The organism is Escherichia sp. KTE31 (assembly GCF_000407925.1).
In the GTDB taxonomy this organism is placed as follows: Bacteria; Pseudomonadota; Gammaproteobacteria; order Enterobacterales; family Enterobacteriaceae; genus Escherichia; species Escherichia ruysiae.
Map to the genome: position 1 here is coordinate 310,640 of NZ_KE136723.1, position 372,883 is coordinate 683,522.

Below are 372,883 nucleotides of genomic sequence, written 5' to 3' on the forward strand. Positions count from 1 at the left end.
TCACTGGAATGAGCGCCATTTTTTACTCTATTCTCAGGTTATTGTCAGGTTAAAACCTGATTTTCTCCTTTCTAAGCCGTTGCGGATTGGTTAGCATATTCACCTTTAATCGCGCATGATCCAAAGAGAATTAAAGAGGTTAACGTGTTCGCAGAATATGGGGTTCTGAATTACTGGACCTATCTGGTTGGGGCCATTTTTATCGTGCTGGTGCCAGGGCCGAATACCCTGTTTGTGCTTAAAAATAGCGTTAGCAGTGGAGTGAAAGGCGGTTATCTTGCGGCCTGTGGTGTATTTATTGGTGATGCAGTATTGATGTTTCTGGCGTGGGCCGGTGTAGCAACCTTAATTAAGACCACACCGATATTATTCAATATTGTACGTTATCTTGGCGCGTTTTATTTACTCTATCTGGGGAGTAAAATTCTTTACGCTACCCTGAAGGGTAAAAATAGCGAGGCCAAATCAGATGAACCTCAATATGGCGCTATTTTCAAGCGCGCGTTAATTTTGAGTCTGACCAATCCGAAAGCCATTTTGTTCTATGTGTCGTTTTTCGTACAGTTTATCGATGTTAATGCGCCACATACGGGGATTTCATTCTTTATTCTGGCGACAACTCTGGAACTGGTAAGCTTCTGTTATTTGAGCTTCCTGATTATTTCTGGTGCTTTTGTCACGCAGTACATTCGAACCAAAAAGAAACTGGCTAAAGTGGGCAACTCGCTGATTGGCCTGATGTTTGTGGGTTTTGCCGCACGACTGGCGACGCTGCAGTCCTGATGCTTTCAGCCCGCGATGCTGCGGGCTTCCCTCCTGAAATACATCTATATTTCGCCTGGATGACGTTAAAAAGTAACCAATAAATGGTATTTAAAATGCAAATTATCAGGCGTACCCTGAAACGGCTGGAATAAATGGTTTTCAGCATATTTACCGAAGGAGGGAAAAAAATGCTGCAAATCCCACAAAATTACATTCATACGCGCTCAACACCTTTCTGGAATAAACAAACTGCGCCTGCCGGAATATTCGAACGTCATCTTGATAAAGGAACGCGTCCGGGTGTTTATCCACGCCTGTCCGTTATGCATGGGGCGGTCAAATATCTCGGCTACGCCGATGAACACAGCGCAGAACCTGATCAGGTGATCCTCATCGAAGCAGGTCAATTCGCAGTGTTCCCGCCGGAAAAGTGGCACAATATTGAAGCCATGACTGACGATACTTATTTCAACATCGACTTCTTCGTTGCTCCTGAAGTCCTGATGGAAGGTGCAAAACAACGGAAAGTCATTCATAGCGGGAAATGAATTATGGGCAAAGCAACGTATACCGTAACCGTCACCAATAACAGTAATGGCGTTTCTGTCGATTACGAAACAGAGACGCCGATGACATTACTGGTGCCAGAAGTGGCGGCCGAAGTGATAAAAGATCTCGTCAATACCGTGCGTTCTTATGACACGGAAAATGAACATGATGTGTGTGGTTGGTAATTATTGCTAATGTAGATGGCGCTAATTCTGCGCCATCGTAAAAAAAATGCTCTGTGACACATATCACAATTCTTGCCTCTCTTATGTTGTGCTATGCTTTTTATCAGCGACTAACCCGCTAATGCAAAACAGATAAGTGAGGAAACAATGGGCATTCTGTCATGGATTATTTTTGGACTTATTGCCGGTATTCTGGCGAAGTGGATCATGCCTGGTAAAGATGGTGGTGGATTCTTTATGACCATCCTGCTGGGAATTATCGGTGCCGTAGTTGGTGGATGGATCAGTACACTGTTTGGTTTTGGCAAAGTCGATGGCTTCAACTTTGGTAGTTTTGTGGTTGCCGTGATTGGTGCGCTGGTCGTGCTGTTTATCTACAGAAAAGTCAAAAGTTAATACTGAAAAGCACAAAGGCTGCCTACAGGCAGCCTTTGCTATTTTTTCGACGCGGTATTACCACCATCCCAGCTCGGTGCCAAGAACGACAATAATCGCCACGCCCATCATAATAATCGTTGTTTTTTTCATCTTGATGCCCCTGGGGCCGCATAGCCGCCAATAAAAAACCACGCTAAAAATATGACTGCCGTAATAAAGATCACGACGGGAAAAACAATACCGATTCGCATGTTACCACCAAAGAAAAGGATGTGAATACGCCTCAGGAGTGCCTGTCTGAATGCGCGACAAAAGGGGGTTTCTGTTTGTGTTTTTTCTCCTGATACATCGCGATATCGGCAGCATGTAGGGCACTGTCTGCATCGGTGGTTTCAGGATCCACTTCTACTACGCCAAGACTGGCGCCAGGATAAAACAGATCAATATCACCCAGGTGATATTCTCCACGTATTTGCTGTTGGATACGCTCACGCAGTGACTGGATATCGGCATTTTCATTAGCCAGGGCAACGACCAAAAATTCATCGCCGCCGAGACGACCAATAATCTCGCCATTCTGATGTAGCCTGGTGAGGCGCTCGCCAACCTGAATAAGAAACAGATCGCCGCTATTGTGACCAAATCGGTCGTTGATTAATTTGAAGTTATCCAGGTCGATAAAAGCAATAATTGCCTTACGCTTCAGATGCCGAGCGAGGGAAAACAGCGTCGTCAGATTATCAAAAATCGCCCGCCGATTCGGTAGGCCGGTCAAAGAGTCGGTGTAAGATTGCGCAATCAGAGCGGCATTGGCTTCACGTAATTGCTCAACCAGCGCCTCTTTTTGAATATATTGTGCAATCAGTCCGGCGAATAGCTGCAAAACCTGCTCTGCGCGTTCACTCCACGGGCGCTTTTCACTGCTGGCGGCGCAAAGCGTGCCATAGAATGATCCATCCGGTAAGTGAATTGGTGTGCTCAGGAATGTGGTAATACCAAGATTGCGTGCCGCAATGCAGTCACCCCAACGGCCTGGAACTTCATCGCTGAAAAAACAGTTTTCATCAATGGCGCGTTTGCACAACGAGTAATCCCACGAGACGGTAAAATTCTCCGGGATGTGCATTTTCTGGCTGTTACGGGCAAACAGGATATGTTGCAGTCGCGCGTCAATATCCACCTTTGTCAAATAGGTCGATTCCATGTCGGTGACCATTTCCAGCATCTCCAGAAGTTGCCGAACCAGACTTTCCAGAGAATGTTCTGAGGCGAGTGACTGCGAGACGCGGGCAATAATCTGATCTGACACGAAAGAACTCCAGGATACGGCGGGTAAAATGCTGATTATTTAATCTTTGCAGGCATGATAAAACATCATCAAAGAAGATGAAACTAGCCGTAATATATTTTAAGTGAATGTAAAGGAAATAGTGCTGCAAAACAAAACGATACCGCGATACTCTAAGGTGTAGATAAACGTATGAGATCAACGAATGAAAATTATCAGTTTTACTCTGCCTTGCCTGTTAATTCTTGCGGGATGTTCAACCACTTCTCAACCCGACGCACCAAAACCGCCACATGTTGGGATGGCGAATCCGGCGTCGGTCTACTGCCAACAGAAAGGCGGTACGCTCATTCCCGTGCAGACATCGCAAGGGGTCAGCAACAATTGCAAATTACCGGGCGGTGAAACGATTGATGAATGGGCATTATGGCGACGGGATCATCCGGCGGGTGAAAAATAACCGCCGGATGCCAGGCTAAAATCACAAGCTTCGCAGCCAGTCGGCCAGCACCAGCGCATGGTTTTGCGTGGTATTTTTTGCCGAGTAGAGCAGGGTCAGCGGCTGTTTTTGGGCGATTTCCGCCAGCCGTTTCCCTTCTGGCTCGTGTTGCGCCAGTTCTGCAAGATATTGTTCGCGAAAGGTTTTAAAATCGATCACTTCGCCGTGAAAGGCTTTGCGCAGCTCCGTTGACGGCGTGATCTCTTTATCCCACTCATCAAGTGTTAAATCAGTTTTCTTGATACCACGCGGCCAGAGACGGTCGACCAGTACGCGATAACCATCGCTCTGTTCAGCCGGATCATAAACGCGTTTACACTGAATATTCATCGTGTTTGTTCTCCCTTTCACGCATGATTTGCATCGTCACTATAGCACCGGATATCAACGAATTTCTTTGTCTCTTCCGGCGCAAAGTCCAAAAATCGCCATCAGCAGTGAAAGAATTGCGACAACAATCAGTGGCGTGGACCAGTCACCGTTAGCATCGTGTATTTTGCCCATTAGCGGCGGCCCACAAGCTGCCAGCAGATACCCGACGGATTGTGCCATACCCGAAAGAGCAGCGGCCTGATGCGCAGAGCTTGCTCGCAGTCCGATAAACGTTAGTCCAAGTATCATTGTTGCCCCGGAACCAAAACCGAAAAGCAGAGTCCAGGTGACAGCGTGTGCTGGCATAAAGCAGAGCCCAACCGCACCCACTGCGCACATTAAGGCGACCAGAGCGGCAATACCGCGTTGATCTTTCACATGATGTAAGAAAAGTGGGATCAGCAAACCGGGAGCAGCAGTGGCTAATTGCAACAAACCATGCAGCGAACCTGCCTGTGCCTCGCTGTAGCCGTGACTGATGAGGATCGCCGGAAGCCAGCCGATAATCACGTAATAGACCAGTGAGTTGATCCCAAGAAACAATGTTACCTGCCAGGCAAGCGGTGAACGCCAGATACCCCGGGTATGTAAGGCGCGTGAGGTACTCAAATTCACATGTTGTTGATTACGCCATTGCGGCAGCCATATAAATAGAGCCAGCAGAGGAAAACACATCAGCATGAGCAACGCGCCCTGCCAGCCAAAACCGTTCAAAGCCAGCGGCACCACCAGAGCTGACCCCAGAGCCGCTGCAGCGCCCATCGTCAGGGAATATGCGCCGGTAAGTCTGGCGACGGAATGGGGAAAATCGCGTTTAATGAGACCTGGTAGCAAGACATTCCCTAATGCAATCCCACAGCCAATGATAATCGTACCGCCAAATAATAAGTAAGCCGAAGGAAGAGAGCGAATTGCTATGCCAGCACAAATCAAAAGTAATGCTGCCACCAGGCTGCGCTCTATACCAAAACGACGTGCCACCGACGCGGCAAGAGGAGATATCAGCGCAAAGGCTAATAAAGGTAAGGTCGTCAGTAACCCTGTTTGCGCCGTCGTCAGTGAGTAAGCGGAACGAATGGTATCCAGTAACGGTGCTGCGCCGGTGAAGGTGACGCGTAATGTAGTGGCAATCATCAGAATGCCAGCGATAAGGACAATCCTGTTTTTGCCGCTTAATGAAGTTGAACAGGTCATATGCTTCTCATTGTTACAAACGAGGCTGTACCTTACCGTTTTTATTGTTATGTTGAATCAAGCTAAAATGACAAATTATCGCTAAATTCGGACAAAATGATGTACAGGTTAAATCTCAATGGTTATGAACCCGATCTTCACCATGAAACGGCGGTCGCATTTTGTATTCATGCCGGAAAGGATGAATTGACCAGTCCTGTACATCAGCACCGCAAAGGGCAGCTGATACTGGCTCTGCGTGGAGCCATTACCTGTACGGTGGAAAATGCGCTGTGGATGGTGCCGCCACAATATGCAGTATGGATTCCCGGTGGTGTGGAGCATAGTAATCAGGTAACAGCGAATGCCGAGCTTTGTTTTTTATTTATTGAATCCAGTGCGGTGATAATGCCGACAAAATGTTGCACGCTGAAAATTGCGCCTTTATGTCGTGAATTAATTTTAACGCTGGCAAAAAGAACAGCAGCTCAACGTGCTGAACCAATGACGCGCAGATTAATTCAGGTGCTGTTTGATGAACTCCCTCAGCAACCGCAACAACAGTTGCAGTTACCCGTTTCTTCGCACCCCAAAATCCGCGTGATGGTGGATACGATGGCAAAAGAGCCCGTCGAATGGGGGACATTGGGGCAATGGGCAAATTTTTTTGCGATGAGTGAACGCAATCTTGCCAGGCTGATAGTTAAAGAGACGGGGTTGAGCTTTCGTCAGTGGCGTCATCAGTTGCAGCTCATTCTGGCACTTCAGAGGTTAGTGAAAGGCGATAGTGTTCAGAAAGTGGCGCATATGCTGGGGTATGATTCAACAACGGCTTTTATTACCATGTTTAAGAAAGGCCTGGGGCAAACGCCAGGCCGGTATATTGCGGGATTAACTACTGTTTCCCGATGATCAGAGAGACCAGACCTGCGGCAATAAGCGGACCGACCGGCACACCGCGAAACAGCGCCACGCCTAAAATCGTGCCCACCAGCAGCCCGGCAACCAGTTGCGGCTGACTGCCCATTAACGTCACGCCGCGCCCACCCAGCCAGGAGACAATAACACCTACTGCAATTGCCACCAGCGATTTCCAGTTCAGAAACGAGTGAATCAGGGTTGAGGGCGGCAGTGTCCCGCTGGCGATGGGGGCCATAACGCCAATAGTCAGAATGATTATCCCGATACTCAGTCCTTGTTTTTCGATCCACGGGAAAAAGGTGCTTAACGGTGTGACGCGGACAATGATTAACACCAGAATTGAAACGGCGACAGTGGTGTTGTGGCTGATAAAGCCCAGCGCAGCTAACCCGAGCAGGATCAGCAAAGTGACATCAAACATCGTGGTTTCCTTGCCAAAAAATAATAAGCCTGCCTACTTTACGCCTGCTGATGAGAGGAAGCAGAGAACAATTACGTGTTATGCATAAAAAATCAGGCAAGTTGTCATCAAATTGCCATTTGTGTGCGCTAACAATAACGTGAAAACAGGTATCCCCTGGGGTAAGACCATGAACGATCAAATGTTCGTTGAGACACTGATTATCACGTCATCGTTTTTTGCCATTGCGGTTGTGCTGGTGCTATCTGTTCTGCTTATTGAACGAACCAGCTAGTTACGTAGTACGACGGAATTTGACCAGTTCGGGTTGTGCAATGCGTAAATAATCTGCGGTGTTCAGAATAACGGATTTATCCAGCATACCCGCGTTGAAGGCGATCTCATCGAATCGCTCAAAGAGTAGCGGGTCGGCAACCAGTTTGAGTTTTGGGTGGAAGCTGAATGGCGGGATAGCACCGAAGACACAGCCTGTCAGTTCATCGACTTCCGCCGGGCTGGCCAGCGAAGCACGTAACCCGCCGATGTGGCTGGCGAGTTGGCTAAGGTCAGCTTGTTGATCGGCAGCGAGGATCGCCAGAACATGCTGATTTACGCCATTACCTTTGACTTTACACACCAGTGCCTTAGCACCCTGACCTAAAGCGGTGCCACGAATTTCTGACACCGCTTCGCATTTACCCACCGCTTCGTGGGTAACGATGCGAAAGTTAGCGCCTTCTTGTGATAATAAAGCGATTAACCGCTGATGCGTCACGCTTCCTTTAGCCATTTCAGTCATTTCACGCTCCTGGGATTACAAGCAAACAACCACAGAAGATTATCATGAACGGCTGTTTTTGTTCTGCTTATTGACATATAAACGCTCATCGGAAGCTTTATATGCATCATGTAACGTATCGTTTTCTTTCATCGCGTAAATACCGGAAGAGAAGCCGATCTCTTTCTGCGGCGCGATATGTTGCAGACGTTTTTCGATACGTTCAGGCAGTTGTGCTGCAATTTGCGGCGTCGAATCGACCAGAATAATGCAAAATTCGTCGCCACCGAGACGGATGGCATAATCGCTTTTACGAATCGACTGTTTAATCGCCTGAGCTAATAACGTAATGGCTAAATCGCCCTCCTGATGACCGAGGGTGTCATTTATTTGCTTTAACTTGTCCATGTCAATCGCAATAAACATCACCGAAGAACCGGATTGCACCAGTTTCTGCAAACGCTGCTCAAGTTCAGGCGTTAATATTTTGCGATTATATAGCCCGGTCATCGCATCACTGATATTTTCACGAGTCACGTTTTGGTACAGGCGGAAGTGCATCCGTACCATGTTGAGTAATATCAATGCTGTCAGCAGCCAGAATACAACGCTTTTCCATGATGATGTAATAAAGTAAAGAATATCAATGGATAACGAAACACGAATGCCGCCAGGCAAGTCATGGACGTAACTGACATACTGAAACAGATTATCTTCGCTCTGATTGATAATAATGTCGCGTCCCGAATCGGTATCGGTTAGCGTAACATTGAGAAAACGCCAGAGGAGAGGGCGGTCATGAGTGTAAAAAATATTGCGCAGATTATTTTTACTAATATCCAGCAACACAATACCTTTTAATTGCCCGGCAACATAGACTGGCGTCAGCAAACTCATCACGTTCTGTTTAGTACGCTGATCCTGGTAAATGCTCGATAATACGGTGCGACCGGTAAACACTTTTTCAATATCTTTACGATCAATACCAATGCTTCCTGACTGCAGGAAGGACCAGTTATTCATCGCGAAGTATTCAACATTGACCGGCTCGTAAAAATAGACATAGCGGTCATTGAGATCGAGATAATAGTGAAATTTCTCTTCGGCCATCCCAAGACCGGAACCGTAATCATCCTGGTGGCGGTTACCTTCCACCGCCTGATCAAATGCCGGTAATAGCGCCGCTGCTTCGACAATTGTGTCGCAGTCAGTGGATGCGGTCTGCAATGTTCCGTGTAAATCCGCATAAGTATGGGCAGTCAGGTTTAAGCCATGGGTATTGTTGGCAGACTCAAAAGCCTCACAGATGGCATGTCGCTGTTCTGGCGACACCTCAGACTGTTTCGCAGCAAGCGCGCGCATCACGTGTGCGGCAATGCTCTGATTTTGATACTTGTCATAGAGAAAGGAGGAGTCTGCTTTCTGGACGATATAGCGCAAATAAGCACTCATAGCCCTGTCGCTGGCGACAAGTTCAAAAATAAGGAAGGAAGATGTCAGCACAATGACACTTGCGGCGATAAAATGCCGGAGCATTCTATGGTGCAATTTCATGATAAATGGCACTCCTTCGGTTAGTGAAACGAGAAAACCAGATAAAGTTCGATTGCGGCCTGGTACAGGGGCGCTAATTATACTCATCTCTGCGCCGCTGGGGAGGGGAAATTTAGGGGTATTGGTAATAAATTGTATGCCAGAGCCATGCAAAAAGCATGGCTTTGAATAATTTTGCACTCAAATATAATGAATAATCACTTTGTTGCCGCCATCGGTTTTCGCCTCACATAACGCTTTATCTGCTTCCGTCATGACAAGCGAGATATTACGCGTATCACCCGTGGAAAAAACACAGCCAATGCTGATGGTCATTTGTTCAGGGACATTATATCTATTACTAAATCCGGTCAGGAGCTCGACATTTTTACGCACCCGATCGGCGATAATTTTTGCCTGGGCGGTATTCAATTCGGTAAATAGCAATCCAAACACTTCACCATCCAGACGTGCGAAGATGTCATCGGGGCGGATACTTTGCTGGATAATATCGACAATGGAAACCAGAACTTTATCGCCCACATGATGGCCCCATTGAGCATTTATACGTTTGAACTGGTTAATATCTACCAGCATAATACAAAAATCCTTCACAACAGGGCGAGAGAGTAATGACTCTACACTGTTGAAAAAGTGACGACGGTTATAAATATTGGTCAGTACATCATGAACCGCTAGTTTGCTGGAAAGTTGTAGTTCCTGAAATATATTATATATCAAGAAGGTGACAACAAACAGTTTACTCGAAACCTCAATGCCACGACTGATATACCAGATAGTATAATTATATTCATCCAGAGTCAGTAGTAACAAGTTACAGCAGAGCGATGCCAGGCATAATAATGCAATTGACGGCCACAGCTCGCTTGCTAATTGTGTACGCATGATAATAAAAAACAGTAAACACGCCCACAGACAAACCAAAATCTTGGTGTAGTTAATTCCCCAGCTCGCCGTATGACTATCCGGACAATAATCTACGACATACAAAGAGTAGTCAGGATTATAGCTGCTCAGGTTGTGTGCCAGAAAAGGGAAAAATATAAAAGGTATCAGCGCCAGCAACAAGATACAGGTTTTTTTCTTGTTGTTCGTCAGGATGCTATTTCGTCCATAACAGTAGAGAGCCAGTGCGGTTAAGCAAATGAAACTTAGCTGGCGAAATAGATATAATATGGAAATATCATTCGACTTCGTCTGAATAAGGGTACTGTCATTGATAGGCTTATGAATAATGAAAATGGTTTCAGTTAAATAGAAAAGACCACTTAAAAAAGCAAGACTTAAAATGAGTGTTGGGAAAATATCACGCTTAATGAAATATTTCATTAGCATGAAAAGAAAGATGATGGAGTTGAGGAAAAATAAAGCCACAACAACCATCAGGTAATTCATCTGTGGGATGAGTTTTATATTGGTGTTTTCGTTATATAAAGTGGTGATGCAAAATAAAATTAATGTCAGTAATAAGCTGAAAATAAAAAAGCTTTGAGCTTTTAATTTTTGTGTACCCATAGAAACCATAAAAAGGAGAGCAATGTGAGTGCTGGATTTTATTGATGGCAGAGATATATGGTTTTGACCAGGATCAAATTTCCTTATCGATAAAAAAATAATTAAAGAATACCCCTGAAAAAAAACGTGTTAACAGAATTATTTTTTCCGAATGATTTTTTTATGGAACTAAATTCTGTAAAGCTGATGCCGACATATTTAAAGCAATTGTAAACTAACGTATGTAATAAATGAATTAATTTACAGTGAGCTAAAAATCAGCCAGGCAATAATGACCCGGCTGATGGTTTTAGTCTTTAGTAGTTGCATTTTGTTTATGGAATAGCTCGCGGAACACAGGATAAATATCATCCTGATCGCGGATATGCTGCATCGCAAAGTTTTCGAAAGTAGATTGCAGATGCTCATATTCCCGCCACAATGTTTGATGAGCGCGGCGGGTAATTTCGATATAGCTGTAATAACGAACAACGGGCAACAATTTTTTCGCCAGAATTTCATGGCAAAGCGGAGAGTCATCAGCCCAGTTATCGCCGTCCGACGCTTGTGCCGCGTAGATATTCCACTGCGCCGGGTTATAACGCTCTTTCACTACTTCATCCATCAGTTTCAGGGCGCTGGAAACAATGGTGCCGCCAGTTTCCTGCGAGTAGAAAAACTCATGTTCATCAACTTCTTTCGCCTGGGTATGGTGGCGGATATAAACGACTTCGACGTTCTTGTAGGTTCTGCTGAGAAACAGATACAGCAATATATAAAAACGTTTGGCCATATCTTTTGTGGATTGATCCATCGACCCGGAAACGTCCATCAGGCAAAACATCACCGCCTGACTGGAAGGATCGGGGCGTTTCTCATAATTCTTGTAACGTAAATCGAAGGTGTCGATGAACGGAACACGTTCAATTTTGGCGCGTAATTCGGCAATCTCTTTGCGCAGCCGTTCCTCTTCCAGCAATTGCGCAGGTTCACTGTTGCTGATGATGGCCAGATTTTCTTCCAGAGCATGAAGTTCCCGCCGCTTGCCTGCGGTCATCGCGGTACGTCGCGCCAGTGAGTTCTGCAATGAACGCACCACGCTGATATTGGCAGGAACGCCGTTAGCGGTGTAGCCCGCCCGATGCGTTTTATATTCGGTCAACTGGCGTTGCTGGTTTTGTTTCAGATTGGGTAAGGCTAAATCTTCAAACAGCAGGTCGAGATATTCGTCTTTCGAAATCTGGAAGACAAATTCATCCTGACCTTCACCGTCCTGGCTGGCCTGACCCTGACCACTGCCGGAGCCACCGCCGCCACCCTGGGGACGTTCAATTCGATCATTCTGGACGAAATGGTCATTGCCCGGATGAACGCGATGGCGCAGGCCGCCACGCCCCTGATGAAACATCGGTTCGCTAATATCTTCCGTTGGGATAGAAACGGACTCGCCGCTGTCGACGTCGGTCACCGAACGCTTATTGATGGCCTCGGAGATCGACTGTTTGATTTGCGCTTTATAACGGCGTAAAAAACGCTGGCGATTCACCATGCTTTTGTTTTTGCCGTTCAGACGCCGGTCAATAAACCAGGTCATATGCCCCCCCGTACTGCATTTGCCAACTGTATGCTGCACCTGTATTGCCGGATGCGCTTTGCTTATCCGGCCTGCGGTTCGCTGTCGTTGTCGGCCCGGTAACATGTACACCGGGCCGTTGTTGTTAAGACGATTTACGTACGCGCAAATACCATTCGCACAGTAAACGCACCTGTTTACGGGTGTAGCCTTTTTCCATCATACGGTCGACAAAATCGTCGTGTTTCTTCTGCTCGTCGGTTGAGGTTTTGGCGTTAAACGAAATGACCGGCAACAACTCTTCGGTATTGGAGAACATTTTCTTCTCGATAACCGTGCGCAGTTTTTCGTAGCTGGTCCAGTTCGGATTGCGTCCGCTGTTATTCGCCCTGGCGCGCAGCACGAAGTTGACAATCTCGTTGCGGAAATCTTTCGGATTGCTGATCCCCGCCGGTTTTTCAATTTTCTCCAGCTCGGCGTTAAGAGATTCGCGGTCAAACAGCTGCCCGGTATCCGGGTCGCGATATTCCTGATCCTGGATCCAGAAATCCGCATAGGTGACATAACGGTCGAAAATGTTCTGCCCATATTCGGAATAGGATTCGAGATAAGCTGTCTGGATCTCTTTACCGATAAACTCGGCATATTTCGGGATCAGATAACCTTTCAGGAACTCCAGATAGCGTTCTGCCTGCTCTTGCGGGAACTGCTCGCGCTCAATCTGCTGTTCAAGAACGTAGAACAAGTGAACCGGGTTAGCCGCCACTTCCACGTGATCGAAGTTAAACACGCGGGAGAGGATCTTAAACGCGAAACGCGTGGACAGACCGTTCATCCCTTCATCGACGCCTGCGTAATCACGATACTCCTGATACGACTTGGCTTTCGGGTCGGTATCTTTCAGGCTTTCGCCATCGTAAACGCGCATCTTTGAATAAATGCTGGAGTTTTCTGGCTCTTTCAGACGCGAAAGAATGGAAAAACGTGACAGCGTTTCAAGCGTACCTGGCGCGCATGGGGCGTGAGTCAATTCACTGTGATTAAGCAGTTTCTCGTAGATTTTGATCTCTTCGGAAATGCGCAAGCAATACGGCACCTTCACGATGTAAACACGGTCGAGGAAGGCTTCGTTGTTTTTGTTATTACGGAAAGTGACCCATTCGGATTCGTTCGAGTGGGCGAGAATAATCCCGTTGAACGGCAGGGCGGAGATACCTTCCGTCCCGTTGTAGTTACCTTCCTGGGTGGCGGTCAACAGGGGATGCAGCACTTTTATCGGTGCTTTAAACATCTCGACAAATTCCATGATCCCCTGGTTTGCACGGCACAGCGCACCGGAATAACCATAGGCGTCCGGATCGTTCTGCGCGTAGTGTTCGAGTTTACGAATATCGACTTTCCCTACCAGCGCGGAGATGTCCTGGTTGTTCTCATCGCCCGGCTCCGTTTTGGCGATGGCAATTTGTTGCAGAATAGACGGCCAGACCTTCACAACCCGGAATTTAGTGATGTCGCCACCAAACTCATGCAGACGTTTCGCAGCCCACGGCGACATGATGGTGCCGAGATAACGGCGAGGAATGCCATACTCTTTTTCCAGGATCTGCGCATCTTCCTGTGGATTGAACAGACAGAACGGATGATCGTTGACCGGGCTGCGTTCACCGTTGGCGCTCAATACATAAATAGGCACGAGCTGCATTAATGATTTCAGTCGCTCAGCAAGCGATGATTTACCCCCACCTACAGGCCCCAGCAGATACAGGATTTGTTTCTTCTCTTCCAGCCCCTGAGCCGCGTGTTTCAGATAAGAGACAATCTGTTCAATCGCGTCTTCCATGCCGTAAAACTCTTCAAACGCCGGATAACGTGCAATGACCCGGTTGGAAAAGAGTCGAGAAAGTCTGGGCTCCTGGGCCGTATCGACCATGACTGGCTCACCAATAGCCATCAATAGCCGCTCAGCCGCGTTGGCATAAGCACTGCGATCTTGCCGACAAGTGGTAAGAAACTCCTGCAGTGTGAACTCTTCGTCCTTGGCAGCTTCATATCGCTGGCGATAGTGATCGAATATATTCATGGTATGCCGTCCTTTCGTTTTTTAGCACAGGTTAAGAGCCGTTCATATGAATAGTAGAGGCTCCCGGAAGAGGTAAACTGAACGACGTCTCTTGCTAAAACACAGCAACTCTCATGCCATCTTACCGACTGCGAGAACAACGTGCCCGGTGATACACCTTCAAAATTAAGCGTAGATGGCAAATGGAAAACTTGCCTGCATGGCTTTCTGGATTTCAATGGCATATCAACAACTCATCCATAAAAATTGCATAATTAATGTAAAGAATATTGCCGCCAGTAACGCAAAATTCATTCAGGTGTAAGCCCGATGTCATCAGCGTCAGGAAAATTAAACAGTTACCTTTAGAAATGAAAATGTAAAAAGGTTGGGTTTCGATGTATTGACGGGTAAACTTTGTCGCCCGCTAAACATTTGTTTAAGGAATGATTAATTGTGACCAAACTCAAACTTCTGGCACTTGGAGTGCTTATCGCAACGTCTGTAGGCGTAGCGCACGCTGAAGGTTTTTCCCTGGGCGCAGGCGTAGGTGTCGTTGAACACCCCTATAAAGATTACGATACCGATGTTTACCCAGTACCGGTAATCAACTATGAAGGCGATAACTTCTGGTTCCGTGGCTTAGGTGGTGGTTACTACCTGTGGAATGACGCAACGGATAAACTTTCAATTACCGCTTACTGGTCGCCGCTTTACTTCAAAGCCAAAGACAGTGGCGATCACCAAATGCGCCACCTGGATGACCGTAAGAGCACCATGATGGCCGGTCTGTCCTACGCACACTTTACCCAGTACGGTTATCTGCGTACCACTTTGGCAGGCGACACACTGGATAACAGCAACGGTATCGTGTGGGATATGGCCTGGTTGTACCGTTACACCAACGGCGGCCTGACCGTGACTCCGGGTATCGGTGTGCAGTGGAACAGCGAAAACCATAACGAATACTATTATGGCGTATCGCGCAAAGAATCCGCTCGCAGCGGTCTGCGTGGCTATAACCCGAATGACAGCTGGAGTCCTTACCTGGAGCTGAGTGCCAGCTACAACTTCCTCGGCGACTGGAGTGTTTACGGCACCGCACGCTACACCCGTCTGTCTGATGAAGTTACCGACAGCCCGATGGTGGATAAATCCTGGACGGGTCTGATTTCGACCGGGATCACCTACAAATTCTGATAATGCATCTTTCCAGGGCATTTTGTGCATAAAAACAGGGCGTCACGCCCTGTTTTGCATTACGGTGGGGCAAAAACCTGGAGGAAACAATGCAACAAAAAATGATTCCGTTTAGTGGCGATGTCTCACTGCCAGCCGTAGGGCAGGGAACATGGTATATGGGCGAAGACGCCAGCCAGCGCAAAACCGAAGTGGCTGCACTACGCGCGGGCATTGACCTCGGTTTAACCCTCATTGATACTGCCGAAATGTATGCCGATGGCGGTGCCGAGAAGGTGGTCGGTGAAGCATTAACCGGTCTGCGTGATAAAGTCTTTCTCGTCTCTAAAGTCTATCCGTGGAATGCCGGCGGACAAAAAGCGATTAACGCATGTGAAGCCAGTTTACGCCGACTCAATACGGATTATCTCGATCTTTACTTATTACACTGGTCTGGCAGTTTCGCTTTTGAAGAGACTGTCGCAGCGATGGAAAAACTGATCGCTCAGGGCAAAATCCGTCGCTGGGGTGTTTCTAATCTTGATTATTCTGACATGCAGGCTCTCTGGCAGGTGCCGGGAGGAAATCAGTGTGCCACTAATCAGGTGCTTTATCATCTCGGCTCACGAGGGATTGAGTATGATCTACTCCCCTGGTGCCAGCAACAGCAGATGCCAGTGATGGCTTACAGTCCGTTAGCCCAGGCCGGGCGGTTGCGCAATGGGCTGCTAAAAAACGCGGTGGTCAATGAAATTGCGCAAGCTCACAATATCAGCGCGGCACAAGTATTGCTGGCGTGGGTAATCAGCCATCAGGGCGTGATGGCGATTCCAAAAGCGGCAACTATCGCGCATGTTCAACAAAATGCAGCAGTGCTTGAGGTTGTGCTTTCGTCAGAGGAATTAGCCATGCTGGATGAAGCGTATCCGGCACCAAAAGGTAAAACTGCGCTGGATATGGTGTGATGTTGGGAAATGCCGGATGCATCGCACCCGGCATATAAAACTAGCACAAATTAGCGTTTCGCAACGCGAATGGATTGTGCCAGATGTGAAGGTTGCTCTTTGGTCGTTTTTTGTGTCTCAGAGGCGTAAGCGGTTTCTACGCAGACAAAGGTTTTATAACCATCATCTGGCATATCGCCCATGCTGACTGAAAGAGCCGGGCCTGGGTTCCAGCCGACGACGTTCAGATGATGCTGGTGACCAACGGTAATAATACGATTCAACGCTTCGTCATTAATCACACTGCAATCTTGCGGATTCAGATACACGCGATCGGTACGATCAGGGAAGGTCTGAATACCGTCGGTCAGTACATCTTCTTTCGCGTCATTCACTTTATCAATGAAGCGATCGCCCAGACCACTGACGCTTACCTTAGCAATATCACCCACGTTAAAGTAGGTATGCAGGGCAGAGGTGGTTTCAAATTCGCCGTGCGCTTCAAGATCGATTTCACAGGTTTCACCCACGCGGAAATGCGCTAACAGTGTAAAGTCGTGCGGCCAGTATTTTTTCGTCTCGTCGCTTTGCGTCAGTTCGAAAGTCAGTGTCACGCTATCGGCATCTTCACTATGCGATTTCAGCGTCCACGGCAGAATACGGGCAAAACCATGCGCAGGCAGACCTTGTTGTGCTGCCGGACCAAACCACGGCCAGCAAACTGGCACGCCACCGCGAATGGCGACGCCATTTTTGAACGGAGTGTTATTGCTCAACCACAGAACGTCTTCTTCACCCGCAGGCTTCCATGAGAGAAGGTGTGCGCCCTGTAATGCAAAAGAGGCTTTTACCTGGGGATGATCGACCACAATGAGGTCCAGTTCATCCAGTTTACGACGGGAGAGGACAGGGGAAATTTGTTCGATGACCGGAAGGGCGAAAATTTTCTTAATCATGACGCAGTCCTTTAACTTCATTTCATCAGGTAAAAAAAAGAGCGACCGAAGTCGCTCTTTTTAGATCACAAAGTCATCTCAACTTATTTGGAGATGTGAGCGATCAGATCCAGAACTTTGTTGGAGTAACCGGTTTCGTTGTCGTACCAGGATACCAGTTTCACGAAGTTGTCGTTCAGAGCGATACCAGCTTTAGCATCGAACACGGAAGTGCAAACTTCGCCGTTGAAATCGGTAGATACTACGTCATCTTCGGTGTAGCCCAGAACGCCTTTCATTTCGCCTTCAGCAGCAGCTTTAACGGCAGCTTTGATCTGCTCGTAAGTTGCAGCTTTTTCCAGACGAACGGTCAGGTCAACTACGGATACGTTCGGGGTCGGAACGCGGAACGCCATACCAGTCAGTTTGCCATTCAGTTCTGGCAGTACTTTACCTACAGCTTTAGCAGCACCGGTAGAGGACGGGATGATGTTCTGGGAAGCGCCACGGCCGCCGCGCCAGTCTTTGTGAGACGGGCCATCAACGGTTTTCTGAGTAGCGGTAGTAGCGTGAACGGTGGTCATCAGACCTTCGATGATGCCGAAGTTATCGTTGATAACTTTAGCCAGCGGAGCCAGGCAGTTGGTGGTGCAGGAAGCGTTGGAAACGATGTCCTGGCCAGCATATTTGTCGAAGTTAGCGCCTTTAACGAACATCGGAGTGTTGTCTTTAGACGGACCAGTCATAACCACTTTTTTCGCACCAGCGGTGATGTGTTTACGAGCAGTTTCGTCAGTCAGGAACAGACCGGTTGCTTCAGCGACAACGTCAACACCAACTTCGTCCCATTTCAGGTTAGCCGGATCACGTTCAGCGGTAACACGGATTTTTTTACCGTTAACGATCAGATGACCGTCTTTCACTTCAACGGTGCCGTCGAAACGACCGTGAGTGGAGTCATATTTCAGCATGTATGCCATGTAATCAGCGTCTAACAGGTCGTTGATTGCAACGATCTCGATGTCAGAACGTTTCTGAGCAGCACGGAAAACAATGCGACCGATACGGCCAAAACCGTTGATACCTACTTTGATAGTCATATATTCCACCAGCTATTTGTTAGTGAATAAAAGGTTGCCTGTAAAATTACAAAAACCTTACGCAGCGTCAAGCGGAATCGTGTCAATCATTGCGACAAATCAATCCTGTGCCTAAGCATTACGCGACTGACTCGCCTCACTCTTCCTTTGGGCTTGAGACCACATGGGGTCGGCGCCCAGAATTTTAAAGGGCAATTACGATAAAAATGTGATTTTTATCACGTTTTAAGTGCTGCCATTTCGTTGAGATCAAGTTTAGAACAAAATTTTGCGAGTTGGTGTTAATGTTTTGTTAGAATAAGTCACGTAATGTGAGCGTGATTAAAGTGAGATGTGAGCAAATGGCTAACAAACCTTCGGCAGAAGAACTGAAAAAAAATTTGTCCGAGATGCAGTTTTACGTGACACAGAATCACGGGACGGAGCCGCCATTTACTGGACGTTTATTGCATAATAAGCGCGACGGCATTTACCACTGTTTGATCTGCGACGCCCCTCTGTTTCATTCTCAAACCAAGTATGATTCAGGCTGTGGCTGGCCCAGTTTTTATGAGCCGGTGAGTGAAGATTCAATCCGTTATATCAAAGACTTGTCACATGGAATGCAGCGGATAGAAATTCGTTGTGGAAACTGTGATGCTCATCTGGGCCATGTTTTTCCCGACGGCCCACAACCCACAGGCGAACGTTATTGTGTTAACTCGGCATCGTTGCGCTTTACTGATGACGAAAATGGCGAAGAAATCAACGGTTGAAAAAACGATTCAGCAACTTATTCCACAGGAGCGGGAAAATTATGAATCTTGATGAAATAATCAACAGCATGACGCCTGAGGTTTACCAGCGTTTATCGACAGCCGTTGAACTGGGTAAATGGCCAGATGGTGTTGCATTGACCGAAGAACAAAAAGAGAACTGTTTGCAACTGGTGATGCTGTGGCAAGCGCGAAACAATACCGATGCGCAGCATATGACTATCGATACGAACGGTCAGATGGTCATGAAGAGCAAACAACAGTTGAAAGAAGATTTTGGTATCACAGCAAAACCAATTGTCATGTTTAAGTGAATGAATTCTCCCCTTTGTAGAGCGTTTATGAAGGAAGGGGATAATCTTTACTGTCGCGTGTTGGTTGTTTGATTTAACAACCAACATGCCAGATGCACTGCTGACGCACTTTATCTGGCCTACAACGGCAGTACAGAATTGTAGGCCAGCGTAAAATTATCCCTGCGTCTCTTCCCAGTCCGCCAGCGTGTATAGCGTTGCCCCAGCGGCTGACATCTCCATAAACGCGTGCGCGCTGTCCTGTGGCTGGATATTCACGCCGCGACAGCCATCGGTAATCACGTTCACGCTATAACCTGCCTGCAATGCGTCCAGCACGGTAAACTTCACGCAATAGTCGGTAGCCAGACCCATAACGATCAATTCATCGATTTCATGATCGCGCAACCAGTCATCAAGCGCGGTTTTCTGTCGACGTCCGTTATCAAAAAAAGCACTGTAACTGTCAACTAAAGGGTTTTCGCCTTTATGGAACACAGCGGCGATCGCTTTTTGATTCAGTAACGGATGTAATTGTGCGCCTTCACTGTTCTGCACACAGTGTTCAGGCCAGAAAGTTTGCGGCAGGCCGTCGAGTTGCCCCTGCGTATAAGGCTCTACACCGTGCTGGCTGGCAAAACTGCCATGGTTAGCCGGGTGCCAGTCCTGACTGGCAATAACCGCTTCTCCGCGCGACTGGCACCAGTCAATAAGGCGGTTAGCAACATCCACTGTGCTGTCACCTTCCGGTACGGCGAGCGCGCCACCAGCACAGAAATCATTTTGTAAATCGACCAGTAACAGGGCGCGATGGGGCATTGCAGTCTCCTTAATCATCCGGCGTCAGTTCGCCGCGCAGGTTTTGGCTCATGGCCTTACGAATGGTTTCGGTATCCAGTCCCTGGCTAAGCAGGTAGTGCAGTTTGGTTAATGTGGCTTCTACAGTCATATCCGCGCCGCCAATAACCCCGGCATGGGCGAGGGCGTTACCGGTAGCGTAACCCCCCATGTTCACTTTACCGGACATACATTGTGTCAGGTTGACCACCACAATACCGCGATCGCTGGCCTCTTGTAATTCTTGCAGGAAGGCTTTGTTTTGCGGCGCATTGCCCACGCCATATGAGCGCAAAATCAACGCCTTCACCGGTTGGCGGAGGAAATTGCGCACAACGTCAGCAGAAATCCCCGGATAAATTGTTACCACACCGATCGGTTGTGGGGTGATCGGATGAACGATCAGTTCACCTTCGCCGTGCGGTGCTGGGGGCGTATTTAAACGACGGATGTGAATACCGGCTTCCAGCAATGGAGGAAGATTTGGTGACGCAAAGGCATCAAAACCATCGGCATGGGCTTTGGTGGTGCGGTTACCGCGATACAGACGGTTATTAAAAAAGAGTGTTACTTCGTTGATCGGGTAATTCGCCGCAACATACAGCGCATTCAGCAAATTGATTTGTCCGTCAGAGCGTAATTCGGCTAAGGGAATTTGTGACCCTGTCACAATGACCGGTTTGCCGAGGTTCTCCAGCATGAACGACAGCGCAGAAGCGGTATAGGCCATCGTATCGGTGCCGTGCAGAATGACAAAACCATCATAGTCGTCATAGTGCGCTTTAATATCTTCAGCAATATGCTGCCAGTCTTCCGGCGTCATATCAGAAGAATCCATCAGCGGTGTATATTCATGAATAGTGAAATCTGGCATCTCCGGGCGATGGAACTCCGGCATCAGCGCCAGTTGGCGTTGCAAATGACCTGACACCGGAATATAACCCTGCTCGGAACGCTGCATCCCGATGGTCCCGCCCGTGTAGGCGACATAGATAGATTTCTTTTGCATGATATTGATATGAATGATGTAGAAAGAGCAAAAGTATATACGTGAGGCAGGGGGAGCGCACCTGGATACTCTGTGGATATGAGAAAAGTACGGCGGAACAGAGGAACTGGCGTCCCGCCGGATAAAAGTGGTTAATCCTGCAACGCATAGGTTACGGTCGTGACTACGCGCACTGTTTTATTAATCGCCGTAGGATCATCTTCGTCACTGCCACTGGCGAAGATCTGGAATACGCCTTGTGATGCATCGCTAATGGAACCTACCTGGCTACCTGAGTCCGTTGCAAATTGTAATGCTGCGTTGCGTGCATCTTTGGTGGCGGCAGCAATCATCTCAGCGCGCAGTGCGCCAATACCATTAAAGCGATAGGCGACTTTGCTCTCGGCGATAGCGCCATCCGTAGCAACTTGCAGTTCATTTAATTTAGCGACAACTTTTTCGACAGCAGCAACGTTATGAGTTTTTATCGTAACGGAGCCGTCGGCGTTATAGCGTGGCATTGTGGGATCATCTTTGAGATAAAAGGAATCCGTTCGTTTACTGGTCCACTGACCGAGGTTTATCTCTTTGTCGTTAATCCCCTGAGCGTTGAGTTCGGCAACAATTTTTTTCTGTGCGTCTTCCAGTTTTGGGAAAAGCTCGCCGGGAACATTACCTTTAAAGTTAATCGCAATTGTTAATTCTGCCGTATCTGCGCGAACTTCTTTTTCCGAAAGCCCCCGCACGTTTACATAGCGGTTGTTGGTCTTTAAATGTTTAACACCATCGCCGACGAAATAACCACAGGCGCTGATCCCCAGTCCGAGGACAATAGCGGCAATTAAAGAGGGTGCCTTATTCACTGATGACTCCTTATCAGATGCTAAATGAGCAAGGCAATGTAATGGAGGGTGGGAGTGAAAGACAGTCCGGTTCAGGAATGTGGCCGACAGCATATCGGCCACATATTTACAGAAATTAACGCACGTTGGCGCAGGTCAGGCAAAACGCATAACGGTTTTGCGGGTCGTTAAACGCTGCCAGCTTGTCGCTTTCGCTTTTCACGGTAGAGGCTACCGAAGCCAGTGGGGCAGGTAACATGGCCTGGAGCGCATCTGGCAACATCGCCCGGACAGAACCTGACATGTTGTCCATCACTTTGTCGAAGAAGGTCGGTTCATCGACGTAATATTCCAGATGCCACTGCTTCAGTTTTGCCAGTTCTGCCGCTTTTGCGACCGCATCATCGAAATCACCGAGGCTATCGACCAGACCGTTAGCTTTCGCATCCTGACCAGTCCAGACATGCCCCTGAGCGATTTTATCAATCTGTTCCGGCGTCGATTTGCGCGCATCGGCAACCAGCGTGATAAAGCGTTTGTAGCCATTCTCAATGCTTAACTGCATCATCTGCTGCGCTTCCGGCGGCAGTGCTTTAGTGATGGAAACATCCGCCAGCGGTGAAGTTGAGACGCCATCGGTATGAACACCAATCGAATCCAGACTGTTTTCGACGGTAGTGATCACGCCGAAAATACCAATAGAGCCGGTCAGGGTGCTGGGGTTAGCCACAATGTAATTAGCCGGAGTGGAGATCCAATAGCCGCCGGATGCCGCCATACCGCCCATTGATACAACCACAGGTTTGCCCGCTGCTCTGGCTGCTGCCAGCTCAGAGCGGATCACCTCAGAGGCCGTAACGCTGCCGCCAGGGCTATTAACGCGCAGAACAATCGCTTTCACTTTCGGATCAAGACGAGCATCGCGGATTTGTGCCGCAGTGGTATCACCGCCTACATTCCCCTGAGTTTCCTCGCCATCCATAATTGCACCATTGGCAAACACTACACCGATGCCATCACCGCTATCTGCCGGCGTTTTCAATGCGTAATCGTAATAGCTAATGGCGCGATAATTTTTATCCGCCTTACTCCAGCCGAACTCTTTGGTCAGGGCTTTTTCGATTTCGGCACTTGACGCCAGCGCATCCACCAGTTTGTTATCCAGCGCATACTTCGCGGTATCGCCGCCAGTTTTGGTTAAACCATCAAGCAAACCTTGCGCCCCAGGGAATACCTGCTGGGCAGGGATCTGGCGGTTAGCGGCAACGGTATTAAGATAGTTTTGCCACAGCTCACCAATCCAGCGGCTGTCAGCTTCGCGGGCTGCCGGTGACATATCATCACGAATAAACGGTTCAACGGCAGATTTATACGTACCAACGCGGAACACATGAGTGGAAACTTTTAACTTATCCAACAACGATTTGTAGTACAGACCGTTGGTGGCAAGGCCATGTAGGTCGACCACACCTTGCGGGGAAAGCCAGATTTTATTGGCGAAACTGGCAAGATAATACTGCCCCTGACTGTAGTTCTCGCCAATGGCATAAACCGGTTTACCGCTGTCACGAAACTCTTTCAGAGCTTTGCCGATGTACTGCATGGAAGGCTGATCGCCGCCCGCGAAGTTTTTCAGATCCATCACGATACCGGTGATATTTCGGTCGTCCTTCGCCTGACGAATAGTGTTGACGATATCAAACAGCGAGTTTTCCTGCAGACGATCGGAACTGGCACCAAGCAGCTGACGACTTAACTTACTAAACCGCTGCGAACTGTCGGGCTTATCGACGATCACGCCAGAAATATCAAGCAGCAGTGCGCCACGACTGGCGGTTTCTTTCGAATCACCACCGCTGACCTGCATCCAGATCCCAACACCAACCAGCACGAGAAAAATAAAGAACAGGTTAAGTACCATTTCACGGACGAAATTCAGCAGACGCCACGTCCATTTAAAAAATCCGGCAATAAATCGCCAAAGGGTTCGCATGTATTCTCCCAGACTAAAAGTTACACCTGTTACAGGTGCAAGTGATGTGGTTATCGTAATGACCCAACCGGCACTTGTCAGCAGGAATCATGGACTGTGCTGTAACAAAATCCACTCTCGTGTTAATTTTGTGAATAAACATCATGACAGGAGTTAATCAAATGGATGCACTCGAACTATTGATCAACCGCCGTAGCGCCTCCCGTCTGGCTGAGCCAGCGCCAACGGGTGAGCAGCTGCAAAATATCCTGCGCGCGGGTATGCGTGCGCCAGACCATAAATCCATGCAACCGTGGCATTTCTTTGTGATTGAAGGGGAAGGGCGTGAGCGTTTCAGCGCCGTTCTGGAGCAGGGGGCGATTGCTGCCGGTAGCGATGAAAAAGCAATCGACAAAGCGCGTAATGCGCCGTTCCGGGCGCCGCTCATCATAACGGTGGTGGCAAAATGCGAAGAAAATCATAAAGTCCCGCGCTGGGAACAGGAAATGTCGGCGGGTTGCGCGGTTATGGCAATGCAAATGGCGGCGATTGCCCAGGGCTTTGGCGGCATCTGGCGCAGTGGCGCATTAACTGAAAGCCCGGTGGTGCGTGACGCATTCGGCTGTCGCGAGCAGGATAAAATTGTCGGATTTCTCTATCTTGGTACGCCACAACTGAAAGCGTCAACGTCGATAAACATTCCGGACCCGACACCGTTTGTGACTTATTTTTGATAAAAACGGCAAAACTGTGTGGATTGTGAGCAAAGGCGCAGTAATTCAGACACTCTCACTTATCACTTCACGGAATGAGGGTTACCATACCCGGATTGCATTGACAGGAGATGTCCATGAGCGAGAACTCGATTCGTTTGACCCAATACAGCCACGGAGCCGGTTGCGGCTGTAAAATTTCCCCAAAAGTGCTGGAAACTATCCTGCACAGCGAGCAGGCGAAGTTTGTTGATCCGAATTTGCTTGTGGGTAACGAAACCCGCGACGATGCGGCGGTGTACGATCTGGGCAATGGCACCAGCGTTATCAGCACCACCGACTTCTTTATGCCGATTGTTGATAATCCTTTCGATTTTGGTCGCATTGCGGCGACTAACGCCATCAGCGATATCTTCGCGATGGGCGGCAAACCGATTATGGCAATTGCGATCCTCGGCTGGCCGATTAACAAACTGTCCCCGGAAATTGCCCGCGAAGTCACCGAAGGTGGTCGCTACGCATGTCGTCAGGCGGGTATTGCGCTGGCTGGCGGTCACTCCATCGACGCGCCGGAACCGATTTTCGGTCTGGCGGTAACGGGGATCGTTCCGACTGAGCGGGTGAAGAAAAACAGTACCGCACAAGCCGGATGTAAACTGTTCCTGACGAAACCGCTGGGGATTGGCGTTCTTACCACTGCGGAGAAAAAATCACTCCTGAAACCGGAACATCAGGGACTGGCGACGGAAGTGATGTGCCGGATGAACATCGCAGGCGCGTCCTTTGCCAACATCGAAGGCGTAAAAGCGATGACTGACGTGACTGGTTTTGGTCTGCTTGGGCATTTGAGCGAAATGTGTCAGGGCGCAGGCGTACAAGCGCGTGTTGACTATGACGCGATCCCGAAACTGCCGGGCGTGGAAGAGTACATTAAGCTGGGCGCAGTACCTGGCGGCACCGAACGCAACTTTGCCAGCTACGGTCATCTGATGGGCGAAATGCCGCGTGAAGTGCGCGATCTGCTGTGCGATCCGCAAACTTCCGGCGGTCTGCTGCTGGCGGTGATGCCAGAGGCTGAAAACGAAGTAAAAGCTACCGCTGCTGAATTTGGTATCGAACTGACGGCGATTGGCGAACTGGTGCCTGCGCGCGGCGGTCGTGCCATGGTTGAGATCCGTTAATTCAATGCGGTTATTTATTGCCGAAAAACCGAGTCTGGCGCGCGCTATTGCTGATGTCCTGCCCAAACCGCACCGTAAAGGCGATGGCTTTATCGAGTGCGGTAACGGTCAGGTGGTGACCTGGTGTATTGGTCACCTGCTTGAGCAGGCGCAGCCAGACGCCTACGACAGTCGCTATGCGCGCTGGAACCTGGCCGATCTCCCCATTGTCCCGGAAAAGTGGCAATTACAGCCACGCCCCTCCGTGACCAAACAACTTAACGTCATCAAACGCTTTCTGCATGAAGCCAGCGAAATTGTTCATGCCGGAGACCCGGATCGCGAAGGGCAATTGCTGGTGGATGAAGTGCTGGATTACCTGCAACTGGCACCGGAAAAGCGCCAGCAGGTGCAGCGTTGCTTGATCAACGATCTGAACCCGCAGGCGGTTGAACGGGCGATCGATCGTCTTCGTTCCAATAGCGAGTTTGTGCCGCTATGCGTTTCTGCGCTGGCGCGAGCGCGTGCCGACTGGTTATACGGCATCAATATGACCCGCGCGTACACCATTCTCGGTCGCAATGCGGGTTATCAGGGCGTACTTTCCGTTGGACGCGTGCAGACGCCCGTGCTCGGGCTGGTGGTGCGCCGCGACGAAGAAATTGAAAACTTCGTGGCGAAAGATTTCTTTGAGGTCAAAGCGCATATTGTGACGCCTGCCGATGAGCGATTTACCGCTATCTGGCAACCGAGCGAAGCGTGTGAGCCGTACCAGGATGAAGAAGGGCGCTTGTTGCATCGTCCGCTGGCGGAGCATGTGGTCAACCGCATCAGCGGCCAACCGGCGATTGTCACCAGCTATAACGATAAACGGGAATCAGAATCCGCGCCGTTGCCGTTTTCGCTTTCGGCGTTGCAGATTGAAGCGGCAAAACGCTTTGGTCTGAGTGCGCAGAACGTACTTGATATCTGCCAGAAGCTGTACGAAACGCACAAACTGATCACTTATCCGCGTTCCGATTGTCGTTATTTGCCGGAAGAACATTTTGCCGGACGTCAGGCGGTGATGAATGCTATCAGCGTTCATGCGCCGGGCTTGTTACCGCAGCCGGTGGTTGATCCAGATTTACGCAACCGCTGCTGGGATGACAAAAAGGTCGATGCACACCACGCCATCATCCCAACCGCGCGGAGTTCTGCCATCAACCTGACGGAGAACGAAGCGAAGGTCTATAACCTGATTGCCCGTCAGTATTTGATGCAGTTCTGTCCGGATGCGGTGTTCCGCAAATGTGTTATCGAACTGGACATTGCCAAAGGAAAATTTGTCGCTAAAGCCCGTTTTCTTGCTGAAGCAGGCTGGCGCACGCTGTTAGGCAGCAAAGAGCGTGATGAAGAAAACGATGGTACACCGCTGCCGGTGGTAGCGAAAGGCGATGAGTTATTGTGTGAAAAAGGTGAAGTGGTAGAGCGGCAAACTCAGCCACCACGTCATTTCACCGATGCAACGCTGCTTTCAGCGATGACCGGGATCGCGCGCTTTGTGCAGGACAAAGATCTGAAAAAGATCCTTCGTGCGACCGATGGCCTGGGGACGGAAGCAACGCGTGCCGGGATTATTGAACTGCTGTTCAAGCGTGGTTTCCTGACCAAAAAAGGGCGCTACATCCACTCCACCGACGCCGGAAAAGCGTTATTCCATTCGCTGCCAGAGATGGCGACACGACCGGACATGACGGCACACTGGGAATCGGTGCTGACGCAAATCAGCGAAAAGCAGTGTCGCTACCAGGACTTTATGCAGCCGCTGGTGGGGACGCTTTACCAATTGATTGATCAGGCAAAACGTACGCCGGTGCGGCAGTTTCGCGGCATAGTGGCACCGGGTAGTGGAGAAGAGAAGAAAAAGGCTTCACCACGCAAGCGAGCGGTGAAAAAAAGCCCGCCAGCAGATGAAGCGGGCAGTGGAGTGATAACATAGGCCGGATGCCAGAATTCCAACTCACTGATACAGCACTTTTCGTAGGCCGGATAAGGCGTTTACGCCGCATCCGGCACAAACGCCTGATGCGACGCTTGCGCGTCTTATCAGGCCTACAGATCTGTAGGTTTTCGTAGGCCGGATAACTTAAATCACACCCTGCGCCAGCATCGCATCGGCAACCTTCACAAAGCCTGCAATATTCGCGCCCTGCACGTAGTTGGTTTGCTCACCTTCACCACCGTGTTCAACACAAGCGTGGTGGATATCCAGCATAATATGGTGTAAACGCGCATCAACTTTCTCGGCTTTCCAGCCCAGACGCGCAGCGTTTTGCGCCATTTCCAGCCCCGATGTCGCAACGCCGCCAGCATTAGCCGCTTTGCCCGGTGCAAACAGTACGCCTGCCTGCTGGAACAGTTCAGTCGCTTCGATGGTCGTTGGCATATTTGCCCCTTCCGCCACCGCTTTAACACCATTAGCGATAAGTTGGTGCGCGGCGTCTACATCCAGTTCGTTCTGGGTCGCGCATGGCAGGGCGATATCCACCGGCACAGACCACGGCTGTTGGCCTTCGAGATAGACCAGACCAAATTCTTTGGCGTAATCTGCCACGCGACCATCACGGCTGGATTTGATTTCGATAAGACGCGCCAGTTTCTCTTTCGTGAATCCACTTTCATCAACCACGGTGCCGCTGGAGTCTGATGCTGTAACCACGCGAGCACCAAATTCCATCGCTTTTTCGATAGCGTACTGGGCGACGTTGCCGGAGCCAGAAACGGAAACACGCATTCCTTCAAAACCCATACCGTGGCGTTTCAGCATCGCTTCCGTGAAATAAACCAGACCGTAACCGGTAGCTTCCGGGCGAATCAGACTGCCGCCAAAAGATAGCCCCTTGCCGGTGAAGACGCAGGCGGTATTGTTGGAGAGCTTTTTCATCATCCCCGCCATAAAGCCGACTTCACGACCACCAACGCCGATATCGCCCGCCGGAACGTCGGTATCTGCACCCAGGTGACGGTACAGTTCGGTCATCAGCGCCTGGCAGAAACGCATCACTTCGCCTTCGCTTTTCCCTTTTGGATCGAAATCGCTGCCGCCTTTACCACCGCCCATCGGCAGGGTGGTCAGGGCATTTTTAAAGGTTTGCTCGAAGCCGAGGAATTTAAGAATGGAGAGGTTTACGGACGGATGGAAACGCATACCACCTTTATACGGACCGATGGCGGAGCTGAACTGGACACGCCAGGCGCGGTTAACTTGTACCTGATTGCGATCATCAACCCACACTACGCGAAACTGGATCACGCGCTCCGGTTCAACCAGGCGCTCCAGTAACGACATCTGGCGATATTTTGGATTTTGTTCAAGAAAAGGCCAGAGAGTGGTCATTACTTCACGAACGGCTTGCGCGAACTCGGTTTGATTCGGGTCGCGCTTTTGGACATGGTTGAGGAATGACTCCAGAGAATATGTCTGATCCATAGATATAAAACCCTTATATATTAATACGATTGTGCTTATGTTGTTTATGTCATGTGCTTTTGCAGTTTTCGACTATACCATCAAGAATGTGACGGTAAGCAAGAAAAAAATGACACCGGAAAGCAAATTAATAATGTGTGGTAGTTATAAAAGTCACCTAATGTCAGGTGCGTTTTATCAGACCTGGAAAACCGGGCGCATTTTCAAGAGTGATCCGTCGGCTGGATAAGGCGTTCACGCCGCATCCGGCAACCAGACGCTAAAGTTTTCCCGCCTGGTTACCGTTATCAGAACCAGAGGCAACGAAAAATAAGGAGTTTCCTGTGAGTCGAGCATTACTCGCCGTAGCGTTGGTATTTCCATTATTTGCGCTGGCTAACCCGCAATATCGTCCGGATGTGGAAGTGAATGTGCCGCCGGAGGTGTTTAGTTCTGGCGGGAAATCGGCGCAGCCCTGTAACCAGTGCTGCGTTTATCAGGATCAAAATTATTCGGAGGGCGCAGTGATTAAAGCGGAGGGGATACTGCTGCAATGCCAGCGGGATGACAAAACCATTAGCACCAATCCGCTGGTCTGGCGGCGCGTAAAGCCATAAACGCATGAAGTAGTGGAATATCAGCAGGAGCCAGCGGATATTGCAATGCTTCCTCTGGCAGACACCAGACCAGCGCCTGATGTTCGTGTGCCTGTAACGTACCGTGGAAGTCCGGTACGTGCCAGGCATGAAGATGGATAATCCGGCCAGACACTTCCCGCTGATGGCTGGCAACATATTCACCAACCGTTGCGTCAATGCCCAGTTCTTCGCGCAATTCCCGTACCAGCGCCTGTGGCTGACTTTCATCCGGTTCGACTTTGCCACCGGCAAACTCCCATAACCCCGCCTGATCGCTATGGGCGGAGCGTTGTGCGAGTAAAATTTTGCCATCCCGTTCGATAATGGCGGCAACCACTTCAATCATTTTCATAAATTACCCACGGGCAGATAAGCGAAAAATGCCATAATATCCGCACTGTTGCCCGATCAGAAGGGCTTTATATGTAAGGAGTGCCCGTGTTAGACCGCTATCTTCATCCGCGAATTAAACCGTTGTTGCATCAGTGCGTGCGGGTTCTTGATAGACCCGGTATAACACCAGATGGTTTAACGTTAGTGGGGTTTGCCATTGGTGTGCTGGCATTGCCGTTTCTGGCGCTGGGATGGTATCTGGCGGCGCTGATTGCCATTTTGCTCAACAGGTTGCTTGATGGTCTGGACGGCGCGCTGGCGAGGCGCAGAGGGTTAACTGACGCAGGCGGTTTTCTTGATATTTCTCTCGATTTCCTCTTTTACGCGCTGGTGCCGTTCGGGTTTATTCTCGCCGCACCAGAACAAAACGCGCTGGCTGGAGGCTGGCTGTTGTTTGCGTTTATCGGCACGGGCAGCAGTTTTCTCGCGTTTGCTGCGCTGGCGGCGAAGCACCAGATTGATAACCCCGGCTATGCACATAAGTCTTTTTACTATCTGGGGGGATTAACCGAAGGCAGCGAGACGATTTTGCTGTTTGTCCTGAGTTGCCTCTTTCCGGCCTATTTCCCATGGTTTGCGTGGATATTTGGCGCGCTGTGCTGGATGACAACATTTACGCGAGTGTGGAGTGGATATCTGACGCTGAAGTCGCTTCAGCGTCAGTAATAGCCGTGTTATTTGCTACTGTCCGGAGCGCGTTCACCGGTTGCTACCGGATTTTTCGGATCGCTGCTCCATTCATACCAGCCGCCGTCGTAAACGGAGACATTCTTCCAGCCCATTGCGCGCGCATACATAAAGGTTTCTGAGGCGCGCCAGCCGGTGCCGCAATAGAACGAGACTTGTTGATCTGGCAGGATATTCCATTCTTTCCACATTGCCGCGACGTCATCCGCAGTACGCATGGTGCCGTCCGGGTTATGGAAATCTTCCATATGCGTTGAGTCGCTACCCGCATGACCCCAACGAGCACCCGGGATATCACCTTTTGGCTTGATGTAGTCATAGCCGCTGGTGGTGCCGATAAATTCAGCCCATGAACGAACGCTGACCAGTGAAGCATCCTGACGATGCAGCAGCCCACGCGCCTGTTCCATATCGAGCATCAGTTGCGGTTGCGCCGGGATCTTCACGCCGAAGTCAGGTTCCGGTTTCACTTTCGGTGGCGTACCGCGCTCAACGGGCAGCCCCGCATCAGACCACGTTTGCCAGCCGCCATCCAGCAGGCGTACATCTTTCACGCCTGCGTACAGCATAATCTGTGCCACGCGCGCTGCGGCGTAAACGTCTCGCCCGTACAGAATGACCGTGGTGTCATGGCGAATGCCGTGCTTTGCCAGCATCGCTTTCAGTTGCTCATCAGAAACTTTGTTCCACAGCGGTTCGCTTTCAACTTCGTTGGTATCGATGTAGTCAGCGCCGGGAATATGGCTGATAAGGTAAAACTTTGGTGCGCCCCAGGCTGCTTCAATGACTTTCCAGTCACCGGCAGGTTTTGCCGTAACCTCTTTACCTTGTTGCAGGTCATGCAGCCATTGCGGGTAAACCAGTTGCTCAAAGTGCGGCAGTTTTTGCAGGCGGGAAGGTTCGCTTAGCGCATCACTCAGGATGGAGATATGCGTAAAGCCTGCTTTTTGCAGACGCGTTTTGACGGCTTCGACGTCTTTGTCATTACCGTATAACGCCACCGGCACATCGGCTTTCAGGTTATGTTGCTTGATCCACTCGTTGAGTTGTTCGGCGCTCATTTTGTCGAGCCAGCTTGCAGAAAGGTTTAAGGCGGCAGGTTCATGACCGGAAGGGCCATTTAAAGTTTGTGGCCAGCCGTTATAAAACGCGCTGGGGCGAGTATCTATCGCTTTGCCATTTTGTTGTTGAAGCTGGTCAAAAGTAAGAGGCTTCGCCAGTTCAGCGGCCCACGAAGAAGCGCAAGCCAGCCCTAAAGCCATTGCCAGCGCGGTCATTTGAGAAACACGTTTCATCGAAAATCCCGACATTGTAGTTTTGAGTGCGCCATTCTGAACTGGCGCATGAGGAAAAACTTTGCGTTATCGCAGTTTGTTGTAATTTTCTGACCACTGCATCATATCCAGAACCAGGCCACCAGCGGGAACATCCTGGAGATCGTGCGTTACCTGAACGACGGGGATCGCCAGTTCGCGAACTTCGCTGAACACCCACTGGCGAAAACTGTCGCGCAAAGCCACGTCAAGACGGCTGAATGGTTCATCGAGTAATAATGCTTTGGGTTGGGCGAGAAGGGCGCGTAGCAGAGCTACCCGTGCCCGCTGACCACCAGACAGAGTTGCCGGATCCTGATGGAAAGTATCACCAAGTCCCGCGCGCTCAAGCGCATCATTCACGGCATTGTGCCTTGCAACACCTTTGAGTGTCGCCGGTAGTGCCAGCAGTAAATTTTGCCCGACGCTGAACTGGTCAAATAACAGCGCATCCTGGAAAAGAATGCCAATCTGGCGCTGTGCAGTCGGCAGCATGTCGATCCGCTGCTCATTGAGCCATAGCTCACCTGTACAAGAAAACTGCCCGGACAGCGCGCCAATCATCCAGGAAAACAGCGTGGATTTACCACAGCCTGATGGCCCCATTAACGTGACAATGTCACCTTTGGTGGCCGTAAAGTTGACGTTCTTTAGTAAGCAGGTTCCTGGCAAACGTAGCGAAACATCTTTCACGCAGAGCATTAGCGGAGTCCTTGTCTGACATAACCTACCCATTTTGCAAGCAGGGCGGTCAGGGCAAAAATAATAAGCGGTAATAGCAGTTGCCATAAAGCCTGGGCGGCGAGGATACCGTTGCTGCCGCCGCTACTTAACGCCACCGCTTCTGTCGTCAGCGTCGGGAAACGTCCCGCACCGAGCCACAGCGTCGGCATATATTGCGCAATACTCACTGAAAATCCGACAGCGAACGCAATTAGCGCGGGGCGTAGCATAAGCGGGAGTTTCACATAACAGAATATTTTGGCTTGTGACCAGCCCAGCGTTTGTGCAATCAAAATTAATCGCGAGTCGATGCGCCGCCAGGCGGGGTGCAGGATAAACAGCATCCACGGCATCACCCACAGCAGATGCCCCCAGATCACCGCCGTCCAGCTACCATCCAGATTCAACCATAACGCCAGCGTGTATTGACCTGCCACTAATGGCAGTGCCGGTAATAAAATGGGCATCCATAACCATAGCTGGCGACGCTTTGGCCCCCATTCCAGCCACAGCAGTAACAGAAGCAGAGCGATGAATGTCGCGACCAGAGCCATAGTCAGGCTATTGGGTAGCGCCTCAAGATTGATCGTCGATTGATCCGCGAGGATCGCCAGCAGAACCACACAGAGCACCCCCGTTAATGGTAATAACCTCGCCAGCGTATAGCCGGGCAGTAAAGCCGTGGCTGGTTTGCGAATGCCATCTTCGCGGGGAATGGTGTTCCTCCAGGCGCGCCATAACAGATAGCCCAGCAAAACACAGGCGGCGAGTAACGCCATCAGCAGCAGGCTGGCGAGCGCGCCTTTAATCTGTTGATCTGTATCGCCCTGAGTTAACCACTGCCAGCTAATTACTGCCAGAGTCGGTGGATTACCTGGCCCAAGGATAATTGCTACATCCACGACCGACAGCGTCCATGCGACAATCGCCAGCATCGCCATTGCCAGAGCAGGAGCGACGGAGGGCAACAGCAGCCAGTTCAGGCATTGCCAGCGGCTGTAGCCCAGTGAATCCATCACTATAACCTGCTGTAGCAGCCGTTTTTCACTTAGCACGGCTGACAAGATCCACAGCAGAAATGCGCTTTCTTTCACCGCCAGAGTGAAACCCAGCCCAATCCCCAATTTGTCCATTGGCGGAGTGAAATACGGGAAATAGTCGTAAAGCAGGCCGCCATCAGCAAAGAGTAGAAGGGCGCTGGTGGCAAAAGCCACGTGGGGAATGGCGAGCAGCCACGGCAGACGGGCGCACAGATGCAGCCATTTTACGCCAGGCCACAGCGCGACAATCACCAGTAGGGCAATCAACAACGCTCCGACCGCCGCGATAGTCGTCGAAACCAGCGTCGCCAGTAATGCCTGTGGTAACTGCGGGTCGGCAAATAACGCCTGCCAGTGCGTCAGCGACAAGGCAGGCGCTATCAGCGTGAAAGCTGCCGGGATTAGCGGTGCGTAAATCACCGTCACCATCGCCCACAGCAGAAAGATTAATGCGTACCGTAACGGCGTAGCCATTCTTGTTCCAGCGCATTTACCCAGCCTGCATGTGGTTCCGCCAGTACCGGCGGCAGATTCTGCGGCATTCTTGATTGCAATGTTTCACGCTGCGTGTCAGGCAGTTTCTGTGGATCGAGAACCGAAGGATCGCCCCAGACAGCGGGATCCGCTTTACGCAGTTGCGCATCGGGTGAGAGCAGGAAGTTGGCGACAACCTTCGCCGCAGCACTGGCATTCGCATTGGCTGGAATGGTGACGAAATGGACGTTGCCAAGCATCCCCTCGCTAAAGCCGAAGCTGTAACTGCTTGCTGGCAAATCACCGCTGGCTATTTTTTGTTGTGCATGAGCGGGGTTAAAGGTTAGCGACAGGCGCAATGTACCGGCTTTCAGCAGAGCATCCATTCGTGCAGGCGAAGGCGGAAAATCTTTTCCTTCGCGCCACAAATACGGATGCAGTGCATCAAGATATTGCCACAAGGGCGCAGTGATACGGGCGAAAGTCGCATCGTCCGGCGCTGCTTTTAATGCGGCGGGGTCTGGCGTCAGCATAATCAGCAACTGTTCCAGAAACGCCGTGCCTGTGAAGTCTGGTGGGCGCGGATAAGTAACCGTGCCGGGATTGGCTTTGGCAAACTCCAGTAACGCTTGCGGTGTTTGTGGTGGCAGTGGCGTAACATCGCGGCGGGCGATAAACGTCAGTTGTGCGCCCCCCCAGGGCGATTCCGCGCCTTCGGTCGGCACAGAAAAATCTTCCCGTACCGGTAGTTGCGTATCGACGTAACGCCAGTTGGGTAGAGCCTCTGCCCAGCCGGTTTGTAATAAATTGGCCTCTTTTAAGGTGCGGAAGTTTTCACCATTTACCCACAGAAGATCCACCGAACCGCCTGTTTTGCGTCCGGCAGCGGCCTCCGTCTGAATGCGTTTTACTGCGTCTGCGGCATCCGCCAGGCGGACAATCTTCAGGTTTATATCGTAATGGGTTTTCATCTCGCCGCTAACCCAGTCGAGATAGCGGTTAATTGCCGTATCGCCGCCCCAGGCGTTAAACCAGACGGTTTGCCCTTTGGCATCGTTTTTGATTTCCTGCCAGTCACTGGCATGTGTTGCCAAAGAAAACAGCGATAACAATCCCAGCAACCACACACAATGGCGCATCATCTCTCCTTAAGAACGTTTTTCAGGAAGTCGGCACAGCCCCTGAGCGGGAATGTCCATGGCAGAATTAAAACGGGCTGACAGATTTTGCAGGCCGATCAATGCTGTCAGCTCGGTGAGTGCCTGAGCGTCAAAATGGGCAGCCAGTCGGGTACGCAGGGCATCATCGACCGTTGGCGGTGTGACGCTCGCGGCTTCGGCGTATTCCAGCGCCAGCCGCTCCTCATCGCTGAACAGCGGGCTTTGCCGCCAGTCAGCCACCGCCAGCAGTTTGTCAGTGCTACCGGTACGCTCCGCGACTTTCATACTGGTGATATCCACACAAAACTCACACAGACACATTTGTGCAATGCGTGCGCTGACAAGCGATCGCACCACCGGATCGAGCGGTGAATGTTTGCGCTCCAGCCAGCCGACAAACATCGACACCAGATAAAAGATAAACGGAATTCGCCCCCACCAGCGAATTGGGCTTAGCACCTCGCCATAATGGCGACGATGCAGCCACGCCTGCGGACGTAAAATCAAAGGAATTTTGCTAAGCGGCGGTAAACCCATCAGGCATTCCTCTTCTGGCGTTCAAACCATATTTTTTTCGCCATAAAAATCACCACGGTCAGGGCAAACAGGATAAACAGTCCGGTGACAAACCAGAATGTGCCGCCCGTTAACATGCTGCCCGCCCAGGAATAGACGATGGTTGCGGGTAGCTGACCAAGCCCGGTGGCGATAAAAAACGAGCGAAAACGTATTGAAGTCAATCCGGCAGCATAGCTGATAGGATCGAAAGGGACAAAAGGCAATAACCGACATACCAGGATGGTGTGTTTGCCGTAGCGGGTAAAAAAGCCGTCCATGCTGTTAAGCACGGTTTTACCGGTTAACTTTTCCACTACTTCGCGACCCATCACTCTGGCGATAAAAAAGCACAGCGCCGCACCCGCCATCGAACTGGTCCACGACAGCAAGCCGCCCCAGAATGCGCCAAACAGTGACGCATTGGCAAAGGTTATCAAAAACGCAGGCAGCGGCGCGGCAATGGCCTGTAAGATCATCAAGAAGAACGAGACCACAGCCGCCTGTGTGCCGTAAGACTGAATAAAGCGTTCTATACCCTGTTGATCCACGGCGGCAAACGCCGCAACGCTGCGATTGATAAACTCATTGACGCCGGGAAGCAGCGCCCATGCCAGCAGCACAGCGAACAACAGGATGATGATGGTGGCACGGTAGTACCAGATTTTACGCGATTGCATTTTCATCATCCTTTATCCTGGTTTTATTCGGCAATTTTAAAGGTAATCGTTGCCAGCGTGTTATCTGCCGGGAGAACCGACGCATTACCTTTGAATTGCACTTCACCGCGTTTTTCCACGGCCCATAAGTGTATGTCGCATTGCTGACGATACCGACGGGACAGCTATCGAGACACACCAGGCAGCCAGTTTTCTTCTCTTCTGCCGCCGCTAAATTACCGCCAAAGCGCATGTCCAGTTTCTTGCCATTGCTATCGACAATCACCTCATCGAAGGAATACGCTTTTGCCGCCCCTTGCCAGTTGACCGAAATATCCAGTTTGCTGCCCGCCACATGTGTCGTTTCTTTATTATCCATCGTCATGTTTTCGCCCGGCGTGCCACCGGCCTGTTTCAGGGCTTCATAAAATGCTTTCGGGGTCGCATAACCCATAAACAGTGATTTATGTCCGTTGGAGCCATCTTTAAACACAATGCCGTGGCGGGTATCGTCTGTCAGAAAACGACCATTAATTTGCACTAACATGGTGACCGTATGGTTATTGGCATCGACACGCAGTGGCTGGCTGGCGGAAAGCCCGTCGTATTCCACTTTTGCCACCGTATTTTCTTTTTGATCGCAGCCACTAAGCCCTGCGGTTGCCAGTAAACACAGTGCAGCCAGTCCTTTTTTCCATGACGCTGAATAATGTTGCAACATCGTTCTATCCTTCATTTTTGGGGTGAGTAAGTGGGCTGCGGCGTGAAGCAGACAGATCCACATGTTTGTGTCGGGCGTAGAGTCTGGCGAACTGAACGAGAATAAACAGCGCCAGTCCTGCCAGACAGAGTTTTAAAATAAAGCGCAGCGTAATGCCCTCACTGGCGAGATCGCTTGCCATTACGGTATAAATAACTATTCCGGGCAGAGTAGTTAATGCCGAAATAAGGGTATAAGGCCAGAAGGCGATGGCGGTTAATCCATAAGCATAATTTTGAATATTGTAAGGAAATAGCGGGATTAAGCGGGTCAAAATAAGAAAATCGATACCGTTACGCGTAATACCTTTTTCTATGGCCTGAAAAGTGTGGCTATGACCAACGTATTTCAGCAGTAAATCACGTCCCAGCCAGCGTGCCAAAAGGAAGGAGCATGACGAGGCCAGCGTGGCGGCAATTAATGAAAGAAACGTCCCTAAGAGCGGGCCAAAGACTATTCCTCCGGCGATCACCAGTATGCTACCCGGTAACAGAAAGAGAGTGGCGATGATGAATAACAGAATATAGAGGCTATAACCGAAAAATCCGCTCTGGCGAATAAGCGCCTGTAAGTGAGGTAAATCGGTGAGCAGATCGAATAAACCGAAAGTGTGGATAGCGTAAATGACCAGCGCAAAAATAAGACAGGCAAAAAGAAATTTACGCTCAGCGTTCATCGTGGAGTTTCCTATATCAAACTTGATAATAGAGAAGTGGTCAGACAACTAAAAACGCAGTGACGGTATAACAAAGGACGGCGGGCAACAAATCATTACTGACAGTTTGTTGATTTTTCTCAAGGTTAATTCTCCTGACCCAGAGTGAGCCAGGAGAACAGAGATATTAGCGGCGGAAGGTCGCCCACACCGGGGCGTGATCTGACGGTTTTTCCATGCTGCGGATTTCATAGTCAATGCCGGTTTCTACGCAACATTCCGCCAACGGCTGGCTGGCGAGCAGCAGGTCAATGCGCAGACCACGGTTATCATCAAAACCTTTTGAGCGGTAATCAAACCACGAGAAGCGATCTGCCGTTTCCGGGTTCGCATGGCGGAAAGTATCCACTAGACCCCAGCTAATCAGTCTCTCCATCCATTCGCGTTCTTCTGGCAGGAAAGAACATTTACCGGTACGCAGCCAGCGTTTGCGGTTCTCTTCGCCAATGCCGATATCGAGGTCTGTAGGGCTGATATTCATATCGCCCATAATCAGCACCGGATTCTCACGCTTGAGTTCGGTTTCCAGGTAGTTTTGCAGGTTCTGGTAAAACTGCGCTTTCGCCGGGAATTTAATCGGATGGTTGCGGCTTTCACCCTGCGGAAAGTAGCCGTTGATCACGGTGACATTGCCCAGCGGCGAGGGAATTTCCGCCATAATAATTCGTCGTTGAGCCTCTTCGCCGTCGCCGGGGAAGCCGCGACGCACAGCAATCGGCGTCTCTTTGGTCAGCAGCGCCACGCCATAATGGCCTTTCTGCCCGTGATAAAAGACGTTGTAGCCAAGCTTTGCTACTTGTTCGAGCGGAAACATATCATCATGAACTTTTGTCTCCTGCAAACCAATCACATCCGGTTGGTGCTTTTCGACGATGGCTTCAAGCTGGTGTGGTCTGGCGCGCAGACCGTTGATATTAAAAGAGACAAATTTCATAGTCGCTGCCATTTATTCAGATAAAGAGTGCGTGGATGTTAGCAGAAATTCGCCGTGCTTACTGCCTGTTGTTAAGTGATTTGATCGATGGTTGTTAATGATGCCAACGATGGCGCAAAAAATGCCCGTTTTTGGTGCAGTTGCGTCAGCATGGCGCAGTAATTTCCAGTAAATTTCGTCAACGATCACAATTCCAGAATTATATTTTACTTCTGCATAACATTTCGTTTTTTATTCTTTTTATTCATCAGTATCGCAAACGTATTCACTTTATATGCACTTCAGGTGCATATCGCTGGGTTGTAACGCCTTGATTTCCAGTTAACTGCCGCCGTTTATGCACTTTTACCACTGGCTGGCACGAACCCTGCAATCTACATTTACAGCGCAAACGTCACTTGTTATTAACATATAAATAACTATTTATTTACTGTGGGGGTCGCTATGTCTCAGCCAATTACGCGTGAAAACTTTGATGAATGGATGATACCTGTTTACGCTCCGGCACCGTTTATTCCGGTACGTGGCGAAGGTTCGCGCTTGTGGGATCAGCAGGGGAAAGAGTATATCGACTTCGCGGGTGGCATTGCAGTGAACGCACTGGGTCATGCGCATCCGGAACTGCGGGAGACGCTGAACGAGCAGGCGAGTAAGTTCTGGCATACCGGTAATGGTTACACCAACGAGCCGGTATTACGGCTGGCGAAAAAGCTCATTGACGCGACGTTTGCCGATCGCGTGTTCTTCTGTAACTCCGGCGCGGAAGCCAACGAAGCGGCGTTGAAACTGGCGCGCAAATACGCTCACGACCGCTACGGTAGCCATAAAAGCGGCATTGTGGCGTTTAAAAATGCTTTCCACGGGCGCACGCTGTTTACCGTTAGTGCGGGTGGGCAGCCAGCCTATTCACAGGATTTCGCGCCACTGCCGCCGGATATTCGCCATGCCGCGTATAACGATATTAATTCTGCCAGTGCGCTGATTGACGACTCCACCTGCGCGGTGATTGTCGAGCCAGTACAGGGCGAAGGCGGCGTGGTGCCAGCCAGCAAGGCATTTTTGCAGGGATTGCGTGAGTTATGCGATCGCCACAATGCATTGCTGATTTTCGATGAGGTACAAACCGGAGTCGGGCGTACCGGTGAACTTTATGCCTATATGCACTACGGGGTGACGCCCGATCTGCTGACCACCGCTAAAGCTCTGGGCGGAGGTTTCCCGGTTGGTGCGCTGCTGGCAACCGAAGAGTGCGGTCGGGTGATGACTGTTGGCACTCACGGCACCACCTATGGTGGTAATCCGCTGGCCTCGGCGGTGGCGGGTAAAGTGCTTGATCTCATCAACACGCCAGAGATGCTTAATGGTGTCAAACAGCGTCACGACTGGTTTGTTGAGCGTCTTAATACCATTAATCATCGCTGCGGTTTGTTCAGTGAAATTCGCGGATTAGGTCTGTTGATTGGCTGTGTGCTGAATGCGAATTACGCCGGGCAAGCGAAACAGATCTCTCAGGAGGCGGCGAAAGCAGGCGTGATGGTGCTGATTGCGGGTGGCAACGTGGTGCGTTTTGCGCCGGCGCTCAACGTCAGCGAAGAAGAGGTGACGACCGGACTGGATCGCTTTGCCGCTACTTGCGAACGCTTTGTTAGCCGGGGTTCATCATGATGGTCATCCGTCCCGTTGAGCGCACCGATGTCGCAGCCTTAATGCAGCTTGCAGGTAAAACGGGCGGCGGCCTGACGTCGCTCCCTGCCAATGAAGCCACGCTTTCGGCGCGTATCGACAGATCCATTAAAACCTGGCAGGGCGAATTACCCGAAAGCGAGCAGGGTTATGTGTTCGTGCTGGAAGAGAGCGAGACAGGCACCGTGGCGGGTATTTGCGCTATTGAGGTGGCTGTCGGGCTAAACGATCCCTGGTACAACTATCGCGTCGGTACGCTGGTTCACGCTTCGAAAGAGTTGAATGTCTATAACGCGCTACCGACGCTGTTTCTCAGTAATGATCACACCGGAAGCAGTGAGTTATGCACGTTGTTCCTCGACCCGGAGTGGCGCAAAGAGGGCAATGGCTATTTGCTGTCGAAATCGCGCTTTATGTTTATGGCGGCTTTTCGTGACAAGTTTAACGACAAAGTGGTCGCCGAAATGCGCGGGGTGATTGATGAGCACGGCTATTCGCCGTTCTGGCAAAGCCTCGGTAAACGCTTCTTTTCGATGGATTTTAGCCGCGCTGATTTTCTCTGCGGTACTGGTCAAAAGGCGTTTATCGCTGAACTGATGCCAAAACATCCGATCTATACGGACTTTTTATCCCAGGAAGCGCAGGACGTTATCGGCCAGGTGCATCCGCAAACAGCCCCCGCGCGTGCGGTGCTGGAAAAAGAAGGTTTTCGCTACCGTAACTATATCGACATCTTCGACGGTGGGCCGACGCTGGAGTGCGACATCGACCGTGTTCGCGCCATCCGCAAAAGTCGGCTGGTGGAAGTCGCGGAAGGGCAGCCAGCGCAGGGGGATTTCCCGGCCTGTCTGGTCGCCAATGAAAATTATCACCATTTCCGCGTGGTACTGGTGCGTGCCGATCCGGCAACCCAGCGTTTGATTTTAACCGCCGCACAACTGGACGCTCTCAAGTGCCACGCCGGGGAGCGCGTTCGTCTGGTGCGCCTGTGCGCAGAGGAGAAAACAACATGACTTTATGGATCAACGGCGACTGGGTGACGGGGCAGGGCGAACTTCGCGTGAAGCATAATCCGGTATCGGGCGACGTATTATGGCAAGGCAATGATGCCGATGCCGCTCAGGTGGCGCTGGCTTGTCGCGCTGCACGCGCCGCGTTTCCGCGTTGGGCGCGGCTCTCCTTTGGCGATCGTCAGGTAAGAGTTGAACGCTTTGCCGGACTGCTGGAAAGCAATAAAGCCGAATTAACGGCGATTATTGCCAGAGAAACAGGCAAACCGCGCTGGGAAGCGGCAACCGAAGTGACGGCAATGATTAATAAAATCGCTATTTCAATCAAGGCATATCACGTGCGCACGGGCGAGCAGCGCAGCGAAATGCCTGACGGTGCGGCGAGTTTGCGCCATCGTCCACACGGCGTGCTGGCGGTGTTTGGACCGTACAATTTCCCAGGGCATTTGCCGAACGGGCATATCGTTCCGGCGCTGCTGGCAGGCAACACAATTATCTTTAAACCCAGCGAACTGACACCGTGGAGCGGCGAGGCGGTAATGCGCTTATGGCAGCAGGCCGGCTTGCCGTCGGGTGTGCTGAATCTGGTGCAGGGGGGGCGCGAAACGGGTCAGGCGCTGAGTGCGCTGGAAGACCTCGACGGTTTGCTGTTTACCGGTAGCGCCAACACTGGCTATCAGTTGCATCGCCAGCTCTCCGGTCAGCCGGAAAAAATCCTCGCCCTCGAAATGGGCGGCAATAACCCGCTGATTATTGATGACGTGGCGGATATCGACGCCGCTGTCCACCTGACTATTCAGTCAGCATTTGTCACTGCCGGGCAACGCTGCACTTGCGCCCGCCGTTTAATGCTTAAACGCGGGGCGCAGGGCGATGCGTTCCTTGCTCGCCTGGTTGCCGTCAGCCAGCGGTTAACGCCGGGTAACTGGGATGATGAACCACAGCCGTTTATTGGCGGGCTGATTTCTGAACAGGCCGCGCAGCAGGTTGTTACCGCCTGGCAGGAACTGGAAGCGATGGGCGGGCGAACCCTGCTTGCGCCACGTTTGCTGCGCGCAGGAACATCATTGCTGACGCCGGGGATCATTGAAATGTCAGGCGTTGTCGGCGTGCCGGATGAAGAAGTGTTTGGGCCGCTATTGCGCATCTGGCGTTATGACACCTTTGATGAGGCGATTAAGATGGCGAATAACACTCGCTTTGGCCTCTCTTGCGGGCTGGTGTCACCGGAGCGGGAAAAGTTCGATCGACTGTTACTGGAAGCGCGGGCGGGGATCGTCAACTGGAACAAACCGCTTACCGGCGCTGCCAGTACTGCACCATTCGGCGGCGTTGGCGCTTCCGGCAACCATCGCCCCAGCGCCTGGTATGCCGCAGATTATTGTGCCTGGCCGATGGCTAGCCTGGAGTCAGACACGTTAACGTTGCCTGCGACGCTTAACCCCGGTCTGGATTTCTCCGATGAGGTGGTGCCATGAACGCCCGGGAAGTGAATTTCGACGGGCTGGTGGGGCTGACGCATCATTACGCGGGCCTGTCGTTTGGTAATGAAGCCTCTACCCGTCACCGTTTTCAGGTCTCTAATCCGCGACTGGCGGCAAAACAGGGTTTACTGAAAGTGAAAGCCCTTGCTGATGCGGGATTCCCCCAGGCGGTGATGCCGCCGCACGAGCGACCGTTTATTCCTGTTTTGCGTCAACTGGGATTCAACGGCAGCGATGAACAAGTGCTGGAAAAGGTTGCCCGTCAGGCTCCGCACTGGCTTTCCAGCGTCAGTTCCGCTTCGCCAATGTGGGTAGCGAATGCAGCCACGGTAGCGCCATCCGCTGATACGCTGGATGGCAAAGTGAATCTGACCGTCGCCAACCTGAACAATAAATTTCACCGTTCGCTGGAAGCGCCCGTCACCGAATCGCTGTTAAAAGCGATTTTTAACGATGAAGAGAAGTTCACCGTTCATTCTGCTTTGCCGCAGGTGGCGATGCTGGGGGATGAGGGGGCGGCAAACCACAATCGGCTCGGTGGTAACTATGGTGATCCGGGTATACAGGTTTTTGTCTATGGCCGAGAAGAGGGCAATGGCACGCGACCTTCCCGTTATCCGGCGCGGCAAACCCGTGAAGCCAGTGAGGCGGTCGCCAGGTTGAATCAGGTGAATCCGCAGCAGGTGATTTTCGCCCAGCAAAACCCGGACGTTATCGACCAGGGCGTTTTTCATAATGATGTGATTGCTGTGAGCAACCGCCAGGTGCTGTTTTGCCATCAGCAGGCGTTCGCCCGCCAGGCTCAATTACTGGCAAATCTGCGCGCGCGGGTGAACGATTTTATGGCGATAGAAGTTCCGGCGGCACAGGTTTCCGTAGCGGATGCTGTCTCGACTTATCTGTTTAACAGCCAGTTACTGAGCCGTGATGATGGTTCGATGGTGTTGGTGCTGCCGCAGGAGTGTCGGGAACACGCTGGGGTATGGCGTTATCTCAATGAATTGCTTGCTGCCGATAACCCGATAAGCGAACTGAAAGTTTTTGATTTGCGCGAAAGCATGGCAAACGGCGGCGGCCCTGCGTGCCTGCGGTTACGCGTGGTGCTGACGGCAGAAGAATATCAGGCGGTAAATCCGGCAGTGATGATGAACGATACCTTGTTTAATACGCTCAATAACTGGGTGGATCGCTACTATCGCGATCGTCTTACTGCCGCCGATCTTGCTGACCCGCAATTGCTGCGAGAAGGAAGGGAAGCCCTGGATTCGCTGACCCGTTTACTGAATCTCGGTTCGGTTTATCCGTTTCAGCGTGAGGGAGGGAGCAATGGATAATTTTCTTGCCCTGACTTTAACGGGCAAAAAGCCAGCCATAACAGAGCGGGAAAACAACGGTGTCCGCTGGCGCTGGCTGGGCGACGGGCTGCTGGAACTGACGCCGTTAACGCCACCGCAGGGGGCGCTGGTGATTTCTGCGGGAATACACGGTAATGAAACCGCGCCGGTAGAAATGCTTGATGCTTTGCTTGGCGCGATCCTCCACGGCGAGATCCCTCTACGCTGGCGGCTGCTGGCGATCCTTGGAAATCCCCCGGCGCTGAAGCAAGGGACACGTTATTGCCATAGCGATATGAATCGAATGTTTGGCGGACGCTGGCAGCGATTTGCCGAAAGCGGCGAAACCTGCCGTGCGCGCGAACTGGAACAGTGTCTGGAAGATTTTTATGAACAGGGTAAAGAGTCTGTTCGCTGGCATCTTGATCTGCATACCGCGATTCGTGGTTCGTATCACCCACGGTTTGGTGTTTTACCGCAACGTAATATTCCCTGGGACGAAAACTTTCTGATATGGCTGGGTGCGGCAGGGCTGGAGGCATTGGTGTTTCACCAGGCGCCGGGGGGCACGTTTACCCATTTTAGTGCCGAACATTTCAGTGCACTGGCGTGTACGCTGGAACTTGGTAAAGCATTGCCATTTGGCAAAAACGATCTTCGCCAGTTTTCACCCACTGCCAGCGCGATTGCTGCGCTGTTATCTGGCGTGAGTGTCGGTACTGAGAGAAAGTCGCCGCTACGCTATCGGGTCATTTCGCAAATTACCCGCCACTCATCGTCCTTCGAACTGCATATGGCAAGCGAGACGCTGAACTTCACGCCGTTTAAGAAAGGAACGTTGTTGGCGCAGGATGGTGAGGAACATTTTACTGTGACTCATGATGTTGAGTATGTGTTATTCCCTAATCCATTGGTGGCGACGGGATTACGTGCGGGATTAATGCTGGAAAAAATAACCTAATACTTGCCCGCAGAAATCATTCTGCGGGTATTTACTGGCTTTTTAATGAAATAATGCGGATTAATCCTGGTTATTTGCTTTATTTATCACCAGTCATCAGGTATAGTTCTTCATAATTTCTGCAAAATCAGTGTGTTGTAATATTTCATCATCACTCTCCATCAAATTTTCTTTTTTTCTCCATAATTGGCGCAAAAGTGTTTTTTACACTTTCATTGTTTTACCGTTGCTCTGATTAATTGACGCTAAAGTCAGTAAAGTTAATCTCGTCAACACGGCACGTTACTTAAGAAAGCCGTAATAAATAACTGAAAGGAAGGATATAGAATATGCGTAAATTAACTGCACTGTTTGTTGCCTCTACCCTGGCTTTTGGCGCGGCTAACCTGGCCCATGCCGCCGATACCACTACCGCAGCACCGGCTGACGCGAAGCCGATGATGCACCATAAAGGTAAATTCGGTCCGCATCACGACATGATGTTTAAAGACCTGAACCTGACCGACGCGCAGAAACAGCAGATTCGCGAAATCATGAAAGGCCAGCGTGACCAGATGAAACGCCCGCCGCTGGAAGAACGCCGCGCAATGCATGACATTATTGCCAGCGATACCTTCGACAAAGCGAAAGCTGAAGCGCAGATCGCAAAAATGGAAGAACAGCGCAAAGCTAACATGCTGGCGCACCTGGAAACCCAGAACAAGATTTACAACATCCTGACGCCGGAGCAGAAAAAGCAATTTAATGCTAATTTTGAGAAGCGTCTGACAGAACGCCCTGCGGCAAAAGGTAAAATGCCTGCAACTGCTGAATAATCTTTCAGCCTGACAACTTAAGACCGCCGGTCTTGTCCACTACCTTGCAGCAATGCGGTGGACAGGATCGGCGGTTTTCTTTTCTGTTCTACAACTTTTGCAAAAAAAGCCTAATCACCACTAAGGTAAATCACCCGAGTTGCCGATAACAATCCACGGTTGCCTGAACGATAACAATGAAAAGAGTATGCCGGGAGCGAGTATGGAATACTTTGATATGCGTAAAATGTCGGTGAACCTGTGGCGAAACGCTGCCGGTGAAACTCGTGAAATCTGTAGCTTTCCTCCGGCAAAACGTGATTTTTACTGGCGTGCCAGCATTGCTTCCATTGCGGCAAATGGTGAGTTTTCGTTGTTTCCGGGAATGGAAAGGAGCGTGACGCTGCTGGAAGGCGGTGAGATGCTCCTTGAAAGCACTAACCGTTTTAGCCATACCTTAAAACCGCTACAGCCTTTTGCTTTCTCGGCGGATCAGGTGGTAAAAGCGAAACTGACTGAAGGTCAGATGTCAATGGATTTCAACATTATGACGCGCCTTGATGCCTGTAAAGCGAAAGTCAGAATTGCCGATCGCACGTTCACCACTTTTGGCTCACGCGGTGGGGTGGTGTTTGTGATTAGCGGAGCGTGGCAACTGGGCGACAAGCTGTTGACTACCGACCAGGGCGCGTGCTGGTACGATGGCAGGCACACCCTGCGGCTTTTGCAACCGCAAGGCAAACTGCTGTTCAGTGAAATTAACTGGCTGGCAGGCTATTCACCGGATCAAGTTCAGTGATTTCATAGTTGCCGGAAAGCAGCGGTTTACAGAGGATTTTATAACCGTCGTGATCAAACCCGGCGGGTGTGCGGATTAACGTTGCAGCTTCTTCTAACGAATTAACCGCGCCCAGCCACAGCCAGTTATGAATAATATGATATTGGGTCATTTCCGGATGCTGTTCTTTCAGCGCCACCGCACCTCGCCACGGCCAACAAACAACCCGCAAACGCTCCAGAGACTGGCGCAAACGTAGCGCATGAGCGTCATGGCTCTCTTTACCGCAGCACGCCCCGGCGCAACGTTTTAGCGCCGAACGAAAACAAGCGCGCCCGCGACTTAACGGTTCCAGTCCGAGCAGGCCATAACAAAGTTTTTGTTCATCGGCGATGGTCTGTAATGCTTGTAAAGCCGCACGACGGTTGGCAAACAGGCCGAATAAGTTTGCTGCGGTAGAAAAATCCACGTCTTTGGCATACACCACATCGACACGCTTTTCATTCAGTTGCAGGGCACAGAGCTGGCGATTACGGCGCAAGCGTTTATTAAACAGTGGCTGTTGTTCTTTGATTAATCGCGCTTCAAGGAGTAGAGCGCCAATTTCGCCTGCGGTGCAGATCCAGCTAATTCGCCGGGATTGCCGCAGCATGGCGGCTTCATCCGGAGTGCGTAAATGAGAAAGCACCCGGCTGCGGATATTAACGCTTTTGCCGATATAGAGCGGCATGGTGTCACTTTCGCCATGAAACAGATAGACCCCAGGTCGGGTGGGTAAGTCATTAAGGAATGAACGTAAATGTTCGGGATATTCGTAGATTGCCGCCGCTTCAAATTCTGGCCGCAGGGAAGTTAAACGCCGTACCACTGTTGACTCCAAATGCTGGTTATCTATCCAGTGTAACAGGCGGGAAACGATTAAAAAAGAGGCGGGTCGATGACAAAAGTAACACCGCCTGATGCGCTACGCTTATCAGGCCTACTCGACTCCTGCAATGTACTGAATTTGCAAAGTTTTGTAGGCCGAATAAGGCGTTCACGCCGCATCTGGCATGAACAAAGCACTCTTTTTTGCACAAGCCATTATGTGCAAATGATTACTTTTTCCAGAAATCATCGAAAACCGTAATTGGCGGACGGCGTTTATGTTCGGTTTTCAGATACCAGTTTTCTATTGTTCTGGCGACCTGTTCGGGTACGGCTTTCCCTTCCAGATAGTCATCGATATTGTCATAGCTCACGCCGAGTGCCACTTCATCTGGCAGGGAAGGGCGGTCATCTTCCAGGTCGGCTGTTGGCGCCTTCTTGTAGAGATGTTCCGGGCAACCTAATGCCGCCAGTAACTGTTTGCCCTGACGCTTGTTCAGACGGTATAGCGGATTAATATCAGTACCACCGTCACCGTATTTAGTGAAGAATCCGGTAATGGCTTCTGCCGCATGATCGGTGCCAACCACGACACCGTTGGTCATGCCTGCAATGCTGTATTGCGCTTTCATCCGCTCACGCGCTTTTTCATTGCCGCGAACGAAATCACTTAATTCAATACCCGCCTCGCGCAGCGCCTGTTCGCTGGCCAATACCGCGCCCTTGATATTCACGGTTAATACGCGATCCGGTTGAATAAAAGCAATGGCGTCCTGACAATCCTGTTCATCAGCCTGAACACCGTAGGGCAGGCGCACGGCAATGAATTGCAGTGCCTCGTTGCCCGTTTCCTGACGAAGCTCGTTAATTGCCATTTGACACAGTTTCCCGGCAAGAGTGGAGTCCTGACCACCACTAATACCAAGTACGAGTGATTTAATGAACGGATAGGTTTGCAGATAGCTTTTCAGAAAATCGATGCTGCGGCGAATTTCCTCTTCGGCATTAATCTGCGGTTTTGCGCCCAGCGCCTTTATTATTTGTTGTTGCAATGTCATTGAACCCCTCCAGACAGAAAAATAAAACTTCCTTAAAGCTAACCCGTTGCTACTGAAACGACAAGCGACAGCAGGTTGAATGGCGGTTAAAACGTCATACAGGAATCCTCTGAAAGCGGAGCCGTTTCGTTCACAGGCTTGAAAAAGCCCCCGATGTGTTCCAGGCTTATCTAACACGCTGATAAACAAGAGGACGGAATATGAACAAGAATATGGCAGGAATTCTGAGTGCAGCGGCGGTATTAACCATGCTGGCAGGTTGTACGGCGTATGATCGTACCAAAGACCAGTTTGTACAGCCTGTGGTGAAAGACGTCAAAAAAGGCATGAGCCGGGCGCAGGTTGCACAAATTGCGGGTAAACCTTCGTCTGAAGTGAGCATGATCCATGCTCGTGGTACTTGCCAGACCTATATCCTGGGTCAACGTGATGGTAAAGCAGAAACCTATTTTGTCGCGTTAGATGATACCGGACATGTCATCAACTCCGGCTATCAGACCTGTGCCGAATACGACACCGATCCACAAGCGGCGAAGTAATTTCTTCGCCTGAAAGCTTGAGTTACAACGGAAACCGGCCATTGCGCCGGTTTTTTTTTACCTCGTGTTCTTATTTATTGTCGCGAATTATTTAACCGAAATGTGAAGAAGGTCATAACAACAGGTCAAGGAGAGACAATTTGTATGGTCAAAGAAATACTATCGTTCAGGTCAATACCGTATACTCTTTTCAGCCACCAAAAAAAGTCATGTTGGTTTCGCAAGTTACCCAGAGCATGGAAGCAGGTGAAGGCTTGCGGAGTGTCTGGCTGACAGATAATCGTTGATGAGGGCAGTTTTATGGAAAAGAAACACATTTATCTGTTTTGTTCTGCGGGCATGTCTACCTCTTTACTGGTATCAAAAATGCGCGCACAGGCAGAAAAATATGAAGTTCCGGTCATTATTGAAGCATTTCCGGAAACACTGGCGGGTGAAAAAGGTCAGAATGCCGATGTCGTGTTATTAGGGCCGCAGATTGCTTATATGTTGCCCGAAATCCAGCGTTTGTTACCCAACAAACCCGTTGAAGTCATTGATTCACTGTTATATGGCAAAGTCGATGGTTTAGGCGTGCTTAAGGCTGCAGTTGCAGCAATTAAAAAAGCCGCAGCAAATTAATTTTTAAATTTTTCCGTCAAAGAGTTATTTCATAAATCTATACCGCAATACTTTAATTGCGGTTTTTAAGGGTATTTTTCTATGAGTAATGTTATTGCATCGCTTGAAAAGGTACTCCTCCCTTTTGCAGTCAAAATAGGAAAACAGCCACACGTTAATGCAATCAAAAACGGCTTTATTCGTTTAATGCCGTTAACCCTTGCGGGGGCCATGTTTGTATTAATCAATAACGTTTTTCTGAGCTTTGGGGAGGGGTCGTTTTTTTACTCCTTAGGTATTCGCCTCGATGCCTCAACCATTGAAACACTCAATGGCCTGAAAGGTATTGGTGGAAACGTATACAACGGAACATTAGGGATTATGTCTTTAATGGCGCCGTTTTTTATCGGTATGGCGCTGGCAGAAGAGCGTAAAGTCGATGCGCTCGCGGCAGGGTTGTTATCCGTTGCGGCATTTATGACCGTCACGCCTTATAGTGTCGGTGAAGCTTATGCGGTCGGCGCAAACTGGTTAGGTGGCGCGAATATCATTTCCGGGATTATTATCGGCCTGGTGGTGGCAGAAATGTTTACCTTTATTGTCCACCGTAACTGGGTGATTAAATTACCCGACAGTGTGCCGACATCGGTCTCACGTTCTTTCTCAGCATTAATTCCCGGCTTTATTATTCTTTCTGTGATGGGGATTATTGCCTGGGCGCTGAATACCTGGGGCACTAACTTCCATCAGATTATTATGGATACCATTTCGACGCCGCTGGCATCGTTGGGTAGCGTGGTCGGCTGGGCGTATGTGATCTTTGTTCCGCTGCTGTGGTTCTTCGGTATTCACGGCGCGCTGGCGCTGACCGCGCTGGACAACGGCATTATGACGCCGTGGGCGCTGGAAAACATCGCCACCTATCAACAATATGGCTCCGTCGAAGCGGCGCTGGCAGCCGGTAAGACCTTCCATATCTGGGCCAAGCCGATGCTGGATTCCTTTATTTTCCTCGGGGGCAGCGGTGCGACCCTGGGGCTGATTCTGGCTATCTTTATCGCTTCTCGCCGTGCTGACTATCGTCAGGTGGCAAAACTGGCGCTGCCGTCGGGCATCTTCCAGATTAATGAACCGATTCTGTTTGGTCTGCCGATTATCATGAACCCGGTGATGTTTATCCCGTTTGTTCTGGTGCAACCTATTCTGGCGGCAATTACTCTGGCGGCGTACTACATGGGCATCATCCCACCGGTGACTAACATTGCACCGTGGACCATGCCAACCGGTCTGGGAGCCTTCTTTAATACTAACGGTAGCGTCGCCGCATTGCTGGTCGCACTCTTCAACCTTGGCATCGCAACGCTGATATATCTGCCATTTGTCGTGGTGGCAAACAAAGCGCAGAACGTGATTGATAAAGAAGAGAGCGAAGAAGATATTGCTAACGCCCTGAAATTTTAATCGATGCCGGTACGGGCAATCGTGCCGGTAAGAATAGAGAGGAACGATGTATGATGGATCTCGATAATATTCCTGATACGCAAACGGAAGCTGAGGAACTGGAAGAAGTGGTGATGGGGCTTATCATCAACTCCGGACAAGCGCGCAGCCTGGCGTATGCGGCGCTGAAGCAGGCGAAGCAGGGCGATTTTGCAGCGGCAAAAGCCATGATGGATCAGTCGCGGATGGCCTTGAATGAAGCGCATCTGGTACAGACGAAACTGATTGAAGGCGACGCGGGCGAAGGCAAGATGAAAGTGAGTCTGGTGCTGGTTCACGCCCAGGATCATCTAATGACTTCCATGCTTGCACGTGAACTGATTACCGAATTAATTGAGCTTCATGAAAAACTGAAGGCATAAGGAGTCGATGATGCAGCCAGTGATTAATGCGCCGGAAATTGCCACTGCCCGTGAACAGCAGTTGTTTAATGGCAAAAATTTCCATGTATTTATCTACAATAAAACGGAAAGTATTACTGGATTGCATCAGCATGACTATTATGAATTTACCCTGGTTTTAACTGGTCGTTATTTCCAGGAGATTAACGGTAAGCGCGTGTTGCTGGAACGGGGCGATTTTGTTTTTATTCCGTTAGGATCACACCATCAAAGTTTTTATGAGTTTGGTGCCACGCGCATATTGAACGTTGGGATCAGTAAACGTTTTTTTGAACAGCATTATTTGCCGTTGTTGCCTTATTGCTTTGTTGCTTCACAGGTTTACCGCACTAATAATACTTTTCTTACCTATGTGGAAACGGTGATTTCTTCATTGAATTTCAGCGAAACCGGTCTGGAAGAATTTGTTGAGATAGTCACTTTTTATGTCATTAACCGTTTACGTCATTACCGCGAAGAACAGGTGATTGATGATGTGCCACAGTGGTTAAAAAGTACGGTTGAAAAGATGCATGATAAAGCGCAGTTTAGTGAGAATGCGCTGGAAAATATGGTGATGTTATCGGCTAAATCGCAGGAGTATTTGACGCGTGCGACTCAGCGATATTATGGCAAAACGCCGATGCAGATTATTAATGAAATCCGCATTAACTTTGCCAAAAAACAACTGGAAATGACCAACTATTCTGTGACTGATATTGCATTTGAAGCGGGTTATAGTAGCCCAAGCCTGTTTATTAAAACGTTTAAGAAACTAACATCTTTTACACCAAATAGTTATCGTAAGAAATTGACTGAATTTAATCAGTAGCTATTGTCACTGATCATTAAATTTACATGCGTGCCTTATTTATCCTGGGGAGACCGGGATATTCCTGACGTAGAGGCAGGTATGAATAATATTAGTATTTCCTGATGAAGGGAGAAATTATGAGCCAGAAATTAAAAGTCGTCACTATTGGTGGCGGGAGTAGTTATACCCCGGAACTGCTGGAAGGGTTTATTAAGCGTTATCACGAATTGCCGGTGACTGAATTATGGCTGGTGGATGTCGAAGGTGGTAAAGCAAAACTGGATATTATCTTTGATCTCTGCCAGCGAATGATCGATAACGCTGGTGTACCGATTAAACTTTATAAAACGCTTGATCGTCGTGAGGCGCTGAAAGGGGCAGATTTTGTCACTACCCAACTGCGCGTAGGTCAATTACCAGCACGCGAACTGGATGAACGTATTCCGTTAAGTCATGGTTATCTTGGCCAGGAAACTAATGGTGCGGGTGGCCTGTTTAAAGGTCTGCGCACCATTCCGGTGATTTTTGACATCGTAAAAGATGTCGAAGAACTTTGTCCGAATGCGTGGGTGATCAACTTCACTAACCCGGCGGGAATGGTCACTGAAGCGGTTTATCGTCATACCGGATTTAAACGCTTTATCGGCGTGTGTAATATTCCGATTGGCATGAAAATGTTTATCGGCGATGTTTTAGCCTTGAATGAGAACGATGATTTATCTATCGATCTGTTCGGCCTGAACCACATGGTGTTTATTAAGGATGTGTTGGTAAATGGCAAATCACGTTTCGCCGAATTGCTTGATGGTGTGGCATCCGGGCAGTTAAAAGCATCTGGTGTTAAAAATATTTTCGATCTGCCGTTTAGCGAAGGTTTAATTCGGGCTCTGAACCTGTTGCCGTGTTCCTATTTGCTTTATTACTTCAAGCAAAAAGAGATGCTGGCGATTGAAATGGGTGAATACTACAAAGGCGGCGCGCGTGCGCAGGTGGTACAGAAAGTCGAGAAGCAACTCTTTGATCTGTATAAAAACCCGGATCTGAAAGTGAAACCGAAAGAGCTGGAGCAGCGCGGTGGGGCTTATTACTCTGATGCAGCGTGCGAAGTCATCAACGCTATTTACAACGACAAGCAAACGGAACATTACGTTAATATCCCGCATCATGGGCATATTGATAATATTCCGGCAGACTGGGCGGTAGAAATGACCTGCACGCTGGGGCGCGATGGCGCGACGCCACATCCGCGCATTACGCATTTCGATGACAAAGTGATGGGGCTGATTCACACCATCAAAGGCTTCGAGATTGCGGCCAGCAGCGCAGCACTTAGCGGGGAATTTAACGATGTGTTACTGGCGCTAAACCTTAGCCCGTTGGTGCACTCCGATCGTGATGCTGAGCTGCTGGCACGTGAGATGATTCTGGCGCACGAGAAATGGCTGCCAAATTTTGCCGACTGCATCGCAGAGCTTAAAAAAGCACATTAACCGAGGCTGATTATGGAACGCTTACTGATTGTTAATGCCGATGATTTTGGCTTAAGCAAAGGTCAGAACTACGGCATTATCGAGGCCTGTCGCAATGGGATTGTCACGTCGACGACGGCGCTGGTGAATGGGCAGGCTATTGACCATGCGGTGCAGTTGAGTCGTGATGAACCGAGCCTGGCAGTTGGAATGCACTTTGTTCTCACCCTGGGCAAGCCGCTGACTGCAATGCCGGGTTTAACCCGCGAAGGTGTGTTGGGGAAGTGGATCTGGCAACTGGCGGAAGAAGATGCTTTACCGCTGGAGGAAATTGCTCAGGAACTTGCCAGTCAGTATCTGCGTTTCATTGAGCTATTTGGGCGCAAACCAACGCACCTTGATAGCCATCATCATGTGCATATGTTCCCGCAGATTTTCCCGATTGTGGCGAAGTTTGCAGCTGAAGAGGGGATTGCGTTGCGCATCGACCGTCAGCCGCTATCTTATGATGGTGATTTACCGGCTAATCTGCGCAGCTCGCAGGGATTCAGTAGCGCGTTCTATGGTGAAGAGATTAGCGAGTCACTGTTTCTGCAAGTGCTGGATGATTCCTGCCATCGCGGTGAACGTTCGCTGGAAGTGATGTGCCATCCGGCGTTTGTCGATAATACAATTCGCCAGAGTGCTTATTGCTTTCCACGGTTAACGGAGCTGGAAGTGTTGACATCAGCATCGCTGAAGTATGCCATTGCCGAGCGAGGTTATCGGTTGGGTAGTTATCTTGATGTGTAAGGTAGTTTGTAAAGTCACTCCCCTGGGGGAGTGACTTTATTCATATTTACGCCGGAATTTTATCAATCTTAGGAATTCGTGACCATACGCGGTGCGCTGCCATTAGCGTTAACAGTTCATCCATAAAACTACCGTCTGCGCTGTCGGCTTCCACAATCCCTTCTTCACCCTGGTCATCAACCTTGATTGTCGCCTTAAACTTGCGCGCATCGCCCGCCAGCGCAATCGGTTTAAGGTGCTTATAGGCTTCCATCAGGTAATAGTTTGCATCGCCGTTGTCTGCGATATCGGCGATATTACCGCAAGGGACAATGACTGCATCGACCGTCAGCGATGGCGCCCCGGCAAAGGTTGCTGCTATCGGCAACATCGTACCGTCATCGGTAGTGACTTCGCCCATCCGTGAGTAAAGCAGTTTGGCATGAACGCCTTTGGCTTTCAGCGCCTTCAGAATTGCCAGAAGGTCTGCGGATTTCACTTCATCATTAAGCAAAATAGCTACCACACGGCCTTTCACATCACCGTCAGGAATGGCATACAAACTTAACGCAGGATCTTTTTTAAGCCCGTTTACGTCCGGTGGCGGGGTGATATTCAGTTGGTCGTCAGTCAGTTCGATACCGAGATTTTTTGCTACCGCCTGCGCCAGGTTAAGATCAATATGCGCTAACTGGTCAACGACGCGTTCACGAATATAAGGTCGTACAACTTTGCTTAACTCAAAGCTGAAACCATCGACTATATGGCGCTGCTCGAACGGCGTTTGACTTAGCCAGAACAGGCGCGGATGGGAATAATATTCGCCAAACGATGGACTGCGCTCGCGAACTTTATTGCCTTCCACGCGTTCCTGGTATGATTCAAAACCGCCGCGTTTTGGCCCCGGCGGCGTTTCGCGCGGCCAGTTATCGTTGATCGAGTTCGGTTCGTAATTCGCCGGGTTAGTGTCGATTCCCATCCGATGCATACCGTCACGCTGGAAATTGTGGTACGGGCAGGTAGGGCGATTAATCGGAATTTCATGAAAATTCGGCCCGCCAAGACGGCTGATTTGTGTATCGGTATAAGAGAACAAACGTCCCTGCAACAGCGGATCGTTGGTGAAATCCAGACCAGGGACAATATGACCAGGATGGAAAGCTGCCTGTTCGTTTTCGGCAAAGAAGTTATCCGGGTTACGGTTAAGCACCATTTTGCCGACGCGCTGAACGGGTACTAACTCTTCCGGGATGAGTTTCGTTGGGTCAAGCAGGTCGAAGTCGAATTTGAATTCATCTTCTTCGGGGATCAACTGGAAGCCCAGTTCGTATTCCGGGAAATCGCCTGCTTCAATGGCTTCCCACAGTTCGCGGCGGTGGAAGTCTGGATCTCGTCCGGTGAGTTTCTGCGCTTCATCCCACACCAGTGAGGCTTTACCTGCCAGTGGTTTCCAGTGGAAACGTACAAAGGTCGCTTTACCTTCGGCGTTAATCAGGCGGAAGGTGTGAATGCCGAAGCCTTCCATGGTGCGGTAACTGCGTGGTATTCCGCGATCTGACATCGCCCACATCACGTTGTGGAGCGTTTCTGGTTGCAGGGATACATAATCCCAGAAGGTGTCGTGGGCGCTTTGCCCTTGCGGAATTGCCCAGTGCGGTTCCGGTTTTACCGCATGAACAAAATCGGGGAATTTATGCGCATCCTGAATAAAGAAGATTGGTGTGTTATTGCCAACAAGGTCAAAAATACCCTCTTCGGTATAGAACTTGGTGGCAAAACCACGGATATCACGCACCGTATCTGCCGAACCTGCGCCACCCTGAACGGTAGAGAAACGCACGAACACCGGGGTAATTTTGTTCGGATCTGACAGGAAGTCGGCTTTGGTGATATCGCTTAAGTTTTTATATGGCTGGAAATAACCGTGAGCGGCTGACCCACGCGCGTGAACGATACGTTCCGGAATACGTTCATGGTCGAAGTGGGTGATTTTCTCGCGCAGAATAAAATCTTCCAGCAGCGTTGGACCACGGCTACCGGCACGCAGTGAGTTTTGATCGTCGGCGATGCGCACGCCCTGATTAGTGGTCAGCGCATAATTTTCACTGCCTTTGCGTACGTCTTCCAGAGAGTTTAGTTTTTCGTTACGCGTATCAGGGGCTTTCAGACTCCCTGGGGCGGTAGGTTGTGCGCCTGGCGGTGTTGGTTCAGCCGCTGGACGATAAGATCCGTCTTCAGGTGCCAGTGAGTCCATTCCCGGTTTCGCTTCGCTGGAGTCGTGTAGTGGTGACTGGTGCTGAGGTGGGTTCTTTTCGTTATGTTGCGACATTGAACTCGTCTCCTTAATTCATTACTGAAAGGGCCGCTGTTTTGGTCAAAAAACCCTCTAACTATAGACCATCAGGGTGATCCCGCTCTGGAAGTGGTGCCAGAGAAGGTATTCGGGAATATACGCAAAGCAGGACGGACGGGGGGTAAATCAGCTAAACTACAATTTTTCTGATTTTTAATATGCGTTTAGTGAAGCCAGTAATGAAGAAACCGCTACGTCAGCAAAACCGCCCGATTATTAGCTATGTTCCTCGCACGGAACCTGCGCCGCCAGAACATGCGATTAAGATGGATTCGTTTCGCGATGTCTGGATGCTGCGTGGCAAATATGTTGCGTTTGTTCTGACGGGGGAGTCATTCCTGCGCTCACCAGCATTTAGCGTGCCGGAGTCCGCCCAGCGTTGGGCTAACCAAGTGCGCCAGGAAAATGAGATCGAAGAATAAAAAAACGCCTGTCGAATGACAGGCGTTTTGCGTTATGAACCAGGATTAACGGTGTGCCAGTTCGGCGTCGTCTTCGCTGTCCAGAATGGACTTATCGGTTTGCTTCAGCCACTGGCTGGTCAGCGTACCTGCGGTCATTGAGCCGCTCACGTTCAATGCAGTTCGACCCATATCGATAAGCGGTTCAACGGAGATTAACAGAGCCACTAGCGTTACCGGCAGGCCCATCGCCGGCAGAACAATTAACGCGGCGAATGTTGCACCGCCACCAACACCTGCAACACCTGCTGAACTCACTGTGACGATACCGACGAGTGTTGCAATCCACATCGGATCCAGCGGGTTAATGCCCACCGTTGGCGCAACCATCACCGCCAGCATTGCCGGATACAAACCGGCACAGCCGTTCTGACCAATGGTCGCCCCAAAAGAGGCGGCGAAACTGGCGATAGATTCAGGAACACCCAGACGACGCGTTTGTGCTTCAACGTTCAGTGGAATAGACGCTGCACTGGAGCGACTGGTGAAAGCAAACGTCAGCACCGGCCACACTTTACGGAAGTATTTCAGCGGACTCACGCCATTAATACCCAGCAGAATGCCATGCACTGCAAACATAATGATAAGACCCAGGTAGGACGCGACAACGAAGCTACCCAGCTTAATGATGTCTTGCAGGTTGGAACCGGCAACCACTTTGGTCATCAGCGCAAGCACGCCGTAAGGGGTTAGTTGCATGACCAGGCGAACCAGTTTCATCACCCAGCTTTGCAGTGTGTCGATAGCTGTTAAAACGCGTTCACCTTTCGGCGCATCATCTTTCAGCAGTTTCAGCGCCGCGACGCCGAGGAATGCGGCAAAAATTACCACGCTGATAATTGATGTCGGATTCGCACCGGTCAGATCGGCAAACGGGTTTTTCGGGATAAAAGACAGAATGAGTTGCGGAACACTTAAATCCGCGACTTTACCGACATAGTTGCTTTCGATAGCGTTCAGACGGGCAGTCTCAGCGCCACCCTGAACCAGACCTTCAGCAGTCAGACCAAACAGGTTAGTCACCAGCACACCGACCAGCGCCGCAATCAGCGTGGTAAACAGCAGCGTACCGATGGTCAGAAAACTGATTTTTCCTAACTGAGATGCGTTATGCAGGCGAGCAACCGCGCTCAGAATAGAGGCGAATACTAACGGCATAACGATCATTTGCAGTAGCTGAACATAGCCGTTACCGACAATGTTAAACCACTGTACAGAATCTTTAAGTACCTGGCTGTCAGAACCATAAATGGTATGCAGAGCAAGGCCAAAGACCACGCCCATCACCAGACCCACCAGTACTTTTTTTGCCAGACTCCACTGTTTGTGGCGGGCCTGAGCCAGCACAAACAGTAGAACAACGAACACCACGATGTTCGCAATTAATGGAAAGTTCATCCCCGTTCTCCTGATCTTATTATTTCTATCACTGTGTAACAGTCATAGTGTTGGCGCAAGATTAACAGAACTGTGAGCTGGCTCTTATATTCAAATGGAATTGCTTATTCCAGAAAGGTGATTTTTGCTTTTTTAGTATTCAACCTGGTGCTTAATAAGGCGATGAAACTGGATCTGTAAGGTATTGATCATTTGCGATGACCAACGAACCGCGCTGTTTTCAGGCAGAGAATGGGGCATCCACACCGACCAGACAAATAATGCCATGCAGAGAAAACGTTCCAGCTGATTGCCCTTTTGTGGCGCCAGAATTGGCAGGCGAAAGCGCCAGCGACACGGCCAGAGCAGGGGAACACCAGCCGGTGTCAGCATATCGGCAAGAATATGACTCAAATAACCCAGCACCATACCTTGCAGTGCATCAGCCGGAATAAACCAGCTTTCCGGAACTTTGAGGTAAAAGGTTGCCAGCAGGGCAAATACAGCCAGCAAACTGTGGGTAAATCCACGGTGTCCAAATGCGCGGGCAATGGGTTTTGATATCCACTTTAATCGCTGCCCAAGAAACGATTTTGGGTGGTCGATGTCCGGTAACAGACACGTTAAGATCGCGGAAGGGACAATATGCCACCAGTCACCCTGTGCCAGCACGGGTGTCAGCTCGGCATTTTTGGCAAATACCGCACAAGCAATAGAAAAGAGAAGGTGACCTTCCGCCGTCATGATAAAACTCACTAAACTGTCGATACGTACAGTATAGGATTTTTATACAGTGCGCGGAAGTGGTGACGGTGTAACTCTTTATCACAAAATGATGATAAATCCGCCAGTTGAATAAAAATTCAGATAAAAAGCCAGGGGCAGTTATGACACTGCCCGATTTTATTAGCCGAGGAGGTCGGTCGCGGTCAATTCGGTGAGAGATGAAAGTTTTACGTTCGCCAACACAAAACGTGGATCATTTTGCGCTTCGGGCGCGGGGACGACGATAGAACGCATACGTGCCGCTTTAGAGGCGATCATGCCATTTACAGAGTCTTCCAGCGCCACGCAGGCGAGAGGATCAACCCCCAGTTTTGCTGCACAGTCGAGATACACTTGTGGATGCGGCTTGCTGTAAGGCAGCTTTTCGGCGGAGGCGAGGGCATCGAAACTGTCACGTAAGTTAAACATGGTCAGCACTTTTTCCAGCATATGCAAAGGTGACGCGGAGGCCAGACCTACCAATAATCCTTGTTCTTTGCATAGCGCAACGGCCTCACGCACACCAGGCAGTAATGGTCGCGTCTCTTCAACCAGTGAAATGGCACGGGCAATAACCCGTTCAACTACCTCCTGACGACTCGGCCCATTCCACGGTTGCCGGGCATACCACAGATCAACCACCATATCGATGCGTAAACCTAAGGTGTCCGGTAGCTCGTTACGACGGGAGATATCTACCCCCAGGCTTGCCATCACATCCAGTTCGGCTCGATCCCATAAAGGTTCTGAGTCGATAAGTAATCCATCCATATCGAAAATTGCAGCAAGAATCTGACGCGGGGTTGACATTACAACCTCTCCTTTAGAGCATTATGTGTAAGGTATTAAGCAGTGCTTATGATTAAGCGCCTATCATATCGCCTTTAAAGAATGGGCGAAAACAGATATCTACAGGTAAACTAATTGAAACGACGCGTCTTAATCAAGGAGAACTCATGACGTATCAACAAGCTGGACGCATTGCTGTTTTGAAAAGGATTTTGGGTTGGGTGATTTTTATACCGACACTTGTTTCCACGTTAATTTCCTTGCTGAAGTTTATGAATGTCCGGCAAGAATCCCAGGAAGGCATCAATGCAGTAATGCTCGATTTTGCGCATGTCATGATCGATATGATGCAGGCGAATACGCCTTTTCTGAATCTGTTCTGGTACAACTCACCGACGCCCAATTTTAATGGTGGTGTGAACGTTATGTTTTGGGTGATTTTCATCCTGATATTTGTGGGTCTTGCGTTGCAAGACTCTGGTGCCCGTATGAGCCGCCAGGCGCGCTTTTTGCGCGAAGGTGTTGAGGATCAACTCATTCTGGAGAAGGCTAAAGGGGAAGAGGGGTTAACGCGTGAGCAGATTGAGTCACGCATTGTGGTGCCACACCATACTATTTTCTTACAGATTTTCTCACTCTATATCCTGCCGGTAATTTGTATTGCTGCGGGGTATGTGTTCTTTTCTTTGCTTGGATTTATTTAAGTAAAAGGCCGCATGGAGCGGCCATTATCATCAATCCACATCACGCAGCTAACAATCTATCCAGTGACTGCTGGGCAATAACCAAATGCTGGCCGCCAAACAACCTTGCACGGTTAAGTAACGTGTAGAGTTGGTAAATCGGCTGACGTTCGAGGAAATCTGCCGGTAGCGGTGAAACGGACTGATAGCCGTCATAGATTTGTGGCGGCTGTTCGGTATGCAGCGGTAACATCGCCAGATCGCACTCTCTGTCGCCCCAGTAACAGGCAGGGTCGAATATATACGGCCCCTCCGGGCCCAGAGCGCAGTTGCCGGACCATAAATCACCGTGTAACAGTGAAGGCTGTGGCTGATGTGAACTCAGACGCTGCTGAATATGCTCGACGATGGCGTCGATATTGCCGAAGGCGATCCCTTTTTCTGCCGCCAGTTCCAGTTGCCAGCCAATACGTTGTTCAGCAAAGAACGTTGACCAGCGACGTTGCCAGGTGTTGGGTTGTGGAGTAGTGGAAAGTGCGTTGTCAAAATCGAGGCCAAATTGCGGCTGGTCACTCCATTGATGCAGGTGCGCAATTTGCTGTCCTAAAATAAATGCGTTATGTGCATCCAACGGGCGAGGCGGGAGATAGTCCATCACCAAAAAACTGTAGTCGCGGTCAGCGCCAACAGCCCAGACTTTAGGCACGGTGACGGTTTTACTGCGCGACAGTAATTCCAGTTGGTCGGCTTCGGCGGTAAAACCGGAAAGCAGTTCCCTTTCATCACATTTGACGAAAAAGTCACGTCCTGCATAGCGTAAATGCCATGCGGCATGGACTTCTCCGCCAGGCAGTTCATTACGCAGTTCGATTTCGCCTTCACCTAACTGCTCGCTCAAAAGACGACTGATTGCCTGCCACATGATGTCTCTCCCATGTTGTCTGCCAGATCATAAGGTTAGCGCAGGAATGCGGTGCAAAAACACGAGCTAACGCACACCACAGACTGATTATTGCCCAAAAACCATTTATTTTCTGTTGCTATGCCAGTCCTCCCAGGTGGTGATTATGATCTCTGGGTCTTTGCCTGTGGCGCTTTGGGTGAGTGCGGCAACCAGCTCTCTTATTTCATCTTCACTTTGAGTACTGATAAGCCCAAAGGTGTTCGTTCCCAGCTCATGGATATTTCCGTCATCATCCGTCATGGTCAGTAAAAAACCGTCGCGTGTCAGAAAGTTATTTAACTCATTAATTTCAGTTAATGTGTCTTCATGCAACATGACAGTAATGACATAACGGACAAGATCGCCACCAGCCATAATTCACCTCTTTGTTATCACGTGATTTTTTAGCATAGTCGGAGAAACGCGTTGTCGACAGGTTTATGGTGATTCCCCCAATATTGGGGGAATATCTCTATGAGTGGGAAAGGTAAGCGTAAATTTTTTGCGTATCATCATGGGAGCACAGGCGGGTTCCCTGATTGAGCGTGGCGGCGCTGCCCGCAGCGACCCCAAAACGGACCATCTCTGCAAGAGAGGCATTTTCCGCCAGTTTCAGCGTCATCGCGCCGACCATGCTGTCGCCTGCACCGACGGTACTCTGGCTTTTCACCGGTGGTGGCACGACCTGAATACAGTTTTCGCTGTCCACTCCCAGCGCGCCCTGCGGACCAAGGGAAACGACAACCCGCCTGGCCTTACCGCTATTAACGATTTCCTGCGCGGCTTTGCGCACATCATCAGGTTGGGTGAGTTCGCGGTTAACCAGTGCACTGAGCTCTTTCTGGTTAGGCTTAACCAGTTCAATATTGCCAATGGCCAGGGCTGCACTTAAAGCCTCGCCAGAACTGTCGACGATGCAGCGAATCCCTTGTCTTTGCGCAGCGGAAATAAGCTGAGTTAATTTTTCCAGCTTCACACCTGGGGGCAGGCTTCCGCTTATGACCAGGATGGCTCCAGATTCAATTTCCAGAACTTGCTCTTCAAGTTGACGAAATTCATCGTCACTTAATGTCGCGCCAGGCATGACAAATCGGTACTGCTCACCTGTAGACTCCACATGTACGTGCAGATTCTGGCGGGTCCAGTCTTTTGCTTCGACGGTCGCAACCGGGACATTTTCATCAGCCAGCAGTGAAACCAGATGTTCGCCAGTCGCTCCGCCAGCCGGGAAGATTGCCGTGGCGCTCCCACCAAGGTGAGCAATGGCGCGGGCGACGTTAATACCGCCGCCCCCAGGCTCGAACACCGGGGCGGTACAACGCAGTTTTCCTTCGGGATAAATTTGCGGGGTAATTGTTGCGCTATCGAGAGAGGGCGCAAGTGTCAACGTATAGATACGTACCATCATTTCCTCCTATAGGCTGATTTCAGTCTGGCACTGAATCAGTGGAAAGTGAAGAAATTAACAATATGATTTATTGGATATTTATATGAAAATAATAAGATGAAGATATATAAATAAATATTTGTTTTCGTAATGTGCTTATTCAAAAAATGAAATAAGAAGTCGTTGCTAAGTTTTTCACTCCTTTTTATAATTTGTCACCTTTCCAGGGACGCTACTCTTTGATCCTTAAGAAAGTTTCCGGGACCGCGATGGTCTCTTTTTTTGTTGTACGGACTTTTAATAAATGAAGCTTTTGAAGACAGTTCCTGCCATCGTTATGCTGGCGGGGGGTATGTTTGCGTCTCTGAATGCAGCTGCCGATGATTCCGTTTTTACTGTCATGGACGATCCTGCCAGCGCCAAAAAACCTTTTGAAGGTAATCTGAATGCAGGCTACCTTGCACAATCAGGTAACACGAAAAGTTCTTCACTAACGGCTGACACCACTATGACCTGGTATGGGCATTCTACTGCCTGGTCGCTGTGGGGGAATGCCAGTAATACTTCTTCTAACGATGAGCGTTCTTCGGAAAAATATGCGGCGGGCGGGCGTAGCCGTTTTAATTTAACTGACTATGACTATTTATTTGGTCAGGCAAGCTGGCTGACAGACCGCTATAACGGTTATCGCGAACGCGATGTGCTGACTGCGGGTTATGGTCGCCAGTTTTTGAATGGTCCGGTACACAGCTTCCGCTTTGAATTCGGTCCTGGCGTGCGTTACGACAAATATACCGACAATGCCAGTAAAACCCAGCCGCTGGGTTATGCTTCCGGGGCTTACGCGTGGCAGTTGACCGACAACGCGAAAATTACCCAGGGCGTTTCCGTCTTTGGCGCGGAAGATACGACGCTGAACTCGGAAAGCGCGTTAAATGTGGCTATTAATGAACATTTCGGTCTGAAGGTGGCGTACAACGTTACATGGAACTCTGAACCGCCTGAATCGGCTCCAGAACATACCGATCGCCGAACAACGTTATCGCTGGGATATAAAATGTAATTACTGCCGGGCCGCGACGAGCGGTCTGGCTTTTTCGTTAGCTAATCGCATTTTACCATTCAACCCCAAATCATTGCCGCCCAACGCAGTAACAGCATTGCGCCACAAATAGCCAGCAACACCACCACCATCTTCCAGTGTTTTTTGTCAAAACGTTTTGTCGGCATGTGTTTTCCTGCGTATTTCGAGTGGTCAATATCCGAGTGTAACAAAATGGGCAGGCGTTGCCTGTATTGATTTATATCATTTCGATCATGATGATTGCCGCTTTGCCCGATAACAAATACCGTGTAAACTGCCAGACGGTATTATCAGAAAGTGGGTGTAGGTCTGGCATCGCTAATCAGCATGTTATGACATATTTCGCAGAGTGAAGCGGGAATCAGCCCAAACCTTTTTGGTAAATTTCATATGAATCTTTGTATGTGATCTTGCGTATGGGTCACCACTGCAAATAAGGATATAACATGCCTGTTATTACTCTTCCTGATGGCAGCCAACGCCATTACGACCACGCTGTAAGTCCCATGGATGTTGCGCTGGACATTGGTCCAGGTCTGGCGAAAGCCTGTATCGCAGGGCGCGTAAATGGCGAGCTGGTTGATGCTTGCGATCTGATTGAAGACGACGCACAACTGTCGATCATTACCGCAAAAGACGAAGAAGGTCTGGAGATCATTCGTCACTCCTGCGCGCACCTGTTAGGGCACGCGATTAAACAACTTTGGCCGCATACCAAAATGGCAATCGGCCCGGTTATTGACAACGGTTTCTATTACGACGTTGATCTTGACCGCACGTTAACCCAGGAAGATGTCGAAGCACTCGAGAAGCGGATGCATGAGCTTGCTGAGAAAAACTACGACGTCATTAAGAAGAAAGTCAGCTGGCACGAAGCGCGTGAAACGTTTGTTAAACGCGGCGAGAGCTATAAAGTCTCCATCCTGGACGAAAATATTGCCCATGATGACCAGCCTGGCCTCTATTTCCATGAAGAATATGTCGATATGTGCCGTGGTCCGCACGTACCGAATATGCGTTTCTGCCATCATTTCAAACTGATGAAAACGGCAGGCGCTTACTGGCGCGGCGACAGCAACAACAAAATGTTGCAGCGTATTTACGGTACTGCGTGGGCAGACAAAAAAGCCCTCAACGCTTACCTGCAGCGCCTGGAAGAAGCCGCTAAACGCGATCACCGTAAAATCGGCAAACAGCTTGACCTGTATCATATGCAGGAAGAAGCGCCGGGTATGGTATTCTGGCACAACGACGGCTGGACAATCTTCCGTGAACTGGAAGTATTCGTTCGTTCTAAACTGAAAGAGTACCAGTATCAGGAAGTAAAAGGTCCGTTCATGATGGACCGCGTCCTGTGGGAAAAAACCGGTCACTGGGACAACTACAAAGATGCAATGTTCACCACCTCTTCAGAGAACCGTGAATACTGCATTAAGCCGATGAACTGCCCGGGTCACGTACAAATTTTCAACCAAGGGCTGAAGTCGTATCGCGATCTGCCGCTGCGTATGGCCGAGTTCGGTAGCTGCCACCGTAACGAGCCGTCAGGTTCTCTGCATGGCCTGATGCGTGTACGTGGTTTTACCCAGGATGACGCGCATATCTTCTGTACTGAAGAACAAATTCGCGATGAAGTTAACGGATGTATCCGTTTAGTCTATGATATGTACAGCACTTTTGGCTTCGAAAAAATCGTGGTCAAACTTTCCACTCGTCCTGAAAAACGTATTGGCAGCGACGAAATGTGGGATCGTGCTGAGGCGGATCTGGCGGTTGCGCTGGAAGAAAACAACATCCCGTTTGAATATCAACTGGGTGAAGGCGCTTTCTACGGTCCGAAAATTGAATTTACCCTGTATGACTGCCTCGATCGTGCATGGCAGTGCGGTACAGTACAGCTGGACTTCTCCTTGCCGTCTCGTCTGAGCGCCTCTTATGTAGGCGAAGACAACGAGCGTAAGGTTCCGGTAATGATTCACCGCGCAATTTTGGGGTCAATGGAACGTTTCATTGGTATCCTGACCGAAGAGTTCGCTGGTTTCTTCCCGACCTGGCTTGCGCCAGTGCAGGTTGTTATCATGAATATTACCGATTCTCAGTCTGAATACGTTAACGAATTGACGCAAAAACTATCAAATGCGGGCATTCGTGTTAAAGCAGACTTGAGAAATGAGAAGATTGGCTTTAAAATCCGCGAGCACACTTTGCGTCGCGTCCCATATATGCTGGTCTGTGGTGATAAAGAGGTGGAATCAGGCAAAGTTGCCGTTCGCACCCGCCGTGGTAAAGACCTGGGAAGCATGGACGTAAATGAAGTGATCGAGAAGCTGCAACAAGAGATTCGCAGCCGCAGTCTTAAACAATTGGAGGAATAAGGTATTAAAGGCGGAAAACGAGTTCAAACGGCGCGCCCTAACCGTATCAATGGCGAAATTCGCGCCCAGGAAGTTCGCTTAACAGGTCTGGAAGGCGAGCAGCTTGGTATTGTGAGTCTGAGAGAAGCTCTGGAGAAAGCAGAAGAAGCCGGAGTAGACTTAGTCGAGATCAGCCCTAACGCCGAGCCGCCGGTTTGTCGTATCATGGATTACGGCAAATTCCTCTATGAAAAGAGCAAGTCTTCTAAGGAACAGAAGAAAAAGCAAAAAGTTATCCAGGTTAAGGAAATCAAATTCCGTCCTGGTACAGATGAAGGCGACTATCAGGTAAAACTCCGCAGCCTGATTCGCTTTCTGGAAGAGGGTGACAAAGCCAAAATCACACTGCGTTTCCGTGGTCGTGAGATGGCGCACCAGCAAATCGGTATGGAAGTGCTTAATCGCGTGAAAGACGATTTGCAAGAACTGGCAGTGGTCGAATCCTTCCCAACGAAGATCGAAGGCCGCCAGATGATCATGGTGCTCGCTCCTAAGAAGAAACAGTAAGGCCATCAAGTAATCATTCCTGTGGGCTTCGGCTCACAGGGTGATTCGCCTTTGTTTCTGTTTATCAACAATGCGAAGTGGAAGTTATTAAAATGCCAAAAATTAAGACCGTACGCGGTGCTGCTAAGCGCTTCAAAAAAACCGGTAAAGGTGGTTTTAAGCACAAGCACGCTAACCTGCGTCACATTCTGACCAAAAAAGCGACCAAACGTAAACGTCACCTGCGTCCGAAAGCCATGGTTTCCAAAGGCGATCTGGGTCTGGTAATCGCGTGCCTGCCGTACGCATAAGCCGTTAACGTTTTTAACTTTTTAATTAGAATATAGATACAGGAGAGCACATATGGCTCGCGTAAAACGTGGTGTTATTGCACGCGCACGTCACAAGAAAATTTTGAAACAAGCTAAAGGTTACTACGGTGCGCGTTCTCGCGTATACCGCGTTGCCTTCCAGGCTGTTATCAAAGCTGGTCAGTATGCTTACCGTGACCGTCGTCAACGTAAGCGTCAGTTCCGTCAACTGTGGATTGCGCGTATCAACGCAGCAGCACGTCAGAACGGTATTTCTTACAGCAAATTCATCAATGGCCTGAAAAAAGCCTCTGTTGAAATCGACCGTAAGATCCTGGCTGATATCGCAGTATTCGACAAAGTAGCGTTCACCGCTCTGGTTGAAAAAGCGAAAGCAGCTCTGGCATAAGCCAGTTGGAAGAGGGAGCTAGTCTCCCTCTTTTCGTTTCAACACTATCAGAACATTGACTTTTATCGCCGTAGCCTTTTCAATAAAGGTCTTTTGAATAGTACCAAAAGGTAACGCAAGCAATGAATGCTGCTATTTTCCGCTTCTTTTTTTACTTTAGCACCTGACTCCAGGAGGCTAGCGCGTGAGAAGAGAAACGGAAAACAGCGCCTGAAAGCCTCCCAGTGGAGGCTTTTTTTGTATGCGCGTTTTGAGAAATAAAAAGCCTGTCTCATCAGGCGTAATTGTCGCAGCCAGTTTGGACACGGCCAGCGCGGAGAAACCGGAGCGTACTTAAGTACGTGAGGATTTCGAGCACTGCTCAGTACAAAATGGCAAGTAAAATAGTCTGATGGGATAGGCTCTAAGTCCAACGAACCAGTGTCACCACTGACACAATGAGGAAAACCATGTCACATCTCGCAGAACTGGTTGCCAGTGCGAAGGCGGCCATTAGCCAGGCGTCAGATGTTGCCGCGTTAGACAATGTGCGCGTCGAATATTTGGGTAAAAAAGGGCACTTAACCCTTCAGATGACGACCCTGCGTGAACTGCCGCCAGAAGAACGCCCGGCAGCCGGTGCGGTTATCAACGAAGCGAAAGAGCAGGTGCAGCAGGCGTTGAATGCGCGTAAAGCTGAACTGGAAAGCGCGGCGCTGAATGCGCGTCTGGCGGCAGAAACTATTGATGTCTCCCTGCCTGGTCGCCGTATTGAAAACGGCGGTCTGCATCCGGTGACCCGTACCATCGACCGTATCGAAAGTTTCTTCGGTGAGCTTGGCTTTACCGTGGCAACCGGGCCGGAAATCGAAGATGATTATCATAACTTCGATGCTCTGAACATTCCTGGTCACCACCCGGCGCGCGCTGACCACGACACTTTCTGGTTTGATGCAACCCGCCTGCTGCGTACTCAGACGTCTGGCGTACAGATCCGTACCATGAAAGCTCAGCAGCCGCCGATTCGTATCATCGCGCCAGGACGTGTTTATCGTAACGACTACGACCAGACCCACACGCCGATGTTCCATCAGATGGAAGGCCTGATTGTTGATACCAACATCAGCTTTACCAACCTGAAAGGCACGTTGCACGACTTCCTGCGCAACTTCTTTGAAGAAGATTTGCAGATTCGTTTCCGTCCTTCCTATTTCCCGTTCACCGAACCGTCTGCAGAAGTCGACGTCATGGGTAAAAACGGCAAATGGCTGGAAGTGCTGGGTTGTGGGATGGTGCATCCGAACGTGCTGCGTAACGTTGGTATCGACCCGGAAGTTTACTCTGGTTTCGCCTTCGGGATGGGGATGGAGCGTCTGACCATGTTGCGTTATGGCGTCACCGACCTGCGTTCATTCTTCGAAAACGATCTGCGTTTCCTCAAACAGTTTAAATAAGGCAGGATTAGATTATGAAATTCAGTGAACTGTGGTTACGCGAATGGGTGAACCCAGCGATTGATAGCGACGCGCTGGCGAATCAAATCACCATGGCGGGTCTGGAAGTTGACGGTGTAGAACCCGTTGCCGGTAGCTTCCACGGCGTGGTTGTCGGTGAAGTGGTTGAGTGTGCCCAGCATCCGAACGCGGACAAACTGCGTGTGACGAAAGTCAATGTCGGCGGCGATCGCCTGCTGGATATCGTCTGCGGTGCGCCAAACTGCCGTCAGGGGCTGCGTGTGGCGGTAGCGACTATTGGTGCTGTTCTGCCGGGCGATTTCAAAATTAAAGCGGCGAAACTGCGTGGCGAACCGTCTGAAGGGATGCTGTGCTCCTTCTCTGAGCTGGGTATTTCTGACGATCACAACGGCATTATCGAACTGCCAGCGGATGCGCCAATTGGCACCGACATCCGCGAATACCTGAAACTTGATGACAACACTATCGAAATCAGCGTTACGCCAAACCGTGCCGACTGCTTAGGCATCATTGGTGTTGCGCGTGACGTGGCTGTGCTGAATCAGCTACCGCTGATTGAACAGGAAATCGTTCCGGTTGGTGCGACCATCGACGACACGCTACCGATTGCAGTAGAAGCGCCGGAAGCCTGCCCGCGTTATCTTGGTCGTGTGGTTAAAGGCATTAATGTTAAAGCGCCAACCCCGCTGTGGATGAAAGAAAAACTGCGTCGCTGCGGTATTCGTTCTATTGATGCGGTAGTTGACGTGACCAACTATGTGCTGCTCGAACTGGGCCAGCCGATGCACGCTTTCGATAAAGATCGTATTGAAGGCGGCATTGTAGTGCGGATGGCGAAAGAGGGTGAAACGCTGGTGCTGCTCGACGGTACTGAAGCGAAGCTGAATGCTGACACCCTGGTCATTGCCGACCACAACAAGGCGCTGGCGATGGGCGGCATTTTCGGTGGCGAACACTCTGGCGTAAATGAAGAAACGCAGAACGTCCTGCTGGAATGTGCTTTCTTCAGCCCGCTGTCTATCACCGGTCGTGCTCGTCGTCATGGTCTGCATACCGATGCGTCTCATCGTTACGAGCGTGGTGTTGATCCGGCACTGCAGCACAAAGCGATGGAACGTGCGACCCGTCTGCTGATTGACATCTGCGGCGGTGAAGCTGGCCCGATTATCGATATCACTAACGAAGCAACGCTGCCGAAGCGTGCGACCATCACTCTTCGTCGTAGCAAACTGGATCGCCTGATCGGCCATCATATTGCTGATGAACAGGTGACTGACATTCTGCGTCGTCTCGGCTGTGAAGTGACCGAAGGCAAGGACGAGTGGCAGGCTGTTGCGCCAAGCTGGCGTTTCGACATGGAGATTGAAGAAGATCTGGTCGAAGAAGTGGCGCGTGTTTACGGCTACAACAACATCCCGGATGAGCCAGTACAGGCGAGCCTGATTATGGGCACTCATCGTGAAGCTGACCTGTCACTCAAGCGCGTGAAAACGCTGCTCAACGACAAAGGCTATCAGGAAGTGATCACTTACAGCTTCGTTGATCCGAAAGTTCAACAGATGATCCATCCGGGCGTTGAAGCCTTACTGCTGCCAAGCCCGATTTCCGTTGAAATGTCGGCAATGCGTCTTTCTCTGTGGACTGGCCTGCTGGCAACCGTGGTGTACAACCAGAACCGTCAGCAAAACCGTGTGCGTATTTTCGAAAGCGGTCTGCGTTTCGTGCCGGATACTCAGGCACCGTTGGGCATTCGTCAGGATCTGATGTTAGCTGGTGTGATTTGCGGTAACCGCTACGAAGAGCACTGGAACCTGGCAAAAGAGACCGTTGATTTCTATGATTTGAAAGGCGATCTTGAATCCGTTCTCGACCTGACCGGTAAACTGGCTGACGTTGAGTTCCGTGCAGAAGCGAATCCGGCACTGCATCCGGGACAATCCGCAGCGATTTATCTGAAAGGTGAACGCATTGGTTTTGTTGGGGTTGTTCATCCTGAACTGGAACGTAAACTGGATCTTAACGGTCGCACTCTGGTGTTTGAACTGGAGTGGAACAAGCTCGCAGACCGCGTGGTGCCTCAGGCGCGCGAGATTTCTCGCTTCCCGGCGAACCGTCGTGACATCGCTGTTGTGGTCGCAGAAAACGTTCCTGCTGGGGATATTTTATCCGAATGTAAGAAAGTTGGCGTAAATCAGGTAGTTGGCGTAAACTTATTTGACGTGTACCGTGGTAAGGGTGTTGCGGAGGGGTATAAGAGCCTCGCCATTAGCCTGATCCTGCAAGATACCAGCCGTACACTTGAAGAAGAGGAGATTGCCGCTACCGTCGCCAAATGTGTAGAGGCATTAAAAGAGCGATTCCAGGCATCATTGAGGGATTGAACCTATGGCGCTTACAAAAGCTGAAATGTCAGAATATCTGTTTGATAAGCTTGGGCTTAGCAAGCGGGATGCCAAAGAACTGGTTGAACTGTTTTTCGAAGAGATCCGTCGCGCTCTGGAAAACGGCGAACAGGTGAAACTCTCTGGTTTTGGTAACTTCGATCTGCGTGATAAGAATCAACGCCCGGGACGTAACCCGAAAACGGGCGAAGATATTCCCATTACAGCACGGCGCGTGGTGACCTTCAGACCCGGACAGAAGTTAAAGAGCCGTGTCGAAAACGCTTCGCCCAAAGACGAGTAATCTGATCTAACTAAAAAGGCCGCTCTGCGGCCTTTTTTCTTTTCACTCCCGGCGAGTCACCGTAAAATCAACAGCATTACTCTGCAGCTGAACGGATACCATGCTGACACTTGCCCGCCAACAACAGCGACAAAATGTACGCTGGTTATTTAGCCTGTCAGTATTAATGCTGCTGGCGCTTCTTTTAAGCCTTTGTGCTGGTGAACAATGGATCTCACCAACTGACTGGTTTACCCCCCAAGGCGAGCTTTTTGTCTGGCAAATACGTCTTCCACGCACGCTGGCTGTATTGCTGGTTGGTGCGGCGCTGGCGTTATCCGGCGCAGTAATGCAGGCGTTATTTGAAAACCCGCTTGCAGAACCCGGGTTACTCGGCGTCTCTAATGGCGCTGGTGTAGGGCTTATTGCTGCTGTATTGCTGGGGCACGGGCAATTACCTGAGTGGGTGCTGGGGCTTTGTGCCATTGCTGGTGCACTCATTATCACTTTAATTCTCCTGCGTTTTGCCCGCCGTCATCTTTCGACCAGCCGATTATTGCTGGCGGGAGTTGCATTGGGGATTATCTGTAGCGCATTAATGACGTGGGCTATCTACTTTTCCACATCGGTTGATTTGCGCCAGTTAATGTACTGGATGATGGGCGGCTTTGGCGGTGTTGACTGGCGGCAAAGCTGGCTGATGGTGGCGTTGATCCCGGTATTGTTGTGGATTTGCTGTCAGTCCAGACCGATGAATATGTTAGCTCTTGGCGAGGTCTCGGCGCGACAGCTGGGGCTGCCTCTTTGGTTCTGGCGCAATGTACTGGTAGCAGCAACCGGCTGGATGGTCGGCGTCAGTGTGGCGCTTGCTGGTGCTATTGGATTTATTGGTCTGGTGATCCCGCATATTCTGCGGCTGTGCGGGTTAACCGATCACCGTGTTTTACTTCCTGGCTGTGCTCTGGCAGGCGCTACGGCATTGCTACTCGCCGATATCGTCGCTCGTCTGGCACTGGTTTCCGCCGAGCTGCCAATTGGTGTAGTCACCGCTACGTTGGGCGCACCGGTGTTTATCTGGCTATTGTTAAAAGCAGGACGTTAGCCGTAAAAAGAAGGTCTATGATTAAAAGCTAAGATTTTTACTGACCACATCCAGGAGACACGATGCAAGATTCCATTCTGACGACCGTAGTGAAGGATATCGACGGTGAAGTGACCACGCTGGAGAAATATGCCGGTAATGTACTGTTGATTGTCAATGTTGCCTCAAAGTGTGGCTTAACGCCGCAATATGAGCAGCTGGAGAATATTCAGAAAGCCTGGGCCGATCGTGGTTTTGTCGTGCTGGGATTTCCGTGCAACCAGTTTCTTGAGCAAGAGCCGGGCAGTGATGAAGAGATTAAAACTTACTGTACAACCACCTGGGGAGTGACGTTCCCGATGTTCAGTAAGATTGAGGTCAATGGTGAAGGTCGCCATCCGCTGTATCAAAAACTGATTGCCGCAGCGCCGACCGCAGTCGCGCCGGAAGAAAGCGGATTCTATGCGCGCATGGCCAGTAAGGGGCGTGCGCCACTGTATCCTGATGATATTTTATGGAATTTTGAGAAATTCCTGGTAGGCAGGGACGGCAAGGTTATCCAGCGTTTTTCCCCGGATATGACGCCGGAAGATCCCATTGTAATGGAAAGTATTAAACTGGCGTTGGCAAAATAATGTCTATTGTGATGCAGTTGCAGGATGTAGCGGAATCAACCCGCCTGGGGCCGCTTTCGGGTGAAGTTCGGGCAGGGGAGATCCTGCATCTGGTGGGGCCAAACGGCGCGGGTAAGAGTACCTTGCTGGCGCGAATGGCCGGAATGACCAGCGGTAAGGGAAGCATTCAGTTCGCGGGGCAACCACTGGAAGCATGGTCCGCAACAAAACTCGCGCTGCATCGCGCCTATCTTTCGCAACAACAAACACCGCCATTTGCTATGCCGGTCTGGCATTACCTGACCCTGCATCAGCATGATAAAACGCGTAGCGATCTGCTAAATGATGTCGCCGGGGCGCTGGCTCTTGATGACAAGCTCGGACGTAGCACCAATCAACTTTCCGGTGGTGAATGGCAACGCGTACGTCTTGCTGCGGTGGTGCTGCAAATCACGCCGCAAGCCAATCCTGTAGGGCAATTGCTGCTTCTCGATGAACCCATGAACAGCCTTGACGTTGCCCAACAAAGTGCGTTAGACAAAATTCTGAGCGCGCTGTGCCAGCAAGGACTGGCGATTGTGATGAGCAGTCACGACCTTAATCACACATTGCGTCACGCGCATCGTGCGTGGCTGCTAAAAGGCGGGAAATTGCTGGCCAGTGGACGCCGGGAGGAAGTTCTGACACCGCCTAATCTGGCGCAGGCCTATGGGATGAATTTCCGCCGTCTGGACATTGAAGGTCACAGAATGCTGATTTCGACTGCCTGATAACAATAGCATCTTGAAAATCGGGTAATTTCGACGCTAAATTAATGCAAGAATAAAAAACAGAGGATTCGTACGGAATGCGTTTCTGCCTTATTTTAATCACAGCACTGTTTCTGGCTGGGTGTAGCCATCATAAAGCGCCGCCACCAAACGCCAGACTTTCTGACTCTATTACCGTGATTGCCGGTTTGAACGATCAACTACAAAGCTGGCATGGCACACCTTATCGTTATGGTGGTATGAGTCGTCGTGGGGTTGACTGCTCAGGCTTTGTGGTCGTAACGATGCGCGATCGTTTCGATTTGCAGTTGCCGCGTGAAACAAAGCAACAGGCCTCTATCGGTACTCAAATTGATAAAGACGAGTTGCTGCCAGGCGATCTGGTTTTCTTCAAAACCGGCTCTGGGCAAAATGGTTTACATGTGGGTATTTATGATACCAATAACCAATTTATTCACGCCTCTACCAGCAAAGGGGTGATGCGCTCTTCCCTTGATAATGTTTACTGGCAGAAAAATTTCTGGCAAGCGAGACGAATCTAGTATGTCGAAAAGGACGGTGATGTATCATCGTCCTTTTACTTCTGAATACCGTAGTATTTTTCAGACAAAAATTCCGTAAAGGGAATATTCGTTTATAATTAGAATAATCTAAAAAAGGACCCATGAAAAAGTGGTTAACAAGGAACAAATGAAAGTTATCCTTTCTGTTTTTTTTATGTTTTATGGTCTCATCCTTTTTAGCCGGATTTGTAAAAATATTTCTGGAGAAGGGCGATTACCATGAAGATTTTACTGGATAATGTTTATCATTCTGATTGCTATTTCCTGCCGATAAGAGATAGCCGGCAAAATCTTGTTGGGGTTGAATTAATAACCCATTTCTCCAGTGAAGACGGTATGGTTCGCATCCCGACGACGCGGGTTATGGCGCAGCTTTCCGAGGAACAGCATTGGCAGCTATTTGCCGAGCAGCTAGAATTACTTAAATCATGCCAACATTTTTTTATTCAACACAAATTTTTCGCATGGATTAATTTGACGCCACAAGTAGCAAGATTATTATTAGGTGCTAATAATTACGCAGACCAACTATTAAAATTCCCTTTCATTGAATTGCGGATTAATGAAAATTATCCACAACTTAATGAAGGAAAAGACAATTGTAATCTCTTGCGCTTATCACAAATTTCTCCGTTGGTGTTGGGGAATTTAGGTGCGGGCAACAGCAACATGAAAGCAATATTTGATGGTCTTTTCACTCGAGTTATGTTGGATAAAGGCTTTGTTAAGCAACAAATAGCTAATACATCCTTCGCGCCATTTATTCGTGCTATTCATACGCAAATTTCGCCTTGTTGCAGCTATATCATTGCGGCAGGTATCGATACCTCAGAAATGTTGGCGCGAATCACACCGTATGGTTTTCATGCCCTACAAGGATGCTTATGGCCTGCTGTTCCCGTCAGTCAGGTAACAACGCTGGTTCAGCGATAACCCTTTTGTTTGCTGGTGTTTAAGATGAGGGTAACCGTCTACACTATCAGACAGGAGGATCTATGACCCTGTCTTTTATTACCCGCTGGCGCGATGAATTGCCAGCAACTTATACAGCACTTTCCCCCACGCCTTTAAATAATGCCCGGCTGATTTGGCATAATGCTGAACTGGCTAACACGCTGGGTATTCCATCGTCACTGTTTGAACGTGGTGCTGACGTCTGGGGGGGAGAAACATTACTGCCTGGCATGTCGCCACTGGCGCAGATCTACAGCGGTCATCAGTTTGGCGTCTGGGCGGGCCAGTTGGGTGACGGGCGTGGCATTCTTCTCGGTGAGCAACAACTTGCCGATGGCACAACAATGGACTGGCATCTGAAAGGAGCGGGGCTGACGCCTTATTCGCGCATGGGCGATGGACGGGCGGTATTACGCTCTACGATTCGTGAAAGTCTCGCCAGTGAGGCGATGCATTATCTGGGCATTCCGACGACGCGCGCTTTAAGCATCGTTACCAGCGATACGCCAGTTTACCGGGAAACGGTAGAATCAGGCGCGATGCTAATGCGCGTGGCGCAAAGCCATCTGCGATTTGGTCACTTCGAACACTTTTACTATCGCCGCGAGCCGGAAAAGGTTCGCCAGTTGGCTGACTTCGCCATCCGTCATTACTGGTCACATCTTCAGGATGATGAGGATAAATACCGTCTCTGGTTTACCGATGTTGTCGCACGTACCGCGTCGTTAATTGCTCACTGGCAGACAGTCGGTTTTGCTCATGGTGTTATGAACACTGACAACATGTCGATTCTCGGACTGACGCTCGATTATGGGCCGTTCGGCTTCCTCGATGATTACGAGCCTGGTTTTATCTGTAATCACTCTGACCATCAGGGGCGTTATAGTTTTGATAATCAGCCTGCCGTCGCGTTGTGGAATTTACAGCGTCTGGCACAGACATTGTCGCCATTTATTGCTGTGGATGCGCTCAATGCGGCGCTGGATATCTATCAACAGGTTTTGTTGACACATTATGGGCAACGAATGCGGCAGAAACTGGGCTTTGTGACGGAACAAAAAGAAGATAACGCGCTGCTGAATGAATTATTCAGTTTGATGGCGCGAGAGCGCAGCGACTATACCCGTACATTTCGCATCCTTAGCCTGGTTGAACAGCGCAGTCCGGCATCGCCACTGCGTGATGAGTTTATTGATCGTGCGGCATTCGATGACTGGTTTGCCCGTTATCGGGCGCGTTTGCAGCAAGATAACGTCACCGACAGCGAACGTCAGCAACTTATGCAAAGCGTCAATCCGGCGTTGGTGTTGCGCAACTGGCTGGCACAACGAGCCATTGAGGCGGCGGAACAGGGCGATATGACGGAATTACACCGCCTGCATGAGGCGTTGCGAAATCCTTTCAGCGACAGAGATGATGATTATGTCAGCCGTCCACCGGACTGGGGCAAACGGCTGGAAGTCAGCTGCTCAAGTTAAACGCTACTTTGTCAGTAGCAGTTTGCCAGCCTGGGTTTTACGGAGCAGATATTCTTGTCCGTCATGATCAATGATCAGTTTGCCATCCGGACCTAACAGTGTCTGGCTGGCAATGCGTCGAACAGGCTGCGGGGAAGAGGCCTTCTGACTTGCATCCGTTTTAGGCGTGAGTCTGCTGCTATCCGTATAGCTCATAAAAACTAATAATAATTGATATAACAATGATTCTTATTATCAATACAATCTTGCACTAGGGCAAGTAATAATTCATTGATAAGACAAGCTATTGAGCAGAAATGCCCATTCCAGACGGAACGGGCATGTATTCAGAAGCGGGTATCCACCGCAGAGGCGAGTTTTTCGACCAGGTGTTCGGTATCTTCCCAGCCTAAACACGGATCGGTAATTGACTGACCGTAAGTGAGCGGCTGACCACCGACGATTTTTTGCGTTCCTTCGCGCAGGAAACTTTCCGCCATAATTCCGGCAATCGCGGTAGAGCCATTGCGGATTTGCTGGCAAATATCCTCACAAACCTCTAACTGGCGACGATGCTGCTTCTGGCAATTGCCGTGGCTGAAATCCACTACCAGATGTTCAGGTAAATCAAACTCGTGCAGCGTATCGCAGGCGGCGGCGATATCATCGGCATGGTAATTCGGCTTTTTGCCGCCGCGCATAATAATGTGACCATACGGGTTGCCGCTGGTCTGATAGATGGTCATCTGACCGTTTTTGTCTGGTGAGAGGAACATATGGCTGGCGCGCGCCGCGCGAATCGCGTCCACGGCAATACGCGTGTTGCCATCAGTACCATTTTTAAAGCCTACCGGGCATGAGAGCGCGGAAGCCATTTCGCGGTGGATCTGGCTTTCGGTAGTGCGTGCGCCAATCGCGCCCCAGCTAATTAAGTCAGCAATAAACTGACCGGTCACCATATCGAGAAACTCGGTCGCGGTGGGAACGCCCAGCTCATTTACCTGCAACAGTAACTTACGCGCCAGTTCGAGGCCGTGATTTACCCGATAGCTACCGTTTAAATCCGGATCGGAAATTAATCCTTTCCAGCCGACAACGGTTCGTGGTTTTTCAAAATAGGTGCGCATTACGATTTCCAGCCGTGACTGGTACTGGTTGCGCAGCGCCTGCAGACGGGTGGCGTACTCCATTGCAGCGGTGAGATCGTGGATCGAGCAGGGGCCAATAATGACCAACAGTCGCTTGTCTTCACCATTCAGTATTTTTTCAATTCTGCGGCGGGAATCGGTGACATGGCTGGCGACGCCAGGCGTTACGGGATACCGTAGCGCGAGTTCGGCGGGCGTTACCAGACTCTCGATACGCGCAGTACGGAGTTCGTCAGTTCTGTTCATTACAAGTCTCAGAAATTTGTTGCTTCAACGGCAGGACTACCGGGAAGTGATGCGCATCACGATAAACCAATCCCTGCTGATTTCAAGTGCGAGGCAGGTTACGCCTCGCTCAATTGACGGCATAATAACAAAAAAGCGAACTCTTATACTAGTTTTCTAGTACATTCTCCGGCTAAGACCCATGATATCGAGGATCTTGGTGGCAATCTCTTCTACCGAATAATTGGTACTGTTGATCCACGGGATCTGATTTTTACGGTACAACGCTTCTACTTCCGCGACTTCCATCCGACACTGACGAAGCGAGGCATAGCGACTGTTTTCCCGACGCTCTTCGCGAATAGCCGCCAGACGCTCAGGGTCGATGGTTAGCCCGAACAGCTTATGCTGTAGCGGTTTAAGGGACGCGGGAAGCACCAGATTATCCATGTCATCGGCAATAAAGGGGTAGTTTGCCGCGCGGATACCAAACTGCATCGCCAGATACAGACTGGTGGGAGTTTTACCGCAACGAGAAACGCCGAGCAGGATCACCTGTGCCTGATCCAGATTGCGCAACGAAATGCCGTCATCATGAGCGAGGGTGTAATCAATCGCCGCAATGCGCGCATCATATTTATTAAGGTTGTTGGGATTCAGGCCGTGGGTTCGATGGGCAATCGGCGTCGGGTCCAGCTTCATTTCTTGTTGTAGCGGGGCAACCAGCGCCTGAACGATATCCTGACAAAAACCTTCACTTTGCAAGATGATGGCGCGAATTTCCGGTAACACGATGGAGTAGAAGACCAGCGGGCGCACACCTGTTTGCTGATAAATCGCGTCTATTTGGTCTTTCACCGCCCGCGCCCGGCTCTCATTTTCGACAAACGGCAGCGTAATGCTGCTGATAGTAACGGGAAATTGCGACATCACTGCGTGTCCTAATACCTCCGCAGTTATTGCCGTACCATCAGAAATATAAAAAACGTGGCGATCAACAGCATTATCCATTTTGTTCTTCCCGTGATGCAGACATAATTCTATGAAAGCATAAATTAAAAATGTACAGAAGCGTAGAACGTTATGCCTGGTTTATAAAATGAACCTTCAATTTTATTTTTTATGAAAACGGCATTTCATTTTCCGGTTTCGTTTATACCGATGGTTTATGTGGGAATTATCGAAGATAACAGATTTGCGCAACGCTGGGATCAGTCTTAAAAAGTAAAAAAATATATTTGCTTGAACGATTCACCGTTTTTTTCATCCGGTTAAATATGCAAAGATAAATGCGCAGAAATGTGTTTCTCAAACCGTTCATTTATCACAAAAGGATTGTTCGATGTCCAACAATGGCTCGTCACCGCTGGTGCTTTGGTATAACCAACTCGGCATGAATGATGTAGACAGGGTTGGGGGCAAAAATGCCTCCCTGGGTGAAATGATTACTAACCTTTCCGGAATGGGCGTTTCCGTTCCGAATGGTTTCGCCACCACCGCCGATGCGTTTAACCAGTTTCTGGATCAAAGCGGCGTAAACCAGCGCATTTATGAACTGCTGGATAAAACGGATATTGACGATGTTACTCAGCTTGCAAAAGCAGGCGCGCAAATCCGCCAGTGGATTATCGACACTCCCTTCCAGCCTGAGCTGGAAAACGCCATCCGCGAAGCCTATGCACAGCTTTCCGCCGATGACGAAAACGCCTCTTTTGCGGTGCGTTCCTCCGCCACCGCAGAAGACATGCCGGACGCCTCCTTCGCCGGTCAGCAGGAGACCTTCCTCAACGTTCAGGGTTTTGACGCCGTACTGGTGGCAGTGAAGCATGTCTTTGCTTCCCTGTTTAACGATCGCGCCATCTCTTATCGCGTTCACCAGGGGTATGATCACCGTGGCGTGGCGCTCTCAGCCGGTGTTCAGCGGATGGTGCGTTCCGACCTCGCGTCCTCTGGCGTGATGTTCTCCATTGATACCGAATCCGGTTTCGACCAGGTGGTGTTTATCACTTCCGCATGGGGCCTCGGTGAGATGGTTGTGCAGGGCGCGGTTAACCCGGATGAGTTTTACGTGCATAAACCGACGCTGGCGGCGAATCGCCCGGCTATCGTGCGCCGTACCATGGGGTCGAAAAAAATCCGCATGGTCTACGCGCCGACTCAGGAGCACGGCAAGCAGGTTAAAATTGAAGACGTACCACAGGAACAACGTGACATCTTCTCGCTGACCAACGAAGAAGTGCAGGAACTGGCAAAACAGGCCGTACAAATTGAGAAACACTACGGCCGCCCGATGGACATTGAGTGGGCGAAAGATGGCCACACCGGCAAACTGTTTATTGTGCAGGCACGTCCGGAAACCGTGCGTTCACGCGGTCAGGTCATGGAACGTTATACGCTGCATTCACAGGGCAAGATTATCGCCGAAGGCCGCGCTATCGGTCATCGCATTGGCGCGGGGCCGGTGAAAGTCATCCATGACATTAGCGAAATGAACCGCATCGAACCTGGCGACGTGCTGGTCACTGACATGACCGACCCGGACTGGGAACCGATCATGAAGAAAGCCTCTGCCATCGTCACCAACCGTGGCGGACGTACCTGTCACGCGGCGATCATCGCCCGTGAACTGGGTATTCCGGCGGTGGTAGGGTGTGGCGATGCGACTGAACGGATGAAAGACGGTGAGAAGGTCACCGTTTCCTGCGCTGAAGGCGATACCGGTTACGTTTATGCTGAGTTGCTGGAATTTAGCGTGAAAAGCTCCAGCGTGGAAACCATGCCGGATCTACCGCTGAAAGTGATGATGAACGTCGGTAACCCGGATCGTGCGTTTGACTTTGCCTGTCTGCCAAATGAAGGCGTAGGTCTGGCGCGCCTGGAATTTATCATCAACCGCATGATTGGCGTTCACCCGCGCGCACTGCTTGAGTTTGACGACCAGGAACCGCAGTTGCAAAACGAAATCCGCGAGATGATGAAAGGCTTTGATTCCCCGCGTGAATTTTACGTTGGTCGTCTGACTGAAGGGATCGCGACGCTGGGCGCTGCGTTTTATCCGAAGCGCGTCATTGTCCGTCTCTCTGATTTTAAATCCAACGAATATGCAAACCTGGTCGGTGGCGAGCGTTACGAGCCGCATGAAGAGAACCCGATGCTGGGCTTCCGTGGCGCCGGTCGCTACGTTTCTGATAGCTTCCGCGACTGCTTCGCGCTGGAGTGTGAAGCGGTGAAACGTGTGCGCAACGACATGGGGTTAACCAACGTTGAGATCATGATCCCGTTCGTGCGTACCGTTGACCAGGCGAAAGCGGTGGTTGAAGAACTGGCGCGTCAGGGGCTGAAACGTGGTGAGAACGGGCTGAAGATCATCATGATGTGTGAAATTCCGTCCAACGCCTTGCTGGCAGAACAGTTCCTCGAATATTTCGACGGCTTCTCTATCGGCTCAAACGACATGACGCAGCTGGCTCTTGGCCTGGATCGTGACTCCGGCGTGGTGTCTGAACTGTTTGATGAGCGCAACGATGCCGTGAAAGCACTGTTGTCGATGGCGATCCGTGCCGCGAAGAAACAGGGCAAATACGTCGGGATTTGCGGTCAGGGGCCGTCTGACCACGAAGACTTTGCCGCATGGTTGATGGAAGAGGGGATCGACAGCCTTTCTCTGAACCCGGACACCGTAGTGCAAACCTGGTTAAGTCTGGCTGAACTGAAGAAATAAAATATAACCCCGGCGACAATATGTCGCCGGGGTTAGCTATTTGCGGAAACGGGTCTTATTCAGTAATTCCGCAATAACCCTCGGTTAATCGCTGAATAATATCTTTTCTGAGCAAAAATTTTTGTATTTTACCGGATGCAGTGCGGGGTAACTTTTCAGTTATCACAATATGTTCAGGGTATTTATATTTCGCTACCCGTTTACGGCTAAAAAATGCCACCACATCTTCCAGCGATAATGAATGATGTGGCGATTTTAATACAATATAAGCACACGAGCGTTCGCCTAAGCGTTTATCGGGCATCGCAACTACGCAGGCATCATGAATTTTGGGGTGCTGTAACAATATATCCTCTACTTCACGGCTGCTAATATTTTCTCCGCCACGGACAATAATATCTTTCTTGCGTCCGGTTATTTTTATATAACCCGCCTCATCCATACAACAGAGATCGCCACTGTAATACCAGCCTTTATCATCCAGCGCACGGGCGGTTAATTCAGGTTCATCAAAATAACCCATAAACACATTGGGGCCGCGCGAGGCCTCTTCACCTTCACAACCGGCCGGTAAGGTCTTGCGTGCGTCATCGACGACTTTGATTTCCACGCCAGCGGCAGCGTAACCATCGGTATGCATAAAGCGCGACAACGGATCGTCGAGATTCACCACCGCGTGCGGCGAGCTTTCTGTGGAACCATAAACACTTAACAATTTAATGCCGCGTTGTTGGCATTCTCGCGCCACTTTTTTGGGGATCGTGGTGCCACCGCAAAGAAAGAAACGCAGCGCAGAAAGATCTGCGGGCTGTTTTTCCAGTAAATTCAAAAGGTCATAGACAAACGGCGTTGCGCCGAGCATACAGGTGCAACGTTGTTGCTCAAGCAACGAGAGACAGGTTTCAGGGGTGAAAATATCTAACAACACGCTGCGAGCACCAATTAAAAATGGTGCTGTTACGCCATGCAGAAATCCCGTTGCGTGACCAAGTGGCGCAGGCATCATAAAGACATCCAGCCAGGTCAGATTCAGCCGCGCGCAATAAGCCCGCTCACTGGCGAGAATATTGTTATGCGTTAGCATCACGCCCTTTGGCAGACCCTCGGTTCCGGAGGTAAACAGCACCGCAGCTAATTCATCGCCGTGGGTCGTTATCGCCGTGGTCAGTGGGATATTGTCGGCGATAATCTGACTTAATGAGAGGGAAGAGGTGGCGGGAGCCAGTTTGTCCACGCCGACAATTTGTTGCAGATGTGGAAGCTGATTTTGCAGCGGCAGGATTAAATCTACCGGACGCGTTTGTTTAAACAACGTCGGGGCAAAAAACATTTTGGCCTGGCTCTTATTGAGCACCCACACCAGTTCCGCTTCTCGCCAGGAAGGCAACAACGGCACGGAAACTGCGCCGGTTTTCAGGCAGGCGAGATAGATAACGGTAAATTCACACCAGCCGGGCAGTTGAAATGCGACGCGATCGCCGGCTTCAATACCGTTCGCCAGCATCCAGTTTGCCAGACAGCTCGCGGCCTGATCGAGCGCGCTATAGGTGTACGATGCGCCATGATTATCGACCACGGCTATTTTATCAGGCATCGCCCGCACAGTTTGCTGCCAGTAGTCAGCCAGCGAAGCATCACCCCATAACCCTTGCTGCCGGTAGGCTGCACGACGCTGCGCGTTAAACGTTAATGTCACTTTCATTTTGGACTCTCGAAACAAAACGTCAGGCCCGATGTGCGGGCCTGTGGGATGCGTGATTAACCGTAGCGGAAATCAATACCGAAAGTGCCAGCAGGGTATTGCCATTGTTCGAGGATAGTGTTGCCGCAAAGCACCCGACAGGTTCCGCATTCGAGACAACCGGCAGAATCAAAATGAATATTTCCCGCCTCATCCTGTTTATAAAGTCCGGCCGGGCAGGCTTTCATTAATTTACGAAATTCATTGATATCAGGGTTTGCCGCCAGAATGATGTGCGGATGTCCCTCATCAACATGGAATTTATTGACGCCTAATTTGACCTCAACATTAACCGTAGCATTCTGGCTCATAGTGCGGTTGTTCCCTTAATGCCATCTTTGAGCAAGTTGATCAGCCCGATTTTCTTCGCATGTCCCATGATCATCTTGCGCACCGGCTGGTTAGGTTTGCCGTCGATGGTGAACATATCGTTCATGATGTCGGCGACCATGCGCGGGTATTGGCTAAACAGGCGCGGGTTTTCCATCAGCGCCGGGATTTTGCGAAAATGCTGCATATCGCGCATGACGCAACTCTGTTCCAGCTCACGTTTGTATTGTGCCAGACTGCTGGTGGAGAAATCCGCGCGTTCTTTGGCGGCAATCACCGTTGTGGCTGCAGCCTGTGCCGACGCGATGGCTAAATCCATTCCGCGAACCGTAAAGCCCAGATTGAGGCAGAAACCGGCGGCGTCACCGACGATCATCACACCATCGTTAACCAGTTGCGGCACCATCGCCAGACCACCTTCCGGCACCATATGCGCGGAATATTCAAGCAGTTTGCCACCGCTAATTAGCGGGCGTATGGCGGGGTGCTGTTTAAAATCTTCCAGCATTTGCGGCACGCTTTTTTGCGCATGGGCGATATCACCCAATCCGCAGACCAGACCCAACGATACGGAGTCGTGATTGGTATAAAGGAATCCGCCGCCCATTAATCCGTCAGAAGGAGAACCGGCAAACAGCCAGGCGGCGCCTTCATTGTCGGTAACGTTAAAGCGATCGTTGATTTGTTCTGGCGTGAGGCCAATGACCTCTTTAACACCAACAGCGTAATGATGCGGATCGGAGGCGGGAACCATTCCCAGCGAACGACCAAGAATTGAGTTAACGCCATCAGCCAGAATCACCACATTCGCTTCGAGAATATCATCCCCGGCCTGGACGCCAGTGACCTTGTTTCCTTCACGAACCAGCGCATCGACGCGAACGCCCGGGATAAACTGCGCACCCGCCTGTTCTGCTTGTTCCATCAGCCACGGATCGAGGCGGTTGCGCAATACGGTATAAGACGCTTGCTGCGGGGCATCCGGTTGCTCACGGTGAAAATCGAGGGTAACGGCGCTCTCTTCGGTTAAGAAGGAGATTTTCTCGCGTGTGACCTTGCGTTCAACTGGTGCAGATGCAGCAAAGCCGGGAATAATAGCCTCAAGCGTGTGGGCATAAAGACGCCCGCCAGTCATATTCTTGCATCCGGCGCTGTCACCGCGTTCTATCACCAGGACATCCAGTCCGGCTCGCGCCATCACCAGTGCGGCAACGCTACCGGCAACGCCCGCACCGACCACAATGGCATCAAATTTGTCATCCGACATGCGTTATGCTCCCTTCCCGCTGCGTTAACAGCGGGAGATGTGGTTGAAAAGGAATTAGCGATTCAAATGGCTAATCAGGGCAGGGACGACGTTGTAGATATCGCCCACCAGACCGTAGTCGGCATAGTTAAAGATTGGCGCGTTTTTATCTTTATTGATGGCGACAATCACTTTTGCGCCGTTGCCGCCGACCATATGCTGGATCTGCCCGGAAATCCCCAGCGTCAGGTAGAGATCGGATTTCAGCAACACGCCGGAGACGCCGATATAACGTTCACGTTCCATCCAGTTCTCGCCTTCGGCAATCGGGCGTGAGCAGCCGACTTCAGCATTCAGCGCCGCCGCCAGTTCGTGAACCATTTTCAGATCATCCTGAGCCGCCAGACCACGCCCGACGCCGACCACGCGTTTCGCTTTACTCAGATCCACACTGCTTGCCGCTTTAGCGCGGCGTTCGCGACAGAGAATTTCATGACGCGGGGCAACGTAAGGCACCGTTTCAATCGGGCATTGATGAGAAGCATTGCTCGTGCACGGTTCCTGAACACCGGGCGCAAGGGTAATTATCGCCAGCGGGCTGGTGATTTTTTCCTGAGCGAACGCTAACCCGCCATACATACGGTGCTCGGCGCAAATGTCGCCATCGACAACATCCACTGCTGTGGCATCGTTTACCAGCGCCGCATTCAGTTGCACACTTAACCGTGCTGCCAGAGCTTTACCGCGTTTCGTCGCGGCCATTAGCAACATAGCGGGGTGTTTATCTTTAAGTAGGGCAGCAATGCTTTCAGCGTAATTTTCAGTGCGTTGCAGCGCATCGTTTTGCCCAAGAACATAAATACATTTTGGACCATAAGGCATAACCGCCTGCGCCTGGTCGGCATTTTGCACAATGGCATACACCTGTTGTCCCCATTGCTGCGCACCGCCAAACAGTTCGGCATAACGTTCAGGATTATCGCTAAAGACCCAGACGTTGTTTAATTGACTCATCGTTTCTTCTCCGTAGGCTTTAGTTCAGGGCTTTCTTCAGGTGTTCCGCCAGCTCGGCAATCGCTTCCGGCGAATCGTTATCGAGAATGATGTGTTTACGTTCTGTTTGTGGCGGTACGCGAATGCCGGTCAGTTCAGCAAGTGGCGCGCTCTGGCTCCAGCCGATATCACTCGCCTGCCACTGGTTCACCGGTTTTTTGCCTGCACCGAGAATGGCTTTCATGGAGGGGATACGTGGAACGTTGATATCAGACGTGACGCAAAGTACGGCGGGAAGCGAGAGTGCAATAACCTCAACTTCTTCTTCGAGAGTGCGTTCAACCACCAGTGTATCGCCCTGACGCGCAATGGCACTCACTGCATTAATCACCGGAAGTTGCAAGATTTCCCCTACCAGCAGACCGACCTGCTGGGCATAGAGATCGCCAGAACCTTCACCAAAGAGCAGTAAATCAAAGCCGATTTTTTCTGCTGCGGTTGCCAGCGCCTTTGCGGTATCGACGGGCAGCGCGTGTTCAAGTTGGGCATCCTGCACCATATACAGGCTGTGTGGCCCGCGTGATAACACGTCTTTGCGCACCTTCGAGTTCTGCAATAACGAACCGCCAACCGTCAGTGCGGATATCTCATCATCATCTGTCGCGAGCTGGCTTGCGGCTTCAATAGCATTGAGATCGAACTGGCTGATTTTGGCGTCGGCATTGTCGAAATTAAGGGTGTATTCGGGAGTGACAACAATGTCCTGTTCTTCAGGCACCAGCTTAAAGCAGGTTATTATTTTCATGATTTCTCCTGTGGGTCGCATACGGAACCATCTCCGATGGAAGGTAAAAATGGCCTGAAAATAGTGTGCGATAGCGGTGCGGGGTTTTCGACGGAGCAAGCTGTTTTCCTTGCCAACAATCTTGCAAAAAAAATGCGATCGCTAAAACAAAAGTGCAGTTAGCGGCAATATTGTTATGCCATGACCGTACAATCTTGCATTCGGTTTAAATAATCTTGTTTAGCTCTCGCTAAACGCGGTTGTATAACCGCAATACACGCCGTATTTTATCCGGCATATATTGCTTTTGCTTGCTCATGGATAGGGAGGTTGTCATGTATCAACGCTGTTTTGATAATGCCAGCGAAACGCTGTTTGTCTCTGGAAAAACGCCACGGCTTTCACGTTTTGCATTTAGCGATGATCCCAAATGGGAGTCTGGACATCACGTTCATGACAATGAAACTGAGCTGATTTATGTCAAGAAAGGGGTGGCAAGGTTTACCATTGACTCCTCGTTATATGTAGCCCATGCCGATGACATTGTGGTGATAGAACGCGGCAGACTTCATGCGGTGGCTTCTGATGTCAACGATCCAGCAACGACCTGTACCTGTGCGCTGTACGGTTTTCAGTTTCAGGGGGCAGAGGAAAACCAGCTTCTGCAACCGCATTCATGTCCGGTAATTGCCGCAGGGCAGGGAAAAGAGGTCATTAAAACCTTATTTAATGAGTTAAGCGTGATTTTGCCGCAAAGTAAAAATAGTCAGATATCTTCGTTATGGGACGCATTTGCCTATACATTAGCAATTCTTTACTACGAAAATTTTAAAAATGCGTATCGTTCGGAGCAGGGGTATATTAAAAAAGATGTTCTGATAAAAGATATTCTCTTCTACCTGAATAATAACTATCGCGAAAAAATCACCCTGGAACAGTTATCGAAAAAGTTTCGTGCCAGCGTCAGCTATATTTGTCATGAATTTACTAAAGAATATCGAATTTCCCCTATTAATTATGTTATTCAACGGCGTATGACGGAAGCAAAATGGCTGCTGACTAATACTGATTTATCACAGGCAGAGATCTCCTGGCGTGTGGGTTATGAAAATGTCGATCACTTCGCCAAACTGTTTTTGCGCCATGTCGGCTGTTCGCCCAGTGATTACCGCAGGCAATTTAAAAACTGTTTTGCGGAACAAGAGACCTTTTCTGAATTTCCTCAACCCGTAAGTCTTGCCGGATAAATCTGGCGGCGCAGTTTTGCAAGAAGCTGCGCCGCCTGCAGATTATTTGTTCTGATAATCTTTCAGGATCTGCCGACCTGCCACGTAAATCATAATTTCGTCTGTACCGCCGCCGATACGTTCACAGCGGACATCACGCCAGAAGCGGGAAACGCGCGCTTCATCGGTATAGCCCAGACCGCCCATGATTTGAATCGCATCATCAATAACTTCCATCGCGGTACGTGCGCAGTACAGTTTTGCCAGCGCCGCGCTGGTGCGCAGTGACTGATGCTGGTCAGCTTGCCATGCCACTTTCAGCACCATGTTGCGCATGTTGTCGATCTTAATCGCCATCAGCGCCAGTTTTTCCTGGATCATCTGGTTATGCCCAATCGGCTTACCAAAAGCGATACGCTGGTTGGCATAGCGGGCTGCATCTTCGAAGGCGCATTCGGCAAAGCCGGTGCTGCGTGCGGCGTTGATCAGGCGCTCCATCTCAAAGTTGTACATCACATTGAGGAAGCCCATTCCTTCTTCGCCCACCATGTCGCTCTCTTCAACCTCTACGTTGTCGAGATAAACTTCGCAGGTGCTGAGCATATGCCAGCCGATTTTATGCAGTGGGTTGATCTTAATACCAGGCTTACCGGAGTCGACCCACCACAGGGTGAAGGCTTTTTTCGGATCTTTCGGTTGCGGATCGCGCGCCAGCACCAGCATGTACGGATACTCTTTCGCGCCGGTAATAAAGGTTTTCTGTCCGTTGATATAAACCTTGCCATTTTTACGCGTGTAAGTGGTGGTGGCGCTGTTGTTGTCTGAGCCAGCGCCCGGTTCCGTCAATGCCAGGGCATAGGCGGGATCACCCGTTTCCAGGGTGCTTTCTGCCGTTTTACGTAGCTGCTCTGCAGAACCGAAGCGGCGCATACTGTGAATACACTGACCGTTGGTAATCAAAAACGCCGGAGCACCGCATTTTGACACTTCCATCAGCGCCAACATTTGGGTGACGTAATCCGCAGGGATACCGCCAAATTCTTCCGGCACGCCAAGCATGGAAATACCGTTATCCGCCAGCGCCCGCATAAACTCGCGCGGGTATGTACCGTTTTGATCACAGGTGCGGAAATACTCTTCCGGGAAGTTAGTCGTAATCAACTCGCGAATACTGGCCAACAGCAGTTCTTGTTCTTCGGTTAAAGAAAAATCCATTGTTATACTCCTGTTAATGAGCCGCTTCAGGCAGGACAAAACCCATCGCCGCATCGATAAATAATCTTTCGTCCATTAGTTTGAGTTCTGGCGAAATAACCGGGGTGAAATCCATTTTGTCGAGAATATCTTTTTGTAAATCGACACCGGGAGCGATTTCGATTAAATGCAGACCATCTTCTTTCAGCGTGAATACGGCGCGTTCAGTGATATAACGAACATCAAGTCCCCGTTCGAGAGCAATTTTTCCACTAAACGTGATTTCCGGTAGTTCACGGATAAATTTCTTCACCCGTCCTTCCTGAACGATATTTAATTTACCGTCGGAAATTTCTGTTTTTAAACTTCCTGCGGTTAACGTGCCACAGAAAATAATTTTCTTCGAGGTGGCGCTGATATCAATAAATCCGCCGGTGCCCATGATTTTGCCATTGAATTTATGTACGCCGACGTTACCGTACTGGTCGACTTCGGCAAAACTCAAATAACAAACATCCAGACCACCGCCGTGGTAAAAATCGAACTGGGACGTCATATCCAGAATGGCGCGGGTATTAACATTTGCGCCAAAGGCGATACCTTGCGAGGTAATACCGCCAATCGGACCCGTTTCCACAGTCAGAATAAAGTCATCAGCACATCCTTCTTCCCGGGCGACCAGACCAATGCCATCGGCAATACCGACGCCGACATTACCGACCGCACCTTTACGCATTTCGTATAGTGCGCGCCGTGCAACTAATTTACGCTGATTAAGCGGCAGACTAAGTTTGGTACTGTCATCAAGGGTGAAGTCGCCAGAAATAAAACGGTTAACTGGTGCGCCGCCATACAACTGGGTTTGATCCGGATCGACAACGACAATATCTACCAGGTAGCCCGGAATACGCACCGCCTTCGGATGCAGCGTGGCTTTCTTAACCATTTTCTGCACCTGCATCATTACGATACCGCCGTTATTGTGCACCGCCTGAGCAATGACCAGCGCGTCGAGATACATCACTTCATCTTCAAAGGTGGCATAGCCTTCGCTGTCGCAGGTGGTGGCGCGAATAAAGGCGATATCCGGCGCAATCGCTTTGTAATAGAGATATTCTTTATTATCAAACTCGACCAGTTTAATCAGGTCTTCTTTGGTTACTTCATTCAGTTTGCCGCCTTGTTGGCGAGGGTCAACGAACGTACCGATACCAATATCACTAATAATACCAGGCTGGTGGGCAGCAGCAGCACGTAAGGTTTGTGTAAGTACGCCTTGTGGATAGTTATAAGCAATAATTTTATTTTGTTCTGCAAGGTCAGAAATACGCGGCGATTGTCCCCAGTGTCCGCATAATGCCCATTTCACCAGACCTTCTTGCGCCAGCGGACTAATACCACGGTCGGCGCGATCACCAAGCCCTGTAGGGCTAATAATTGATAAATTACGTGGCGTTTGAGTCTGTTTATATTTATCAGCAAGAGCAGTAATTAATGTGGTGGCTTCCAGAATACCGCCGCCAGCGCCTAATACACAAAGCGTTGCTTCGTCGGGAATATAATTCACTGCTTCCTGTGCCGACAGGACCGGCACTCGTCCATTAATACGAGGTGGTTTTACAGGTTTCATTATTTTTTCCTGATTCAGGTGTGAATTTCCCTGCGTCAGCCAGAAAAAATAGCGCGCAGGTATCCACGGAATATTTTTATTAAATACTCTTAAAACACTTGTTTTTATTTCGGCGGGTGAGGGTGTTCCCGCCGGAATGTTATTGATTATGCCTGATGCAAAATAGTTAATACTGTGCGCAAATCATTCACTGATATTTGCCCAGGGGCAGAGGCTTTTTTTACTGCGCCAAAGGTTGCCGCCGAACCGAAAACTTCACCCGCCAGACGGGAAATTACGCCAGTTTTTGCCATCGACATGGTAATGATTGGACGATCGGCATACTGTTCCTGCATCTCCAGAGTCGCGGCAAGTAACGTCAGCACATCGCTGGTGCTTTGTGGCATCAGCGCAATTTTGGGAATATCAGCGTCGAAGGACTGCATTTTGCGCAGACGGGCGATGATTTCTTCGGCCTCCGGTGTTTTATGAAAGTCATGGTTGGACATGACAACTTTCACATCATGCGCATGGGCGTAGGCGACGGTTTCTTTAACCTGATCATCGCCGGTAAATAACTCCAGATCGATCATATCGACCAGACCACTGTCGATGGCTGCGCGATTGAGTGCAATATAAGCCTCGGTGGAAATCGCCTGCTCGCCGCCTTCTTTGGCACTGCGGAAGGTAAACAGCAGTGGTTTTTCTGGCATTACCTCGCGGATAGCTTTTGCCGCTGCCATGACCGACTCTACGCAGGAGAGGTCGGCAAAGTGGTCCACGCGCCACTCCAGAATATCAAAGTCTGCTTCACGATAGACGAGAGCTTCAGACTTCACGCTGGCGATATCTTTCGCCATCAGCGAGACGATGATTTTTGGTGCGCCCGTGCCAATGACGAGATCTTTTACAGTTACGGTTTTCATTTCTTACCCTTTCTGCACGCGGTCAGCCTGTCAGGCGCCGAACCCCATGACCTGTTTAACATATTCCAGAGGGAAATCTTTGCCAGTCCATAACGTGAACTGTTCAGCCCCTTGCCACAACAACATGCCGTATCCATCAATCGTTTTGCAACCCGCTTGTTGCGCCTGCTGCAATAACTTCGTCATATGCGGGTTATATACGCATTCAGTGACCAGAAGTCCTGGATGTAACAAGCTGATATCATTAACTAATGATTCATTCTCAAGGGGTTTCATACCCACTTTGGTGCCGTTGGTTAAAATGTCAGCAGAAGCCAGCGCCTCGGCAAAGGCCTGCTGATCGGCGAGATCCGTAACTGTGACGACGCAATCGGTGTTTTCGTTGACCCGTTGCGCGAAGGCGAGGGCTTTATCAAAAAACTCATCCCGACGGTTAAAGAGTTTAATTTCTTTTAACCCTTCAATCGCCCCCTGCGCGCCAATTGCCGTTGAGGCGCCACCGGCACCTAACAGCACCATCGTTTTGCCTTTGATATCAAAACCGCTCTCTTTAATGGCGCGAATATGGCCTGTGCCGTCGGTGTTATAGCCGCGCAGGTAGCCGTTATCATTTACGATGGTATTGATGGCACCCACCAGTTTCGCCGCAGGCGTTAATTCATCAACATATTCACACGCCAGTTGTTTGTTCGGCATCGACACACCAGTGCCGCGCATTTTTAAGGCTTTTAATCCTTCAATTGCTCCGGCAAAGCTATCGTTATCCACCTCAAAGGCCATATAGGTAAATGGTAATCCTGCTTTTTCTAAGGCTTTATTTTGCATTTCAGGCGATAAACTGTGGCGGATAGGATAGGCCATCAGCCCAATCAATTCGTATTTAGCAGTAACATCCATAATTAACTCCTTTAACCTCTGTGCTTAATTGTGTTTAAAATAACGCTCACCTAACCGGATATCATTTTGGGGAATAATAAACACGCGGTAATAGCGAATGAAAACAATAATCGCGGTAATCAGAGCCAGCAGCGCGAAAGTAAAATCGAGAACGATGATATATTGCAGTCCGATATTTGACAGATAACCGGTAATCAGTGGAATAATAAAGTTAGCCAGACCTCCCATCATCATATAAATACTGGTGACTTTAGCTTTGCTTTTGGGGAAAAACTCCGACATGACCGAAACGCCGAGTTGTAAAATGCCGCCAGCCGCTGAGAAACCGATAACAAAGGCTCCGGCATTACACACTAGCGGGGAAGGGTAGAGATAGATAATGGCGGCAGTTACCGTTGCCAGTGCAGAGTTAAATACGTTAGCCCAGATGGGGCGTACTATTTTTTTCAGTAGCGCGGCAAAAATAAAGACGCAGACCAGCGAACCCATACTGTAATAAGAGACGGTTTTTAATGCCTCGGCTTCCGACATTCCAGCAAATGCCATTGCATATTTTGGCATCCACACCACAATCACATAAAAGGTCGAGAATGCGGCGACACCGAACAGTACCGATGAAACACCTTCCAGCCAGACTAACGGTTTACTGTTCATTTGCGGTAATTCATTAGCAACGCTGGCATCCACCAATTGGCTGGGGAATTTGCTTTTCAACAGCATTAGCGTGATCAGTACAAACAGGATGCCCGGAATAATCAGCCCATAGCCGTACCAGATGTTATTCAGCAGCATATAACTCACCAGCATTGGATAGAACATTTGCCCGAATGACACCATTGCTTTAACCAGTATTACCGCCGACCCGGAGGCTTTCGGAAAGCATTCCATTAACGCCGGGTAACCACCGGTATCCAGCGCCGAGTTAGCGATACCTACGCACACTGCCAGACAGTAAGCGAGAGTTAAATTCGGGCAAGCGGGAATACCAAAGAAGAACAACAGATACATGGCGACTGCCATTAATATTACCGCTCGCCGACCAAATTTGTCGGAGATCACACCGAAGAATAAAATACTGATCAGGCGACCCAGGCCAATACCGGAAATTAAATAAGCAATACCCGCGTTGTCAGTCGAAAATTTTTCTGCCAGAGATGACATGTTCTGTGCAAGTGTAATAACACTAATGCCGTGCAGAAAATAGCTGAAGTAAATACAAAGAACAGCCAGGATAAATGGCGTGCTGAAAGCCTTATTTTGAGACATTTTCACAGCTCCTTGCTGAAAGATAATTTTGTTACCGTACGTATTGTTCTTCGACGGTTTTCATAATCACTATACTGAAGATGATTTTCCCCGGATACATGGCATAAAGTTTATGTTTCCAGGTATATTGCATGAGATAGTTTGTTTTGGAACGTGATTTTCCTTAATTGGCGCAGAAAGATTAATTTATCCGTAAGATCTTGCATGTCCTGAAAAGAATATTGCATTACCCATCCGTAGCGACATTTTCTTTTAGCGATGGATGTTGTGTTTCCTTGTGGCTGCGTAAGCCAATAAACAGCGCCAGTAAAAATCCGACGGCAGCGATGGCGGTATCGAACCACATAATATCGGCAATACTTCTTTGTGATAGATGAGCCGTAATCAACGGAATGGTAAAGGTCGCAATACTTCCCGCACTGTAATAAATCCCCGTAGCTTTACCTTTAGCGTAGGGAAAACGTTCAGCCATTAACGTCAGGCCAATTTGTACAACGCCTCCAGCAGAGGTAAAACCAATAACGAAAGCGAATGTTATTACCACATAAAATATGGGATACAGGCAAACGGTGAGCAGGGCAATAAATGAGATAAAAGTGTATAGCATCAACAATGTTGTCGGGTGAATCGCTTTACGAATGAGCGGTGCACTAATAAATACGCAAAGCAGCGATCCCACGGTGTAGATGCTGAGTAATTTGATCGACATTGTGTATGACATGCCAGCGACAAATTGCCCGTATTGTGCCAGCCACTGGCTGACCAGATAAAACGTTGCCATTGAGATATAGCCATATAAGGTATAACTGGCTAAATCGATTATTGAGCAGCGATGCCTCGCAGAAGTGGTTGTTTTATTTACTGCCGGTAAGCAACGACCCGGATGCGGTGGAAATGTACAGCGGTATAAAAACAGACCGTTAATAATCATAAAGCCTGCGGCAATCATAAAAGACCAACCAAACCACAGTTCGGCCCACACTAACAGACTGATGATTAGCGGCAATAAAAATTGCCCGCTGGAAACAAAGGCTTTAATTAAAATATTGGCTGTACCCGGCGAATGAGGAAAGGCTTCCATCAGGCTGGGATAAGTGCCTGCATCGAGAAAACTGTTTGCCATTCCGGCCAGAAAACCAAAAACATAAGCGATAATAATGTTATTGGTGTGCAGGATGCCAAAAAAGAAGGCGATATAGCAGCACATACCGAGAATGATAAACGGTCGTCGACCGAAGCGATCGGATAATAAGCCAGAAAGAAACAGGACGCTTAATCGGCCAATGCCTAATGATGAGATAACAATCGAGACACCTGCCGCATTGGTATGCCAAAGCGTCTCCAGCGAGGCCATATTCAGAGTCATCAAAATGACGCCCATACCATGTACCAGGTAATTGAAATACAACCCCAGCGCGGTAGGGAGATAGGGACTTTTCATAAGATCCACTTAGCAACTTTGCTTTAAAAAATGTGACGATATTGCGTCAATATCCGGTCATTATTCTTGTAATAATGGCTATTGATTCCCGTTAAAATATCAACAAAGACGCTCAAGATTGTGCGCATATAACTCAGCGGCTACTGATTGATAAATCTTCCAGTCAATAAAATCGCCGTCAGGGTAGACACGTTGAAACGCGGTTAAATCAGGGAAGAAGCGCATGGTGTTATTGCCGATGCGGTTATTTATTTTCTCTATGATGGCGTGAAGATGTTTTTTTCTTTGCTGACGCATAGCCAGCAATTTTTCAACGACGCTATCAGGAATGGCGTTTTTGCCATTTTCCCAGTGCCGCCAGCTTTCGCTGTCACCTGTCTGGGCAATCCAGGTCGCGCATTCATCAACAGTCATGGCAAAAATATGGCGTAGTGCCTGGAGTTCATAAGCGTTCATAGGTAATCGCTGCATCAAAAATAGAATAAAATATAAATAACATTATCAGCCTGCTAACGGCTTGAAGAGAGTCACAGTATCTTGTGCAACATTATTGGAAAGAATGAATGGCGAGATAAGTAAACGGAAAAATGTTAAAAAAAAGCCCATCGTGGGAGATGGGCAAAGACTACACACAGCAATTCGTTGTTTCACTCAGGGGATTTCCATACTTATAAATCAATATGTTGATTTATAACCGTGAGCTAATAGTAGGCATACGGACTTTTTGCGTCGATCAGATTCGTCTCATTAGTTTAAAAACTGTAAAGAATTTGCGACAGGTACTACCAGCTGAATGGGGGTAAGCAGGGAAATACGAGGTTGAGAAATGAAATATCAATTAGCGATGGTTAACAATCAGGCGGCAGAGCCGCCTGATGAGAGAGTTACTTATTCGGCTTTTCTATTTCGCCCAGTTCTTCGAGAATTTCTTCCGGCTGGTCAGTCGGTGGCGGGACTTCTTCCACCCACGCGGCAAACAGACGCCAGGAAACGGCTAACAGAACCGGACCAATAAACAGACCGATCATCCCGAAGGCAATCAAACCACCGATAACACCGGAGAGGATCAGGATCAGCGGTAAATCGGCACCCATGCGAATTAACATCGGGCGAATCACGTTATCCAGTGTGCCAACCACACCACTCCACACCAGCAATACCGTGCCCCAGGTGGTATCACCGGTCCAGTAGAGCCAGATAATCGCCGGAATCAACACCGGCAGCGGGCCAAGCTGGACAAGGCAGGAGAGGATCATTAACACCGTCAGCAGCGTTGCGTAAGGAACGCCGGATACCGCCAAACCGATACCGCCAAGAACCGCCTGCACCAACGCCGTTACCACCACGCCCAGCGCCACCGCACGGATAGCCTGCGCCGCCAGCAGGACTGCGGCATCACCGCGAACGCCTGCCAGACGAGTTGCAAAATGGCGAATGCCTTGCGCTACCTGTTCACCGCGCCAGTACAGCAGGGCGCTGAAGAGAAGCATGAGCGCACAATGCACCATAAATCGCCCGATATGCGCCGCCTGCCCAACAAACCAGGTGGTGGTGGTGCCGATATAAGGACGGACTTTCGCCATGATCGCCGTCCCCCCCATATCCAGCAAATTGTGCCAGCCTGCATACAGCTTCGCGCCAATCACCGGAATGGTATTAAGCCACGCCAGATCGGGTAACGTCATGTCGCCGCTGGAAATGGCTTTAATCAACGGCCCACTGCCATCGACGATACTGTTAACCAATAAGGCAATAGGGATGATAAACACCATCACTAATAACAGCGTCATCACCAGAACGGCGAGCGAACGGCGACCAAACATGATCTTTTGCAAGCGTAACAATACCGGCCAGGTAGCGATCACCACCGTACCGGCCCACGCAAAGCCGAGAACGAAGGGTTGAACAATCCACAGACATGCCACAATCATGATGGCTAAAAACAGCACCGAAAGCAGAATTTGTGCGACATCCCTGGGCTGACGAACATTTACCATAACTACTTTTCACCTTTTTTGTGCGTCAAATCGTCGACGCGACGTGAACACGCGAAACTCACCTGCATAATGATGAGCAATTTCAGCGGTTTTTAACAGGCCGATTCTGCCCTTAATTCTGATGGGCGTGTAAGAAAAAAATGTGGTACAACAATTCAGGCAACACGCAAACGGTTTACTCGTCGTATTTCAAGTTGCATGTGCTGCGGCTACGTTCGTTCACCCCAGTCACTTACTTTTGTAAGCTCCTGGCGTTCACTCGCTTGCCGCCTTCCCGCAACTCGAAATCCATAGAGTAAACACACATCACCTTTCAGTGCGCTATTGCAGCAGCCTGAAAGAACTGTGTATCGACCTACATCACAGACCGCAGGAAAGGGTCAATATAATGATTCCACAGATTTCTCAGGCACCCGGCGTCGTTCAACTGGTGCTTAATTTTTTGCAAGAGCTGGAGCAACAGGGGTTTACCGGCGATACGGCGACAAGTTATGCCGATCGTCTGACAATGTCGACCGACAACAGTATTTACCAACTTCTCCCCGATGCAGTGGTATTTCCGCGTTCGACCGCAGATGTGGCATTAATCGCTCGTCTGGCTGCGCAAGAACGCTATTCATCGCTGATCTTCACCCCGCGCGGTGGCGGCACCGGCACTAACGGTCAGGCGCTCAACCAGGGGATTATTGTTGATATGTCCCGTCATATGAATCGCATCATTGAAATTAACCCTGAAGAGGGCTGGGTGCGCGTTGAAGCGGGGGTAATTAAAGACCAACTGAATCAGTATCTGAAACCATTTGGCTACTTTTTTGCACCGGAACTTTCAACCAGCAACCGGGCAACGCTCGGCGGGATGATCAATACCGATGCTTCCGGTCAGGGCTCGCTGGTCTATGGCAAAACGTCAGATCACGTGCTCGGCGTGCGGGCGGTGTTGTTGGGGGGCGATATTCTCGATACGCAACCTTTACCCGTCGAACTGGCAGAAACGCTGGGTAAAACCAATACCGCTATCGGGCGTATCTATAAAACGGTTTATCAACGCTGCCGTCAGCAACGTCAGTTAATCATCGACAAATTCCCCAAACTTAACCGCTTTCTTACCGGTTACGATCTGCGTCATGTCTTTAACGATGAGATGACTGAGTTCGACCTGACGCGAATTCTGACGGGTTCAGAAGGGACGCTGGCCTTTATTACCGAAGCGCGACTGGATATTACTCGCTTGCCGAAAGTGCGCCGTCTGGTGAACGTCAAATATGACTCTTTTGACTCCGCGCTGCGTAACGCGCCATTTATGGTTGAGGCGCGGGCGCTTTCTGTAGAGACGGTGGACTCAAAAGTGCTGAATCTGGCGCGGGAAGATATTGTCTGGCATTCCGTCAGCGAGTTGATTACTGACGTGCCCGAGAAAGAGATGCTCGGGCTGAACATTGTGGAATTTGCTGGTGATGATGAGGCGCTGATTGACGAGCGGGTAAATGCACTCTGTGCGCGGCTGGACGAACTTATCGCTAGTCAGCAAGCAGGCGTCATTGGCTGGCAGGTGTGCCGCGAGCTGGCAGGCGTTGAACGTATCTATGCGATGCGTAAAAAAGCCGTAGGCCTGCTTGGCAATGCAAAAGGCGCCGCCAAGCCCATTCCGTTTGCCGAAGATACCTGCGTACCGCCGGAACATCTGGCGGATTATATAGCCGAATTTCGCGCGCTGCTCGACAGCCACGGCTTAAGCTACGGTATGTTCGGTCACGTCGATGCGGGTGTTTTGCACGTTCGTCCGGCGCTGGATATGTGCGATCCGCAACAAGAGATTTTGATGAAGCAAATCTCTGATGACGTGGTGGCGTTGACTGCGAAATATGGTGGATTGTTGTGGGGCGAGCACGGTAAAGGTTTTCGCGCCGAATACAGCCCGGCGTTTTTCGGTGAGGAACTTTTCGCAGAACTGCGCAAAGTTAAAGCGGCATTTGACCCGCATAATCGACTAAACCCTGGGAAAATTTGTCCGCCAGAAGGTCTCGATGCACCGATGATGAAAGTGGACGCGGTGAAGCGCGGTACATTTGACCGGCAGATCCCCATCGCGGTACGTCAGCAGTGGCGCGGAGCAATGGAATGTAACGGCAACGGTTTATGCTTCAACTTTGATGCCCGCAGCCCCATGTGTCCGTCGATGAAGATCACCCAGAACCGGATTCATTCACCGAAAGGGCGCGCAACACTGGTGCGTGAATGGCTACGTTTGCTGGCTGACCGTGGCGTTGATCCTCTAAAACTGGAACAAGAACTGCCGGAATCGCGAGCCAGTTTGCGGACGTTAATTGCCCGCACGCGCAATAGCTGGCACGCAAATAAAGGCGAATATGACTTCTCCCACGAAGTGAAAGAGGCGATGTCAGGCTGTCTGGCCTGTAAAGCCTGTTCGACCCAGTGCCCCATCAAAATTGACGTGCCGGAGTTCCGCTCTCGTTTCCTGCAACTCTATCACACCCGTTATTTACGCCCGCTGCGCGACCATCTTGTGGCGACGGTCGAAAGTTATGCGCCGCTGATGGCGCGAGCGCCGAAGACGTTTAACTTCTTCATTAACCAGCCGCTGGTGCGCAAACTGTCGAAAAAACACATCGGCATGGTTGATTTGCCGCTGTTGTCAGTTCCCTCGCTGCAACAACAAATGGTGGGGCATCGCTCGGCAAACATGACGCTGGAACAGCTTGAAGCTCTCAATGTTGAGCAGAAAGCGCGCACGGTGTTGGTGGTGCAAGACCCTTTCACCAGCTATTACGATGCGCAAGTGGTGGCAGATTTTGTCCGTCTGATCGAAAAATTAGGTTTCCAGCCTGTGTTACTGCCATTCTCGCCGAATGGTAAAGCCCAGCACATCAAAGGATTCCTCAATCGTTTTGCGAAGACGGCGAAAAAGACGGCGGATTTCCTCAACCGTATGGCGAAGCTGGGAATGCCAATGGTGGGGGTCGATCCAGCTCTGGTTCTTTGTTATCGCGACGAATACAAACTCACTCTCGGCAAGGAACGCGGCGAGTTTAACGTTCTGCTGGCGAATGAATGGCTGGCAAGCGCACTTGAGTCACAGCCAGTGGCTGCGGTCAGCGGTGAACCATGGTATTTCTTTGGTCACTGTACCGAAGTCACCGCCTTGCCGGGGGCGCCAGCACAATGGGCCGCGATATTTGCCCGTTTTGGCGCGAAGCTGGAAAATGTCAGTGTGGGTTGTTGCGGTATGGCGGGGACTTACGGACATGAAGCGAAAAATCATAAAAACTCGCTTGGGATCTATGAGTTATCCTGGCATCAGGCGATGCAGCGTCTGCCGCGAAATCGCTGTCTGGCGACCGGATATTCCTGCCGTAGTCAGGTAAAACGGGTTGAAGGCACGGGGGTACGCCATCCTGTGCAGGCATTACTGGAGATTATTAAATGATATGGAAACGTAAAATCACTCTTGAGGCGCTGAACGCCATGGGTGACGGAAACATGGTGGGGTTGCTGGATATTCGTTTTGAACATATTGGTGATGACACCCTGGAAGCGACAATGCCGGTAGACTCGCGGACAAAGCAGCCTTTCGGGCTGCTGCATGGCGGTGCGTCCGTGGTGCTGGCCGAAAGTATTGGCTCCGTTGCCGGTTATTTATGTACCGAAGGTGAGCAAAAAGTCGTTGGTCTGGAAATCAATGCTAACCATGTTCGCTCGGCACGAGAAGGGCGAGTTCGCGGCGTTTGCAAGCCGCTGCATCTTGGTTCACGTCATCAGGTCTGGCAGATTGAAATCTTCGACGAGAAAGGTCGTTTGTGCTGTTCATCACGATTGACGACCGCCATTTTGTGACGTTGTCACCAGAAAAGTGTGACGCATATTGCTTTTGGTTATTATCTGCACAGTAAACGGTGGTATACTGTGCAGGTCTTGTCTAAAAGCGAGGATGCTATGTCTACTCAATTTGATCCCACCCAACTGGCCATTGAATTTTTACGCCGTGACCAGAGCAATCTTTCACCTGCCCAATACCTCAAACGTCTGAAACAACTAGAACTTGAATTCGCTGATCTGCTTACTCTCTCTTCTGCTGAATTAAAAGAAGAAATCTACTTTGCCTGGCGTTTGGGCGTGCATTGATTCTGGCTGAACGCAGTTAGTGTGCCCCATCGACCTGGATTAACTCCAGTCCAGGTCTGACGACTTTCTTCTGGCTTCTCCTATTTTTACCCGCTTGATCTTGTTTAAAAAGAATACAAATCGCAGGTTGTGTTAAAACGCCGGCTTAGCCTTATGAGATTATTCTTATCGCCCCTTCAAGAGCTAAGCCACTGTGAGTGCCGGAGATAAGCGCCGGATGGGGTAGAAACCCTTAAGTCTGTGTTGAACAGACTTAAGGGTTTTCTTATTTCTGAACGAGCCACTTTTTTACCTATCTCTTAAATAGTCATTTTCAATACAACTTTTTCTTTTCCATCACAGTCTTAAATGTCCTCCGGTAATAATCATTAACTAACAATGAGATACCTAATTCTTAGCGTGCCTGTTAAGCCGCACATCAGGGTCTATGCTTATTAAATGCAGGCAAAAAGCATGTTTTACGGTAAAGCCCCTGTGTTTGCCGGGTTGAACTGATAATCATTATCACTAACATGCTGTTATACGCTGAAAGCGATGAAGTGAGGTAAATAGATGGACATGCATTCAGGAACCTTTAACCCAGAGGATTTCACCTGGCAAGGCTTAACGCTAACCCCCGCAGCGGCGGTACACATCCGTGAGCTAGTGGCGAAGCAACCAGGCATGGTCGGTGTGCGCTTAGGTGTGAAGCAAACGGGCTGCGCGGGCTTTGGCTATGTACTCGACAGTGTTAGCGAGCCGGACAAAGACGATCTGCTGTTTGAACACGACGGAGCGAAGCTGTTCGTCCCCCTACAAGCAATGCCGTTTATTGATGGCACGGAAGTTGATTTCGTTCGCGAAGGACTCAATCAGATATTCAAATTTCACAACCCGAAAGCCCAGAATGAATGTGGCTGTGGCGAAAGCTTTGGGGTATAGGCGGTACTATGTCTCGTAATACTGAAGCAACTGACGATGTCAAAACCTGGACCGGCGGCTCGCTGAATTATAAAGAAGGATTCTTCACCCAATTAGCGACTGATGAACTGGCTAAGGGCATAAACGAAGAGGTAGTGCGCGCAATCTCGGCGAAGCGTAATGAGCCGGAGTGGATGCTGGAGTTTCGTCTCAACGCCTATCGCGCATGGCTGGAGATGGAAGAACCGCACTGGCTGAAGGCGCACTACGACAAGCTGAATTATCAGGATTACAGCTATTACTCCGCGCCTTCATGTGGTAACTGCGATGACACCTGTGTTTCTGAACCGGGCGCGGTGCAACAAACCGGCGCAAACGCCTTTTTAAGTAAAGAGGTTGAAGCGGCATTTGAGCAGTTGGGCGTACCGGTGCGGGAAGGCAAAGAGGTGGCGGTGGATGCCATTTTCGATTCTGTTTCGGTTGCCACCACTTATCGCGAAAAACTGGCGGAGCAGGGGATCATTTTCTGTTCCTTTGGCGAGGCGATTCACGATCACCCTGAACTGGTGAAGAAATATCTCGGCACCGTGGTGCCGGGGAATGACAACTTCTTTGCCGCACTTAATGCGGCGGTAGCCTCTGACGGTACGTTTATTTATGTGCCTAAAGGCGTACGCTGTCCGATGGAGCTTTCCACCTATTTCCGCATTAACGCAGAAAAAACCGGGCAGTTTGAGCGCACCATTCTGGTAGCCGACGAAGACAGCTACGTCAGCTACATTGAAGGCTGCTCCGCACCAGTGCGTGATAGCTACCAGCTACACGCGGCGGTGGTGGAAGTCATCATCCATAAAAACGCCGAGGTGAAATATTCCACGGTGCAAAACTGGTTCCCTGGCGATAACAACACCGGCGGTATTCTCAACTTCGTCACCAAGCGTGCTCTGTGCGAAGGCGAAAACAGCAAAATGTCGTGGACGCAATCGGAAACCGGTTCAGCCATTACCTGGAAATACCCAAGCTGCATTTTGCGCGGCGATAACTCCATCGGTGAGTTCTACTCGGTGGCGCTGACCAGCGGTCATCAGCAGGCTGATACCGGCACCAAGATGATCCACATCGGTAAGAACACCAAATCGACCATTATCTCGAAAGGGATCTCTGCCGGACATAGCCAGAACAGTTATCGCGGGCTGGTGAAAATCATGCCGACGGCAACTAATGCGCGCAACTTCACTCAGTGCGACTCAATGCTGATTGGCGCTAATTGCGGGGCGCATACCTTCCCGTATGTCGAATGTCGCAATAACAGCGCACAACTGGAGCACGAGGCAACGACATCGCGTATTGGTGAAGATCAGCTGTTTTACTGCCTGCAACGCGGGATCAGCGAAGAAGACGCCATCTCGATGATTGTTAACGGTTTCTGCAAAGACGTGTTCTCGGAACTGCCGCTGGAATTTGCCGTTGAAGCACAAAAACTCCTCGCCATCAGTCTTGAACACAGCGTCGGATAAGGAATAAACATGTTAAGTATTAAAGATTTACACGTCAGCGTGGAAGATAAAGCTATCCTGCGCGGATTAAGCCTCGACGTTCGTCCCGGCGAAGTTCACGCCATTATGGGACCAAACGGTTCGGGCAAAAGTACCTTATCGGCAACCCTTGCCGGGCGTGAAGATTATGAAGTGACGGGCGGCACGGTGGTGTTTAAGGGCAAAGATTTGCTAGAGCTGTCGCCGGAAGATCGTGCAGGCGAAGGCATCTTTATGGCTTTTCAGTATCCAGTGGAAATCCCTGGCGTCAGTAACCAGTTTTTCCTGCAAACGGCGCTCAATGCGGTGCGTAGTTATCGCGGTCAGGAAACGCTCGACCGCTTCGATTTTCAGGATTTGATGGAAGAGAAAATCGCCCTGTTGAAGATGCCGGAAGATTTATTAACCCGTTCGGTTAACGTTGGTTTTTCCGGTGGCGAGAAAAAGCGCAACGATATTTTGCAAATGGCAGTGCTGGAGCCGGAGTTATGCATTCTTGATGAGTCGGACTCCGGGCTGGATATCGATGCATTAAAAGTGGTTGCCGATGGCGTGAACTCGCTGCGTGACGGCAAGCGTTCATTCATCATTGTTACGCACTACCAACGCATTCTTGACTACATCAAGCCTGATTACGTCCACGTGCTGTATCAGGGGCGAATTGTGAAATCCGGCGATTTCACGTTGGTCAAACAACTGGAGGAGCAGGGTTATGGCTGGCTTAGTGAACAGCAGTAACGTGCTGCAACAGTGGCATCACTTGTTTGAGGCTGAAGGGGCAAAACGCTCCCCGCAAGCTCAGCAGCATTTACAACAATTGCTGCGTACCGGTCTGCCGACGCGTAAACATGAGCACTGGAAATATACGCCGCTGGAAGGGCTGACCAATAGCCAGTTTGTCAGCATTGCGGGGGATATATCTCAAGAGCAGCGTGATGCCTTAGCCTTAACGTTAGACGCCGTGCGGCTGGTGTTTGTCGATGGACGTTACATGCCAGCACTTAGCGATGCAACTGAAGGCAGCGGATATGACGTGAGCATAAACGACGAACGCCAGGGGCTGCCCGATGCCATTCAGCCAGAAGTGTTTCTGCATCTGACGGAAAGCCTGGCGCAAAGCGTTACGCATATTGCTGTGAAGCGCGGTCAACGGCCTGCAAAGCCATTGCTGTTAATGCATATTACCCAGGGCGTGGCAGGTGAAGAGGTGAACACTGCCCATTACCGCCATCATCTGGATCTGGCGGAAGGCGCGGAAGCGACGGTGATTGAACATTTTGTCAGCCTTAATGATGCCCGCCATTTTACAGGCGCGCGCTTTACTATCAACGTCGCAGCGAACGCCCACTTGCAGCATATCAAGCTGGCGTTTGAAAACCCGGTCAGCCACCACTTTGCCCATAACGATTTGCTGCTGGCAGATGATGCCACCGCATCTAGCCACAGTTTTCTGCTTGGTGGCGCTGTGTTACGGCACAACACCAGTACGCAACTTAATGGCGAAAACAGTACGCTGCGGATTAATAGCCTGGCGATGCCGGTGAAAAATGAAGTGTGCGATACCCGCACCTGGCTGGAACACAATAAAGGTTTTTGTAACAGCCGCCAGTTGCACAAAACTATCGTCAGCGACAAAGGGCGCGCGGTATTTAATGGTTTGATTAACGTCGCGCAGTATGCCATCAAGACTGACGGCCAGATGACCAATAATAATCTGCTGATGGGCAAGCTGGCGGAAGTGGATACCAAACCGCAACTGGAAATTTATGCCGATGATGTGAAATGCAGCCACGGCGCAACGGTCGGGCGTATTGATGATGAGCAAATGTTCTATCTGCGTTCTCGCGGGATCAATCAGCAGGATGCCCAGCAGATGATCATCTATGCCTTTGCCGCCGAACTGACGGAAGCCTTGCGCGATGATGGTCTTAAACAGCAGGTGCTGGCTCGAATCGGCCAACGGCTGCCGGGAGGTGCAAGATGACTTTTTCCGTTGAGAAGGTGCGTGCCGATTTTCCGGTGCTCTCGCGTGAGGTGAACGGTTTGCCGCTGGCTTATCTCGACAGCGCCGCCAGTGCGCAGAAACCGAGCCAGGTGATTGACGCCGAGGCTGAGTTTTATCGTCACGGCTACGCGGCGGTGCATCGCGGTATTCATACGTTAAGCGCCCAGGCGACCGAGAAAATGGAGAACGTGCGTAAGCGTGCATCGCTGTTTATCAATGCCCGTTCGGCGGAAGAGCTGGTGTTCGTCCGTGGCACTACGGAAGGGATCAATCTGGTCGCCAATAGCTGGGGCAACAGCAACGTGCGGGCGGGCGATAACATCATCATCAGTCAGATGGAACACCACGCTAACATTGTTCCCTGGCAGATGCTTTGCGCGCGCGTTGGCGCAGAGTTGCGGGTGATCCCGCTTAACCCAGACGGCACGCTGCAACTGGAGACACTGCCTAATCTGTTTGATGAGAAAACCCGCCTGCTGGCGATTACTCACGTGTCTAATGTGCTGGGGACGGAAAATCCGCTGCCGGAAATGATCACACTTGCGCACCAGCATGGCGCAAAAGTGCTGGTGGATGGCGCTCAGGCAGTGATGCATCATCCGGTGGATGTGCAGGCGCTGGACTGCGACTTCTACGTTTTTTCCGGGCATAAACTGTATGGCCCCACCGGCATTGGCATTCTTTATGTTAAAGAAGCCTTGTTGCAGGAGATGCCGCCGTGGGAAGGGGGCGGATCTATGATTGCCACCGTCAGCCTTAGCGAAGGTACTACCTGGACCAAAGCGCCGTGGCGGTTTGAGGCCGGCACGCCCAATACGGGGGGGATTATTGGTCTTGGTGCGGCGCTGGAGTATGTGTCAGCTCTGGGGCTTAACAACATTGCTGAGTACGAACAGAATCTGATGCATTACGCGCTGTCACAACTGACAGCGGTGCCGGATCTTACTCTGTATGGTCCACCGGACAGACTTGGCGTTATCGCCTTTAATCTCGGTAAACATCATGCCTATGATGTTGGCAGTTTTCTTGATAACTACGGTATCGCTGTGCGTACCGGCCATCACTGCGCGATGCCGTTGATGGCGTTTTATAACGTTCCGGCTATGTGTCGGGCGTCGTTGGCTATGTATAACACCCATGAAGAAGTGGATCGTCTGGTGACAGGATTGCAACGCATTCATCGTCTGCTGGGATAACAGGGAGGCTCTATGGCTGTATTGCCGGATAAAGAAAAATTGCTGCGTAATTTTTTACGCTGCGCCAACTGGGAAGAGAAATATCTCTACATTATTGAACTGGGTCAGCGTCTGCCGGAATTACGCGATGAAGACAGAAAACCGCAAAATAGTATTCAGGGCTGTCAGAGTCAGGTATGGATTGTAATGCGCCAGAATGCGCAGGGAATTATTGAATTGCAGGGCGACAGCGATGCCGCCATTGTGAAAGGGCTTATTGCGGTTGTTTTTATTCTCTACGACCAGATGACGCCGCAGGATATTGTTAATTTTGACGTGCGCCCGTGGTTTGAAAAAATGGCGCTCGCTCAGCATCTCACCCCATCTCGTTCACAAGGTCTGGAAGCGATGATTCGTGCAATCCGCGCCAAAGCCGCTGCACTTAGCTAAACTAAAGGAACAGCTTTCATCCGGATGACTCACATTGCCGGATGGTCGATGTTTACTCTGACCAGCACAGGAGTGTTTCGGCTTCAGGTAAGCAAAAGCGCCATCCGACGTCTTAGCGTGAGTCTCCGGCAAATACAGGAGGTTTACAATGAAACGCGCGTCTCTGCTTACACTGACTCTTATCGGCGCTTTTAGCGCCATACACGCTGCCTGGGCGGTAGATTACCCGCTCCCACCAAGCGGAAGCCGACTGGTTGGGCAAAATCAAACGTATACGGTGCAAGAGGGGGATAAAAACCTTCAGGCCATCGCCCGACGTTTTGATACTGCGGCAATGTTGATTCTGGAAGCCAATAACACCATCGCCCCGGTGCCAAAACCAGGTACGACGATAACCATTCCTTCACAACTGTTATTACCTGATGCGCCGCGTCAGGGGATCATCGTTAACCTTGCCGAGCTGCGTCTTTATTATTATCCGCCAGGAGAAAATATCGTGCAGGTCTACCCGATAGGCATTGGCTTGCAGGGACTGGAAACGCCAGTGATGGATACGCGGGTTGGGCAGAAAATCCCTAACCCTACCTGGACACCGACCGCTGGTATTCGGCAGCGTTCGCTGGAGCGTGGCATAAAATTACCGCCAGTCGTTCCAGCAGGGCCCAATAACCCACTAGGACGCTACGCAATGCGCCTGGCGCACGGCAATGGCGAATATCTCATTCATGGCACCAGTGCGCCGGACAGCGTCGGTTTGCGCGTCAGTTCGGGCTGTATTCGTATGAACGCACCGGATATTAAAGCGTTGTTCTCCAGCGTGCGGACGGGGACGCCGGTGAAAGTGATCAATGAGCCGGTGAAATACTCTGTAGAACCGAACGGAATGCGTTATGTGGAAGTGCATCGACCACTATCGGCAGAGGAACAGCAGAACGTTCAGACGATGCCGTATAAACTGCCCATTGGTTTTACGCAATTCAAAGATAATCAGGCTGTTGATCAGAAGCTGGTGGATAAAGCCTTATATCGTCGGGCGGGATATCCGGTCGCGGTAGGCAATGGAACGACACATGCCAGCAACGTGCCCGCAGTTGAGTCAGCTCAAAATGGCGAACCTGAGCAGGGCAATATGTTACGCGCGACGCAATAACAGTTATTAGCAGGCAAAAAAAATGGCGCACAATGTGCGCCATTTTTCACTTCACAGGTACTATTACTTGCGGTATTTAGTAGCCATGTTGTCCAGACGCTGGTTAGCACGAGCTGCGTCATCTTTAGCAGCCTGAACGTCGGAACGCATTGCGTTCACGTCGTTGCTCAGCTGGTCAACTTTAGCGTTCAGAGTCTGAACGTCAGAAGACAGCTGATCGATTTTAGCGTTGCTGGAGCAACCTGCCAGCAGAGTAGAACCCAGGATTACCGCGCCCAGTACCAGTTTAGTAGCTTTCATTATTAATACCCTCTAGATTGAGTTAATCTCCATGTAGCGTTACAAGTATTACACAAAGTTTTTTATGTTGAGAATATTTTTTTGATGGGAAGGCACTTATTTTTGATCGTTCGCTCAAAGAAACATCGAACGCTGGGTTTTAGATAAAAAAATTGAGAGAAAACAGGATGCTTCCATCGGATTCATCTTAGATAAAGTGAGATTATATAGTGAAATCCGATTTGATTTTTTATTGCTTCTGGTTATCGATTAAATAAAAAAAGCGCCCATCAGGGCGCTTGGATATACAAATTAATTCACAAAAGCAATATTACAGGACGTGAACAGATGCGGTGTTGGTAGTGCCGCTCGGTACAAGTGCACCGGAAACCATTACTACTACGTCACCTTTGTGCGCCAGACCGCTCTGCAGAGCCAGTTCTTTACCCAGACGGTAGAAATCATCAGTAGAAGTGATCTCTTTTACCAGCTGCGGCACAACGCCTTTGCTCAGTACCAGCTGATGTGCAGTTTTTTCGTTCGTGGTCAGCGCCAGGATGGTTGCATCCGGGAAGTATTTACGCACTGCACGAGCAGATTTACCGCCCTGGGTTGCTACAACGATCAGCGGAGCATCCAGTTTTTCAGCAGTTTCAACCGCACCACGGCAAACAGCTTCGGTAATGCGCAGTTTACGGTTGTCGCTGTTGAACTCGAGACGGCTGTTCATCACGCGGTCGGTACGTTCGCAAATGGTTGCCATGATAGAAACAGCTTCCAGCGGGTATTTACCTTTTGCGGATTCACCAGACAACATTACTGCGTCAGTACCGTCGAGGATGGCGTTCGCGACGTCACCGGCTTCTGCGCGGGTCGGACGTGGGTTTTTGATCATGGAATCCAGCATCTGGGTCGCAGTGATAACGACTTTACGTGCGCGGATACATTTTTCGATCATCATCTTCTGGGCGAAGATAACTTCTTCAACCGGGATTTCTACACCCAGGTCGCCACGAGCAACCATGATGCCGTCAGAGGCTTCGAGGATTTCGTCGAAGTTGTTGAGGCCTTCCTGGTTTTCGATTTTGGAGATGATTTGGATGTTTTCGCCGCCGTGCGCTTTCAGGTGTTCACGGATTTCGATAACGTCAGAACGCTTACGGATAAAGGAAGCAGCAACAAAGTCTACGCCTTGTTCGCAACCAAAGATGAGATCCTGTTTGTCTTTTTCAGCCAGTGCCGGCAGGGCAATAGAAACGCCAGGCAGGTTCACACCTTTGTTTTCGCCCAGGTCACCGTTGTTCAGTACCTTACAGATAACTTTGTTACCTTCAATGGCGGTAACTTCCATACCGATCAGACCATCGTCAACCAGTACGGTGTTGCCGACGGACAGGTCAGAAGTGAAACCTTCATAAGTTACCGCAACCATTTCGCTGTTGCCGATAACAGATTTGTCAGTGGTGAAAGTAAAGGTCTGGCCTGCTTTCAGAGAAACGTCATTACCGCCTTCCAGTTTCATGGTGCGGATTTCCGGACCTTTGGTATCGAGCAGGATAGCGGCAGTTTTGCCGGTTTTGCTCATCACGTTGCGCAGATTCTGAATGCGCTGACCGTGTTCTGCATAGTCACCATGAGAGAAGTTCAGACGCATGACGTTCATGCCCGCGTCCAGCATTTTAGCTAACATCTCTTCAGATTCGGTTTTTGGTCCGATGGTGCAAACAATTTTGGTCTTTTTCATGACAGTCTTAGTCTTTAAGTTGAGAAGGATAGGAGAAACTTGCTTTCTGGGCGCACTGCCGGAAAGCGAATCCGGTATTACGAAAGTGATGGTGCCTCGCTCTAAGGATAGGTGACATCGAAAAAGCGTGCAGAGGAATGTGTGCTTGTGTCTCAGCCCAACGTGAGTGCCTGTTTTTGAGTCGTTGAGTTCTACAGTCCAAAGTGCTGAAACCATTCAAGAGTCAATTGGCGCGCATTATACGCTGAAATTAATCCAAAAGGAAAACAAAAACAGCGTTTCAAAAAATATACAAGTCTCCAGACAATAAATTGTTATCAAAGATTTAATGTTACAGGGAAAAGATTACGCAAAAACTTCGGTGTTTGCGCAACGTCACGAGGTAAGGTCGCCAGCCTGGGGAGTAGTGAATGTTCATCAGGTGTATAAATACACCATCGTTCAATCGCTACAGTCAAAATAGTTTATAGCGTTATTTATATGATTTTGTTTGATTTTTGTTTAATTGATTAGATTGATATATGCTGATAGTTGGCATGATAAATAGGTACAAAGAATGGGAAATCGGACAAAAGATGATGAACTGTACCGCGAGATGTGCAGGGTGGTCGGTAAAGTTGTGCTGGAAATGCGTGATTTAGGGCAGGAACCAAAACATATTGTCATCGCTGGCGTATTACGCACGGCTTTAGCCAATAAACGTATTCAACGCAGCGAACTGGAAAAACAGGCGATGGAAACCGTCATTAACGCGCTGGTAAAATGACCATTCAGGATGAAGTGCAACACTTCATCCTGATATGTTTATTTCAATCGCAGCCACAGCTAATTTTCATAAATAGCAACTGATGAAATTATATGAGTTTCGATATGTATTAAAGTGCATAACGGGAATGTTATTTTTATTTTCTGGAATGAATATCACAAATAATTGTCACTTAAATGAAATTAATTTCAGATGATAATAAATATCAGTTCACTTTTAATTTCTCACTTTGTGAATTTAATTGATAATGATCAATGTTAAGCCCTCAGAATAATCACATTATTTTTTCTCCTAACCATAAAGGATTAGTTTATTGGCGTTAATTCTTTTCTCATGCACTATCAGGTTAGGGAAAATATCTGGTGTTGGGGACAGAGTCAGCAGCGTATTAGTTGAATGCTTAATATCAGGCTGTTGAATTGTCAGCACTGTGTTTGCGAAGAGGATGCGAAATAAATGAACCCGGTTGGTCGTCCACTATTAGATATTGGCTTAACGCGATTAGAATTCTTGCGTATATCAGGAAAGGGTCTTGCTGGTTTAACGATAGCCCCTGCGTTACTGTCACTTTTGGGTTGCAAGCAGGAAGATATTGATAGCGGTACGGTAGGGTTGATAAATACGCCCAAAGGCGTGCTGGTTACCCAGCGAGCACGATGCACAGGCTGCCATCGCTGTGAAATCTCTTGTACTAACTTCAATGATGGCTCAGTGGGCACTTTTTTCTCCCGCATCAAAATCCATCGCAATTATTTCTTTGGCGACAATGGGATAGGATCAGGCGGTGGTCTGTATGGCGATCTGAACTATACCGCTGACACCTGTCGTCAATGCAAAGATCCGCAATGCATGAACGTATGCCCGATTGGCGCGATTACCTGGCAGCAGGAAGAAGGCTGTATTGTCGTCGATCATAAACGTTGTATTGGTTGTAGCGCCTGTACCACTGCATGTCCGTGGATGATGGCTACCGTAAATACCGAAAGTAAAAAATCCTCGAAATGTGTGTTATGTGGTGAATGTGCAAACGCCTGCCCAACAGGGGCGTTAAAAATTATCGAGTGGAAAGATATTACTGTGTGAATCTTGCAAAGGAAAAAATCATGGCTAACGGTTGGACAGGTAATATATTAAGAGTTAATCTCACGACAGGAAATATTACCCTCGAAGATTCCAGTAAGTTTAAAAGTTTTGTTGGTGGCATGGGATTCGGCTACAAAATTATGTATGACGAAGTACCGCCAGGCACTAAACCTTTCGATGAAGCAAATAAATTAGTCTTTGCCACCGGGCCATTAACTGGCTCTGGTGCTCCCTGTAGTTCTCGCGTAAATATCACTTCGCTTTCCACCTTTACCAAAGGGAATTTAGTTGTTGATGCCCATATGGGAGGCTTTTTTGCCGCGCAAATGAAATTCGCTGGATACGACGTTATTATTATCGAAGGGAAAGCGAAATCACCGGTTTGGCTGAATATTAAAGATGACAAAGTTACCCTCGAAAAAGCAGATTTCCTATGGGGTAAAGGGACGCGAGCCACGACGGAAGAGATTTGTCGCTTGACCAGCCCGGAAACCTGTGTGGCAGCTATTGGTCAGGCAGGTGAAAACCTTGTGCCGCTCTCTGGCATGTTGAATAGCCGTAATCACAGCGGCGGCGCGGGAACTGGCGCAATAATGGGTTCGAAAAACCTCAAAGCGATTGCAGTTGAAGGGACTAAAGGGGTCAACATTGCCGATCGTCAGGAGATGAAACTTCTCAATGACTACATGATGACCGAACTTATCGGTGCGAATAATAACCATGTGGTGCCAAGTACGCCGCAATCGTGGGCGGAGTACTCCGATCCCAAGTCTCGCTGGACGGCGCGTAAAGGTCTGTTCTGGGGAGCGGCGGAAGGTGGCCCGATTGAAACGGGCGAGATCCCGCCAGGCAATCAAAATACCGTGGGTTTTCGCACCTATAAATCCGTTTTTGACTTAGGTCCGGCAGCAGAGAAATACACGGTAAAAATGAGCGGCTGCCACTCTTGCCCGATTCGTTGTATGACCCAGATGAACATTCCTCGGGTCAAAGAGTTCGGCGTGCCCAGCACCGGCGGTAATACTTGTGTAGCAAACTTTGTCCATACCACCATCTTCCCGAACGGGCCGAAAGATTTTGAAGATAAAGACGATGGTCGTGTTATTGGTAATCTGGTTGGTCTGAATCTGTTTGATGACTATGGCCTGTGGTGTAACTACGGACAGCTACATCGAGATTTTACGTATTGCTACAGCAAAGGCGTGTTCAAACGCGTTCTGCCTGCTGATGAGTATGCGGAAATTCGCTGGGATCAGCTGGAAGCGGGCGACGTTAACTTCATTAAAGATTTTTACTACCGTCTGGCGCATCGCGTGGGTGAGTTGAGCCACCTGGCTGATGGCTCATATGCCATTGCGGAACGCTGGAATTTGGGCGAAGAGTATTGGGGCTACGCGAAAAATAAACTCTGGTCGCCGTTTGGCTATCCGGTTCATCATGCTAATGAAGCCTCGGCGCAAGTTGGTTCCATTGTTAACTGCATGTTCAACCGCGATTGCATGACGCACACCCACATTAACTTTATTGGCTCCGGTCTGCCGTTGAAATTGCAGCGTGAAGTGGCGAAAGAGCTTTTTGGCTCTGAAGATGCTTACGACGAAACCAAAAACTACACGCCGATCAATGACGCAAAAATTAAATATGCCAAATGGTCGCTGTTGCGGGTCTGTTTGCATAACGCCGTCACCCTGTGCAACTGGGTCTGGCCAATGACCGTTTCGCCGCTGAAGAGCCGTAATTACCGTGGTGACCTTGCTTTAGAAGCCAAATTCTTCAAAGCGATCACCGGTGAAGAGATGACCCAGGAAAAATTAGATTTAGCCGCTGAACGTATATTTACACTGCATCGCGCTTACACGGTAAAACTGATGCAAACCAAAGATATGCGTAACGAGCACGATCTTATTTGCTCCTGGGTATTCGACAAGGATCCGCAGATCCCGGTCTTTACTGAAGGAACTGACAAAATGGATCGCGACGATATGTACGCGTCTCTCACGATGTTCTACAAGGAAATGGGCTGGGATCCACAGCTCGGTTGCCCGACACGTGAAACGTTGCAACGTCTGGGGCTGGAAGATATTGCCACCGATCTGGCTGCACACAATCTGCTGCCTGCGTAAGGAATGGGTGAGATGAACCATCAGGATGAGTTGCCGCTATCCGGAGTCAGCGACGTTGACGAGGCGAAGCGTCAATGGTTGCAGGGTATGCGTCACACCGGAGATACGGTCAGTGAAGACGTCGCAGAACCAGAACCGACAGAAGTTCTGGCAGAGTTTATCCGCCAGCATTCGGCTGCGGGTCAACTGGTGGCGCGTGCCGTGTTTCTCTCGCCGCCATATTCGGTTGCTGAAGAGGATCTGTCTTTTTTGCTGGAAGGCATAAAACAGAACGGAGACTACGCGGATATCGCCTGTATCACGGGAACTCACGATGATTACTATTACTCAACGCAGGCCATGAGCGAAAACTACGCGGCGATGTCTTTGCAAGTTGTGGCGCAGGACATTTGTCGCGCCATTGCTCACGTCGTTCGCTTTGAGTGCCAGACGTACCCGCGACCCTACAAAGTCGCCATGCTGAGGCAAGCGCCATATTACTTCCAGGAAGCGCAGATTGAAGCCGCGATCGCCGCGATGGATGTTGCCCCTGAATATGCCGATATACGCCAGGTGGAGTCATCGACGGCGGTGCTGTACCTGTTTAGCGAGCGGTATATGAGCTATGGCAAGGCTTATGGTTTATGCGAATGGTTTGAGGTTGAGCAGTTTCAGAATCCCTGAAATTTCAGGGAAATGTCATGGACAGGGTGGACAGTTGCAGCCACTGCATTAGGGGATAATCAGATGTCCTTCACTCGACGCAAATTTGTTCTGGGGATGGGAACAGTAATCTTTTTTACTGGCTCTGCGTCTTCTCTGTTAGCGAACACCAGGCAAGAAAAGGAAGTTCGGTATGCCATGATTCACGATGAGTCACGGTGCAATGGTTGTAATATTTGCGCCCGAGCATGTCGCAAGACCAATCACGTTCCGGCCCAGGGAAGCCGTTTATCGATAGCACACATTCCAGTTACCGATAACGACAACGAAACGCAATATCACTTTTTTCGCCAGTCATGCCAGCACTGTGAAGATGCTCCTTGCATCGACGTTTGCCCAACAGGGGCGTCGTGGCGTGATGAGCAGGGGATCGTACGGGTAGAAAAATCGCAGTGTATCGGCTGCAGTTATTGCATTGGCGCTTGCCCGTATCAGGTTCGTTACCTTAACCCTGTGACTAAAGTGGCGGATAAATGTGATTTCTGCGCCGAGTCCCGGCTGGCAAAAGGTTTTCCGCCCATTTGCGTCAGCGCCTGCCCGGAACACGCATTGATCTTTGGTCGCGAAGATAGCCCAGAAATTCAGGCGTGGTTACAGGGAAATAAATACTATCAATATCAGCTACCTGGTGCCGGGAAACCGCATTTGTATCGCCGGTTCGGTCAACATTTGATTAAGAAGGAAAATGTATGAACCCGTCGCAAAATGCTGAACAGTTTCAGATCCAGTTGGCGAACTATGTACCACAGTTCACCCCTGAATTTTGGCCGGTGTGGCTGGTCATTGCCGGGCTATTGCTGGTTGGAATGTGGTTAGTCCTGGGGCTGCACGCTTTGCTTCGTGCTCGTGGTGTGAAGAAATCAGCCACCGATCATGGCGAGAAGGTTTATCTTTACAGCAAGGCGGTCAGATTATGGCACTGGTCGAACGCATTACTCTTCGTATTGTTGCTGGCAAGTGGGCTAATTAATCACTTTGCGCTGGTGGGCGCAGCTGCGGTCAAAAGTCTGGTTGCTGTGCATGAAGTTTGTGGATTCTTGTTACTGGTATGCTGGCTTGGCTTTGTTCTGATTAATGCCGTTGGGGGTAATGGTCACCACTATCGCATTCGTCGTCAAGGGTGGCTGGGGCGAGCGGCGAAACAAACGCGATTTTATCTGTCTGGCATTATGCAGGGGGAAGCGCATCCTTTTCCGGCGACAATGCAGTCTAAATTTAATCCCTTACAGCAGGTAGCCTATGTCGGGGTGATGTATGGATTACTGCCGTTGTTACTGGTGACGGGGCTCCTGTGTCTCTATCCGCAAGTCGTGGGAAATGCGTTTCCTGGCGTAAGATACTGGTTATTACAGGCGCATTTTGCTCTGGCATTTATTAGCCTCTTTTTCATCTTCGGTCATCTCTATCTTTGCACTACGGGGCGTACTCCGCACGAAACCTTTAAATGTATGATCGATGGCTATCACCGACATTAAGGTATGATCATTACGCGAGAGAACCTGCGAGAGTGGCGTGTAGGAGCGGTAATGTACCGCTGGTTTTTGCGCCATTTTCCGCAGGACGGCAGCTATGCCGATGTTCACCATGCGCTGATCGACGAAGGGTATACGGACTGGGCAGATAGTCTGGTTGAGTATGCATGGAACAAATGGCTGACAGACGAAAACTTTGCCCGCCAGGAAGTTTCCTCTATGCAAAAGCTGGTCCCAGAACCGGTGGAACCAACATTTTGCCGCCAGCTCTCCAGTGCCGAGGATAACGCACGCGTCGGATGTTGCGACGATAACGCCAGAATAGTTACAGCAGGTTATGCGGCGCAAATTGCCAGCACGGGCTACAGCGTACGGATGGCTAGTGTGGGTTTTAACAGCCATATTGGCAGCTCAGGCGAGCGTGCCCGCGTGGCAGTGGCGGGTAACTCGACTCGAATCAGCAGTGCCGGAGAGGGTAGCCGTATTGCGAATGCCGGGATGCGAGTACGCGTCTGTACTCCAGGTGAAAGGTGTCATGTTGCCAGTAATGGCGATCTGGTACAAATTGCCAGCTTTGGCGCACACGCGAAAATTGCTAACAGCGGTGATAATGTTCACATCATTGCCAGCGGTGCTAACTCAACAGTAGTCAGTACGGGCGTGGTTGACTCGATTGTCCTCGGGCCTGGTGGCAGCGCCGCACTGGCATATCATGACGGCGAAAGAGTGCGCTTCGCCGTCGCCATTGAAGGTGAAAATAATATCCGTGCCGGAGTCCGCTATCGTCTCAATGAACAGTATCAGTTTGTTGAGTGCTGATAGCTTTATCTTTAATCAACCGAAAGACGCCGACGTGCACGGGATGCAGGTTTTACGATGGCCTGCGCCATAGCCTCGCCAATGTCTGCACAAGCCGTAAGTCCCTGGACGAAAGGCCGGTTGTGCATCAGCCAGGGTAAAGCACCGAACGCCACGCGACCACGAACTTCTTCAGGTTGCTGTAGCGTATAATCTTCACCAACATCAGGGATTTCCTCGCCTGTTTTCTGCAATTGTTCGCGTAGCCCAGGGAAAGGAATATCTTTCACTTTGAGTGGACGTTGACCTCGGGCATCAATAAAAACATCAAACGAGTAGCTGTTATCCGCTGTTTTCAGAATTGTGCGCGTTTCGTTGTTTTCCATCTCGTAGTCCTCACCGAGGGCGAGAATATGAATGATCCCCGCTTCGCGTAAGGCCAGTAATCGTCTTATAGATTCTGAAGGGATTGCCGCATAATTATCGATAAAGACTCTGGCAAGACCTTTACTGAATCGCTTATGGTCGTGTTCATTCAGATGCGGCACAATTTCCTGTACAGCTTCATGCAAACGCAGAATGACATAACGCCAGGGGACGGTATGTTTTTGCCGTTTATTTTGCTCGACTTCGGCTAAGTTTTCTTCCGCCCAGCCAAAAGGGTCATGCTGTTTACGCTCGGCAAACCAGGTTTGCGCAAAGGTATCGACATTGAGGCGTTCTAACGCTATGCGTTGGCTCCAGTCTGGATCGACAGAATTAATTTCTTGCTGTATCAATTTGAATACCCGATCCAACAGGCCTTCCGCACCTTTTTCTATTTCTGTATTTAAGGCCTGTTCTGTGGCGATGCGTAACGGTTCGTAGGGGATGGGGCAATAGAAATCGGCTTCCGGTAAAATGCCCGTGCGCGACATCAACGTAATGTGCAGATTTTCACTGTTGCTATCGCGTTGAAAGCTAACTCGTTGTTTATCTTCTTCAATAAACGAACCATGCTGAATAGCCACTGCCATTGCCGCATCCAGTCCGCTCAAGGATGTTCCCATAATGCCCACGTTACAGGCATCGACCTTTGCTTCCATCAGGCCCGACCACGGGCTGGGAAAATACGTTCGGGTTGCCTCTTCTTCATCAGGCCAGACGTGACCGGTGGCTATTACCGCTAAATCAAACGTCTCTGTGGGTAAATCCTGATTTGTAGCAAGCATCACGCCAGCATTTGTAATTTGCAGATCGGTAACCTGGCATGATTCATAAACAGCCACTTCAAATTTTTGCTGTCGCGCCTGATCTACTAATCGTAAAAATCGATCGCGGAAATATTCTCCCAACAGAATTCGCGGTAAAAACTGACGATCGTGCAGTGTTTCCTTTTTAACGCCGTAACGTTGTAGATGGCTGGCATCTTGTTTTTGTAACCATTCCAGATAAGTACAATAAATCGTTGGTATTTCAATGCTGGCAATATTTGCCAGCATTAATTTAGAGTTTTCTTCGTCGTTGTACGGCATCCCGACACCGGCCTCGTTAGCCTGTTCGAAGATGGAAATAGAAAGTGGCGTTGGTTGCTGTAATAGCGAGAAGAGAGTGTAGATCCCTGTTGGCCCCGCACCCACAATGGCGATTTTTTTCATTATTACTTACCTGTATGTATTCTTTTGAATTTAGTGTTATCAGATAAGTTTGGTTGAAATCTTTAGAAAATGAGAAATTTCAGACAGGGATGAAAAGGGCGCCAACCGCCCTTCACGGAGACTTGTCAGGCGAGTTTTGCCTGATTGATTTTACTTAATGGTTCATTGACATCGAAAACTTTGGCGATAACTTCTGCAACGCCGAGGTTCTTCAGACGGGCAGTATGTTTATCCAGATAGGCAAGGGCACTTTTTTCATCAGTAAAAAGATAGATGCCACCAGCTTCGCGGTTCTTTTCACTTTCTGTCCACACTTTCCACAGAAAACCAGGTTCCTGATTAATCGACTCGGCAAGCGATTTAAGCTGTTCGGCCATTTCATCGCCAAAGGGGCTATTAAATGCAAAGTGAAGCTGTAACAAAGTCGCCATAGCGATTCTCCTTCTGATAACACATACAAAATAGTATAAATTTTTTAATGTGTTGGATACAGAGAAGAAACAAGGGAATACAAGGAGAGAGGAGACCAGACTAAAAAATCTGGTGCGTCCGAGTGGACTCGAACCACCGACCCCCACCATGTCAAGGTGGTGCTCTAACCAACTGAGCTACGGACGCAGGATGGTGCGTTCAATTGGACTCGAACCAACGACCCCCACCATGTCAAGGTGGTGCTCTAACCAACTGAGCTATGAACGCAACGTTGTAGGTGACAACGGGGACGAATATTAGCGGCAGAGTGGGAAGGTGGCAAGAGGCAAAGCGTAATTTTCTGCGGTATTTCGACCGTTTGCAGAGCTTTTAAGCAAATTGGCTATATTTTGTTGATTTGCAAGGGTGATTTTTGGTCAGAGTCATTTTCACATCTGACACAACCCACTATCTCGCGCATCAGGATATAAATCCAGTCGTTTCCCAGCAAATCAATTCTATCGTGGATAAATCCTCCGTAGCCTTTACACTTAGGTAGCGATAAGGGCACACAGATGCAGCAAAGGAATAAATCATGGGATCTGATGCAAAAAACTTGATGAGCGACGGGAAAGTGCAAATTGTTAAGACCGGCGAGGTCATTAGCGCGACTCAACTCACTGACGGTGAGTTGCTCGTTGAGACAGGCGGAAGAGCTGAAAACACCGTAGTGACAGATGCGGGCTGGCTGAAAGTGGAAACTGGTGGGATCGTCAGAGGCACACAGTACGGCAACAATGGCACGTTATCAGTCGGTGACGGTGCAATTGCCACAGACATCATTCAGTCCGACGGTGGAGCAATTAGCCTCTCAACGCTCGCTACTGTTAATGGCCGCCATCCAGAAGGAGAATTTAGCGTTGATCAGGGCTACGCCTGCGGTTTGTTACTGGAGAATGGCGGTAACCTGCGCGTACTGGAAGGCCATCGGGCAGAAAAAATTATTCTCGATCAGGCTGGTGGTTTATTGGTCAACGGGACGACTTCATCTGCAATAGTGGATGATGGCGGTGAATTGCTGGTTTACCCTGGTGGAGAAGCTTTCAACAGCGCAATTAACCAGGGCGGAGTCTTTATGCTGGCGGGGAAAGCCTGCGATACGACGCTTGCGGGCGGGGCCATGAATAACATAGGCGGAGAAGATATTCATACCCTCGTTGAGAACGAAGCCGTTTATCGCCTTGGGACAGACGGTCTACAGCTCTATAGCTCCGGTAAGACAAAGGATTTGGCGGTTAATGCCGGAGGCCGTGCTGAAATTCATGCTGGTACGCTGGAAAATGCACTGCTGAAAGGTGGCTCGATGATTGTCATGTCTCCCACCAGCGCGGACGATAAATTTGTCGTGGAAGAGGATTGTGCGCCAGTTGAACTGATGGGGAGCGTTGCCGTACAAGAAGGTAGCTCTTTGATTATTGGTTACGGTGCTGATTTACAACAGTCAACGGTTACGGTACAGCCGGGGGGCGTGATGATCCTCGATGGCAGTACGGTAAAAGGTGACAATGTCACTTTTCGTGTTGGTGAATTAAACCTTGATGGCGGAAAAGTTTGGCTGATCACGGCAGCAGCCACACATGTGCAACTGAAAGTGAAACGACTGCGCGGAGAGGGAACGATTTGCCTGCAAACCAGCGCGAAAGAAATTTCGCCTGACTTCATCAGTGTGAAAGGGGAAGTTAGTGGCAGTATTCTCGTTGAGATAACGGATGCCAGTCGGCTACCAATTTGCAGTGTGCTTAAACTGCAACCTGACGAAGACAGGATTGGCGCAACGCTCCAGCCCGAATAAAAACTAAGGCGCAATCTGTGAAGGTTGCGCCTTGTTTTTTAGCGAGCTGCTCGTTGCAGAATGATAGCTGATGGCAGACGTTGCAGGAAACGCATACGCAGCATCATCATAATAGCGGCAGAAGTCAGGCCAATAATAAAGCCGATCCAGAAACCTGCTGGCCCCATTGGCTCAACCACCAGATCGGTCAGCGCCAGAATGTAGCCGCTCGGCAAGCCTAATACCCAATACGCCGTAAAGGTAATATAAAAAATCGACCGCGTATCTTTATAACCACGCAAAATCCCACTGCCGATAACCTGTATGGAGTCAGAAATCTGATACACCGCCGCCAGCAACATCAAATGTGCCGCCAGCGTTACGACCTCAGGATTATCGTTATACAGCAGGGCAATCTGCTCCCGTAGTGAAACCGTGAAAATTGCGGTCAGAGTCGCCATACAAACGCCAACCATAAGCCCTGTTCGCGCGGCTGTTTGTGCATCCAGCGTTGAGCCCTGACCCAGACGATAACCAACACGGATGGTTACCGCTGCGGCCAGCGACATTGGAAGAACGAACATCAACGAACTGAAGTTCAGTGCAATCTGGTGGCCTGCCACATCGATAATACCGAGTGGAGATACCAACAGCGCCACTACAGCAAACAGTGTCACTTCAAAGAACAACGCCAGCGCGATAGGTAGACCAAGCTGCACCAGCCGTTTCAATGCGGCAGGATCGGGTTTAGCGGTGCCTTTTTCGTTGCGGATATCGCGCATGGAACGGGCATGTTTAATATAAGAAACCATGGCGAGGAACATCACCCAATACACAGCCGCCGTCGCTACACCACAACCGACGCCACCGAGTTCAGGCATTCCGAAATGACCATAAATAAAGATATAGTTAACCGGAATGTTCACCAGCAGGCCAATAAAACCCATCACCATCCCAGGTTTGGTTTTTGCCAGACCTTCACACTGGTTACGCGCGACCTGGAAGAACAGATAGCCCGGAGCACCCCACAGCAGTGCACGCAGGTAACCTACCGCTTTATCGGCGAGTGCCGGATCGATATTTTGCATGGAGCGGATGATATAACCCGCATTCCACAGAACCACCATAATGAGCACTGAGACAAAGCCGGCTAGCCAGAAACCTTGTCGTACCTGATGCGCTATGCGTTCACGGCGACCAGAACCATTCAATTGCGCAATCACTGGCGTCAACGCAAGCAGCAGTCCGTGACCGAAAAGAATAGCCGGGAGCCAGATAGATGTACCAATGGCGACCGCCGCCATGTCGGTGGCGCTATAGCCGCCCGCCATGACAGTATCGACAAAACCCATCGCTGTTTGGGCGATTTGCGCGAGAATCACCGGGATTGCTAATGCTAATAACAGACGCGCTTCACTGATATACTTCTGCACGTGAACACCTTTTATATTGTTGTTATATGAGAGACTAAAAAGCCGCCTGAATGGGCAGCAAAAAGAAGAAGCAGGGGAAATTCAGTCTATTGTAGCGAGGATTTATTAATTCTCCAGTGAAAAAATAACCATTCAGCCCCCTTTACTGGTAAGGGTGTTTCCCACCTGCTATTGTGCTGAACAGAATGCCTTAACTGATTTCAGGAGTTGTAAGTATGTTTACGGGGATAGTGCAGGGCACTGCAAAACTGGTGTCGATTGACGAGAAACCAAATTTTCGTACTCATGTGGTTGAGTTACCTGACTATATGCTGGATGGTCTGGAGACCGGTGCGTCTGTGGCACACAACGGTTGTTGCCTGACCGTGACGGAAATCAACGGTAACCATATCAGTTTTGATCTGATGAAAGAGACGTTACGCATTACTAATCTTGGTGATTTACAGGTTGGGGATTGGGTAAACGTAGAGCGTGCGGCTAAATTCAGTGATGAAATTGGCGGACATTTAATGTCGGGTCATATTATGACCACCGCTGAAGTAGCGAAAATATTAACCTCTGAAAATAATCGCCAGATCTGGTTTAAAGTGCAGGATAGTCAGTTGATGAAATATATCCTGTACAAAGGATTTATCGGAATCGACGGTATTAGCCTGACCGTGGGCGAAGTAACGTCAACACGTTTCTGCGTACATTTAATTCCAGAAACGCTGGAACGTACCACTCTCGGTAAGAAAAAACTCGGAGCGCGCGTCAATATTGAAATCGATCCACAAACTCAGGCAGTGGTAGATACGGTAGAACGTGTGCTGGCGATGCGGGAAAAGGCGCAGAATCAATAACGGACTGAAATATGATATCGCCCCCAAACGGGGGCGATAGAATAACATTTAGCGTGCAACCCGAAGGCCGTTTTCGACTCCTCGAGAGAACACCACTTGCCAGAGCTGAATATCACGGGCGCGGAAAGCACCAGCGCAAGCATTCAGATAATAGGTAAACATCCGTTTAAAGCGTTCACTGTAATTATCCGCAATTTCCGGCCATGCGGCGAGGAATCGCTCATACCAGGCCATCAGCGTGGTATCGTAATCGGCGCCAAAGTTATGCCAGTCTTCCATCACAAAGTGTGGTTCGCTGGATTGAGCGATCTGGCGTACAGAGGGCAGACAACCGTTCGGGAAAATATATTTATTAATCCATGGATCAACATTCAGATCGGTTTTTTTCGAGCCGATAGTATGTAACAGGAAAATACCTTCCGGTTTCAGATTGCGATCCACCACCTCAAAATAGGTGTTGTAATTTTTCGGCCCGACGTGTTCGAACATTCCCACTGAAACAATGCGGTCAAATTGATCGTTCAGGTCACGGTAATCTTGCAGCAAAATGGTGACATCCAGACCTTCACAGCGATCCTGAGCCATTTTCTGCTGTTCAGCAGAAATGGTGACACCTACCACGCTTACGTCATAGTTAGACGCCATGTAGTGCGCCAGTCCGCCCCAACCGCAGCCAATATCCAGCACACGCATCCCTGGCTTCAACTGCAATTTTTCGCAGATCATTTTAAGCTTCGCTTGTTGGGCAGATTCCAGATTATCGGCATCTTTCCAGTAAGCGCAGGAATATTGCATGAAGGGATCAAGCATACGGCTGAACAGGTCATTACCCAGATCGTAATGCTCTTTGCCAACTATCCAGGCACGTTTTTTACTCTGCAGATTGAAGAGACGAGCGCCAGCGATGCGCAGAGTGTCTTTGAAATGATGGGGGAGTTGGTTTTCGAGACCTGCGCGTAAGACTTTGCTAAAAAACATATCCAGTCGTTCACATTCCCACCAGCCATCCATATAACTTTCGCCTAACCCCAACGAACCTTCCTGTAGAACGCGTTTAAAAAAATCGGGGTTTTTAACACGAATATCCGCCGGGGCAGAACCGTTGATGGCTATACCGGCGCGGCTAAGTAATTCGTTGGCGATTCTGTACCAGTTGTCATCCGGTACGCTGACTTCTTCTATACACGATGAACTCATAGTTTCTCCATCACTGGTCGGTGATCAGAACCTTAAAACAGCGTAGACGCTTTTTGGGCTTTGTGAGAAATCTCGCAGAAAATCCGCGAGTCTATAATCCGACGTAGAACAGAGGGAAAGGAGGAACCCTTGCCGAAATGACCATCCATAGCAATCCGGGAACGCTCCTGTCCCCGTAAAAACATAATATTTATCGTAATCTTAACAACTGGAAATTAGTATAGGCCGCTAATTTCAATCATACAACAAAATTTTGTTAGCAGCCTAAGTATAAAGATGTCGATATAGATCAATGTGATTCGCTATGAGCGACTTCGGCATTGCCATGATTCTGGCAACCAGGTTCTTCACAACGTTGCATCATGTAACCCAGAGAAGCCAGTACCACGGTCGATAACATCACGCAGGTGGTGGTGAGCAGTGGTGTGCTAACGCTGATGAGCCAGGAAACCACAAGGCTTGCGAGGAAGCACAGTCCCAGTTGCAGTGTGTTCTGCAATGCTGCGGCGCGGCCGGTCGCATGTGGGAAGGGGCGCAGCGCCTGCGCGACAACAATCGGGTAGATTGCGCCGTTGGCAATAGCCATCACACAGAATGGGACCAGAATTTCGACCAGCGAAACATGGCTAATGAAGCCAGCAGCCCAGGTCGCCACGACGCTGACAGCAAACAGCGCCAGCAGCCACGGTAATAATTGTTTGCCTTGCCATTTCTGCAATGCTGCGCGACAGCCATAACCACCAATCAGAAACGCGATGGTTTGTGGTACATAACTTAAACCAATGACTGCCGGGCTGTAGCCCATCTCGCTAAGGATGAACGGTGAACCGGTCAGCCAGGCAAAGAAACTGGCTGAACAGGCCGCATAAATCAGCACGTTGCCGCGATAGGTTTTTGAACGCAGCAGATCGGTAAAGGTCAGTCCATCCTGACTGTCGTTACGTGCTTTAGTCGTAGGTTTAAGCCAGAAAATGGGCAGAATAAGCACCACGGTAATGGCAAATAAGGTCGCGAAAATCGCCTGCCAGGAAAAATGAACCAGCAGCCAGCTACCTAAAAGAGGAGCAAGGGCAGGAGAGAGTCCCACTAATGGCATGATAGTGGCGAAAATACGATTCACTTTTTGTGAAGGATAGTAATCCGTCACCAACGCCTGCCAGATAACTGCGGCGGCACAGACACCAACCGCTTGCACAAACCGTAATACCAGCAGAGTGATGGCGTTATCCACCCATAACATCCCCAGACTACCTAACGCAAAAATTGTCAGGCCGATTAATAATACCGGTTTACGACCATAACGGTCGGAGAGCGGCCCCCACAGAAGTTGGGCTGCGGCAAAACCGGCAAGGAACAGACTAAGGCTGGCACTGACAGCAGACGCAGGCGTTTGCAAATCGGCCTGAATGGCGGCGAAAGCGGGCAGATACATATCGGTTGCCAGAAAACCGAGTACGCTCAAACCCGCCAGCCAGACTAAAAATCTTTTCCCAGGTTGCATGTATATTCTCTAAATTTCTCAATTAAACACCGTCGCAAAGTGTAGGGAGTGAAATTCCTGTTGTGAAACGGTAATATTTGATGACTGGTTTCAAAAATTTTGCAGGCAAACTATGTGGTCTGAGTATTCTCTCGAAGTGGTTGATGCGGTGGCGCGTAATGGCAGTTTTAGTGCTGCGGCTCAGGAGTTGCATCGCGTTCCTTCAGCGGTCAGCTATACCGTGCGTCAGCTGGAAGAGTGGCTGGCGGTGCCGCTTTTTGAACGGCGTCATCGTGATGTGGAACTGACCGCTGCCGGGGCGTGGTTTCTCAAAGAAGGGCGCTCTGTTGTCAAAAAAATGCAGATCACTCGCCAGCAATGTCAGCAGATTGCGAACGGCTGGCGCGGTCAGTTAGCCATTGCGGTGGATAATATCGTCAGGCCAGAACGTACACGGCAGATGATCGTTGATTTCTATCGCCATTTTGATGACGTTGAACTTCTGGTATTTCAGGAAGTATTCAACGGTGTCTGGGATGCGCTTTCTGACGGGCGCGTGGAACTGGCGATTGGCGCGACACGAGCGATTCCGGTGGGCGGTCGTTATGCCTTCCGTGATATGGGGATGCTGAGCTGGAGCTGTGTTGTTGCCCGCCATCATCCGCTTGTGTCAATGAATGGACCATTCAGCGATGATACATTGCGCAACTGGCCGTCACTGGTGCGCGAAGACACCTCACGGACGCTACCCAAACGTATTACCTGGCTACTGGATAACCAAAAGCGCCTGGTTGTACCGGACTGGGAATCATCGGCAACGTGTATTTCGGCCGGGTTATGCATCGGTATGGTGCCGACACATTTCGCCAAACCGTGGCTTAATGAGGGGAAGTGGGTAGCACTAGAACTGGAAAATCCATTCCCTGATTCAGCATGTTGTCTGACCTGGCAGCAGAATGATATGTCGCCTGCTTTAACCTGGTTGCTTGAGTATCTCGGCGATAGTGAGACGCTGAATAAGGAGTGGCTGCGGGAGCCTGAAGAGACTCCCGCAACGGATGATTAACGACGATAGTCGCGGAACGGGCCATCAGCCACGGAGCGACGTTCAATCAACCGTGGATGAACTTCAATTGACTGCGGTTCTTCGCGTTTGTTGACGATACGATCCAACAGCATATTGAACGCCGTTTCACCCAGCGAATCTTTTGGCTGATGGATAGTGGTCAGTGCCGGGGTAAAGTAGCGAGCATTGCGCACGTTATCATAACCGATCAGCGAAACATCCTGCGGGACGCGCAGACCCATTTCATCAGCGGCACAGAGCGCGCCCATTGCCATAATATCGCCGCCACAGAAGACTGCGGTAGGTCTGTGCGGTTGCGACAGGATTTGCTGCATGGCGCGATAACCTGATTCAGGCTCAAAGTCACCTTGCACAATCCAGTTTTCCGGCACCTTGATCATGGCTTCTTCCATCGCTTTCATAAAGCCCGCCAGACGGCCAGCACCGGTGTTACGCTCCAGAGGACCAGGAATAACGCCGATTTCGCGGTGACCGCGTTCAATCAAATAGCGCCCGGCCATGTAACCGCCTTCAAAAGCGTTATCTATAACCGCATCGGTAAAGTCTGCTTTTGCTTCACCCCAGTCCATCACCACCATCGGGATATGGCGATACTCTTCCAGCATCGCCAGCAACGGTTCCGGATACTCAGAACACATCACCAGCAGGCCATCGACGCGTTTTTGCGCCATCATCGACAGATAAGCCCGCTGTTTCTCAAGATTGTTCCACGCATTGCCCAGAATCAGCGTGTAGCCTTTCTGGAAGCAATTTTTTTCTACCGCTTCAATGATCTCGGCGAAATAGGCCGCTTCGCTGCTGGTCGCCAGCAAACCGATAGACTTGGTGTGGTTGACCTTCAGGCTACGCGCCACCGCGCTAGGGGAGTAGTGTAATTCTTTGATCGCTGCCCACACGGCATTGCGCGTTTCTTCAGCGACAAAACGTGTTTTGTTGATTACGTGTGACACAGTTGTAGTGGAAACGTTTGCTCGCTTCGCTACATCTTTTATTGTTGCCATTCCATTTCACTCCAGACCCTAACTTCAGCTCCTGCAAAATCGCAAGGTAAACGTTTGCCTTTACACACCTTACGCACAACAAAAGTGTTGCGGTACGCCGGGAAAATGACACAGAGCGTCAGGAAGGGGTCAATGGCCAGTACGCAAATAATGTAAGCGTGGAATTTTGGCCGATCTTGATGAAAAGGGGAAGTAGTAAAAACACTTATCATTATAAATGGCGGGAGATTTTTTCATCACAGTATGTAAAAATGCGTAATATCACTTTTTGTGGGGTAATAAAAAGGAGAAAACTTGATGAGCACCGACCTTAAATTTTCACTGGTAACAACCATTATCGTTCTTGGTTTGATCGTGGCCGTGGGTTTGACTGCCGCGCTGCACTGATTTCCCCTCGAGGGAGCGCGTTCTCCCTCACATCTCCTTCCTCTTTGTTAGCAAATTGGCAAAAGTGTTTTCTCTTTTTGTTATTTTCATTCTTTTGTGATTGATGTCATGCTTTCGCCACTTTGATGAACATCGCGTGATGACGCGAAGAGGTGGAGATTAGGCATGAAAATTAACTATCCGTTGCTGGCGCTGGCAATTGGCGCGTTTGGTATCGGGACAACGGAATTCTCGCCAATGGGCTTGTTGCCCGTTATTGCGCGTGGTGTGGATGTCTCGATTCCAGTTGCCGGAATGTTAATCAGCGCCTATGCGGTTGGCGTGATGGTTGGCGCGCCATTGATGACGCTTCTGCTTTCTCATCGTGCCCGCCGCAGTGCGCTGATTTTCCTGATGGCGATTTTCACCCTCGGTAACGTACTTTCTGCCATCGCACCGGATTATATGACGCTGATGCTTTCACGCATTTTAACCAGTCTGAATCACGGGGCGTTTTTTGGCCTGGGGTCTGTCGTGGCAGCAAGCGTGGTGCCAAAACATAAACAGGCCAGCGCAGTTGCCACTATGTTTATGGGCTTAACCCTGGCGAATATCGGTGGCGTTCCGGCGGCAACCTGGCTTGGGGAAACTATTGGCTGGCGTATGTCATTTCTGGCAACGGCGGGGCTGGGTGTGATTTCAATGGTGAGCCTGTTCTTCTCGTTACCAAAAGGTGGCGCAGGAGCGCGGCCTGAAGTGAAAAAAGAGCTGGCGGTACTGATGCGTCCGCAGGTGCTGTCTGCATTGCTGACGACGGTGCTGGGCGCTGGTGCAATGTTCACCCTCTACACCTATATTTCTCCGGTACTGCAAAGTATCACTCACGCAACGCCGGTGTTCGTGACGGCAATGCTGGTGCTGATTGGCGTTGGGTTCTCTATCGGTAACTATCTCGGCGGTAAACTGGCAGATCGTTCGGTCAATGGTACGCTGAAAGGCTTTTTGCTGCTGTTGATGGTGATTATGCTGGCGATCCCGTTCCTGGCACGAAATGAGTTTGGCGCGGCAATCAGCATGGTGGTGTGGGGCGCGGCAACCTTTGCGGTCGTACCGCCGTTGCAGATGCGTGTGATGCGTGTCGCCAGCGAAGCTCCGGGTTTGTCTTCATCAGTAAATATTGGTGCCTTTAACCTTGGAAATGCGCTGGGTGCCGCAGCCGGTGGTGCAGTGATTTCCGGTGGTCTGGGATACAGTTTTGTGCCGGTGATGGGGGCGATTGTCGCGGGACTGGCATTGTTGCTGGTGTTTATGTCAGCCAGAAAACAACCTGAAGCAGTTTGCGTTGCCAACAGCTAATAAAACAAAAACGCAGAAGGCTAACCTTCTGCGTTACAGTTTGCAGGCAAAGTGCGATTTATCTTGCCGGATGTGGTGTTAACGCCTCATCCACGTAGGCCTGATAAGCGTAGCGCATCAGGCAATGCTGCATTTGCCATCAGTGATTATGCGGCGAGATTTTTCGCTACGAATTCCCAGTTTACCAACGCCCAGAAGTGCTCCAGATAACCCGGACGTGCATTGCGATAGTCGATGTAATAAGCGTGTTCCCAGACATCAACGGTCAGCAGTGGAGTTGCATCGGTGGTCAGTGGAGTACCCGCGTTAGAGGTGGAAACGATAGCCAGTTTGCCATCGCTGTTTTTCACCAGCCAGGTCCAGCCAGAACCAAAGTTTTTGATCGCAGCATCAGTAAACTGAGCTTTGAAATCAGCAAAGCTGCCAAAAGAAGCGGCGATAGCTTCAGCCAGTTCACCAGTAGGTTCGCCACCCGCGTTCGGCGCCAGGCAGTTCCAGTAGAAAGTGTGGTTCCAGACCTGAGCAGCGTTGTTGAATACACCACCTTCAGAGCTGCGAATAATCTCTTCCAGTGATTTACCTTCAAACGCAGTACCTTTGATCAGGTTGTTCAGATTAGTGACATAAGTTTGATGATGTTTGCCGTAGTGATACTCGATAGTTTCCGCAGAAATGTGCGGTGCCAGAGCATCTTTAGCATATGGTAGTGCAGGTAATTCAAATGACATTGCTACTCTCCTTTATTATTAATTGGCATACGTACAATAGCCTTATTGTGCGTATGGATAGGGTAGCAAATTAAAAGGTGATACAAAAGATGAACTTACCCTGTTGCCGTAACAACAGGGTAAAGTTTTAGCGAAGTGTTTTTGGGGTCATCACCCGACGAGCACCAACATAGTGGCGTTGCCAGTAATCTTCACTTAACGAAGTGATTTTAATTTCCTGACCACTGCGTGGTGACTGAATAAATTTGCCGTTGCCGACATACACGCCAACGTGATCGGCGGTTCCGCGCCCCTGAGTGCGGAAGAAAACTAGGTCGCCGTTTTTCAGTTCGCTGCGATCGATCGGCGCGGCATCACGCAAGTGATACATTTCGTTAGCCGTACGTGGAATACGGATCTTCACCAGATCTTTATACGCATAATAAACCAGCCCGCTGCAATCAAAACCGGTACGCGGTGAGCTGCCGCCCCAGCGATATGGTTTGCCAATTTGCTGCATCAGCTTATTCATAGCCACTTTTGTGGCTTTCTGTATTTTGGCTTTATGCGCGTCGGCGATGGTTCCCTGTGTAGCATTTTTGACTTTCACGCAACGCGACTTATAGCCTTTACGTTTGGTGCACTTTTCCGTAAAGCTGGCTGACGCCGTTTTATTGACGGCTTGTTTGCTGCGAGTTTTGGCGTTTTTAGAAGCAGTAATGGAGGATTTTTTAACGGAAGAAGCGGTTTTATTTTTAGTAGTACTTTTACTGGCGGCTTTTTTCGCTGTTTTCTGGCTGGCTTTATTGGTCTTTTTGGTGGTTGCCGTGCTTTTCTTTTTATCTGCTTTTTTGGTGATGTGAGTGGTAGCAGAACTCTCCCTGGCTTGCTTTGAAGCATGGGCCATAGGCGTTAAAGGTAGGGTGGTAAAAAGTAAAGCACAGAGCGTGATCGAAATACGGTTTATCCGCGCCACTGAGCGTCCCTCTGTTAAGGCAGGTCTATCATGCCTGCGTCTGATTTACAAAACTTGATGATTCTAATGCATAGAAGAAGAGAAAGTTAATAGCTTTTATTGTTAAAAAATACGTTTCGTCGGCGAGCGCAAAAAAATGCAGCAGGCAAAGCTAAAAATGGTTATAAAAACACCACGTTGTTGCGTGCCAGAGAAGAAAAGAATATTTGAAATGCAACATTTAGAGCAAAGGGATAAAATAGCAAAAGCGTGATGAAAATGTTATTTTCCGTTGCCGCACTGACCCGCTACAATGTCAGATTACTGCCGTAAAGAAGTTTGAGGAAGCAAGACAATGAGCACCACTATCGAAAAAATCCAACGCCAGATTGCTGAAAACCCGATCCTGCTGTACATGAAAGGTTCACCGAAACTGCCGAGCTGCGGTTTCTCTGCCCAGGCAGTCCAGGCGCTTGCCGCATGTGGCGAACGTTTTGCCTATGTTGATATCCTGCAGAATCCGGACATTCGTGCGGAACTGCCGAAATACGCTAACTGGCCGACTTTCCCGCAACTGTGGGTTGACGGCGAACTGGTAGGCGGCTGTGATATCGTGATCGAAATGTATCAGCGCGGCGAACTGCAGCAGCTGATCAAAGAAACTGCCGCTAAATACAAGTCTGAAGAGCCGGACGCGGAGTAATCCGTCCTGCAATACTGACGGATGCAAACAAGCATCCGTCAGTCCTTTTCTATCTCCAATCCAGCCCTTGTGGTGAACTTGAAAATCCCGCATCACGCAGCAGCGTAAACATCGGCGTTTGCCGGACGGGTTGATCATTTACTTCTGTCAGCGTAAAGCGCAGCCGTGGTTCGCGACGCAGCGCGGTGGTCAGCGCCTGGAAAACCTCTGGCGCGAGTAATTCCTCTTTTTCCTGCCAGACCAGCATTTTTTTGCCACCTTGCGCCAGATAGAGCAACAATTTGCCGCCGGAAATGACCACCAGCGCACCCGCACGACGCGTTGGCACCAGCGTTGCCGGATGTGCAGGCCAGGGCAGGATATTTCCCCACACATTAGCCGGATCGTTGGCAGAGAGCGCCACTGGCGTGAATTGCTGCGGTTGGCTGGCGGCGGCGAGATCGCGCAATCGGTCAATAGTCAGGCGATCAGCAAATTGCGCGCCGCCCAGACCTTCAACAAAACGACCACGCATAATTCGCCCTGAATCTTCCATGCTGCGACAAAGCGTTTGCATTGATGGAAACCCGCCAGGGATATTCTCGGCTATCACCGCCTGACGACTGACGATGCCGTAGCGGTCGAGCATATTTTCCGCCAGCGCCAGCATCCTTTCGGTATCGTTCAATGGCTCCACCTGTAATAACGACCAGCGCCCAGCCAGTTTCGGCGTGTTGTAAGATACCAGCGGCGAGATGGGCAACGTATAGGCAGGACGTCCACGCCGAGCCCGGTGGCTGTGGCGAGCTGAGGCGCGCGCGCTGGTACTGCTGCGGGCGAGGGCGCGTAACGGTGCCCAAATATCGCTGGTAATGACGCCTTGCCAGACCAGCTCCCATAAAGCTTCTTGCAGGGGCGACGCATCTACCGGTTGACCGATTTTCTCGCCTACCCGTTGACCGATTTGTTGCGCAAACCAGGCACCACCATCAGCCAGAACCGCGATAATTGCTTGCTGAATCGCTGAACGTTTCGCGTGATCATTTTCTACTGGTGTTAACGATTCTGCGGCATATTCCTGCAAATGCAGAGCCACCAGACCGTCATCATCGCCCAGTTTTTTTTGCCCCGACCAGATAACTGCGCCGGTTGCCAGCAGTTCATCAAGCATTTCTGGCGAATAGTCGCGCACGCGGGCTGGCAGGATCTGGCTTTCCCAGAGTGAGGCGGGTAAACCAACACCGGCAAGTTGTTCGATAACCCGCATGACGCCATCCACACCCTCATAAACGCCTGTAGACGTTGTGGCAAAGAGCGCCGGGCTGCCATCGGTGGCGGGTAACAAGCCCTGACGTTCCAGCAGCAATCGCGCATAGACTGTAGACGGAACTGGACGCGTCGCTTCTCTGGCAGCCTGCAGCGAGCGCAAACGCAGACGACGAAATACTTCATCGCTCACCCAGATGTCTTGTTGCAGATTCATCACCAGCCCCTGTTCGCGCAGTTGCTGAAGCTGCTCTTCGACAATGGCAATACCGAGACTAAACTCATGAGCCAGTTGTTCAGCCGTGACCAGAGCATGAGCCCGGAGATAGCGTAGAAAGAGGTCGCGAAGCGGGTAACTGACTCTATGCAAATAAATCTCTGGCAGTGACTCTGGTAATCGTACGCCGAGGGCATCGCGCAGCCTGGCGGCATCATCCATACAGGCAAGACGCTCCTGTCTGCTAATCATTGCCAGGAAGATTCGTTTTGCTGCGAGAAGATTTTCCACATACGCCTCAATCTCTTCACCGCTGCCTGTATGCCGTTGTACCAGATCTACAAACGTCATTGGCCCCAGTTCGCGTAGCAGGTCAAACAAACCTTCTTCACCTTTCGCTTTTCTGCCAGCCGCCAGCCGCTGTAACTCTTCTTCCACCTGGCGAATGACCTGCGGGTCGAGTAATTCCCCCGGATCGACCTGACCGAGTAGATTGCGCAACAGCTCGCTGTCCAGCGACAGTACGGACGCCCGGCGCTCTGCCAGCGGGGCGTCGCTCTGGTACATAAACTCTGCGACATAGCCGAACAATAAACTGGCGGCGAAAGGCGAGGGCGTAGCGGTCGTTACATCGGAGATTTGTATTTCGCCACCGTTCAGGCGACGCATCAAACGTTCCAGCGCGGGAAGATCATAAACATCTTGCAGGCATTCGCGCAGGGTTTCGAGAATGACTGGAAAATCAGGATAACCCTGGGCGATTTCCAGCAACTGGCTGGCCCGTAGTCGTTGTTGCCACAGTGGCGTGCGATGCCCCGGCGTGCGACCAGGCATCAGCAATGCCCGCGCGGCGCATTCACGAAAACGGGCAGCAAAAAGCGCCGAGCTGCCCACCGCTTCACGGACAATTTGCAGCAACTTTTCCGGCTCAAACAAGAAAATGGCAGCATCAGGCAATTTGCCATCGGTGTCAGGAATGCGCGCAACAATGCCGTCATCACTGGCAACGACTGAGGCGTCTGCGCCCCATAGCGCATGTATTCGCCCGGCAATCGCCAGCGCCCAGGGTTCATGCACCCGTCTCCCATAGGGAGAGTGCAAAATAATACGCCAGTCGCCAATTTCATCACGGCAGCGTTCGAGAACCAGGTGACGGCTTCCGGGGACAACGCCCGTTGCGTTTCGCTGCTCGTCAATCAGCCCCTTAATATTGGCGAGCGTATTTTCTTCCGCCAGCCACGGAGGGATATTCGCGGAAAAGAACGCGCCATCCGCCAGCAAATGGAGAAAATCGCCGATCATCTCGCCTAATTCAGCGGGACGTCCGCTACCTTCACCGCGCCAGAAGGGAAGTCTGGCGGAGCGTCCGGGCGCAGGCGTCACAATCACCTGATCGCGGGTGATTTGCTGGATCCGCCAGGAGGTAGCCCCGAGGGTGATAATGTCATTCACCCGCGATTCATACACCATCTCTTCATCCAGTTCTCCTACCCGACGAGATCCTGCCTGTTCTTTACCTGCCGGCAATAACACGCTGTACATGCCACGATCCGGAATGGTGCCACCGCTGGTCACCGCCAAAAGTTGGGCGCCAGGACGCGCAGTTAATATTCCACTTTCCCGATTCCAGATAAGTTTTGGGCGAAAAGTGGAAAAATCACCAGAAGGATAGCGCCCGGAAAGCATATCCAGCGTGGCGTCAAAAACGCGCCTCGGCAGATCTTTCCACGGTGCGGCACGGCGCACGCGGGCGTACCACTCATCAACCTGTAAGGCGTCCATCGCCGCAGCGGCAACAGTTTGCTGCGCCAGAACGTCGAGTGGATTATGCGTTGGTGTCAGGCTTTCCAGCTTGCCAGCGAACATACACTCCACAATAACTGCGGAATCGACTAAGTCACGCCGGGTACGGGGGAAAAAAAGCCCTTTGGAGATGCCTCCAACCTGGTGTCCGGCGCGCCCAATGCGTTGTAACCCGCTGGCGACAGAGAGCGGCGTCGCCACCTGAATCACCAGATCCACCGCGCCCATATCAATCCCCAGCTCAAGACTGGAAGTGGAGACCACGCAGCGTAATTCGCCCGATTTCAGCGCCTGTTCGGTGATTGCTCGTTGTTCTTTAGAGACGGAACCGTGATGCGAACGAGCAATAAAAACGTCGCCACTTTGCACGCGGTTAGAGGTTGCGCCAGAGGTAGACTCAAAATTTGCCGCATCAACGGCGATAGTCGGGGCACGCTGTAATCGTGCGGCGTAAAGCTCATTCAGTCGTGCCGTCAGTTTTTCCGCCAGTCCGCGAGAATTGGTGAAAACAATGGTTGAGCGATGGCGCAACACTTCATCAAGAATGCCGGTTTCAATATATGGCCAGATTGATCCCTCTCTGCCTGCGTGGCCCTCTTCTCCGGTGCCGATGGCGACCGATGAGACATCATCCATATTGGCGACAGGAACGACAATACGGATCTGCGGATGGCGCATTGCGGGAGGGTTGACTATCGTAACCGGGCGATCGCCACCCAGAAATTCCGCCACATCGCTGACCGAGCGCACGGTGGCGGAAAGACCAATTCGTTGTGCAGAGGTGTTTAGCAACGCATCGAGTCGCTCCAGGCTCAGTGCCAGATGTGCGCCACGTTTGCTGTCTGCCACGGCATGGACCTCATCAATAATCACCGTTTCGACGCCGCGCAGCGTCTCTCGCGCGCGGGAGGTCAGCATCAGGTAGAGTGATTCGGGCGTGGTGATCAGAATATCCGGCGGATTACGGGTCAGTTTGCTGCGTTCCTGTGCGGGCGTATCGCCAGTGCGGATACCCACACGAATGTTGACTTCCGTTTCGCCACGCCGCCGCCGCTCATCCGCAATGCCCTGTAACGGGATCTGTAAATTGCGCTGAACGTCGGTGCCTAAGGCTTTAATCGGTGAAATATAGAGGATGCGCGAGGTTTTACGCTTATGCGCCTCGCTGGCGTTGTATCCGCCTTCGCGGAAGAGCCGATCGAGGGCGTAGAGAAATGCTGCCAGCGTTTTCCCGGAGCCAGTCGGTGCAATCACCAGCGCATGTTTGCCTCGCGCCGCCACATGCCAGGTTTGCGACTGGACAGCGGTCGGCTGTTTAAAGGCGCGAAGAAACCAGTCGCGGGTCGCCGGTGAAAACTCGTCCGGCAGGGGCGATGAAAGGTTTGGATTATCTGCCATTAACGCTATTCCCCGTGAATATCATGCATGATGCGTGGAATAGCCTCACTATAGATGCCTGAATCATTGCATGTCATCAGGCATCGACTCGATTACACCTCTTCGGCGGCAGGCAGCGGCCAGCCTCCCAGACGTTTCCAGCGGTTGACGATTTCACAAAACAGCACGGCGGTGCGCTCGGTATCGTACAGCGCGGAGTGCGCCTGAGTGCTATCAAACTCCATGCCAGCGGTCTGGCAGGCTTTTGATAATACGGTTTGTCCGAGCGCCAGCCCGGCCAGTGCAGCAGTGTCAAAAGTGGCGAAAGGGTGGAACGGGTTACGTTTCAGCGAGGCGCGTTCTGCGGCGGCCATCATAAAGCTATGATCAAAATTGGCGTTGTGCGCCACCATAATGGCGCGGTTACAGCCGCTCGCTTTAATGCCTTTACGTACAACTTTGAAAATCTCATGCAGCGCCTCGTATTCACTGACCGCGCCACGATCGGGATCGTTCGGGTCAATGCCGTTGAAGGCGAGGGCTTCTGGTTGCAAATTAGCGCCGACAAACGGCTCGACGTGGAAATGTAATGTGGTGTCCGGCATCAGCCAGCCTTGTTCATCCATTTTCAGGGTGATGGCGGCAATCTCAAGCAGCGCATCGGTTTTGGCGTTAAATCCGGCTGTTTCAACATCGATCACAACAGGATAAAAACCACGAAAACGGTCGCACAGACCGGTAAGTTGAGCGTTATCGGACATCTGATTCTCTTAATACGGAAAAATTGCAGCGCGCATTATGACAAATATTACCCGCTGATGCAGTAAAGATGCGGGCGTGATGAGTGCACGCCCGGCAGGAGATTAGTTGCCCAGACCGCGACCGGCGTCTTTCTCTTCGATCAATTCAATTTTATAACCGTCCGGATCTTCCACAAATGCGATAACCGTAGTGCCGCCTTTTACCGGGCCGGCTTCACGGGTCACGTTACCGCCGTTCTGACGGATTTTTTCGCACGCTTCAGCGGCGTTATCAACGCTAAGGGCGATATGACCATAAGCGGTGCCGAGTTCGTATTTATCCACGCCCCAGTTGTAGGTCAGTTCAATCACCGCTTCTTCGGTTTCCGGGCCGTAGCCAACAAACGCCAGTGAGTATTTGTATTCCGGGTTTTCGCTGGTACGCAGCAGTTTCATGCCCAGCACGTTGGTATAAAAATCGATGGAGCGTTGCAGATCGCCAACGCGCAGCATGGTGTGAAGAAGACGCATTTTTATATCCTCAAAATGGCTAACAGATTCAAAATGTTGTTTTAGTATAGCGGCGGGTTTGCGCCGCTCGCAATGTGGGATTACAGCGTAGGGTAATCGGTATAGCCTTCCGCGCCGCCACCGTAGAAACTTTCGGCACGCTGTGGGTTAAGCTCAGCTTTGCGCTGCAAGCGGGCGACCAGATCCGGGTTTGCAATCCAGTCACGACCAAATGCCACCGCATCAATTAACCCTTTGCCGATCAGCGTTTCTGCTTTTTCTACCGTATATGCACCAGCCCCGATAATTGGACCGTGGAAACGGGCGCGTACTTTTTCGCGGAAAGCCTCGGTATATGGTTTGCCGCCTGCCCAGTCTGGTTCTGACATATGCAGATAAGCAATGCCGCGTTTGCCCAGTTGTTCAATCAGATACAGCGCATCGGCTTCTTCATTCGGGCCGTTATCGGTATTCTGGAAAGTACCGATTGGCGAAACGCGAATGCCAATGCGATCGGCACCCCATTCTTTTATTCCGGCATCAACGACTTCCAGTACCAGGCGTGCGCGATTTTCCACGCTACCGCCGTACTGATCGGTACGATGGTTTGAAGAAGGCGACAGGAACTGATGCAGTAAATACCCGTGAGCGGAGTGAAGCTCCACCAGATCAAAACCGGCTTCACGGGCGTTAGCGATGGCCTGGCGGAAATCATTGACGATACCCGGAATCTCTTCCAGTTCCAGTGCACGCGGCATAGATGTCTCGACACGGATCGCCTGACCATTTTCATCGCGCAGAGAAGTACGGGTTCCCGCACTAAGTGCCGAAGGTGCTACCGGAGCCTGGCCGCCAGGTTGCAGGCTGGCGTGAGAAATGCGCCCCGTATGCCAAAGCTGTACGGCGATATGACCATTTTCAGCATGAACACCAGCGGTGATTTTTTTCCATGCTGCGATTTGCTCTGGGCTATGAATGCCAGGTGCGCCCGCATACCCTTTTGCCTGAGCGGAAACTTGAGTGGCTTCGCTAATAATCAAACCGGCACTGGCACGTTGGCGATAGTATTCCGCCATCAACGGAGTAGGGATATCACCCGGTTCAATGCTGCGCAGACGCGTCAGAGGAGCCATAAAAATACGGTTTGCCACCGTGATCGCGCCCACTTTTAGTGGAGAATACAGTTTTTCAGATGACATAAAGGCTCCCGGTCGTCTGGTGATGAAAAAATGCCTGCTAAACGGCAGGCGTCGCAATAATGGTTTTTACATGTGTCAGTGCGTTTTCCAGTGGCCCGGAACTGCGCGAAATTTTGGCCTGCAGATTTGCGCCCAGCCACAGCGCGTAAAGTACTTGCGCCTGTTGTAGCGGTTCACCACAAAAGGTTAAACAGTGGCTGGCACGGCCATTTTCCAGTGCCTGGGCGAGCAGGGCGATTACCTGGCGTGCGCCTTTGTCCATTGCGCTGCGCATATCTTCTGACAGGTCACACACTTCGGCAGAGAGCTTTACTGTCAGGCATCCGCTGATAGTTCCATGCTGGCAAAACTGGTTAAGCGTCTGCTGGTAATAAGCCAGAATGCGGTCGCGGTAGTTACCTTCGCCGGATTGCAGCAACTCCGCCAGTCGCAGGTGATATGCCGCGTAATGACGCTCAAGCATGGCAACGCCAAACGCTTCTTTAGAGCGAAAGTAGTGATAGAACGACCCTTTCGGCACTTCAGCGGTTTTTAGTAATTCGCTTAGCCCCATCCCGGTGAATCCACGTTGCAGGCAAAGTTGCTCACCCGTAGCCAGGAGGTGTTCGCGAGTATCATGTTCGGTGTGTTTGTTCATGCGTTCGAGTGTAGTAGACCAGTCGGTCTAGTGCAAGCAAAGTTGCTACTTTGGGCATTAACAGCTTCAATAATGGTAATAATCTTATCTGAGGAGGGCGAGGTGGCGGAGCAATTAGAGTTCTTTCCCGTCCAGAGCCCGTGCCGGGGAATTTGCCAGTCTGATGAACGCGGATTTTGTCGCGGCTGTTTTCGTAGCCGGGATGAGCGTTTTAACTGGAATAAAATGAGCGATGGCGAAAAACAAGAGGTGCTGCGCCTTTGTCGGCAACGACTTATGCGTAAATTACGTGCAAATAAGCCAGCGTCATCAGACGAACCGGAGCAACCATCACTCTTTTGAGCATAATCTTGCGTATACTCCTCTCATATCTGATAAGAGGAAGCGATTATGGTTCAGCGTATTACTATTGCGCCGCAAGGCCCGGAGTTTTCACGTTTCGTGATGGGCTACTGGCGACTGATGGACTGGAATATGTCCGCTCGCCAGTTAGTCAGTTTTATTGAAGAGCATCTGGATCTCGGCGTGACTACCGTGGACCACGCTGATATTTATGGCGGTTATCAGTGCGAAGCGGCGTTTGGCGAGGCGTTGAAACTGGCGCCTCATTTGCGTGAACGAATGGAAATTGTCAGCAAATGCGGTATCGCGACGACCGCGCGTGAAGAAAACGTCATTGGTCATTACATCACTGACCGCGATCACATCATTAAGAGCGCCGAACAGTCGCTGATTAATCTTGCGACCGATCATCTGGATCTGCTGCTGATCCATCGCCCCGACCCGCTCATGGATGCCGATGAAGTGGCAGATGCGTTTAAACATCTGCATCAGAGCGGAAAAGTACGCCATTTTGGCGTATCCAACTTCACGCCTGCGCAATTTGCGCTGTTGCAATCGCGTCTGCCGTTTACCCTTGCCACTAATCAGGTGGAAATATCCCCGGTGCATCAGCAGTTACTGCTGGATGGCACGCTTGATCAACTGCAACAACTGCGTATTCGCCCGATGGCCTGGTCTTGTCTTGGCGGTGGTCGTCTGTTTAATGATGATTATTTCAGGCCGCTACGTGATGAACTTGCTGTGGTGGCGGAAGAATTAAACGCGGGCTCTATCGAGCAGGTGGTTTATGCCTGGATATTGCGTCTGCCATCGCAGCCGCTGCCGATTATCGGCTCCGGTAAAATTGAGCGTGTGCGGGCTGCTGTCGAAGCGGAAGCATTGAAAATGATCCGCCAACAATGGTTCCGTATCCGTAAAGCGGCACTGGGTTACGACGTACCGTAAACACGTTTAGGAATAGCCGCCGTTCAAATATGTGTCACTGGTTTACACTTAACGGGTATGCACATTGAACGGAGGTCCTATGAAACGTTTTAGTCTGGCCATTCTGGCGCTGGTTGTTGCAACCGGCGCACAAGCTGCCAGTGAAAAAGTCGAGATGAACCTCGTCACGTCGCAAGGGGTTGGGCAGTCAATCGGTAGTGTAACGATTACTGAAACCGATAAAGGTCTGGAGTTTTCACCCGATCTGAAAGCATTACCACCCGGTGAGCATGGCTTCCATATTCATGCCAAAGGAAGCTGCCAGCCAGCAACGAAAGATGGCAAAGCCAGTGCCGCAGAATCCGCAGGCGGGCATCTTGATCCACAAAATACCGGTAAGCATGAAGGGCCAGAAGGTGCAGGGCACTTAGGCGATCTGCCTGCACTGGTGGTTAACAATGACGGTAAAGCAACCGATGCCGTCATTGCGCCTCGTCTGAAATCACTTGATGAAATCAAAGATAAGGCGCTGATGATCCACGTTGGCGGCGATAATATGTCCGATCAACCAAAACCGCTGGGCGGTGGCGGTGAACGCTATGCCTGTGGTGTTATTAAGTAATTAAGAGGTCAGCGTACCTTGCGGCGGCGCTTGCTCAAGTTGCGAAAGCGAGCAGTACAGACGCCAGACAATCGCCGCCAGCTCACGGGCAGCGGGTTGATGATGGTGGGCAAGGCTATCGCATATCCGCTGTAATTCTTCAAGTGTGGCCGCCAGTGATTTTTGCTGAACGCCACGCTCACTCATTACTCCCCGCAACAGCAAAATACAGTTATCCCGCACTCGCGATAACGGATCGGAACGCGACTCCCAGTCCCGCAATTGCCAGACAACATGTGAACAGTTCAGCAGCACCACGCCCCAGCGTAATAACCAACGGCGAGCCAGTGCATCCTGGCTGTTGCTCAACTGACTAACGTGGTGATAAGTAAGCGATTCAAATTCGCTTTCACTCAGGGTTGGATGGCGGCTTAGTTGGTCGACAAAATCCCGGCGCAGCGCGCGAATATGTCGGCGGCTTTTACGAGCATCCGATCCTGGACGCAGAATGGCGAACGCTAACCACGCCAACGCCACGCCAACAATTTTCGCCAGATTATCGTTAAGAAAGTCAGCAAAATCATACACCGGTGGATTAGTGACAGCGATGAACGAACCCATAAATACAATCAGTTGTCCCCACAGCGCGGCAAATTTGGGCATCTGTAATTTGAGAAGTTGCATCGTTGCCAGTAGCGGGAAGAGAAACAGCAAAAATTGCCACAGATCGCTAATCTGAACCATCAGACCAAACTTAACCACAAAGCTAAATAGCGAAAGTAATACCAGCGTGCGCATAAGTAGCGACAGTGACTTAAACGGTGCCGCGACAGCGGAGTAGAGTACGCAGCTAATTGCTGCCAGTGTTAATGCATTGGCACCGGCATCCCATTGCGAGGCAATACTCCATGCGCCAATTATCATCAACGTACAAAATGTGCGCAGTCCACTCCACATTGCTTCGGCGTTATCGGTATGACGTGCCAGGCCGGCTGTTCGTGGGAGTCTGGCTCGATCATCTGTACCGCTTTCCAGACGATGTAGTTCCTGACTACTTTGCAGATAAAGGCGGCAAAAATAGCGTAGTCGCTGCCAGAAGGCGACGTGCCGATAGTCGGCGGCGTTGGTTGGGCGCAGTGGGGCAATGATACGTGCGACGGTGTAAAAATCAGTTTGCGAACTGGCAAGCGCCGTCAGCAACTGTTCGAGAATTTCACGAGTGGCGGCGGGCGTTGATGACCAGTTGAGCAACATACGTCGCAGGCTGGAGATGACGCTGGTCATGCGTAATTGCTGGTGGAGTAGCGCATTCAGGCGTGCATTTTGCTGGCGGAAACGATAGTGACTCCAGAACGCCTGAATGCGCAGCAAATTCATGGTTAATATTTGACCAATAATTCCTTCATGTGCTGTGCGAATGGCATCGGTTGTTTCAGGCTGCCAGAGCAAGCTGGCATGTTCCAGTAAACGGGCATGCATGTTTTTTAACGCGGTTAAAAGCGCGGTGGCGTCGGAACTACTCGGCAGGATCATCATCATCATGCCGCCGCAAAGAATACCGACGATGACTTCGCAAACGCGCGCCTGAGCGATATCCCATAACTGGCTTGCTTCCGTGATATTGACCATCGGAAAGGCGATAATGGCCGCAGTGTAGCCCGCCAGTTGGAAGGCATACGCCACGTTATTCGTGAAGTGCGCGCAAGCCCAGGTACAAAAACCAAGCCACGCCGACATGCTCAATAGAAAAAACCACGGCTCGTTAAGCGTATGCCCGGCAAGAATCAGTGCCGCAATGGCTCCCAGCAAACTGCCAGCGATGCGTCCGAGGCTTTTGCTGATGACACCACCAACGGTAGGGAAGCTTACCACCGCAGCCGAGGTCATCGCCCAGTAGGGTTCATCGAGATTTAAATAATAGGCAACCGTCAGCGCCAGGCACATGGCAATGGTATTGCGTAACGCATAACGCCATTGCGCCAGCGTGGCCTTGAACCAGGGCAAATTGCGCAAGAACCATGGCGATGCGCTCATTATTGACCTACGGCGATGCTACAGGTGGTGCCCGACACCAGCGTGACATCGCTGGGGACTTTATCCAGAGCAAAGCGGACGGGAACACGTTGGGCGAGACGTACCCAGGGGACGTTAGGTTTCACATCAGGAATCAGGCTGGAATCACTTTCAACGCTTTGATCATAAATCGCCCGACCGATACTGGAAACGTGACCCTGTAACGTTTTGTTGTCGCTATAGAGCGTAATTTGTGCTGGTGCACCGTCGTGGATATGGCGCAATTTGGTTTCTTCAAAATAACCAATGACGTAAAACGAATGGCTATCCACCAGGGCAAACAGGGGGGTTCCGGTGTCGGCGTAGTCGCCGATGCGGGTAGTGAGATTAGTTACCCATCCACTCACCGGAGCGCGAATTTCCGTTTGCGCCAGTTGCCATTGTGCCTGTTTAAGCGTCGCCTGTGCGGCATCAACACTGGCCTGCATCGCTTTAACATTGAGGTTAGCGGTATCCAGCTCTTCGGCAGAGATAAAGTTTTGTGAGAGATGACGGCGACGGTTAGCTTCGTTATTGGCTTTGGCGAGGTCAGATTGCGCTTTCGTTAACTGTGCCTGGGCGTTCAGTTCGGCTATCTGAAAGGGCGTTTTATCGATGGTGAGCAAAATATCACCAGCATTAACCAACTGGTTGTCTTTTATATTCATCGCAACAATACGTCCAGACACCTGTGGCGTGATAGAAACCTGTTCTGCACGTATTTTTCCATCGCGTGTCCACGGTGACTGCATGTAATAGTTCCATAGCCACCATCCGGCAAGAATCGCAACAACCGCTACAATAATTGTTGAGAAATACTTAATTGTTTTAATTGACATAGTTACCACGCAATCAGTATTGCCAGAGCAAGGCAAACGCAAATCGCAAACAGCGATAAATCCATTAACAAGGGATGCCAGATGTCACCGGCGTAGATCCAGCCGCGAAGCAGGCGGTGTATGACAAGCCAGAGGACAAATCCAAGCGCGAACGCTTTGAAAAACGGAGGAAAATAGACGGACGCACCGAACACCAGATCTTGTAAGGGCAATCCCGTTGCATTAAGCATAAACTTCACAAAATAGATTCCTTTACGACCGAATATATTGCGTTAGATTAATAAATATTCTTTAAGTGCGAAAAAGTTACGCGCAATTTCTGAAAAGCATGTCTGACGGTAAGCAAATGCAGCAATACATTTGTTTTAGCAATACAATTGCTGCACACTATTCTAAAAGCTGTATAATATCTTAGCAAGCTAATTATAAGGAGATGAAATTGGAATCGCCACTAGGTTCTGATCTGGCACGGTTGGTGCGCATATGGCGTGCTCTGATAGACCATCGCCTGAAACCGCTGGAGTTAACGCAAACCCATTGGGTAACGTTGCACAATATTCATCAGTTACCTCCAGACCAGTCGCAAATTCAACTGGCAAAAGCGATCGGCATTGAGCAGCCTTCACTGGTTCGTACGCTGGACCAACTGGAAGAAAAAGGGTTAATTTCGCGTCAAACTTGCGCCAGCGATCGTCGGGCTAAACGTATTAAACTGACGGAAAAAGCGGAGCCGCTGATTAGCGAAATGGAAGCGGTTATTAACAAAACCCGGGCGGAAATATTGCATGGAATTTCCGCAGAGGAAGTAGAACAGTTGATTAAACTCATTGCAAAACTTGAGCATAATATCACTGAGTTACAGGCCAAAGGGTGAAATGAAAGGGGCGTGTGGTCAGTGACCTGACCACACGTCAACTTGTTTAGCGCGGGGAAACCGTCACCTGGCTACCGTTGCTGGCCAGAATAACGCGTTGTCCCGGAGAGAAGTGGGTATTGCCCTGTTTCTGTACCACCATAATGGTGTTGCCATCATCTTTACGAATTTCCAACTCTACACCCTGAGTTTTGTTCATTGCGCTCTGCACGCCCTGACCAGCTACGCCACCTGCGATAGCGCCTGCCGCAGTTGCCAGAGAACGCCCTGTTCCGCCACCAACGGTATTCCCAAGGAAGCCACCGAGAACCGCACCGCCAATTGCGCCGATAACGTTGGAATCATCACCGCCCTGAATTTGTACCTGTCGTACATTAACGATTGTGCCATAGCTGACATTCTGCACTTGCTTCGCTTCAGAGGCGGTATAGACATCGCCAGAAAGGGTATCGTTATTAACACAACCGACAAGAGACAGACCTACCATTGATACAACCAGTACGCGCTTAATCATTGAAAAATCTCCTGATTACCATGAAACGCCTCACAAGCATCCCTCATGGCCAAAGTAAATGGCATTGGTATAACTATGATTACATGTTCCACTAAAACATGATGGAATCATAATTAGAATACGGTTAACCAAGTATAAACAAAACATTCATAGTAATTATTGATATGAATATAATGTTTTCCTGGTAATGGTAAAAATCGGCGCTCATGCATGGAATTCGTGAGAGGTTTGTGTTTGAGTGGAGCGCAAACGACAGGTTGAAAAAGGATGAACTATGAAATCAGGCCGCTTTATTGGCGTAATGTCAGGCACTAGTCTGGATGGTGTCGATGTTGTACTGGCGACTATCGATGAACACAGGGTGGCGCAGTTGGCAAGTTTGAGCTGGCCGATTCCCCCATCACTTAAACAAGCAGTACTGGATATTTGTCAGGGGCAGCAGCTTACGCTTTCTCAGTTCGGTCAACTGGATACTCAACTTGGTCGCTTGTTTGCCGATGCCGTTAACGCACTGCTCAAGCAAGAAAATTTGCAGCCAAAAGATATCGTCGCCATCGGGTGTCACGGACAGACTGTCTGGCACGAACCTACTGGTGTTGCACCGCATACTCTACAGATTGGTGATAACAATCAAATTGTGGCGCGCACTGGAATTACTGTCGTTGGTGATTTTCGCCGTCGCGATATTGCCTTAGGTGGGCAGGGGGCGCCGCTGGTGCCAGCGTTTCATCACGCATTACTGGCTCATCCGACGGAGCGGCGAATGGTTCTCAACATTGGTGGTATCGCCAATTTGTCGTTGTTGATTCCAGGGCAGCCGGTGGGGGGGTACGATACCGGGCCGGGTAACATGTTGATGGATGCGTGGATCTGGCGTCAGGCCGGTAAACCTTACGATAAAGATGCTGAGTGGGCGCGGGCGGGTAAAGTCATTTTGCCGCTGTTGCAGAATATGCTTAGTGATGCGTATTTTTCCCAATCCGCGCCAAAAAGCACCGGGCGCGAATACTTTAACTATGGCTGGCTGGAGCGCCATCTGCGTCAATTCCCGGGTGTTGATGCGCGCGATGTCCAGGCAACGCTGGCGGAACTTACCGCCGTGACCATTTCTGAACAGGTATTATTGAGTGGCGGCTGCGATCGTTTGATGGTCTGTGGTGGCGGAAGCCGTAATCCATTGGTGATGACGCGACTTGCTGCTTTGCTGCCAGGAACCGAAGTGACCACCACTGACGCCGTTGGCATTAGTGGTGATGACATGGAAGCATTGGCCTTCGCGTGGCTTGCCTGGCGGACGCTGGCGGGACTGCCAGGCAACCTGCCTTCGGTCACCGGCGCAAGCGAGGCGACGGTGCTGGGCGCAATTTTCCCTGCAAACCCGCGATATCAGAGTTAACTGAATTTTTCCTACTGCGTCTGCCGTTACACTTGGAAGTTGAGGAGAGCGTTTTGCTCTCCGGACCAGGAAAGTCTTCGGGATGTGTTTATGAAAAAACTGTTACTGATCTGTTTGCCGGTGCTTCTCACTGGCTGTGGCGCGTTTAATCAACTGGTTGAACGTATGCAAACTGATACGCTGGAATACCAGTGTGATGAAAAACCGTTGACGGTAAAACTGAATAATCCGCGTCAGGAAGTCAGTTTTGTCTACGACAATCAATTAATTCACCTTAAACAGGGCATTTCAGCCTCTGGCGCACGTTATACCGATGGCATTTATGTTTTCTGGTCAAAAGGTGATGAGGCAACGGTCTATAAGCGTGACCGCATCGTCTTGAATAACTGTCAGTTACAAAATCCGCAGCGTTGAGATTTTTCCAGGGGCGGCGCACAATAGCGTCACCCACTGACAATCCGTAAAGAAAACCATGTCTGATAACGACGAATTGCAGCAAATCGCGCATCTGCGCCGTGAATACACCAAAGGCGGTTTACGCCGCCGCGATCTTCCCGCCGATCCTTTAACCCTTTTTGAACACTGGCTCTCCCAGGCCTGTGAAGCCAAACTGGTTGACCCCACTGCGATGGTCGTCGCAACCGTTGATGAACATGGTCAGCCTTATCAGCGCATCGTGTTACTCAAACATTACGACGAAAAAGGGATGGTGTTTTACACCAATCTCGGCAGTCGCAAAGCGCATCAAATCGAAAATAACCCGCGCGTTAGCCTGCTTTTCCCGTGGCATACTCTTGAACGCCAGGTGATGGTGACCGGTAAAGCGGAGCGTCTTTCGACTCTCGAAGTGATGAAATATTTTCATAGTCGTCCGCGCGATAGCCAGATTGGCGCGTGGGTATCTAAGCAGTCCAGCCGTATTTCCGCGCGAGGGATCCTTGAGAGCAAATTCCTTGAGCTGAAGCAGAAGTTTCAGCAGGGCGACGTCCCGTTACCGAGTTTCTGGGGCGGTTTCCGCGTAAGTCTTGAGCAGGTTGAGTTCTGGCAGGGCGGTGAGCATCGTCTGCATGACCGCTTTTTGTACCAGCGTGAAAATGAGGCGTGGAAAATCGATCGTCTCGCACCCTGAAAAGATGCAAAAATCTTGCTTTAATCGCTGGCACTCCTGATTCCGGCACTTTATTCTATGTCTCTTTCGCATCTGGCGAAAAGTCGTGTACCGGCAAAGGTGCAGTCGTTATATACATGGAGATTTTGATGGCAAGCAGTAACTTGATTAAACAATTGCAAGAGCGGGGGCTGGTGGCCCAGGTGACGGACGAAGAAGCGTTAGCAGAGCGACTGGCGCAAGGCCCGATCGCGCTCTATTGCGGCTTCGATCCTACCGCTGACAGCTTGCATTTGGGGCATCTTGTTCCATTGTTATGCCTGAAACGCTTCCAGCAGGCGGGCCACAAGCCGGTTGCGCTGGTAGGCGGCGCGACAGGTCTGATTGGCGACCCAAGCTTCAAAGCTGCCGAGCGTAAGCTGAACACCGAAGAAACTGTTCAGGAGTGGGTGGACAAAATCCGCAAGCAGGTTGCCCCGTTCCTCGATTTCGACTGTGGAGAAAACTCTGCTATCGCCGCGAACAACTATGACTGGTTCGGCAATATGAATGTGCTGACCTTCCTGCGCGATATCGGTAAGCACTTCTCCGTTAACCAGATGATCAACAAAGAAGCGGTTAAGCAGCGTCTCAACCGTGAAGATCAGGGTATTTCGTTCACCGAGTTTTCTTACAACCTGTTGCAGGGCTATGACTTTGCCTGTCTGAATAAACAGTATGGTGTTACGTTGCAGATTGGCGGTTCTGACCAGTGGGGTAACATCACCTCTGGTATCGATCTGACCCGTCGCCTGCATCAGAATCAGGTGTTTGGCCTGACCGTTCCGCTGATCACCAAGGCTGACGGCACAAAATTTGGTAAAACTGAAGGCGGCGCAGTATGGCTGGATCCGAAGAAGACCAGTCCGTACAAGTTCTACCAGTTCTGGATCAATACCGCTGATGCCGACGTTTACCGCTTCCTGAAGTTCTTCACCTTCATGAGCATTGAAGAGATCAATGCCCTCGAAGAAGAAGATAAAAACAGCGGTAAAGCACCGCGCGCCCAGTATGTGCTGGCGGAGCAGGTGACGCGTCTGGTTCACGGTGAAGAAGGTTTGCAAGCCGCGAAACGTATTACCGAATGTCTGTTCAGCGGTTCCTTGAGTGCGCTTAGCGAAGCGGACTTTGAACAGCTGGCGCAGGACGGCGTACCGATGGTTGAGATGGAAAAAGGCGCTGATCTGATGCAGGCGCTGGTCGATTCTGAACTGCAACCATCCCGTGGTCAGGCGCGTAAAACTATCGCATCCAATGCCATCACCATTAACGGTGAAAAACAGTCCGATCCTGAATACTTCTTTAAAGAAGAAGATCGCCTGTTTGGTCGTTATACCTTACTGCGTCGCGGCAAAAAGAATTACTGTCTGATTTGCTGGAAATAATGCACTAAGTGGAAAGGGGGAGTGAGAAATCACTCCCCTGATTTTTATACAGGGAACACAATGAAAAATATTCTCGCTATCCAGTCTCACGTTGTTTATGGTCATGCGGGTAACAGTGCGGCAGAGTTTCCGATGCGCCGCCTGGGCGCGAATGTCTGGCCGCTGAATACCGTTCAATTTTCTAATCACACTCAATACGGCAAATGGACTGGCTGTGTGATGCCGCCCAGCCATTTAACCGAAATTGTTCAGGGCATTGCCGCCATTGATAAATTACACACCTGTGATGCCGTACTCAGTGGTTATCTGGGATCGGCGGAGCAGGGCGAACATATCCTCGGTATTGTCCGTCAGGTAAAAGCGGCGAATCCACAAGCGAAATATTTTTGCGATCCAGTAATGGGGCACCCGGAAAAAGGTTGCATCGTTGCGCCGGGCGTGGCGGAATTTCATGTCCGTCACGGTATGCCAGCCAGCGATATCATCGCGCCGAATCTGGTCGAGCTGGAAATTCTTTGTGAACATCCAGTACATAACGTCGAAGAGGCCGTTAAAGCTGCGCGTGAGCTTATTACGCAAGGGCCACAAATCGTGTTGGTTAAACACCTGGCGCGTGCGGGCTACAGCACAGATCGTTTTGAAATGCTGCTGGTTACTGCCGATGAAGCCTGGCATATCAGCCGTCCGCTGGTCGATTTCGGTACGCGCCAGCCGGTAGGCGTTGGTGATGTGACGAGCGGTTTACTGCTGGTGAAATTGTTGCAGGGGGCAACGCTGCAAGAGGCGCTGGAACACGTGACGGCTGCAGTATACGAAATTATGGTGACCACCAAAGCAATGCAGGAATATGAGCTGCAGGTGGTTGCCGCGCAAGATCGTATAGCCAAACCGGAACACTATTTCAGCGCAACGAAGCTCTGAAATACCTCGGCCCACAGCTTCCTGTGGGCCGATGACGATTACTGCAATCCTTCCGCCGTTAACGCGGCTTTCACCGCAGGCCTTTCAGCCATACGCTGCATAAAGGCTGCAATGTGCTCTAAACCCTCCAGATTCAGTTTCACCGCATATGCCCAGCGCAGAACCGTAAACAGATAGGCATCAGCGATGGTGAAACGTTGCCCGCAGATCCAGTGCTCATCTTTCAGCGCGTCGTTAACATACTGTAGCTTTTTCTCCAGTTGTGCACGGGCAGCCTGTTTATACTCTTCCGGGGTATCCGGGCGGAACAGTGGTGTGAACTCTTTATGCAATTCGGTGGCGATATAGTTCAGCCATTCGATGGTTTTATAGCGAGAAATACTGTTTACCGATGCCAGCAACTGGCGGTCGGGAACACTGTCGGCAAGATACTGCATAATTGCTACGCCTTCCGTCAGCAAAGTACCATCGTCCAGCAGCAACGCAGGAACCTGTCCCTTAGGGTTAATGGCAAAGTAATCATCACCGTTCTCGAGACGTTTTTTCATCAAATCCACACTGACGAGCGTAAAGTCCTTTCCGCTCTCACGCAGGGTGATATGGGAAGCAAGAGAGCAGGCGCCCGGTTTGTAGAACAGTTTCATCGGTAACTCCTTTTGGCTGTGGTTTAAAGTATGGTAGTGCGTTGCTGAACAAAAAAAAAGCCGCTAACGAAAAGTTAGCGGCTTGTAAAAGAGTTTCCCTGAAATTTACGCTACGGCAGCTTTCGCCGCTTTGTCTGCAGCATCGTCCTGGGTCATGCGATGCAGTTTCGGCGCGGTCAGCAGCATCAGCACAGCAATAACGGCAGTGGCGACCCCAATCTGCAAGAACACGCGACCATACACTTCCAGCGACATCAGCGGATCGGTTACGTTATCCGGAACAGCCATCATACCCGCAACATAACCACCAATCAGGTTTGCACCGGCAGTGGTCAGGAACCAGCTACCCATAATGAACCCCATCAGACGCTGCGGAACGAGCTGTGCAACCATCGCCAGACCCAGACCAGAGATCATCAGTTCACCGATACTCTGCAGGCCGTAGCTAGCTACCAGCCAGCTTACAGAAACGATACCTGCGTCAGACGCGAATTTCGCACCCAGCGGCAGGATCAGGAACGCACCAGAGCACATCACCATACCGATAGCAAACTTGGTCGGCATCGGCAGGGTATCGCCCATCTTGTTATAGATAGCGGCCAGAATCGGGCTACCAATGATGATCCAGAACGGGTTCAGCGCCTGATACTGCTCTGGCTCAACGGCCAGACCCAGAATAGTGTGTTCAACGTTACGAATCGCAAAGAAGTTCAGAGACGTCGGCATCTGGCTGTACAGCACGAAGAAGATGATTGCTTCAAGCATCAGGATGAAGGCAACGATCATTTTACGACGCGCAGCACCTTTCATGGCAAACGCTTCTTTACCGAAGATAACCACGATACCCAGAGCAACAACGCCCAGCGCCATACGTGCAACTTCCTGGTTGTGCAGCAGCCAGGTTGCAACTGCGATCAGGGCCACAACACCAATAATGGTCAGCAGCAGGTTACGGTAGTTGACTGGTTCAAAGTCAGGTTTTGAGCCGTACTGCTTAACCCAGCGTTGGCAGAAGGCGAAGTTAACGATAGTGATTAACAGACCTACTACGCTAAGGGCGAACGCGACGCTCCAGCCATATTTGGCAGCCAGCCATGGGGTTGCAATCATAGAGAAGAAAGAACCGATGTTGACGGACATGTAGTACATGGTAAATGCACCGTCCAGACGCGGGTCGTTTTTCTCATAGCAAGTAGAGAGCAGCGAAGACGGGTTGGCTTTAAACAGGCCGTTACCTACGGCAATAGCCGCCATACCCATATAGACGATACCGGCGTCGTGACCAGACCATGCAACCAGCGCATAACCAATGGCCAGTACAATAGCACCAAGCATAATAACGCGTTTAGTACCCAGTACCTTGTCACCTAACCAGCCGCCGATAGCGACCAGACCATAAACCAGGGCGCTAAAGGAAGAGAAAAGGGTGATTGAATCCGCTTCAGACATACCCAGTTGTTTAACCAGGTAGACAGCCATAATTCCTTGTAGGCCGTAATAACCAAAACGTTCCCATAACTCAATCGAGAAGATGAGATAGAACGCCTTCGGTTGTTTGAAAGCGTTCAAACTAACGCTTTCTGTTGGTTTTTGGTTTGCAGTGGACACTTTTACCTCTTTTTTTACATCCCATATTAACGGGGGTGCTTTCTCGCGTGATGTCTAAAAAACATACGCGCAATTGTTATAGTGGGAGGGGAAACGGCAGGTAATGTTCACTATCTTGCACTTTCAGACAAGTCTTTTGTAATAATCTGTTACATATAACTGGCGTGGGGAATTCATCGGCTCCGCGAAATGTTATCCAGCGTTAAATTTTTCAAAAAACGTAACGGCAGATTTTTTCACTACTGAGATAGGGTAATAATTCCAGTTTGGCGATATGTTCTGCTATAAGGTGTTTTATGTAGTGGGATAGTCCATTATCTGAAAAATAGCCAGTGTAATGTTTTGTAGGTTTCAGGACGGATTGAATCAATGCTTTGTCAAATTTAACTTTTAAAATGCATTGTTTTTACATTTCAGCATCAGTGTGATCTTGATCACGAATGGATAGAAAATTTCGCTATTAAAAAAACAATTAACCTGCATTTTTGGTTATTCACAAACGGATTGCCTGATGATGCTGCAGCGAGGCGGCATCATTAACGTTAGAAGGATGTTTTTGAAGAAGATAGGAAAGGTAATGGATGGGTAGACGACGCTACCCATTTGTGTCAGATGTCAACTTTCTCTTTGTATTCACAAAGATCTTCAATAATGCAGGAGCCACAGCGGGGCTTGCGGGCGATGCAGGTATAACGTCCGTGAAGAATTAACCAGTGGTGGCAATCGACTTTAAATTCTGCTGGCACCACTTTCAGCAATTTTTCCTCGACCTGCTCGACATTTTTTCCTGGTGCAAATTGGGTGCGGTTGCAGACACGGAAAATGTGGGTATCTACAGCGATGGTCGGCCAGCCGAAAGCGGTATTCAACACCACATTAGCTGTTTTACGTCCTACGCCTGGCAAAGCTTCAAGCGCCGCGCGATCTTCCGGAACTTCGCCATTATGCTGTTCCAGTAAGATACGGCAGGTCTTTATGATATTTTCCGCTTTGCTGTTATAAAGCCCAATAGTTTTGATATAGGTTTTCACCCCTTCGACGCCCAGTTCGAGCATTGCTGCAGGTGTATTAGCCACCGGGTAGAGCTTCGCCGTCGCCTTATTAACGCTGACATCGGTGGCCTGGGCGGAAAGCAGTACGGCGATCAGCAATTCAAAAGGCGAACTGAAATTAAGCTCGGTTGTGGGGTGAGGATTGTTCTCACGCAGGCGTGTGAGGATCTCCAGGCGTTTTGCTTTGTTCATCAGACATTCCCTGTTTCACCGTTCGGCAAGTCGCGTTCGGCGACGGCTTCAGCGCGGCGCTTTTTCATTTTTTCATCAATCAGATATTTCACTGCCAGCATCAGTCCCAGACCAATAAATGCGCCTGGTGGTAACATTGCCAGCAGGAAAGGGGAATCAGTGTGGAAGATCTCCACCCGCAATACTTTTGCCCAGTTACCCAACAGCGCATCAGCACCGTCAAACAACGTTCCATTGCCGATGATTTCGCGCAGTGACCCCAGCACGAACATTGCGCAGGTTGCGCCCATGCCTATCGAAAAACCATCAAGAGCCGAAAGTGCCGGACCTTTTTTGGCGGCGAAGGCTTCAGCGCGACCCACAACGATACAGTTAGTGACAATCAGCGGAATAAAAATCCCTAACGACTGATACAGGCCGAAGGCGTAGGCGTTGATCAGCATCTGTACGGCGCTGACCACCGAGGCGATGATCATCACGTAGATCGGGATACGGATCTCAGCTGGCGTCCAGTGACGCAGCGTCGAGATAGTCAGGTTGGTAAGCGTCAGCACCAGCGTCGTCGCAAGCCCTAAACCCAGTGCGTTGGTGGCAGTGGACGTGACCGCCAGCAGCGGGCAGAGGCCAAGCAACTGAACCAGTGCGGAGTTGTTCTTCCATAACCCCTGAACAATAACGTCTTTAATTTCGCTCACGGTTTATTCTCCACAGGCAGGAAGTTGAGAAAGTTGTGCCGGTAACGTCTGAGCGTACAATCCGGCGCGTTTTACCGCATTCACCACCGCGCGAGGCGTAATCGTCGCGCCAGTAAACTGGTCGAAATCACCACCATCTTTCTTCACCGCCCAGTGTGCGTCGTCAGCACCGCTGATTTTTTTACCTGCAAAATGGGTGATCCAGTCTGAAAGGCGCAGTTCGATTTTATCGCCAAGCCCTGGCGTTTCGTGATGTTCTGTCACGCGCGTGCCAAGTACCGTGCCGTTAAAATCGGCTCCCACCAGTAGCTGAATCGCACCGGAATAGCCATCCGGCGCGGTCGCCTCCAGAACGGCGGCTACCGGCTTGTCATCCTGTTTAGCGATGTAAACCCGATGCTCACCTTTACCTAACTCTGGTGCCGTCACCAGGTAGCAACTCTGCGCCAGCGCATTGTTATAGCGTTCGGCTGGCAGCACCTGATCAAATAACGCCTTTTGTTGCAGGCTGGCCTGTTCAGCAATCGTCGTTTTGGTCATCTGGTTGATGGCCGCCGTTAAACCTGTTGAACCCGCAGCAAACAGCGCCAGTGTAATACCGTGTTTTCGGATAGTTTTCAGCATGGTTTATCCTTTGCGATGGCCGTAGACGCGCGGACGCGTGTAGTAATCGATCAGAGGAACCGTGATGTTCGCCAGCAAGACAGCAAAAGCCACGCCGTCAGGATAGCCGCCGAAACTGCGGATCAACCAGACTAATAAGCCCGCCAGCGCACCGAAAATCAGACGACCACGATTGGTCGTAGAAGCGGTCACCGGATCGGTCAGAATAAAGAATGCGCCGAGCATGGTCGCGCCAGAAAGCAGATGAATTTGCGGTGATGCCAGTGTTTCTGGTGAAAACAACCAGCCCAACGTTGCGCATAACGCCAGCGTTACTAAGAAGCTGACGGGAATATGCCAGCGAATCGCTTTCTGCCATAGCAACCACACGCCGCCAACCAGCCAGGCGAGGTTTACCCATTGCCAGCCAGCACCCGCCAGAATACCGCTGTAGATCGGATACTGCATAATCTGCTCAACCGAATGACCGGCGCGGACAGAAGTTTTGAACGTATCCAGTGGCGTTGCCTGGCTAATGCCATCAATACCTAAGCGTAGCGTGTTCATATCACCGCCGCTGGCAGTATGACCGCTGAAGATAACCTGTATGGCGTCGATGAAGCCAGGAATGTTGACCGCAATTTCATGCGGTGGCAGCCAGCTGGTCATCTGCACCGGGAAGGAGATCAGTAAGACCACATAGCCAATCATCGCCGGGTTAAACGGGTTTTGCCCCAGACCGCCGTATAACTGTTTAGCGATGATCACCGCAAACACCGTACCCAGCACGACCATCCACCACGGTGCGAGGGGCGGAATACTTACGGCGAGTAACAGCCCTGTTAAAAGCGCCGAATTATCTTTCAAGGTTGTGGAAACAGGCTGTTTGCGCAGTTTAAGTACAAGAGCTTCGGCTAACAGTGCACTGATCGACGCCAGGAGGATCTGAACGAGAGTACCCCAGCCAAAAAAACAAAGTTGCGCAGCGATTCCGGGCACGGCTGCGATCAGTACCAGCAACATAATGCGCGATGTCTGGCGCTGGTTATGGGTATAAGGGGAGCTAGCTATTCTGAATACCATTTAGTCCTCGTTTACAACCTTTTGCTGGGCGGCTTTTTTGGCCTGAACGCGGGCTATAGCCGCAGCAACTGCCGCTTTGCGCGGATCGACCTGTTCTTCTGGTTCTGCGTTAGCCTGCTGTTGCTCCAGTTTGCGTGCTTTGGCGCGGGCGATAGCAGCTTCAACAGCGGCTTTGCGCGGGTCAACCTGTTCTTCTGGTTCTGCGTTTGCCTGCTGCTGTTCCAGTTTGCGTGCTTTGGCGCGGGCGATAGCAGCTTCAACAGCGGCTTTGCGCGGGTCAACCTGTTCTTCTGGTTCTGCGTTTGCCTGCTGCTGTTCCAGTTTGCGTGCTTTGGCGCGGGCGATAGCAGCTTCAACAGCGGCTTTGCGTGGGTCAACCTGTTCTTCTGGTTCTGCGTTTGCCTGCTGCTGTTCCAGTTTGCGTGCTTTGGCGCGGGCAATAGCGGCTTCAACGGCGGCTTTGCGCGGATCGACCTGTTCTTCTGGTTCTGCGTTTGCCTGCTGCTGTTCCAGCTTACGTGCTTTGGCGCGGGCGATAGCTGCTTCGACGGCGGCTTTGCGCGGGTCAACCTGTTCCTGCGGCGATTCGTTAGCAGGTTGTTGTTCCAGCTTGCGTGCTTTAGCTCGAGCAATTGCGGCTTCTACTGCCGCTTTACGTGGATCAGCAACGGTTGCAGTGTCGTTAGTTTGCTGCAATTCTGCCTGTTTTGCTCTGGCCTGTGCTTTACGGGCTTCCCGTGCTGCAATAATCGCGCTGTTATCCGGGCGTTCGCCCGCTTTAATCACAATCGGTTGCGTGGCCTGAGCTTGTTTTTCTTTCACACGTGCCAGTGCGGCAGCAATCGCATCTTTGTCTTTGGCTGCCGGTTGAACTGCTGCGCTCTTATGTCGTTCAAGACGCGCAGCTTTTTCGCGTTCCAGACGTGCCTGACGAGCTTCAAAACGCGCTTTAGCTTCTGCGGCGCGTTTCTCTTCCTGACGAATGGCGGCAATCTCGGCTTTTTCCTGACGGAAATATTGCACCAGGGGAATATTACTCGGGCAAACCCACGCGCAGGCACCGCATTCAATGCAGTCGGCAATGTTATGCGTGGTGGCTTTGTCGTGCTGTTGACCTTTGCTGAACCAGTACAACTGCTGCGGCAAAAGATCCGCAGGGCAGGCATCGGCACAGGCGCTACAGCGGATGCAGCTTTGTTCTTCCTGTGGTTCGCCCAGTTCACTGGCGGACGGAGCTAACAGGCAGTTGGTGATTTTGACTACCGGTACATCCAGCCACGGTAAGGTAAAGCCCATCAGCGGGCCGCCCATAATCACCATTTGATCGGCAGAAGGGCAGAATCCGGCATCGTTCAATAAATGACGCACCGGCGTACCCAGACGCGCCCAGACGTTGCCCGGACGAGCAATCGCTTCGCCGGTCAGCGTCACCACGCGCTCGGTAATAGGTTCACCATCGATTACTGCGCGTTTTACTGCGTAAGCCGTACCAACGTTTTGCATTAACACGCCGATATCCGACGAGCGACCGCCGTGCGGCACTTGTTTCCCGGTCAGGATGTACGTTAACTGTTTGGCGCCGCCGGAAGGATATTTGGTTGGAATCACCCGCAGAGAAATATCGTGAGAATCCGCCAGCACCGCGCGAAGCATGGAGATCGCCTGAGGTTTGTTATCTTCAATACCGATAAGGATTTCGCGCGGCTGTAGGATATGCGCAAGAATGCGAATGCCTTCTACGACCTGAGCAGCGCAATCCTGCATCAGACGGTCATCAGCGGTAATATACGGTTCGCACTCGGCTGCGTTAATAATCAAGGTTTCGATTTTATCGCCGCCGCCCTGCAATTTAACGCCTGTCGGGAAGCCCGCACCACCCAGCCCGGCGACGCCAAACTGATGAATGCGTTCAATTAATTCTTCCTGGCTGCGTGAGCGGTAATCAGCCCAGCCGTCACGTGGGAACCAGCAATCTTCACCATCGGCATCAATAATCACGCTTAATTCAGCTAAGGCTGAAGGATGAGCCGTCGAGTGGGGGGCAATAGCCGTAACCGTGCCAGACGTTGGCGCGTGAACCGGCAGCATTTTGCCGCGACCACGGGTAAGCGGCTGACCGCGCAATACTTTATCGCCGACGTTAACACACAGCTCACCTTCAGCACCAATATGCTGTTTCAGTGGCATGACAAAACGCTGCGCCAATGGAACCTGGCGCAGGGGAGTACCGTTGGACTGAGTTTTCATCTCCGGTGGATGGATGCCGCCGTTGAAATCCCAGATTTTATTTTTTTTGAATGCAGAGAATAACTTAAGCATGGTGTTCCACGGGAATAATGCGCACGGGAATGGTGTTCAGATCCCATTTCCAGGAGTCAGGCGTTTCTGCGACCGGTTGCAACGAGATGCAGTGCGTCGGGCACGGGTCAACGCATAAATTGCAGCCCGTACAGAGATCACTCATTACCGTATGCATGGCACGGGTAGCGCCAACGATGGCGTCTACCGGACACGCCTGAATGCACTTGGTGCAGCCAATACAGTTATTTTCATCAATAACCGCCACCATCCGCGCAGGCGTCAACTCTTGCGCATCGCCATCCAGCGGCTGCGGCTCGACATTAAGCAGTTCGGCAATTTTTAGCATTACAGCTTCGCCGCCAGGGGCGCAGCGGTTGATTTTTTCACCGTTACAGCTGATGGCTTCCGCATACGGGCGACAGCCAGGATAACCGCACTGCCCACACTGGCTCTGCGGTAAGATTTCGTCAATTTTCTCAACGACCGGATCGTCTTCCACCGCAAAACGGCGGGAGGCATAACCCAGAATGGCGCCAAACGCCAGACCCAGCAGGCTCACGGCGGCAACGGCAATCCAGATAGCATTCATTACAACTTCACCAAACCACTAAAGCCCATAAAGGCCAGAGACATAAGACCTGCGGTAATGAGAGCAATGGCATTACCGCGAAAAGGTGCCGGGACATCAGCCACAGCAAGGCGTTCGCGAATGGCGGCGAAAAGCACCATTACCAGCGAGAAGCCGACAGCAGCAGAAAAACCGTACAGTGCCGACTGCAAGAAATTGTGTCCGAGATTGATATTCAGCAATGCCACGCCGAGCACCGCACAGTTGGTGGTGATAAGCGGGAGAAAAATCCCCAGCAGTCGGTAAAGCACCGGGCTGGTTTTACGTACCACCATCTCGGTGAACTGCACGACCACGGCAATCACCAGAATAAAGGCCAGGGTGCGCAGGTAAATCAGATCGAGAGGGATCAAAATCCACGTGTCGATAAGCCAGGCGCAAATAGACGCCAGCGTCATCACAAATGTTGTTGCCAGCCCCATGCCCATTGCGGTTTCCAGCTTTTTGGAAACGCCCATAAACGGGCAAAGCCCCAGAAACTTGACCAGTACAAAGTTATTGACCAGTACAGTTCCGACAAACAGTAACAGGTAGTCAGTCATTTTTCGGCCTGAAATAAAAAAGCCGCCTATTATCCGTTAATCCAGAGCAGGCGACAACAGGTTAACTGTAAGGTTATTACGGATTCACAAACGTCGCTTTCACCCGCGACGAGCGTTTGAAATAGGGGACGATCAATGCGGTTGCCAGCAAAGTAAACAGCAACTGGCGAACGGCGACACCATCTTCAACTGGCGAAAACGCGAAGGCTTTAACCGCCAGTAATACGGAAATCAGTAACCAGATAATATAGTGTTTAGGAACACAACGCCGGCGTTTAAAGAATGCGATAGTTAACCACAAGGTGTAATACCACATGGCAATGGCGGTAATAAACGAAACGCCCCATAAGATTTGCGTCGTTAGTGTTTGTTCGCCGAGCGTTTTAAATGTTTGAGGAGAGGATAACGCTGCACAGTACAGCAACAACGCCAGCGTCGTACTCAATAGGGCGACTAACAGCCAGGCTAACGGGCCAAGCAACCAGCCTCCAATACGTTGTGGCGTTGTGGTGGTCATACGTTCTCCAGAATAGCGACAGCAAACAGGCAAATCTAATTTTAGGGGCGTTATTATAAGGCTTTTATAACCGATCGCTACTTTCTTTATTGAACATAGTGCCAGACGGACTTTGGAACCTGGCCAAGGTCAAACAATCGACCGCCAGAGACCAGTTCAGCACGGCGGTGATCGGCTGCGCGATACATATTGATAATATCCTGATCGTCCGTCAGGGTGTAATTAAGGTGGTCGTAGAGTTTTTCCAGACTTTCGAGAGAATTGATTTTACGAAACTTTAATAAGTATTCCTGAGCAGTCATAAAAGATCCATAAAATAACTAATACCAAAGTGGTAGGCATTATATGTTATGATAAAATTTCACCAGCGGTGAACGCTTTTGCAATAACAATAATAAAAATGCGCTGATGGCAAATATTCAGGGATGAAATACTGCTAATAAAAGAGTAACGCGCTTTACTATCCCTGACAATCGTCAACTCCACCGAGCAAGATAATAAATTCCTGGTTTAAATACCTGTCAAGTTAAAACATGCACCCGGATGGCTGCATGTTGTCTTGCAAACGCAGAGATTACTTGTGTTGCACCGGGGTACTCTGTTCTGGCGGCTGGTAGTTGTCAATGTGACTCGCCACGCCAAGAAGAATGACTGAAACAACAAGAACGATCCAACCTGTTAATTCAATAAGACGATTCATTACTGCCCACATCTATGTTGATTGATCCATTAACTAAGGCCGTAAATGTTACTTAGCAATAATTGCTCCAGCAAGATTTTTACTGATGTTTTTGCGATATTTATCTTTTTCCTTCGGAAAATTAGCTATTTTTTTGACTTAAGTTAAATAACATCCCTTATTGCAAGCAGGTTATTAAACTGTTGAGAGAGGGTAAAGGATAGTGTCAAATAGCAATCATACTTCAATGAGAGGCAATGACATGAGCGACAACATCCGTGTTGGGTTGATTGGGTACGGTTATGCGAGTAAAACCTTCCATGCGCCCCTGATTGCGGGCACGCCCGGGCTGGAGCTGGCAGTTATCTCCAGCAGTGACGAAACAAAAGTAAAGGCCGACTGGCCAACGGTTACGGTTGTCTCTGAACCGAAGCATCTCTTTAATGATCCCAATATTGATCTGATTGTCATTCCTACGCCCAACGATACTCATTTTCCGTTAGCGAAAGCGGCGCTGGAAGCGGGTAAACACGTAGTCGTTGATAAGCCCTTTACCGTGACACTGTCACAAGCGCGGGAGCTGGATGCGCTGGCAAAAAGCCTTGGACGCGTGTTGTCCGTGTTTCATAACCGTCGCTGGGACAGCGATTTTCTGACGCTGAAAGGATTACTTGCGGAAGGTGTGCTGGGTGAGGTTGCTTACTTTGAGTCACATTTTGATCGTTTCCGTCCGCAGGTACGCGATCGCTGGCGTGAACAGGGCGGTCCTGGCAGCGGTATCTGGTACGATCTGGCACCGCATCTGCTCGATCAGGCCATTACGTTGTTTGGCTTACCTGTCAGCATGACCGTGGATTTAGCACAGTTACGCCCAGGAGCGCAGTCGACCGATTATTTCCACGCCATTTTGTCCTATCCACAGCGGCGGGTTATTTTACACGGCACTATGCTGGCGGCGGCAGAGTCGGCGCGTTATATCGTTCATGGCTCTCGCGGCAGCTATATTAAATATGGCCTCGATCCACAGGAAGAACGCTTGAAAAATGGCGAGCGTCTGCCACAAGAGGATTGGGGCTACGATATGCGTGACGGCGTACTTACCCGCGTTGAAGGTGAAGAACGTGTCGAAGAAACACTGCTCACGGTGCCGGGAAATTATCCGGCTTACTATGCTGCTATTCGTGATGCGTTGAATGGCGATGGAGAAAATCCGGTTCCGGCAAGTCAGGCAATCCAGGTGATGGAGCTGATTGAGCTGGGCATTGAATCCGCCAAACATCGCGCGACGCTGTGTCTGGCGTAAATAATGTAGACATTCTTGATGAGTTTAATGCCTGATACGACGCTTACGTGTCTTATCAGGCATGTTCTTATTTCGCTGCTACTTTTTCTTTCAGTGCGCGTTTTTCCTCTGCGCTGAGGAAAGCCATTTCCAGACCATTAATCTGCGCCTGGCGGATTTGCTCGCGGGATAACCCAGCAGCCGGCGCGGCAACGGTATATTCGTGAATGATATCCACACCCTGTACGCCTGGATCGTCAGTGTTAATGCTGGCACAAATACCATGCTCAAGGAACGTTTTCAGCGGATGTGCCGCCAGAGACGCTACGGTGCTGGTCTGAATATTTGAGGTCAGACAAGATTCAATACCAATTTGCTGTTCAGCGAGGAAATCCATCAGCGCCCGATCTTCAATGGCTTTTACGCCATGTCCAATACGCTGCGCCCCCAGTTCACGAATAGCCTGCCAGATGCTTTCTGGCCCGGCGGCTTCGCCTGCATGGACAGTAATATGCCAGCCTGCATCACGCGCGCGATTGAAGTGAGAAAGGAACAGACTCCCCGGGAAACCAAGCTCATCACCGGCTAAATCCAGTGCGGTAATCTGATCGCGGTGAGCCAAAAATGCTTCCAGCTCTTGCTGACAGGCGGCTTCGCCAAAGGTTCGGCTCATAATACCGATAAGTTTCGCCTGCACGCCAAAGGTGCGGCAGCCTTCACGTACGCCATCAATGACTGCTTCGACGACGCCAGCGACAGGCAGCTGATGCGCCATCGCCATGTAACCCGGCGAAAAACGCAGTTCAACATAGTGCAGGCCATTACGGGCGGCATCTTCTATATTTTCAAACGCCACGCGACGGCAGGCGTCGAGCGTGGCAAGAACTTTAACGCCCCAGTCAAGTTTGGTCAGAAAGCTAACCAGATCGGGTTCGTTGGCGATGACCTGAACGTGAGGGATCAACGTTTCCAGGGACTGTGCAGGAAGCGAGATATTATACTGGCGGCCAAGTTCAAGAATGGTCCGGGGACGAATGTTGCCATCAAGGTGGCGATGGATATCGGTTAATGGCAGGGTTGTATCAATCATGGTCGCACTCTTTTTCTGTATATAAAAGTGCGCGCCATTATAAAAACAAAACCGGGTGAAAATCTACGATTGCGCAACGATTATTTACGTTGCGCAATCGTAATCAACGTACAGTTCGGATGGCGTTAATCAAACCGGCAACACCTTTTTCCAGTTTTGAACGCGGGCATCCTGCATTGAGACGAACAAAGCCACGACCCTCTTCACCGTAGGTATATCCCGGCATGATTGCTACTTTTTCTTGCTTAATCAGGGCTTTTTGCAATGCGTTGTCGTCTATATTTAACGGACGTAGATCAAGCCAGGCAAGATAAGTGGATTGTGGGATCTGCCAGTTGAGTTCCGGGAACGCTGCATTCATCGTATTTGCGATATATGTCAGATTGTCTTTCAGATAGACACGTAAGGCATCCAGCCACGGCGCGCCTTGTTGATAGGCAGCAATATGGGCGGTAAGCGCCAGTACGGCTGGTGAGGACAATCCATCACGACCTTTCAGTGCCGATAAATACGCCTCGCGACTATCGCTATTTTCAATGATGCCGTAGGCTCCGGTCAGGGCGGGAATGTTGAAGCTTTTTGAGCCAGAGGTCAGCAGCGCCCAGTTTCCGCGCGCCACGTTACTCCAGGGAATATGCGGTTGCTCGCCCCATACCATATCCATATGGATTTCATCGGAGATAACGCGCACATCATGCCGCTCGCACAGGTCTGCCATTATCTCCAGTTCGTCACAACTCCAGACCTTACCGGTGGGGTTCTGCGGGCTACACAGGAGCATAATTTTACACTCCGGTTTTGCCAACACCGCTTCCAGTTTGGTCATATCGCAAAACCAGCCGTCTGCCCGTTTCTCTAAAGCAACGGGCATCACGGTGCGCTGATTACCTTCGATGGCTTTGTAAAATGCGTCGTAAGCTGGGGTATGGATCACTACACCTTCACCGACAGCAGACCACTGGCGAATCAATTCCGACACCATATAGATAACAGAAGAACCATAAACCACCGACTGCGTATCAATGGCGGTGTTATGCTGGGTGGAGAACCAGTGGGCAATAGCCGCGAGAAACTCATCGTTTTTCCAGCGGCTGTAGCCAAATACACCGTGCATCAGGCGTTGATTAAGCGCCCCGATAATGCAGGGGGCGGTGGCAAAATCCATGTCTGAAATCGTGAACGGTAACAGGTCAGCAGTGCCGAAACGGTCAGCGACATAGTCCCACTGTGTACACCATGTTCCATGACGATCCACGACCTTTGAAAAATCGAACATATTTTATCCTTATGCCTGAACAGTACGCATCAGACCAGCCATTTCGTCTTTTACAGACTGAACTTGCGGCCCGATAACAACCTGCAGGTTATGTTGATTAAGTTGTACTACGCCAATTGCCCGATTGTCCTTTAGCGCCTGCACATTAACAAGCGACATATCTTTCACTGACAAACGCAGGCGGGTAATGCAGTTATCCAGGCTGACAATATTGTCGGCACCGCCTAAGGCTTCGAGAATTGCCGGAACGTTGTAACCTGATTTACCCGGCGCACCAGCAACGGCTTTTTCGATTGAGCTGGCAACTTCACTGTCGCGCCCCGGGGTTTTCAGATTGAAGCGGGTGATAGCGAAACGGAAGATGACGTAGTAAACGACAAACCAGATTGCCGCCACCACTGGCACCATGTACCACTTAGTCGACAGGCCATGCAAAATACCGAACACCACAAAGTCGATGATATTGCCGTCGGTATTACCGATGGTGACGCCGAGAACAGACATGACGGTGAAGCCGAGGCCGGTTAACAGCGCGTGGATGACGTACAGAACTGGCGCTACGAACAGGAACAGGAACTCCAGCGGTTCGGTAGTGCCGCCAATAACACAGGCGATCAGGCCAGAAATCAGCAGACCTTTAATTTTATGACGGTTTTCCGGGCGAGCACAGTGATACATGGCTAATGCAGCACCTGGCAGACCGCCGAGGAATGCAGGCATTTTACCCTGGGAGAGGAAACGCGTGGCGCTTTCAGAGAAACCGTGAGTGGTCGGGCAGCTTAATTGCGCCTGGAAGATGGTGAGTGCGCCGCTTACGGTTTGTCCACAGACTTCCTGCGTGCCGCCCGCGTCGGTAAAGCGAATTAATGCCACCAGAATGTGATGCAGACCAAACGGCAACAGCAGACGTTCACCCGTACCAAACAGCATAGGACCGAAATCACCCGCGCTGTTGATCATATGACCTAAGCCGCTAATACCCATGGCAAAAATCGGCCAGACTAACGGAATCACCAGACCGACAAGACCCATCACCAGCGAGGAGATAATTGGCACGAAGCGCGTACCGCCGAAGAATGCCAGCGCATCCGGCAGACGGATATTATGGAAACGCTCATGCAGCATCCAGACGATAATACCGGCGATTACCGCACCGAGGATCCCGGTGTCGATCGACTGGATCCCAAGAATGCTCTGGATGTTATTGGCTTTCAGAACGGCTGCATCGGTGGTTGGCAGAATGCCTTTATTGGTCAACCAGAAATTAACCGCCAGGTTCATTACCGCATAACCCACGAAACCAGCGAACGCTGCTACGCCTTTGTTCTCGCGCGCCAGCCCTAGCGGGATCGCAATACAGAACATCACCGGCAGAAAGCTAAAAGCGAACGAGCCAATTTTACTCATCCAGGTAAAGATAGCCTGCAACACGGGGTTACCCAATGCCGGGATGAGGGTGATGACATCATGGCTACTAAGGGAACTACCAATCCCTAACATAATGCCGCAGAACGACAGTAATGCGACGGGTAACATAAAGGTTTTGCCTAACTGCTGGAAAAATTCCCACAGCGTGACTTTCGGTGCTGCTTTCGCCGTCATAAAACGACTCCTTGTTAAGAACAGTCTGGATTCAATAAATTGCGCGAGAAGATAAAACGTTTTATCAAACTTTAGTGAGGCACAAATCACATTACGCGACGATAATAGCGGGTATAAGATAAATTAAAGGTAAAACGTTTTATCTGTCACAAAATCAGGGAGTAGGTCATCTGTATGGCTACCGCCAAAAAAATCACCATTCATGATGTTGCGCTGGCTGCGGGAGTGTCGGTCAGTACCGTTTCGCTGGTACTTAGCGGAAAAGGACGGATATCTACCGCTACGGGGGAACGGGTTAACGCAGCTATTGAAGAGCTGGGATTTGTGCGCAATCGCCAGGCGTCGGCACTGCGCGGCGGGCAAAGCGGCGTCATTGGTTTGATCGTGCGTGATTTATCTACGTCATTTTACGCTGAATTAACAGCCGGATTGACGGAAGCTCTGGAGGCGCAGGGGCGGATGGTTTTTTTGCTTCACGGCGGTAAAGACGGCGAGCAGTTGGCACAGCGGTTCTCACTGTTGCTCAACCAGGGCGTCGATGGTGTAGTGATTGCCGGTGCGGCGGGAAGCAGCGATGGCCTGCGGCGGATGGCAGAAGAAAAAGGTATCCCGGTGATTTTCGCTTCCCGTGCCAGTTATCTTGATGATGTCGATACGGTTCGCCCGGACAACATGCAGGCTGCACAGTTGTTGACGGAGCATCTCATTCGCAATGGACATCAGCGTATCGCCTGGCTGGGAGGGCAAAGTTCTTCATTAACCCGCGCGGAGCGGGTGGGGGGATACTGTGCGACATTATTAAAATTTGGCCTGCCGTTTCACAGCGATTGGGTACTGGAGTGCGCTTCCAGCCAGAAGCAAGCTGCGGAAGCTATCACGGCACTTTTGCGCCGTAACCCGACTATCAGTGCCGTGGTTTGCTATAACGAAACTATTGCGATGGGGGCATGGTTTGGTTTGCTGAAAGCAGGGCGCCAGAGCGGGGAAAGCGGAGTCGATCGTTACTTTGAGCAACAGGTTTCGCTGGCGGCATTTACCGATGCGACGCAAACCACACTTGATGACATACCCGTTACCTGGGCAAGTACACCTGCGCGGGAACTTGGTACAACACTTGCGGATCGCATGATGCAAAAAATCACCCATGAAGAGACGCATTCACGTAATCTTATTATCCCCGCCCGGCTCATTGCGGCGAAATAATCCTCTCTTTATCTGCTATACCTGGTAGTGTCCTTTCCTCAAGGTTAATGATAAAAAATGTGGCACACAGGCGGTGCCTTTTATTTTTACTGAAGTTCACAGGAGGTTTATGTGTTTAATTCTGACAACCTGAGACTCGACGGAAAATGCGCCATTATCACCGGTGCGGGTGCAGGTATTGGTAAAGAAATCGCCATTACATTCGCGACAGCAGGTGCATCTGTAGTGGTCAGTGATATTAACGCCGATGCAGCAAATCATGTTGTTGATGAGATTCAACAACTGGGGGGGCAGGCATTTGCGTGGCGCTGTGATATTACGTCCGAACAGGAATTATCCGCTCTGGCAGACTTTGCCATCAGTAAGTTGGGTAAAGTTGATATTCTGGTTAACAACGCTGGTGGCGGTGGTCCTAAGCCATTTGATATGCCAATGGCGGATTTTCGCCGCGCTTATGAACTGAATGTCTTTTCTTTTTTCCATCTTTCACAACTCATTGCGCCAGAAATGGAAAAAAATGGCGGTGGCGTTATTCTGACTATCACTTCCATGGCGGCAGAAAATAAAAATAAAAACATGACCTCGTATGCGTCCTCTAAAGCTGCGGCCAGTCATCTGGTCAGGAATATGGCGTTTGACCTGGGTGAAAAAAATATTCGGGTGAATGGTATTGCGCCAGGAGCAATATTAACGGATGCCCTCAAATCCGTTATTACACCAGAAATCGAACAAAAAATGTTGCAACACACGCCAATCAGACGTCTGGGCCAACCGCAAGATATTGCTAATGCGGCGTTGTTCTTGTGTTCACCCGCCGCCAGCTGGATAAGCGGACAAATTCTCACTGTCTCCGGCGGTGGGGTACAGGAACTCAATTAATTCGAATAACCCGGAAAACAACGCAACTCAGCGTTGTTTTCCGGTGCTGATGGGTTATCAGAAAATGTATCCATCTCGCTACTGGTTGCCATATTTCGATTTCTGGTTGACCAATTGTCGTGTGAATAATACTCGAATGCGGGGGGGCTTCGCACATTTGACCTGCAATGTTAGGTGCTTGCCTGGCAAAGCGGTAAACTACTTATTCACGCTAACTATAATGGTTTAACGATGGATAACATGCAGACTGAAGCACAACCGACACGGACCCGGATCCTCAATGCTGCCAGAGAGATTTTTTCAGAAAATGGATTTCACAGTGCCTCGATGAAAGCCATCTGTAAATCTTGCGGCATAAGCCCAGGAACGCTCTATCACCATTTCATTTCTAAAGAAGCCCTGATTCAGGCGATTATCCTTCAGGATCAGGAGAGGGCGGTGATCCGCTTCCGCGAACCTATCGAAGGGATTCATTTCGTTGACTATATGGTCGAGTCGATAGTGTCTCTCACTCATGAAGCCTTTGGACAAAGGGCGCTGGTGGTCGAAATTATGGCAGAAGGGATGCGCAATCCACAGGTCGCCGCCATGCTAAAGAATAAGCATCTGACGATTACGGAGTTTATCGCCCAGCGTATGCGCGATGCCCAGCAAAAAGGTGAGATAAACCCTGACATCAACACGGCAATGACCTCTCGTTTACTGCTGGATTTGACCTATGGCGTACTGGCCGATATCGAAGCCGAAGACCTGGCGTGTGAAGCGTCATTCGCCCGGGGATTACGCGCGATGATTGGCGGTATTTTAACCGCATCCTGATTCTGTCTTTTCGCGGGTCGGTGAAGACTGGCCTGCTTAATCCTGCATAGAAACTCTTTCCGTTTCTTCACAAAACCACCGTTAACACATACACAGTGGCCATATGACACGTAAATTTATCATTTAAAATCTATTCGAATGAACGTTCGATTGCTTATTTTGTGGCTTCTGTCAACGCTGTTTTAAAGATTAATGCGATCCGTATCACGCTGTGGGTATTGCAGTTTTTGGTTTTTTGATCGCGGTGTCAGTTCTTTTTATTTCCATTTCTCTTCCATGGGTTTCTCACAGATAACTGTGTACATCACAAAATTGGTTAACTAATAAGATTAAAGGTTGACCAGTATTTTTATCTTAATGAGGAGTCCCTTATGTTACGTCCTGTAGAAACCCCAACCCGTGAAATCAAAAAACTCGACGGCCTGTGGGCATTCAGTCTGGATCGCGAAAACTGTGGAATTGATCAGCGTTGGTGGGAAAGCGCGTTACAAGAGAGCCGGGCAATTGCTGTGCCGGGCAGTTTTAACGATCAGTTCGCCGATGCAGATATTCGTAATTATGTGGGCAACGTCTGGTATCAGCGCGAAGTCTTTATACCGAAAGGTTGGGCAGGCCAGCGTATCGTGCTGCGTTTCGATGCGGTCACTCATTACGGCAAAGTGTGGGTAAATAATCAGGAGGTGATGGAGCATCAGGGCGGCTATACGCCATTTGAAGCCGATGTCACGCCGTATGTTATTGCAGGGAAAAGTGTACGTATCACCGTTTGTGTGAACAACGAACTGAACTGGCAGACTATCCCGCCGGGAATGGTGATTACCGACGAAAACGGCAAGAAAAAGCAGTCTTACTTCCATGATTTCTTTAACTATGCCGGGATCCATCGCAGCGTAATGCTCTACACCACGCCGAACACCTGGGTGGATGATATCACCGTGGTGACGCATGTCGCGCAAGACTGTAACCACGCGTCTATTGACTGGCAGGTGGTGGCCAATGGTGATGTCAGCGTTGAACTGCGTGATGCGGATCAACAGGTGGTTGCAACTGGACAAGGCACCAGCGGGACTTTGCAAGTGGTGAATCCGCACCTCTGGCAACCGGGTGAAGGTTATCTCTATGAACTGTGCGTCACAGCCAAAAGCCAGACAGAGTGTGATATCTACCCGCTGCGCGTTGGTATCCGGTCAGTGGCAGTGAGTGGCGAACAGTTCCTGATCAACCACAAACCGTTCTACTTCACTGGTTTTGGTCGCCATGAAGATGCAGATTTACGCGGCAAAGGGTTCGATAACGTGCTGATGGTGCACGATCACGCATTAATGGACTGGATTGGGGCTAACTCCTACCGTACCTCGCATTACCCTTACGCTGAAGAGATGCTCGACTGGGCAGATGAACATGGCATCGTGGTGATTGATGAAACTGCAGCTGTCGGCTTTAACCTCTCTTTAGGCATTGGTTTCGAAGCGGGCAACAAGCCGAAAGAACTCTACAGCGAAGAGGCAGTCAACGGGGAAACTCAGCAGGCGCACTTACAGGCGATTAAAGAGCTGATTGCGCGTGACAAAAACCACCCAAGCGTGGTGATGTGGAGTATTGCCAACGAACCGGATACCCGTCCGCAAGGTGCACGGGAATATTTCGCGCCACTGGCGGAAGCAACGCGTAAACTCGACCCGACGCGACCGATCACCTGCGTCAATGTAATGTTCTGCGACGCTCACACCGATACCATCAGCGATCTCTTCGATGTGCTGTGTCTTAACCGTTATTACGGTTGGTATGTACAAAGCGGCGATTTGGAAACGGCGGAGAAGGTACTGGAAAAAGAACTTCTGGCCTGGCAGGAGAAACTGCATCAGCCGATTATCATCACGGAATACGGCGTGGATACGTTAGCCGGTCTGCACTCGATGTACACCGACATGTGGAGTGAAGAGTATCAGTGTGCATGGCTGGATATGTATCACCGCGTCTTTGATCGCGTCAGCGCCGTCGTCGGTGAACAGGTATGGAATTTCGCCGATTTTGCAACCTCGCAGGGCATTTTGCGCGTTGGCGGTAACAAGAAAGGGATCTTCACCCGCGACCGCAAACCGAAGTCGGCGGCTTTCTTGCTGCAAAAACGCTGGACTGGCATGAACTTCGGTGAAAAACCGCAGCAGGGAGGCAAACAATGAATCAACAACTCTCCTGGCGCACCATCGTCGGCTACAGCCTCGGTGACGTCGCCAATAACTTCGCCTTCGCAATGGGGGCGCTCTTCCTGTTGAGTTACTACACCGACGTCGCTGGCGTCGGTGCCGCTGCGGCGGGCACCATGCTGTTACTGGTTCGGGTATTCGATGCTTTCGCCGACGTCTTTGCCGGACGAGTGGTGGACAGTGTTAATACCCGCTGGGGAAAATTCCGCCCGTTTTTACTCTTCGGTACTGCGCCGTTAATGATCTTCAGCGTGCTGGTATTCTGGGTGCCGACCGACTGGAGTCATAGCAGCAAAGTAGTGTATGCATATTTGACCTACATGGGCCTCGGGCTTTGCTACAGCCTGGTGAATATTCCTTATGGTTCACTTGCTACCGCGATGACCCAACAACCGCAGTCCCGCGCCCGTCTGGGCGCGGCTCGAGGAATTGCCGCTTCGCTGACCTTTGTCTGTCTGGCTTTTCTGATAGGACCGAGCATTAAAAACTCCAGCCCGGAGGAGATGGTGTCGGTGTACCATTTCTGGACGATTGTACTGGCCATTGCCGGGATGGTGCTTTACTTCATCTGCTTCAAATCGACGCGTGAGAATGTGGTACGTATCGTGGCACAGCCGTCATTGAAGATCAGTCTGCAAACGCTGAAACGGAATCGTCCGCTGTTTATGTTGTGCATCGGTGCACTGTGTGTGCTGATTTCGACCTTCGCGGTCAGCGCATCGTCGTTGTTCTATGTTCGCTATGTGCTGAATGACACCGGTCTGTTTACTGTGCTGGTACTGGTGCAAAACCTGGTCGGTACAGTGGCGTCGGCACCGCTGGTGCCAGGGATGGTCGCCAGGATTGGTAAAAAGAATACTTTCCTGATTGGCGCTCTGTTGGGAACCTGCGGTTATTTTCTGTTCTTCTGGGTTTCCGTCTGGTCACTGCCAGTGGCGTTGGTCGCGTTAGCCATCGCTTCAATAGGTCAGGGCGTTACCATGACCGTGATGTGGGCGCTGGAAGCTGATACCGTAGAATACGGTGAATACCTGACCGGCGTGCGAATTGAAGGGCTTACCTATTCGCTATTCTCATTTACCCGCAAATGCGGCCAGGCAATAGGAGGTTCAATTCCCGCCTTTATTTTGGGATTAAGCGGATATATTGCGAATCAGGCACAAACACCGGAAGTTATTATGGGGATACGCACATCAATTGCCTTAGTCCCTTGCGGATTTATGCTACTGGCATTCGCTATAATCTGGTTTTATCCGCTCACGGATAAAAAATTCAAAGAAATTGTAGTTGAAATTGATAATCGCAAACAAATGCAGCAGAAATTAATCAGCGATATCACTAATTAATATTCTATAAAAATAATCAGAACATCAAAGGTGCAACTATGAGAAAAATAGTGGCCATGGCCGTTATTTGCCTGACGGCTGCCTCTGGCCTTACCTCTGCTTACGCCGCGCAACTGGCTGACGATGAAGCGGGACTACGCATCAGACTGAAAAATGAATTACGCCGGGCCGACAAGCCCAGTGCTGGTGCGGGAAGAGATATTTACGCGTGGGTACAGGGAGGATTACTCGATTTTAATAGTGGCTATTATTCTAATATTATTGGCGTCGAAGGTGGAGCATATTATGTTTATAAATTAGGTGCTCGCGCTGATATGAGTACCCGATGGTATCTTGATGGCGATAAAAGTTTTGGCTTTTCCCTTGGCGCGGTAAAAATAAAACCGAGTGAAAATAGTTTGCTTAAATTAGGCCGCTTCGGAACAGATTATAGTTATGGCAGTTTACCTTATCGTATTCCGTTAATTGCTGGCAGTTCGCAACGTACATTACCAACTGTTTCCGAAGGGGTATTAGGTTATTGGGCTTTAACACCTAATATCGAACTGTGGGGAATGTGGCGCTCAAGAGTATTTTTGTGGACCGACTCAACAACCGGTATTCGTGATGAAGGGGTTTATAACAGCCAGACGGGGAAATACGATAAACATCGCGCACGTTCTTTTTTAGCCGCCAGTTGGCATGATGATACCAGTCGCTATTCTCTGGGCGCATCGACACAGAAAGATGTTTCCAACCAGATACAAAGTATTCTGGAGAAAAGCATACCGCTCGACCAGAATTATGCGCTGAAAGGAGAGTTGCTCGGCTTTTACGCGCAACTCGAAGGCTTAAGTCGTAATACCAGGCAGCCCAATGAAACGACGTTGGTTAGTGGACAATTGACCTGGAGCACGCCGTGGGGAAGTGTATTTGGTAGTGGTGGTTATCTGCGTCATGCGATGAATGGCGCCGTGGTGGACACTGACATTGGCTATCCTTTTTCATTAAGTCTTGATCGTAACCGTGAAGGAATGCAGTCCTGGCAATTGGGCGTCAACTATCGTTTAACCCCGCAATTTACGCTGACTTTTGCGCCGATTGTGACCCGTGGTTATGAATCCAGTAAACGAGACGTGCGGATTGAAGGCGCGGGCATCTTAGGTGGTATGAACTATCGGGTCAGCGAAGGGCCGCTACAAGGGATGAATTTCTTTCTTGCCGCCGATAAAGGGCGGGAAAAGCGCGATGGCAGTGCGCTGGGCGATCGCCTGAATTACTGGGATGTGAAAATGAGTATTCAGTATGACTTTATGCTGAGGTGAGAAAAAACGCCGGAGAGAAAAACCTCCGGCGTTTTGGCAGTGAATTACTGTTGCGGAATGGCTGGTACAGCCGGAACGTTTAATGCTGGCATTGCAAACATACCAACAAAATCTTCCAGCGGCATTTTCTGGCCATTCAACGTGATCTGACCGTTAGCATATTGCAGGCTGGTGGTGATGGTATTGTCCTGCAAGGTGGTCAGTCGGAACATCTGACCCATTGCTGATGCACCTTCAACTTGCTGTTTTGCCAGTTTTTTAGCTTGATCTTCCTGATAACCTTCCAGCTTCGCTACCTGGGTCATCAGTTCAGTTGCCATATCAACCGGAATGGTCAGTTTTGCCTCCAGAGACTTAACCGAGCGATCAACTTCCTGAGCCAGTGTCTGCGGCGCTTCTTTAGTCGTTGCCGGATCTTTCAGGAACAGCGACAGATTCAGCGCACTTTCACCCTGACTGTTTTTCCAGCTTAACGGAGCGACAGTTATCACCGGATCGCCTTTCAACATCAGTGGCAGGGCGCTAAAGAAGGCTTCTGTCACTTTCTCCTGATAAAGTTCGGGATTGTTGGCAATCTCTGGCTGTGCCAGCAGTGCCTGAGTTTGCGCGTTATATTGCTGGCTAAACTGATGCCAGGCTTCGCCATCAATCTGACCGACTTTTAAAGTCAGCTTGCCGCTGCCCAGATCCTGATTCTGTACCTTCAGGCTATTTAGCGAGTAATCCAGTTGGCTATTGATCGTTTTACCGTCATTGACCAGGTCTGATTTACCGCTGATCTCCATGCCTTCCAGCAGTGCCAGTTCTTTGCCTTCCACCGAAATGGTCATTTTTTCCAGTGACAGTTTTTGGTTGCCCACGCGCTCACCAAAACTTGCCAGCGTGCTGGAACCGTCGGTTTTCAGATTATTAAAGGTCAACTGTACTTTCTGGTTGTATTCGTTAACCGCATCTACCCGACCGCTTTGCGCCTCCCCGGAAAGGGAGATAGCTTTGCCGTCTCTGTCTGCATTTAACTGGAATTCGCCGCCGCTAAAGGCGACTTTTTCATCTTTTTGTTCGTAATTCAGTGGCTTGAGAGAGATATCTGAGCTGGAATCACCGCTGTAACCAATGCGGGAGTTAATCTCAAAAGGTGTTTCTCCTTTTGCCATATCAAACAGTGGCTGGCTCACATTGTTGTTGACAAGCGTGGTTTGAATCGACGCCATCGATGGGATCAGGTTCAGTTTTTTCAGCTGAGCCAAGGGAAAGGGACCATGATCAACAGATTCGTTGAAGATGACGCTCTGACCACTTTTAATCCACGGATTTTCTTTCCCGGCAACGGGTTTCACCACCAGTTGTAACTGGCTGCTGAACACGCCGCGATGATAGTTTTGATAACTCACTTCCAGGTTGGATTCAGGAGCCGTCAGCTTAAGTTGCGCATTCGCCTGCGCGACCATGTCCTCGAGATGGGTTTCTATTTTCTTGCCTGTGTACCATGCGCCGCCTGTCCAGACTACGCCGAGCGCAACAATGACGCCTACCGCTACCAGCGATTTATTCATAGTGATTATCCATAAAATGAAATCAGGCGGACTGGCCGCCTGAAGTGTTATAAGCCTTTAATAAGCTTAGCAAGAGATGTTAATTTTTTCAGTAAGCTCTTACAGCTTGTTGTAAACACGGGCTAAACGTCCGTGGCCTTTCACTGTCACCGGTGTCTCGTTGGCGGCAATAAACGCTGACTCACCCGGTTTAAGCTGTAACTGTTGAGAACCTTTACACAGAGTTGCTTCGCCTTCAACGCAGAACAAAATGGCGGCACTTTGCTGGCTGATGGTGGTTTCGTTATCGCTAAGGTCATGCAGCGAGAAGGCAAAATCATCCACCGGAATCGGGAAGTCCAGTTCTGCACCTTGCTTCACCGGCTGGGTCAACAACTGGTTAGCTGGTTTGGCTTCGAACTTCACGTTGACAACCAGCTCAGGAATATCAATGTATTTAGGCGTCAGACCCGCACGCAGCACGTTATCGGAGTTCGCCATCACTTCCAGCGCCACGCCTTGCAGGTAGGCGTGCGGTGTTTCAGCGAACAGGAACATCGCTTCGCCAGGGTTCAGTTTCACCACATTCAGCAACAGCGGGGAGAACAGACCGCTGTCATCCGGGTAAAATTCAGAAATTAAACGAATCGTTTGCCACGGTTCACCCTGCTGGCTGTCGAGCGCCGATTTTAAAATCGCCAGCGCGCGGGATTTTTCTTCACCCTGCATATTTAACAGGCTGGCGAACAGTTCGCTTAAACGTTCGGCATTAGGCTGTTGTAAAAAGTGAGCAATCGCCGGATGTGCACCTGCGACCGGCTGGAGCAGGGAGACAATCTCGGAGAACTCACGAAACGCGTTCATCGCGAGGAATGGTGTCAGCGCAAAAACCAGCTCCGGCTTGTGGTTAGGATCTTTATAGTTACGCTCGGCGGCATCCATCGGAATACCTGCGGCATTTTCTTTGGCAAAACCGATTTCAGAATTGTGTTTGTTCGGATGAACCTGAATGGAGAGCGGCTGGGCTGCGCATAATACTTTGAACAGGAAAGGCAGTTCGCCAAAGCGTTTGGCAACGGCCTCTCCGAGCAGAGTCGATTTATCACTCTCAATCACATCACGCAGTGAAACGATATCTCCGGCGGCATTCTGCACTCGTGAACTGCTTTTCGGATGTGCGCCCATCCACAGCTCGGCCATCGGCTGGTTGGACGGATTTTCCATACCATAAAGTTCAGTCAACGCCGTTTTGCTGCCCCAGGCATAGTTTTGCACTGAGTTAATGAGTTTTTGCATGATCAATCCCTGTTTTAATGTGGAAATTAATCCCGCTATTAAAGCAAGAATCCTACGGGAAGTAACCTGGAGCCGCAAAAAGTCGTACTTGTCTCAGTTTTTGTTAAAAAAGTGTGTAGGATATTGTTACTCGCTTTTAACAGGGCAACGGAACACCCGCCCAGAGCATAACCAAACCAGGCAGTAAGTGAGAGAACAATGTCAAACAAACCCTTTCATTATCAGGCTCCTTTCCCACTCAAAAAAGATGATACCGAGTATTACCTGCTGACCAGCGAACACGTTAGCGTATCTGAATTTGAAGGGCAGGAGATTTTGAAAGTCGCGCCAGAAGCGTTAACTCTGCTGGCGCGTCAGGCGTTTCATGATGCGTCATTTATGCTGCGTCCGGCTCACCAACAACAGGTGGCCGACATTCTGCGTGACCCGGAAGCCAGCGAAAACGATAAATATGTGGCGCTGCAATTCCTGCGAAACTCCGATATCGCGGCAAAAGGCGTTCTGCCAACCTGTCAGGATACCGGCACCGCGATTATCGTTGGTAAAAAAGGGCAGCGCGTATGGACAGGTGGTGGCGACGAAGCGGCTTTGGCGCGCGGTGTCTATAACACCTATATCGAAGATAATTTGCGCTACTCGCAAAACGCGCCGCTGGACATGTATAAAGAGGTGAATACCGGCACCAACCTGCCAGCGCAGATCGATCTTTATGCCGTTGATGGCGACGAGTACAAATTCCTCTGTATTGCCAAAGGTGGCGGTTCGGCAAACAAAACGTATCTTTATCAGGAAACCAAAGCGTTACTGACGCCGGGGAAACTGAAAAATTATCTGGTTGAGAAAATGCGTACGCTGGGGACGGCGGCCTGTCCTCCGTATCACATTGCGTTCGTTATTGGCGGAACTTCTGCGGAAACTAACCTTAAAACGGTAAAACTGGCTTCCGCTAAATACTATGACGAACTGCCAACGGAAGGGAATGAGCACGGTCAGGCTTTCCGCGATGTGGAGCTGGAAAAAGAATTGCTGATCGAAGCGCAAAATCTTGGTCTGGGGGCGCAGTTTGGTGGTAAATACTTCGCTCACGATATCCGCGTGATTCGCCTGCCGCGTCATGGCGCATCCTGCCCGGTTGGTATGGGCGTTTCCTGTTCCGCTGACCGTAATATTAAAGCGAAGATCAACCGTCAGGGGATCTGGATCGAAAAACTGGAACATAACCCAGGCAAATATATCCCTGAAGAATTGCGTAAAGCGGGAGAAGGCGAGGCGGTGCGCGTAGACCTTAATCGTCCGATGAAAGAGATCCTTGCTCAGTTGTCGCAATATCCTGTTTCTACGCGATTGTCGCTTAACGGTACTATCATCGTCGGTCGTGATATCGCCCATGCCAAACTGAAAGAGCGCATGGACAACGGCGAAGGGCTACCGCAATACATCAAAGATCACCCGATTTACTACGCGGGGCCGGCAAAAACGCCGGAAGGTTATGCCTCCGGTTCTCTTGGTCCAACAACCGCCGGACGGATGGATTCTTATGTCGATCAACTGCAAGCGCAGGGCGGAAGTATGATCATGCTGGCGAAAGGCAACCGCAGCCAGCAGGTGACGGATGCCTGTAAAAAACACGGTGGCTTCTACCTCGGTAGTATTGGCGGCCCGGCGGCAGTGCTGGCGCAGGGTAGTATTAAGAGTCTGGAATGTGTTGAGTATCCTGAACTGGGAATGGAAGCTATCTGGAAAATCGAAGTGGAAGATTTCCCGGCGTTTATTCTTGTGGATGATAAAGGAAATGACTTCTTCCAGCAGATACAGCTCACGCAGTGCACCCGCTGCGTGAAATAAACAGAGCCGTCCTTCGGGGCGGCTTTTTTACATGGCACGAAAGACCAAACATTTGTTATCAAATAGTAAATAATGAGTGAGCTAAAAGTTGCTTAACGTAAGCAAAACAGAAAGAAAAATAAATCAGGTGAGGAGCAGTCCATGAAAACAGTACGCAGCGAAAAAGATTCGATGGGTGCGATCGATGTCCCGGCAGATAAGCTGTGGGGCGCACAAACTCAACGCTCGCTGGAGCATTTCCGCATTTCGACGGAGAAAATGCCAACCTCACTGATTCATGCGCTGGCGCTAACCAAGCGCGCAGCGGCAAAAGTTAATGAAGATTTAGGCTTGCTGTCCGAAGAGAAAGCGAGTGCCATTCGTCAGGCGGCAGATGAAGTGCTGGCGGGACAGCATGACGATGAATTTCCGCTGGCTATCTGGCAGACCGGTTCCGGTACGCAAAGCAATATGAATATGAACGAAGTGCTGGCTAACCGGGCGAGCGAATTGCTTGGCGGCGTGCGTGGGATGGAACGTAAAGTTCACCCTAATGACGACGTGAACAAAAGCCAAAGTTCCAATGATGTCTTTCCGACGGCGATGCATGTTGCGGCGCTGCTGGCGTTGCGCAAGCAACTCATTCCGCAGCTTAAAACACTGACACAAACGCTGAGTGAAAAATCGCGCGCATTTGCCGATATCGTCAAAATTGGTCGTACCCACTTGCAGGACGCCACGCCGCTGACGCTGGGGCAGGAGATTTCTGGCTGGGTAGCGATGCTGGAGCATAATCTCAAACATATCGAGTACAGTCTGCCGCACGTGGCGGAACTGGCGCTGGGTGGTACAGCAGTAGGGACGGGGCTGAACACTCATCCGGAATATGCGCGTCGCGTTGCGGATGAACTTTCGGTAATTACCTGCGCGCCGTTTGTTACCGCGCCGAACAAATTTGAAGCTCTGGCGACCTGTGATGCGCTGGTTCAGGCGCACGGCGCCTTGAAAGGGTTGGCTGCGTCACTGATGAAAATTGCCAATGACGTCCGTTGGTTGGCATCTGGCCCTCGCTGCGGAATTGGTGAAATCTCAATCCCGGAAAACGAGCCGGGCAGTTCAATCATGCCTGGGAAAGTGAACCCAACGCAGTGTGAAGCGTTAACCATGCTTTGCTGTCAGGTGATGGGGAACGACGTGGCGATCAACATGGGTGGCGCTTCCGGAAACTTTGAACTGAACGTCTTCCGTCCGATGGTTATCCACAATTTCCTGCAATCGGTACGCTTGCTGGCAGATGGCATGGAAAGTTTTAACAAACACTGTGCAGTGGGGATTGAGCCGAATCGTGAGCGAATCAATCAATTACTCAATGAATCGCTGATGCTGGTGACCGCACTCAACACCCACATTGGCTATGACAAAGCCGCCGAGATTGCCAAAAAGGCGCATAAAGAAGGGCTGACCTTAAAAGCCGCAGCCCTTGCGCTGGGCTATCTTAGCGAAGCCGAGTTTGACAGCTGGGTACGACCAGAACAGATGGTCGGTAGCATGAAAGCAGGGCGTTAATCTGCAACATACAGGTGCAGCCGTGGGATGATCAAACGAAGCGGCTGCGCCTGCGGTTTATAACGGTGCTGCACATTGTCGGCATCGTAATTCAACAACTCGCCAACGTCCGGCACGCCCGCGCCATTATCCCGATTAATCAGTGCAATCAGAGGCGTCGGGCAGGCGTGTTGTACCTGTTTTTGATCTCCCTTGTACCAGACGCGGGCAATCGGCTGCACCTTCACCGGACGTTTGATTTTTAACTTCGCGTCCTGTGGCAGGGCGGCAATATCCTGATATTCACGCTCCAGTTTTCCCTGCCACTCCTCACGCGTCCACGGTGCGACGCTGCGGGGTGATTTCAGACTTTTTTCCAGCTGCGCCAGCACTTCATCACGACGTAAATTCTTAATGATATGTTTATTCGCCCAGCCAAAACGTAAAGTTGCGGGGTCATGCAGAACGGTGAGGGTGCGGTAAGCGTTAAGTGTGATCAGCCCCGGCAAATGGCGATGCACCCATTCAAAACGCGCCGACGTAGGAAGTTCTGACTCAACCGTGACGATATGCTCGAAAGTGGTTTTAAGTTGATTGATGCGCTGAATATGACTTACCAGCGCCGCTTGTGAAAGATTATCGACCTGATAACACAACACGCCGGGCAGACGAACAGCGGCCTTGCTGCTGCGATTTTCAGACTGTTGCTGAATAAACAAATGGCGGAAATGACGTAACGCGAGCGCCTGCGCCTCTTTGCCGAGATGTTGCTTAACTTCAATGCAGTTCAGCGGATTATGCTCATCTTCTTTTTTGACTTCCGGTAAAGAGAACACCCGGGCAACCAGCAACTTGTGCTGTTCGAGCTCAGCGGCAAATGCGGCCAGTTCTTGCTCCATCTGGCGAAAGGTAGTATTGAGTCGATCTACGAGATCGTAACGAGCCATAAAATCACCACTTAGTTACAACATACTTATTTTATAGCACAGTGGCGACGGCTTGACCACCGTGCGCGTAGCGTCAGGCAGAGGTAAATTGCGCAATGTTGTGCCATAACGGCCAGCTAAACGAGAAGCGGGCACCACCCAGTTCGCTGGTATCACAATTAACCGTTCCGCCCATAGCCAGCGCAATAGAGCGGACAATTGCCAGTCCCAGCCCGCAGCCGCCGGTTGCACGGTCACGGCTGGGGTCGAGGCGAACAAAGGGTTCAAAAATATGTTCTCGATCCTGTGGTGCAATCCCTGCACCATCATCTTCAACAATTAATGTTGCTCTGTTTCCTGTCAGTAGCAGGCTGGTTTCAACGGTTGAATGGCAGTAGCGCAGGGCGTTATTGAGCAAGTTATCCAGCACGCGCTCCATTAAGCGCATATCCAGCGCCGCATAATGACCTTGTATGATGGTTTTTATCCGTACCGTTTTATCGGGAGTTAGCGCCTGAATGTCGGTCAGATGCGTTGACAGCCACAACGGCAGGTCTGGTTCGCTAAGATGGAGCTCATTTTGCGGGCGATCGAGTCGGGCATAAGTCAGCAGTTCTTCAATTAAAGCTTCCAGTTGGCTGATATCGCGATTCAATGCCTGGGATTCTGTTGCGCTCAGGTTATCGCTCATCTCCAGGCGATAACGCAGGCGCACTAACGGCGTTCGCAGTTCGTGGGCGATACCGTCGATAAGCTGTTTTTTGCTGGCAATCAAGGCGTTGATATTGTCCGCCATCTGGTTAAACGCCACGCCAAGTCGTTCAAAACTCGAACCATCATCAAAGTGAATACGTTCATTGAGATGCCCATCGCCAAATCGTTGCGCCGCTGCTTCCAGTTTTAACATATCCTGCCAGTGCGGACGCATCCAGATAAACACCGGAAAGGCGAGGGAGATGGCAATAAAAGCGATCAGCGCGATATCCAGTAATCGCATTTGATGGAGGTAATAAAGATAAGGCACGGGACCGACTGCCAGCACGTAGTGGCTGCGCGGTATACGTTGCAAAAAAGTGTACTGATCGTCCAGGGCGACAATTTCGCCGCCATGCAGCCGATGCATGGAGATTTCATCGAGATGATATTTACTCAACGGTTCGACGCGCAGATCAAAAGAGAGATTTAAATCCATCTCCTTCAGTGTTTTCCCCCAGTCGTGCGGGGGGATCTCGCGCAATTCACTACGCATCAGGTATAGCGAACTGTTCATCAAATCATCCAGCGACTGTTTGCCTGCGCGTTCGGCGGTAAATTTGTACACCAGCCCAACCAACAGGGACATCACCAGAAAGCAGACAAACAGTAAAAGATAAAACTGGATAAACAGTTTTTTCATCGCTTATTCCCACGCATGAGGCGCAAACAGATAGCCTTTGTTTCGCACGGTTTTAATGCGATAAGGTTCGGCAGCGTTATCGCGCAGTTTTTTTCTTAACCGCGAAATAGCCACGTCCACGCTACGATCCAGACCGTCATAGCTGACGCCGCGTAAATTTTTCAACAACGCATCTCTGTCCATAATTTGCCCTGCGTGGGTGGCTAACTCCCAGAGCAGTTCAAAATCGGCGGTAGAAAGTGAAATTTCACGGTTAGCAAGCGTAACTACACGGTTAATGGGATCGATGGTCAACGTACCGAAATGCAATGCCTTGTAAGGAGTAAGAGGTGCTTCTTGTATACCTTTGGTCAGCGTGGTTTGCTCATTCTGACGCAAATGTAAACGTAACCGCGCCAGCAGGACTGCGGGGGGCGTCGTTTTGAGAATATAGTCGCAGGCGCCCATTTCCAGAGCCAGAATGTGGTTCATATCACTATCGAGAGATGTCAGCAGAACTATAGGCCCGCTCCATTTAGTGCGTAAATCACGACAGACAGTCATGCCGTCCTTGCCTGGTAGCATGATATCGAGGAGCACCAGATCCGGATTTTCCCGCAGAATTGTTTCTTCTGCATGGTCGCCGCGAGGTTCAATGGTTACCTGTATATCATGTTTCGCCAAATACGCGGCAATCAGTGAACCGACTTCTGCGTCATCTTCCACAAATACGATAGTGTTCATATTATTCACGGTAGATATAAAAACGTCACAATACACCGCGTTGTTTTTACTTACTATCAATCGTTCCTAAACAAGTTTGCATCAGGTATTCTACGGATGACTTGTTATGTAAGTGTTAAGGTAAAAAGATGGGGCTGGTAATCAAAGCCGCGCTTGGTGCGCTGGTGGTGGTGTTAATTGGTGTATTAGCAAAAACGAAAAATTACTATATCGCCGGGCTGATTCCGCTTTTCCCGACCTTTGCGCTTATTGCGCATTATATTGTTGCCAGCGAACGCGGCATTGAAGCCTTACGCGCAACCATCATTTTCAGCATGTGGTCGATTATTCCCTATTTTGTTTACCTGGCGTCGCTGTGGTATTTCACCGGAATAATGCGCTTGCCCGCTGCTTTTGTGGGTTCCGTTGCGTGCTGGGGGATAAGCGCATGGGTGTTGATTATATGCTGGATGAAGCTGCATTAACGCAGATGTCGACCGCCATCAAGCGGAAAACTGCGTCCGGTAACAAAGCAACTGGTGAGTAAATAATCGACCAGATCGATCACTTCTTTCTCACCAGGCGCGGTTTTCATCAGTGATTTATTCAGCGCCTGTTGACGATATTCAGCATCATCATGCTCATTAAACAGGATCAGCGATGGCGCAATAGAATTCACTTTCACTTCCGGTGCCAGCTTGCGGGCAAATGAGCGGGTCATATTATCCAGCGCCGCTTTGCTCGCAGCATAGGCAATATGTTTGTCGCTTCCGCGCTCCACCACATAATCGGTAAAGTGAATGATATCGCTGGCGGCGTGTCCGTGCCCACGCAGTAATCTTTCCAGAGCGTGGTTAAGAAGGTATGGAGTATTAACGTGGATCTGCATCATGCTGGCCAGCACGTCAGTCAGTGGCGTACCTGGTTTTTCAGCCATCCATGCGCTGGCGTTATGCAAAATAGCACGCAGGCCGTGGGTGCTTTTTAGTACCTCATCGGCAAACGCCATCACACCGTCGTTGGTTGAAAAATCAGCCTGAATACATTGCGCACCCGCATTAATCAGCCCCTCAATGGCAGGATAGTGCGTCCGATAGCTGACAATCACCGGTTGCTTTTGATTAATGAAATGCCAGGCGAGGGCGAGGCCAATGCGACGGCCTCCGCCAGTAATTAATATTGGCAAGGGGTGGGTTTTACCCATCGTTATCTCCTTTGCTATCCAACGATGGGACGAACGTTATCCCACCAGCATCCAGGTCGCCGGAACTGCGGCAATTAACAACATGCTAATTAGCATCATTTCCTGACGATTCAGTACATTATCATGTGTATGCGTTTTACGCGCGTACAGGAATACCAGAAGCCCAGGTGCATACAGAACGACGGACAACAGCAGGTGCATTGGGCCAGAGGCGTACAATAACCATAAGCCATAAATGCAGGCACCGATACCTACTGCTTTATGCAGTGGACGGGTAGCGATTTTCAGCAGGAACGCGCCAACCAGGAAATAGGGCACCAGAATCATTTCTGAGGCGATGGTCAGCAATGTGTTGTAATCGGAACCGGTTAGCCAGATGAGTACCAGGCAAATTTGCACGCAGATGTTGGTCAGCCACAGTGAGGCAGACGGCGCAGCTTGCGCATTCTGGCGAGCAAAAATGCGCGGGAATGCTTTATGTGTGGCCGCCAGGAAGGGGACTTCTGCCGCCATAATGGTCCAGCTTAAGTACGCGCCGCAAACGGAAACGATCAGTCCGGCAGCGATGATAATCTCGCCCCACGGCCCCATCATTTTCACCATCAGGCCGGCCATAGACGGGTTACGGATTTCAGCCAGTTCCGGGCGTGCTACCACGCCCAGCGAAAGCAGTGTTACCAGTAAATAAACGCCCAGCGCGGAAAGTACCGCCAGAAGTGTTGCTTTGCCGACATCATGTTTATTACGCGCTCGCGCAGAAACGACCACTGCACCTTCCACGCCAATGAATACCCACAGTGTGATCAACATTGTGTTTTTCACCTGTTCCCATACTGGTATGCCAAGTGCAAGGCCAGTGAAGTCGAGTTTGAAGGTGTCCAGTTTGAACATCATCATCGCCAGCACAATAAACAGACCTAGCGGCAATAATTTTGCCAACGTCGCCACCAGGTTAATGCTGGCAGCAGTCTGCACGCCGCGCAGGATCAAAAAGTGAACAATCCATAATAAGGCGGATGCACCGACAATCGATTGCCAGGTATTGCCATCGCCAAACAGGCGCAATTCCGGCGTGTCAGTAAAAAAGCTTAATGCGGAAAAGACGATGACCAGATAGGAGACGTTGGCGATAACTGCGCACAGCCAGTATCCCCATGCGGAGCAGAAACCGATCAGTTCGCCAAACCCTTCACGGGCATAGGTAAAGATACCGCCGTCAAGGTCGGGACGAATACGCGTCAGGATCAGCATCGCGAAGGCCAGTAATAAAATCCCTGCGCCGGTGATACCCCAGCCGATCAATAATGCTGCCGGGCTGGCTACCGCCGCCATATTTTGCGGCAGACTGAAAACACCTGCGCCCAGCATTGAGCTTAATACCAGCGCAGTGAGCGCACTCAGTCCCAGTTTCTTTTCCATCTGTATCCAGTGATCAAAACGTGTTCGGAAGAATAAATATTAGGACAAAACGCATAAAAATGGTGTTTGTCACTAAGGCGCGGGATTTTACGAAGAGATGTATCGTCATGCAATGGTTAGGGGAAAATTTGTGACTAAAAATGCTAAAGGCGGCATAAAGCCGCCTTATCGTGATACTGAATAGTTATTTATACAGGTCTGCGCTGATGGTCAGGTTATTGCCACGTTCCTGCCACTGGCGGGTGATGTGGTAATACTTAGCCCCTTTCTTCGCGGCACGTTTAGCAACCTGGTAGGAAACTTCGGTCATGTTGCCGTAGTTACCTGAGAACTTAATGCTGTCGAACGGCACCATCATCGCTGCGGTCGCTTTGTTCAGTTCTTCTACTTTAGTGCCGTCAGGTAGCGTGACAGTGTAACGTCCGCCTTTTGATGACTGGGTTTCAAAGAAACGACCGACTTCGGAACTTGGTGACGCAGTAGTGGCAACGCCAGGGATTTCAACTTTCTTCGCAGCTTCGCCACCGGCAGCCAGGGCTGCACGTCCCGCGTCGGAATCCGCCGGGATCACATCCGGGCTTTGTACTACGCGTTTCTTAGCATCTTTTTTATAGATGAATGCGGTAATACGCTGGTTGCCGCCCTGGTTGGCATCGATTTGACGAACAATATAGAAAGAGTATGCGCCTTTTGCTTTCGCCGCTTTGGTGATGGCGTCATTGACTTCAGGCTGGCTACGGTAAAAGCCCTGGACGGTAACTGTATCAAACGGTTCGATCAGAACGGCCTGGTCTTTGGGCAGTTCCACCACGCCATTAATCACGCGATTTTTTTCGGTTTCTGCTTTTTCAGCATCAGACTTATAGAGATCGGCAACTACACGCCAGTTACCGCTGTTACCGAAATCTGACGTATCGACAACATAAAAAGAGGCTGCGCCTTCTTTATCAGCGCGGCGGGATACGGCTTTCACCGCCTCGCCAATGGCATTGAAACGTCCGGTAACCACTACACGGTCAAAAGGTTTAACCGCTGCCGCTTGCTCCGGTGTCAGTTCTGTTGCTGCGTTAACGGAGAATGCCGTAGCAGAAAGCAGTGCCGACGCCAGGAGGGTGTTCTTAAGCTTCATAAAAATAATCCTTCGCCTTGCGCAAACCAGGTACTGGTATTGTTATTAACGAGAAACGTGGCTGATTATTGCATTTAAACGGTGTAACTGTCTGCGTCATTTTTCATATCAGACTTCTTGATTTGATTTTAAACCTGTTCGAATAACCATGTGTGATTAAAAAGTGAGCGCAGTGGCATAGGCGGCTGAAATGGCTGAATTGTATAAGTTAATTTAATGTTAACTGGTGGCTTGCGACGGGGTGATCTCATGTTTTACCTGGCTATTGAAGACAATTATCGCCCTTTATCCTGTGTTCTATGGTGTTTATCCCACTATCAAGGCTGAATCGTTAATATTTTTCGAGTTAACGCCGAAATACTGATTTTTGGCGCTAGATCACAGGCATTATTTTCAGTACGTTATAGACGTTTGTTACTAATTTATTTTAACGGAGTAACATTTAGCTCGTTCATGAGCGGCTTGTGTACCGTGAAACACAGGCAAACCATCATCAATAAAACCGATGGAAGGGAATATCATGCGAATTGGCATACCAAGAGAACGGTTAACCAATGAAACCCGTGTTGCAGCAACGCCAAAAACAGTGGAACAGTTGCTGAAACTAGGTTTTACCGTCGCGGTAGAGAGCGGCGCGGGTCAACTGGCGAGTTTTGACGATAAAGCGTTTGTGCAAGCGGGCGCTGAAATAGTAGAAGGGAATAACGTCTGGCAGTCAGAGATCATTCTGAAGGTCAATGCACCGTTAGATGATGAAATTGCACTGCTGAATCCAGGTACAACGCTGGTAAGTTTTATCTGGCCTGCGCAGAATCCGGAACTAATGCAAAAACTTGCGGAACGTAACGTCACCGTGATGGCGATGGACTCCGTACCGCGTATTTCTCGCGCCCAGTCGCTGGACGCGTTAAGTTCGATGGCGAATATCGCAGGTTATCGCGCTATTGTCGAAGCAGCTCATGAGTTTGGTCGCTTTTTTACCGGACAAATCACTGCGGCAGGTAAAGTGCCGCCGGCAAAAGTCATGGTGATTGGTGCGGGTGTTGCTGGTCTGGCGGCCATTGGTGCAGCAAACAGCCTCGGCGCAATTGTGCGTGCGTTCGATACTCGTCCGGAAGTGAAAGAACAAGTTCAGAGTATGGGCGCGGAATTCCTCGAACTGGATTTTAAAGAGGAAGCAGGCAGCGGCGATGGCTATGCCAAAGTGATGTCGGAAGCGTTCATCAAAGCGGAAATGGAGCTTTTTGCTGCGCAGGCAAAAGACGTCGATATCATTGTTACCACTGCGCTTATTCCAGGCAAACCGGCACCGAAACTGATTACCCGTGAAATGGTGGACTCCATGAAGTCGGGCAGTGTGATTGTCGATCTGGCAGCACAAAACGGCGGTAACTGTGAATACACCGTGCCGGGGCAAATCTTCACCACTGAAAATGGCGTCAAAGTCATTGGTTATACCGATCTTCCGGGGCGTCTGCCGACGCAATCCTCACAGCTTTATGGCACCAACCTCGTCAATCTGCTGAAACTGTTGTGCAAAGAGAAAGACGGCAACATTACTGTTGATTTTGATGATGTGGTGATTCGTGGTGTGACCGTGATCCGTGCGGGTGAAATTACCTGGCCGGCGCCGCCGATTCAGGTTTCAGCCCAGCCACAGGCAGCGCAGAAAGCAGCACCGGAAGTCAAAACCGAGGAAAAATGTGCCTGTTCGCCGTGGCGTAAATACGCCTTGATGGCGCTGGCAATTATCCTTTTCGGCTGGCTGGCAAATGTTGCACCGAAAGAGTTCCTCGGACACTTCACCGTGTTCGCGCTGGCGTGCGTTGTCGGCTATTACGTGGTGTGGAATGTATCGCACGCGTTACATACACCGTTGATGTCGGTCACCAATGCGATTTCAGGGATTATTGTTGTCGGAGCACTTTTACAGATTGGCCAGGGCGGCTGGGTTAGCTTCCTTAGTTTTATCGCGGTGCTTATAGCCAGCATTAATATTTTCGGTGGCTTCACCGTGACTCAGCGTATGCTGAAAATGTTTCGCAAAAACTAAGGGGTAACATATGTCTGGAGGATTAGTTACAGCTGCATACATTGTTGCCGCGATCCTGTTTATCTTCAGTCTGGCTGGGCTTTCAAAACATGAAACGTCTCGCCGGGGTAACAACCTCGGTATCGCCGGGATGGCGATTGCTTTAATTGCAACTATCTTTGGACCGGATACTGGCAACGTTGGCTGGATCTTACTGGCGATGGTCATCGGTGGGGCGATTGGTATCCGTCTGGCGAAAAAAGTCGAAATGACCGAAATGCCGGAGCTGGTGGCGATCCTGCATAGCTTCGTTGGTCTGGCGGCGGTGTTGGTTGGTTTTAACAGCTATCTGCATCACGACGCGGAAATGGCGCCGATTCTGGCCAATATTCACCTGACGGAAGTGTTCCTCGGTATCTTCATCGGTGCGGTGACTTTCACGGGGTCGGTCGTGGCGTTCGGTAAGCTGTGCGGCAAAATTTCGTCTAAACCGCTGATGCTGCCAAACCGTCACAAAATGAACCTGGCGGCTCTGGTCGTTTCCTTCCTGCTGCTGATTGTATTTGTTCGCACGGATAGCGTCGGCCTGCAAGTGCTGGCATTGCTGATAATGACCGCCATTGCGCTGGTATTCGGCTGGCATTTAGTCGCCTCCATCGGTGGCGCAGATATGCCAGTGGTGGTGTCGATGCTGAACTCGTACTCCGGCTGGGCGGCTGCGGCTGCGGGCTTTATGCTCAGCAACGACCTGCTGATTGTGACCGGTGCGCTGGTCGGTTCTTCGGGGGCTATCCTTTCTTACATTATGTGTAAGGCGATGAACCGTTCCTTTATCAGCGTCATTGCGGGTGGTTTCGGCACAGATGGTTCTTCCACCGGTGATGATCAGGAAGTGGGCGAGCATCGCGAAATCACTGCGGAAGAGACGGCAGAATTGCTGAAAAATTCGCACTCGGTGATCATCACCCCAGGCTACGGCATGGCGGTCGCGCAGGCACAATATCCGGTGGCAGAAATCACCGAGAAATTGCGTGCCCGTGGTATCAATGTGCGTTTCGGTATTCACCCGGTTGCAGGTCGATTACCGGGGCATATGAACGTATTGCTGGCAGAAGCGAAAGTGCCGTATGACATCGTGCTGGAAATGGACGAGATCAACGATGATTTTGCTGATACCGACACTGTGTTGGTGATTGGCGCTAACGATACGGTTAACCCGGCGGCGCAGGACGATCCGAAAAGCCCAATTGCCGGAATGCCTGTGCTGGAAGTGTGGAAAGCACAGAACGTGATTGTCTTTAAACGTTCGATGAACACTGGCTATGCTGGTGTGCAAAACCCGCTGTTCTTCAAGGAAAACACTCACATGCTGTTTGGCGATGCCAAGGCCAGCGTGGATGCAATCCTGAAAGCACTGTAACCCTGACGGCCTCTGTGGAGGCCGTTACTCTTTATTGAGATCGCTTAACAGGACGGCGATGCTTTGGCCTCCCGCCGTTTGTTCAAGCGCAATTTTGACAACAATCGTCAACGGCACGGAAAGCAGCATTCCCACCGGTCCTAACAACCATCCCCAAAAAATTAACGACAAAAAAACTACCAGTGTCGAAAGCCCCAACCCGCGCCCCATGATGCGCGGCTCCAGAATATTGCCGAAGACCAGATTAATCAGCAGATATCCCGCCAGCACCAGTAACGCCTCATAGAAACCATTAAACACCAGTACCTGAGCGATAGGGGGGATAGCCGCGAGAACAGAACCAATGTTAGGGATGTAATTAAGCGCGAAGGCCAACAATCCCCAGACAAAAGCGAAGCGAACATCGAGTGCGGCGAGCATCGCCCAGGCGACCAGACCAGTGATGATGCTGATGGCTGTTTTCAGCACCAGGTAATGCGACACACTGTCAATGGCGCGTTGGATCGCCGCCATACCTTCGACCGGGCGCGCCATCATTTGCTGGAGTTTGCCGGGAAGTTGTGGCACTTCGAGCAGCATAAACAACACCGTCAGCAACAATAAAAATATGGATGACATGGCGTTAGATAACTGCGTCAGCAAGTTGGTGAGCAACGTCATCGCCGCGTTCGGATCAATATAATGCGCCAGTTGGTCAACCGAGATATCAATACCCGCGCGTTGTAACAAAGGTTCCAGAACTTGCAGGGGTTTTATGATTGAGCTGCGATACTGTGGCAAAGTGCGGGTCAGTTCATTGAGCGTTGAGCCGAGATAGGCCAGTAATAGCACCATCGCCATCACGATGATGACCATTAAAATCGACACAGCCAACACACGCGGCACTCGCCAGCGAACCATGCGTTGTACCAGCGGATTAAGAATGACTGCAATAAATAGGGCGAGGATAAAGGGGACGATGATATCGGCGGCAAAACGGATACCGCAGAGAATAATGACCAGCATTCCCAACATAATGACTATTTTTAGGCCATTGAGCGTGATGATCGGCTTTGCCATGCGTATCCCCGTTTTTTCTTCCTTCGCTAATAATATTTTCTTTTTAGCCGTGGCATTATAACGAAAATCAAACTACTCAGGTAAAGAAATGAAAATGTTTTGAGTTAATTCTTAAGCTATGATACAAATCAGACGTGTACAACTACCGAGGACAATTATCATCCGCGATGACGAGAAGCAACACTGCGGATAATTGTAATATTATGGACAATTTGTTCAGGACGTTATTTTCTACATTTACTCATTTCCGTACCTCAACCACCATCTTGCTCGCAGGTGAGCAACACTGGCGCAACGCGCTTTAGTCCCTTCCTCTGCCAAAGCTGGCGCTCTGCGCTGGACTGAATACTTTTCTTTTGGTTTCGCTGAGTCGAGCGAACGTTAAAATAATTCTCTTGCAGGGGAAGGACGATGTATATTTATTGGGTTTTATTAGGTCTGGCTATTGCCACAGAAATTACCGGCACGCTGTCAATGAAATGGGCGAGCGTTAGTGAGGGAAACGGCGGTTTTATTTTAATGCTGGTGATGATTTCGCTGTCATATATATTTCTCTCTTTCGCCGTGAAAAAAATAGCACTTGGCGTGGCTTATGCTCTGTGGGAAGGCATCGGTATTTTATTTATAACGCTCTTTAGTGTTCTGTTATTCGACGAAAGTTTATCGCTGCTAAAAATTGCCGGGTTAACAACCCTGGTGGCTGGGATTGTGTTGATTAAATCGGGTACTCGCAAAGTGCGTAAATCCTCGCTGGAGGTGAATCATGGCGCAGTTTGAATGGGTTCACGCCGCCTGGCTGGCACTGGCAATCGTGCTGGAAATTATTGCTAACGTCTTTTTGAAATTTTCTGACGGCTTTCGCCGTAAAGTCTATGGCTTGCTCTCACTGGCGGCGGTGCTTGCGGCCTTTAGCTCACTCTCCCAGGCAGTAAAGGGCATAGATTTGTCGGTAGCGTATGCGTTGTGGGGCGGGTTTGGTATTGCCGCCACGTTAGCCGCTGGCTGGATCTTGTTTGGTCAACGTTTAAATCGTAAAGGCTGGGTTGGTCTGGTCTTGCTGTTGGCTGGAATGATTATGGTGAAACTTGCATGATGAACACGCTGCCCGACAATGCGGGCAGCGTTTGAATGTTATTGCCGGGTCAGTTCTTCTAGTTTGTCGCGAAAACCAGTGACAGAAATGGCCCGGTTATCAGCGCGCCAGCGATCTTTCGCTGCAGGAGCTGAACTTTGCACCCCAATTAACTGCCAGCCGTCATCAGTATGAAGCATCAACGGCGAACCACTGTCACCCGGTAGGGTATCGCACTGGTGCGACATTACCGAGGTTTGCGCCCAGCCGGTTATTTCGCAATTTTGATGACTGTACAACGTATCGAGATGATCTTCAGGATATCCCGCCTGAGTCACTTTACGACCCGCTGCTTTTAATGCGGCGATAAGCGCGGTTTTATCTCCCTCAAATAACGGCAATGGCGTAATACCCGAAGGCGGATTGCGCAGCACAATCAAACCGAAATCCCACGGCGCGGCTGCGGGGGGAACAATCCAGCCATCCCCATCCGGTTTTAACCGCTTCCCTAGTGTCGGATCAACGCGGCCTTCGATGTCGTGGATTTCATAGCGCCAAAGACCTTTATTCGACACAAAACGCAGCGCAACTGCTTTATCCGCTTTACCCTTCGGCGGCGTTAATAAACAGTGTCCTGCCGTTAATGCCAGGTTCGGCGCAATTAGCGTCGCCGTACATAAATTGCCGCTGGCCGTTTCTAGTTGCCCAACCGCATCCCACGGCGATTGGCTCGTGTTATTTACTGATACACGATCATCATGACCAAAAAATAGGGTGCTGACCTCATTATTGGTCGATTTATGATCGTCCGGTTTATCCGCAAACACAAATGCAGATGTCAGACTAATTGCACCCAGCACTACAGCAATAGTTATACGCATATCATACTCTGGTGAGTAATTATGATTATTAAAAGCAAACCCTCATGAATACTATAGACGGGACGGGATGAAAGTGGGAGTAAAATCAGATAACTACGCTCAGAAAAGATAAAAATGGGTGGCAATCAGGGCACATAAAATAAGGATGATAAGAATGAACTCAAAGCGATAACGGCCCACCATAGTACCCTCCGCTAAAGGCGGTGTTAAACGTTATCCGTTTAACACCGTAATTTTCAGGCGCGAGGGGGCGCGCCATTATTGCTGCCGAAAACTTACGCGGCTGGTTGTACAACTGGTTTTGCAGATTGCTGCTGGCTGTGTTTTTTGCTGTGTTTTTTGGCTGCCTGTGCTTTTTGCTCAGGCGCTTTCTGTTCATTTTTCGCTTTTTTATGATGCTTTTTAGCCGCCTGCGCTTTTTGGGCAGGCGCCGCTTTATGCTGTTTTTTATGATGCGTTGCTTTTGCAGCCGCTGCTTTGGACACTGTAGCCGTCGGAGCAGGCGTGGTCGCAGTTTCTGCAGCAAATGCGACAGAAGAGAGACCCATAGTAGCGGCAACAACCAGAGCTAATACTTTTTTCATTGTCATACCCTCAATTTTGTTTTTTATGCAACCCCACTGCGGGGCCGATGTAATGACTATATCTCTGGAAATGACAGGCTTCCGTGAGTGGTTGGTTTCGGCATGTAACGATATGTACAAAGCGAATAGCGATGACGTGGGAAATAATAACGCATTGTGACGTAAGGAGAATTTCCCACCAATATAGGTAGTATTGAATAACTTAGCTTTTTCACTACCTATAAATCGGTAGAATCACTGTGTATTAGCAATAAATGACACACAGCAAAATGAATCCGCTAATTTGGGTATTTATTATCCTGATGACGTTAGATGCCCTGCGAGAAATGGCAGGCGCTTCGTCTGTTTTAGGGTGGTTATTAACGTTGAGTTGAGCAGGTAATAAGTCCGGACAGTAATTTAACACATCGTCCGGACTTATTTTTTTTCAGGCGTGCAGGCGATGATGTAAACGTGTTCCGACCAGAATAGCGACCACCAGCATCAGGGCAATAAATGCACCGACGCCGTTCCAGCCATAGTTATGCCAGAAGACGCCACCTAATGTACCGGCAATGCTTGAACCCAGGTAGTAACAGAACAGATACAGCGAGGAAGCCTGACCTTTGGCGCGTTTAGCACGAGGACCAATCCAGCTACTGGCAACAGAGTGAGCGGCAAAAAATCCGCTGGAGAAAAGCATCATACCGACAAAAATCAGCCACAGTGAGCTGAACAATGTCAGGATAAGACCCAAAAGCATAACACCTGTAGAAAATAACATCACCGGGCCACGACCGAAGCGGGTAGTCATGGTGCCTGCTTTTGGCGAACTCCAGGTGCCTGTCAAATAGACCAGCGATAATAACCCAACCACTGCCTGGCTAACATGCCATGGTGAAAGCATCAACCGATAGCCGATGTAATTAAACAGCGTTACGAATGAGCCCATCAGCAAAAAGCCTTCGACGAATAATAAGGGGAGTCCCCGATCGCGCCAGTGCAGACGGAAGTTAATAAACAGTGTTTTTGGGCGCAGCGAAGAAGGACGGAAATGACGAGATTCCGGGAGAATTTTCCAGAACATTAATGCTGAGGTCAGGGCGAAACAGCCGATAGCCGCCAGCGCAATTCGCCAGTTAAAGAAGTCAGTAAATACACCGCTGATTAAGCGCCCACTCATGCCGCCAATCGAGTTGCCGCTGATATACAACCCCATTGAAAAGGCCACAAAACTGGGGTGGATCTCTTCGCTAAGGTAGGTCATACCAACGGCAGCTACGCCACTTAACGACAGACCAATCAAGGCGCGCATAATCAAAATGCCGTGCCAGCTGGTCATCATTGTCGAAAGTAACGTACAGATGGAGGCCAACAGTAGCGCCGTCACCATCACTGGCTTGCGACCAATGGCATCGGATAGCGGGCCAGTAAACAGCAAACCGATAGCCAGCATCGCCGTTGAAATGGACAGTGAAATACTACTGTTAGCAGGCGTTAAGCCAAATTCTTGCGAAAGCACCGGAAGAATAGGCTGCACGCAATAGAGAAGCGCGAAGGTTGCCAGCCCGGCAGAGAATAGCGCCAGAGTGACACGCATAAATTGCGGTGTACCGCGTTTAATGAATTTGTTTGGCTGGGAAAGGGGTTGCTCGTCAGTGTCGCTTGCCGGAGCGCCATCAACAGTTGTAGTACGACTCACTTGAAATCCTTGCTAATTATGCCTGTGATGTGGGATCAGGAATAGAGTAGGAAAATCGAATTGTTATGTCTAATATATTAATAATCTCAAATAAGATGTTTAAAATATGAATATTGAATTGCGTCACCTCCGTTACTTTGTTGCCGTTGCGGAAGAGCTGCATTTTGGACGCGCGGCTGCCCGCCTGAACATTTCGCAACCGCCGCTAAGTCAGCAGATTCAGGCTCTGGAGCAACAAATTGGCGCGCGACTGTTGGCACGAACCAACCGCAGCGTGCTGCTAACGGCAGCAGGAAAGCAGTTCCTTGCTGATAGTCGGCAAATTCTGTCTATGGTGGATGACGCAGCCGCTCGCGCTGAACGTCTGCATCAGGGAGAAGCGGGAGAGTTACGCATTGGCTTTACCTCGTCGGCACCCTTTATTCGCGCAGTGTCTGATACCTTATCCCTATTTCGCTGCGAATTTCCTGATGTCCATTTGCAGACGCGTGAGATGAATACTCGCGAGCAAATAGATCCTCTTACCGAAGGGACGCTCGATATGGGGTTGTTACGAAATACCGTGTTGCCGGAGACGCTGGATCACGCGGTAATCGTGCATGAACCGCTTATGGCAATGATCCCGCACGATCATCCTTTGGCAAATAAACCGGACGTAACGCTGGCGGAACTGGCAAAAGAACCGTTTGTTTTTTTTGATCCACACGTAGGGACGGGGCTGTATGACGACATTATTGGCCTGATGCGGCGTTATAATCTGACTCCGGTCATCACCCAGGAAGTGGGCGAGGCGATGACTATCATCGGTCTGGTTTCCGCCGGTCTTGGTGTTTCGATTTTGCCCGCCTCTTTTAAACGTGTCCAACTCAATGAAATGCGCTGGTTACCTATTGCTGAAGAGGATGCGGTTTCTGAAATGTGGCTGGTTTGGCCAAAGCATCGTGAACAAAGCCCGGCGGCACGAAACTTTCGTATTCAGCTGATGAATGCACTCCGGTGAGGGAAAATTCAGCAAAAAAAACCGAAAAATGTGCTGTTAATCACATGACGAAGTAAAAATTTGACGACGCATATTGAAGTACTTCACCATAACCTACAGATTATTTCGGAGCGCGAAAATATAGGGAGTATGCGGTGGTTGCTGAAAACCAGCCTGGGCACATTGATCAAATAAAGCAGACCAACGCGGGCGCGGTTTACCGCCTGATTGATCAGCTTGGGCCAGTTTCGCGTATCGATCTTTCCCGGCTGGCGCAACTGGCGCCAGCCAGTATCACCAAAATTGTCCGCGAAATGCTCGAAGCGCACCTGGTGCAAGAGCTGGAAATTAAAGAAGCGGGAAACCGTGGGCGTCCGGCGGTGGGGCTGGTGGTAGAAACAGAAGCCTGGCACTATCTTTCTTTGCGCATTAGTCGCGGGGAGATTTTTCTTGCCCTGCGCGACCTGAGCAGCAAGCTGGTGGTGGAAGACTCACTGGAGTTGGCGCTTCAGGACGAATTGCCACTGCTGGATCGCATAATTACTCATATTGATCAGTTTTTTATCCGCCATCAGAAAAAACTCGAGCGTCTGACATCTATTGCCATTACGTTGCCGGGAATTATTGATACGGAAAATGGCATTGTGCATCGTATGCCGTTCTATGAGGACGTAAAAGAGATGCCGCTCGGCGAAGTACTGGAGCAGCATACCGGTGTACCGGTTTATATTCAGCATGATATTAGTGCATGGACGATGGCTGAGGCTCTGTTTGGCGCATCACGCGGAGCGCGCGATGTGATTCAGGTGGTGATTGATCACAACGTGGGTGCGGGTGTGATTACCGATGGCCATTTGTTACACGCGGGAAGCAGTAGCCTTGTGGAGATTGGTCACACTCAGGTCGATCCCTATGGGAAACGCTGCTATTGCGGTAACCACGGCTGCCTGGAAACCATCGCTAGTGTTGATAGTATTCTTGAGCTTGCACAATTACGGTTGAATCAATCTATGAGTTCTATGTTACATGGGCAGCCATTAACCGTGGATTCATTGTGCCTGGCTGCGTTGCAGGGCGATCTGCTGGCAAAAGATATTATTACTGGCGTGGGGACGCACGTCGGGCGCATTCTTGCCATCATGGTGAATTTATTCAACCCACAAAAAATACTGATTGGTTCGCCGCTAAGTAAGGCTGCAGAGATCTTGTTCCCTGTAATTTCAGACAGTATCCGTCAGCAGGCGCTTCCAGCCTACAGCCAGCACATTAGCGTCGAGAGCACCCAGTTCTCTAATCAGGGGACGATGGCGGGGGCGGCGTTGGTAAAAGACGCGATGTATAACGGTTCTTTGTTGATTCGTCTGTTGCAGGGTTAACATTTTTTAACTGTTCTACCAAAATTTGCGCTATCTCAAATTGGGCCAGGAACGCATAACTTAGACTTCCAAAGTTGAATTATTTTCCTGGCTTATATTTGTGAAGCATAACGGTGGAGTTAGTGATGCTGAAGCGTTTCTTTATAACAGGTACAGACACTTCTGTGGGGAAAACGGTGGTTTCCCGCGCATTGCTACAAGCGTTAGCCTCCCAGGGAAAAACGGTTGCGGGGTATAAACCCGTGGCGAAGGGGAGCAAAGAGACACCTGATGGGCTACGTAATAAAGATGCCCTGGTGTTGCAGAGTGTTTCATCAATTGAACTGCCTTATGAAGCAGTCAATCCCATAGCGTTAAGCGAAGAAGAAAGCAGTGTGGCGCACAGTTGCCCGATCAATTACACCCTCATTTCAAATGGTCTGGCTAATCTGACTGATAAAGTCGACCATGTGGTTGTTGAAGGTACTGGCGGCTGGCGTAGCCTGATGAATGACCTGCGTCCGCTCTCTGAATGGGTGGTTCAGGAGCAGCTACCCGTGTTGATGGTGGTAGGTATTCAGGAAGGCTGTATTAACCATGCGCTTCTGACCGCACAGGCGATTGCAAACGACGGACTGCCGCTGATTGGCTGGGTGGCTAACCGTATCAACCCAGGGTTAGCACACTACGCTGAAATCATTGATGTATTGGGTAAAAAACTCCCGGCGCCGCTTATTGGTGAGCTTCCTTATCTGCCTCGCGCAGAACAGCGAGAACTGGGGCAATATATCCGTTTATCCATGCTGCGCAGTGTGCTGGCGGTAGATAGAGTCACGATGTAACGTCCGCGACATTACTGACGCAATCACACAAGCAATCAATAAACCGGGGAGTAGCTGATACTCCCCGGTCATTTCACATATCATCAGTGTCGACATAATGGGCGCATGTGTGGTCGCAGCCAGAAGTGTTGCCATCCCGGTTAACCCAAGTAAAAGCGTAATTTCTTCGCTGCCAGTAAACCATAACCCCAGGCTCCGGCCATACAACATGCCAATTGCCAGTCCGATAAATAGCGTCGGCGTAAACACTCCCCCAGGTGCGCCGGAACCACTACTGGCCAGCACGGCAACTAGCTTGCAGAGGAAGATCCCGGCAATGACCATAAACAGTGGCGGGGCAGTTAAAAAGGATTGCACCGTACTATAGCCGTTGCCCCACACGGCAGGAGTGAGCAGGGAAAGCAGACCCACGATCAAACCTCCCAATGCCAGTTGCCAGGGCGGCGCAAGTTTAAGATTAACAAAACCCCGATGACTGGCGTTCATTAGCTTTAAAAACAATGGACCGCACAAGCCCATCAACACGCCCGTACTGATAATCAGTGCATAGTCGCGAGTCTGAACTATCACAGAGAGTTGCACGCTGTAGAGCAAAGCATCGCTGTGATTAAGAAGATTGCTAATAAGCAATGCCACTACGGCAGAGATCACTACTGGTCCGAGGGAGGCCAGCATCATGGTGCCAAACAATACTTCGGCAATAAATAAACTCCCGGCAAGTGGGGCGCGATAGGCTGCTGCCATTCCCGCAGCCGCGCCACAGGCAATCCACAATTTCCACTCTTCACGTGGGGTAAAACGTTGGGCAAACCAGGAGGCAGCAAGTGCCGCCAACAGGATCATCGCACCTTCACGACCAATGGCGCTGCCGCTGGTCACCACCAGCAAAGAAGCGAAGGATTTAATCAGACTGGTGGCGTAATCAAACTGCCCATCGGTTTGTAACGCCTCCATATAATCGGTAGGTGCATGGGGGCGTTGCTGAGAGAGTTTCTGCCAGACCATCAGCAATAAACCTGCCGCCAGTCCGCCGAGCGCCGGCGTTAGCAGTCGTCGCCACGGAGAAAGGTTCGTTGCTGCATTGACCAGACTGCCGGAGTCGTTATTGAGGAACAGCCACTCCAGTAGCAGCATCGCATGACGAAACCCTGCAACGGCAAAGGCCGCCAGAATGCCTACGACCATTGCGATAAGCAGGCGGCGAAACATGGTGCGCAGATCCGGGTAGATGTGTAGATGTTGCATGAGCAGAAATGGCAAATTAAACACGGGGCTCTATTTTGCGGGAAAAGAGACCTGGTGCAAAAGCTGTGCGTGCTGTATGTGGAATTAAACGTGACGTTGTCACTTATTGGATTTGAAAGGCGTGTAGTTTACGCCTTTCGATAATACTAAGGATTATTCAGCGAAACAGGGGTTTTACCGCGACAGGGATCAGCAACTGTGACTGCCATTGTGTCAGCGTTAAACGAGCCAGCTCACCGAGCGCGCGATAAAAAGGGTGTTCCGCCTTTCCGATAAACACTTCAAGAAAACGCGTGGACCACGGTAAAAGATGCCAGGCCAACAACTCTTCACACTCGGTCTGACGACCGTTCTCTGCCAGCCATGCTGCCATCAACAGCAGCGAACCAAAATGATCTTCCGGTTCGTTTTGTTTCATTTCAAACTGAATGCCTTTTTCGCGCATCCATTGACGAAGCGCCAAAGTAGAATCGCCAAACAGCACCGATTCGCGATCCAGCCAGACAGATCCCCACGGAGGAGAGGGTAATGCCCACGGCCCGACAAATAATCGTTGCCATGCCTGACTACGCGACTCTTCACATTCTTCCTTAAAAGCCGTTACCAGCGGCGCTAATGACGTTTGTGATAAAGGCCACTGGGTGACCCAATCGTCACTGGTTAGCGCAGAAACCAGTGGAGAGGCTTCTTTACTCTCAGGAGCGTAATAAAACAGCGCGCCCAGCACGCGCGCTGCGACAGAAAAATTATCTTGTTGTGAGAAATGCGTCATTCCTATCATCCTGAAACGTGCGGTTTACCCCGCACCAATTTGTTAACCTGCGATGGTCATTCCGAGCATTATGTGCAGGCCATAAACGAGCGCACGCCCGATCATCTCAGCAGGTATCCCGGCTAGCGGGCACAGCCAGCGCATAACAATACCACACGGCAGGCCTGATATGTGCGTAAGCATCGTATCAGGCAGCCTCAGGTTTATTAATGCGATTCAGCAGGCTCATTATCATGGGTTGGCTGGGGGTGGGCAGAAACATTACCGCTGGTGGTGCGGGTGTAGAGAATTTTATGCGTGTCGTTAGCGCAATGCCCGACGACCTGTGAATCAGGCTGGTCGACCTGATCATTCGGCACAATACTTAAAGTGAAGCCACTTTCTGGTACGCCGTTATTGATAATGCGCTGTGAAATATCACTTTTTATGCGCTCACATGAATCCGACGCGGCGAGCACTGTGGATGAGGCCAGGGTGAGCAGAAGTGCGGCACTGCAGGCTAAGATTTTCATCATTGGCTCCTTACATGAATATTACTAACTAAGCATAGCATTTCACGTGTAAATTACTGTATTTACTACTATGATTGAGAATCATCTCTACTGTCTGGTGATTGATGTGAATTACAAATTACTGCCATGTTTACTCGCGATAATACTCACAGGATGTGACCGCACAGAGGTAACACTTTCATTTACGCCAGAAATGGCCAGTTTCTCTAATGAATTTGATTTTGATCCGCTGCGTGGACCGATTAAAGATTTCACTCAGACGTTAATGAATGAGCAAGGGGAAGTGACGAAACGTGTTTCGGGGAATTTATCGGAAGAAGGCTGTTTTGATTCCCTCGAATTACTGGATCTGGAGAATAATACCGTGGTTGCCCTGGTGTTGGATGCAAATTATTACCGGGATGCACAGACACTGGAGAAAAGAGTACGTCTACAGGGAAAATGCCAGTTAGCAGAATTACCTTCTGCCGGGGTAAGTTGGGAAACTGATGATAATGGCTTCGTGGTTAAGGCCAGCAGTAAACAGATGCAGATGGAATATCGCTATGATGATCAGGGTTATCCGCTGGGGAAAACGACGAAAAGTAACGACAAAACGTTATCTGTCAGCGCCACTCCATCAACGGACCCGATCAAAAAACTGGATTACACGGCAATTACTTTACTGAATAATCAACAGGTTGGTAATGTCAAACAGACTTGTGAATATGACAGCCACGCGAATCCAGTGGACTGCCAATTAATCATTGTGGATGAGGGAGTAAAACCCGCTGTCGAACGGGTTTACACCATCAAAAATACCATTGATTATTATTAATACTATTGCGCGGTCGGTTTTAGTAGAGTCTGCCCTTGCGTTTTATGTTCCGCCAGATACTGATGCTGGAATATGCACATGCGAATAGCATTGCGATATTGACCGTTAATAAAGAATTCATGCATCAGTTCACCTTCGACCGTAAAACCGAGCTTACGATAAATATGAATCGCTTTCTCATTCTCTTTATCGACAATCAGATAAAGCTTATAGAGATTAAGAACAGTGAAACCATAATCCATCGCTAATTTCGCGGCGCGGGTTGCCAGACCTTTACCCTGGTATTCCGGGGAGATGATTATCTGAAATTCTGCGCGGCGATGGACGTGGTTAATTTCTACCAGTTCCACCAGACCTGCCTTTTCGCCATCGCATTCCACGACGAAACGACGTTCACTCTGATCGTGAATATGCTTATCGTACAGATCAGAGAGTTCAACAAAGGCTTCGTACGGCTCCTCAAACCAGTAACGCATCACGCTGGCGTTATTGTCGAGTTGATGTACATAGCGTAAATCTTCACGCTCCAGCGGACGTAGCTTAACACTGTGGGCGCTAGTCATAACGTGTCCTTACATTCCTTATATCAATAACAGGTTAGGGGATGATTACGCGACCAGTACGACGGTCCAGGCAGCGTAAAGTATTCGGCTCCCAGTAGGCATTAATATTGGCACTCTGCTCGCATTTATCGCGGCTATCAAATGCGGCGTCAGCTTTATCCCATTCTTTCTCGGTGCGTTTGTTGATTTTTTGACGCAGATTACGCGTGTCATTCCATTGCTCTTTTTCCATTGCTGCCTGCTGGCGACTCTGTGCGCTGTCGCCAGATTCAATCACCAGTTTGTTGGTTTCTGCATGGGTAGTTGCGCTAAATGCCAGTGCGCAAGGCAGCAGAAAAGCGAGCAGGCTGAGTTTTTTGCAGAGAGTGATATTCATGATTCATTCCTTACATGAATGGTTAAGGGCGATTTTACACGATCCACTGTGAACGCGAAACGTACCAGAAGGATGTCTATGTTGATGATATTATGTCGCCCTATAAATATACATGATGTCAATGAGTGACAAAGATGATTAAAACAACGTTACTGTTTTTTGTTACCGCTTTGTGTGAAATCATTGGTTGTTTTTTGCCCTGGCTGTGGCTGAAACGGAATGCCAGTGTCTGGTTGTTGGTTCCAGCGGGGATTTCTCTGGCGCTTTTCGTCTGGCTGTTAACGTTGCATCCGGCAGCAAGTGGGCGAGTTTATGCAGCGTATGGCGGTGTTTATGTCTGTACGGCGCTCCTGTGGCTGCGGGTGGTAGATGGGGTGAAGCTCAGTCTCTACGACTGGACGGGAGCGATAATTGCGCTTTGCGGCATGTTGATTATTGTTGCTGGCTGGGGACGCACCTGACTTTTCTGATATGATTAATTATTTTTTATCAATAAGATACGCACTAGTCGAACCCCGGAAAAACAATAAAGCTTGACTGTTTTTAGAACTATTCACGGCGCAAATATGCGCCTTTTTTTGTGATCGCTCTGGCTTTTCTTGATCTTAATACTTGTATGGTAGTAGCTCAGTTGCGTAGATTTCATGCATCACGACAAGCGATGCAAGGAATAGAACATGAAGATCGTAGGGGCTGAAGTTTTTGTTACCTGTCCGGGACGTAATTTCGTCACCTTAAAAATCACCACCGAGGACGGTATTACCGGTCTTGGTGATGCCACTCTGAACGGGCGCGAGCTTTCCGTTGCGTCCTATTTGCAGGATCATATCTGTCCGCAACTTATAGGCCGCGATGCCCATCGTATCGAAGATATCTGGCAGTTTTTCTATAAAGGCGCTTACTGGCGTCGCGGCCCTGTCACCATGTCGGCTATTTCCGCTGTTGATATGGCGCTGTGGGACATTAAAGCCAAAGCCGCAAACATGCCGCTTTACCAACTGTTAGGTGGGGCTTCCCGTGAAGGCGTAATGGTCTATTGTCATACCACCGGTCACAGTATTGATGAAGCACTGGATGATTATGCTCGTCATCAGGAACTGGGATTCAAAGCCATCCGCGTGCAGTGTGGTATTCCCGGTATGAAAACGACTTACGGTATGTCCAAAGGAAAAGGGCTGGCTTATGAACCTGCGACCAAAGGGCAGTGGCCAGAAGAGCAGTTGTGGTCAACGGAAAAATATCTCGACTTCATGCCAAAACTGTTCGACGCAGTGCGCAACAAGTTTGGCTTTAATGAGCATGTGCTGCATGACATGCACCATCGTTTAACGCCCATTGAAGCGGCACGCTTTGGCAAAAGTATTGAAGATTATCGCCTGTTCTGGATGGAAGATCCTACACCCGCAGAAAACCAGGAGTGCTTCCGCCTCATTCGCCAACATACCGTAACGCCAATTGCGGTGGGTGAAGTCTTTAACAGCATCTGGGACTGCAAACAGCTGATTGAAGAACAACTTATCGACTATATCCGTACAACGCTGACCCACGCTGGCGGCATCACAGGTATGCGCAGAATTGCCGATTTTGCTTCGCTTTACCAGGTACGTACTGGCTCACATGGTCCTTCCGATTTGTCACCAGTCTGCATGGCTGCGGCATTGCACTTTGACTTGTGGGTGCCGAATTTCGGCGTTCAGGAGTATATGGGCTATTCAGAACAAATGCTTGAAGTCTTCCCGCACAACTGGAGCTTCGATAACGGCTATATGCACCCGGGTGATAAGCCTGGCATTGGTATCGAATTCGATGAAAAGCTGGCGGCGAAATATCCCTACGAACCTGCTTATCTGCCAGTCGCACGTCTGGAAGATGGCACGCTATGGAACTGGTAAGGAGTCATACAATAATGAAAAGTATTTTAATTGAAAAACCGAATCAACTGGCGATTATCGAACGTGAAATTCCGACCCCGGCAGTGGGTGAAGTACGAGTAAAAGTGAAACTCGCGGGAATTTGTGGATCGGATAGTCACATTTATCGCGGTCATAATCCGTTTGCAAAGTATCCGCGCGTCATTGGTCACGAATTTTTTGGCGTGATTGATGCCGTAGGTGAAGGTGTGGATAACGCCAGAGTTGGCGAACGTGTTGCGGTAGATCCCGTAGTCAGCTGCGGACATTGTTATCCGTGCTCAATGGGTAAGCCCAACGTTTGCACAACTCTGGCTGTATTAGGTGTTCACGCTGATGGCGGTTTTAGTGAATATGCAGTCGTTCCGGCGAAGAATGCGTGGAAAATTCCCGATGGAGTGGCTGATCAGTTCGCTGTAATGATCGAACCATTTACCATTGCGGCGAACGTTACCGGACACGGGCAGCCGACTGAAGATGACACCGTGCTGGTTTATGGTGCCGGTCCAATTGGTCTGACTATCGTTCAGGTATTAAAGGGTGTTTATAACGTTAAAAATGTGATTGTCGCCGATCGCATTGATGAACGACTGAACAAAGCGAAAGAGAGCGGGGCAGATTGGGCGATTAATAACAGCCAGACAACGCTTGGCGAAATATTCGCTGAAAAGGGTATCAAACCAACATTAATTATTGATGCTGCTTGCCATCCTTCCATTTTGAAAGAAGCGGTTATGCTGGCTTCTCCGGCGGCACGAATTGTGTTAATGGGCTTCTCCAGTGAACCGTCTGAAGTCATTCAGCAGGGAATTACTGGCAAGGAACTCTCTATTTTTTCTTCCCGGTTAAATGCCAATAAATTCCCGGTCGTTATCGACTGGTTAAGCAAAGGGTTAATTAATCCTGATAAATTAATTACCCATACCTTTGATTATCTGCATGTTGCTGATGCCATTTCATTATTCGAAAAGGATCAAAAGCACTGTTGCAAAGTTTTACTTACGTTTTCTGAATAATACCAATAATAGCGAATAAGTAGTACGCATCTTACCTCTTATTTAGAGATAATAATTATGACAATAGAAAAACATGAAAGAAGCACTAAGGATTTAGTGAAGGCAGCGGTATCAGGATGGTTAGGTACGGCACTTGAATTTATGGATTTCAAGAGTCATGCGTGTTAACTATTTGATAAATATTAAATTAATTTTTCATTGCTTCGTTATGGGGCATGGTTGGGGCAAACTCGCTTAACTGTGTATTTAACAAAGCTACCTGTGCATTATTGTTTTCAGACATCCATTTTCCGTATACCTGAAATACCATTTGCGCATCTGCATGGCCCATCTGGTTTGCTATAAATGCCGGGTTAGCACCAGCTGTCAGCGACCAGCAGGCATAAGTATGTCTCGACTGATATGATTTTCGATGGCGGAGTCCGGCACGTTTTATCGCTGCGTCCCACATCTGCCTTATTGAGTCAACGGTAAAATGGTCACCATAATTTTTTACTCTCGCTGACACTTCAGGTTGAAAAACAAAGGTGCATTTTTGTTTTTCTGTTCTGCCATACTCTCTGAGGTGAACATCAATGATATGCTCTTTGCTCAGTCTCGTTAATGTCATCTGACTCCGGAGAGCGTCGATTGCTGGCTTAATAAGATGAATGACCCGATTGGTTCCCGCCTGTGTTTTTGGTACCGTGAAACGGTCTTTTGCTAAATTTCTCCTGATCATCATTGTTCCATTTTTCAGATCTATGTCCTCCCATCCAAGTGCACACAGCTCACCAGGGCGAACTCCAGTATAAACAGAAACACACCATAAATTTTTTGCTTGCTGATTTCTGCACGCATCGATAAGACGGATAAATTCTTCCCGCGAAAGAGGATCCGGAATGGTTCTTGATTCCTTTAATGGCGAGATCCCCTTAAACGGATTATCTGCCAGGTAACCGTTATCAACACCAAACTGGAACACGGCGTTAAGATTTGTCATGTAATTATTTACAGTTACAGCCGATCTCCCTGGTTGTGTAACAATATAGTTACTTTTGGGGATCTGGTATCCAGTCAGTAACTCTTTACGAACCTCCAGTAATTTTTCTTTATTAATCGATGAGGCAAGATTTTTTTCACCGATTATGCTCAGGATATTTTTGATGACGGCACGGTATGTGTTGAGTGATGTTTTGGCGACTTCAGTTTCTTTCAGTGCCAGAAATTTTTCAGCCAGTTCTTTTATGGTTAAATCTTGTCGGGCCTCACCAAATTTTTCCAGATTGCGTGAGGAGGGAAACTGTTTTGCATAGTCGAAAACACCAGTTTTTATTGCGTAACAAACAGAGGAGCGTAGTTCACCTGCAACGCGCCTGTTTTTTGCTGTGTCAGGAACCCCCAGATTTTCCCTGACTCTTACGTCTTTATAAACAAACCAGATACGTAATTTCCCTCCATGGTTTTCCACGCCTGTCGGATATTTCATTTCAACTTCTCTCATTAGTTAGTGTGGTTTTTAGTCAAGTAAGATGACGTCTTGGTCTCGCTGATGCCTGGCGCTCAATCCAGCGATCAATTTCTTCCAGGTTGTAAAAGCATGGACTGTTATCCCATGGCATACCGTCATGAGCGACATGCTTATATTCCCTTCCTTCCATAAACGATTTTTCCCGGGCCTTTTTTAACGTACCTTTTTTTATTCCTTTCAGCGCAATTAACTGCTCTTCGGATACCCATTTGCCGGGAGAGACAATCATGATTACTTCGCTCATCGATTTCTTTATCTCTTACATCAGACGAGCGCCGGTTGCAGAATACCAGTCACAACCGGCGACAGTTGAACATTAAGAATCAGCCTGACTCGGGATCAGTTTTTGCCAGATAACTGAAACGTATTTTGCCTGGTAACGGGCGTCATCAAGTGCATTATGGCGCTCACCTTCGAATGGAATAGCCGTTCTGGCATCGAAGTCTATGGCTTTCCCCAGCTCAACGATTGTGCGTACATCGCGATCGTTGTAGTAACGCCACGGGCAGGGGATCCCCTGCCGTTCGTATGAACGGCGCAAAATCGTGTTGTCGAAGTTGGCTCCATTTCCCCAAACCTGAACAAAAAATTCACCGGAGTTTTCGTCGATAAATTCTCGCAATTGTAACAGTGCATCATCTAACGGGATTTCATCGGTCATAATGGCAGATTGCGCTTCGCGTGATTGCTTAAGCCACCATTTAATGGTGTCCCGATCAATGACTCCGCCAGCAGTTTCCAGATCGATAGTCTTACTAAATTCCGGTCCCATATCTCCGGTTTGCGGATCGAAAAATATTGCACCTATTGAGATGATCGGGGCATCAGGATTTTTTCCCATGGTTTCAAGGTCGATCATTAGATGGTCACACGTCCTGCTGGTGGATGTGATTTCGTGATGACCGTTCACCTTAATTGGGTGATCTGCCGTCTCGCCAGTTTCATTATCGCTATTGTGATGCTGATTGCCGCCAGTGTTCTCCTTGTGTGGATGTTCAGCGCCTTCCATTTCCTCCGGATCATCTTCCTGAACTTCAACCTGATACTCTTCATCGAATGTTTCTTGGTATGTTGCGTCGCCCATCACCGCGCCACAATCAGGGCAGTTGCCGCCGCCGGTCTGACCGCAGGCGGTGCAGACTTTTTCCACTTCCTGTTGCGCTACTGGTTCAGGCTGTTTCGTTTCTGGCTCGTTTTGTAACGCATTTGGACTGTTTTGTTCCGCTTTTTGGTAGTTCCGTTCCGATTCATGCTGGTTCTGGTTCACAGAATCGCGGGTCTGGAGCCCCTTAACCCATTTCGGATCATTCGGGTCACTAATCCCTTCAACAAATTCACCACGTGATGCAGCAAGCAACTTATCGGCGTCAGGCTGGCTGATATTGGCTGCCTGCATAATTTTGTTTACTTCGTCAGCGGTAACTTTTATCGGCTCTGGTTGTTCTGAATCTTCAGCGGTATCTACATTTTGCGGTAAGCCCGTGTATGTGCCATTTTTTCGGGCAAAATATTCTTCTTTTGTGATTTCAGTGGCGCCAGCAGCCAGTGCCTTATCCAGACCAGAGAGTTTGTTTGCGCGACCGTATTTTTCTCCGTCCTTATCTGCGAAGAGGAAATAGAACGGCCCCTCACGCTCTACAGATGGTTCAGCTTCCGGCGCGGTTTCATTTTTTGGGATATCAGATACCTCAGTTTCCACTGCATCAGTTTGTGTTTCTGATGACTGGAGAACATCAACAGTGCCCAGGTCTGTTTCTTCATTCTCAAACACGCCCTTTGTCGTCAGGTATTCGCAGATATATTTGTTCAGTGCTACGGGATCTTTGTGAATGTCGATCGGACGCTCACGGACAAGGCCAAAAATAGTTTGGCGGTCGTAGCGAAGGGCATCAGGCTGTTTGCGCATTGATGCCGAGATACGCTTCCAGTCTTCGCGGTCGTTGTCGATAACTTCTTTTTTTGCCCAGCGATGGATGCTGCCGTCAATGTTTCCGGCATCCACATCACTAGGCCAGAGAGCGTAGGCCAGTTCGTCATCCAGTGTTTTCCATGTCTGCTTGTATTCGCGATGAATGGCAGCAATGACCGGGCTGATTTTTCCTGTTGAATTTTCAGTGTACTGTTGATTGGCTCTGGCGCGGGCGAGATCAACAACAGACGTGTATTTTCCGGTTTCCTTGCGTTCACCTTCGCGACGTTTTTTCCAGATGCGCATCTCTGCCTGAATTTCGGGCCATTTAGCACCAGGAATACATTTATGCTTAACCCACCCAATGGCGTGCAACTTAAGCTCCGGATACATGGCGTTAACTTCTGGCATTTTCATCAACGCTTCAACGATATGTCCGTCGAATGTTGCCATGTCTTCCTGCAACAATTCCTGTGCGCTAATAACCATATCAACGGTGATGTTTTCACATGTGTCGAACTTAACCATGACAGCGTTCTGTACTTCAGGGGCCAGCTTGTCAAAAGTGACGTTCATCGGATCGGATTCAGTCTCAACCGGGACAAAAGAAGCAGACTCCTCATCCCAGCGGTTTTCCTGCATATATTCAGCATCCCATGAATCGAGGGCAGGGCGGGGTATGCCAGGTTTATCCTCGCAGACAATAAATTTATAAGCGCAGTCCTGAGCAGCCGGATAATGTTCCAGGAATTGCCAGTGAAATTTTGCTCGAGCACGGCGTTCGTCGCCAGCTTCAATGGCTGTGGCTACAGCCACAGCGCCTTCTTCCCTTGTTGCCAGTTCGTCAGGAATAGCGGCGCAAATAAAGACTTTACTCATTTGTTTTAACCTCATGACAGATTTAAGGATGAACAAATCCCTGCCATTGCTGGCATATAAGAATGAAACCGGATATTTATTACGGAACTGTTTTAAAGACCTGCCGGGATTTCGATATTATCCTGGTGAATAACTTTATCGACCGGGTAACAGTTACCGGGAATTTTCTGTTCGGTTGCTGCAGTCATACACTCCTGCATTGTCCTGTGAACACTGACTGCAATATCAACTGGCTCTCCGGAAACAAGAAAAACTGTCAGAACAAGCACAAATGCTGAATTCATTGTGCACATCCTTTTGGCATCAGACGTAAACGAGCCAGCATTGAAACAATGCATATTTTATTTAATAGCTCCCGTTCTTGTTTTCTCTTGTTAATGGCATCTTCAGTAAATACTGGGTTACTGATAGTGACACCAATTTCAAAACAACCTTCAGACGTATTAACGTTTGGTAATAACGTTTTCATTATCGCGTCCTCAACAATGAATTTTGTGATGCAGTGCCTGGTGCCTCCAGGTGACGTTAACCAGTTAACAATTAACGCCGGATACAGAGAATCCACCCATAACACTGTTTTTGGTTTTAACTGTTCCGCGTGCGCTCAGCCGCATTCACCACATCACAAAATTCACTTTAAAAAGGGCGGCAGAGCAGTCACGGAGTAAAACTGATACCGCCAAACGTCACCAGAAAATTGATAACAGAGGGCGTTGCAGCGGGGTTGTCACTTAAGCGTATGGTCAACCTGACAACCCGGTGTCCTCAACGGGGAAGGAATAACCCCGCCATACTTACCGCCGCGCCATTTCGCGGGTTGCCACAACCGGAAGCGCACGGTCGACGAAAATTTAACGACAGGCTATCTATGAACCAGCTACCTCGCCGTGCGCTTTCGCGTTATGGTCTGACTTTTCAGGGAAATATCCTTTCAGTAAACTGTCAGTTCCGGATGCGCACCCGTGTCCGGCGCACGCACTCCACCTCACCCGTGGAGAACTCCTTAATTACTAACCTTAGCTTTGTTGATTAGCTACTAACGCGGGTATGTAATCATTCTGGCAATGCTTAATGCCGCTGCTTTTTCCAGATTGGTGATATCCTGCTCCAGAGCGGACAGATTTTCAGCCTGCTTAGCCCTGGCTTCATTAGCCCATTTCAGATCCTGCGCTGCATTAATTTTCTGGCGCATCCACTCATAAAGTTCATCATCGGTATAGTCTGGCGCGATGATGACGGGTTCTCGTTTCTGCATACTGATTCCTCGCGGTGCTGTTTCGCTTATCAGCCGTTAGATTTTGCCGAACTGGAAAGCGCCTGTTTAAACTCACTGAAGCTGAGAGCTTCTTCGCCTTCGGCAAGGCCTTCGAAGTATTCTTCGTAAGCCTTTTCCATGATTGTGTCGAAATCCATATCACTCACCTGAGTTTCTTTCCAGCCAGCGACGGGCACCATTTTCGGTTTTAAACGTTTTGCTTTTGGTATACGTCATTGCGGTGAACGTGCCGTCCTGGTTTGGAAACACGCCGTACACCAGAGATTCGTTGTTGCCAAGATCGATAGTATCCATGCTGACCTCATTTCCCCTTAACGCTGGGGTAGCGGAACTGTTTGCTGAGAACACCGTGCGGTGTGTTGATGCAAACAAGATTAGCCATGACTAACATATCGGTCAAGTGATTTTGTATGCTATAGCTAACATAATTGATGTGGTAAAAGATAACTCATTGATGATGTTATCTTTTATTTGTCCGCTGACGGGCTTTTAGTAATTCTTCAAAGAGTTTATTGAAGTTTTTTACTCGAGCTCGCATTTCGGCGAGCTGGGTATCCTGTTCTGATTCTGGCAGTGCATTAAACAGCTCAAGGAGCTCTAGTTCTTTGGGGGATAAGGCAACTGGCTTCTCAACAGGTGGTGTTGGTTGCTTGTCTTCATCGCCAAATAGAATCCATGTTGGTGAGCATTGCAATACTTTGCTGAGGGCAAAAAGGTTCTTCCCTGTAGGTTCACTATCACCCCGTTCCCATTGTGATACAGACACATGGGAGATTTTCAGGGCTTTAGCAAGAGACCTTTGGGTGTGTTTGAGGTTTTTCCGACGATACCTGATGCGTTCGCCGATAGTTAAATTTTTTGTTTCCATAGTTAGCTAATGCTAAATCGTATTGACTATGTTTTTGTTAACATCTATCTTGTTAGTTATGGCTAACAATAAAGGTGTTTTAAATGCTTAAAACTGACGCTCTTTTGTATTTCGGTTCAAAAACAAAACTTGCACAAGCAGCAGGTATTCGTTTGGCTTCGCTTTATAGCTGGAAAGGGGATTTAGTTCCCGAAGGTCGCGCGATGCGTCTACAGGAGGCATCTGGCGGGGAGCTTCAGTATGATCCCAAAGTTTATGATGAATATCGTAAGACGAAGCGGGCGGGGCGGTTGAACAATGAAAATCACTCCTGAACAGGCTCGTGAGGCTCTGGATGCCTGGATATGTCGACCAGGAATGACACAGGAGCAGGCGACGATATTAATCACTGAAGCATTCTGGGCTTTGAAAGAGCGCCCGAACATCGATGTTCAGCGTGTCACATATGAAGGTGGCGCGATTGATCAGCGAGCGCTTGGCGTTAATCGAGTGAAGATATTTGAACGCTGGAAGGCTATCGACACCAGGGATAAGCGTGAAAAGTTCACGGCGCTAGTGCCTGCAATTATGGAGGCTATCCGGATTAATGATTTCAGGTTGTATCGTGAAATTACTGACGGAAAAAGCATCACGTGCATGATCGCCGGGTTAAACAAAGAATATGGCGATGTGGTGGAGTCCGGACTGCTTTTTGCTGATCCTGCCGTAGTGGATCGTGAAACTGACGAACTTATAGAAAAAGCAATTGCTTTCAAACTTGCGTATCGACAGCAATACCAACAAAAAGCTGGATGGAATTATGAGCCTTCTTTTTGCTGAACGCCCACTGGTTATAAACACGCAGCTGGCAATGAAAATTGGCTTAAACGAAGCCATTGTTTTGCAACAACTGCACTACTGGTTGAGAGATACCAACTCCGGCATGGAATGTGATGGTGTTCGCTGGATTTATAACACAACGGAACAATGGCTGGAACAGTTCCCATTCTGGTCAGAGTCAACGTTAAAGCGCGCGTTTGCAAGTCTGAAAACGCTGGGGCTTTTGCGTTGTGAAAAGCTCAATAAATCAAAGCGCGATATGACCAATTTCTACACGATCAACTATGGGAGCGAGCTTTTAGATGGTGGCAAATTGAGCGAATCCATCGGTTCAAAATGCGCCGCTCCATCAGGTCAAAATGACACGATGGAAGAGGTCAAAATGAAACGCTCCATTGGTTCAAAACGACCCAATGTCATCGGGTCAAAATGGCCTGATGATCTTACAGAGAATACAACAGAGATTACTACAGAGAATAAAAACACTTTTCGTCCGGAAGCTTCGCAACCGGACCCGCAGACGACTGAACAGGATTTTTTAACCCGGAACTCCGACGCGGTTGTGTTTAGTGCGAAAAAACGCCAGTGGGGTAGCAGGGAGGATTTGGCGTGTGCGCAGTGGATCTGGGGGCGGATCGTGGGTCTCTACGAACAGGCAGCCAGTGATGATGGCGAGATCATGCGACCAAAAGAGCCTAACTGGACTGCCTGGGCCAATGACGTGCGCACAATGCGGATGCTGGATGGCAGAAGCCACAGACAAATTTGCGAAATGTTTGGTCGGGTTCAGCGAGATCCATTCTGGGTAAAAAACATCATGAGCCCGTCAAAGCTCCGCGAAAAATGGGACGAACTGGTCATCCGCCTGGGACGTTCACCTGTACAGCGTTGTGTTAATCATATTTCTGAACCGGATACAGAAATTCCGCCTGGTTTCAGAGGATAAGTGTTGATTTCAGGTCATGAGGTAATTTTAAGGGGGACTTGTGGCAAAAGTTTTTACACAAGAAGAGCGGGAAAAAATTAAATGGCAGGTGGTGGAACTCGTGCGCCAGAGCGGCCGTGAGACGTTACGGCAACTGGAAGCTAAAACAGGTGCGACTAGATATCTGATGAGCGTTCTTGCCAGAGAGCTGGTAGCCAGTGGCGATGTATACAACTCCGGCTACGGGTTATTCCCCTCTGAACAGGCGCGTAAGGACTGGCAAAACGCCCGCAAAAAACTCTCGAGGGCAAAGGTGAAGAAACCTGCTGTGGTTGATCCGGACCTTATCTGGTCATCACCTGACGGAGAAATACGTCGCTACGACAGTCGCCTAAACATAATCTGTCGCGAGTGCCGGAAGAGCGAAGTTATGCAGCGCATACTGGCTTTCTATCAGGGTAATTTTCAGGACGTGGCGCAGTGAGTGCACCGGCAACCATTCTTGATATGTGCTGTGGCAGCCGCATGTTCTGGTTCGATAAGTCTGACGAACGGGCGATATTCAGCGATATCAGAAAAGAAGGATACACATTACGCAATGGGAGACGCTTGATTATCAGCCCTGACATTATCGCAGATTTTCGTGCATTATCATTTGCAGACGCATCTTTTTCGATGGTTGTATTAGACCCTCCGCATCTTGAGAGTGTTGGTGATAACGCCTGGATGGGAAAGAAATATGGACGGCTGAATAAAGATGCCTGGCGTGATGATTCGCGACAGAGATTTAAAGAAGCCTTTCGGGTGTTGAGGCCGCACGGCGTTCTGATTTTTTAATGGAATGAAACGCAAATACCGGTAAGCCAGATTCTGGCACTGACAGACAGAAAACCTGTTATCTGTCAACGAACAGGGAAAAAACGATAAAACCCACTGGATTATTTTTATGAAAGAGGCATCCAGTGAGTAGATTCGTAAGGCTACAGATACGTATATCTGAATAATTAAATTCAGTTCTGTAAATAAAATTTAATCCTTAACCGGATGGATTTCTGCACCCTCAGAACATCAGGAGGCCGCCCGAAAGGGCGGTAGTGAAATGCGAAAGTTCAAAATTATTATTGAAACGGGAATAGCTGGTGGAGATTTTGAGGATGTATTCGAAGTGGACGATGACGCAACACCTGAGGAAATTCATGACGGAGCATAAGAAATTTTCTTTAACTACTGCAATTACTCATACCACGAAATAAAAGACGATGAGGAAGAACAAAGTGGCTGATTTTTGTTCAGCTAAATATAACATCAGTTTTGAAGAGCGGGATGAACTATTAATGGACTATGGTGAGTTACGCGGTGGAAGTGCTGCTGATGTCGAATCCTAGCGTGATGACTATGAAGCGGGAAAAACTCCGGTCGAAGCATATTGTGATGAGTGGGGCGATGAATGAGCGAGATTAATTATCAGGAAGGGCATGAAACGGCGGGGCAAGCAAAACCAGTGGCATGGCGATATCGCTACGTGAAAAAAGGCGTTACGGACTTTCAGGGGAAGTAGTGGTCTGGTGACTGGAAATATGTACCGAAAAAAGAGGATTGTAACGACAGGCCGAACTATCAAATTCAGGCCTTATTCACTGCCTCACCAGTCCCAGTTACATCAGAAGAACTGGTTAAAGCTGTGCACTTTTATGAACAACTAAAACGCGAAAATCCACCAACATCCGGCAACTAGATTAATGGATTAACTATGTCGGTTAAACGACCAGCCAACTGAAAAAGCGGAAACCTGATTACAGGTTGCCAGATAAGGCAATGAGCTACCTGGCGCGGAACGGACTGATAAGTATGGGGAATGTTTTACGATGAACCTTTAGACTAAAGAGTTTGTAACGCTATGTAAGTGATTTTTTCTGGTTTAGATATTTATATGTCCGGCCAAATTGAGGTGTGTTTAAATGTAATTGCACATTGATTGTAGGAGGAATAATGAAAAACGCATTGCAGTTTTTGTTTGTTGCGTTCTGGTTGTTCGCATCATGTATGCCCATCATCTTCACAGCAAGGTATATGGAAAAAGTTGATGTTTTGATATTAATATTTGGATATATAAATGCCCTTTTTTTAGGGGTGTTCATGGCGGTCATGTGCATTGAATACTGGCGGTAAATACAGCGAACTCCATTGGTTTAGTTGGATATTTACTGTGCTGGACAAAAACGGTTTGCGGGGAAATCTTAGTTAAGTAGAATGACTGCGGGTGCTTGAGGCTATCTGCCTCGGGCATGGACACCAACGGCAGATAGAGAAAAGCCCCAGTTAACATTACGCGTCCTGCAAGACGCTTAACATTAATCTGAGGCCAATTTCATGCTAGACACATGTAGGTTAGCCTCTTACGTGCCGAAAGGCACGGAGAAGCAGGCTATTGTTAACACCAAGCTGTAATGTCCCCTTTGAACCATTCTAAAATGTCCCCAGACAATTCTCTGGGGGATTTTTCATGATCAAAGAGACTGTTACGATGAGTCATAAGGAACTCCACCGACTTCAGATTATTCAGGAACAAGCTGCGGCACGCATTGGCATTTCTATTCGGCAGGTTAAACGTCTGGTGCAACGGTATAGAAATGAAGGGCCTTCTGGTCTGGTTTCCCACCGACGTGGAAAGCGTCCTAATAATTCCTTTTCTACTGAATTCAGAGCAACAGTAATTTCACTCCTCAAAGGCCGTTACGCTGATTTTGGACCTACGTTTGCGTGCGAAAAATTGCGCGAGATACACGGTTTATCTTTATCCGTTGAAACTCTCAGAAAGTGGATGATAGAAGAGGGGTTATGGCGTGAACGCCGTCGTAAAATTGCCCGTATATATCAACGCCGCATGCGACGACCATCTTACGGTGAACTGATCCAGATTGATGGCTCACCTCATGACTGGTTTGAAAATCGAGGCCCCAGATGTACACTGATCGTTTTCATTGATGATGCCACCAGTGCGTTGATGGCGTTGCGTTTTGTGCCTGCTGAAACAACCCGGGCTTACATGGAAACCCTCCGGGGTTACCTTAATGATCATGGCGTACCGCTCGCTCTCTACTCTGATAGACACAGTATATTCAGGGTAAATAACCCAGAGCGGGAAGGTGAGCTGACCCAGTTCACTCGTGCGATAAAGACACTGGGCATCGAGCCAATCCATGCCAACAGCCCGCAGGCAAAAGGGCGGGTAGAGCGCGCCAATCAGACACTACAGGACAGGCTGGTCAAAGAAATGCGGCTTCAGAATATCAGTGATATTGAAACAGCAAATGCATGGTTGCCGACCTTTATTGAAGCCTATAACAACCGGTTCGCTACGTCGCCTCGTACTACTGATAATGCTCATCTTGATGTGCACCATTCTGAAGAGGAACTGGGTTATATCTTCAGCCTACAGGCGAAGCGCGTTCTGTCTAAAAATCTCACTTTCCAGTACAAAAGCAGTGCGTTTCAGGTACGCAGTGAGGGCCGGGGATATCGACTTAGGCATTCGGTTGTTACTGTATGCGAGAACTTTGACGGTGAAATTAACGTTCTGTATGACGGGAAAACGCTGGGCTGGGAAAAGTATGTTGATGGCCCGGAGCCTATACCACTGGATGATGAAAAGAGTGTCCATGAACGAGTGGATAATGCCCGTATTGATTTACGCTCAAAATACTATGTTAAACCTAAAGCTGACCATCCCTGGCTTACGCGCCGAACGCAAAGTCATCAGCAAGTTAAGCCCCCGAAGTTACCTAAAAAGAAGCCTGATCCCGATAAAAAAGATTGAAACCAAGATCGATTCGGTTGAGTGCATATCCATTCATAGGGTAGATTCTTAAGTCGCGTTTCTGGTGTTCATTTTCGGGTGGTTTGTTACTTGTTTTACCGGGGATATGCCAGAAACGCGCTGAGTCAGTCTGGGCGGTGCGCGTAATGAGGCGTTATGGTAAATAGCCTATGCTAATGTCCGCTAAGAGCAAGAAGCGGAAGTTGGCAGTTTTGTGGACTGTCCCCACAAAAGTGACTACAGAAATAGTTGCAATTCATAATTGATCATGGGTTGTCAGTTAAACTCGTGGCGATTTAAATAGACTAATTGGGAGTGCGTCCATTACTTATATCTTGTAATGTTAACTATCAGAAATGATACAAAGATAATATGTCTTTAAAGAAAAGGCTGATGGCGAAAAGTGGCCCGATGAGGGCCACAATACGGCTGTCACTTAGACGTAAATATCAATGGTGCCAGCGGTATTTGTATCGTCTTTTTTCTCTTCTTTTTTATCAGGCTGAACTGTCGCGTCTTCATTCTTTTTCTCTGCCTGCTGCCTTAACAACTGCTCCAGTTGAGCCCAGAGGCTTTCAATTTGCTTCTGTACCAATGCAGCCATTTCTTTTTTCTGCTGTGTCGTCATCCCCTCTTCCGATGAGATTTTCCCAAGCTTTTCAGTCAGCACCTGAATTTGTCTTGTGATTTTGGCTATTTCTGATGTTCCTTCCGGGGCGGAGTTGTTTGAAATAACGGTTGAGGTATTTCCCTGAATTGTGACAGACATAGATTTCTCCTTTTAAAAAAGCACTATCGGCATGCACAAAAAAATCTTTAATCGTATTTCTTGTGTCATTAATTGTTTGATGTTCAGATTGTTTTCCTCGCGGGCTGGCGCGCCTCAGAAAGTAAAGCTTGTTGACAGGGGTAAACGTTCGGCAATAATTTTCTGCCGCATGCGGGTGTTGCATAAAACGTGTTACGTTCCTTTATCGACAGTTCAGGTCACCGCTCACCCGCCGACGAGAAAGCAACACTGACATGCTAAAGCAAAAAATAGATGAATAAGTTGAGTTGTGCATATGTAGCCTGACCGTCACAAAGTATATGGTGTCTGTACCAGTAAGATGATGGCCGGACTCTTTAAAAACGAGCTGACCTGCACAATACAGGATGGACTTAGCAATGGCTGCTCCTGGCACAAAGCGGACAGTGATCACCGTTCTTACGACTACTTTCTGACTTCCTTCGTGACTTGCCCTAAGCATGTTGTAGTGCGATACTTGTAATGACATTTGTAATTACAAGAGGTGTAAGACATGGGTAGCATTAACCTGCGTATTGACGATGAACTTAAAGCGCGTTCTTACGCCGCGCTTGAAAAAATGGGTGTAACTCCTTCTGAAGCGCTTCGTCTCATGCTCGAGTATATCGCTGACAATGAACGCTTGCCGTTCAAACAGACACTCCTGAGTGATGAAGATGCTGAACTTGTGGAGATAGTGAAAGAACGGCTTCGTAATCCTAAGCCAGTACGTGTGACGCTGGATGAACTCTGATGGCGTATTTTCTGGATTTTGACGAGCGGGCACTAAAGGAATGGCGAAAGCTGGGCTCGACGGTACGTGAACAGTTGAAAAAGAAGCTGGTTGAAGTACTTGAGTCACCCCGGATTGAAGCAAACAAGCTCCGTGGTATGCCTGATTGTTACAAGATTAAGCTCCGGTCTTCAGGCTATCGCCTTGTATACCAGGTTATAGACGAGAAAGTTGTCGTTTTCGTGATTTCTGTTGGGAAAAGAGAACGCTCGGAAGTATATAGCGAGGCGGTCAAACGCATTCTCTGAACCAAAGCATGACATCTCTGTTTCGCACCGAAGGTGACACTTCTGCTTTGCGTTGACAGGAGAAGCAGGCTATGAAGCAGCAAAAGGCGATGTTAATCGCCCTGATCGTCATCTGTTTAACCGTCATAGTGACGGCACTGGTAACGAGGAAAGACCTCTGCGAGGTACGAATCCGAACCGGCCAGACGGAGGTCGCTGTCTTCACAGCTTACGAACCTGAGGAGTAAGAGACCCGGCGGGGGAGAAATCCCTCGCCACCTCTGATGTGGCAGGCATCCTCAACGCACCCGCACTTAACCCGCTTCGGCGGGTTTTTGTTTTTATTTTCAACGCGTTTGAAGTTCTGGACGGTGCCGGAATAGAATCAAAAATACTTAAGTAGCGCGCAGGGATAAGAGGGATGGTCCCTTAAAGGGGAGAGCTAATTATCCGGAAGGATTCTGATGATGAACATCGAAGAACTGCGTAAAATTTTTTGTGAAGATGGCCTCTATGCTGTGTGCGTTGAAAATGGAAATCTTGTTAGTCATTACCGCATTATGTGTTTGCGAAAGAATGGGGCTGCGTTAATTAATTTTGTGGATGCTCGGGTCACGGACGGATTTATCTTGCGCGAAGGTGAGTTTGTCACTTCATTACAGGCATTGAAAGAGATCGGAATAAAAGCTGGCTTTTCTGCTTTTTCAGGAGAATAAACTCATCTACAATCTTGCGCGGGGCTGAACTCCCGCTGAGTAACACCGTGCCACCGGAGAAAACCGATGGCACGCAACGCAAAATATTACAATTCTGATAATTCGCCCGTTCTTGCCTGCACGCACGGGCGGTATTCTCACGCATTCAAGTCTGAATGGTTCCAGCACCCTCCATGCACTGCAGAACAGGCCGAATGGCTGATTCATTCTTACCGCAGGCGCGGGTTCGAGGTTAAGAAAGCTCTCAGTCTCGACTATCGGCACTGGATAATCTCTGTCAGGCTGCCTTATTCCGAACGCCCACCACGTGCGTCCCGCACTTTCCAGCAACGGATCTGGAGGTAACGTGCGGGTATTACTTAGACCTGTTCTGGTGCCTGAGCTTGGGCTGGTGGTCCTTAAGCCGGGCCGTGAATCCATACAGATATTTCATAATCCTCGAGTGCTGGTGGAACCGGAACCAAAAAGCATGCGTAATCTGCCATCCGGAGTCGTTCCTGCCGTTCGCCAGCCGCTGGCGGAAGACAAAACATTGCTGCCGTTTTTTAGTAACGAACGGGTGATTCGTGCTGCTGGCGGCGTTGGCGCATTGTCCGACTGGCTATTACGTCATGTTACATCCTGCCAGTGGCCTAATGGCGATTACCATCACACTGAAACAGTCATTCACCGTTATGGTACCGGCGCAATGGTGTTGTGCTGGCACTGCGACAACCAACTGCGTGACCAGACATCGGAATCACTGGAGCTGCTTGCTCAACAAAATCTGACAGCATGGGTGATTGACGTCATCCGTCACGCAATAAGCGGTACGCAGGAGCGGGAATTATCTTTGGCTGAATTATCCTGGTGGGCGGTCTGCAATCAGGTGGTGGATGCACTACCTGAGGCTGTATCGCGTCGTTCGCTGGGATTACCAGCGGAAAAAATCTGCTCGGTGTACCGCGAAAGCGACATCGTACCGGGAGAGCAGACCGCCACCAGCATATTGAAACAACGCACAAAAAATCTTGCACCGTTGCCTTACGCCCACCAGCAACAAAAATCACCACAGGAAAAGACGGTGGTAAGCATCACCGTTGATCCAGAGTCTCCGGAATCTTTCATGAAGCTGCCTAAACGTCGCCGCTGGGTTAAGGAGAAATACACACGTTGGGTTAAGACACAGCCGTGTGCTTGCTGCGGTATGCCAGCCGACGATCCGCATCATCTGATTGGTCACGGGCAGGGCGGAATGGGAACAAAAGCACATGATCTCTTTGTGTTGCCTTTGTGCAGAAAGCATCACAACGAGCTGCATACGGATACAGTGGCATTTGAAGATAAGTATGGCTCCCAACTGGAGCTGATATTTCGTTTTATCGATCGCGCGCTGGCAATTGGCGTACTGGCGTAAGTGGAGAACGAGCATGAACCTTGAAGCCTTACCAAAATATTACTCCCCAAAATCTCCAAAATTGAGCGATGACGCTCCAGCGACAGGCACCGGTTGTTTAACAATTACGGATGTAATGGCAGCGCAGGGGATGGTGCAGTCGAAAGCACCACTTGGGTTGGCCTTATTTCTGGCAAAAGTTGGTGTTCAGGACCCTCAGTTTGCGATTGAAGGCCTGCTAAATTACGCGATGGCACTGGATAACCCGACATTGAACAAATTGAGTGAAGAAATCCGGTTACAGATTATTCCTTACCTCGTGAGTTTTGCCTTTGCTGATTACTCCAGGTCTGCGGCAAGTAAGGCTCGCTGTGAGCATTGTTCAGGTACGGGATTTTATAATGTATTGCGCGAAGTGGTGAAACACTACAGACGCGGGGAATCTGTAATCAAGGAAGAATGGGTGAAGGAACTATGTCAGCATTGCCATGGTAAGGGCGAAGCCAGCACAGCGTGCAGAGGGTGTAAGGGTAAAGGGATTGTTCTGGATGAAAAAAGAACCCGGTTTCATGGCGTACCGGTATATAAGATTTGTGGGCGTTGTAATGGAAACCGGTTTAGTCGTTTACCGACCACGCTGGCACGACGTCATGTCCAGAAGCTGGTACCAGACCTGACCGATTATCAGTGGTATAAGGGGTATGCGGACGTCATTGGTAAACTGGTAACAAAGTGCTGGCAGGAAGAAGCATACGCGGAAGCGCAATTGAGGAAGGTGACGAGATAAATGATTTTTGCTGAAGATGGCGACATGATGTTTGCATTTTTCAAAAAATATGGATAAAATTTTTTCAACGATGGGCTTTGTATACCCGACGTTAAGAAAAAGTAGAAAACCCGCTGATGAGCGGGTTTTGTGCTTTAAATGGGGCAATGGTAATGTTGAATCTCATCCCGGGACTCATGTCTGTTAACTTATTATTTAGCTGGTGACTTGGTTATTTGCCTGATGTTTAAAATGTTTTCTTCCAGTACAATGTCCCTAAACACAATGAGTCTGCTTATTATATTATTAGCAGAGCTATTACGGCCAAAGTACAGCATAAGCTTTTAAAGCCAATCAACCAGTCATCAAGACAGACGGGGTTATTCATAAAAACTCTCCATGTGTGATCCGATGGGGCCTGAAATTAAAGCTTTAATATAGCTCATGAAAGGTAAACATTGGCAGCTGAAGGGCCACGCAGACCATTTATCCGGCAAAATTCCACGCGTAATCCGGTGGTAATTTCTTCTGCATCGCGGAGATTGAGCGCTGAAACATGAAGCTGGACATCGATACGACCATCGGATGGGGTGATAAGACCCTTGCCGCTTTTGCCGTCAAAGGTTTTGACAATTCCTGTCATTTTACGGGACAAAAAAATTCCTTAATACTGATAACTTGGCGCACTATACACACGTTCCTGAAGAAAGCTATAGTTTTTTGATGGGGTTGAAGATGGCTGGATGTCTAAAATAAACATTGCTTCATATGTTCAACTATGCGTTAATGATTGCGTCGGTTTGAAGAACAGACGATATACGAAGTAGTTTACTAAAGCAGTTCTCATTTCAGGTGTTATTCACTTATTCCTTCTTTGAGTCTCTCCAATTAAGTACGAAGTCGTTTCTGTTATGCAAACCATTTATGCCGAAAGGCTCAAGTTAAGGAATGTAGAATGTCAAATAAAATGACTGGTTTAGTAAAATGGTTTAACGCTGATAAAGGTTTCGGCTTTATTTCTCCTGTTGATGGTAGTAAAGATGTGTTTGTGCATTTTTCTGCGATTCAGAATGATAATTATCGAACCTTATTTGAAGGTCAAAAGGTTACCTTCTCTATAGAGAGTGGTGCTAAAGGTCCTGCAGCAGCAAATGTCATCATTACTGATTAAAATTCATCGCTCGTCTGTATACGATAACGAAGAAGGCTGATGCCTGAGTAGAGATACGGACAGAGTAGTGAATATTGGATCTCTTTAATAAAAAGTAAGGAGGTCCAATACATGAAACAATGGCTAGCATATTTGGCAAAATCTTAATCAGGAAAAGTATGCTAACCATTGTGGTGAAGTGCAGGTTTGCTGCATGAATAGTTTTACAGCAGAAGCTAACTGCTGGCATGGCAAAACAAAGTGCGTAAGTGGATGACTCCCACAAAAAGCACCACAATCTCAAACCCGCTCAGGCGGGTTTTTTATTATCTGCTTTAAATATATTATTAAAATATAAAAAATACTTGTTACTAATAAAATCAATCAGGCTACAGCTTTAAGATTTGTCTGGAATACTTTGTTGCAATGAGGGCAGATCAAAAGGGCACCTTTTTGTACTCTTGAAAAACTGTGTTCTGACTCTTGGGTGCAGTTTGGGCAGGAACATTTAACGAGATAATTACGGCGTGATTTTGAGTTTTTACGTTCTGACATAGGCTTTTCCTGTATAAATGGCCGTATACAGTACACTAAATATGAAAACATTTCTCGTATTATTATTTTATATATGACTTTCTTTCAAAATAATTACCCACATTTTTAATGTGTATGTTTTTTTAGCGCCGTTGAGAACAACGTGTGCTGTCAAAACTACCCCGTAGACTCCGATCTTTTCAAACATATTGCACCATCCGTGTACATCGGGGTGAGGATATGAAATCAATGGATAAGTTAACAACAGGTGTTGCCTATGGCACATCGGCGGGTAATGCTGGTTTCTGGGCATTGCAGTTACTCGATAAAGTAACTCCGTCACAGTGGGCTGCAATCGGTGTGCTGGGTAGCCTGGTTTTTGGCCTGCTGACGTATCTGACAAATCTTTATTTCAAGATTAAAGAAGACAGGCGTAAGGCTGCGAGAGGAGAGTAATCCAATGACTCAAGACTATGAACTGGTTGTGAAAGGAGTCCGTAATTTTGAGAATAAAGTTACGGTAACTGTAGCCTTACAGGACAAAGAACGCTTTGACGGTGAAATTTTTGACCTGGATGTCGCCATGGACCGTGTTGAAGGAGCTGCGCTGGAGTTTTATGAGGCAGCAGCCAGAAGGAACGTCCGGCAAGTCTTCCTGGAAGTAGCAGAAAAATTGTCAGAAAAAGTTGAGTCTTATCTGCAGCATCAGTACTCCTTTAAGATTGAAAATCCTGCCAATAAGCACGAGCGTCCTCATCATAAATATCTATGAACACAAAAATCAGATACGGCCTGTCGGCTGCCGTTCTGGCGCTGATTGGTGCTGGCGCATCTGCTCCTCAGATACTTGACCAGTTTCTGGACGAAAAAGAAGGTAACCACACAATGGCATACCGCGATGGTTCTGGCATATGGACCATCTGTCGGGGTGCCACAGTGGTGGATGGAAAAACCGTTTTTCCCAATATGAAACTGTCGAAGGAAAAATGCGACCAGGTCAACGCCATTGAGCGTGATAAGGCGCTGGCATGGGTGGAGCGCAATATTAAAGTACCACTGACCGAACCACAAAAAGCGGGTATCGCGTCATTTTGTCCCTATAACATTGGCCCCGGTAAGTGTTTCCCGTCGACGTTTTATAAGCGGCTGAATGCTGGTGATCGTAAAGGTGCATGCGAAGCGATTCGCTGGTGGATTAAGGATGGCGGACGCGATTGCCGCATTCGTTCAAATAACTGTTACGGTCAGGTTATTCGTCGTGACCAGGAGAGCGCATTAACCTGCTGGGGGATAGAACAGTGAATCAGATATTCATGGTGATTTTTCTCGTGTTGTCAGGATTTATCGTCGGAAATGTCTGGAGCGACCGAGGATGGCAAAAAAAATGGGCGGAACGTGATGCTGCCGCATTATCACAAGAGGTAAATGCTCAATTTGCTGCTCGAATAATTGAACAGGGGCGAACTATAGCCCGTGATGAGGCTGTTAAAGATGCGCAACAGAAATCTGCTGAAATTTCTGCCAGGGCTGCTTATCTGTCTGATAGTGTTAACCAGTTGCGTGCCGAAGCAAAAAAATATGCCATACGCCTTGACGCAGCGAAGCATACCGCAGATCTTGCCGCTGCCGTCAGAGGCAAAACAACCAAAACCGCCGAAGGAATGCTCACCAACATGCTCGGAGATATTGCAGCAGAAGCTCAGCTTTATGCTGAAATTGCTGACGAACGCTACATCGCAGGAGTGACTTGTCAACAGATCTATGAATCTTTAAGAGATAAAAAGCATCAAATGTAGGGTAATATTAAATCGGAACATTTACATCGCGGAATGTAAAATTTAAATAAAAAGGACTCTTCCATGAGCCAAAATTCCTGAAATCTTAAGGGTAAGATAAAAGGTCTTAATCAGAATGACACGTTTTATTAATAAATAAAACTATTCTTTCATTGCTGTGTTTTTCTTTACAAAAGTAATCCTTGCTATGGGTGGTTAATCATGCGTTAATGGTGTTCTGGTTTGTTACAAATTTATCTGAAGCAGTCATTGTTATAACTTTATTATTTGTACCTCTTGAGATTTCCTTGTTGGTTTTTCTCTCTGATATTTTTTTTCGGACCATTCTGCCCAAGGGCTAATTTCTTCAAAAGGTAATAATTATGTCTAACAAAATGACTGGTTTAGTGAAATGGTTTAACCCTGAAAAAGGTTTTGGTTTCATCACGCCGAAAGATGGCAGCAAAGATGTGTTTGTCCATTTCTCAGCAATTCAGAGCAACGATTTCAAAACATTAACTGAGAATCAGGAAGTTGAATTTGGTATTGAGAACGGACCTAAAGGTCCTGCCGCTGTTCATGTAGTGGCGCTTTGAGGTAGACAATATTACAAACCATATTCACTTTAGATGCCCGTGTTGTCATGGTTCCCAGTATAGAACATCATCTTTTGATGTTTCTGACATGAATCCTTTCGGGGCAAAATGTATCTTTTGTAAATCAATGATGATTACATTTGATAATATTTCACAATACTTAAATGCCAGCCGTCTGTCGTTGGATTTAAAAAAGTGAAAATGAAGGCTCCTTCGGGAGCTTTTTTGCTTGGTGTCTATTCGATGGATACTCACATACTACGGTAACATCATGAAAAAAATCATAGTTTTTTTTAACTCTGAACCAGCAGTGGTAGTGCCAGCGATGACTGGAGTTAACACCATCATGCGTGAATATCCAAATGGCGAAAAAACACACCTTACTGTAATGGCCGCAGGGTTTCCATCTCTGACCGGAGATCATAAAGTCATTTATGTAGCCGCGGATCGACATGTTACTTCAGAAGAAATTCTGGAAGCAGCAATAAGGCTCTTGAGTTGATTTGATGCTATTGCATTGATAATTCAGGAAAATTCTCTTTGTCTGTTTGTGTAAAATTTAGACTATCGTATGTTGATTATTGCGATGTTTCATCTTATCTTTTACACGTTTGCACCATATAATCGACTTACTGTGTAACTGGAAAGTCATAACAGACTAAAAGAGGAAATGATGAATATTGAAAACTTAAAAACAAAAGCAGAAGCAGATATTTCTGAATATATAACAAAAAAAATTATTGAACTTAAGAAAAAGACCGGGAAAGAAGTTACCAGTATTCAGTTTACCGCACGGGAAAAAATGACGGGTCTTGAAAGCTATGATGTCAAGATTAATTTAATCTGATGTATTCAATAATAAAATTTATCCATAAACCTCGTTTTTACGGGGTTTTGTTATATTTGAATGGTTCCGAATATCTAAATCACAATTGTTGATGGTTTTTATTAAACCAATGCAGTCCGGCTCAGGAGTGAGAGAAGCCGGACGTTATGGTTTAGAGTGGTAAGATCTGTGTAGTTTTCTGGATGCTTTCAGTAAATAGTAATGAATTATCAAAGGTATAGTAATATCTTTTTTGTTCGTGGATATTTGTAACCCACCGAAAAACTCCTGCTTTAGCAAGGTTTCTTCTGTATTCCTGAAATGTGATCTCTCTGGATTTCAGCTTATTAGAGGTCGTTTCTATAAGATGCCTATCCTTTGAAAATTTGACAGACACAATGTTTTTTAGGCCCTTTAATAACACTGTATTATCATTTTTTAATACAATATGAACATTCTCTGTGGCTAAATAGTAAATGTAATGTGAGACATTGTGACGTTTTAGCTCAGAATAAAACCATTGATAGTTTAAATCGTTTCGAACTTTATCAAATATTTGTTTAAAAATGACTACCTGATCCATAGATAAACCTTCCATGTGATATGAGGGGGCGTAGTCTGCACGATTATCTAAATTGCTTCAATCTGGTCTGACCTGTTTTCTGAGCAATTCAGTAATGTCACTCTTTTCTTTGTTTGCTTCAGAAGAAACTCTTTTTTCTGAGCACAGTCTCCGGCGGCAGGCTTCAATGACCCAGGCTGAGAAATTCCCGGACCCTTTTTGCTCAAGAGCGATGTTAATTTGTTCAATCATTTGGTTAGGAAAGCGGATGTTGCGGGTTGTTGTTCTGCGGGTTCTGTTCTTCGTTGACATGAGGTTGCCCCGTATTCAGTGTCGCTGATTTGTATTGTCTGAAGTTGTTTTTACGTTAAGTTGATGCAGATCAATTAATACGATACCTGCGTCATAATTGATTATTTGACGTGGTTTGATGGCCTCCACGCACGTTGTGATATGTAGATGATAATCATTATCACTTTACGGGTCCTTTCCGGTGATCCGACAGGTTACGGGGCGGCGACCTCGCGGGTTTTCGCTATTTATGAAAATTTTCCGGTTTAAGGCGTTTCCGTTCTTCTTCGTCGTAACTTAATGTTTTTATTTAAAATACCCCCTGAAAAGAAAGGAAACGACAGGTGCTGAAAACGAACTTTTGGGCCTCTGTCGTTTCCTTTCTCTGTTTTTGGCCGTGGAATGAACAATGGAAGTCAACAAAAAGCAGCTGGCTGACATTTTCGGCGCGAGTATCCGTACCATTCAGAACTGGCAGGAGCAGGGAATGCCCGTTCTGCGGGGGGGTGGCAAGGGTAATGAGGTGCTTTATGACTCTGCCGCCGCCATAAAATGGTATGCCGAAAGGGATGCTGAAATTGAGAACGAAAAGCTGCGCCGGGAAGTTGAAGAATTACGGCAGGCCAGCGAGACAGATCTCCAGCCAGGGACTATTGAGTACGAACGCCATCGACTTACGCGTGCGCAGGCCGACGCACAGGAGCTGAAAAATGCCAGAGACTCCGCTGAAGTGGTGGAAACCGCATTCTGTACTTTCGTGCTGTCGCGGATCGCAGGTGAAATTGCCAGTATTCTCGACGGGATCCCCCTGTCGGTGCAGCGGCGTTTTCCGGAACTGGAAAACCGACATGTTGATTTCCTGAAACGGGATATCATCAAAGCCATGAACAAAGCAGCCGCGCTGGATGAACTGATACCGGGGTTGCTGAGTGAATATATCGAACAGTCAGGTTAACAGGCTGCGGCATTTTGTCCGCGCCGGGCTTCGCTCACTGTTCAGGCCGGAGCCACAGACCGCCGTTGAATGGGCGGATGCCAATTACTATCTCCCGAAAGAATCCGCATACCAGGAAGGGCGCTGGGAAACACTGCCCTTTCAGCGGGCCATCATGAATGCGATGGGCAGTGACTACATCCGCGAGGTGAATGTGGTGAAGTCTGCCCGTGTTGGTTATTCCAAAATGCTGCTGGGTGTTTATGCCTACTTCATAGAGCATAAGCAGCGCAACACCCTTATCTGGTTGCCGACGGATGGTGATGCCGAGAACTTTATGAAAACCCACGTTGAGCCGACTATTCGTGATATTCCGTCGCTGCTGGCGCTGGCCCCGTGGTATGGCAAAAAGCACCGGGATAACACGCTCACCATGAAGCGTTTCACCAATGGGCGTGGCTTCTGGTGCCTGGGCGGTAAAGCGGCAAAAAACTACCGTGAAAAGTCGGTGGATGTGGCGGGTTATGATGAACTTGCTGCTTTTGATGATGATATTGAACAGGAAGGCTCTCCGACGTTCCTGGGTGACAAGCGTATTGAAGGCTCGGTCTGGCCAAAGTCCATCCGTGGCTCCACGCCCAAAGTGAGAGGCACCTGTCAGATTGAGCGTGCAGCCAGTGAATCCCCGCATTTTATGCGTTTTCATGTTGCCTGCCCGCACTGCGGGGAGGAGCAGTACCTTAAATTTGGCGATAAAGAGACGCCGTTTGGCCTCAAATGGACGCCGGATGATCCCTCCAGCGTGTTTTATCTCTGCGAACATAATGCCTGCGTCATCCGCCAGCAGGAGCTGGACTTCACTGATGCCCGTTATATCTGCGAAAAGACCGGGATCTGGACCCGTGATGGCATTCTCTGGTTTTCGTCATCCGGTGAAGAGATTGAGCCACCTGACAGTGTGACCTTTCACATCTGGACGGCGTACAGCCCGTTCACCACCTGGGTGCAGATTGTCAAAGACTGGATGAAGACGAAAGGGGATACGGGAAAACGTAAAACCTTCGTGAACACCACGCTCGGTGAGACGTGGGAAGCGAAAATCGGTGAACGTCCGGATGCTGAAGTGATGGCAGAGCGGAAAGAGCATTATTCAGCGCCCGTTCCTGACCGTGTGGCTTACCTGACCGCCGGTATCGACTCCCAGCTGGATCGCTACGAAATGCGCGTATGGGGATGGGGGCCGGGTGAGGAAAGCTGGCTGATTGACCGGCAGATTATTATGGGCCGCCACGACGATGAACAGACGCTGCAGCGTGTGGATGAGGCCATCAATAAAACCTATACCCGCCGGAATGGTGCAGAAATGTCGGTATCCCGTATCTGCTGGGATACTGGCGGGATTGACCCGACTATTGTGTATGAACGCTCGAAAAAGCATGGGCTGTTCCGGGTGATCCCCATTAAAGGGGCATCCGTCTACGGAAAGCCGGTGGCCAGCATGCCACGTAAGCGAAACAAAAACGGGGTTTACCTTACCGAAATCGGTACGGATACCGCGAAAGAGCAGATTTATAACCGCTTCACACTGACGCCGGAAGGGGATGAACCGCTTCCCGGTGCCGTTCACTTCCCGAATAACCCGGATATTTTTGATCTGACCGAAGCGCAGCAGCTGACTGCTGAAGAGCAGGTCGAAAAATGGGTGGATGGCAGGAAAAAAATACTGTGGGACAGCAAAAAGCGACGCAATGAGGCACTCGACTGCTTCGTTTATGCGCTGGCGGCGCTGCGCATCAGTATTTCGCGCTGGCAGCTGGATCTCAGTGCACTGCTGGCGAGCCTGCAGGAAGAGGATGGTGCAGCAACCAACAAGAAAACACTGGCAGATTACGCCCGTGCCTTATCCGGAGAGGATGAATGACGCGACAGGAAGAACTTGCCGCTGCCCGTGCGGCACTGCATGACCTGATGACAGGAAAACGGGTGGCAACGGTACAGAAAGACGGACGGAGAGTGGAGTTTACGGCCACTTCCGTGTCTGACCTGAAAAAATACATTGCGGAGCTGGAAGTGCAGACCGGCATGACACAGCGACGCAGGGGACCTGCAGGATTTTATGTATGAAAACGTCCACCATTCCCACCCTTCTGGGGCCGGACGGCATGACATCGCTGCGTGAATATGCCGGTTATCACGGCGGTGGCAGCGGATTTGGTGGGCAGTTGCGGGCGTGGAACCCACCGGGTGAAAGTGTGGATGCAGCCCTGCTGCCCAATTTTACCCGTGGCAATGCCCGTGCAGACGATCTGGTACGCAATAACGGCTATGCCGCCAACGCCATCCAGCTGCATCAGGATCATATCGTCGGGTCTTTTTTCCGGCTCAGTCATCGCCCAAGCTGGCGCTATCTGGGCATCGGGGAGGAAGACGCCCGTGCCTTTTCCCGCGAGGTTGAAGCGGCATGGAAAGAGTTTGCCGAAGATGACTGTTGCTGCATTGACGTTGAGCGAAAACGCACGTTTACCATGATGATTCGGGAAGGTGTGGCCATGCACGCCTTTAACGGTGAACTGTTCGTTCAGGCCACCTGGGATACCAGTCCGTCGCGGCTTTTCCGGACACAGTTCCGGATGGTCAGCCCGAAGCGCATCAGCAACCCGAACAATACCGGCGACAGCCGGAACTGCCGTGCCGGTGTGCAGATTAATGACAGCGGTGCGGCGCTGGGATATTACGTCAGCGAGGACGGCTATCCTGGCTGGATGCCGCAGAAATGGACATGGATACCCCGTGAGTTACCCGGCGGGCGCGCCTCGTTCATTCACGTTTTTGAACCCGTGGAGGACGGGCAGACCCGCGGTGCAAATGTGTTTTACAGCGTGATGGAGCAGATGAAGATGCTCGACACGCTGCAGAACACGCAGCTGCAGAGCGCCATTGTGAAGGCGATGTATGCCGCCACCATTGAGAGTGAGCTGGATACGCAGTCAGCGATGGATTTTATTCTGGGCGCGAACAGTCAGGAGCAGCGGGACAAGCTGACCGGCTGGATTGGTGAAATTGCCGCGTATTACGCCGCAGCACCGGTCCGTCTGGGAGGCGCAAAAGTGCCGCACCTGATGCCGGGGGACTCACTGAACCTGCAGACGGCTCAGGACACGGATAACGGCTACTCCGTGTTTGAGCAGTCACTGTTGCGGTATATCGCTGCCGGGCTGGGTGTCTCGTATGAGCAGCTTTCCCGGAATTACGCCCAGATGAGCTACTCCACGGCACGGGCCAGTGCGAACGAGTCGTGGGCGTACTTTATGGGGCGGCGAAAATTCGTCGCATCCCGTCAGGCGAGCCAGATGTTTCTGTGCTGGCTGGAAGAGGCCATCGTTCGCCGCGTGGTGACGTTACCTTCAAAAGCGCGCTTCAGCTTTCAGGAAGCCCGCAGTGCCTGGGGGAACTGCGACTGGATAGGCTCCGGTCGTATGGCCATCGATGGTCTGAAAGAAGTTCAGGAAGCGGTGATGCTGATAGAAGCCGGACTGAGCACCTACGAGAAAGAGTGCGCGAAACGCGGTGACGACTATCAGGAAATTTTTGCCCAGCAGGTCCGTGAAACGATGGAGCGCCGCGCAGCCGGTCTTAAACCGCCCGCCTGGGCGGCAGCGACATTTGAATCCGGACTGCGACAATCAACAGAGGAGGAGAAGAGTGACAGCAGAGCTGCGTAATCTCCCGCATATTGCCAGCATGGCCTTTAATGAGCCGCTGATGCTTGAACCCGCCTATGCGCGGGTTTTCTTTTGTGCGCTTGCAGGCCAGCTTGGGATCAGCCGCCTGACGGATGCGGTGTCCGCCGACAGCCTGACTGCCCAGGAGGCACTCGCGACGCTGGCATTATCCGGTGATGATGACGGACCACGACAGGCCTGCAGTTATCAGGTCATGAACGGCATCGCCGTGCTGCCGGTGTCCGGCACGCTGGTCAGCCGGACGCGGGCGCTGCAGCCGTACTCGGGGATGACCGGTTACAACGGCATTATCGCCCGTCTGCAACAGGCTGCCAGCGACCCGATGGTGGACGGCATTCTGCTCGATATGGACACGCCAGGCGGAATGGTGGCGGGGGCATTTGACTGCGCTGACATCATCGCCCGTGTGCGTGACATAAAACCGGTATGGGCGCTGGCCAACGACATGAACTGCAGTGCAGGTCAGCTGCTTGCCAGTGCCGCCTCCCGGCGCCTGGTCACGCAGACCGCCCGGACAGGCTCCATCGGCGTCATGATGGCTCACAGTAATTACGGTGCTGCCCTGGAGAAACAGGGTGTGGAAATCACGCTGATTTACAGCGGCAGCCATAAGGTGGATGGCAATCCCTACAGCCATCTTCCGGATGACGTCCGGGAGACACTGCAGTCCCGGATGGACGCAACCCGCCAGATGTTTGCGCAGAAGGTGTCGGCATATACCGGCCTGTCTGTGCAGGCTGTGCTGGATACCGAGGCTGCAGTGTACAGCGGTCAGGAGGCCATTGATGCCGGACTGGCTGATGAACTTGTTAACAGCACCGATGCGATCACCGTCATGCGTGATGCACTGGATGCGCGTAAATCCCGTCTCTCAGGAGGGCGAATGACCAAAGAGACTCAATCAACAACTGTTTCAGCCACTGCTTCGCAGGCTGACGTTACTGACGTGGTGCCAGCGACGGAGGGCGAAAACGCCAGCGCGGCGCAGCCGGACGTGAACGCGCAGATCACCGCAGCGGTTGCGGCAGAAAACAGCCGCATTATGGGGATCCTCAACTGTGAGGAGGCTCACGGACGCGAAGAACAGGCGCGCGTTCTGGCAGAAACCCCCGGAATGACCGTGGAAACGGCCCGCCGCATTCTGGCTGCAGCACCACAGAGTGCACAGGCGCGCAGTGACACTGCGCTGGATCGTCTGATGCAGGGTGCACCGGCACCGCTGGCTGCAGGTAACCTGGCATCTGATACCAATAAAGAATTACTTAATACACCTGAAGCTTTACCGGTATAAGAGGCAGTTATGGCGACAAAAGAAGAGTTTAACCATTACCAGCCGCTGGGTAACAGTGATCCGGCTCATACAGCAATTGCGCCTGGCGGATTGAGTGCGAAAACGCCTGCAATGACCCCGCTGATGCTGGATGGCACTACCCGTAAGCTGGTTGTGTGGGATGGCACCACCGACGGTGCAGCCGTTGGCATTCTGGCGGTTGCTGCTGACCAGACCAGCACCACACTGACGTTCTACAAGTCCGGCTCGTTCCGTTATGAGGATGTGCTCTGGCCGGAGGCTGCCAGCGACGAGACTAAAAAACGGACCGCGTTTGCCGGAACGGCAATCAGCATCGTTTAATCTTCCCCTTCATCAACAAAGGCCGCCTGTGCGGCTTTTTTTATGGAAATAATTTATGTCTGTATATACAACTGCAGAATTACTGGCATCGACCCAGCATCACTTTAAGTTCGATCCGCTGTTTCTGCGCCTGTTTTTCCGTGAAACCTATCCTTTCACCACGGAAAAAGTCTATCTCTCACAAATTCCGGGACTGGTAAACATGGCGCTGTACGTTTCGCCGATTGTTTCCGGTGAGGTTATCCGATCCCGTGGCGGCTCCACCTCTGAATTTACGCCGGGTTATGTCAAACCCAAGCATGAGGTGAATCCGCAGATGACCCTGCGTCGCCTGCCGGATGAAGATCCGCAGAACCTGGCTGACCCGGCTTACCGTCGTCGCCGTATTATTCGGCAGAATATGCTGGATGAAAATCTGGCGATTGCCCAGGTCGAAGAGATGCAGGCAGTTTCTGCCGTGCTTAAGGGCAAATACACCATGACCGGTGAAGCCTTCGATCCGGTTGAGGTGGATATGGGCCGCAGTGCGGCGAATAACATCACGCAGTCCGGCGGCACGGAGTGGAGCAAGCGTGACAAGTCCACGTATGACCCGACCGACGATATCGAAGCCTACGCGCTGAACGCCAGCGGTGTGGTGAATATCATCGTGTTTGATCCGAAAGGCTGGGCGCTGTTCCGTTCCTTCAAGGCCGTCAGGGAGAAGCTGGATACCCGTCGCGGCTCTCATTCCGAGCTGGAGACAGCGGTAAAAGACCTGGGCAAAGCGGTGTCTTATAAGGGAATGTATGGCGATGTGGCCATCGTCGTGTATTCCGGACAGTACGTGGAAAACGGCGTCAAAAAGAACTTCCTGCCGGACAACACGATGGTGCTGGGGAACACTCAGGCACGCGGTCTGCGCACCTATGGTTGCATTCAGGATGCGGACGCACAGCGCGAAGGCATTAACGCCTCTGCCCGTTACCCGAAAAACTGGGTGACCACCGGCGACCCGGCGCGTGAGTTCACCATGATTCAGTCAGCACCGCTGATGCTGCTGGCTGACCCTGATGAGTTCGTGTCTGTACAACTGGCGTAATCATGGCCCTTCGGGGCCATTGTTTCTCTGTGGAGGAGTCCATGACGAAAGATGAACTGATTGCCCGTCTCCGCTCGCTGGGTGAACAACTGAACCGTGATATCAGCCTGACGGGGACGAAAGAAGAACTGGCGCTCCGTGTGGCAGAGCTGGAAGAAGAGCTTGATGACACGGGCGACACTGCCGGTCAGGAGACCCCTCTCAGCCCGGAAAATGTGCTGACCGGACATAAAAATGAGGTGGTATCAGCGCAGCCGGATACCGTGACTGATACGGCTGATCTGGTCACGGTTGTGGCACTGGTGACGCTGCATACTGATGCACTTCACGCCACGCGGGATGAGGCTGTGGCATTTGTGCTGCCGGGAACGGCGTTCCGTGTCTCTGCCGGTGTGGCAGCTGAAATGACAGAGCGCGGCCTGGCCAGAATGCAATAACGGGAGGCGCTGTGGCTGATTTCGATAACCTGTTCGATGCGGCCATTGCCTGCGCCGATGAAACGATACGCGGGTACATGGGAACGTCAGCCACCATGACATCCGGTGAGCAGTCCGGTGCTGTGATACGTGGTGTTTTTGATGACCCTGAAAATATCAGCTATGCCGGACAGGGCGTGCGCGTTGAAGGCTCCAGCCCGTCCCTGTTTGTCCGGACTGATGAGGTGCGGCAGCTGCGGCGCGGCGACACGCTGACCATCGGTGAGGAAAACTTCTGGATAGACCGGATTTCGCCGGATGATGGCGGAAGCTGTCATCTCTGGCTTGGGCGGGGCGTACCGCCTGCCGTTAACCGTCGCCGCTGAAAGGGGGATGTATGGCCATAAAAGGTCTTGAGCAGGCCGTTGAAAACCTAAGCCGTATCAGCAGAACGGCGGTGCCCGGTGCCGCCGCAATGGCCATTAACCGCGTTGCTTCATCCGCGATATCGCAGTCGGTGGCACGGGTTGCCCGTGAGACAAAGGTACGCCGGAAACTGGTAAAGGAAAGGGCCAGGCTGAAAAGGGCCACGGTCAAAAATCCGCAGGCCAGAATCAGGGTTAACCGGGGGGATTTGCCCGTAATCAAGCTGGGTAACGCGCGGGTTGTCCTTTCCCGCCGCAGACGTCGTAAAAAGGGGCAGCGTTCATCCCGGAAAGGTGGCGGCAGCGTGCTTGTGGTGGGAAACCGTCGTATTCCCGGCGCGTTTATTCAGCAACTGAAAAATGGCCGCTGGCATGTTATGCAGCGTGTGGCCGGGAAAAACCGTTACCCCATTGATGTGGTGAAAATCCCGATGGCGGTGCCACTGACCACGGCGTTTAAACAGAATATTGAACGGATACGGCGTGAGCGTCTTCCGAAAGAGCTGGGCTATGCGCTGCAGCATCAACTGAGAATGGTAATAAAGCGATGAAACATACTGAACTCCGTGCAGCCGTACTGGATGCACTGGAGAAGCATGACACCGGGGCGACGCTTTTTGATGGTCGCCCCGCTGTTTTTGATGAGGCGGATTTTCCGGCAATTGCCGTTTATCTCACCGGCGCTGAATACACGGGCGAAGAGCTGGACAGCGATACCTGGCAGGCGGAGCTGCATATTGAAGTTTTCCTGCCTGCTCAGGTGCCGGATTCAGAGCTGGATTCGTGGATGGAGTCCCGGATTTATCCGGTGATGAGCGATATTCCGGCACTGTCAGATTTGATCACCAGTATGGTGGCCAGTGGCTATGACTACCGACGCGACGATGATGCGGGCCTGTGGAGTTCAGCCGATCTGACGTATGTTATTACCTATGAAATGTGAGGACGATATGCCTGTACCAAATCCTACAATGCCGGTGAAAGGGGCCGGGACCACACTGTGGGTTTATAAGGGGAACGGTGACCCTTATGCGAACCCGCTTTCAGACGTTGACTGGTCGCGTCTGGCAAAAGTTAAAGACCTGACGCCCGGCGAACTGACCGCTGAGTCCTATGACGACAGTTATCTCGATGATGAGGATGCGGACTGGACTGCGACCGGGCAGGGGCAGAAATCAGCCGGAGATACCAGCTTCACGCTGGCGTGGATGCCCGGAGAGCAGGGGCAGCAGGCGCTGCTGGCGTGGTTTAATGAAGGTGATACCCGTGCCTATAAAATCCGCTTCCCGAACGGCACGGTCGATGTGTTCCGTGGCTGGGTCAGCAGTATCGGTAAAGCGGTGACGGCGAAGGAAGTGATCACCCGCACGGTGAAGGTCACCAATGTGGGACGCCCGTCGATGGCAGAAGATCGCAGCACGGTAACAGCGGCCACCGGCATGACGGTAACGCCAGCCAGTGCTTCCGTAGTGAAAGGGCAGAGCACGACGCTGACCGTGGCATTCCAGCCGGAAGGCGCAACCGACAAGAGCTTCCGTGCGGTGTCAGCGGATAAAACAAAAGCCACCGTGTCGGTCAGTGGTATGACCATCACCGTGAACGGCGTTGCTGCAGGCAAGGTCAACATTCCGGTTGTATCCGGTAATGGTGAGTTTGCTGCGGTTGCAGAAATCACCGTCACCGCCAGTTAATCCGGAGAGTCAGCGATGTTCCTGAAAACAGAATCATTTGAACATAACGGCGTGACCGTCACACTTTCTGAACTGTCAGCCCTGCAGCGTATTGAGCATCTCGCCCTGATGAAACGGCAGGCAGAACAGGCGGAGTCAGACAGCAACCGGAAGTTTACTGTGGAAGACGCCATCAGAACCGGTGCTTTTGTGGTGGCGATGTCCCTGTGGCATAACCATCCGCAGAAGACAAAGCTGCCTTCCATGAATGAAGCCGTTAAACAGATTGAGCAGGAAGTGCTTACCACCTGGCCTACAGAGGCAATTTCTCATGCTGAAAACGTGGTGTACCGGCTGTCCGGTATGTATGAGTTTGTGGTGAATGATGCCCCTGAACAGGCAGAGGACGCCGGGTCTGCAGAGCCTGTTTCTGCGGGAAAGTGTTCGACGGTGAGCTGAGTTTTGCCCTGAAACTGGCGCGTGAGATGGGGCGACCTGACTGGCGCGCCATGCTTGCCGGGATGTCATCCACAGAGTATGCCGACTGGCACCGCTTTTACAGTACCCATTATTTTCATGATGTTCTGCTGGATATGCACTTTTCCGGGCTGACGTACACCGTGCTCAGCCTGTTTTTCAGCGATCCGGATATGCATCCGCTGGATTTCAGTCTGCTGAACCGGCGTGAGGCTGACGAAGAGCCTGAAGATGATGTGCTGATGCAGAAAGCGGCAGGGCTTGCCGGAGGCGTCCGCTTTGCCCCGGACGGAAATGAAGTTATCCCCGCTTCCCCGGATATGGCGGGCATGACGGAGGATGACGTAATGCTGATGACAGTATCAGAAGGGATCGCAGGAGGAGTCCGGTATGGCTGAACCGGTAGGCGATCTGGTCGTTGATTTAAGTCTGGATGCGGCCAGATTTGACGAGCAGATGGCCAGAGTCAGGCGTCATTTTTCCGGTACGGAAAGTGATGCGAAAAAAACAGCGGCAGTCGTTGAACAGTCGCTGAGCCGACAGGCTCTGGCTGCACAGAAAGCGGGGATTTCCGTCGGGCAGTATAAAGCTGCCATGCGTATGCTGCCTGCGCAGTTCACTGACGTGGCCACGCAGCTTGCAGGCGGGCAAAGTCCGTGGCTGATCCTGCTGCAACAGGGTGGTCAGGTGAAGGACTCCTTCGGCGGGATGATCCCCATGTTCAGGGGGCTTGCCGGTGCGATCACCCTGCCGATGGTCGGGGCCACCTCGCTGGCGGTGGCGACCGGTGCGCTGGCGTATGCCTGGTATCAGGGTGACTCAACCCTGTCCAATTTCAATAAAACGCTGGTCCTTTCCGGTAATCAGGCGGGACTGACGGCAGATCGTATGCTGGCCCTGTCCAGATCCGGGCAGGCGGCAGGGCTGACGTTTAACCAGACCAGCGAGTCACTGACGGCGCTGGTGAATGCCGGTGTGCGTGGTGGTGAGCAGTTTGAGGCAATCAGCCAGAGTGTGGCGCGTTTCTCCTCTGCATCCGGCGTGGAGGTGGACAAGGTCGCTGAAGCCTTCGGGAAGCTGACCACTGACCCGACGTCTGGGTTGACGGCGATGGCGCGCCAGTTCCATAACGTGACGGCGGAACAGATTGCGTATGTTGCTCAGTTGCAGCGTTCCGGCGATGGGGCCGGGGCATTGCAGGCGGCGAACGAGGCCGCAACGAAAGGGTTTGATGACCAGACCCGTAAACTGAAAGATAACATGGGTACGCTGGAGACCTGGGCAGACAGGACTGCACAGGCATTCAAATCCATGTGGGATGCGGTGCTGGATATTGGTCGCCCGGACTCCTCTGCAGATATGCTCGCCAAAGCTGAAAAGGCTTTTGATGAAGCGGATAAAAAATGGCAGTGGTATCAGAGCCGAAGCCACCGGCGCGGTAAAACGTCAGCATTTCTTGCCAATCTCCGGGGGGCATGGGAGAAGAGAGAGAATGCGCGACTTGGGCTTTCAGCCGCCACGTTGCAGGCAGATCTTGAAAAGGCCAGTGAGATGGCAGCAAAAGATCGGGCCGAGTCTGAGGCATCACGGCTGAAATATACCGAAGAGGCGCAGAAGGCTTACGAACGCCTGCAGACACCGCTGGAGAAATATACCGCCCGCCAGGAGGAACTGAATAAGGCACTGAAAGACGGAAAAATCCTGCAGGCAGATTACAACACGCTGATGGCGGCGGCGAAAAAGGACTATGAAGCGACGCTGAAAAAGCCGAAGCAGTCCGGCGTGAAAGTGTCTGCGGGCGATCGTCAGGAAGACAGTGCTCATGCTGCCCTGCTGACGCTTCAGGCAGAACTCCGGACACTGGAGAAGCATGCCGGAGCGAATGAGAAAATCAGCCAGCAGCGCCGGGATTTGTGGAAGGCGGAAAGTCAGTTCGCGGTACTGGAGGAGGCGGCGCAACGTCGCCAGCTGTCCGCACAGGAGAAATCCCTGCTGGCGCATAAAGATGAGACGCTGGAGTACAAACGCCAGCTGGCTGCACTTGGCGATAAGGTCACGTATCAGGAGCACCTGAACGCGCTGGCGCAGCAGGCGGATAAATTCGCACAGCAGCAACGGGCAAAACGGGCAGCCATTGAGGCGAAAAACCGGGGGCTGACTGACCGGCAGGCAGCGCGGGACGCCACGGAACAGCGCCTGAAGGAACAGTATGGCGATAATCCGCTGGCGCTGAATAGCGTCATGTCAGAGCAGAAAAAGACCTGGGCGGCTGAAGACCAGCTTCGCGGGAGCTGGATGGCAGGCCTCAGGTCAGGCTGGAGTGAGTGGGAAGAGAGCGCCACGGACAGTATGTCGCAGGTTAAAAGTGCAGCCACGCAGACCTTTGATGGTATTGCACAGAATATGGCGGCGATGCTGACCGGCAGTGAACAGAACTGGCGCAGCTTCACCCGTTCCGTGCTGTCCATGATGACAGAAATTCTGCTTAAGCAGGCAATGGTGGGGATCGTCGGGAGTGTCGGCAGTGTCATTGGCGGTGCATCAGCGTCAGGCGGTACAGCCATTCAGGCATCTGCGGCGAAATTCCATTTTGCGACCGGAGGATTTACGGGAACCGGCGGCAAATATGAGCCAGCGGGGATTGTTCACCGTGGTGAATTTGTCTTCACGAAGGAGGCAACCAGCCGGATTGGCGTGGGGAATCTTTACCGGCTTATGCGCGGCTATGCCACCGGCGGTTATGTCGGTACACCGGGCAGCATGGCGGACAGTCGGTCGCAGGCGTCCGGGACGTTTGAGCAGAATAACCATGTGGTGATTAACAACGACGGCACGAACGGTCAGATAGGGCCACAGGCGCTGAAGGCTGTTTATGACGTAGCCCGTAAGGCGGCAATGGATGTTGTGACCGGGCAGATGCGTGATGGTGGTCTGTTCTCCGGAGGTGGACGATGAAAACCTTCCGCTGGAAAGTGAAACCCGGTATGGATGTGGCTTCGGCCCCTTCTGTAAGAAAGGTGCGCTTTGGTGATGGCTATTCCCAGCGAGCGCCTGCCGGGCTGAATGCCAACCTGAAAACGTACAGCGTGACGCTTTCTGTCCCCCGTGAGGAGGCCACGGTACTGGAGTCGTTTCTGGAAGAGCACGGGGGCTGGAAATCCTTTCTGTGGACGCCGCCTTATGAGTGGCGGCAGATAAAGGTGACCTGCGCAAAATGGTCGTCGCGGGTCAGTATGCTGCGTGTTGAGTTCAGCGCAGAGTTTGAACAGGTGGTGAACTGATGCAGGATATCCGGCAGGAAACACTGAATGAATGCACCCGTGCGGAGCAGTCGGCCAGCGTGGTGCTCTGGGAAATCGACCTGACAGAGGTCGGTGGAGAACGTTATTTTTTCTGTAATGAGCAGAACGAAAAAGGTGAGCCGGTCACCTGGCAGGGGCGACAGTATCAGCCGTATCCCATTCAGGGGAGTGGTTTTGAACTGAATGGCAAAGGCACCAGTACGCGCCCCACGCTGACGGTTTCTAACCTGTACGGTATGGTCACCGGGATGGCGGAAGACCTGCAGAGTCTGGTCGGAGGAACGGTGGTCCGGCGTAAGGTTTACGCCCGTTTTCTGGATGCGGTGAACTTCGTCAACGGAAACAGTGACGCCGATCCGGAGCAGGAGGTGATCAGCCGCTGGCGCATCGAGCAGTGCAGCGAACTGAGCGCGGTGAGTGCCTCTTTTGTACTGTCCACGCCGACGGAAACGGACGGTGCCGTTTTTCCGGGACGTATCATGCTGGCCAACACCTGCACCTGGACCTATCGCGGTGATGAGTGCGGTTATCACGGTCCGGCGGTCGCGGATGAATATGATCAGCCGACGTCCGATATCACGAAGGATAAATGCAGCAAATGCCTGAGCGGCTGTAAGTTTCGCAATAACGTCGGCAACTTTGGCGGCTTCCTTTCCATTAACAAACTTTCGCAGTGAATCCCATGACAGAGACAGAATCAGCGATTCTGGCGCACGCCCGGCGATGTGCGCCAGCGGAGTCGTGCGGCTTCGTGGTGAGAACACCGGAGGGGGAAAGATATTTTCCCTGCGTGAATATCTCCGGTGAGCCGGAGGAGTATTTCCGGATGTCGCCGGAGGACTGGCTGCGGGCAGAGATGCAGGGTGAGATTGTGGCGCTGGTCCACAGCCACCCCGGTGGTCTGCCCTGGCTGAGTGAGACCGACCGGCGGCTGCAGGTGCAGAGTGATTTGCCGTGGTGGCTGGTTTGCCGGGGGGCGATTCACAAGTTCCGCTGTGTGCCACATCTTTCCGGGCGGCGCTTTGAGCACGGGGTGACGGACTGTTACACGCTGTTCCGGGATGCTTACCATCTGGCGGGGATTGAGATGCCGGATTTTCATCGCGAGGATGACTGGTGGCGTAACGGTCAGAATCTCTATCTGGATAATCTGGAGGCCACAGGGCTGTATCAGGTGCCGTTGTCAGCGGCGCAGCCGGGCGATGTGCTGCTGTGCTGCTTTGGTTCATCGGTGCCGAATCATGCCGCAATTTACTGCGGCGACGGCGAGCTGCTGCACCATATTCCTGAACAACTGAGTAAACGAGAGAGGTATACCGACAAATGGCAGCGACGCACACACTCCCTCTGGCGTCACCGGGAATGGCACGCATCTGCCTTTACGGGGATTTGCAACGATTTGGCCGCCGCATCGACCTTCGTGTGAAAACGGGGGCTGAAGCCATCCGCGCACTGGCCACACAGCTCCCGGCGTTTCGTCAGAAACTGAGCGACGGCTGGTATCAGGTACGGATTGCCGGGCGGGACGTCAGCACGTCCGGATTAACGGCGCAGTTACATGAGACTCTGCCTGATGGCGCTGTGATTCATATTGTTCCCAGAGTCGCCGGGGCCAAGTCAGGTGGTGTATTCCAGATTGTCCTGGGAGCAGCCGCCATTGCCGGATCATTCTTTACCGCCGGAGCCACCCTTGCAGCATGGGGGGCAGCCATTGGTGCCGGTGGTATGACCGGCATTTTGTTTTCTCTCGGTGCCAGTATGGTGCTCGGTGGTGTGGCGCAGATGCTGGCACCGAAAGCCAGAACTCCCCGCACACAGACAACGGATAACGGTAAGCAGAACACCTATTTCTCCTCACTGGATAACATGGTTGCCCAGGGGAATGTTCTGCCCGTTCTGTACGGTGAAATGCGCGTGGGGTCACGCGTGATTTCTCAGGAGATCAGCACGGCAGACGAAGGGGATGGTGGTCAGGTTGTGGTGATTGGTCGCTGATGCAAAATGTTTTATGTGAAACCGCCTCCGGGCGGTTTTATCGTTTATGGATCATGACGAATGGGTAAAGGCAGCAGTAAGGGGCATACCCCGCGCGAAGCGAAGGACAACCTGAAATCATCCCAGATGCTGAGCGTGATAGACGCCATCAGTGAAGGGCCGGTTGAAGGTCCGGTGGACGGATTAAAAAGTGTGCTGCTGAACAGTACGCCAGTGCTGGACAGTGAGGGGAATACCAATATCTCCGGTGTCACGGTGGTGTTCCGGGCAGGTGAGCAGGAGCAGACACCGCCGGAGGGATTTGAATCCTCCGGCTCCGAGACGGTGCTGGGTACGGAAGTGAAATACGACACGCCGATTACCCGGACCATCACGTCGGCAAACATCGACCGTCTGCGCTTTACCTTCGGTGTGCAGGCACTGGTGGAAACCACCTCAAAGGGGGACCGGAATCTGTCGGAAGTTCGCCTGCTGGTTCAGATACAGCGTAATGGTGGCTGGGTGACGGAAAAAGACATCACCATTAAGGGCAAAACCACCTCACAGTATCTGGCCTCGGTGGTGGTGGATAACCTGCCGCCGCGCCCGTTTAATATCCGGATGCGCAGGATGACGCCGGACAGCACCACAGACCAGCTGCAGAACAAAACGCTCTGGTCGTCATACACCGAAATCATCGATGTGAAACAGTGCTACCCGAACACGGCACTGGTCGGCGTGCAGGTGGACTCGGAACAGTTCGGCAGTCAGCAGGTGAGCCGTAATTATCATCTTCGCGGGCGTATTCTGCAGGTGCCGTCGAATTATAACCCGCAGACGCGGCAATACAGCGGTATCTGGGACGGAACGTTTAAACCGGCATACAGCAACAACATGGCCTGGTGTCTGTGGGATATGCTGACCCATACGCGCTACGGCATGGGGAAACGTCTTGGTGCGGCGGATGTGGACAAATGGGCGCTGTATGTCATCGGACAGTATTGCGACCAGTCGGTGCCGGACGGTTTTGGCGGCACGGAGCCGCGCATCACCTGTAACGCTTACCTGACCACGCAGCGTAAGGCGTGGGATGTGCTCAGTGATTTCTGCTCGGCGATGCGCTGTATGCCGGTATGGAACGGGCAGACGCTGACGTTCGTGCAGGACCGACCATCAGATAAGGTGTGGACCTATAACCGCAGTAATGTGGTGATGCCGGATGATGGCGCGCCGTTCCGCTACAGCTTCAGCGCCCTGAAGGACCGCCATAATGCCGTTGAGGTGAACTGGATTGACCCGGACAACGGCTGGGAGACGGCGACAGAGCTTGTTGAAGATACGCAGGCCATTGCCCGTTACGGTCGTAATGTCACGAAGATGGATGCCTTTGGTTGTACCAGTCGGGGGCAGGCACACCGCGCCGGGCTGTGGCTGATTAAAACGGAACTGCTGGAAACGCAGACCGTGGACTTCAGCGTGGGTGCTGAAGGGCTTCGCCATGTACCGGGCGATGTCATTGAAATCTGCGATGATGACTATGCCGGTATCAGCACCGGTGGTCGTGTGCTGGCGGTGAACAGCCAGACCCGGACGCTGACGCTCGACCGTGAAATCACGCTGCCATCCTCCGGTACCACGCTGATAAGCCTGGTTGACGGAAGTGGCAATCCGGTCAGCGTGGAGGTTCAGTCCGTCACCGACGGCGTGAAGGTAAAAGTGAGCCGTGTTCCTGACGGTGTTGCTGAATACAGCGTATGGGGGCTGAAGCTGCCGACGCTGCGCCAGCGACTGTTCCGCTGCGTGAGTATCCGTGAGAACGACGACGGCACGTATGCCATCACCGCCGTGCAGCATGTGCCGGAAAAAGAGGCCATCGTGGATAACGGGGCGCACTTTGACGGCGAACAGAGTGGCACGGTGAATGGTGTCACGCCGCCAGCGGTGCAGCACCTGACCGCAGAAGTCACTGCAGACAGCGGGGAATATCAGGTGCTGGCGCGCTGGGATACGCCGAAGGTGGTGAAGGGTGTGAGCTTTATGCTTCGCCTGACCGTGGCAGCGGATGACGGCAGTGAGCGGCTGGTCAGCACGGCCCGGACGACGGAAACCACATACCGCTTCAGGCAGCTGGCGCTGGGAAGCTACAGGCTGACAGTCCGGGCGGCAAATGCCTGGGGGCAGCAGGGCGATCCTGCATCGGTATCGTTCCGGATTGCCGCACCGGCAGCGCCGTCGCGGATTGAGCTGACGCCGGGCTATTTTCAGATAACCGCCACGCCCCATCTTGCCGTTTATGATCCGACGGTACAGTTTGAGTTCTGGTTCTCGGAAAAGCGGATTGCGGATATCAGGCAGGTTGAAACCACAGCCCGCTATCTTGGCACGGCGCTGTACTGGATAGCTGCCAGTATCAATATCAAACCGGGCCATGATTATTATTTTTACATCCGCAGTGTGAACACCGTTGGCAAATCGGCATTTGTGGAGGCTGTTGGCCAGCCGAGTGATGATGCATCCGGCTATCTGGATTTTTTCAAAGGCGAGATAGGGAAAAGCCATCTGGCTCAGGAGCTGTGGACGCAGATTGATAACGGTCAGCTTGCGCCTGACCTGGCTGAAATCAGGACGTCCATTACGGATGTCAGCAATGAAATCACGCAGACCGTCAATAAGAAACTGGAAGACCAGAGTGCGGCAATTCAGCAGATACAGAAGGTTCAGGTTGATACAAATAATAACCTGAACAGCATGTGGGCTGTGAAGCTGCAGCAGATGCAGGACGGACGCCTTTATATCGCGGGTATTGGTGCCGGTATTGAGAACACCCCTGACGGCATGCAGAGTCAGGTGCTGCTGGCGGCGGACAGGATTGCGATGGTTAATCCTGCGAATGGCAACACAAAGCCGATGTTTGTTGGTCAGGGCGATCAGATATTCATGAACGAAGTGTTCCTGAAATATCTGACGGCTCCCACCATTACCAGCGGCGGTAATCCTCCGGCATTTTCCCTGACACCGGACGGGCGGCTGACGGCGAAAAATGCCGATATCAGCGGTAACGTGAATGCGAACTCCGGGACGCTCAACAACGTCACGATTAACGAGAACTGCCGGATTCTGGGAAAACTGTCCGCGAACCAGATTGAAGGCGATCTCGTTAAAACAGTGGGTAAAGCTTTCCCCCGGGACTCCCGTGCACCGGAACGGTGGCCATCAGGGACCATTACCGTCAGGATTTATGACGATCAGCCGTTTGACCGACAGATTGTTATTCCGGCGGTGGCATTCAGCGGCGCTAAGCATGAGAGAGAGCATACTGATATTTACTCCTCATGCCGTCTGATAGTGCGGAAAAACGGTGCTGAAATTTATAACCGTACCGCGCTGGATAATACGCTGATTTACAGTGGCGTTATTGATATGCCTGCCGGTCACGGTCACATGACGCTGGAGTTTTCGGTGTCAGCATGGCTGGTAAATAACTGGTATCCCACAGCAAGTATCAGCGATTTGCTGGTTGTGGTGATGAAGAAAGCCACCGCAGGCATCAGTATCAGCTGAATTTTATAGCCCCAATACGGGCGTCAGAAATGACGCCTTTTTTATTGCAGAAAAGCGAGAGGTAATTATGCGTAAATTATGTGCTGTTATTCTGTCCGCAGTAGTCTGGCTGGTTGCCGCTGGTACGCCAGCGAGCGCAGCAGAGCATCAGTCCACACTAAGCGCCGGGTATCTTCAGACCCATACTGATATGCCAGGCAGTGATGACCTGAAGGGCATTAACGTGAAATACCGTTATGAATTTACGGACACGCTGGGGCTGGTGACGTCATTCAGTTATGCCAATGCCAAAGATGAGCAAAAAACGCATTACAGCGATACCCGCTGGCATGAAGATTCAGTGCGTAACCGCTGGTTCAGCATGATGGCGGGGCCATCTGTACGCGTGAATGAATGGTTCAGTGCTTATGCGATGGCAGGTGTGGCTTACAGCCGTGTTTCGACGTTCTCCGGGGATTATCTCCGCGTAACTGACAACAAGGGGAAAACGCACGATGTGCTGACCGGAAGTGATGACGATCGCCACAGCAACACGTCTCTGGCGTGGGGAGCTGGCGTGCAGTTTAACCCGACCGAATCCGTGGCCATTGATATTGCTTATGAAGGCTCCGGCAGTGGCGACTGGCGCACTGACGGTTTCATCGTGGGTGTCGGTTATAAGTTCTGATTAGCCAGGTAACACAGTGTTATGACAGCCCGCCGGTTCAGGCGGGCTTTTTTGTGGAGTGGATATGGCAGCAGTAAAAATCTCAGGTGTGCTGAAAGATGGTGCGGGAAAACCAATACAGAACTGCACTATTCAACTGAAGGCAAAGCGTAACAGCACCACGGTACTGGTGAACACGGTGGCTTCTGAAAATCCGGATGAAGCCGGACGTTACAGCATGGATGTTGAGTATGGCCAGTACAGCGTCACCCTGCTGGTTGAAGGTTTTCCGCCTTCACATGCCGGGACCATTACCGTCTATGAAGGCTCCAGACCAGGTACGCTGAATGATTTTCTCGGTGCCATGACGGAAGATGATGTCATGCCGGAGGCATTGCGTCGTTTTGAGGCAATGGTGGAAGAAGTGGCACGCAACGCCGAAGCCGCCTCTCAGAGCGCAGCGGCGGCAAAGAAATCCGAAACTGCAGCGGCATCATCAAAGAACGCGGCGAAAACCTCAGAAACGAATGCAGCTAATAGTGCACAGGCGGCAGCGACCTCGCAGACTGCATCGGCAAACTCCGCGACAGCAGCCAAAAAATCAGAAACCAACGCGAAAAATAGCGAGACAGCCGCAAAGACGAGCGAAACCAACGCAAAGTCCAGCCAGACGGCAGCGAAAACCAGCGAAACGAATGCCAAAGCCAGTGAAACTGCGGCAAAAAACAGCCAGGTTGCAGCAGCCCAAAGCGAGAGCGCGGCAGCCGGTTCTGCGACTTCAGCAGCTGGATCAGCAACTGCTGCGGCTAACAGCCAGAAAGCTGCGAAGACGAGTGAAACTAACGCAAAGTCCAGCCAGACGGCAGCGAAGACCAGCGAAACGAATGCCAAAGCCAGCGAAACTGCGGCGAAAAGCAGTCAGGATGCAGCAGCTGAAAGCGAGAGTGCCGCAGCTGGTTCTGCAAGTGCGGCGGCTTCTTCTGCCACTGCATCAGCCAACAGTCAAAAAGCTGCAAAAACCAGTGAAACCAACGCAAAGGCGAGCGAGACTGCGGCGACTAACTCGGCGAAAGCATCCGCTGCAAGCCAGATGGCTGCAAAAGCAAGTGAAGACGCAGCCAGAGAGTATGCAAGCCAGGCAGCAGAACCGTATAAATATGTCTTACAGCCACTGCCTGATGTGTGGATACCGTTTAACGATTCACTGGATATGATTACGGGCTTTTCGCCGTCATATAAAAAAATTGTTATTGGTGATGATGAAATAACGATGCCTGGCGACAAGGTTGTTAAGTTTAAACGCGCATCAACTGCCACATATATCAATAAATCAGGCGTATTTAGTGTTGCTAAAATTGATGAACCACGATTTGAAAAAGAAGGTTTATTGATTGAAGGACAGCGCACTAACTATTTTGTTAAATCCAATACCCCCGCTGAATGGACGAGTACCAGCAATATCGATAAAACTAATAATGGTGTTGATGAATTTGGTTTTTCATATGCCAAAATGCGAACAAAAGATAATATGACAGGACAATCATCTGCACTTAGTCTGCATACATGCAGTGCATCCCGGGGGATTGATGTTAGTGGCGATAATAAGTATTGCACTGTTTCATGCAGGGTTAAAGCTCCTGATGGTCTTCGTTGTCGTTTGCGTTTTGAAAAATACGATGGGTCGGTTTATACATTTTTAGGAGATGCTTATTTAACTTTCGGAACTCTGATAATAGAAAAAACTGGCGGAGCAGCCAATAGAATAACAGCTACTGCAACTAAAGATCCGGTTACAGGGTGGATTTTCTATGAGGCAACTATAGAAGCTGTTGAAGGTGAAACCTTAATTGGCGCAATGATTCAGTATGCGCCGAAAAAAGGTGGTATAACTGAAGCGGGAGATTATATTTACCTTGCAACACCACAATTTGAAAACGGCGGATGTGCTTCATCTTTTGTTATTACGACAACTGCACCCGCAACCCGCTCCAGTGATATGGTGACGATCCCAACTGAAAATAATATCTATAATAGACCGCTTACGTGTCTTGTCGAGGTTAATAGAAATTGGGGCGATATTCCTCCTAATGTAGCACCGCGTATTTTTGATTTTTCTGGTGTACCACCTATTGAGTCAATTACATACGCTTTTAACACAACTGAGAAATATTACGGTCAGCTTTATATGCAAACTTATAAAGCGTCGACAAGTACTTACGTTTCTAGTGTGTTTGCTGGTCGAACTGATGTTCGAAAATTCATTGGTGGTTTTAATATTTATTCTGATGGTACTAAACGAGTAGTTTCTAACGGTGAGGCTACTAAAACTATGAAAACGGAGTGGACGGGCGTAAAAACACGGACCTTTATTCGAATTGGAGGTCAAGCCACATCGGGAACTCGTCATCTATTCGGCCATTTGAGAAATCTTCGTCTCTGGCATAAAGAATTAACTGATGCGCAAATGGGGGAGAGTATTAAATGAAAGATTTAACACTCAAATTTGCAGACAGGGCCGACTTTTCGGCCTTTATGGAGAGCATTGGCTATTATGATGACGAGTCGATGCAGGATGATATTCTTATTGACGTGATAGGTAATGTGTACAAAGAAACCGGAGAACTGACTGAAGATGGCGAGCCGGTATGTGTTAAGGAGGACGGATATTTTGTAAATGTGCGCATCATTAATGATTCGCAAATATCGTCATTATTCGATGAACACGCGGTTGCTGTTGAGCATCAACTCCGTAGCTGGATGTGAGGAAGAAAAATGGCTACATCGACAGTAATTCCTGATGACATCAAAACGCTAAAGGGAGATGTCAGTAAGGCAAAGGAAGATATTTCCTCAATTAACGTAAAAGTATCAACGCTTCAGACTGATATGGACAGTGCAAAGCAGGATATCAGTACCAGATACACAAAAACAGAAGTGGATAATAAGCTGAAAAACAAAGTGGAAGTGAACGATCTGGAAAGTGGTCGTTATGGCGGAGATTTTTACCCGCTGACTGGCCGTGAAGCGTTTTATTTATGGGGATTGGGCACAACTACAGCGGCGGCAAATCTTTATCTTAATCCTGACCCTGCAATTTCGTCTGTGCTGCGGTCAACATCGTCTATCCGCTATAAACATTCAGTAGAGACGATAGATTCAGAGCACGCCGATCTCATTTTCAGGATGCGCCCTGTGTGGTACAGGTCGCAATGCGAAAATGACAGGCGTGACTGGGGATTCTATGGATTGATTGCCGAGGAAGTAGGAGAAATTGCCCCTCAGTTTGTTCACTGGCGACCAGCCAACGAAGATGATGCACCGGAAACCATTTCCAGCAATGGCCTTGTTGCCGAAGGTGTAATGTACGAACGTCTGGTTGTTCCACTGATTCACCATATCCAGAAGCTGACTGAAAGAGTTGATGAACTTGAGTCAGAATTAAAGTTGTTATCCGTTTCCCGAAGCGATATCGGATAAAGGAGGCGTAATGGATATAACACCTTTCCTTCATGCACTTTGTGCTGTGGCTGCGCAGGTACTGGTTGGTCTTTTTACCGGAAACTGGGCTTACGGAGCGATAGCCGGTTGTACGTTCTTCATTGCGCGTGAACATACCCAGGCAGAATATCGCTGGATTGAAATGTTCGGGCATGGCAAGCGAATGAATATGCCGTGGTGGGGCGGTTTTGATCCGCGAGCTTGGGATGTGGCAAGCCTGATGGATTTTGCGGTGCCGGTGGTGGCGTGTCTGCTGGTCTGGCTGTTGGTTAATCGTGGGTGAAAAAAGGTGAGCTGTATATGCAACGGAGGAAGAAACCTCGTTGCGGGAAGCCTGGAAGAAGTATCGGGTGTTGCTGAACCGTGTTGATACGTCAACTGCACAGGATATTGAATGGCCAGCACTGCCGTAGGGTAAAACATATAAATTCTATAATTAGATGTATCTTTCCATTTACGGCAAGGAAGGGGGCTTGGAAGACGTAAGGCATCTCACACCGAGATTATTTTTTATATGTCAGGTGTCTGAAGTTTTGCTTTGGCTCTTAAAATGGTTTGCCGCGAGGTTTTGAATTCCCGGGCAATGGCACTTATACTTACACCTGACTTAATCCGTTCGAATACCACCTGTTTCTGTTCTTCATTTAACACAGGTGGTCGACCAAAACGTTTTCCTGCGCCCCGGGCTCTTACTATCCCGGAATGAGTGCGTTCAAGTAAAAGGTCTCGTTCAAATTCAGCGACTGCTGAAATTACTTGCATCATCATTTTTCCTGTTGGACTGGTCAGGTCAATGCCCCCCAATGCTAAGCAATGCACTCTGATACCTGTTTCGGTCAGTTGTTCCACTGTTTTCCTGATATCCATTGCATTACAACCAAGGCGATCCAGTTTTGTCACAATCAATTGATCACCACATTTCAGGCGAGCAAGCAACCGGTTAAAACCAGGACGCTCACTGGTTGCTGCTGAGCCGCTAATGTGTTCTTCGATTATTTGCTGAGGTTTGATTTTAAAACCTGCACTTTCGATTTCCCGGCGTTGATTTTCGGTGGTCTGATCCAGCGTTGATATCCGACAGTAAGCAAAAATTCGAGACATAGTGAGACTCTATACGAAATTGGTGTTCATATCATAATGCATCTCAGAAAATAATTTTGATTATTTTTGTGCATGTTTGTATGTACACGTTCGAAAATAAACGAATGCGTATGCAACCCCGTAATTTTGGTGAGACCCAAAATCGATTTTGTGAAAAATGGCTTTAACTCGGTTTGTTTTTCGAGTTCCGGGCGGACTCAAGGAAGAAGAATAGTGTTGCGTGTTATTTTAACCAGATTTCAAGTTGTTTGGTCGTGGAAAAGTGGAGCAAAATGTTGTTAAAGTGGAAAAATGATAAAAAAGTAAGTTTATTATATTACATTTTACCATTTAAATTTTGGTTGTCTTTAAGAACTGATATCGCTGTTTGTAATAATTCTTTGTTATCCAGCCATGATTTTTTCTTTATGTTTCCTTCAATGTAATCAAGCAATGTTCTGGTATTGATAGGTCTTCCCTGTTTTGCTACTTCCACTACAGCATCCCCTAGGATAATTCTGACTTCAGGAAGCTGCGCAGGGAACCACTTTAGGGTGTCTTTTGATTTCATGAATATATTCCTTAAAATATTATTGATTTTCATTGCGATATTGTATGTCTGATTCAGGATATGTTGACTTATACATCGGTTTTGTCTGGGTTATTGGATATGCCAATCCCTAATTTTATTAGAGCATGACTAAAAATGCTGAATATGATAAGGAGCGAAGTGATTATCAGTATGCTGTTCATATAGCCTCGAATTAGTAATGTGTTATATATGATATAGTTGACAATTTTTATCCTGGGTGTTCTTAAAGTTCGTAGATAAACATTGTCGTTTCAGGTATACAGGAATGCTAACAGATGGCGGCAAAAATCAGGCGGTTTATGGCGCAAGCTGAAGTGGCAACTGCAAACTATCTTATGCAGAGACTCTACACGGATTGGGTTTAAAAGTATACATAGATAACAGTTTTTATCTGAAGAAGAAAAATATCAAGGTGATATAGCCTATATGCCTTTGATGCGGAGGAATGAATGTGATGGGAGTGATGTATCTGAATAGTTGAAAAACCGCAGACACGCCTTATGCAAGAACGTGCTGCGGTTGGCTGGTAAATTTTTCGATAGTGCGAGTATTGAATGATTTCCAGCCGTTATTGATTTTACGCGTAACTCCATGAAAAAACTACTTATCTGTTGAGGAGTTTTTTTGGGGCATATATGGGACAGAAATAGGCCCCAGATAGACACTGAGATCGAACTTAGGATGCTTTTTAAAAAATGCAACTATCTGAAAAAACCTAGAAAACGCCAAGGAAACCACAGGATGGGAAAAAACACCTGTGAATTATGGATTTTCAGTTATACTCGCTCGGTGCAGCGTTAGTATTCCATGAAATATTTTTTCCGGAATCATCAACCGCAATGGCGTTAATTCTGGCAATGGGAACCTACGGTGCTGGTTATGTTGCACGTATTGTCGGAGCATTTATTTTCGGCAAAATGGGCGACAGAATAGGGCGTAAAAAAGTGCTCTTTATTACCATCACCATGATGGGGATCTGTACTACCTTAATTGGTGTGTTGCCGACCTATGCGCAGATTGGTGTTTTTGCGCCAATATTGCTGGTGACGCTGCGTATTATTCAGGGGCTGGGGGCAGGTGCTGAAATTTCCGGTGCTGGTACGATGCTGGCGGAATATGCGCCGAAAGGTAAACGCGGCATTATCTCCTCATTCGTTGCAATGGGAACGAACTGCGGTACGTTGAGCGCAACGGCAATCTGGGCCTTTATGTTCTTTATTCTTAGTAAAGAAGAACTGCTGGCATGGGGATGGCGTATACCGTTCCTGGCGAGCGTTGTCGTGATGGTCTTTGCTATCTGGTTGCGTATGAACCTGAAAGAAAGCCCTGTCTTTGAGAAGGTTAACGACAGCAACCAACCTACAGCAAAACCTGCACCTGCTGGTAGCATGTTCCAGAGCAAATCTTTTTGGTTGGCAACGGGTCTGCGTTTTGGACAGGCAGGAAACTCAGGTCTGATTCAAACCTTCCTTGCTGGTTATTTAGTGCAAACTTTGCTGTTCAATAAAGCAATTCCCACAGATGCATTAATGATCAGTTCTATTATCGGTTTTATGACGATTCCTTTCCTCGGTTGGTTATCTGATAAAATTGGCCGTCGTATTCCTTACATCATTATGAATACTTCAGCTATTGTACTGGCGTGGCCAATGCTTTCTATCATTGTAGATAAAAGCTATGCACCGGGCACCATCATGGTTGCTCTCATTGTGATTCACAACTGCGCGGTGTTGGGATTATTTGCCCTGGAAAACATTACCATGGCAGAGATGTTCGGCTGTAAAAACCGCTTTACCCGAATGGCAATATCTAAAGAAATTGGTGGTCTTATCGCTTCAGGTTTTGGTCCTATTCTGGCCGGTATTTTCTGTACCATGACCGGATCCTGGTATCCGATTGCAATAATGATTATGGCTTATTCCGTCATCGGCTTAATTTCCGCGCTGAAAATGCCAGAAGTTAAAGACCGCGATTTGAGTGCGCTGGAAGATGCTGCAGAAGATCAACCGCGCGTTGTAAGAGCTGCGCAACCTTCAACAAGTCTGTAAATCCAGAATCCCTTCTCTTAGTGAGGAGGGATTTTTTTATTCATATAACAAACCATTCAGCTTGCCATATTGAAATTAAAGGAATTTTCATGGGAAATAATTTGTTATCAGCCAAAACGACACTCCCTGTTTATGATCGTAATAACCTGGCGCCCAAAATTGTTCATTTAGGGTTTGGTGCATTTCATCGCGCGCATCAGGGCGTGTATGCCGATATCCTGGCAGCCCAGCATCACAGCGATTGGGGCTACTATGAAATGAACCTGATTGGCGGTGAACAGCAAATCATCGATCTAAAACAGCAAGATAATCTCTATACCGTTGCAGAAATGTCGGCTGATGCGTGGACCGCTCGCGTCGTCGGCGTCGTGAAAAAGGCGCTGCACGTACAAATAGATGGCTTAGAAGCCGTGCTGGCCGCGATGTGTGAACCGCAAATCGCAATTGTCTCTCTGACAATCACCGAAAAAGGGTATTTCCACTCTCCGGCGACCGGACAGTTAATGCTGGATCACCCGATGGTAGCTGCCGACTTGCAAAATCCCCACCAGCCGAAAACAGCAACAGGCGTGATTGTCGAGGCGCTGGCTCGCCGTAAAGCCGCAGGACTTCCAGCGTTTACCATCATGTCATGTGACAACATGCCAGAAAACGGTTACGTTATGCGTGACGTTGTCACTTCATATGCCAGGGCTGTAGATGTAAAACTGGCGCAATGGATAGAAGAAAACGTGACTTTTCCGTCGACAATGGTGGATCGCATTGTACCCGCAGTGACGGCAGAAACGCTGGACAAAATCGAACAACTTACCGGCGTGCGCGATCCGGCAGGCGTGGCCTGTGAGCCTTTCCGTCAGTGGGTTATTGAAGATAATTTTGTTGCCGGACGCCCTGAATGGGAAAAAGTCGGTGCTGAACTGGTCAGCGATGTACTGCCTTATGAAGAGATGAAACTGCGTATGCTCAACGGCAGCCATTCATTCCTGGCGTATCTGGGCTATCTGGCGGGATATCAGCACATTAACGACTGTATGGAAGATGAAAATTATCGTCATGCAGCACATGTCTTGATGTTGCAGGAACAGGCGCCCACGCTGAAAGTGCAGGGGGTGGATCTGCAAGATTATGCCGATCGACTGATTGAACGCTACAGTAACCCGGCTTTACGCCACCGGACCTGGCAGATTGCAATGGATGGTAGTCAGAAACTGCCGCAGCGGATGCTGGATTCAATTCGCTGGCATCTGGAACATGACAGCACGTTCGATCTGTTGGCGCTGGGTGTCGCTGGTTGGATGCGTTATGTTGGCGGTGTTGATGAACAGGGGAATCAGATTGAGATTAGCGATCCGTTACTACCGGTCATTCAAAAGGCTGTGCAAAGTAGCGCCGAAGGGAAAAAGCGTGTGCAGTCGTTGATGGCGATTAAGGCGATATTTGGCGATGATTTGCCGAACAATAGCTTGTTTGTTGCAAAGGTGACGGAAGCGTACTTGTCTTTATTAGCGCATGGCGCGAAAGCGACCGTAGCGAAATATATCGTGAAGTAAAAACAGCAATGCCGCCATCGGCGGCATTCACACGCTTAGTTCATGCCGAGACGAATCAGGTCCAGAGGCGCGAGTTTTTCATCACAACCTTCAACAACCACGGTTTTACCGCGACGGATTTGCTCTGCGGTCAGACCTTCAGTGTCAATCGACAGGATCTTGCCAGTGTGACCGGTGCCGCTAACCATAACACGGCTGCCAGTGGTGATTGCGTTACGGTTACGATCGTAGGTCGTCATAGGTGTTTTCTCCTTTCTGATTTACAGTCGAAGCCCACGTAACGGGCGCAATATAAATACTCCTGTCGAGTGAATATTTTTTTGTTTATGATCAAGTTCACATCTTTTTTGATGCTTGCATGAACCAGAAGAAGGGGATGGACTCTCACCCCGGATGGGATGAGAGGAAATGAATTACTCTTCGCTAAACCAGTCGCTATTTTCCTGGCGGATCAGCTGCACGGATTCACTTATTTCCTGCAAATGCAGAGTCATTGCTTTTTCTACCGCATCGCCATCATGTTTTTGTAGAGCAGTAAAAATATCCATGTGTTGACGTAATAACATATCGGGCGGCGATACGTGGTCAAAGCTCATATAGCGCACGCGGTCAACCGTTGCTTTCAGGTTTTCAATGGTGTCCCACGCAAGCTGACAGTCGGCAATCTGCGTCAGAATTTGATGGAAGTTATCATCCAACTCAAAAAAATCATCCAGCTGTTTGCGTTCAATGGCAATACGTTGTTGGTGGAGATTTTGCTCAAGCTGATAGCACTGGCTATCGGTAATCATGGTCGCCGCCCGGCGGGCAACGGCACACTCAATAGCCTGACGAATAAAACTACCATTGCGTACCTGAGTCATGGAAATTTTATTGACGTAGCTGCCACGCTGCGGGCGAATTTGAATCAGGCCGTTTTCTGCCAGTTTAATGAAGGCTTCACGAACCGGCTGGCGTGACACATTGAAACGAACAGAAACTTCTTTTTCCGACAACGGTGTGCCCGGAGGGATCAGGCAATGGACAATGTCGCGGCGAAGAATACGATAAATTTGCTGATTGACAGGTTGTGTGGGATTAAGTTGCGTTTCGACGGTCATTCGTTCTTGCTTGTGAGTGGGTTAACTGCGTGAGTCTACCACTTTTTTGTGACAAGCAATAACCCGGCGGTTAAGCCGGGTATAAAAATTAATGGCGATGGACATTCAGTCCGGCATAGCTTTGGGTAACCGGCATCATTTCCAGGGTGTTGATGTTGACGTGAGCAGGGAGTGTGGCAACCCACCAGACTGCTTCGCTGACATCTTCTGGCGTCAGCGCAACGGTGTTTTGATAGGTTTTCTCCGCTTTATCGTCGTCGCCTTTAAAGCGGACATTGGAAAACTCGGTGCCACCTACCAGACCTGGCTCGATGTCGGTGACACGCACTGCCGTACCATGCAGGTCAGTGCGCAGATTCAGGCTGAACTGACGAACAAACGCTTTTGTCGCGCCATAAACGTTACCACCAGCATATGGCCAGCTACCCGCCGTTGAGCCAATGTTAATAATATGACCATGATTACGCTCGACCATGCCAGGCAGGACAGCGCGGGTCATATACACCAGGCCTTTATTGTTGGTATCAATCATGGTTTCCCAGTCTTCAACGCTGGCTTTATGTGCAGGTTCCATACCCAGCGCCAGTCCAGCATTGTTTACCAGAATATCGATATTACGCCACTCGGCAGGAAGCGAAGTCAGCATCTCTTCAATGGCGGCGCGGTTGCGAACGTCCAGTTGGGCGATATACAAATTATCGCCCAGTTCGTCTTTTAACTCCTGCAACCGTTCCTGGCGACGGCCAGTGGCGATAACTTTATGCCCTTGTTGAATAAAACGACGCGTAATGCATTCACCAAAACCTGCCGTTGCTCCAGTTACTAAAACGATCATCTCACTGTTCCTCAACGATTTTGTGTGTCAATAACATAGCACGTGATGCTTAAGAGCGGGTAATACTGGTTTGCAAGATTGCACTCCGTTATTAGTAAGCCTACGCTATGGAACACCTCGTTTTCAGGAGTAGAAAATGTCAACGACGAATCCTTTCCTTACGCAGAGTACTCTGCCGTATATGGCTCCCCATTTTGATCAGATTGAAAATCAACACTATCGCCCGGCATTCGATGAGGGGATGCGGCAAAAGCGGGTTGAGATAGAGGCGATAGCTTTAAACCCGCAGACGCCCGATTTTAATAACACTATTCTGGCTCTCGAAAAGAGCGGGGAATTACTCACTCGTGTTACCAGCGTCTTCTTTGCCACGACCTCGGCGCATACTAATGATGAATTACAGCGTCTTGATGAACAGTTCTCGGCGGAACTGGCGGAACTGGCGAATGATATCTACCTGAATGGTGAATTATTCGCGCGGGTAGATGCTGTCTGGCAGCGGCGCGAAACGCTGGGTCTTGATAGTGAATCTATTCGTTTGGTTGAAGTTATTCATCAGCGTTTTGTTCTTGCCGGTGCCAAACTTGAAGATGCTGATAAAGCAAAATTAAAATTGCTGAACACAGAAGCCGCAACCCTGACCAGTCAGTTTAACCAGCGATTATTAGCCGCGAACAAATCCGGTGGGTTGGTGGTTGACGATGTTCAGCAACTGGCAGGCATGAGTGAGCAAGAAATTGCGCTGGCGGCTGAGGCGGCTCGCGAGAAAGGTCTGGAAAACAAATGGCTTATTCCATTGCTGAATACCACGCAACAACCGGCGCTTGCGGAACTCCGCGATCGTTCTACACGTGAAAAACTGTTCACTGCGGGGTGGACACGCGCGGAAAAAAACGATGGCAATGATACTCGTTCCATCATTCAACGGCTTGTGGAGATCCGCGCCCAACAGGCGAAACTACTTGGTTTCCCTTATTATGCCGCATGGAAAATTGCCGATCAGATGGCAAAAACACCAGAAGCAGCACTCAACTTTATGCGGGAAATTGTTCCGGCGGCACGTCAACGTGCGAGCGATGAATTAGCGTCTATACAGGCGGTTATTGATAATCAGCAGGGCGGGTTCAGCGCCCAGCCGTGGGACTGGGCATTTTATGCTGAACAGGTGCGGCGGGAGAAATTCTGTCTCGATGAGGCGCAGCTTAAACCTTATTTCGAATTAAACACGGTGTTGAATGAAGGTGTATTCTGGACCGCCAATCAGCTCTTCGGTATTAAGTTTGTCGAACGTTTTGATATTCCTGTTTACCATCCTGATGTCCGCGTATGGGAAATTTTTGATCATAATGGCGAGGGACTGGCGTTATTTTACGGTGATTTCTTCGCCCGTGATTCAAAAAGCGGCGGCGCATGGATGGGTAATTTTGTAGAGCAATCTACGCTCAATGAAACACGCCCGGTAATCTATAACGTTTGTAATTATCAGAAACCGGCAACAGATGAACCCGCATTGTTGCTGTGGGACGATGTTATTACATTATTCCATGAGTTTGGGCATACGTTGCACGGTCTGTTTGCCTGCCAGCGTTATGCCACGCTTTCTGGCACCAATACACCACGCGATTTTGTCGAATTTCCTTCGCAAATCAACGAGCATTGGGCAATGCATCCGCAGGTATTCGCGCGCTACGCCCGGCATTATCAGACCGGGAAAGCAATGCCGGAAGAGTTGCAACAAAAAATGCGTAATGCCAGCCTGTTCAATAAAGGTTATGAGATGAGCGAACTGCTTAGCGCCGCACTTCTTGATATGCGCTGGCACTGTCTGCAAGAGCATGAAGCGATGCAGGATGTGAATGATTTCGAACTGCGGGCGCTGGCGGCGGAAAATATGGATCTTCCCGCCGTACCGCCACGTTATCGCAGCAGTTATTTCGCCCACATTTTTGGTGGTGGATATGCGGCGGGATATTACGCCTATTTGTGGACGCAAATGCTGGCAGACGATGGTTATCAATGGTTTATCGAGCAGGGCGGCTTAACGCGTGAGAATGGGCAACGTTTTCGCGAGGCGATTCTTTCCAGAGGCAACAGCGAAGATTTAGAACGCCTGTATCGTCAATGGCGCGGTAAGGCACCACAGATTGCACCGATGTTGCAACATCGCGGGCTGGACGTCTAATTTTCTGTAAATATGGCTGGTCTGGCGTGAAGCCAGGCCAGAACGTCACTCCAGTAATTTCAAAAGCTGCGCCAGTGCAAATCGAACCGCCAATGCTAATACCGTTTCGCAATCGCCATCAAAATGCATAACCGCAGTATGCATTTTTCCTTTAATATTCCATGCGAACCAGACTGTGCCTGCGGGCGTACCATCCTGCCCACCTTCAGGCCCACCGTAGCCGGTAATGGCAATACTAATATCGACATCTGCGCGCTCTTTGGCACCAGTTGCCATTTCTGTCGCTATCTTCTCACTCACTGCCGTATATTTCTCAAGAGATTGCTGACTGACGCCAAGGATTTTCATTTTGGCTTGATCGGTAAAGGTGACAAAGCCTGCGCCGTAAAACTTTGGTGTGTCTTCAGCAGCACACAGCGCGCAAGCCAACTTACCGCCAGTGCATGATTCGGCGGTAGTTAAGCGTAATTGATCAGCGATAAGTCTTTGGCTCAACGCGGATGTCAGGTTTTCAATGGTATCGCTATCTGCAAGTTGTACAATTTTATTGCTATTAATGTTCATCGTTGTTTGTCCACGCTATTAGCTGCAAAGGTGATTTGCCTTTTTTGTATGTTCTTTCACTATAATAAAAATCAAATTTATAAAGCCGATTATTCTGAAAATATATTTAAGACTTAAACACAGCTTTCTTTAATCTTTTTATTGTCATTTTGAGTTAAATTTGCTGAAGATCTTGTTGCTAGCTGACTGATTTTAATTGTTTTATAACAATCAGTATGATTCTTATTTGTCAATTATAAAAATAGCAACCAGACTTAATAAGTCAAACCAAACGCAATTAAGGAGTTAGTATGAAATTTCAGGCCATTGTATTAGCAGGTTTTCTTGTCATGCCTTATGCGTTAGCGGATGACCAGGGCGGCTTAAAACAGGATGCTGCGCCACCACCGCCACATGCAATAGAAGACGGCTATCGCGGAACTGATGATGCAAAAAAAATGACCGTTGATTTTGCGAAAACTATGCATGATGGTGCCTCAGTTTCATTACGAGGTAATTTAATTTCCCACAAGGGTGAAGACCGTTACGTTTTTCGCGATAAGAGCGGCGAAATTAATGTTGTTATTCCTGCTGCCGTTTTTGATGGACGACAAGTTCAGCCTGACCAGATGATCAACATTAGCGGGAGTCTGGATAAGAAAAGCACCCCAGTCGTCGTTCGAGTCACACATCTGCAGAAATAGTCACAAAAATAAATGCGTCTGATGGCCCAATCAATTGGGGCATCAGGCTTTGCTGTTTATGTTATTTGCCTCTGTTTTATGGCGCAAGGAAGAGATAATTTACAGAATTAAACACTTTTTTATCTGCTTATTTTGTTTTAAATCACAATGTTATCTTTAACGTCGTCTCAGATTAGGGTTTCTATTAAAATATTGACGTAATTTTTCTTTTCTCTCGGTAGAATACGGCGCACAAGGAACTGTGAAAAAGGAGTGGCAATGATCAAGAAGACAACGGAAATCGATGCCATCTTGTTAAATCTCAATAAGGCTATCGACGCCCATTACCAATGGCTGGTGAGTATGTTTCACAGCGTGGTAGCGAGAGATGCCAGTAAGCCAGAAATTACGGATAACCATTCTTATGGACTGTGCCAGTTCGGTCGCTGGATTGATCATCTGGGGCCACTCGATAACGATGAATTACCTTACGTTCGGCTAATGGATTCTGCCCATCAACATATGCATAACTGTGGTCGGGAATTAATGTTGGCTATTGTCGAAAATCGCTGGCAGGACGCTCATTTTGATGAATTTCAGGAAGGGTTACTTTCTTTTACGGCAGCATTAACCGATTACAAAATTTATTTGCTGACGATTCGTAGCAATATGGATGTTCTGACTGGATTACCTGGTCGTCGGGTTCTTGATGAATCCTTTGATCATCAATTACGTAATGCTGAACCACTGAATCTCTATTTAATGCTGCTGGATATAGACCGATTTAAATTGGTTAATGATACCTACGGGCATTTAATCGGTGATGTGGTATTACGCACCCTGGCAACTTACTTAGCTACCTGGACACGTGATTATGAAACGGTTTATCGCTATGGCGGCGAAGAATTTATCATCATTGTCAAAGCTGCTAATGATGAAGATGCCTGTCGTGCCGGAGTACGCATTTGCCAGTTAGTCGATAACCATGCAATCGCACATTCTGAAGGGCATATCAACATAACCGTGACCGCAGGTGTGAGCCGTGCATTTCCTGAAGAACCGCTGGATGTGGTCATCGGAAGAGCAGACCGGGCAATGTATGAGGGTAAGCAAACCGGAAGAAATCGCTGCATGTTTATTGACGAACAAAACGTGATTACCCGAGTTTAATCGCCGTTTAACATTCATTGAGAAAAATAGTGCTACTGTGTCAATGATCCGTTACCAGTGCAGAGAAAAGCCTGTTAGCGCAAAAGTAAAAACACAAATCTATCCATGCAAGCATTCACCGCCGGTTTACTGGCGGTTTTTTTTCGCCGTCAGAAAAATCAGGCCCCTTGTACACAATTGTAACAAGGGGCCGGTTAGGTGAGGGATTATCTCCGTTCATTAGTCATCCCATTTGTGGCTGAAATACGCGGCCAGAAAGCCAGAAAATAAAATTATTCCCAGCACAGCTATAAAAACATTCATATTACCCAGCATTATTTGCCTCCGTTTATGGTGTGGTGTGTTTCCTCTCTTACCTTAATTTTCATCTCAATGAGAAAGATATTAGCAGAGGTAACCTAAACGAAGGCTGAATTAGAGGGTTAATGTGATGAGGAGCGGCTGTTTTTCCGATATTGTGAAGGGGATAATAAAAAACGCTGGTGAAAATGATGACGCAGTAAAGATGAATTACCAAACCCCGTCAGCTCGGCAATTTTATCGATGCTAAACGACGAATTTTGCAGATAATCCTCCACTCGCATTAATCGCTCATTGAGAAGCCAGCGGGCGGGTGTCATACCCGTTAAGGCGACAAAACGTCTTAAAAAAGTACGTTGACTCATATTCACTCGTCCGGCGAGAGAGGCAACGGTATGCGTTTGTGCCAGATTTTGCTGTAAAAAGTCGAATAATGCGCCTAACGTATGGCTTTCACGCGGCGCAGCCATCGGGCGTGTCAGGTTTTGTGGTTGCTCACCGTGGCGATGTGGCTGAATGACCAGCCGCCGGGCGACATTATTAGCAATTTCGTGACCATAATCTTTGCGCACGATATGTAAGCACAGATCGATCCCTGCTGCGCTTCCGGCGGATGTCATCACTTGTCCTTCATCCTGATATAACACATTGTCACTTACGTGAATTGAAGGGTAACGATGCTGGAGTTGTTCAGTGTAGCGCCAGTGGGTGGTCGCTTTTCGCTGGTGAAGAAGGCCTGCGGCGGCAAGGACAAATACGCCCGAGCATATCGAAACCAGGCGAGTACCGCGTTGATGTGCTTCGCGCAACGCCTGACATAGTACTTCTGGTACTGTTGCATCTATACCGCGCCAGCCTGGAATAATAATCATATCGGCTTCAGTCAGTAGCTCCAGCCCGCCATCCGCAACTACGTGGATCCCGCCAGTAGCTTGCAGCGCGCCGGGTTCTACCGCCGCAACAGCAAACCGATACCAGTTATCGCCGAGTTCCGGGCGTGGCAGACCGAAGATTTCAACGGCTACACCGAATTCAAAAGTACAAAGCCCGTCATAGGCCAGCACAGCGACTAGCGGTCGTTGTACTGTTGTCATCATTTTGCTTTTTTCTGGCATATCGGAAGGCGGTCAGTGAAAGGTTGATTGGTTACATTATTGTTAACACAACAACCCAAAAGGAAAAAGCAATATGCGTTATGTCACTGAATTTACCGCAGCGATGCCAGAAGCTGCCGAAGCTCATTTTCTCGCGCGTTTGAGTGTCGAAACGGATTGCGCCGATGTTCATGACTCGCTGGCCTACATTGGCGATGATTTCGTTTTGCTGCATGTGGTCGGGCGTGAAGAGGATTTCGCCCGTCGGCATGTCCCCGGCGCGATTCATCTGCCCCATAAGCAAATGACCGAAGAGAGAATGGCTCAATGGTCGGAAGATACTCTGTTTGTGGTGTATTGCGCGGGGCCACATTGTAACGGCGCAGACCGCGCGGCACTCAAACTGGCTCGGTTAGGAAGGCCAGTTAAAATCATGATCGGCGGGGTAACCGGCTGGGAAGATGAAGGCTACGCCTTTGCAACAGGAAAATAATGAGTCAAGCCGTGCCGTTAAGGCACGGCAGTGAGTCAACAAAGAACCGGCTGCCCCCAGGGTCTTGCGTGAATGCCTTTTAACATCAGCACCCACGCAGCAATGATCGCCAACGCTAAGATGACAAACAGCGAGGACGGCGGCAGGCTGGTGAGCACGACGCCACTCACTAATGGGTTAATCGCTGCACCAAGCCAGCCTAAAGACTGGGCGGAAAAATAGCTGGCTTTCATCCCTGATGGTGCAATATGGTCAATCAACATATATTCGCCAGGGGCATAAATGATTTCGCCAAGAGTAAACACGGCGGCTGAAATTCCCCAAAGTAGCAGGCTGTTGCCCGATAAGATAAACCCGACCAGACCGACGACAAAACAGAGAGTGCCGGCCGTCATTAGCGCGCGGATGTTGGTCGGATTAATGCGCCGGCCCACGGAATATTGCAACGTAACTACCATCGCAGCATTAACCGGAAGAACAACCGCGACCACCTTTTCGGCAAAATCACCATCAGCAATCACCATCACGTATTGTGAAATGCACGAGGCAAACGCTCCGCTCACGAAAGAAGCCAGAAAGGCTGAGCAGGTGAACCACAGCAGAGCTTTATCCTGTAACAAAACCTTTGGTGACCAGACGCTGCCTGTCTCTGTGGCGATGATTTTCTCGCTGCGTTTCACCCAAATTTGAATGAAAAGCACAGGAAACGCAGAACAGATGGCTGCCAGCCAAAAGGGCAGATTGATACTTTGCATTACTAACAGCGTGCCGAGTGGTGGGCCGATGGTCCAGCCAATGTTGAGCATGGTGTAGTTGATCGAGAAGATCTTCGTTTTACTGGCGGAGGAAAGATTATCGGCAAACCAGGCTTTCAACACGGTAGCAAAAACGGAATACGCACAGTTAATGAGCGCGAAGAACAGCACCACCAGCGTCACGTTGTCCACCAGGGGAATGGCGATAAAACCGCTGGCGAAGGCGGTAATTGCCAGTAACATATAACGTTTCTTGTCGAACTTATCCGCCAGAATGCCAAACCCGAGGCTGAAAACGACGCCGATAGTAAGCGCAATTGTCATCGCATAACCAATCAAATCGACACCCAGACCGTACTGGCGACTCAAATAAATGGTCATAAACGGCAGCGTAGCGCCGCGTCCGATGGTTAATAACAACGACGAGGCAAGAAGGGCGCTGGTAGAGCGTCGCAGAGATAAGTTCATTTGGCTGTCCGGCAGTGCGTTTCGTTATGTTTTGTTTTAGAGATGTAAAGAAATAGCATGGCAAAAATCCGAAGTATAGCGACTTATTTGCGCATTAATGCCGTCGTAAACGGTGACTAACGAATCAACTGTTAAAGAAAAGTAAATTCCGCTAAGTTGATTGCTTACAAAAGATGAAAATTCAGGGGCGGTAGAATGTCGCGAAAAGATGGGGTGTTGGCGCTACTGGTAGTGGTAGTGTGGGGGCTTAATTTTGTGGTCATCAAAGTGGGGCTTCATAATATGCCACCGCTGATGTTGGCCGGTTTGCGCTTTATGCTGGTAGCCTTCCCGGCAATCTTTTTTGTAGCACGACCGAAAGTACCGCTGAATTTGCTGCTGGGGTATGGTTTAACCATCAGTTTTGCGCAGTTTGCCTTTCTGTTCTGTGCCATTAACTTCGGTATGCCTGCAGGTCTTGCTTCGCTGGTTTTACAGGCACAGGCGTTTTTTACGATTGTCCTCGGCGCGTTTACTTTCGGTGAGCGACTGCATGGCAAGCAACTGGCGGGGATCGCCTTAGCGATATTTGGCGTGCTGGTGTTGATTGAAGATAGCCTGAACGGTCAACATGTGGCGATGCTCGGTTTTATGCTGACCCTGGCGGCAGCATTTAGCTGGGCGTGTGGCAACATCTTCAATAAAAAGATCATGTCGCACTCATCGCGCCCGGCAGTGATGTCGCTGGTAGTGTGGAGCGCATTGATCCCGATTCTCCCGTTTTTTGTTGCCTCGTTCATTCTCGATGGTTCCGCAACAATGATTCACAGCCTGGTCACTATCGACGTGACCACCATTTTGTCTCTGATGTACCTGGCGTTTGTGGCGACAATTGTCGGCTATGGGATCTGGGGTACGCTGCTTGGGCGTTATGAAACCTGGCGCGTGGCACCGTTATCGTTACTTGTCCCGGTGGTCGGTCTGGCAAGTGCGGCGTTATTGTTAGATGAACGATTAACGGGTCTGCAATTCTTCGGTGCGGTGCTGATAATGGGCGGGCTGTATATCAATGTGTTTGGTTTGCGGTGGCGTAAAGCGGTGAAGGTGAGAAGTTAATAAGCCCCGAGATGTCGGGGCCAGAATTAACTACATGGCGTGTTGATTATAATAGGGCACGCCCAGCGCATCCGACTTATCACTGCCTGTACCCATGTGATTTAAATCGAATGGTGGTTGTTCCTGCGATGGGGGAACAATCACTTCATCACCACAGGGAATAACCGTCGGCTGCGTGGTTTGTTCCGCAAAGCCTTGCGCAGAAAAGACAATAAGCGCGGTTATCATTGCGGATAAAAGTGGTTTCATGATTGCCTCAGTGACGTTGTCACGTTTCAACTAGCTATTGTAATGATTTAATGGATGTAAAAAGCGCGATTCGCCCTGAATATTAGCCATCCGGTATTTATGCGGCGGAACATCAAAGTAGTTTTTGAAGGTTCGGGTCAGCGTTTGCTGGGACTCGAAACCATAACGTTCTGCCAGATAGAGTATCGGCTCGTTGCTTTCTTTCAGCTTTTGCGCGATTTCTGTCATCTTACGGCTGCGGATATATTGGCCTAATGAATGACCGGTTTCTTTTTTAAACATCCGTTGCAGGTGCCATTTGGAGTAACCCGAACGCTCTGACACTTTCTCCAGTGACAGTGGCGATTCCAGGTTGTCCTCGATCCAGTCCAAAATGCTATGAATGGTAATAGCGTCAGTGTTGCGTCTGGACATCGTCATACCTCTTTTTTTGTTTACGGCAGGACTTTCTTAAGCAAATGCTCAAGCGTTGCCACTTCGTCCGCCGTCAGGTTTTTTGTTAATTCTTGATGCAGGTCCTGGCCAACTAATTGATGGCATTGTTCACATATCGCTGCGCCGCTGGTGGTGAGCTTTACCAGCACGCCGCGCTTGTCATTCGGGTTCGGCAACCGTTCTACCCAGCCTTTACAGACCAGGCGATCCAGCATACGGGTCAGTGCTCCCAGGTCGACCGACAACACTTTTTTCAGTTCAACCGGTGTAATGCACGCCGCGCAGCGGATAGAGCAGAGCACCTTAAACTGTGCCGCAGTGATATCCAGCGGAGACAGATAATCGTTAAGCAGACGGTCTTTCTTCTGATTAACCATATAGATTAAGCGACCCAAGGGGATGATTTCATTGAACAGGTCGCTGGTACTTTTCACAATGGTTGCCCTGGCAAGTAATTAGTTGCAGGGGATAATATTGCCCAGGCAAGTATATGTCAAATGAATGAATTGTCTGATGCCACGTTTTGCTAAATCGGTTCAAGTTTTGGTCAGTGCTATGCAAGATTAGTTAAAGAGTGAAACTTTCTCTTTGTTTTCCCTTTATACTTTTCGCTGATTACTCAGACACACAGGACAACAACCACCAATGTTAGATTTGTTTAAAGCAATTAGTCTGGGGCTGGTGGTGTTGCTGCCGTTAGCCAACCCATTAACGACAGTCGCGTTATTTCTTGGCCTGGCGGGCAACATGAACAGCGCCGAACGTAATCGCCAGTCGTTGATGGCCTCGGTATACGTATTTGCCATCATGATGGTGGCGTATTACGCCGGGCAACTGGTGATGGACACGTTCGGAATTTCGATTCCCGGTCTACGTATTGCCGGTGGTTTAATTGTCGCGTTTATCGGTTTCCGTATGCTCTTTCCTCAGCAAAAGGCAACGGATTCACCGGAAGCAAAAAGCAAATCAGAAGAACTGGAAGATGAACCCAGCGCCAATATTGCTTTTGTGCCACTGGCAATGCCAAGTACCGCCGGACCGGGAACCATTGCGATGATCATTAGCTCGGCGTCAACGGTGCGTCAGAGTTCAACCTTCGCGGACTGGGTTCTGATGGTTGCGCCGCCGCTGATCTTTTTCCTGGTGGCGGTCATTTTATGGGGAAGCCTGCGTAGCTCTGGTGCCATTATGCGGCTGGTGGGGAAAGGGGGAATTGAAGCAATCTCCCGCCTGATGGGCTTCTTGCTGGTTTGTATGGGCGTGCAGTTTATTATTAACGGCATCCTGGAAATTATTAAAACTTACCATTAAAAAAGACCCGAATGGGTCTGAGACAGATGACAAACGCAACATTGCCTGATGCGCTACGCTTATCAGGCCTACGTAATCTCTGCAATGTATTGAGTTTGAGTGCTTTTGTATTTACCGACCCGAACAAAGCGGCCTGTTCGGGTCTTTAAACTACCGAGTTTGTTCTTCGAGTGTCACAGGCCAGCGGCGGAATATGATAATTGACCATATCAACGCGGCGAGTGCCGGAACTGCGCCCACATAACCAATCATCGACATCGACCAGTGCAGACTTACCTGATTACCCACCAGTGCTCCGGCGCCAATGCCAATATTAAATATCCCGGAAAAGAGCGCCATCGCAACGTCGGTGGCATCCGGTGCCAGCGCCAGTACTTTAACCTGCATCCCAAGCCCGATGATCATCATCGCAATCCCCCAGAAAATGCTCAGCACGCCGAGGTGTATCTCGCTACTTGCCGAAGGCAACAGTAGCGCCAGGCACACCAGCAATAGCGCAATCGCCGCGCTGACCAGCACAGATGCGTACTGATTACCCAGCTTACCGAAAATCACGCTACCAATGATGCCCGCACCACCGAGCATCAACAGCAATGCCGTGGCAAAGTTGGCGCTGAACCCCGCAACGTTTTGCACAAAAGGTTCAATATAGCTGTATGCCGTGTAATGGGCGGTGACCACGACCACCGTCAGCAAATAAATGCTCATCAATGCCGGGCGACGAAACAGCAGCGGAAGACTTTTTAACGAACCAGAGTGCTCACTGGGCAGTAATGGAAGTAATTTGATCAGGCACAAAAGGGTGATAAGCGCCCCGATACCAATTGCGAAGAAGGTCATTCGCCAGCCGAAATACTGCCCCACAATGCGCCCGAGAGGTAAACCTAATACCATCGCCAGTGCTGTGCCGGTGGCAATTAAACTCAATGCCTACGCTCGCTTCCCGGCTGGCGCCATACGGATTGCCAGAGACGCCGTAATCGACCAGAAAATAGCATGGGCGAAAGCCACACCAATACGACTGATCACCAGAACGGTAAAGCTCCACGATAAAAACGACAGTATGTGGCTGGCGATAAACACCACAAACAGACAGATCAGTAATTTGCGGCGTTCAACCTGGCTGGTCATTAGCATAAAAGGCAGTGACATTAGAGCCACCACCCACGCATAAATGGTCAACATGATACCGACTTGTGCGGTTTGCATATGAAAGCTTTGCGCAATATCAGAAAGCAAACCTACAGGCACAAATTCGGTGGTATTGAAGATGAAGGCGGCAACTGCCAGCGTAACGACCCGTAGCCACGCCACTTTGCGGGAAACAATATTTGTTGTCATAACCGATTATCGGATGAGTTGCGAAAAGGTAATAAAATGATCTTAAAACGGTTAATGATCTGAATACAACGGTTTTGTGATCTATGTCGCGTTTCGCCGATTCATGCTGTATCAACGGCAGCGTGAGTAGCAGGTACAACATTTAGTCTGGTACATCCAGCAGTTCAATAAACGCCTCAAGCGGACGCGTTTTCGCCCCGCGACGCCAGACCAGCCAGGTCGTTAACCAGCGCCATTTCTCAGCCAACGGCCACGCTTCAACCTGATGATGCCCGGGCATACTTTCCAGCATAGATCGTGGGATAAGCGCAATGCCCGCACCCGCGACCACACAGGCCAACATCCCGTGATACGACTCCATCTCATGAATAGTCCCCGGTGCTGCGCCGTCAGCATGAAACCAGCTCTCAAAATGACGGCGATAAGAACAATTGGCGCGAAAGGCATAGATGTTGTAACCATCAACCTGACTGGCGCGGGTTACTGGCGCATGTCCTTGTGGCGTGACGATCATCAGCTCTTCGCGATATACCGGTATCCCGTCGATGGCGGTATGGTTAATCGGCCCATCAATAAATGCCGCATTCAGTTTTCCTTCCAGTACGCCGTCCAGCATCGTGCCAGAAGGGCCGGTGGAAAGTGAAAACTGAATTTTGGGGTAACGGCGGTTAAATTCTGCCAGCGTTGCCGGAATACGCACTGCGGCGGTGCTTTCCAGCGATCCGAGAGAAAACAGACCCTGCGGCTCATCGCCAGCCACGACATTTCGCGCCTCATCCACCAGCGCGAGAATTTGTTGGCTGTAGCGTAAAAAGTTATGCCCGGCGGGAGAGAGACGTAAACGCTGATTTTCGCGGATAAACAGCTCAACACCGAGCTCTGTTTCCAGTTGACGTATACGAGTCGTGAGATTTGACGGCACACGATGTACTTTAGCCGCAGCCTGGGTAATGCTGCCAGCCTCGGCAACTGCGTTGAACATCTCCAGTTGAGTCAGATCCATAGTATTCTCGATTTGTGAATAAGTGGCTTAATATTATTCATTTTCAAACAAGAGTAAATCTACGTATCTTCAAACCATAACTCATAAAGGAGATACCCCAATGACCATCACTCCGGCGACCCATGCCATTTCGATAAATCCAGCCAATGGTGAACAACTTTCTTCACTGCCCTGGGCTGGCGCTGACGATATTGAAAACGCTCTTCAGCTTGCAGTGGAAGGTTTTCGCGGCTGGCGCGAGACAAGTGTAGATTACCGGGCGGAAAAACTGCGTGATATCGGTAAAGCTCTGCGCACTCGCAGCGAAGAGATGGCGCAAATGATCACCCGTGAAATGGGTAAACCCATCAGACAGGCGCGTGCCGAAGTGGCGAAATCGGCGAATTTGTGTGACTGGTATGCAGAACATGGCCCGGCAATGCTGAAAGCGGAACCAACGCTGGTTGAGAATCAGCAGGCGGTTATTGAGTATCGACCGATGGGGACGATTCTGGCGATTATGCCGTGGAACTTTCCTTTATGGCAGGTGATGCGTGGCGCTGTTCCCATCATTCTTGCAGGTAACGGCTACTTACTTAAGCACGCGCCGAATGTGATGGGCTGTGCTCAGCTCATTGCCCAGGTGTTTAAAGATGCGGGTATCCCACAAGGTGTATATGGCTGGCTGAATGCTGACAACGATGGTGTCAGTCAGATGATTAAAGATTCACGTATTGCGGCGGTCACCGTAACCGGAAGTGTCCGTGCAGGAGCGGCTATTGGTGCACAGGCTGGTGCGGCACTGAAAAAATGCGTACTGGAGCTGGGCGGTTCAGATCCGTTTATTGTGCTTAACGATGCCGATCTGGAACTGGCGGTGAAAGCGGCGGTAGCCGGGCGTTACCAGAATACCGGACAGGTTTGCGCGGCGGCAAAACGCTTTATCATCGAAGAGGGGATTGCTTCGGCATTTACCGAACGTTTTGTAGCGGCTGCGGCAGCGTTGAAAATGGGCGATCCCCGTGACGAAGAGAACGATCTTGGTCCGATGGCACGTTTTGACTTGCGTGATGAGTTGCATCATCAGGTGGAAAAAACCCTGGCGCAGGGCGCACGTCTGTTACTGGGTGGGGAAAAGATGGCTGGGGCAGGTAACTACTATCCGCCAACGGTTCTGGCAAATGTCACCCCAGAAATGACCGCATTTCGTGAAGAAATGTTTGGCCCCGTTGCGGCAATCACCGTAGCGAGAGATGCAGAACATGCGCTGGAACTGGCAAATGACAGTGAGTTCGGCCTTTCTGCGACGATTTTTACTACTGACGAAACACAAGCCAGACAGATGGCGGCACGTCTGGAATGCGGCGGCGTGTTTATCAACGGTTTCTGTGCCAGCGACGCACGGGTTGCTTTTGGCGGTGTGAAGAAGAGCGGTTTTGGGCGTGAACTTTCTCATTTCGGCTTACATGAGTTCTGTAATATCCAGACGGTGTGGAAAGACCGGATCTGACGTCACATATTTAGCTCTGTTATACTCGCAGGTCTTTTCAGACCTGCGAGCAAGGAGCAGAGAGTGGCTGTCGCCATGGATAATGCAATTTTAGAGACCATTTTGCGGCAAGTGCGACCGCTGATCGGTCAGGGTAAAGTCGCTGATTATATTCCGGCACTGGCAACCGTTGATGGTTCCCGTCTGGGGATTGCTATCTGTACCGTTGATGGGCAGCTTTTCCAGGCCGGAGACGCGCAAGAACGTTTTTCCATTCAGTCTATTTCCAAAGTGCTGAGTCTCGTTGTCGCCATGCGTCATTACTCCGAAGAGGAAATCTGGCAACGCGTCGGCAAAGATCCGTCGGGATCTCCGTTCAATTCCTTAGTGCAACTGGAAATGGAGCAGGGCATTCCGCGTAATCCGTTTATTAATGCCGGTGCGCTGGTGGTCTGCGATATGCTGCAAGGGCGATTAAGCGCACCACGGCAACGTATGCTGGAAGTCGTGCGTGGCTTAAGCGGCGTGTCTGATATTGCCTACGATACGGTGGTTGCCCGCTCCGAGTTTGAACATTCCGCAAGAAATGCGGCGATCGCCTGGCTGATGAAGTCGTTTGGCAATTTCCATCATGATGTGACAACCGTTCTGCAAAACTACTTTCATTACTGTGCACTGAAAATGAGCTGCGTTGAGCTGGCGCGGACGTTTGTCTTTCTGGCGAATCAGGGAAAGGCTATTCATATCGATGAGCCCGTAGTGACGCCAATGCAGGCACGGCAAATTAACGCGCTGATGGCAACGAGCGGAATGTACCAGAACGCGGGGGAGTTTGCCTGGCGGGTAGGGCTTCCGGCGAAATCTGGCGTTGGCGGCGGTATTGTTGCGATCGTCCCGCATGAAATGGCTATTGCGGTATGGAGCCCGGAACTGGATGATGCAGGTAACTCGCTTGCCGGTATCGCAGTACTTGAACAATTGACGAAACAATTAGGACGCTCGGTTTATTAATGCAGTCACTTGATCCACTCTTCGCGCGTTTATCCCGTTCAAAATTTCGCTCTCGCTTTCGTCTGGGCGTCAAGGAGCGTCAGTATTGTCTGGAGAAGGGCGCGCCGGTTATTGAACAACATGCGGCAGATTTTGTCGCTAAGCGTCTGGCTCCGGCATTACCGGCGAACGACGGTAAGCAAACCCCCATGCGCGGACATCCGGTGTTTATCGCTCAGCACGCTACCGCGACCTGTTGCCGTGGCTGTCTGGCTAAGTGGCATAACATTCCGCAGGGTGTTTCGTTAAGTGAAGAACAACAACGTTATATTGTGACGGTTATCTATCACTGGCTGGTTATTCAGATGAATCAGCCATAAGAATGGTGGTAAAAGCCAAAAGATCATCTGATTGATATCTTTCTTTGTCGCCGCTGTCAGCGAACATGCTATCCTTTATGAGAATTTACTTATTGCGTTGAGATAATTGCCACTCGCAATTGTATGGACAGATAATTAATGCATGTACACCCCATATCCACTTTCCGTTTGTTCCAGGAAGGTCATCTACTACGTAATAGCATTGCAATTTTTGCGCTAACGACGCTGTTCTATTTTATAGGTGCAGAGCTACGCCTGGTTCACGAACTTTCTCTTTTCTGGCCACTGAATGGCGTGATGGCAGGGGTATTTGCCCGCTACGTCTGGCTTAATCGTCTGCATTACTATGCCATCTGTTACGTGGCAATGCTGGTTTATGATGCCATGACCACCGAATGGGGGCTGGTTTCACTGGTTATCAATTTATCCAATATGATGTTTATCGTAACTGTCGCCCTACTGGTTATGCGGGATAAGCGTCTGGGGAAAAATAAGTACGAGCCAGTAAGCGCATTACGGTTATTTAATTATTGTCTGATTGCCGCTTTATTATGTGCCATCGTCGGGGCGATTGGTTCGGTCAGTATTGATAGTCTGGATTTCTGGCCTTTGCTTGCTGACTGGTTTAGTGAACAATTCTCAACAGGCGTGTTGATTGTTCCTTGTATGCTGACGCTGGCAATTCCTGGGGTATGGCCGCGCTTTAAAGCAGAGCAGATGATGCCAGTCATTGCGCTTATTGTGTCGGTTATTGCCTCGGTCGCCATTGGCGGAGCGGGGAGTCTGACGTTCCCGCTGCCCGCATTAATCTGGTGTGCGGTGCGTTATACGCCACAGGTGACGTGTCTGCTGACTTTTATCACCGGAGCAGTGGAGATCGTACTGGTGGCAAATTCGGTAATTGATATCGCCGTCGGTTCGCCGTTCTCTATTCCACAAATGTTCTCCGCACGTCTCGGCATAGCGACGATGGCGATTTGCCCGATTATGGTTTCCTTTAGCGTGGCAGCGATTAATTCGCTAATGAAGCAAGTTGCGCTGCGAGCCGATTTTGATTTTCTGACTCAGGTTTACTCACGATCCGGTCTTTATGAGGCGCTGAAAAGTCCATCGCTGCAACAGACACAACATCTGACCGTCATGCTGCTTGATATCGACTATTTCAAAAGCATTAACGATAACTATGGTCATGAGTGTGGCGATAAAGTGTTAAGCGTGTTTGCCCAGCATATTCAGAAAATTGTCGGCGATAAGGGGCTGGTGGCAAGAATGGGAGGCGAAGAGTTTGCCGTAGCCGTGCCTTCAATGAATCCCGTTGATGGTCTGCTGATGGCGGAGAAAATTCGTAAAGGCGTAGAACTGCAACCGTTCAACTGGCAACAAAAGACGCTTTATCTGACGGTTAGCATCGGCGTCGGTAGTGGGGATGCTTCATACCGCACACTAACCGATGACTTCAATAAATTGATGGTTGAAGCTGATACGTGTCTCTATCGGTCGAAGAAAGACGGGCGTAACCGCACCAGTACCATGCGTTATGGTGAGGAAGTTGTCTGACAGCTTTGTTATTTTGTCACGGTTTTAGCGTAATGTGTTCTACCACTCTGTTGACTGGAGAAAGAGGAGAATCCTCGATGGAACCATGATCCGCGCCACATTTTTATCTTAAACCTGCTAATTAATCATCACGAGTTGATCAAAACAGGGGTTCAGTGTATTAAAGTTTGCTAACCTGTCGTACCAATTCAAACAGGTTGTATGACTAATCAAAAGGGAACCCATTGTGAAAACACTAAATCGTCGCGATTTTCCCGGTGCACAGTATCCAGAACGAATCATTCAGTTTGGTGAAGGTAACTTTCTGCGCGCCTTTGTTGACTGGCAAATTGATCTCCTGAATGAACACACCGACCTGAATTCTGGCGTGGTCGTTGTTCGTCCGATTGAAACTTCATTCCCGCCGTCACTGAGCACGCAGGATGGTCTGTATACTACCATTATTCGTGGCCTGAATGAGAAGGGAGAAGCGGTCAGCGATGCGCGTCTGATTCGTTCTGTAAACCGTGAAATCAGCGTCTACGGTGACTACGATGAATTCCTGAAACTTGCGCATAATCCGGAAATGCGCTTCGTCTTTTCCAACACCACAGAAGCGGGTATTAGCTATCATGCGGGCGACAAATTTGATGATGCGCCTGCGGTAAGCTATCCGGCAAAACTGACGCGTCTGCTGTTCGAACGTTTCAGCCATTTCAACGGTGCGCTGGATAAAGGCTGGATCATCATTCCGTGCGAGCTGATCGACTACAACGGCGACGCGTTGCGTGAACTGGTGCTGCGCTACGCACAAGAATGGGCACTGCCAGAAGCATTTATTCAATGGCTGGATCAGGCTAACAGTTTCTGTTCTACGCTGGTGGACCGCATCGTTACCGGTTATCCGCGTGATGAAGTGGCTAAACTGGAAGCTGAACTCGGCTATCACGATGGTTTCCTCGACACCGCTGAACACTTTTACCTGTTTGTGATTCAGGGGCCGAAATCCTTAGCGACTGAACTGCGTCTGGATAAATATCCGCTTAACGTGCTGATTGTTGACGATATTAAACCGTATAAAGAGCGCAAAGTAGCAATCCTTAACGGTGCACATACCGCGCTGGTGCCGGTTGCGTTCCAGGCAGGGCTGGATACCGTCGGCGAAGCGATGAACGATGCTGAAATTTGCGCATTCGTTGAAAAAGCGATTTACGAAGAGATTATTCCGGTGCTGGATCTGCCACGTGATGAACTGGAATCTTTCGCCAGTGCCGTCACCGGGCGTTTCCGTAACCCGTACATTAAGCATCAGCTGCTGTCTATCGCGCTCAACGGTATGACCAAGTTCCGCACCCGCATCCTGCCGCAACTGCTGGCAGGGCAGAAGGCAAACGGCACACTTCCGGCGCGCCTCACTTTCGCATTAGCGGCATTGATTGCGTTCTATCGCGGAGAGCGTAACGGAGAAACGTATCCGGTACAGGACGATGCGCACTGGCTGGAACGTTATCAACAACTCTGGAGCCAGCATCGTGACCGTGTTATCGGCACCCAGGAACTGGTTGCGATTGTGTTGGCAGAAAAAGATCACTGGGAGCAGGATCTGACGCAAGTGCCTGGCCTGGTCGAGCAGGTTGCTAATGACCTGGAAGCGATTCTGGAAAAAGGGATGCGCGAAGCTGTACGTCCGTTGTGCTGATCCTTGCATTATTTTGTATGCTGGATAAGGCCTATACACCGCATCCAGCATGATTTTACCAACTAACTATATGGTTTCAGTTAGTTGTAGACGCTGATAAGCGTAGCGCATCAGACAATTAACAGCACAATCACTGAACCCGGTTTCGACCGGGTTTCTTAGTATCCTAAATTAGTTACAACATCCTATATGCTTTAATATAAAAAGGTGCCAAATGTAGCACCTGTAAATGTTGTCGTCTTGTAGGTAATTTGTAATTAGGAACTTGAGAATGTGATCACAATCACGTTTAATAGGGCGACTTTTCCACGCCTGAAGATAATCATGATTGTTCGCCCACAACAACACTGGCTGCGCCGTATTTTTGTCTGGCACGGTTCAGTATTATCCAAAATATCATCGCGCTTGCTACTAAACTTTCTCTTTTCTATCGCGGTTATTTTCATGCTGCCCTGGTATACGCATTTGGGCATCAAATTTACCCTCGCGCCGTTCAGCATTCTCGGGGTTGCTATCGCCATCTTTCTGGGGTTTCGTAATAACGCGGGGTACGCCCGTTATGTTGAAGCGCGCAAACTTTGGGGGCAGTTGATGATTGCCTCACGGTCGTTACTGCGTGAGGTAAAAATGACATTGCCTGATTCGGCAAGTGTAAAGGAGTTTGCCCGGCTACAAATCGCCTTCGCCCACTGTTTACGCATGACATTACGCAAACAGCCACAGGCGGGAGTGCTGGCACATTATCTTAATACTGGAGATCTTCAGCGAGTACTGGCTTCCAACTCTCCAGCTAACCGTATTTTATTGATAATGGGTGAGTGGTTAGCCGTTCAGCGGCGGAACGGGCTACTTTCTGACATTCTGTTTATTAGTCTGAACGATCGTCTTAATGATATTTCTGTGGTACTGGCAGGGTGCGAGCGTATTGCATATACACCAATTCCCTTTGCTTACGCCCTGATTTTGCATCGCACCGTTTATCTTTTTTGCATCATGCTACCATTCGCCCTTGTGGTGGATCTGCATTACATGACGCCTTTTATCTCTGTGCTAATTTCCTACACCTTTATTTCGCTGGATTGTCTGGCGGAAGAGCTGGAAGATCCGTTCGGTACTGAAAACAATGATTTACCGTTGGATGCCATCTGCAACGCTATTGAAATTGACCTGTTACAGATGAACGACGAAACAGAAATTCCGCCGAAGATTCTTCCCGATCGCCATTACCAGCTGACGTAATAATTACTCCGTGCGCCGGGCAACAATAAACAGACGAGGAAATGCCAACAGTATCTGCCCGTTCTCCTGCAGTGGATACTGTTCTTCCAGCATCTGATGGTAGCGCGTAAGAAAATGCTGCTGCTCACTCTCCGTCAGATCCTGCAACCATGGGCGTAATCCGGTGGCTGTCACCCAGTCAATAATCGCCTGGTGCGATGGCATCTGGTGATAGTAGGTGGTTCGCCAGATATCAACCTCACATCCGGCTTCGCTCAGAATATCGTAGTAAGCATGAACGCCTGCCAGCGGTTCGCGTCCACGATCCGGATAATGCTGCTCCCAGGCGACTTCGCGCATTAACACATGCGTCGGCTCCAGCCAGTTGTCCGGCATTTGCACCGCCAGCACGCCATGCGGATTGAGTAACGATACCAGATGCGGGAATAGCTCATAGTGTTCGGGCAGCCATTGCAGTGAGGCATTGGCAAAAATCAGATCGAGTGCATGGTTCGGTTGCCAATTGCGGATGTCTGCTTCCACAAACTGACATTCTGGCAAAATTGTGCGCGCTTCGGCAATCATCGCCAGAGACGAATCAATGCCGGTAATTTTAGCCGTTGGCCAGCGTTGATGTAGCAGGGCGGTGCTATTGCCTGGACCACAGCCAAGATCGGCTATTTCCCGGGCGTTTTCCAGAGGGACTCTGGCAAGCAGTTCTACCGCCGGTCGTGACCGTTCGGCGTTGAAGTGCAGATATAAAGAGGGGTTCCAGTCAGCCATTTTTTTACTCCCGTCAGCGCATTATCCCAAGTGTAGATAAAACTGATGGATTCGCCTCACGTCATCAATCCATTGAACACGCGCTTTGTACGTGGCCTACGTGATTAACTCAAATGTAGCCTGGCGTAAATTTTAATTACAACCACTTTAAAACAAATAAAATCCATATATTAAGCTTTTTGTTGATTTTATATGAATCTATTAACATACAGAATATTCAATATCTAATTTTAATACTTGCCAGCTAAATATCCATGAAGGGAATAATTCCACAGTGGCTTTTTTTTGATATCCTTAGGGCAGGAGCCAGGTTTGAAGGAGTTTTTTGTGCAAAAATCATGGCATTTTGGACACTAACTCTATCGGATATAGAGATATAAAATATGACGAGAAAATTTGCATTCAACATTTTATACATCATTGATGTTTTAGGTGATGAAGATCTTGATTCCCCGAGTGACATCAAAATCAATAATAAACCAGATGATATAACGCTTAAAAGTAATACCGCCTCAAAACTATTTAAATCCATATCAAGTCTGAAAGTGCCAATTCCTATTGTTTTTGTTAAGATACATAATATCCCCATGCTGAATTCTTTCTTTAAAGAACTGGAAAAAGGAGTCATAAAAAAAGGTTTGATTCCTATAGTGCATTTTGAGTGTCATGGTTCTCCTGAGGAAGGGATGTTTTTCCCTGGAATTAAAAAGTATATCTCCTGGGGGGAGATGAATGATTTATTTTTAATGATAAACAAACATACCATGAATAACCTACTAGCCATTGTCGCGGGATGTGACAGTTTCAAATCAACAGAAAATATAGAGTTTGCAAAAGGAAGTCCTTATGGCTGCTATATTGGCGCAAACAAAGTTACTGACGCAAGTATAATTAGCAGGTTTAAAGATTTTTACCGTTATATCTTTTTATATAATGATTTCGATGGGGCTTGTGATCTTTTAGGTGCCGATTTTTCTATGGTTTTCTCATATGATATCTGTATGCAAAGCTTTTTACTTCCGTTGGTCTTGAGTTATTTCGGAAAAGATAAAAAAGAGTTTGTTGAGTATACAATCAACCGACTAATAGACAATGGACAACAGGGCTCTATAGGTGAAATAAGAAAATTGGCAAAATACAGGTTAAAACATATTGATAAGTATTATGAGCGTTCTGGTGTTCAATTCTTACATGGGCAAAAGCCGCTTGCGTTTACGGAATTAAAGCGAATTGCACAGGAGCTTAAGGACAAACTTATTGACGAGGCTAAATTCAACCTCGAACTGAGGAATGCAATTAAATTGAAAAGAAATACAATTATGGGGAAGGGGGCTTGACCCTGAAGAACTGGATTTACTGCTGTAGAATACCTGGTGTACATCAAGTCAGGTGATATACACCAGGTGGCACAACTTACGAAGTGGTCATAATAATCAGCTTGCGCACGGAATCAGGATCAGACATTGCAAACCTCGCGGGAGAGTTATTTAACAATGGGCATGTCTGCGAGATGCTTAACAAAACGCTTCCTCACTTCCTGGTAACCGTTGCTTTCATAAAACTTGTGTGCTCTGACTCGACGTTCACTGCTTGAAAGTTCAATCTGAGAACATCCCTGATCCAGTGCGATTTTTTCAGAGGCAATGAGAAGCTTCTGTCCGATCCCTGTGCCTCGCGATGATTCATCTATGACCAGAGCAGAAATTAATGCCCACAAGCCGTTTTCATGTACAGGGGTGATAAAATTCATCACAATAACCCCGCAGAGTTCCTTTTCTGTTTCAGCAACCAAAATGCTAAGACTGGGATGCTTCTGGTTAATATGATTTTCTAAGCGTTCTACATCTGTCTGATAACCCAATTGCAGAAAGAGCTTTTGTAGAGATGGTATATCTTTTAATTCAGGAGTCCTGATTAAGACCATTGCCATAACCTTTGTCAGAAGAGTTAAGTAAAAATATCCAAATCTCGCTAAAGTTGCCAGGGTTGTTTTCGCTGTGAGTTCAACGGATGGACGCACAATGTTGCTGAATGAGCTCACCAGTACAAGCGCGTCGATCCTTGACTGTTTAATGTTGGGGGCGCGAAGCCTGCGTGGAACCAAACACGTCCTGCAAGATCCTGAGTCGATTAACCCGTATGCCGTCATGAGTCTCATCCTTTGAAAGCAGTGATCGCTGTGGTGAGACTGTAGCGCGGACATGTCTATTTGACCGAGTGGGTCCAGGAAAACATCCGCAGCCCCGTGATGGATATCTCAATTTAGCTACCACAACTTAAGTTCGCATAATGTATATTATGTTAAATGCAAGATATCAACATACACCTGACCACCGTACCGACCTCATAGCTTTAATGTACATGCTCCCTCCCTATTAACCGACAGACACTATCAATCGTTTTGCCTCGGGCATTTCTGTTTTTGATATACTCAAAGCCATTGTCGCCAGGAAAATATGCAAAGTGACTAAAGATAAATGGAGAATGTTATGATCAGGCAGAAGATTTTACAGCAGCTCCTGGAGTGGATTGAGTGCAATCTCGATCACCCTATCTCAATCGAAGATATCGCACAGAAATCTGGCTACAGCAGACGCAATATTCAACTTCTGTTTAGAAACTACATGCACATGCCCCTGGGCGCATACATCCGCAAACGAAGACTTTGTCGGGCAGCCATTCTTGTCAGACTTACTGCTAAATCAATGCTTGATATTGCGCTCTCTTTGCATTTTGATTCACAGCAGTCATTCAGTCGTGAATTTAAAAAATTGTTTGGATGTTCTCCCAGAGAATATCGGCACCGTGATTTTTGGGATCTAACAAATATTTTACCCCCGTTATTAACGCGTCAACATCAAAAGACAGATTGCACATTAATCCATCTTCCTGAAACACGTATTTTTGGCAATGCATTTAAATATGATATTGAGCTGTCTAATACGCCACCAGATGAAGAAGCAAAACTGCGCCGTAATCATTTATCCCGGTGCCTTCAAAATTTGAAGATGGATATCTATTACGTCTCAGCGTATACACCATCAACAAAATCGGTAGATTTGCTCACAGTTGAAACTTTCGCCGGTACTGTATGCAACCATGCGGATACAGACATGCCAAAGGAATGGATAACGGCTGGAGGGCTTTATGCATCTTTCCGCTATGAAGGAGATTGGGAGCACTACGCGAACTGGGTGCGGAACCTCTATCTGATAGAACTGCCAGCGAGGGGGTTAGTCAGAGTCAACGGCAGTGATATTGAGCGATTTTACTACGATAAAACTTTCGTAGAAAAGGATAGCAATTATGTTGTTTGCGAAATTTTCATCCCCGTTCGCCCAGCTTAGTTTGTATCGGTGTCACATTGAGGATTACCCTACCCTGCTACCGTCTAATCAGTATCAGGGTAGGTATTTAGTGGAATAATGGCGTTGAGAATGTCAACGCCATTATTCTTTATTACAGCGAATTTTTCATTCCGGGAGAAATTATTTTACTGCCTCCTCACCTTCTTCAGTAGCAGCTTTCACAGCGTTAATAGTCACCGTCACAGGCTGCATTTCGTACCCACCATACGTCAGAGTGTTGAATGTAAATGTATATTCCCCTGGCTTAGTGGTACTGAATTTACGTGTGATTTTCCCGTTCACGAAATGGTCAGCTTTCGACGGCAAGAACTGGTAATCATTCTCCGTCACGCCTTCCGGAGCCTTAATGTCGACCCACATATTTCCCCCAACAGGGTTGCCAGCCGAGATCAGAGTAACCTCCAGCGTTGCGGTCGCCACTCCGTCTGCTACCAGTTCTTTTACATCAGATGATGCAGCAAGTACTGCATTTTTATCATCCGCAACGAATCTGGATTCGGCAGTTTTCGTCGATACCTGACCGTCTGTCCGATTCACTTTCGCAGTTAGCGTATATATCGCCGCTTTAGTGGTAGAAGCGGTGAATACAGCCTGCCCTTGCTCATTAGTTGTTGCAGTCCCGTTCGGCTCCAGATCTAACGTTGTCGGGCTGGCGGTCAGCGTCACTTCACTACCTTGCACAAGGTTGTTATTGGCATCAGTAACCGTAACTTTATAAGTCTGTTTGGCTTTACCATCTGCCAGTGCGCGGTTGCCAATCACCTCAATACTCGAGATGGTTGCCGTAGCCTTGTCAGCCACAAACGTGATGCTCTGCGCATCCGACATCTGGTCATTTCCTGCCGTTGCGGTGATTGCATACGTTCCCGCAGTCACAGAAACGACTCGCAGCTCGGCTTTACCTTCATCGCTGGTCTTCACCCAAGTACTCTCGTCATTAAGCGGTGTGACGCCCCGAGGAAGATTAAAGGCGACCATAGTTCCGGGAACAGGGTTGCCGTTTTTATCCTCAACAGTTGCCGTCAGCGTAAAGGCATCTTTGCCGTTTGCTGCTTTTTGATCGGCAGTATCAACCTGAAGGCTTGCCTGACCGGTTTTGGCATCCGCTTTGAACTTCACCGTGGCAGTCTTCTGATTTTTATTCACCGAGGCCGTAATTGTGTGTTCCCCGGCAACGGTGGACATCAGCTCAATATCGGCTTTACCTGCCGCATTCGTTGTTACCGTATTCCCCGTCTTGCTGCTCACTCCCTCAGGCAGAGTCAGTGTTACCGTTTGATCCTGCAACGGGTTACCATAGGAATCCGTTACGGTCAGGGTAACCTTGTTGGCGGACTGTCCATCAGCCAGTTGGTTATCAACATTCACTGAAATATCGTGAATGTTAGCCTCAGAAGCGTTACCCACAACGTTCAGCAGTAGCGGTTTCGAAGCAGCATCTTTGCCATTCACTCGAGGCCAGATAACCAGTTGACCGGCTGCAGAGCCTGTGGTTAACGTCGTAACATAGGTGCCATTGCTTTGTTCCGTCCAGGCTCCTGCCGAAGGTTGTTCCGTCCCTGTGCTGGCTACGCCACTAAATTCTGGAGCATCAGGTTTCAGACCACTTACAGGGTTACCGTTCGCATCCTTCGCCGTGAAGGTCAATTGTGTCGTCGTTTTGATCATCGGGGCTTCATTATCTGCAACAAGCGTGGAGTTCACTAACGACATCTCCCCTGCGGCGATGGTGACAGAAACCGCCTGCTTCAGAGCATCAGCGCCATCAACGCGCGGCATGATGGTTAACTCACCAACTCCCGTTGCGCCAGCAGTCAGCATCGCCGTATAGGTTCCATTGCCCTTCTCCGTCCACTGACTGACGGATGGACGCTGCTGGTTGACGTTGTATGCATCACCACCAAATTGCGGTGTTTCCGGTGTAATACCGGTGATTGCGTTGCCGAATTTATCCTTCACAGTCAGCGTCAGCGTGATACTTTCGCCTGCGGTAATCGACGTTTTTGATACGGTCATTTCCGAGTGGTCAACCGCAATAGTCCCCGCTTTAACGTTAACCGGAGTTGCCTGTGCTGTAGCGTTTTTGCCATCGATCTGCGGCATAATGTTCAGCGCGCCTGCCCGCGTTCCCGAACGCAGAACAGCCGTGTATTCGCCGTTGCCTTTATGGCTCCAGCCTGTAACTGAACTACCAGACGCAGCGTCACCGGAAAGCGATGCGCCAAGTTTAGCGGTGTCAATATCGGTAAGCGCGTTTCCAAACTGGTCTCTGGCGGAGAAAGTCAGTTCCGTTGTGCTTTCAATAGCAAGATTGGCATCTTTTACAGTCAGCGTTGAAGTAGAAACTGCCTGATCGCCCGCGACGACAGTCAACTGCGCGGTGTCGGTGGTAGCTGGCTGGCCGTTGAATAACGGCATAATGCGAAGATCACCTGTCTTTCCGCCGGTGGTCAGCGTAGCAACATAGGAACCATCGCCTTGCTCGCGCCAGCTGGAAACGTTCGCCCCTTCAGACGCAGCTCCCGTCAGGCTTGTCGACAGGGAAAGACCGCTGATTGCGTTACCATGCGCATCTTTTGCCACAAACGTCACAGTCGTGCTTTCCCCTGCTTTTACGCGATCCGATGCAACGGATACTTTCGACTGGCCTGAAGATAAAGCATCAGCTACCACGGTCACTTTAGCCGCATTAGCTGCTGCATCCTGGCCGTTGAGCTTCGGCATAACAATTAATTCACCCGCCGTAGTACCCAGAGAAATCTGCGCAGTCCACGTCCCATCGCCATTATCCGTCCAGCCTGAAACTGAAGAACCCGCAGCGGCAGCCCCTGTTAATGACGGTGTATCTGGAGTGAGACCGGTCACCGGGTTGTCATAGGCATCTTTTGCTGCCCAGATAGCTGTAAGCGTGCCACCAACTACCGGTTTATCCGGGTTCAGGGTGATGGTTGAATGCGCTGTATCAAGCGGTCCGGCGACAAACTTCAGCGTTTGTTGTAACGTTCCCAACTGATACTGCTCGCTAAAAGCACGCACAACAATGTTTCCGGCGCGGGTCGAAGAAACCGTGGCGCTGTAAACACCTGGGTTTGTCTCCGAAATGCTGCCAATGGTAACGCCATTGCTGTCCTGTGGAACAAATCGCAGACGGCTGGCTTCTCCCGTCACAGGGTTGCCATCGGTATCCACGGCAGTAAGCGTCAGCGTGTAGGATTGCTGACCATTGGCAACCACGTCACCTGACGGCTCATTCACGCTCAGAGTCGATTTTGTCACATCCATCATAGTGGCACGCAGTTCAGCAGTGACGGTTTTGCTCATGCCATCAACGCTCACCGTAATGGTTGCTTCACCTGATTGCGTACCGGTGGTGAAGACCGACTGGTACACCCCAGCTTCTGTTTCGGTGATCTCCCCCAGAGTTGGTTGTGCCTGTGATTTAGCAGACTTAATGCCACGCGTTACGATGTTTCCGGCAGGTTTAAACGTCAGTTCAGTTTTGATCTGATCTTTCATACCCGTGATTGGCTGCCCTTCGGCGTCTCGCAGAGACAGGACCAGCGGCTTTTGCGCACTCCCGTTAGCAAGCATTTGGATACGGCTCTGACCGTCAAGCGTTAACGTAGTGCGATCGGCGCTCATACCTGCCCCGGTGATAACCACCTCAGTCTGTACGCGTTTTGAGGCATTGCCTTTGTTATCGTATGCGACCGCAGAAATTGCGTAATAATTGTCTTTGCCTGCCTGATAAGCCGGGAGCGTCACTTGCCACTGGTTACCCTGACCGGTAATTTTACCGCCTGCGGCCAGCAAGGACGGCGCTTCCCATTGCACATTTTTCAGACCGTGAGTTGCTTTGCTGACTACAAGACCAAGCGAAACCGTCTGTCCACCCTTACCTTCAATACGATCAGGCAGAGCAATACGGATCACCTCAGCTTTGCGATACTCAAGAACAATGTTGTTATTACGTTCAACCAGATCATAACGGCTGCCTGCGAGTACCCGACGCTCGCGAATGCTATCCGTATCGAGTTGTTTCTCCAGAGGCTCGCCAAACCGGTAGTTAACTTCCAGACCAAAGCGAGTGTCATTCTGACCGCTCTTGCCCTGCTTGTGCTCTGCACTCAGTGTCAGAAGAGGCACTGGCGTATAGTTCACCTCGGCGGAAATGGCATGTGGGTCTTTCTGGCGCTTATCTTTACCAAACAGCCCTACCTCATCGCCATAATATTGTTCATACATCAGGCTTGCGCCAAGCTGCGGCCAGGCCGGTAAATATCCCTCTGCGCGGATATCCCAACCATTAGCCGGACGCTCTTGATAATCTTCAATATCTGGCGATTTTTTCCAGCCAGAAGCCCGGATATAACCATTGGCACTCAGTTTCAGATAATCACGCCAGTATTCCGCACCAACGCCAATACGGGTATGACTACGGGATAAATCATGATCGATAAATGTGTTCAGCCCCGCCATCCAGTCATTGCCTGAAAAATGACGCCAGCCGAAACCAATATTTGACTGAGTACGATCGTCGGTACGATGTATTGCCCCCTGAGTGAATAGCATATCTGAAGGCGTATCATAAATCGGATAAAGCATTTCCAGCGAAGAGTCTTTCAGCGAGAAATCTTTATCGACATTCAATTTGACACGCGCCGTACCATATTTTCCAAGCCACTCCTGGATTTCCTGGGTAGCCTTAGCTGTGGCCATTCCGGTAACAAAATTGCGTGTCGCATCGCTATCCGGCTGACTGCTTAAAAATTTACCGGCATTCGCGGCAAACGACGCGATATTTTTTTCTGCATTATTGTCAGTAGCAACCGCAGTATTTTCCGTACTTAGACGAGGCAGAGCCGCTCGCGCCGTCATTGTCGGCGTAAAGGTGACAGCCAGTGGAAAAAGAACCTGAATAGAGATGTTTGCCCACGCCACGCAGTGAGCCAGGGCTGAATAACGAAAGCGTGGTTGTTTATTAGCTTTTTTAAAACGTGACATTGAGATAATTTCCTGATGAACGAATTAACGAACATAAGCAAACGCATATAAAAACGTTTGCTTGTCAGAAAAACCGGATATTTCCCGGTTTCCTTTTCCGCAGAAAAGGAAATACCTTTATGAAAGAAAGCGCATCGCCACCCTGAACATTCAGTGGTTGCAATTACTCGTCTGGTGACAGGGCCGGGATTATATTTTTGTTTGTAAATATGAATTTAGCTTTTTGTGCAAGAGCTAATATAAAGGGGTAAGTTCTATTGGATGCTGATTAAATTACGGTTGCGTAGTTATTATTTAGTAATCGCAACTGGCCTTCCGTAGATGGGGTGCATTACAGCTAAAATAAGTCAATAAGCCTTCGGTGGTATGTCAATCCTCATTTATAGTCATGTGATCTTCGACCAGGAAATATCTTATAGATATTACTTAATTTTCCGCATCGTTATTATCTGCGCACATCTATACTGGACTATGGCTGTAGAAATAAAAATCACTCGTTAACATGGTTGGCTGAGATTCCAGTAATAACCTTTGTTATTTGACAATATTATCCACCGCTTTCATAAATTAATGATGACGAATAATGATATTTTACGGGCTGATTTTTATGTGATAATCATGTTGCGTAGGAAAATTACAGAAAAATAACAACATATAACTCAACACCCCTTATCGGAAACTGTTGTATCTCATTGTAATTAATTATGAAAAATACACCGTACTTATTCCGAAAATCAAAAATCGGTTAGGATTTTGTTATTTAAAACCAAAGCCATTACGCTTGCTTACTTTATCGATAAATCCTACTTTTTTTAATGCGATCCAATCATTTTAAGGAGTTTGAAATGGATAAGAAGCAAGTAACGGATTTAAGGTCAGAACTACTCGATTCACGTTTTGGTGCGAAATCTATTTCCACTATCGCGGAATCTAAACGTTTTCCGCTGCACGAAATGCGCGATGACATCGCATTCCAGATTATCAATGATGAATTATACCTGGATGGCAATGCCCGACAAAACCTTGCCACATTTTGTCAGACCTGGGACGACGAAAATGTTCATAAGCTGATGGATCTGTCGATCAACAAAAACTGGATCGATAAAGAAGAATATCCGCAGTCCGCAGCTATCGACCTGCGTTGTGTAAACATGGTTGCCGACCTGTGGCACGCGCCTGCGCCGAAAAACGGTCAGGCCGTTGGCACCAACACCATTGGTTCTTCCGAGGCCTGTATGCTCGGTGGGATGGCAATGAAATGGCGTTGGCGCAAACGTATGGAAGCCGCAGGTAAACCGACCGATAAACCAAACCTCGTGTGCGGGCCGGTGCAAATCTGCTGGCATAAATTTGCCCGCTACTGGGATGTGGAACTGCGCGAGATCCCTATGCGCCCCGGTCAGTTGTTCATGGACCCGAAACGCATGATTGAAGCCTGCGACGAAAACACCATCGGCGTGGTGCCGACTTTTGGTGTGACTTACACCGGTAACTATGAGTTCCCGCAACCGCTGCACGATGCGCTGGATAAATTCCAGGCCGACACCGGGATCGATATCGACATGCACATCGACGCCGCCAGCGGTGGCTTCCTGGCACCGTTCGTGGCTCCTGATATTGTCTGGGACTTCCGCCTGCCGCGCGTGAAATCAATCAGTGCTTCAGGTCATAAATTTGGTCTGGCTCCGCTCGGCTGCGGCTGGGTTATCTGGCGTGATGAAGAAGCACTGCCGAAAGAACTGGTGTTCAACGTTGACTATCTCGGCGGTCAAATCGGGACTTTCGCCATCAACTTCTCTCGCCCCGCCGGCCAGGTAATTGCGCAATACTATGAATTCCTGCGCCTTGGTCGCGAAGGCTACACCAAAGTACAGAACGCCTCTTACCAGGTCGCCACTTACCTGGCGGATGAAATCGCTAAACTGGGACCGTATGAATTCATCTGCACCGGTCGCCCGGACGAAGGTATTCCGGCGGTCTGCTTCAAACTGAAAGACGGCGAAGATCCGGGATACACCCTGTATGACCTCTCTGAACGTCTGCGCCTGCGCGGCTGGCAGGTTCCGGCCTTCACCCTCGGCGGTGAAGCCACCGACATTGTGGTAATGCGTATTATGTGCCGCCGTGGCTTCGAAATGGACTTCGCTGAACTGTTGCTGGAAGACTACAAAGCCTCCCTGAAATATCTCAGCGATCACCCGAAATTGCAGGGTATTGCTCAGCAGAACAGCTTTAAACATACCTGATAACGTTTAGATGGTAATGGCGTCCCGGAACGATCCCGTTTCGGGACAAATTCCAGAGTCTGTTCACTGGCATTAGCAATGGAAAAATATTGCTCTGAATACGCTTCAGAACAAGACAGGCGCGGTTCCGACAGGAATACCGTTTTAGGGGGAAAATATGGCTACATCAGTACAGACAGGTAAAGCTAAGCAGCTAACATTACTTGGATTCTTCGCTATTACGGCATCGATGGTAATGGCTGTTTATGAATATCCTACCTTTGCAACATCCGGTTTTTCATTAGTTTTCTTCCTGCTATTAGGCGGGATTTTATGGTTTATTCCCGTTGGACTCTGTGCTGCGGAAATGGCTACTGTAGACGGCTGGGAGGAAGGTGGCGTTTTCGCCTGGGTATCGAATACCCTGGGGTTAAAATGGGGATTTGCAGCGATCTCATTTGGTTATTTGCAAATCGCTATCGGCTTTATTCCGATGCTCTATTTCGTGTTAGGGGCACTTTCCTACATTCTTAAATGGCCAGCACTGAATGAAGATCCGGTAACAAAAACCATTGCGGCACTCATCATTCTTTGGGTGCTGGCATTAACTCAGTTCGGCGGTACTAAATATACGGCGCGAATTGCTAAAGTCGGCTTCTTCGCCGGTATTCTGTTACCCGCATTTATTTTGATTGCATTAGCGGCGATTTACCTGCACTCCGGTGCGCCAGTTGCTATCGAAATGGATGCAAAAACCTTCTTCCCGGATTTCTCTAAAGTTGGCACCCTGGTTGTGTTTGTTGCCTTCATATTGAGTTATATGGGGGTAGAAGCCTCCGCAACCCACGTCAATGAAATGAGCAATCCTGGGCGCGATTATCCACTGGCAATGTTATTGCTGATGGTGGCGGCAATCTGTTTAAGCTCGGTTGGTGGTTTGTCCATTGCGATGGTCATTCCGGGTAATGAAATCAATCTGTCCGCTGGGGTAATGCAAACCTTTACCGTTCTGATGTCCCACGTGGCACCGGAAATTGAGTGGACGGTTCGCGTGATCTCCGCACTGCTGCTGCTGGGTGTTCTGGCAGAAATCGCCTCCTGGATTGTCGGTCCTTCTCGCGGGATGTATGTTACAGCGCAGAAAAACCTGTTACCTCCAGCGTTCGCCAAAATGAACAAAAATGGCGTGCCGGTCACTTTGGTTATTTCTCAGTTGGTGATCACCTCTATCGCCTTGATTATCCTCACCAATACCGGTGGTGGTAACAACATGTCCTTCCTGATCGCACTGGCTCTGACGGTGGTGATTTATCTGTGTGCTTATTTCATGCTGTTTATTGGCTACATTGTGTTAGTCCTTAAACATCCTGACTTAAAACGCACATTTAATATCCCAGGCGGTAAAGGCGTGAAACTGGTTGTGGCTATTGTCGGCCTGCTGACCTCAATCATGGCGTTTATTGTTTCCTTCCTGCCGCCGGATAATATCCAGGGTGACTCTACCGATATGTATGTCGAATTACTGGTCGTTAGCTTCCTGGTGGTACTTGCCCTGCCCTTTATTCTCTATGCCATCCATGATCGTAAAGGCAAAGCGAATACCGGTGTGACACTGGAGCCAATTAACAGCCAGAACGCACCGAAAGGTCACTTCTTCCTGCATCCACGTGCTCGTTCACCGCACTATATTGTGATGAACGATAAGAAACATTAACCATCTCTGAAGGAGATAAGACAAGGGAGCGATAGTTAATCGCTCCCTTTTTCGTACCTGTTATCGTATTGACTTGCCCCAGATAAGTACGAGAATGAGCAACACATCTGTTTACCGGAAACCAGCATATATGGATATCTGCTCCCGAAACGTGAAATTAGCGATCAAAAAGCCAGCCACACTCGTTGCTCTGGCTCTTTTACTGTGTAGTTGTAAGACCACACCGCCAACGCCAATAACTACACCACCAGCAGGTTCAAAACCACCAGCGACCACACATCAATCAGCGCAACCGATGCGCGGTATCTGGCTGGCCACTGTGTCTCGCCTCGACTGGCCACCTGTTTCCTCGGTTAATATCAGTAACCCCACCAGCCGAGCCCGTGTACAACAACAGGCGATGATTGACAAGTTAGATCATCTACAACGTCTCGGCATCAATACGGTTTTTTTCCAGGTAAAGCCCGATGGTACAGCTCTTTGGCCATCGGAAATTTTACCGTGGTCCGATCTTATGACTGGCAAGATCGGTGAAGATCCAGGTTACGATCCGCTGCAATTTATGCTCGACGAAGCTCACAAGCGTGGGATGAAAGTGCACGCTTGGTTTAACCCCTACCGCGTGTCGGTTAACACAAAACCCGGAACTATCAGGGAATTGAATAGCACCCTGTCACAGCAACCAGCCAGTGTCTACGTGCAGCATCGCGACTGGATCAGAACGTCGGGCGACCGTTTTGTTCTCGACCCTGGTATCCCTGAGGTTCAGGATTGGATCACATCAATAGTTGCGGAAGTGGTTTCCCGTTATCCGATAGATGGCGTGCAGTTCGACGATTATTTCTACACTGAATCACCGGGTTCGCTGCTGAACGATAACGAGACGTACCGCAAATATGGGAGAGCTTTTGCATCAAAAGCAGACTGGCGGCGTAACAATACCCAGCAATTAATTGCAAAGGTATCGCACACCATTAAAAGCATTAAGCCAGAGGTTGAATTTGGCGTTAGCCCGGCAGGCGTCTGGCGCAACCGTTCACACGATCCGCTCGGTTCCGATACCCGAGGCGCAGCAGCCTATGACGAATCCTATGCAGATACCCGCCATTGGGTAGAACAAGGTTTACTGGATTATATTGCCCCACAAATTTACTGGCCTTTCTCACGTAGCGCCGCACGTTATGACGTACTGGCAAAATGGTGGGCAGATGTCGTCAAACCGACCAAAACCCGTCTATATATCGGTGTTGCCTTCTATAAAGTGGGTGAACCCTCAAAGATAGAACCTGACTGGATGGTTAACGGCGGCGTGCCAGAACTAAAAAAGCAGCTTGATCTTAACGATGCTGTACCCGAAATTAGCGGCACGATTCTGTTCCGCGAAGATTACCTTAATAAGCCACAGACCCAACAAGCCGTTAGTTATCTGCAAAGTCGTTGGGGAAGTTAAACGCCCTGTTTTACTGTGTCATGCCGGTGATGTAAGCACCGGCTTGTCACCCTGCAAAAATGCCGTAACCTCTTAAATAAAATTATCTCCATATAAGCCGATTGCTATAATCCTCTGATTAATTAGTATCAACATGAAAAACAATACGATATTCGTCACCACCGAAAAATAATCACGATGGGCTATACTCTTCAGAAGAACAGTAGCGTAGATTAAAACTGTCTAATCCGTTTATTTCTTTTCATTATATCCTCATATTTCAGGAGAATATGGTGCGATAAGTCTGTCCAGTATGTTGCGTTTCGTTTTTCGATCCCATCTGCCTTTCCAGTCGTATAAGGGGCTGAATTATGGAGATGTACTTTAAAAGAATGAAAGATGAGTGGACTGGATTAGTGACCCAGGCTTCCCCTCTCATTCGCGCTAAAGCCGCAGAAATTGCTGTTGCACATGCCCATTACCTGAGCAATGAGTTTTATCGTATTGTACGCACTGACCCACATGCCGAAGAGTTTTTGAGTAACGAACAGGTTGAAAGGCAACTTAAAAGTGCTCTGGAGACATGGATTATCGATGTGCTCTCTGCGCAAGCGGACGATGTTGATAGGCTTATACAAATCCAACATACCGTGGCCGAAGTACATGCCCGTATTGGCATTCCCGTAGAAATCGTTGAGATGGGTTTTCGTGTATTGAAGAAAATCCTCTATCCAGCAATATTTTCCTCTGATTATTCGCCTGCGGATAAACTTCAGGTTTATCATTTTTCGATTAACAGTATCGATATAGCCATGGAAGTTATGACCCGTGCGTTTACCTTTAGCGACAGTAGTGCGGCTAAAGAAGACGAAAACTATCGTATCTTCTCACTACTGGAAAATGCCGAAGAAGAAAAAGAACGGCAAATAGCCTCATTACTTTCATGGGAATTAGATGTTATTTATAAAGTCCTGTTGGATTCTGATTTAGGCAGCAGCTTACCGTTAAGTCAGGCGGATTTTGGCTTATGGTTTAACCATAAAGGTCGTCATTATTTTAGCGGCATTGCCGAAGTAGGTCATATCTCCCGCCTTATTCAGGATTTCGACGGAGTTTTTAATCAGACAATACTCCATGCTAAAAATCTGAGTAACAAAAGTCTGCGAGTGAAGTTTTTATTGCAGATACGAAATACCGTATCGCAAATTACCACCTTACTACGAGAACTGTTTGAAGAAGTTTCTCGCCATGAAGTGGGAATGGATGTGTTGACTAAGCTACTTAACCGTCGTTTCCTGCCGACTATCTTCAAACGTGAAATTGCCCATGCCAATCGGGCTGGCACGCCGTTGTCTGTTCTAATCATTGATGTTGATAAATTCAAAGAGATCAATGACACATGGGGACATAACACCGGCGACGAAATTCTGCGTAAAGTCTCGCAGGCGTTTTACGACAATGTTCGTAGTAGTGATTATGTTTTCCGCTACGGTGGTGATGAATTTATCATTGTTCTGACAGAAGCCTCAGAAACTGACACTTTACGTACCGCAGAACGTATCCGCAGTCGGGTAGAAAAAACCAAACTGAAAGCTGCAAACGGCGAAGATATTTACCTCTCTCTGTCCATTGGCGCCGCCATGTTTAATGGACATCCGGATTATGAACGTTTAATTCAAATAGCCGACGAAGCTCTGTATATCGCCAAAAGACGAGGTAGAAACCGTGTTGAACTCTGGAAAGCCAGTCTTTAGATTCGCCCGGATGCAGAGGTAATCATGAAGCTAACCGATGCAGAGAATGCCGGTGACGGCATTTTTTTCCCCGCGCTTGAGCAAAATATGATGGGCGCGGTGTTAATTAACGAAAATGATGAAGTGATGTTTTTCAACCCCGCAGCAGAAAAGCTTTGGGGATATAAACGCGAAGAGGTTATTGGCAATAACATCGATATGCTGATTCCCCATAATTTGCGCCCTGCACACCCTGAATACATCCGGCATAACCGCGAAGGTGGTAAAGCGCGTGTCGAAGGAATGAGCCGGGAATTGCAGCTTGAGAAAAAAGATGGCAGTAAAATATGGACACGATTTGCCCTGTCAAAAGTGACTGCCGAGGGGAAAATTTATTACCTGGCGCTGGTGCGAGATGCCAGCGTTGAAATGGCGCAGAAAGAACAGACCCGGCAGTTGCTCATTGCCGTGGATCATCTCGACCGACCTGTGATTGTGCTTGATCCTGAGCGTCATATCGTTCAGTGCAATCGCGCGTTTACAGAAATGTTCGGCTATTGCATCAGCGAAGCCAGCGGTATGCAGCCCGATGCGCTGCTTAACATTCCTGAATACCCGACAGATAACCGCATCCGCTTACAGCAGCTTTTGTGGAAAACCTCCCGCGATCAAGATGAATTTTTGCTATTAACGCGCACGGGTGAAAATATCTGGATTAAAGCGTCTATCAGTCCGGTCTATGACGTGCTTGCTCATCTACAAAACCTGGTAATGACCTTCTCAGATATCACTGAAGAACGGCAAATCCGCCAGCTGGAAGGCAACATCCTCGCCGCCATGTGCAGCAGCCCGCCGTTTCACGAAATGGGCGAAATCATTTGCCGTAATATTGAATCCATTCTTCATGAATCGCATGTTTCGCTGTATGCATTGCGTAATGGGATGCCAGTGCATTGGGCGTCGTCCTCTCCTGGGACAGAAGTAAAGAATGCACAAAGCTGGGCTGTTACCATTCGCCAGCGCGATGGCGCACCAGCGGGAGTTCTGCAAATCAAGACGGCTGCAGGGACAGAAACCAGTGCATTTGTCGAACGAGTGGCAGATATCAGCCAGCATATGGCCGCACTGGCGCTGGAACAGGAGAAAAGCCGCCAGCACATCGAACAGCTAATCCAGTTTGATCCGATGACCGGTTTGCCAAATCGCAATAATCTGCACAATTACCTCGATGACCTTGTCGATAGAGCCGTCTCTCCGGTGGTTTATCTTATTGGCGTCGACCATATTCAGGATGTGATCGACAGCCTCGGCTATGCGTGGGCCGATCAGGCATTGTTAGAAGTCGTTAATCGCTTTCGTGAAAAACTCAAACCCGATCAGTATCTCTGCCGCGTTGAAGGTGCACAGTTTGTCCTCATTAGTCTGGAGGATGAAGTCAGCAACATTACCCAAATCGCTGATGAGCTACGCAACGTCGTTAGCAAACCGGTCATCATTGACGATCAGCCTTTTCCTTTAACCTTAAGCATTGGTATCAGTTACGACGTTGGTAAAAACCGTGACTACCTGCTTTCTACCGCCCACAATGCAATGGATTTCATTCGCAAAAACGGCGGTAACGGCTGGCAGTTCTTTAGCCCGACAATGAACGAGATGGTTAAAGAGCGGTTGATATTAGGCGCGGCGCTGAAAGAAGCAATCAGCAACAACCAGTTGAAGCTGGTTTACCAGCCGCAGATCTTCGCCGAAACGGGCGAACTGTATGGTATTGAAGCTCTTGCTCGCTGGTATGACCCGCAGCATGGACATGTTCCCCCTTCCCGGTTTATTCCCCTCGCAGAAGAGATTGGTGAAATTGAAAATATTGGTCGTTGGGTAATTGCTGAAGCCTGTCGCCAGTTAGCAGAATGGCGAAGCCAGAATATTCATATCCCGGCGTTATCCGTAAACTTATCTGCGCTGCATTTTCGCAGTAATCAGCTACCCAATCAGGTTTGCGATGCGATGGAAGCCTGGCAGATTGACGGCCACCAGCTGACGGTGGAAATCACTGAAAGCATGATGATGGAACACGATACGGAGATCTTTAAACGCATCCAGATCCTGCGGGATATGGGCGTAGGTTTATCTGTCGACGATTTCGGTACAGGCTTTTCCGGCTTATCACGCTTAGTCAGCCTGCCGGTAACGGAAATTAAAATCGATAAAAGTTTTGTCGATCGTTGCCTGAGCGAAAAACGCATCCGTGCCTTATTAGAAGCCATTACCAGCATTGGACAAAGCCTGAACTTAACCGTAGTGGCAGAAGGTGTGGAAACGAAAGAACAGTTTGAGATGTTACGCAAGATCCACTGCCCCGTGATTCAGGGCTATTTCTTCTCACGTCCTTTGCCCGCTGAGGAGATCCCTGTCTGGATGTCTACTACGCTACCGCTTCAAATTGACGCTTAGTACATCTTGCCCGCGCAGGCGGGCAAGATTTCATGTATTCATATTCAGCCATTCGCCCGATGCTATATTAAAATTTGTACTGAATGCCCGCGCCAATAATGTAATTATAGTTTTGCATCCCTGGCGAATCTTTCTCTTTTACGCTTTCACCCTTTTCTTTATAATAAATTACTGTGTTACCAATATCATTAGAGAATCTACTCCATGACATTTCTGTGAAAATACGCGCCTGTGAATTAATGTTATACCCCACATTAATAAGACCTGAATAATATTTTTGGTTGGATACTTTATCTTTAAATGTAATGTTGCGCAAATAATGCTGATCTGTTCCTTTCCCTTCTCCCCAGGCGCTATATTTAAATTGAGCAAGAATATCAAAATCATGATAGACATATTTACCAGAAAGACCTAAATAAGGAGCACTGAATTTTTGTTGGTAGCCAATAACTCTTTGGTTATGCGGAATATCTCCAGTGTCGGCACCATTATCATAACTATAGTAACCTCCTTTCGCCGTCCAACTGAAACGCGTCTCCTGATAGCCTAACATGGCGCCGAGTTGGTAGTTTTGATCCTTTAAAAACCAACCGGTCATATTGAGATCAAACTGATTTGCAAAATTCAACCGCGTTGCCGGGTGATGTGACCAATCGCTCCAGTGGTGCTGCCCCGGCTCGAGCCAGTCATAATCATCCATCAGCGTGCCGGCAGACGCAATCGTCGTCCAGCCTTTAGCATTAAGCGTCAGCCATGAGATTGCATCCCAGGTTAGCCCCATTTTAATAATGGGGGTATTTTGAATTTTCCAGTCCAGTTGGCTAAGTTTGCCGCCATCGCTATAAACAAACTCACCTGACTCACCATTCAGAAATGAAAGAGAAGCATCACCAAAGACATTGTCAGATAAGAAATTAAATTCTGAAGATGCGCTTGCATACTGACTTAGAGAAATTAAAGTAATAGCAAAAGAGACCTTTTTCATCAACATAGTTTCATCCTTATTAAACAATGTTAATTAGCTCATTAATTAAATTTAATTAATTCAAATTAATTAAATTAACTGAATCTTACAGTGCCATAAATGTTTATCGTCATCAAACAGAAAACATAAATAAACAAAGTTTTACTGTTATTCTGAATCAAATAGAAATTTACAACCTGATGTAATAATGATTGTTCGGGAACAGTCGGGAATAATGAAAAGAATGACGATGCAGTTTAAATGCAAGATTTCATTGGGATAAGCAGAAAATATTGGTGTAAATGCTTGCCGGATGACAACATCATCCGGCGAGTACTTATGCTTTCAACTGGTAATCCAGCGTGATTTCCGCTTTCAGTACCTGAGAAACCGGGCATCCGGCTTTTGCTTTCTGAATAATGCCGTCAAAGGTTGAGGCATCAATACCCGGTACGGCAACTTCACTCTTCAGTGCGATTTTGGTAATCGCGAAACCAGCATCGACTTTATCCAGCGATACATCGGCAGTGGTATCAATCGATGTTGGCGTGAATCCCGCTTCCCCCAGCATTAATGAAAGCGCCATCGAGAAACAAGCGGCATGTGCCGCGCCAATCAATTCTTCAGGGTTGGTTCCTTTTTCGCCTTCAAAACGTGTGTTAAATCCATACGGCTGTTGGTTCAGCACGCCGCTCTCGGTGGATACTGTTCCCTTCCCGCGTTTGATATCGCCTTCCCAGTGTGCCTGACCTTTCTTATGGATTGTCATTGTTGCTCTCCTGTGGGCTTAAAAAGGAAATTATAGACTACGTGAGAAACAGCACGAGGATAAGCAGGATATTCCGAATAAAATCCGGCGAAAATATTACCTCTGCACTTAAATAAAATTACCACAACAGACGACTGGAATATATGTATTGAGAGATACCGCAGCAATATCAATCCACAAATACCAATAATAATACTCATGAATATCATGTAGTTAAAATATAAAATTTATCAACCAGGACTAATCTTAACAACGAAGCGGCAAATATTTGCCATGCTGAATGTGCTTTATAAATCTGCGATCCGTAGCAGACACCATAAATACACAGACACGGAGAATCACTATGTTTACTTATTATCAGGCAGAAAATTCAACAGCAGAACCCGCTCTGGTTAATGCCATTGAGCAAGGCCTTCGGGCAGAGCACGGTGTTGTCACTGAAGATGACATTCTCATGGAGCTGACCAAATGGGTGGAAGCTTCTGATAACGACATCCTCAGTGATATCTACCAGCAAACCATCAATTATGTGGTCAGTGGCCAGCACCCTACGCTTTAAGCTGCTATGCTTGATCGGCAACCTAATTTAGGGGTTTAGCACGTGTTTCTTCGCTACGGCGATGTTGTCCTTAAAACTAGCAACAGGATTGAGGAGTTAAAATGAAATCGAACCGTCAGGCACGTCATATTCTTGGACTGGATCATAAAATTTCTAACCAGCGCAAAATAGTTACCGAAGGTGACAAATCCAGCGTGGTAAATAACCCAACCGGCAGAAAACGCCCCGCTGAAAAGTAATTCTTAACAATCAGTCCTCAATGACGATTAAACACCATTGCCTGCGCAATGGTGTTTTTGTTTTTATCTGCTTTATACTTGGGGGCGACGCCCTGGCGGTAAAGCAAAGACGATAAAAACCCCAGGGATGGATATTCAAAAAAGAGTGAGTGACATGGAACCAAAAACAAAAAAACAGCGTTCGCTTTATATTCCTTACGCTGGCCCTGTACTGCTGGAATTTCCGTTGTTGAATAAAGGCAGCGCCTTCAGCATGGAAGAACGCCGTAACTTCAACCTGCTGGGGTTACTGCCGGAAGTGGTCGAAACCATCGAAGAACAAGCGGAACGAGCATGGATCCAGTATCAGGGATTCAAAACCGAAATCGACAAGCACATCTACCTGCGTAACATCCAGGATACTAACGAAACTCTCTTCTACCGACTGGTAAACAATCATCTTGATGAGATGATGCCCGTTATTTACACCCCGACCGTTGGCGCAGCCTGTGAGCGTTTTTCTGAGATCTACCGCCGTTCGCGCGGCGTGTTTATCTCTTACCAGAACCGCCACAATATGGACGACATTCTGCAAAACGTGCCGAATCACAACATTAAAGTGATTGTGGTGACGGATGGCGAACGTATCCTGGGTCTTGGTGACCAGGGCATCGGCGGGATGGGTATTCCAATCGGTAAACTGTCGCTCTATACCGCCTGTGGCGGCATCAGCCCGGCGTATACTCTTCCGGTGGTGCTGGATGTCGGCACCAACAACCAGCAACTGCTTAACGACCCGTTGTATATGGGCTGGCGTAATCCGCGCATCACTGACGATGAATACTATGAATTCGTTGACGAATTTATCCAGGCTGTGAAACAACGCTGGCCGAACGTGTTGCTGCAGTTTGAAGACTTTGCACAAAAAAATGCGATGCCGTTGCTTAACCGCTATCGCCATGAAATTTGTTCTTTTAACGATGACATTCAGGGCACCGCAGCGGTAACGGTAGGAACGCTGATCGCAGCCAGCCGCGCAGCAGGTGGTCAGTTAAGCGAGAAAAAGATTGTCTTCCTCGGCGCAGGTTCAGCGGGATGCGGCATTGCCGAAATGATCATCGCCCAGATCCAGCGCGAAGGATTAAGCGAGGAAGCGGCGCGGCAGAAAGTGTTTATGGTCGATCGCTTTGGTCTGCTCACCGACAAGATGCCAAACCTGCTGCCTTTCCAGACCAAACTGGTGCAGAAACGCGAAAACCTCAGTGACTGGGATACCGACAGCGATGTGCTGTCACTGCTGGATGTGGTGCGCAATGTAAAACCAGATATTCTGATTGGCGTCTCAGGACAGACCGGGCTGTTTACGGAAGAGATCATCCGTGAGATGCACAAACACTGTCCGCGTCCGATCGTGATGCCGCTGTCTAACCCGACTTCACGCGTGGAAGCCACTCCGCAGGACATTATCGCCTGGACCGAAGGTAACGCGCTGGTCGCCACTGGCAGCCCGTTTAATCCAGTGGTATGGAAAGACAAAATCTACCCTATCGCCCAGTGTAACAACGCCTTTATTTTCCCAGGCATCGGGCTGGGTGTTATTGCTTCCGGCGCGTCACGTATCACCGATGAGATGCTGATGTCGGCAAGTGAAACGCTTGCCCAGTATTCGCCGCTGGTCCTGAACGGCGAAGGTCTGGTACTACCGGAACTAAAAGATATTCAGAAAGTCTCCCGCGCAATTGCGTTTGCGGTTGGCAAAATGGCGCAGCAGCAAGGCGTGGCGGTGAAAACGTCTGCCGAAGCTTTGCAACAAGCCATTGACGATAATTTCTGGCAAGCCGAATACCGCGACTACCGCCGTACCTCCATCTAAGCCTGCGCCCGGTAGTGAAGGCTACCGGGCAATTTTCCTCTCCCTTTTTCAGATCTCATCCATACTGGGTAGTGGCAAATAAATCTCATTTGCCTCACCTGCTATGCAGAACATCATCCGAAAAGGAGGAACTATGAAGGCTGCGGTTGTTACGAAGGATCATCATGTTGACGTTACGGATAAAACGCTGCGCTCACTGAAACATGGCGAAGCCCTGCTGAAAATGGAGTGTTGTGGCGTATGTCATACCGATCTTCATGTTAAGAATGGCGATTTTGGTGATAAAACCGGCGTGATTCTTGGACACGAAGGCATTGGTGTTGTGTCAGAAGTTGGCCCTGGTGTCACCTCATTAAAACCAGGCGATCGCGCAAGCGTGGCATGGTTTTACGAAGGATGCGGTCATTGCGAATACTGTAACAGTGGTAACGAAACGCTCTGCCGTTCAGTTAAAAACGCCGGATACAGCGTTGATGGCGGCATGGCGGAAGAGTGCATCGTGGTTGCTGATTACGCAGTAAAAGTGCCAGATGGCCTGGATTCGGCTGCTGCCAGCAGCATTACCTGTGCGGGCGTCACCACCTATAAAGCGGTGAAGCTGTCAAAAATTCGTCCCGGTCAGTGGATTGCTATCTACGGTCTTGGCGGTCTGGGTAACCTCGCCCTGCAATACGCGAAGAATGTCTTTAACGCCAAAGTGATCGCCATTGATGTCAACGATGAGCAGTTAAAACTGGCAACCGAAATGGGCGCTGATTTAGCGATTAACTCACGCACCGAAGACGCCGCCAAAATTGTGCAGGAGAAAGCGGGCGGTGCACACGCTGCGGTTGTTACAGCAGTAGCCAAAGCCGCATTTAACTCGGCGGTTGATGCCGTTCGTGCAGGCGGGCGTGTTGTGGCAGTCGGTCTGCCGCCGGAGTCCATGAGCCTGGACATCCCACGCCTTGTGCTGGATGGTATTGAAGTGGTCGGTTCACTGGTCGGCACGCGCCAGGATCTCACCGAAGCTTTCCAGTTTGCCGCCGAAGGCAAAGTGGTGCCCAAAGTCGCCCTGCGTCCGTTAGCGGACATCAACACCATCTTTACCGAGATGGAAGAAGGCAAAATCCGTGGTCGTATGGTGATTGATTTCCGCCGCTAAGAGACCATTGCTGCGACTGCCATGTTCGAGTCGCAGCCTGTTTTGCGAGACGCTTTCCGCTATTTAACTCTTCTTCTTTTCCTCCCTCATCTTTCCCCTCACAATTCGCGAAAACGTAGCGAAATTTGTTGCGCTGCACGGAACAATAGTGATAGTGTTCCTTTCGAAGGAACAAGGATGAAGAGATGATAATGAATTTCAGACACAAGGGATTGCGTGACTTGTTTCTTCTTGGCAAAACCTCCGGCGTTATACCGACGCAAGTCAAAAGATTACGCCACCGACTCGCTGTAATTGATGCAGCAAGCTGTCTTGCTGATATCGATATGCCAGGTTACCGACTACACCCGTTAAGCGGCGATCGCGATGGAATTTGGGCAATCTCTGTCTCGGGCAACTGGCGGATAACGTTTGAGTTCGTCAATGGCGATGCATACATACTGGATTACGAGGACTATCACTGATGAAAATGGCCAATCATCCCCGTCCGGGGGACATCATTCAGGAATCACTGGACGAGCTGAACGTCAGCCTGCGCGAATTTGCCAGAGCAATGGAAATTGCGCCCTCAACGGCAAGCCGATTGCTGACCGGAAAAGCGGCTTTGACGCCAGAAATGGCGATTAAACTTTCCGTGGTGATCGGCAGTTCGCCGCAAATGTGGTTGAATCTGCAAAACGCGTGGAGTCTGGCAGAGGCTGAAAAAACGGTGGATGTGTCGCGACTACGCCGTCTGGTTACGCAATAAAAAAATGGCACCTTATAAAGCGCCATTTGAAACTGATAACAAACGCAACATTGCCTGATGCGCTACGCTTATCAGGCCCACATGTTCACTGCAATCTATTGGATTTGAACGGATTGTAGGCCATATAAGGCGTTCACGCCGCATCCGGCATGAACAAAGTGCACGTTGTCTACAATAAAAAATGGCGCCTTTTACAGCGCCATTTTCAGCTTAAAGTTCAAAAGAGATTATATCCCTTCTTCACTCTCTTTTTTCGCTTCTGCCTTCTCGATTTCACGATACCAGCGCGGATGGTGTTTCTTCGCCCAGCGACGGCTCACCTTCCCTTCGATCATCCCTTTAATCGACCCTTTCACCCAGAATGCCATATACATATGGATAAGGATGGCGTGGATCAGGATGATACCCGCTGCCGCGTGGATCAGCAGGCTGTAGCGGACAACCTGCATCGGGAAGTACTGCGCAAAGTACGGACGCCAGATAATCACCCCGGTCACCAGCAGCACGAAAATCATGCTCATGATTGACCAGAACATCATCTTCTGTCCGGCGTTGTACTTACCAACATCCGCCACTTTGTGCTCATTGCCTTTTAATACTTCGACAATGTTCAACAGCCATGGAATATCTTTCTTATCCGGGATGTTGTGATGCACAAAACGGAAGAACATAAACATCAGCGCAACGAAAATCGCAATGCCGAAGAACGGGTGCAAAATGCGCCCCATCTGCGGCGTACCGAAGGTTTGCGTCAGCCATTGCAGCGTCGGGAAGAAGAACGAAATCCCGGACAGCGCCACCAGGAAGAAGCAAATCACCACGGTCCAGTGACAGGCGCGATCAATAAACTTTGTGCGCACAATCATTTTCGACTTACTCATGATGCTCCTCCTCGTCATCGTCCACTTCCTTATTCGGGCCAATACCGATGTAGTGGAAAATCAACCCGGCAAAAGTGGCGATAAAGCCAGCCGCTGCCAGCGGTTTCAACGCGCCTTTCCACAAGCTCACCGAGGTATCGATCTTCGGATCTTTCGGCAGACCGTGATACAGCTCCGGCTGATCGGCGTGATGCAGCACGTACATAACGTGCGTACCACCGACACCTTCCGGGTTGTAGACGCCAGCATGTTCGTAACCACGCGCTTTCAGTTTCGCCACACGCTGTTCCGCCAGCTCCAGCATCTCCTTCTTGGTGCCGAAGTGGATAGCTCCGGTCGGACAAGTTTTCACACAAGCCGGTTCCTGGCCGACGCTGACGCGATCGACGCAGAGCGTGCATTTATATACCCGGTTATCCTCTTTGTTGAGGCGCGGAATATTAAACGGACACCCGGCAATGCAGTAACCACAGCCGATGCAGTTTTCCGACTGGAAATCGACAATCCCGTTAGCGTACTGAATGATTGCACCGGCAGACGGACATGCCTTCAGGCAGCCCGGATCTTCACAGTGCATACAGCCGTCTTTACGGATCAGCCACTCCAGCTTGCCGTTCTGTTCGGTTTCGCTAAAGCGCATCACCGTCCAGGACTTGGCGCTCAGATCGGCGGGGTTATCGTAAACCCCGACGCAGTGCCCCACTTCATCACGGATGTCGTTCCACTCCGAACACGCCACCTGGCAGGCTTTACAGCCGATACAGGTAGAAACGTCGATAAGTTTCGCGACTTCTGCTTTGTAATCACGCACCTGAGAAGGCGGCGTGATGGAGTTAGTTGCGGACCTTTTGATAATGTCCTGCGTTTCCATAGCCATCTGTTCGCCCCCTTACGCCTTCTCGATGTTTACTAAGAACGCTTTATATTCCGGCGTTTGCGAGTTTGCATCACCGACATTCGGCGTCAGAGTGTTAGCGATATAACCTTTACGCGCGACACCCTCAAAGCCCCAGTGGATTGGAATACCCACCGTTTCAACCTGCTGACCGTTTACATTCAGCGGCTTCAGACGGCGCGTTACCACAGCCACCGCGCGGATAAAGCCACGCTTGCTGGAGACAGTGACACGATCGCCATTGGCAATGCCTTTCGCCGCCGCCAGCGTTTCGCTGATTTCCACAAACTGTTCCGGCTGGGCGATTGCGTTGAGCAATGCGTGCTTGGTCCAGGTGTGGAAGTGCTCGGTCAGACGATAAGTTGTACCCACATACGGGAACTGCTCTTTTTTACCCATCCGCAGCGCGTCTTGTTCATACAGACGAACGACCGGGTTAGAAACCACGTTCGGATGCAGTGGGTTAGTTCCCAGCGGCGTTTCAATCGGCTCGTAGTGTTCCGGGAACGGACCTTCCGCCATTTTGTTAATGGCAAACAGACGTCCCATCCCTTCCGGCTGCATGATAAACGGCCCGGTTGGCGTACCCGGCGCGGCATTGCCGAAGTCAGGAATATCGTTACCCGTCCACTTGCTGCCGTTCCACTGGATCAGCATTCGTTTCGGATCCCACGGTTTACCGTTGATATCCGCCGAAGCACGGTTGTACAGCACGCGACGGTTGAGCGGCCACGCCCAGGCCCATCCCAGCGTATTCCCCAGACCGGACGGGTCGGAGTTATCGCGGTTGGCCATCTGGTTGCCCTGCTCTGTCCAGCTACCGGTATAGATCCAGCAAGAAGATGCGGTCGTACCGTCATCACGCAGATGCGCAAAGCTACTCAGCAACTGACCTTTCTTCGCAATCAGCACGCCATTGGCATCATAGAGATCTTCCAGCGCATAGCCGTTGTTCTCTTTTGCCACTTCGTCAGACTGCGGTTCGTGCGGCTGCTTGTAGTTCCAGCTCATCTTCATCAGCGGTTCTACGCCTTTACCACCTTCAGCTTTGTACAGCTCGCGCAGGTGATGGTAGATACCCGCCAGAATTTCGCCGTCGTTACGCGCTTCGCCAGGTGCGTCCTGACCTTTCCAGTGCCACTGCAACCAGCGACCGGAGTTGGCGATAGAGCCATCTTCTTCAGCAAAGCAGGTCGAAGGCAGGCGGAATACCTCAGTCTGAATAGACGCCGGATCGACATCGTTCGACTCGCCGTGGTTCTGCCAGAAAGTAGACGTTTCAGTCACCAGCGGATCGATAACCACCATGTACTTCAGCTTACTCAGGCAGCTAACCACTTTGTTTTTGTCCGGGAAGGACGCAACCGGGTTAAAGCCCTGGCAGAAATAACCGCTGACTTTGCCTTCGTCCATCATGTTGAAATACTTGATGACGTCGTAGGTCTGGTCCCACTTCGGCAGCCAGTCGTAGCCCCAGTTGTTCTCTTTCTGCGCGGCATCGCCGTAGAAAGATTTCATCAGGCTAACGAAGAACTTCGGATAGTTGCTCCAGTAGTTCACCTGATCCGCCAGCGTCGCTTTCGGCGTGTTCGCGTCCAGATAAGACTGCAAATCAACCTGTTTTTCTGACGGCAGCGTCAGATAACCCGGCAGGCTGGTAGAGAGCAGACCTAAGTCGGTAAGACCCTGAATGTTGGAGTGACCACGCAGTGCGTTCACGCCGCCACCAGCCATACCCATGTTGCCGAGCAGCAACTGGATCATCGCCATAGTACGGATGTTCTGCGCACCCACGGTGTGCTGCGTCCAGCCCAGCGCGTACAGGAAGGTGGTTGTGCGATCCGGTGCGCTGGTGGAGGCCAGCACTTCACACACTTTCAGGAAGTCGGCTTTTGGCGTACCGCAGATGTTTTCAACGACGTCCGGTGTGTAGCGGGAAACGTGCTCTTTCAGCAGGTTCCACACGCAGCGCGGATGAGTCAGCGTGTCATCGCGTTTCGCATAGCCGTTTTCATCGAACTGATAGTTCCAGGACGACTTATCGTACTGGCGTTTTTCAGCGTCATAACCGCTGAACAGGCCGTCTTCGAAAGTAAAATCATCACGCACCAGCAGGCTGGCGTTGGTGTAATGCTTAACGTATTCGGCGTTGATTTTGTTGTTTTCGATCAGGTAGCGCAAAACGCCAGACAGGAACGTAATGTCCGTACCGGAACGAATAGGTGCGTAAATATCCGCCACAGAAGCGGTACGCGTAAAACGGGGATCGACAACGATCAAGGTTGCATCGTTGTTGTTTTTCGCTTCCATCGCCCAGCGGAAACCGACGGGATGCGCTTCAGCAGCGTTACCGCCCATCACCATTACGACGTTAGCGTTTTTGATATCCACCCAGTGGTTGGTCATCGCACCGCGACCAAATGTTGGAGCAAGACTTGCTACCGTTGGTCCGTGTCAGACGCGCGCCTGGTTGTCTACCGCCAGCATCCCGAGGGAGCGGGCAAATTTCTGGGTCAGCATCCCGGTTTCGTTGCTGGCACCGGAAGCACACAGCATACCGGTAGAAAGCCAACGGTTTACCGTTACGCCCTGCTCATTCTTTTCAATAAAGTTGGCGTCACGGTCAGCTTTCATCAGCTTCGCAATACGGGAGAATGCTTCTTCCCAGCTAATGCGCTGCCATTTATCAGAGCCTGGCGCACGATATTCCGGGTAACGCAGACGGTTTTCGCTGTTCACGTAATCCAGCAAACCGGCGCCTTTCGGGCACAGTGCGCCGCGACTTACCGGATGATCCGGGTCACCTTCAATGTGATAAATCGCTTCTCTGGCGTTTTTCGCGCCATCACCCAGGCTATACATCAATAGCCCGCAACCTACGGAACAGTATGTGCAGGTGTTACGGATCTCTTTAGCGCGTAATAATTTGTAGTTTCGCGCCTGAGCCAGTGCTTGCTTCGGGGCAAAGCCCAATGCCGCTACTGTTGTTCCAGCCATACCGCCCGCGCAGATTTTAAAAAATTGTCTGCGACTGACGTCCATTGCTTTCCTCTTTTTTCAGGGGTATTACTGCGCGAGGAAACTAACAGTAAAATTCTGAATCTTTTTGCGCGAAATCAAAAAGAACACGTGTTTGCCACAAAATAATCCGCCTGCGCAAATTGACCTACCTCAATGGCGGTAGAAAAACGCACCACTGCCTGACAGGCCGGTTAAAAAAATGCTATAAATTTCAGCTTAATTTTTAACGGCAAGAGAGACTAAACAGCGAGCATGACACGACAAAAAGCAACGCTCATAGGGCTAATCGCGATCGTCCTGTGGAGCACCATGGTGGGGTTAATTCGCGGCGTCAGTGAGGGGCTTGGTCCGGTCGGTGGTGCGGCAGCGATCTTTTCATTAAGCGGACTGCTGTTAATATTCACCGTTGGATTCCCACGTATCCGGCAGATCCCGAAAGGCTATTTACTTGCTGGCAGCGTATTGTTCGTGAGTTATGAAATCTGCCTCGCGCTTTCCTTAGGTTATGCTGCTACCCGCCATCAGGCGATAGAAGTGGGTATGGTGAACTATTTATGGCCCAGCCTGACGATACTTTTCGCCATTCTTTTTAATGGTCAGAAAACAAACTGGCTGATTATTCCCGGATTGCTTTTAGCCTTGATGGGTGTCTGTTGGGTATTAGGCGGCGACAATGGGCTGCAATATGATGAAATCATCAATAATATTACCACCAGTCCATTAAGTTATTTTTTGGCGTTTATTGGTGCGTTTATCTGGGCAGCTTATTGCACAGTCACTAATAAATATGCCCGTGGATTTAACGGCATTACCGTTTTCGTTCTTCTGACGGGAGCAAGTCTCTGGATTTACTATTTTATAACGCCACAACCAGAGATGGTTTTTAGCTTCCCCGTCATCGTTAAACTCATATCTGCGGCATTAACTTTAGGATTTGCTTACGCCGCCTGGAATGTCGGTATTTTACATGGCAATGTAACGATTATGGCAGTGGGTTCTTATTTTACGCCTGTACTTTCTTCTGCTCTCGCTGCCGTGCTACTCAACGCACCGCTATCGTTCTCATTCTGGCAAGGCGCACTCATGGTCTGTGGCGGTTCTCTGCTCTGTTGGCTGGCGACACGTCACCGATAAAGAAAGATAGCAACGCTTCATGCTGCAACAAAACACGTCCAGGCTATGCGGATTGAAATATTAGTGAAGGCAATGATATATCTTTGTTACATTCAGTAACACATAACCCTTCAGATAATCCGCATTCTCGCCGCGCGGCTGCGCTTTCTTATCTATTCTTTCAGTCAGTATCTCACCTGATTCTCTTAATTCTAAAAGTGGGTCATCGCGCCCAACGTCCTGTCTTTCTTTTTTTCATTACCAACGTGTGCATGTGAGGAAGAATATGGCACTGCAAAATGAGAAAAGTAATCGTTATCTTTTGCGTGACTGGAAGCCAGAAAATCCGACCTTCTGGGAAAATAAAGGAAAACATATAGCACGAAGAAATCTCTGGATATCAGTCAGTTGTTTACTTCTTGCATTCTGTGTCTGGATGTTATTTAGCGCAGTCACCGTTAATCTCAATAAAATTGGCTTTAATTTTACGACCGATCAGCTTTTTTTATTAACCGCATTACCCTCCGTTTCTGGCGCATTATTACGTGTCCCCTACTCCTTTATGGTGCCTATATTTGGTGGGCGTCGCTGGACTGTTTTTAGTACCGCGATCTTGATTATTCCCTGCGTCTGGCTCGGTATTGCCGTACAAAACACCCATACTCCTTTTGGAATATTTATTGTTATTGCCTTGCTGTGTGGTTTCGCTGGCGCGAACTTCGCTTCCAGTATGGGTAATATCAGTTTTTTCTTCCCGAAAGCAAAACAAGGTAGCGCATTAGGGATTAATGGCGGATTAGGCAATTTAGGCGTCAGCGTGATGCAACTGGTTGCGCCACTGGTGATTTTTGTTCCGGTATTTGCCTTTCTCGGTGTTAATGGCGTACCGCAGGCCGATGGCTCGGTGATGTCGCTGGCGAACGCCGCATGGATTTGGGTGCCACTGCTGGCAATTGCCACTATCGCCGCCTGGTTTGGGATGAACGATATCGCCAGTTCACGCGCGTCAATTGCCGATCAGTTACCTGTGTTACAACGCCTGCATCTCTGGCTGTTGAGTTTGCTCTATCTTGCCACCTTCGGTTCGTTTATCGGTTTTTCCGCTGGTTTTGCCATGCTGGCGAAAACTCAGTTCCCGGATGTGAATATTCTGCAACTGGCGTTCTTTGGGCCGTTTATCGGCGCGATTGCCCGGTCAGTTGGCGGTGCTATCTCCGATAAATTTGGCGGCGTGCGGGTGACGCTTATCAACTTTATTTTTATGGCACTTTTCAGTGCCCTGTTGTTCCTCACTCTGCCTGGTACAGGTTCCGGCAATTTCATCGCATTTTTCGCCGTGTTTATGGGGTTGTTCCTGACAGCGGGTCTGGGTAGCGGCTCCACCTTCCAGATGATTGCCGTCATCTTCCGCCAGATAACCATTTATCGCGTCAAGATGAAAGGCGGCAGCGATGATGAAGCGCAGCGAGAAGCGATCACCGAAACGGCGGCAGCTCTGGGCTTTATCTCAGCCATTGGCGCAGTGGGCGGCTTTTTTATTCCGCAGGCGTTTGGCATGTCGCTGAATATGACCGGCTCTCCGGTGGGCGCGATGAAAGTGTTTTTAATCTTTTACATCATCTGTGTACTGCTGACCTGGCTGGTCTATGGCCGGCGAAAATTTAGCCAAAAATAAGAGATCGATGCCTGACGCGTCGAGTCGCACCCGTAGGCCGGATAAGGCGTTTGGCATCAGATCCCAAATCATTCCTGGAGCAGGAGTCATGTCATGAGTAAACTTTTGGATCGCTTTCGCTACTTCAAACAAAAGGGCGAAACCTTTGCCGATGGTCACGGACAGGTGATGCATAGCAACCGCGACTGGGAGGACAGCTATCGCCAGCGTTGGCAATTCGACAAAATCGTGCGTTCCACCCACGGCGTTAACTGTACCGGCTCCTGTAGCTGGAAAATCTACGTTAAAAACGGCCTGGTGACCTGGGAAATTCAGCAGACCGACTACCCGCGCACTCGCCCTGACCTACCCAATCATGAACCACGCGGCTGCCCGCGCGGCGCAAGTTACTCCTGGTATCTCTACAGCGCCAACCGCCTGAAATACCCGCTAATTCGTAAACGGCTGATTGAACTGTGGCGCGAAGCACTTAAACAACACAGCGATCCGGTACTGGCGTGGGCATCGATTATGAATGACCCGCAAAAGTGCTTGAGCTACAAGCAGATACGCGGGCGCGGTGGCTTTATCCGCTCCAACTGGCAGGAACTGAATCAACTGATTGCCGCCGCTAACGTCTGGACCATCAAAACCTACGGCCCGGATCGCGTTGCCGGTTTCTCGCCGATCCCGGCGATGTCGATGGTCTCTTACGCCGCCGGAACGCGTTATTTATCACTACTTGGCGGCACCTGCTTAAGTTTCTATGACTGGTATTGTGACCTGCCGCCCGCCTCGCCGATGACCTGGGGCGAGCAAACCGACGTGCCGGAATCCGCCGACTGGTATAACTCCAGCTACATCATTGCCTGGGGTTCTAACGTACCGCAGACGCGCACGCCAGACGCCCACTTCTTTACCGAAGTACGTTACAAAGGCACCAAAACTATCGCCATTACCCCGGACTACTCGGAAGTAGCAAAACTGTGCGACCAGTGGCTGGCGCCAAAGCAAGGCACCGATAGCGCACTGGCAATGGCGATGGGACATGTGATTTTAAGAGAGTTTCATCTCGACAACCCCAGCGACTACTTTATCAACTACTGCCGCCGCTACAGCGATATGCCGATGCTGGTGATGCTGGAACCGCGCGACGATGGCAGCTACGTGCCTGGACGCATGATCCGCGCGTCTGACCTGGTGGATGGTCTGGGTGAAAGCAACAATCCGCAGTGGAAAACCGTGGCAGTTAATACCGCTGGGGAACTGGTGGTGCCGAACGGTTCGATTGGTTTTCGCTGGGGAGAAAAAGGCAAATGGAATCTGGAATCCATTGCCGCAGGTTCAGAAACAGAGTTGTCGTTAACCCTGCTCGGTCAACACGACGCTGTTGCTGGCGTGGCTTTCTCCTACTTTGGCGGCATTGAAAACCCGCATTTTCGCAGCGTAAAACACGATCCGATTCTGGTACGCCAGCTTCCGGTGAAAAATCTGACGCTCGCCGATGGCAGTACCTGTCCGGTGGTCAGCGTTTATGATCTGGTGCTGGCGAATTACGGTCTCGATCGCGGGCTGGAAGATGAAAACAGCGCGAAAGATTACGCTGAAATCAAAGCCTACACGCCGGCCTGGGGCGAGCAAATTACCGGCGTGCCGCGTCAGTATATTGAAACCATCGCCCGTGAATTTGCCGATACTGCCCATAAAACCCACGGACGTTCGATGATTATCCTCGGTGCTGGTGTTAACCACTGGTATCACATGGATATGAACTACCGTGGGATGATCAATATGCTGATCTTCTGCGGTTGTGTCGGGCAAAGCGGTGGCGGCTGGGCGCACTATGTCGGTCAGGAAAAACTGCGTCCGCAAACCGGTTGGTTACCACTGGCCTTTGCGCTTGACTGGAACCGCCCACCGCGCCAGATGAACAGCACCTCATTTTTTTACAATCACTCAAGCCAGTGGCGCTATGAAAAAGTCACCGCTCAGGAATTGCTCTCACCGCTTGCCGATGCCAGTAAATACAGCGGTCATCTGATTGATTTCAACGTTCGCGCCGAACGCATGGGCTGGCTACCTTCTGCGCCGCAGTTGGGGCATAATCCGCTCACGTTGAAAGCCGAAGCCGACAAGGCCGGATTGTCACCCGCCGAATTTACCGCTCAGGCGCTGAAATCGGGCGATTTGCGTATGGCCTGCGAGCAGCCGGATAACGGCAGCAATCATCCGCGTAACCTGTTTGTCTGGCGTTCTAACCTGCTTGGCTCCTCCGGCAAAGGCCATGAGTATATGCAGAAATATCTGCTGGGTACGGAAAGCGGTATTCAGGGGGAAGAACTTGGGCCGACGGAGGGAATTCAACCGGAAGAAGTTGAGTGGCAAACCGCCGCGATAGAGGGCAAGCTCGACCTGCTGGTGACGCTCGACTTCCGCATGTCCAGCACCTGTTTATTCTCCGATATCGTCCTGCCCACCGCGACCTGGTACGAAAAAGACGATATGAATACCTCGGATATGCATCCGTTTATTCATCCGCTTTCAGCGGCGGTCGATCCGGCGTGGGAGTCTCGCAGCGACTGGGAAATCTACAAAGGTATCGCCAAAGCATTCTCGCAAGTCTGCGTGGGGCATCTTGGCAAAGAAACAGATATTGTACTGCAACCGTTGTTACACGACTCTCCGGCCGAACTCTCCCAGCCGTGTGAAGTGCTCGACTGGCGCAAAGGCGAATGCGACCTGATCCCAGGTAAAACCGCGCCGAATATTGTGGCGGTGGAGCGCGACTACCCTGCTACCTATGAACGTTTTACCTCGCTGGGGCCGTTGATGGACAAACTTGGCAACGGCGGTAAAGGGATTTCGTGGAATACTCAGGATGAAATCGATTTCCTCGGCAAACTCAATTACACCAAACGTGATGGCCCGGCTCAGGGGCGTCCGCTGATTGACACCGCCATTGACGCTTCAGAAGTGATTCTGGCACTGGCACCGGAAACCAACGGTCATGTTGCAGTCAAAGCGTGGCAGGCGCTGGGCGAGATCACCGGGCGCGAACATACTCATCTGGCGCTGCACAAAGAGGACGAGAAGATTCGCTTTCGCGATATTCAGGCGCAGCCGCGTAAAATAATCTCCAGCCCCACATGGTCCGGTCTGGAAAGCGATCACGTCTCCTATAACGCGGGATACACCAACGTTCATGAGTTAATTCCGTGGCGCACGCTGTCGGGGCGCCAGCAGCTCTATCAGGATCATCCGTGGATGCGCGCCTTTGGTGAAAGCCTGGTGGCTTATCGTCCACCTATCGACACCCGTAGCGTCAGTGAAATGCGCCAGATCCCGCCAAACGGCTTCCCGGAAAAAGCACTTAACTTCCTGACGCCGCACCAGAAATGGGGCATTCATTCTACCTACAGTGAAAACCTGCTAATGCTGACGCTCTCGCGCGGCGGACCGATTGTCTGGATCAGCGAAACCGATGCCCGCGAACTGACCATTGTTGATAACGACTGGGTGGAAGTGTTTAACGCCAACGGTGCGTTGACGGCTCGAGCGGTGGTCAGCCAGCGCGTGCCGCCGGGCATGACCATGATGTATCACGCTCAGGAACGCATTATGAATATCCCCGGATCGGAAGTGACCGGAATGCGCGGCGGTATTCATAACTCAGTCACCCGCGTTTGCCCGAAGCCGACGCATATGATTGGCGGTTACGCGCAACTGGCCTGGGGCTTTAACTACTACGGCACCGTCGGCTCGAACCGCGATGAATTCATCATGATCCGCAAGATGAAGAACGTTAACTGGCTGGACGATGAAGGTCGCGATCAGGTACAGGAGGCGAAAAAATGAAAATACGTTCGCAAGTCGGCATGGTGCTTAACCTCGATAAATGTATCGGCTGCCACACCTGTTCGGTGACCTGTAAAAACGTCTGGACCGGGCGCGAAGGCATGGAGTACGCATGGTTTAACAACGTCGAAACTAAACCTGGCATTGGTTATCCGAAAAACTGGGAAGATCAGGAAGAGTGGCAAGGCGGCTGGGTGCGTGATGTGAATGGCAAGATCCGCCCGCGCCTGGGCAGCAAGATGGGCGTAATAACCAAAATCTTCGCCAACCCGGTGATACCGCAGATTGATGATTACTACGAACCTTTCACCTTCGACTACGAACATTTGCATAGCGCACCGGAAGGCAAACATATCCCTACTGCTCGCCCGCGTTCGCTGATTGACGGCAAACGGATGGACAAAGTGATCTGGGGGCCAAACTGGGAAGAACTGCTGGGCGGCGAGTTTGAAAAACGTGCCCGCGACCGCAACTTCGAGGCCATGCAAAAGGAGATGTACGGTCAGTTTGAAAACACCTTCATGATGTACCTGCCGCGCCTGTGCGAACACTGTCTTAACCCTAGCTGCGTGGCGACCTGCCCCAGCGGCGCTATCTACAAACGCGAAGAAGACGGCATTGTGCTGATCGATCAGGATAAATGTCGTGGCTGGCGCTTGTGCATTAGCGGTTGTCCATACAAAAAAATCTACTTCAACTGGAAAAGCGGCAAGTCAGAAAAATGCATCTTCTGTTATCCGCGAATTGAGTCAGGTCAGCCAACGGTCTGCTCCGAAACCTGCGTGGGTCGCATTCGTTATCTTGGTGTACTGCTCTACGACGCCGACCGCATCGAGGAAGCGGCGAGCACCGAGCGCGAAGTTGATCTCTATGAACGCCAGTGCGAAGTGTTCCTCGATCCGCACGATCCATCAGTGATCGAAGAAGCCCTGAAACAAGGTATCCCGCAAAACGTGATTGAGGCAGCTCAGCGTTCGCCTGTTTACAAAATGGCGATGGACTGGAAACTGGCGCTACCACTGCACCCGGAATATCGCACCCTGCCGATGGTCTGGTACGTGCCGCCGCTGTCGCCGATTCAGTCTTACGCCGACGCGGGCGGACTGCCCAAAAGCGAAGGCGTGCTTCCCGCCATCGAAAGCCTGCGTATTCCGGTGCAATACCTCGCCAATATGTTGAGTGCGGGCGATACCGGCCCTGTACTGCGGGCGCTGAAACGGATGATGGCAATGCGCCACTATATGCGTTCGCAAACCGTAGAAGGCGTAACTGATACCCGCGCAATCGACGAAGTCGGGCTGAGCGTCGCCCAGGTGGAAGATATGTATCGCTATCTCGCTATCGCCAACTATGAAGATCGGTTTGTCATTCCGACCAGCCATCGGGAAATGGCGGGCGACGCCTTCGGTGAACGCAACGGCTGCGGCTTTACTTTTGGCGACGGTTGCCACGGCTCTGATACTAAATTCAACCTGTTCAACAGTAGCCGGATCGATGCTATCGACATTACCGAAGTACGCAATAAAGCGGAGGGGGAATAATGCAAATCCTCAAAGTGATCGGCTTGTTGATGGAGTACCCGGACGAGCTGCTATGGGAGAACAAAGACGACGCGCTGGCGCTGATTCGCCACGACGCGCCGATGCTCACCGATTTCACCTGCGATCTGCTTAATGCGCCGCTGCTGGATAAACAGGCTGAATGGTGTGAAGTGTTTGACCGTGGACGTACCACCTCGCTGCTGCTATTTGAACATGTTCATGCCGAGTCACGCGATCGCGGTCAGGCAATGGTGGATCTGCTGGCGGAGTATGAAAAAGTCGGCCTGCAACTAAATTGTCGCGAGCTACCTGATTATCTGCCTTTGTATCTGGAGTATTTAAGTGTGCTACCCGACAACCAGGCTAAAGAAGGTTTGCTCAACGTTGCGCCAATCCTCGCCCTGCTTGGCGGGCGTTTAAAACAACGCGAGGCGCCGTGGTATCCGTTGTTTGACGCCCTGCTGCATCTGGCGGGAAGTACACTCTCAAGTGACAGTGTCACAAAACAGATACGCAGCGAGGAGCGCGACGACACCCGTCAGGCACTGGATGCGGTGTGGGAAGAGGAACAGGTGAAGTTTATTGAAGATAACGCCACGGCGTGTGACAGCTCGCCGCTTAATCAATATCAGCGACGCTTTAGTCAGGATGTCGCACCGCAGTATGTGGACATCAGTGCGGGAGGTGAGAAATGATTCAGTATCTGAACGTCTTTTTTTACGATATCTACCCGTACTTGTGTGGCACGGTTTTTATCCTCGGAAGCTGGCTGCGCTACGATTACGGGCAGTACACCTGGCGTGCCTCCTCCAGCCAGATGCTGGATAAACGCGGGATGGTGCTGTGGTCGAACTTGTTCCATATCGGCATTCTGGGGATCTTCTTCGGTCATCTGTTCGGCATGTTAACGCCGCACTGGATGTATGCGTGGTTCCTTCCGGTGGCGGTAAAACAGCAGATGGCGATGGTTCTCGGCGGTATTTGCGGTGTATTAACGTTGATTGGCGGTGCGGGGCTGCTGGTGCGCCGTTTAACGAATCCGCGTATCAGGGCGACGTCTTCTGGTGCGGATATCCTGATCCTCGCTATTTTGTTAATTCAGTGCATTCTTGGGTTAACCACCATTCCCTTTTCAGCACAACATCCGGACGGCAGTGAAATGATGAAGCTGGTGGGATGGGCGCAAAGCATCGTCACTTTCCAGGGCGGCGCATCGACGCATCTTGATGGCGTAGCTTACATCTTCCGCGTTCATCTGGTGTTGGGAATGACCATCTTCCTGCTCTTCCCGTTCACCCGACTGGTGCATGTATGGAGCGCACCATTTGAGTACTTTACCCGCAGGTATCAGATTGTACGTTCGCGGCGATAATTCTCATGCTGGCCGGATAGCCTTTCGCTCTCCGGCCGATTGCAGGCTATGATAGTTCTCCAGCCACAGGAGAACGTTAATGAAACCGCAGATTTATCACGTCGATGCTTTTACCTCTCAACCGTTTCGCGGCAATTCTGCCGGTGTTGTTTTCCCTGCCGATAATCTTAGCGAAGCGCAAATGCAACTTATTGCCCGCGAGTTAGGCCATTCGGAAACGGCTTTTCTGCTGCACAGTGACGACAGCGATGTACGTATTCGCTACTTTACGCCAACGGTTGAAGTGCCGATTTGCGGTCACGCGACGGTAGCAGCGCACTATGTACGTTCAAAGGTATTGGGTTTGGGAAATTGCACCGTCTGGCAAACATCGCTGGCGGGAAAGCACCGTGTCACTATCGAAAAACAAAACGGGGATTATCGTATTTCTCTGGAGCAAGGCTCGCCGGGCTTTGAACCGCCGCTGGAAGGTGAAGCTCGCGCGGCAATTATCAACGCGCTTCATCTCACTGAAGACGATATTTTGCCAGGCTTGCCAATTCAGGTGGCAACCACAGGACACTCAAAAGTGATGATTCCGCTGAAACCGGAAGTGGATATCGACGCCCTTTCGCCTGACCTTGCTGCGCTGACCGCTATCAGTAAACAGATTGGCTGCAATGGTTTCTTCCCCTTCCAGATCCGCCCAGGCAAAAATGAAACCGATGGTCGCATGTTCTCGCCTGCGATTGGTATTGTGGAAGATCCGGTGACCGGCAATGCCAATGGCCCGATGGGCGCATGGTTGGTACATCACAACGTATTGCCTCACGATGGCAACGAGTTGCGTGTTAAAGGCCATCAGGGGCGCGCAATAGGTCGTGATGGCGTGATTGATGTGACGGTGACAATTCGGGACAACCAACCGGAGAAAGTCACCATTTCTGGCACAGCGGTGATTTTGTTTCATGCCGAATGGGCCATTGATCTCTGAAACCGTTGCCGGTCCCAATTGCCTGATGCGCTTCGCTTATCAGGCCTACAAGGCGTATCGTAATTTATTGAATGTGTTGGCTAATTTAGGCCGGATAAGGCGTTTGCGCCGCATCCGGCACAAACTATTTCCCTGCCTCCGGATGCGTATCAAACGCCGCCATCACCAGTGCCAGTTCATCCACGGTAAACCCATGTTTCGCATCATCCACGCCCAGCCCAAATTGTTCCTGCATCACGGCATATAACGACGCCACATCTGGCAGATTCCGCTGATCCACCGCGTGCCCATTTTCATAATGGGTGAAATGGAAATTGGTCAGCGTCAGTTTGCCACCGTCCGGCAAATGGCGGCACATCAACAGATGATGGCGAAAATGCGACTGCGGCCAGTGCGCCGACCAGAAATTGCCCATCACATAATCACTTTGTTGCTGCTCGCAGAGATCAAAACGGTACATCGACTGCCAGTGCTGATGATGATTAAACTGCAAAACCCAGTTATCACCCTCCTGCAACAACCGATACTCTCCGTGTGGCGTGGTTTGCGCGATATCCGGCACTAAACGGATTGGCGCGGTCAGCGTCTGACCACCAAAACCGACGTCGGCAATCCATTGTTCACCTTCCAGTTCCACTAACAACAGACGGTGCGTGCGCGGCGGCAACGATGGGGGGTTAGATAACACTACGCGACCTAACAAACTGCGAACGTTAAACCCCAGTTCGCGTAACACCCGCTCGAACACACCATTCTGCTCAAAACAGTAACCGCCACGTCGCGCAGTCACCAGTTTCTCTTCCAGCGATTGATCATCAAGCTGGATTTCTCTCGGCAGCAAAACGTCGAGATTTTCAAATGGAATAGTGCAATTGTGTTTCAGGTGTAATGCTCTTAGCGTATCGATATTGACCGCAGCAGCATCCGTCCAGCGAATACGGGCAAAATAGTGATTCAGAATGGGCGTCATCAGGCGTTTCCCTTAGTGGTTTTCTCAACTTATAACCTGGAATAGATGCCACACCGGCTATTTTGTGCGATCGCGGACAAGCATCACGTTCGCAAATCGCCAATCCCGTTAATTTCGTTACTTATTGCGTTACGAGCTACGCTTTTAAAACAACCTTCTTAGCGAGGCGATACCGTGAGCCAGTTTATTCCCGTTGAGTTGCATCATGCCAGCCGTCTGTTAAACCACGGACCTACCGTCTTGATCACCAGTTTCGATGAGCAATCCCAGCGACGTAACATTATGGCTGCGGCCTGGTCGATGCCCGTAGAGTTCGAACCACCACGCGTGGCCATTGTGGTTGATAAATCGACATGGTCACGGGAGTTGATTGAACGTAGTGGCATGTTTGGCATTGTGATCCCAGGAGTCGCAGCAACTAACTGGACGTGGGCAGTGGGCAGCATTTCTGGGCGTGATGAAGATAAGTTTAACTGTTATGGCATTCCGGTTGTGAAAGGCCCGGTACTTGGCTTGCCGGTGGTCGAAGAGAAATGTCTGGCATGGATGGAGTGCCGCTTGCTTCCCGCAACTTCTGCGCAAGAAAAATACGACACGTTGTTTGGCGAAGTGGTATCAGCAGCGGCAGACGCTCGTGTTTTTGTCGAAGGCCGCTGGCAATTTGATGACGATAAACTCAATACGCTACATCATTTAGGCGCTGGCACCTTTGTTACCAGCGGCAAGCGTGTTACGGCAGGTTAAGCATTACATGCTGTAACCGGGTTTCTTTATCAACGTCTCCATTTGGGGCGCGATTTCGGCGTCCCAGACCGCTTGCCATGATTCCGGTTGTATCTGTTGTAGTGCAATGCTTATCGAACTCTCTTTACTGTTCAGATGGCGAATAATGACGTCGGTAATCTCCGCCGCCAGTGCCGTTTTTTGTTGTTCATCCAGTTCACGGGGAAAACATTTAATGTCTATGTGTGGCATTGTTGTGCTCCTTTTGAAAGATGTCAGCAAAATTAGCACAAGCCGAAAACGTCATGTGTTATTTGATGCGAAATGATGTGCGATATATGCGCCGTCACTTTAATAACGTACATATACTATTAGCTTCCGCGCCAATACGCACCCGTCCTGTAACATACAGAATCTATTCTTTATTTCTTATCATATTAAGAAAATTCACGACATCCAGCTTGCTGATTTATTAACGCCAATTATAGTTATTCTTGCCCTCAATCATAATTTTCACTCGTAATATCCTTTCTTTTACAAAGCCTTTCTGGAGACACTTGCGATGCAGCTTAACCATATTGCTAAAAGTCTGCTAGTCATGGGATTATTCACAACAAGTTCACTTCCTCTCATCGCAGCAGAAGCGCCAAAAGAGGCCTCCGCTGCCACCCAACAAGCGAATAACGCACTTTATAGTCAATTGCCGTTTTCCGATAACAGCGATTTTGCTGATGCTCATAAAGGTTTTATTGCTCCTTTACCTCAGGAAGTGATTAAGGGTGAACAAGGGAATGTTATCTGGAACCCACAGCAATATTCTTTTATCAAAGAAGGCGATAAAGCACCTGATACTGTCAATCCAAGTTTATGGCGTCAGGCGCAACTGATAAATATCAGCAGCTTATTTGAAGTGACTGAAGGCGTCTATCAGATTCGCAATCTCGATTTATCAAATATGACCATCATTGAAGGTAAAGAAGGTATTACCGTTGTTGATCCACTGGTTTCAGCAGAAACAGCTAAAGTTGGCATGGATCTTTATTATAAAAATCGCGGTCAAAAACCAGTGGTGGCGGTTATCTACACGCACAGTCATGTCGATCACTACGGCGGCGTTCGCGGCGTGGTTGATGAAGCTGACGTTAAATCAGGAAAAACAAAAATTTATGCGCCAGCCGGATTTTTAGAAGAGGCTGTTTCAGAAAATATTATGGCTGGCAATGTAATGAGCCGACGAGCCAGTTATATGTACGGTAACTTGTTGAAACCTGATGCTAAAGGTCAGGTCGGCGCTGGGCTGGGAACAACGACCTCAGCCGGAACGGTTACATTGATTGCCCCCACCAACTACATCACCAAAACCGGACAAAAAGAGACTATCGACGGGCTGACCTATGATTTTCTGATGGCGCCCGGTTCCGAAGCACCTTCCGAAATGCTGTGGTTTATTGAAGAAAAGAAACTGATCGAAACCGCAGAAGATGTCACGCACACCCTCCACAACACCTATTCGCTGCGTGGTGCCAAAATTCGTCAACCTCTTCCGTGGTCTAAATACATCAACGAAGCACTCAATCTGTGGGGCGATAAAGCGGAGATTATTCTCGCCCAGCATCACTGGCCAACCTGGGGTAACGATAACGTTGTCAAACTGCTAAAAAGCCAACGCGATTTGTACCGTTATATCAACGATCAAACGCTACGCATGGCGAATCAGGGGCTGACTCGTGATGAAATTGCCGCAAACTTCAAATTGCCCTCTTCGCTTGCTAACACCTGGGCGAATCGCGGTTATTACGGTTCAGTGAGCCATGATGTGAAAGCAACTTATGTGCTTTATCTCGGCTGGTTTGATGGTAATCCTGCGACTCTCGATGAACTGCCACCAGAAGAAGCCGCTAAAAAATTCGTGGAATATATGGGCGGTGCTGATGCCATTTTACAAAAAGCCAAACAGGATTATGACCAGGGAAATTTCCGCTGGGTTGCCCAGGTTGTCAGTAAGGTAGTGTTTGCCGATCCAAACAACCAGGCAGCAAGGAATCTGGAAGCCGATGCGCTTGAACAGTTAGGCTACCAGGCCGAATCCGGGCCGTGGCGTAATTTTTATCTCACTGGCGCACAGGAATTACGCAATGGTGTGCAAAAACTGCCTACGCCAAATACAGCCAGTCCTGACACCGTTCGTGCCATGACGCCGGAAATGTTCTTTGATTATCTTGCTGTGCATATAAATGGCGAGAAAGCGGCAGACGCTAAAGCAGTATTGAATTTTGATTTCGGTGAAGATGGCGGCACTTATAAAGTGGAACTGGAAAACGGTGTGCTCAATCACACTGCTGATACGCAAGCCTCTGACGCCGATGCGACTATCACCCTCTCCCGCGATGTCTTGAATAAAATCATCCTGAAGGAAGAGACATTAAAAGAAGCCACGGATAAAGGCGAAGTAAAAATCACTGGAAATGCGGAAAAACTCAACGAACTGTTAGGGTATATGGATAACTTTGAATTCTGGTTCAATATTGTAACGCCATAATTTTCGTGTAAGTCGGGCAGGTTCCCTGCCCTTTTGGGGTTATAAACAAAAATGAATTCTGACAAAAGAAAACACCCTCATTATTCATGGAAAAACCGGCAGGATATGGTTATTCGCGGTATGGCGATTAGCCTGCCGTGGTTTGCGTTGATTAACATCAGTTTTGCATCGTTGGTTTTGCTTCGAGGGGTTTTGTTTAATGAAGGCACGACTCCATGGTTTAATGAGAAAAATCTTGTACACACTATTGATATTTCATCATTAGGTATTTTGCTAATCAGTGGTCTTTTATTAGTTAGCCCACGCAACAAAGTACAGTATATTCAGCAGTTATTGGTCATACTAAGCCTACTATGGTCATGGTGTTGTTTTTATTTTATTGCACACTGGACGCTACCTTTTGCATATCCACTGTGTGTATTACTAATGCTTAGCGCCGTTGTTGCGCTATATTTCCACACCCCATCACTCCTCGCATTTATCATTCCCTTATGGTTTACCATCCCGTTAGCCAGTCTTGTGCTCAATCAGTATGTGAATATTCATTTTGCTGTTATCTGGAGCATTTTTTCACTGGCTCTCTATGGCGGACGGTTTATTTTGTTGCGTTGGTTTGAAGAAGCATGGCAACAAAATAAGAACAACAACCAGTTGATTCATCGCCTCGATGCATTAGCTCATCGCGATCCTTTAACTGGAGTGGCAAACCGACGAGCGTTGGATAGTATTTTACGCGATGCCGTAGAACAAAAGACGTCGTTCGTTTTAATTATGCTGGATGTCGATTTTTTTAAACGCTACAACGACACTTATGGGCACCCTGCTGGCGATCGTTGTCTGATACAAGTTGCCGACGCACTGCAACGTGCAATTCGCCAGCCCGAAGATGTAGTTACGCGCTATGGCGGTGAAGAGTTTGCCATTATTCTTTTCAATGCGGGCTTGCAGGAAGCCGAAGCGATAGCAGCCAGAGTTAAGCAAGAACTTAAACTGGCAGCGATTGCGCATCAGACATCTTCCGTGAGTGAAGTTGTTACGGTTAGTCAGGGGATTACCTGTTCTACCCCCGCAAAAACGGCTGAACAAATAGTTGCTGATGCCGATGCCGCGTTATATCGAGCGAAAGAAAATGGGCGAAATCGGTGGGCTTTGTAGGCATTGGGGATGGGCAAAATGACAAACGCCCACCTCGCAAGGCGTGACTTGTGATAAACCAGCTTCCCCGCAGTAACGGCTATTAGATCGACACGGGTGTTAACGTGAAGATCTCGGAAGGTTGCCTGATCCTGCTAGCGGATAACAACGAAGTACAGGAACTGCGCAGGGAACTTTACCAGGTCAAACAGGCGGTTAAGGGGATGCGGAACGGGATGTTTAGTGTGCTGAACGAAAGCTAAATAATAAAAAGCCGGGAAGATTTAATTTTCTTCCCGGCTTTTTTTAAAGTTTATTTATAGCTTGGTTAATTTCAAATAATAATGAGACAATATCTTTCGCAGAACCATTATAAATGGGAGTATCCCAATCAAAATCCTTTATCAAACAAATATAAAACTTCCCATTTATATCAAAAGATGGTCGCCACCCAACATCCAAAAGATACCCACCAGGATATTCAACCTGGAGCATATCTTCCTTAAGTTCATCTCGCTGTTCATTAAGAGGGATGCTTTGTTTCAGGGAGAAGTCATTAAAAACTATATTCCCTTTTTTTCCTAAGAAATCAATGTTCATGATGTTGTTAGCCTTCGGAATTCATCGAGTGATATAGGATGTCCATGTATTGTCCCACCGCTAAGTTCAACTCGAACCCATTGAGATCTTTACCCTCACTGGCCCCAATAACTTTTCCCATATCTTTTACTTTCCATGGTTTACCGTTCGTAGCAGGTGTGCCTGTATTAAAAACATCGTATTCCAGCGTTTTAATATCAATATCGGGAGAATATTTTGCCGGGCCTGATTTTGTTGATTTAATTATATCCTTCCATGATTTGTTTTTTGGAGGAAAATGTTTGTATCCATGATTTGTCCATTCAGGTTGCCCACATTTCAAACCCAGAGGATCGATCCAACTTATTGGATTAGGCGCATAAGCATACAGGTTCAGCCCGCCTCTTAGCCCTATCGGGTCAACACACCGATACTGCCACGTCTCGCAATCATAGTACCGGAACCGATGATAGTACAGTCCCGCGTCATGCTATTAAAGACAATGTAGTTCGATGATATGTGTCATCCCTCAATTATTTTTATAAAATCATATATTATCTTCCTGCTGCAGGAATTTATTATAAAAATAAAGCTTTTTGTCTAAAAATAAAAAATGATACCCAACCGACTTTAGATCATTATTTATGACAGATAATAATTCGTTCCATTCATAGATATATTTATATTTATTTATAAGCAACACACTTTCGCTCGAATTTAACCTAGAAAGTTCATCCGTATTTATGGAGATCCAATTTGAATAAATTTTAATATTCTTTTTTTCTATTTTAACATCTAATAATACCGTAAAGGATTCACATAAAAAATTGCATTCAAAGTCAACCCCGCAAATGATACCATCAAGCATTTTGATAATATCATCAATAATTTCACTCAGGCAATTAAGGGTTAGTGAAATATGAACACCATTCCAGTTTATATAAAAATACCCGGATGATATGGGATATACGGAAAATATAGCCTCCGATAAATTAATATCCTCTTCATCCATGAGGCCTTTTTCATAAGTATCATCAATTTCTATTTTGAACATATTACTTACCCTTTTCAAAAATGGGTCCTGCTGTCGATGAGTCAATTGGAAAACCGTGAAAAGTCCCATCCCCATTATTTCTGACCCGAATTTTATCCGGTTTAATAGGTACTCCATTTCCCCCGGGAATATAAACTTCACTCTTACTATTTTGATTTATAGGAAAATCTTTCATCTCTCCCGGTTTTAGCGTGGCAGCTTGTTCTCCAGCATATTTCAGATCATCCTTGCTTCTCCAAACTCCATGAGGATTCTTTTCTTTATCTGCAATTGCTTGAGCTGCGTTAGGATGTAGTTTCATCCCATGCCTTTTCCCTCTTGAGTAACCATTCTCGGCTTTTAAGCAGGTGGTATTTAACCCAAGCGGATCTATCCAGCTTACTGGATTTGGCGCATAAGCATATAAGTTTACCCCGCCCCTTAAGCCTATCGGGTCTGGCTGCGTAAACCGCCCACACTCCGGCGCATAAAATCTGAACGTATTATAGTGAAGCCCCGTTTCCGCGTCAAAATACTGCCCCGCGAACCGCAGGTTTTGCTCCACTGTCAGAACCGTATGCGCGCTTACCGCTTCTGTTTCCAGCCCCCACAGTGTGTGGCGCGCTTCATAGACCAGCTCCCCGGACTCACTGGTCATCGCTTCCGGCAGGCCATTCAGTGCCGTGTGGTAGTAATATATTGTGGTTTTCGGCGGGCGCGTGTCCTGCGGTTCTATCACCTGCCGGGTAAAACGATCCACCCTGGCCAGCGGCTCATAACTGTCACCGTTGTAGACATACAGGACCTCTGTGGCCTTACCCGGACTGTCTTCACCCCGCAGCCGCATCCCGTCCCAGATAAAACGCACCCTCTCCGGGGCTGGTTCTGCTTCCCCCTCATCATGCCACCGGTACAGCCGCTTCCCCGTCCGCCGCCCGAGCAGGTCGTAGTCGTATTCCACCCGCTGCCACCGGGAGCGCGCCCTGTCCGCAAACCGCACTTCCACCATCCGGTTATCGCTGTTATAGCGGTAATCCTGCCGTTGCGCCTGTTCGTCCGTGCGCCTGCTCATACGCCCGAAGGCATCATACTGGTAATGCCAGCCCCGGTACTGCATTAACTGGTTATTCTTGATCGCCGGACCGCGCTCCTCCATCAGGTTTCCGGCCAGATCGCAGTACTGCCGCACCGTGAAGTGCTGCTGTGCGCTCAGGATCTGCCCGGCGCAGTCATACTGGTACCAGGTGCTGCCGCTGCGTTCCTCTGGGGAAAGCAGCGCCTGCGCATCCTGTGTCCGGTGGTAACGGCTCATCAGGAAACCACGCTGATCCCAGCTGTAACGCTGCTCCAGCAACGGTGTTCCATGCCGCTGCTGCGCCATCTGTGCCAGACGGGCAGTTACCCGCCCTGCGGCATCATATTCCGTGCGCAGTGTCAGGCTGCCCTGAGTACGGCTGATTTCCTGGTGCAGGCTGTTACGTTCAAACTCAGCCAGTACCGTCTGCTGCCCGTTGTTGTCTTCCAGATTGAGCTGTTGCAGATGCCCGCTGCCGTAGTACAGCCGCTTCAGGCGGCGACCATCCGGCATCTGCGTTTCTGTGCGGTTACCCAGTTCGTCATAGCGGTGGGTAAAAACGCCCGCTTGGTTATGCTCTTCCAGCAGGCTGCCATACTCATCCGTAACCAGATGCAGCGAGTCCTGCGCAACGACGTTTTCATCCCCGCGCTGTTTCCTCTGCCAGTCATCCGGCGCAAAACGCTGGAGAGTCAGCGTGTTTTTTCCATACCGGTAACAGACAGCGCCATCCCCGTTCTCCCGGTACTGCACCCGTCCGGCAGCATCATACGCCAGCCGGGTGACCTGCGGTAAAAGCGCCTCCTGACCGGACGCCACGGGAGCGGGATAGCGGGTTATCCCACAGATATTGCTCCGGCTGTCATACCGGTACACTTCGCGGCAGCCCGTCAGATCGCAGGATTCTTCCAGCCGCGACAGGCTGTCACGGCTGAAACGGTACGCTTCATTTTTCTGGTTATACAGCGCAATAAGCTGCCCGCTGGCATCATATTCGAAGCGCACCTGGCGCTGTTGAGGGTCAGTGTGGCGGATAACCTGCCCGCGCAGGTTATAGTCAAACCGGCTGCTCTGACGAGCCGGATCGGTCACACCGGCAAGCTGTCCACGGGCATTGTAGTGGTAGGTGGTTTCGCCACCATCAGGGCGGATTCGCTTTTGCAAGCGGTTCGCTGCTGAAAACGTCTGCCGGGTGCTGTTACCCTGTGCATCCGTCACGGCCGCCAGTCGCCCCTGTTCATCATAATACAGGTAGGAGGTATACCCGGAACAGTCCGTCTGCTGCGTTAACTGCCCACGATTATTCCAGCCATAGCGGTACAGGTTGCCCCGTGCATCCTGTACGCTCTCAATCAGCCCGGAAGCATCATGGTTATAGCGGGTGATGAGGCCTGCCTGGTCAATAGTTTTGATGCGATCGCCAAAGACGTTGTAAACATGACGTAAGACCAGCCCTTCGGGATATTCCTCTTTCAGCGGAAAGGCAAAATCCCGGTCCCAGTCAAACCGGTATTCCTGACCGACGGGATCAACCACCTGGATCAGGTTGCCACGCTCATCGTACTTAAAGCTGTGTTCATACTGTGCGGGATCAACCACCCGCAGGAGTTCCCGGTTATCCCCCCCATTCATACAGCCAGCAGATATCCGGGGCAGGCTGCCAACGGGTAATGTTGTACTGCTCATCCCATTCATGCAGGCTGTCCGGCCTGCCATCACCATAATGCAGCGTGGCCCGGCGCGCCGCCGGATCGTAATCAAACCGGATCTCCCCGCTGCGCCGTTTGCCTTCCTGTAGCCAGTGCCGGACAACATGAAAATGACCGGGAAGACCGGAAGTGGGCTGCCAGCGGTAATGCGCCTGGATGCCATCCGCCGTCTGGTGCATGGTCAGGCGCTCGTGCTCTTCATCCCAGGCAAAACGGCGCATCACGACCCCGTCAGCATCCACGACGGCGGTTAGCTGCGCCTGTTCATTATATTCATAACGAATACGCAGTACGCCCGGCCGGGTATCCTCCTGCCGGTACTGCTGGTATACGGCCCTCAGACGGGAATGCTGCGGATGATAGTCCAGATGCAGGCAGAGGGCCTGAAGATCATCCTTGATCCGCACCGGCAGCCCCCGGTCATTGTAGTAATAGCGGATACCGTTCAGATGGCGATCGCATTCCTGAATCAGGCGGAACCGACCATCATGCAGGGGATCTGCCTCAAAAATCTGGTACTGTCCCTGTGCGCTTTCCAGCACGAACATACCAGCCAGGGGATGATAAAGCCGGAAACCTCCGTCCACATAGAACATGGCTCCGCCGACCGGAACATCTCCCAGCCCCAGCTCCCTGCCGGACATGTCATGAAAAAATATCTGCTCGCTGTCCTGCGTTCCCGGTACAGCAGGTTCCTGATGCAGAAATACCTCAAACGGCAGGCACCAGCCCCGGCCAAGAATACCTTCATTGCCGTTAAGGCTGCTGTAAACCCGCTGCCATGCCAGTAGGATTACCCCGTCACAGGCAAAATCCAGCTCATCCTCTCCGCCCAGTATTTTTACACCGGAGGCGATGTGTACTGGCCTGGCAGTCTGTGATGACGCCTGTTGCCCGGAGGAGAGGTAGGATGACATACCGGAAAGCACTCCTCCGCCCAGTATTCCCAGCGTGTTGCCTATGATTGAGCCACCCAGCAGGCAGGGCAACTTCCCCGCAAATACCCTGGCCGATGTCCTGCAAAACAGAGCCTGAACCGAGCTGACCAGAAATCCTCCGGCAATAAGCCCAGAATAGTAAGCGAGCATATTTTTGCCGGTGTGTATTTCTTTCACCACCAGGCTGCGCCCGCCTATACGGACTTTCGCACTGGCCTAGGTATGGGCAATCACTGCCTCGCAGGTACTGCGATCACCGTTACGACAGGCAGGCTGGCTGTTAATACGTACGGTTTCTGAACCTTCAGCCAGATACTGTATCGGTTGCGGGGGATGTTTATCACAATGAATCGTGTCCAGAAGCCGTGGCTCGACATGCAATGCCGGATTGGGGCCGTCCACCACCGGGTTGCTGATGGATTCCCAGACCTTACTCCAGAATCCCTGCTCATCTTCCTGAGACGGGGTACTTTCTCCTTTGAGGTAAGCGGCAAGTTTCTCGCCTGCCATTCTGCCCAGTTCTGCCGGCAAAAGAGGAATTTTGGCAATCATAATAGTTTTTGCCACAACCCCTTTAACGAGTTGCATCCCCTTACTGTCCGGTGGATTGGCCGCTTCCGCCTCCAGCAGTGCCAGTAATATTTCATCCGGCACAGCACCTGCCGCACGGGCGGCTGGCATGGATTTCACATTAACGTTGTTTGAGCCTGAGGTTATCGTTCCTTTAACATCCGGGGGAAACCAGCTACTGACCGTATCGCCGAGTTCAGAAATAACATCGCTGAAAATAAACCCGGCAGTCAGCCCTACCACCAGTCCAACAGGGTTGGCAGAGGCACAAAAAAGCACCCCATAGCATACCCCCTCGACCAGCCCCCCCATGAAATCCCCCAGGAACGACGTGTGCTCAAGAGGATCTTCCTTTTTGGCCGCCATATAATCTGTTCCCATGACATTACTCCGTTACCGTCTCACGCGGGACAAAACTGTCCAGGATATTCCGCCAGATCTCGTGATCCTGCTCAGTAAACGGATGAGCGAGCGTCCATGCGAAGGCCAGCAGCGATTGTCCGGACAGGATAATGTGTTGTTGCTGGTAATGAACCAGCCCGGAAATCTCTGCCTGGCAGGCAAACTGACAGACACGTTTTCCTGCCTGCACGTCAGTAAACTGCGGCTCCGGGATTTGCACATGGCGTACATCGCGCTTAATTTTTTCAATCTGGGCGGTGACATAATCTTCCAGTGTCATGGCTCCTGACAGAATGTCCCGCGAGATAGTCAGAACAGCCTGTAATTCCGGCAGTCTCAAAACATGTGTGGTACAGTCCCGCCCTGAAGCCGGTAACGTAAGCTGTCCTTCATTAAAGTGATAATCCGGCATTATTTTTTCTCCGGTTGCTGCGGGGGAAACTCGGCGGTGACACGCTCAGAAATAGCCGACGGTGTCAGTTGACCGGGCTGTTCGATACCTGACTTTGCACCGTCCATGTTCAGATCCAGTATCTGGACTGCGGTAATTTGTCCTCTCTGGGCGGCATAAAGATTGAAATTGGTGCAGGACAGAGCAACCGTACCGTTGGCCAGCATGAGCAGCTCAGACTCACCGCATTGCAGATGAATGGCGTTTCCGGCGGCAAGATGCAGCGTGCCCTGTACGAGTGTTTCATGATCCCCGCCGGTCACTATCGACTGCCCCTGCTGCACCGCAATCTGACGTAAACTTTCCACATGCGTGAACTGAGCAGATTTAACGCAGGTACTCTGCACCCCAGTCACTGAGATATCCTGGTTGCCACCCACCGTTTCGGTATGGTTTACCTTCACATCCGTAGTACGGTTATTCAGCACCTCGGTATCCATGTTCTTCTGTGCGTGGATGTAGAACTGTTCTTTCCCTGTCGCATCGTCAAACTTCAGCTCGTTAAACCCGCTGCCCATGTACGTTTTGGAGCGGATCGTCATCTGCGTCTTCGTCCCCGGCAGGCTACCCGGCGAGCGGTTATCTTCGTGGTAAGTGCGCCCCATAATGATCGGCTGATCCGGGTCGCCGTTGAGGAAGTCCACAATCACCTCCTGACCCACACGCGGTATCGCCAGGTTGCCGAACCCCGTTCCCGCCCACGCCTGTGCCACCCGTATCCAGCACGAGCTGTCCTGGTTTGACGGGTTATAGCGATCCCAGTTGAATTTCACCCGCACGCGACCATGTTCATCACAGAAGATTTCTTCCCCTTCTGGTCCCGTCACAACGGCGCTCTGCGGGCCATCCACCAGCGGTTTAAGCAGCGGCTGTGGTCGCCATGTTCTGTCTGCCGGTATTACTGCGAAATGGTTATCCAGCGTTGTGCCTGAACCACTCCGTCCTGGCACCGCCTGTGGCTGTTCACCGTGCAGTTCACTCGCCACCACCTGCCATTCCCGGTTCAGGTTCTCCTGCGGATGCCCCGTCAGCACAATTCGCCGTCCCGGCCATATCTCCGGCGAGCGGCTCATTCCCCGCGCGGTTTCTGCGTTGTTTCGCCAGCCGTCCATCTGCCAGCGGGCAAAGTTCTTGCCATGTGCATTTTTGAAACGCCCCGGCCAGTCATACACTTCATACTGTGTGCGCTGGTAATCCTGGTGCTGGCCTTCCTGGTCAAAACGCCCGGCCCAGCCGGGGCGTTTAAAGGTGTAGTCTTTGGTCACCACGGAAGAAGGTCGGATTTGTGCGCTGTAGCGGAACTGGCTGATGCAGAGGGTGCTCACCTCGGTACGGGTGTTCGGATTCCAGGGGATTTCAAAGGATTCCGGCAGATAGCGGACCGTGTCGCACAGAACCAGACTCTGGTCGGTACTTTTCTGCGCGTGCTCCTCATAAAAGAAGATGCCTTCCTCCGCCGCCATCCGGCACAGAAAGTCGTAATCAGTTTCACCGTACTGGACACAAAACTCACGGGAAGGATGCGGCTCACTGAACAGCGGGCTCCACTCCGTCACGTCGTTTTCCTGCAGTATGGTGCCGAGGATGCTTCTGATGTCCTCGTTCTGGAAGATACGAAAGTTCTGCCGCAGTCCTGCCCGCCACAGGGGCGGGTGCACCTTCATGCTGTACAGCATCTGGTGTTTGTCGTTCTCCCCCAGTTCAAACCAGGTCACCACGCCTTTCACCCGGCGCTGTACGTCATCGCCCTGCCATATCGTCAGGTAGGCCATCTTGTCCAGCACCTGCTGAAATTCAAGGGAGAGAAACTGCTGACTGACCAGAGAGAGGTCGAGGGAAAAGAGCGAAGAGAGTGACTGGTTCAGGTGAAAGGAAACCACCGCAAAAGCGTCCGGTGGCAGGCCGTCCACTTCCAGTGTGAAACGTAATCCGGTTGACATAGCAACCTCCGGTAAAATGAATAATAATCCGCACATATTGCATGAACAACACGTTGGGTGATGAGATAAGCGGGACGACTTCAGGCGTTATCGGGGGAATATCAGAAAAGCGTCATGGTTATGTGAGAATTTTGTCCGGGATTTTATTTCAGAGAAACGGATGTCTGTTCAGGCAAAAAAAAATAATCACAAACTCAACTGACTGGTTCTTGATGTTATTCACGACAGGCTCGTATATCACAGTGAGTGACAAAAAGTACCTGATATAAAAGTCAAACCAATATTCATAATGTCTTTTTATTCACAACAATAAATAATTTAATAAACATCATTGAAATGAATGATGGGTTGCATAAAGAATATACGCTACCGCCCCACCCTGATAACATAATCTGCACTTTGCCATCTTAACGTCATTAGACACTGACCTGAAAGAATATAATCTAAATTAAGAATTTATCAAATTCATCGTATGAATATATTAAGAGAATGGTATAGAAATTAATAATAATTAGCTCCATTTTAATTATTTCAGAAAAAATCTGTGGCGAGTATTTTACGCTCAGCGATGGCTTTATCTGTCATTTCTCTATACCCAGAATGACCATTTCCAAAACACAGCGCACCAACTGAGGCTCTAATGACCTTGCGTCAGTGGTAAGAGTACCTGATAAATTGTTCTCAAAATGTTGTTCCCCCTTGACCTCCGTCTGATGTATGCCCCTCTCGTGGTAATCTATTGATTAGGTTATATTAAGAATCAGCATTTAAAATACATCCATTTTCTTGAAAGAAATCAATATGTGTACTTATCAATAGATGTTTTAGCTCTCCTCAGCAAGTTCTTTATATTTGTAGTCCAGATAATTACCAATTAATACAAAGGGGCTGCTTTGTTGTTTTTAGCATATTAGGCTGATATTTTTATTTGCACTAATTGCATCTCCAACCCCAAGCATATACGCCATTAATATAGAAGTTCGTGACATTAACAATGTGAAAAATTAGTTTCTTTCCAGAGCAGATGAAATAGATAACCTGAATTAAAGGATGAGTGCTATCAATCACAAAAAAATGCAATATTATTTACATTGATTACGCCAGCCATTGTGGATAACCCTATCGAATAATAAATAACATCATTTTCTTGCATTCCACTCAAATAATTTCATTCCTTTTTAATACTTGCTGTAGCTTTGGCAACTGACATACTGCATCAGCAATCGCACTGATATTCTGCGCATTATCCTGAAACCATTCATGCCCCGGCCCCCATGTGCGCATGACGCAGAGATAGCAGTCCACCAACGTTAGCTGCTCGCCAAACGCATAAGGTTCAGCGGTCAGTTGTGTATTCAACCAGATATAAAGCGACTTTCGGTATTCAATAACATTCTTCTTCAACTGTTCAGGCGTGTCAGGTGCCCAGCGTTCAGGGTAATCGGCGAAGGTAAACGTTGGATAGACATTGGCGACCAGCCAGACCAATAACCGTTGAAACTGCTGGCGTTCGGTGCGCCCAACAGGTGGTGCAAGATCCGGGCGGCGGTCGAGAATCATCAATGCAATCGCCGCCGTCTCCGTCATAATCTCGCCATTTTCCAGCGTCAGTGTCGGAACCTGACACAATGGATTTAACGTTTTCAGCAAATCGCGTGAAGCTCCCTCGCGGTCAAAACCACTGACATCAACAAACTTATAGGGAATATCAGCCAGAGTCAGTATCAGTTCACTGATGGTGGAACCCCATCCTGGTACGCCATAAACCTTAATCATATCTCCCCCGTACAGCGTTAAAGCTTAAGTGTAGGTCAGTAAACAGGGCAACCCGGACTAAGATTTGTCATTTTTTCAGCAATCCTTTTAATCCCCACTCAACTTGTAAGGGGATATTTTGCATCGTTTATCGATAACAGGTAGGATGCTGCGCCGATAGTTTTATACCCATAAAGAATAATGGTGATAACTGTCATCGCCAGGATGAATAAACATTGTTCATGGCGACTTATAAGACTTTTTCAACGAAGCAATCAGGGAGAGCAATGAGTAAACACGACACCGACACTTCAGATCAACACGCCGCGAAACGCCGCTGGCTTAATGCCCACGAAGAGGGTTATCACAAAGCGATGGGCAATCGTCAGGTGCAGATGATCGCCATTGGCGGCGCGATTGGGACTGGTTTGTTTTTAGGTGCAGGTGCCCGACTGCAAATGGCCGGCCCGGCACTGGCACTGGTTTATTTAATCTGCGGCCTGTTTTCGTTTTTTATTTTGCGTGCGTTGGGTGAGTTGGTATTACATCGCCCTTCCAGTGGTAGTTTTGTCTCTTATGCCCGTGAGTTTTTGGGTGAGAAAGCCGCTTATGTTGCCGGCTGGATGTACTTCATCAACTGGGCGATGACGGGGATTGTCGATATCACCGCCGTCGCACTGTATATGCATTACTGGGGCGCGTTTGGCGGCGTGCCGCAATGGGTATTTGCGCTCGCTGCGCTGACCATCGTTGGCACCATGAATATGATTGGTGTGAAATGGTTCGCAGAGATGGAGTTCTGGTTTGCGCTGATTAAAGTGCTCGCCATTGTGACCTTTTTGGTCGTGGGTACAGTGTTCCTCGGTAGCGGTCAGCCGCTGGATGGCAACACCACTGGCTTTCATTTAATTACCGATAATGGTGGCTTTTTCCCGCACGGTTTGCTGCCTGCGCTGGTGTTAATTCAGGGCGTGGTATTTGCTTTTGCCTCCATCGAAATGGTCGGAACTGCCGCCGGAGAATGTAAAGATCCGCAGACTATGGTGCCAAAAGCAATTAACAGCGTGATTTGGCGTATTGGCCTGTTTTATGTCGGTTCTGTCGTGTTGCTGGTCATGTTACTGCCGTGGAGCGCCTATCAGGCCGGTCAAAGTCCTTTTGTGACCTTCTTCTCTAAACTCGGTGTGCCGTACATTGGCAGCATCATGAACATTGTGGTGCTGACCGCCGCGCTCTCCAGTCTGAACTCTGGCCTCTACTGCACCGGGCGTATTCTGCGTTCGATGGCGATGGGCGGATCTGCGCCGGGTTTTATGGCGAAGATGAGTCGCCAGCATGTGCCGTACGCCGGGATTCTGGCGACGCTGGTTGTGTATGTCGTTGGCGTATTCCTCAATTATCTGGTGCCGTCGCGCGTATTTGAGATTGTCCTGAACTTCGCGTCATTGGGAATTATCGCCTCCTGGGCGTTTATCATTGTTTGTCAGATGCGCCTGCGTAAAGCCATCAAAGAAGGTAAAGCAGCGGATGTCAGTTTTAAACTGCCTGGTGCGCCCTTCACGTCCTGGCTGACATTACTGTTTTTACTGAGTGTGCTGGTGCTGATGGCATTCGATTACCCGAACGGGACTTACACCATCGCGGCGCTGCCGATTATCGGTATTCTGCTGGTTGTGGGTTGGTTTGGTGTACGCAAACGCGTTGCCGAAATTCACAGCACTGCGCCGGTAGTCGAAGAAGAAAAACAGGAAATTGTGTTTAAACCTGAGACGGCGGGTTAATTGCAAAATGTGCCCGGCTACGAGCCGGGCATATTCATATTGCTGACGAGGTGCTCCGCTTGCCGAATGCAGCGCTTGCGCCGCATCCGGCCTACGAAAGACAAACTCCTCCATGTCTGTGTCTGTTACAGCGCAATACGAATCACATCGTCCGGCTGAGTGGCTTCTTGCTGTTTAGTCGATTTTTGCTTCACGCTGACATACAGCGTTTTGCCATCGGCAGAAAGCGCCAGGCTGTTAGGATGGGTCGGCGTGTCGAACGTTTTCACCACTTTGTAGTTTTTCGCGTCAATCACACTGACTTTCCCCGCCTGCCGATGCGTCACGTAGGCTTCATTACGCGCCGGGTTAAACAATACAGCCAGTGATTCCGGTGCCGCTACCTTCGCCAGAATATTGCCGTTACGGGTATCGACCACTAACACTTCTGCCGCTTTGGAGTCAGTGATAAATGCTCGCTGGTTGGCAGTATCGAGACTGATGTTGATAAAGAAATGCTCTTTGCCATCATCCAGCAGCTTTTTACGGCTCAGGATTTTATTGTCGGCGGTGTCGATGGTAATCAATTCGCCGTCAGCGTTAGTGGTGTAAAGACGTTTGCCTTTGCTATCCAGCGCCAGACCGGTACTCATTTTACCGGTGTTCTGGATGGCAGTTTTCAGTTTGATATTCTCGCCATCAACCACCCAAATCACACTCTCTTTCCCAATACCGCTGATGTAAACAGTGTTCGTAGCATCATCAGCAACCAGCTCACGCGGCTGTAGCGGACGCACTTCTTCTGTACGTTTGCGATCGTCCAGTACCAGACGCCCTTTCACTTCGCCCGTTTTGGCATCAATTGCCGTGACCGCACTGTTTACTGTGTTACCAAACCACAACGTTTGAGTCGCGTTGTTGATAGTGGCGCCAAACGGCTTGAGATCGTTATGAATTGCCTGAGTGACTTCCAGAGTCACCGGATCGAGACGATAAACCACACCGCCTTTGTCCAGTTTGCGGCTTTGCGATGTGGCGAGCCACAGCGCGTTTTCCTGCTGGCTATAAGCCATTTCGTAGGCACCTTTACCTACCGCTTTACGCAGCATTTCTTCCGCTGCCTGCGTACTGAATGATGAAGCAACGAGCAATGAACCTAACAGTAGCGAACCACGCAGGCGCGATGAAAACAGATGACGTAAATGCATGACGACTCCCTTTGATGAACCGATTTATAGCTGCTTCACAATGCTTCGTTGAGCATAATCTTCGTTACGCCCTTGTTATAAATGGGAATGGTAATCATTATTTTCTCAAATGTGGAGCATTTCTTGTCGCTACGACTACAATTTTCCCAATTGATTAACGTATTGTGCCGTTTTGTTTTCTATAAATTTACAAATTCATTACCATGACGGTGTTTTCCCATTCTTAACCTGGCTTTTTTCATGAAGATCTTTTCCGTCCGACAGACCGTTTTGCCCGCACTGATTCTCCTTTCTCCTTCAACTTTTGCCGCTAATGAACAAACCATGATTGTTAGTGCCGCGCCGCAGGTAGTTTCTGAACTGGACACACCCTCTGCGGTAAGCGTGGTCGATGGCGAGGAGATGCGTCTGGCAACGCCGCGCATTAATTTGTCTGAATCACTGACCAGTGTGCCTGGTTTGCAGGTACAAAACCGGCAGAACTATGCGCAGGATCTCCAACTGTCTATTCGCGGATTTGGTTCCCGTTCCACTTACGGTATTCGCGGTATTCGCCTGTATGTTGATGGCATTCCCGCCACTATGCCTGACGGACAAGGGCAAACGTCTAATATCGATTTAAGCAGTGTGCAAAACGTGGAAGTGCTACGAGGCCCCTTCTCTGCCCTGTATGGCAATGCGTCTGGCGGCGTAATGAACGTCACCACACAAACCGGCGAACAGCCACCAACTATTGAAGCCAGCAGTTACTATGGCAGTTATGGTAGCTGGCGCTATGGACTGAAAGCGACGGGCGCAATGGGCGACGGTACCCAACCTGGCGATGTTGATTACACCGTTTCGACCACGCGTTTTACAACTCACGGCTATCGTGACCATAGCGGCGCACAGAAAAATTTAGCCAATGCCAGACTGGGCGTACGCATTGATGACGCCAGTAAGTTAAACCTGATTTTCAACAGTGTGGACATCAAAGCCGATGACCCTGGTGGGTTGACCGAAGCAGAATGGAAAGCGAATCCGCAACAAGCGCCTCGTGCTGAACAGTACGACACGCGTAAAACCATCAAACAAACTCAGGCTGGATTACGCTACGAGCGCAGCCTTAGCGCGCAGGATGAGATGAGCGTGATGATGTACGCAGGCGAACGGGAAACGACCCAGTATCAGTCGATCCCGATGACCCCGCAGCTTAACCCGTCACATGCAGGCGGTGTTATTACCCTGCAACGTCATTACCAGGGTATAGACAGTCGCTGGACACATCGTGGCGAACTGGGTGTTCCGGTCACTTTCACTACTGGCCTGAACTATGAAAACATGAGTGAAAACCGAAAGGGTTACAATAACTTCCGCCTTAATAACGGCGTGCCGGAGTACGGGCAAAAAGGTGATTTGCGTCGCGACGAACGCAATCTGATGTGGAACGTCGATCCCTATTTACAAACCCAGTGGCAACTAACCGACAAACTGTCGCTGGATGCTGGCGTGCGCTACAGCTCCGTGTGGTTTGATTCTAACGATCATTACGTTACCCCCGGCAATGGTGATGACAGCGGTGATGCCAGTTATCACAAATGGCTTCCTGCGGGATCGTTGAAATACGCCATGACCGATGCCTGGAATGTCTATCTGGCAGCCGGGCGCGGTTTTGAAACACCAACCATTAACGAGCTTTCTTACCGTGCTGATGGGCAAGGCGGTATGAACTTTGGTTTAAAACCGTCCACCAACGACACAATCGAAATCGGCAGTAAAACGCGTATCGGCGATGGCTTGTTTACCGCTGCGTTATTCCAGACCGATACCGATGATGAAATCGTTGTTGATAGCAGTAGCGGCGGGCGTACCACTTATAAAAATGCCGGGAAGACGCGTCGTCAGGGGGCCGAGCTGGCGTGGGATCAGCGTTTTGCCGGAGATTTCCGTGTGAAAGCGTCGTGGACGTGGCTTGACGCAACTTATCGCAGCAATGTTTGTAACGCTCAGGACTGTAATGGTAACCGAATGCCCGGGATCGCCCGCAATATGGGCTTTGCGTCGTTAGGTTATGTGCCAGAAGAAGGCTGGTATGCAGGCACAGAAGCACGTTATATGGGCGATATCATGGCGGATGACGAGAATACGGCAAAAGCGCCCTCTTACACTCTCGTCGGTTTGTTCACCGGCTATAAATATAATTACCGTAATATGACAATAGATTTATTTGGTCGTGTCGATAATTTATTCGATAAAGGATATGTCGGCTCGGTGATTGTTAATGAATCGAATGGTCGATATTACGAGCCTGCGCCTGGGCGGAATTATGGTGTAGGCGTAAATCTCGCATGGCGATTTGAATAATATTCATTAGTGGCGGCAAGAATGCCGCCACCTGAAATGTTAATCATCATCCGCAACACGGATCACGACTTTGCCGAAGTTTTTACCATTCAGCAGGCCGATAAATGTCTGCGGGGCGTTTTCTAAACCATCGGTAATTTGTTCACGATAGTGAATTTTCCCCTCCTTCACCCATTGCCCCATCTCTTGCTGGAGCTCATGGATGCGATGACCATAATCCTGACTAATAATAAACCCTTGCAGGCGAATACGTTTTTTCAGCACCGTAGCCATAAGTAGCGGTAAACGATCCGGCCCGGAAGGCAGTTTGGTGGAGTTATAACCGCTCACTAAACCGCAAACGGGAATACGCGCGGATGTATTGAGTAAAGGCAGCACCGCATCAAACACCTTTCCACCAACGTTTTCATAATAGATGTCCACGCCTTTCGGACACGCTTTCGCCAGTTGTTCGGCAAAATCATCTGCGTGATGATTAAGACAAACATCAAAACCCAGAACGTCTATGGCATGACGACATTTTTCCGCGCCACCGGCAACACCCACCACGCGGCAACCTTTTAGTTTGCCGATTTGCCCCACTGTCGCGCCAACCGGCCCCGTTGCTGCAGCAACTACCAGCGTTTCTCCCTTTTTGGGTTGACCGATATCCAGCAGCCCCATATAAGCCGTAAAGCCAGGCATTCCCAGCACACCCAGTGACCACGAAGGATTTTCCGGATGATCGCCAAGTTTCACCAGATCATCGCCACTGGATATGTCGTAATCCTGCCAACCGCTGTAACCCAGCACCCAGTCGCCAGGCTGGTAATCCGGATGATTAGATTCCACCACCCGACTCACCGTGCCGCCGACCATCACGCCACCAATATCAACCGGTGGTGAATAAGATGGCTCATCGCTCATGCGCCCGCGCATATATGGATCCAACGACAGGTAGACCGTGCGTAATAACACCTGTCCTTCACCCGGTGTGGCGACATCATCTTCTTCAAGACGGAAATTCTCCGGAACCGGCGCGCCGTATGGACGCGACGCCAGAACCCAACGGCGATTACGCTGCTTTTGTTGCCCCATAATGCTCTCCTATGCTTTTGGCATGAATCCATCAATAGTAGCAGGCTCACTGGATTGGTTTTGTTTTCAGCCGTCACATCCCCTCTGCAACACGCAATAATTTCATCGAGGAATCCGTTGCTTCGGGCTGTTTTCGATAGTATTGATAACGTCATCATCATTATTTTATCGAGGCTTAAGATGTCCATCCGTTCTGCCCGCAAAGCCGATTGTGCTGCAATTGCGGAAATTTATAACCACGCTGTACTGCATACGGCAGCTATCTGGAACGACCAGACTGTGGATACAGATAACCGCATTGCCTGGTTTGAAGCACGGACTTTATCGGGTTATCCGGTGCTGGTGAGCGAAGAAGATGGCGTAGTTACAGGATATGCCTCGTTTGGTGACTGGCGTAGTTTCGACGGTTTTCGCCATACCGTGGAACATTCGGTTTATGTCCATCCGGATCATCAGGGTAAAGGTCTTGGGCGAAAATTGTTGCGCGCGTTGATTGATGAAGCGCAGAACTGCGGTAAGCATGTGATGGTTGCCGGCATAGAATCACAAAATCAGGCGTCGTTGCATCTGCACCAGTCGCTGGGATTTGTCGTCACAGCGCAAATGCCACAGGTAGGCACTAAATTTGGTCGCTGGTTGGATCTCACCTTTATGCAATTACAACTCGACGATCGTAGCGAACCGGATTCACTCGAATGAATCAGTCGCTTACCCTTGCCTTTTTGATCGCTGCCGGGATTGGTCTTGTGGTGCAAAACACATTGATGGTACGCATCACCCAGACATCCTCTACCATTCTCATCGCCATGCTGCTGAATTCACTGGTGGGGATTGTGCTGTTCGTGTCTATTTTGTGGTTTAGGCAAGGAACAGCAGGCTTTGGTGAACTGGTGTCCAGCGTGCGCTGGTGGACTCTAATCCCTGGTTTGTTGGGATCGTTTTTTGTTTTCGCCAGTATCAGCGGATATCAGAATGTTGGCGCGGCAACGACCATTGCTGTACTGGTCGCCAGTCAACTTATTGGTGGTCTGGTGCTGGATATTTTCCGCAGTCATGGCGTGCCACTTCGGGCGCTGATTGGCCCATTTTGCGGGGCAGTTTTATTGGTAGTTGGCGCCTGGTTGGTGGCCAGACGCACGTTTTAATCAGAGGATGGTGCCGCCTTTGGTTAACTGTTCGTGGCGCGCTTCCATATCTTCTTTATGCTTGCGACCGTGATGAGCAATTGCGGTGCGCAAACGCTGCTGCTGGGTGTAACGATCTTCCCGGCTTAACTCTGCGTCATCGCTCAGGGCGATTAACAACTCGTTCATATGGGCAATGACGCTCTCCTCAATCGCGGCATCCACGCGCGCGATGACTTCATCCAGATGCGACATACTTTCTCCTCAGCCACTTGTGAAATTTATCGATTCACCCAAATGATATAAGTCTGCGTTGTGCCGTCAAGCCAGCGAGTGAGATTTAAAATAGAGAAAACAGTAGCGCCACCGGAAAACTCATCGGCCATGTAATCCCCACCAGAAAGGCGCTCAGAAAGCGAATGCTCTTCTTATCGTGGGAAAGAAACCAGGTAATGAGAAAGGCGATTGCTGCCATGACAGCATAAAAAACAAGCAAACATTGAAAAAGAGACATGTACGGGCATCCAGCCAGATGAATAAAACGCGCGCAAATATGCGTCATTTCTTGATGTATATCAAGTTTTCAGTCCATTTGAGATAAATTCAATAACCTACGGCATGTTCTTGTCCATCTTCAGAATAAGTATGATTGCGGATTTTCTTAACCCGTACTATACACATAAGGGCTATGACAAAAGGTGGCAAAAATGAACGTTTCCAGTAGAACTGTAGTGCTGATAAATCTCTTTGCTGCTGTTGGGTTGTTTACTCTTATCTCTATGAGATTTGGATGGTTTATCTGATGTAGCAAAATTGCACGCAGTACGCACTGTCAGAGAAAAATCAACTCTCTGACAGTGCGTTAGATCTTCTCACACTCTCCAGATTTACAACATTATCCTTAATGTTTAACCATTACGTGGCGTACTACGGTGTAATCTTCCAGCCCATAAAGTGACATATCTTTGCCATAGCCTGAGAGTTTCTGCCCGCCGTGCGGCATTTCACTTACCAGCATGAAATGGGTATTAACCCAGGTGCAGCCATATTGCAGACGCGCGCTGACGCGATGCGCCCGACCAACATCTTTCGTCCATACCGAAGAGGCCAACCCGTACTGGCTGTCATTCGCCCAGTTAACCACTTGTTCTTCGTTATCGAAAGCCGTCACGCTCACTACCGGCCCAAATACCTCTCTTTGGACGATGGCATCTTCTTGTAACGCACCCGCCAGCAGTGTCGGCGCATAATAATAACCATTACCCTGCCGTTTTTCACCGCCGGTGATCACCTTAATGTGTCCCGTCGCCTTCGCCTCTTCCACCGCCCGGCTGACGCGTTCGAGATGTGCCTGCGAACTTAAAGGACCAAGCTCTGTGGATTCATCATCCGGCGCGCCTGATTTTAACGTTGCCACTGCGGCACCAAGTTTTTCTACCAGCACGTCGTAAATGCCTTTTTGCGCGTAGATACGACAGGCAGCAGTACAATCTTGCCCGGCATTGTAATAGCCAAATGTACGCACACCTTCGACAACCGCTTCAATGTCAGCATCATTAAAGACAATCACTGGCGCTTTACCGCCAAGTTCCATATGAGTGCGCTTAATGGACGGTGCGGTATGACTGATGATGTGCTCCCCAGTGGCGATAGACCCCGTCAGCGACACCATCCGCACTTTGGGATGACCGGTCAGCGGATCGCCCACCGTTTTGCCTCTGCCAAACAGTACGTTGATCACGCCTGCCGGGAAGATATCTTTCGCCAGTTCTGCCAACTTCAACGCTGTCAGCGGGGTAATTTCTGATGGTTTAAGCACTACGCAGTTCCCTGCCGCCAGCGCCGGAGCCAGTTTCCACGCAGCCATCATCAGCGGATAATTCCACGGTGCAATAGAGGCTACAACCCCCAACGGATCGCGGCGGATCATCGAGGTATGACCTTCAAGATATTCGCCTGCCGCCAGACCGTTCAGGCAGCGCGCCGCTCCGGCGAAAAAGCGAAAGACATCGACAATCGCCGGAATTTCATCATTGAACGCACTATGCAGCGGTTTGCCACAGTTACGGGACTCCAGTTCGGCAAAAACCTGACCGTTTTCTTCGATAACATCCGCCAGTTTCAGCAGGCATTCTGCACGCGCTTTCGGCGTGGTTTGCCCCCATTCAGCAAATGCTGCATCTGCCGCGCGAACAGCAGCATCCACCTGTTCTGCGGATGCCTCGGCAATCTCCAGTAATACTTCCCCCGTTGCCGGATTATAGACAGGCTGTTTTTCCCCTTCGCCGCTAACCAATTCTCCGTTAATCAGTAACTTATGTTGCATAGCATATTCCTGTATCAGTGGTTATTGACCATTGTCGCCTTCGCGGGTTAGCCACCAGGCTCCCAGGATCGGCAAGGTTGTTACCAACATAACCAGCAGTGCCACCACGTTGGTTACCGGTACATCACGCGGTCGCCCAAGCTGATTGAGTAACCACAGTGGTAACGTTCGTTCATGACCTGCCGTAAAAGTCGTAACGATGATTTCATCGAACGACAAGGCAAATGCCAGCATTCCTCCTGCCAGTAGCGCCGAACTGAGATTCGGCAACACCACGTAGCGGAAGGTTTGCCAGCCATTGGCCCCAAGATCCATTGACGCCTCTACCTGACTCCACGAGGTACGGCGAAAACGGGCGATGACATTGTTAAACACCACCACTACGCAAAAAGTCGCATGACCGACTACGATGGTGAAAAACCCTGGCTCCAGATTGATAGTTTTAAACGCGGTTAATAACGCCAGGCCTGTGACAATGCCCGGCAACGCAATAGGCAGCAGCAGTAACAGCGAAATGGCGTTTTTGCCGAAAAAGTCTCGTCGCCAGAGCGCGGCGGCTGCCAGCGTCCCTAACACCAGCGCGATCAATGTCGCCAGCGTCGCCACTTTAAGTGACAGTGTCACGGCATCAAGAATATCACTGCGCTGTGCCGCCACGCTAAACCAGTGCAGCGTCAAACCTTGCGGTGGAAAACTAAACGCCGCATCTTCAGTGTTAAAAGCATAGGCCGCGATAATCAGGATGGGAAAATGGAGGAAAACCACGCCGCCCCAGGCCGCCAGTTTGAGGAAAAACGGTGCGCGTTCAGAGTGCATCGAACGCTCCCAGACGTTTCACGAACGCCAGGTACAGTGCGATCAAAACAATCGGCACCAGGGTGAACGCTGCTGCCATCGGCATATTGCCAATCGCGCCTTGCTGCGAGTAAACCATGTTGCCAATAAAATACCCTGGCGGACCAACCAGTTGCGGGACAATAAAATCGCCCAGCGTTAGCGAGAAGGTAAAAATAGACCCGGCTGCAATGCCAGGGATCGCCAGCGGCAACACCACATAGCGAAAGGTTTGCCGTGGACGTGCGCCTAAATCCGCTGAGGCTTGCAAAAGTGACGAGGGCAAACGCTCCAGCGCCGCCTGTACCGGCAGGATCATGAACGGTAGCCAGATATAGAGAAACACCAGAAAGCGCCCAAGCCCGGAAGTTGACAGCGTATTACCACCCACCGCCGGTAGCGTGAGGAACGCAGTTAATAACGGTTCCAACCCCAAATGCTGTAAAAACCACTGCGCCACACCATCTTTCGCCAGCAATAGCGTCCAGGCATAGGCTTTGACAATGTAGCTCGCCCACATCGGCAACATTACTGCGATGTAAAAAAACGCTTTCATCTTACCGCTGGTGTAGCGCGCCATATACCACGCCATTGGAAACGCCAGAAAAGCACTGGCGATGGTCACAGCAACTGCCATGGTTAACGTGCGCAGAATGATGTCGTAATTGGCCGGATTAAACAGCGCGCGGATATTCGCCAGCGTCAGTTCCGGTGTTACCGACATGGTGAAATCATCAAAGGTATAAAAGCCCTGCCATAACAGCGTCAACAACGAACCGAAATAGACGATGCCAAACCACATCAACGGGCCAAGCAGCAGCAAAAACAGCCCCAGCCCCGGATTCCGCCAGAAGAAACCGGACACCTTGCCCAGACCTGGACGTGAAGGTGATTGCAATACGTTCATCGCCATTCACCTCTCCTCAACCAGCGGCACCATCACATCGCGCGCCCAGGAAACCATCACCTGTTGTCCTGGAGTAAGCGTAGCGGGGAGCTCTTCCCCCGTCATATTGGCCTGACTAACCAGCAGTTTTTCACCGCCGCTCAGTGTCAGTTCAAAACGGGTCGCCGCGCCCTGATACTGCACCGCCTGGATCGTGCCATTAGCCTGCACTTCGCCAGATGTATTGAGGCGAATATGTTCCGGGCGCAATGCGAAGCTCCCCATCATTCCGCAAAGTTTCTCTGCCATCAGCGCATCAAAAACATTTGATGTCCCAACGAATCCGGCAACAAACGGCGTGCGCGGGCGCATATAGAGATCACGTGGTGAATCGACCTGCTCAATGCGACCGTTGTTGAATACCGCAACACGATCGGACATTGATAAAGCCTCGCCCTGATCGTGGGTAACGAAGATAAACGTAATGCCGAGAGACTGTTGCAGCTTTTTCAGCTCAAGCTGCATTTGCTCACGCAACTTGAGATCCAGCGCGCCGAGTGGTTCATCCAGCAATAATACGCGCGGTTCATTCACTAACGCTCTGGCGATAGCAACCCGCTGGCGCTGGCCTCCAGAAAGTTGTGATGGCTTACGTTGCTGAACAAAACCCAGCGCCACTTTTTCCAGCGCCTCTTGCGCCATGATGTAACGCTGTTTTTTCTCCACACCTTTGACCATCAGCCCGTAGGCCACATTATCGAGAATCGACATATGGGGAAACAGCGCATAGTCCTGGAAAACGGTATTAACATCCCGCTCCCACGGTGGCAGATTGCTGGCGGGTTTACCAAAGAATAGCGATCGCCCCGCCGGAAAGCTGTTCGAATCCGGCAATCAGGCGCAGGCAGGTCGTTTTGCCGGAGCCGGACGGCCCCAGCATTGAAAAGAACTCACCATCTTTTATCGCAATACTGACGCCATCTACCGCGCGCACGTCACCGTACAACCGCGAGACGTTGTCAAACTCCACTGCGTACGTCATAAAACACCTCAGCGAAGTTAGCGACCGCCCATAATGGCAATGTAATCCTGCGTCCAGCGACTGTAGGGAACAAACTTGCCCCCTTCTGCTATAGGCGTTTTCCAGAAGGCGATTTTATCGAAATAGTTAAAACCGTTGGTCTCACAGCCTTTTTCGCCTAATAACGGACTGGCTTTACATCCTTCCGGCACTACCGGCAACGAGCCAAACCAGGCCGCCACATCGCCCTGCACTTTTGGCGTTAATGACCAGTTCATCCATTTGTAGGCGCAAACCGGATGTTTCGCTTCGCTATGCAACATGGTGGTGTCGGCCCAGCCGGTAACGCCCTCTTTCGGGAATACGGTAGCGATCGGTTGGCCTTCGGCTTTCAACGCGTTGGCCTGATAGGGCCAGGCACTGGAAGCCACGACACCCTCGTTTTTGAAATCGCTCATTTGTACGGTGGTGTCATGCCAGTAGCGATGGATTAACCCATGCTGATCGCGCAGCACTTTCAGCACCGCCTGATACTGTTCTTCGGTGAGTTGATACGGATCGCTGATGCCCAACTGCGGCTGAGTGGCTTTAACGAACAACGCAGCGTCCGCAATGTAGATAGGGCCATCATAAGCCTGAACGCGGCCTTTATTGCTCTTGCCGTCCTGCAGATTTTGTTCAACAAAAACCACTTGCCAGCTATCCGGCGGCGTCGGGAAGGTTTTAGTGTTGTACATCAGCAGGTTCGGCCCCCATTGGTAAGGTGTGCCGTAAACTTTGCCGCCAACGTTAAACCAGTCGCCTTTAACCACGCGCGGATCGAGCGTTTTCCAGTTGGGAATCAAGGCGGTATTAATCGGCTGCACACGTTTACCCATAATCAAACGCAGCGAGGCATCGCCGGACGCCGTAACCAGATCGTAACCCCCTTTGGCCATCAGACTGACCATTTCATCGGAAGTCGCGGCGGTTTTCACATTCACCGCGCAACCTGTCTCTTTTTCGAATTGCGTTACCCAGTCGTATTGTTTATCGGTTTGTCCGCGTTCGATATATCCCGGCCAGGCGATTATATCCAGGCGCCCTTCCGATTTATCTAAATTGGTGGGGGGCTCGGCGGCGTGGGCAGTCATTATTGTCATGGTGAGCGCACACAGGCTGCTGCGGGCAAATGTCTTGCTCATAAGGTCTTACTCCTGTCGTAATTAATTGTTCAGCCGCCGTGCCGTAAAAATATCTCCTTGTTTAACCATAGACGGCGGCTTGCAGGCACACCTTCGCCCCTGAGAAAATTTAATCAGGTTGTGAGCTAACGCGCATTATGCCGTCTGTGAAGCTATCTTCTGGAGTATAGACAAGGGGTTACGAAATATGGCTTCTATTCGAAATTCATATTACCCAACCTGAGAGGAATTAAATTGAAAGCTACTTAAGATGTTCTTGAATAAGTTTGCCTAATTCTTTTACTGCCTGCTCTTCACGCTCTCCCCATTGCCACGCGGTATTAAAACGGAAAAAACGCGACCAGCGTTCGCCAGTAGAAAACATTTTACCCGGCGCAATACTGATGTGATGCGCCAGTGCCGCCAGACTTAATTCTCCCGCATCTAACGGTTCGGGAAGTTCCAGCCAGAGAAAATAACCACTGTCGTTATGGTGTATTTTCACTTCCGCAGGCAGGTAACGCAGCAGCGCCTGCCAGGCGCGTTGTTTGCGTTCCGCGAGCTGACGACGTAGACGACGCAGATGCGCATCATAGCGGCGTGTAGAAAGGTAATCCACCAGGGCAAGCTGCATCGGTGAACTGGTGGAAAGTGTACTCATCAACTGCAAACGTTGGATTTTACGCGCATGTTTTCCTGCGGCGACCCAACCGATGCGAAAACCTGGCACCAGGCATTTGGAGAATGATGAACAATGCAGCACGCCATCGTGGCGATCCCACGCTTTTGCGGGCAGCGGTTTTTCCCGTCCGAAGTAAAGTTCGCTGTAGACGTCATCTTCAATTAGCATCACGTTGTACTGACTAAGGAGTTCTACCAGCTGTGCTTTTTTCTGTAGCGTTAAGGTAAAACCGAGCGGGTTCTGGCTGTTGGTCATTAACCAGCACGCTTTCACTGGATACTCTTGTAACGCCAGTTCAAGCGCCTGAAGGTCGATCCCTTCGTTAACATCCGTCGCCACCGATAACGCCTTCAGCCTTAGCCGCTCCAGCGCCTGTAACGCACCGTAGAAACAAGGATTCTCGACAATCACCCAGTCACCCGGTTCGGTTACCGCTTGTAAACTGAGATTTAGTGCTTCCAGCGCCCCGGCGGTGATGACGATCTCATCGGGCGAAATTGTGATGCCCTGTAGAGCATAGCGACGAGCAATAGCCTGCCGCAGTTCTGCGTTTCCTGGCGGTAAGTTTTCAATCACGCTCATCGCCGTTGCGGTTTTGCTTACCTGGGCCAGGGAGCGATTAAGTTGTTGAAGCGGAAACAAGCGCGGATCGGGAAAAGCGGACGCAAACGGCACCACTGAAGGATCGCGACTGGCCTGCAACATGTCAAAAATATAGGTATTGATATCGACCGTTTCATCACGTGTGACCGGAATGACTGGCGCTTTCGGCAATTTTAATGCCTGTGGCGCAACGTAATAACCCGACTGCGGTCGCGCGATAATATGTCCCTGACTTTCGAGCAACTGATAGGCATGGCTGACGGTCATAAAGCTCATGCCAGAAAGCGCCACCTGTTCACGCAACGAAGGCAAACGATCGCCGGGTTGCCAGATGCCCGACACAATTTGCTCGCGTAATTGTTCTGCCAGTTGCTGGTATTTTTTCATTATCGGATCGTTTTTATGTGCAGATGATCCGGCAGTCTATATCAGTTGTTAAAAATGACAACTTTTCGTTAACTGTAATTAAACCATCACCAGCGATAACTCTTTGCCCAGAGCTTTAGCCGCAAGCTGGACGGCGTCGATTTTTGTCGCATGGTGCAAATCAAACAAGCGGGTGATCTCCTGCTTAGGTTTACCAATTCGCTTCGCCAGCTCTTGCTGGGTGATTTCTGACTGCAAAAAAGCATTTAGCAGCAATATCTTAGAGGCGACGCTTAAAGGTACTTCAATAAAGTGATCGTTATTATTTAATGGCGAAGGTAACGGGATAAGCTCGTTGTCTTCAAAATAAAAATCAAATGCGGTGATTAAGGCATATTTTGCTGCCTCCATCGCTTCAGCGACTGTTTCTCCCTGAGTCAACGCTTCAGGAATATCCACAAAAGAAACCACATAACCGCCTTCCGGCGCGGGTGTAAGAGTGACGGGATAACGCATAATTTCGACTGTCTCTCGCATGTCATTAACCTTTTAACTGGCGATTAACTCAAACCGAGTTGTTTCAGAATGGCTTTACGCAATGGTTCTTTGATCTCATCGCTTGGGTGACGCGGCATGACACTGCGCCTCCCGCGAAACCGGAGTTTCAAATGGTTGCTGCCATTCGCCACATCGACGCCCTGAGATTCGAGCCAACGTCTGAACTCGTTTTGTTTCACATCGCCTCCCTGCCGCTGAGTATATCAACAAAGTAAACATTATTGTTTACCTCCGTGTGTAATTTGCTCGAAAATAGCACTTAATCGCCGCAACGGCAGAATGCGATGCAAAATCAGGAAGGCTGATTCCAGAATTTCTTTGCGCTAATTTGCAAAACTGAATAATAACCTCAAGAAACTATCGGCATCATAGCGGCAAAAGGTAAGAAAAAGGTGTCGGGATGTTTACGAAGGCGTTATCGGTTGTCTTATTAACGTGTGCGCTGTTCTCTGGACAGTTGATGGCAGGACACAAAGGACATGAATTTTTGTGGGTAAAAAATGTGGATCATCAACTGCGTCATGAAGCGGACAGTGATGAATTGCGCGCCATTGCGGAAGAATCAGCAGAAGGTTTGCGCGAGCATTTTTACTGGCAAAAGTCACGCAAACCAGAAGCGGGACAGCGTTGAGTCGTTTGTTGCCGGATACGGTATGAACGCCTTACCCGGCCTGTAATATCTGCAAATTCAATAAGTTGCGAAAAGGCCTGAAAACTTGCATTTTTACCCTTTTCGCTTCGGCAATGTTTTCATCAGTTCATCCGGGCTTACGGAGGCGACAACACTCCCTGGTAACGGCATTTTCAGAATGTGATTTTTGATTTTGCCGATAACGTGCATCTCACACGGGCGGCAATCAAACTTCAGCGTTAACACTTCATCACCGTTAACCAGCTGCATTGGCGTTGCTTTCCAGCTTTTGATATTGCCTTTCGCCTGCTTCGGACACAGATTGAAGGCAAAGCGCAGACAGTGCTTGGTGATCATTACCGGCACTTCGCCCTTCTCTTCATGCGCTTCATAGGCAGCATCAATCAGTTGCACACCATAGCGATGATAAAATTCACGCGCTTTCTGGTTGTAAACGTTCGCGAGGAAACTCAAATGCGTTTGCGGATAAACTGGCGCAGGGTCAGCAACCGGTTTACGACTACCGCGCTGATAACTGGCAAGACGCGCAGCATCCAGCATTTCAGCAGCCTCACGGCGGAACTGATTTAACAGACTGTTTGGCACAAACAGCGCACCCGGCAAGTTAATTTGTACATTACGAGCGTAATAGATAGTCTGCCCCAGCTTCGACAATCCTTCGGTCAGATTGTTGAGTGCTTTTTCGGCATTATTCGCCTCGTCGAACTGCCCGTCCAGGGTATGCGTGAGACTGACGCCCTCTTCGCTGGTCAGAGTCAGAATCAATTGTTCCTGCCAGCCGCCCAGTTCAATGTCTACCGCCACCCGACGTTCGCTGGAGGTTTTGGTCAGCGCCTGCTGCCAGTTATGGTCCAGGTTGCGATTAAGCGGATGGTGTGGGCGAATTTTGTGCAGCTCCGCTGGCATCTCATTTGGCCAGACGCGGTACTGATTTTCCCCGGTTTTTTCTACCGTATTGGCGCGAAAACCGACGACTTCACGTTTAATCATCACGTTCAGGCCATCACCGTTAGCCAGTGGTTCGGTCACCTCAACATCAAGATGATCTTTCGCCACTTTCAATACTTCACCCACCGGCAGGCCGATAAATTTCGGTGAATCGAACGCGCCAATATCGCCTTTACGCGCGTTAACAAAGTAGTCTGTACTGCCACGATGGAAGGTTTTTTCCGTCGACGGAACAAAGAAATGTTCAGTACGACCGGATGAAGCTCGCGCCAGATCGCCACGTTCTTCAATAATGGCATCCAGCATCTGGCGATAATGCGCGGTGATATTCTTCACGTAGCTCATATCTTTGTAACGCCCTTCAATCTTGAAGGAACGCACACCTGCATCAATCAACGCGCCCAGGTTGGCAGTCTGATCGTTATCTTTCATCGACAGCAGATGTTTTTCATAGGAAACCACCCGCCCCTGATCGTCTTTCAACGTATATGGCAAACGGCACGCCTGGGAGCAATCACCACGGTTGGCGCTACGCCCTGTTTGCGCATGAGAAATGTAGCACTGACCGGAATATGCCACGCACAGTGCACCATGAATAAAGAACTCAATGGTCGCGTCCGTGGCCTGATGAATCGCGCGGATCTGCTCCAGATTAAGCTCACGCGCCAGCACAATCTGCGTAAAACCGACGTCCGAAAGAAACTTCGCTTTCTCTACAGTGCGAATATCACACTGCGTACTGGCGTGTAGTTCAATCGGCGGAATATCAAGTTCCAGAATCCCCATATCCTGAACGATCAGTGCATCAACGCCTGTCTGGTAAAGGTCGGTAATCAGTCGCTGCGCCGGTTCCAGTTCATCGTCATGCAAAATGGTGTTAAGCGTGACGAAAATTTTTGCACCATAACGATGGGCAAATGGCACCAGCCCGGCAATATCTTTCAGGCTATTACTGGCATTATGACGGGCACCAAAACCAGGGCCGCCGATATAAACAGCATCGGCACCGTGCAAAATAGCTTCGCGGGCAATGGCGGCATCGCGTGCCGGACTTAACAGTTCAAGGCGATGAGAAGATACGGTCACATTCTTATCCAGTAGCTGAAAAATGGCGGCTATTTTAGCCACAAGCGCGACGTTGCGAAATAGTTTTCCCGCTTAACTGCGTGGGTAATGAATGAGGGAATGAAAATGTACGGCTTGCTTGCCGCCATTACCATAGATATGCATGACGTCGGCAGCAAAACGAGCACCTTCTCCGCAATTAAGGCTACGCCATTTACCATCAACGCACAGATCTAGCTGCCCATCAATGACGACAACATGCTCAATTACCCCCTTTTCGTGCGGCGTCGATTCGCTTATTGCACCGGGTGCCATCTGAATCGAGAAGTGTTCAAAGCAAAGTTGCGGATCATAAGGAAACAGCGAAGTGATCACCATTGCCTGCTGTTGTGGATCATAAACTGATGGCGTGACGGTCTGTGGCGGCGAAATAAATGTCGAAAATGGCACGTTCATCCCGGTGGCAATTTTCCATAATGTCGCGACCGTCGGGCTGGATTCATTGCGCTCGATCTGCCCTAACATCGCTTTAGAAACGCCCGTGGCTTCTGCCAGTCGCGAAAGACTCCAGCCTCGCTGCTGACGAAGATGTTTTAGCGTGGCGGATAAATAGTGAGCGAGATTTTCCATGCGAGTCCTCCTGCAAAACAGGAGTTTATCACTTGTGCGTTATAACGGACAAATGATACGGTGCCTGTACGCTATAACGCACGAGGTGATTATGCGTCTGTTTTCTATTCCCCCACCCACGCTACTGGCGGGGTTTCTGGCGGTATTGATTGGCTACGCCAGTTCAGCAGCAATAATCTGGCAAGCGGCGATCGTCGCCGGAGCAACCACTACACAAATCTCCGGCTGGATGACGGCGCTGGGACTGGCAATGGGCGTCAGTACGCTGGCTCTGACATTATGGTATCGCGTGCCTGTTCTCACCGCCTGGTCAACGCCTGGCGCGGCGTTGTTAGTCACCGGTTTACAGGGATTAACGCTCGGCGAAGCCATCGGCGTTTTTATAGTCACTAATGCATTAATTGTCCTCTGCGGCATAACGGGACTCTTTGCTCGTCTGATGCGCATTATTCCGCACTCGCTTGCAGCAGCAATGCTTGCCGGGATTTTATTACGCTTTGGTTTACAAGCGTTTGCCAGTCTGGATGGTCAGTTTACGTTGTGTGGCAGTATGTTGCTGGTGTGGCTGGCGACGAAAGCCTTTGCGCCACGCTATGCGGTGATCGCCGCGATGATTGTTGGGATCGTGATTGTTATCGCAAAAGGTGACGTTGTCACAACTGACGTTATCTTTAAACCCGTTCTCCCTGCTTATATCGCCCCTGATTTTTCGTTTGCTCATAGCCTTAGCGTTGCCTTGCCTCTGTTTCTGGTGACGATGGCGTCGCAAAACGCACCGGGTATTGCGGCAATGAAAGCGGCCGGGTATTCGGCTCCGGTTTCGCCACTGATTGTATTCACTGGGTTGCTGGCGCTGGTTTTTTCCCCTTTTGGGGTTTATTCCGTCGGTATTGCGGCAATTACTGCCGCTATTTGCCAAAGCCCGGAAGCGCATCCGGACAAAGATCAGCGTTGGTTGGCTGCCGCCGTTGCGGGCGTCTTTTATTTGCTTGCGGGTCTGTTTGGTAGCGCCATTACCGGAATGATGGCAGCCCTACCGGTTAGCTGGATCCAGATGCTGGCTGGTCTGGCGCTGTTAAGCACCATTGGCGGTAGTTTGTATCAGGCGCTACATAATGAGCGTGAGCGCGACGCTGCTGTGGTGGCATTTCTGGTAACAGCGAGCGGGCTGACATTGGTTGGGATTGGTTCGGCGTTTTGGGGATTAATTGCCGGCGGCGTCTGTTACGTGGTGTTGAATTTAATTGCTGACAGAAACCGATAATAAGAAGCGCCATCTTACGATGGCGCGGCTGGCATTACTTTTTGTTAACGTCAAACATGGTGGCATCGGTCGCCATGTCATCAATAACTTGCTTAATGTTTTCAAAAGCCATTGGCGTACTTTCGTTATTCAGATCTTTACCTTCGCCCTGACGAACGACTTTGATAACAGGTTTATTGGTAGCCGCATCAATCAGTTCACCTTCAAAGTACAGGCGGGTATCCATGGTACGGTGACCGGTTGCCATTTGTGTTCCCGCTACCACTAATGCAACAGGAACCACTTCATAGAATTGCAGCCCTTCTTTGCTTGTATCAACACCGGTAATGGCACCACGGAAAATCAGACTACGCGGGCCAGCGGTAGTCACCAGTGGTTTACGCTGCGCAATCGCTTCTTTCATTTCGGTATTGGTATAACTCAAAATTCTATCCAGCACTTTCTGCCCTACCTGAGTAGAAGGTTTTGGCACCGGATAATAAGTGATTGGATTCCAGACAATACTGTCATATTTACTTTGGTCGAAATCAGGGGAAACCCAGCGTAAAACGGGTTTACCTGTTGCCGATGTTGTTTCTTGAAGATCAGAGTAATTCTTTAAAAAGCCAGAGTATTTATCCGGCTGGGTGATTTTAGAGGCACAGCCGGACAGAGCCAACAAGCCGCATAAAGCTGCAACTTTCGCAATTGATGTGGTACGCATGAATAGTTTCCTGAGATGATTATATTACTTTTTAAGTTATAGCAAAAAGCACCGCTTCGTGTTGTGGCAAAAAAAGTGTTGGCAGAAATAAATTTATCGGCCCCTTTTTCGACAATATAGTCAATGCTGAAAAAGGAGCTGAGTCAATCATCATTGATTTATTTTCAGAGACTTGAGGCGATAAAAAAGCACATCCGCTGTGACTTATTTCACATCATCCTGCTAAAAAATATGCTTACCGAATAGATCAACAGGCAAACTTCTTACGTTGATCCTTTTCAGGTCATTTTTTACGTGCCAGCATAGTCGCGAAACGCAGTTTAATACGATTACCGTTGGCATCGGTGCGGTGTAATTCACCGACATCTTCATTGTATTTCAAGAAATCCCAGCCTTCATAATAACGATGTAGCTCTCCTTCTTTGAAGGCAAACGGAAAGCCGACGGTACATGGAAAATCAGCGGTATCCATCGCCGCCACAATCAGATTGTAACCGCCAGGTTTAGTGCAACGTTGCATATTGCCAATCAGCCCTGGGATGGTTTTCGCCTCCAGGAACATCAGCACCACAGTAGAAAGAATAAAATCGTACTGTCCATCAAACGTGAGGCTATTCAGATCGACAACCTGAGTACGTAAATTTTCCAGATTTTCAATGGCTTTAATGCGCTCAACGTTGGCAATACTCATGGCATTTTTATCCCATGCGTCCACATCATAACCATTGGCTGCAAGGTAAAGACTGTTACGTCCATTGCCACAGCCCAAGTCCAGCGTTTTCCCCGGTTTAACGATTTTCACAGCTTCCAGAACTTCGGAGTGTGTGCGGGTGAGTTCGTATTTGTTAGTAAAGTAGTTTTCGTCACGAATGATCATTCTCTGTCCTCGGATTTCATTAAAACGGCGCGCTCAGTTCTGATTAACAATTTTCCCTGCATCAGAAGCGCGAAAGTACGGATGAGCAATAATGCAATAATAAAATTGGTAAAGATAAACAGCGGCACCGCCAGTGTATGGAAAAAGCCATTATCGCTGCCGCTTCCCAGATGCAAACCGGTGGTTGCCAGCGCAGAAACACCGAACGAAAAACTCCAGAATGAGGCATTAAACGGCTGTGAGAGATACCACGGCATCAGGCGCAGCATAAACAGCAATTGCAGCAGCCCATAGCCAAAGAGCATTTTCGCCAGCGTGTCACCCTCGCCGCCATTGACGCTCAACCAGGCGCTACAAGCCACCAGCGCAGGGGCAAGCTGAATGCCGAGCGATGTCCGCAGCGCCGTGGGTAATTCTCCCGAACTGCGCAGTCGTTGAAGGATCACCGGTTCAAGGCTTAACCAGGAGAAGACGCCAGCCCCTAAAAATACCAGTCCGGCATCGGTATAACCCAGCGCACCGCAGGCCATCGCGCTGATAAAGTTATTGGCAACCGTCGGCAAATAAAGCCCCGGTGTCGTCGCTTCTTCAGGGTGAGAACCGCGCCATAATCCGGCAGTTTGCCAGGCGGCGTAAACCAGTTGAATCACTACCCCAACGCTGAACAGACACACTGCCAGCGGGCGATACCACGGCACAAAACCAATTGCCACCAGCATCGTCGTCGCCGGAAACAAACTAACAAAACTGCTCATCACCGGATGGCGCACTTCCGCCAGCACGCTGTGCGGAAAGCGCATAAGTCGGGTAATAAATGCGGTGGTCAATAATCCCCAGATGACCATCGCCAGAATCACCAGCCCATCCCCCAACCAGTGACTGACCTGCCAAACCTGGCTGGCATAGCGCCAGGCAAATCCCATCCCTATCGTCCCCAACACAATGCCAAAATAACCTGCCGGTAAATTGAGCACTTTATCGCTCTGCATCTTCTTACTCATTTTGTTTAATTTATAAAGTATATTTGAAATGCATTTTATGGAAATTTCTCAAGCATAGCCAGAGCCGCAGAATTTGCTACGGTTATAGTAAGTCACCTGCGGGAAAAAGTTATGCGCAAATATCGTCTAAGTGAAGAGCAACGAGCCTTTAGTTATCAAGAAGATGGCCTCAAAAAAAGTGTGCTATTACGGCAGATTATTGCCATAGCCGATTTTAACGATGTGATAGCAGGAACGGCTGGTGGTTGGATCGATAGCGAAACTGTGCTGGCGCAGGAAGGAAATTGCTGGATTTACGACCAGAATGCCCTCGCGTTCGACGGAACGGTTGTTTCCGGTAATACGCGCATCACCGGGACCAGCGTGCTATGGGGAGAGGTTTGCGCGACGGATAACACCTGGATCGATAATAGTGAAATCAGCCAGGGCGTTCATATAAGTGACAGTGTCACCATTCGTGATTCATTAGTTTGCGGTCAGTGTAGAATTTTTGGTCAGGCCTGTATCGATCAACATTCAATGATCGTCGCCGCACAAGGGTTAACGCCCGACCACCATCTTCTGCTGCAAATTTATGACCGAGCCAGCGTCAGCGCCTCGCGCGTTGTCCATCAGGCGCAAATTTATGGCGATGCCGTCGTCCGCCATGCTTTTATTGAGCATCGTGCCGAAGTTTTTGATTTTGCGCGTATTGAAGGTAATGAAGAAAATAACGTCTGGCTGTGTGACTGTGCGAAAGTCTACGGTCACGCACGTGTGATTGCCGGAACTGAAGAAGATGCGATTCCAACAATTCATTACAGTTCTCAGGTGGCGGAATATGCCATTGTAGAAGGCAATTGCGTGTTAAAACATCATGTTCTGATTGGCGGAAATGCCGTTGTGCGTGGCGGCCCGGTTCTGCTCGACGAGCACGTTATAATACAAGGTGAGAGCCGTATTGCAGGTGCGGTAATGATTGAAAACCATGTCGAGGTAACCGACCACGCCGTCGTTGAAGCCTTTGATGGCGACACGATTCATGTCCGTGGTCCAAAAGTCATTAATGGCGAGGAACGTATTACGCGAACGCCTCTGGCAGGGTTATTATGATTCGATAATGCGCGCGTATAAGTTCACATCATCATAAGCATCATTAAGGAACTCAGCCTGTTTCAGGCAACCTTCGAGGATAAAACCATTGCGCAAGGCAACCTGGTTGCTTTGCGGATTGTCCACCCGACATTTGATCACGAAGCGTCTAAGTTCACCAGACTGGGCGTAATGGTGAATCAATGCCTGTAGCGCCTGAGAAATGATCCCCTGCCCCTGATGGAATTCGTCCAGCCAGTAGCCGATTTCAGCGGTTTTATTCAGCGGTTCAATTCGATTAAACGATATAACGCCGACGAGTTCATTTTCTTTAAAAATCATAAACATTTTGGCATAGCCGCGTTGATGCAGCATCACATTCCCCTGCACCGTTTTTCGCGTGTCCTCTTCGCTGAGAACAAACTGCGGCCAGTTTAGCGACTGCTGTAACCAGTTTTTATTTTTACAGGTTAACTGATAAAGGGGTGTGACGTGACTTTCTGCAACGGCATGTAATTCAAGTGAGTCGCTTACTTTTATCGTTTCAGTCATCTTATCTCCAGTCACTCTTTGCAGTCGTTAAAAAAGCCGCCTGCCAGGCGGCTCAGCAAAGTTTACACCTCTTTGACGCTCTCCTGTTGCAGGATTTTAAGCATCTCATCCTTCATTTGTAATTTCTGTTTTTTCATGCGGGCGACTTCCGCATTGTATCCTCGACCGTCAGAACCTTCCTTTCTGGCAATTTCATGATCAAGTTTATTGTGTTTATCGAACAAGGACATAAAGCGAGGATTTTCGTTTTTCAGACGGGATATTAAATCTCGATATTCTGGAAACATACGCACTCCCTGTTAGTGGCTGACAACATGTATATGAAATATACAACATCAGATTACCCATTTAACTTGAGGAAAAATGCGAGCGGGATCGTGTTTAACCAGACGGCACCCTCCCGAAAGAAGGTGCCGAAAAAATGACGCTTAGTTCATCACGCGATCGTCAACATACTGGCGCTTATCCGGTGCTGGAGGAAAATACTGATACAACCATGTTTCACTGATAGCATCGCCCTGGCAGCGCAAATACATACGCATATCGACCGGATCAGTTGAATCCGAAGTCGGATACCAGTCAAACTGAATACGGTAACCATCAATCGGCTCAATGTAGAGAATTTCTATTTGTTTCGCTTCACCACTGGAAAGTGTGATAACAGGCTCAATCCCTTTCGGCGCAGCAGCTTTCAGATCACCACCGACAAAATCGACGGCAAAACGACGAGCCCATTTTTCCGGATAATGCTCACCTGGCGCCCAGCCTTCAGGGAAGCCCCCCATGCCAGTACGCGTCGCCAGGACTCGTGCTAATGGACAATGAACGGGAGGTTGCGCACTCCAGTAAAGGCGATACTGAAACGCCAGTTCGTCGCCCGCTTTGACTGCTTTTTCTGGTTGCCAGAAACAAACAATATTATCCAGCGTTTCGCCGGTCGTCGGGATCTCCATCAAACCGATAGTGCCCTTACCCCACTTGTTACGCGGTTCCACCCACAGACTTGGGCGTTTGTTATACCAACCCATAATGTCCTGATAATGGGAGAAATCACGATCCAGCTGCAACAAGCCAAACCCTTTTGGATTGTTATCGGTATAGGCATTGAACTGCAATTTCTGCGGATTATTCAGCGGACGGCAGATCCACTCGCCATTGCCCCGCCACATGGAAAGACGGTCGGAATCATGGATTTGCGGATGAATAGTGTCGCACATACGACGTTCGTTAGTCCCGCAACTGAACATACTGGTCATCGGCGCGATGCCCAGCTGTTTAATGTCTTTACGCGCATACAGGTGATTCTCGACATCCATAATCACCTGATTCTTCTCACAGTGGATGGTGAACTTGTAAGCACCAGTAATGCTGGCACTATCGAGCAACGCATAAACGGTAAAAGTGGTCGCGCCAGGTTTTACCGTATCGAACCAGAAGGCGGTAAAGTCGGGAAACTCTTCTTTGCTGTCGGTGTAAGTGTCGATCGCCAGACCACGCGCCGATAAACCGTATTGATAAGTGTCATCAACGGCACGGAAATAGCTGGCACCGAGGAAAGAAACCACGTCACGGCGCGCCAGTTCCGGGGCTTTAAACACACGGAACCCCGCAAAACCGAGATCGCTTTGCCCTTCTAATTGTTTGGTATCAACACCCGCATCGTTGTATTTGAACAACTCCGGACGGAAGTGTATTTCGCGCGCCAGATGTGTTGCTGGATCAACAGAGAACATGCGAACACGGCGACGGAATCCCATCCCCATATGGAAGAACTGAGCGTCCAGCTGGCGGTTCTCAACGTTATGCCAGAGTGATTTTTCGGCATCATACTGAATGCTGTTATAAGCCTGCGGCGTCATCGTCGCCAGCGTATCGGGTAACGGACGCGGCGCACCACGCCACGCTGTTTGCGCTAAGTCGTGCGCCATCGACTGTAAAACAGAGAAGTCAAAACGCTGGGTTTGCCCGTCGGCAATGTCAGATTCTGCTGCGAACGCAGCCTGAGAAAAAAGAGAAGCAATGCCGCTAGTCCCGCACACGGCGGCCATAGCCATTGAACCTTTAATAAATCGTCTACGATCCATACCTGAAAGTGAGTCCTTCTGGTGTAGTGAATGGTCCCGCGCTGGTCGTATTCAGCGGCAAGAAAATGCTTATTAATGACCGCTCACTCTAGACAATATTTATTAATAATCCAATTGTTGAACTCAGAGAATATGCATAAATCGGCAATTTTTTTCTGTCGATGGGATGAGCCTGATTCGTTTGTAAAATCAGGCAAATTTTTGCAAAGTCGGTTGGACAGAATTTAAAGCAAACCACAGCGGCGTTTACTGCGTTCTTCCGCTTCCTGGTACAACTGAAACTCATCAAATACCGGACACCCCAGCGCCAGTTCAAAAGCCTCCCGGCTGGCATTACCGTGACTGCGCATTTGCGTTTCATTACCCAGATTCGACTGGAAGATCCCCGCAGCACTAACCGGCAGGAAATCCTCATAGGTAATAGGTTGCGCCACTACCCAACCACGTTCGATCAAAGGCTGTGGATCGTCACCGGGATGGATCGCCTGACGATGCGCCTCACCCGATGGCGTCAGGCGATAGCGAAACCATGCCAATCCCTGCTGGCGCATCAGAAATTCACTGTCCGGGAAGGCGCTGAAGGTTTCCTGCAAATGCAGTTGGTGAGTGAGATTATCCTGTCCGATTCCGGCGTTACGCAGAAGCTCATCATACAGTTGCCGTCCTTTCGGCGTTAATGCCACACCACGTTGCTCTATCTCACCAAAGCGTGCGGTATGTGTTCCCTGCTTTTGCCCTGCAAACAACACTGTCTCTTCCAGCGCCTTAAAACTGGTCTGGCGCAGTAAAATCGGCACCTCGCGGCGCGGCGGCCCTTCGATCAGAATTTTGGGTTCAATACCGCATTCGGGCATCATCGACTGCACCCGGTCAATGTCGAGCGTGCGTGGCGTCAGGTGGTTAATATGACAGCCAGGAAAACAGACCACATCAGCAATCAGTCGATGTTCGTTGTGCAACGCGCGATAGGTTTCTTCATCTACTGTTGCTGACTGATGCCAGCGAAACGTCTCCAGGGCTTCCTGCACAAACTCCCGCGCCTGAGCTTTGCTAAAGCCGCCCTCCTGATCATATACATCTAACAGTTGTCGACAACGCGGGGTAAAGATATCGCGCTGGTGTAAAATCTCCGCCGCCTTCTGGCGCAAGGTTTCGTTTTCGATGAGTTCAAGGCGAAGTAATGAGGTAAAAACCCGGAAAGGATTACGCGCCAGCGAGGCATCATCGATAGGACGAAATGCTGTGGAATGTACCGGCACGCCCGCCTGCGAGAGATCGTAATAACTGACCGGATACATCCCCATAATGGCAAATATCCGCCGTAGAGTGGCAAGCTCTTGTGCGGTGCCGACGCGAATCGCCCCATGACGTTCAACGTTAAGTCGCGCCAGTTCGTCCGCATTTACCATTTTTTCATGCAATTGGGGATTGTTTTCCAGCACAGACAGATTGACGTCAGCCACCAGTTCCAGCAGCGTACCGTACTGTGGAACTTCTTGCTGATACATGGCTGACATAGCCTGCGAAAACTGTTCCCGAATCTCATCCGCCGTGATGCTGTTCGCCATAATCTCTGCCTCCAGTGGTCAGTAATCTGGAGTGTAGGTAACCACATTTACTCTGGTGGGAAGAATTTACAAACTGTGATCTCCCCACGAAATCAGTAAAACCACGACTGGAAACGTAACAAAATTGCTTTATATGTTAATAATATTTTGCAATCAAGTTATCATAATCAAACAACTTCACTTGTCAGCGGCACCGCTTCGTTTTTAACATCGCTTATGGAAAAAAATAGTCTGTTTAGTCAGCGCATCCGTTTGCGCCACCTTCATACTTTCGTAGCTGTCGCACAACAAGGAACTTTGGGGCGCGCGGCTGAAACCCTTAATTTGAGTCAACCTGCGCTCTCTAAAACATTGAATGAACTTGAACAATTGACAGGCACCCGCTTATTTGACCGTGGACGTCAGGGCGCACAGCTTACCTTACCTGGCGAGCAATTTTTAACCCATGCAGTCAGAGTGCTTGACGCCATCAACACCGCAGGTCAGGCGCTTAATCGTAAAGAAGGGCTTAACAATGATGTTGTAAGGGTTGGTGCATTACCCACTGCTGCACTGGGGATCTTGCCTTCCGTTATTGGTCAGTTTCATCAGCAACAAAAAGAGACCACTCTGCAAGTTGCCACTATGAGTAACACCATGATTCTGGCAGGCTTAAAAACGGGGGAAATTGATATCGGTGTTGGTCGGATGTCAGATCCTGAACTGATGACCGGGCTTAATTACGAATTGCTGTTTCTCGAATCACTGAAACTGGTTGTCCGGCCTAACCACCCGCTTCTTCAGGAAAACGTGACGTTAAGTCGGGTACTGGAATGGCCGGTTGTCGTATCGCCAGAAGGCACTGCGCCCCGCCAACATTCAGATGCGTTAGTACAAAGCCAGGGCTGCAAAATTCCTTCGGGTTGTATTGAAACGCTTTCAGCATCGCTTTCGCGTCAGCTTACGGTTGAATATGACTATGTGTGGTTTGTCCCTTCTGGCGCTGTAAAAGACGACCTGCGTCATGCCACGCTGGTGGCGCTACCTGTTCCGGGACATGGCGCAGGCGAACCGATTGGAATACTGACCCGCGTAGATGCAACGCTCTCTTCCGGCTGTCAGCTAATGATTAACGCAATTCGGAAATCAATGCCGTTCTGAAAGGTGAAGGGATCTGACGATCCCTTCTTTGACATTATCACGCCGTTGCCAAACTAACCGAGCGCCCTGCCCCTCGTTGATTCGCAGGTAACGATTGTTTCTTCAGGCGGAATACATCCACAGCCTCAGTTAATCGTGCCGCCTGCTCTTCAAGAGACACTGCCGCTGCAGAGGCCTCTTCCACCAGAGAGGCATTCTGTTGCGTTACTTTATCCATTTCAGAAATCGCCTGGCTGACCTGCGTTATTCCCCTGCTTTGCTCATCGGAGGCAGCGGCAATTTCCTGCATGATATGTGTGACGCTCGCCACGGCATCCACAATGGCACTCATCGTTTTCCCGGCGGTTGTAACCTCATCTGACCCTTGCCCAATTAATCTGACTGATTCGCTAATCAAGCTTTCAATTTCTTTCGCCGCCTGGGCGCTGCGACTGGCAAGTGTACGCACTTCGCTGGCGACAACCGCAAATCCGCGACCTTGCTCACCAGCTCGCGCAGCTTCAACGGCGGCATTGAGCGCCAGAATATTTGTCTGGAAAGCAATACTATTGATCACGGCGGTAATTTCGGAAATTTTTTTCGAGCTACTGGAGATATCGCCCATCGTTTTCACCACGCCGGAGACTGTCTTCCCGCCATCGCTGGCTTTAACGGAAGCCTCTTGTGCCAGACGGCTCGCGTGGTGTGCATTGTCCGCATTCTGTTTCACCGTCGCGGTGAGTTGCTCCATGCTGGCAGCGGTTTGTTCAATCGCCGCCGCCTGTTCTTCCGTGCGCGAAGAAAGGTCAGCATTGCCAGCGGAGATTTCGCTGGTGCCGCGATAAATCTCCTCCGCCCCCTGGCGTACCGTCCCGACGGTCATCACCAGAGAATGCTGCATTTTCTGTAGATGACGACTTAATCGTCCTATTTCGCTGCGCCCCGTCGGTTCGTCGTTCATTGTCAGATCGCCACCGGCGATTTGTTCAATACGTTGCGCGGCATGTTGCAGAGGTCGAATCACAATCCGACGCAAAACGATGAAGGTCATCAGCGTCATGACCAGGGCAAGGATAAACGCACCAATCATAAACATCACACCCAGTCGAGTGCGCTGATGCGCCTGCTCCGCCAGGTGGTTCGCTCTGGCGCTACGTATTTCAACGGCTTTGTTTAATATATGGGTATAACTATTATCCAGCGTTCGGATCTGCTCACTTTCATGATTAATAATCGCTTCAAACATGCCGTTTTTGGCATATTTCAGCATAGGCAGGAGGCCAGTTATATAAGCCTGAAAACGTTGATTTAATTCAGCATCCAGAGCTTCATCTGCAGCCGTTTTCACCTGGCGATTCTGGTAAGTACGATAACCTTGCTGCGATTGTTTAATCTGCAATTCCGCTTGTGCAATATTTCGCTTCATCTCTTCCATTTCTGCGATACGGCTCGCCGCCCCGGCCTGAATCATATTGATGCGGGCTGAACGCAGATAATCAGAGCTATTTGCCAAACCGGTGCGAGTCTGGATCTCCGCAGTAGCGTCACGCTGATCGCGGTCAGCCTGCCAGAGAAAATACCCAGCCAGAGCTGAACTCAGGGCAAATAGAAGTAATATGCCGCCCAGAATACAGGCAAATAGCGGAACCAGCCTGATGTGATATAAAAAACCTAAGCGGTGTGAGGGTGTTGTATGCATGGCCGTTGTCTCTCTTCCAGATTTACTCCCGAGAGAGAATCATCGGCAATCGGTGGTAATTGCTTACTGCCAAAAACGTTTTCACTTCACATTTTTACAACATTTTATGCGTTAACAGATCATCGGGCGCCGCAATGAATAGGCTGGCGAATAAGGATGCTTTGTGAGGTGTATTGCGTGAAATTCTGGAAAGCGTTACGCACTTTCGTAAAGTGATTATTTTCCTGCTAAGAGAAACTGCATAGGATGATCGCGGGTGCCTGAGACTTTCTGTTTTCAGGCTAACCGGGAATCAGAAAGACGAAGGCCCCGACCGATATTTCTATCAACCGAGGCCGACGAATGAACCCAACAATTCAGATGTTAGCCTCTTACCCGCCATCCGGCAAGGAGAAAGGCTATGAAGCGCAACCCTCTGGTGGTGTGTCTGCTCATTATTTGTTTCACAATACTGGCATTCACACTTCTGACCCGACAAACGCTCTACGAACTGCGGTTCCGGGACGGTAATAAGGAGGTGGCGGCTCTCATGGCCTGTAAGTCCAGGTAAGGGCCAGCGCGGGGAGTTTTCCCCGCGCATCTGGATGGCGGGTTCATTTTCTCATGGCACCCCTTTTTCCTTTCAGTTAGTACATGTCTTTTTCGATGCGCTGATAGATCCATCGTTACAAACAAATTTGCCACCAGCAGTACAGTGGGATATTCCACCTTTTGCACCAGAACACGGCTTGCGCCCGGCATCGGCATAAAACGAAACAAGCATTCCCATAAACAAGATAAGTGCAAATTTTTTCATATAACCTCCATTGTTTACCAAATCTTATGTTCGGTATAAAAGTTATACGCTGGGTGGACTTGATTTCACTTAGCGAGATCAAAGATTGAGGAAAATGGATTTCAATCTTAACTGAAAGATAAATTGGTTAAATATGAACCAGATAAACACATAAAGGCTAATTATGGTTTTATTTGTCATACAAATAAATATAATAGATGCTTCCGATGTAGACCCGTATTCTTCGCCTGTACCACGGGTCTGGTTTAGTACAGGCGCTTTCTTTTATTGTCGTCAGGAACGCTTACGCGGCATCATGCGCAGAAGCGTGTTGTCCTTCCAGAAATAGTGGTGTGCCAATGCAGCAGCAGCATGTAGCCCGATAACGAAATATCCCAAATTTGCCAGCGTTTCATGCCATGACTTTAAAATATCCACCAGTTCGAAATTTGGCTCTGACGTGTAAGGCATCGTCACACCGAACGCAAACCAGGGATTGCCACGGTTATACATCATCACGATGCCAATCAGCGGCAGCGCGATAAACAGCAGGTAAATGATCAAATGCCCGAGATGCGCGAGCCCCGTTATCATCGGTTTCGGTTTAGGCACAATTGGCGGGGTTGGGTATTTCAGCCTTAGCACAAGACGAAGTACCATTAGTACGAGAATTGAAATGCCGCAGGAAACATGGATCATGTTGATGAGCGGCCGATCGCTACGTGGGAAAAAGCCACGAAACTCCATTGCACAATAGGCTGCAATAACCAGCAAAAAGACCAGCCAGTGAATGCCAATTTGTAACCTTGTGTATTTATTTTCCATAACATTTCCTGCTTTAAAACAATTTTCCGTTAACATAACCAGCTTTTCTTAAAATTTCATTAAATATTGTTCTCCCTTTTTCAGTACGTTACGTTTCGCTGCACGAATGTAGATTGCTCATCCCGCCATCCTGGTCTAATCCTGGAAAGGATCAATTTTCACCCAAGAGTTCCTTACAGGAGAAAACCATGAGTAAAGTTGGCATTAACGGTTTTGGTCGTATCGGTCGACTGGTGTTGCGTCGATTACTTGAGGTCAAAAGCAACATAGACGTTGTCGCTATTAATGATCTCACATCCCCGAAAATTCTCGCCTATCTGCTGAAACATGATTCAAACTACGGCCCGTTCCCCTGGAGCGTTGATTTCACTGAAGATTCACTTATCGTCGATGGGAAAAGCATTGCGGTTTACGCCGAAAAAGAGGCGAAAAATATTCCGTGGAAAGCGAAAGGTGCAGAAATCATTGTCGAATGTACAGGCTTTTATACCTCTGCTGAAAAATCGCAGGCGCATCTGGATGCTGGCGCCAGGAAAGTACTGATTTCCGCTCCTGCCGGTGAGATGAAAACTATCGTTTATAACGTCAATGACGACACTCTGGATGGTAACGACACCATTGTTTCTGTAGCGTCATGTACCACAAACTGTCTTGCGCCGATGGCCAAAGCCTTGCACGACAGTTTCGGAATAGAAGTTGGCACGATGACGACTATTCATGCCTATACCGGCACCCAGTCACTGGTGGATGGTCCGCGTGGTAAAGATCTACGCGCTTCACGTGCGGCGGCAGAAAATATCATTCCCCACACCACTGGCGCGGCAAAAGCCATTGGCCTGGTGATCCCGGAACTGAGCGGCAAACTGAAAGGCCATGCGCAACGCGTACCCGTGAAAACAGGTTCGGTCACCGAACTGGTGTCTATTCTCGGGAAAAAAGTCACTGCCGAAGAGGTGAACAACGCGCTTAAAAAAGCGACAAACAATAACGAGTCATTTGGTTATACCGATGAAGAAATAGTCTCTTCCGATATCATTGGCAGCCATTTCGGTTCGGTGTTTGATGCCACGCAAACGGAAATTACCGCCGTGGGCGATTTACAACTGGTGAAAACAGTCGCCTGGTACGATAACGAATATGGGTTTGTTACCCAGCTTATTCGCACTCTCGAAAAATTCGCCAAACTCTGACAGATACAGGCGGAGAAAAATGCCTCCGCCTGTTTTACACATTATGACTGTAAATAGACTACCTGGGTTTGAAGGTACTCATGCAAGCCATGTTTACCGGTCACTAGAGCAGGCGACATTTTGTGGGCAATCAATAAGGAAGAACGGGAAGTTCCACGGCAGAATACCAGTGGTCACGCCAAGAGCACGTTTAAACAGAAGAATATGATCGCTTTGAATAATTTTTCCCTCATAACGCCGCGCCCACTTCGATTTCAGCCAATTGCTGGATCTTGCCCCCTTACTCGACAATCAGCGTACTGATTTCACTGGCACGTTCGCGGTATTGAAGTTTAACCCGTCAAAACAATCAGATTGATGCTCAAAAGGATCTCAAGAAGATCCTTTTGAGTTTTCTCATCGTTATGCCTACCAGTTGCCATATGGATAGTGCTTTCCCTTGATAAAATCGCGGATAAAGGGGGCGTAACCGTTAGCCTTGATGTAACTGAAATCAATCTGGTTGGGAATGTTTTTGCATATCAGCATATCATCCCCCGTCAGGGTAAACTGTCTGGCTGGTTGCTGGAGTACGGATGGGTTCCCGTTATCCTCAAGCCAGACCCGTACAGTACCGCCTGGAGCCAGACCAACAGCCATTCGCTTCCGGTAGTAAGGTTTACCTGGATGATACGGATCAGGATATGCCGTAGCCATCTGCTGCCACGTCTCCCGGCTGAA

At 49.7% G+C, this 372,883-nt stretch carries 380 protein-coding genes, 2 tRNA genes, 1 other RNA gene, 11 pseudogenes and 1 other annotated feature (1 of these 395 only partly in view); of the genes and pseudogenes, 205 read left to right on the forward strand and 189 right to left on the reverse strand.

The genetic code is table 11. The features are described from left to right. From dmlR to WES_RS11910, 5 genes are all read left to right on the forward strand, one after another. Nucleotides 1-12 carry the 3' portion of a DNA-binding transcriptional regulator DmlR gene (dmlR, locus tag WES_RS11930; protein WP_016158134.1) on the forward strand. It extends 906 nt beyond the left edge of the window, so 12 of the gene's 918 nt are visible here — the last part of the coding sequence; its start codon lies off the left edge, out of view; the stop codon is at nucleotides 10-12. 132 nt (nucleotides 13-144) lie between these two features. Next, on the forward strand, nucleotides 145-783 hold the full coding sequence (leuE, locus tag WES_RS11925) for a leucine efflux protein LeuE (RefSeq protein ID WP_000457214.1): 639 nt from the start codon (nucleotides 145-147) through the stop codon (nucleotides 781-783). Between the two features lie 170 nt (nucleotides 784-953). Continuing rightward, the gene (yeaR, locus tag WES_RS11920) at nucleotides 954-1,313 is read left to right on the forward strand and encodes a DUF1971 domain-containing protein YeaR (RefSeq protein ID WP_000939314.1); all 360 of its coding nucleotides are present in this window, start codon (nucleotides 954-956) and stop codon (nucleotides 1,311-1,313) included. Between the two features lie 3 nt (nucleotides 1,314-1,316). Next, on the forward strand, nucleotides 1,317-1,499 hold the full coding sequence (locus WES_RS11915) for a DUF1869 domain-containing protein (protein ID WP_000513737.1): 183 nt from the start codon (nucleotides 1,317-1,319) through the stop codon (nucleotides 1,497-1,499). Between the two features lie 147 nt (nucleotides 1,500-1,646). Continuing rightward, nucleotides 1,647-1,895: a GlsB/YeaQ/YmgE family stress response membrane protein gene (locus WES_RS11910; RefSeq protein WP_000512152.1), complete on the forward strand. Its 249-nt coding sequence runs from the start codon at nucleotides 1,647-1,649 to the stop codon at nucleotides 1,893-1,895. Nucleotides 1,896-1,952: 57 nt separating this feature from the next. On the opposite strand, the gene yoaJ is transcribed toward WES_RS11910, so the two are convergent. From yoaJ to WES_RS11905, 3 genes are read right to left on the reverse strand one after another with little or no spacing between them, the layout of a single operon-like run. Continuing rightward, nucleotides 1,953-2,027: a protein YoaJ gene (gene yoaJ, locus WES_RS23600; protein ID WP_001386836.1), complete on the reverse strand. Its 75-nt coding sequence runs from the start codon at nucleotides 2,025-2,027 to the stop codon at nucleotides 1,953-1,955. After that, the gene (locus WES_RS0121300; protein ID WP_032147843.1) at nucleotides 2,024-2,128 is read right to left on the reverse strand and encodes a YoaK family small membrane protein; all 105 of its coding nucleotides are present in this window, start codon (nucleotides 2,126-2,128) and stop codon (nucleotides 2,024-2,026) included. Before WES_RS0121300 ends, yoaJ begins: the two co-directional genes overlap by 4 nt. Nucleotides 2,129-2,160: 32 nt before the next feature. Beyond that, nucleotides 2,161-3,186, reverse strand: coding sequence for a sensor domain-containing diguanylate cyclase (locus tag WES_RS11905; RefSeq protein ID WP_010349484.1), 1,026 nt, complete (start codon nucleotides 3,184-3,186; stop codon nucleotides 2,161-2,163). A gap of 184 nt (nucleotides 3,187-3,370) precedes the next feature. Between WES_RS11905 and WES_RS11900 the strand changes: the two genes are divergently transcribed. After that, nucleotides 3,371-3,625: a putative hemolysin gene (locus WES_RS11900; RefSeq protein WP_000691925.1), complete on the forward strand. Its 255-nt coding sequence runs from the start codon at nucleotides 3,371-3,373 to the stop codon at nucleotides 3,623-3,625. A 21-nt stretch (nucleotides 3,626-3,646) separates the two neighbouring features. On the opposite strand, the gene WES_RS11895 is transcribed toward WES_RS11900, so the two are convergent. Both WES_RS11895 and nimT read right to left on the reverse strand, forming a co-directional pair. Next, nucleotides 3,647-3,994 (reverse strand): DUF488 domain-containing protein, encoded by a 348-nt coding sequence (locus WES_RS11895; protein ID WP_010354172.1) that lies wholly within the window; start codon nucleotides 3,992-3,994, stop codon nucleotides 3,647-3,649. A gap of 54 nt (nucleotides 3,995-4,048) precedes the next feature. Further along, nucleotides 4,049-5,230: a 2-nitroimidazole transporter gene (gene nimT, locus WES_RS11890; RefSeq protein WP_016158135.1), complete on the reverse strand. Its 1,182-nt coding sequence runs from the start codon at nucleotides 5,228-5,230 to the stop codon at nucleotides 4,049-4,051. 96 nt (nucleotides 5,231-5,326) lie between these two features. Between nimT and WES_RS11885 the strand changes: the two genes are divergently transcribed. After that, nucleotides 5,327-6,121 carry an AraC family transcriptional regulator gene (locus tag WES_RS11885; RefSeq protein ID WP_032147844.1) on the forward strand — a complete coding sequence of 265 codons (795 nt, stop codon included), beginning with the start codon at nucleotides 5,327-5,329 and terminating at the stop codon, nucleotides 6,119-6,121. Here the strand turns inward: WES_RS11885 and WES_RS11880 are convergent. Continuing rightward, nucleotides 6,105-6,551, reverse strand: coding sequence for a DUF441 domain-containing protein (locus WES_RS11880; protein WP_001516278.1), 447 nt, complete (start codon nucleotides 6,549-6,551; stop codon nucleotides 6,105-6,107). The two genes, WES_RS11885 and WES_RS11880, sit on opposite strands and share 17 nt — an antisense overlap. 169 nt (nucleotides 6,552-6,720) lie before the next feature. On the opposite strand from WES_RS11880, the gene yoaI reads away from it, so the two are divergent. Beyond that, nucleotides 6,721-6,825 carry a small membrane protein YoaI gene (yoaI, locus tag WES_RS0121305; RefSeq protein ID WP_000999631.1) on the forward strand — a complete coding sequence of 35 codons (105 nt, stop codon included), beginning with the start codon at nucleotides 6,721-6,723 and terminating at the stop codon, nucleotides 6,823-6,825. Here the strand turns inward: yoaI and yeaK are convergent, their stop codons facing one another. The 5 genes from yeaK to yeaG form a co-directional block, all read right to left on the reverse strand. Further along, on the reverse strand, nucleotides 6,826-7,329 hold the full coding sequence (gene yeaK, locus WES_RS11875) for a mischarged aminoacyl-tRNA deacylase (protein WP_000138049.1): 504 nt from the start codon (nucleotides 7,327-7,329) through the stop codon (nucleotides 6,826-6,828). A 42-nt stretch (nucleotides 7,330-7,371) separates the two neighbouring features. Beyond that, nucleotides 7,372-8,862: a diguanylate cyclase DgcJ gene (dgcJ, locus tag WES_RS11870; RefSeq protein ID WP_010354168.1), complete on the reverse strand. Its 1,491-nt coding sequence runs from the start codon at nucleotides 8,860-8,862 to the stop codon at nucleotides 7,372-7,374. A 180-nt stretch (nucleotides 8,863-9,042) separates the two neighbouring features. Then, nucleotides 9,043-10,386: a sensor domain-containing diguanylate cyclase gene (locus tag WES_RS11865; protein ID WP_016158139.1), complete on the reverse strand. Its 1,344-nt coding sequence runs from the start codon at nucleotides 10,384-10,386 to the stop codon at nucleotides 9,043-9,045. Nucleotides 10,387-10,666: 280 nt separating this feature from the next. Then, nucleotides 10,667-11,950, reverse strand: a complete 1,284-nt coding sequence (locus WES_RS11860) for a YeaH/YhbH family protein (RefSeq protein WP_000219690.1) — start codon at nucleotides 11,948-11,950, stop codon at nucleotides 10,667-10,669. A 124-nt stretch (nucleotides 11,951-12,074) separates the two neighbouring features. Beyond that, nucleotides 12,075-14,009 (reverse strand): protein kinase YeaG, encoded by a 1,935-nt coding sequence (yeaG, locus tag WES_RS11855; protein WP_001019882.1) that lies wholly within the window; start codon nucleotides 14,007-14,009, stop codon nucleotides 12,075-12,077. Nucleotides 14,010-14,444: 435 nt separating this feature from the next. On the opposite strand from yeaG, the gene mipA reads away from it, so the two are divergent. Both mipA and yeaE read left to right on the forward strand, forming a co-directional pair. Continuing rightward, on the forward strand, nucleotides 14,445-15,188 hold the full coding sequence (gene mipA, locus WES_RS11850) for a scaffolding protein MipA (RefSeq protein ID WP_016158140.1): 744 nt from the start codon (nucleotides 14,445-14,447) through the stop codon (nucleotides 15,186-15,188). 89 nt (nucleotides 15,189-15,277) lie between these two features. Next, nucleotides 15,278-16,132, forward strand: coding sequence for a methylglyoxal reductase YeaE (gene yeaE, locus WES_RS11845; RefSeq protein ID WP_016158141.1), 855 nt, complete (start codon nucleotides 15,278-15,280; stop codon nucleotides 16,130-16,132). Nucleotides 16,133-16,182: 50 nt separating this feature from the next. Here the strand turns inward: yeaE and WES_RS11840 are convergent, their stop codons facing one another. Continuing rightward, nucleotides 16,183-17,067 carry a D-hexose-6-phosphate mutarotase gene (locus WES_RS11840; RefSeq protein ID WP_016158142.1) on the reverse strand — a complete coding sequence of 295 codons (885 nt, stop codon included), beginning with the start codon at nucleotides 17,065-17,067 and terminating at the stop codon, nucleotides 16,183-16,185. An 83-nt stretch (nucleotides 17,068-17,150) separates the two neighbouring features. Beyond that, the gene (gene gapA, locus WES_RS11835) at nucleotides 17,151-18,146 is read right to left on the reverse strand and encodes a glyceraldehyde-3-phosphate dehydrogenase (RefSeq protein WP_000153502.1); all 996 of its coding nucleotides are present in this window, start codon (nucleotides 18,144-18,146) and stop codon (nucleotides 17,151-17,153) included. A 341-nt stretch (nucleotides 18,147-18,487) separates the two neighbouring features. Here gapA and msrB point away from each other — a divergent pair, with 341 nt between their 5' ends. Together msrB and WES_RS11825 are read left to right on the forward strand one after the other, a co-directional pair. Further along, a complete protein-coding gene (gene msrB / locus WES_RS11830) occupies nucleotides 18,488-18,901 on the forward strand; it encodes a peptide-methionine (R)-S-oxide reductase MsrB (RefSeq protein ID WP_001284609.1) in 414 nt (137 codons plus the stop codon). A 41-nt stretch (nucleotides 18,902-18,942) separates the two neighbouring features. Then, the gene (locus WES_RS11825; protein ID WP_010349494.1) at nucleotides 18,943-19,215 is read left to right on the forward strand and encodes a YeaC family protein; all 273 of its coding nucleotides are present in this window, start codon (nucleotides 18,943-18,945) and stop codon (nucleotides 19,213-19,215) included. 156 nt (nucleotides 19,216-19,371) lie between these two features. Here WES_RS11825 and pncA read toward each other — a convergent pair whose 3' ends face one another. The 4 genes from pncA to sppA all read right to left on the reverse strand — a co-directional run bounded on the left by pncA (nucleotide 19,372) and on the right by sppA (nucleotide 23,854). Further along, complete coding sequence (pncA, locus tag WES_RS11820; RefSeq protein ID WP_016158143.1) at nucleotides 19,372-20,013, reverse strand: bifunctional nicotinamidase/pyrazinamidase; 642 nt, start codon at nucleotides 20,011-20,013, stop codon at nucleotides 19,372-19,374. A 10-nt stretch (nucleotides 20,014-20,023) separates the two neighbouring features. Further along, the gene (gene ansA / locus WES_RS11815) at nucleotides 20,024-21,040 is read right to left on the reverse strand and encodes an asparaginase (RefSeq protein ID WP_001170164.1); all 1,017 of its coding nucleotides are present in this window, start codon (nucleotides 21,038-21,040) and stop codon (nucleotides 20,024-20,026) included. Nucleotides 21,041-21,171: 131 nt separating this feature from the next. Then, nucleotides 21,172-21,882, reverse strand: a complete 711-nt coding sequence (locus WES_RS11810; protein WP_001030439.1) for an SIMPL domain-containing protein — start codon at nucleotides 21,880-21,882, stop codon at nucleotides 21,172-21,174. A gap of 115 nt (nucleotides 21,883-21,997) precedes the next feature. After that, nucleotides 21,998-23,854: a signal peptide peptidase SppA gene (gene sppA, locus WES_RS11805; protein WP_001259800.1), complete on the reverse strand. Its 1,857-nt coding sequence runs from the start codon at nucleotides 23,852-23,854 to the stop codon at nucleotides 21,998-22,000. Nucleotides 23,855-24,015: 161 nt separating this feature from the next. Here sppA and WES_RS11800 point away from each other — a divergent pair, with 161 nt between their 5' ends. From WES_RS11800 to topB, 3 genes are all read left to right on the forward strand, one after another. Next, nucleotides 24,016-24,567: an NAD(P)H nitroreductase gene (locus tag WES_RS11800; protein WP_000339289.1), complete on the forward strand. Its 552-nt coding sequence runs from the start codon at nucleotides 24,016-24,018 to the stop codon at nucleotides 24,565-24,567. A gap of 116 nt (nucleotides 24,568-24,683) precedes the next feature. Continuing rightward, a complete protein-coding gene (gene selD / locus WES_RS11795) occupies nucleotides 24,684-25,727 on the forward strand; it encodes a selenide, water dikinase SelD (RefSeq protein WP_001298241.1) in 1,044 nt (347 codons plus the stop codon). 4 nt (nucleotides 25,728-25,731) lie between these two features. Further along, the gene (gene topB, locus WES_RS11790) at nucleotides 25,732-27,687 is read left to right on the forward strand and encodes a DNA topoisomerase III (protein ID WP_016158144.1); all 1,956 of its coding nucleotides are present in this window, start codon (nucleotides 25,732-25,734) and stop codon (nucleotides 27,685-27,687) included. Nucleotides 27,688-27,834: 147 nt separating this feature from the next. Here the strand turns inward: topB and gdhA are convergent, their stop codons facing one another. Beyond that, the gene (gene gdhA, locus WES_RS11785; RefSeq protein WP_000373052.1) at nucleotides 27,835-29,178 is read right to left on the reverse strand and encodes an NADP-specific glutamate dehydrogenase; all 1,344 of its coding nucleotides are present in this window, start codon (nucleotides 29,176-29,178) and stop codon (nucleotides 27,835-27,837) included. A gap of 323 nt (nucleotides 29,179-29,501) precedes the next feature. On the opposite strand from gdhA, the gene WES_RS11780 reads away from it, so the two are divergent. Continuing rightward, nucleotides 29,502-29,774, forward strand: coding sequence for a YnjH family protein (locus tag WES_RS11780; protein WP_000085251.1), 273 nt, complete (start codon nucleotides 29,502-29,504; stop codon nucleotides 29,772-29,774). Here the strand turns inward: WES_RS11780 and nudG are convergent. Further along, nucleotides 29,734-30,147, reverse strand: a complete 414-nt coding sequence (gene nudG, locus WES_RS11775; RefSeq protein WP_016158145.1) for a CTP pyrophosphohydrolase — start codon at nucleotides 30,145-30,147, stop codon at nucleotides 29,734-29,736. The two genes, WES_RS11780 and nudG, sit on opposite strands and share 41 nt — an antisense overlap. Before the next feature lie 86 nt (nucleotides 30,148-30,233). On the opposite strand from nudG, the gene WES_RS11770 reads away from it, so the two are divergent. Beyond that, entirely contained in the window at nucleotides 30,234-30,854 is a 621-nt protein-coding gene (locus WES_RS11770) for a CDP-alcohol phosphatidyltransferase family protein (RefSeq protein WP_016158146.1), read from the forward strand. Between the two features lie 8 nt (nucleotides 30,855-30,862). Here the strand turns inward: WES_RS11770 and ynjE are convergent, their stop codons facing one another. From ynjE to xthA, 9 genes and pseudogenes are all read right to left on the reverse strand, one after another. Then, nucleotides 30,863-32,170, reverse strand: coding sequence for a thiosulfate sulfurtransferase YnjE (gene ynjE / locus WES_RS11765; RefSeq protein ID WP_016158147.1), 1,308 nt, complete (start codon nucleotides 32,168-32,170; stop codon nucleotides 30,863-30,865). A gap of 66 nt (nucleotides 32,171-32,236) precedes the next feature. Then, nucleotides 32,237-32,890 (reverse strand): ATP-binding cassette domain-containing protein, encoded by a 654-nt coding sequence (locus tag WES_RS11760; RefSeq protein WP_016158148.1) that lies wholly within the window; start codon nucleotides 32,888-32,890, stop codon nucleotides 32,237-32,239. Continuing rightward, a complete protein-coding gene (locus WES_RS11755; protein WP_016158149.1) occupies nucleotides 32,890-34,425 on the reverse strand; it encodes an ABC transporter permease subunit in 1,536 nt (511 codons plus the stop codon). Before WES_RS11755 ends, WES_RS11760 begins: the two co-directional genes overlap by 1 nt. Next, nucleotides 34,398-35,564, reverse strand: coding sequence for an ABC transporter substrate-binding protein (locus WES_RS11750; protein WP_016158150.1), 1,167 nt, complete (start codon nucleotides 35,562-35,564; stop codon nucleotides 34,398-34,400). Before WES_RS11750 ends, WES_RS11755 begins: the two co-directional genes overlap by 28 nt. Nucleotides 35,565-35,573: 9 nt before the next feature. Continuing rightward, entirely contained in the window at nucleotides 35,574-36,122 is a 549-nt protein-coding gene (locus WES_RS11745) for a carboxymuconolactone decarboxylase family protein (RefSeq protein WP_000524094.1), read from the reverse strand. After that, a complete protein-coding gene (locus WES_RS11740; protein WP_016158151.1) occupies nucleotides 36,122-36,829 on the reverse strand; it encodes a TVP38/TMEM64 family protein in 708 nt (235 codons plus the stop codon). Before WES_RS11740 ends, WES_RS11745 begins: the two co-directional genes overlap by 1 nt. 14 nt (nucleotides 36,830-36,843) lie before the next feature. Further along, nucleotides 36,844-37,520, reverse strand: a pseudogene (ydjY, locus tag WES_RS11735) (lipoprotein YdjY). 4 nt (nucleotides 37,521-37,524) lie between these two features. Then, on the reverse strand, nucleotides 37,525-38,235 hold the full coding sequence (locus tag WES_RS11730) for a TVP38/TMEM64 family protein (protein WP_010356792.1): 711 nt from the start codon (nucleotides 38,233-38,235) through the stop codon (nucleotides 37,525-37,527). 166 nt (nucleotides 38,236-38,401) lie between these two features. Then, nucleotides 38,402-39,208 (reverse strand): exodeoxyribonuclease III, encoded by an 807-nt coding sequence (xthA, locus tag WES_RS11725; protein ID WP_016158153.1) that lies wholly within the window; start codon nucleotides 39,206-39,208, stop codon nucleotides 38,402-38,404. Between the two features lie 444 nt (nucleotides 39,209-39,652). On the opposite strand from xthA, the gene astC reads away from it, so the two are divergent. From astC to ves, 7 genes are all read left to right on the forward strand, one after another. Further along, a complete protein-coding gene (astC, locus tag WES_RS11720) occupies nucleotides 39,653-40,873 on the forward strand; it encodes a succinylornithine/acetylornithine transaminase (RefSeq protein WP_016158154.1) in 1,221 nt (406 codons plus the stop codon). Continuing rightward, entirely contained in the window at nucleotides 40,870-41,904 is a 1,035-nt protein-coding gene (gene astA, locus WES_RS11715; protein WP_000989448.1) for an arginine N-succinyltransferase, read from the forward strand. The genes astC and astA overlap by 4 nt, the downstream gene beginning before the upstream one ends. Beyond that, the gene (gene astD, locus WES_RS11710) at nucleotides 41,901-43,379 is read left to right on the forward strand and encodes a succinylglutamate-semialdehyde dehydrogenase (protein WP_016235193.1); all 1,479 of its coding nucleotides are present in this window, start codon (nucleotides 41,901-41,903) and stop codon (nucleotides 43,377-43,379) included. Before astA ends, astD begins: the two co-directional genes overlap by 4 nt. Beyond that, complete coding sequence (astB, locus tag WES_RS11705) at nucleotides 43,376-44,719, forward strand: N-succinylarginine dihydrolase (RefSeq protein WP_016158157.1); 1,344 nt, start codon at nucleotides 43,376-43,378, stop codon at nucleotides 44,717-44,719. Before astD ends, astB begins: the two co-directional genes overlap by 4 nt. Continuing rightward, nucleotides 44,712-45,680, forward strand: coding sequence for a succinylglutamate desuccinylase (astE, locus tag WES_RS11700; protein ID WP_016158158.1), 969 nt, complete (start codon nucleotides 44,712-44,714; stop codon nucleotides 45,678-45,680). The genes astB and astE overlap by 8 nt, the downstream gene beginning before the upstream one ends. 329 nt (nucleotides 45,681-46,009) lie before the next feature. Further along, a complete protein-coding gene (gene spy / locus WES_RS11695) occupies nucleotides 46,010-46,495 on the forward strand; it encodes an ATP-independent periplasmic protein-refolding chaperone Spy (protein WP_001228965.1) in 486 nt (161 codons plus the stop codon). 202 nt (nucleotides 46,496-46,697) lie between these two features. Continuing rightward, nucleotides 46,698-47,273, forward strand: coding sequence for an environmental stress-induced protein Ves (ves, locus tag WES_RS11690; protein ID WP_016158159.1), 576 nt, complete (start codon nucleotides 46,698-46,700; stop codon nucleotides 47,271-47,273). On the opposite strand, the gene cho is transcribed toward ves, so the two are convergent. Then, nucleotides 47,233-48,120, reverse strand: coding sequence for an excinuclease Cho (gene cho, locus WES_RS11685; protein WP_016158160.1), 888 nt, complete (start codon nucleotides 48,118-48,120; stop codon nucleotides 47,233-47,235). The two genes, ves and cho, sit on opposite strands and share 41 nt — an antisense overlap. Before the next feature lie 229 nt (nucleotides 48,121-48,349). Continuing rightward, entirely contained in the window at nucleotides 48,350-49,177 is an 828-nt protein-coding gene (gene nadE / locus WES_RS11680; protein WP_000175014.1) for an ammonia-dependent NAD(+) synthetase, read from the reverse strand. 200 nt (nucleotides 49,178-49,377) lie between these two features. On the opposite strand from nadE, the gene osmE reads away from it, so the two are divergent. The 7 genes from osmE to chbG all read left to right on the forward strand — a co-directional run bounded on the left by osmE (nucleotide 49,378) and on the right by chbG (nucleotide 55,271). Next, nucleotides 49,378-49,716, forward strand: coding sequence for an osmotically-inducible lipoprotein OsmE (osmE, locus tag WES_RS11675; RefSeq protein ID WP_001039044.1), 339 nt, complete (start codon nucleotides 49,378-49,380; stop codon nucleotides 49,714-49,716). A gap of 300 nt (nucleotides 49,717-50,016) precedes the next feature. Then, nucleotides 50,017-50,337, forward strand: coding sequence for a PTS N,N'-diacetylchitobiose transporter subunit IIB (chbB, locus tag WES_RS11670; protein WP_000412169.1), 321 nt, complete (start codon nucleotides 50,017-50,019; stop codon nucleotides 50,335-50,337). 81 nt (nucleotides 50,338-50,418) lie between these two features. Further along, complete coding sequence (gene chbC, locus WES_RS11665) at nucleotides 50,419-51,777, forward strand: PTS N,N'-diacetylchitobiose transporter subunit IIC (RefSeq protein WP_000073031.1); 1,359 nt, start codon at nucleotides 50,419-50,421, stop codon at nucleotides 51,775-51,777. 50 nt (nucleotides 51,778-51,827) lie between these two features. Continuing rightward, nucleotides 51,828-52,178, forward strand: coding sequence for a PTS N,N'-diacetylchitobiose transporter subunit IIA (chbA, locus tag WES_RS11660; protein ID WP_000968919.1), 351 nt, complete (start codon nucleotides 51,828-51,830; stop codon nucleotides 52,176-52,178). A 7-nt stretch (nucleotides 52,179-52,185) separates the two neighbouring features. Further along, nucleotides 52,186-53,028 (forward strand): transcriptional regulator ChbR, encoded by an 843-nt coding sequence (chbR, locus tag WES_RS11655; protein ID WP_000983663.1) that lies wholly within the window; start codon nucleotides 52,186-52,188, stop codon nucleotides 53,026-53,028. 119 nt (nucleotides 53,029-53,147) lie between these two features. Next, nucleotides 53,148-54,500: a 6-phospho-beta-glucosidase gene (gene celF / locus WES_RS11650; RefSeq protein ID WP_016158162.1), complete on the forward strand. Its 1,353-nt coding sequence runs from the start codon at nucleotides 53,148-53,150 to the stop codon at nucleotides 54,498-54,500. A gap of 12 nt (nucleotides 54,501-54,512) precedes the next feature. Beyond that, nucleotides 54,513-55,271: a chitin disaccharide deacetylase gene (gene chbG / locus WES_RS11645; RefSeq protein WP_016158163.1), complete on the forward strand. Its 759-nt coding sequence runs from the start codon at nucleotides 54,513-54,515 to the stop codon at nucleotides 55,269-55,271. 46 nt (nucleotides 55,272-55,317) lie between these two features. Here the strand turns inward: chbG and katE are convergent, their stop codons facing one another. Further along, complete coding sequence (gene katE, locus WES_RS11640; RefSeq protein ID WP_016158164.1) at nucleotides 55,318-57,579, reverse strand: catalase HPII; 2,262 nt, start codon at nucleotides 57,577-57,579, stop codon at nucleotides 55,318-55,320. Nucleotides 57,580-57,761: 182 nt separating this feature from the next. Between katE and cedA the strand changes: the two genes are divergently transcribed. Continuing rightward, nucleotides 57,762-58,025: a cell division activator CedA gene (gene cedA, locus WES_RS11635; RefSeq protein WP_001241546.1), complete on the forward strand. Its 264-nt coding sequence runs from the start codon at nucleotides 57,762-57,764 to the stop codon at nucleotides 58,023-58,025. A gap of 45 nt (nucleotides 58,026-58,070) precedes the next feature. On the opposite strand, the gene tcyP is transcribed toward cedA, so the two are convergent. The 3 genes from tcyP to hxpB form a co-directional block, all read right to left on the reverse strand. Beyond that, on the reverse strand, nucleotides 58,071-59,462 hold the full coding sequence (tcyP, locus tag WES_RS11630) for a cystine/sulfocysteine:cation symporter (RefSeq protein ID WP_001010734.1): 1,392 nt from the start codon (nucleotides 59,460-59,462) through the stop codon (nucleotides 58,071-58,073). A gap of 132 nt (nucleotides 59,463-59,594) precedes the next feature. Continuing rightward, nucleotides 59,595-60,185: a metal-dependent hydrolase gene (locus tag WES_RS11625; protein WP_016158165.1), complete on the reverse strand. Its 591-nt coding sequence runs from the start codon at nucleotides 60,183-60,185 to the stop codon at nucleotides 59,595-59,597. 162 nt (nucleotides 60,186-60,347) lie between these two features. After that, the gene (gene hxpB / locus WES_RS11620; RefSeq protein ID WP_000106839.1) at nucleotides 60,348-61,016 is read right to left on the reverse strand and encodes a hexitol phosphatase HxpB; all 669 of its coding nucleotides are present in this window, start codon (nucleotides 61,014-61,016) and stop codon (nucleotides 60,348-60,350) included. Between the two features lie 146 nt (nucleotides 61,017-61,162). Here hxpB and WES_RS11615 point away from each other — a divergent pair, with 146 nt between their 5' ends. Continuing rightward, nucleotides 61,163-61,699, forward strand: coding sequence for a YniB family protein (locus WES_RS11615; protein ID WP_000222184.1), 537 nt, complete (start codon nucleotides 61,163-61,165; stop codon nucleotides 61,697-61,699). A 40-nt stretch (nucleotides 61,700-61,739) separates the two neighbouring features. Here the strand turns inward: WES_RS11615 and WES_RS11610 are convergent, their stop codons facing one another. From WES_RS11610 to pfkB, 3 genes are all read right to left on the reverse strand, one after another. Beyond that, nucleotides 61,740-62,600: a fructosamine kinase family protein gene (locus WES_RS11610; protein WP_000267675.1), complete on the reverse strand. Its 861-nt coding sequence runs from the start codon at nucleotides 62,598-62,600 to the stop codon at nucleotides 61,740-61,742. 105 nt (nucleotides 62,601-62,705) lie between these two features. Then, nucleotides 62,706-62,996 carry a type V toxin-antitoxin system endoribonuclease antitoxin GhoS gene (gene ghoS / locus WES_RS11605; RefSeq protein WP_000896962.1) on the reverse strand — a complete coding sequence of 97 codons (291 nt, stop codon included), beginning with the start codon at nucleotides 62,994-62,996 and terminating at the stop codon, nucleotides 62,706-62,708. Between the two features lie 97 nt (nucleotides 62,997-63,093). Continuing rightward, nucleotides 63,094-64,026 carry a 6-phosphofructokinase II gene (pfkB, locus tag WES_RS11600; RefSeq protein ID WP_000251743.1) on the reverse strand — a complete coding sequence of 311 codons (933 nt, stop codon included), beginning with the start codon at nucleotides 64,024-64,026 and terminating at the stop codon, nucleotides 63,094-63,096. A 286-nt stretch (nucleotides 64,027-64,312) separates the two neighbouring features. On the opposite strand from pfkB, the gene WES_RS11595 reads away from it, so the two are divergent. Beyond that, nucleotides 64,313-65,071 (forward strand): DUF481 domain-containing protein, encoded by a 759-nt coding sequence (locus WES_RS11595; protein ID WP_000771389.1) that lies wholly within the window; start codon nucleotides 64,313-64,315, stop codon nucleotides 65,069-65,071. A 59-nt stretch (nucleotides 65,072-65,130) separates the two neighbouring features. Here the strand turns inward: WES_RS11595 and yniD are convergent, their stop codons facing one another. Continuing rightward, nucleotides 65,131-65,238: a small membrane protein YniD gene (yniD, locus tag WES_RS11590; protein WP_001142445.1), complete on the reverse strand. Its 108-nt coding sequence runs from the start codon at nucleotides 65,236-65,238 to the stop codon at nucleotides 65,131-65,133. A gap of 300 nt (nucleotides 65,239-65,538) precedes the next feature. Between yniD and thrS the strand changes: the two genes are divergently transcribed. From thrS to selO, 14 genes are all read left to right on the forward strand, one after another. Then, the gene (gene thrS, locus WES_RS11585; RefSeq protein WP_001144184.1) at nucleotides 65,539-67,467 is read left to right on the forward strand and encodes a threonine--tRNA ligase; all 1,929 of its coding nucleotides are present in this window, start codon (nucleotides 65,539-65,541) and stop codon (nucleotides 67,465-67,467) included. A gap of 3 nt (nucleotides 67,468-67,470) precedes the next feature. Then, nucleotides 67,471-68,013: a translation initiation factor IF-3 gene (infC, locus tag WES_RS0121325; RefSeq protein WP_001700733.1), complete on the forward strand. Its 543-nt coding sequence runs from the start codon at nucleotides 67,471-67,473 to the stop codon at nucleotides 68,011-68,013. A gap of 92 nt (nucleotides 68,014-68,105) precedes the next feature. Beyond that, entirely contained in the window at nucleotides 68,106-68,303 is a 198-nt protein-coding gene (rpmI, locus tag WES_RS11580) for a 50S ribosomal protein L35 (protein ID WP_001124225.1), read from the forward strand. A gap of 52 nt (nucleotides 68,304-68,355) precedes the next feature. After that, a complete protein-coding gene (gene rplT, locus WES_RS11575) occupies nucleotides 68,356-68,712 on the forward strand; it encodes a 50S ribosomal protein L20 (RefSeq protein WP_000124850.1) in 357 nt (118 codons plus the stop codon). Nucleotides 68,713-68,828: 116 nt separating this feature from the next. Then, nucleotides 68,829-68,953: a sequence feature (Phe leader region), on the forward strand. After that, nucleotides 68,835-68,879 (forward strand): pheST operon leader peptide PheM, encoded by a 45-nt coding sequence (pheM, locus tag WES_RS24250; protein WP_001386830.1) that lies wholly within the window; start codon nucleotides 68,835-68,837, stop codon nucleotides 68,877-68,879. Its footprint overlaps the feature before it by 45 nt. Nucleotides 68,954-69,161: 208 nt before the next feature. Then, the gene (gene pheS / locus WES_RS11570; RefSeq protein WP_000018588.1) at nucleotides 69,162-70,145 is read left to right on the forward strand and encodes a phenylalanine--tRNA ligase subunit alpha; all 984 of its coding nucleotides are present in this window, start codon (nucleotides 69,162-69,164) and stop codon (nucleotides 70,143-70,145) included. A 14-nt stretch (nucleotides 70,146-70,159) separates the two neighbouring features. After that, nucleotides 70,160-72,547 (forward strand): phenylalanine--tRNA ligase subunit beta, encoded by a 2,388-nt coding sequence (gene pheT / locus WES_RS11565; protein WP_016235194.1) that lies wholly within the window; start codon nucleotides 70,160-70,162, stop codon nucleotides 72,545-72,547. 4 nt (nucleotides 72,548-72,551) lie between these two features. Further along, nucleotides 72,552-72,851 carry an integration host factor subunit alpha gene (gene ihfA / locus WES_RS11560; RefSeq protein WP_001229265.1) on the forward strand — a complete coding sequence of 100 codons (300 nt, stop codon included), beginning with the start codon at nucleotides 72,552-72,554 and terminating at the stop codon, nucleotides 72,849-72,851. A 100-nt stretch (nucleotides 72,852-72,951) separates the two neighbouring features. Further along, nucleotides 72,952-73,932 carry a vitamin B12 ABC transporter permease BtuC gene (gene btuC / locus WES_RS11555; RefSeq protein ID WP_016158168.1) on the forward strand — a complete coding sequence of 327 codons (981 nt, stop codon included), beginning with the start codon at nucleotides 72,952-72,954 and terminating at the stop codon, nucleotides 73,930-73,932. Between the two features lie 62 nt (nucleotides 73,933-73,994). Beyond that, nucleotides 73,995-74,546 (forward strand): bifunctional thioredoxin/glutathione peroxidase, encoded by a 552-nt coding sequence (gene btuE / locus WES_RS11550; protein ID WP_001154179.1) that lies wholly within the window; start codon nucleotides 73,995-73,997, stop codon nucleotides 74,544-74,546. After that, nucleotides 74,546-75,295: a vitamin B12 ABC transporter ATP-binding protein BtuD gene (gene btuD / locus WES_RS11545; protein ID WP_000029455.1), complete on the forward strand. Its 750-nt coding sequence runs from the start codon at nucleotides 74,546-74,548 to the stop codon at nucleotides 75,293-75,295. The genes btuE and btuD overlap by 1 nt, the downstream gene beginning before the upstream one ends. 77 nt (nucleotides 75,296-75,372) lie before the next feature. Continuing rightward, a complete protein-coding gene (locus WES_RS11540; protein ID WP_001209771.1) occupies nucleotides 75,373-75,837 on the forward strand; it encodes a C40 family peptidase in 465 nt (154 codons plus the stop codon). A gap of 240 nt (nucleotides 75,838-76,077) precedes the next feature. Beyond that, nucleotides 76,078-76,791 carry an EAL domain-containing protein gene (locus tag WES_RS11535; protein WP_016158169.1) on the forward strand — a complete coding sequence of 238 codons (714 nt, stop codon included), beginning with the start codon at nucleotides 76,078-76,080 and terminating at the stop codon, nucleotides 76,789-76,791. Nucleotides 76,792-76,853: 62 nt separating this feature from the next. Further along, nucleotides 76,854-78,290 (forward strand): protein adenylyltransferase SelO, encoded by a 1,437-nt coding sequence (selO, locus tag WES_RS11530; RefSeq protein WP_016158170.1) that lies wholly within the window; start codon nucleotides 76,854-76,856, stop codon nucleotides 78,288-78,290. 3 nt (nucleotides 78,291-78,293) lie between these two features. Here selO and hemP read toward each other — a convergent pair whose 3' ends face one another. The 3 genes from hemP to ppsR form a co-directional block, all read right to left on the reverse strand. After that, complete coding sequence (gene hemP, locus WES_RS11525; RefSeq protein ID WP_010349995.1) at nucleotides 78,294-78,485, reverse strand: hemin uptake protein HemP; 192 nt, start codon at nucleotides 78,483-78,485, stop codon at nucleotides 78,294-78,296. A 131-nt stretch (nucleotides 78,486-78,616) separates the two neighbouring features. Then, nucleotides 78,617-79,663: a 3-deoxy-7-phosphoheptulonate synthase AroH gene (gene aroH, locus WES_RS11520; RefSeq protein ID WP_001082211.1), complete on the reverse strand. Its 1,047-nt coding sequence runs from the start codon at nucleotides 79,661-79,663 to the stop codon at nucleotides 78,617-78,619. 156 nt (nucleotides 79,664-79,819) lie between these two features. After that, nucleotides 79,820-80,653, reverse strand: coding sequence for a posphoenolpyruvate synthetase regulatory kinase/phosphorylase PpsR (gene ppsR / locus WES_RS11515; RefSeq protein ID WP_000368056.1), 834 nt, complete (start codon nucleotides 80,651-80,653; stop codon nucleotides 79,820-79,822). A gap of 331 nt (nucleotides 80,654-80,984) precedes the next feature. On the opposite strand from ppsR, the gene ppsA reads away from it, so the two are divergent. Continuing rightward, complete coding sequence (gene ppsA / locus WES_RS11510) at nucleotides 80,985-83,363, forward strand: phosphoenolpyruvate synthase (protein WP_000069365.1); 2,379 nt, start codon at nucleotides 80,985-80,987, stop codon at nucleotides 83,361-83,363. Between the two features lie 55 nt (nucleotides 83,364-83,418). On the opposite strand, the gene fadK is transcribed toward ppsA, so the two are convergent. From fadK to WES_RS11485, 5 genes are read right to left on the reverse strand one after another with little or no spacing between them, the layout of a single operon-like run. Beyond that, on the reverse strand, nucleotides 83,419-85,065 hold the full coding sequence (gene fadK, locus WES_RS11505; protein WP_016235195.1) for a medium-chain fatty-acid--CoA ligase: 1,647 nt from the start codon (nucleotides 85,063-85,065) through the stop codon (nucleotides 83,419-83,421). Nucleotides 85,066-85,121: 56 nt separating this feature from the next. Beyond that, nucleotides 85,122-85,415 carry a ferredoxin family protein gene (locus WES_RS11500; RefSeq protein WP_000081089.1) on the reverse strand — a complete coding sequence of 98 codons (294 nt, stop codon included), beginning with the start codon at nucleotides 85,413-85,415 and terminating at the stop codon, nucleotides 85,122-85,124. Next, a complete protein-coding gene (locus tag WES_RS11495) occupies nucleotides 85,412-86,701 on the reverse strand; it encodes an FAD-dependent oxidoreductase (protein ID WP_016158172.1) in 1,290 nt (429 codons plus the stop codon). The genes WES_RS11500 and WES_RS11495 overlap by 4 nt, the downstream gene beginning before the upstream one ends. A 54-nt stretch (nucleotides 86,702-86,755) precedes the next feature. Continuing rightward, nucleotides 86,756-87,694, reverse strand: coding sequence for an electron transfer flavoprotein subunit alpha (locus tag WES_RS11490; RefSeq protein WP_016158173.1), 939 nt, complete (start codon nucleotides 87,692-87,694; stop codon nucleotides 86,756-86,758). A 19-nt stretch (nucleotides 87,695-87,713) separates the two neighbouring features. Continuing rightward, complete coding sequence (locus tag WES_RS11485; protein WP_016158174.1) at nucleotides 87,714-88,478, reverse strand: electron transfer flavoprotein; 765 nt, start codon at nucleotides 88,476-88,478, stop codon at nucleotides 87,714-87,716. Between the two features lie 314 nt (nucleotides 88,479-88,792). On the opposite strand from WES_RS11485, the gene WES_RS11480 reads away from it, so the two are divergent. Then, complete coding sequence (locus tag WES_RS11480) at nucleotides 88,793-89,704, forward strand: AraC family transcriptional regulator (protein ID WP_000284822.1); 912 nt, start codon at nucleotides 88,793-88,795, stop codon at nucleotides 89,702-89,704. A 42-nt stretch (nucleotides 89,705-89,746) separates the two neighbouring features. Here the strand turns inward: WES_RS11480 and WES_RS11475 are convergent, their stop codons facing one another. The 9 genes and pseudogenes from WES_RS11475 to ydiK form a co-directional block, all read right to left on the reverse strand. Further along, nucleotides 89,747-90,898: an acyl-CoA dehydrogenase gene (locus tag WES_RS11475; RefSeq protein ID WP_000347839.1), complete on the reverse strand. Its 1,152-nt coding sequence runs from the start codon at nucleotides 90,896-90,898 to the stop codon at nucleotides 89,747-89,749. 13 nt (nucleotides 90,899-90,911) lie between these two features. Continuing rightward, the gene (locus tag WES_RS11470; RefSeq protein ID WP_016158177.1) at nucleotides 90,912-92,507 is read right to left on the reverse strand and encodes an acetyl-CoA--acetoacetyl-CoA transferase subunit alpha/beta; all 1,596 of its coding nucleotides are present in this window, start codon (nucleotides 92,505-92,507) and stop codon (nucleotides 90,912-90,914) included. A gap of 146 nt (nucleotides 92,508-92,653) precedes the next feature. Then, nucleotides 92,654-93,412 carry a type I 3-dehydroquinate dehydratase gene (gene aroD / locus WES_RS11465; protein ID WP_000860205.1) on the reverse strand — a complete coding sequence of 253 codons (759 nt, stop codon included), beginning with the start codon at nucleotides 93,410-93,412 and terminating at the stop codon, nucleotides 92,654-92,656. A 30-nt stretch (nucleotides 93,413-93,442) separates the two neighbouring features. Next, nucleotides 93,443-94,309 (reverse strand): quinate/shikimate dehydrogenase, encoded by an 867-nt coding sequence (gene ydiB, locus WES_RS11460; protein ID WP_000383454.1) that lies wholly within the window; start codon nucleotides 94,307-94,309, stop codon nucleotides 93,443-93,445. A gap of 11 nt (nucleotides 94,310-94,320) precedes the next feature. After that, nucleotides 94,321-95,575 (reverse strand): annotated as a pseudogene (locus tag WES_RS11455) (MFS transporter). A gap of 226 nt (nucleotides 95,576-95,801) precedes the next feature. Then, on the reverse strand, nucleotides 95,802-97,016 hold the full coding sequence (locus tag WES_RS11450; RefSeq protein ID WP_016158179.1) for an MFS transporter: 1,215 nt from the start codon (nucleotides 97,014-97,016) through the stop codon (nucleotides 95,802-95,804). Between the two features lie 99 nt (nucleotides 97,017-97,115). Continuing rightward, a complete protein-coding gene (locus WES_RS11445; RefSeq protein ID WP_016158180.1) occupies nucleotides 97,116-97,472 on the reverse strand; it encodes a YdiL family protein in 357 nt (118 codons plus the stop codon). A gap of 134 nt (nucleotides 97,473-97,606) precedes the next feature. After that, nucleotides 97,607-97,714: antisense sRNA RprA (gene rprA, locus WES_RS22615), an RNA gene on the reverse strand. Nucleotides 97,715-97,900: 186 nt separating this feature from the next. After that, the gene (ydiK, locus tag WES_RS11440; RefSeq protein ID WP_000248654.1) at nucleotides 97,901-99,013 is read right to left on the reverse strand and encodes an AI-2E family transporter YdiK; all 1,113 of its coding nucleotides are present in this window, start codon (nucleotides 99,011-99,013) and stop codon (nucleotides 97,901-97,903) included. A 388-nt stretch (nucleotides 99,014-99,401) separates the two neighbouring features. Between ydiK and WES_RS11435 the strand changes: the two genes are divergently transcribed. The 10 genes from WES_RS11435 to ldtE all read left to right on the forward strand — a co-directional run bounded on the left by WES_RS11435 (nucleotide 99,402) and on the right by ldtE (nucleotide 110,368). Then, the gene (locus tag WES_RS11435) at nucleotides 99,402-102,458 is read left to right on the forward strand and encodes a D-2-hydroxyglutarate dehydrogenase YdiJ (RefSeq protein ID WP_016158181.1); all 3,057 of its coding nucleotides are present in this window, start codon (nucleotides 99,402-99,404) and stop codon (nucleotides 102,456-102,458) included. Further along, nucleotides 102,455-102,865 carry a 1,4-dihydroxy-2-naphthoyl-CoA hydrolase gene (menI, locus tag WES_RS11430; RefSeq protein ID WP_000637978.1) on the forward strand — a complete coding sequence of 137 codons (411 nt, stop codon included), beginning with the start codon at nucleotides 102,455-102,457 and terminating at the stop codon, nucleotides 102,863-102,865. The genes WES_RS11435 and menI overlap by 4 nt, the downstream gene beginning before the upstream one ends. Nucleotides 102,866-102,964: 99 nt before the next feature. Next, nucleotides 102,965-103,153: a YdiH family protein gene (locus WES_RS11425; RefSeq protein WP_016158182.1), complete on the forward strand. Its 189-nt coding sequence runs from the start codon at nucleotides 102,965-102,967 to the stop codon at nucleotides 103,151-103,153. A 552-nt stretch (nucleotides 103,154-103,705) separates the two neighbouring features. Beyond that, complete coding sequence (gene sufA, locus WES_RS11420; RefSeq protein WP_000367151.1) at nucleotides 103,706-104,074, forward strand: Fe-S cluster assembly scaffold SufA; 369 nt, start codon at nucleotides 103,706-103,708, stop codon at nucleotides 104,072-104,074. A gap of 8 nt (nucleotides 104,075-104,082) precedes the next feature. Further along, nucleotides 104,083-105,570 (forward strand): Fe-S cluster assembly protein SufB, encoded by a 1,488-nt coding sequence (gene sufB / locus WES_RS11415; protein ID WP_016158183.1) that lies wholly within the window; start codon nucleotides 104,083-104,085, stop codon nucleotides 105,568-105,570. 9 nt (nucleotides 105,571-105,579) lie between these two features. Then, nucleotides 105,580-106,326: a Fe-S cluster assembly ATPase SufC gene (sufC, locus tag WES_RS11410; RefSeq protein ID WP_000948880.1), complete on the forward strand. Its 747-nt coding sequence runs from the start codon at nucleotides 105,580-105,582 to the stop codon at nucleotides 106,324-106,326. Then, on the forward strand, nucleotides 106,301-107,572 hold the full coding sequence (gene sufD / locus WES_RS11405; RefSeq protein WP_000908090.1) for a Fe-S cluster assembly protein SufD: 1,272 nt from the start codon (nucleotides 106,301-106,303) through the stop codon (nucleotides 107,570-107,572). Before sufC ends, sufD begins: the two co-directional genes overlap by 26 nt. Further along, nucleotides 107,569-108,789, forward strand: a complete 1,221-nt coding sequence (gene sufS, locus WES_RS11400; protein WP_016158184.1) for a cysteine desulfurase SufS — start codon at nucleotides 107,569-107,571, stop codon at nucleotides 108,787-108,789. Before sufD ends, sufS begins: the two co-directional genes overlap by 4 nt. A 12-nt stretch (nucleotides 108,790-108,801) precedes the next feature. After that, the gene (sufE, locus tag WES_RS11395; RefSeq protein ID WP_016158185.1) at nucleotides 108,802-109,218 is read left to right on the forward strand and encodes a cysteine desulfuration protein SufE; all 417 of its coding nucleotides are present in this window, start codon (nucleotides 108,802-108,804) and stop codon (nucleotides 109,216-109,218) included. Nucleotides 109,219-109,366: 148 nt separating this feature from the next. After that, nucleotides 109,367-110,368, forward strand: a complete 1,002-nt coding sequence (ldtE, locus tag WES_RS11390) for a L,D-transpeptidase LdtE (RefSeq protein ID WP_016158186.1) — start codon at nucleotides 109,367-109,369, stop codon at nucleotides 110,366-110,368. Between the two features lie 63 nt (nucleotides 110,369-110,431). On the opposite strand, the gene lpp is transcribed toward ldtE, so the two are convergent. The 3 genes from lpp to WES_RS24490 form a co-directional block, all read right to left on the reverse strand. Beyond that, the gene (gene lpp / locus WES_RS11385) at nucleotides 110,432-110,668 is read right to left on the reverse strand and encodes a murein lipoprotein Lpp (protein WP_000648420.1); all 237 of its coding nucleotides are present in this window, start codon (nucleotides 110,666-110,668) and stop codon (nucleotides 110,432-110,434) included. A 310-nt stretch (nucleotides 110,669-110,978) separates the two neighbouring features. Continuing rightward, a complete protein-coding gene (pykF, locus tag WES_RS11380; RefSeq protein WP_016158187.1) occupies nucleotides 110,979-112,391 on the reverse strand; it encodes a pyruvate kinase PykF in 1,413 nt (470 codons plus the stop codon). 7 nt (nucleotides 112,392-112,398) lie between these two features. After that, complete coding sequence (locus WES_RS24490; protein WP_242664678.1) at nucleotides 112,399-112,593, reverse strand: protein YnhH; 195 nt, start codon at nucleotides 112,591-112,593, stop codon at nucleotides 112,399-112,401. 354 nt (nucleotides 112,594-112,947) lie between these two features. Here WES_RS24490 and fumD point away from each other — a divergent pair, with 354 nt between their 5' ends. The 7 genes from fumD to ydhT all read left to right on the forward strand — a co-directional run bounded on the left by fumD (nucleotide 112,948) and on the right by ydhT (nucleotide 119,356). Further along, complete coding sequence (gene fumD, locus WES_RS11375) at nucleotides 112,948-113,157, forward strand: fumarate hydratase FumD (RefSeq protein ID WP_000528337.1); 210 nt, start codon at nucleotides 112,948-112,950, stop codon at nucleotides 113,155-113,157. A 456-nt stretch (nucleotides 113,158-113,613) separates the two neighbouring features. Then, nucleotides 113,614-114,240, forward strand: coding sequence for a ferredoxin-like protein (locus WES_RS11370; protein ID WP_001070270.1), 627 nt, complete (start codon nucleotides 113,614-113,616; stop codon nucleotides 114,238-114,240). Nucleotides 114,241-114,260: 20 nt separating this feature from the next. Continuing rightward, complete coding sequence (locus WES_RS11365) at nucleotides 114,261-116,363, forward strand: aldehyde ferredoxin oxidoreductase (protein ID WP_016158188.1); 2,103 nt, start codon at nucleotides 114,261-114,263, stop codon at nucleotides 116,361-116,363. A 12-nt stretch (nucleotides 116,364-116,375) separates the two neighbouring features. Then, complete coding sequence (locus tag WES_RS11360; RefSeq protein WP_016158189.1) at nucleotides 116,376-117,026, forward strand: YdhW family putative oxidoreductase system protein; 651 nt, start codon at nucleotides 116,376-116,378, stop codon at nucleotides 117,024-117,026. Nucleotides 117,027-117,089: 63 nt separating this feature from the next. Beyond that, nucleotides 117,090-117,758, forward strand: coding sequence for a 4Fe-4S dicluster domain-containing protein (locus WES_RS11355; protein ID WP_016158190.1), 669 nt, complete (start codon nucleotides 117,090-117,092; stop codon nucleotides 117,756-117,758). Next, on the forward strand, nucleotides 117,755-118,540 hold the full coding sequence (gene phsC / locus WES_RS11350) for a thiosulfate reductase cytochrome B subunit (protein WP_016235196.1): 786 nt from the start codon (nucleotides 117,755-117,757) through the stop codon (nucleotides 118,538-118,540). Before WES_RS11355 ends, phsC begins: the two co-directional genes overlap by 4 nt. A 3-nt stretch (nucleotides 118,541-118,543) precedes the next feature. Then, nucleotides 118,544-119,356: a protein YdhT gene (gene ydhT / locus WES_RS11345; RefSeq protein ID WP_024195123.1), complete on the forward strand. Its 813-nt coding sequence runs from the start codon at nucleotides 118,544-118,546 to the stop codon at nucleotides 119,354-119,356. An 11-nt stretch (nucleotides 119,357-119,367) separates the two neighbouring features. On the opposite strand, the gene WES_RS11340 is transcribed toward ydhT, so the two are convergent. The 4 genes from WES_RS11340 to WES_RS11325 all read right to left on the reverse strand — a co-directional run bounded on the left by WES_RS11340 (nucleotide 119,368) and on the right by WES_RS11325 (nucleotide 121,671). After that, nucleotides 119,368-120,972: an FAD-NAD(P)-binding protein gene (locus tag WES_RS11340; protein WP_016158194.1), complete on the reverse strand. Its 1,605-nt coding sequence runs from the start codon at nucleotides 120,970-120,972 to the stop codon at nucleotides 119,368-119,370. A gap of 125 nt (nucleotides 120,973-121,097) precedes the next feature. After that, a complete protein-coding gene (locus tag WES_RS11335; protein WP_016158195.1) occupies nucleotides 121,098-121,403 on the reverse strand; it encodes a monooxygenase in 306 nt (101 codons plus the stop codon). A gap of 110 nt (nucleotides 121,404-121,513) precedes the next feature. Then, nucleotides 121,514-121,590 (reverse strand) — tRNA-Val (locus WES_RS11330). Between the two features lie 4 nt (nucleotides 121,591-121,594). Then, nucleotides 121,595-121,671: transfer RNA gene (locus WES_RS11325), tRNA-Val, on the reverse strand. Between the two features lie 307 nt (nucleotides 121,672-121,978). Here WES_RS11325 and WES_RS11320 point away from each other — a divergent pair. Continuing rightward, entirely contained in the window at nucleotides 121,979-123,235 is a 1,257-nt protein-coding gene (locus WES_RS11320; RefSeq protein WP_016235197.1) for an AIDA repeat-containing protein, read from the forward strand. Nucleotides 123,236-123,273: 38 nt separating this feature from the next. On the opposite strand, the gene mdtK is transcribed toward WES_RS11320, so the two are convergent. Next, a complete protein-coding gene (mdtK, locus tag WES_RS11315) occupies nucleotides 123,274-124,647 on the reverse strand; it encodes a multidrug efflux MATE transporter MdtK (RefSeq protein ID WP_001174971.1) in 1,374 nt (457 codons plus the stop codon). A gap of 215 nt (nucleotides 124,648-124,862) precedes the next feature. On the opposite strand from mdtK, the gene WES_RS11310 reads away from it, so the two are divergent. Beyond that, nucleotides 124,863-125,489: a riboflavin synthase gene (locus WES_RS11310; protein WP_000493960.1), complete on the forward strand. Its 627-nt coding sequence runs from the start codon at nucleotides 124,863-124,865 to the stop codon at nucleotides 125,487-125,489. Between the two features lie 48 nt (nucleotides 125,490-125,537). On the opposite strand, the gene cfa is transcribed toward WES_RS11310, so the two are convergent. Then, entirely contained in the window at nucleotides 125,538-126,686 is a 1,149-nt protein-coding gene (gene cfa / locus WES_RS11305; protein ID WP_000098915.1) for a cyclopropane fatty acyl phospholipid synthase, read from the reverse strand. Between the two features lie 289 nt (nucleotides 126,687-126,975). Then, on the reverse strand, nucleotides 126,976-128,187 hold the full coding sequence (punC, locus tag WES_RS11300; protein WP_016158198.1) for a purine nucleoside transporter PunC: 1,212 nt from the start codon (nucleotides 128,185-128,187) through the stop codon (nucleotides 126,976-126,978). Between the two features lie 112 nt (nucleotides 128,188-128,299). On the opposite strand from punC, the gene punR reads away from it, so the two are divergent. Then, a complete protein-coding gene (gene punR, locus WES_RS11295) occupies nucleotides 128,300-129,232 on the forward strand; it encodes a DNA-binding transcriptional activator PunR (protein WP_000269488.1) in 933 nt (310 codons plus the stop codon). Here the strand turns inward: punR and purR are convergent. Then, nucleotides 129,229-130,254 (reverse strand): HTH-type transcriptional repressor PurR, encoded by a 1,026-nt coding sequence (gene purR / locus WES_RS11290; RefSeq protein WP_000190978.1) that lies wholly within the window; start codon nucleotides 130,252-130,254, stop codon nucleotides 129,229-129,231. The two genes, punR and purR, sit on opposite strands and share 4 nt — an antisense overlap. Before the next feature lie 297 nt (nucleotides 130,255-130,551). On the opposite strand from purR, the gene cydH reads away from it, so the two are divergent. Then, nucleotides 130,552-130,641: a cytochrome bd-I accessory subunit CydH gene (cydH, locus tag WES_RS11285; protein ID WP_000102278.1), complete on the forward strand. Its 90-nt coding sequence runs from the start codon at nucleotides 130,552-130,554 to the stop codon at nucleotides 130,639-130,641. A gap of 165 nt (nucleotides 130,642-130,806) precedes the next feature. Continuing rightward, nucleotides 130,807-131,976, forward strand: a complete 1,170-nt coding sequence (locus tag WES_RS11280) for an MFS transporter (RefSeq protein ID WP_000701067.1) — start codon at nucleotides 130,807-130,809, stop codon at nucleotides 131,974-131,976. Nucleotides 131,977-132,122: 146 nt separating this feature from the next. On the opposite strand, the gene sodB is transcribed toward WES_RS11280, so the two are convergent. Beyond that, nucleotides 132,123-132,704: a superoxide dismutase [Fe] gene (gene sodB / locus WES_RS11275; RefSeq protein ID WP_000007278.1), complete on the reverse strand. Its 582-nt coding sequence runs from the start codon at nucleotides 132,702-132,704 to the stop codon at nucleotides 132,123-132,125. A 127-nt stretch (nucleotides 132,705-132,831) separates the two neighbouring features. Then, on the reverse strand, nucleotides 132,832-133,659 hold the full coding sequence (mepH, locus tag WES_RS11270; RefSeq protein WP_016235198.1) for a peptidoglycan DD-endopeptidase MepH: 828 nt from the start codon (nucleotides 133,657-133,659) through the stop codon (nucleotides 132,832-132,834). 334 nt (nucleotides 133,660-133,993) lie between these two features. Between mepH and grxD the strand changes: the two genes are divergently transcribed. After that, entirely contained in the window at nucleotides 133,994-134,341 is a 348-nt protein-coding gene (gene grxD, locus WES_RS11265; protein ID WP_000108172.1) for a monothiol glutaredoxin 4, read from the forward strand. Between the two features lie 49 nt (nucleotides 134,342-134,390). Here the strand turns inward: grxD and WES_RS11260 are convergent, their stop codons facing one another. The 5 genes from WES_RS11260 to nemR form a co-directional block, all read right to left on the reverse strand. Then, nucleotides 134,391-139,004, reverse strand: a complete 4,614-nt coding sequence (locus WES_RS11260; RefSeq protein ID WP_016235199.1) for an ATP-dependent helicase — start codon at nucleotides 139,002-139,004, stop codon at nucleotides 134,391-134,393. A 92-nt stretch (nucleotides 139,005-139,096) separates the two neighbouring features. Then, complete coding sequence (gene rnt, locus WES_RS11255) at nucleotides 139,097-139,744, reverse strand: ribonuclease T (RefSeq protein WP_001282285.1); 648 nt, start codon at nucleotides 139,742-139,744, stop codon at nucleotides 139,097-139,099. A gap of 102 nt (nucleotides 139,745-139,846) precedes the next feature. Continuing rightward, entirely contained in the window at nucleotides 139,847-140,254 is a 408-nt protein-coding gene (gene gloA / locus WES_RS11250; protein WP_001237802.1) for a lactoylglutathione lyase, read from the reverse strand. Between the two features lie 80 nt (nucleotides 140,255-140,334). Further along, nucleotides 140,335-141,432, reverse strand: coding sequence for an N-ethylmaleimide reductase (gene nemA, locus WES_RS11245; protein ID WP_016158203.1), 1,098 nt, complete (start codon nucleotides 141,430-141,432; stop codon nucleotides 140,335-140,337). A gap of 37 nt (nucleotides 141,433-141,469) precedes the next feature. Next, complete coding sequence (nemR, locus tag WES_RS11240) at nucleotides 141,470-142,069, reverse strand: DNA-binding transcriptional regulator NemR (protein ID WP_016158204.1); 600 nt, start codon at nucleotides 142,067-142,069, stop codon at nucleotides 141,470-141,472. Nucleotides 142,070-142,171: 102 nt separating this feature from the next. Here nemR and WES_RS11235 point away from each other — a divergent pair, with 102 nt between their 5' ends. The 3 genes from WES_RS11235 to sodC all read left to right on the forward strand — a co-directional run bounded on the left by WES_RS11235 (nucleotide 142,172) and on the right by sodC (nucleotide 143,957). Beyond that, entirely contained in the window at nucleotides 142,172-142,411 is a 240-nt protein-coding gene (locus tag WES_RS11235) for a DUF1289 domain-containing protein (protein ID WP_000840481.1), read from the forward strand. A 48-nt stretch (nucleotides 142,412-142,459) separates the two neighbouring features. Continuing rightward, nucleotides 142,460-143,356 carry an aldo/keto reductase gene (locus WES_RS11230; protein ID WP_016158205.1) on the forward strand — a complete coding sequence of 299 codons (897 nt, stop codon included), beginning with the start codon at nucleotides 142,460-142,462 and terminating at the stop codon, nucleotides 143,354-143,356. Between the two features lie 79 nt (nucleotides 143,357-143,435). Beyond that, entirely contained in the window at nucleotides 143,436-143,957 is a 522-nt protein-coding gene (gene sodC / locus WES_RS11225; RefSeq protein ID WP_000819797.1) for a superoxide dismutase [Cu-Zn] SodC, read from the forward strand. On the opposite strand, the gene WES_RS11220 is transcribed toward sodC, so the two are convergent. Genes WES_RS11220 through WES_RS11210 form a run of 3 tightly spaced genes read right to left on the reverse strand, consistent with a single transcriptional unit; the run spans nucleotide 143,958 to nucleotide 147,066 of the window. Further along, nucleotides 143,958-145,970 (reverse strand): FUSC family protein, encoded by a 2,013-nt coding sequence (locus WES_RS11220; RefSeq protein ID WP_001276614.1) that lies wholly within the window; start codon nucleotides 145,968-145,970, stop codon nucleotides 143,958-143,960. It lies immediately after the preceding gene. Beyond that, complete coding sequence (locus WES_RS11215; protein WP_016158206.1) at nucleotides 145,970-146,827, reverse strand: efflux RND transporter periplasmic adaptor subunit; 858 nt, start codon at nucleotides 146,825-146,827, stop codon at nucleotides 145,970-145,972. Before WES_RS11215 ends, WES_RS11220 begins: the two co-directional genes overlap by 1 nt. A 2-nt stretch (nucleotides 146,828-146,829) precedes the next feature. After that, complete coding sequence (locus WES_RS11210; RefSeq protein WP_000671001.1) at nucleotides 146,830-147,066, reverse strand: DUF1656 domain-containing protein; 237 nt, start codon at nucleotides 147,064-147,066, stop codon at nucleotides 146,830-146,832. 200 nt (nucleotides 147,067-147,266) lie between these two features. Here WES_RS11210 and slyA point away from each other — a divergent pair, with 200 nt between their 5' ends. Next, nucleotides 147,267-147,701 (forward strand): transcriptional regulator SlyA, encoded by a 435-nt coding sequence (slyA, locus tag WES_RS11205; RefSeq protein WP_016158207.1) that lies wholly within the window; start codon nucleotides 147,267-147,269, stop codon nucleotides 147,699-147,701. 46 nt (nucleotides 147,702-147,747) lie between these two features. Here slyA and slyB read toward each other — a convergent pair whose 3' ends face one another. After that, a complete protein-coding gene (gene slyB / locus WES_RS11200; RefSeq protein WP_000597203.1) occupies nucleotides 147,748-148,215 on the reverse strand; it encodes an outer membrane lipoprotein SlyB in 468 nt (155 codons plus the stop codon). 274 nt (nucleotides 148,216-148,489) lie between these two features. On the opposite strand from slyB, the gene anmK reads away from it, so the two are divergent. The 5 genes from anmK (at nucleotide 148,490) to pdxY (ending at nucleotide 153,064) form a co-directional block, all read left to right on the forward strand. Then, on the forward strand, nucleotides 148,490-149,611 hold the full coding sequence (gene anmK, locus WES_RS11195; protein WP_000835035.1) for an anhydro-N-acetylmuramic acid kinase: 1,122 nt from the start codon (nucleotides 148,490-148,492) through the stop codon (nucleotides 149,609-149,611). Nucleotides 149,612-149,701: 90 nt separating this feature from the next. Further along, on the forward strand, nucleotides 149,702-150,025 hold the full coding sequence (mliC, locus tag WES_RS11190) for a C-type lysozyme inhibitor (protein WP_000734947.1): 324 nt from the start codon (nucleotides 149,702-149,704) through the stop codon (nucleotides 150,023-150,025). Between the two features lie 58 nt (nucleotides 150,026-150,083). Continuing rightward, nucleotides 150,084-150,740: a pyridoxamine 5'-phosphate oxidase gene (pdxH, locus tag WES_RS11185; RefSeq protein WP_001282304.1), complete on the forward strand. Its 657-nt coding sequence runs from the start codon at nucleotides 150,084-150,086 to the stop codon at nucleotides 150,738-150,740. A 128-nt stretch (nucleotides 150,741-150,868) separates the two neighbouring features. Then, entirely contained in the window at nucleotides 150,869-152,143 is a 1,275-nt protein-coding gene (gene tyrS, locus WES_RS11180) for a tyrosine--tRNA ligase (protein ID WP_001516333.1), read from the forward strand. 60 nt (nucleotides 152,144-152,203) lie between these two features. Beyond that, nucleotides 152,204-153,064: a pyridoxal kinase PdxY gene (gene pdxY, locus WES_RS11175; protein ID WP_016158208.1), complete on the forward strand. Its 861-nt coding sequence runs from the start codon at nucleotides 152,204-152,206 to the stop codon at nucleotides 153,062-153,064. 38 nt (nucleotides 153,065-153,102) lie between these two features. Here the strand turns inward: pdxY and gstA are convergent, their stop codons facing one another. From gstA to blr, 12 genes are all read right to left on the reverse strand, one after another. After that, the gene (gene gstA / locus WES_RS11170; RefSeq protein ID WP_016158209.1) at nucleotides 153,103-153,708 is read right to left on the reverse strand and encodes a glutathione transferase GstA; all 606 of its coding nucleotides are present in this window, start codon (nucleotides 153,706-153,708) and stop codon (nucleotides 153,103-153,105) included. 105 nt (nucleotides 153,709-153,813) lie between these two features. After that, nucleotides 153,814-155,316 carry a dipeptide/tripeptide permease DtpA gene (gene dtpA / locus WES_RS11165; RefSeq protein WP_000100947.1) on the reverse strand — a complete coding sequence of 501 codons (1,503 nt, stop codon included), beginning with the start codon at nucleotides 155,314-155,316 and terminating at the stop codon, nucleotides 153,814-153,816. A 608-nt stretch (nucleotides 155,317-155,924) separates the two neighbouring features. After that, nucleotides 155,925-156,560, reverse strand: a complete 636-nt coding sequence (nth, locus tag WES_RS11160) for an endonuclease III (protein WP_001030339.1) — start codon at nucleotides 156,558-156,560, stop codon at nucleotides 155,925-155,927. Next, nucleotides 156,560-157,255: an electron transport complex subunit RsxE gene (rsxE, locus tag WES_RS11155; RefSeq protein ID WP_001289641.1), complete on the reverse strand. Its 696-nt coding sequence runs from the start codon at nucleotides 157,253-157,255 to the stop codon at nucleotides 156,560-156,562. Before rsxE ends, nth begins: the two co-directional genes overlap by 1 nt. 3 nt (nucleotides 157,256-157,258) lie before the next feature. Continuing rightward, nucleotides 157,259-157,879, reverse strand: coding sequence for an electron transport complex subunit RsxG (gene rsxG, locus WES_RS11150; RefSeq protein WP_000920784.1), 621 nt, complete (start codon nucleotides 157,877-157,879; stop codon nucleotides 157,259-157,261). Nucleotides 157,880-157,882: 3 nt separating this feature from the next. Further along, entirely contained in the window at nucleotides 157,883-158,941 is a 1,059-nt protein-coding gene (gene rsxD, locus WES_RS11145; RefSeq protein WP_016158212.1) for an electron transport complex subunit RsxD, read from the reverse strand. After that, nucleotides 158,942-161,260, reverse strand: coding sequence for an electron transport complex subunit RsxC (gene rsxC, locus WES_RS11140; protein WP_016235200.1), 2,319 nt, complete (start codon nucleotides 161,258-161,260; stop codon nucleotides 158,942-158,944). Further along, a complete protein-coding gene (rsxB, locus tag WES_RS11135) occupies nucleotides 161,253-161,831 on the reverse strand; it encodes an electron transport complex subunit RsxB (RefSeq protein WP_000991799.1) in 579 nt (192 codons plus the stop codon). The genes rsxC and rsxB overlap by 8 nt, the downstream gene beginning before the upstream one ends. Continuing rightward, the gene (rsxA, locus tag WES_RS11130) at nucleotides 161,831-162,412 is read right to left on the reverse strand and encodes an electron transport complex subunit RsxA (protein WP_000133181.1); all 582 of its coding nucleotides are present in this window, start codon (nucleotides 162,410-162,412) and stop codon (nucleotides 161,831-161,833) included. The genes rsxB and rsxA overlap by 1 nt, the downstream gene beginning before the upstream one ends. Before the next feature lie 76 nt (nucleotides 162,413-162,488). Beyond that, nucleotides 162,489-162,929, reverse strand: coding sequence for a DUF2569 domain-containing protein (locus WES_RS11125; protein WP_010352892.1), 441 nt, complete (start codon nucleotides 162,927-162,929; stop codon nucleotides 162,489-162,491). Between the two features lie 86 nt (nucleotides 162,930-163,015). After that, nucleotides 163,016-163,231: a transcription modulator YdgT gene (ydgT, locus tag WES_RS11120; RefSeq protein WP_000126621.1), complete on the reverse strand. Its 216-nt coding sequence runs from the start codon at nucleotides 163,229-163,231 to the stop codon at nucleotides 163,016-163,018. A gap of 272 nt (nucleotides 163,232-163,503) precedes the next feature. After that, on the reverse strand, nucleotides 163,504-163,629 hold the full coding sequence (gene blr / locus WES_RS0121355) for a division septum protein Blr (RefSeq protein ID WP_032147885.1): 126 nt from the start codon (nucleotides 163,627-163,629) through the stop codon (nucleotides 163,504-163,506). A gap of 241 nt (nucleotides 163,630-163,870) precedes the next feature. Between blr and WES_RS11115 the strand changes: the two genes are divergently transcribed. Next, a complete protein-coding gene (locus WES_RS11115; RefSeq protein WP_001282509.1) occupies nucleotides 163,871-164,911 on the forward strand; it encodes an oxidoreductase in 1,041 nt (346 codons plus the stop codon). Between the two features lie 67 nt (nucleotides 164,912-164,978). Here the strand turns inward: WES_RS11115 and add are convergent, their stop codons facing one another. The 3 genes from add to malX form a co-directional block, all read right to left on the reverse strand. Beyond that, entirely contained in the window at nucleotides 164,979-165,980 is a 1,002-nt protein-coding gene (add, locus tag WES_RS11110; RefSeq protein ID WP_016158214.1) for an adenosine deaminase, read from the reverse strand. Between the two features lie 103 nt (nucleotides 165,981-166,083). Further along, nucleotides 166,084-167,256, reverse strand: a complete 1,173-nt coding sequence (gene malY / locus WES_RS11105; RefSeq protein ID WP_016158215.1) for a bifunctional maltose regulon transcriptional repressor/cystathionine beta-lyase MalY — start codon at nucleotides 167,254-167,256, stop codon at nucleotides 166,084-166,086. A gap of 9 nt (nucleotides 167,257-167,265) precedes the next feature. Beyond that, nucleotides 167,266-168,858 carry a PTS maltose transporter subunit IICB gene (malX, locus tag WES_RS11100; protein ID WP_000125484.1) on the reverse strand — a complete coding sequence of 531 codons (1,593 nt, stop codon included), beginning with the start codon at nucleotides 168,856-168,858 and terminating at the stop codon, nucleotides 167,266-167,268. A gap of 174 nt (nucleotides 168,859-169,032) precedes the next feature. Between malX and malI the strand changes: the two genes are divergently transcribed. From malI to uidC, 6 genes are all read left to right on the forward strand, one after another. Further along, nucleotides 169,033-170,061 carry a mal regulon transcriptional regulator MalI gene (malI, locus tag WES_RS11095; protein ID WP_000179524.1) on the forward strand — a complete coding sequence of 343 codons (1,029 nt, stop codon included), beginning with the start codon at nucleotides 169,033-169,035 and terminating at the stop codon, nucleotides 170,059-170,061. Between the two features lie 111 nt (nucleotides 170,062-170,172). Next, on the forward strand, nucleotides 170,173-170,940 hold the full coding sequence (hdhA, locus tag WES_RS11090; RefSeq protein WP_000483368.1) for a 7-alpha-hydroxysteroid dehydrogenase: 768 nt from the start codon (nucleotides 170,173-170,175) through the stop codon (nucleotides 170,938-170,940). 231 nt (nucleotides 170,941-171,171) lie between these two features. Then, nucleotides 171,172-171,759 carry a DNA-binding transcriptional regulator UidR gene (gene uidR, locus WES_RS11085; protein WP_000369705.1) on the forward strand — a complete coding sequence of 196 codons (588 nt, stop codon included), beginning with the start codon at nucleotides 171,172-171,174 and terminating at the stop codon, nucleotides 171,757-171,759. Nucleotides 171,760-172,130: 371 nt separating this feature from the next. Then, on the forward strand, nucleotides 172,131-173,942 hold the full coding sequence (gene uidA / locus WES_RS11080) for a beta-glucuronidase (RefSeq protein WP_016158219.1): 1,812 nt from the start codon (nucleotides 172,131-172,133) through the stop codon (nucleotides 173,940-173,942). Beyond that, a complete protein-coding gene (gene uidB / locus WES_RS11075) occupies nucleotides 173,939-175,312 on the forward strand; it encodes a glucuronide transporter (protein ID WP_016158220.1) in 1,374 nt (457 codons plus the stop codon). Before uidA ends, uidB begins: the two co-directional genes overlap by 4 nt. 38 nt (nucleotides 175,313-175,350) lie before the next feature. Beyond that, entirely contained in the window at nucleotides 175,351-176,616 is a 1,266-nt protein-coding gene (gene uidC / locus WES_RS11070) for a glucuronide uptake porin UidC (RefSeq protein WP_016158221.1), read from the forward strand. Between the two features lie 44 nt (nucleotides 176,617-176,660). Here the strand turns inward: uidC and WES_RS11065 are convergent, their stop codons facing one another. Next, complete coding sequence (locus tag WES_RS11065; RefSeq protein WP_016158222.1) at nucleotides 176,661-178,169, reverse strand: YdgA family protein; 1,509 nt, start codon at nucleotides 178,167-178,169, stop codon at nucleotides 176,661-176,663. Between the two features lie 99 nt (nucleotides 178,170-178,268). Next, nucleotides 178,269-179,444, reverse strand: coding sequence for a mannose-6-phosphate isomerase (gene manA, locus WES_RS11060; protein ID WP_016158223.1), 1,176 nt, complete (start codon nucleotides 179,442-179,444; stop codon nucleotides 178,269-178,271). A gap of 198 nt (nucleotides 179,445-179,642) precedes the next feature. Here manA and fumB point away from each other — a divergent pair, with 198 nt between their 5' ends. Further along, entirely contained in the window at nucleotides 179,643-181,289 is a 1,647-nt protein-coding gene (gene fumB / locus WES_RS11055; RefSeq protein ID WP_000066639.1) for a class I fumarate hydratase, read from the forward strand. Between the two features lie 141 nt (nucleotides 181,290-181,430). Continuing rightward, entirely contained in the window at nucleotides 181,431-182,834 is a 1,404-nt protein-coding gene (gene fumC, locus WES_RS11050) for a class II fumarate hydratase (RefSeq protein WP_000860010.1), read from the forward strand. On the opposite strand, the gene tus is transcribed toward fumC, so the two are convergent. The 3 genes from tus to rstA all read right to left on the reverse strand — a co-directional run bounded on the left by tus (nucleotide 182,831) and on the right by rstA (nucleotide 185,858). Further along, nucleotides 182,831-183,760 (reverse strand): DNA replication terminus site-binding protein, encoded by a 930-nt coding sequence (gene tus, locus WES_RS11045; RefSeq protein ID WP_016158224.1) that lies wholly within the window; start codon nucleotides 183,758-183,760, stop codon nucleotides 182,831-182,833. The genes fumC and tus overlap by 4 nt on opposite strands. A 73-nt stretch (nucleotides 183,761-183,833) precedes the next feature. Further along, nucleotides 183,834-185,135 (reverse strand): two-component system sensor histidine kinase RstB, encoded by a 1,302-nt coding sequence (gene rstB / locus WES_RS11040; RefSeq protein WP_016158225.1) that lies wholly within the window; start codon nucleotides 185,133-185,135, stop codon nucleotides 183,834-183,836. A 3-nt stretch (nucleotides 185,136-185,138) separates the two neighbouring features. Next, complete coding sequence (rstA, locus tag WES_RS11035; RefSeq protein ID WP_001092493.1) at nucleotides 185,139-185,858, reverse strand: two-component system response regulator RstA; 720 nt, start codon at nucleotides 185,856-185,858, stop codon at nucleotides 185,139-185,141. Nucleotides 185,859-185,986: 128 nt separating this feature from the next. Between rstA and WES_RS11030 the strand changes: the two genes are divergently transcribed. Then, the gene (locus tag WES_RS11030) at nucleotides 185,987-186,322 is read left to right on the forward strand and encodes a GlpM family protein (RefSeq protein ID WP_000524884.1); all 336 of its coding nucleotides are present in this window, start codon (nucleotides 185,987-185,989) and stop codon (nucleotides 186,320-186,322) included. Here WES_RS11030 and folM read toward each other — a convergent pair. From folM to ydgH, 3 genes are all read right to left on the reverse strand, one after another. Further along, the gene (gene folM / locus WES_RS11025; protein ID WP_000520630.1) at nucleotides 186,319-187,041 is read right to left on the reverse strand and encodes a dihydromonapterin reductase; all 723 of its coding nucleotides are present in this window, start codon (nucleotides 187,039-187,041) and stop codon (nucleotides 186,319-186,321) included. The two genes, WES_RS11030 and folM, sit on opposite strands and share 4 nt — an antisense overlap. A gap of 36 nt (nucleotides 187,042-187,077) precedes the next feature. Then, nucleotides 187,078-188,460, reverse strand: coding sequence for an amino acid permease (locus tag WES_RS11020; RefSeq protein ID WP_000412363.1), 1,383 nt, complete (start codon nucleotides 188,458-188,460; stop codon nucleotides 187,078-187,080). A 184-nt stretch (nucleotides 188,461-188,644) separates the two neighbouring features. After that, nucleotides 188,645-189,589, reverse strand: a complete 945-nt coding sequence (gene ydgH / locus WES_RS11015) for a DUF1471 family protein YdgH (protein ID WP_000769335.1) — start codon at nucleotides 189,587-189,589, stop codon at nucleotides 188,645-188,647. A 520-nt stretch (nucleotides 189,590-190,109) separates the two neighbouring features. Here ydgH and pntA point away from each other — a divergent pair. Both pntA and pntB read left to right on the forward strand, forming a co-directional pair. After that, on the forward strand, nucleotides 190,110-191,642 hold the full coding sequence (gene pntA / locus WES_RS11010) for a Re/Si-specific NAD(P)(+) transhydrogenase subunit alpha (RefSeq protein WP_001219379.1): 1,533 nt from the start codon (nucleotides 190,110-190,112) through the stop codon (nucleotides 191,640-191,642). Nucleotides 191,643-191,652: 10 nt separating this feature from the next. Continuing rightward, entirely contained in the window at nucleotides 191,653-193,041 is a 1,389-nt protein-coding gene (gene pntB / locus WES_RS11005; RefSeq protein ID WP_000014064.1) for a Re/Si-specific NAD(P)(+) transhydrogenase subunit beta, read from the forward strand. A gap of 24 nt (nucleotides 193,042-193,065) precedes the next feature. Here pntB and tqsA read toward each other — a convergent pair whose 3' ends face one another. Then, the gene (tqsA, locus tag WES_RS11000) at nucleotides 193,066-194,100 is read right to left on the reverse strand and encodes an AI-2 transporter TqsA (RefSeq protein ID WP_001118205.1); all 1,035 of its coding nucleotides are present in this window, start codon (nucleotides 194,098-194,100) and stop codon (nucleotides 193,066-193,068) included. Nucleotides 194,101-194,511: 411 nt separating this feature from the next. On the opposite strand from tqsA, the gene mdtJ reads away from it, so the two are divergent. Together mdtJ and mdtI are read left to right on the forward strand one after the other, a co-directional pair. Continuing rightward, entirely contained in the window at nucleotides 194,512-194,877 is a 366-nt protein-coding gene (mdtJ, locus tag WES_RS10995; protein WP_000276159.1) for a multidrug/spermidine efflux SMR transporter subunit MdtJ, read from the forward strand. Next, nucleotides 194,864-195,193: a multidrug/spermidine efflux SMR transporter subunit MdtI gene (gene mdtI / locus WES_RS10990; protein WP_000046658.1), complete on the forward strand. Its 330-nt coding sequence runs from the start codon at nucleotides 194,864-194,866 to the stop codon at nucleotides 195,191-195,193. The genes mdtJ and mdtI overlap by 14 nt, the downstream gene beginning before the upstream one ends. Before the next feature lie 38 nt (nucleotides 195,194-195,231). Here the strand turns inward: mdtI and WES_RS10985 are convergent, their stop codons facing one another. From WES_RS10985 to asr, 3 genes are all read right to left on the reverse strand, one after another. Then, nucleotides 195,232-196,053, reverse strand: a complete 822-nt coding sequence (locus WES_RS10985) for a trypsin-like serine peptidase (RefSeq protein WP_001223110.1) — start codon at nucleotides 196,051-196,053, stop codon at nucleotides 195,232-195,234. A 99-nt stretch (nucleotides 196,054-196,152) separates the two neighbouring features. Further along, the gene (locus WES_RS0121360) at nucleotides 196,153-196,236 is read right to left on the reverse strand and encodes a small membrane protein YdgU (protein ID WP_032147852.1); all 84 of its coding nucleotides are present in this window, start codon (nucleotides 196,234-196,236) and stop codon (nucleotides 196,153-196,155) included. Nucleotides 196,237-196,328: 92 nt separating this feature from the next. Next, nucleotides 196,329-196,637, reverse strand: coding sequence for an acid resistance repetitive basic protein Asr (gene asr / locus WES_RS10980; protein ID WP_016158226.1), 309 nt, complete (start codon nucleotides 196,635-196,637; stop codon nucleotides 196,329-196,331). A 269-nt stretch (nucleotides 196,638-196,906) separates the two neighbouring features. Between asr and WES_RS24730 the strand changes: the two genes are divergently transcribed. Beyond that, nucleotides 196,907-197,011, forward strand: a complete 105-nt coding sequence (locus WES_RS24730) for a KPN_01571 family protein (RefSeq protein ID WP_211437555.1) — start codon at nucleotides 196,907-196,909, stop codon at nucleotides 197,009-197,011. A 53-nt stretch (nucleotides 197,012-197,064) separates the two neighbouring features. On the opposite strand, the gene WES_RS10975 is transcribed toward WES_RS24730, so the two are convergent. After that, on the reverse strand, nucleotides 197,065-198,318 hold the full coding sequence (locus tag WES_RS10975) for an MFS transporter (RefSeq protein WP_000091810.1): 1,254 nt from the start codon (nucleotides 198,316-198,318) through the stop codon (nucleotides 197,065-197,067). A gap of 106 nt (nucleotides 198,319-198,424) precedes the next feature. On the opposite strand from WES_RS10975, the gene WES_RS10970 reads away from it, so the two are divergent. The 3 genes from WES_RS10970 to bioD all read left to right on the forward strand — a co-directional run bounded on the left by WES_RS10970 (nucleotide 198,425) and on the right by bioD (nucleotide 201,494). Continuing rightward, nucleotides 198,425-199,318: a LysR family transcriptional regulator gene (locus tag WES_RS10970; RefSeq protein WP_016158227.1), complete on the forward strand. Its 894-nt coding sequence runs from the start codon at nucleotides 198,425-198,427 to the stop codon at nucleotides 199,316-199,318. Nucleotides 199,319-199,452: 134 nt separating this feature from the next. After that, on the forward strand, nucleotides 199,453-200,673 hold the full coding sequence (mlc, locus tag WES_RS10965) for a sugar metabolism global transcriptional regulator Mlc (protein ID WP_000225256.1): 1,221 nt from the start codon (nucleotides 199,453-199,455) through the stop codon (nucleotides 200,671-200,673). 125 nt (nucleotides 200,674-200,798) lie between these two features. Then, nucleotides 200,799-201,494, forward strand: coding sequence for a dethiobiotin synthase (gene bioD, locus WES_RS10960; protein ID WP_000919217.1), 696 nt, complete (start codon nucleotides 200,799-200,801; stop codon nucleotides 201,492-201,494). On the opposite strand, the gene clcB is transcribed toward bioD, so the two are convergent. The 3 genes from clcB to WES_RS10945 form a co-directional block, all read right to left on the reverse strand. Next, the gene (gene clcB, locus WES_RS10955; RefSeq protein ID WP_071599012.1) at nucleotides 201,447-202,739 is read right to left on the reverse strand and encodes a voltage-gated ClC-type chloride channel ClcB; all 1,293 of its coding nucleotides are present in this window, start codon (nucleotides 202,737-202,739) and stop codon (nucleotides 201,447-201,449) included. The genes bioD and clcB overlap by 48 nt on opposite strands. Nucleotides 202,740-202,896: 157 nt before the next feature. Further along, complete coding sequence (gene dmsD / locus WES_RS10950; RefSeq protein ID WP_016158229.1) at nucleotides 202,897-203,511, reverse strand: Tat proofreading chaperone DmsD; 615 nt, start codon at nucleotides 203,509-203,511, stop codon at nucleotides 202,897-202,899. Nucleotides 203,512-203,717: 206 nt separating this feature from the next. Continuing rightward, the gene (locus WES_RS10945; RefSeq protein WP_000696054.1) at nucleotides 203,718-204,023 is read right to left on the reverse strand and encodes a DUF1161 domain-containing protein; all 306 of its coding nucleotides are present in this window, start codon (nucleotides 204,021-204,023) and stop codon (nucleotides 203,718-203,720) included. 106 nt (nucleotides 204,024-204,129) lie between these two features. Between WES_RS10945 and WES_RS10940 the strand changes: the two genes are divergently transcribed. Continuing rightward, nucleotides 204,130-204,840 carry a YnfC family lipoprotein gene (locus tag WES_RS10940; RefSeq protein WP_077637345.1) on the forward strand — a complete coding sequence of 237 codons (711 nt, stop codon included), beginning with the start codon at nucleotides 204,130-204,132 and terminating at the stop codon, nucleotides 204,838-204,840. A gap of 2 nt (nucleotides 204,841-204,842) precedes the next feature. Here WES_RS10940 and speG read toward each other — a convergent pair whose 3' ends face one another. After that, nucleotides 204,843-205,403, reverse strand: a complete 561-nt coding sequence (speG, locus tag WES_RS10935; protein ID WP_000199501.1) for a spermidine N1-acetyltransferase — start codon at nucleotides 205,401-205,403, stop codon at nucleotides 204,843-204,845. Between the two features lie 34 nt (nucleotides 205,404-205,437). Next, the gene (locus WES_RS10930) at nucleotides 205,438-205,779 is read right to left on the reverse strand and encodes a DUF1283 family protein (protein ID WP_001027859.1); all 342 of its coding nucleotides are present in this window, start codon (nucleotides 205,777-205,779) and stop codon (nucleotides 205,438-205,440) included. Nucleotides 205,780-205,913: 134 nt separating this feature from the next. On the opposite strand from WES_RS10930, the gene WES_RS10925 reads away from it, so the two are divergent. From WES_RS10925 to WES_RS10915, 3 genes are all read left to right on the forward strand, one after another. Beyond that, nucleotides 205,914-206,240 (forward strand): YnfA family protein, encoded by a 327-nt coding sequence (locus WES_RS10925; protein ID WP_010356476.1) that lies wholly within the window; start codon nucleotides 205,914-205,916, stop codon nucleotides 206,238-206,240. Between the two features lie 216 nt (nucleotides 206,241-206,456). Continuing rightward, nucleotides 206,457-207,671, forward strand: coding sequence for a starvation-sensing protein RspA (gene rspA, locus WES_RS10920; RefSeq protein ID WP_000706278.1), 1,215 nt, complete (start codon nucleotides 206,457-206,459; stop codon nucleotides 207,669-207,671). 14 nt (nucleotides 207,672-207,685) lie between these two features. After that, nucleotides 207,686-208,705 carry a Zn-dependent oxidoreductase gene (locus WES_RS10915; protein WP_016158232.1) on the forward strand — a complete coding sequence of 340 codons (1,020 nt, stop codon included), beginning with the start codon at nucleotides 207,686-207,688 and terminating at the stop codon, nucleotides 208,703-208,705. Nucleotides 208,706-208,892: 187 nt separating this feature from the next. Here the strand turns inward: WES_RS10915 and WES_RS10910 are convergent, their stop codons facing one another. The 9 genes from WES_RS10910 to dicA all read right to left on the reverse strand — a co-directional run bounded on the left by WES_RS10910 (nucleotide 208,893) and on the right by dicA (nucleotide 215,147). After that, nucleotides 208,893-210,173 carry a site-specific integrase gene (locus WES_RS10910; RefSeq protein ID WP_000876958.1) on the reverse strand — a complete coding sequence of 427 codons (1,281 nt, stop codon included), beginning with the start codon at nucleotides 210,171-210,173 and terminating at the stop codon, nucleotides 208,893-208,895. Nucleotides 210,174-210,207: 34 nt separating this feature from the next. Continuing rightward, entirely contained in the window at nucleotides 210,208-210,459 is a 252-nt protein-coding gene (locus WES_RS10905) for an excisionase family protein (RefSeq protein ID WP_000005552.1), read from the reverse strand. Nucleotides 210,460-210,531: 72 nt separating this feature from the next. Next, on the reverse strand, nucleotides 210,532-213,003 hold the full coding sequence (locus tag WES_RS10900) for a 3'-5' exonuclease (RefSeq protein WP_000048342.1): 2,472 nt from the start codon (nucleotides 213,001-213,003) through the stop codon (nucleotides 210,532-210,534). A 92-nt stretch (nucleotides 213,004-213,095) separates the two neighbouring features. Beyond that, nucleotides 213,096-213,287: a lysis protein YdfD gene (gene ydfD / locus WES_RS10895; protein WP_001083297.1), complete on the reverse strand. Its 192-nt coding sequence runs from the start codon at nucleotides 213,285-213,287 to the stop codon at nucleotides 213,096-213,098. Then, nucleotides 213,284-213,472 (reverse strand): cell division inhibition protein DicB, encoded by a 189-nt coding sequence (gene dicB / locus WES_RS10890; protein WP_000854559.1) that lies wholly within the window; start codon nucleotides 213,470-213,472, stop codon nucleotides 213,284-213,286. Before dicB ends, ydfD begins: the two co-directional genes overlap by 4 nt. 567 nt (nucleotides 213,473-214,039) lie before the next feature. After that, entirely contained in the window at nucleotides 214,040-214,258 is a 219-nt protein-coding gene (ydfC, locus tag WES_RS10885; RefSeq protein WP_001171942.1) for a protein YdfC, read from the reverse strand. Between the two features lie 29 nt (nucleotides 214,259-214,287). Next, nucleotides 214,288-214,416, reverse strand: coding sequence for a protein YdfB (gene ydfB, locus WES_RS24500; RefSeq protein ID WP_000344964.1), 129 nt, complete (start codon nucleotides 214,414-214,416; stop codon nucleotides 214,288-214,290). 1 nt (nucleotide 214,417) lies between these two features. Further along, entirely contained in the window at nucleotides 214,418-214,573 is a 156-nt protein-coding gene (locus WES_RS10880; RefSeq protein ID WP_000379575.1) for a DUF1391 family protein, read from the reverse strand. A gap of 166 nt (nucleotides 214,574-214,739) precedes the next feature. Then, complete coding sequence (gene dicA, locus WES_RS10875; protein ID WP_000448564.1) at nucleotides 214,740-215,147, reverse strand: DNA-binding transcriptional dual regulator DicA; 408 nt, start codon at nucleotides 215,145-215,147, stop codon at nucleotides 214,740-214,742. 83 nt (nucleotides 215,148-215,230) lie between these two features. Here dicA and dicC point away from each other — a divergent pair, with 83 nt between their 5' ends. The 9 genes and pseudogenes from dicC (at nucleotide 215,231) to WES_RS24505 (ending at nucleotide 220,708) form a co-directional block, all read left to right on the forward strand. Further along, nucleotides 215,231-215,461, forward strand: a complete 231-nt coding sequence (dicC, locus tag WES_RS10870; RefSeq protein ID WP_000920568.1) for a dicB transcriptional regulator DicC — start codon at nucleotides 215,231-215,233, stop codon at nucleotides 215,459-215,461. Further along, the gene (locus WES_RS10865) at nucleotides 215,445-215,966 is read left to right on the forward strand and encodes a toxin YdaT family protein (RefSeq protein WP_000705358.1); all 522 of its coding nucleotides are present in this window, start codon (nucleotides 215,445-215,447) and stop codon (nucleotides 215,964-215,966) included. The genes dicC and WES_RS10865 overlap by 17 nt, the downstream gene beginning before the upstream one ends. Further along, nucleotides 215,947-216,912: a hypothetical protein gene (locus WES_RS10860; RefSeq protein WP_000054512.1), complete on the forward strand. Its 966-nt coding sequence runs from the start codon at nucleotides 215,947-215,949 to the stop codon at nucleotides 216,910-216,912. The genes WES_RS10865 and WES_RS10860 overlap by 20 nt, the downstream gene beginning before the upstream one ends. A gap of 40 nt (nucleotides 216,913-216,952) precedes the next feature. Beyond that, entirely contained in the window at nucleotides 216,953-217,375 is a 423-nt protein-coding gene (locus tag WES_RS10855) for a DUF977 family protein (protein ID WP_001151262.1), read from the forward strand. Further along, on the forward strand, nucleotides 217,372-217,728 hold the full coding sequence (locus WES_RS10850; protein WP_001310834.1) for a class I SAM-dependent methyltransferase: 357 nt from the start codon (nucleotides 217,372-217,374) through the stop codon (nucleotides 217,726-217,728). Before WES_RS10855 ends, WES_RS10850 begins: the two co-directional genes overlap by 4 nt. Before the next feature lie 262 nt (nucleotides 217,729-217,990). Continuing rightward, nucleotides 217,991-218,173 (forward strand): annotated as a pseudogene (locus WES_RS24660) (hypothetical protein). A 165-nt stretch (nucleotides 218,174-218,338) separates the two neighbouring features. Then, nucleotides 218,339-218,760: pseudogene (locus WES_RS24365) on the forward strand (hypothetical protein). 655 nt (nucleotides 218,761-219,415) lie between these two features. Then, nucleotides 219,416-220,438 (forward strand): annotated as a pseudogene (locus tag WES_RS10835) (ISNCY family transposase); the annotation flags it as partial. Between the two features lie 120 nt (nucleotides 220,439-220,558). Beyond that, nucleotides 220,559-220,708 (forward strand): protein YdfW, encoded by a 150-nt coding sequence (locus WES_RS24505; RefSeq protein ID WP_011443592.1) that lies wholly within the window; start codon nucleotides 220,559-220,561, stop codon nucleotides 220,706-220,708. Nucleotides 220,709-221,144: 436 nt separating this feature from the next. Here the strand turns inward: WES_RS24505 and WES_RS10830 are convergent, their stop codons facing one another. Next, on the reverse strand, nucleotides 221,145-221,477 hold the full coding sequence (locus WES_RS10830) for a FlxA-like family protein (RefSeq protein WP_001301033.1): 333 nt from the start codon (nucleotides 221,475-221,477) through the stop codon (nucleotides 221,145-221,147). A gap of 202 nt (nucleotides 221,478-221,679) precedes the next feature. Further along, nucleotides 221,680-221,985 (reverse strand): protein YdfV, encoded by a 306-nt coding sequence (gene ydfV, locus WES_RS22640; protein ID WP_071598992.1) that lies wholly within the window; start codon nucleotides 221,983-221,985, stop codon nucleotides 221,680-221,682. Nucleotides 221,986-222,009: 24 nt separating this feature from the next. Between ydfV and relB the strand changes: the two genes are divergently transcribed. From relB to WES_RS10800, 7 genes are all read left to right on the forward strand, one after another. Then, a complete protein-coding gene (relB, locus tag WES_RS10825; protein ID WP_000534858.1) occupies nucleotides 222,010-222,249 on the forward strand; it encodes a type II toxin-antitoxin system antitoxin RelB in 240 nt (79 codons plus the stop codon). After that, a complete protein-coding gene (relE, locus tag WES_RS10820; protein ID WP_000323025.1) occupies nucleotides 222,249-222,536 on the forward strand; it encodes a type II toxin-antitoxin system mRNA interferase RelE in 288 nt (95 codons plus the stop codon). The genes relB and relE overlap by 1 nt, the downstream gene beginning before the upstream one ends. Before the next feature lie 71 nt (nucleotides 222,537-222,607). Continuing rightward, nucleotides 222,608-222,763, forward strand: coding sequence for a type I toxin-antitoxin system toxin HokD (gene hokD / locus WES_RS10815; RefSeq protein ID WP_000813254.1), 156 nt, complete (start codon nucleotides 222,608-222,610; stop codon nucleotides 222,761-222,763). Between the two features lie 216 nt (nucleotides 222,764-222,979). Further along, nucleotides 222,980-223,231: a protein Rem gene (rem, locus tag WES_RS10810; RefSeq protein ID WP_000980994.1), complete on the forward strand. Its 252-nt coding sequence runs from the start codon at nucleotides 222,980-222,982 to the stop codon at nucleotides 223,229-223,231. Nucleotides 223,232-223,297: 66 nt separating this feature from the next. Next, nucleotides 223,298-223,576: a hypothetical protein gene (locus WES_RS0121375; RefSeq protein ID WP_012304870.1), complete on the forward strand. Its 279-nt coding sequence runs from the start codon at nucleotides 223,298-223,300 to the stop codon at nucleotides 223,574-223,576. Nucleotide 223,577: 1 nt separating this feature from the next. Then, on the forward strand, nucleotides 223,578-224,627 hold the full coding sequence (locus WES_RS10805) for a DUF968 domain-containing protein (RefSeq protein ID WP_001265198.1): 1,050 nt from the start codon (nucleotides 223,578-223,580) through the stop codon (nucleotides 224,625-224,627). A gap of 13 nt (nucleotides 224,628-224,640) precedes the next feature. Beyond that, complete coding sequence (locus tag WES_RS10800) at nucleotides 224,641-225,393, forward strand: antitermination protein Q (RefSeq protein WP_001047135.1); 753 nt, start codon at nucleotides 224,641-224,643, stop codon at nucleotides 225,391-225,393. A gap of 277 nt (nucleotides 225,394-225,670) precedes the next feature. On the opposite strand, the gene WES_RS24030 is transcribed toward WES_RS10800, so the two are convergent. Both WES_RS24030 and cspF read right to left on the reverse strand, forming a co-directional pair. Further along, complete coding sequence (locus WES_RS24030; protein WP_120795389.1) at nucleotides 225,671-225,760, reverse strand: hypothetical protein; 90 nt, start codon at nucleotides 225,758-225,760, stop codon at nucleotides 225,671-225,673. A 54-nt stretch (nucleotides 225,761-225,814) separates the two neighbouring features. Next, nucleotides 225,815-226,027: a cold shock-like protein CspF gene (gene cspF / locus WES_RS10795; protein WP_000087756.1), complete on the reverse strand. Its 213-nt coding sequence runs from the start codon at nucleotides 226,025-226,027 to the stop codon at nucleotides 225,815-225,817. Nucleotides 226,028-226,327: 300 nt separating this feature from the next. On the opposite strand from cspF, the gene cspB reads away from it, so the two are divergent. After that, the gene (cspB, locus tag WES_RS10790) at nucleotides 226,328-226,543 is read left to right on the forward strand and encodes a cold shock-like protein CspB (RefSeq protein WP_000066484.1); all 216 of its coding nucleotides are present in this window, start codon (nucleotides 226,328-226,330) and stop codon (nucleotides 226,541-226,543) included. 363 nt (nucleotides 226,544-226,906) lie between these two features. On the opposite strand, the gene ynfU is transcribed toward cspB, so the two are convergent. After that, entirely contained in the window at nucleotides 226,907-227,077 is a 171-nt protein-coding gene (ynfU, locus tag WES_RS24370) for a putative zinc-binding protein YnfU (RefSeq protein WP_211180497.1), read from the reverse strand. A gap of 219 nt (nucleotides 227,078-227,296) precedes the next feature. On the opposite strand from ynfU, the gene essD reads away from it, so the two are divergent. The 9 genes from essD to WES_RS10760 all read left to right on the forward strand — a co-directional run bounded on the left by essD (nucleotide 227,297) and on the right by WES_RS10760 (nucleotide 230,274). Beyond that, on the forward strand, nucleotides 227,297-227,512 hold the full coding sequence (essD, locus tag WES_RS10785; RefSeq protein ID WP_000839590.1) for a phage lysis protein EssD: 216 nt from the start codon (nucleotides 227,297-227,299) through the stop codon (nucleotides 227,510-227,512). A gap of 4 nt (nucleotides 227,513-227,516) precedes the next feature. Then, nucleotides 227,517-227,828, forward strand: coding sequence for a DUF1327 domain-containing protein (locus tag WES_RS10780; protein ID WP_016158234.1), 312 nt, complete (start codon nucleotides 227,517-227,519; stop codon nucleotides 227,826-227,828). Then, a complete protein-coding gene (locus WES_RS10775; RefSeq protein ID WP_001092971.1) occupies nucleotides 227,825-228,358 on the forward strand; it encodes a lysozyme in 534 nt (177 codons plus the stop codon). Before WES_RS10780 ends, WES_RS10775 begins: the two co-directional genes overlap by 4 nt. Next, complete coding sequence (locus WES_RS10770) at nucleotides 228,355-228,852, forward strand: DUF2514 domain-containing protein (protein WP_001071769.1); 498 nt, start codon at nucleotides 228,355-228,357, stop codon at nucleotides 228,850-228,852. Before WES_RS10775 ends, WES_RS10770 begins: the two co-directional genes overlap by 4 nt. Nucleotides 228,853-229,214: 362 nt before the next feature. Then, entirely contained in the window at nucleotides 229,215-229,427 is a 213-nt protein-coding gene (cspI, locus tag WES_RS10765; RefSeq protein ID WP_000066495.1) for a cold shock protein CspI, read from the forward strand. A gap of 10 nt (nucleotides 229,428-229,437) precedes the next feature. Beyond that, nucleotides 229,438-229,626, forward strand: a complete 189-nt coding sequence (locus WES_RS22645) for a cold shock small protein YmcF (RefSeq protein ID WP_071524604.1) — start codon at nucleotides 229,438-229,440, stop codon at nucleotides 229,624-229,626. 2 nt (nucleotides 229,627-229,628) lie between these two features. Continuing rightward, the gene (ynfR, locus tag WES_RS24035; protein WP_120795388.1) at nucleotides 229,629-229,694 is read left to right on the forward strand and encodes a small protein YnfR; all 66 of its coding nucleotides are present in this window, start codon (nucleotides 229,629-229,631) and stop codon (nucleotides 229,692-229,694) included. Between the two features lie 4 nt (nucleotides 229,695-229,698). Beyond that, nucleotides 229,699-229,929, forward strand: coding sequence for a protein YnfN (gene ynfN / locus WES_RS0121380; RefSeq protein ID WP_000720962.1), 231 nt, complete (start codon nucleotides 229,699-229,701; stop codon nucleotides 229,927-229,929). 171 nt (nucleotides 229,930-230,100) lie between these two features. Continuing rightward, nucleotides 230,101-230,274, forward strand: coding sequence for a GnsA/GnsB family addiction module toxin (locus WES_RS10760; protein ID WP_001019606.1), 174 nt, complete (start codon nucleotides 230,101-230,103; stop codon nucleotides 230,272-230,274). A 151-nt stretch (nucleotides 230,275-230,425) separates the two neighbouring features. Here the strand turns inward: WES_RS10760 and WES_RS10755 are convergent, their stop codons facing one another. Together WES_RS10755 and WES_RS0121385 are read right to left on the reverse strand one after the other, a co-directional pair. Next, nucleotides 230,426-230,836, reverse strand: a complete 411-nt coding sequence (locus WES_RS10755; RefSeq protein WP_001571459.1) for a DUF1398 domain-containing protein — start codon at nucleotides 230,834-230,836, stop codon at nucleotides 230,426-230,428. Nucleotides 230,837-230,893: 57 nt separating this feature from the next. Then, nucleotides 230,894-231,127, reverse strand: a complete 234-nt coding sequence (locus WES_RS0121385; protein WP_001368374.1) for a YlcI/YnfO family protein — start codon at nucleotides 231,125-231,127, stop codon at nucleotides 230,894-230,896. A gap of 388 nt (nucleotides 231,128-231,515) precedes the next feature. On the opposite strand from WES_RS0121385, the gene WES_RS10750 reads away from it, so the two are divergent. The 26 genes and pseudogenes from WES_RS10750 to WES_RS0121400 form a co-directional block, all read left to right on the forward strand. Then, on the forward strand, nucleotides 231,516-232,061 hold the full coding sequence (locus WES_RS10750; RefSeq protein ID WP_000453558.1) for a DNA-packaging protein: 546 nt from the start codon (nucleotides 231,516-231,518) through the stop codon (nucleotides 232,059-232,061). Then, nucleotides 232,036-233,961, forward strand: a complete 1,926-nt coding sequence (locus tag WES_RS10745; RefSeq protein ID WP_001027298.1) for a phage terminase large subunit family protein — start codon at nucleotides 232,036-232,038, stop codon at nucleotides 233,959-233,961. The genes WES_RS10750 and WES_RS10745 overlap by 26 nt, the downstream gene beginning before the upstream one ends. Then, the gene (locus tag WES_RS10740; protein ID WP_000198149.1) at nucleotides 233,958-234,164 is read left to right on the forward strand and encodes a phage head-tail joining protein; all 207 of its coding nucleotides are present in this window, start codon (nucleotides 233,958-233,960) and stop codon (nucleotides 234,162-234,164) included. Before WES_RS10745 ends, WES_RS10740 begins: the two co-directional genes overlap by 4 nt. Continuing rightward, nucleotides 234,161-235,762: a phage portal protein gene (locus WES_RS10735; RefSeq protein WP_001595430.1), complete on the forward strand. Its 1,602-nt coding sequence runs from the start codon at nucleotides 234,161-234,163 to the stop codon at nucleotides 235,760-235,762. The genes WES_RS10740 and WES_RS10735 overlap by 4 nt, the downstream gene beginning before the upstream one ends. Continuing rightward, entirely contained in the window at nucleotides 235,743-237,074 is a 1,332-nt protein-coding gene (locus WES_RS10730) for a S49 family peptidase (protein ID WP_000123221.1), read from the forward strand. The genes WES_RS10735 and WES_RS10730 overlap by 20 nt, the downstream gene beginning before the upstream one ends. 9 nt (nucleotides 237,075-237,083) lie before the next feature. After that, nucleotides 237,084-237,416, forward strand: a complete 333-nt coding sequence (locus tag WES_RS10725; RefSeq protein ID WP_000201478.1) for a head decoration protein — start codon at nucleotides 237,084-237,086, stop codon at nucleotides 237,414-237,416. A 55-nt stretch (nucleotides 237,417-237,471) separates the two neighbouring features. Then, nucleotides 237,472-238,497 carry a major capsid protein gene (locus WES_RS10720; protein WP_000118192.1) on the forward strand — a complete coding sequence of 342 codons (1,026 nt, stop codon included), beginning with the start codon at nucleotides 237,472-237,474 and terminating at the stop codon, nucleotides 238,495-238,497. Between the two features lie 41 nt (nucleotides 238,498-238,538). After that, a complete protein-coding gene (locus tag WES_RS10715; protein ID WP_016158237.1) occupies nucleotides 238,539-238,934 on the forward strand; it encodes a DNA-packaging protein FI in 396 nt (131 codons plus the stop codon). 11 nt (nucleotides 238,935-238,945) lie between these two features. Then, nucleotides 238,946-239,299 carry a head-tail joining protein gene (locus WES_RS10710; RefSeq protein WP_000752965.1) on the forward strand — a complete coding sequence of 118 codons (354 nt, stop codon included), beginning with the start codon at nucleotides 238,946-238,948 and terminating at the stop codon, nucleotides 239,297-239,299. Nucleotides 239,300-239,310: 11 nt separating this feature from the next. Then, nucleotides 239,311-239,889 carry a phage tail protein gene (locus tag WES_RS10705; RefSeq protein ID WP_016158238.1) on the forward strand — a complete coding sequence of 193 codons (579 nt, stop codon included), beginning with the start codon at nucleotides 239,311-239,313 and terminating at the stop codon, nucleotides 239,887-239,889. Continuing rightward, nucleotides 239,886-240,281, forward strand: a complete 396-nt coding sequence (locus tag WES_RS10700) for a phage minor tail U family protein (protein WP_000683128.1) — start codon at nucleotides 239,886-239,888, stop codon at nucleotides 240,279-240,281. The genes WES_RS10705 and WES_RS10700 overlap by 4 nt, the downstream gene beginning before the upstream one ends. 7 nt (nucleotides 240,282-240,288) lie before the next feature. Further along, nucleotides 240,289-241,029, forward strand: coding sequence for a phage tail protein (locus WES_RS10695; RefSeq protein ID WP_001467857.1), 741 nt, complete (start codon nucleotides 240,289-240,291; stop codon nucleotides 241,027-241,029). Between the two features lie 15 nt (nucleotides 241,030-241,044). Beyond that, nucleotides 241,045-241,467, forward strand: a complete 423-nt coding sequence (gpG, locus tag WES_RS10690; RefSeq protein WP_000479165.1) for a phage tail assembly chaperone G — start codon at nucleotides 241,045-241,047, stop codon at nucleotides 241,465-241,467. Beyond that, nucleotides 241,449-241,883 (forward strand): phage tail assembly protein T, encoded by a 435-nt coding sequence (locus tag WES_RS10685; RefSeq protein ID WP_000459451.1) that lies wholly within the window; start codon nucleotides 241,449-241,451, stop codon nucleotides 241,881-241,883. The genes gpG and WES_RS10685 overlap by 19 nt, the downstream gene beginning before the upstream one ends. Then, on the forward strand, nucleotides 241,876-244,440 hold the full coding sequence (locus tag WES_RS10680) for a phage tail tape measure protein (protein WP_016158239.1): 2,565 nt from the start codon (nucleotides 241,876-241,878) through the stop codon (nucleotides 244,438-244,440). The genes WES_RS10685 and WES_RS10680 overlap by 8 nt, the downstream gene beginning before the upstream one ends. Next, a complete protein-coding gene (locus tag WES_RS10675; RefSeq protein WP_000847347.1) occupies nucleotides 244,437-244,766 on the forward strand; it encodes a phage tail protein in 330 nt (109 codons plus the stop codon). Before WES_RS10680 ends, WES_RS10675 begins: the two co-directional genes overlap by 4 nt. Further along, complete coding sequence (locus WES_RS10670) at nucleotides 244,766-245,464, forward strand: phage minor tail protein L (RefSeq protein ID WP_001152612.1); 699 nt, start codon at nucleotides 244,766-244,768, stop codon at nucleotides 245,462-245,464. Before WES_RS10675 ends, WES_RS10670 begins: the two co-directional genes overlap by 1 nt. A gap of 5 nt (nucleotides 245,465-245,469) precedes the next feature. Continuing rightward, a complete protein-coding gene (locus tag WES_RS10665; protein ID WP_032147858.1) occupies nucleotides 245,470-246,213 on the forward strand; it encodes a C40 family peptidase in 744 nt (247 codons plus the stop codon). Next, complete coding sequence (locus WES_RS10660) at nucleotides 246,210-246,782, forward strand: tail assembly protein (protein ID WP_001306183.1); 573 nt, start codon at nucleotides 246,210-246,212, stop codon at nucleotides 246,780-246,782. The genes WES_RS10665 and WES_RS10660 overlap by 4 nt, the downstream gene beginning before the upstream one ends. Nucleotides 246,783-246,842: 60 nt before the next feature. After that, nucleotides 246,843-250,322 carry a phage attachment tail tip protein J gene (locus WES_RS10655; RefSeq protein WP_016235202.1) on the forward strand — a complete coding sequence of 1,160 codons (3,480 nt, stop codon included), beginning with the start codon at nucleotides 246,843-246,845 and terminating at the stop codon, nucleotides 250,320-250,322. A 67-nt stretch (nucleotides 250,323-250,389) separates the two neighbouring features. Continuing rightward, entirely contained in the window at nucleotides 250,390-250,989 is a 600-nt protein-coding gene (locus tag WES_RS10650) for an Ail/Lom family outer membrane beta-barrel protein (protein WP_001228252.1), read from the forward strand. 64 nt (nucleotides 250,990-251,053) lie between these two features. Continuing rightward, entirely contained in the window at nucleotides 251,054-253,453 is a 2,400-nt protein-coding gene (locus WES_RS10645; protein ID WP_016235203.1) for a prophage tail fiber N-terminal domain-containing protein, read from the forward strand. Beyond that, nucleotides 253,450-253,731 carry a hypothetical protein gene (locus WES_RS10640; protein WP_000654154.1) on the forward strand — a complete coding sequence of 94 codons (282 nt, stop codon included), beginning with the start codon at nucleotides 253,450-253,452 and terminating at the stop codon, nucleotides 253,729-253,731. The genes WES_RS10645 and WES_RS10640 overlap by 4 nt, the downstream gene beginning before the upstream one ends. A gap of 9 nt (nucleotides 253,732-253,740) precedes the next feature. Beyond that, entirely contained in the window at nucleotides 253,741-254,445 is a 705-nt protein-coding gene (locus WES_RS24375; RefSeq protein ID WP_000235967.1) for a tail fiber domain-containing protein, read from the forward strand. A 10-nt stretch (nucleotides 254,446-254,455) separates the two neighbouring features. Continuing rightward, nucleotides 254,456-254,749: a hypothetical protein gene (locus WES_RS10630; protein WP_000355609.1), complete on the forward strand. Its 294-nt coding sequence runs from the start codon at nucleotides 254,456-254,458 to the stop codon at nucleotides 254,747-254,749. Nucleotides 254,750-254,768: 19 nt separating this feature from the next. Then, nucleotides 254,769-254,879: pseudogene (locus tag WES_RS0121400) on the forward strand (tail fiber assembly protein); the annotation flags it as partial. 97 nt (nucleotides 254,880-254,976) lie between these two features. On the opposite strand, the gene WES_RS10625 reads toward WES_RS0121400, so the two are convergent. The 3 genes from WES_RS10625 to WES_RS24040 form a co-directional block, all read right to left on the reverse strand. Then, nucleotides 254,977-255,567, reverse strand: a complete 591-nt coding sequence (locus tag WES_RS10625) for a recombinase family protein (protein ID WP_000086527.1) — start codon at nucleotides 255,565-255,567, stop codon at nucleotides 254,977-254,979. A 316-nt stretch (nucleotides 255,568-255,883) separates the two neighbouring features. After that, the gene (ydfK, locus tag WES_RS10620) at nucleotides 255,884-256,117 is read right to left on the reverse strand and encodes a cold shock protein YdfK (RefSeq protein WP_000836768.1); all 234 of its coding nucleotides are present in this window, start codon (nucleotides 256,115-256,117) and stop codon (nucleotides 255,884-255,886) included. Nucleotides 256,118-256,185: 68 nt separating this feature from the next. Beyond that, nucleotides 256,186-256,299, reverse strand: coding sequence for a YnaM/YnfT family protein (locus WES_RS24040; RefSeq protein ID WP_120795384.1), 114 nt, complete (start codon nucleotides 256,297-256,299; stop codon nucleotides 256,186-256,188). A gap of 603 nt (nucleotides 256,300-256,902) precedes the next feature. Here WES_RS24040 and ydfJ point away from each other — a divergent pair. Together ydfJ and WES_RS10610 are read left to right on the forward strand one after the other, a co-directional pair. Next, nucleotides 256,903-258,186: pseudogene (ydfJ, locus tag WES_RS10615) on the forward strand (MHS family MFS transporter YdfJ); the annotation flags it as partial. 89 nt (nucleotides 258,187-258,275) lie between these two features. Further along, nucleotides 258,276-259,736 (forward strand): mannitol dehydrogenase family protein, encoded by a 1,461-nt coding sequence (locus WES_RS10610; protein ID WP_016158246.1) that lies wholly within the window; start codon nucleotides 258,276-258,278, stop codon nucleotides 259,734-259,736. Between the two features lie 35 nt (nucleotides 259,737-259,771). Here the strand turns inward: WES_RS10610 and ydfZ are convergent, their stop codons facing one another. From ydfZ to ydfG, 3 genes are all read right to left on the reverse strand, one after another. Next, nucleotides 259,772-259,975, reverse strand: coding sequence for a putative selenium delivery protein YdfZ (gene ydfZ, locus WES_RS10605; protein WP_000214710.1), 204 nt, complete (start codon nucleotides 259,973-259,975; stop codon nucleotides 259,772-259,774). Between the two features lie 174 nt (nucleotides 259,976-260,149). Beyond that, complete coding sequence (gene rspR / locus WES_RS10600) at nucleotides 260,150-260,836, reverse strand: DNA-binding transcriptional regulator rspR (protein WP_000215571.1); 687 nt, start codon at nucleotides 260,834-260,836, stop codon at nucleotides 260,150-260,152. Nucleotides 260,837-260,924: 88 nt separating this feature from the next. Continuing rightward, a complete protein-coding gene (ydfG, locus tag WES_RS10595; protein ID WP_010346482.1) occupies nucleotides 260,925-261,671 on the reverse strand; it encodes a bifunctional NADP-dependent 3-hydroxy acid dehydrogenase/3-hydroxypropionate dehydrogenase YdfG in 747 nt (248 codons plus the stop codon). A gap of 136 nt (nucleotides 261,672-261,807) precedes the next feature. On the opposite strand from ydfG, the gene dcp reads away from it, so the two are divergent. Continuing rightward, the gene (gene dcp / locus WES_RS10590; protein ID WP_016158247.1) at nucleotides 261,808-263,853 is read left to right on the forward strand and encodes a peptidyl-dipeptidase Dcp; all 2,046 of its coding nucleotides are present in this window, start codon (nucleotides 261,808-261,810) and stop codon (nucleotides 263,851-263,853) included. Nucleotides 263,854-263,898: 45 nt separating this feature from the next. Here the strand turns inward: dcp and WES_RS10585 are convergent, their stop codons facing one another. Next, nucleotides 263,899-264,417, reverse strand: coding sequence for a 2-oxo-tetronate isomerase (locus WES_RS10585; protein ID WP_016158248.1), 519 nt, complete (start codon nucleotides 264,415-264,417; stop codon nucleotides 263,899-263,901). Between the two features lie 290 nt (nucleotides 264,418-264,707). On the opposite strand from WES_RS10585, the gene ydeI reads away from it, so the two are divergent. Next, nucleotides 264,708-265,100 carry a YdeI family stress tolerance OB fold protein gene (gene ydeI, locus WES_RS10580; RefSeq protein ID WP_016158249.1) on the forward strand — a complete coding sequence of 131 codons (393 nt, stop codon included), beginning with the start codon at nucleotides 264,708-264,710 and terminating at the stop codon, nucleotides 265,098-265,100. A 258-nt stretch (nucleotides 265,101-265,358) separates the two neighbouring features. Then, complete coding sequence (gene dgcZ, locus WES_RS10575) at nucleotides 265,359-266,249, forward strand: diguanylate cyclase DgcZ (RefSeq protein ID WP_016158250.1); 891 nt, start codon at nucleotides 265,359-265,361, stop codon at nucleotides 266,247-266,249. Between the two features lie 115 nt (nucleotides 266,250-266,364). Here the strand turns inward: dgcZ and mgtT are convergent, their stop codons facing one another. From mgtT to ftrA, 3 genes are all read right to left on the reverse strand, one after another. After that, on the reverse strand, nucleotides 266,365-266,469 hold the full coding sequence (gene mgtT / locus WES_RS24380) for a protein MgtT (RefSeq protein ID WP_214678006.1): 105 nt from the start codon (nucleotides 266,467-266,469) through the stop codon (nucleotides 266,365-266,367). Beyond that, nucleotides 266,469-266,564, reverse strand: coding sequence for a protein MgtS (gene mgtS / locus WES_RS10570; RefSeq protein WP_000901364.1), 96 nt, complete (start codon nucleotides 266,562-266,564; stop codon nucleotides 266,469-266,471). Before mgtS ends, mgtT begins: the two co-directional genes overlap by 1 nt. 107 nt (nucleotides 266,565-266,671) lie before the next feature. Next, on the reverse strand, nucleotides 266,672-267,643 hold the full coding sequence (gene ftrA / locus WES_RS10565; protein ID WP_147598584.1) for a transcriptional regulator FtrA: 972 nt from the start codon (nucleotides 267,641-267,643) through the stop codon (nucleotides 266,672-266,674). 94 nt (nucleotides 267,644-267,737) lie between these two features. Here ftrA and WES_RS10560 point away from each other — a divergent pair, with 94 nt between their 5' ends. Then, nucleotides 267,738-268,136, forward strand: coding sequence for a rhodanese-like domain-containing protein (locus tag WES_RS10560; RefSeq protein ID WP_016158252.1), 399 nt, complete (start codon nucleotides 267,738-267,740; stop codon nucleotides 268,134-268,136). A 35-nt stretch (nucleotides 268,137-268,171) separates the two neighbouring features. Here WES_RS10560 and ydeE read toward each other — a convergent pair whose 3' ends face one another. Next, nucleotides 268,172-269,359: an efflux MFS transporter YdeE gene (gene ydeE / locus WES_RS10555; RefSeq protein WP_001054149.1), complete on the reverse strand. Its 1,188-nt coding sequence runs from the start codon at nucleotides 269,357-269,359 to the stop codon at nucleotides 268,172-268,174. A gap of 195 nt (nucleotides 269,360-269,554) precedes the next feature. Between ydeE and eamA the strand changes: the two genes are divergently transcribed. Then, the gene (gene eamA, locus WES_RS10550; RefSeq protein WP_016158253.1) at nucleotides 269,555-270,454 is read left to right on the forward strand and encodes an O-acetylserine/cysteine exporter; all 900 of its coding nucleotides are present in this window, start codon (nucleotides 269,555-269,557) and stop codon (nucleotides 270,452-270,454) included. A gap of 30 nt (nucleotides 270,455-270,484) precedes the next feature. On the opposite strand, the gene marB is transcribed toward eamA, so the two are convergent. From marB to marR, 3 genes are read right to left on the reverse strand one after another with little or no spacing between them, the layout of a single operon-like run. Beyond that, entirely contained in the window at nucleotides 270,485-270,703 is a 219-nt protein-coding gene (marB, locus tag WES_RS10545; protein ID WP_000803538.1) for a multiple antibiotic resistance protein MarB, read from the reverse strand. A 30-nt stretch (nucleotides 270,704-270,733) separates the two neighbouring features. Then, nucleotides 270,734-271,117: an MDR efflux pump AcrAB transcriptional activator MarA gene (gene marA, locus WES_RS10540; protein ID WP_000091195.1), complete on the reverse strand. Its 384-nt coding sequence runs from the start codon at nucleotides 271,115-271,117 to the stop codon at nucleotides 270,734-270,736. Nucleotides 271,118-271,137: 20 nt separating this feature from the next. Then, nucleotides 271,138-271,572 (reverse strand): multiple antibiotic resistance transcriptional regulator MarR, encoded by a 435-nt coding sequence (gene marR, locus WES_RS10535; RefSeq protein ID WP_000843430.1) that lies wholly within the window; start codon nucleotides 271,570-271,572, stop codon nucleotides 271,138-271,140. 211 nt (nucleotides 271,573-271,783) lie between these two features. Between marR and marC the strand changes: the two genes are divergently transcribed. Beyond that, nucleotides 271,784-272,449 carry an NAAT family transporter MarC gene (gene marC / locus WES_RS10530; RefSeq protein ID WP_000885044.1) on the forward strand — a complete coding sequence of 222 codons (666 nt, stop codon included), beginning with the start codon at nucleotides 271,784-271,786 and terminating at the stop codon, nucleotides 272,447-272,449. Between the two features lie 150 nt (nucleotides 272,450-272,599). On the opposite strand, the pseudogene ydeA reads toward marC, so the two are convergent. After that, a pseudogene (gene ydeA / locus WES_RS10525) lies at nucleotides 272,600-273,790 on the reverse strand (L-arabinose MFS transporter). A 142-nt stretch (nucleotides 273,791-273,932) separates the two neighbouring features. After that, the gene (ptrR, locus tag WES_RS10515) at nucleotides 273,933-274,793 is read right to left on the reverse strand and encodes a putrescine utilization regulator PtrR (RefSeq protein ID WP_016158256.1); all 861 of its coding nucleotides are present in this window, start codon (nucleotides 274,791-274,793) and stop codon (nucleotides 273,933-273,935) included. Between the two features lie 100 nt (nucleotides 274,794-274,893). On the opposite strand from ptrR, the gene sad reads away from it, so the two are divergent. From sad to WES_RS10485, 6 genes are all read left to right on the forward strand, one after another. Next, nucleotides 274,894-276,282, forward strand: a complete 1,389-nt coding sequence (gene sad / locus WES_RS10510; protein ID WP_016158257.1) for a succinate-semialdehyde dehydrogenase — start codon at nucleotides 274,894-274,896, stop codon at nucleotides 276,280-276,282. 63 nt (nucleotides 276,283-276,345) lie between these two features. After that, complete coding sequence (gene glsB, locus WES_RS10505; protein WP_000257426.1) at nucleotides 276,346-277,272, forward strand: glutaminase B; 927 nt, start codon at nucleotides 276,346-276,348, stop codon at nucleotides 277,270-277,272. Next, nucleotides 277,272-277,631 (forward strand): DUF4186 domain-containing protein, encoded by a 360-nt coding sequence (locus WES_RS10500; RefSeq protein ID WP_001191034.1) that lies wholly within the window; start codon nucleotides 277,272-277,274, stop codon nucleotides 277,629-277,631. Before glsB ends, WES_RS10500 begins: the two co-directional genes overlap by 1 nt. Nucleotides 277,632-277,769: 138 nt before the next feature. Further along, entirely contained in the window at nucleotides 277,770-279,188 is a 1,419-nt protein-coding gene (locus WES_RS10495; RefSeq protein ID WP_016158258.1) for a GGDEF domain-containing protein, read from the forward strand. Nucleotides 279,189-279,414: 226 nt separating this feature from the next. Continuing rightward, nucleotides 279,415-280,866 carry a tagaturonate reductase gene (gene uxaB, locus WES_RS10490; protein ID WP_000854607.1) on the forward strand — a complete coding sequence of 484 codons (1,452 nt, stop codon included), beginning with the start codon at nucleotides 279,415-279,417 and terminating at the stop codon, nucleotides 280,864-280,866. 324 nt (nucleotides 280,867-281,190) lie between these two features. After that, a complete protein-coding gene (locus tag WES_RS10485; protein WP_024195125.1) occupies nucleotides 281,191-282,105 on the forward strand; it encodes a bestrophin family protein in 915 nt (304 codons plus the stop codon). 3 nt (nucleotides 282,106-282,108) lie between these two features. On the opposite strand, the gene tam is transcribed toward WES_RS10485, so the two are convergent. After that, nucleotides 282,109-282,867, reverse strand: coding sequence for a trans-aconitate 2-methyltransferase (gene tam / locus WES_RS10480; protein WP_016158260.1), 759 nt, complete (start codon nucleotides 282,865-282,867; stop codon nucleotides 282,109-282,111). 383 nt (nucleotides 282,868-283,250) lie between these two features. On the opposite strand from tam, the gene WES_RS10475 reads away from it, so the two are divergent. Beyond that, nucleotides 283,251-284,204, forward strand: a complete 954-nt coding sequence (locus WES_RS10475; RefSeq protein ID WP_000197007.1) for a hypothetical protein — start codon at nucleotides 283,251-283,253, stop codon at nucleotides 284,202-284,204. A 146-nt stretch (nucleotides 284,205-284,350) separates the two neighbouring features. Here the strand turns inward: WES_RS10475 and WES_RS10470 are convergent, their stop codons facing one another. Continuing rightward, entirely contained in the window at nucleotides 284,351-284,791 is a 441-nt protein-coding gene (locus WES_RS10470; RefSeq protein WP_016158261.1) for a GNAT family N-acetyltransferase, read from the reverse strand. A 565-nt stretch (nucleotides 284,792-285,356) separates the two neighbouring features. On the opposite strand from WES_RS10470, the gene WES_RS10465 reads away from it, so the two are divergent. After that, nucleotides 285,357-286,214, forward strand: coding sequence for a helix-turn-helix domain-containing protein (locus WES_RS10465; protein ID WP_016158263.1), 858 nt, complete (start codon nucleotides 285,357-285,359; stop codon nucleotides 286,212-286,214). A 141-nt stretch (nucleotides 286,215-286,355) separates the two neighbouring features. Here WES_RS10465 and WES_RS10460 read toward each other — a convergent pair whose 3' ends face one another. Further along, complete coding sequence (locus WES_RS10460; protein ID WP_016158265.1) at nucleotides 286,356-291,239, reverse strand: invasin domain 3-containing protein; 4,884 nt, start codon at nucleotides 291,237-291,239, stop codon at nucleotides 286,356-286,358. Between the two features lie 845 nt (nucleotides 291,240-292,084). Between WES_RS10460 and WES_RS10455 the strand changes: the two genes are divergently transcribed. The 5 genes from WES_RS10455 to dosP all read left to right on the forward strand — a co-directional run bounded on the left by WES_RS10455 (nucleotide 292,085) and on the right by dosP (nucleotide 300,791). After that, entirely contained in the window at nucleotides 292,085-293,485 is a 1,401-nt protein-coding gene (locus WES_RS10455; protein WP_001516378.1) for a glutamate decarboxylase, read from the forward strand. A gap of 157 nt (nucleotides 293,486-293,642) precedes the next feature. Continuing rightward, nucleotides 293,643-295,178 carry an acid resistance gamma-aminobutyrate antiporter GadC gene (gadC, locus tag WES_RS10450; RefSeq protein WP_000246004.1) on the forward strand — a complete coding sequence of 512 codons (1,536 nt, stop codon included), beginning with the start codon at nucleotides 293,643-293,645 and terminating at the stop codon, nucleotides 295,176-295,178. A gap of 130 nt (nucleotides 295,179-295,308) precedes the next feature. After that, on the forward strand, nucleotides 295,309-296,628 hold the full coding sequence (locus WES_RS10445; RefSeq protein WP_016235204.1) for a family 10 glycosylhydrolase: 1,320 nt from the start codon (nucleotides 295,309-295,311) through the stop codon (nucleotides 296,626-296,628). Between the two features lie 350 nt (nucleotides 296,629-296,978). Further along, nucleotides 296,979-298,361, forward strand: a complete 1,383-nt coding sequence (locus tag WES_RS10440) for a diguanylate cyclase (RefSeq protein WP_000426303.1) — start codon at nucleotides 296,979-296,981, stop codon at nucleotides 298,359-298,361. 24 nt (nucleotides 298,362-298,385) lie between these two features. Next, nucleotides 298,386-300,791 carry an oxygen-sensing cyclic-di-GMP phosphodiesterase DosP gene (gene dosP, locus WES_RS10435; RefSeq protein ID WP_000778562.1) on the forward strand — a complete coding sequence of 802 codons (2,406 nt, stop codon included), beginning with the start codon at nucleotides 298,386-298,388 and terminating at the stop codon, nucleotides 300,789-300,791. A gap of 67 nt (nucleotides 300,792-300,858) precedes the next feature. Here the strand turns inward: dosP and WES_RS10430 are convergent, their stop codons facing one another. Next, on the reverse strand, nucleotides 300,859-301,782 hold the full coding sequence (locus tag WES_RS10430; RefSeq protein ID WP_016158269.1) for an omptin family outer membrane protease: 924 nt from the start codon (nucleotides 301,780-301,782) through the stop codon (nucleotides 300,859-300,861). 310 nt (nucleotides 301,783-302,092) lie between these two features. Continuing rightward, nucleotides 302,093-302,524 carry a peroxiredoxin OsmC gene (osmC, locus tag WES_RS10425; protein ID WP_000152304.1) on the reverse strand — a complete coding sequence of 144 codons (432 nt, stop codon included), beginning with the start codon at nucleotides 302,522-302,524 and terminating at the stop codon, nucleotides 302,093-302,095. A 343-nt stretch (nucleotides 302,525-302,867) separates the two neighbouring features. On the opposite strand from osmC, the gene bdm reads away from it, so the two are divergent. From bdm to WES_RS10395, 6 genes are all read left to right on the forward strand, one after another. Continuing rightward, nucleotides 302,868-303,083, forward strand: a complete 216-nt coding sequence (bdm, locus tag WES_RS10420) for a biofilm-dependent modulation protein (protein ID WP_000495766.1) — start codon at nucleotides 302,868-302,870, stop codon at nucleotides 303,081-303,083. 101 nt (nucleotides 303,084-303,184) lie between these two features. Beyond that, nucleotides 303,185-303,322, forward strand: a complete 138-nt coding sequence (gene sra, locus WES_RS10415) for a stationary-phase-induced ribosome-associated protein (RefSeq protein WP_000841554.1) — start codon at nucleotides 303,185-303,187, stop codon at nucleotides 303,320-303,322. 154 nt (nucleotides 303,323-303,476) lie between these two features. Beyond that, nucleotides 303,477-305,174, forward strand: a complete 1,698-nt coding sequence (gene maeA / locus WES_RS10410; protein ID WP_016158270.1) for a malate dehydrogenase — start codon at nucleotides 303,477-303,479, stop codon at nucleotides 305,172-305,174. A gap of 133 nt (nucleotides 305,175-305,307) precedes the next feature. After that, nucleotides 305,308-306,318, forward strand: a complete 1,011-nt coding sequence (gene adhP, locus WES_RS10405) for an alcohol dehydrogenase AdhP (RefSeq protein WP_000642427.1) — start codon at nucleotides 305,308-305,310, stop codon at nucleotides 306,316-306,318. Nucleotides 306,319-306,503: 185 nt separating this feature from the next. Further along, nucleotides 306,504-306,782 (forward strand): type II toxin-antitoxin system RelE/ParE family toxin, encoded by a 279-nt coding sequence (locus WES_RS10400; RefSeq protein ID WP_000605676.1) that lies wholly within the window; start codon nucleotides 306,504-306,506, stop codon nucleotides 306,780-306,782. Further along, entirely contained in the window at nucleotides 306,782-307,066 is a 285-nt protein-coding gene (locus WES_RS10395; RefSeq protein ID WP_000781370.1) for a HigA family addiction module antitoxin, read from the forward strand. Before WES_RS10400 ends, WES_RS10395 begins: the two co-directional genes overlap by 1 nt. 227 nt (nucleotides 307,067-307,293) lie before the next feature. Here the strand turns inward: WES_RS10395 and fdnI are convergent, their stop codons facing one another. From fdnI to fdnG, 3 genes are read right to left on the reverse strand one after another with little or no spacing between them, the layout of a single operon-like run. Next, nucleotides 307,294-307,947, reverse strand: coding sequence for a formate dehydrogenase-N subunit gamma (fdnI, locus tag WES_RS10390; protein ID WP_000045638.1), 654 nt, complete (start codon nucleotides 307,945-307,947; stop codon nucleotides 307,294-307,296). Then, the gene (gene fdnH / locus WES_RS10385) at nucleotides 307,940-308,824 is read right to left on the reverse strand and encodes a formate dehydrogenase N subunit beta (RefSeq protein WP_001240583.1); all 885 of its coding nucleotides are present in this window, start codon (nucleotides 308,822-308,824) and stop codon (nucleotides 307,940-307,942) included. Before fdnH ends, fdnI begins: the two co-directional genes overlap by 8 nt. A 12-nt stretch (nucleotides 308,825-308,836) precedes the next feature. Next, nucleotides 308,837-311,884 (reverse strand): formate dehydrogenase-N subunit alpha, encoded by a 3,048-nt coding sequence (gene fdnG, locus WES_RS10380; protein WP_077637332.1) that lies wholly within the window; start codon nucleotides 311,882-311,884, stop codon nucleotides 308,837-308,839. Between the two features lie 231 nt (nucleotides 311,885-312,115). Between fdnG and yddG the strand changes: the two genes are divergently transcribed. The 7 genes from yddG (at nucleotide 312,116) to WES_RS10340 (ending at nucleotide 322,371) form a co-directional block, all read left to right on the forward strand. Next, nucleotides 312,116-312,997, forward strand: a complete 882-nt coding sequence (gene yddG / locus WES_RS10370; protein WP_071598993.1) for an aromatic amino acid efflux DMT transporter YddG — start codon at nucleotides 312,116-312,118, stop codon at nucleotides 312,995-312,997. A gap of 265 nt (nucleotides 312,998-313,262) precedes the next feature. Beyond that, the gene (gene narU, locus WES_RS10365) at nucleotides 313,263-314,651 is read left to right on the forward strand and encodes a nitrate/nitrite transporter NarU (protein WP_016158273.1); all 1,389 of its coding nucleotides are present in this window, start codon (nucleotides 313,263-313,265) and stop codon (nucleotides 314,649-314,651) included. Between the two features lie 93 nt (nucleotides 314,652-314,744). After that, nucleotides 314,745-318,485, forward strand: a complete 3,741-nt coding sequence (gene narZ, locus WES_RS10360) for a nitrate reductase Z subunit alpha (RefSeq protein WP_016158274.1) — start codon at nucleotides 314,745-314,747, stop codon at nucleotides 318,483-318,485. After that, a complete protein-coding gene (narH, locus tag WES_RS10355; protein WP_000702538.1) occupies nucleotides 318,482-320,026 on the forward strand; it encodes a nitrate reductase subunit beta in 1,545 nt (514 codons plus the stop codon). Before narZ ends, narH begins: the two co-directional genes overlap by 4 nt. Continuing rightward, entirely contained in the window at nucleotides 320,026-320,721 is a 696-nt protein-coding gene (narW, locus tag WES_RS10350) for a nitrate reductase molybdenum cofactor assembly chaperone (protein WP_001166379.1), read from the forward strand. The genes narH and narW overlap by 1 nt, the downstream gene beginning before the upstream one ends. Then, on the forward strand, nucleotides 320,718-321,398 hold the full coding sequence (gene narI / locus WES_RS10345) for a respiratory nitrate reductase subunit gamma (protein ID WP_000617142.1): 681 nt from the start codon (nucleotides 320,718-320,720) through the stop codon (nucleotides 321,396-321,398). Before narW ends, narI begins: the two co-directional genes overlap by 4 nt. A gap of 79 nt (nucleotides 321,399-321,477) precedes the next feature. Continuing rightward, a complete protein-coding gene (locus WES_RS10340) occupies nucleotides 321,478-322,371 on the forward strand; it encodes a PhzF family isomerase (RefSeq protein WP_016158275.1) in 894 nt (297 codons plus the stop codon). A 124-nt stretch (nucleotides 322,372-322,495) separates the two neighbouring features. Here WES_RS10340 and nhoA read toward each other — a convergent pair whose 3' ends face one another. Continuing rightward, the gene (gene nhoA, locus WES_RS10335; RefSeq protein ID WP_016158276.1) at nucleotides 322,496-323,341 is read right to left on the reverse strand and encodes an N-hydroxyarylamine O-acetyltransferase; all 846 of its coding nucleotides are present in this window, start codon (nucleotides 323,339-323,341) and stop codon (nucleotides 322,496-322,498) included. A 174-nt stretch (nucleotides 323,342-323,515) separates the two neighbouring features. Here nhoA and WES_RS10330 point away from each other — a divergent pair, with 174 nt between their 5' ends. Then, nucleotides 323,516-324,085: a flavin reductase family protein gene (locus tag WES_RS10330; protein ID WP_000077276.1), complete on the forward strand. Its 570-nt coding sequence runs from the start codon at nucleotides 323,516-323,518 to the stop codon at nucleotides 324,083-324,085. A 3-nt stretch (nucleotides 324,086-324,088) separates the two neighbouring features. On the opposite strand, the gene pptA is transcribed toward WES_RS10330, so the two are convergent. Continuing rightward, the gene (pptA, locus tag WES_RS10325; protein ID WP_001120153.1) at nucleotides 324,089-324,316 is read right to left on the reverse strand and encodes a tautomerase PptA; all 228 of its coding nucleotides are present in this window, start codon (nucleotides 324,314-324,316) and stop codon (nucleotides 324,089-324,091) included. Nucleotides 324,317-324,626: 310 nt separating this feature from the next. Between pptA and WES_RS10320 the strand changes: the two genes are divergently transcribed. From WES_RS10320 to WES_RS24260, 3 genes are all read left to right on the forward strand, one after another. After that, entirely contained in the window at nucleotides 324,627-326,603 is a 1,977-nt protein-coding gene (locus WES_RS10320; protein WP_016158277.1) for an alkyl/aryl-sulfatase, read from the forward strand. 105 nt (nucleotides 326,604-326,708) lie between these two features. Next, complete coding sequence (locus WES_RS10315; RefSeq protein WP_016158278.1) at nucleotides 326,709-327,758, forward strand: GGDEF domain-containing protein; 1,050 nt, start codon at nucleotides 326,709-326,711, stop codon at nucleotides 327,756-327,758. 104 nt (nucleotides 327,759-327,862) lie between these two features. Continuing rightward, nucleotides 327,863-328,000 carry a hypothetical protein gene (locus WES_RS24260; protein ID WP_258286514.1) on the forward strand — a complete coding sequence of 46 codons (138 nt, stop codon included), beginning with the start codon at nucleotides 327,863-327,865 and terminating at the stop codon, nucleotides 327,998-328,000. A gap of 43 nt (nucleotides 328,001-328,043) precedes the next feature. Here WES_RS24260 and WES_RS10310 read toward each other — a convergent pair whose 3' ends face one another. From WES_RS10310 to WES_RS10280, 11 genes and pseudogenes are all read right to left on the reverse strand, one after another. Next, a complete protein-coding gene (locus tag WES_RS10310) occupies nucleotides 328,044-328,337 on the reverse strand; it encodes a hypothetical protein (protein WP_016158279.1) in 294 nt (97 codons plus the stop codon). A 7-nt stretch (nucleotides 328,338-328,344) separates the two neighbouring features. After that, a complete protein-coding gene (locus WES_RS22665; protein WP_071598994.1) occupies nucleotides 328,345-328,659 on the reverse strand; it encodes a hypothetical protein in 315 nt (104 codons plus the stop codon). Nucleotides 328,660-328,716: 57 nt separating this feature from the next. Further along, nucleotides 328,717-328,794, reverse strand: a pseudogene (locus tag WES_RS24510) (hypothetical protein); the annotation flags it as partial. A gap of 69 nt (nucleotides 328,795-328,863) precedes the next feature. Then, nucleotides 328,864-329,370, reverse strand: coding sequence for a hypothetical protein (locus WES_RS10305; RefSeq protein ID WP_016158280.1), 507 nt, complete (start codon nucleotides 329,368-329,370; stop codon nucleotides 328,864-328,866). A 1-nt stretch (nucleotide 329,371) separates the two neighbouring features. Further along, nucleotides 329,372-332,110, reverse strand: a complete 2,739-nt coding sequence (locus WES_RS23635; protein ID WP_167578190.1) for an RHS repeat-associated core domain-containing protein — start codon at nucleotides 332,108-332,110, stop codon at nucleotides 329,372-329,374. Then, complete coding sequence (locus tag WES_RS24265; RefSeq protein ID WP_167578192.1) at nucleotides 332,040-333,248, reverse strand: RHS repeat domain-containing protein; 1,209 nt, start codon at nucleotides 333,246-333,248, stop codon at nucleotides 332,040-332,042. The genes WES_RS23635 and WES_RS24265 overlap by 71 nt, the downstream gene beginning before the upstream one ends. A 39-nt stretch (nucleotides 333,249-333,287) precedes the next feature. Next, nucleotides 333,288-334,022, reverse strand: a complete 735-nt coding sequence (locus WES_RS10295) for a PAAR domain-containing protein (RefSeq protein ID WP_016235207.1) — start codon at nucleotides 334,020-334,022, stop codon at nucleotides 333,288-333,290. Nucleotides 334,023-334,026: 4 nt separating this feature from the next. Beyond that, the gene (locus WES_RS10290) at nucleotides 334,027-334,455 is read right to left on the reverse strand and encodes a DcrB-related protein (RefSeq protein WP_016158287.1); all 429 of its coding nucleotides are present in this window, start codon (nucleotides 334,453-334,455) and stop codon (nucleotides 334,027-334,029) included. Beyond that, nucleotides 334,455-336,434: a type VI secretion system Vgr family protein gene (locus WES_RS10285; protein ID WP_016235208.1), complete on the reverse strand. Its 1,980-nt coding sequence runs from the start codon at nucleotides 336,432-336,434 to the stop codon at nucleotides 334,455-334,457. The genes WES_RS10290 and WES_RS10285 overlap by 1 nt, the downstream gene beginning before the upstream one ends. A gap of 902 nt (nucleotides 336,435-337,336) precedes the next feature. Further along, nucleotides 337,337-337,423 (reverse strand): DUF5445 family protein, encoded by an 87-nt coding sequence (locus WES_RS24735; protein WP_353598197.1) that lies wholly within the window; start codon nucleotides 337,421-337,423, stop codon nucleotides 337,337-337,339. A 169-nt stretch (nucleotides 337,424-337,592) separates the two neighbouring features. Then, a complete protein-coding gene (locus WES_RS10280; RefSeq protein WP_016158289.1) occupies nucleotides 337,593-338,210 on the reverse strand; it encodes a glutathione S-transferase family protein in 618 nt (205 codons plus the stop codon). A 266-nt stretch (nucleotides 338,211-338,476) separates the two neighbouring features. Here WES_RS10280 and ansP point away from each other — a divergent pair, with 266 nt between their 5' ends. After that, nucleotides 338,477-339,970: an L-asparagine permease gene (gene ansP / locus WES_RS10275; RefSeq protein WP_000033724.1), complete on the forward strand. Its 1,494-nt coding sequence runs from the start codon at nucleotides 338,477-338,479 to the stop codon at nucleotides 339,968-339,970. 125 nt (nucleotides 339,971-340,095) lie between these two features. On the opposite strand, the gene WES_RS10270 is transcribed toward ansP, so the two are convergent. Then, nucleotides 340,096-341,157 carry a 7-bladed beta-propeller protein YncE gene (locus WES_RS10270; protein ID WP_000550658.1) on the reverse strand — a complete coding sequence of 354 codons (1,062 nt, stop codon included), beginning with the start codon at nucleotides 341,155-341,157 and terminating at the stop codon, nucleotides 340,096-340,098. Between the two features lie 240 nt (nucleotides 341,158-341,397). Between WES_RS10270 and pqqU the strand changes: the two genes are divergently transcribed. Continuing rightward, nucleotides 341,398-343,500, forward strand: coding sequence for a TonB-dependent receptor PqqU (gene pqqU, locus WES_RS10265; RefSeq protein WP_016235209.1), 2,103 nt, complete (start codon nucleotides 341,398-341,400; stop codon nucleotides 343,498-343,500). A 39-nt stretch (nucleotides 343,501-343,539) separates the two neighbouring features. On the opposite strand, the gene curA is transcribed toward pqqU, so the two are convergent. Beyond that, the gene (gene curA, locus WES_RS10260; protein ID WP_016158292.1) at nucleotides 343,540-344,577 is read right to left on the reverse strand and encodes an NADPH-dependent curcumin/dihydrocurcumin reductase; all 1,038 of its coding nucleotides are present in this window, start codon (nucleotides 344,575-344,577) and stop codon (nucleotides 343,540-343,542) included. 180 nt (nucleotides 344,578-344,757) lie between these two features. On the opposite strand from curA, the gene WES_RS10255 reads away from it, so the two are divergent. Then, entirely contained in the window at nucleotides 344,758-345,276 is a 519-nt protein-coding gene (locus WES_RS10255; protein WP_000027830.1) for a GNAT family N-acetyltransferase, read from the forward strand. Next, entirely contained in the window at nucleotides 345,273-345,722 is a 450-nt protein-coding gene (locus WES_RS10250) for a DMT family transporter (protein WP_016158293.1), read from the forward strand. Before WES_RS10255 ends, WES_RS10250 begins: the two co-directional genes overlap by 4 nt. On the opposite strand, the gene ydcY is transcribed toward WES_RS10250, so the two are convergent. Beyond that, complete coding sequence (gene ydcY / locus WES_RS10245; protein WP_000018633.1) at nucleotides 345,723-345,956, reverse strand: DUF2526 family protein YdcY; 234 nt, start codon at nucleotides 345,954-345,956, stop codon at nucleotides 345,723-345,725. An 85-nt stretch (nucleotides 345,957-346,041) separates the two neighbouring features. Then, nucleotides 346,042-346,215: a GhoT/OrtT family toxin gene (locus tag WES_RS10240; protein ID WP_000051844.1), complete on the reverse strand. Its 174-nt coding sequence runs from the start codon at nucleotides 346,213-346,215 to the stop codon at nucleotides 346,042-346,044. 193 nt (nucleotides 346,216-346,408) lie between these two features. Between WES_RS10240 and yncL the strand changes: the two genes are divergently transcribed. Then, the gene (gene yncL, locus WES_RS22690) at nucleotides 346,409-346,504 is read left to right on the forward strand and encodes a stress response membrane protein YncL (RefSeq protein ID WP_071598995.1); all 96 of its coding nucleotides are present in this window, start codon (nucleotides 346,409-346,411) and stop codon (nucleotides 346,502-346,504) included. A gap of 98 nt (nucleotides 346,505-346,602) precedes the next feature. Here the strand turns inward: yncL and patD are convergent, their stop codons facing one another. The 8 genes and pseudogenes from patD to hicA form a co-directional block, all read right to left on the reverse strand. After that, nucleotides 346,603-348,027 carry an aminobutyraldehyde dehydrogenase gene (patD, locus tag WES_RS10235; protein WP_001163916.1) on the reverse strand — a complete coding sequence of 475 codons (1,425 nt, stop codon included), beginning with the start codon at nucleotides 348,025-348,027 and terminating at the stop codon, nucleotides 346,603-346,605. Between the two features lie 21 nt (nucleotides 348,028-348,048). After that, a complete protein-coding gene (locus WES_RS10230; protein ID WP_016158294.1) occupies nucleotides 348,049-348,843 on the reverse strand; it encodes an ABC transporter permease in 795 nt (264 codons plus the stop codon). After that, nucleotides 348,833-349,774, reverse strand: a complete 942-nt coding sequence (locus WES_RS10225; RefSeq protein ID WP_001251309.1) for an ABC transporter permease — start codon at nucleotides 349,772-349,774, stop codon at nucleotides 348,833-348,835. Before WES_RS10225 ends, WES_RS10230 begins: the two co-directional genes overlap by 11 nt. Then, a pseudogene (locus tag WES_RS0121430) lies at nucleotides 349,775-350,789 on the reverse strand (ABC transporter ATP-binding protein). 17 nt (nucleotides 350,790-350,806) lie between these two features. Further along, nucleotides 350,807-351,952 carry a putative ABC transporter substrate-binding protein YdcS gene (ydcS, locus tag WES_RS10220; protein WP_016235210.1) on the reverse strand — a complete coding sequence of 382 codons (1,146 nt, stop codon included), beginning with the start codon at nucleotides 351,950-351,952 and terminating at the stop codon, nucleotides 350,807-350,809. Between the two features lie 241 nt (nucleotides 351,953-352,193). After that, a complete protein-coding gene (locus tag WES_RS10215; RefSeq protein WP_016158299.1) occupies nucleotides 352,194-353,603 on the reverse strand; it encodes an aminotransferase-like domain-containing protein in 1,410 nt (469 codons plus the stop codon). Between the two features lie 78 nt (nucleotides 353,604-353,681). Then, nucleotides 353,682-354,098 (reverse strand): type II toxin-antitoxin system antitoxin HicB, encoded by a 417-nt coding sequence (gene hicB, locus WES_RS10210; protein ID WP_077637347.1) that lies wholly within the window; start codon nucleotides 354,096-354,098, stop codon nucleotides 353,682-353,684. A 44-nt stretch (nucleotides 354,099-354,142) separates the two neighbouring features. Beyond that, nucleotides 354,143-354,319 carry a type II toxin-antitoxin system mRNA interferase toxin HicA gene (gene hicA / locus WES_RS10205; RefSeq protein ID WP_000812246.1) on the reverse strand — a complete coding sequence of 59 codons (177 nt, stop codon included), beginning with the start codon at nucleotides 354,317-354,319 and terminating at the stop codon, nucleotides 354,143-354,145. Between the two features lie 221 nt (nucleotides 354,320-354,540). Between hicA and WES_RS0121435 the strand changes: the two genes are divergently transcribed. Further along, nucleotides 354,541-354,771: a YncJ family protein gene (locus WES_RS0121435; protein WP_016158301.1), complete on the forward strand. Its 231-nt coding sequence runs from the start codon at nucleotides 354,541-354,543 to the stop codon at nucleotides 354,769-354,771. Between the two features lie 93 nt (nucleotides 354,772-354,864). On the opposite strand, the gene rlhA is transcribed toward WES_RS0121435, so the two are convergent. Then, on the reverse strand, nucleotides 354,865-356,826 hold the full coding sequence (gene rlhA, locus WES_RS10200) for a 23S rRNA 5-hydroxycytidine C2501 synthase (RefSeq protein ID WP_016158302.1): 1,962 nt from the start codon (nucleotides 356,824-356,826) through the stop codon (nucleotides 354,865-354,867). A 72-nt stretch (nucleotides 356,827-356,898) separates the two neighbouring features. Next, nucleotides 356,899-357,435, reverse strand: coding sequence for a helix-turn-helix domain-containing protein (locus tag WES_RS10195; RefSeq protein ID WP_016158303.1), 537 nt, complete (start codon nucleotides 357,433-357,435; stop codon nucleotides 356,899-356,901). 52 nt (nucleotides 357,436-357,487) lie between these two features. Between WES_RS10195 and ydcO the strand changes: the two genes are divergently transcribed. Further along, nucleotides 357,488-358,699 (forward strand): BenE family transporter YdcO, encoded by a 1,212-nt coding sequence (ydcO, locus tag WES_RS10190; RefSeq protein WP_071990634.1) that lies wholly within the window; start codon nucleotides 357,488-357,490, stop codon nucleotides 358,697-358,699. 34 nt (nucleotides 358,700-358,733) lie between these two features. Here the strand turns inward: ydcO and WES_RS10185 are convergent, their stop codons facing one another. The 3 genes from WES_RS10185 to tehA form a co-directional block, all read right to left on the reverse strand. Continuing rightward, nucleotides 358,734-359,402, reverse strand: a complete 669-nt coding sequence (locus tag WES_RS10185) for a DUF3313 domain-containing protein (RefSeq protein ID WP_001261028.1) — start codon at nucleotides 359,400-359,402, stop codon at nucleotides 358,734-358,736. 283 nt (nucleotides 359,403-359,685) lie between these two features. Beyond that, nucleotides 359,686-360,279, reverse strand: coding sequence for a tellurite resistance methyltransferase TehB (gene tehB, locus WES_RS10180; RefSeq protein WP_000586747.1), 594 nt, complete (start codon nucleotides 360,277-360,279; stop codon nucleotides 359,686-359,688). Further along, complete coding sequence (gene tehA / locus WES_RS10175) at nucleotides 360,276-361,268, reverse strand: dicarboxylate transporter/tellurite-resistance protein TehA (RefSeq protein WP_001190281.1); 993 nt, start codon at nucleotides 361,266-361,268, stop codon at nucleotides 360,276-360,278. Before tehA ends, tehB begins: the two co-directional genes overlap by 4 nt. A gap of 123 nt (nucleotides 361,269-361,391) precedes the next feature. On the opposite strand from tehA, the gene ydcK reads away from it, so the two are divergent. Further along, nucleotides 361,392-362,372, forward strand: coding sequence for a YdcK family protein (gene ydcK, locus WES_RS10170; RefSeq protein ID WP_016235211.1), 981 nt, complete (start codon nucleotides 361,392-361,394; stop codon nucleotides 362,370-362,372). Here ydcK and rimL read toward each other — a convergent pair. The 4 genes from rimL to WES_RS10150 form a co-directional block, all read right to left on the reverse strand. After that, on the reverse strand, nucleotides 362,367-362,903 hold the full coding sequence (gene rimL, locus WES_RS10165; RefSeq protein ID WP_016158310.1) for a 50S ribosomal protein L7/L12-serine acetyltransferase: 537 nt from the start codon (nucleotides 362,901-362,903) through the stop codon (nucleotides 362,367-362,369). The genes ydcK and rimL overlap by 6 nt on opposite strands. 62 nt (nucleotides 362,904-362,965) lie before the next feature. Further along, entirely contained in the window at nucleotides 362,966-363,190 is a 225-nt protein-coding gene (locus WES_RS10160) for an HP1242/YdcH family protein (protein ID WP_010351400.1), read from the reverse strand. Between the two features lie 141 nt (nucleotides 363,191-363,331). Continuing rightward, nucleotides 363,332-364,987, reverse strand: coding sequence for a glucan biosynthesis protein OpgD (opgD, locus tag WES_RS10155; RefSeq protein WP_071990632.1), 1,656 nt, complete (start codon nucleotides 364,985-364,987; stop codon nucleotides 363,332-363,334). A 224-nt stretch (nucleotides 364,988-365,211) separates the two neighbouring features. After that, complete coding sequence (locus WES_RS10150) at nucleotides 365,212-366,555, reverse strand: 2-oxoadipate dioxygenase/decarboxylase HglS (protein ID WP_000013826.1); 1,344 nt, start codon at nucleotides 366,553-366,555, stop codon at nucleotides 365,212-365,214. A 216-nt stretch (nucleotides 366,556-366,771) separates the two neighbouring features. On the opposite strand from WES_RS10150, the gene WES_RS10145 reads away from it, so the two are divergent. Continuing rightward, nucleotides 366,772-367,695, forward strand: coding sequence for a LysR substrate-binding domain-containing protein (locus tag WES_RS10145; RefSeq protein ID WP_000414571.1), 924 nt, complete (start codon nucleotides 366,772-366,774; stop codon nucleotides 367,693-367,695). Between the two features lie 37 nt (nucleotides 367,696-367,732). On the opposite strand, the gene WES_RS10140 is transcribed toward WES_RS10145, so the two are convergent. Next, entirely contained in the window at nucleotides 367,733-369,373 is a 1,641-nt protein-coding gene (locus WES_RS10140; protein ID WP_000557616.1) for a methyl-accepting chemotaxis protein, read from the reverse strand. 400 nt (nucleotides 369,374-369,773) lie between these two features. Between WES_RS10140 and WES_RS0121440 the strand changes: the two genes are divergently transcribed. Beyond that, nucleotides 369,774-369,923, forward strand: coding sequence for a type I toxin-antitoxin system Hok/Gef family toxin (locus WES_RS0121440; protein ID WP_024165206.1), 150 nt, complete (start codon nucleotides 369,774-369,776; stop codon nucleotides 369,921-369,923). A gap of 72 nt (nucleotides 369,924-369,995) precedes the next feature. On the opposite strand, the gene WES_RS10135 is transcribed toward WES_RS0121440, so the two are convergent. After that, a complete protein-coding gene (locus tag WES_RS10135; RefSeq protein ID WP_000712683.1) occupies nucleotides 369,996-370,169 on the reverse strand; it encodes a YdcA family protein in 174 nt (57 codons plus the stop codon). A gap of 273 nt (nucleotides 370,170-370,442) precedes the next feature. Beyond that, nucleotides 370,443-370,973 (reverse strand): cytochrome b561, encoded by a 531-nt coding sequence (cybB, locus tag WES_RS10130; RefSeq protein WP_016158315.1) that lies wholly within the window; start codon nucleotides 370,971-370,973, stop codon nucleotides 370,443-370,445. A 188-nt stretch (nucleotides 370,974-371,161) separates the two neighbouring features. Here cybB and gap point away from each other — a divergent pair, with 188 nt between their 5' ends. Continuing rightward, nucleotides 371,162-372,163, forward strand: a complete 1,002-nt coding sequence (gene gap, locus WES_RS10125; RefSeq protein ID WP_000048677.1) for a type I glyceraldehyde-3-phosphate dehydrogenase — start codon at nucleotides 371,162-371,164, stop codon at nucleotides 372,161-372,163. Nucleotides 372,164-372,258: 95 nt separating this feature from the next. Here gap and WES_RS22700 read toward each other — a convergent pair. Together WES_RS22700 and WES_RS10120 are read right to left on the reverse strand one after the other, a co-directional pair. Then, nucleotides 372,259-372,503, reverse strand: a pseudogene (locus WES_RS22700) (aldehyde dehydrogenase family protein); the annotation flags it as partial. Between the two features lie 68 nt (nucleotides 372,504-372,571). After that, nucleotides 372,572-372,883, reverse strand: a 312-nt coding sequence (locus WES_RS10120; protein ID WP_016235213.1) for a DUF2931 family protein, incomplete at its 5' end; no start/stop codon positions are given.

Bases quoted from the DNA above. Each gene is read 5' to 3' on its own strand.
- yeaR (WP_000939314.1), top strand. From the start codon at position 954: ATGCTGCAAATCCCACAAAATTACATTCATACGCGCTCAACACCTTTC.
- WES_RS11915 (WP_000513737.1), top strand. From the start codon at position 1,317: ATGGGCAAAGCAACGTATACCGTAACCGTCACCAATAACAGTAATGGC.
- WES_RS11910 (WP_000512152.1), top strand. From the start codon at position 1,647: ATGGGCATTCTGTCATGGATTATTTTTGGACTTATTGCCGGTATTCTG.
- WES_RS0121300 (WP_032147843.1), bottom strand. From the start codon at position 2,128: ATGCGAATCGGTATTGTTTTTCCCGTCGTGATCTTTATTACGGCAGTC.
- WES_RS11900 (WP_000691925.1), top strand. From the start codon at position 3,371: ATGAAAATTATCAGTTTTACTCTGCCTTGCCTGTTAATTCTTGCGGGA.
- WES_RS11895 (WP_010354172.1), bottom strand. From the start codon at position 3,994: ATGAATATTCAGTGTAAACGCGTTTATGATCCGGCTGAACAGAGCGAT.
- nimT (WP_016158135.1), bottom strand. From the start codon at position 5,230: ATGACCTGTTCAACTTCATTAAGCGGCAAAAACAGGATTGTCCTTATC.
- WES_RS11885 (WP_032147844.1), top strand. From the start codon at position 5,327: ATGATGTACAGGTTAAATCTCAATGGTTATGAACCCGATCTTCACCAT.
- WES_RS11880 (WP_001516278.1), bottom strand. From the start codon at position 6,551: ATGTTTGATGTCACTTTGCTGATCCTGCTCGGGTTAGCTGCGCTGGGC.
- yoaI (WP_000999631.1), top strand. From the start codon at position 6,721: ATGAACGATCAAATGTTCGTTGAGACACTGATTATCACGTCATCGTTT.
- yeaK (WP_000138049.1), bottom strand. From the start codon at position 7,329: ATGACTGAAATGGCTAAAGGAAGCGTGACGCATCAGCGGTTAATCGCT.
- dgcJ (WP_010354168.1), bottom strand. From the start codon at position 8,862: ATGAAATTGCACCATAGAATGCTCCGGCATTTTATCGCCGCAAGTGTC.
- WES_RS11865 (WP_016158139.1), bottom strand. From the start codon at position 10,386: ATGGTTTCTATGGGTACACAAAAATTAAAAGCTCAAAGCTTTTTTATT.
- WES_RS11860 (WP_000219690.1), bottom strand. From the start codon at position 11,950: ATGACCTGGTTTATTGACCGGCGTCTGAACGGCAAAAACAAAAGCATG.
- yeaG (WP_001019882.1), bottom strand. From the start codon at position 14,009: ATGAATATATTCGATCACTATCGCCAGCGATATGAAGCTGCCAAGGAC.
- yeaE (WP_016158141.1), top strand. From the start codon at position 15,278: ATGCAACAAAAAATGATTCCGTTTAGTGGCGATGTCTCACTGCCAGCC.
- WES_RS11840 (WP_016158142.1), bottom strand. From the start codon at position 17,067: ATGATTAAGAAAATTTTCGCCCTTCCGGTCATCGAACAAATTTCCCCT.
- gapA (WP_000153502.1), bottom strand. From the start codon at position 18,146: ATGACTATCAAAGTAGGTATCAACGGTTTTGGCCGTATCGGTCGCATT.
- msrB (WP_001284609.1), top strand. From the start codon at position 18,488: ATGGCTAACAAACCTTCGGCAGAAGAACTGAAAAAAAATTTGTCCGAG.
- WES_RS11825 (WP_010349494.1), top strand. From the start codon at position 18,943: ATGAATCTTGATGAAATAATCAACAGCATGACGCCTGAGGTTTACCAG.
- pncA (WP_016158143.1), bottom strand. From the start codon at position 20,013: ATGCCCCATCGCGCCCTGTTACTGGTCGATTTACAAAATGATTTCTGT.
- ansA (WP_001170164.1), bottom strand. From the start codon at position 21,040: ATGCAAAAGAAATCTATCTATGTCGCCTACACGGGCGGGACCATCGGG.
- sppA (WP_001259800.1), bottom strand. From the start codon at position 23,854: ATGCGAACCCTTTGGCGATTTATTGCCGGATTTTTTAAATGGACGTGG.
- WES_RS11800 (WP_000339289.1), top strand. From the start codon at position 24,016: ATGGATGCACTCGAACTATTGATCAACCGCCGTAGCGCCTCCCGTCTG.
- selD (WP_001298241.1), top strand. From the start codon at position 24,684: ATGAGCGAGAACTCGATTCGTTTGACCCAATACAGCCACGGAGCCGGT.
- topB (WP_016158144.1), top strand. From the start codon at position 25,732: ATGCGGTTATTTATTGCCGAAAAACCGAGTCTGGCGCGCGCTATTGCT.
- gdhA (WP_000373052.1), bottom strand. From the start codon at position 29,178: ATGGATCAGACATATTCTCTGGAGTCATTCCTCAACCATGTCCAAAAG.
- nudG (WP_016158145.1), bottom strand. From the start codon at position 30,147: ATGAAAATGATTGAAGTGGTTGCCGCCATTATCGAACGGGATGGCAAA.
- ynjE (WP_016158147.1), bottom strand. From the start codon at position 32,170: ATGAAACGTGTTTCTCAAATGACCGCGCTGGCAATGGCTTTAGGGCTG.
- WES_RS11760 (WP_016158148.1), bottom strand. From the start codon at position 32,890: ATGCTCTGCGTGAAAGATGTTTCGCTACGTTTGCCAGGAACCTGCTTA.
- WES_RS11755 (WP_016158149.1), bottom strand. From the start codon at position 34,425: ATGGCTACGCCGTTACGGTACGCATTAATCTTTCTGCTGTGGGCGATG.
- WES_RS11750 (WP_016158150.1), bottom strand. From the start codon at position 35,564: ATGCGCCATTGTGTGTGGTTGCTGGGATTGTTATCGCTGTTTTCTTTG.
- WES_RS11745 (WP_000524094.1), bottom strand. From the start codon at position 36,122: ATGGGTTTACCGCCGCTTAGCAAAATTCCTTTGATTTTACGTCCGCAG.
- WES_RS11740 (WP_016158151.1), bottom strand. From the start codon at position 36,829: ATGATGAAAATGCAATCGCGTAAAATCTGGTACTACCGTGCCACCATC.
- WES_RS11730 (WP_010356792.1), bottom strand. From the start codon at position 38,235: ATGAACGCTGAGCGTAAATTTCTTTTTGCCTGTCTTATTTTTGCGCTG.
- xthA (WP_016158153.1), bottom strand. From the start codon at position 39,208: ATGAAATTTGTCTCTTTTAATATCAACGGTCTGCGCGCCAGACCACAC.
- astC (WP_016158154.1), top strand. From the start codon at position 39,653: ATGTCTCAGCCAATTACGCGTGAAAACTTTGATGAATGGATGATACCT.
- astA (WP_000989448.1), top strand. From the start codon at position 40,870: ATGATGGTCATCCGTCCCGTTGAGCGCACCGATGTCGCAGCCTTAATG.
- astD (WP_016235193.1), top strand. From the start codon at position 41,901: ATGACTTTATGGATCAACGGCGACTGGGTGACGGGGCAGGGCGAACTT.
- astB (WP_016158157.1), top strand. From the start codon at position 43,376: ATGAACGCCCGGGAAGTGAATTTCGACGGGCTGGTGGGGCTGACGCAT.
- astE (WP_016158158.1), top strand. From the start codon at position 44,712: ATGGATAATTTTCTTGCCCTGACTTTAACGGGCAAAAAGCCAGCCATA.
- spy (WP_001228965.1), top strand. From the start codon at position 46,010: ATGCGTAAATTAACTGCACTGTTTGTTGCCTCTACCCTGGCTTTTGGC.
- ves (WP_016158159.1), top strand. From the start codon at position 46,698: ATGGAATACTTTGATATGCGTAAAATGTCGGTGAACCTGTGGCGAAAC.
- nadE (WP_000175014.1), bottom strand. From the start codon at position 49,177: ATGACATTGCAACAACAAATAATAAAGGCGCTGGGCGCAAAACCGCAG.
- osmE (WP_001039044.1), top strand. From the start codon at position 49,378: ATGAACAAGAATATGGCAGGAATTCTGAGTGCAGCGGCGGTATTAACC.
- chbB (WP_000412169.1), top strand. From the start codon at position 50,017: ATGGAAAAGAAACACATTTATCTGTTTTGTTCTGCGGGCATGTCTACC.
- chbC (WP_000073031.1), top strand. From the start codon at position 50,419: ATGAGTAATGTTATTGCATCGCTTGAAAAGGTACTCCTCCCTTTTGCA.
- chbA (WP_000968919.1), top strand. From the start codon at position 51,828: ATGATGGATCTCGATAATATTCCTGATACGCAAACGGAAGCTGAGGAA.
- chbR (WP_000983663.1), top strand. From the start codon at position 52,186: ATGATGCAGCCAGTGATTAATGCGCCGGAAATTGCCACTGCCCGTGAA.
- celF (WP_016158162.1), top strand. From the start codon at position 53,148: ATGAGCCAGAAATTAAAAGTCGTCACTATTGGTGGCGGGAGTAGTTAT.
- chbG (WP_016158163.1), top strand. From the start codon at position 54,513: ATGGAACGCTTACTGATTGTTAATGCCGATGATTTTGGCTTAAGCAAA.
- katE (WP_016158164.1), bottom strand. From the start codon at position 57,579: ATGTCGCAACATAACGAAAAGAACCCACCTCAGCACCAGTCACCACTA.
- cedA (WP_001241546.1), top strand. From the start codon at position 57,762: ATGCGTTTAGTGAAGCCAGTAATGAAGAAACCGCTACGTCAGCAAAAC.
- tcyP (WP_001010734.1), bottom strand. From the start codon at position 59,462: ATGAACTTTCCATTAATTGCGAACATCGTGGTGTTCGTTGTTCTACTG.
- WES_RS11625 (WP_016158165.1), bottom strand. From the start codon at position 60,185: ATGACGGCGGAAGGTCACCTTCTCTTTTCTATTGCTTGTGCGGTATTT.
- hxpB (WP_000106839.1), bottom strand. From the start codon at position 61,016: ATGTCAACCCCGCGTCAGATTCTTGCTGCAATTTTCGATATGGATGGA.
- WES_RS11615 (WP_000222184.1), top strand. From the start codon at position 61,163: ATGACGTATCAACAAGCTGGACGCATTGCTGTTTTGAAAAGGATTTTG.
- WES_RS11610 (WP_000267675.1), bottom strand. From the start codon at position 62,600: ATGTGGCAGGCAATCAGTCGTCTTTTGAGCGAGCAGTTAGGTGAAGGC.
- ghoS (WP_000896962.1), bottom strand. From the start codon at position 62,996: ATGGCTGGTGGCGATCTTGTCCGTTATGTCATTACTGTCATGTTGCAT.
- pfkB (WP_000251743.1), bottom strand. From the start codon at position 64,026: ATGGTACGTATCTATACGTTGACACTTGCGCCCTCTCTCGATAGCGCA.
- WES_RS11595 (WP_000771389.1), top strand. From the start codon at position 64,313: ATGAAGCTTTTGAAGACAGTTCCTGCCATCGTTATGCTGGCGGGGGGT.
- yniD (WP_001142445.1), bottom strand. From the start codon at position 65,238: ATGCCGACAAAACGTTTTGACAAAAAACACTGGAAGATGGTGGTGGTG.
- thrS (WP_001144184.1), top strand. From the start codon at position 65,539: ATGCCTGTTATTACTCTTCCTGATGGCAGCCAACGCCATTACGACCAC.
- rpmI (WP_001124225.1), top strand. From the start codon at position 68,106: ATGCCAAAAATTAAGACCGTACGCGGTGCTGCTAAGCGCTTCAAAAAA.
- rplT (WP_000124850.1), top strand. From the start codon at position 68,356: ATGGCTCGCGTAAAACGTGGTGTTATTGCACGCGCACGTCACAAGAAA.
- pheS (WP_000018588.1), top strand. From the start codon at position 69,162: ATGTCACATCTCGCAGAACTGGTTGCCAGTGCGAAGGCGGCCATTAGC.
- pheT (WP_016235194.1), top strand. From the start codon at position 70,160: ATGAAATTCAGTGAACTGTGGTTACGCGAATGGGTGAACCCAGCGATT.
- ihfA (WP_001229265.1), top strand. From the start codon at position 72,552: ATGGCGCTTACAAAAGCTGAAATGTCAGAATATCTGTTTGATAAGCTT.
- btuC (WP_016158168.1), top strand. From the start codon at position 72,952: ATGCTGACACTTGCCCGCCAACAACAGCGACAAAATGTACGCTGGTTA.
- btuE (WP_001154179.1), top strand. From the start codon at position 73,995: ATGCAAGATTCCATTCTGACGACCGTAGTGAAGGATATCGACGGTGAA.
- btuD (WP_000029455.1), top strand. From the start codon at position 74,546: ATGTCTATTGTGATGCAGTTGCAGGATGTAGCGGAATCAACCCGCCTG.
- WES_RS11540 (WP_001209771.1), top strand. From the start codon at position 75,373: ATGCGTTTCTGCCTTATTTTAATCACAGCACTGTTTCTGGCTGGGTGT.
- WES_RS11535 (WP_016158169.1), top strand. From the start codon at position 76,078: ATGAAGATTTTACTGGATAATGTTTATCATTCTGATTGCTATTTCCTG.
- selO (WP_016158170.1), top strand. From the start codon at position 76,854: ATGACCCTGTCTTTTATTACCCGCTGGCGCGATGAATTGCCAGCAACT.
- hemP (WP_010349995.1), bottom strand. From the start codon at position 78,485: ATGAGCTATACGGATAGCAGCAGACTCACGCCTAAAACGGATGCAAGT.
- aroH (WP_001082211.1), bottom strand. From the start codon at position 79,663: ATGAACAGAACTGACGAACTCCGTACTGCGCGTATCGAGAGTCTGGTA.
- ppsR (WP_000368056.1), bottom strand. From the start codon at position 80,653: ATGGATAATGCTGTTGATCGCCACGTTTTTTATATTTCTGATGGTACG.
- ppsA (WP_000069365.1), top strand. From the start codon at position 80,985: ATGTCCAACAATGGCTCGTCACCGCTGGTGCTTTGGTATAACCAACTC.
- fadK (WP_016235195.1), bottom strand. From the start codon at position 85,065: ATGAAAGTGACATTAACGTTTAACGCGCAGCGTCGTGCAGCCTACCGG.
- WES_RS11500 (WP_000081089.1), bottom strand. From the start codon at position 85,415: ATGAGCCAGAATGCTACGGTTAATGTTGAGGTCAAATTAGGCGTCAAT.
- WES_RS11495 (WP_016158172.1), bottom strand. From the start codon at position 86,701: ATGTCGGATGACAAATTTGATGCCATTGTGGTCGGTGCGGGCGTTGCC.
- WES_RS11490 (WP_016158173.1), bottom strand. From the start codon at position 87,694: ATGAGTCAATTAAACAACGTCTGGGTCTTTAGCGATAATCCTGAACGT.
- WES_RS11485 (WP_016158174.1), bottom strand. From the start codon at position 88,478: ATGAAAATAATAACCTGCTTTAAGCTGGTGCCTGAAGAACAGGACATT.
- WES_RS11480 (WP_000284822.1), top strand. From the start codon at position 88,793: ATGTATCAACGCTGTTTTGATAATGCCAGCGAAACGCTGTTTGTCTCT.
- WES_RS11475 (WP_000347839.1), bottom strand. From the start codon at position 90,898: ATGGATTTTTCTTTAACCGAAGAACAAGAACTGCTGTTGGCCAGTATT.
- WES_RS11470 (WP_016158177.1), bottom strand. From the start codon at position 92,507: ATGAAACCTGTAAAACCACCTCGTATTAATGGACGAGTGCCGGTCCTG.
- aroD (WP_000860205.1), bottom strand. From the start codon at position 93,412: ATGAAAACCGTAACTGTAAAAGATCTCGTCATTGGCACGGGCGCACCA.
- ydiB (WP_000383454.1), bottom strand. From the start codon at position 94,309: ATGGATGTTACTGCTAAATACGAATTGATTGGGCTGATGGCCTATCCT.
- WES_RS11450 (WP_016158179.1), bottom strand. From the start codon at position 97,016: ATGAAAAGTCCCTATCTCCCTACCGCGCTGGGGTTGTATTTCAATTAC.
- WES_RS11445 (WP_016158180.1), bottom strand. From the start codon at position 97,472: ATGAACGCTTATGAACTCCAGGCACTACGCCATATTTTTGCCATGACT.
- ydiK (WP_000248654.1), bottom strand. From the start codon at position 99,013: ATGGTAAATGTTCGTCAGCCCAGGGATGTCGCACAAATTCTGCTTTCG.
- WES_RS11435 (WP_016158181.1), top strand. From the start codon at position 99,402: ATGATTCCACAGATTTCTCAGGCACCCGGCGTCGTTCAACTGGTGCTT.
- menI (WP_000637978.1), top strand. From the start codon at position 102,455: ATGATATGGAAACGTAAAATCACTCTTGAGGCGCTGAACGCCATGGGT.
- WES_RS11425 (WP_016158182.1), top strand. From the start codon at position 102,965: ATGTCTACTCAATTTGATCCCACCCAACTGGCCATTGAATTTTTACGC.
- sufA (WP_000367151.1), top strand. From the start codon at position 103,706: ATGGACATGCATTCAGGAACCTTTAACCCAGAGGATTTCACCTGGCAA.
- sufB (WP_016158183.1), top strand. From the start codon at position 104,083: ATGTCTCGTAATACTGAAGCAACTGACGATGTCAAAACCTGGACCGGC.
- sufC (WP_000948880.1), top strand. From the start codon at position 105,580: ATGTTAAGTATTAAAGATTTACACGTCAGCGTGGAAGATAAAGCTATC.
- sufD (WP_000908090.1), top strand. From the start codon at position 106,301: ATGGCTGGCTTAGTGAACAGCAGTAACGTGCTGCAACAGTGGCATCAC.
- sufS (WP_016158184.1), top strand. From the start codon at position 107,569: ATGACTTTTTCCGTTGAGAAGGTGCGTGCCGATTTTCCGGTGCTCTCG.
- sufE (WP_016158185.1), top strand. From the start codon at position 108,802: ATGGCTGTATTGCCGGATAAAGAAAAATTGCTGCGTAATTTTTTACGC.
- ldtE (WP_016158186.1), top strand. From the start codon at position 109,367: ATGAAACGCGCGTCTCTGCTTACACTGACTCTTATCGGCGCTTTTAGC.
- lpp (WP_000648420.1), bottom strand. From the start codon at position 110,668: ATGAAAGCTACTAAACTGGTACTGGGCGCGGTAATCCTGGGTTCTACT.
- pykF (WP_016158187.1), bottom strand. From the start codon at position 112,391: ATGAAAAAGACCAAAATTGTTTGCACCATCGGACCAAAAACCGAATCT.
- fumD (WP_000528337.1), top strand. From the start codon at position 112,948: ATGGGAAATCGGACAAAAGATGATGAACTGTACCGCGAGATGTGCAGG.
- WES_RS11370 (WP_001070270.1), top strand. From the start codon at position 113,614: ATGAACCCGGTTGGTCGTCCACTATTAGATATTGGCTTAACGCGATTA.
- WES_RS11365 (WP_016158188.1), top strand. From the start codon at position 114,261: ATGGCTAACGGTTGGACAGGTAATATATTAAGAGTTAATCTCACGACA.
- WES_RS11360 (WP_016158189.1), top strand. From the start codon at position 116,376: ATGAACCATCAGGATGAGTTGCCGCTATCCGGAGTCAGCGACGTTGAC.
- WES_RS11355 (WP_016158190.1), top strand. From the start codon at position 117,090: ATGTCCTTCACTCGACGCAAATTTGTTCTGGGGATGGGAACAGTAATC.
- phsC (WP_016235196.1), top strand. From the start codon at position 117,755: ATGAACCCGTCGCAAAATGCTGAACAGTTTCAGATCCAGTTGGCGAAC.
- ydhT (WP_024195123.1), top strand. From the start codon at position 118,544: ATGATCATTACGCGAGAGAACCTGCGAGAGTGGCGTGTAGGAGCGGTA.
- WES_RS11340 (WP_016158194.1), bottom strand. From the start codon at position 120,972: ATGAAAAAAATCGCCATTGTGGGTGCGGGGCCAACAGGGATCTACACT.
- WES_RS11335 (WP_016158195.1), bottom strand. From the start codon at position 121,403: ATGGCGACTTTGTTACAGCTTCACTTTGCATTTAATAGCCCCTTTGGC.
- WES_RS11320 (WP_016235197.1), top strand. From the start codon at position 121,979: ATGGGATCTGATGCAAAAAACTTGATGAGCGACGGGAAAGTGCAAATT.
- WES_RS11310 (WP_000493960.1), top strand. From the start codon at position 124,863: ATGTTTACGGGGATAGTGCAGGGCACTGCAAAACTGGTGTCGATTGAC.
- cfa (WP_000098915.1), bottom strand. From the start codon at position 126,686: ATGAGTTCATCGTGTATAGAAGAAGTCAGCGTACCGGATGACAACTGG.
- punC (WP_016158198.1), bottom strand. From the start codon at position 128,187: ATGCAACCTGGGAAAAGATTTTTAGTCTGGCTGGCGGGTTTGAGCGTA.
- punR (WP_000269488.1), top strand. From the start codon at position 128,300: ATGTGGTCTGAGTATTCTCTCGAAGTGGTTGATGCGGTGGCGCGTAAT.
- purR (WP_000190978.1), bottom strand. From the start codon at position 130,254: ATGGCAACAATAAAAGATGTAGCGAAGCGAGCAAACGTTTCCACTACA.
- cydH (WP_000102278.1), top strand. From the start codon at position 130,552: ATGAGCACCGACCTTAAATTTTCACTGGTAACAACCATTATCGTTCTT.
- WES_RS11280 (WP_000701067.1), top strand. From the start codon at position 130,807: ATGAAAATTAACTATCCGTTGCTGGCGCTGGCAATTGGCGCGTTTGGT.
- sodB (WP_000007278.1), bottom strand. From the start codon at position 132,704: ATGTCATTTGAATTACCTGCACTACCATATGCTAAAGATGCTCTGGCA.
- grxD (WP_000108172.1), top strand. From the start codon at position 133,994: ATGAGCACCACTATCGAAAAAATCCAACGCCAGATTGCTGAAAACCCG.
- WES_RS11260 (WP_016235199.1), bottom strand. From the start codon at position 139,004: ATGGCAGATAATCCAAACCTTTCATCGCCCCTGCCGGACGAGTTTTCA.
- rnt (WP_001282285.1), bottom strand. From the start codon at position 139,744: ATGTCCGATAACGCTCAACTTACCGGTCTGTGCGACCGTTTTCGTGGT.
- gloA (WP_001237802.1), bottom strand. From the start codon at position 140,254: ATGCGTCTTCTTCACACCATGCTGCGCGTTGGCGATCTGCAACGCTCC.
- nemA (WP_016158203.1), bottom strand. From the start codon at position 141,432: ATGTCATCTGAAAAACTGTATTCTCCACTAAAAGTGGGCGCGATCACG.
- nemR (WP_016158204.1), bottom strand. From the start codon at position 142,069: ATGAACAAACACACCGAACATGATACTCGCGAACACCTCCTGGCTACG.
- WES_RS11230 (WP_016158205.1), top strand. From the start codon at position 142,460: ATGGTTCAGCGTATTACTATTGCGCCGCAAGGCCCGGAGTTTTCACGT.
- sodC (WP_000819797.1), top strand. From the start codon at position 143,436: ATGAAACGTTTTAGTCTGGCCATTCTGGCGCTGGTTGTTGCAACCGGC.
- WES_RS11220 (WP_001276614.1), bottom strand. From the start codon at position 145,970: ATGAGCGCATCGCCATGGTTCTTGCGCAATTTGCCCTGGTTCAAGGCC.
- WES_RS11215 (WP_016158206.1), bottom strand. From the start codon at position 146,827: ATGTCAATTAAAACAATTAAGTATTTCTCAACAATTATTGTAGCGGTT.
- slyB (WP_000597203.1), bottom strand. From the start codon at position 148,215: ATGATTAAGCGCGTACTGGTTGTATCAATGGTAGGTCTGTCTCTTGTC.
- anmK (WP_000835035.1), top strand. From the start codon at position 148,490: ATGAAATCAGGCCGCTTTATTGGCGTAATGTCAGGCACTAGTCTGGAT.
- mliC (WP_000734947.1), top strand. From the start codon at position 149,702: ATGAAAAAACTGTTACTGATCTGTTTGCCGGTGCTTCTCACTGGCTGT.
- pdxH (WP_001282304.1), top strand. From the start codon at position 150,084: ATGTCTGATAACGACGAATTGCAGCAAATCGCGCATCTGCGCCGTGAA.
- tyrS (WP_001516333.1), top strand. From the start codon at position 150,869: ATGGCAAGCAGTAACTTGATTAAACAATTGCAAGAGCGGGGGCTGGTG.
- pdxY (WP_016158208.1), top strand. From the start codon at position 152,204: ATGAAAAATATTCTCGCTATCCAGTCTCACGTTGTTTATGGTCATGCG.
- gstA (WP_016158209.1), bottom strand. From the start codon at position 153,708: ATGAAACTGTTCTACAAACCGGGCGCCTGCTCTCTTGCTTCCCATATC.
- nth (WP_001030339.1), bottom strand. From the start codon at position 156,560: ATGAACAAAGCAAAACGCCTGGAGATCCTCACACGCCTGCGTGAGAAC.
- rsxG (WP_000920784.1), bottom strand. From the start codon at position 157,879: ATGCTGAAAACTATCCGAAAACACGGTATTACACTGGCGCTGTTTGCT.
- rsxD (WP_016158212.1), bottom strand. From the start codon at position 158,941: ATGGTATTCAGAATAGCTAGCTCCCCTTATACCCATAACCAGCGCCAG.
- rsxC (WP_016235200.1), bottom strand. From the start codon at position 161,260: ATGCTTAAGTTATTCTCTGCATTCAAAAAAAATAAAATCTGGGATTTC.
- rsxB (WP_000991799.1), bottom strand. From the start codon at position 161,831: ATGAATGCTATCTGGATTGCCGTTGCCGCCGTGAGCCTGCTGGGTCTG.
- rsxA (WP_000133181.1), bottom strand. From the start codon at position 162,412: ATGACTGACTACCTGTTACTGTTTGTCGGAACTGTACTGGTCAATAAC.
- WES_RS11125 (WP_010352892.1), bottom strand. From the start codon at position 162,929: ATGACCACCACAACGCCACAACGTATTGGAGGCTGGTTGCTTGGCCCG.
- ydgT (WP_000126621.1), bottom strand. From the start codon at position 163,231: ATGACTGCTCAGGAATACTTATTAAAGTTTCGTAAAATCAATTCTCTC.
- blr (WP_032147885.1), bottom strand. From the start codon at position 163,629: ATGAATCGTCTTATTGAATTAACAGGTTGGATCGTTCTTGTTGTTTCA.
- WES_RS11115 (WP_001282509.1), top strand. From the start codon at position 163,871: ATGAGCGACAACATCCGTGTTGGGTTGATTGGGTACGGTTATGCGAGT.
- add (WP_016158214.1), bottom strand. From the start codon at position 165,980: ATGATTGATACAACCCTGCCATTAACCGATATCCATCGCCACCTTGAT.
- malY (WP_016158215.1), bottom strand. From the start codon at position 167,256: ATGTTCGATTTTTCAAAGGTCGTGGATCGTCATGGAACATGGTGTACA.
- malX (WP_000125484.1), bottom strand. From the start codon at position 168,858: ATGACGGCGAAAGCAGCACCGAAAGTCACGCTGTGGGAATTTTTCCAG.
- malI (WP_000179524.1), top strand. From the start codon at position 169,033: ATGGCTACCGCCAAAAAAATCACCATTCATGATGTTGCGCTGGCTGCG.
- uidR (WP_000369705.1), top strand. From the start codon at position 171,172: ATGGATAACATGCAGACTGAAGCACAACCGACACGGACCCGGATCCTC.
- uidA (WP_016158219.1), top strand. From the start codon at position 172,131: ATGTTACGTCCTGTAGAAACCCCAACCCGTGAAATCAAAAAACTCGAC.
- uidB (WP_016158220.1), top strand. From the start codon at position 173,939: ATGAATCAACAACTCTCCTGGCGCACCATCGTCGGCTACAGCCTCGGT.
- uidC (WP_016158221.1), top strand. From the start codon at position 175,351: ATGAGAAAAATAGTGGCCATGGCCGTTATTTGCCTGACGGCTGCCTCT.
- WES_RS11065 (WP_016158222.1), bottom strand. From the start codon at position 178,169: ATGAATAAATCGCTGGTAGCGGTAGGCGTCATTGTTGCGCTCGGCGTA.
- manA (WP_016158223.1), bottom strand. From the start codon at position 179,444: ATGCAAAAACTCATTAACTCAGTGCAAAACTATGCCTGGGGCAGCAAA.
- fumB (WP_000066639.1), top strand. From the start codon at position 179,643: ATGTCAAACAAACCCTTTCATTATCAGGCTCCTTTCCCACTCAAAAAA.
- fumC (WP_000860010.1), top strand. From the start codon at position 181,431: ATGAAAACAGTACGCAGCGAAAAAGATTCGATGGGTGCGATCGATGTC.
- tus (WP_016158224.1), bottom strand. From the start codon at position 183,760: ATGGCTCGTTACGATCTCGTAGATCGACTCAATACTACCTTTCGCCAG.
- rstB (WP_016158225.1), bottom strand. From the start codon at position 185,135: ATGAAAAAACTGTTTATCCAGTTTTATCTTTTACTGTTTGTCTGCTTT.
- rstA (WP_001092493.1), bottom strand. From the start codon at position 185,858: ATGAACACTATCGTATTTGTGGAAGATGACGCAGAAGTCGGTTCACTG.
- WES_RS11030 (WP_000524884.1), top strand. From the start codon at position 185,987: ATGGGGCTGGTAATCAAAGCCGCGCTTGGTGCGCTGGTGGTGGTGTTA.
- folM (WP_000520630.1), bottom strand. From the start codon at position 187,041: ATGGGTAAAACCCACCCCTTGCCAATATTAATTACTGGCGGAGGCCGT.
- WES_RS11020 (WP_000412363.1), bottom strand. From the start codon at position 188,460: ATGGAAAAGAAACTGGGACTGAGTGCGCTCACTGCGCTGGTATTAAGC.
- ydgH (WP_000769335.1), bottom strand. From the start codon at position 189,589: ATGAAGCTTAAGAACACCCTCCTGGCGTCGGCACTGCTTTCTGCTACG.
- pntA (WP_001219379.1), top strand. From the start codon at position 190,110: ATGCGAATTGGCATACCAAGAGAACGGTTAACCAATGAAACCCGTGTT.
- pntB (WP_000014064.1), top strand. From the start codon at position 191,653: ATGTCTGGAGGATTAGTTACAGCTGCATACATTGTTGCCGCGATCCTG.
- tqsA (WP_001118205.1), bottom strand. From the start codon at position 194,100: ATGGCAAAGCCGATCATCACGCTCAATGGCCTAAAAATAGTCATTATG.
- mdtJ (WP_000276159.1), top strand. From the start codon at position 194,512: ATGTATATTTATTGGGTTTTATTAGGTCTGGCTATTGCCACAGAAATT.
- mdtI (WP_000046658.1), top strand. From the start codon at position 194,864: ATGGCGCAGTTTGAATGGGTTCACGCCGCCTGGCTGGCACTGGCAATC.
- WES_RS10985 (WP_001223110.1), bottom strand. From the start codon at position 196,053: ATGCGTATAACTATTGCTGTAGTGCTGGGTGCAATTAGTCTGACATCT.
- WES_RS0121360 (WP_032147852.1), bottom strand. From the start codon at position 196,236: ATGGTGGGCCGTTATCGCTTTGAGTTCATTCTTATCATCCTTATTTTA.
- asr (WP_016158226.1), bottom strand. From the start codon at position 196,637: ATGAAAAAAGTATTAGCTCTGGTTGTTGCCGCTACTATGGGTCTCTCT.
- WES_RS24730 (WP_211437555.1), top strand. From the start codon at position 196,907: ATGAATCCGCTAATTTGGGTATTTATTATCCTGATGACGTTAGATGCC.
- WES_RS10970 (WP_016158227.1), top strand. From the start codon at position 198,425: ATGAATATTGAATTGCGTCACCTCCGTTACTTTGTTGCCGTTGCGGAA.
- bioD (WP_000919217.1), top strand. From the start codon at position 200,799: ATGCTGAAGCGTTTCTTTATAACAGGTACAGACACTTCTGTGGGGAAA.
- clcB (WP_071599012.1), bottom strand. From the start codon at position 202,739: ATGCAACATCTACACATCTACCCGGATCTGCGCACCATGTTTCGCCGC.
- dmsD (WP_016158229.1), bottom strand. From the start codon at position 203,511: ATGACGCATTTCTCACAACAAGATAATTTTTCTGTCGCAGCGCGCGTG.
- WES_RS10945 (WP_000696054.1), bottom strand. From the start codon at position 204,023: ATGAAAATCTTAGCCTGCAGTGCCGCACTTCTGCTCACCCTGGCCTCA.
- speG (WP_000199501.1), bottom strand. From the start codon at position 205,403: ATGACTAGCGCCCACAGTGTTAAGCTACGTCCGCTGGAGCGTGAAGAT.
- WES_RS10930 (WP_001027859.1), bottom strand. From the start codon at position 205,779: ATGAATATCACTCTCTGCAAAAAACTCAGCCTGCTCGCTTTTCTGCTG.
- WES_RS10925 (WP_010356476.1), top strand. From the start codon at position 205,914: ATGATTAAAACAACGTTACTGTTTTTTGTTACCGCTTTGTGTGAAATC.
- rspA (WP_000706278.1), top strand. From the start codon at position 206,457: ATGAAGATCGTAGGGGCTGAAGTTTTTGTTACCTGTCCGGGACGTAAT.
- WES_RS10915 (WP_016158232.1), top strand. From the start codon at position 207,686: ATGAAAAGTATTTTAATTGAAAAACCGAATCAACTGGCGATTATCGAA.
- WES_RS10910 (WP_000876958.1), bottom strand. From the start codon at position 210,173: ATGAAATATCCGACAGGCGTGGAAAACCATGGAGGGAAATTACGTATC.
- WES_RS10905 (WP_000005552.1), bottom strand. From the start codon at position 210,459: ATGAGCGAAGTAATCATGATTGTCTCTCCCGGCAAATGGGTATCCGAA.
- WES_RS10900 (WP_000048342.1), bottom strand. From the start codon at position 213,003: ATGAGTAAAGTCTTTATTTGCGCCGCTATTCCTGACGAACTGGCAACA.
- ydfD (WP_001083297.1), bottom strand. From the start codon at position 213,287: ATGAATTCAGCATTTGTGCTTGTTCTGACAGTTTTTCTTGTTTCCGGA.
- dicB (WP_000854559.1), bottom strand. From the start codon at position 213,472: ATGAAAACGTTATTACCAAACGTTAATACGTCTGAAGGTTGTTTTGAA.
- ydfC (WP_001171942.1), bottom strand. From the start codon at position 214,258: ATGCAGAAACGAGAACCCGTCATCATCGCGCCAGACTATACCGATGAT.
- ydfB (WP_000344964.1), bottom strand. From the start codon at position 214,416: ATGGATTTCGACACAATCATGGAAAAGGCTTACGAAGAATACTTCGAA.
- WES_RS10880 (WP_000379575.1), bottom strand. From the start codon at position 214,573: ATGGATACTATCGATCTTGGCAACAACGAATCTCTGGTGTACGGCGTG.
- dicA (WP_000448564.1), bottom strand. From the start codon at position 215,147: ATGGAAACAAAAAATTTAACTATCGGCGAACGCATCAGGTATCGTCGG.
- dicC (WP_000920568.1), top strand. From the start codon at position 215,231: ATGCTTAAAACTGACGCTCTTTTGTATTTCGGTTCAAAAACAAAACTT.
- WES_RS10865 (WP_000705358.1), top strand. From the start codon at position 215,445: ATGAAAATCACTCCTGAACAGGCTCGTGAGGCTCTGGATGCCTGGATA.
- WES_RS10860 (WP_000054512.1), top strand. From the start codon at position 215,947: ATGAGCCTTCTTTTTGCTGAACGCCCACTGGTTATAAACACGCAGCTG.
- WES_RS10830 (WP_001301033.1), bottom strand. From the start codon at position 221,477: ATGTCTGTCACAATTCAGGGAAATACCTCAACCGTTATTTCAAACAAC.
- ydfV (WP_071598992.1), bottom strand. From the start codon at position 221,985: ATGTCATTACAAGTATCGCACTACAACATGCTTAGGGCAAGTCACGAA.
- relB (WP_000534858.1), top strand. From the start codon at position 222,010: ATGGGTAGCATTAACCTGCGTATTGACGATGAACTTAAAGCGCGTTCT.
- relE (WP_000323025.1), top strand. From the start codon at position 222,249: ATGGCGTATTTTCTGGATTTTGACGAGCGGGCACTAAAGGAATGGCGA.
- hokD (WP_000813254.1), top strand. From the start codon at position 222,608: ATGAAGCAGCAAAAGGCGATGTTAATCGCCCTGATCGTCATCTGTTTA.
- rem (WP_000980994.1), top strand. From the start codon at position 222,980: ATGATGAACATCGAAGAACTGCGTAAAATTTTTTGTGAAGATGGCCTC.
- WES_RS0121375 (WP_012304870.1), top strand. From the start codon at position 223,298: ATGGCACGCAACGCAAAATATTACAATTCTGATAATTCGCCCGTTCTT.
- WES_RS10800 (WP_001047135.1), top strand. From the start codon at position 224,641: ATGAACCTTGAAGCCTTACCAAAATATTACTCCCCAAAATCTCCAAAA.
- WES_RS24030 (WP_120795389.1), bottom strand. From the start codon at position 225,760: ATGAATAACCCCGTCTGTCTTGATGACTGGTTGATTGGCTTTAAAAGC.
- cspB (WP_000066484.1), top strand. From the start codon at position 226,328: ATGTCAAATAAAATGACTGGTTTAGTAAAATGGTTTAACGCTGATAAA.
- ynfU (WP_211180497.1), bottom strand. From the start codon at position 227,077: ATGTCAGAACGTAAAAACTCAAAATCACGCCGTAATTATCTCGTTAAA.
- essD (WP_000839590.1), top strand. From the start codon at position 227,297: ATGAAATCAATGGATAAGTTAACAACAGGTGTTGCCTATGGCACATCG.
- WES_RS10780 (WP_016158234.1), top strand. From the start codon at position 227,517: ATGACTCAAGACTATGAACTGGTTGTGAAAGGAGTCCGTAATTTTGAG.
- WES_RS10775 (WP_001092971.1), top strand. From the start codon at position 227,825: ATGAACACAAAAATCAGATACGGCCTGTCGGCTGCCGTTCTGGCGCTG.
- cspI (WP_000066495.1), top strand. From the start codon at position 229,215: ATGTCTAACAAAATGACTGGTTTAGTGAAATGGTTTAACCCTGAAAAA.
- ynfN (WP_000720962.1), top strand. From the start codon at position 229,699: ATGAAAAAAATCATAGTTTTTTTTAACTCTGAACCAGCAGTGGTAGTG.
- WES_RS10760 (WP_001019606.1), top strand. From the start codon at position 230,101: ATGAATATTGAAAACTTAAAAACAAAAGCAGAAGCAGATATTTCTGAA.
- WES_RS10755 (WP_001571459.1), bottom strand. From the start codon at position 230,836: ATGGATCAGGTAGTCATTTTTAAACAAATATTTGATAAAGTTCGAAAC.
- WES_RS0121385 (WP_001368374.1), bottom strand. From the start codon at position 231,127: ATGTCAACGAAGAACAGAACCCGCAGAACAACAACCCGCAACATCCGC.
- WES_RS10750 (WP_000453558.1), top strand. From the start codon at position 231,516: ATGGAAGTCAACAAAAAGCAGCTGGCTGACATTTTCGGCGCGAGTATC.
- WES_RS10740 (WP_000198149.1), top strand. From the start codon at position 233,958: ATGACGCGACAGGAAGAACTTGCCGCTGCCCGTGCGGCACTGCATGAC.
- WES_RS10735 (WP_001595430.1), top strand. From the start codon at position 234,161: ATGAAAACGTCCACCATTCCCACCCTTCTGGGGCCGGACGGCATGACA.
- WES_RS10725 (WP_000201478.1), top strand. From the start codon at position 237,084: ATGGCGACAAAAGAAGAGTTTAACCATTACCAGCCGCTGGGTAACAGT.
- WES_RS10720 (WP_000118192.1), top strand. From the start codon at position 237,472: ATGTCTGTATATACAACTGCAGAATTACTGGCATCGACCCAGCATCAC.
- WES_RS10715 (WP_016158237.1), top strand. From the start codon at position 238,539: ATGACGAAAGATGAACTGATTGCCCGTCTCCGCTCGCTGGGTGAACAA.
- WES_RS10705 (WP_016158238.1), top strand. From the start codon at position 239,311: ATGGCCATAAAAGGTCTTGAGCAGGCCGTTGAAAACCTAAGCCGTATC.
- WES_RS10700 (WP_000683128.1), top strand. From the start codon at position 239,886: ATGAAACATACTGAACTCCGTGCAGCCGTACTGGATGCACTGGAGAAG.
- WES_RS10695 (WP_001467857.1), top strand. From the start codon at position 240,289: ATGCCTGTACCAAATCCTACAATGCCGGTGAAAGGGGCCGGGACCACA.
- gpG (WP_000479165.1), top strand. From the start codon at position 241,045: ATGTTCCTGAAAACAGAATCATTTGAACATAACGGCGTGACCGTCACA.
- WES_RS10680 (WP_016158239.1), top strand. From the start codon at position 241,876: ATGGCTGAACCGGTAGGCGATCTGGTCGTTGATTTAAGTCTGGATGCG.
- WES_RS10675 (WP_000847347.1), top strand. From the start codon at position 244,437: ATGAAAACCTTCCGCTGGAAAGTGAAACCCGGTATGGATGTGGCTTCG.
- WES_RS10670 (WP_001152612.1), top strand. From the start codon at position 244,766: ATGCAGGATATCCGGCAGGAAACACTGAATGAATGCACCCGTGCGGAG.
- WES_RS10665 (WP_032147858.1), top strand. From the start codon at position 245,470: ATGACAGAGACAGAATCAGCGATTCTGGCGCACGCCCGGCGATGTGCG.
- WES_RS10655 (WP_016235202.1), top strand. From the start codon at position 246,843: ATGGGTAAAGGCAGCAGTAAGGGGCATACCCCGCGCGAAGCGAAGGAC.
- WES_RS10650 (WP_001228252.1), top strand. From the start codon at position 250,390: ATGCGTAAATTATGTGCTGTTATTCTGTCCGCAGTAGTCTGGCTGGTT.
- WES_RS10645 (WP_016235203.1), top strand. From the start codon at position 251,054: ATGGCAGCAGTAAAAATCTCAGGTGTGCTGAAAGATGGTGCGGGAAAA.
- WES_RS10640 (WP_000654154.1), top strand. From the start codon at position 253,450: ATGAAAGATTTAACACTCAAATTTGCAGACAGGGCCGACTTTTCGGCC.
- WES_RS24375 (WP_000235967.1), top strand. From the start codon at position 253,741: ATGGCTACATCGACAGTAATTCCTGATGACATCAAAACGCTAAAGGGA.
- WES_RS10630 (WP_000355609.1), top strand. From the start codon at position 254,456: ATGGATATAACACCTTTCCTTCATGCACTTTGTGCTGTGGCTGCGCAG.
- WES_RS10625 (WP_000086527.1), bottom strand. From the start codon at position 255,567: ATGTCTCGAATTTTTGCTTACTGTCGGATATCAACGCTGGATCAGACC.
- ydfK (WP_000836768.1), bottom strand. From the start codon at position 256,117: ATGAAATCAAAAGACACCCTAAAGTGGTTCCCTGCGCAGCTTCCTGAA.
- WES_RS24040 (WP_120795384.1), bottom strand. From the start codon at position 256,299: ATGAACAGCATACTGATAATCACTTCGCTCCTTATCATATTCAGCATT.
- WES_RS10610 (WP_016158246.1), top strand. From the start codon at position 258,276: ATGGGAAATAATTTGTTATCAGCCAAAACGACACTCCCTGTTTATGAT.
- ydfZ (WP_000214710.1), bottom strand. From the start codon at position 259,975: ATGACGACCTACGATCGTAACCGTAACGCAATCACCACTGGCAGCCGT.
- rspR (WP_000215571.1), bottom strand. From the start codon at position 260,836: ATGACCGTCGAAACGCAACTTAATCCCACACAACCTGTCAATCAGCAA.
- ydfG (WP_010346482.1), bottom strand. From the start codon at position 261,671: ATGATCGTTTTAGTAACTGGAGCAACGGCAGGTTTTGGTGAATGCATT.
- dcp (WP_016158247.1), top strand. From the start codon at position 261,808: ATGTCAACGACGAATCCTTTCCTTACGCAGAGTACTCTGCCGTATATG.
- WES_RS10585 (WP_016158248.1), bottom strand. From the start codon at position 264,417: ATGAACATTAATAGCAATAAAATTGTACAACTTGCAGATAGCGATACC.
- ydeI (WP_016158249.1), top strand. From the start codon at position 264,708: ATGAAATTTCAGGCCATTGTATTAGCAGGTTTTCTTGTCATGCCTTAT.
- dgcZ (WP_016158250.1), top strand. From the start codon at position 265,359: ATGATCAAGAAGACAACGGAAATCGATGCCATCTTGTTAAATCTCAAT.
- mgtT (WP_214678006.1), bottom strand. From the start codon at position 266,469: ATGAACGGAGATAATCCCTCACCTAACCGGCCCCTTGTTACAATTGTG.
- mgtS (WP_000901364.1), bottom strand. From the start codon at position 266,564: ATGCTGGGTAATATGAATGTTTTTATAGCTGTGCTGGGAATAATTTTA.
- ftrA (WP_147598584.1), bottom strand. From the start codon at position 267,643: ATGACAACAGTACAACGACCGCTAGTCGCTGTGCTGGCCTATGACGGG.
- WES_RS10560 (WP_016158252.1), top strand. From the start codon at position 267,738: ATGCGTTATGTCACTGAATTTACCGCAGCGATGCCAGAAGCTGCCGAA.
- ydeE (WP_001054149.1), bottom strand. From the start codon at position 269,359: ATGAACTTATCTCTGCGACGCTCTACCAGCGCCCTTCTTGCCTCGTCG.
- eamA (WP_016158253.1), top strand. From the start codon at position 269,555: ATGTCGCGAAAAGATGGGGTGTTGGCGCTACTGGTAGTGGTAGTGTGG.
- marB (WP_000803538.1), bottom strand. From the start codon at position 270,703: ATGAAACCACTTTTATCCGCAATGATAACCGCGCTTATTGTCTTTTCT.
- marA (WP_000091195.1), bottom strand. From the start codon at position 271,117: ATGTCCAGACGCAACACTGACGCTATTACCATTCATAGCATTTTGGAC.
- marC (WP_000885044.1), top strand. From the start codon at position 271,784: ATGTTAGATTTGTTTAAAGCAATTAGTCTGGGGCTGGTGGTGTTGCTG.
- ptrR (WP_016158256.1), bottom strand. From the start codon at position 274,793: ATGGATCTGACTCAACTGGAGATGTTCAACGCAGTTGCCGAGGCTGGC.
- sad (WP_016158257.1), top strand. From the start codon at position 274,894: ATGACCATCACTCCGGCGACCCATGCCATTTCGATAAATCCAGCCAAT.
- WES_RS10500 (WP_001191034.1), top strand. From the start codon at position 277,272: ATGCAGTCACTTGATCCACTCTTCGCGCGTTTATCCCGTTCAAAATTT.
- WES_RS10495 (WP_016158258.1), top strand. From the start codon at position 277,770: ATGCATGTACACCCCATATCCACTTTCCGTTTGTTCCAGGAAGGTCAT.
- WES_RS10485 (WP_024195125.1), top strand. From the start codon at position 281,191: ATGATTGTTCGCCCACAACAACACTGGCTGCGCCGTATTTTTGTCTGG.
- tam (WP_016158260.1), bottom strand. From the start codon at position 282,867: ATGGCTGACTGGAACCCCTCTTTATATCTGCACTTCAACGCCGAACGG.
- WES_RS10475 (WP_000197007.1), top strand. From the start codon at position 283,251: ATGACGAGAAAATTTGCATTCAACATTTTATACATCATTGATGTTTTA.
- WES_RS10470 (WP_016158261.1), bottom strand. From the start codon at position 284,791: ATGGTCTTAATCAGGACTCCTGAATTAAAAGATATACCATCTCTACAA.
- WES_RS10465 (WP_016158263.1), top strand. From the start codon at position 285,357: ATGATCAGGCAGAAGATTTTACAGCAGCTCCTGGAGTGGATTGAGTGC.
- WES_RS10460 (WP_016158265.1), bottom strand. From the start codon at position 291,239: ATGTCACGTTTTAAAAAAGCTAATAAACAACCACGCTTTCGTTATTCA.
- WES_RS10455 (WP_001516378.1), top strand. From the start codon at position 292,085: ATGGATAAGAAGCAAGTAACGGATTTAAGGTCAGAACTACTCGATTCA.
- gadC (WP_000246004.1), top strand. From the start codon at position 293,643: ATGGCTACATCAGTACAGACAGGTAAAGCTAAGCAGCTAACATTACTT.
- WES_RS10445 (WP_016235204.1), top strand. From the start codon at position 295,309: ATGGATATCTGCTCCCGAAACGTGAAATTAGCGATCAAAAAGCCAGCC.
- WES_RS10440 (WP_000426303.1), top strand. From the start codon at position 296,979: ATGGAGATGTACTTTAAAAGAATGAAAGATGAGTGGACTGGATTAGTG.
- dosP (WP_000778562.1), top strand. From the start codon at position 298,386: ATGAAGCTAACCGATGCAGAGAATGCCGGTGACGGCATTTTTTTCCCC.
- WES_RS10430 (WP_016158269.1), bottom strand. From the start codon at position 301,782: ATGTTGATGAAAAAGGTCTCTTTTGCTATTACTTTAATTTCTCTAAGT.
- osmC (WP_000152304.1), bottom strand. From the start codon at position 302,524: ATGACAATCCATAAGAAAGGTCAGGCACACTGGGAAGGCGATATCAAA.
- bdm (WP_000495766.1), top strand. From the start codon at position 302,868: ATGTTTACTTATTATCAGGCAGAAAATTCAACAGCAGAACCCGCTCTG.
- sra (WP_000841554.1), top strand. From the start codon at position 303,185: ATGAAATCGAACCGTCAGGCACGTCATATTCTTGGACTGGATCATAAA.
- maeA (WP_016158270.1), top strand. From the start codon at position 303,477: ATGGAACCAAAAACAAAAAAACAGCGTTCGCTTTATATTCCTTACGCT.
- adhP (WP_000642427.1), top strand. From the start codon at position 305,308: ATGAAGGCTGCGGTTGTTACGAAGGATCATCATGTTGACGTTACGGAT.
- WES_RS10400 (WP_000605676.1), top strand. From the start codon at position 306,504: ATGATAATGAATTTCAGACACAAGGGATTGCGTGACTTGTTTCTTCTT.
- WES_RS10395 (WP_000781370.1), top strand. From the start codon at position 306,782: ATGAAAATGGCCAATCATCCCCGTCCGGGGGACATCATTCAGGAATCA.
- fdnI (WP_000045638.1), bottom strand. From the start codon at position 307,947: ATGAGTAAGTCGAAAATGATTGTGCGCACAAAGTTTATTGATCGCGCC.
- fdnH (WP_001240583.1), bottom strand. From the start codon at position 308,824: ATGGCTATGGAAACGCAGGACATTATCAAAAGGTCCGCAACTAACTCC.
- yddG (WP_071598993.1), top strand. From the start codon at position 312,116: ATGACACGACAAAAAGCAACGCTCATAGGGCTAATCGCGATCGTCCTG.
- narU (WP_016158273.1), top strand. From the start codon at position 313,263: ATGGCACTGCAAAATGAGAAAAGTAATCGTTATCTTTTGCGTGACTGG.
- narZ (WP_016158274.1), top strand. From the start codon at position 314,745: ATGAGTAAACTTTTGGATCGCTTTCGCTACTTCAAACAAAAGGGCGAA.
- narH (WP_000702538.1), top strand. From the start codon at position 318,482: ATGAAAATACGTTCGCAAGTCGGCATGGTGCTTAACCTCGATAAATGT.
- narW (WP_001166379.1), top strand. From the start codon at position 320,026: ATGCAAATCCTCAAAGTGATCGGCTTGTTGATGGAGTACCCGGACGAG.
- narI (WP_000617142.1), top strand. From the start codon at position 320,718: ATGATTCAGTATCTGAACGTCTTTTTTTACGATATCTACCCGTACTTG.
- WES_RS10340 (WP_016158275.1), top strand. From the start codon at position 321,478: ATGAAACCGCAGATTTATCACGTCGATGCTTTTACCTCTCAACCGTTT.
- nhoA (WP_016158276.1), bottom strand. From the start codon at position 323,341: ATGACGCCCATTCTGAATCACTATTTTGCCCGTATTCGCTGGACGGAT.
- pptA (WP_001120153.1), bottom strand. From the start codon at position 324,316: ATGCCACACATAGACATTAAATGTTTTCCCCGTGAACTGGATGAACAA.
- WES_RS10320 (WP_016158277.1), top strand. From the start codon at position 324,627: ATGCAGCTTAACCATATTGCTAAAAGTCTGCTAGTCATGGGATTATTC.
- WES_RS10315 (WP_016158278.1), top strand. From the start codon at position 326,709: ATGGTTATTCGCGGTATGGCGATTAGCCTGCCGTGGTTTGCGTTGATT.
- WES_RS10310 (WP_016158279.1), bottom strand. From the start codon at position 328,337: ATGAACATTGATTTCTTAGGAAAAAAAGGGAATATAGTTTTTAATGAC.
- WES_RS10305 (WP_016158280.1), bottom strand. From the start codon at position 329,370: ATGTTCAAAATAGAAATTGATGATACTTATGAAAAAGGCCTCATGGAT.
- WES_RS23635 (WP_167578190.1), bottom strand. From the start codon at position 332,110: ATGAGCAGTACAACATTACCCGTTGGCAGCCTGCCCCGGATATCTGCT.
- WES_RS10295 (WP_016235207.1), bottom strand. From the start codon at position 334,022: ATGGGAACAGATTATATGGCGGCCAAAAAGGAAGATCCTCTTGAGCAC.
- WES_RS10290 (WP_016158287.1), bottom strand. From the start codon at position 334,455: ATGCCGGATTATCACTTTAATGAAGGACAGCTTACGTTACCGGCTTCA.
- WES_RS10285 (WP_016235208.1), bottom strand. From the start codon at position 336,434: ATGTCAACCGGATTACGTTTCACACTGGAAGTGGACGGCCTGCCACCG.
- WES_RS24735 (WP_353598197.1), bottom strand. From the start codon at position 337,423: ATGTCACGAACTTCTATATTAATGGCGTATATGCTTGGGGTTGGAGAT.
- WES_RS10280 (WP_016158289.1), bottom strand. From the start codon at position 338,210: ATGATTAAGGTTTATGGCGTACCAGGATGGGGTTCCACCATCAGTGAA.
- ansP (WP_000033724.1), top strand. From the start codon at position 338,477: ATGAGTAAACACGACACCGACACTTCAGATCAACACGCCGCGAAACGC.
- WES_RS10270 (WP_000550658.1), bottom strand. From the start codon at position 341,157: ATGCATTTACGTCATCTGTTTTCATCGCGCCTGCGTGGTTCGCTACTG.
- pqqU (WP_016235209.1), top strand. From the start codon at position 341,398: ATGAAGATCTTTTCCGTCCGACAGACCGTTTTGCCCGCACTGATTCTC.
- curA (WP_016158292.1), bottom strand. From the start codon at position 344,577: ATGGGGCAACAAAAGCAGCGTAATCGCCGTTGGGTTCTGGCGTCGCGT.
- WES_RS10255 (WP_000027830.1), top strand. From the start codon at position 344,758: ATGTCCATCCGTTCTGCCCGCAAAGCCGATTGTGCTGCAATTGCGGAA.
- WES_RS10250 (WP_016158293.1), top strand. From the start codon at position 345,273: ATGAATCAGTCGCTTACCCTTGCCTTTTTGATCGCTGCCGGGATTGGT.
- ydcY (WP_000018633.1), bottom strand. From the start codon at position 345,956: ATGTCGCATCTGGATGAAGTCATCGCGCGCGTGGATGCCGCGATTGAG.
- WES_RS10240 (WP_000051844.1), bottom strand. From the start codon at position 346,215: ATGTCTCTTTTTCAATGTTTGCTTGTTTTTTATGCTGTCATGGCAGCA.
- yncL (WP_071598995.1), top strand. From the start codon at position 346,409: ATGAACGTTTCCAGTAGAACTGTAGTGCTGATAAATCTCTTTGCTGCT.
- patD (WP_001163916.1), bottom strand. From the start codon at position 348,027: ATGCAACATAAGTTACTGATTAACGGAGAATTGGTTAGCGGCGAAGGG.
- WES_RS10230 (WP_016158294.1), bottom strand. From the start codon at position 348,843: ATGCACTCTGAACGCGCACCGTTTTTCCTCAAACTGGCGGCCTGGGGC.
- WES_RS10225 (WP_001251309.1), bottom strand. From the start codon at position 349,774: ATGGCGATGAACGTATTGCAATCACCTTCACGTCCAGGTCTGGGCAAG.
- ydcS (WP_016235210.1), bottom strand. From the start codon at position 351,952: ATGAGCAAGACATTTGCCCGCAGCAGCCTGTGTGCGCTCACCATGACA.
- WES_RS10215 (WP_016158299.1), bottom strand. From the start codon at position 353,603: ATGAAAAAATACCAGCAACTGGCAGAACAATTACGCGAGCAAATTGTG.
- hicB (WP_077637347.1), bottom strand. From the start codon at position 354,098: ATGCGTTATCCCGTCACTCTTACACCCGCGCCGGAAGGCGGTTATGTG.
- WES_RS0121435 (WP_016158301.1), top strand. From the start codon at position 354,541: ATGTTTACGAAGGCGTTATCGGTTGTCTTATTAACGTGTGCGCTGTTC.
- WES_RS10195 (WP_016158303.1), bottom strand. From the start codon at position 357,435: ATGGAAAATCTCGCTCACTATTTATCCGCCACGCTAAAACATCTTCGT.
- ydcO (WP_071990634.1), top strand. From the start codon at position 357,488: ATGATACGGTGCCTGTACGCTATAACGCACGAGGTGATTATGCGTCTG.
- WES_RS10185 (WP_001261028.1), bottom strand. From the start codon at position 359,402: ATGCGTACCACATCAATTGCGAAAGTTGCAGCTTTATGCGGCTTGTTG.
- tehB (WP_000586747.1), bottom strand. From the start codon at position 360,279: ATGATCATTCGTGACGAAAACTACTTTACTAACAAATACGAACTCACC.
- tehA (WP_001190281.1), bottom strand. From the start codon at position 361,268: ATGCAGAGCGATAAAGTGCTCAATTTACCGGCAGGTTATTTTGGCATT.
- ydcK (WP_016235211.1), top strand. From the start codon at position 361,392: ATGCGCAAATATCGTCTAAGTGAAGAGCAACGAGCCTTTAGTTATCAA.
- rimL (WP_016158310.1), bottom strand. From the start codon at position 362,903: ATGACTGAAACGATAAAAGTAAGCGACTCACTTGAATTACATGCCGTT.
- WES_RS10160 (WP_010351400.1), bottom strand. From the start codon at position 363,190: ATGTTTCCAGAATATCGAGATTTAATATCCCGTCTGAAAAACGAAAAT.
- opgD (WP_071990632.1), bottom strand. From the start codon at position 364,987: ATGGATCGTAGACGATTTATTAAAGGTTCAATGGCTATGGCCGCCGTG.
- WES_RS10150 (WP_000013826.1), bottom strand. From the start codon at position 366,555: ATGGCGAACAGCATCACGGCGGATGAGATTCGGGAACAGTTTTCGCAG.
- WES_RS10145 (WP_000414571.1), top strand. From the start codon at position 366,772: ATGGAAAAAAATAGTCTGTTTAGTCAGCGCATCCGTTTGCGCCACCTT.
- WES_RS10140 (WP_000557616.1), bottom strand. From the start codon at position 369,373: ATGCATACAACACCCTCACACCGCTTAGGTTTTTTATATCACATCAGG.
- WES_RS0121440 (WP_024165206.1), top strand. From the start codon at position 369,774: ATGAAGCGCAACCCTCTGGTGGTGTGTCTGCTCATTATTTGTTTCACA.
- WES_RS10135 (WP_000712683.1), bottom strand. From the start codon at position 370,169: ATGAAAAAATTTGCACTTATCTTGTTTATGGGAATGCTTGTTTCGTTT.
- cybB (WP_016158315.1), bottom strand. From the start codon at position 370,973: ATGGAAAATAAATACACAAGGTTACAAATTGGCATTCACTGGCTGGTC.
- gap (WP_000048677.1), top strand. From the start codon at position 371,162: ATGAGTAAAGTTGGCATTAACGGTTTTGGTCGTATCGGTCGACTGGTG.